Origin of the sequence: Paenibacillus sp. FSL R10-2778, assembly GCF_038593035.1 — a bacterium.
GTDB lineage: Bacteria > Bacillota > Bacilli > Paenibacillales > Paenibacillaceae > Paenibacillus_AQ > Paenibacillus_AQ odorifer.
On record NZ_CP151956.1, the window covers coordinates 3,343,687 to 3,805,059 of the forward strand.

Below are 461,373 nucleotides of genomic sequence, written 5' to 3' on the forward strand. Positions count from 1 at the left end.
TGTATCTAAATCGACAATCCAAAACGATCTAAAAGAAGTGCGTAAGATACTGGAAAAATACAACCTGAATTTAGTTAATCGGCCTCATTATGGCCTGTTTATAGAGGGCGATGAATTTAAGAAACGAATATGTTTGTCTAATTTTTTATACAAAAGAGAAGAAAACTCCGATCCAACTTTCGATAACTTTACTTTGTTTGACAAAGAGGTATACACGAAAATTAAAGAAATAATCATCGGCAAAGTAAATAAATACAAAATTGAGATTTCAGATATTTCCTTGGAAAACCTCGCTATTCACTTAATAATAGCTTGTAAACGTATCGAAGAGGGATTTTTAATCGAACAACCGTCGGTAAATCTTATGGAAGAGTATCCTTTTGAAAAAATTGTTGCCCATGAAATTGTTAAAGACATAGAAGATTTCACGGATCTGCTCTTTTCCGATTCAGAGATTAATTATATTATCATCCATTTGGTTGGAACAAAATTGCTGCCGAAAGAAAATCTAACGGAGTACAGTAAGTTCGATGAAGTGGACTCCATTGTCAGCTGTATTTTAAAAAGTTTACAAACTGAGTTGAATTGGGATTTTGGCCATGACCATGAATTTATTCAAGCCCTGACCCTTCACATTAGACCTGCGATGAATAGATTAAGATACAACATGAATTTTAGAAATCCTCTGTTAAATGATATTAAGACGAGTTTTCCAGCCGCATTCGAAGGAGCACTTATTGCGAGTAAATGTATTAACTACTATTTGGATTCAGAAGTTGGAGAACATGAAGTTGCTTACATTGCTTTGCACATTGGGGTTGCTTTAGAAAGAATGAAAAATAAAAACAAAAAAATAAAACGAGTTATTCTTGTATGTGCGTCTGGTGTTGGAAGTGCCAAATTACTTTATTACCGATTGATCAATTCATTTGAGAATCTATTGCAGATTGTAGACACAATTAGTTTTTACAAATTAGCAGAAACGGACCTATCCTCGATTGATTTTATTATCAGTACAGTTCCGATCAATGAAGATATAGGTATTCCCGTCTATGTTGTAAATACCTTTCTAGAAGCTAAAGACCTCAAAAGAATCAAGGACGTCTTACTGTCTTCAGAACTGGTGGCAGAAACTCATTCTTACCTTGACGCATCTAGAGTATTCGTGAAAAAAGAATTTACCACAAAGGAAAGTGTGATTCATTTTTTAAGCAATGAGCTAACAAAACAAGGACTTGTACCAGAGCATTATGAATCCTTAGTAGTTGAAAGAGAGTCTTATGCACCCACTAGTTTTGGAAATCTTGTCGCTGTTCCACATCCTTCACTTCCTGTTACCTCGGAAACCTTTTGGACAATCTGTACGTTAAAACGTCCTATTCGTTGGAATGATAAGCAAATGGTGCAATTAATTTGTTTATTAAACATTAAAGAAGGAAACAATGTCGACCTAGATAAAATGTATAAAAAGCTAGGATCATTGATAGAGGATAAAGAGATTGTTGTGCAGATCCTTGCTAAGGACTCTGTGGAAGAAATTATACAATTACTAAACTAGAGTGAGTGAGAAATTAGGTACTGCCTTACTATTTGCAATGTAACCGTTTCCTGTTGATTTGGAAAAAGGTTAGCTTAAAAAGAAAGCGATTTAAGTTTACACTAAAGGTGTTCAATAAATGATAATTTTAGGGGGAAGTCAATATGAATACAATTATGTTAGTGTGTTCAGCAGGAATGAGTACAAGCCTTTTAGTAACAAAAATGCAGAAGGTTGTTGAAGAAAAAGGGTTGGATGTCGATGTTTTTGCTAAATCAGCATCTGAAATTGATATTACTTTGCAAGAGAAAAAGGTTGATGTCTTATTGTTAGGACCTCAGGTGAAATATATGAAAAAGCAATTAGAAACAAGATTAGCAGATAAAAACATTCCTATAGAAGCTATTGATATGTTGAATTACGGAATGATGAACGGTGAAAAAGTACTTGAACAAGCCTTGCAATTAATTGAAAGTAAATAGAGATAAGAGAGGAGTAGAGAGAAATGGTAGATGAAGTGAAAGAGGAATACTATACTGTGGCTTTTAACATTATCAGTAATGTAGGCGCAGCTAAAAGCTTAGTAATGGAGGCGCTTTACGCAGCCAAAGAGGGAGAATTTAAAGAGGCACAAGAAAAATTAGAAGAATCAAAGCAATTTTTTAGAGAAGGTCATAAAATGCATAAATCATTAATCAAAAGAGAAGCAAATGGCGAACAGCTTCAATTCTCACTGATCCTTATGCATGCTGAAGACCAACTAATGAGTGTAGAGACCATTTCTTTACTTGTTACGGAAATCATTGAACTTTATAAGCTTTCAAAATAGGATCAAAAAGAAGTGGCATCGCAATAAGAAAATACTTCTTCGGGAGCGTGCAAGAAACTATGGATAAAATAACGAAATTTTTAGAAGATAAGGTAATGCCAGTTGCAGGTAAAATCTCTGGTCAGCGGCATTTACAAGCGCTTCGCGATGCAATGGTTTTAACTATCCCGTTTATTATTATCGGTTCCATTTTTTTAATCTTAGCAAACCTGCCAATTCCAGCCTATTTAGATTTCTTGGTCGCCCATCCAAATATCAAAACAGCCTTACTATATCCGTACAATGGTACATTTAACCTTGTCGCATTAGTTGCAACATTTGCCGTGGGATATAGACTAGCAGAGAGCTATAAAGTGGATCCGCTTTCTTCAGGGGCTGTGGCATTATGTTCATATTTTGTAGTCACACCATCAACTTCTTTCACAGTAGATGATGTTGTTACAAAAGCAATGAACGTGAATTATTTTTCGAGTCAAGGTTTATTTGTAGGATTGTTAACCGCAATCTTCGCAACAGAAATATATCGTAGAATCGTACAAAAAAATATAGTTATTAAAATGCCGGATGGTGTGCCGCCAACAGTTGCTAAATCCTTTACAGCGATTATTCCTGGTTTCTTTGTTATCGTGAGTGTCTGGGGAGTTCGCCTACTTGTTGAGAACTTTACTGGTTTTGATAACGTGCATACCATTGTTGCCAAGCTTCTTCAACAACCATTAACCACTGTTGGAACAAGCTTAGCGGGAACAATTGTTGTGTTCTTGTTAATCAACTTATTATGGGCAATCGGATTACATGGTTCCACCATTGTAGGTTCTGTCATGTTGCCTATCTGGCTGCAATTGACCTCAGAAAATGCTGCAGCCTACGCAGCGGGTTCACCCGTCCATAATATTGTTACAGCAGAATTCAGATATCTTATCTTTATCGGTGGATCTGGTGCAACTCTAGGACTAACGATTGCTATGTTATTCTTTGCGAAGAGCAAACAGCTGAAACAAATGGGTCGACTGACGATTGGACCAGGACTATTTAATATCAATGAGCCGTTAATCTTTGGGATGCCTATCGTATTAAACCCAATGATGTTAATCCCATTTCTTATAACACCGATTGTTACTGTTTTGATAACCTATCTCTCCATGGATTTTGGATTAGTAGCGTTGCCAATAGGTGTACTGCCTCCGGGAACAATGCCATTAATTATCGGCGGATATTTGATGACAGGTAGTATCTCGGGAATGATCTTACAAATTGTACTGTTTGCAGTAGCGTTTATTATTTACTATCCGTTCTTTAGAATAATGGATAATCAAAAATATAAAGAAGAACAAGATGCCCTTATCCAACAGGTTTAATCCGTAGCATATGTTTTATTTAACAACAAGGAGGGTTTACACATGTTTGAATTGAAAACGACATTTCCAGAAAACTTTTTATGGGGAGGAGCAGCAGCTGCCAATCAACTAGAAGGAGCAAGTAATGTTGGCGGTAAAGGGCTTTCTCTAGCAGATGTATATATTTTTGACGAAAACACCCCTAAAAAAAACTGGTCTGACCAGTGGCACCTCATGACTCATAAACAAATAGAAGAAGCACAAGATCCCGCAAGTGAAAAGTATTATCCCAAAAGACATGGGGTGGATTTTTATCACCACTATAAAGAAGATATTGCTTTATTGGCCGAAATGGGTTTTAAAGCCTTCCGTATGTCCATTGCTTGGACTCGTATTTTTCCAAATGGGGATGAATTAATCCCTAATGAAGAAGGTCTTGCATTTTATGATCGTGTGTTTGATGAATTGAACAAATATGGAATTGAGCCTATTGTTACTTTATCCCATTATGAAATGCCACTTCATCTAACAACTAAGTATGGAGGTTGGGTGAACCGGAAAGTTATAGATTTCTTTGTTCGCTATGCAACCACTGTAGCTGAAAGATACAAGCATAAAGTGAAATATTGGATGACTTTTAATGAAATTAACTGTGTAGTACACCACCAATATGTAAGTTTAGGGGTTATCGAAGAAAATCACCCGAATATTGAACAAGCAATGTTTCAAGGAGCGCATCATCAATTTGTCGCAAGTGCACTTGCAACCAAAGCGTGTAAAGAAAGTAATCCTCAAGCAATGGTTGGATGTATGGTTAGTTATCAACTTCTTGTTCCTTATAGTTGTGATCCTGACGACGTTCAAGCCACAGTTGATAAACAACGTACCTCTTTATTCTTTACTGATGTTCAAGCGAGAGGTTACTATCCGGCTTATACCGCTCGAATGTTTGCAGAAAAAAATATAGTTCTGAAAACAGAGCCCGAGGATGAACAAATCATGAAAGACTATCCAGTGGATTATGTATCCTTTAGCTACTATATGTCTGGTGCAGTCAGTGCACATCCAGAAAAGATAGAAGGCGCAGAAGGGAATTTGCTTACAGGCGGAGTGAAAAATCCTTATTTACCATCGAGTGATTGGGGTTGGCAGATTGATCCTAAGGGTTTACGAACTGCAATAAACCAATTGTATGACCTCTATCAAAAGCCGGTACTTGTTGCAGAGAATGGCCTAGGTGCCTTAGACGTATTACAAGAAGGCGATGTTATAGAGGATGATTACCGAATTGATTATTTAAAAGAACATATTAAGCAAATAAAAGAAGCCATTGCAGATGGTGTAGATGTAATGGGCTACACAAGCTGGGGTTGCATAGATATGGTGAGTGCAGGAACAAATCAAATGTCCAAACGTTATGGTTACATTTATGTGGACCAAGATGATATGGGCAGAGGTACAAAACGTCGTATAAAGAAAAAATCATTTTATTGGTACAAAAATGTTATCGCTACTAATGGAGAACAATTAGATTAATTATTAAAGCGTACAACGAAATGATTTATCTGGAGGCATTATCAAAAGCAGTCCTATGCTGGACTCGCTTTTGGTAATGCTTTTTTTACTGAATTGTTGACATGTGACCATTTGGTGTCTTATAATCAATTAGACACCAAATGGTGTCATATTAATTAATAATGATGGATACTAGGTGACATTACAGGAAATATTACGGAAAAGGTGGGGGTGGTTGTGAGCGACAATAGTCAAGTGAGGGATGTTTATGACGCTGTTGCGGATCCAACAAGACGAAAACTTCTTCAAATTCTGGCTGATGTTGATGAATTACCTCTGTATGAGATAACGATTCATTTTGAAATGGGTCGTACAGCCGTTTCGAAGCATTTAAATATACTTAAAGATGCTGGTCTCGTAATTGCTCGAAAGGTTGGCAGAGAGACGAGGTATCGGTTGAATGCCAATCCTTTGAAAGAAATTCAAGATTGGGTATCTTTTTATGAAGGATTCTGGAAACAAAGAATTGATAAATTAAAACTTATATTGGAGGAATAACTATGAACCCAGATGTATCATTAGATTTTCAATTTACAAGTTCGATCGAGAAGGTATGGAATGCTTTAACGGATTCGGATACGCTTGCGAAATGGATCTGGAGTAATGATTTCAAACCCGTCGTTGGTCATAAATTTCAATTCCGTGCTGAGCCAAATGAATGGTGGGATGGAATTGTAGATAGCGAAGTACTCGTCGTGGATGAGCCTCATACGTTATCTTATACTTGGAATAGTGCGGGAGAAAGTACAACTGTTACTTGGACTTTGAGTCAAGATTCAGAGGGGAAGGTTAATCTCCATTTAGATCAATCAGGATTTAGTGAAGAGACGAAAGCCCGCCAAGGAGCCATCGAAGGTGCTAAATATGCTTGGACAAATATGGGTGGTCAGCTCGAAAAGGCATTAGCAGAATTGTAATTTCAAGAATAGGGCGCTTTTCTGGAACAAGGAAAGTGCCCTTTTTAATGGAATAAATCATGGCAATACTAGATGAAGAGAATGGAGATGAGATGAGCTTACTATGAAAATAAATCAATTAATTGCGAACAATATTAACAGATTAGAAACGGTACTGCCAGTTGATGAGTCGTTAGGAATTGCTGGTTTGTCTGGATCTGGTAAAACAACTTTTTGTCAAACGATTGGGGAAGAATCAAAAAAACGTCTCGTTTCCTTACTGCCAAAAGCTGAATACCAGTATTTATTCCCAAATATTATGGAGACTAATTTCAGTGCGATCAAAATGGAAGCAATGCCACTTGTTCTTTTTCTTGGTAGATCATCCATATCTTCAAATCCTCGGTCAACCATTGGCACACATACAGGTGTGTTTACTGAAATCCGTGTCACTCTTGCTGAACAATATAATCTCTCTCCAGAGGTTTTTTCATTTAATAATGAGTTGGGTTGGTGTCCTGATTGTAAGGGTCGTGGAACTACAAAAAATGTCGAGTGTAAAAAGTGTCAGGGGAAACGCTATAATCAAGCAGCTGAACAATATAAAATTGAATTATTGGATCAAGCAAAGAGTATTTCTGATCTAAACGACTTAAGTATAGAGACCATTTTATCACAGGCAGATATTCTAAAAATAAGTGAAGGTAAACAACAAATTCTGAAAAATATAATCAATATGAATATTGGTTATTTAACATTAAATCGTATTATGGGTACATTATCAGGCGGAGAATTAACACGACTTTACCTGGCAGAATTCATGGCAACAAGTGAAAATACCGTGATTATCATTGATGAAATCTCCGTGGGTCTCGATCACCAAACCCTATTGAAGATTTTAGCGGAGATTAAACAGTTGGGATTTAAAAATCAAATTTGGCTCATTGACCATTCTGACACGGTGCTGGACACAGCGGATAAACACTTGTTCTTTGGACCTGGCAGTGGCAAATATGGCGGGAAAATTGTTGAAGAATCACCACGTCCTGAGCCCATCAATAGAGAACTAAATCAGGCAGCACCTGCAGAATATTATCAATTTCATGATCTTTATTGTCGTAATATTCAAATGGCCCAAATTCAGATTCCTCAAAATAGACTGGTAACTTTTACAGGTGAGTCCGGATGTGGTAAATCTACACTGGTTAATGAATGTATGGTCAAAGATTTTCTAAAGCGTTATTCCAAAGATAAGCTGGTGATCGTAGGGCAAGATCGAAATCAGTCGATTACCAGTCGCTCGACCGTTGCCACTTTTCTTGATATTAAAAGGAAACTCACAAAGTACAGTGAGGATATTGATGATATTTTTGAGCGCTCGATTGAAGATATTATTGTTGAACTGCCAAATGAGGACATTGCTCATAAAAGACTAAGCTTATTGATCAAGCTTGGACTTGGTTATTTGACGTTGGAGCGGAAAACACAGTCCTTATCCACGGGTGAATTTCAATGTGTCCATTTAGTTTCTGAGCTGTTTGCGGGCTCAAGAAATCCACATACACTTTTTATTTTTGACGAGCCTTCCAAAGGTTTATCACAAAATATTTTAAATCAATTCATTGACAGCATTAGGGACATTCTGCAGGATGAATCTGTCTCCATAATCATGATTGAACATAATTCTTATATGTTAGAGAACTCTGATTTTATCGTTGATTTTGGCAAAAGACAGCTTGCACCTGTGGAGCATCTTGATGTTCTCAGTCATGATGATTATTATCGTCAACAAAATCCTGCTGATAGTGTGGCACCTGCGCACATTTCTTCAACACTCCAGCTACAAAATGGAACTGACTATTTAAAAGAAAGTCAGATCCCCTATTTTAAAAATGCAGAGAACATCTATAAAGGTGGCATCTTAAAAAGCTTATCCTCCATGGCCCGCCTGATTTATGGTGAATATGAATCGGATACGATTGCGCCTGTCATCGCCATTGATCTGGAACGACACTTGTATAGTCAGTTTACTTTCCTTTATGAAATGGGTGGCTTGATCAACCATATTGTGGCAGCGCATCCCACTAATAAGGATACAAAAAGCTTTGATTTCTATCAATCAGACAATCATTGTCCAAGCTGTAAGGGCCGCCGTGTGATTGAAGAATTTGACTTTGATATTGTTCTTCAGGACAAGAACGTACCCTTTTGGGACGGTTCATTACATCCAGATGCGATGGAGATTCTGAAATTCTATCAATTACCAAAAATAAAATTCATCTTTGATGAGTTAAAGAATGAGCTCGGACAGGATATTTGCAAAAGTTATAATGAGATGACAGAAGCTGAAAAACACACCTTTTTATACGGGTATTGGGAAAAGTCCTTCTATGATAAAGCAGCTAAAGCCTCGAGAACTTGGGATGGCTTTAATACCATTATCGGGAACTATATGGTTATCTCGAAATCGATTATTAAAGAGCATATTAAAGCATCCAAAAAAATGATTACCTGTCCAATTTGTCAAGGAACGGTATTAAATCATCATAAAAAGCTTAAATACGGCGACACTGATATTCGCGAGCTTATTGGGATGCCCCTTGATCAGGTTATTAGCACTGTTGGCGAATTACAGGTACTAGAAAAAATGAAAGCCATCGTGGGCGGCGATATGGTTTTGACAGAAGAGGTCTCTCTATTACCTAGGGAAACACAAGTCGCTCTAAAAATGCTTGAACTAGAGTTAGGAAGTTTTGCGCAATATGAAATGGTGTTACAAAATGCCCTGCCATTCTGGGACAGCATTAGCGGCAGTATCGAAACCATCAGCATGAAAAACCGGATTACGATCTGTGATTTTGCCAATATCCACGAAACAAGAGAAAATATCATAGATAAGTATTTCACTAATGGAAAATATAAAAAGCTGACTTATGTCTATGAAGCGTTTGGTTACAAAAAAATCGTCACCTTAATTAATAAGGTTAAAGCAAGCCATCCCTGTCCATTCTGTAAAGGAAAAAAAGTTATCTCGGAAGATGGACTTCATGATGGTGTATATAAATTAACTATTCCCTGTGTGAGTTGTTATGCGAGTGGAATCAATGATGAAGGACGTAAGGAAGTCGTTGAAGGTATAGATGTTCAGACTTGGCTAACGGGTAAAGTAAGTGACGTTATTTCTGAAAGCTTAAATATTGAAGCTGTTGCTGATATTCCAATTTTCAATCGTATTCGTGAGTTGAATAAACAAGAGATGATGGCAGTTTACCAATTTCTTGAGCAATAAAGTTTAGTTTTCTCAAAAAGACGATATAGAAAAGAAACGCATCGAGTCTATAGACTCGATGCGTTTTTTTATAATTGATTATAAAGCTCACCATCAACAGGTTCTAACCATTCTGTTTCTCCGGGTGAAATGGCTAAGTGGACAAACCAACTGTCTTTTGTAGCACCATGCCAATGTTTTACGTTCGCTGGAATATTCACAACATCCCCGCTTTGGAGGAATTGAGCTGGTTTGCCTTCTTCTTGATACCAACCCTCACCACCGGTAACTAATAATACTTGTCCGATTTTATGGAAGTGCCAGTTATTGCGAGCTCCCGGGGCAAAGGTTACGTTCCCAATAGGCGCATTCAAAGGTGTCGCATCAGTATAAATCATCTGCAAGTATGCATCACCTATAAAATTAGCTTCAACCTTTTGTCCGAGTGGAAAGATAGTACTGTTGCTTAGTTGCTCATTAGCCATAATAAAAACCTCTTTCGTTTAATTTTTATAAATTTCTTTAGCAATATTAAATGCCGACCATGCTTTAGGCCACCCTACATAAAACGAAAGGTGCGTGATGATTTCCGCTACTTCATCTTTTGTGACTCCGTTTGCCTTTGCTTTATGCAGATGTGGAGTTAATTGTTCAAAGTTTCCTCCTGATATTAATGCTGAAACTGTAATCATGCTGCGGTCACGTGCAGATAATTCTTTCTCTCTTGACCACACTTCACCGAATAAGATATCATCGTTCAGTTCAGCAAATTTCGGAGCGAATTCTCCTAACAAGTCTCGTCCTGCTGTTTGTTTTTCAGCCATATAAGAACATCCCTTTCATCGATGATTAACTGCTTCAAAATGAAGTATAGACCTTAAAGTACACTTTAAGGCAAGCCATAAAAATGGATTCATACTCTGACATTTGGTTTTTTATTAATTTAAGTATATCCTTTGAATAGAAACAAAATTAGAAATGGAGGTGGGGATCATGCCTTATTCCATTGGAGAATTTGCAGAAATCGTCGGTGTTAACAAGAGCACGCTCAGATATTATGAATTGGAAGGCTTACTTACTCCACATCGAAGTGACAATAATTTACGTGAATATACAGATCAGGATATAGGTTGGGTTCAATTTTTGCTTCATTTAAAAGATTCAGGAATGACGATGGCAGAATTGAAGCAATATACCGAGTGGCGGGCTATGGGGGACGAGACAATTCCTGAACGGAAAAATTTACTTGAACAGCGTAAGCAACAAGTGGAACAAGAAATTAAGGCATTGCAACAAAACTTGGATATACTGAACCGTAAAATTGTATTTTATAATGATCAACTAACGGGGAATAAATACGAATTCGTCCTTTATCACAATGAAAAGATACCACATCAAGAAGAAAAAGTAGATTCCTAATAAGTTAAGAGGCAGATGAACAACTTTTGATTATCAAAGGTTGTTCATCTGCCTCTTCTAATTTCAAAACTTGAAATCGAAGATGAGAGTCTATTTGTGTAATCATATTGCATGATCCGGTCGAGATATTACATTCTCATTTATCCGTTTATTAATTATATTGAAGCTGTATTCGTTTAAAAAAACCAGAGTAAAGGAGAAATTACTTTTGAGAAGAGAACTGAGGAAGGTTTTGTCTTTTTTGTTGGTTTTAGTGACAGTGGTTGGCACAGGGATTAGCTTTGACGGCAATATTGTAAACGCTTTCGGTCCTAATGTCTTATATGTACCACCAGCAGATTCACCATCCTATGGGGCTTTATCACCTAGGGCAATTCAGCTTAAATATAGTGGCATCAACAATAATAAAATGTATGCTACATTTGAACAAGCCTCTAATACCACCCCTGTTTTCCCTATTTATGAAAGCGTTGACAATGGTGTCACTTGGAATCAGGTTGGAGAAGTGGAGGATACTCAAAACGGTTGGGGAATGTTAAATTGCCCTGAATTGTTTGAACTCCCCCAATCTATAGGTAACATGCCTGCAGGTACTATGCTTCTTGCAGGAAATTCTGTGCCAAGCAACAAAGCAGCTACCAAGTTGGAATTATATAAAAGCAATGATTTAGGTAGAACATGGACATATGTAAGCACCATTGCTGAAGGTGGACGAAACGATATTGGTTATGATCCCATTTGGGAGCCTTTCTTTTTGGTTCACAACAACAAACTCATTGTTTATTATTCAGATGAACGTGATCCTGCCCATGCCCAGAAGTTAGTTCATCAGACTACGTTGGAGGGTACGAACTGGGGACCTGTGGTAGTTGATGTGGCATTTGCAGACAGTAAATTACGTCCAGGAATGCCTACAATCGCTAAGCTGGGCAATGGTAATTACGCAATGACCTATGAGATGGTCGGATACCCGGGCGTGCCCAATTATTTGAAAATTTCAGCAGATCCTGAGAGCTGGAATCCAACTGAAGTAGGATCTCTTGTAGGGTACGGAGGAAGTCCCTATATTTCTGCTTTGGGAGATGGGAGACTCGTATTAAACGTTGCAGGGAAAAAAGAAGTGCTGATCAACTCTTCTAGAGTGGATGCATCCGGAAGCTGGGTTCCATATAATCCGCCCGTAGATGCAGGGTATAACCGCCAACTACTGCCGCTTATCAATGGCCGCTTATTTATCCCTCAAGCCGGATTTTTTAGTGGGAAAAACACGGTGAAATATGGCGATATGTCCGTAGGTTACTACAAATTAATTAATGTGAAGAGTGGGAAGGCTTTAGGTGTATTGGAAGGTGGAACTGCGAATGGCAATCCGCTCGTCCAATGGAGCAGCGGGACTAATTCTTTGGATCAATATTGGCTCATTTCCACAGCGGAAAGTGGTTATGCTCCTAACGGTTACAAATCCATTGTGAATGCAAAGAGTGGAAAGGTCGCCGGAATATTAGAAGGATCAACAACAGAAGGAGCTAAAGCCGTATTATGGACTGAAAACCATTCCGATGACCAGCAGTGGACTTTACAAGCCTCTGGTAACTACTACAAGATTGTTAACCGTAACAGTGGTCAGACGTTAGGTATAGCGCAGGGTTCTACTGAAGAGGGTACCCAAGTTATACAGCAGACTGATGCAGGCAGCACTGATCAGCTGTGGGAGTTGGTTCCAGATGAAGGACATATTATGGTGGACAGTTATCGATTAGTTAATGAGAACAGTGGTAAAGTGTTGGGTATCTATCAAGGTTCGATGGCGGATGGAGGGAAGGCGGTTCAGTGGACCAGCGGAATTTCTTCCCATGACCAAAATTGGTTTGTAGTCAGCACAGCTGATGGTTATACGAAGCTGGTCAATACTAATAGTCGTAAAAACCTGGGCATTTTAGGAGGTTCATTAGCTAACGGTGCTCAAAGTGTACAATGGAATGATAACGGATCGAATGACCAGCAGTGGACTTTGGAGTCCTCAGGTGATTTTTACAATATTATTAATCGTAATAGTGGAAAAGCTCTGGCAGTAGATCAGGGTTCGACGACAGAGGGAGCAAATATTATTCAAACAAATAATACAGGTTCTGCTGGCCAGCACTGGAAACTAGTCTCGAATAGATAATTTATGTAACCAAAAGTCATCGACCTTAAATTAAGGGTGATGACTTTTTGTCGATATAAGCTTTGAATGACTAAATCGTCACCTTCAGTGTCACGGGAATGTCACTTTGGAGAGATATACTATTTCCATCGACATATGGAGGGAATTGTGAAGTTATTATGGGAGTGAAATTACGAAAGATTCTTATTATAGGAACTATTTTATATACACTGTTGATCTTATATTTTTTGTTTTTTGCTTTCAATAGAGTAGAGCATGCAACAAGCCAGTATGAATATACGTTTATGTTGATTCCAGAAAGTGTTCCGCTTCTTTTTCCTGATCTCTTTGACCTATCCTTTTCTTGGGTTTATGACTTTGGGAACATCGCTGCTTTTATTCCTTTTGGCGTATTATTCCCTTTGCTGTATCGTACACATTTTAAGAAGTTTATTTGTTTGTTTATCTTAACAATTTTTATGCTGGAAAGTCTTCAAGCTTTAACTTTTTTGGGTTCCTTTGATGTAGCCGATGTCATCTCCAATACGTTAGGGGCAATGATCGGATTTTGTGCATATAAGATTGGATTTTCCCCGGAAATCACCAGGAGATCACTTTTTACTTCGGCATTATCTGTTGTTGTGCTATTGGTTGGAATCATGGGAATCTCTGAGATCATTGATTTAACTCTGAAGAAAAGTGAAAGACCTGTGCAGGGATTACAAACGTTGGAAAAGCTTACGGGAAGCATGCCTACCACGCATAATCTTCCCCGTTTCACTATCGCAGGTAAAAATATAATACCAAAAATGAATTTGTACAGCAGTGAAGGTGAAGATATTAAAAAATACACCTATACTTTGGGTGATAAAAAAGAGGTATGGTTATATTTCAGCTTTGGATTCCCGCAAAATGAAAATTCTAGCAGTGAACTAATGATTATAGCTGATGGTAACATGATCCTTCAATCCAGTGAACAATATAGTTTCCAAGCTGAACTCAACAATACGGCATTAGTTACCGTAAAAGAAATAACCTTTATCCTTAAAGGGAATGTGAAGTTATGGGATGTAGGATTTAGTGAAATGAAGCATTGGTGGGAATGAGGAACTAACCCTTCGTTAATTTTATTAACGGAGGGTTTCTTTTGCTGATCGCCTCATATACATATTCCGATATACAGCCGGGGTGAGGTTCTCGTATTTTTTGAAGGTTTTAATGAAATAGCCCGTGTCGCAAAAGCCCAAATCATCACTGACTTGATTGATCGGGGAATCCGTGGATTCCAGCAGTTGCTTAGCCCATTCAATCTTGAGTCTGGCAATGAAGATGGAGAAATTCTCTCCAGTTTCTTTAGTGAAAATACGGCTGAAATAACTGGGGCTGATATGACAAAGCTTAGCCATCTCTTTGAGGCTGAAATTCTCATTTTTGTGAGCATAAATGTAATTAAAAGCAGGCTGAAGCACAGAATTTACTGAGACGAACTTTTGTACACCATTCTTTAATTTGGTCTCGATCAAGGCCCCGGATAACTCCTGCTGTATGGATTGGATTTTTCGATACGTACGGTCTGACTCGTCCATTGCTTCAGCAGAAGCGGGTTCTTCTATATTGGTGGTCAGAACCTTTTTGTACAAATCCACAGTAGTATGCTTTTGAATGGCTTCCTCCACGATATAGGTACTTAACTGCAGCAGCAGCTCAACACACTTTGTTACTTCATCGTAGGATAAAACAGGCAGTGCCTGGTAATCCTCTTTGAGTGCTTTAAATTTCATGTTCGTCTCCACATTCGGCGGGCGAGAGACAATTTGCTCCAGTTGTGGTACGTCAGGTTCACGAAGCTTGAGCTGTCCGGCCATAATTGCACCTAGATATTGATTATCTATAATGATCGGAATCGCGATATCTATAATATTGAAATGACATAAATAAATAAACGGTTTGTTCTGGCGAACCGCTTCAATCCCAGCGCGGGCATCACATTTTTGACAATATTGAGAGAGATGGGAGTCCTGGCGCACACCTTGACAGAATGGCTGGCAATAGCTGTGCTTGGTCACGGGAACACCCTTGTAATCAACAGTAAGAATAGCCATTTTGGTTACAAGAGATAAGGAATCCTGGAGCTTTTCCCATTTCTTCAAGTCAATAATTTCTTCTAGATTGAACCGGGATTTTGACATCACAAAATTCTCCTATGTAAGTTATAGAATCTTAATGAACATTATACAGAATAATTCAACATAATGACATGAAAGTTCGATTTTTCACGATTATGACAAAAAAATACGATAAGAAAACGCTTTAATAAGCTTTTATTGTTTCATGTTTCTTAAATTAGAGCAATCTATAATGATAACTATAAACAACTGAGGAGGAACGAAAAATGAGAAGAGCATTTATCAGTCCGACGAAATATGTACAAGGTGAGAATGAATTATTGAACTTAGGTTACTTCGTAAAAACATTTGGTGATTCTGCTTTGTTAATTGCCCATCCAGATGATGTAACACGTGTGAAAGACAAACTGGAGTCAACTAAACAGAAATTTAATATAACTCTTGTTGAAAGTGGCTTCCATGGGGAATGCTCAAGACAAGAAGTCGCCAGATTACAAGCGCTAGCCAAAGAACATCAATGTGCATGTACGATTGGCTTGGGTGGAGGTAAGGCGATTGATACGGCAAAATGTGTAGCTGAAGGAGAAGCGCTGATTATCGTTCCAACGATAGCAGCAACTGATGCTCCGACAAGCCACTCAGCGGTGCTCTATACTCCGGAAGGTGAATTCGATGATTATGCTTATTTCAAGCAAAGCCCGAGTGTAGTCATGATTGATACAACAGTTATTGCCAATGCACCTACAAGATTTCTTGTGGCAGGTATGGGAGATGCACTTTCAACCTATTTTGAAGCAAGAGCTACTGCAAATTCTTACTCCAATGTGAATGCAGGTTTACCTTGCGGAGTTCGTGAAGGGGTTTGCGGTGAAGCTAAAGGAACAGTAACAGCGTTGGGACTTGCGAAGCTCTGCTATGAGACATTGCTTGAGAATGGATTCAAGGCGAAGCAAGCTTGCGATCTGAATATCGTAACCCCAGCTTTGGAGAATATAATTGAGACGAATATTCTTTTATCGGGTCTTGGGTTTGAAAGTGGTGGTTTGGCAGCGATTCATGCGATTCATAATGGGTTAACTGCTTTGGAAGGAACTCATCATTATTATCATGGTGAAAAGGTTGCCTTCAGCACGATTGCTCAATTGGTTCTTGAAAATGCAGACCGGACTGAATTAAAAGAAGTGTTGGACTTCTGTCTTTCGATTGGCCTCCCAGTATGCTTAGCGGATATTGGTGTTGAGCATGTAACCTATGAGGAACTGCTTGAGGTTGCTAAAAAAGCTTGCATTGCTGAGGAATCTATCCATTCGATGCCGTTCCCAATTACGGAGGATGCGGTTGCATCAGCAATTATGGCAGCCGATCAATTAGGCCGTCAATATAAATCAAGTAAGGAGCTTTAAGATGAAAAAAATAATAAACAAGCCGGAGACTCTGGTTAGGGAAATGTGTAACGGGCTTGTCTTGGCGCATCCCGAGCTGGATTTCGATCCTAAATTCAAAGTGATTTCTAAGAAAGAGATCAATCAAGATAAAGTTACCCTGATCAGTGGTGGCGGAAGCGGGCATGAGCCGGCTCATGCCGGGTTTGTAGGAACCGGGATGCTGGATGCAGCTGTATGCGGTGATGTGTTTGCTTCTCCATCCCAAATTCAGGTTTATCAAGCGATTCGCCGCACAGCAAGCACCAAAGGTTCGCTGCTTATTATCAAGAATTATAGCGGTGACATCATGAACTTTAAAAATGCGGCCCATCTAGCAACTGAAGACGGTATCGAAGTGGATTATGTCAAAGTAGACGACGACATTGCCGTTGAAGACAGCCTTTATACAGTCGGAAGAAGAGGCGTAGCCGGAACAGTGCTTGTTCATAAGGTAGCCGGAGCAGCAGCAGAAGCTGGATTATCCTTAGCGGAGGTGAAAGAAGCGGCGCAACATGCAATTGATCATGTGCGCAGCATAGGCTTCGCCTATACCTCTTGTACCGTGCCTGCCAAAGGTACTCCGACATTTCATATTGAAGAGAACGAAATGGAATATGGGGTTGGCATCCATGGAGAACCCGGAATACGCAGGGAGAAAATTGTACCCGCAGATGAATTAGCACAGCGAATGGTTACTTCTTTGTTAGACAACTTCCAAATGAATGATCAGAAGCAGGGGGAAGTAGCCGTATTAATTAATGGTTTTGGCGGCACCCCGCTGCAAGAGTTATATTTGCTGAACAATTCTGTTATCCGCGAATTAACCGCTAAGAACAAACAAGTGTTTAAAGTGTTTGTTGGTAACTACATGACCAGCATTGACATGGCAGGTGCATCGGTGACGATAATGAAGCTGGATGAGACACTGAAAAAATGGTTATCTGCGCCTTGTGATACACCAGCCTTGTCGATTAAAGGCCCTTTTGAGCCTGTGAAATATACTGAAGTAATCCAAGAAGAGAAAGCAGACAGCAATGTATCCTTTAAGAATAATACGGATGCTGCTTCAGCGGTGATTAAGAACAATCGGTTTACTTTGCAAAATATCGTCTATCTGCTCGATCAAATGAGCCAGGTTATTATCGAGAATGAAGTTCCGTTCTGTGAGCTTGACTCCCACGCTGGAGACGGCGATTTCGGGATGAGTGTAGCTAAGGGCTTTAAACAGCTGAAAGTCGAGTGGGAAGATATTTTAGCTCATCATCTCACTAATATCGGTGAGTTCCTTGACGCCTGCTCCATGGTCATTATGGAATATTGCGGCGGAGCATCCGGACCGATCTGGGGATCAGGCTTCCGCGCAGCGAGTAAAAATGTTCAGCAGAAGGAAGAGCTGACCATTCAGGAGTTTGCTGATATGATGCAGGCTGTTGTCAAAGGGATTCAAGATACGGGTGAAAGATCTTTTGGCAGAGGGGCTGTCGTCGGAGACAAGACATTGATTGATGCGCTTGTACCGTTCGCAGATGCCTGGACCCAAAGTGCAGAACAAGGCGACGATATCAAAGTGGCGGCAAATAAAGCAGCGGAAGCAGCTGTCAAAGGTTCTAAAAATACTATAGAAATCGTTGCCCGTATGGGAAGAGCCGGTACAGTAGGGGAACGCAGCATCGGTTATCCAGATGCGGGTGCTCATGCGCTGGGGGTTATTTTCACAGAGCTGGCAAAAGCAATGAAATAAACAAGGTTAACTGGCGTATCACCTAAAAATTTAAAAAAACGTACTGCATTAGCTGCAGTACGTTTTTAATTTAAATCATAAATTCAACGATGTATTGTTGGCAAATGAGTTCATATCCCAGCGATTGATATAGAGAAATGGCTCCTACATTCTCCTCAAAAACATTCAAATATACGTTAGCTGAAATGGCATGTCCTTGGCGTGTTAGCTCTGCACAGACTTTTTTACCATAACCATTTCTTCTCCAGGCCACATCTGTTCCGATATTTCCTAGTTCAACGTAATCCTCACTATATATATGGTATCCTCCTACAGCAATCAGCTCGTCTTGTGCCATCACACCATAGAACGGATTCTGTAATTCTTCTTTTGAAAAAGCCATGGTTTGCAGCTCGTTCATCTTTGCTTCAATTCGCTGGAAATGAGCAGGTCCTAAGTGCATAACATGCTTGTCCGCTGTTGGTAGAACATCTTCATGAATATGTTTCATAAGAAGCAATTTTTTGGGAGGGCTGTAGAACTCAAGCTGAGAAGCAAAGACCTGCAGCTCTTGTTCGTTAATAATAAAGCTACCTACCGCATGGTTATGTAGATGTAATTCATCTTTCATGAACGCCAACATTGAGCTGAGACAAAAGGATTGCTGAACTGGATATACAGAAAAAGCATTAAACGGAAGGCCACTTAAAAAGGCTAATACTCCAAGCAACTCGCCCTGGTCAGAATACTGACCGTAATGCACTGTGTTTTGTCTGCGAAAAGTAAGGTATGAATAATATAAAAAATGCTGTTCCTTATTAATCGAGCTTAATATAAAATCTAACTCTGCTGCTGTTAATTTTCTATACATATACGACCTGCCTCCATTAACAATTGCTGTTGCTATTTCCTCTTGCCGAATTTGCACAACCTTTTCTAATATATCATAAATCAGAACTTTAATTGCTTTATTGCTGGGTTGAGTCAAGTATGATACTATTGTCCCCTTAGAAACATAAAATGAGATATGAAGGTTTTCTTGAAAGGATGATATATATTAAGGCAATCTTAGTTCGGTACTTCGGAAATCCGCAAGATCGAACCGCCATGTTCAACGCTGCTTCCTTAGTCATCGATGCTTTTATTGGTATAGGCAAGTTAATTCTTGGGTTATATCTATTGTCCGGATGGTTCATCACAAATGCACTTTATTATCTGATCCTTTGTATAGCCAAAGGACAGGTGCTTCATAAATATACATTAGCTAAAAAAGTCAGTTCAGCACAGCAAAGGTATTCCATGGAGCTTTATGTTTATAAGCGTGGCGGTGTTTTTCTTTGTCTTCTAGGGGTTTCATATCTGTTGGTCTGCCTGCGGATTTATCTAGTCGGAGACGCTTTGGTTTATGAAGGTTACATTGTATATCTGGTAGCACTGATCGCTTTTACAAAACTTGGTTTTGCCATTCATGGAAATATTGTTAACCGTCATCTCAAAAATCCCATTATATCAACATTAAAAATGATTAGCTTTACTGATGCCTTAGTCTCCATTGTTGTCACTCAAATGGCTGTGCTTACAATGAAAGGCTCACCTCAGGCATTAAACGCCAGCGCGTTGTTTGGCATGGGATGTAGTGTTTTATTTTGTCTGGGGGGGATCTGGATGATGCTCCGTAAGACAAAGGCTCCAATGAAGGAAGTAGAATTAATTAAAAATTAGATGATATCATAACTTCCCCTTATCCCTTAGGATGAGGGGTTATTTGTAATTTTATATGCAACCTAACTCAGCGATCTCTTTATAAGGCTGACACAAGAAGTGCTACCGCTTTACTGAGGAGGCGGAGATAAGAGATCCTTAAAAACTGTACATTGCAGGTTATCTAATATCTCGCATATAATGATCTAAATGATAATCGTTATCATTTAATAGAAGAGAAAAGGTGATCTGCTCATGATAAAACATAATATTGGGATTACGGAGTGCAGCTTACCTGCTGAGTGTATAACAGAATGACAAGTTCATCTATTCATAACATCTATAACGGGTATTTCGATGCTTTGTTTGAGGCTCCGTCTATGAGGGGCACTACAGAGAGGAAACATTTTGCACAATCCAGTACCCAAGGATACGTCGATAGAGTGATCACACCCTCCGGGATCGAATTTGTTGATAGTGATTACCGTTTTGCTGATGATCGCCTAGTTCGGGTTCAATCCGAAGCGGCGATGATTGAGTTAAGCTTTTGTCTGCAGGGAAGCGGGGAAGTTCATGTAACAGATACCAGCCATGAGTTAATGCCCGATAGTTGTTCATTGCAGTTCATGCAGGATTTCCAAGCGGAATTTCACTATCGCAGTGCTGAACCTATCCGTTTATTGTCCATAGGTGTACCGGTTACACTATTCGATTCATGGATGGCGGATCAAGGCTCTTCACATGCTCGCAGCTTATCCGGGCTGTTAGATTCACGTGCTTTTCGAATGTTCCGTATGCCTATTCTTCCAGAAACCACCCGATTATTGGTTCAATTGAGAGACTGTCCATATCATACCTCCATGCGCCGGTTGTACGTAGAGGGGAAGGCATTAGAACTCCTTTCTGTATATTTTGACGCTTTTCTTTTTGAGCAGAAACATACTAAACGTAGTTTGCATTTATCACGTAGTGACCGAGAAAACATTCGGAAAGCCAGGGATATCATCCTTGACCACATGGCAACCCCACCATCGCTAATCGAATTGTCCAAGCTGGCAGGCATTAACGAATACAAATTAAAAGTTGGATTTAAGGAAGAGTACGGAACAACTGTATTTGCATATTTACGGAACAAACGTTTAGAAAAAGCATGGGAAATCATAAGTACCGGGGAAATTAGTGTCAGCCAAACGGCGACGATGGTAGGTTACAACAACTTTAGTCATTTTGCCGAAGCTTTTCGGAAGCAGTATGGAATTAATCCTTCAGAAGTAATTAAAAAACGATAAAAATTAAATAAATATCCGCCAAACCGTTATTCAATCCCTCTGCCGGTAGTTCTATCCTATTAGCAGAGTGTATGATCGGACTTGCTAGAAGTGAGAATGATTATCAATAGATTGGAGAGGGTTGGAAAAAATGTTCAGTTTAAAACGAATCTCTTTTGTCGGAATCGCCTTAATCATGATGGTGATTCTGTACGGGTGTGGGAATTCAGGTCAGGAGGCTAAGGTAGAAAATTCTCAACCTGCGGTAAATTCAGAACCCGTCGCTACTAATTCGACCGAAACACGTACCCTCAAGGATGCTAAAGGAGATGTTGTAATACCGGTGAATCCGGTTAGAATTGCCGATGTATCCGGCTCAACGGAAGAACTTCTGGTGCTTGGATATAAACCTGTTATTACTGGGAATACGGATATGGCTAATTCATTAGAAATCACTCCTATTCTCAAAAAAGAACTGCCTGATGTAACTCCCGCTGGATGGTTTCAGACGGAAGTCAACTTAGAAGCGATCATTGCAGCAAGCCCTGATTTGATACTGGCAGGACCTACCCAAGAAAAAATCTATGATCAACTAAATATGATTGCTCCAACAGTGAGGGTGCCTTATGGCTTTAACGCTTTTAGAGAGCGATTTGCATTTGTTGCGGAGGTACTTGATAAGAAAGCGGAAATGGAAACGTGGTTGAAGGTCTATGATCAACGTGCTCTACTACTACATGATCAAATCACTGAGATAACCAAGGAAGAGACGTTTGCGGTAATCGAAGCTACAGAGAAAGAAATACGCATCTATTCCCGCACAGGTATTGCGGATATGATTTTTAATGATCTAGGATTACCCCTCGCGCCAGGTACACCGGAGCCAGATCCATGGGGAGGGAAAGTGACAAGTCTAGAAGCACTGTCTACCTTTAATCCAGACCATATCATTTTATTATCCGATAATGACCAGAATGTTCTTGACCAAAGCAAGGTCTGGAGTAATCTGAAAGCTGCAAAATCGAATAATATATATCGCATGACAAGCAGACAAAATTATAATGAGGCTTTCTTTGCTTTAGGAAAAGAAGCATTGTTGGAGCAAATAGCCGAACAAATCAAGGAACATATCAAACAGTAAAGGATAATTTAATCTTTTCTCGAATATTCTCTGAGTTGCAATGATTATTATTTGAAGGGATGATTAAATTGAAGCAAGGGATATTAGTTTTTCTAAATGGAACTTCAAGTTCCGGAAAGACCTCCATATCGACTGAACTGATAAAACAGAAAGAGATTCCTTTTTATCATTTATCAATTGATGATTTTTTTAATAATTACAATGATTTTATTAATAATAAATTTCCAGATGAACCTCCAAGAGAAATAGATCATCAAGTCGTTTCCCAAATATTAGATGATTCCATATTCTCAGTGTACCGCTCGACAATTAAATTGTTAATAGAAATGGGTTTTAATGTAATAGTAGATACCGTAATCGACAATGATAAGAGGTTTAATGTGTTTCTTGATCAATTTTTCGATCAGCCTACGTTATTTATAGGTGTAATATGCTCGAAAGAAGAACTCATAAGAAGAGAGCAAACAAGAGGAGATAGAAAGATTGGACTAGCAGCTTCACAGTTTAGCAAAGTATATTGCTTTGATGAATATGACCTCGAAGTAAATACGGAAGAGATGAATTCAATAAAATGTGCCGCAAAGATATTAAGTTTTATTAAGTCCAATAAGGAATACTCGGTATTTAAGAAATTAAGTAAAAGAAATGTTAGTGTTTCCTAGATGGCGTATCCAGATAACACCATATTCAAGCGGGTCAAAAAAGAGAGGATCCTTTATAATAATGAGAATTATTCTCAATATTATAAAACTTGAACGGAGAGCGGTAGCAATGACTGGAATAGATTATCATCACAATTTCAATCTTTTTTTCGATGGGCTTGAGCTGCCGCGGCAGAATAGAGATCGTACAGAGCACATGGCACTACATTCGCAAAGGGGAGAAGGGTTCGTTCGTCGATTCGTCCCACGCTTTGATATCAATGTGGTGGTATCCGATTTTACCTTTCGCCAGGATTACAGCATGCCTTTGGTAACCAAAACAGCAATGGTTGAACTTAATTATTGTTTACAAGGGAAAAGAGAAGTCTCTGTAGATGGTGTCCAGTATGAGTTTGTTCCGGGAAGCTGTACGCTACAACTCATGAATGAAGTTGGTTCTCAATTTGAGTTTCAGGGGAATGAATCTTATCTTATGTTAGGCATAGGTATTCCTGTTTCGACTTTTCATCACTTCATGGAAGAAGGCGGGGGTGGGAGATCCGCTGATTTTGACCGCATTCTTGGCCAAGCGTCTTTTCGTGTATTCCAGGAAACGATGCAGCCGTCTACTGCTATCGTGCTTGAACGAATGCTGGCAGCGCTTCAAAACCGCAGCACCAAAAATCTGGAGATCGAATGTAGTACATTAGAGCTTTTGTCGTTGGGCTTTCAATCGATTCTAACAGAGGGTACTTCTGGGACAACAAAGCTGTCGAAAAGCGACATGACAAAAATTAGTGAAGCCCGGGACATCATGTTGCAACGGATGATAGATCCGCCAAGCCTGTTGGAGCTCTCCCGATTGATTGGAATGAATGATAACAAATTAAAATCAGGCTTTAAAGAAATGTTCGGAACAACTGTATTTGGCTATTTGCGGGATATAAGGTTGGAGAAGGCTCTACACCTATTGCAGCAAGGTAATTTGAACGTTAATGAGACATCCTGTGCTGTAGGTTATTCCAACTCAAGTCACTTCTCAGAGGTGTTTCGGGAGAAATACGGGATCAATCCCGGCAAGCTTGTGAAACAGTTTGCTTCTTCTGTACTGTTGACTTCAAAACACGAATCGAACCTTTAAAGAATACGGAGATGACAGTTGCAAATAACCCACCAGTCACGACTGGTGGGTTATTACATTTACATATGAAGAGAAACGCAAAATCCCTCAGAATTTATTCTATCTCTCGACTACTGTTTCTCCTTCAATTAACACAGGTTGATAATAAGTATTGTTGGGAAGATCCTTTTTTCCTTGTAATTTTTTAATGACCCAATCCGCTGCATCACGGCCCATAGTTTCTTGGGGATGTGTTAAAGTGGTCAGTTTGATGTTTGCATTTTGGGCAATATAGGAGTTGTCCTGGCCAATAATTGATAATTCCTCTGGTATAGAAATGTCTAGCTGTCTGCAAGCATTGACCACTTCCAGACCAACCTCGTCGTTGTAGCAGACAATCGCAGAGAGGGTATCTCTATTTTTATTTAGGAAATCCTTCAAGTTCGTAGCTAAGGTTTGTTTGGTCTCGGTGTTGAACGAAAATATTTGCTCTGGATAAAACCGCAATTTAGCTTCTTCGAGGGCTTTGATATAACCCTTCATTCGATATTTGCCTTGTAAATCATCCATTTTTGCGATAAGTCCAATTTGAGAGTGGCCTTTGGAGATCAATTCTTTTGTTGCCAGATAACTGGACTGCACATCGTCAAGACAAAGGAAGGGGAGCTCTATTTCCTCATAAAAAGCATTAATCATAATGAGTGGAATATCTTGCTCCTTAAACGACAGATAATACGCAATATTGGGATTATACAGATTACTTTTCGTAGGTTCAATAATTAAACCATCTACGCCGTAGGACAACATCATTTCGAGAGCTTTTTTTTCTTGCGCAACATCGTTATTGGTACTAGCCAATAGTAGTGAATAGTTATCCTCATTCATTCGGCTTTCAATCCCCCGGATAATAGAAGGGAAGATATAGTCAGAGATATAGGTCGTAATTACACCGATCGTCTTCTTATGGGAACTCCCGCCGGTCTTTGTGCGATATTGGTTGCTGACATAAGTGCCAGAACCTTTTTCGCTGCGGAGGAATCCTTCGTTGGATAGCTCTAAAATGGCTTTTCTGACAGTCTGTCTGCTAACCTCGTACAAGGACTGCAAGGCAGACTCCGTAGGAATTTGTTCGCCTACATTGTAATCTCCTGAAAGGATCTTGCTTTTTATATCCTCTATAATCACTTGATACTTTGGTTTCATGTAATTCCTCTTTCCATACTTGTTCGCTTTATAATTCGTACATTTCGTTAAGTTGTATGTACAAATTATAGCATGACTACGAATTAAATATAAAGGGGCTCTTTTTTTATGAAAAAATGTAAATATTTCGTACCCATAGATCATCATAAACAAACTAAGTAGGGCGCGAAATTATTATCATCGCCATATTTGTATGTATATATAACTATTTTATTGACAAATGTACGTACAAAAATTTATACTAAAGCTGTCAATTAAGAAAGCGAATTCTTTTATATTAAAAAAGCGCTGTCAGAGAGGTGACCAACGTGATATCGAATCGATTAAGCATCGGAGAAGCAATCAATAAGGGAGAAACTTCGCTAGGGATTGAATTTGGATCCACGCGTATTAAAGCAGTACTTATTGATCATAGTTTTCAAACGATCGCTTCTGGAAGTTATGAATGGGAAAATCAGTTGAAAGACGGCTTTTGGACGTACAGCCTAGAAGATATTATCAAAGGTCTACAAGATGCTTATCGTGAGATGAAGCAAGAAGTTCAACAAAATTACGGAATCACCCTCCAAACCGTTGGTTCAATCGGGTTTTCTGCAATGATGCATGGATATATGGCTTTTGACGAACAGGATCAATTGCTCGCTCCGTTCCGGACTTGGCGTAATGCAACAACGGGTAAGGCAGCCAAAGAACTGACCGATGTATTTAAATTCAATATTCCTGAACGTTGGAGTATTGCTCATCTTTATCAGGCGATCTTAAACAAAGAAGAACATGTGCCGCAGATTCGGTTTGTTACAACGTTAGCAGGATACATTCATTGGTTATTGACCGGCAACAAAGCACTTGGTGTTGGGGATGCTTCAGGTATGTTCCCGATTGATGAATCCATAGGAAATTATAATGAATCTATGATACAACAGTTTGATGAGCTTATTGCTGGCAAAGGTTATTCGCTGAAGACCAGCGACCTTCTTCCTAAGGTGTATGTTGCCGGTGAGCAAGCAGGTCTATTAACCGAAGCAGGAGCCAAAATTCTGGATCCATCATTGCAATTACAAGCTGGGATTCCGCTTAGTCCTCCAGAAGGGGATGCGGGAACCGGTATGGTTGCTACCAATAGTGTAAGAAAACGTACCGGGAATGTCTCCGTAGGAACCTCTGTTTTTGCCATGATCGTATTGGAAAAAGAGCTTTCCAAGGTTTATCCGGAAATCGATATGGTGACTACGCCAGACGGAAGTCCAGTAGGTATGGTTCATGCTAATAACTGTTCAAGTGACCTTAATGCCTGGCTCGGATTATTCCGTGAATTCTATGAAGCGATGGGACAAAAAGCCGAAGCTGACAAATTGTACAGCGTACTGCTGAATAAAGCTTTGGAAGCAGACCCAGATGCCGGTGGATTGCTCAGTTACGGTTATTTCTCGGGTGAGAACATTACGGGGTTAGAAGAAGGTCGTCCGTTATTTGTACGTTCGCCTGAGAGCAAATTTAATCTGGCTAACTTTATGCGTACACATTTGTTCAGCGCCTTTGGTGCTTTGAAAATTGGAATGGACATTTTGACGAAAGAAGAGAATGTAGCCATAGATAGTATTTTAGGACACGGCGGTATATTTAAGACTCCGGTTGTTGGCCAAAGAATGATGGCAGCTTCACTGAATGTTCCTGTTTCCGTAATGTCGACAGCTGGAGAAGGCGGCGCATGGGGAATGGCTATTCTTGCCTCCTACATGATGAACAAAAATCAGGAAGAAAGCTTGGAAGACTTCCTCGATCAAAAAGTGTTCAAAGATGTAAAGGGAGAAGAAATTCATCCCGATGCAACCGACATTAAAGGTTTTGAAACCTTTATCGAACGTTATAAAAAAGGTCTGGCGATTGAGCAATCCGCTGTTGATAATTTAGTCTGAAAATGGAGGGACCAAGATGTTAGAACAACTTAAAGAAGAGGTTTTTCAAGCCAATCTGGAATTGCCGAAACATGGACTAATCAAGTATACATGGGGAAATGTGAGTGCAATTGATCGCGAAAGTGGATTATTCGTAATCAAACCTAGTGGTGTAGATTATGAAACAATGAAAGCCAGCGATATGGTAGTTGTTGATCTGGATGGCAATGTGGTTGAAGGGGAGATGAGACCTTCCTCCGATACCCCTACTCACGCAGTACTTTATAAACATTACTCCGAAATTGGCGGAATTGTGCATACACATTCCACTTGGGCGACTATCTGGGCACAAGCAGGACTTGACGTTCCTGTAATGGGAACTACGCACGCTGATACATTCTATGGCTCCATTCCTTGTGCGCGTTTCTTGACGCAAGAGGAAATTGATCGGGGTTACGAAGCGGAAACAGGTAATGTAATCATCGAAACCTTTGAACAACGCGGGATAGATATTATGGCGGTTCCCGGTGTTTTGCTTAAAGGCCACGGACCCTTTACTTGGGGGAAAAATGCAAAATCCGCTGTAATGAACAGCGTAGTGTTGGATGAAGTATCAAAAATGAATTTATTTGCTAGAGAGTTGAACCATTTTGCGGAAGAATTGCCACAACGTATTCTAGATAAACATTACTTGCGCAAACATGGGAAAGACGCTTATTACGGTCAAAAATAATCAAACTACAAAATGATGAAAAGAGGATGAATATGTCAACAGCAGTAGCAAAAGAATTTTGGTTTGTCGTAGGTTCGCAACATCTTTATGGGGATGAAGCATTGGCTGAAGTTAAAGCGCACGCACAAACGATGACAGATGCTTTGAATAAAAGCGGAGTTTTGCCTTACCCACTAGTATTGCAGGATTTGGCTGTCAGCGCAGATAAAATCACCAACATTATGAAAGAAGTTAACTACCGTGACGAAGTTGCAGGTGTCATCACTTGGATGCATACTTTCTCACCTGCAAAAATGTGGATCCGCGGAACAAAAATGCTGCAAAAACCTTTGCTTCATCTAGCTACGCAATATAATGAAAGTATTCCATGGGCAACAATTGATATGGATTTCATGAACTTGAACCAAGCAGCTCATGGTGACCGTGAATATGGTTTTATTAACGCCCGTTTGAACAAACAAAACAAAGTGGTTGTAGGCTATTGGGAACGCCCTGAAGTTCAAAAGCAAATTGCAGAATGGATGGACGTAGCCGTTGCTTATAACGAAAGCTTCAATATCAAAGTTGCTCGTTTTGGTGACAACATGCGTAACGTTGGTGTAACTGAAGGAGATAAAGTTGAAGCCCAAATTCAATTTGGCTGGACGGTTGACTACTTTGGTATTGGTGACCTGGTTCAAGTCATTAATGAAGTTAAAGAAGAAGAAATCGATGGTTTGTTTGCTGAATATGCAGAGCTGTATGAATTCGACTATGGCACTAACAGCAAAGAAGCTTGGGAAGCTAGCGTAAGAGTTCAAGCAAGCTATGAAATTGCTATCAAACGTTTCCTTGATCAAGGTGGCTACAATGCCTTCACCTCAAACTTCGAAGATTTACATGGAATGAAACAACTTCCAGGACTTGCTGTTCAACGTTTGATGGCACAAGGATATGGTTTTGCTGGAGAAGGAGACTGGAAGACTGCAGCTCTCGACCGCTTGCTTAAAGTGATGAGCCATAACCAATCGACTGGCTTTATGGAAGATTACACTTATGAATTGACAGTTGGACAAGAATCTATTCTTCAATCCCATATGCTTGAAGTAGATCCAACTTTGGCAAGCAACAAACCAAAAATCATCGTGTCTCCACTAGGTATTGGTGGTAAAGACGATCCAGCCCGTTTAGTATTTGACGGCAAAGCAGGAGACGGTGTAGTGGTTTCCATGGCTGACTTCGGTACGCATTACAAACTTTTGATCAATGAAGTGACTGCTTTTGAACCAACTGTTCCAGCTCCAAACCTTCCAGTAGCTCGTGTGCTTTGGAATGTTAAACCAAACTTCCAAGACGGAGTTAAAGCTTGGATCGAAAATGGTGGCGGTCACCACACCGTTGTTTCATTAACTCTTACAACAGACCAAATTATTGCTTACGCAAAACTTGTTAACTTGGAATATGTAGTTATTAAATAATAGCAAAGCTTTATTACGATCAATAGGACTCCATTCCTCGGCTTTTTGAGGAATGGAGTCCTATTGTTTTGTTCGATTTACTTCAATAAATGCGATAGTTTCCACTTAGGGCCAGTAAACTAAAGAAGTACAGACAGTTATCATAATAACGACGTTGTCCAGTTCGCAAAGGTGTATCCCAAAACAAACGGACAAAATGCTCTGCCTCCGGGCCATCCGAAGCAAGCGAAGCCATAGCGTTGGTCGCCAAAAGGCCTACCGGATGCAGCGCCGGTTCGTCGAATGCCTGTCCCTCAATGGTATACCTCCGGTAATTGGAAACTTCGATATTCCTAAAAAAAGCTTGAATCCGGTTACATTGATCGACCTGCCAGCTGTCCTTTTGGAACCATGCCCAGTCCAGACCGATATTAGCCGCAACCCGGTAAGCATCACTGAAAAAATGGCTGAAATCACCATGAGGCTGGGGTTCTGCCGGGGTGCCATTAAAATTGGCATATTCGGGAGCGAGACCAGTTATAGGATTACATGTAGTGTGTAGATATGAGCGGCTGGCTTCCGCCGCTTCTCGCCAAAACATGTGGTCACCTGCATCAGCCCACAAAGCGAACAAATCATAGAAATGGGGGAGATGGTAAGATGGATCACTGAAGGTGGATTCCGGTACGAATTTAATCAGTTTCGTTTCCTCGTCCCACATTGAGTCACCAGCGCCTGTTTCAGTTTTATGTACACAAGCACGCAATATTATTCGAGCCTGCTCGGAATAATTATAAGGTGCCGGACCGTTCCCCCAACGTTTTGAGGCAAAAAACAAAGCCATGGCGAAAAACTCTTCCCCGTCCGGTGCGGGTCCTTGAGAAATTCTTGTACCGTCAGGCTTGCAGTGCCAAGCAAAGTAATCGGCATAACGGCCTTCTTTGTGCTGCATAAACGTCTTAGAGAAGTTCCATAAACGATCAAACTCATCTTTTTTATTCATTTGAACAGCCATCATCATCCCGTAGGACATTCCTTCAGACCTAACATCCAGATTACCTGTATCCAGAATATAGCTTTTATCCTCGTCCAGCGGATAGTAGATTCGTACGTTCGGATCTCCGTAAAACAAATCACTCCAAGTTTCTTCGAGTTTAGCGTTGATTTCATCTTCAGAAAAGCCGAGCTCTTTAAATAAATTGCGATATTTCCCCGTATAAAAAGCACCTTGTTGTGTTATTGGCATGATATTTCCCCTCCTGTGCACTACGCATGCACTCCATTTCAATAAAAACTAAGGATGGATGGTTTGAATGGTGCCATCATCGTTGTATTTCAGCTCCGTATATTTTACAGAACGCTTGTTGTCAGCACCACCAGATAAAGAACTATCATGATAAAATAAATACCATTTCTCTTTAAACTGAACAATAGAATGGTGTGTTGTCCAGCCCAGGACGGGTGTAAGTATTTTTCCTTGATATACAAAAGGCCCAAGCGGATCTTTACTGATAGCGTATACAATATTATGGGTAGTACCCGTGGAATAAGAAAGATAATAATAACCGTTATATTTATGAACCCATGGACCTTCAAAATATCTTCTCTCTTCATCTCCAGCAAGAATCGGATTTCCGTTCGTATCGACGATGGATATTTCTCTAGGCGCACCTTCAAAGCTCAGCATGTCCTCGCTCAGCTCCGCTACGATAGGTCCTAGAGCAGGTGCCGTTTCAGCCGGTCCCTCGGCATCCGCAACAAATGAGCCGGTTTGCCATTTTTCAAGTTGACCGCCCCAAAGACCCCCAAAGTATATATATGATTTGCCATCATCATCAACGAAAACAGCGGGATCAATGCTATAACTGCCAGGAATGTAGTTCGGTTCAGGTGTAAAGGGTCCCGAAGGTGACGCTGAGGTTGCAACCCCAATTCGGAAAATATCGTCATGGTCTCGGGCTGGGAAAAACAAATAGTAGATATTGTTTTTGTATGCTGCATCCGGAGCCCACATTTGCTGTTTAGCCCATGGGACATCCTTCACATGAAGCACTTCACCGTGGTCGATACAAGGGGAGCCATCTCCATCAATAGACAGAACATGGTAATCCTCCATATTATATTGGTCACCGTTGTCATTAGAGATCATATCGTGATCCAGGTCATGAGAGGGATAAATATAAATCTTGCCTTCAAATACATGAGCAGAAGGGTCCGCAGTATAAATATGAGTTACGAGAGGTTCATTGGGTTGCACTGGCTTTGTCAAGTCATTTCCTCCTATAAAGTTAATCGCTTACAAAGTTAATGGTATAAGAACTTTAGGACTCTGTATATATAGCAACTATAGTTTATACCCCACAAAGTTTAGATGTTGCTTTCTTGACCTTGCAGATCCTTTCCCATTTATGCTGCCTCACAATATTTTCTCTAGATAATCTGGTACAATAGAAATCTCCAAACTTTGACCTTACAAATACGATGAGGTGAGATTAACATAAGGGAATATAAATCATAATTTTACACAAGAATGAATGTTAGAGCGAAAGACACCAAGTATTCTACATTATATTTTTAAAAAGATGAGGTCAGCTTAATGCAAAAAATTCAAAATTCCAGAATCTACTTTATAGGTATACATGTGCTTTTATTAATCTTATTGTTCACCTCTTTGTATGCTTATTCCCCCTGGATTCGCATTAAAGTAAAGGAAATTATCATGCCTGCGGATAAAGTATATACCATCGCTCACCGTGGTGCTTCAGGATATGCTCCTGAGAATACAATACCTGCATTCGAGCTAGCCATTGATATGAAGACCGATTATATCGAGTTAGACATTCAGTTAACAAAAGATCATGTTCCTGTTGTTATTCACGATGGGACCGTAAATCGTACCACGAATGCTAAAGGGTATGTAAAGGATTTTACTTTAGAGCAGATCTCAAAATTAGACGCGGGTTCATGGTTTAATGAACAATATCCCATGTTCGCTAGAGATAAATATGTAGATTTACGTATTCCGACACTAAAAGAGGTATTTGAAAGGTTCGGAAAAGAAGTGGACTATATGATTGAGATTAAAGATCCCACGTCGAATTCGAACATCGAGGCATTGTTAAACGAAGAAATCTTAAATTATGATCTGTCGGCTCATGTTGCTATTCATTCATTTAGTGAAGCGAGTTTGCGTAGATTCCATTCCATAAATCCAGCAGTCCCTCTTTATCAAATTGTATGGTATGATTTCCCTGTTTATAAAATATCAGAATCCTATGTGAATAGATTAAAAACTTATGCGGTAGGCATAAGTCCTAACTTTCAAAAAATAAATGCTGCATATGTCGCGCAGGCAAAAAATTCAGGGCTAAAGGTGTTTCCATATACTGTGAATTATCAAGTGAATATGGATAAAGCCGTAATTTGGGGTGTAGATGGTGTACATACAAATTTCCCTGACCGCTTTAACGAAGTAATTAAGAATAATAAAAGGTAAAGGGATGTGAAATCACCCTTTTCTGGACATAAATAAAGCTGTCGAGACTTTCTCGACAGCCTAAGAACCTTTATCCAAAGGTTCTTTTTTTACGGAAAATCAATTATTTTTGTTTCTTCTTTCTAATGAAGTCTTTTCTCGTGAAATTGTAGATGAAGCTCCCGTACTTGTTCTGCAAGATCGGGTACAGGGCCATCTACGAACGCATCGTAAATAACCTCCTGAATACTTAAATTACGGACGGGTGATGCTGCAATTCCCATATCATTTAACCACGCCGATAATTGCTTCGAGGAACTGGCATATACAATTCGTCCTAAATGAACCCACCCGTGTGCCGCTGCACACATAGGGCAATGTTCTCCGGAGGTATACACTGTTGCCTGCTTACGTTCTTCCAGTGTCATATTCTGAGCTGCCCAGCGGGCTAAAGCGAATTCGGGATGCTGAGTATGGTCACCGCTACCTACATGGTTGCGGTCTTCCGCCAGCACTTCGCCACTTGCTGATACAAGGACGGAACCAAAGGGTTCGTCCCCAGCTTCGAGTGCAATTTGGGCAAGTTCAATACAACGCTTAAGATGTTTGATATCCGTGTCGTTTATCATGATGTTAGAACCTCCTGAATTTTAATTTATTGATAAGTTTCATGAATAGTAGGCCTGAGCCTGTTTGTTCACCACATTCTTCTATGTTAGCATGTAAAGTATTCGATGAAAAATATATCATGCAATATCAAGCTAGGGAGGATATATAAAAATGAAGCATCCATTTATATTGAACGCCGTATGGAACGGTGGCCGTAACAGTGACGGAACTATTGAAGCTGGACAGCTTAAGACTCAAATTTCCATTCCGAAGGAAATGGGAGGACCCGGAGTAGGAACGAATCCGGATGAGATGCTTTTGGGAGCAGCAGCAACCTGTTATCTCATTACACTTGCAGCAATGCTGGAGCGGGCAGGGCTTACGACTTCAGAGCTGACGTTAACCTCAGAGGCGACGGTCGATGTAACGAATAACATTTTTACATATGAAGCCATCAAACATTCACCCCTAATCACCCTTACCAAAGATGCGTCACAGGACGATATCGATAAAACCATCCGAATTGCCCATAAAGCAGAAGGCTCCTGCATGATCTCCAGAGCCGTTGCAGGAAATGTAGAAATCACGACAGAGCCAACGGTGCTGACTGCAAGCCTATAAAATTGAGTCCTAGGTAATCAGAGAGGAGACGTTAACTTTGAACGTTGAGTTATATAAGGATTTGATCAAGGATGAGCGCGGAAATTATTACGTGGCTGTACAAAAAGAGGGCAACGAGCTGACTTTGGTAAACGCAATGCTAGAGCGGTCTTACCAAGAGGTGTGGGAATTTAATGAAGCTTTCAAAAAGAAGTACGCGGAATACGAGCATCAGTTCATCGGCAAAATGATTATGGACAAGCTGCGGCACGATGTTGTTTTTGCCTCCAAAGAAGACGGCCATGGCCGAATGTATGATCTGGCTGCGGTGACAGTTGATTACAAGCTTATTTTTATCGATATGATCGAATTTTACCGAAACCCTCGAGTAGGACTTAATCATGACAACAACATCCATTAAGCTTAGTGTATTAGATCTCGTACCTGTTTTTAATACGGTGGATGCTAGTACCGCATTGGGACAAGCAGTGAAGCTGGCTCAGACAGCAGAAAGACTGGGATATACTCGTTATTGGGTTGCTGAACATCATGATATGCCGGGATTAGCATGTACCTCTACGGAGGTGCTTTTATCGCATATTGGAGCGAAAACAGCACACATTCGCCTTGGCTCAGGTGCTTTATTGCTGCCACATTATAAGCCGCTAAAGGTGGTGGAAGCATTTCATTTGCTGGCCAGTTTGTACCCGGGACGCATCGACCTTGGATTAGGCAGAGCTCCCGGCGGTACTGCTGAAGTAAGTTTAGCACTGAGTGGCAATTTTCTCGAAAATGTTTGGAAAATGCCAGAACTCCTTAAAGGCGTCACTGAATTATTGCAGGGTAACTATTCCTATGAAGGACGTTCAATAACCGCCCGTCCGGTCCCACCCATATCTCCAGAGCTATGGCTGCTGGGTACAAACAAGAAAAGCGCGGCATATGCTGCCGAGTTTGGAGCAGGTTATGTGTTCGGCCAGTTCATGAGCGATGTAGCAGGGGAGGAGGTTTTGCAGGCTTACCGTGAAACCTTTACTCCTTCTTCACTTTCTCCTGAACCGCAGGCCATGGTTGCTGTTGGCGTCATTTGCGCCGAGACTGAGGAAGAGGCAGAGCGATTGGCCTCATCTGGTACGACATTATTCCAACAAGAAGGTTCTGCCGAAGCGAAGTCTGAGCCCTTGGAACGCAAGCTGCTGGTAGGTACTCCGGAAAGTGTTAAAGGTAAGTTGGAACGGTTATCTCTTTTGTATGGAGTTAATGAATTCATTATCGTTACCATGATTCCAGATTATGAGAAACGGTTACATTCGTTCGAACTGCTTGCCCAAGCGTGCTGGAGTTCTTAATAAAGGAGGTCCATATGTATGAAGTCTCATACCTCTGATCAAATTAAAATCCCACCAGGATTTTGGGCTGGATTAAGTCAATTAGGAATAACTGCACAAGATGTAGCCAGCAAAGCAAATCTTCCACTTAGCCAGATCACAGAGTCAGAAGTCACCACCGCCCAATATTTCGCAGTCTGGCAGGCATATTCCGATCTCATTGGGGATACAGCCGAAGGAATCATTAAGCTTGCAACCGTCTTTGAAACTACACAATATCCGCCTACGGTCTTAGCAACATACCATGCTAAGGACTATCGCGATGCTCTTAAGCGAATGGTACGATACAAACAAATGTGCCCTCCTGAAAGCTTGCGTTTTACCGAAGAAGGCGAGCTATGTACAATCGAATTGGAATGGCAGCATCCCGGGCATTTTGGTCCACCGCTGCTACTAGGTCTCACTTTGGCATTTCTTCTAGAGCTTGGGCGGCGAGGCACAGGTCTACCTTTGACAGCACAGCTTGTCGAGTTTTCACAGCCTATAGGAAATGTAAAGATTCTTGAAGCTTATTTCGGCTGCCGAATTCAGATAGGTGCTCAATATAATCGTTTGACGTTGCGTCGAAATGATTTGGATCGGCCTTTTATCTCGTACAACGAAGAGCTGCTGGAGATTCTGACTCCCGTTTTGGACCGGACGCTTGCTGAACAGAAGGGCACTCGCTCTATAACCGAGAGGGTCAAATGGTTCATGAAACGCAGCTTCAGCGGAGGACGCCCTGACATTCATGCTGTTGCGAAGGCATTAAGTATGAGTGACCGTACGTTGCAACGCAGGCTTACTGAAGAAAACACAAGCTTCAAGCAATTGCTGACACAAGCTAGACATGAGCAAGCACGAGAGTATCTGGCAGATCCATCGCTTGATATTAAAGAAGTGGCTTTCTTGATTGGATATGAAGACCAGAACTCGTTCTACCGTGCCTTCCGTCTTTGGGAAGGTGATACTCCTTCAAATTGGCGTACTGAACATTTAGGTTTAAACTCGATACCCTCTTCATAAAGACAGTATTTTCAGAGATTTATCATTGGCGTGTTAAACAAGAACTTTGGCGCAATCCGCTAGTTACTGAACAACCCCGGTACGATAATATAATCCTAGCCGGCACACAGGACTGTTCTTGAAATGACAACTACTCAGCACGCCGTGATAAAAGGAGAAATGTAATATGGATATGGGATTAAATAATAAAACAGCTTTAATTACAGGATCAACAAAAGGTATTGGCAAAGCAATCGCCTTTGAACTTGCTAAAGAAGGAGTTAATGTACTGATTAATGGACGGAATTATGATCAGGTAGAACAAACTGTAAATGAAATAAAGTCAAATTTCCCGGCTACCTCTCCACAAAATGCTACAGCGGATATTGTGAATATTGAACAAAGAGAAGCCTTATTCGAAAAATACCCTAATATAGATATTTTAGTTAATAATATGGGTATCTATGAAATTATGAAATATGAGGACGTTGACGACGAAATATTCGAAAAATACTTCCGTACTAATGTCCTTGCTGCAAATGGATTAACAAAATTCTATTTACCTAAAATGTTACAAAAAGATTATGGCCGCATTCTCTTTATTGCTAGTGAAGAAGCCATTATGCCTTCAGGCCAAATGCCTCAATATGCAATGACCAAATCAATGTTATTATCATTGTCAAAAAGCTTATCTAAGTTAACGATAGGAACTGAAGTTACAGTCAATACAATCATGCCAGGACCAACACTTTCTGAAAATGTGCATCAAATTATTGATGGGATATACTCCAATGAAGATATGACTTTTTCAGAAAAAGAAAGAAAATTCATGACTACAAATCTTCCTCAATCTGAAATACAACGATTTATTAAACCTTTTGAAATAGGCAGACTAGCAGCATTTGTATGCAGTCCTTATGCCTCTGCATTTAAAGGTTCTCCAATTCGCATGGATGGGGGAATGGTGCCGACTATTTTTTAAGCTTACTCTAAAAGGATAGAGATAACGATACAAAAAAGCCACTCCTTATGGAGCGGCTTTTTTGCTTGAAAAGTTATCACTGTCCTCTGGTATAACAAAGGATACCAAGGTGCCTTCTCCAGGCTTACTCTGGATCGAGAGACCTTGACCATATAATTGACTTAACCTCCTATGGGTGTTGGCCAGCCCGATGCCACCTTTGCCTTCCATCAATGGCTTCAGCAGTAAAGAGAGGGTCCCGGAATCCATGCCTTGCCCATCATCCTCCACTTCAATCTTTACAGCGTTGTGCAGACGGATAATACGTATTTCAACAGTCCCACCCTGTTGGCGCTTAAGTATACCGTGCTTAACAGCATTTTCTACCAACGGTTGGATGGATAGAGGAGGAATTAAGATGTCAATATTCGGATCTACCTTCCAGACAACAGATATCCTTTCTGCAAATCGAGTCTGTTCAATATAAAGATAAGATTCTACCAATTCCAGTTCATGGGAGAGGTTCACGAGCTCTCCGATATTTAAAAAGTCAAAACTGATTCTTAAAAAAGAAGTAAACGCACCAATGAGCTCCTGCATTTTTTTAGTATCCAAATCACTGAGTGCGGCAATAGAGTTCAATGTATTGAATAAAAAATGCGGTTGTATCTGTGCTTGTAGATAGGCTGCTTCTATCCGCACCCGTTCATTGAAGGATAGCTTCATCGCAGTTAAAGCCCGAATACGGTATTTAAGCTCCACTGCATCTACAGGTTTTGTGACATAATCATTGGCACCGGACAAAAATCCAGTATAAATATCCTCAGGCTGACTACGGGCAGTAAGCAGTAGAATCGGGAGCTCATATAAGGAGTAACGAGTACGAACCTTCTGTGTTAATTCGTATCCCGACATCTGTGGCATCATAACATCGCCAATAAGTAAGTCCCAGTTCCTTTTATCCAACAATTCCAATGCTTCATGGGCTGAGTTCACGGTAGTTATGATATAAGGTTCGGTTTCAAGAATACCCTTTAGTACATTCAGATTGACAGGATCATCATCTACCACCAGAATATTTACCTTAATCTCTGTAAAAAGCGGCGGAATTTTTTCAGAGTGATTACTTGGCTGGTGTTCGGAAATTCCCCACTCAGCCATCTGTCTATGAATCTCATCTGCCATATACGAAACTGTAGGTTCCGTCTGTTTTATTATCTGTTCGCTGTAAGAATCGGCAAGAGAGAGTGTGAAACTAAAAGTTGAACCTTTACCAAGCTCAGATTGAATGTTTAGGCTGCTCCCATGCAGTTCTACGAGCTGCCGGCATATGCTTAATCCCAGCCCAATTCCACGCCCGTCATTTATTCCGTGAGGGCCTTGCTCATAGGGGAGAAATATCCGTGCCATAGTCTCTTCAGTCATGCCTACTCCGGTATCTGTCACATAGATAAGAACCTGTCCGTCCTGTTCCTCAGCCTTAACAGCTACAAGTCCTGCTTCGGTGTATTTAAGCGCGTTGTGCACCAGATTTAATAAAACCTGCACCAGTCTTTTCTCGTCCGCAAGAACTGGCGGCATAGCTTCCGGGATATCCATAGATAGCTGGACTGGCTTACCTTCAATCATATATTGAAGCATACTAATCACACCGGGAACTACTGATTGAACCGAAATAGGTTCCTGTTGTAAAATAACACGATGCTCCTGAAGACGGACCACATCCAGTAGATCACCAAGCATATGAGACATACGGCGGCTGATTGTGATCAGCAGTTCCATATCTTGACGGCTACTTTCGTAAAGTCTGTCCTTTTCTTTTGTGACAATATTTTGCGCGATATTCATGATTCCGTGAAGCGGTGTACGCAGCTCATGTGAGGTATTAGCGAGAAACTGGTCCTTAAGTTTGTCTGCTTTTTTCAGCTGCTCATTCAGTTCCATGTTCTCTTTAGCATTTTGAAAATACTTTTTAAACCAATAAGCTGAGAAGCCCACGATGGCTGCGATAATATCCAAAGGATAATAGACAATTGAATAGTGTCCGTTACTATCCCACAAATTCCATAACAAATTAGAAACGATCGCCGCACCTGATAACAGCAGAAAAACAACATCTTTATCATCTTGCTTTTTGAACAATAAGCGCCCTAAGCTATAGAGCAACCAAATGAAGGGAATATACTGGAACACTTGAATGATCCCCAAATGAATGGATGTGCTGACTAAATAAGCAGGGACAATAAATATAAACAAGGTATAAAGGAAAAGACACCATGTGTAAGCACGTAACCACTTGTTGACTTTGGCACCTGAGGTGAATTTCCTGAAAACAAGCAGAATAAAAAGGTTTTGCCATAAGAAGGCGATCAAACGGATTTTTAAGGACCAAGTATAATTAATCGGCAGTAATGAAAGCACTAAGTTGTCATTTCGAGCTAAAAGGATTACAGCTACAGATAAGGTCATTAATCCTACAAGAAACAAAGCACGTTCTTTAGGATTAAATAAGTACAGAATACAGGCATAAAGCCCATGCAGTAGTAAGATAATTGCTGTAAGCATTTGAAATCCGACAGTGTAAAAGTATGTCCGGTCAATGAGTTCCTGAGAGCCAAAGAAAATAGGGCCTTTTATACCGCCCTTATAGGGTTGATCAAAGTTAGCTACGTGAATAAATACATCTATCACTGTGGTGTTTTTTGAAAAATAAGCTGCTGTATATGAGGTGGTTTTGGGTACATATGTATCGGCATCAAGAGCTATTACCCCATTATTGAGAATAGGTGTGCCGTTAATCTCCACACTGGAAGCGGAATAAATTTGTTTGATCCAGAAAGAGACAGGTTGCTGAAGCGGGTCTACCAAAATTCGCAGACGATACGTACCATAACCATAAGAAGAATTCTGATCGCTTCCCATAACATGGCTCCAATTTCCAGGAACTTGAAGCGAGTGGGATAGCTTTGGTAGAGTAGAAGTCTTCGATGAAACGAATTGCGAAGGATAGAAGCTCCATTCACCATCCAGCCTGAATAAGTTAGCCTGCTCCAGATCCTGGCCGCGTAAATCCAGTACCCCATTGTTAATCACAGGTACAGTGTCGGAAACCTTAAATAGACTCAACCAAATGCAGCGTAGGCCAAAGAGAATGCTTATAAAAAGTAGAATGATAGCTAATTTGTTTAGGATAGTTTTATTTTTCATGAGAACATTATAGCAAATAATTCTAATCTAGAATCTAAAATGAAGATTATTTACATAAGAAGGAGAAGTAATGAGCAACGGACACTGCGTGGGGCTAAGAGGAATGTTCTCCACATGGAAGATGCATGATGTATCTCCTTGAACATTTGCGTACTCGAAAAACGAACACACGAACACTCGAATACACGAACACACGAACACACGAACACACGAACACACGAACACTCGAATACACGAACACACGAACACACGAACACACGGATACTTCAACACTTGATTAGTGCTTTGCTGTTGGGTGTCTGGATTACTTGATGTGCGATTTTGCTGCATGTTTGGCGTCTGTGTTACCGGATGTGCGACTATGCTGCTTGTTGTGCGTATTGTATTCCCACACGCTCTCTTCACCATGAGCGATCGGACTCAGATGCAGCTATTTGGCTGAATTTTGGCTTTTGAGAAGTGTTTCGGACCCCAGAGGCGTTATCTGTTCCAAACATGCGCGATATGAAGGCTTTTCGAGCCAATAGCGACTATAGAGTCCGATAGGTTCTCAAATGAGCCGAATTATGGTTAATAGCGACTATAGGGTCCGATACACTTCACTCCTGCTTCCAATATCATTTTTCATAAGCTAGGCTTCTCGTTTATTGTGAATGTGATTTTGAATCCCCCGTTAGTACTAACCTTCAGTGTAAGGACTGGAGGTTAACGGTGGATTCTCCTTAATCCTAAAGGGTATATTATTAGAAACTTCAATGCAGACAGGAGTGTAGATACGATGATTAAAGGTTTCGGAGGAATATTCTGGAGAACTAAGAATCTTGAAGCTACAAAAAAGTGGTACAGTGAGGTGTTGAAGCTTGACATTGAGAATTGGAATGGGACTGTGATAAAACCTCAAGTGGGAAATGAGACTATTTTTTCTTTCTTTACCGAGGATGACAGTTATTTTCCAATAGAACAACAAGTGATGTTAAATTTCCAAGTGTATGATCTAAATGAGACGATTAAGCATTTTGAACAGATTGGTGTACCTCTTGCAAAGAAAATAGAGATTAGTGAATTTGGAAAGTTTATTTGGATTGAAGACCCAGAAGGTCGACTGATCGAGCTTTGGGAGAAGTAAGGAGTTGCACATCATTGCTATTGAGCTAACAGGTGCGTTAGTTTAATAAAAACGCTCAGTTCAACATCTAATTGTAAATGTATTAAGGAATAAAGTTGTCAAATCCGTGGGGAATATTTCTTCAAAGTTTTCAGCTCCCAGAAAGAACTTTAACTTCTATATTCTGAGGTGCGGCGCTTGCGCTGCATCCACGGCCAACGAAATACTATTGTCAACCCAAATAGGGAGCATACCGTCGAGGTGTACTCCCTATTTCATTGAAGGAATTGGAAAATTAGTGCAACATTTCACCTATAACTTATGTCAATAAAGAAGTTATGTAATAAAATCATAAGAGTAGGTGGTAAATTGAAACTTCGTTTAATCACGTTAATATGTTTATTCACTTTCGCATTCTTTATTGCAAATGGACAAGATGCTAAAGCTTTATCCTGTGTCGAGTTAGGAAGTCCCCAAGAAGCCCTAGAGGTCTACGGCGGAGCTATTTACGGTGAAGTAAAACAAATAAAGGTCGATTTGAAACAAGAAGGATTTACGGGGACAAAAGAGAAAATCAGATATATATTAGTGGATGTTGAACGAAGTTGGAAAACTGAAGTTGACTCTCAAATTATTGTGAGAACAGACTACACTTGGGGTTTTGATTTCAAGGAAGGTAATAAATACTTAATATACATTAGCGAAGTGGATGGCGAATCAAGCAGTAGTCCATTCAGTTCAACAATTGAAATGAATAACCTTAACCAAGCAACAGAACTATTCGGTGAAGGACTTCGACCCAAACAGCAAGTACACCTAGAATATAAGATGTGGTTAATGTTTGAGCAGGATATTGATTTGTATATTGTAATTGCAATAGGACTAGTAGTGATTTCGGTCATTTACCTGAGAGCAAGAAGGAAAAAGGGCTAAGTGTAATTTTATTACACTAATGGTTAGGATAGTTCAATAAAATTAAGAATAAGATAGCTGAACTAATTACTATTCATTCATAACATGTGAGGTGCGAGTTGAACTTAGTAGAAACAATCATAAAAAGATTTAACCTTAATGTATTAAGTATAGATAATGTTCCTGAGTCCTTTAGTTCACAAGTATACAAGCTGAATCTTACTAATGGAGAAACGGTGTATGCGAAGATCCCTTATAACAGGGATAAACTATATCGCGAATATCGTATGCTTGAACTGTTGAGGGAGGTATTACCGGTTCCAAAGGTGTTAGACTTCTGGAGTGGGGATGACTTAATTTCTGGTGCATTACTTTTATCTGAGATTAAAGGTACACCATGTACAGGTGCTATTGACGATGAATTAGCATTTCAAATTGGAGTACTTCACGCAAAGCTGCATGAAGTTAAAATGCCGGGATATGGTGTGGAAGGATTAGACGGTTTTCAATTTTTTAATCAGAACAATTGGAGACTTTATATAAGAAATAGCTTTGAAAAATTTATAGAACCTTGCAAGGAAGTCCTTGAGAGAGGACTTTTCGAAAAATGTATTAATTACTTTGAGGGTGCTTTCTCAGTTTTACCTCCTCCTGATGGCCCGTGTGTTGTTCATATGGATTTTCGACAAGGTAATATACTAACAAATAATAATATGGTTGTTGGAAGTATTGATTTTGAGAGTGCACGGAGTGGATCCTCGGAAATTGATTTCACAAAAATTAACCGATATGTTTGGGAAGTGAATCCTCAAAGTAGAATTTCGTATAAAGAGGGATATTCAACAATTCGTCCTCTAATGGATTTGGAAACAATACTACCCTTTTATGATTTTTACGATGCTTTTGGTGCTGTTGTCTGGTGTAAAAATAGAGGGATTGAAAAGAATAGGGCGTTCCTAAAGGAAAGTATTTCTGTATTGCAGAAATCCGTAGGTTGTTAAACTAACGGGAAACGATATTTAAAGACAGTTTAAGACGAGGAGCTACCTCCATGATGGATAGCTTTATTACGTTAAAGGACATGATAGTGAATAAAGGATAGAATAATGGAAATGGCGAATATTAGATCGGCAGTATACTGTAAAATTATTATGATGCAATCATGAATACAATAGCTTATCGTGATATATGGATCATCAGAACTAATAATGAAAAAATCGAAAACCCAAAAAACGTAATGGAAGTGTGTTTATGGAAAATATATATAACAAATTACATACAGCGGAAATACTGAGCCGTATCGAGAATTTAAGTCCAAATTCAAGCCCACAGTGGGGAAAAATGAATGTTTCTCAAATGTTGGCTCACTGTTCAGCATTTCAAGACATCGCAAATGGAAACTCCTTTCCTCCTAGAAGTTGGCTAGGAATATTAATAGGAGGGTTTGTGAAATCTATTTTTTACAATGACAAGCCAGTACCACATAATATGTCAACAATTCCGACCATACTTATTTTAGATGATAGAGATTTTGGAAAAGAAAAAGAAATACTGAAACAAAAGATTATAACTTTTCAAAGTAACGGTCCGGAGAATTGTTCATCCCATCCACATCCTTTTTTCGGGAAATTCACTCCGGAGCAATGGGGTAAAGGGATTTATAAACATCTAGACCATCATTTAAGACAATTTGGTGTTTAGTATTTTTCCGCAGTGAATAATAATTGTTTAACGTCGCCAACTTACATATTTTTTTATTGACATAAAATCCCTATTACTTTATATTGTATCTAATTACATTGCAATCAAATGCGACGAAGAGGACAAGTAAATCCGGATATGTCGATCAGAGAACTGCCGGTTGGTGCGAGGCAGAGGACACCCGAATCGAACAATCGCCTCAGAGCTGGCTCCCGAAATCATAGTAGGCGGGCCCGGGATTCTGCCGTTACAAAGAAGCATCGTTGTTGGACGATGGCAGCAGAGAGGGTGTATTCATAAATACACCAATCAGGGTGGTAACGCGGAATCTACTCCGTCCCTAATGGGACGGAGTTTTTTGCGTTCTTATAAATAAATAAGGAGGAGTAACAATGTTTCAAAAAATCAATGTCTCCGATCGAATACTTAGCCAGGATATATTTATTGCTGATGAGGTTCAATACAACCTGATTCACCTTATTTGCGAGTCGAAGAGTTCTACTTGCTTAAAAGATTCTGATGAAACAATGATTTATGCCCAGTCAACGGGACATAACGCATAGCTTTGGAGTTCTAAGGATATTGTCGAGGATAAGAAGGCCGTTCTCTACGAAGAACTTATAGAATTTCTTAAAGAGACTACATTACCGGGAGTATCTGGAGAACCAAAAACAACAGAACGTTTTGCACAGCTGTATTCTCAGGCAAATCATCTTCAATATGAGTCCACGATGACTATAGAATCTTATTTCTGTACAGATCCAAAGAAACCGTTGAACGTAAAGGGTACAATGCAACAAGCAACGAGAAAAAAACTGGCCATTGTAGCAGAGTTTTTGGCGGGTTTCTCAGAGGGGGCTTATGGGGTTAGGGTGAACCCAGAAGCTAAAATTCTAGATGCCAAGAGGATGATTGAGACAGGGGACTTGTATATATGGTTTGTAGACGATAAACCTGTATCAATGGCGTACATTGCACATAGGTCGGCAAGATATTCCAGATTAAATGCGGTATACACACCACCGTCTTGCCGGAAAAAAGGTTATGCAAGTGCACTAGTAGCAGAGTTAAGTTCTGTTCTTTTATCGGAGGATTTAGTACCCATGCTTTATGCTGATTTAAAGAATCCTGACTCGAATAAGGTTTATCGAAATATTGGTTTTGTGGAAAGCGGGAAGATTGTTGACATCAAGTTCAAATAGGCACAAAAGGGCTACCGCAAGGTAGTCCATTTTCTATGATCAATATGTTACTCGGCATTACTTTTATACAATTTCACATAGGTTGTAAGTTCAGCTATCGCGAAAAATTGCTTCATTAATTGAGAATTCAATTTTTGTAAGGCAAGCTGAAAGGATATCTCCACTTTTTTGTAGTTATGTGTTTCTATTTCATTCAAAAGCTGTTTCATATTCTCGATATAATAAACAGTTTTCCTTAAACTGCTGATAAGAATAATTTTTCTTAATTCCGTTGAAGTGAAGACTCTGTAGCCATTATCTTTGTTCCTATTCGAAGAGATTAGCCCTTCTTGTTCCCAATGCCGAATAGCTGATGGATTAACTCCTGCCATTTGTGCTACTTCACCAATCGTCATTGAATCTGATACAGTTAAATCTTTGTATTTAGATAAATCAACATCCCGAAACATGCGTAAGACTTCCTCTAACCTTTCTTTTTCCACTTGGGTATTATGTTGCTCTTGATTGATTGCCCAAAGAGCAGACTCCATCTGCTGGCCTTTTATCTTCCTCATCACATCGTACACAACCGGAATTTCATATCCCTGCAATAATGCCCGAATGGTAGTAAAAGCTTGCACATGGATGGAAGTGTAACATCTGCGGTTGCTGGCGGTCCTTGGTACATCTGGAATTAAACCTTGATCTTCATATCTCCTTAAAGTAGTGGTACTCACATTTAATTGCTTAGCTATCAGTGTAGGTGTATATATCTCTTCCATAAACATCATCACCCCAAAACATTAAAGTTGAACATTCAAGTGCTACAACAATATTAAATCGAATTTAGGTAGATATATCAAGGGAGGTAGAGGGATAAACCGAAAGATTGCATGAATGTTATATGATACTTTTATAGAACACAAAGGAGTGAGTTCATTGAAAAAGATAATACAATTAGCAAACCAATCAGAAATAGAAGTAGGTATGGCAGGACTTCCAGATTGTCCAACCCTCATGTTACCCATCGCTAAAAAATCTGTGTACAATCAGGAAGCAGAAAACTTAAAGCTGTGGGGAGTAGATCCCGAATTAGGCAAACATTTTGTTGAAGGACTTGCGGATACGTTTCAAGTGCTTTATTTCGATTATGAAGGTCATCTATTTCAATATCCAGAGGAAAATCTAACAGCAGATCATATTGTGAAGGATCTTCTCCACATTGCGGATGAAATGAATGTTACAAGCTTTAGTTACTACGGTTATTCCTGGCTTGCGTTGATTGGATTGCAAATGGCTATAAGAACAGATCGCTTGGAGAGTTTGGTAATGGGAGGTTTTCCACCCTATAATGGCCCCTATCAAGAAATGAGGGTTGTGACCCATAAAACACATACACAAGCTTTGAGTAACCAAAATGAATCTGTAGAAAGCCCAACAGGATCGGAGAATCCAAACGAAATGGATTGGGACAATATAAAGGTTACCATAGATACCCGTGTTACAGCACAATTTGTCTCTCTATACCAGAGCCTCACAGCCTTTGATGATCGCAGTATTCAACATTTGCTTAGTCTCCCTAAACTAGCTTTTGCAGGTGGAAATGATACGATCGTTTACGGTGAAAATTTCGGGAGCGTTACCGTTGACATCGTCGGGTTGTTAAAAAAGAATAAGGAGCAGTTGGCGGATTTAGGCTGGGATGTTGAAATCCTTTCGGGAGCCCAGATGGACCATACAAAAGCTATGCAACCAGCAGTAGTCTTACCACTGATTAAGCCTTGGTTTATGAACGTGTTACTAAAAAATACTGGATTGTAATTGTGGCAGATACAAAAATCCAGTGAATAAGGTATCCCAAAAGAACAATACTTTTTAGGGTAAAATCTTTAATTTGAAGAGATTAAATAGTAAACGATCTATGATAAGATTTTCTATGAAATCGCTTACATTAATATATATGGAAGGAAGTGGTGTTGCGAATCTGCCCCAATAAGGAATTGCTTCGACTACTAGAAATACAGACAAGCAGTATGTAGGTATGTAGTGACAAAAAATTTCAGGAGGTAGATTATGTTTAAATTTAACAAGAAAATCGTGACTGTAATTATGGCAGCTACAATGAGTTTCAGCTTGTTTGCAGCAACCTCAAGTGCAGCGACAGACTATTGGCAAAATTGGACCGATGGTGGCGGGACAGTAAATGCTACTAATGGATCTGGTGGGAATTACAGTGTTACATGGTCAAATACTGGTAACTTTGTTGTTGGTAAGGGTTGGAATACTGGATCTCCATCTAGAACAATAAACTACAATGCAGGCGTCTGGGCACCATCCGGGAATGGGTATTTAACTCTTTATGGGTGGACGAGAAACTCCCTCATAGAATATTACGTCGTTGATAGCTGGGGCACTTATAGACCTACTGGAACTTATAAAGGTACCGTGACCAGTGATGGAGGCACATATGATATATATACGACTACGAGAACGAACGCCCCTTCTATTGATGGTACGGCAACCTTCACACAGTTTTGGAGTGTAAGACAATCCAAGCGAGCAACGGGAAGCAATGTCGCGATCACTTTTGCCAACCACGTTAATGCTTGGAAAAGTTACGGAATGAATCTGGGCAGCAGTTGGTCTTATCAGGTGTTAGCGACAGAAGGATATCAAAGTAGCGGGAGCTCAAACGTAACAGTATGGTAACTTGAGCATCGGACCAGCTCAGGCATCTCCAGATTATTAAAATAACTATTAATCACTATCATTGCTAAGGTTGCCGGTCCACAGCCGGCAGCCTTAGATCATTCTAGATCATTCAACAAATGATACTTAACTACAATACCAGTGGTTGGAAAGGAGATATATCCATGAGAAAACTATTAATTTCTCTTTTAATAGTAGTTGTTATCAGCGCTTGTTCGCAAGAAAAGCCTGAACAGAAGGATACTTATGTATTAGTCAAAGGCGGGACTTTCATTAACACAAATTCCAACTACAAAAGTACAACTATATCAAATTTCTATATCGGCCAATATGAAGTGACTCAGAAAGAGTGGGTTGAAATAATGGGAAGCAACCCTTCAGCATTCAAAGGCGACAACTTGCCAGTAGAAATGGTTAATTGGTATGACGTAATAGATTACTGTAATAAAAGAAGTATAAAAGAGGGATTCAAACCCTATTACAATATAGATAAAAATAAAAAAGATCCGAATAATAAGAGTGATAACGATAATTTAAAATGGACAGTAACGCTCAATGCAGGAGCTAATGGTTACCGATTGCCTACTGAAGCAGAGTGGGAATATGCTGCAAGTGGAGGACAGTTGAGCAAAAGTTACATCTACAGTGGAAGCAATAAAGCAGATGAAGTAGCATGGTATTGGCAAAATGCTGGAGACAAATACTTATCAGGAGATTGGAACTGGCCGATCATAGAAAACAACCACAACAAAACAAAATCTATCGGTGGCAAAAAACCTAATGAGCTAGGTCTTTACGATATGTCAGGGAATGTAAGGGAATGGTGTTGGAACTGGTACGGAGATATAGATAGTAACAGCGGTTCTTTCCGGGTTGTAAAGGGTGGCGGGTGGATCGGCGGTATCAGCAACAACGAGATTTCTTTTCGGGGAAAGTTCGAAGCGAATGGTATGGGTCCTGATCAAGGTTTTCGAGTAATTCGTGGTGAGTAGACGGGAACAAGACATACCATGTATAATCGGAAAAAGCTGAAAAGGGTTTGATTAATAAACAAGCTTTGCGCTCGAATATAATCAAACCCCAATATGTATGTTTGCTATATTTCTTCGATTATTTGGATTAATTTTGAAAACGCACTAGAAAAAACCGCGTTCCGGCGATACACAAACCATACCTGCAAATCTCGATATCCTTCAGGCAGACGGTGGGAAGTAATTACTCCCGCCTCTTCAGCCTTGGAAATCGAAGATTGGGGCAGCATAGACACGCCGAGTCCAGCGGTAACCCCACTTAGAATTACATCTAACGTTCCGTATTCCATAATCTTATAAGAGCTCATCCCGCTTTCATTTAGGAAACTCTCAGCTTTGGCGCGATGTGTACATCCGACGTCGAAAAACAACATTGGCTTTGTAAGCAATTCGCGCATATCGCTCTTACCTGGTTGTGAGATAAGCACCAGCTCCTCTTCGAAAGCAACAACATGTTCTATATCAGGCTGGTCAATGGGCCCATAAACAAAGGCTCCATCTAGTTGGTAATCAAGCACCTTTTGTAAGAGTTTATGCGTTTCTCCCGTTATAAGCGATAGATTAACCTCGGGATACCGTAAGTGATATTCGGTTAGCAGAGGCGTTAGATGAGTAGCCGCTGTTGTTTCGATGGAACCTAGACGGAGCGGACCAGCAGGGTGCTCAGAGTATTGTGTGGTTATCACAGCCTCGTCCATTAGTAATAATATTTTGTCTGTATATACCAGTAAGTTCTCACCTGCCGGCGTTAACGTCATCCCTCGATTGGATCGACGAAATAGGGGGATTTTCAGCTGAGCTTCTAGATACTGAATCCGGTTCGTCACATTTGATTGGACATAATTCAAGACTTGAGCAGCCTTCGTTATGCTACCCTCGCGAGCAACCGCTTGAAATATTCTCAAATCTCCACTTTCCATTTCCTTTGCACCTTCTTGGTATGATGATTTATGATAGTCACCTTCAGTTTTGATCATTTTACTGGATTACACCCACTATGTAAAATTTATTATAGATTCATTAATAACAACTTGAGGAAGGGGCTTAGATGATGAAAGCCATTATACATGCTGGAGAAGGTGGCCTGAAGGGCTTGAACTATAAAGAGATTATGGATAAAAGACCGGGGATTGGAGAAGTGAAGGTTAGGTTAAAGGCTGCAGGGCTAAACCACAGGGACTTGTTTATCATGGATGCCAGAACAAAACAGGATGTTCCTTTGATTATCGGTTCTGATGGTGCGGGGAGAATTGAAGCAATAGGTGAAGGTGTGCTTGATCATAATGTAGGTGAAGATGTCATCATTAATCCGTGCATCGGATGGGAACATACCGATAATGTTCCAAACGTTCCAGCCATTGTTGGGGGACCTTCAGAAGGCACATTCGCTGAGTCAATCATCATTCCTGCGCAAAATGCCATCAGCAAGCCAGCTTACCTGTCATGGGAAGAAGCCGGCGTGCTGCCCTTATCTGCCTTAACAGCCTATCGGGCGCTATTCACTAGAGGCCGCTTAAAGAAAGGTGAACATGTTCTTATACCTGGCATTGGTGGTGGGGTTGCGACTTATGCCATGATGATGGCTTCAGCGGTGGGTGCACGTATCAGTGTCACTTCACGCAGTGAAACGAAAAGACAAGCTGCTCTCGCTCATGGAGCTGATCATGCGTTCGACAGTCATAGCAACTGGAAGGAAAGCATGAAAGGAGACACCGTTCATCTCATCCTCGACAGCATTGGGCCTGCGACGTTCCCACATTACTTTGATATTATTAAACCCAATGGACGTATTGTTACGTTTGGTGCAAGCTCAGGAGATCGAATCGAAATCCCGACGCGAGCCATATTTTTCCCGCAAATTAGTATCATAGGTAGTTCAATGGGAAGTAGTGAAGAGTTTGCGGATATGCTTCAGTTTATGGAACACCATTCGATTCGACCTATCATTGATCGAGTGTATCCTTTACAAGACACAGTTCAAGCCTTTCACCGAATGCAGCAGGGAGAACAATTTGGTAATATCGCGATAAGAATAGAATGAGCGGAGTCCCTTATAACTGGAATTCAAATGCCAAATATATCAATTTCGGAGACAGGAAACCACTTTTTCGAAGCCACATCTTTAAAAAATACTTGAATAGTGTAGGTGCCCTTTGTAGTAAAGGAATATGTATACTCATTGGTTTTGAACCAAAAGTTTTCTTCGCTGTTCTTAATTTGTTGAGCATCAATGGTTTCTGTTTTATCCGCAGGATCGGTGATCACAACCTTAATATCTGAAATTTCTGTTTTTAAATGATCCACCTGTAATAGAGTCGAAAATGCAAAACGTGACGGGCTTTTTACTTTACCAAAAATCTCTCCGTTATTATCGAGCATAACCATGTTTATATTAGGCTTGTAGATTCGAACGGTTTTACCTGATTCATCCAAGGCGAATAGTGCAAATAAATCTTTAGACAACTGTTCAGTCGTCAAGGAAATCGAACCTTCGGACAATATTGCGGGCTGTTTTTGAAGCACATTATTCAAATATAATGAAACTTCAGATGAGCCAGCTGCAGCATAAATCACGGTTCCCGGTAAAATCATGATGCAAAATCCTAAAAGAATCAGCTTCCTTATTTTTCTCAATGATTTTCCCTCCTATAGAGCTTTATGTTAATTATACCCATAAGATGGAAGATAGTTTCTTTTACACAATTAATAAAATATAAGAAGGTCAGTAGAGGGAAATACCCTTACCTGACCTTCTTGGTGTTAAATGAGAGAGTTATTATTTGAACCGTCTAATGGTAAATTGAAAAGCCGTTCCTTTTCCCGGTTTGCTTGTAACCGATATTTTTTCTCCCAGACCATTTACAATTTCCTCGGCGATAGCAAGCCCAAGACCACTCCCTTTTTCATTATGGGACTGTTCGCTTTTGTAAAATCTTTCAAAGATATAAGGGAGGTGCTCTTTTGCAATGCCGGGTCCATTGTCTGATATCTGCACAGTTACAACCCTCGAATGCACAATAGCATCAAAAGTTATTTTCCCATCCTCCTGAACGTATTTCATGGCGTTATCCATCAAAATATTGACTAATTGCAACACTTTATCTTTATTAGAAAAAACATCTGGAAGGTTTCTGGCGTTATCTGTAATCTCAAATACAATGCCCATTTCATCGGACAAGAAAGAGTATTTAGACTCAATAAGTATGACTAATTCCTGAGTATCTATTTTTTCTTTATTCCAAGTTTCTTTTTTATTTTGCATTCTTGATAATTCCAGTACATCATAAATCAATCGTTGCAAGCGCGCACATTCGGATAAAATAATTCCATAGTATTTATTTGTTTTTTCTTCATCTTGAATCATTCCATCTGCCAGCGTCTCCGTTAAAGCTCTGATAGAGGCAATGGGAGATTTCAGCTCATGGCTAATATTCGCTATATAATCCCGACGAGTCTTTTCAAGCTGCTTCATCTCCTTTAGATAGGAGGATATAAAGAAGCTGATTATTAGTGTGCCTAACAAAAGGGTACCTGTAAAAACGTAATAGAAGCCATTCAATACCGCCTGAAATTCACTACCAGGTTCTAATAAAAAGACGACTCCGACCGCTTGTTTATCCTGAATAATAGGTGCACCTACGACAATGGATTTACTCGGAAACCCATTAATATTTTTAATCGCAGCGAATTTATTGTACTTAATTACTTCGGGAATATAATCTATAAGGGCATCCTTGAATTCTTCCGATGTAACATTGAAAAAAAGATGCTTATTTTCGTCACCAGGTGAAAGGTCATTCCCCTCTAAATCATACACCTTCATAAGATACGGTTTAAAACCTCGAATGCTCATCTCATTTTGTGCCATTTCAGCAGCTATAGCAGAGGCCTGAGGCAGCATATCTTTTAATTTATAATTCAAAAAAAGCTGTTTAATAATCAAGGTTCCTCCAAGTTGTCCTAAAATGAAACAAAAGAGGATGGCCAGATAAATCACTTTTTTGTTGGAAGTTACTTTTTTCATGTGGAAGTCTCCATTTTGTAGCCCATCCCATAAACAGACTTGATTTCAAATCCCAAATTCTTTTCAGGCAGTTTTTTTCTCATTCTTTTAATGAGATTATCAACGGCTCTAGTATCACCGAAATAATCATAACCCCAGACCTTATTTAAGATTTGTTCTCTTGAAAGCACCTTGTTTTTATTAATTGTAAAATAGATAAGCAATTCGATCTCTTTAGGTGTAAATTCCATTCGTGATCCATTAATTTTGATATTAAAAGCATTTCGGTCAATCTTCATTTCTCCCAGCGTCAGGATGGCGTCTTCACTTGGAAAGGTGTAATGAGTGCGTTTTAAAATGGTTTTTACTCTTGTAACGACCTCCCGGGGAGAGAACGGTTTTGTAATATAGTCATCTGCACCAATTTCCAAGCCTAATATGCGGTCAGTTTCCTCACCTTTTGCGCTCAGCATTATAATCGGGACGTTACTAATCAAGCGAATCTTACGGCAGACCTCTGTCCCAAAAAGTCCAGGCAGCATAATATCTAGAATTAAGAGATCAAAATGCTGATCTTCCAATTTGTAAAGAACTTCCTCACCATTGTATACGGATTCATATTCCATATTTTCCGCCTGTAAATAAGCAGATATGCTCTCATGTACAGCTATATTGTCATCACAAATTAGTATGTTCACTTTACCCTGCATAGCTACCACCTTTATTCCGATATCTTGGACCTTATTGTATGTGAATTGTCTATAAGGAGCAAGGAAGACTGCATGTCCGTGAGGGAAATAATCGCATTCTACATGGAATGGAAAGAGACCGATTGAAGGATCGGCCTCTTGTAACCAGAATAAGTTACTGTTCTATTATTTATTGCTGTCCTTATAGATGTTAGAAGTATCTATACTTATGGTGTGCGTTCCAGCATCCCATTCCAAATTAAAATCAAGTGATTTTGCAACATCCCTCAGCTTAAAATACTCACTACCGCCGATATTATAGCCCGTTACTGAAATCTCTTGTCCGTTCAAAGTTATCTTAGTGGCTGTCATAACACCGGTCTTTGAACTAGTATTTACAGATGCTGAAAGTTCAATGCCCGTCGGAGTGTACGTTTTGTCAGATGTAATGTTTAAAGTATTTGTATTTTCATCTGATGTCACTTCAAACTGTTGTGTAGTGTTGTTTACAACCATAGCAATGTCCCGTAATTTAAAATAGTTGCTGCCGTCGATATTGTACGCGTTAACAGATATCTTGTTACCATTCACCAACAATGATGATTTGGAAGGAATGGCAGCTGCGGATGCTTTTGGCGAAGTAGCACTAACCTTGTCCGCCCAAGCAAAAAGCTCATCCAGATCGTAATCTCCGCTGTGTGGAATATCCCAAGCCATTGCAAAGTCAACGTTTGAACCTTTGTTCTCAAGCTCTGTTGCCAATATAGTAGAAACAGCGAGGGAAGTATCACTATCCTTGGTTCCCATCCGAATCCGCCAATTATTTGTAGTGGTTGTTCCCTCAGTGCTGATATAGTTCATTGGATTCATCATTTTCACTAGATTCTGGTCAGCAAGTGTTCCCCCCGCTGTATCATGCTCCAAACCGAACTGAGTAAAATGCTGTGCAGCGACATTCGCTGTGCCGAATAGATCGTTTTCACCATTGCTCAGGTCTAAACCGTCAAAGGCTCCAGGCAGTTTCATTCTGCCCAAGTATGCAAGATATTGATCATAGTCGATATCCGTAACAGTGCCATTTTCAATGGTGATCCAGGTTTTGTCGGACAGATCTGTACCCGATTTTAACGCTTTTTGCGCTGAAGCGATCACAAAAGCTTTGATGTAATCTTTAAAGGTGCCATTGCCGTCCGCATCCATCTTCAAAGCTGTTCCGTCAGTATTCGTAAGTCCTAGACTATTGACGTATTCAGGGAACATAGCTTCCAGTTCGTTAGATACCTGAATCTGATTCTCCGTCAATGTTCCTTCTACCAACGTTCTTTCCATGTTAAAATCCGTATTTCCGGAGAAATCAAGTTTTTCATAAGTGTTAATTCCGTTGAATTGCCACTCATAAGCTGCATCTGCGTTATCTAGATTCGTAATCGGCGTGTAGGCCGAAACGGCAAAAACGTCGTCACGCTCATCAGCTGCTCCGATCGCTTCCAAATAAGGCTCATATTCCGCATTGTTGCCGGTAGCACCCAGTAATGCGGAGAGCGCGCCGCCAGCACTTGTGCCGTTAGAGATGATCTTCTCGGCGTCACCAGGCATAATGTCGTCGTTAAAGCGAAGGTAGCGGACAGCCGCCTTAAGATCTACGATAGCTGCGGGTGCCTTACCAGTGTAAACACCTTTTTCGTCCTTTGTAGTTCTACCGCGAGCGCCTGGAGATGCGACCACATAACCTTTGGACAGGGCAACTGCGATAGCACTGGGAGATTCAGATGAAGGTGTTCCTGCGTTTTCGTCTTTACCCGCAGCGGGTTTATTCAATTCCGTTCCTGTATCGGCGCCTGGGGCTGCTGCGGATTCCTTGTCTGTTTTCGGAGCGCCGTTCTGTGGACCTGCCCCCATACCCATTCCTTTACCTGTTTCAGTACTACCTGGCTGAGCAGGCATATACCCGCCAACCTGGTTTGGGAAGAAGATAGGTGCGGTATCGGCGGTGTAACTACCGATCGACTTACCCTGGAAGTATTCCTCAGGGACATAGACGTTCATAGTTTCATAATTAATATCTACAGGGTTCTTTACATAAACGATATTCTCATATGCCCGATAAGTGACGGATTGACCATCCACCGTTATGGTCTTTGTAGTATAGTTAGTCGCATTGAATTTCAAGCTATACTCGCTGTTAGTTGCTGCACTTGCAGATCCTGTAGCGAAAGAGAGGCTCATCAGAGAACATGTGAGGATAGGGGCAATCCATTTTTTAAGTTTCATTTCGTATCTCCTTTTTCTAAAAATAGTAGATAATCTCATCAGTCTCTTTTGTACTAATCTGAATGATCCAGTGTCATATACCAACTCCTTCTTTTAAGGCCAACAAACGTTATCAATTAACTCAACTCAGGAGCTCGGATAAGAATGTAACAAAACATTGTGGCATAAAAATAGCATTGGTACTGGATTTCATTTGACAGTAGAGATGAGTTTGGTAAAATTTACATAGGTTATATCAATAGGAGGTTAGCAATGGATATCGCCATTGAGTTAATTGAAAGTATGTTGGTTAAATTTAGATCGGAAAAGAAATGGACGCTCCAAGCAATCGAGCAATGTACCCAAGAGGATATTACATGGTCCCCAACCGTGGAAAGTAACAGTATTGCAAATTTGGTTGCTCATATTAGCCGAGCAGTACACTCACGAATTGAAACCATTCTTTTAGATATTCCTGATACAAGAGATAGAGAGAGGGAGTTTGAAAGAGGTCTAGAAATGACTAAAGAACAAGCTATAACCATGACCAGGGATGCTTTTGATATTATTATCCAATATCTTGAACGGCTCCAATCTAACCCGGAGTTATTGATGTCACAACCCTTTCTTAATTTGCCACCACTTACATATAGCCAAGTAAATAACGAGACCACTGCTCTTAATCTCATGATAGCGATGGTGAGAGAAGTCCATTATCATACAGGCCAAATCATCTATGCAGCAAAAATAAGAAAGGGACAGCTTGTATGGCAATAATAGTTTAACTAGAGGAACGTTGCATACACTAACAAAGGACTGCCAAGAGGCAGTCCTTTGTTCACTCTAACTAGAATCCCCTCACACTGCTAGGGGTTACTTTTTTATGCTTTTTGAAGGTGCGGCTGAAATAGTAGATATCGCTGAAGCCGGTAGTGGCAGCGATTTCAGAAATCGTTAGCTGGGTATGGCGGAGCAAATAATCTGCACGGTCTAAACGGACAGCATTTACATATTCCGATATCGTATGCCCAGTTAGTTCCTTAAAGAGACGGCTGAAATGGAAGCGGCTTAGCCCCGTTAGCGCCGCAAGTTCGTCAACTTGAATCGGTTCCTGGTAATGGGTATCGATATAACGCAAAACAGGTGCGAAGCGTTCAACGGTCTGAATACGCCTCTCTTGCTCAGCTTGTGAGAGTACGGTGACGATATGTCTGCGCAACAACAGCGTTAACAGGCGGTATAGCTCGGACTTGACGGCCAGCTCGTAACCAAATTCGCGACGTTCCAGTTCCCGAATAATCGCCAAAGCACAGTCAGTAATATGCTGATCCCCCCGGATATGGTTACGTAACAGCAGCTGGTTCCGCTGAATCGGGGCGATGAACTTGGTTTCGGCAGCGTCGCTTACCGCACTATGCAGCAAAGAAGTATCTGCAATAATCGCATAATACAATAAATCAGAAGAAGCGCTTACCCCATAATGCAGCTCGTTGCTGTTCACAGCAACTAAATCGCCAGCCCGAACGTTGATCGGTGTTCGTCCGCACTCAAAAACAGCCTCACCACTCTCAATAAATATAAACTCAAGATGCTCATGCCAATGATGGGGGAACAACATAACTCCTTCTTGGTGGAAACGCTGGGTATGTACTTTAATCGGAAACTCGGGATCCGGCATGTCCATGGGTTCCTGTAGATGTTTATCATAGTCCAACATTTATAGACTGCACCTCCTATAGCACAATTGTACAAATGAAACCGCAAGGCTCTGCATGGTGTTTAGGGTTGAAATCATTATAATACGAATCATAACCTATGCAAAATAAAGGAGCGAGTGTTAATGGATAAGATCAAAATTGGCGTAATAGGTACGGGCTCTATCTCCGGCATGCACTTAAGTGCTTATCGGAATAATCCGCAGACAACCATATATGCGGTATGTGATCTGAATGAAGAACGTGCACGCGAAGTGGCTACAGAATATAACGTCGAGAAAGTATACACGGATTACCGTGAATTACTGGCCAATTCCGAAATAGATGCAGTAAGCATCTGCACATGGAACAACTCTCATGCCGAGATCAGCATCGCGGCGCTTGAGGCAGGCAAGCATGTGCTTGTGGAAAAGCCGCTTTGCCGTACGGTTGAAGAAGCGCTTCAGGTACAGCAAGCAGTGGAAAAGAGCGGCAAGATTTTGCAAGTAGGCTTTGTACGACGTTATGACTCCAATGCCCAGCTCCTTCAGACGTTGGTGGAACAAGGAGAATTCGGCGAAATCTATTATGCAAAAGCAACGACGTTCCGGAGACTAGGCAATCCCGGCGGCTGGTTCAGTGATATTGAACGCTCCGGCGGCGGACCGCTGATCGATATTGGTGTCCATGTGATTGATCTATGCTGGTATTTGATGGGCCGTCCGAATCCAGTATCGGTAAGTGCTAACACCTACCGGAAGCTCGGCAATCGTTCTAATATTAAGAATCTCTCATTCTATAAAGCCGCCGATTACGACGCAGCGAACAATACGGTGGAAGATTTAGCAAATGCACTGATTCGCTTTGAGAATGGAGCTTCGCTGATGGTCGATGTCAGCTTTACACTGCATGCCAAAGAAGACGAGCGTTCAGTACGCCTGTACGGTGACAAGGGTGGTTTTGAAATTGATCCTGAGATAGTCCTTGTTAAAGAACAGGCGGATACGATCGTCAATACCTATCCGCAGACCGATAATAAGGGGTTTGAGTTCAACAGTGCATTCCAGAATGAAATTAATCATTTTGCGAGCAACATCAGTACCGGCTCTACACCGATTAGTCCTGTGCAAGACGGCGTTACAATTATGAAGATACTCGGCGCGATCTATGAATCCGCAGCCAAAGGTGAAGAGGTGAAACTATGAAGTTAGGAATCAGCACTTACAGTCTGCATTCAGCTTTTTCGACGGGTGAGCTCACGCTTGAAGGTGTCATTGAGACGATCGCCGATCTGGGCGCAGAACATGCGGAGATTGTACCCTTAGGTATTAATCTGGTTGAAAATCCTGAGCTAATAGATCAGATTGTACGAACAGCAGCGGGTCGTGGACTAGAGTTATCCAATTATGCTATCGGGGCGAACTTTGCCGGGCTGGAGACAGCGGAAATGCAGCGGGAAGTCGAGCGGGTAAAGCGGGAAGTAGACGTGTGCGCGGCATTAGGCATTCAGCGGATGCGGCATGATGTAGCCTCCTCAAACGATCTATCCATCAAGCATTTTTTGGAAGAGCTTCCACGTTTGGCTGAAGCCTGCCGAGAAATTGCCGATTATGCCGCAGGTTTAGGCATTACGACCAGTGTGGAGAATCATGGATACTTTATTCAGCACAGCGATCGTGTACAGGCGCTGGTTCATGCGGTGGGTAGAGACAACTTCCGTACAACACTCGACATTGGGAACTTCCTGTGCGCAGATGAGAACCCGCTAATAGCTGTACCTAACAACATCAAGCTTGCTTCAATGGTGCATTTCAAAGATTTCTATATTCGTCCGCAAGACCGCCAGCCTGGCGAAGGTTGGTTCCAATCCTCCGGTGGAAACTGGTTGAGAGGTGCCATCGTTGGTCAAGGAGACATCGATATGCCGAGTGTAATTCGAATCGTTAAGGAAAGCGGTTACGATGGATATATCTCTGTAGAATTTGAGGGAATGGAAGAGTGCCGTAAGGGAACAAGACTGGGGCTGGAATATATCAAGCGGGTTTGGAACCAAATCTAATTCATTATACTGGAGGATTATGCCATGGTTAAACCAATTATTACTAATAAAATCGGTGTTATCGTAGACAGCTTTCAGGTTGGAGTGAAAGAGGGATTGCGCAAGGCAAAAGAAGCTGGGGCAGATGGAGTTCAGATTTATGCGGTACAAGGCGAATTTGATCCCGCTACTCTCTCTCAGTCAGCACGCCGTGAATGGAAGGATTACATTGCATCGCTGGGTTTAGAAATCTCTGCCCTCGTTGGAGATTTAGGCGGACATGGCTTTCAGGACCCTGCCCAGAACCGTGCCAAAATTGAAAAGTCCAAGCGCATTATGGAGCTGGCCAAGGAGCTAGGTACAGATATCGTAACTACACATATCGGTATTGTTCCCTCTAATCCAGCCAGTAAAATCTATGAAACCATGCACATTGCGTGTGAGGAACTTAGCAGATATGCACATGAGATGAATTCTTATTTTGCGATTGAGACTGGGCCAGAACCCGCAGCACGTCTGAAGACGTTCCTCGACGGTCTGGGTTCCAGAGGGGTTTCCGTTAATTTTGATCCGGCCAATATGGTCATGGTGACTGGTGATGATCCGGTGCAAGGTGTTCATACTCTAAAAGACTACATTGTACACACCCATGCTAAAGATGGTCTCAAGCTTGCCGATATCGATCCACGCGATGTTTACGGTCAATATGGTTATGAAGCACCAGCATTAGACCATGAGAAAATCGCTGAAATGGCCGAGACCGGCTCGGCATTCCGTGAAGTTCCGCTCGGAGCGGGTTCTGTTGATTGGAACAACTATCTGCAAGCACTGAACGACATCGGTTATACAGGATTCCTGACCATAGAACGGGAAGTTGGCACTAATCCGGAGGAAGATATCCGCCAGGCTGTGAATTTTTTAAAGGGTTTTCGGGTCTGAACACGGTAGTGATAAAGAATAAATAGTTCATCCAAACAGTCCCTGTGAAAAAAGATCCTACATCCATTGGGACTGTTTGTGTTATAGAGTGTGCGGGAAAGACCTAGGACGGTAATGTTCTGAATTTGGAAAGAAGGTGTGACGATGACAGCAGAACGTTTGCTCCTCCGCCGGGCGAAAGTCCTGAATGGAGCGGAAGTGGACATTGTCATAGCTGATGGCAACATAGTCCAGATTGTTCCCGGTGGCACCGCCGAAGACCATGGTTTCAAGGTCGTGGAAGCCAATGGGGCGCATGTCTCTAGCGGCTGGATCGACTTGCATGTACATGCGTTTGCAGAATTGAATCCGTATGGAGACGAGATCGATGAAATCGGAATCAAATGTGGTGTGACTACGCTCGTGGACGCAGGTAGCTGCGGAGCGGAGCGTATTGGTGAGTTGGCAGAGGCGGGGAAAAAGTCAGCAACGCAACTGCTTGCTTTTCTTAACATTTCAAAGATTGGCCTGATGCGAATTGACGAATTGTCCCAACTAGAGTGGATTGATCATGAAAAGGTGCTTCAGGCGGTAGTTGCTTATCCTGAATTTATCGTAGGCTTGAAGGCCAGAATCAGCAAAAGCGTAGTGGGTGACAATGGCATTCAACCGCTTCAACATGCACTGGAGCTTTCGGAAAAGACCGGGCTGCCACTGATGGTACATATAGGCTCCGCACCGCCGGATATCCGTGAGGTTTTACCGCTACTTCAACGCAACGACGTGATAACCCATTATCTAAATGGTAAAAGCAACAATTTGTTCGATAAGGAGAATCGACCGCTCCAGGTGCTGATAGATGCAATTGAGCGTGGGGTTCACTTGGATGTGGGACATGGTACAGCTAGCTTCTCGTTCGCTGTGGCCGAGGCGGCCAAACAAAACGGTATTGATCCGGATACGATCAGCACAGACATATACAGAGGCAACCGTATGAATGGTCCAGTTTACTCCATGGCGAATCTGTTAAACAAATTCCTTGCACTGGGATATTCCCTTGAAGATACAATTGCACGGGTGACAAGCAGAGCAGCCCAGTGGCTGGGACGCCCGGAACTTGGGGAGATTCGGATCAATAACAAGGCGAATCTGACCCTTTTTCGTGTGACGGATGAGAAGATTGAGCTGGTAGATTCTGAGGGGGAACGCCGGGTAGCGCAGCAAACCATTCAAGCTATAGGAGTGATCATAGGTGACAAATACATGGAATGCGAAATACGGCCTGAAAAGAGTTATTAATGCAAGCGGCCGGATGAGCATCCTCGGGGTATCGGCACCGACCGATACGGTGATGGAAGCTATGCGTCAAGGCGGACAGAGTTATGTGGAAATCGCCGATTTGATGGATAAAGCGGGGGATTATGTTGCACGTCATACAAGTTCTGAAGCAGCGGTGATCGTGAACTCGGCTTCCAGTGGAATTGCTTTATCCGTGGCGGCGCTGGTAACCCGCGGTAATATTCGTACAAGTCTACGGCTCCATCAGGATAGCATTGTTAGAAATGAAATTGTGATGCTAAAAGGTCATAACGTACAATACGGTGCACCAGTGGAAACCATGGTTTATCTCGGCGGCGGTAAAGTGGTGGAAGCAGGTTATGCCAATGAAGGACGGGCGGAGCATTTGGCTGCTGCGATCTCGGATCAGACTGCGGCTATCTTGTATGTCAAATCTCATCATGCTGTTCAAAAGAATATGATCTCTGTAGAGGAAGCTTGGGCTGTGGCCCAAACTCATAACGTGCCGCTTATTGTAGATGCTGCAGCGGAAGAGGATCTGCAGAAATACGTGCAAATATCCGATCTGGTCATTTATAGTGGCTCCAAAGCCATAGAAGGTCCAACATCCGGACTTGTGGCGGGAAAACGTCTTTATATTGAATGGCTGAAAGTGCAGCTTCACGGCATTGGACGCAGCATGAAGGTTGGTAAGGAAACATCCTTCGGCCTGATGCAAGCGTTGGATGAATATGCTCACAAACAGGATACAAGCGAAAAGGAAAAAGCTACGCTCCAATTGCTGATGCCGCTCGACGGGCTTCCCGGAATTCGGGTAACTATCGTGCAGGATGAAGCAGGCCGGGCGATTTACCGTGGACGCATCCATGTGGACCCGAATCAGTGCGCAATAACAGCACTTGAGCTGTCCCAGCAGCTTCAACAAGGTGAAGTAGCTATTTACACTAGAGACTATGGGGTAAGGCAAGGTTATTTTGATATTGACCCGCGTCCGCTAATGGGTGATGACATAGAAATGATTACAGCGAGGATAAGGGAATTGACAGGAGGGGCAAGCAATGTCTGAAATTAACAAGCGGTTCTATAAAGGTCGGGTGGCCTTAAACGTATTGGCTAAGGATATAGAAAATGCCAAAGAGGTATTTGCTGCTGCCGAAGGTTATGTACTGGTCGGTGTATTGTCCAAAGACTATGCAACGGTAGAAGAAGCTGTGCAGGCGATGGAGGCATATGGGCGGGAAATTGACGGTGCGGTATCAATAGGACTAGGTGCGGGTGATAATCGGCAAGCTGCTGTTGTTGCAGAGATTGTCAAATCCTATGCTGGCAGCCACATTAATCAGGTATTCCCGGCAGTTGGTGCGACCCGTGCCAACCTTGGAGCGAAAGAAAGTTGGATTAACAGTATGATCGCACCAACGGGACAACCTGGTTTTGTGAATATCTCCACCGGCCCGGCCAGTGCGGCACAATCTGTCCCCGCTGTAATTCCCGTAAATGCGGCCATTGCATTGGTTCGGGATATGGGCGGAAATGCTTTAAAGTATTTTCCGATGCAGGGGCTGAGCCGTAAAGCGGAGCTAATCGCTGTGGCCAAAGCCTGTGCAGAAGAGGGTTTTGCGCTGGAGCCGACCGGCGGTATCGATCTGGACAACTTTGAAGAGATCTTGTCTATTATATTGGAAGCGGGAGTGCCGCAGGTAATTCCCCATGTCTATACATCGATCATCGATCCGCAGAGCGGAAGAACGAGAGTGGCGGACATACAACAGCTGTATCGGACGATGAAAAAGCTGGCGGATCAATATGCCTAAACATATCGCCGCTTTTGGTGAAATAATGATGCGGCTACAGGTACCGGGCTTTGAACTGTTATCTCAGGGTAACCTGCTGAAGTATTCGTTCTCCGGCACCGGAGTCAATGTACTGTCCGCATTGTCCCGATACGGACATCGGGGGACTTTGGTGTCCAGACTGCCTGCGAATCCTATTGGTGACGCAGCAACAGCCTATCTTCGGCGACTGGGCATCCAGCCGGAGCATATCCAACGCGGGGGCTCAAGTATAGGGATGTACTTTCTTGAAAACGGATTCGGGGCTCGCCCCTCCCGAGTGACTTATTCCGGTCGCCCGGAGAGCAGCTTCAATACTGCTCCTCCGGGTACTTATCCATTCGCAGAGCTGGCAGACCTCGCGGATACTGTTCATTTCTGCGGGATAACACTGGCAATGAACGATGATGTGCGAAAAGCGATGAAAACATATGCGGAAACGGTTAAGCAACACGGTGGCCTAGTCATTTTTGACTGCAATTACCGCCCATCGCTCTGGGGGGAGAGAGGCTATGAGCTGGCACGCTCCCATTACGAAGACATGCTGCATTTGGCCGACATCGTGCTGATGAATGAAAAAGACGCAATGCTAATCCTTGGTATGAAGCCCGAAGGAACTTCAAGAGAAGAACAACTTCAGGAGCTGATTCCCACAGTAGCTTCACGCTACAGTCTAAGTACGGTAGCAGGAACGCATCGGTCCATTCATGATGATAACCGCCATTCATTGCGCGGTTATATCTTCAAATCCGGTCGCTTCGCATATTCCGAGACCTTAAGTTTTCCGGTGCTTGATAGAGTCGGGGCTGGAGATGCTTATGCCAGTGGTATAATTCATGGTGAGCTGGAAGGTTTTGATCCTCAGCATACTGTAGCCTTTGCGGCCGCGGCCGGAATGCTAGCCCACACAGTAGAAGGAGATTCTCCGCTGGCCTCCGAGCAAGAAGTTATTGGTGTACTGACGGGTGCTGTAAAAGATATATTGAGATAAAGAAGAAGCTGCCTTACAGGAGAACAGGCCTGTGCGGTGGCTTTTTTTATCGCTACAAACACTGTACTTTTGTTCAGGCCAAGAATCAGATCCAATGGTTACAGGCTAGATTTGGTTTAATTCGATCTTTTTAAATAGGTGTAAAATCTCATTTTTTGCAACTTTATCCTCTATCCGGCGTCAAAGAAGAGAGAATAAGAAGGGGGAGCCTGTATGAAAAAGTTAAATCTACTAGCCCTTTTAGCAGTTATTTCAATGATCTTTGTTGGATGTGTCAATACAGGGAATAAAGATAAAGGGAATCAAACGCTAATCGATCTGAGTTCTGTGGACTCCATTACAATCCATAATGATAGCGGCGGATTAATAACCATAACGGACCAAAAGCTAATAGAACGTTTCAATAAAGCTATACATACTGCTGAGTATGACAACGCGAAGCTTGATATTGCAGCACCTGATTATGAGGCTATTGTTGAATTGAAGAATAAAGAAAACGAAAAATTCTCATTCTGGATTATGGGCAATAATAATGGTCTTTTCACCAAATCAGGAGTAAATGGGCATTACAAGTTATCTGAAACGGATAAGGCTGCTTTGCTTACCTTATTTCAATCAAATGATCAGCATGTAGAATCCGATAATCTAAAGATAGATGAGACCATCAAGCGAATCACATTAGCAAACGCTCTAGCACATGGTTCAGTGAATGCTAACATAAAGGATGAATACACAGATCATGAAACCATAGATATTTTCGTCCGAGCCATCCGTACCGCTGAACAAATACCAGGGAATTTAAATACCGCAACGCCTAACTACGATATCGTTCTAATTTCAGATAATAATAAATATGCCTTTCATTTATGGATTAACGAGACAAGCGAGCAGGGCATGTTAATGAATGTGAACGAAACGGATACAGGCTACACACTTACTAAGGAATCAACTGCCGAGTTAAAAAAGATTCTGTTCTCGGAAGCAAAATTTAATGGTTTGGAGTTTAATACAGAACGGAACTCTATTGGAGATCTGGTGGCCAAACCGATTGACCTATCCGAAAATAACTATCTGTTAAACGGTGGAGCAGTAGTTGAACTGCAAGGGATCTCTTATCATACCATTCATCTTTTCTATGGCGACCATAATGCTGTCAACGCTTTATTAGCCCATGATCCTGCTACGGATGAGGTAAAGGTGAAATGGAGCGACGAGCTCAACGATTCCAATAATCTATGGAATAATGCTTTTATGAGCAACTATAATATGCTAATCCCGCTGGATGAGGATCATCTATTATTTCTGGAATCGGATGTGACGAAAAAAGCTGGGCAATATCATTTGTCCTCATATAATGTTCTTACAGGAAAGATTGAACGACTTCGGGAAAACTTCTGGCCGCTTTCTGATGATTATGATTACATTTATAAATTTCAATGGAAAGCTGATGAGCAAAAATTGTTTATGCAGAGTTATCTCGGCAATGTATGGATCTTTGATCTGAAAACAGGAAAGGACGATGTCCATCTTCTGAAATATCGCGTAATCCCACATTCGACGACCGGGGCGCCATCCCTGTTCCTCTCACCAACTTTTAAAAGATTTGTACATGATGATGAGAGCGGCGAATTAACCTTTTACGATAATAAAGGAGTTTCTCTTCGTACTGTACCGTTACCACAAGAGCAATATGTACCTTCTGAGAAAATAAAGTGGAACCCGGCGGGCACGATTGCCTGGATGGATACAGCAGAAGTCAACGAAAACCGAATTCTTGACATCGATATCGATTATCTGAAAATAGCTGCACAAAAAATTAATTTTTATAATCAGGATGGTCTTTCCATCGGCTCCATTAAGACTGAAGGCAACCATGAAGATACAGCTATTGAAGTTGTGGGGTGGATGGACGCTAATGTAGCCGTGATAAAATCCTATACTGTAGAACTTATACACAAGGATAATGTAGGGCTTAATGTTAAGGATGTTTCTTATTATCTCTATGATGTAAAAAAGAAGCAGAAGGGGGCAAGCTTTTCGTCCATCCCTTCCAGTGCTACCGTTACTACAGATCTTCGAATGGGCGATGCCGATAATACGGGGGAAATCACTGTGAGTTTTAAAGAAATCACTTATAAAAAAGAAAAATAAATAAGCCTCGGGAGTTCACCGTAACGATCACACAAGATCATTGGGGAAGCTTTCCGAGGCTTCTTTTTATATTTAAAAGACAAATATTTAAGAATTCTCGAATTCTATATTTGTCCCGCTGTAGAACGGACGGAGGACAGCAGGTCTAGCCGGAAGCCTTGTACTAGAGTGTCACCGTTCATAAGATCGGTCTCATACGCACGATTAAAGCCTAAGCGCTGGTACAGTTTGATGGCTGAAGACATCATTTCCGAGGTGTGCAGGTTCAAGGTGGTGGCACCCAACTGTAGTGATCTCCGTGCAGCATCGCGAATCAGAAGGGTTGCAACGCCAAGACCACGAGCGGATGGAGATACGGCTAGCAGACGTAGGATAGGGGAGTGAATCCCTAGCTCCGGTTTCCCGTAAGCCGTTTCCGAGGAGCTGAACAAGAGTGCGCTACCAACGATTTTCTTGTCGATTTCAGCGATGATCCGTACGAGCGGGGTATCACCATGAACGGAATCAAGAAGCGATTTCCGATACTCCAGCCACAACGGCTCAGGCATGATCTCCGAATATTGGTGGTATGCATCTAACAGCACTTCGGCGATAGCATTACGATCTTTATTCTCAGCTTCATGGATAATGATCTTTTGTGACATGTTTTCGCTATCCCCTTTCAGACAAATGTAATGTTCATTCGAATGAAATTATTATATATGATAATTCCCAGTGGAATAAGAGGTGTTTTATAATTCTGATATAGGAATAGAAAAGTTCTATATGAAATAAACATAACGTTTGATTCAAAATCCGATTGATTTACATGGAATTAATTGTTGACAAAAAATAGGGTGATGACTAAGATATAAACAAAATCTATAGGAAAGCATCGCTATAATTCATTGTTTTTTCATCGGAATAGTAAAATTAATAAAAGAATAGGGGGATTAGGGATGAACATTGAAAATATTGAGGCCTTTGTCTACATCAATCATTATGGAAGCTTCAATAAAGCGGCCGAAGTCCTATATATCTCACAGCCGACAGTAACGGCCCGGATTCAATCGCTAGAAAGGGAACTGGATTGCAAAGTGTTTGATCGGTTGGGGAAGCAGATTAACCTGACGGATAAAGGTAAACAGTTTCTACCCTATGCCCAGCAGATTCTCCAGATTTATCAGAACGGAAAATATCAGGTTCAGGCTAAGGGGCACATTCCAAATGAACTGAGAATCGGCAGTACGGTCTCGGTTTCCAATTATTTAATGCCCCATCTGATGCTTCATTTAAAGCGCAGATATCCTCATATCACAATCAAGCTGATGACAGCTTCTACGGAAGTATTGACTGAAAAGTTAAAATCGAAGGAGCTTGATTTGGCTTTTATTCGTAAGGTCGTAAATCCGGCAATTCAAACCTTTCCATTCTGCGAGGACCCCATCTCACTGTATGTACATGAGGGACACCGCTTTGCTGAAGCACAGCGGGCTTCACTGGAGGATATCCGCCAGGAGACGTTGGTTTTTTTTGAATGCGGATCTTTGGATTGGATGCGGCTGCATCGTGTATTTGAGAGTATGGAACAGCCACCGAAGATTGAATATCAGGTAGATAACCTGGAGACAGCCAAAAAGCTGGTATTGAAAAAAGCAGGCATCTGTTTCCTTCCCGCCCTCAGTGTGCAGGAGGAAGTGGCGGTTGGGTCGCTGATCCGGGTGGATATTGCGGAGACGGAAGGTATCTCCTTGCGAACCAGCCTGATTTCGCTAAATGGAGAGAACGCAGAATTCATCGAAACCCTGCTTGAACTCGGGATTGGAAAAGTGGGAGATCGACTAATTGTATAGATGTATTAAAAAACTCTATTAGCGCATGGACACATGCAGTGATAAAGTTAATTGCATATAATCACGACTATTTCGATAGGGATTATAAAGTTACTTTTCGAAAGGCTGGAGGGCATGTGATGAGTGAGGTATACAGGCTGGCAGAACTGAAGGATGCGGAGCCATTGCTAGATGTTACATATCGTGCCTATCAGCTGATTCGTGAACTCGGGCTGCATTGGCCGGCGGCCACAGCCGACTTGGCGCTTATTGAAGACAATATAGCTACGAATGAGTGTTATGTGCTTGAAGTTGACGGAACGATAGTTGCGACCATAACCCTTTCAAAGGAAGAAGAGATTAAGAAGATTAGCCCATTGCCTTTTATCAAATGGTTTGCTGCCCATCCAGATTATAGTAACAGAGGTTATGGTGGAAAACTTTTGGATTGGGTGGAAGAGAACATTATTGCTGGTCAGTTAGGTTCGGCTGCAGTCACGCTGGCAACGGCGAAGAAACATCCGTGGTTGGTTCAAATGTATGAACGCCGGGGGTACGAACGTTTTTTAGAACTGGATCAGCAGAACGGTGACGGCATTATGTATCTGATGAAAAAAACACTTACAGACAAACCACAGTTCATTTAAAGGGGATAAAACAATGAAAAAGTCCATTTCACTAGTATTTGCATCGGTATTGACACTGGCGATTGCCGGCTGCGGAAACAACAGTAACAGCGCTAGCAGCAATCAGAATGGAAATGCAGCAGAAGCTGCGGCACCGGCAAAGGATTCGGCAAAGGTAACTAAGATCATTGTGGGCACGGGTACTGCTTTTCCGAAAGTCTGCTTCATAGATGAGAATGGTAAACTCACCGGATTTGATGTGGAACTGCTCAAAGAAATCGATAAGCAGCTGCCAGAATATGAATTCGAATTTCAAACCATGGATTTCAGCAATCTGCTGCTGAGCCTGGAAACCAAAAAAATCGATTTGGTCGCCCATGTCATGGAGAAAAATCCGGAACGGGAGCTGAAATACTCTTTTAACAAAGAAGCCTATGCCCACTGGAGAAACCGCATTGTAGTGGCAAAGGATAATAATTCAATCCAATCGCTTGATGATCTCAAAGGGAAAAAGGTGCTTGTAGGTGCAACGAGTGCACAAGCACAAATACTCGAGAACTACAATAAAGAGAATGACAATGCGATTGATATCGTGTATCAGAATGGTGCAGCGAATGATACCGTCGCACAGATTAGTACTGGGCGTGTGGACGCTACGCTGGCTGCAGATTTTGTCCTGCCGATCATTGATCCGCAGAGTCAGCTAAAAGCTACGGGCGACGAGCTATCCTCCGCGGACATTCTCTATGTTTTCCGTAAGGATGATGCCGATTCACAAAAGCTGTCAGATGCGATTGACAGTGCGATTAAAGAGCTGAAGACAGACGGCACACTAGGCAAGCTTAGTACGGAATGGTTGGGTGCGGATGTTACAGCGGATTCGGTGAAATGATTGAGCCGGTGAGCACGGGAAGGGGGGGGATATATGGGCGCACAGTTTGATATCAGCTTTGTATTTTCGTTTTTGCCTAAGTTACTAGGGACTTTAAGCACCACGCTTCTGATTGTCGCCTGTTCTCTACTGACAGGAATTCTTGTCGGCTTTCTCGTAGCTCTGCCAAGACTTTATAAAGTGCCTGTGTTAAAAACCATCTCCGAAATCTATATTTCTTTTTTTCGGGGAACTCCGATTCTTATCCAGCTCTTCTTGTTTTATTATGGTCTGCCCGAAATTATGAAGCTGGTTCATGTCGATATGACCCGGACTCCGGTGCTTGTTTTTGTGATTCTTACTTACGGGCTGCATACGGGGGCATACATGTCCGAAATGATCCGGGCTTCTGTAATGGCGGTGGATAAGGGGCAGGTAGAGGCTGCTTATGCTACAGGGATGACGGGGTTTCAAGCCTTTACGCGAATCGTGCTGCCGCAGGCGCTCGGAATCGCAGTTCCTGTATTCTCCAATCTGGTGATTGCTCTACTGAAAGATACGTCATTGGCCTTTACTCTTGGGGTGATGGAAATGTCAGGTAAAGCACAGACGCTAGGCAGCTTAACTCAGCACTTTATTGAAACGTATATCGCGCTTGCGCTAATCTATCTGGTCATTAGCTTTACAATCGAGAAACTGCTGCTTATAGCAGAACGCCGGCTGCTGCGGCATGAGAAACGGAATACACCGGAGAAAAAAACGTTCAAAATCAACAAAAGCTGGTCCTACCGCCGCATCATTGCTGAACTTGGACCGGGTAAAGGAGGTAGCGGATTATGAAGCTGGACCCATCTTTTATCTGGACTGCTCTGGTGCAAATTTTAAGTGCAATTCCTGTGACCTTATCTATTACTGCTGTCTCAGTACTCATTGGATTTGTGATTGGTGTGGCTGTAGCGTTGATCCGGATATACAGAATTCCGCTGCTGTATCCGCTGGCTGTCGGTTATGTTACGTTCATCCGCGGGACACCGATGCTGACGCATCTTTTGCTTATCTATTTTGGGCTTCCCGTGTTAATCGATGGTCTGGCAGTGCAGTTCGGCTGGAGCTTTAGGTCGGTAGCCATTCCGATGATCGGTTTTGCCTATATTTCGTTCTCGATTACAGCGGGAGCCTATATGTCCGAGGTCGTCCGTTCCGGTCTGCTTGCTGTGGATCGCGGTCAGCTGGAAGCGGCCCATTCTATCGGAATGACCACGCCCCAGGCACTGCGGCGGATTGTTTTTCCTCAGGCGCTGGCGGCGAGTCTGCCTAATCTGTCAAATTCGGTAATTGGTATGCTGCATGGATCTACCCTTGCTTTTACCGTTTCGGTGGTGGATATCAATGCTAAGGCGCAAATTGTAGCTTCAACGAACTGGAAGTTTTTTGAGGCTTTTCTGGCGGCAGCACTGATTTTCTGGGGACTTACGTTCCTGATCGAACGCGTGACGTCGCTGATTGAAAAAAGAATTAATCTGTACAATCGAGGTGGAGTAGCATGATCAAGCTTGCGCAAATTTCGAAGTCATTCGGTCGGAATCAGGTGCTCAACAATATAGATTTAACGGTGACGAAGGGTGAAGTTGTCGTCATTCTCGGTCCCAGCGGCTCGGGCAAAACGACACTTTTACGCTGTGTGAATTATTTGGAGAAGCCAAGCAGCGGAGAGATCGCCATCGGCGATTTCAAAGTGAACTGCAAACATCCCCGCAAAAAGGAGATTCATCTGCTCCGGCAAAAAACGGCAATGGTGTTCCAGCAGTACAATTTATTCCGCCATAAAACCGCGCTGGAGAACGTGATGGAGGGACTGCTGATTGTCAAAAAGCTTCCGAAGGACGAAGCGAAAAATCGGAGTATTGCCCTGCTTGAAAAGGTTGGTCTTGGCAGCAAGCTGGACGCCTATCCAAGTCAGCTGTCCGGAGGCCAGCAGCAGCGGGTTGGCATTGCCCGTGCCTTGGCGCTCGAGCCGGAGGTTATATTGTTCGACGAACCCACATCGGCGTTGGACCCAGAGTTAGTGGGTGAGGTGCTGGCCGTCATCCGTAAAATTGCCAAGGAAGGCATCACAATGATTGTGGTGACTCATGAAATGGGCTTTGCTCGCGATGTGGCGAATCATGTGGTTTTTATGGACGGAGGCGTCATTGTTGAAGAAGGGACTCCGGCAGAGCTGTTTAACCATCCGCGCGAAGAAAGAACGAAGCAGTTCCTGAAGCGGATCACACCTGAATTTAACTATTCCATATAGGAGGAAAAATAATGGCTATTACAATCAGCGTACTTGATCAAAGTCCGATCTATCCGGGAGAAACGCCGGAGGAAGCATTCCAGCATACGATCAAGCTGGCACAATTGTCCGAAGAGCTTGGATTCCACCGGTTCTGGGTTTCGGAGCATCATGACTCCGAGCAGGTAGCCGGCTCTTCCCCGGAAGTACTTATCTCACATCTTCTGGCTAAAACAGAGCGAATCCGCATTGGCTCCGGTGGCATCATGCTCCAGCATTACAGCCCATATAAGGTAGCGGAGAACTTCAATGTGCTGTCCACACTGGCTCCTGGACGAGTGGATCTCGGTGTGGGACGTGCTCCCGGTGGACTCCCACGTAGCACACAGGCACTACAGCAGGGAAAAGCTGAAACCCCAGACCTGACGGATAAAATCATCGAGCTGGAAAAATATGTACATAACCGCCTCGAAGAAAACCATCCGCTGGCAGGGTTGAAGGCAGGTCCCCTTCCTGGTATTCCTCCTGAGTTGTATGTCCTTGGCGCGAGTGTAAGCAGCGCGGAAATTGCCGCTGAACTGGGGTTACCGTACGTATTCTCCCTGTTTATTAACAGCGATAAGGCGGTAGCGCTGGATGCCATTCGTGCTTACCGCAGCGGTTTCGCTTCTTCACAGGGCAGACAACCGCAAGCGATTATCGCTTTAGCGTTAGTGGTGGCTGAGACTGAGGAGGGAGCGAAAGAACTGGCAGGTGCGCATAAGCTGATCCGGATTCAACTGGCGAGCGGGAAGAAGCTGACAGTAGGGACCTTGGAACAGGCGGAGGAATTTGCCCGCCAGAGCAATGAAGCCTACACGATTGAAGAGCTGGAACCGGAGATTACCAAGGGAACAAAATCATCTGTCCGTGAACAGTTGTTGGAACTTTCAGAGGCGTCCGGTGTCGAGGAGTTCATCATAACGACGAATGTACAGCCCTTTGACAAACGGCTCCGATCCTTTGAGCTACTGAGCGAAGCAATCGCTGAAGTGGCTGCAGAGGCATAAAGCGGGCGGGCTCGGTATCACACAGGAAATCGTGTAAAGGAGGGTGACTGTATATGACAAGTAAAGCTAAAGAGTTGAGTGCGGAAGCGCTTGAAGAAGAATTAATCGGGATACGCCGTCATCTGCACCGGCACCCGGAACTGTCCAATGAAGAATATGGCACAACAGAATATATTATTTCCCTGCTGGAGCGGGCAGGAGTCAGGATCGTAGAATACGGTCTGTCTACCGGCGTGATCGCAGAGATTGGCGGCAAAAAGCCCGGTTCGGTCATCGCACTGCGCGCAGATATTGATGCCTTGCCAATCCAGGAGGAAAGCGGAGTATCCTTCGCTTCATTATATCCCGGCAAAATGCATGCCTGCGGGCATGATTTCCATACGGCTGCCTTGATTGGTGCCGCCTATCAATTGAAACAGCGAGAGCAGCAATTACAGGGAACGGTGCGCCTGTTATTCCAACCAGCGGAGGAGAAGGCGCAGGGTGCACAGCGAATCATTGCTAGCGGGGCACTAGTAGACGTCCGGGCAGTGATCGGGCTGCATAACAAGCCAGACCTGCCAGTCGGAACCATCGGTATTAAGGGTGGTCCTTTAATGGCAGCAGCTGACGGGTTTGTGATTGAAGTGCAGGGTGGTAGTTCTCATGCTGCCGTTCCGGAAGCTGGCATAGACCCGATTGTAGCGGCTTCGCATATTGTGACGGCATTCCAGTCCATTGTAAGTCGCAATGTCAGTCCTCTGCAGAGTGCGGTGGTCAGTGTGACGCAGATTCACAGCGGCAATTCATGGAACATTATCCCCGAAAAAGCGGTGCTTGAAGGGACGATCCGCACCTTTGATGAAACGTTGCGCAGCAAAGTGCTGGAGCGGTTTCAAGAAGTGGCGGTCGGTGTAGCAGCGGCTCTTGGAGCAGAAGCTACCGTTCGCTGGATAGAAGGGCCACCTCCGGTTATCAACGATCCCTCCCTAGCAGCGCTTGGAGTTGAATCGGTCGAAGCTCTTGGCTACCGAGCGATTCAGCCAGAGCTTTCTCTGGCTGGAGAGGATTTCGCATTCTATCAGCGCGTGGTACCCGGACTGTTCGTTTTTGTAGGTACTGAAGGAAGCCAGGAATGGCATCATCCGGCCTTCAATCTGGATGAACGTGCACTCCCTGTGGCAGCACGTTTCCTTGCGGATGTAGCTGTACGATCCCTAGTGCAGTACAGTCCCGATGGAGGTGCAGAATTATAGCTGAACATAACAGTTACGATGTAATTATCGTCGGCGCAGGCTCGATGGGCATGAGTGCCGGTTACTATCTTGCGAAGCGCGGAGTGAAGACGCTGCTAATTGATGCCTTTGATCCTCCACATACACAGGGAAGCCATCACGGGGAAACGCGGCTGATCCGGCATGCTTACAGTGGTGATCCCGCCTACATTGATTTGGCTCTGCGGGCAGATCGTTTATGGAAAGAAGCTGAGCAGTTGAGCGGAATAGAACTGCTTGTCCGCTCGGGCGTTTTGAATCTCGCAGATAGTGCAGTGTATTCCTTCAGCGGTCGTCTCGCGGAAGCAAAGAAACGGAAGGTGCAGGTCCAGCATCTGGATGCCGGAGAGATCCGGCGGCGCTGGCCGGGATTGAACATTCCGGAAACATTCGCAGCAATGTATGAACCAGATGCCGGGTATTTGTACAGCGAGCGCTGTATCTCCGCCTACCGCCAGCTTGCCCTTGGACAGGGTGCGGAACTGTTGACGAACACTTCGGTAGTAAACATCACCGCCCGCGAAAGCAGTGTAACAGTTTATACAACAAACGGCGATTATCACGGAGCGTCAGCTATCCTTAGTGCTGGAGCCTGGTTTGGTGCGTTAGCGCCTTTTGTGCATTTGCCAATCAAGGCGATCCGCAAAGTTGTGGGCTGGTTTGAGAGCTCACCTGCTTTTGCAGCCGGTAACTTCCCTGGCTTCACGCTAGGAGCTGAGGAAGGTGGCTATTATGGCTTTCCCAGCATTGCTGGAGCCGGTCTGAAGATCGGCCGGCACGATACGGGGCTGGAATGGAAACCAGGCACACTACTTGCTCCCTTTGGCAGTGAAACCAGCGATGAGCAAGACCTCCGAAGAGTACTGGAGACTTACATGCCGGGTGCAGCTGGCCGATTACTTAAAGGATCTGTATGCAAATATGAGCATACACCTGATGAAGATTTCATTATTGACCGCCATCCGCTCCACTCCAATGTGCTGGTAGCCGGAGGGTTCTCAGGGCATGGTTTTAAATTTTCTAGTGTTGTAGGTGAAATACTTGCTGATTTGGCGACAAGTGGAGCTACCAACCACAACATTCAACCTTTTGCGTTATCACGTTTTACACCTGATCATTCGCAAGCAGGCCTAATTTTGGAGGGGATTTAATGAGCAAAGTTCAAATTAGCAATTTTTTAAGTACGCACAACCAACTGGTGCATGCAACCGCAGGGTTATCAGAGGAACAGCTGAAATGGAAGGCAGCACCAACGAGTTGGAGTATTACTGAGGTGTTAGCCCATCTAGCTGATCACAGCATTGTGGTTTCGTTCCGTATCCGTGATATTCTCGCTGCTACAACTGCGCAGCTGCCAGTCTTCAATCAGGACACTTGGGTCAGCGGCCAGTACGCCAATAGTGGTAGTGCTTCCGATAGTCTGGAGTTGTTCCGCAGCCTGCTTTATTATAACAGTCTATTGTTTGAACGACTCAGCGCAGAGGATTGGGAGAAAAGCGGGGTTAACTTCAAGGGGGAAAACGTTAAAATTTCCGATATCGTCCATAGCTTCACCGCACATGTAGAGAGACATCTTGGCCAGATTGAGCGAATCAAGCAGGGCGCAGCCAATGCATCGTTCGTGCAATGAATACTTTCATAGTTAGTTTTGCATGAAGTAAAACCTGGGAATCGTATGCTCACAAAACTTTTAGGAGGAATGAACATGACCAAACCAAAACAACTGAAGCTAGGCGCACTGCTGCATGGAGTAGGAGGCAGCACGTCGATGTGGCGCCATCCTGATGCTAAGCCGGATGCAAGTGTAAACTTTGAATTATACAAAGCGTGGGTACAGAAGGCAGAAGAAGGCAAGCTGGATCTGATCTTCATCGCAGACGGTTTGTACATTAATGAAAAGTCCATTCCGCATTTCCTTAACCGATTTGAACCGCTGACCATTCTTAGCGCACTCGCCGCCGTCAGCACCAACATCGGTCTGGTTGGTACCCTTTCCACCTCCTACAGTGAACCGTTTACCGTCGCGCGTCAATTCGGCTCACTGGATGTAATCAGCGGTGGCCGGGCCGGCTGGAATGTGGTGACTTCACCGCTGGAAGGCTCTGCCTCGAATTACAGCAAAACAGAGCATCCTGACCATGGCAAGCGTTACCGTATTGCTACCGAATATTTGCAGGTGACACGCGGATTATGGGATTCCTGGGAGGATGATGCGTTTGTTCGAGATAAAGAAACAGGTGTATTCTTTGATCCGCAAAAAATGCATACCCTGGACCATCAAGGAGAGTTCTTCTCCGTGAAAGGACCGCTCAATATTGCTCGTTCGAAGCAGGGGCAGCCAGTCGTGTTTCAGGCAGGTTCCTCAGAAGTTGGTAAAAATTACGCCTCAAAGGAAGCGGATGCTATCTTCACTGGCCACGAAACGCTAGAAGATGCCCAGGCATTCTATAGCGATGTTAAGACACGGGTAGCTTCATTTGGCCGGGATCCGAATGAGGTGCTGATCTTTCCTGGTATTGCACCAATCATTGGCGACACATCAGAGGAAGCAGAGCGTAAATATCAGGAGGTTGCTGGTCTCGTGACGATTGAGAATGCACTGAACTATTTGGGCAGATTCTTCGAGCATCATGATTTCTCGCAATATCCGCTGGATGAACCGTTCCCTGAGCTTGGCGAGTTGGGGCGTAATAGTTTTCAGAGCGGCACGGATAAAATCAAAAAGGACGCGAAGGAGAGAGGCTTAACACTAAGACAGGTCGCCTTACAATCCGCTACCCCGCGCAGCAGCTTTATTGGCACACCTGAGCAAGTGGCTGATCAGATTCAAACCTGGTTTGAGGGTGGAGGAGCAGACGGATTTATGATCGCAGCTGCTGTTCCTAATGGACTGGAGGAATTCGTCGATCGGGTAGTGCCGATTCTTCAAGAGCGGGGCCTGTTCCGCACTGAATACGAAAGTAGCACCCTGCGTGGAAATCTCGGTATTCCATTGCCAGAGAACCGCTATTCCAAGGCTTCACAACCGGTAGGGCAAAAAGCCGTACATTAACAATAATAATTTGAATCGAATAATTAGCTTTCGTCATAAAAAATGTAACGCAGCCGTTTAAGGCTGCGTTTATTTGCGTGCGAGCGGAGCTTGTCTAACAACGTAAGCGCTTTAAAGAACCAATCAGAGCAATAGATAACCAATCACTGTTATATAGGCAGGGTTCCCGCTGCACCTTATGATAGAAATATCAAGGAGGGATGTAAATTGTACGCTAAGTTCTACAAGTACCGATGGCAATATTTAATGATTCTTCCGGGAGTGCTGTTGCTATTTTTGTTCAGCTATATTCCGATGGCAGGGATTCAGGTCGCCTTCCGCGACTTTCAGATTGGCACCTCGATCTGGAACAGCACATGGGTGGGATTAGACAACTTTTCTTTCCTGCAAGATCCCCAGTTTTTAACTGTCGTCAAAAATACGTTATATATATCTGTGCTTAAGTTCATCTTCGGATTCCCGGCACCGATTCTACTGGCACTGGTGATTAACGAGGTAACCCGGCCTGTATTTAAGCGATTCGTGCAATCGGTCAGCTATTTGCCTCATTTTTTCTCATGGATTGTAGTCGCTTACATCCTGCAGTCTTTTCTGACTTTGGATGGTGGGCTGGTCAATCAGTTCATCGAGAAAGCAGGCGGTGATCCTGTATTTTTTCTAGGTTCCACGGAGTGGTTCCGGCCCATGGTTATATTAAGCGGCTTGTGGAAAGAGACCGGATGGAACACGATTCTCTATTTGGCTGCGATCACAACGATTGATCCGCAATTGTATGAATCCGCCAAAGTAGAGGGTGCAGGAAAGCTAGCCCAGATTCGGCATATCACCTTCCCGGGTATTCTACCGACAATATCGATTGTGCTAATTCTGAGTATCCCAAGCCTGATTTCAGTAGGGATGGATCAGATTTATCCGCTGATGAATTCTGCTAATCAAGGGGTCGCGGATGTACTGGATACGTATATCATCCGCAACGGATTGCAGCAGGGATATTTTGGAATGGCGACCGCAGTGGGGTTGTTATCCTCAGTGATCAGCTTGATATTGGTTGTTTCGACTAATCAGTTATCCAGAAAAATAAATGGTGAAGGATTATGGTGATGGCATATGAAGCTCAGCAGAGGTGAAAAAATAGCTCAATACGTCATCGTCATAGTACTGGCAGGTCTGTGCTTGTCTGTACTATATCCATTCCTATACATGCTGGCCATCTCACTGAATGACGGTGCAAGTGCGGCCAAAGGTGGCGTGTATCTATGGCCCAAAAATTTCACATTAATTAATTATGAGATTGTATTAGGAAATGAGATTATCCGCCAGTCTTATCTAATTACAATCGCTAGGACAGTCATTGGCACATTCGCAGGACTTATCGTCACACTTCTGGTGGCCTTTGGCTTGTCCTACCGCGGCCTTCCATTAAGAAGCACGATTCTAGGCTATATTCTTTTAACCATGCTATTCAGTGGAGGACTGGTTCCTTTCTATATTCAGCTTAATAATCTTGGGCTTATCAACACGTTCTGGGTGTATATTTTTCCCGGGCTGTTCTCGGTCTGGAACATGTTTGTCATGCTGAAGTTTATACAGGGAATCCCTGAAGCTCTGGTAGAATCCGCTGAACTAGATGGAGCCGGTCCTGTTCGTACTCTGATTCAGATTATTATTCCACTCTCTCAACCTATGCTTGCCGCACTTGGATTGTTTACCGCAGTGGGACACTGGAATGACTGGTTCGCCGGTGCTTTCTTCGTCACGAAGCAGAACCTGATTCCGGTGCAGACCTTCCTGCAGCAATTGCTCGCTGCTCAGGATTTATCCGCTGTCCTTGGCTCGAATACCAACCAGGAAGCTTTGGCGAGAAGCTCACAAATGCAGAATATTACACTGATGTCGATTAAGATGGCAGTCGTTATGGTGAGTGCAATCCCCATCCTGTGCGTGTATCCGTTCCTGCAGAAATATTTTGTGAAAGGAGTTCTTGTAGGGTCAGTAAAAGGCTGATTTTCAATAATAGAACAGGGGGAAAAATCAATGATATTCAAAAAAACGGGTCTAGCCGCTTTGGCTGCAGCAACCTTACTGATGTCTATTGCCGGATGCTCCGGATCAGGTGAGAATACTGCGAACAAGCCTGGAAGCGACAATGAAACGTCAAGTAACCTGCCCGCCAGTGGCTCGACTTCCTTTAATCTCTGGCTTGGATGGACGGCAACCATCAATAATGATAGTTTGGTCCAGAAATATTGGCGTGAACAGGAGCCTGGAGTAAATGTGAAGCTGGAAACCACTCAAGGCGACGCAATGACTGCACTTAATTTGAAGATAAACACAGGCGGCTTTGAAGATGCAGCTATCTTCAGCCGAAACGAAACGGTCAAAAGCGCGATGAACCGGTCGAAACAGCTTATGCCGCTAGAGCAGTATTTCGACATGCCTGACAAATATCCAGGACTGGCGTCTATTCCAAAGCAGTATCTGGAACTTATGAAGGATAATGAGGGTCATATCTGGTCCATTCCTACCTGGTTTGACCAAAACCCGGAAGATCCGTGGCCAGGCTGGGCATCTCAAGCCTGGATTGTCAGAAGTGATGTGCTGGAGAAAACAGGTATGACCAAAGAGGACTTAGCAACGTTAGAAGGAGTTGAGACCTTCCTTCGGAAAGCTGCAGAAGAGAAGGATGCTTCCGGCAAATCGCTTATTCCTCTATCATTCCTAATGGACACTAGTGATAATCTGGGCTGGAGCGATGAAAACGCGATTTTGACAGCATTCGGGGTGACTACAGCAGGTAATGGCGTTGACAAACGCGGCGATGATTTTGTATTCGCTTACGACGATCCCAATTATAAAGCAGCGTATCAATGGATGAACAAGATGTACCAGGAGAAGTTGATCGATCCAGAGGTCGTCACCAGCAAAAAAGAACAGTATACAGAAAAGAACAAATCAGGTCGTATTGCCTTCAATGTCGGCAGCTTCTGGAACATTCCTGCCTCAGCCTGGGAGACATTGGACGGTCCAACAGAGCCAGGGTGGTTTTACGAAGCGATCCCTTTTCCTAAAGTGGATGGTGTAGAGAAAGTCGGAATTAATCAGGTTACCAATCCGAATCCAGGCTATGATGTCTATGTTAGTGAAAAAACTAAAAATCTGGAAGCTATTCTGAAATTCTTCGATTATACCTTGCAACCAAAACCCGAGCAGCAGCAGGTCATTAATGAAGGACCGGCGGGATTATACTGGGATTGGATTGATCAACCGTTGGGCAAATGGAAATTCACAGACGAAACCTACAAGACGAGCCGCAATTCCGGAGACACCGCACAAAAAGCTAAAGTCACCCCTGAGCTTTACATGACTGCCTCTTACAGCAATGAATGGTACCCATGGTGGAACACAGAGGATGCAGGAAAAGCCGGAGCTGCTAAGACCATTAAGTTCACTGAGGCTATCGGCAAAATGGGAACGATCCGCGTGGCAGAGCCTTATGATCTATTCCAGATGAAACAGGGCGGCGCATGGGAGAAATATTCACCGGAGATCGAAAATATCCGCAAGGAATATCGAGCCAAGCTTTTAATGGCCAAAGACGAGGGGCAATTCGAAAAGAATTGGAGCGATTTCCAAGCAGCACTAGAGAAGCGTGGGCACTGGAGTGAAGTCAAGCAGGAGTGGCTGGATACGTACAAGGAGGAAGTAACAGCCTTGCAATAGACAACCGTGATGCTCTTTCAGTCGCGGATCGTAAACGATAAAAAATTAATGGAGCACCTCTCACTTGGAGGGGGCTCCCTTTGCACTTCATGGGGGGAATCTATGATTAAACAACAAATAGAGAAATGGATCATCCGTATGACCCGTTCCATGAACCTGAGGAGTAAAATTGTATTATTCTACGGACTCATTGTATTTCTCCCCACCGTACTGCTGGCTGCAGGTGCAGGGTACATGATGCTTCATACGGTGCGGGCCAATTATATGCTTACGATCAGGGAAGCCGTTCGGCAAAGTGCGCAGAGTATTGAATTCAGGAAGCAAAGCTATGATCTGCTGGCTACCCGGACGGCTACGGATGGTGAGCTGATCTCTAGATTAGCCAGGGACTATGCGGATATCGATGAACAATTGGGTACGGTCAATTATGTGGACCGATCCTTTCTGCTCACCAGCAAATACTTGCCAGGTATTGAGAATTTCCGAATCTATCATACCAACGATACACTAGTGCAAGATGGAGGGCTTCTGTGGAAGCCGGAAGAACGGAGCCTTTCGGGAATTCGAGAGCGGGATTGGTATACGAAAATGCTTCGTACAACAGACAATCTGGTATGGACTAATGCAGCTGACGACAGGACTAAGCTAGTGGTATCCCATAAAATTCTGAACGCGTATGGAGATGTTTACGGGATTGTGTACCTGTTACTGAACTATAACGGTGTCTTCATGGAATCGTTCGAACATCCTTTTGAAGGGGCCGGAGAATTGTATATCGTTGACGACAACGAACGCATTATTGCATCCTCGGAGCCCTCTGAAATTGGCAGCCGGTTATCCTCATCCTCCTTAGGTCAGTACTGGAACAACTCGTTGGAAACCTCAGCAACAAAAAGCGGGATGATGCTGATCACTCAGGAGATTAAGTCTGGCTGGACGGTTGCCGCACTTGTGCATCTTGACCGACTGGAGGAGCAGTCTACGCGGATTATGTACTATATCGGAGCAGGTATTGCATTTTTCCTGCTGCTGTCCATCTTTCTAATCATGATTGTACTTAAAAATGTGATTTGGCGGATCCGCAAGCTGGGCACCAGGATGACAGATATCTCACAGGGCTATTTCGAAGTTACAGTGAGAAACCGTGACAACGATGAGCTGGGGGAGCTTGAGGTATTGTTCAATTCCATGTCTGGCCGTTTGAGAAAACTGGTCGAAGAACATACAGAGGCCATGCTCAAAGAGCGGGAGCAATCATTCAGGGCGTTGCAGGCACAGATTAACCCTCATTTTATTTATAATTCGTTAAGCCTGATCCGTTGGCGGGCATTAGATCAGCAGGACGAATTGCAAATCCGAACCATAGATGCGCTGACGACATTCTATCGGCTGGCACTCAATAACCGGGTTAATGTGACGCTGATCCGTGACGAAATTGAGCATCTGAAAGCGTATATCGAAATTCAGCAGCTGCGTTATCCCGGTCAGGTATCCGTAGAGTGGCTGGTAGAGCCGGACGTTCTTGACCTGTACAGCATTAAGCTGATCCTACAGCCAACGGTCGAGAACTGTTATCTGCACGGGGGCATCACAACTAGAACTCATGCTTTTATACAAATTACGATCAAACGAGTGGAGAATACGGTGCAGTTTCAGATTTTTGATAATGGAAAAGGGATTGGCAGTGAGAAGCTGGAACAGATCCGTGCCGGCAGCTACACGGGTACGCAAAACGGATTCGGGATGAACAATATCCGTGAACGTCTTGCATTATATTTTGGCACAGAGGGCCGCTTTGAGATTGAAAGTGTAGAAGACGAATGGACTTGTGTAACCATTGATATCCCTGTTTGCAAGGAAAGTCCTGAAATAAAAAAGGGGGATGGAGCTTAATGCGGGCATTAATTGTCGACGACGAGCCTATGCAGATTCAAGGGCTTCTTCGTCATATTGGCTGGAAAGCTCTAGGGTATGAGGAACCGCTAACTGCAATATCTGGTGAAGAAGCACTAACGATTCTAGGAGAAACTCCTGTGGATGTGCTGATCGCTGACGTCTCGATGCCCGGTATGACAGGGATCGAACTGCTCGCCAGATGCAGAGCGGATTATCCGACACTCCAGTCTTTACAGACTGTGATGATCAGTGGATATGACGAGTTTGAATTTGTGCAGGAGGCTATACATCTGGGAGCTAAAGCTTACGTTCTGAAGCCCATCAAGACGGAAGAACTCGAAATGAAACTGGCTGCGTTCAGAGAAGTAGTTGAGAAGAAAAAACAGATTGAACAGGAAACCACTGTACTTAGGGAGAAAGTTACAGAGAGCTATGAGGTGCTGCAGGAACGTTTCGTCAAAGATATGGTTGAAGGCTGGATCCACAGTGAAGAGCTGCTCGAATCCTGGCGGCGCCTGCTGGATCTGCCTAATGGGGAATGGCAGGCAACATTATTCCTGTTCGGATATGACCGCAGGTTCCTAGATAATCCGCATGATGCCAAGGATCGGATCCTGCTTAGCGAAGGGCTATTGAACTGCGTTAAGACTGGTCTATCTGGCTTCACTGGTACCTATATAGGGAAGACAGGAGCGGATGAACTGGCCGTTATTGTGCTGAACGCAACGCCATTGGTGCGGGCAAGACTTGAGAAGCAGCTCGCGTTTATCCAAGATATTCTAAGAGAGCAGTATAAAGCCTCTGTCTCGGTCGGAATCAGCAGAGAGTGCTTGTTCTGGACGGAAATACCGTTGCTGTACAAGGAAGTAAGGCATATGATGACCGGCGCCAGGCTGGCCGGCTACGGACAAATCCTCTATTTCGACCGGAACTTGATGAATGAATATCATGATTTCAGGTTGCGTGAAGAATACATTCCGGAAATCGTTAAGCTACTGGACAGAGGAGAGAGCGATAAAGCTTCCGCTTATTTCAATCATGCTTTCGAAGTGTTACTTGCACGAGAGCTTGTATCCTTTTCCTATGTGCAGGCTTTCGGAATGGGTTTGCTTAGCGAGCTAGCCAGAAAACTGAAGCGTGTACATGAGAAGGAAACAGAGATGAACATCCTCATGTGGCAGCGGCTGATCGACTGTACAGGCGTAGATGAAGTCAGGAAGGTCGTACTGGAATATTTGGCGCAATATGCTAAGCTTAATCAAAGAGAGCAGGTCGCTCAGCAGCATAACCTTATCCAGCGGGTCGCCCGCCAACTGGAGGAGCATCTGCATGAGAACATGACTGTTAAGCAGCTTGCTGAGCAGTTCCACTTGAATCACAGCTATTTAAGTGTTCTCTTCAAGAAAGAAATGGGCCGGACGATTTCCGACTTCGTGCAGGAAGCGCGTATGAACAAAGCCAAGGAACTGCTTCGTGACCCCAATATTAAGGTTTACGAGGTTGCCGAGCAGGTGGGCTTTCAGACCGCGGCTTATTTTGCCTTCCTTTTTAAGAAAACAACCGGCACTACACCTCAGGAGTTCAGAGATTATCATTATTAGGAGTGATATTTTGCAGACAAAGATCAGCCTGGAAGGCGAATGGAAGTTGCAATTGGATGAGGGAAAACAAGGACTGCTGGCATTGCCTTTTACAGATGTTATCACACTGCCCGGAACAACGTCCTACGCACGCAAAGGTCCGAAGAACGAGGATGTTTTAGTAAGCGCATTAACGGATGAGTATTTGTTTGAAGGGCAAGTCTGGTATTCAAAAGAGGTCGTCATTCCGGAAGAACTAGCCGGCAAAGTCTGCTTCCTATTTTTGGAACGTACGAGACTGACGACTCTATGGCTGGACAATCAGGAAATAGGCAGCCGTAACAGTCTAAATACCCCACATATATATGAGTTGCCGCAGCTTCAACCTGGGAACCATACGCTCACCATCCGCGTGGACAATACTGGTTACCCAACCAAAGGTGGACATTTAACGTCGCAGGATACCCAAACCAACTGGAACGGGATTACCGGACGTATGGAGCTTCAGTTCTATGGTGAGTCACGGCTCAGCGGCATCCGGCTCGATCCGGATCTCTCAGCCCGCTCAGTCCGAATCACGGCAACCTTGGACAGCAGGAATGAATCTATACTTACAGTGTCTGCTCAGAGCTTCAACAGCGACAATACACATGCTGTGGACGAGCGGGAGTACCCAGTCTCACCGGGTAGTTTTTCCGTCAACTATGAGCTAGGTCAAGACGCGCTGCTCTGGAGTGAAGGCGCTCCCAATCTTTATAACATAAACCTTGTTTTGAAAGACAGCGATGGATATATAACGGACCGACAGGAGCTCGTTTTTGGATTGAAGGAATTCCGGGCAGAGGGCGATAAGTTTACAATCAACGGAGAAAAAACCTTCCTCCGCGGCAAACATGACGGCCTGATCTTCCCGCTTACCGGTTATGCCCCGACTGACGTCGAGGAATGGGTAAGAATTCTGGGCATCTCCAAGTCTTACGGCATCAATCATTATCGCTTTCATACCTGCTGTCCGCCGGAAGCTGCTTTCACCGCAGCGGATATGCTCGGTATCTACATGCAACCAGAGCTTCCCTTCTGGGGAACAATCACAGAAGAAACCGATGAGGGCCATAATCAGGCGGAGCAGGACTATCTGATTAGCGAAGGCTATGCCATTCTCCAGGCTTTTGGCAATCACCCCTCCTTCGTGATGATGTCGCTTGGCAACGAGCTATGGGGCAGCAAAGCTAAGATTGATTCCTTCCTAAAGGACTATAAAGCATTTGATAACCGGATTCTCTATACACAGGGGTCCAATAACCACCAATGGGTGCCAGAAATTCTGGGACATGACGATTTCTTCAGCGGCGTGCGCTTCTCCAGAGATCGGCTGTTCAGAGGCTCCTATGCGATGTGTGATGCTCCATTAGGTCATGTCCAGATCGATCTGCCAGGCACGATGAAAGACTATGACGATCAGATCGTCCCTCAGGATCTCTTCAACGGAGAGGGGATGGAAGCTGCCGCTGGCGGAGAGATCCAGATCCAGTATGGTACGGAAGCCAAGACGGTGAAGGCTGGAGACGCTTCCGCAGAATGGATACCGCACATTCCGGTAATCTCGCATGAGATCGGACAGTATGCTACCTATCCTAATTATGAGGAAATCGATAAATACAACGGTCCGCTCAAAGCTGAGAATTTCATAATTTTCCGTGAACGACTGGAAAGTAAAGGGCTGGGTCATTTGGCTGCCAAATATTTCGAATGCTCAGGGCAACTGGCAGTAGCTTGCTACAAAGAGGAACTCGAGGCGGCATTCCGCTCCCGGCGGCTTGCGGGCTTCCAACTGCTTGATTTGCAGGATTTCAGTGGCCAGGGAACGGCGCTGGTGGGTGTCCTCGACGCCTTTATGGATTCCAAAGGAATGATAAGTGCTGAGGACTGGCGAACTTTTTGTAATGATGCCGTTCTGCTGGCAAGATTCCCCAAGTATAACTATGTCTCTGGTGAAACGTTCGATGCCCATGTCGAACTGAGCTGTTTCCGCAGCGGGATGCCGAGTACATTTGAACTGCATTGGGAGCTTACCTCAGATAACGGTATACTCGCCGCAGGTTCAACCGAGGTGGACGTACCTGCAGGAACGAATTATATCGATATCTGCGATCTGGCAATAAAACTACCTGTAGTTGACCGGATGAGTACTATCGTATTGTCCCTCTCCATACAGGGAACAGATATCCGTAAGAGCTATGACCTGTGGATTTATCCAGTGAAGAGTGGCAACATGCTGGAGGGTGTCCATGTCTTCGACAAGCTATCTGATGATGCACTTGCATTGCTGGAGCAAGGTGAGAATGTACTGCTTATGCCGAAACCGGAATCTCTCAAAAATGCTGTTGAAGGTTATTACTGCACAGATTTCTGGTGTTATCCAATGTTCCGCTCGATCTCAGAGAGCATGAACCGGCCAGTACCCATTGGTACTATGGGGCTGTTGATTGATAACAACCACCCGGCGCTGCGTGAGTTCCCGAGCGAGGAATATTCTACTTATCCTTGGTGGAGTATTGTTGAGAATTCGAAATCGCTCATCATGGATGCAGCTGACCGCAACTGGAATCCCGTAGTGCAGACTATCGATAATTTTGAACGCAATCATAAGCTGAGTTTCCTAGTGGAATGCAGTGTAAGAGCAGGCAACCTGCTGATATGCGCATTGGATACTGTTAAGGTTAGCGATACGCCGGAAGGCAGACAGTTCTTATCCAGCCTTGCGGGTTATATGAAATCAGACGATTTCAAACCACAGTACAAGGCGAATGTTGCGGAGCTTCTTGAGCTGATCCAATAGGTAGAGGCAGGCGATTACTAAGGCTCCTTATCGCATTTCATATGGATGAACAGTCCAAGGGCGCTATACTAAAAACTACTTTTTTATTGAGTAAGACAGACGGTTTCATCGTAAAAAGATCTAGAGCAGCGATTCTCTTAATAAAGAGAGATTCGCTGCTCTTAGTTTTTTTGCTGCTTTTAGTTTATTGGTAGCCGCCAGCTTCAACAGTGTCATCGTTATCTGAGTCTCTGAGGGTTTCGGACCCAGATGACACTATTTGCTAATTTTCAGCCTTTTGAACAACATTTCGGACTCCAGTGACGCTATTGCTTAAAAAGAGGTCCATATGTGTTGTATTTCATACAGATAGTGGCTATGGGGACCGTTAGCCCACCAAAAGTACAATAATACTGCTTTTAGCGTCATCTATGTCCGATAGATGGTGCTACATTGTTGCAATAGTTCTTAAAACTTCTATCGAACAAAAAGTAAAGGAGTTCACCAAGCAGCTTTTCGCGGCTGAAGGGAACTCCTTTTTTCGCGTTCGACGTATTACACGTATTGGTAAAGCACGGGAGTCAGAGGCTCCGAAACAAAACAAGCCTTAAAAAGTCACCTCTATAGATGATTGCTGATAATCCTCACTCCAGCCTAGAGGGGTTGTTTGTGTTTATCAGCAACTGAGCAGTTTTACAAACGATTTCACAGGGTTGGAGACCTTTGAAAACATTAACCCGGTGCTATCATTGGTAATGAAGCTGCACACCTAAAGTTGTAAGCGCATTAACGAATGGCGCCAGAGCCGCTCATCGTCAGGAACAGCGCCAAATTTAGCAGGGTTTGGGGGAACGGGAGAAGACATGAATGAAATTCTATTGAACGATTTGAAGTGGGAAGTCAAAGGGTATTGGCCCTGGGTTCCGCTAAAGGGCACCAGTATGGAGCTGGGACAGGAATTGATGGGGGTTACAGACTGGATGCCTGCCACTGTGCCGGGTGGAGTTCACTATGATCTCTTCAGACAGGGCTGGATTACCAACCCTTATCAAGAGTTAAATAGCCTGAGTTGTGAATGGGTGGAGAACCGCTGGTGGGTTTACCGTACGACCTTGAAGCAGCCTGAGCTGAGAGCAGCCAGAGTTGAACTGGTCTTTCAGGGACTGGACTATGAAGCCTCGGTATACGCTGATCATTTACTGCTGGGTGAACATAAAGGTATGTTCGAGCCGGCTGTATTTGATGTTACAGACCTGCTCTCCGGGCGGGAAAGCCTTGAAATTTCAGTGCTGTTGAAGCAGGCGCCAGATGAAATGGGGCAAATCGGCAAAACCTCGGCTACCTTCACGCAGAAGAGCCGTTTTAATTATAAATGGGATTTCTCTACCCGGTTGGTCAATGTCGGAATTTGGGATGATGTGGTATTGAGGGTACATCAACAGTGCTCTTGGGATGATGTGTCGATCACTACAGATGCGGAGTTTAGCGAGAACGATAGAAATCAGATCTCGTCTGGTCGAATTACCATTCAAGCAGGAATCAAGCGAATGGCTGGCTCTGAAGATGATGGGACACTGACAGCGTGCATCACCTGTGCTGATCCGGAGGGGAATCCGCTGCTGGTTCAATCGCGACTAGTTCGAGCTGGAGAGCTTCTGAACGCGGAGCTGGAAATACCCGAACCTGAGTTATGGTACCCAAACGGTTATGGAAAGCAGCCACTGTACAATCTCGAACTAAAGCTACTGGATGAAGCTGGAACGGAATTGGATACCCAGAGCTTTCAAACGGGCATTCGCAAGCTCGATTATATCCACAATGTAGACAGTCCAGACAACGCCCTACCATATACAGTGGTGATTAACGGAAGCAAGATCTATATGAAAGGGGTAAATATGACCCCTCTGGACCATCTCTACGGGAATGTAACGGTTGAACAATATCAACTGATGATTCGTCTGATGAAAGCAGCTCATATTAATCTCGTTCGGGTATGGGGCGGTGGAATCATTGAGAAAAAGGCTTTTTACGACTTATGTGATGTGAACGGCATTATGGTCTGGCAGGAGTTCATTCAGTCCAGTTCAGGTATTGACAATATCCCTTCGAAGCAGCCGGAGTTTCTGGAGCTGCTTCACAAGACTGCCAGCACAGCGCTCTGTGACAAACGCAATCATGTATCGCTAACGGTATGGAGCGGCGGCAATGAATTAATGAGTGAGCCAAATAAGCCTTCCGACAGCAGCGATTCCAATCTGGCGATGTTGAAAGAACTGGTAGAACAGTATGATCCGCAGCGACTCTTCCTACCGACCTCAGCTTCCGGCCCGGTAGAATATATTACGGATGCAAAAGGTCAGGGGCATGATGTGCACGGTTACTGGAAGTATATGGGAAACCCTTATCACTACGAGTTATATGGCAGCAACGATAATCTGCTGCACAGCGAATTTGGGGTGGACGGTCTGAGTTCTCTCAAAAGTCTGGAGAAATTTCTGAGTGAGACCAACCGGCGACCGGTTTCTATGGAGAACAACGCGATATGGAGACATCACGGGGAGTGGTGGGATACGCTGAGCCGTGAAGAAGAAATGTTCGGCAGCATGACAGATTTGGAGCAGTTCTCTGCCTGCAGCCAGTGGATACAGGCGGAAGGAATCCGGTTCGTGCTGGAGGCTAACCGCCGCCGTAAGTTCCGAAACAGCGGCAGTATTGTCTGGCAGTTCAACGAGCCGTGGCCGAATGTGTCCTGCACTAATCTTGTCGATTATTACGGTGAAACGAAGATGGCCTACCATTGGGTGAAATCTGCCTTTCGTCCGCTACATGTTTCGCTGGACTACCGCAGTCTACTGCTTACGCCAAGCACCGGATTTCAGGGAGATGTATACGTGCATGGAGGAAATGGACGCAGGGTAGAAGTCGACGCGGAAGTCTTCGATGCAGTCGGACGGTGCATCTATCAGCAATCATTTGAGGCAGAAGGAAACATAGATCAGGCTGTCAGCGCTGGGGTGCTGAATTTCAACGTGCCAGAGCATGAGGATGCTTTATATTTCGTCAGATTGTCCTACCAGGACGGCGATGAAGCACCACAGCAGAATTTATATGTATTCTCTACCAACAAAAAGCATCTATATGCTCCCGCGCTTGCACTTACAGGAGGCAATCTTGAGGTGCGTCAGGATAGTTTATGGCAGCCGACGGGTGCTCAGGAGAAGAGCCAGCAGGCCCGTTTTACAGTCCAAAATACCGGTAGTGAAGTTTTGCTGCATGTACATGCAGAGGAAAGGGGAGACCGCTACTGGATGGAAGCGGATGAGCAGTTCCATACCCTCTTTCCGGGTGAGACCAAAACAGTAACGGTTACTTGCACTCCTAAACTCTCAGGAGGATTCCTGTCTGGGGAAAATTATAGGATCACAGATGGCTTGCCAGAAATTAGATTCATGTCGTTCCTAACAGCACAGAGCAGAATGATACAGGTTGGAGGAGAAAAAAATCGTGAGTAAAACATTGTGTTTTGTACCGGAGGCATATGTTCCGCTAAGTCGGTTTATTCAAGCCGAGGGATCTACACCTGTTGCTATACCTGTTAGCAGAGCAGTGGCTGATTACTTAAGGCTGCACAACGCTCCACTGCTGCTTGCTTGCTTGCGAGGCGGCGAAGTAGCTTATCAGAAAGCGAATTGGTCAACCATCCATGAAGACACTGTTGAAGCTGAAGCAGCAGAAGGGATCTCCGAGAAAGGGGAGGGGGTATTTGTATTAGTCAGTCCTTTGCTGACCAATATGCTTCCTGTAGTGTCTCACTGGGATAATAGCGTTGCTGAGGGAAAAGGAGGCTTCCGTTATGGAGGAACAGATGGCATAGGGACATTGCGGATGGACGAAGCCGGGGAAAAGGTTGTTTCCGAGCATGCACGGCTCTACAATAGCGACCCAGATAGCCCTTATGTATACAATACGGAAGATCATCAGCTGTTCGGAGGCAACGAGGGGAATAAGAATCTTAAAACTCCGCAATTCGAGCATTATATCGGTGACCGCTACAGTCTCTACGCTGTAGATGATCTAGTTGCAGTTTCCTTGAGCGACCGCATCCTTAAGACCTTCGGATTTCCGGTGGTTTTCCGCAATGCATCCACAGACAATGCTGCACTTTTAAGTAATGCGCCTGTATTTCAGCTCATCAGCGGAAGTCTGCTAGTTACAGAGAATAACCAGCATAGCCTTGCTTCCTATATTCTGCCGCCCTTTTGGAGCGCGGCAAATGTTAAGGGATATCCACTGTTGTTCAATGGTTATTATGATGCCAATGAGAATACCTTCAGCACGGTAGGTCCCTCATTTCTGGAAATCATCGGCAAGACTCTGGCCAGCACCGGCAAAGGCGTTGTCGGCATTCTGTGGAACGGAGGAGGATATATCGGCAGCCGTTCCTTGCAAGGCTCCATCTATGCTGGCATTGGGGCGGCAATTACCAGAGGTCAAGAAAGTTATGGCGGTGATGCAGAGCAGGTAGTGGCTGTAGGTGGTTCGCGCGGCGGCTTAACTGCGCTGCTGGCTGGAGGCAATCCGCTTTGCTTACCCTACCGGGTGCGCTACACACTGTGTTATGCACCACCGTTGATTCTGAACGGGCTTACCCGTGAGTTTGCCGAAGGAGCTTGCCCACTGATCTGGCATGTGGCGGAAGTAGACACCGGTTACCGGGAAATCTGGAAGAAAGATTGGCAGCATCCACAGAACGGCAGCACGGGAATCGAGACACTGCTACAGACTCTGACGGGAACTATTGACTCTGCAAGTCTAAAGGAAACGACCGGACTGGAATCCGAATTTTTTCTGGAGGGTCTTAAAGCGAGTGGCACAAAGCTGCTGATTAACCATGGCACGCATGATGCCTTTACCCTTAGCCGCTTCAGCTTTTCCTTCGCGGCTTTGGTTCGGAGTCGCGGGATACCGCTTCGCCATGAGATCGGATACCGCTTCGGCCATAACAACTGCACGGATCTTTACGAGCAAGCTACTCTATGTCTAATAGCTCTGCTACAGGAACAGGAGCTCGAATTCACGGGCACGGTGCATTATCGCAGGCGCAGTCCGGCTGCGGGAGAGTGGGAGCAGACCGAACGTTTTGTCCCAACTCATCAACCCGTTTTTCTGGAAGCACCTAAGTTCGTAGCGGTGGGTAGCCCTGTGGCTTGGACTCTTTATGGAGAGCCGGGAATGGAATACCGCCTGGATCTGGGAATCCTAGATCAGCAGGCTTGGGAACAGAAGCAGCAGGTAGTTCGAAATGAGCGCATCACACTGGCGTCCGGTGTATTGCCGGACAAACAGCATCCGCTTGAACTCTGCTCGTGGCAGGATGGCGTAAGCCAGCTCACTGACGGACAACATGCGGGCTTTTATCTTTATGAGCTGTCATACAAGCTCAAGGGTGAGCAGAAGTGGAGCGTAGTTTCTCCCTCCCGTGTGGCACAGCCCGGCGTAGAGCCTCAGTCGGTGCTTCGTATTTTGGAGGAGCAGCCCAATCCGGCGAGCGAAGCGTTTCGGGCGGAAGCGGCCGTCCTCTGCATCAGCGCAGGGTTAAGTGAGGCCTAAACGATTCACCATAACATGAACATAAGCGGTGTGCGGCCATTCCGGTGCGTGCACTGCTTTTTTTTGCCAACAAATAAGTAGCTTTACAAACGCTTTCGCAGGGTTACCGGATTTCGGCGCTCAGTAGGAAGCGCTATCATTTAGGTATAACAACTATACAACGCCTGACCGGATTAAAGCTTGATTCCGGGAGGAAGGGAGGACAGGAGCATGATTGGAAAAACCAGTGAACTAAATCCTTTAATGACAGAGAAAAAGAAAGGTTATCCTGTACGGCGTTTATTCAAAGATTGGTCATCCTGGATATTAATTGTACCCACACTGTTTGCCTTTTTCTTTTTTTCCTGGCAGCCGCTCGTCAAGGGCATTGTGCTCTCTTTTTTCAATACTGAGGGTTATAATGCCGTAAGCTTCGCCGGACTGCAGAATTACAAGGATGTTATACAGAACTCGGCGTTTCAACAGACATTGACCAACTCTTTTGTGTATGTGTTCTGGTCACTACTGATCGGTTTTGCCGTACCCATTATTGTCGCTGTCGTGATTAATGAATTGAGACATGGGAAGTCATTTTTTCGCTTTTCGGTCTTTTTTCCGAGTATGGTTCCCGGCATTGCAGCTTCGATGTTATGGATGTTTTTGTTTGAGCCCGGAAAGGGTGGCGTGCTGAATATTATGCTGAGTGCCATGGGATTTCCGGTGCAGCAATGGCTTCAGGATCCGCAAATGACGATAATGCTGATTATCTTCACGATTACCTGGCGAAATTTCGGGGGAACAGTGCTGCTTTATCTGGCAAGTCTACAGAGCATTAATCATGATCTGTACGAAGCAGCCTCTATTGACGGTGCGAATGTATGGCGGAGATTCAAAAGTATCACCATTCCGCAAATCTCTAGCATGATCGGACTGATGATGATTTTGCAGATCAGTGGTGTATTCCAGATCTTCAATGAACCCCTAGTAATGACTGAGGGTGGACCGAACAATGCCTCAATGACCTTGATGCTGCAAAGCTATTATTATGCGTTCCGGAGTTTTGAAGCAGGCCATTCAATGGCGCTCGGGGTTATTACTTTTCTAGTCCTGATGGTGCTTACCATTATTTATTTCCGCCTGGATAAGAAATTGAACAGGGAGTAGAAGCTATGAAAACTAAAGAAGCATATGGCATTATCGGCAATATAGAATACAGATCACCTTGGGTGCGCCTGCTGTATTGGTGCATGTTCATTCTGATGATTGTGCTGGCCGCTGTCTGTATTTTGCCTCCGGTCTGGATTATGGTCTCAAGTCTGAAGGACATCAAAGAGTTTTATGCAATCCCGCCCACCCTGATCCCCCGCTCGTTCAATGTTGGCAAGCTATGGGAGACCTGGCAGGAGTTTAACTTCCTCAGTTATTATCTGAATACGGCTTATCTGGCCGCAGGTTCTGTACTGTTCTGCCTTACTTTTAACGGACTGGCCGGATATTTCTTCTCCAAGCTAAAGCCGCGGGGCAGTGCCCTGCTGTTTGCACTGATCGTGTGGACCATGATGGTGCCGAATACAGTGGGCATGGTGCCGCTGTTTAAGAATCTGATTGATTTTCCGCTGTTGCACTTGAACCTGACCAATACTTACTGGCCGATGTGGTTTATGGCTGCTGTGAATCCGGTGGTAATTCTGATCTTCAAAAACTTTTTCGATACCATCCCACAAGCGCTGCTGGAAGCAGCCAAAATTGACGGAGCGAGCACAATCGGTATTTTTATTCGAGTCATTCTCCCGCTCAGCGGACCAGTTATGGCTACAATTACAATCCTTACGATGAACAGTGTCTGGCAGGACTTCTTCTGGCCCTTTATGGTGCTGAAGGATAAATCCACCTGGTCGGTCATTGTGGCTATTTACAATCTGAAGGCGACATTGCCGCAGGACATACAGTTTATTGCGTTGACTTTTGCGATTCTGCCGCCGATTATCCTGTTTATTTTTTTCCAAAAGTACATTATGAACGGGCAATCCTTCGGCGGCAGTGTTAAAGGGTAACATCACCCGATCACAAACCATTTCACAGTTTTGCCCCGTAGGGTGCTGCAGAAGGTGCATGTTAAGATGATTTCAGATTCAAAAAGAAAGCGCTTTACATGCTGCGAAGAATGCTTTAACAATAAGACTAGGGGGAATTACATTGAAAAAAGGACACACCAAGAACCTGACAGCTACACTGGCACTTACGCTGCTTTTTTCTGCCGGACTGGCTGGCTGTGGAGGCGGCTCCAATGAGAAGAATGCCGGAGGAAAGACGGAGACAGCGGGCAATCAACAGGTGACGATCAAGGTCAGTAACTGGCCAAAGCCGAATGAGGAAGCCAAAATCGCCCAGTATGAGCAGGTCATGGCGAAGATGAAAGCCAATTATCCGGAAATTATTGTGGACAAAGATGAATGGGGTTATGATGTCAGCTCATTCCTGCCAAAAGCGGCCAGCGGCCAGCTTCCGACGGTATACGAAACCTTTTTTACAGAAACAAGCAAAATCATCAAGGCAAATTACGCGGCTGACATAACGGATACGATGAAAAAATATGGCTACGACAAGGCGATCAATCCAGATCTGCTGAAAATGGTTACCATGGACGACAAGTATTATGGGATTCCGAAGGACGGATACGTCATCGGTATGCTCTACAATATGAATCTTTTCAAGGAGGCTGGACTGCTGGACGACAAGGGGATTCCTAAATTTCCTAAAACATATGAAGAGCTAGCAGAAACTGCGCAGATTATTAAACAAAAGACCGGTAAAGCCGGAATGTTCTTGCCTACAAAAAGTGGTCAAGGCGGTTGGATGTTCATGAACATTGCCTGGGCATACGGAGCAGAATTTGAAAAACAGGTAGACGGGAAATGGCAGGCAGTGTTCAATTCGCCGGAAGCAGCAGCGGCCCTGCAATATGTGAAGGACTTAAAATGGAAATATGATGTACTGCCCGACAACAATCTGGTCGATGTTACGAACGATATGTTCCGCTTGTTCGGAACCGATCAGGTCGCTATGAGCTTCGGCACGAATGACTGGTCACCGGTCATCCAGCAACAGACTAAGATGTCCAAGGACAATGTGGCAATGTCCGCGCTTCCAGTAGGACCAATCGGGAAACCTGTAACCCTGCTCGGTGGCGGCCTATATATGTTCTCGCCTAATGTAACACCTGAGCAGATTGATGCCGGATTCAAATGGCTAAAAACCTACGGATTTACACCAGAGTCCTCTGAAGAGGCACTGACCGGTTGGGATATTGAGAAGAAGACACTGAGCGATCAAGGGCTGATCGTAGGGCCTTACGGGCTGCGGATTTGGACTGATGAGAAACGGATTGGAGAAGAACAAAAGATTCTCGACAAATACAACAACGTCAATCTGGATTTGTTCCGTGATTATATGGACAATGGCAGCAAAGGCATGCGGGCGGAAGAACCAGTCAACGCACAGGAATTGTACCAAAAGCTGGATATCGTACTGCAAACCGTACTGACGGACAAGAACGCAGATCCGCAACAGATCTTGGATAGGGCTGCCGAAGAATTCCAACGTGATTATCTCGATAAGGTTAAATAAAACGCAGACCAACGGCGACGTCGTCCTTCTGAAGGGCGGCGATGCCGTTTCTGCGTAGATTGCCTTAACTACTTAAATGAGATAAAGGAGATATGCATAACATGGCAGCAAAAGAATGGGGAGACTGGGGAGCACGCTGGATCTGGCCGCAGGAGGAGCAAGGATCAGCGGATAGGGAACAGCAGCACGAGGGTGCGTACTTTCGCAGAGTGTTCGAACTGCCAGCTGGTATCGGAAAGACCTGCACCCTGGATTTGGCCATTACCGCAGACAGCCGCTACAGGCTGTTCGTCAATGGGCAGCGTTTATGGGCCGGTCCTTGTAAAGGACATGGTCATATACAGTATTATGAAGAATTCAGTCTGGACAATGTTCTACAACCAGGTTTAAATGTGCTTGCTGTTATGGTCGTTCATTATGCAGGGACTACGCCCTTTGAACTGGGTGAAGACGGACCTTTGTCCGTCTGGCGCTCGCAAAAAGGTGGGCTGCTTGTGGAAGCGGCAGTTACACAAGGCGGGCAGCTAGTACAGGAGCTAAATACGGATAGCTCATGGAAAAGTATTAAGGATCGCAGCTATAAGCTCCAGCAGTTTCCGATCATACGCTGGATGGGTGGACTGGAAGAAGTGGAGGGTGACGCAGCGCTGCTGGATTGGACACTGCCCGAATATGATGACAGTGCCTGGCTTGCTAGCGGAATTGTGCAACCGGTGCGGGATGAATATGGCCAATTAACCCCTTGGCAGCTGGCCCGGCGTCCGATTCCGCTGTTGTATGAGCGGGAGCAATTTTTTCTGAAGCTGATGCGCAGCAGTAGCGGGGAAGGGCATGCCTTTTTTGAGGAAGGGCATAGTCTGGAGTTGCGAAATGGAGATGGCGGCGCTTCACCCAACGCAGTACTGCCTTCCGCTGGAATAACAATAGAAGCAGGGCAACATTTTTGGTTGGAGTTGGATGCTGGCGAGCTAACCACAGGGTATTTGCAGCTTAGACTTCTTAGAGGCAAAGGTAGCCGGATTACCCTATTATGCGCTGAGTGTTATGAAGAAGAAACGGGGGATGATGAGATTCGCCGCAAAGCTGTCCGCGATAATACGAAGGAACATGTATTAAGAGGCGGTTACGATAGCTATCACCCGGCAGGTTACGGCATCTCTGCGCGTACGGAAATCTACGAACCGTTCTGGTTCCGTACCTTCCGCTATGTACGGCTGGAAGTGCAGGCTGGTGTCGAGCCTCTAACGATTTCCAGCTTTAGCTATAGGGAGACCGGATATCCACTGCAGCCGGAAGGAAACTTTCACTGCTCCGATGAACAATATAACCAACTATGGGAGCTCAGTGTACGAACACTTCAGCGCTGCATGCATGAGACCTACGAGGATACTCCGTATTATGAACAGCTGCAGTATACCATGGATACCAAACTGATGATGGAGTTTACGTACCTATTATCAGGGGACGACCGGTTAGCGCGGAGAGCTATGGAAGATTATAAGGCCTCTCAGCTACCAAACGGGATGCTGCAAAGTCGCTATCCCTCTGTGCTGCCGCAGGTCATTCCTTCCTTCTCCCTATATTGGATCGGAATGATTCATGACCACTACAGATCCTTCGGGGATATGGCCTTGGTGAATCAGTACCGGTTAGCGCTGTTATCTGTGCTGGACTGGTTCGATCAACATCTGACTCCGGAGGGTCTGGTGGACAGAACGCCCCGCCAATATTGGAATTACTTCGATTGGGTGGAGGAATGGCCGCTCGGCGCACCGGATTGTACGGATGATGCACCCGCAACCGTACTGAGCCTGATGTATGCGGCCGCGCTGGAGCAAGCGACTGAATTGCTTGCAGCCAGCGGTTGGACACAGATTGCTGGTGAACTGCGTCAACGCAAAGCGGCGGTCAACGCTGCGGTAATGGATTGCTGCCGGCTAACGAACAGTCTGCTGTTCCGCGACAGTCCGGAGGCAACTGCGGGAACGCAGCATAGCCAGCACACGCAGGTCTGGGCGGTTTTGGCGGGCACAGTGGATGTTGTAGAAGGGGCGGCACTGCTGGAGTCAACGTTAACAGACACATCACTGGCTAAGCTTTCGTTGCCGATGAGCTACTATCTATTCCGCGCGCTAGAGAAATGCGGAATGTATGACCGCTCGTTCGGACTATGGACACGGTGGTTGAAGCAGTTGGAGCTTAATCTCACTACACTTCCAGAAATAGATTCAACCGGCACCAGAAGTGACTGCCACGCATGGAGCGCACTGCCGATCACTGAGTTCACCAGAGGGATATTGGGTGTCCAACAAGGAATAGAGGGAATAACTATAAAGCCCCACTATGGAGAACTGCGGCAGGCCAGCGGAACCGTAAATACAAGTATCGGCCCAATAAACATCAAATGGGAGATCCGTTCAGTAACAGGACAGGAGATCTTCCACATGAAAGCTTCCTGGCAAACCGGATCGGCAATTACAATAATTCTGCCTAATCATGAAGTGCATGAGACAGATGAGGGTTCCTTTTACAAGGAGATCGACATTAGTCACCTTAGCTGTTAGTCTGATTTCAGTTGATTTTGTTTTCATGATTCATACACCGGAGGGGGATGGGGAAGTCATATGTTCAGATCGTTCGGCCGCAATATCCGCCTAGTCCTGGTGTTGTTCATTACTGTCTATATTGTCGCTTCGAGCTTCATTCTGTACCGTACTATGGAGCATAGAAGCCTTGACATGCTGCGGCAGCTATCCGTTCAGTACACTGGCCAGCAGCATAAGAACACACTTCTGTTCATGAACTGGCTGGAGGAGACCTCGAAGCTTATATCCAACAACCAGGTGGTGCAGAATGCGCTGAAAAAACCAACATATGACGGGGCAATCTCTCCGATACTTGAGGGCATACGTTCTTCCAGTAGTGACATTCTCGGCATTTACATTTGGGGAGAAGCAGGGGGAACTTACTCCTCGAGCAATGTTTCCGGGTTGCTGCCCTTTGCAGAGATCAAAAAAGAACCAGGGATGGAACAATTTCTAAATAACCGAGAGCAGGCTTTGCGCTGGACGGTGCTGAACCGGGAGCATCTAATGAATGCACCTTCGGATCTGCGCGACCGTCTGTTGCTTGAAGTAAAAATTAAGGGTTCGATGGGAGACGTCCTCGGTCTGCTCTCGCTCGAAGTGGAGATTGACAAGCTTTACAGCTTCTACCTATCTGGCGAGAATACAATCTACGGGGAAAATGAAGTTTACCTACTGACCGGAAACGGGAAGCTATTGAGTGCTGCCGATGTCCCGAAGGAGCGCCTGCAGGAGATCAAAGCAGCACTAGTTACTTCGGAAAAAGCTACCTTGGCTGAGCCAGTGACACAGGGTATCGATCAAAATAGTACAGGCAGAGGTGATGCAGATCTGCTGGAGCGGGAAACGGCTGACGGCCTGATTTTGCTCTATCCACTACCGGAATCGGCAGAGCGGATTGTCACCTATATCTCAGCAGATGGCATGAATGCAGAGCTGCGAACGTTTAAGTATTTAATGCTCGCCCTGAACATCGTAGTGTTCATAGTGTTCTGGCTGCTGATCTCAGTGCTTAGCGGCAGTATAGTTAATCCACTGAAGCAGTTGTACCTGAAGATTAATTCAACAATGAAAGACTAAGATAAGATGGAGTCTGAATCATGAAAATCGCTAACCGAAGTGTATTTCATACATCTAGCGTGGGCAATAAACGGATGAAGTAAGATATAGTTGTATTCAGTACACTTATTATTCGGAAAGTTAGTTGCTGCCAACAGAATTGGAACGTATAGATGTACCAAATACACTTAAACTTCTGCTCGCTGCAAAAAAAGGGTGCTTTAGCTGTATTAAATACAACTAAAGCACCTATAATTCTCGAAAGTATCTTTAATTTGCCACTACTCAGAATAAAACAAGAAATCGTCTTTTTAAGCAAAGTAGAAGTCCCGCCTACCCACTCAAAAAGGATCGATTTCTTTGTTATGTCCGCATTTATAAACTAAATTCGCTAATTGGGCAGTTCCTTCTTCAAGTTGATCGTAACTGTGGTGCCTTGCCCCGGTGTGCTGGAGATACTTAAACCATATTGAGGGCCATATTCCAGTTTAATTCGTTCGTCCACATTTCTTAGTCCATACCCGCTCTGAAACAACACATCTTCCTTGGCTTGGCTAAGCGTCGCACCGTTGGAAAATCCCACCCCGTCATCAGTCACTGTGAAGCGAATCTCATCTGCCACTAATTCGCCTTTAATCCAGATTCGGCCCATCCCGCGTTTCTCGCTGATGCCGTGTTTGATCGCATTCTCTGCAATAGGCTGAAGAATCAGCTTCAGAATGCGAACCTTGCGCAGCGATTCCTCAATCTCGTATTCAATCTCGAACTTATCCGGAAACCTCATTTGCTCAACTGTCACAAAACTCTGCACCAAGCGGATTTCTTCGTCCACGGTCACGAACTTGTCGCCTTTATGCAGGCTGATTCGAAAAAAGGTAGCTAATGAAGAAATCAGCCGTTCGATATCGGGCTGCTTCTTCAGTCGGGCAATCCAGGCAATTGCATCCAGTGTGTTGTAGAGAAAATGGGGATTGATCTGTGATTGAAGTGCGGTCAGCTCAGCTTTCCGTTGCTTTTCTTTCTCCTCATCTTTCTCCAGCATTAATTGGCTGATCCGCTCCACCATCTGATAGTAGCTGTTCTCAAGCTGAAAAATCTCATCAACCTGACCGCGCTGTTCATAAACAGCGGCCAGATCTTTTTTGCCAAACAGGCTCAGCTTCTTCTTCAAGTTCAGCAGTGGACGGGTGATTTTGGCTGCCAGATAGAAGGAAAAAATCAGTAGCACAATAAAGGTAACGCTGGCGAACAGAAGCGCATTTTGATTGCCTTTGGCGATTCCCGAGAGCAGTTTGTGATTGGAAATCACACTGGTGAATTCCCAGCTGACCCCAAGTGTCTCCAACCGGGGATTCAAAGGATAAGTAGCAATGATGTAGGAATTTTCGTTATCTGACCAGGTACGATAGCCTTCTTTTTTACCTGGGCGAAGAGGGGCGTTTTCCTCCAAAAAATTGCCCAAGAGCCGTTTGTCGGGGTGAGAAATAATCCGATTGTCGGAAGTCAGGAAGGAGTAGCCGATGCCAGTGAAGCTGGAGGAATACAGGTCCGCCAAAGCAGCCTCCCTGACATAAATGATCACGACCCCGATATTTTGCCCTGTATTGAAATTGCGGAACTGCTGGCCGAATGGAATATACGCATTGCCTTCTCCATCCCGTTTGATCTCACCGACAACAGGCATGCTGCTCTCCTGAATGCGTTTGATGAACAGGGCTTCAGGCACCTCCAGCATCTGCTCCTTAGACTGGTAAGAATAAAGCATATTATCGTTGGTGCTGATAATCACGTTACCCACCAGGTCGTTCTGGGCCAGCATACCGTCGATGATAGCTCCGATTCGCGATTCCTTATCAGCTGACGGCAGGGAATCATTATTGATGATTTGGTAGATATCACTGTTCACCAGAAACCGCAGAAACAACATTTGAATGTCATCGACCATGAGCTCCACGCTAAGCCCAATTTGGCGCTGAGTCTGAACGACATGGCGGTACAGATCCTTTTGCAGGTAGGTATAGGAATAAAAATTGAAAATAACGAGCATCAGCACCAGATGCAGAGACAGTCCTGCTAACAGAACAACAACAATCCGGCTTTTGATCTTGAACCGCCTCATCCAGGAATCCATCCGGTTGGCTAGTCTCCGCTTACCCATAGGTTTTTGCATATTCACTCGGCGGGATGCCCGTCATTTTTTTGAAGATCTGGCTAAAGTATTTGGAGTCGGTGAAGCCGACCTGATTGCCAACCTCGTACACCCGATACTTCGGATTGCGCAGCATACGTTTGGCTTCCTCGATACGGTATTCCGTCAGACATTCGTAAAAGGTTTTGTTCAGATCTTTACGGAATAGATGCATCAAATGGGTTGGACTGACGAAGACCGCCGCAGCAACCATCTCAACGGTAATGTTTCCGGCATAGTGCTCCCGGATAAAAGCGAGTGCGTCCCTGATTTCACGCCGGCACCGAGCCCCAGCCTCTTCTTCAGCATACAGCACACGTTCAATGCCAGAAAGGGCACGCTGCGCAGTAAGTACAGCCTGCCGGTATGAATCTACGATCCCGTTCCATTCTCCCGCAGGTTTACCTATGCCGACGCTTAAGGCCTGGCCGAAGTGCTGTTGGCTCCATTCAGATAGTTGTTTGCCCAATTTTCGTGCAGAATCTCCGGCCAGCTCTGGTTCCCCGGTCCGAAGGATCATAACCCACTCCAGATGGCTGTCCCGGAATAGACACAGTTGCTCAAAAGAATGCGCTTCCAGAATAGTCGCCGCTGCACCCTCCAGCGCTTTGCCTACAGTATTTCCTTGAAGGCCGTTATCAGGAGGAAAGGTAATGGACAGCGGTAGGATAGCTTTTCCAGGTTCCAATTGCAGTTCCAGTAATTTTATCTTATTTGAAATAAACTCTTCGTCATGCAGTTGGTCATGCAGCAAATCCTGCCAGAACTGCTTGGAGATCGAGGCCAATTCCTCATTAAGCTGTGAATACCGCTTGGAGAGTTGCTTTTTGCCAAGGATTTCATCCCCGACGCTTCGAACTGTATTTGCAAGTTCTTCTATATTAATGGGCTTTAGCAAATAGGTGGAGGCGCCATAACGCAAAGCAGCCTGCGCATATTGAAATTCGTCATAACCGCTGAGCACGACAATCCCTACGAGCATGTCCTGTTCCCGTATTTTTTCGATGAGCTCAAGACCGTTCATATACGGCATACGAATATCGGTAATGATCACATCTGGACGGTGCACTAGGGCAAGCTCCAATCCTTCCTCGCCATTGCTGGCTTCTCCTATGATCTCGACGTTGTATTCTGCCCAGTCTATGGTCTGGGTGATGCCCATGCGGACCAGATATTCGTCATCCACTACAAGCGCTTTCAACATTAGCTTCACCTCGAAGTAGTTTCTAATATGTCTTACAGCCATTATAAACATGAAACCTCTTAAAGAGGAGGTATAATTTCTGAGGTTGTCAGGATCGCAAACGATTTCGCAGTATATTCCCCGGTGACTCTGCGCAGTGACTGCCACGTAGCGTAAGGATCAAACATTTCAACAGCTTCGCAAACCGTTTCATAGGATTCCATCCTAACTTTTGCAAAATCCACTGTGATAGACTTTAAGCGTAAAAGAGCAGTAAGCGCTTTTATAAACATAGAGAGATCGAAATTGAACGTTGTAGGAGGAGTACACTAGATGCAAGATTCATTTATTCCATTTGGGTTTCAATATTACCGTTCCCCGACCCCCTTCCGTGATCAATGGGAACAAGACCTAAGCAATATTGCCGGACAGGGCTTCAATTGTGTGAAATATTGGGTACAATGGCGCGCGAGTGTGTCCAAAGAAGGGACCTATCATTTCGATGATATTCAGGAGCTAATGGATATTGCGCAGAGGAATGGTTTGAAGGTCATTTTGAATGTAATTTTCGACGTGGCGCCGGCCTGGTTCTATAAAAAATATCCTGATTCCAAAATGGTTACAGCGGACGGTTCCATTCTGGAACCAAGGGCGATTAACTGCCGCCAGATCGGCGGAGCGCCGGGGCCCTGTTATCATCATCCAGCTGCCGCCGAAGAAAAGGCAAAGTTTCTGGCGGAGACGGTGAAGACTTTTAAGGATCATCCGGCGCTCTGGGTCTGGGATTTATGGAATGAGCCTGAATTAACCACAGGAATCAAGCGCAAGTTGTCTTTTGACAACCAGGTGTGTTATTGCGAGCAATCGCTGTGGGTGTTCCAAGAATGGCTGAAAAATAAATATGTTACTTTGGAAGCCCTCAATGAATCATGGCAGCGGACTTACGGGAGCTGGGAGGAAGTAGAGGCACCGCGTGGACAAGGCGTATTTAATGATCTGGTGGACTGGCGCCTGTTCATGTCCGGTACTTTAACGGATGAGCTGCGGAGCCGGGTAGATATAGTGAAGTCACTGGATCTTTTGCATCCTGTTATGGCCCACACTGTGCCCGCCCCTATCTTTAATATGATTACAGCGGGTTCGGACGACTTCAAGCTGGCTGAGCCCTGTGACTTGACAGGCAATAGCCTTGGGTCCTCGGCCTGGTCTGCTGATCTACTGATCTCTGCCGCCAAAGGTAAACCCATTATCAATTCGGAGATTCATGCTTTGCCAGGCAATACTGCAATGAAGCCGCGTCAGCCGGAACTGCGGGAAATGAAACGGCATATTCTGACCCCGCTCGCTCGTGGCATCACGGGATATTTGTTCTGGCAGTACAGACCAGAGATATTGGGACAGGAGGCCCCTGCATGGGGCAGTGTATATTTGGACGGAAGTCCAAGCCCATGGTACAAGGATATGGCTCATCTAAATAAGCTGGTGCAAAACAATAAGCAAGAGCTGATGCATGCAAAACGGCGCGGAGACGGGATTGCCATTCTGTTCAGTCCGCAGAACCAGGTTGCTAACTTTGCGGCACATGATCATCTGGACACCTACAACGATTCCTTACAAGGCGCCCATAAACTACTGCATGAGCTCAATTATAAAGTTGAATTTCTGCATGAGACGGATGTTAACGAGAAGACACTGGAGCAATACCACTGCTTGTGGATGCCTTATCCTCTATATTTGAACCGCAAACTGTGTGACATCCTACGCCAGTGGGTGGAAAAGGGCGGGATCTTGATTTCGGAATGCTCGTTCGGTGCACTTCAGGCAGAGAATGGCTGCCACAGCTATACGGTGCCCGGTTATGGATTTGACCAGGTGTTCGGGGTCCGTGAGACTTGGATTCATTCCGCTGAGAACCTGGATCACAGCTATCATCAGGTTGCGTTCGAATCACGGACAGCGATTCCGTTGCGGAATGTTATGGAGCACAGCAAGGCGGAGGAATCGGCAGCAGACGATACGGCGCACGGATCCTATTACAAATCGGATATCGAGCTGGAAAGCCATGTGAAGGTACTGGCTGAATTTGCCGAGGACCGCATGCCTGTGTTGACTACCGCCGCTTATGGCAACGGGCGGGCCGTATGGTTTGGTACCTTGCTTGCGGCTGCCTACTGGCAGGATGGACATCCCGGAACGCTTCAGCTGGTGCGGGATCTATTACAGAAGGAACTAAAGCTGCAGCCGTATGTACAAGCAAGCGGTGGTGTCCGCGCGGATCTCTCCGAGTGGGAAGGTGAGCAGGACCGAGGGGCATTTCTTTATGTTCATAATGAAGGGGATATGGCGGTTAAGGCTGACGTTACGCTGGGTAGTGTTTATACTTCTGTCGAACCGTGGTTTGATGATGGCAGCGCTGAAATTCAACCAATGAATCTATTGAAACCCACAACTACAAAACTGTCTGTGCGGGTGGAAGCTGGAGATGTTCAAGTATTCCGATTATCTTAACCGGTATCAGTAAAGAGCGGAGAATATAGAGCCGGTGAAAACTGGCTAAAGGAGTGTATCTATTTGGGTTGGTTAGATTATGTAAATCCATTACAGGGGACGGAGTCAGATTTCCGGTATTCACATGGCAATACACTGCCACTTACAGCGATGCCATTTGGTATGGCGGCTTGGTGCCCGCAAACCTATGAAGCAGGTGGAACCTGGTTCTTCCACCCGCGCCATCGCCACCTAGAGGGCATCCGGCTGACCCATCAGCCCAGCCCGTGGATCGGAGATTATGGGCATCTGACCCTGTTGCCGCAGACAGGTCCACTGCTGCTCAGTCCCGGTTCACGTTCTTCTTCCTTCAAAACGGAAGAGATGCAAGTGTTCCCTCACTATTTCGATGTGTTTCTTCAACGTTACCTCACCCGGCTGGAGCTGACTCCAACCGAACGTTGTGCAGCGATAAGAATAACTTTCGCTGAGAGGCAGCAGAACAGGCTTATTATAGCACCTCTGAAAGGTGATTCACATCTCACCTTCCAGCCGGATAAACGTAGAATCACCGGCTACACAAGAGGCCATACCGCCGGAGTGCCTGATAATTTCGCGATGTATTTCGTGTTCCAGTTCGATAGGGATTTTCACATGGAGGAGTCGGGAATCTTTAACGGAGATTATCAGCCACTGGAGACCCATGAAGGGACTGGCGAACGACTGGGCGCTTACGTAGGAATAGCTACACCGGAATCTGGCATAGTGGGAGTGAAGTGCGGGACTTCCTTTATTAGCGGAGAGCAGGCGCTGCTTAATCTGAACCGAGAGATTGGGGAAGACAGCTTCGGAGAGATCTTGAATAGAGCAGAGGCAAGCTGGGAAGAACGGTTGGGGCGCATTGTTGCTGAAAGCGCAGATGAAGAGAACCTCCGCACCTTTTACAGCTGCATGTACCGAATCTGCCTGTTCCCGAGAACGTGGCATGAATATAACGAGCAGAACGAGAAAATCCATTACAGCCCTTTTAATGGCAGCATCTGCCAGGGTCCAATGTATTCGGATATCGGGCTGTGGGATGTATACCGAACCAGCCTTCCTTTATACAGTATCTTATTCCCATCTTTATTGGGTGAGATTATACAGGCGTGGACATTGGCATACAAGGAGAGCGGCTGGCTGCCAAAGTGGCTGTCACCAGGGGAGCGCAGTGCCATGCCAGGCACACTGATTGATGCCGCAGCTGCGGATGCCGTGGTTAAGGGCATCGGCGGATTTGATACAGAGGTACTGTATGAAGGTCTTCTGAAGCATGCAGATCGTCCATCAGTGGACGAGAAGCTGGGCAGAAGGGGCCTTGAATTGTACTTGCAGCATGGTTATCTGCCGCATGACCGTTTCCATGAAAGTGTAAGCAACACGTTGGATTATGTATACGGAGATTTCTGTATTGCGCAGATGGCCAAAACACTTGGCAAAATGGATGATTATGAGCGTTTTATGGCTCGGGCACAGAATTATAAGCTGCTGTTTGATCCAACAGTTGGGTTTATGAGAGGTCGCAATGAGGACGGTACTTGGCAGGAAGCATTTGATCCTCTGGAGTGGGGTAATCCGTTTTGTGAAGGCGGGGCTTGGCAGGGGAGCTGGGCAGTGCCCCACGACTTCTCGGGACTAGCCGGGCTGATGGGTGGTGAAGAGGCTTTTGTCCAGCGTCTGGATCAGTTGATGACCGAGGAACCGGTATTTAAAGTGGGATCCTATGGTTTGGAAATACACGAAATGTCGGAAATGGCCTCCGCCGATCTGGGGCAGTTTGCCATCAGCAATCAGCCGAGCTTCCACATTCCTTATATATTTGCCAGACTGGGTGTGCTGTCCAAAACGCAATATTGGGTCCGCAAAACCATGACCAAACTGTTCAGCAGCCAGATGGATGGTTTACCCGGCGACGAAGATAACGGCAGCATGGGTGCTTGGTTTATTTGGAGCGCCATCGGCCTGTACCCTTTAAGTCCTGGAATTCCTGAATATGTGCTCGGCAGCCCGCTTTTTGATAAGGTAACTATTCAGCTTGAAAATGGGCAGCAATGGATCATTGAAGCAGAGAACAACAGCCCCGCCAATGTGTACAGTAAATCCGTCCACTGGAACGGATCGCTATGGCAGCACCACTCTCTGTCACATGATGAGATTGTCAAAGGTGGAGTCTTGAATTTCTGTATGTTTTCGGGCACAGATCAGTCTTAAGAACAATGCAAGGCAGTCTGGAAAATTCCGGACTGCCTTTGTTTTTATTAGATGATTTTACAATCAAAAAAAATTGAGGAACACACTGAATCGGTGATGAATGCAAATCGACTTTTCTATAAATCACTCCGATCCCGTAATTGCATGGAAATCATGCTTGATATACAACAAGCTGCTGCTCACTCCCGACAAACGCGCTGAATTTTTGCACATTGTACAACATTCCACGTTCGAATACGTAACTTCTCTATTCTCCGACAGCATTTTTTTATAGGGCGAAAACTGGGCTTTACGGTCAAATCGTGAAATGGCAAACCATTTCGCAGCTTTCCCGCCTGTTATTTCAACGTAAACATGTCTAATATCGAAGAGAATGAAAGCGCTTAACATCGAGGATGAGAGAGGAGGAAATAACTTATGACTCTAAAACTTCATTCCAAAAGAAATCAGCTAATCGTTATTCTGACCGCTCTGTTAGCAGGAAGCCTGCTGCTGATTGGTGCGAAGAAGTTGCAAGCTCCACAAGCAGAAGAAATGCTTCTGACCCTTAACGGGCAGGAGGCCACAGCAGCGGAGTTCAACTGGCATCTTCAAATGAATCGGGCACTGATTGTTGATTATTTTAAACAAACTTACAACGCCGACTATTCAAAAGACTTCTGGTCTGCCTACTATTCCGGCGAAAATCCAATGCAGAAATGGATCAATACAGCTCAAACTCAGCTTTTGACGAAGCGGATGGAGCTACAGCTTGCTCAAGAAGCAGGAGTCGTAACGGATATCAGTTTTGAAGGTTTTCTCAAGGAAATGGAGCGCGAGAATAATCGGCGGAGTCAGGCAGCAGCGAATAAGGAGGTGGTGTATGGTCCTCTTCATCTGGAGGCGCAGGCCTATTTCAGTTATTACATGAGCAACCTTGAGGATGCCACGATTGAGGCCATGCGCAGTAACGGAAGTATCGTGATTTCAGACGAACAGGTGAAATTGGAATATGCAGCAAATCTAATTGCGAAATATTCTCTGCCGGGAACGATTCGTCTGGAATGGGCAACGCTTCCCTTTGGCCCAGAAACAGAGTACAAAGATCAGCAAAAAGCCTTAGAAAGAATGGAAAAGCTCCATGCAATAGCAACAGCGACAGCAGCAACAGATTCTTCAGGCACAGGCTTCCAAGACCAGGCAAAAGAGTTTGGCGTAAACGTTGGCGAGGTGAAAATAACAAGTGCTTCACGGCGAACAGCAGCTCTGGAAAATCCAAAGGTATTGCTTACCGCAGAGCAACTGGCGCCGGGAGAGATTAGCAGTTTGTTTGCTGAAAATGGGGCTATCCATCTACTTTACTGCCTGTCGGCAGATGATGCAGTTGTTCAACCGCTCGATCATGTGAAGGATGCCATCGCACTGAATTTGGCGCAGCAGAAGTATAGATCCATTGTGGACGAAAAGCTGTCCGAAGCTGTCGTGGAATGGAATTACCCGATGGCTGAAGGTCTCGCAAACCAAACCATCCAATAAATGTTCAAGGGGGAATAATACAATAATGTTCAAAAAACTCGCAAAATCACTGCTTATAATGGTGCTGATCTTCACAGCGGTGCTTCCCGTAATGGGCGTTTCTGCCCATGCTGAAGAGGCGAATGCCGATGATTTCTCAACCCTACCGGCAGCGGAACACAGGTCCGAGAACTGGCTGATTGACAGTAGTAATCCTCAATTTTTCGGAGGAGATGCAGCCCGGCTGGTCAGAACCTCCACGGAGACTGGCTATGCCATTTACCCTTTGACTGGAGTTCAGTCGTTTACGCTTCAAGCGTATTATTTCTCTGGTTCCACGGCTGTTATCAAGTTCTACGGATCGCCAGATGCAGATATCTGGACGGAGCTTCCAGCCATCAACGACAGTCCAACCGCAACCGGTTCTGGCTGGTACGGAACAGTATATACACCCTTGGGGGCGCTGCCGGATGGTGTCAATTATCTCAAAATTGAAGTCAGTGGTGACCTCGATACCTGGCTGATGCAGCTTGGGCACCTTACGCTCTCCAATGTGTCGCTTGCACCACAAACGATTGTTGATGAGCTTGACGACATTGCACAGCTTTATACACACAGTACAAATTGGTCTTTAGATACAAGCAATTCCGCTTTTTTTGGTGGAGATCATTCTCGTGCGGTGAGAACAGCAGACTCAGCAGAATCACTCGTGTACCATTTGCATAATCTGCAACATTTCACAGCCCGCATGCATTCCTTTGCCGGGTCTAGCGGGACTATCAAGTTCTATGGTTCGGCGGATGCATCCACTTGGACAGAACTTTCTGCTGTTCATGAACCTCCACAGGCCACTGGTGATGCGGCTTGGACCGGGACGAATTATACTCCGGCACAGGGGATTCCTTCCGGACTTCATTACTTAAAAATAGAACTTAGCGGTGATTCCGCACCCTGGCTGATGCAACTAGGATCGGTCACCTTATCCAACCGCTTGCCTGGAGATGGAGGGAGCAGCGGTGGAGACGGAGAATATTATGTGGATTCATTTGCAGGCAGCGACAACAACGATGGAAAAACACCGGAGACTGCCTGGAAGACCTTTTCTATAGTGAATCAGACTACCTTTGAGGCTGGGGATCGGATTTTATTAAAGAAGGGTGGAATCTGGAACGAACAATTATATCCTAAGGGCAGCGGCACAGATGAAGAACCGATTACAATATCTGCCTATGGGAGTGGAAGCAAACCGGTTATCAACGGTGGAGGCATGGCCGGAGCAGCTGTATACCTACGTAACGCCTCGAACTGGGTGATTCGGGATCTTGAAGTCACTAATTATGCTTCCGAGAGGGGAACTGTTTACCGGGAAGGTATTATGGTGGAGAATGCTAATGGAGGAACATTAAGTAATATCCGCATTCAGGATAACTATGTCCATGATGTATCAAGCAGTTTCCGTTATCCGACGGTTTCCGGAGCCGAAGGTGGCCCGCATGCGTTTGGAGGTATCTCCGTATATGTGGGCGGAACGACGGGCACGGACAAGTTCGATGGGGTATGGATCGAGGGCAATACAGTGGAACGGATAGGCCGGACCGGTATTGTGGTATGGGATCAGCGTTTTAACGGAGCAGACTATGCTACGGTCAATGTTACGATTCGTGGAAATTATGTCAAACAAGCCGACAGCGACGGTATTCTCACCTTCGGTGCGGATGGAGCGGTGATTGAGCATAATATAGCGGAGGAAGGCGGAAATTATTCCGAAGAAGGCGAGTTTAACGGCTCTGCCGCAATCTGGCCGACTCGCGGCAAGAATAATATCGTCCAGTTCAATGAGTCTTATAACACGAACAAACCAGAGGGAGATGGTCAGGGCTTCAATCTGGATATCGATACGATGGACAGTGTTGTTCAATATAATTACAGCCATGGCAACAAAGGCGGGTTCATGCTTTTTGTCGATGCCCGTTTGACTCCAGGCGTGCTGACAGGCTCCTCTAACAATGTAGTCAGATACAACATCAGCCAGAATGATCTAACGCATACGTTTAATTTTGCAGGCGGGGTTACGCCAGATACACAAATCTATAACAATACTATCTATATCGGAGCTGGGCAAAACACCAAAATTATCGATCATGAATGGGATGACGCAGGAAATATTAACGCTCCATATTCTTTTAGGAACAATCTGGTCTACAACCTTGGTCAAGGAGGTTATAATCTGCCAGGGGTGAACGGTAGCTTCGACCATAATCTATTATATGGCAACCATCCAGTAAGCGAGCCGGAAAATTCCAATCCTATCACAGCAAATCCACTCTTAGTTGCTCAGGGCACCGCCGGAATGGGCTGGAATACAGTGGACGGTTACAAGCTGAGAGAGGGGTCTCCTGCACTTGGGGCCGGTGCTGTCATTGCAGACAACGGTGGGCGGGACTACTGGGGCAATCCCGTTTCAGCAGCAACTCCACCGAATATTGGAGCTTATAATGGACCCGGACTTGATCCTGCTACTCTTCCAGAAGCTCCTGTAGATGATCTGCGACTATATTTTCAAGGTTTAAAAATTGCTCCTCATATTACAGATGGTAATAACGGCGGCATGTCGCTACAACTTCAATTTACGAACAGTTCCAGTGTGGATCCTCTGAGAATTAAAAAGATTTCCTGGACCCTAGGGGAAGAGACTGGTCAGATCAGCGGTAGTGAATCGCAATTGTCTGAAATTGCCCCAAATAGTGGATTTACTTATTCAATTCCACTGCCGGGATTCTCTGAAGGGGTTAAATATCCTCTTGAGTTGACAGTTGACCTTGAAGGTTATGAGACAGTTCACCTCAAGCAAAACATAGATATTAACCGGATGCAGCATCAGTCCGATACACGAAGTCCAGCTCTGATTGATCTTGCGGACGGAACCCCTTTGCTCAACGGATATAAGGGTGCGGATGATCTTAGTGGAACAGCGCAACTACGCTGGGATGAAGAACACATTTATTTGACCGCCGATATCCGCGATGATGTATTCAGCCATAATGCCGCCGGGATTAATATTTGGCAAAATGACAGTATTCAGTTCAGTCTTGCTCCCGGTGTACCGGGCGATAGTCAATCCTGGTATGAATACGGAATCTCGCAAACACCAGAGGGGCCGCAAATATATCGTTGGCTGTCCATGAAAGGTGCAGCTACCGGAGTGTTGACTAAGGGAACTTTAAGTGTGACCAGAGATGAGGCGACCAAGGTTACCTCATATGCACTGGCACTACCTTGGAGCGAAATAAGCCCGATCCGTCCAGCGGCGAGCGATATCTTAAGCTTCTCCATGCTGGTTAACGATAATGATGGCGCGGGTCGAAAAGGATATATTGAATGGGGATCAGGCATTGGCGCTGCGAAGGACGCCTCACTTTTCCGCACCTTCCAGTTTATGAACGTAGAAGGTGAAGAAGAGACACCACTGAGTGATAATGCCGATTTGAGCGTTTTGAGTATGGACGGTACAGACATCCCTGGGTTTGACCGTAAGAAACTGACCTATACAATAAATGTGCCCTTTTCCAAGACAGCGGTGGCTGTAACTGGGACACCTTCTGATGCAGAAGCCAAATTGACGGTAACAGGCGGAAGTGAGCTTAAGGTAGGAGATAACAGAATCGATGTTAAAGTTACCGCTGCGAACGGCATAACAACTAAGACCTACACTTTGAATATAGTGCGAAGCGAAGAAGGTGGGGGAACAGATACGCCCGGCAATTCGTCCGGCAGCAATAATAGTGGCAACACAAATGAGAGTAGTGGAGGAAAAATAGTTAATCCAGTGAATATAATTTCAGCGGGCCGTATTCGCATTCAGGGTTCACCCGGTGCTGAAGGAATGAAAATTGCACAGCTTCCCACAGGAGAACTCCAAAAAGCGATGAAGGGAGTGCAAGATGGAGCTTTAGTACTTGAGCTTGCTGAAGAGGATGCGACTGCCAGTGGTGTGGCTTTTCAAGTGCCCATTCCCGAACTAAAAGATAATGTTACTTCCCTAACTGTAAAAGCAGGTGCTGCCACAATAACACTTCCAATTAACACTTTAGGTGAGAATATTCCAGAGGGTGCCCGGCAGTTGGAGCTATCTATCCATTTTGTTGATGCGTCAACCCTTCCAGTTGCCTTAAAAGAGAAATGGAAAACGCATGCTTTGTTCCGGATCTCAATGACGGTAGACGGTATTTCCAAAGAAACATTAAGCCCTTCTGCGGCAATGAAGGTATCATTTGGATATGAATTAAACCTTGATGAAGTCCCACATCAAGCCATCGTCTACTCTGTTACCGGTGAGGGAGTGGCCGAAGTGGTCAAAAACTCCAAATACGTATCAGGTACAGGCAAAACAACGTTTACAACAAGGGATTTTGGACTCTATGCTGCAGCTAATGCAAATATCCACTTCTCTGATGTTGATTCAGGCTCCACAGTCATCTTGGAAGCTTTGGCTTCCCGTGATCTTATTCATGGCACAGGCGGGGGCAAATTCGAGCCTGCCCGGCAAATTACAAGAGCGGAATTTGTTCAGCTGTTAGTATCAGCGCTAGAACTTCAAGCCGAGAGTAGCAGTACTTTCAAAGATGTGAGTTCAAATGCTTGGTATTCCCAAACTGTCTCAACAGCTCAGGCGCTAAAGCTTGTTAACGGACGTAGCGAAGGCGTATTTGCCGCAAAAGAACCTATCTCCCGCCAAGAAATGGCTGTTATTCTGTTTCGCGCTCTGAGCTTAACTGCTCTCCAGTCGGATATCTCCGGCAAGGCAGCAACTTTTGCCGATGAGAATCAAATCGGTTCTTACGCGATGGATGCGGTTGAGTACCTGCGGGAGACAGGAATTGTCAACGGTTATACCGACGGTACCTTCAGACCACTGAGCCTGACCACACGTGCGGAAGCCGCTGCTTTAATTTACAGAGTAATGGAATTGTAAGCACCACAAAAGAGCTGGAGCCAAGTTCACTTGGCTCTAGCTCTTTTTGCTTTCGGAAATGATAGTTGGGATGGTGACGGCAGTTTCAAAATCACGATGAATCTGGCTGAGCTGGTGAACAGCAGCGGGATCACACGTAGCAAAGAAATGACCGTAGTCGTTAAGGAATAGAACAGGGACAAAAAATCACAAATTTAGGCAACCAGTCGCCGAAAAAACAGGGATGACTGGTTGCCTTTTTTGAGTTATAAACTGCATTATAAGGGAACTGGAATCTTGAATATTCCTTTAATTACTATACTTTTTCAAAGCATCTGCCATATCCAATTTATATTGATCTACTTTTTTTAAATTATCGATAGTTGCTACAACCATTTGGAAAAGATACTCAGATGTTCCTCCTAATTTTAGATTGTTACGTATTAAATTCATTACAATGTCCAAAACGATTGATGACGGAATGAGGACATCTGTAAGTCTAAACGTATGAGAAAAGGATTGTGACCCTAAAGGCCATGGTAAGTCAATCGAAAAAGAAACCGGCACTTTAATATCCAATTTGAAATTTTTCATATTTAAACCTTTTTCAAGTTGATTCTGGATCTCCCCAAAAATATAATCGTTAAAAATCTCAGAAAATTTTGTAAAAGTAAAGTTGGAAACGTCTCGGCAAAGATCCACGAGCTTACGAGGATTGAACTTGATTTCTTTCACTGTCATAACAACAGGAGGGATGATTGCTTCTTGAATTATAGCTTCGACTGCTCCTCTTAACCCTTTGAAAAATTCATCTTTTACTTTACCGGCACCGATTAGAGAAAAAATGTTAAACGTTAATACGTCAGCGGCTTTTTCAGCGATTTCCATTACTGGTTCAATCAGTTCTTTCATTAGTTTTTCTTGCATCAGCTTAGTTATGAAGTCGGTAATAGTATTTAATATCTTGGCTATTTCATTTAGCCAGCGTTCGATTATGGCGAGTAGTTCATCGATCAAGGCTTGAAACAACGCTGGAATCAGTTTTAGAGCGAATTGAATCATATGATCAGTTAAATGATTTATCAATATTTTGGCTATTGCTTCTATTTCAGCCATTTGAGGCATCCACATCGGATCGCTTTGCAAATGGTTGGCAAAGTCCACGGCGTTACCTTTTATTGGAGTAAATATGTTTAAAGCATTCTCAAAAAGCTGTTCTTGTGCTTCAGGTGTCAAAGGCGCTACCATTTCCGCAATAATTTTAACAGCTGCCTCCAACGGTTTCTTTAAAATATCTTGAGCTCCAAGTGGTCCAAGAACATTTGCAGCCTGACCTGCAGCTTCGCGAAGAAGACCCTCGATTTGTTCATTAACTGAAGTCTGAATTCCGTCCATGACATGAATAACGCTTCTTCCAAGCATTGTGAGTAATACGCTGGATAATGCTTCTTGCATAGTTTTTATGTCAAAATTTTGAAATCCATTAACGATCTCTGGAATCAGAACATCAGAAGTCAGTTGTATGCAGGGAATCAGGGCTTGCTCAAACAGTATCTTAATCTCTTCCTCGCCAGCCAAAGTGTTCGAGATTGCAGTTTTTCTAGCACTTATTTCCGTATCCACATAATGATCGAAAGCTTGGTTTATGGCTCCAAGCGTTGATCTATAAGAGTTTTCCCCTGTAGTCGAAGGAAATGAGGGACTAAATAAGAACTTCATTGCATCTTGGGCAGTTCCTGAAACGGCAGGTTTCAGAATTGCTGCTATCTCCCGAACGCTATCTACATGTTGAATGGCAATCGTCAAAGGTTTATCAAGTTGAAATGAAAGAAGATCACCCTGGTTCAAATTTGTGTCAGACGGACGGTTCAAATCTGTATTAATTGCACTTTTGACAGCGGGAGGAGGTTGGTAAGACAATTGTGCCGTAAAAGTAGGGATGGTTGCTATATCTGCCGCTTCCACTGCAAGGGGGAGCAACAAAGCTGATACCCACAAAGCAGAAATACTTCGGACAAACTCCTTCTTAAGCTGCTCGTTTTGAATTAATGCTGATAATGAGTCTAAACGAACAAAGATTTCATGGTTATCCGGCACTAACTGAAAAGAATTAAAACCTTTCAGGGTTTGAATGACTTCTGTGGTTTGTTCAGCTGGTAAAGAAGCAAGGCCAAGTAAACGAAGGATCTCTTCCTTAAAGAACACATTCATAGTCAAGAAGAACAACGATTGGAATTGCCCCCCAATAAATGTAAGAACGGTTTGCGCTAGTTTTTCGGTATTGCTCCCGGTACCTTCATTTAATTGTCTACTGACCTCATAGGCTGATTTCACTCCTATCCTAAGCATAGTACCGAGCATTAATGCTTGTTCCTGCTGTGTGTCAATAGCTTTATTAACAATGCCCTCAATTAAGCCGTTCCCATAACGATTGACCAGTTTTGCAGGATCGGGGAATTTAAAATTGATGCCACCTCTATAGCCACCCCCCGCAATAAATCCCATTCCCGCCTCATAGACAAATTGGAATCCAGATTCCCCTAGAGTAGCTGTCTTATGTAAATTACCAAGCATAACAAAATTGGCATACGCCATAAAACCAACCGCAAATTGGGCATACAAATAACCTTCGAGCTCTGATTCTTCTAACAATAGCTCAATCAATTCACCGGATAAACCATTTCCTGACGGTTTATTCTTCAGGATTTTCAATAACTCTTTAACGGTCATATTCATGCTTAATCCTGCCGCTACCGCCGCTTTAAGAACGGCTTGAAGTCGTCCAGCTAGCCCGGCTTCGTCGAATAGATCCAGGGGCGTTTGTATCTGTACTTGGAGAAGAAGTGAAACTTCGGCACTCCCCAATATTTTTAATTCAGCCCATTTATTTAATAGATTATTGATTTGTGCCATAGCCTGTGCGCCTAACTTATAGTTCATTCCTCTTCTCAAGCTACCCTGGCCCGCAACTAAGGTTTGTCCCTGAATATTTCCCCAGTTTTGAGTTGTTGTACTTTGTTGAAAGATCTGCTGATCTTGATTCAGTGGCAATCTAACACCTCCATATTTACGTTGTTTTAGTATTAAGTAATATGGGCTATGAACTCATTTGATAACTTTTATAGAAAAATTTGCTTGGACAAAAACGAAAAATTCTCATGAAACTTTTCATCCAATAACATTATTTCTGCTTTTCTGCTGATAGCTTGGTTTCCAAACTTAACATCAATGATAAATTCATTACTCAGCATCTGCCGATACCGGGATATAATCTCTTCTTCCATCAATTCTCCCATTGACTTCGTTTCGGCCGGGATTACAGGGATTCCAGCTTGCTCTACTAAGTGAAGATTTTGTTTGATATCTGTAGCTACTTTGCTAAGAATGCTTTCACTTATTGCTGTCTCAATATCTACCATTCCTTCATTAGTATAAAAATGCTTGTTGACTGCAGCGAGTGCAGCATGTGAAACATGAAATGCTTGAATATCTTTTTGTATTTCATAATGCATTTCAGCTGTTTCGAATATCAAAGCAAGCTCCTTAACTCTTTCGGTCGTTTGTCCATTTATTTCACCAAAATAAGTTTTGGAACCAAATTGAGCGTATAAAATATCCTCTTTAATGTCTCCACCTGCACCAGGGAAACCTGGAAGTAACCGATCACCTACGATCTCTAGCCAGGAATTATAACCAATAGTGTTGGTCAGTGTAATTATTGTTTTGCTCTGATTATTTTTGATCGCAGACAGGGCAGATTCTGCCTGATCATATCGTACAGGAACAAAGATAAAATCATAGATGTCATCATCTGCAAGCTTTTCGACCGTCTTAATGGATAGTTGCTTTATCATTCCGTTGTCGTTGTATCTCAAACCCTTCCGCTTAAGTTCATCCAGCCTTTTTCCCCGAGCCAGTAAAGTGACGTCAAACCCCGATTGTGCAAATCTAAGAGCGTATAAACTGCCAATCACACCCGCCCCAAAAATTAGAAGTCTATTTTGTTTTATGTTCACTATTATCATTCCTTCCGACTAACTAGACACTGATTGTTTAAGCAACATCTGTTTGATAAGATAATAGTATGGCAAGTTTATGCTTACAACCGTCAGTGTAAGAAAAGAGTTGCATAGACAACAAATTCCGATAATTGATGTTTTAGAAAGGGGATATTCAGATGGTACATCAAGAAGATCCGAGAGTAATACGGACTCGCCTGTTAATAAGAGAAGCTTTCAGAAATCTTTTACAGACTAAAGGATTTGATTCAATGACAATAAAAGATATCTCACAGAAAGCTACGATAAACCGGGCTACTTTTTATGCTCATTATGAAGATAAATATGCATTACTCGATGAATTTACAGAACAGTCTTTTCATCAAATGATTCCTGAACAAGTAATAAATGCACGGGAGTTTTCAGATGAAATATGTAACCAGCTGATCTTGTTGACTCATCAGTACATCGTTGATTTTTATCAGAAATGCAGAATGGATTCCAAATCCATTGCTAAGCTGGTGGATGAGAAAGTAAAAAATATGCTGCAGCAAATCATTGAAAACATATTTCTGAGAGGGGATAAATACGATATTGCAGACCGCCAACATACAAAGATCATTTCAGCAATGACAGGTTCAGCGATCTATGGCGCTGCATTTTCTTGGTTAATTGAGGGGGAGGCTGATCAGACCGATTTACTTGTGGACATTGTTCGTCCTTATGTAATGAGTGGCCTGGGACTCTTGATAAGATAGAATAGGAGCGCTTACAAGTATTACTCTCGGGACAAATCCCACGAACATTAAAATTTAATCACTTCGCCAAGATTATTAGAAAGGTGGAACCTATGGTTGATTTTGACTGGTCATTTTGGGAGACGGTATTACTATATTTCATGCTCATTTTTTTCGAATCACCAGTAGGTATAATTATCGTAATTATTTTTGTTATTATTTTTATTATGTTTATAGTTGATAAAATCAAGAGAAAAAGAACAAAGAAAAAACAATGATTAACTTAGCTTTGATATCCATGATTTATATGTGAAAATTTAAATAAAAAGGATCATATTGTACATATCGCACATAATTAATCAGTCATCGAATCCTTAATTGCAAATATCCACGAAAACTAACGCTTCGGACCATTCCGAAGCGTTAATTTTTGTATGCGCAAGTTATGTTTCGTCATCTACCGCATGCCTATATCCAGAAAATAATAATTTTCAAATTAACTATTTTAAATTTTATGAAAATGATATAAGATAGTGTAACAAATGAAACGATACGTATCGTTCTATAATTACATCCTTTTAATAACTTAAATAACATCTAGGAGGTGAAATGAATATGAACGTGAAAAACAAAGAACCTCGAAGTAAAAAAGAGATTCTTACTGCAACACTTGAAATGTTAGAATCCAACAGTTATTCATCTTTAACGATTGAGGCGATTGCAGCACAAGCTGGAGTAGGCAAAACAACCATCTATAGATGGTGGGAAAATAAAGCGCGTCTTGTACTGGACGCTTTTCTAATGACCGTAGAATCAGAGTTTGAATTTGATAGTAATAAATCCATTCAGGATAACTTCAAACAACAGCTTGAAGCTTTAGCTCGTATCCTCAATAGCAAAATCGGGAAATCCACTTTAACTATAGTTACAGAGAGCGAAGAAATCGCGAAAGATTTTTACGTATTGTTTTTAATGACAAAAAGAAATGAAGCCAAACAATTACTCCAAGCAGCCATAGATATGGGAGAATTGAAACCAGCAATCAACCTTGATATAACTTTAGATCTGCTTTATGGTCCCATATACTTTCAAATTCTCATCTATAAACAAATTCCGGATGCGGATTACATAAACGATTTGTTGATCCATGTCTTGGAAGGCATCATTGTTGCAAATTAATAGTAAACCGGGGGATATTTACTTTATGAATCAGACGATAGACGTTCAGAATTACAATAAGAACTATTCATTAATGACGATTATTTTATTTTGGTGTGGATTAGTTATTTTAACTAGCATGTATATTACAATTCCATTATCCGAAGTATTTTCACATGCCTTTCAGATTAGCTCGAGTGAGGCAGCCTGGATTGGGAGTTCATTTTCTCTTTGTTATGCTTTGGGCTGTCTTTTGTATGGACCTTTTTCAGACAGATATGGACGTAAAGTATTTTTAGTAGCCAGCATTATTGGGTTAACCGTAGTTACGCTTGCATTAGGATTTGTGGATAGTTTTTACGGGCTTATTATGCTCAGAGGAGTACAAGGCCTAGTGGCTGCTGCTTTTGCACCTATTGCGCTAGTGTATGCAGGGGAGATGTTCCCGCCTCATAAAAGACTAACAGCCGTTGGATTTATAAGCTCAGGACTGTTAATGGCAGGTATAGTAGGCCAGGTTTTTAGTGGGATTGTTAACGAAGCTCTTGGCTGGCGTGCTATTTTCTTTATTTTGGGGATTGTGTATGGTATTACTTCAGTGATAGTAATGAGGTTCCTTCCTAAAGATGAAATGCTAAGACCGAAAGAAAATGTTCTGCGGAAGTTTAAACAAATGACAATTCTGCTAAAACAATCACAATTGCTTTTGGCTTTTGCGATAACCTTTATGCTTCTATTAACTTTAGTTGGCATGTACACCGTTTTGGGAAGTTATTTAAGCTCAGCTAAGTTTGGACTTTCCTCACAGGATATCCTTTATATTCGTGCATTTGGAATCGCGGGGATGCTTTTAGCACCCTTTTCCGGAAGAATTGCTCAAAAACTTGGGATGGCCGCTGTTCTAAGGGGAGGCTTAGCATTAGCTGCAATTGGGTTGCTTGCTCTAGGTTTTAGCACGAACCTGCCACTTCTTGTCCTAATGAGCGTTGTATTTGTGGCTGGTATCGCGCTGGTAACTCCCGTTATCATCTCAATCGTTAGTCAATTAGGGGGAAATGCAAGAGGGTCTGCGATTTCATTCAATGCATTTATTCTATTCCTAGGCGCTAGCACAGGCCCGATATTAGCTTTGAAATTACTAAAAACAGAAAATTATTCGTTATCCTTTACTATATTAGGTTCTATTCTTTTATTAGGTTTTTTAATCTCTCTTTTTCTTAGATTATCGGCTAGGGTTCCAGTAGTGAAAAATGAACGGGCTGCTTCTTTACCCACAGAGTGATAGGAATGAATAAAGAAACGGAGATTTGCATAGTTGGTGGTGGACCTTCTGGTCTCTTTCTAGGGCTGCTGTTAGCCAAAAACGGAATTAGAGTTACCGTACTGGAAAGTCAAACAAGCTTTAATCGCAAGTTCAGAGGAGAAGTTCTTCAGCCTCGATTTGTAAGGCTCATGAAAGAGTTGAATCTGGAACAGCGTCTTGAAAAGTATGAGCATATAAAATTATTTAATGCTGAAATATGGAATAATAAGAAATATATCACTCAAATTGATTATGAAAAAGAAATGCCGGAGGCACCTTACGCAATTAAAATAAAACAATCCGTCCTGTTAACTTTTCTTTATGATCTGGCAAAGGATTATAGTAATTTTGAGCTCATTTTTAACGCAAAGGTCACTTCAACTATTAAAAGTGCAAATCGAACAGTCGGAGTAAACGCCTTAGTAGATGGACAAATGACTGCGATCCATGCTTCTTTAGTAGTCGGAGCGGATGGACGGATGTCCACGGTTAGGAAGACAAGCGATTTTTCTTTTAAGTATAAAAAAGAAGATTTTGATTTAATCTGGTGCAAAATATCGACTAATGAGTTCAAGCTAAATCAAAAACTCCTTTTCAGATTGTCTGATTTTAGTAACTTCATAGGGCTTCCTTATTCCTCTGATTGTGTGCAGATAGGTTTTACAATGAGGAAAGACCAATGGAATTCCATAAAAAGCAAAGGCATCGAACCATTAAAGCTTGAATTCATAAAGGCCTTTCCTGAGCTTAAAGAAGACATTGAAAAGATCATTGATTTCAAATCGTTTGTTTCTATCCAATCAGAGACTTTCATGGTGGACAATTGGCATAATAAGGGTTGTATTCTAATCGGTGATTCTGCACATTGTTCCTCACCACTCGGAGCTATCGGATTGTCCTTGGCTTTTGAAACAGCGCTGGTCGCTGCTGAACTTATTGTTGCATCAAAATTAGAGCTAAATCACAAGTGTTTAGATCGTTTGCAGCCCATTCGTAATCGGGAAATTCGTTTTGTGCATTTTGCTCAACAGTTGATAATCAGCATGGCCGTTAAATCCCCTAAAGGGGTTAAAAAATTCTCGCTAGCCTGCATGAAACTGATGGGAAATAGCAGGATCGCAAGATCTTTAATGCGGAGATTCTTTTTGGGGAGTCCTAAAATAACGGTTGATAATGCCTTCAAATTTTAACGCAGCCTCATTCCTAAGTAGAGTTCATTGGGAATGAGGTTATTTTAATTTGCTGAAACGCAAAGAATTTGTATAGAAAACGCTTTCTATCCATTGTAAAATACAGGTTGAGGTGTAATTACAAAACAAGGATGGAAATCCCATGCGGATCAAATTTAATATTTTTCAGAAAATGTTAGTGTTGTTGCTGATTCTGCTAACTCCGGTCGTGGCGCTGTACTATTATTCTACCTCTAAGAGCATCAACGTCATACAGGAGGAGCTTATCAAAGCCAGCCTGAACCGGATGGAGCTTTTCGTGGCACAACTGGATGCCAGCATTGAGAAGTTCGACTTAGTCTCCGCACCTATGCTCGTTGACACGAACGTGCTGGAATACCTTTACAACCTCAACATGAGCGATTATTCCCTAATGAAGACAAGGCTGCTGATCCAAGAGAAGCTGTCGCTGGCCAGCGCATCGGGCAACTGGCGCAATGACGTGACCGTCTATTTCCCGCAACGAGACGATAGTATTTCTTCTTCCCCCTCCTATGAATATGACCTTAAAGAGTTTGAAAGCCGATTTTCGCTAGGGTGGAGCTACAGCGAAGATATGGAGATTGGCTCCGGTTTTACTCGAACTTATGTCACTACGGGTTACAAACCAGCCCGTCCGGACGATCTGGATGTTGCCGTTCGCATTAACCTCTACAAGTGGAGCTTCGAAAATTTGCTTGATACCTACAAATCTGGTCACTCTGACAACCCGTTTTTTTACAAAGAAGGACATGCCATTATCGCCAGCCGATCCGCAGATGGGCCCAAGATGGACCAAATTATCGCGGAATTAGGCGACAGGATCAATAGCCGGGATTCAAGTTTTTTAATTCATTCCTTCGACGGCAGGCCTTATCTGATTACCTATTATTATTCCAATATTCTTGAGTGGCATCTCGTCGATTCTGTTCCACTTAACCAGATTATCGGACCTATCAAGCAACAGAGGTTATTATTTGGAGCTTCTTCGATTATTTTGCTCCTATCCTGTATTACCGCCGCGTCTGCTTTGTACTGGAACGTACATCGACCTATCTTCCAACTTGTGCGTGCGGTGCAGCGGATTAAGGAAGGCGATTACGCGTACCGGCTACCGAAGAAATCAAACAATGAATTCACGTTCCTGATGCAGAACTTTAACGAGATGGCGACGCAGATCCAAGATCTCATCGAGAATGTCCTACAATCGCGTATCCTTGCGCGCGATGCCACGCTAAAACAGTTACAAGCACAGATCCATCCTCATTTTCTGTACAATTGTTTGGGTTTCATCATTAATATGACCAAAATGGGAAAGAATCGGGCAGTTATAGACATGGCGTATCATCTGGCCGACTATTACCGGTATACGACGCGAATGGATAATCAAGGAGTCAGCCTGGGTGAAGAACTGGCGTTCGTGCGCATTCACCTCGAGATTCTTCGGCTTCGCAATGAGACACTGTCCTACAGCATCGAACTGCCTGAAGAGTTGGCGGAGCTGCGAATTCCCCGGCTTCTTATCCAACCAATCGTGGAGAATGCGATCGTGCATGGACTTGAGAACGTCGAATATCCAGGCCGGGTTGAAATTAGAGTTTACGTCAATAAAGACCAATTGCACTTGGAAGTGGAGGATAACGGAAAAGGATTAAATAAAGAACGGATGGACCAACTGCAAATGGAGCTTCATATTCCGGCCAGCGAATATGCAGGCTGCGGTCTTTGGAACGTATATCAAAGACTGCAGGGCAACTTCGGTTCAGACGCTCAAATTGAGTTTTGCCCGTCCAGACTGGGTGGTCTAAACGTGAGGCTGATTTGGAGACAGGGGATGAAAGAAGAAACGAAGGAGGAAGAGCATTGAATAGCCTGCTTGTAGTTGATGACGAGAAACATTATGCGGACAGTCTGGCAGATACGATTCCATGGGAGACACTTGGTATCTCCCGCGTTTGGAAGGCTTACAGCGCGAGCGAGGCACTTGCTCTGATAGACTCCTTCCCCATTGACATCCTTATGACGGATATCCGTATGCCACGCATGAACGGCTTGGAACTGATCGAACAGGCCAGGCTTCGTATTCCAGGGCTGAAGTGCCTGCTGCTCACAGGTTATGCGGACTTCGATTACGCCCGAAAAGCGATTGAGCTGCAAGCGCTCGATTACCTGATGAAGCCCGCGAAGGACGAGCAGCTACTTACGGCAATGGGCCGGATCATTAAGCAGCTTGAGCAGGAGCGATCAATCGAACAGGGCTTCCGTATCTACCGAGACAATAGTGCAGAACTGAAAGCAGGGTTGTTGCTCAAAGTGCTCAGCGGAAATCTGAATGGCAAGGCGCTTGCGGAGAAGTTAAAGCTGTTTGACCTCCCTCTTCCAATACCAGGTCATGTCTCTATGTGCCTTGTTCGGTTGGGTTCCCCTTTCGACGGACAAGATCTCTATTCGCAGTCACTGATCCGGTTCGCGGTAACAAACATGCTGGAAGAATTGCTGATGGACCGCTATGACTGCTGGTCGGCTGCGGATGATGAAGGAAACCTGCTCGCTCTGGTATACGACCTATCAGGAGCACCACCCGAACCGGAATGGGTGCTTGAGCGGATAGAGCGATTAAAGAAAGAAGTACAGCGTTTGCTTAAAGGTGAAATTTCTGTAGGAAAAACCGACTGTCTATTCCCGGAAGAACTGCAAGCTAGTTATATGACAGCTAAATCACGATTGGATAGTGACAGTTTTTCGGATGGGCAGGTGCCAGAGCGAAATGAAGAGGAAGCGCGTCTTATGCGCAAGCTCTATGAAACGCCTCTGCTGACACATCTTTTGGAAACGGAGCAATGGGAAGCGGCGGAAGCTAAGATCCGAGCGTTCGTGTCACCGCTTATGCATACAGGTTCACCTTACCTCATGCGCGACGTCTTTTTCTTTCTCTCCAATGCCTTCCAGTATATCGCGAATCGCAGTGGCAGGACGCTGGCCCAAATGCTCACTCCTGAGCAATCGGCTTTCGTAAAAGGAAAAGCAATGCTGCACGCGTCGCAGCTGGAAAGCTGGGCGCTCGACTTACTACGCACACTTCGCGATAAGCTAGGGGAGGAGACCGAGGACCACAGCCAGGTGATCGTCCGGAAGACGCAACTCTACATCCAGAAGGAGCTGGACAAGGACTTGTCACTTACTTTGCTGGCCAAACGCGTCTTCGTACATCCTAACCATCTGTCAAAAATCTTTAAGCAGTGTACAGGCACTACCGTATCCCAATATATTTACGAGCAGCGTATGCTCAAAGCCTGCGAGATGCTCAAGCATACAAATAATAAAATCTACCATATTGGTGAAAGCATTGGCTATCCCAATACTAACTGGTTTATTCGGAAATTCCGTGACTATTATCAGGTGACGCCGCAGGAATTCAGGGACAGATACCGATTGGGAATGGAGGGATTGGGCCGGTGAAGAAGCAAAAAAGAAAGGCCATCTTTCTATGGGCAGTTCTGAGCGGAGTGCTGCTAGTTTCCGGCTGTTTAAGTAGCACAGGGAAAACGGCACAGAACAGTACATCCAATGGGGAAAAGAAGCCGGTATGGGACTTTAAATACGATCCGCCTATAACGATCACAACAGGAATCGTAGACGAGAATCGGCCTAACGCATTCAAGCCAGATGAAAGCCTTACAGACAACGTGCATACCCGCTGGATGGAAGATAATCTGGGAATCGTCACGAAGTTTGATTGGATTGTCAGCAAGTTCGAAGATGCAGATACCAAAATTCGGCTCGCGCTGGCTGTGAATGGCAAGCTGCCGGACACCCTTAGCGCTGAAGGAGACATCCTGAAGTATCTGCTCAAAGCCGACAAGTTGCTTCCGCTGGATGATGCCATCGAGAAGTATGCTCATCCTAAGCTAAAAGAAGCGCTGGAGAAGTACGCTTATACCATGGCAGAAGTGACCAAAGACGGCAAGATATATGGACTTCCCCGTTTTAGTGCAGGAGATGAGGGAACGGTCATGTGGATCCGTAAGGATTGGCTTGTGAAACTGTCGCTGAACCCGCCTACGACGATAAGTGAGTTGGAGAACGTGCTGAAGGCATTTTCTGAACAAGATCCTAATGGGAATGGCGAAGATGACGAAGTTGGTCTAGCGGTTCCGCTGAAGGAAGGTCCCTGGAGCTGGATGGGGCAGACAGATGCGATTGCCGGAGCTTTTTCAAGGCAGATGATTAGCACGTCTGACATCAAACTGTTCTGGAATGAAGACGAGAAGGGCAGCTTGATCTTTGGCGCCGTACACCCGGATGCTAAGAAATACCTGGAAACGATGGCATCCTGGATGGCGAAGGGCTATATGGACAGGGATGCAGGCATGCAGGACCCGAGCCAAGCGTCCGAACTGGCGGTTAACGGAATGGCCGGTGTCATGTTCGGCCCGTTTTGGATGGGAGCCTGGCCGCTCGGCGATACAGTGAAGGTCGATCCCGAAGCGGCTTGGCAGGCTTACCCCCTTCCTGCCGGACCAGATGGGTTAAAGGGCAAGGCACAAAAGCCGTTGTACGGTATCTACACGGTGTTCAGCAAGGATTTCACGAATATGGAAGCCTGGTTCGCTTATTATAACAAATTGCTTGCCAAAAATTTCGGCCCGGATGACCCGTACTTCGATCCCCGATTCGCAAAAGGGTTTCACGAAGGTTACGATTATGTGATCATGAACGACAAGGTCATTACTGTCAATTTCGCGACTGAAGGCGTGCCAAATGATAAGTGGCCGCTTGCGGACGGGTCTTCAATGGATATGCGCTGGATGCTCTATCCGCTGACAGGTGGCGCTCCAGCCTTGCCTTATATGAATGCGGATGCAATCAGAAAATTATCTGAAAATTCGGAAGCCATAGTGACGACGCCGATCGAACAAGCCATTAAAGGTTTAAATTCGGCTCAACTTACGGCGGCTGGGGTGGCGATTGCCGAGCAGGGACTCGAAATCCCAAACCGATACCACGGACCTTTAACGGACGGGATGGAGAAACACGGAGTGTTCCTGCAGAAACTCGCAACGGAGAGTTATCTGAGCATCATTTATGGCGAGAAGCCGATCTCCTACTTTGATGAGTTCGTAGCCCAATTTTACAAGAATGGCGGCGACGTAATCACGAGAGAAGTAAATAATTGGTACATGGAAAACAAGCCATAATATTGTGGCTTGTTTTCTTCTATGTTCCTTTATTTCTTCTATATAACAGGATTAACTTCGTGAATTAAAATGATTTTATTAGAAAGCGTTTTCAAAAAAAGAGGTGATGGTATACGAAGTTAATCATAGAGTAACTCTCACTAACTAAGTGTAAACTTTCGAACTGATTTTTGTATGAAGCGGAGCGAAGCAGTTTATGCTCACAAAACTTTTTAGGAGGAGAGGTAATGAGGAAAAAAGTAAGCGTGTTTCTGGCATTAACTATGTTTGTGACTATCTTTTTTTCAAATCCGATCAAGACTAATGCGGCAACCCCAGAAGCGCCTGCAGGGTGGAGAGACTTACTAGATTACCAAATATTCAGTAATATATCCGACGGCTGGGCAGGAGATAGCGGGTTTGGATTGGAGACGGAGAACAGCAAGCTTCCCATTGATTCTACAGCAATGTACAATGGATTGCCTTCATTATTGTTGAATGCGAAGACGCCTACCAGTCCTTCCTGGTACAACGCTTTAATTACGGTTGCCGGCTGGAAAGCATATGACTTTACCTCTTATCATCCAAATGGATTCCTTGAGTTTAATATCAAAGGAAATGCGGGCGGAGAGTCCTTTTTACTGGGCTTCAAAGACCGGGTATTCGAAAGAGCTGCCGGCAATGAAATTACCACTACAGTAAACATTAACAACTACGTCAACATTACTACAAGTTGGACCCATGTGAAGATCCCGTTAAAGGATCTAATTCAGGTCTCCCAAGGAATTGATGTATCTTCCATAGATGCATTATCCATCAAGAATAATGGTTTTCAACCTTTAAAAGTGTGGCTTAATGACATTAGGGTTACGTCTCCCGATAAGGAGAAAGAGTACGCCCCCATCAAGGTCAATCAATTAGGGTATCCCGTAGATGGAGTAAAGCAAGCGCTTGTAACCGGTTTTGAGGATGTGCTCACGGTCGATGCAGGTACTACGTTTAACATTATTAACGCCACAAATAATTCGACAGCTTACTCCGGAACGCTTGTACTCACCAAAAATTATGATGCTATCGATAGCGGGGAGCGTATTTTTACCGCCGATTTCACAAATTTAACGATTCCGGGAAAATATTATGTTTCAGTGCAGGGTCTTCAGAATTCGCCCAAGTTCACTATCGGCGAAGCTAACGAAATCTATGAACCCTTTTTAAATGACGTAACAAGATACTTCTATTACCAGAGAACCGGGATTAATATTACCAGCCCATACACTCAAAATTATCAAAGAACAGATTTTACTCCTGACACCGCAGTGCCTTTAATGTCTAACCCTTCCATCAAAAAAGATGTTTCCAAGGGATGGTACGATGCGGGTGATAAAGGCAAGTACGTTAACGCAGGAGCCAAAGCCTTGTCGGATCTCTTCTGGGCCTATGAAATGATGCCGGAGAAATTTACAGACAATCAATTTAATATTCCTGAGAGCGGAAACGGCATTCCCGACATCCTGGATGAGGCAAGGTGGGAACTGGAATGGATGCTCAAAATGCAGGATGCTGCAACTGGCGGTTTCTATGCTCGAGTGACCTTTCAGGATGATGACAATATGGTAGACAGAGAAATTATCGATAAGGATACGGTAAGCTCGCGGACTGATATCAAAACGACCGCCGATACAGCTACCGCAGCCGGTGTATTGGCACATGCCTACTTAATTTATCAGAATATTGATCCGGCTTTTGCCCAAAGTTGCTTGGATGCGGCAATAGACGCATGGGGGTACCTGGAAGCACATCCGGAAAATATTCGGACGCCTAACACGGGCAGATGGCCTTACGATGTGACGGATGACGCTTCGAATCGTCTGTGGGCTGCAGGCTCCCTGTACCGATCGACCGGCGATGCCGAATACAATGATTATTTCCTGGCGAATTACACCGATATGGGAATATTTTTTGAGGATACCCTTGATTTCGCCAGTGGTTGGGCAAACACCTGGAATACAGGCTTCTTCAGTTATCTGAAATCTGCTAATCCGGACTCCGGAGTCTTAAGCTGGTATTCGGATAAATTCCAGCAATGGTTCAATGACAAAGTGAGCAGATATAACGATAGCCCTTGGAAAAGCATCATAAAAGATGGTAACTACTATTGGGGAATCACCATGCAGGTTGCGGACACACCGATGGAAATGATCATCGGTACGAAGTTACTGGGAACTTTTGAGAGCAACCGCGCTATCATTAATGAGATTAACAATAGTCAGTTAGACTGGATTCTTGGCCAGAACCCGGTAGGCGTATCTTTTGTATCAGGTTACGGCGATAACAGCGTGAAATATCCGTTCAGCATCATGTATAGAACAGATGGATTACCTGGTGTACCTAAGGGATATCTTGTCGGAGGACCGAATAAATACTCCAACGACATAACCGTAGGAAACCAGATATCAAGATTTGCAGCCAAAAACTATACCGATAACTTCCAAGAATGGACTACAAATGAACATACCGTTTATTGGAATTCAGGGTTGGTATTCATTGCCGCATTCGCAACCGGAAATAGCAGCAATTCGACCATTAGTCCAACGACTGCTGCCTTTGATAAGAAAACAGCAAATCAAGCTGATATTCCGGTGACTCTAACGTTGAACGGCAACACGCTCACCGACATTAAGAACGGTACGACATCTCTTGTTGTGGACACGGACTATACCGTTTCGGGCAACACGGTCACTCTACACAAGAGCTATCTCGCTCAGCAGCCAATCGGCAAGGCGAACCTCACTTTCCTGTTTAACGCCGGTTCATCTGCTACGCTATCCGTTGCTGTGAACGATTCGTCGGTTATTAACTCGACGATCAGTCCGACGACCGCTGCCTTTGACAAGCAAACCGCGAATCAGACCGACATTCCGGTGACCTTGACGCTGAACGATAACACACTCATCGGCATTAATAATGGCACGACTGCCCTAGTTGCTGGTACGGACTACACCGTATCAGGTACGACAGTGACGATTCAGAAGGCATATCTGGCTGCCCAACCGGTGGGAACAACAACGCTGACGTTCAACTTTAGCGCAGGAGTAAGTGCGAATCTTGAGGTCTCCGTGGTCGATACCCCCACTGCCGAAAGTGGTTCTATCAAAGTGCAGCAGTATAATTCTCCTGTTACGGCAACGAGCAATTCGTTGAGCCCTCGGATAAAGCTGAAGAACACCGGTACCACTGCCATCAATCTGTCCGACGTGAAGCTTCATTATTATTACACGATCGATGGGGAGAAGGACCAGAATTTCTGGTGCGATTGGTCCACTGTCGGCAGTAGCAACGTAACTGGCGACTTCGTCAAGTTGCCGGCTCCTTTGACAGGAGCTGATCATTATCTGGAAATCGGCTTTAGGAGCGGAGCCGGAAGTTTGGCAGCTGGAGCCAGCATTGAGCTTCAGATCCGCGTGAACAAGACCGATTGGACGAACTACACGCAGACGGGAGATTACTCCTTCGATCCGACCGATTCGACTTACACCGATTGGAGCCATACAACTGGCTATATCGCAGGCGCTCTTCAGTGGGGAACAGAACCTCAATAAGTAACGTCACAATTGACGTTACGGCTCAATAGTGAAAACCTGAACTCCCCATTACCGCCTAAACAACGGTGTGGGGAGTGTGTAAGACAGTGAAAGGAGTGCAACAACTCTATTGAAAGCTATGCCGCTTCCTACAAATAGGAAACCAATACGTACTGTACGTAATTTTTCCATCGTGAAGAATCTTCGTACTTACTGGATGTTCTACGCAATGATGCTGCCGGGAATCGTTCTGCTTGTAATAAATAACTACATCCCTTTGTTCGGGATCGTTATTGCCTTTAAAACAATCAATTACCAGGACGGAATCCTGGGAAGCCCATGGACAGGGATGAAGAATTTCGAATATTTGTTTGCCTCGAAGGATTCGTACATCATCATTCGCAACACATTGCTTTATAATTCGCTGTTTATTGTATTGAACATGGCGCTTCCTCTAGGGTTCGCCTTGATGCTTAACGAGATGAAAAACCGCTTCCTCTCGAAGCTACACCAAACGATCATGTTCCTGCCATACTTCCTGTCGATGATCGTCATCTCGTACTTAGTGTATGGGTTCATGAGCGACGAGCGAGGATACTTCAACGGCACGTTGCTGCCGGCGCTTGGTCTTGATTCCGTACGCTGGTACTTCACGAAAGAAGTGTGGCCGATCGTTTTGCCGATCATTAACACGTGGAAAAACATGGGGTACTACACGGTTGTGTACATGGCAGCAATCATTGGTATCGACGAGGAGTACTACGAAGCCGCGACAATTGATGGGGCAAACAAGTGGCAGCAGATCAAGAAAATCACGATTCCCTTGATCATGCCTGTCCTCACGATTATGACTTTGCTGCAGGTTGGCCGGATCTTCAATGCCGACTTTGGTCTATTCTTCCAAGTGCCACGTGAATCGGGGGCATTGTTCCCTGTGACAAACGTTATCGATACCTATGTCTACCGCACCTTCTTGACCGTTGGGGATATCGGACTTTCCTCAGCAGCAGGCCTGTTCCAATCAGTCGTTGGTTTCATCTTGGTTTTTGTATCTAATTGGGTCGTTCGCCGCTTTAACCGCGAGAACGCGCTGTTCTAAGAGAGGAGCCCTTATGACCAATACAATGAGTAAATCCTTATCTGGGTCCAATCCAAAGAATCAGCTGTCGGGATGGGCGTCAACCCTCATCAACATCTTCTTTGTCATCTATTCGGCGCTCTGTATCCTACCGCTTTTGCTGATTCTTTCGGTATCGTTCTCCGATGAGCAGTCCGTTATGACACACGGATATCGATTTATGCCCGAAAATTTCAATCTGGCAGCCTATCGATTCCTAATGAAAGATATCAGTCAAATCGTTCATTCCTATGGAATCTCACTAACCGTCACGGTGATAGGTACGATACTAAGTGTCATCATAATAGCTCTGTATGCGTACCCCATTTCACGGAATAATTTTCCGCAGGCAAAGTATTTTACATTTTTTGTTTTTCTAACGATGCTGATTTCCGGCGGCTTAGTCCCTTGGTACTTGGTATACGTACAGATGCTGGAATTAAAAGATACACTTTGGGCACTGATCATGCCGCTGATCATGTCCGCATTCTGGGTACTGATCATGCGCACTTTCTTTAAGGAGACCGTACCTGAAGCTGTGCTGGAGTCAGCAAAAATAGATGGGGCAGGGGAGCTACGGATATTTATCCGAATTGTATTGCCATTATCTCTGCCGGTTCTGGCAACCGTTGCACTGTTCCAAACACTGACATACTGGAACGACTGGTTCCTAAGCCTAATGTTTATTACAGACAACCACAATATATCCGTGCAGTACTTTCTTTACAAGATGATGGTCAACATCCAGTACTTATCCAGTAACCCGAACGCGATGGCTGAAATTACCCGAGCTGGCGGAATGATCAACTTCCCAAGTGAAACCGTGCGTATGGCGATGGTGGTTGTAGGTGTTGGACCTATCGTATTTGCTTACCCGTTCTTCCAGAAATACTTTATCAGAGGCCTGACAGTAGGCTCCGTCAAAGGCTAAGATTGCCGATCACTTACGTGGGCACGGAAACGGCTAAAACCAGTATATGGTTTAGCATATCATTCTATTTTATGGGGGGATTACTTGAAAATGAAGGATACGAAAAGCAAGGCTTCACTGCTTCTCACACTGATGCTTATTTCAGCATTAGCCACTACGGCTTGCGGCAATTCAAACAACTCGAACAACGCTACACCAGATAATGCCGGAAAAGAAAGCGCCGCACCGAGCTCATCAGCGAACTCAACCACTGATAACACATCCAATGAGCCCTCGAAGCTGGAGCCTTATAAAATAAAGCTGGTCTACGAAGGAGCTCCACAGGCGGACGAGGCTATCGTCGAGGAAGCGCTGAACAAGATCTTGACCGAAAAAATCAACGCGACGGTAGATATCGCACCAATCGATTGGGGAGCATGGGATGATAAGACTAACCTCATCATCGCTTCTCGAGAGCCCGTAGACATTCTATTTACAGCCTCATGGAACGGGTATGCAAAGAACGTTGCCAAAGGTGCTTACTTAGATCTCGGTCCCTTGCTCGATCAGTATGGCCAGGGCATTAAGGATAGCTTGGATCCAGCTTTTCTCGATGGCTCCAAAATCGGCGGCAAAAATTATGCAGTCCCTACGAATAAAGAATTGGCATCGTCAGGGGGCATTGTGTACCGGAAGGACATTGCCGATGAACTCGGCATCGACATGAGTAAAGTGCAAAAAATCGAAGATTTAGATGCCGTTTATAAGATCGTTAAAGAGAAGAAGCCAACCATGTATCCGCTGTATACAACGGGTGGCACATTCGCCTCTCACTCTTTTGTGGAATTGGATTTTTTAGGTGATACGACGATACCTGGCGCTATCGATAAGAATGGCACGGAAGCGACAGTCAAACCGGCCGAAGAGTATCCCCAATACTTAAATGCATTAAAAGTAACCCGTGATTTCTTCCAGAAGGGGTATCTTAACAAAGATGCGGCCACTTCCCAAACGTCATCCCTTGATGCTTATAAGACGGGCAATGTATTTTCCACTGTAGAGCCTCTTAAGCCAGGCAAAGCAGAAGAAATCGCATCCGCGACAGGACTTGATGGCAAGCTTGCACAAATTACTTTAACAGGTAAAACGGTCGCCACATCGGAGACTACCGGCGCCATGTTAGCCATCTCATCAACGTCTAAGAATCCGGAACGCGCCATGATGCTGATTAACCTGCTTCATACAGATCAAGAGATTATTAATCTGCTTAACTTCGGTATTGAAGGTACACACTTTACACTTAATGGTAATGTTATGACGCAGACGGAGAAGTCAGGACAGTACGCACCGGGCGTCGCTTGGGAGCTGGGAAATCAATTCCTGAACTATGTCTGGAGTTCGGAAGCTCCAGACAAGTGGGAGCAGTTCAAAAAGTTCAACGAAGGCGCTAAATCATCGCCGGCACTGGGCTTCACCTTTGACAGCGAGCCAGTCAAATCCGAAGTCGGAGCACTAGCAAACGTTCTAAGAGAATATCAAAAGATGCTTGAGACCGGCTCGGTTGATCTGGACAAAGAATTGCCGAAATTTATCGCCGCCCAAAAATCGGCCGGCCTAGATAAAGTCATTGCTGAAAAGCAAAAACAGCTTGATGAATTCCTTGCCAGTAGATGATATGTGTTCATAGCAAATAAAGGACCTACTCATTGTTCTGGATAAGAACAATGAGTAGGTCCTTTTGACTTTCGTTATTTAATTCACAGTGTCAACTAGGCTTTAAGAGGCTTGGTCGAATTGGCTATTATAAAGCTCCGCATAAAAACCATTTTTGGCAAGTAGTTCTTCGTGGCTGCCGCTTTCAAGGATATCGCCTTCCTTCAGAACCAGAATCACATCGGCGTTCTTAATGGTTGAGAGTCTATGCGCAATAACAAAAGAGGTTCTTCCCTCCATGAGCTTATCCATTGCCTGCTGAATCAAGAGCTCTGTTCTTGTATCGACTGAGCTTGTAGCTTCATCGAGGATGAGCATTGGGGCATTTTTGAGCATCGCGCGGGCGATCGTAAGCTGTTGCTTTTGGCCCGTGGATAAATTAACTTTGTCATTTAGTATGGTATTATAACCGGCACTTAAGGTCTGAATGAAATGATGCAAGCCTACCGACTTACAAGCATCTTCAACTTCTTTATCGGTTACACCTGTTTTGTTGTACACTAGATTTTCCCTGATAGTGCCCTCAAAAAGCCAGGTGTCCTGCAAGACCATACAGAATAGATCATGGATGTTTTCTCTTGTTAAGCTGCTGATGGGGGTATCATCAATATATATTTCTCCGCCCTTTAATTCATTAAACCGTATTAGAAGATTTATCAGTGTAGTTTTACCTGCGCCGGTAGGACCGACTATAGCAATTTTTTGCCCAGGCTTAATCTCTGCAGAAAAATCTTTAATCACAAGTTTATCTGAATTTTCATAAGCAAATTGCACATGTTCAAAATCAACTTTGCCCACAGCAGTTTTAAGATGTCTTTCTTTATGACTTTCATTGTCCATTTCGTCAGCATCGAGGAACTCAAAGACACGTTTGCTTGCCGCGGAAGCCGATTGCAGACTTTGTGCGGCTTGAGCAATCTGAGAGAGCGGTTGTGTAAAGTAACGGACATACAGTATAAAGGCTACAATGACCCCAAAGGATATCGTTCCGTTCATAGCAAGTACAGCACCAACTACACAAACGGCCACAAAACCTAGATTGCCTATAAACATCATAATCGGCATCATAAGACCGGAGAGGAACTGCGCTTTAAATGCACTATCTTTAAGATTCATATTCAGGGATTCAAATGTATTGCGCATTTGCGATTCACCATTGTAGGCTTTCACTACAGTATGTCCTGTATATACTTCCTCCACATGGCCATTGATTTTCCCTAAGTATTCTTGCTGACTTTGAAAATACTTTTGGGATTTTTTCATAATTGCCGCTATGAGGCCAAAGCCAATGATAGTTGCAACAACCGCCGTAATAGTCATGATCACATTTGTTTTGAACATCATGATGATGGATCCCGTAAAGAGGGCAAGGGCAGTTACCAGTGTGCCGACGCTTTGGTTTAAAGCTTGCCCGATCGTATCCACATCGTTGGTAACCCGGGACAGGATGTCACCGGTTGTAGAATTATTATAATAAGAGATCGGAAGTTTGTTCATTTTGCGTGAGAGATCGGCTCTTAAGTTTTTGGAGACCTTTTGCGTAACTGCGGACATAATTAATCCTTGTACCAAAGATAACACAGCGCTAAGGATATAGATAAATACAAGGAAAAGGCCGATAGAAGTTACTGCTTCCATATCAATTCCGGTGACGAGGCCGGCCGTGATCAAGTCTGTCATCTCCGAAAGCTTATCCGGTCCAAGCAGAGTCAGAACCGTACCGATTGCTGCACTAATAATAGCTATAAGAACTACAGGGATATATTTTCTGCAATAGTGGAGAAGTCTGCTCCACGTGTTGAGTTGCTCTTTGCTTTTGTTCATTAAGCTAGCTCCTCCTTTGAAAGTTGTGAGTAAGCAATCTCTTGGTAGACATCACAGGTCTGCATCAATTCATCATGTGTTCCCATGCCTGCCATTCGTCCGGCTTCCAGTACAATGATTTTGTCTGCATCTTTGATTGTACCGATACGCTGGGCAACGATTAGTATCGTTGTACCGCTGGATTTTTTCTTCAATTCACTTCGCAATTTGCGATCCGTCTTATAATCAAGCGCTGAGAAGGAATCGTCGAAGATTAATATTTCAGGACGACGGGCAATGGCTCGGGCAATGGAAAGACGTTGTTTTTGACCGCCAGACAAGTTCGTACCGCCTTGAGAGACATGAGCCTCGTAGCTTCCTTCCATCTTTTCAACAAAATCTGAAGCTTGAGAGGTGTAAATGGCATCAACAACATCCGAGGACAGATCACTGCCATTATCGCCAAAAGCAACATTAGAGCTCACCGTGCCGCCAAACAAAATCGCTTTCTGAGATACATATCCCATTTTATTGCGCAGTGCAGTTTGCTCATATTGGTTAACATTAATTCCATCCACCAACACTTCACCTGCTGTAGCATCATAAAAGCGAGGAATCAGGTTCACGACGGTACTTTTTCCGCATCCGGTTGAACCGATGAAGGCTACAGTTTCTCCTTTTTTCACCGTAAAGCTGATATCTTCAATAACGTATTCTTCTGCATCCGGATATTTAAAGCTGACATTTTTGAATTCGACCTCACCCAACCGATTTGCCTTGGAGGAAGTAAGTGATCCGTTCTCTAAGCTTGGCTTAGTATCCAGCACTTCATTGATTCTTTTAGCGGATACATGGGCACGAGGCATCAGGATAAAAATCATGATCAGCATCATGAATGCCATAACCACCTGCATTGCATAGGATGAGAAGACAATCATATCTGAAAATAAGCCCATCTTCGCCGTACCATTGGCATTTTGAATCAAAATAGCACCAATCCAATATATTGCGAGACTTAAACCGCTCATAATCAGAGAAATACTTGGCATCATCATGGACAGTACATTATTGGCGAATAAATTCGTTCGGGTAAGCTCGCTGTTGGCTACGCTAAATTTATCTTCCTGGTAACTTTCCGCATTATACGCACGAATGACACGAAGGCCGGTAAGATTCTCTCTTGCAACACGATTAAGATTATCAGTCAGTTGCTGCAATTTTTGGAATTTCGGAAGCACTAGCACGATCACTATGCCGACAATAAGAATCAATACCCCAATGGCGACACCGGTAGCAAGCGACCACTGCCAACTCTTGCCTGTAATTTTGAGCATTGCCCAAACGGCAAGGATGGGAGCCTTCACCAGCAGTTGCAGACCAATGACAATCAGCATTTGCACTTGCGTAATGTCATTCGTTGAACGGGTAATTAAACTAGCTGTAGAGAAGTTGTTGATTTCTTCCATAGAAAAAGATTGTACCTTATCAAACAATTTAGAGCGTAATCTTGAAGAGAAGTTAGCGGCAATTTTAGCGGCGATCCCTGCCACTATGATTGATGTAGCTAAGCTGCCGAGGGCACAGAGCAACATCCAGCCTCCGGCTGCAATGATTTCGCTCATTTCACTCCCTGGTATCTGTACAAGACGAGTAATCTCGCTCATATAACCGGGCAATTCCAGATCCAGCCATACCTGTGTGACAATGAATAGGATGCTGATACCGATTAGGGCCCATTCCTTCGGTTTTAAGTACTTAAGTATAGTTACCATACATCTGACTCCTTTATGTGGCGTTGCTAAAATGATAACGAAAGAAGATAAACTGAAAGTTAACTTTTCTGAAAAATAAAAAAACCCTGAAAGAACGATGAGGTTCTCCAGGGCTCGTACTACATTCCAATCGGAATCGTAACTGTAAATGTGGTTCCTTGTAATGGAATGCTTTCGCAAGAAATGGTTCCATGGTGTAGATGAATGATTTTTTTAACAATTGCTAATCCAAGTCCATTGCCTGCAGTCGAGTGGGAAGTATCCTGCTGATAAAATTTATCGAATATCTTGGGAAGAGCCTCAGGATGAATACCGATTCCGCAGTCATGAACTAGAATCACCAGGTTATCATCGTTTTTCTTCATCTTAACTTCAATTTCACCATGCTCAGGAGTGAATTTGATCGCGTTATCCAATAAATTTAACCAAACTTGATTTAAAAGCTCTTTGTTGCCGGAGAGTTCATAATCCTGAATATTAACATTCAGCTTCAGGTGCTTCTTCTCAAATTTGGCAGCCAGTAAAAGCACAGACTGGCGAATTTGTTCCCCAACATTAAACCGCATTTTGTTTGTCAGAATCTTTTGCGTCTCAACCTGCGTCAGCTCCAGTACATTCGAAGCAAGGGAGGCAAGTCTGGTCGATTCCTCAATGACAATATCTAGATATTCATCACGTTCCTCTTTAGTAAGATCATCATTCTTTAAGACTTCAGCAAACCCTTTAATAGATACAATCGGTGTTTTGAATTCATGGGAAAAATTGTTTACAAAATCAGTTCGCAGAATTTCGATACCCCCAAGCTCTTCAGCCATACGGTTAAAGTTCTCTGATAGAATTTCAAACTCTGGCGGGCTTTTGAGCTGGAGCCGCATGGAGAAGTCACCACTGGCAAGACGCTCTGTGGCCTCTATAAATATCCGGATGGATTTTACCATTTTCCGGCTTGTGATGGCTGATATCGTGGTACCGATAATTGTACAAGCGATTAATACCATTATGGGTAGTACGAATCCATCCTGGGCAAGCTCTTCGTTCAACAAACCAAAAACCTGTGCGAGAAAGAAGAGTAGTCCTGTAATCACAACGGTAATAAGAAAGATGAAAAATATGATAAGAGAAAAATAGATGGGAAGGCTGATTCTGTTGCTGAGCTTGTTACTTATTTTGCTCACTGGCTTCGCACCGCCTTGTATCCAAGACCTCTGACGGAAACCAGTTCAAACTCTGGATAAGCGTCAAACCGTTTCCGCAAACGATTGATGTGCACATTAACGGTTGTATCCGTACTTTCACTTTCCATGCCCCATATCTCGTCCATAAGCTGGATGCGCGTGAAAATCCGTTCAGGATAGGACAACAACTTATACAACAAATAGAATTCTTTTTGCGGAAGCGTTTGTTTCTCGTCCTCCCGGGTTACTGTCAATGCGTCATAATCAAGGATCACTTTACCCACTACTAATTTACGGGCACTTGCGATTTGCGAACGGCGAAGCAGCGCTTGGATTCTGAGCAGCATTTCTTCGGTATCAATGGGTTTGGTCATATAATCATCAGTTCCAATCCGGAACCCCTTTTTCTTATCTTCAGGCAGCTGTTTTGCTGTAGCCATAAGAATGGGGACCAAGCTATCGGCATCTCTTACTTCCTTGGCGAATTCATAACCATCCATATTAGGCATCATGATATCCAGAATGATTAGATCAATATGCTGTGAATCAAGGACCTCCAAAGCTTTAACTCCGTCTTCAGCAGTTACAACATCATATCCTTCGCGTTTCAGAACAGCTTCAAGAAGTCTTCTTACATGCTTATCATCTTCAACTACGAGTATGTTAATCATTACTGTTCACTCCAATAGTAGGTTTGTATCCATTATTACCTGTTAGGATTTTGTTTTAAAGGGAGCAGAATCAATATTTATCTAATCTTAAGATTTGGTTTGAAATCCTTGTAGTCGATATAAAGTGACTCATACATAGGGAGGATTCAATGAAATGAGAGGAATAGGCAATGATTTAATACTATTATGATATCTGTTTTGTGAAAAATTGTTGCATACTAAAATAGTACCCAAACTAATTTAGCTGGATTAACGTGCTGAAAATAATGCAGACTACGTCGAACGTTGAACTTTGACTGAACTTCATGCGAAAGGAAGATCACAGATGCAAATGCGTAAATTAGGAAATAGTGGCTTGGAAGTTTCGGCAATAGGGCTTGGCTGTATGGGAATGGATCATGCCTATGGAAAGCCAGCCGATCGTAATGAAATGGTTAAATTAATTCGCAGAGCAGTTGAACTAGGATGTAATTTCTTTGATACTGCTGCTTTTTATGGAGATTCCAATGAGGAATTAGTAGGCGAAGCCCTTGCACCACTAAGAGATCAAGTTGTGATTGCAACTAAATTTGGAATTTTAGGACAAGAAGCTGTAGACGGTCAACCTCAACTTATTTTGAATAGCACACCAGATTCTATTCGTGAACAAATAGAAGGCTCATTAAAAAGGTTGAAGGTCAATTGCATTGATTTATATTATCAGCACCGAGTGGATCCGAATGTCGAACCTGAAGCTGTCGCAGAAACAATGAAAGATTTAATAGCTGAAGGGAAGATTAAAACATGGGGAGTCTCTAATGCACCGATTGATTATATGAAACGAGCACATGCTGTATGTTCGATTACTGCAACCCAAAATCAGTACTCCATGATGTGGCGTGAACCGGAAAAAGAGTTGTTTGAGCTTTGTGAAGAGTTAGGAATTGCTTTTATCGCTTACAGTCCATTAGGAAATGGTTTCTTAAGTGGTAAATATACCAAGGAAACCAAATATGATGAAGGTGACTATCGAAGTTTCATGGGAAGATTCAAACCTGATGTGATTGATCATAATCAAGTGTTATTAGATTTAATTACTCAAGTTGCAAAAAGTAAAAATGCAACACCAGCTCAAGTCGTACTCGCGTGGGAATTAGCTCAAAAACCATATATCATTCCAATTCCAGGCACTACAAAATTAAACAGATTAGAAGAAAACCTATATGGAGCTGATCTCAAATTAACAAAGGAAGATGTAGATAGTCTAAATGAAGCTTTGTCTAAAATGGATATTGATAGTTCACACTTTTAAATAGAGCTATATCATCAACTAATAGGAGGATTTTTTATGCAAAAAGTTATTTTGAACAATGGTGTTGAAATGCCGATACTTGGTTTTGGGGTTTTTCAAATTCAAGATGAAGCTGAATGTGAACAAGCTGTTTACGATGCGATCATGTCAGGTTATCGACTGATAGATACCGCAGCCTCATACCTAAACGAAGAAGCGGTGGGAAGAGCCCTCAAACGGAGTGGAGTACCAAGAGAGGATCTATTTATTACTACGAAATTATGGGTTCAAGATACAGGATACGAACGTACAAAGGAAGCATTTGAAAAATCCCTTTCAAGATTGCAACTTGATTATTTGGATTTGTATTTAATTCATCAGCCATTTGGCGATGTGCATGGTTCTTGGCGGGCGCTGGAGGAATTGTACCGTGAAGGAAAAATCAGAGCGATTGGCGTAAGTAACTTCCAGAACGATCGTCTGATTGATTTGATTATTCATAATGAAGTAACACCTGCCGTTAATCAAGTTGAGACACATCCCTTCTGCCAACAAATTGAAAGTGCTGCATTCATGAAAGAAAACAATGTTCAGATTGAATCATGGGGTCCATTTGCTGAAGGTAAAAAAAACATGTTCCAGAACGAAGTTTTAGTATCAATAGCTCAAAAATATAATAAATCTGTTGCCCAAGTGGTTTTACGCTGGTTGACGCAAAGAGGAGTTGTTGTGATTCCAAAGTCTGTCCGGAAAGAAAGAATAATTGAAAACTTTAATATCTTTGATTTTGAATTAAACTCAGAGGATATAGAACAAATTGCGCTGTTAGACACAAAAGAGAGTTTGTTCTTTTCACATAGAGATCCTGTAATGGTAAAAGCGTTAAGTACCAGGAAGCTGGATATCTAATTTTTCTTAGGATCTTGTAGGTTTTGATAAAAGAGGGGTTAACCATAATTAAGGGGTTAACCCCTCTTTTATTTATAAGAACACCCTTAGCCTTGTACAGTTCATTCTAATTTGGAGGTTTAAGAATAAAGGCAGCTAAAATTTGTGAATATCGCATTATAATCTTGGTCTTCTCCAGTGGCGTACAAACCAATAAGCACACCTGTGAATCCTCCGGCTATTTCAGAGGATAGATATTTGGTTTGCGCAGCTCCGAATAAGATCTCAGTACCGTCTACCTGGATATAAAAGTGATAATGCGTTGGACTGCTTTTGACAACTAATGAAGCATGGTTGCACTGACCTATATTTTTTGTTTTTTCAATGGATTTGATATCTCCGATATTCAGCCGTTCGATAATCTCATAACCCTCTGGATGTTTACGCAAGGCCAAGTCATAATGGTGATTTTCGTCCATGTAAAGTGTAATTCCGGCTTCACCATTCGTAAGGCTGACTTCGCATGAAATAATTGCGTTAAAGTCTTTTTGACGAATACCAATAAATGTCGGGGTAGCCGGGATATCTAACGTTACAGCAGTTCCTTTAAGCTTTATTTTATCAGCTTCTAACCTATAATTTTCTGTAACCGGGTGACGCAGGTAACACCAGTCCAAATTCCAATCTGTGTTCTCGAACGTAAAGACTCTTTTCTCCTGCTGAATGACTTTGTCCGCAATACGATCAGTCTCGAAACTTATAAGAGTGGTACCTTCATGACCTGCTGTAAACCATCCCTCCTCGCCAAAGGTAATCGGAGTTAGAAAAACCTCGCGCCCCAAATGGTGATAGGTAAGATACTGGCCAGTCTGCCGGAATCCAAGATGTAACAGCCACCAATCCCCCTCATGGTCTTGTACCAAATCTCCATGTCCAACTCCCTGAAGCTCGTAACCGCCTAAATTTCGATTAGTCAATACGGGGTTATGCGGGTAGGCTTTGAATGGACCAGCAGGAGAATTGCCTCTTGCATAAGTAACCATATGCCCATATTCGGTTCCACCCTCAGCAGCTAGCAGATAGTATTGTCCATTAATTTTGTATAAATGAGGACTCTCCAAATAACGCCCACCGGATCCTTGCCAGATTGAACGGCTTGGCGACAGCTTCTGCCCGGTTTCAATTTCAATTTCACATTGGACTATACCATTAACTCCGTAATCGTCTGTCCCATTACTCATGAAATACGTTTTGCCGTCTTCAAAATACAAATCCGGATCAATACCGCCTTGATCTACATTAATCGGATCAGACCATTCGCCGTAAATATTGTCAGTCCAGACATAGAAGTTCTGGCGCAGAGTGTCATTAGTGGTCGTCATGTAGAATCGTCCATTATTGTACCGCAGGGTGGGGGCGAATACACCACCGGAGCTGTCCACAGTATCCAGTTGAATCTGGTTCTTTCGGGTTAAGCAATGACCGATTTGGGTCCAATTAATTAAATCTTTGCTTTCAAAAATCGGAACACCGGGAAAATACTGAAAGGAACTGCAGACCAAATAATAAGTGTCTTCAACTTTACATGCGCTGGGATCAGGATAAAACCCTTTGATGACCGGGTTATTGTATTTCATTTCTCCACCTCATTAATAAATTCATATAAATAAGAATTCAATATATTTAACTACTAAGAAAATTAAACACTATTGCTTATAGGTTTTCAATGAATCGGGGTTGAAGATATACGTTATATTTATTAAATTAATATATATGTAATTTCAATAAGCACAGGTCAGGTGATTATGATGATGATCAAAGCAAACGGCGAAGCAAAATTCATGTCGTTGTATGAAGCGCTGGCAAGCGAAGTCAGATGGAGGATTATGAGCCTCATTGCAGATAATGAAATGAATGTGAAGGAGATCGCGGCTAAGTTAGAGCTTAGCCCTTCCATAGTTACTATGCATATCCGAAAGCTCGAACAAGCTGGACTTACAGGAAGTCACAGGATACGCCTAAACGGAGGAACACACAAAATGTGCTTCCTTAAACAAAAAAGAGTTGAAATCGAACTCCCCACTGCCACTCAAACTCCGAGGATCAGAGAGCAGACCATTTCAGTCGGTCATTATACCTCGTTTGATGTCCATCCTACATGTGGTCTTGGGACACAAGAGAAAGAGATTGGGGTTTGGGACGATCCCCGCTATTTTCTCGATCCCGAGCGGGTCAACGCCGGCATTTTGTGGTTTGGGAGAGGTTACGTAGAGTACAAAACGCCTAACTACTTACTTCCCGGTCAAATGCCCGAGGCCATCGAGATTTCAATGGAAATTGCTTCTGAAGCGCCAGGCTTGAAAGATCATTGGCCTTCGGATATTGAGTTCTTTTTTAACGGTGTGAAGCTTGGAACTTGGACCAGTCCGGCAGACTTTGGAAGAGCGGCACGAGGCATATATACTCCGGATTGGTGGCATCGGAATGTAAATCAATACGGGTTATTGAAGACGATCCGCATTGACACTTCGGGCACATTTATTGATGAAGAAAGGATGTCGGACATTACTGTCGCAGATATTTTGCTACGGGAACAATTCTGGACGCTTCGGTTCGCAGTTGACGAGAAGGCTGTTAATGTTGGTGGTTTGACACTTTATGGGGCTGGATTCGGTAACCATGACCAAGATATTTTAATTCGTGTGTACCTAGGAACGATGACCTAATGAAGCAGGATAGTTCAGTTATAGTTGTTTTCTCCATCCAGTTTATCAGCTGGAACTGGTAAACTATCCATATATTGAAGAAGTTGAGAGGAGAGATATTCTGAATTATAACGAGGTTATTAAAATCGCTGATACACACTTACTTCCATTAGTGAATGAATTGTACGGATTGGAAGGTTATCAAATCAGGCTTATCAATGCACATGAAGGAGGACGGAATGTCGCATATAACTGTGATAAAGCTGATTCTGAAGCAAAAATAATCAGAATTGCCTTCTTAAGTGACAGAAGCCGAGAAGATATTTTGGGTGAAGTGGAATATATCAGGTATTTGTACGAGCATGGAGGCAGTGTTTCGAATGTGGTCAACTCCCAGAAGGGGAATCTGCTGGAAACGATAACTCTTAATAATCATACCTTTTTTGTCTGCTTGTTTGAAAAGGCCAAGGGGGGTATGCTCGTGGAAAATAATTATCAGTATCGGGAAGGCGTTCCTATTACGGAATACTATTATAACTGTGGCAAAGTTCTTGGAAAAATGCATCAATTATCGAAGGGTTATACACCTGTCCATTCCCGGTATGATTTTTTTGATAAATACAATGCCGATTATATAGATAAGCTAATACCTGACTCGTTATCTCTGTTGAAAGAGAAACTGGTAGATCTCCTTACAACCTTAGAAGGGATGGACAGGAATCACGAGTCTTTTGGGATGGTTCATTTTGATTACTGCGATGGGAATTATATGATCGATTTTAATACAGGGCAAATAACTGTTTTTGATTTCGATAACTCCTGCTTTTGTTGGTATATGTATGACCTGGCAAATCTCTGGACACTTGGAGTGGGCTGGATACAATTTGAACAAGACACTGATAAACGCAAACAGTTTATGGATGATTATTTTAAAACAGTCCTTGATGGCTACAGATCCGAGACCAGGATCGAAGATTCGATGTTAGACACATTGCCGTTGTTTATCCAAGTAACCCTCATGGAAAACATCGTTGATGCATTCGAGGTAATGCGGAACAATGGTGAAGAGCCGGAATGCGATGAAGAGCTGTCATATCGTATAAAATGTCTAGAAGACGATATCCCATATGTAGGATTTTTCCATGAAATTTACTCATGTGATGAACCCTTTGAGTATGAGGAACGAGATATTTAGGATGAGGGTGTTTTTGATATGCTGCGGATAAATTCATAGTAGACTCAAATAAGCAGGAGTTGGAGTAAATATGGCTTACGAAAAACCGGAATTGACCATGAGTGAAATTGAAAAAGTACTGTGGAATCATCTTGGACAGGGAGCGGCTGAGATTACACCGTTGTCTGGCGGCAATATAAGCAACGTGTTTTCTTTTATTTTAGAAGGAAAAGACTATGTTGTGAAATTCAGCGATTTGGAACGAGCATATGAGACCGAACAATTTGTATCTAATTTGCTACTCGACCAAGGTATCCCTTTCCCAAAATGTTTGGGGTTAGGGAGGACTAATCAGTTAACCTATTTGATCATGGAGCGAATGGAAGGTCGCAATCTATCCGATTGTACAGCAGAGGAACAAACCCGTCTGATGCCGGAAATTATCGGCATTTTAACAAGAATGGCCGAAACGGATATTGGGGGAACTAACGGTTATGGTTGGATCGGACCTGACGGCAATGGTTCCTATTCATCTTGGAAAGACTTCGTCATTGCCGTAAATGCGGAAGATCAGACGGGGACATTCTGGGAGAATTGGCATGAACTCTTCCGCACGTCTTGCTTGGAAAGAGACGTATACGAAGAAATCTATAGTCGTTTGATGACCTATGTACCCTATAATGAATCTAATAGAAGCTTTATACACGGAGATTTTCAACAGTGGAATATGTTGTCCAACGGAACACGGATAACCGGCATTATTGATGGAAATTGCATGTATGGCGATTCTCTCATAGACCTTGCGGTTCTCGACAAGCATATGCCTTGGTGTGATGTCATTAACACATATCAAAATTATCAAAAGAAAGCTAGAATAGTGACCCCGAATTTTGAGGAGCGGCTAATCGGTGCCTATTATTTTAAGGGACTCGATGGACTTCGATTCTATGCTAAGATGGGCTGGACAGAGGCTTATCAGGACACACGGCATTTTCTTTTAAACCTAAAAGCGTAATAACTGACGCTATACCTTATCATAAACATTTAATAGCCGCATAATTGCGGCTTTTTGTATATAAATATCAAATTTCAAGGAGCAAATTCCCCACTGGGATTATAGCCTAGGCTGACGACCTGTAATAAATGCACCTGAACTTGCCATTAATCCACTATCTATAGCTTTGTCCAACTTGATAAAATGTAAGCGCAATCATTTAATCAATCGATTGGAGGAGTATGGCATGAAAAAGATTGGGGCAGGTTTTATATTCTTACTTGTGATGTGCGCAGCCTTATCCACAACTGCGTTCGCGAAACAGCCTTATTCATCCTATTGGTTTCCGGAGCAATTGCTTCAGTGGAGTCCGGCATCCGACCCGGATGCGGCATTTAACCGGAGCACAGTCCCGCTGCAGGACCGTTTTGTAGCAGATGGAGTCAACGCTCATGCAACCAAAGCGCCAAAAGTCATGGCTTTATCAGCACTGAACCCGGGAACAAGCGGAGTTCCATCGCAGGGTTCAAGCAAATTCGAAGCTAACACATTTACCTATTGGCAATATGTTGACAAGCTGGTCTATTGGGGTGGTTCCGCGGGCGAAGGGATCATCGTACCTCCAAGCGCTGATACGATCGACGCGGCTCATAAAAATGGCGTGCCGATCATCGGAACGGTATTCTTCCCACCAACCGTATATGGCGGGAAGTATGAATGGGTCAAGCAGATGCTTCAGCAGAATAGTGACGGATCCTTTCCTGCTGCTGACAAGTTGATCCAGGTTGCGAGCCATTACGGATTTGACGGCTGGTTTATTAACCAGGAGACTGAGGGCGGAACTCCGGCTGACGCACAGCAAATGAAAGCTTTCCTAAGTTATCTGGAATCGCACAAGTCAAATTCTATGCACATCGTATGGTATGATTCCATGACCAATGAGGGCAGTATCAGTTGGCAAAATGCACTTAACGACAAGAATGCGATGTTCCTGCAAGACAATAAAAAGCAAATAACAGACAATATGTTCCTGAACTTTTGGTGGAAGGATCTTAAAAGCTCGGCAGAGAAGGCTAGAAGCTTGGGCAGAAGTCCTTATGACTTGTATGCAGGCATCGATGTCGAAGCCAAGGGTTACGATACAAAGGTGAACTGGAATCTGTTGTTTCCGGATAAAGATCCTGCCGTTACTTCCCTTGGTATTTACCGCCCCGATTGGGCTTTTAACAGCGCAGAGAGTATGGAAGATTTCTTCGTACGCGAGAACAAATTCTGGGTGGGTCCAAACGGGAATCCGAGTAACACCTCGAGCGATCAAGCCTGGAAAGGTATCGCTAACGATGTGATCGAATCATCACCAATCAATGAGCTGCCTTTCACCACCAACTTCAACACGGGAAGCGGACAGAAATATTTTGTAAGAGGGAAGCAGGTGCGGGATAAAAGCTGGAACAACCGGAGTCTGCAGGATATTCTTCCCTCCTGGCGCTGGATTGCAGACAGCAAAGGTACCCCGCTTTCACCAGTGCTCGATTGGTCCGATGCCTATTACGGCGGCAGTTCGTTGAAGGTATCAGGCGTACTGAACCCTAACAATGCGACACATCTGAAGCTCTACAAGACCGACCTTAAGATCGAAGCAAGCACAAAGCTGTCTATTACGTACAAAACACAAAATAAGCCAAGCCTGAAGGTTGGTCTTGCATTCGCAGATCAGCCCAATCAATATATCTTCCTTAATGTGAAGGATAAGACATCGCCAGACTGGACAACTGAAACATTGAATTTGACCCCATACAAAGGGAAACGGATCGTAGCGTTGTCACTGTATTTTGATTCTAAGAATGCGATTAATAATTACAACATTCAAATTGGCCAGCTCTCCATTCAAAATGCTAATGACCCGATCAAACCACTACCCGCGGTTCGCGATCTTAAGGTCACTCAAACTGACTTTCGCAATGGTATTTATGGAGATGCCAGATTACAGTGGAAACAGCTTGACCAACAGGTCAAGCAATACGAAATCTATCGAGTACTTCCAGATGGCAGTGAGATGTTCATAGGTGCAACACCAAATCATGTGTTTTACGTTCCTGAGATGCGAAGAATAGACAAAGAAACTATCACAGTATTGAAGGTTGTTGCCGTCAATGGAAGATACGAGCAAGGTCAATCCTCTAGCGTGAAGATCAGCTGGCCGGATTATCCAAAGCCGACTGCGGAGTTCAAAACTGATCGAACCCTAGTCGCTCCAGGCGAGAGCGTAAACTTCACCGACCTGTCGACTGAAGTGACAGAAGGATGGTCATGGACCTTCGAAAGCGGAAGCCCCGCGGTCAGCACATCAAAGAACCCAGTTGTGACGTTCTCTCAGGAAGGCGTTTATAGTGTGACGCTGACTGCAACTAACAGCTCGGGCCAAGACACAATTACGAAAAAAGCGCTTATCACAGTGAGTAAGGAAGCTGGAGCAGTGAAAAATCTGGCACTTGGTAAAACTGCAACAGCCGATCATGCCTGCGGGGAAAAGGAAGGGGCACCTAACGCCGTAGATGGTAAAGTGACGGATAACAGTAAATGGTGCGCAATTGGCAATCTGCCCCATTGGCTTCAGGTCGACCTCGGCGCCGAACATCAACTCAGCGCTTTTGTCATCAAGCATGCTGAGAGCGGAGGAGAGTGGTCCGGTTTTAATACCAGTGATTATACGATTCAGGTCAGCAGCGACGGAACGAACTGGACGGATGTCGTCAACGTCCAAGGAAACTCGGCTGCCGAGTCGACTGATTCAATTGCGTTAGTAAAAGCCCGCTATGTAAAATTATTGATTCTCAAACCTACGCAGGGAGCCGATACGGCAGCGCGGATCTATGAGTTTGAAGTGAAGGGATTATAATATACCCTACTACGTCATTCTAATATTAAAGCAAATAAACCGTAGGCCACTTGAGGGGCTACGGTTTATTTGTTTTAACACTAATGATAGCTGAAATCAAAAAAAGAACCTGATTTATCTCATCAGATTCTTATATATTGCATATGAAAAGACACGATGATATAATCAACTCACGACTGAAATTCTATAGTTAGGCATAAAAAATGAATCTTATATATTTATATTATCATGCCGTTAAATTCTTGTCAATTTTTTTCTCAATTTAATAGTTAGGAGCGATAATAAATGCGTTCTTTAGTTCTCGGTTTTCAGGAAGTGGACAATACACAGCTTTTGCTCGTTGGCGGAAAAGGGTTAAATTTAGGGAAACTATCACAAATAGAAGGAATACAAGTACCAGAAGGATTCTGTATTACAACAGTAGGATATCACCAAGCCCTCGAACAGAACCAAACGTATCATGCTTTGTTGGATCAACTAACTATGCTAAAAGTAGAAGATCGGGATCAAATCGGTGAAATCAGTAGGAAGATTCGGCAAATCATTGTGGAAGCAGAAATTCCTTCCGATGTTGTGAAGGCAGTTTCTCACTATCTCACCCAGCTGGGTGATGAACATGCTTATGCAGTGCGTTCTAGTGCGACCGCTGAAGATTTACCACATGCCTCTTTTGCAGGTCAACAAGATACCTATTTAAATATCATCGGCATAGAAGCAATCCTTCAGCATATCAGCAAATGTTGGGCTTCTCTATTTACGGATCGTGCCGTAATCTACCGTATGCAAAATGGATTTGACCACAGTCAAGTTTATTTATCCGTTATCGTTCAAAGGATGGTTTTTCCACAGGCTTCAGGCATTTTATTTACCGCTGATCCGATTACTTCTAACCGGAAACTGCTATCCATCGATGCCAGTTTTGGACTTGGCGAAGCTCTGGTCTCTGGCTTGGTATCTGCCGATGGTTATAAAGTACAGCAAGAGAAAATTGTCGATAAGAGAATAGCAACCAAAAAATTGGCTATTTACGGACTAAAAGAAGGCGGAACAGAGACCCGGCAGATCGAACTCGATCAGCAAGAGACTCAAACACTTACTGAACAACAAATTTTACAATTAGCAAGGATAGGCAGACAGATTGAAGCTTATTTTGGTTGCCCACAAGATATCGAATGGTGTTTGGCCGAGGATACATTTTATATCGTCCAGAGTCGGCCAATCACGACTTTATTCCCCATCCCAGAAGCGAATGATCAAGAAAACCACGTTTATGTATCTGTTGGTCATCAACAAATGATGACAGATCCCATGAAACCGCTGGGATTGGCCTTTTACCTGTTAACGACTCCTGCACCTATGCGTACAGCTGGCGGAAGATTGTTTGTTGATGTCACACCAAGTCTTGCTTCATCTGGCAGCAGAGAAATGATCATAGAAGCCTTAGGTAAATCTGATCCCCTCATAAAAGACGCACTCATAACCATCGTAGAGCGAGAAGATTTTATAAAATTTTCGGCAGATAATGAAAAGGCTTCTACTCCGAGTAAGAGAAATACAAGCCTGCCACCTAGTGATTCTCAAGTACAACTCGAAAATGATCCGACAATCGTTTCTGACCTCATTAAGAGCAACCAAGCCTCGATAGAAGAGTTGCAACAAATCATTCAAACCAAATCAGGGGCGGAGTTGTTTGATTTTATTCTGGAAGATATGCAGCAATTAAAGAAGATTCTATTCAACCCACAAAGTATGCGTGTGATTATGGCGGCTATGGATGCCTCAGCATGGATCAATGAAAAAATAAATGAGTGGTTAGGTGAAAAAAACGCAGCGGATACGCTTTCTCAATCTGTACAGGGCAATATTACTTCAGAAATGGGTCTGGCGCTACTCAATCTCGCTGATGTGATTCGGCCTTATCCGGAAGTCATTGATTACTTACAGCAGGTTAAAGATGAAAATTTCTTAAATGAACTGGTTAGCTTTGAGGGTGGGCAGGAAACCCAAGACGCTTTCTATGACTATCTCAGTAAATACGGAATGCGATGTACCGGAGAAATCGATCTTACAAGAACTCGTTGGAGCGAAAAACCAACTACACTTGTCCCCATGATTCTCAGTAATATCAAAAACTTTAAACCTAATGCTGGCCATCGGAAATTTGAGCAAGGTCGACAGGAAGCTTTGAAAAAAGAACAAGAGCTATTAGATCGATTGAAGCAATTACCCGATGGTGAACAAAAAGCGAATGAAACAAAACGAATGATTGATCTCATCCGGAATTTCAGCGGGTTTAGAGAATACCCAAAATACGGCATGGTTAATCGCTACTTCGTTTATAAACAAGCTTTACTGAAAGAAGCAGAACAACTAGTACAAGCGGGAGTTATTCCTGAAAAAGGAGATATATACTACCTCACTTTTGAAGAACTATGCGAAGTTGTAAGCACAAATAAAATGGATTACCAGATCATCAGCAAACGCAAAGAAGAGTACAAATTATTTGAAAAACTAACTCCACCACGTGTTATTACGTCTGATGGTGAAATCATTGCGGGGAAGTATAAACGAGAAAACCTCCCAACTGAAGCTATTGTAGGTTTAGCGGTTTCTTCCGGTGTTATAGAGGGACGTGCGCGTGTCATCTTAAACATAGAGGATGCTGATCTAGAAAACGGAGATATATTAGTTACCTTATTTACTGACCCTAGCTGGACTCCATTGTTTGTATCTGTAAAAGGCCTAGTTACTGAAGTTGGTGGACTAATGACCCATGGGGCAGTTATTGCGCGTGAATATGGCTTGCCAGCAGTTGTCGGAGTGGAGAATGCTACCAAATTGATAAAAGACGGGCAACGAATTCGTGTGCATGGAACAGAAGGCTATATCGAGATATTGTAATGGCTGAATCACGAATGTGGTTTGACAAATTCAATCTTTTGAATTATTTTTTAATAGTGAATTTTAAATTCATTATTAAAGGTGAGGGGCAATATGCAGTCTAAAAAAGATGAAGTGAAACAGGAAATTGAATCCGCCGCTTTAAAGGTATTTTTCCAAAAAGGCTTCTCTGATGCCAAAATGAATGATATTGCCGATGAAATTCAAATTTCTGTTGGAAATATTTATACTTATTTTAAAAATAAAAAAGAGTTGTTCTATTCGGTTGTTCCGCCGTCTTTAGTGGACTATTTGAAGAATGTGTTAGTGGAAAATATTCGCATCGATAACCAGACTTTTTTTGATGATGTTAATAATGAGAAAAAATCAGCTATCGTTCAAGAGCAAATAACTATATTAACCCAGTACAGCAGGCAGATTGTTATTATTTTTGAAAAGAATAAAGGGACCGTATATAGCAATGCCAAAAACGAGCTGATCGATCTGATGATCGAAACTAAAAGGCCCTATATTAAGGATCATTATAAAAGATACGAAATCGGAACCGAAGAAAATATGATTCTGCTGAAGATCATCGCGAACAATGTCATCAATATGATTCTGGATTTATTAAAGCACGAGATGAGCGCCGATAGCCGGAAACGGATTTTTGAGGCATTAAGCTTATACTGGCTGCATGGACTAAAAAGCTTAAACGAATAACGTCAATGCGCCGAATTTAGGTGTGGGGTGGAACTGGCGCACAACACTGCAATGAGGGACAACCAAGTGGATATGCACATTTAGCATCTACGAGGGTCCCTATTTTTTTAATCCAATAATGAATAATTAATTCACTATTGAAAGGTGTAATCATGAAACGGGGGAAGCTACGATGAAGATAGGTTATGCGTTTAAGGACTGCAATGTTATATATGGAGATGCAATAAAAGGCACAGATACCCATATGACTATTTTGATTCAGAAAAACGGGTTGATTCAAGAGATCGGGAAAGCAAGCGCTGTAACTGTTCCGACCCATTACCAAACGATCGATTGTTCGGGGAAATATGTGATGCCCGGTCTCATCAACGCGCATGTTCATCTTTTTGCCGATGGGAAGCCATTTACGCTATCTGCCAGTGAAGGGCTGCTGAATTTTGCGTTTCATCATATTTTGGATACGAGACTGGGCAGAAACGTGTTGAAGAAATGGATGAAAAAAAATGCCCTAACCGCACTGCATTCCGGAGTAACAACGATGCGTAGTGTAGGTGAATTTTTTTATACTGATGTTCTTTTGAGGGATGAGATTAAGGCAAATCAATTTATTGGACCTAATCTTTTGGTGTCTGGGTATTTCCTGAGCGTAACGGATGGCCACGGTGCACCTTATTTGGCTTTGGTCGGTGATTCACCATGGGAAGGGAGAAGAAATGTAAGAATCAATGTAAAAAACGGAGTGGACCTAATCAAAATATGTGTAACTGGCGGGGTTACCGATGCCAAAAGGGTCGGAGAAGCAGGCCGCTTGCAAATGACGGAAGAAGAGGTGGCTGCGATTTGCGAGGAAGCTCATAAAATTGGGATGCGTGTGGCGGCACATGCAGAAAGTACCGAAGGTGTAAGAGTTGCGTTAAAGGGTGGGGTGGATACTATTGAACACGGCGCGGAGATGGATGAGGAAATGATCAGGCTGTACAAAAATAATCCCAGAGCCTTAAAGGGCTACACCGCTGTGATCCCTACTTTACAAGCAGCTTATCCCAGTGCGAAATTAGATCCGAGCCTGACAAAGTTGAATACAACCGTTAAGGAAAATGCCCGGCTTGTGTATGGCTCTATGTTAAAAGGGCTACAGCAGGCTATAGAACATGATATCAAAATTGGTGTGGGCACGGATGCCGCTATGTCCTATGTAACCCACTATGATCTTTGGCGTGAGCTTGATCATTTCATGCGACAAACAAAGCTGAACGCAAGTCAGGTTATTGAACTAGTAACCAAATCAAATGCAGAGATTTTGGGAATCGATCACCAGACAGGGACAATAGAAGTTGGCAAATATGCGGATTTAATCATGATGGAGCAAAACCCATTGGAGAACATAAAAACTTTGTCTGATGTAGCTATGGTTATGGTCAGAGGGAATTTAATACAAACACCCTCTGTGACCAGAATTCAAGCAGTGGACGAGCTGCTGGATACGGTTTGGAGTATTTAGGAGTGAGATAAATGATTGTAGAAGCTAAGCATATTTCAGCAATTCATGAACTCTACGAATTAGAATTTGTAGCCGTAAGATACCCTAAAACTTTGAATTCAAAGACCCTTATTAATTAAACTCCAGATGCGTTCAAACCTGTCTTGGTAGTCAGGTAAATTCCAGGATTCTTTGAAGGATGGGAGGCTAAATACTGCAAACGCAGAGAGAATCGCCTCAGCCCGTTCCAAGTGGGGATCGTGATAGTCCATGAGGCCGTCAATGATTTGGTAGGAATCCCAGAGAACATCGCGTAATACCAGTGGATTGCTATCCACGTATTGAGTATTCAAGGCAAACATCTTGGGATTCTCGTTATAAGCGCGTTTTTTTGCGTTAACAAATGCCCATAGCCAATCGTGAAGCAATTCTTGCGGTTTAGTTAAATTAGTCATATCTAATTTAATTTGTTCTGAAATCATCCGGTTGAACCAGCTCTTAGATACGGCTGCCCAGAGCTCTTGCTTATTTTTAAAGTGCTTATAGAGCGCTGCATGGGTGATACTTAATTCATCCGCAATTTGTGAGAGTGTCACTTCGGATTTTTCCGTGCGTTTAATTAATGCCTCCGCTGTTTCAATAATGAGCTCTTGAGTGATTTTAGCCACCGTACTGCTAACCCTTCTTTCTTCAATAAATTCCCTTTTATCGTTAATACACTTGCGAGTATTCTAACATATAAAATATTCAGTAACAATTGTTGATTTTTGTAACTTATTGTTTTATGCTTGTTGTGTAAGTTACAAAACCAAATAAATGTTACTTTTTTAACGCATAGGAGGTCATTAATTATGAAAGCAGCACAGATCACCAAATATTCAAAAAAGTTCATAGTAAAAGTGAACGATATTCCAATCCCAGAAATAAGTGATAACGAAGTCTTGGTTCAGGTGAAAGCAGCAGCAGTTAATCATTTGGAATTGCTTATTGGTACCGGAAGTGTAAAGCTGATTCAGGATTATGAATTCCCATTAGTACTTGGTAACGAGTTGACGGGTATTATTGAAAAAGTGGGTAAGAAGGTGCAAGGTTTCAAAGTTGGCGATGCAATTTATTCACGTCTGCCACTACAAAAAATCGGTGCCTTTGCGGAATACGCGGCAATTAATGCAGATGCCATCGGGTACCTACCTGCCAATCTGAATTTTGTGACTGGTGCTGCTGCGCCATTAACAGGATTAACAGCTTATCAAGGATTAAATGAAGAATTAGATGCTAAAGCAGGCGAAAGCGTGTTTATCCCTGGAGGGTCTGGTTCATTTGGCCAAATGGCCATTCCTATCGCCAAAAGCATGGGGCTCAAGGTCATCATCAGTGGAAATCCAGGAGCACGTGAACGGATAATGGCCGCTGGTGCAGACCAATATATTGATTATACGACTACGAACTATTGGGAACAGCTTAGTGATGTTGATTATGTGATGGATACCTTAGGACCCAGCGAATTTGATCATGAACTTTCAATTATTAAAGCAGGAGGCCGCCTTCTTTCTCTGCGGACCGGTCCAAACAAACGTTTTGCAGAAGATCTGGGCTTCTCTGGCTGGAAACAAAAGCTCTTCACCATCGCCGGGGCTAAGTATGATCATAAAGCGAAGAAAAAGAAGATTCAATATCATTTCATTTTTGTTCGCAGTGATGGCGAACAATTAAAGAAAATTACGAAGATTATTGAAGATAATGGGATTGTACCAGCAGTGGACCCTACAGAATTCCACATAGAAGATATTAACGAAGCACTGACTTTTGTTGCTGAAGGTCATCCTAAAGGGAAAGTTATTATCAGATTTTAAGGAGGGCTCAATTGTTGTCAAAAAATTCTTTACTGATCATTCTAAAATTGATATACTGATGCAAATTAGAGTTAATAGTGTATTTTTTTACCTTAACTAGAATGATCGTTCTTGAATATTTTGAAGAAATTTATTAAGGGAGGGGGGAATGAGATACAAGTTTAATCGTGAACAAAACTCTATTGAAATGTTGTTAAATGATCAAAAAACTTAAAAGGGAGAGAATAATATGAAATATACAGTGATTACAGGAGCAAGCTCAGGAATTGGGTATGAAACAGCATTGGCGTTTGCTGCACGCGGTAAAAATTTAATTTTGGTAGCTAGAAGATTAGATAAATTAGAAGAACTTAAATCAACAATTCAGAATATTGATCCTAATGTAAATGTTATTATTATTTCAAATGATCTGTCTATTACAGAGCAGACTTACACACTGTATAACACTTTGAAGGAATACCAAATAGAAACCTGGATTAATAATGCAGGACTTGGTGAAGCTTCTTTTGTGGTAGAACAGAATTTAGATAAAGTTGAAATTATGTTACGTGTTAACATCGAATCCTTGACGATCCTTTCTACACTATTTGTGCGAGATTATGCTGATGTAGAAGGAACTCAGTTAATTAACGTATCATCCGCACTCGGATATGCCATTGCTGTTGGGAGCGTTGCTTATTCTGCATCTAAATATTATGTTAGTGCCTTCACCGAAGGGCTTGCAAAGGAACTAGAGCTTAAAGGCGCGAAATTAAAAGCAAAGGTTTTAGCACCAGCAATAACTGAAACGGAATTTGTGAAGAAATCAATAGATGCTGAAGAATTTGATTACAAAGCAAACATGCCTAAATACCACACTGCCAAACAAATGGCGAGTTTCATGGTAGAGCTTTATGATAGCAATGATATGATAGGGATTGTTGACCAGAACTATGACTTCAATCTGAGAGATCAAATCTATCCAATTATATCTGAGTTTTAAATCGAATTAGATATTAGTCACTAAAACGATCGTTGAAGAAACTGGAGCAAAAAGAACTGGCTTCCCTATTCTTAAACGTGGGGTACAACTTTTTTGCATACGCTGGAAAAAGATTGGACTCTGGATTGTTTATAAGCAAACAAAGTAAGAATTCTTCGGTAAGCATCAGTTAAGTTATCATGTTATGAATAAAATCAAGCATCTTGCTTGATTTTATTTACGTTTTATATATTAGTTTGCGGATCGTTTACTTAAATGTATAATGATTGCTTGAGGTGATTACAATGGCAAGAAGCAAAGAATTTGAAATTAATGAAGTACTAGATAAAGCGATAAAACTATTTTGGATGCAAGGTTACGAGAAAACTTCAATGCAAGATTTGGTAGACTGTATGGGAATTCACAGAAGAAGTATCTATGATACATTTGGTGATAAGCACGCCTTGTATTTGACGGCACTCCAACGGTACGAATCTACTCAAAACAAAAAAATGAGCTTCTTGGTTGAGAAACAAGAACCCGTAAAGGAGATCATTCGACAATTTCTAGAATCCTCGATGAGGAGCGAAGGAGAACCTCAAGGATGTTTCATAGTTAATTCGGGTGTGGAGTTGGGAGTACTGGATCCGGAGGTTGCATCCTTTGTTGAGAATAGCTATTCAAAAACGGAGAAGTTGTTATATGACCTCGTTCAGACTGGCCAGCAAAGAGGTGAACTTAGAATTTCACTGGAGCCCGAGGCTATTTCCCATTATTTAATGAATGCCTGGTTAGGACTACGTACAATGGTAAAAACGGCAACGGACCATGAGAAATTAACAAGTATTATTCATACCATACTGATCACTCTAGATTAAAACTCCTTTATCTAGCACTTGTATCGAATGCCGAAAATAGACAATCAACTTACTGCTACCCGAGTACGCGAAGAATAGAACCGACTTAATACGCCCAGCTTAACTATATAAATATCGCGTCCGACACCAGCTGTAAGGAACTAAGAATGCAGACACTAAAAAAACCCATGTTGACGATGGGCTTCTTAGTCAATGTGGATATTAATCTGTCCAAGATCGATAGATACGGCGCACTTCACGGAAGGATTGTTTAGGTTTGCGGTATTCATTAACCAGACCCTTGTTGTTGAAGCCGCGGGCACGGTCGCGAAAGTTCTTGCTGCTGCTCTTCAGATCGCCGCGGATGTCTGCAAACTGCCAGATGTAAGTCCCGCCAATTTTCGAATCATTTTTGAAGATCGCCAGTGCTTCAGTTACAATATCTGCCTGATAATCCTCGCTGAACAATCTCGGCTCCCAGCCCACATCCCCAAATAGTCCAGCACCACCGAATTCGGTCATGAGCACTACCTTGTCACCGGCTCCCATCTGCTCCGCACGCACATGGAACTGTTCCAGCATGTCTTTAAAGCTGGCTGTATCGCCTTCGTACCAACCAAAATATTTATTAATACCGATAACATCGAATAAAGGAAGTAGAATATCTTCGAGTGGATGCATCGTAGCGTAGGTGACAAGCCTAGTACTGTCGAGTTTCTTCACCAATCCGACTAGAGCTTGTGTGAAAGCATATGCTTTTTGCGTCCGGGTATCAATCTCATTATGAACGGACCATAAGATCACACTTGGGTGATGCATATGCAAGCTGATCATTTCTTCAATCATAGTCAGTGCACGCTCCTGGAAGAGCGGCTCACTTACTGTTTCGTTCGGCAGAAAGGCTCCCCATATCGGAATTTCGCTCCAGTATACAATCCCTTGCTCATCGAGTAGATCAAGCCAATATGGGCTTTGGGGATAATGAGAACCCCGGACGGAATTGCAACCTAACTCCAAAATGATACTGAGCTCCTTGTGCATCAGCTTCGGAGGGAAGGCGAAACCCCACTCAGGATGCTCTTCATGTCTATTCACCCCCTTAAGATAAACGGGTGAACCGTTAATTAGAATCCGATGATCCTTTGTTTCAATACAGCGAAAACCGATCCGTTCAATCTTGTCGTCTTCCTCTGTCCGCAGTTGAAAGGTATACAGTTCTGGAACACCTACATTCCACAAACGTATTTCAGGCATAAGCAACTTGAACGTATGACTGAGGGTCTGGCCAGTCTCAATCTGTACTTCTTCCGAGTGCAATTCATGTCCGCTTTCGGAGAATGTGATCTTTGTAGTGTGCTGCTCCTTAAAGAAGGAGTGGAGCCTCACCTGAACAGTGACATCGGCATCTGGTCCATGCAGTTCATAATCAATCTTCAGTTGTTCGATGTAAAGTTCAGGCAAATATTGCAGCTCCACCGACCGTATGATACCCCCATAATGAAACCAATCCACCTGCTCCGTAGGAATCGTAAGTCGGTCCAAGGTGCTGTCCGTCCGGACGATAATCTCATGTTCTCCTGCCCCTAAGGAAGGAACAATAAATTCAAAAGGTGTAAATCCTCCATAGTGATACCCAAGGTGCTGCCCGTCCAAATAGACATCGGCGTGGCCCAGCACGGCATGAAAGATGAGTCTGACATGCTGCGAATTCACAATCTGTATTTTTTTACGATACCAACCGACACCTTCAAAATCGTACATTCCCAGTTCATTATTCCAGCACGAGGGCACATAAAGAGACTGCCAAGAATGTGGAAATCGCTCAAACCATTTTTCTTGAACACCCGTATTTAACGGATCCTTCATGAAATCCCAAGGCCCATCCAACAGCGCAGTTCTCCGAATTTGATACTCGCTAAAAGTCCTTAACAAGTGTGTTCCTCCTTTTTTTCCTGTAATGTATTGTGAATTTCAGACATCTTGATAATATGGATAGTAACATTTGGAGTTTAAGCATTGAATAGAAAAAAACGTTACCGTCTTGTTTAAATCGCTCTTTTAGCAGCAGGAGGGGATATTAATTGGAAGAAAATGATTACAAGCTGAATGACCTCACAGTGCATATCCATTTTGTACTCGACAAAGCTACTTATCCCGGGTGGGAGGACATCCGTAACATGGTAAATGTGCACAGCTTGTACTGGATTCATGAAGGTAAAGGGGTTTTCCTGACCAATGTTGAGCACAACGTAGAGGCTGGAATGCTAATCTATTTAAAACCAGGCCTTAAACTGTCCATGCGCTCGCAGATGGATGCTCCACTTCGTATAACGATGTTGCTCTTCGATTGTGCAGAGCTTGGTTATGATGCGGTATGGAAGGAAGTCAAGCCAATCGTAAAACTGAGACTTCCCTTCTTAAGCCAATATAACCAACAGCAGGCTGAGGAAATTAGCCAGCTGGTCTGGGAGATTCACCAGGACTGGCTGCCCGGACTAACCGAAGGCATAGCCGTATCCCGGGCTAAAATGCAGATCCTGCTGCATATGCTACACCAGACCGTTCAACCGGACTGGAATCTGATGGAGTCTGGAGCTTTCGCCGCCTTCGAACAGATCAAGAAAACACTCGAGAACGACTATAAGGATCATCACCGGATCGAGAAATTAGCGGAGAAATACGGCATTTCGCCATCTTACTTGCGGAAGATGTTCCTGAAATTTACGGGGATGGGGCCGAAGGAATACCATATGCACTTACAGAACAAGCAAGCTTGTCGTTATCTGGTTTTTACCGATTATCCAGTTAAGGAAATCGCCAAATTATGCGGGTACTACGAAGAATATCATTTCAGTAAGATTTTTAAACAGCTTAACGGGATCCCTCCGACAGTATACCGAAACAAACAGAGAATCAAAGATTAATTGTCCGCAGAACCGCTGGTAAAAAATCTTGAGGTTATGTTTTTTTACGGGAAGGACTTTACCATGTTAATATTGAACTCATTGAAGCATGTTTAAGGAGGGAAAATTGGGCATGATTATATCACTCAAAAATGTATCATGGCAACGTGATACGACAATGATCTTACGCGATATGAACTGGGAAGTGAAGCAAGGACAACACTGGTGTATCGTCGGTTTGAACGGTTCAGGAAAAACGACGATGCTAAATGTAGTGAACGGCTATATCTGGCCGACAACAGGACAAGTCGAGGTGCTGGACCATCGCTTCGGCGATGTGGACTTGAGAGAGCTACGCAAACGAATCGGTTGGGTAAGCACCTCCTTGCAGCAGAAGCTGTACGGCCATCAGACTGCCCTGAACATCGTCCTAAGCGGAAAATTCGCGACGATTGGTCTGTATGATAAGACGAATGAAGAGGATCAAAAGCAAGCCGAGGAGTTAATGGAGTTTCTAGACTGCTCTTCTTTGGCTGGTTGTACATATGATACCTTGTCGCAAGGACAGCGTCAGAAAGTCCTCATTGCACGCGCACTAATGGCCAATCCAGATCTACTAATCCTTGATGAGCCGTGCACGGGACTAGATATTTTTGCCCGTGAACAGCTGCTGCAGATGATCGAGAAGATAACAAAGCAACCTGGTGGACCAACCTTGCTGTATGTAACCCATCATATCGAGGAGATAACACCATGCTTCACGCACACGCTGCTGGTAAAGAACGGTGAAATCTACAAAGGTGACGAGACAGTAAACTGCTTGCAGTCAGATGTTTTGAGTGATTTCTTCGATACCCCCGTTGAAGTACAGGAACATCATAACCGCAAGTGGCTTACACTTGCCGGTGATAAGTAGCATATCAAGGCACATCGAATAGGCGAGCAAACCGCTCTGAAGTGGTTTGAAGGATTGCTTGCAGATATAAAAAATGAAAACTAATCACAATATAATTTTAAAATAACCCGCGCACCGCGCGGGTTTTATATTTGTTTGCAAGCTTATAAGCCACGTCCATAAACAGTCAAACAACATATTAACGGTACCTGTAAAAAACATTTTGACATATCTAACAGGTACCGTTATAATACAAATCAACAGGTACCGTTATAAAGTTCAACAGGTACCGTAAAAACTTAATGGAGGATTCATTATGGACATGAATACTGAATTGTACGAAAAACTCGCGAAACTGCAATGGCTGTTGCAAAGGCAACACTTGAAGTCTCATGCCGCGGTTGGTCCTATGGCCGACGCATCACGTGGGCAAGGGAGGATATTAGCGTTTCTTCGGATGAAAGACGGTATCAGCACCAAAGACTTATCCTATATGTTGGACATCCGTGTATCATCCCTCAATGAATTGCTTGGTAAACTGGAGAAAGCAGAATACATCACCCGTAAACCCTCAGAAACAGACAAACGTATCATTTTGATTTACCTAACGCAAAAAGGACAAGAGGAAGAGAAACAAGAGATAGACAGCGGCAACATATTTTCTCGCTTATCGCCAGAAGAGCAGATAGCTTTCGGGGATTACCTAACTCGCGTCATTACAGCTTTGGAGGAAGAACTTGGATCGGGCGAAGAACGTGATGTGATGGCTATGTGGATGGAAGCTGCCAAGGCGCGCATGGGAACAGAGGAATTTGAAAAAATGATGGCTATGCGCGGACAAATGCACAGAATGTGGGGAAATTCTAGGGACGAACGCTTTAGCGGAAGGTTCCCTGGATTTGGCGGAGAAGGGCGTGGTGACATGCGCGGATTCGGCTGGCCTTCCAGCGATGACAGTAATTCGTCACCTGACAAGTCACATGGCCCGGACGATAAGTAATTAAAGTCTTTTAGCAAACAGTAGCTGAGGCGCTGCCTTTCCACCAGAGAAAGATGAACGGCAAAGGCAGCGTAATGTGAAACTAAAGAATAGTCAAATTTCGTACGCCAAATCTGAAAACTCGTCGTTAGGGTACAGGTTTGCTTGTTGCTGCGTCACGGATCATATTGGACCGATAGTTAGAATTCTAAGTAATTTCAAAAAACAAAATAAAGAAAGATAGTGGTGAACCTTATGGATGCAGAAAACCTCCATTACTTTGAAAAAGCACCTGTCGCAAAAGCCGTAGCTCACTTCGCAGTACCGATGATGCTAGGCATGTCGATGAGTGTCATATACTCCATTTTGAATGCCTATTTCCTTGGTACACTGGGCAATACTGCGATGTTAACCGCACTCGCACTAACTTTACCGTTATTCGCCGCCATTATGGCGCTAGGTAACTTGATTGGTATCGGTAGCAGTGCATTCATCTCCCGTTTGCTGGGAGAGAAAAAATATGATGATGTAAAGCATGTGTCTTCATTCGCCTTTTACAGCAGTTTAGCTCTCGGTCTTATTTTGATGGCTGCCGGCATCCCCTTGATCGATTCAATCGTCCATGGCTTGGGAGCGACGCCTGACTCCTTCGGGTTCACGAAGGACTATGTCACGATTATGCTTATTGGTTCACCATTCGTCGTTCTATTCTTCACGCTGGAGAATATCGTGCGCTCGGAGGGGGCAGCGATCACTTCGATGATCGGCATGCTTCTCAGTGTTGTTGTGAATATTATTCTCGATGCGCTAGTCATTTTCGTCTTCCATTGGGACGTGATCGGGGTTGCATCTGCTACAGTCATTTCTAACTTGGTTGCAAGTGCATTCTACGCCTTCCACATGGGATATAAGAGCCAATTCTTAACCCTCTCTGTTAAATGGTTCAAAGCTTCCAAAGACATTCTCAGCAATGTATTTAAAATTGGAGTACCCGTTTTTGTTATGAGTCTCTTCATGGGTGCAATGTCACTTATCTTTAACCGTTTTCTGGTCGAATATGGGGAGCAGGCCATTGCGGCCTTCGGAATTTCATCACGATTATTACAATTTCCAGAGGTTATTCTGATGGGCTTATGTGAGGGAGTCGTGCCGCTGATTGCCTTCTCTTTTACAGCCAATAAATTACGCATGAAGCATACCATAACATTCACAATCAAAGTGACTGTGGCATTAGCAGCCGTGTTCGGCATTATTGTATATCTGATTTCCGACCACTTAATCGGTTTATTTACGAATGACCCGCAATTAATTGAACTGGGCAGCTACATTCTTCATGTAACGTTCTTATCCCTGTTCATTTCAGGAACGACCGCGTTGTTTACGGGGATCTTCCAAGCGACAGCACAAGGAACCGCCGCCTTTATTATGTCAATTATTCAAGGTGTTACTCTGATTCCAGTATTGTATATCGCTAATCGAATGAACGGTTTCCACGGAGTAGTCTGGTCGCTCGTCATTTCAGATGCTGTTGCGTTCCTTGTGGGTGCCATCATGCTGTATGTTCTGCGGAACAAATTGCAGCCTGATTTAGATACTTTAGTACAGTAGAATCCTAAGCTTTAAGTTGATATTTTTAGTTCATCTAAAAAAACCTTGAATCAGCAAGGTTTTTTTGGCTCGTATGATGAAGCAGCCTGCCATGAGGCAGCACTAGCTGCTTTGGAGGCGAAGCTCCAGTTAAATTTTAATGCTAACTTCTCCACTTGAAAGATACTCTTCGTCACCATTCTCATATCTGACTTTCAGATGGCAATCGTCATCGATATCAATAGCTGTTGCTTTACGTTGTTCATTATCCTTTATCACGGTCACAGGTTCGCCAAGTGAAATTAACCTTTTTTTGTATTCGGAAAGAAACAATCTGTCCGTTAAATGTTCATAATATCTCATGAAATGGTTTAGTACTTCTGCAACGAGACGGTTGCGCAGATCACCATAAGGATTGTTTTCTGAAATTACAGTTGTTGCAATCTCGGTAAGATCATTGGGAAAGCCTTCGGAAGGGAGGACTACATTGATACCGATGCCGAGGACAGCATAATCAAGCCAGCCGTTTTCCAGTGACACGGATGCTTCGGTAAGGATCCCGCATACTTTTTTACCTTCCATAAAAACGTCATTTACCCATTTAATCTGCGTTTCTTTACCGGATACGCTCTCGATAGAAAGGGCTACAGCTACTGCGGCGCAAGTGGTCAATAAAGCTGAGTCTGTTGCGGACAGCTTGGGACGCAGCAGGATGCTCATATAGATACCCGTTCCAGGTGGAGAAAAAAATTTCCGGCCCATTCGCCCGCGACCAGCTGTTTGTTCTTCCGAAAGAATCACTTTACCTTCAGCTTCTCCATTTGAGGCAAGGTTTTTTACGGCTTCATTCGTGGAAGATATGGTCTTAAAGACTTCAACACATAACTTTTGCCCCTGAGTATCCAGGTACTTTGAAATTGCACTGGCTGATAAGATATCCGTTTGTGGTGACATGGAATATCCTTTATTGGTTACAGCTTGTATGGAATAACCGTCTGTCTGTAAAGATTTTATGGCTTTCCAGACCGCGCTGCGCGTCACGGATAACTGAACGGCTATTTCCTCGCCGGAAAAATATTCACCCTTATTACTGTCGAGCAAGGCAAGAATATGTTCTTTTACTGTCATGAACTTAAACCTCCAAAAGTATAACTCTCCGACCAAAACCCATTGAATAGATCAACATCCAACGATTGCGACTGAATACTCTAATTCTATATAACAATAGGAAAAACTCAAGCATGGTATTTTATTCTATTGTAAACCATATATAAATTTATGGTTTACAATAAAGAATAACTCCATTATAATTCAGCTTACTGGACGTATTTACTAACCAGAATACAATCATTGATATCCAATGGAGGTCATTTTTTTGAAGACAAAAGAACTTATTTATGCTGCATTATTCGCAGCACTTATCGCGGTATTGGGGATGATACCGCCCATCCCCCTCGGCTTCATCCCCGTTCCGATCACTGCCCAGACGCTTGGCGTCATGTTGGCTGGATGTTTTCTGGGGAAACGGATGGGCGCCCTCAGTCTCATTATTTTCATCATACTAGTAGCCATTGGGCTGCCTGTACTGACTGGCGGTCGCGGCGGAATCGCGGTGTTAGTTGGACCTTCTGCAGGATACATATTTAGTTTTCCAATCGCGGCCGGCCTTATTGGCTGGTATTCCGAAAAAATCTGGCCGAAGGTTCGAACTTGGAAGCTGGTAGCTATCAACATAATCTTCGGTGTATTACTAGTGAGTCTGATTGGTGCCCCTGTCATGGCATTGTTAACCAATACTTCGATCTGGGCTGGTCTTGTCGGAGCGTTGGCCTTTCTTCCGGGAGACATCATCAAAGCCGTTATTGCAGCCGTCATAACGATGCAGCTGAAAGCAATAAGCCCTATAGAAGAAAAAACACAAATATAATGTGATGTGAAACTCGGGTAAATAAAACCCGGGTTTTTTTATTGAAAAAGAATAGGGTTATGGTTGCGAATTTGTTTATACTATAAAAATTAAACGAAATTGAAGTGGGTGTAGAAAAATGGATAAGGGATTTAATTTAGCTAGTCAACTATTAACGCTGCTTGATACAGAACATAGATGGTTTACCTTAGCGGAAATCGAAAAAAGTTTAGGGATCTCTGATAAGACCATCCGGAAGATGGTGGAGGAAATCAGCAAGCAATTACCATCTACTGTAACCATTGAGGTTTCTAGAGGAAAGGGAATAGTTCTTCAACGTGATGGGCGAAGTACGATTAGTGAAGTGATTTCTTCTATGTTCAGACAAACCATCTTTTATCGGCTGATGGATTTTTTGTTTATGAATGTGGGTCGACTGTCTGTGGAGGAGCTCTCCGAAGCCATGTTTATGAGTACCTCGTCTTTAAAGAAATTGATTGTGCAATTAAATAATGATGATCTAAAAGCTTATAAGCTACGCATTAGTTTTTCTACCCCCATGATCAAAGGGAATGAAATGAATATTCGATATTTTTATTGGAAGTTATATTGTGATGCGTATGAGTTTACAGGCTGGCCCTTTGCGAATGTTGATTTTGCTTATATGAATCAGTTAATCACAAATATAGAAAATGAGAATAACATTGTATATTTTATCAATTCCAAAAGGAGATTATCGTTTTTGTTGGCCATTGTTATAGAAAGAGTGGCTAAAGGAAAATGTGTGAACATCGACGAAAATGCTTACCCTTGGGAAAAGGGGATGTTTTATTTTCCAGTGAAAACTATTACAGGACGTCTTGAGGACAAGCTGTCCCTTGAATTTCCAAACAGTGAAATATTCTTTATGCAATCCATGGTTAGTCTCAGCCAATATCATTATTATGAAGGGTCAGAGATCACTCCGATGAAAGAAGTCGAATTACACAAGGATAAAGAAGAATATCAAATGGGGAATCTGCTTCTAATGTTATTAGCAAAGGTATACCCGAACTTAGATATACAAGAACGGTTTATTTTGGAGATTTACGGTTTCTTTGACAAGCTATTAATCGAAAATGCCATTCCTGAATGGATGATGATTTCAACAAGTCATTTAACAACATATGTTCAAAAGGAATGCCAGCAGATTTATCAAGAATTGCAAACCTGTATGCAAACGTGGAATAAAACTTACCCTTCCGTTTTGTTTAATCATTTTCATTTAACAAAGCTAACCTTAATTGTCCGCTCGAGTTTACGTTATAAAAGTAAGAGGGCCTTTTTAGTGATCGGGGAAGAATTTTCAATTCGTCATTACATAGCAGATTTGATAAAGAAGGAGATTGGGGATCAGTTGATCCTTAATACTTCCATAATGAAAGGCTTGACCGACGAGATCATGCAGCAAAATAATATCGATCTTGTCATTAGTAATATCCCGGTTGCATTAACGACAGTGCCTGTTGTTATTATTTCCACGATCCCCTCTAAAAGAGATTTAGACAACATTCGTAAAGAACTGCTTTTATAATTTGACCAATTATTTTCCGTAAGCTCCGTAAGTTTTTGGTCTAGTTTGTAATGTTAAAAAACCTTATGCTCAATCTAGTTTCGAAACTGATTTTACTTGAAGGCAAATGGAAAGCGATTTCGGTAAACCTCAGTTTACTATTAAAAGTTGGAGGAAGAACTATGAGTAGGCATTTAGGTGCAAATAAGGGAGAAATAGCAGAGCTCGTTTTGCTCCCAGGAGATCCTTTACGTGCAAAGTTTGTGGCAGAACACTTTTTAGAGGAGGCTTATTGTTATAACGAAGTAAGAGGGATGTTTGGATACACTGGATTATACAAGGGTGTGCCTGTGTCGGTTCAGGGGACAGGGATGGGAAATCCATCGATGAGTATCTATGCAACAGAATTGATCGTCGATTATGAAGTTAAGAAATTGATTCGCATTGGTACATGTGGCGCGATGCAGGAAGAAATAAATATCCGCGATATTATATTAGCCCAAGCAGTATCTTCAGACAGTAATATGACGGAAAAGATCTTTTATGGCTGTAATTTTGCACCAACGGCAGATTTCTCATTGCTAATGAAAGCATATCAACAAGCACAAGCTAAAAATGCAAAGGTGTTTGTTGGTAACATCTATAATTCTGATGAATTCTATCGTGAAAATTTAGATCGGCTTCATAAGTTCATGGATTTCGGTGTATTAGCTGTAGAAATGGAAAGTACCGCCCTATACACTTTAGCCGCTAAATATGGTGTAAAAGCGTTATCGATTTTGACCGTCGGCAGTCAATTGTTAAGACAGGAGCACCTAACTCATAAAGAAAGTGAACAATCCTTTTATGAAATGGTCGAAGTAGCTCTTAACACAGTCGTTGAAGGCTGATTTATTGATAAGAGTGCAGTGTTGTTAGAAAAGAGAGTGAGAAAGAAATGAAGGTAATACTGTCAGGATTGCAGTGGATGATTTTTATGATCGCTGGTGCAATTGCTGCACCCATTGCTATCGCAGATTTATATAACTTAACACCCATAGAGACTTCTGGACTCATTCAGAGCACCATGATTACTTTAGCAATAGCTGGATTTTTACAAGGCCTGATGGGTCATAAATTCCCTATTCATGAAGGTCCGGCAGGGTTATGGTGGAGCATTTTTACCATTTACGCGAGTTTAGTGGGGGGACTCTATTCCTCTAACAACGGCGCTTTACAGGCTTTAAGTGGAGCGATGATCATTAGCGGAGTGTTGTTTATCCTAATTTCAGCATTTAAGCTAATGGATAAAATCGCTCGTCTTTTTACTCCAACCATCACCTTTATTTATTTACTTTTATTGATCTTTCAATTAAGCGGATCTTTTATGAAAGGGATGATGGGGATTACCATCGCCCACACCATGTTAGATGTTAAAGTATTCATCCTTAGTGTGATCGTGGTCTGCATTACCTTTTGGTTAGGCAACAGCCGCTTTGTATTACTAAGCCAGTTTTCAATAATTCTCAGTATAGTGATAGGCTGCCTATTATTTATAATCTGCGGTAGTATGCCGGCGGTTTCTCGTGCGGATACTCTATTTAAGCTGCCGGAAATATTCCCATTTGGAACACCCCGATTCGATGCCGGGACAATTACTACTGCATTTTTACTAACCCTATTATTAATAACCAATGCGGTGGCATCCATCCGTTTGATGGAGACCGTTATGAAACCAAAGCAAGGGGATCATCGCCGTTATTTGCGCGCCGGGTTTACTTCTGGAATTACGCATCTTATAAGTGGTGGTTTAGGAGCGGTCGGCTCAGTCCCTATTTCGGGAGCGGCGGGATATGTTGAGCAAACAGGGATGAGGGAGCGCAAATCATTTTTAATAGGCTGCAGCTTAGTGATCTCAATATCCTTGGTTCCGCCCATGATGAATTTCATATCTGCGATTCCAGCTCCCATAGGCTATTCTGTTACCTTCGTCATTTTTGTGAAGATGGTCGGACTAGCGCTAAAGGAATTGAAAAAGGTTATTCATGAAGAGCGAACATTTATTGTCAGTGGGCTTTCCCTTTTAGTGGGTGTAGGTTTAATGTTTATACCTGCATCAGCTACGGCCCATTTATCTCCGATCGTGATCGCCATTTTAAATAATGGATTAATATGCGGAAGCCTGTTAGCGATTATTTTGGAACAAGGGTTAATGTGGAAAGATGCATTTCGATATGAGGATTCCAAGAAAATTAACCGATAATTTGGAGGGCTAAAAATGCATTATCTAATTTCTATTGCTGGTCTGGTTATTGTTCTATTACTGGCATGGCTAGGAAGTAACAATAAGAAAAAGATTAAATATCGTCCGATCATTGTAATGATTGCTATTCAAATAGGTTTGGGATTAATTATCCTAAAAACGAGCATTGGAGAATTTTTGATTAAAGGGTTTGCTGATAGTTTTTCAAAATTACTTGGATACGCCAATGAAGGTACTGACTTTGTGTTTGGCGGCATTGCAAATGAAGGGGCGCATACATTTTTCCTTTATGTTTTGATGCCCATTGTTTTTATGTCAGCATTGATAGGGATTTTGCAACATTACAAAATACTGCCATTCATTATAAAGTATATTGGACTGGTACTGAGTAAAATAAATGGCATGGGTAAATTGGAATCTTATAATGCAGTTGCAGCCGCAATTGTCGGACAAAATGAAGTATTTATTTCGGTGAAAAACCAGCTTGGACTATTGCCAAAACATCGCTTGTATACATTATGTGCGTCTGCAATGTCTACGGTATCCATGTCAATCGTTGGTTCCTATATGACGATGCTAGAACCTCGGTATGTAGTAGCTGCATTGATATTAAACCTATTTGGCGGATTTATCATTTCATCCATCATTAATCCGTATGAAGTTACACCTGAAGAAGATATTGTTGAAGTTCAGGTAGAAGAAAAACAAACGTTTTTTGAAATGCTAGGCGAATATATTATGGATGGCTTTAAAGTAGCCATAGTAGTTGGGGTAATGTTAGTTGGTTTTGTGGGAATCATTGCTTTGATTAACGGGGTCTTCAGTGGCATATTCGGAATTTCGTTCCAAGGAGTGTTAGGCTACGTCTTTGCACCCATCGCCTTTCTTATCGGTGTGCCATGGCATGAAGCTGTTGAGGCCGGTAGTATTATGGCGACAAAGCTTGTTGCGAATGAATTCGTTGCTATGCTTGACTTTGTTAAGATTCAAGAAGGTTTAAGTGGCCGTACTACAGCCATTGTCTCCGTTTTTCTAATCTCATTTGCTAACTTTGGGTCGATTGGTACCATTGTGGGTGCAGTGAAGGGATTGAATGAAAAGCAAGGGAATATCGTCGCACGATTTGGATTAAAGCTGTTATTTGGCGCCACACTTGTAAGCGTTTTATCAGCTTTGATTATCGGTATCATATTCTAGTTGTAGCAAGGAGTATTAACATGAAACAAACACCCCGGTTTAAGCGGATTTTCGTCATCGTTATGGATTCTGTAGGCATTGGTGAAGCTCCAGATGCTGAAAAGTTTGGGGATGCAGGATCACATACATTACGGCATATTGCAGAAAAAATGAATGGGCTACATGTTCCTGCGTTATCCAAGCTAGGGTTAAGTCATATCGACTCAATACCCGGAGTTCCCAAAGTGGAGCGCCCTTTAGCTTATTGGACCAAAATGCAGGAAGCTTCTAATGGAAAGGATACGATGACAGGTCACTGGGAAATCATGGGCCTACGAATTGATGTTCCTTTCAAAGTGTTTTCTGAAGGGTTTCCTTATGAATTAATTAATGAATTAGAAGAAAGAACAGGACGAAAGGTGATTGGGAATAAACCCGCTAGTGGTACAGCTATTCTCGATGAGCTTGGACAAGAGCATATGAACACAGGCGCACTCATTGTCTATACTTCAGCAGATTCCGTGATTCAGATTGCGGCTCATGAAGAGGTTATTCCTTTGGAAGAACTGTATCAAATCTGCGAGATTGCCAGAGAGATTACTTTACGTGAGGAGTACATGCTAGGCAGAGTGATTGCTAGACCCTTCCTCGGGCAGCCCGGAAATTTCAAAAGAACATCGAACCGTCATGATTATGCCTTGAAGCCTTATGGAAGAACCGTGATGAATGAGCTCAAGGATGCCGGGTTCGATGTACTAGCGATTGGCAAGATCTCAGATATATACGATGGGGAAGGTGTCACCAAGTCTTTCAGAACAGTGTCTAACATGGATGGCATGGATAAACTCATGGAGACCCTTCATACTGATTTTACAGGACTTAGTTTCTTGAATCTTGTCGATTTTGATGCACTTTATGGCCATCGTAGAGATCCGATCGGGTATGGGAAAGCGCTTGAAGAATTTGATGATCGATTACATGAAGTTCTAGCAGAGCTATGCGAAGATGATCTTCTTATAATTACGGCAGACCATGGCAATGATCCCATTCATGCGGGTACGGATCACACCCGTGAATATGTTCCTTTACTCCTCTACAGTAAGAGTTTCAATCGACAAGGCGAGCTGCCTATATCGAAGACTTTTTCGGATATTGGAGCAACAGTTGCTGATAACTTTGTTGTGACCATGCCCCAATTCGGTAAGAGCCTCCTACAGGAGCTTAAATAAACTATAATTTGAATAGACACTTTGAATAGAAACAGGATACCTAACTTGTATTAGTAAAAGGTATCCTGTTTGTTTTTTTGTCTACATATCTTTGTATCTAAAAAGCTGCCGAGAAAGCGGCTTTTTTTGTTATTACGGATCAAATATTAGGGTAATACAACGTTATAAATAATCTAGTTTCTACTCATGCCACTCCTTCTATAGTTATAGTATTGACAACCTGTATATACAGGTTTAAACTATGTGAAGTGTTTGAACTTGTATATACAGGTTTAATGGTTGAAATAAAGGAATTCTTTTTGGAGGTGTTCAACTTGAGTCAGTCCCAGTATTCGGAATGGTGGCGCCGCTCCACGGTGTATCAGGTGTACCCGAAGAGCTTTAAGGACACTACAGGCAACGGAACAGGAGATATTAAAGGACTTATTGAGAAATTAGATTATTTGCAGAAGCTTGGAATCGATATTGTCTGGTTACAGCCGGTTTATGTTTCGCCGCAACATGATAACGGTTACGATGTAGCAGATTATGAAAATATTAACCCGGATTTCGGTACGATGGAGGATTTTGACGAGCTAATACAGGAACTGCATAGACGCGAAATGAAGCTAATGATCGATATCGTGGTTAACCATACCTCGACTGAACATGAGTGGTTCAAACAGTCCATTTCAAGCAGGAACAATCCTTTCCGTGATTACTATATCTGGAAGGACCCGGCTCCGGACGGCGGCTTACCCAACAACTGGCAGTCGAAGTTCGGTGGGCCTGCCTGGCAGTTCGACGAAGCGTCGGGACAATATTATCTTACTCTCTTCGATAAAACCCAAGCGGATCTGAACTGGGAGAATGAGAAGGTACGTAGAGCAGTGAATGATATGATGTTATTCTGGGCTAAAAAGGGTGTCGACGGCTTCCGCATGGATGTAATTAATTTAATCTCCAAAGATCAGCGCTTCCCTAACGATGACGGGAGTGTTCCACCGGGGGATGGACGTAAATTCTATACTGACGGTCCACAGGTCCATGCATACATCAAAGCAATGTATGAAGAGGTGTTTGGTCCGTTTGAGATGGTGACTGTAGGAGAGATGTCCTCAACTACACTGGAGCATTGTATCCGGTACTCAAGTCCCGAAGAGCGGGAATTTTCCATGACCTTCAATTTTCATCATTTAAAAGTCGACTATCCGAATGGACAGAAGTGGGAACTGATGCCTTATGATTTCGAGGCAATGAAACGGTTGTTCGCGCAGTGGCAGACCGGAATGCAGAAAGGCGGAGGCTGGAACGCACTATTTTTTAACAATCATGATCAACCGCGTGCTCTTTCCAGATTCACTGATGATAAGGTCTACCGTGTGGAAAGCGCCAAGCTGCTCGCGACAACTCTGCATGGCCTTCAGGGAACACCTTATGTATATCAAGGGGAAGAAATCGGTATGCCGAATCCGGTATGGAAAAGCATCGATGAGTTCCGCGACATTGAGTCACTAAATATGTACCGCATTCTGTGTGAACAGGGGAAAAGCCCGGAGGCTGCTCTCAGCATTCTCCAAGAACGTTCGCGGGACAATTCACGTACGCCGATGCAGTGGGATGACAGCCGGAATGCCGGATTTACCACTGGTACTCCATGGTTGAAGGTAGATGAGCGGTATCCAGACATCAATGTGCAGAAGGAACTGGAAAACCCTGATTCCATCTTCCACCATTACCGCAAACTAATTGCACTTCGCAAGGAGTATGGAGTATTCATAGAAGGTATTTTCAAGAGACTCGATGAAGGTCATCCTGAAGTCTTCGCTTACGCCAGAACAGGAGATGGAGAGACACTTGTTGTGGTCTCGAACTTTAGCAATAAAGAAATCTCTTTCCGCTTTAAAGACAATCACTGGACTGAATTGTCGCCAAGTGGTAAGGAAGAGCTTCTGATTGGGAATACAGCAGATGCACCATCATTAACACAAGAGCTTCAGCTTAGTCCTTATGCTTCCTACATGTGGTTAGTCCGCTAACGAGGTGTACTTGAGAAGGAGCACACATCAATTTTGTAAGGAGTGAAGATATGGCTATAGACCGCAAAAATGTTGAAGATATTGTACGGGCGGTTGGGGGCAAGGAGAATATTGAGGTTGCGACGCATTGTGTAACCCGGCTGAGATTCTCGCTGTATGACGAGAGCAAGGTGGATTCGGAAGCCCTGGACCGTAACGAACTCGTAAAAGGACAATTCTCTACGCAAGGGCAGTTCCAGATCGTTATCGGACCAGGAACTGTAGATAAAGTATACGATGAAATGATTCAAATCACTGGTGGTGCCCGCTCTTCCAAGGATGACGTGAAATCAGCGGCAGCACGGAAACAGAATCCATTGCAGCGGGCGATCAAAACACTGGCTGATATTTTTATTCCGATTCTTCCGGCCATCGTAACCGCAGGTTTGCTGCTTGGGATTAATAATATTTTGACCGGACCTGGTATCTTTTTTGATAGTAAGTCATTGGTAGATGTCTATCCTGCATGGAAAGACATTGCTGCGATTATTAACACGATTGCCAGCACAGCCTTCACCTTTTTACCAGCCCTTATCGGTTGGGCAGCTGTTACACGTTTCGGGGGCAGTCCTCTACTCGGAATCGTGCTGGGTCTCATTCTCGTACATCCGGATCTATTAAGTGCCTACAGTTATGCAAGTGCTTCAACTGAGGGAACCGTTCCGACCTGGAATTTGTTCGGCTGGCATTTGGAGAAGATCGGTTATCAGGGGCAAGTATTGCCTGTACTGGTTTCGGCCTATATTCTGGCTAGACTGGAGAAGTTCCTCAACCGCCGGGTGCTTGATTCCATTAAACTACTGGTCGTTGCTCCAGTGACCCTGCTGGTTACAGGTTTTCTGGCCTTCACCATTATCGGACCCGTTACGTTCGCCATTGCCAATGCTATCACCTCGGGTTTGATCTATGTATTTGATCATTTTGCGCTCCTTGGTGGTTTGATCTATGGTGGATTCTATGCACTTCTGGTCATCACTGGGATGCATCATACTTTCTTGGCAGTCGATGTTCAGCTCATCGGCAGTGAGGGAGGCACCTTCCTCTGGCCGATGCTGGCGCTCTCCAATATTGCGCAAGGCGCTGCGGCACTGGCGATGATGTTCGTTGTTAGAGAACAAAAGGCAAAAGGTTTGGCGGCTACGTCTTCCGTCTCTGCATTCCTCGGCGTGACTGAACCGGCAATCTTTGGGGTGAATATCCGCTATCGCTATCCTTTCATCTTCGGGATGATCGGCTCAGCAATTGCCGGTATGCTCCTTACCGTTAACCAGGTTCGAGCTTCATCCATTGGCGTAGGGGGAATTCCCGGTTTCCTTTCGATTTTCCCGAATCAGTGGGGCGTTTTCTTTATTGGCATGGTTATTGTTCTCGTTGTGCCATTTGCCGCCACAGTATTGTACGGACGTTCTGTAGTGGGTCGTTCCGAAAAGAACACAGCTACAGAGGCTTCTAGTACTACGAGCGAACCAGAGGAATTGAGTAGCCGTCATTCCGTTCAAGGGTCACAGGAATCAGTTAATACTCTGGAGCTTGTCTCACCGCTTAGTGGAACTGCAGTATCGCTGGAACAGGTGCCCGATCCTGCCTTTGCTGAAAAGCAAATGGGTGAGGGAATTGCAATCGAACCTTCTGAGGGGAAAGTATATGCTCCCTTTGATGCTACAGTAGCCCATGTGATTAAGAGCAAACATGCGCTTATACTGGAGCATGCCAGCGGTGTTCAGGTATTAATCCACGTTGGAATTAACACGGTGGCGCTTAAAGGTAGCGGTTTTACCAGCCTGAAGAATATTGGTGATAAGGTTCAAGCAGGAGAGCTTCTACTAGAATTTGATATGGAAGCTATCCGCGCAGCAGGTTACCCGGTGATTACTCCAATCATCATTCCTGCAGGTCAGGAGATGGTCGAGAAGATCGAGGAGAAGACCGGACCAGCTACGGCCAAACAAACAAGCATCTTGACTATTCATCTCAAGGGTTGATAAAGGCTATATTGGCAAAGACTTTATACTTTAGAAAGACAGCCCCTTGGGGGCTGTTTTTCTATAAATATAAGAATTTATATGTTCAACGCTATAAATTCCCTTCCAATTGAATCGATGCTTCCAAAGGCATGACGTGATACAATAAAGGGCGGTGATCAAAATTGAGAGAAAATAAATATTTGCAAATTTATAATGAATACAGCAATCAAATCCATTCTGGACAATTGCTGCCGGGAACCAAGCTGCCTTCCGAAAGTGAACTCGCCGAAGCTTATGCCACTTCACGAGAGACCGTGCGCAAAGCGCTGAATCTACTTTTCCGTGAAGGATATATTCACAAAATTAAGGGCAGAGGCTCCTTTGTGCTTGACATGACCCGAATGGATTTCCCTGTTACCGGTTTGATTTCATTTAAAGAAATGGCCGATACCCTGGGTACTGCCTCACGGACACTGGTAGAGCGGACGATACAAGAGCCGGCAGGCTCCGCAATCGCCAGACATCTGCAGATTCCACCTGAAACTCTGATTTGGAAGGTTGTTCGCGCCAGAGAAATTGAAGGTGAACGGATCATTTTGGATAAGGATTATTTTCGTGCGGATATTGTTTCCTTTCTGAGTGAGGAAATCGCGGAAGGCTCAATCTATGAATATCTGGAGCTGGAATTGGGGCTTAAGATCAGTTATGCGAAGAAGCTGATATCCGTTGAGCCTTCTACCGAGGAGGATCATAGACTGCTCGATTTGAAGAATTTTACGCATATTGTAGTAGTACGAAACTATGTGTATTTGGAGAACACGGTGCTTTACCAATATACCGAGTCTAGACACCGGCTGGATAAATTCCAGTTCGTGGATTTTGCTCGAAGGGTGAGGCGATAAGCTGATCCGAGGGTGTCCCAGTTATCAGTGTATCCGCTGGTGCCTTGCATAGCATGGCTCTGAAAAGCGATGGAAACGTATGGATATGGGGCGAACAATGAGAGCCAGCAGAACCTGTTGCAATTTCGCTTGTAGAAGAATCTTAATAGATTTGAAGAGTAGGGAATTTCATGCCTAAGTGGCAATGAATTCCCTATTTTTATAGGTGAGTCAAAAAGAGAAAACTCTTTTCATATTCATTCTTTATCATTACAGCTATCCGTCTAGACTGTTAAAATGATGGAAGTATGGTAGACAAAGGAGATAAGCAATGAATAATGGCTTTCGGATCAATACTGAGGAGAACCGACACCGAACTCTGAGGCAAGTAAAACAAGCGGCGTTTCATGCTTTACAGGAATATGAAATAGACTGGAACTCCATTCACTTCATTCAAGTATCCGAACATGTCACCTTCCGCATTGTAAACGATGTGGGGGAACAGTTCTTGCTCCGCATTCACCCGGATAACAAACAACGCGAAGGAACCATTTCAGAAATTGAGTGGTTGTTGGCTTTGAAGAGCAAGGGCCTCCTCTTGCCCGAAGCTGTAATCAATCGTGAAGGGGCCTTTATTACGGAAACATCGGTGTGTGACGGACAACGGTTTTATTCGAGCTTAATGCGATGGGTCGAGGGAAAGCATGTAGACAAAAGCGAACTAACGGAGGAGGTCATCCGTAAAACAGGATCATTGATGGCAAAGCTTCATGAGGCCAGCTCTGATTTTAGTCCTTCCAGCGGTTTTACTCGTCCTTCTTGGGGTGCACTGAGCTTTAAACGGGACTGGGATCACCTAAGTCTACATCGCAAACATTTCATATCGGATGAGGGTTTTAAGTTATATTCCGCAGCCGCCACTAAAGTGGCAACATGTCTCGAAACGTTCACAAGACATGAACAAAATTATGGGATGATCCACGCGGACTTACATAATGGAAATGTCATTTTTCGGGATAATGAACCTTATCCTATCGATTTTGGCAGGTGTGGCTTCGGCTATCATCTTTACGATATAGCTCAGGCTATTATGGGATTATACCCAACACAGAGAGCTTATTTCGTCGAAGGATATCAGAGAATCAGGAAGCTGGAAAATGAATATATAATGAAGCTAGAGTGCTTCTTAGTCATGGCAATAATCGAAGCCTATAGCTTTCATGCAGAGAATCCGCTAGAGACCGAGGGTTTGATTGAAGAGCAGCCATATGCTCAAGCGATTTTGAGAGCGTATGTAAACGGGACAACCTTTTTATTTAATTCTCTGGATACTTCAAAATAAAAGATTAGAAAATGTAATGCGTTATATTTTTCAAATGGTATTATTAGGATGAACTGCTGAAAACTATTTAAATTGTATTTGGATTCTTAGCAATGAAAATGGTTGACAAAACTTTATAAAAAGTGAGGAGTAGAGCAATGAACTTTGAGAAAGAACAGCTTTTTTGGATAAATCCAATCAGTGATTATTCTATTACAGAAAACAGGATTGAATTTGTAACGATGCCGAATACAGATTTTTGGCAACGAACCTATTATGGTTTTAGAAATGATAATTCACCTGCACTGTTAATGAAAACTGCTGAGAAGTATTTTTCATTTATAGTAAGAACAGATTATGATAGTACACATAGATACGAGCAGTGTGGGATAGCCATCTATCAGGACAGTGATAATTGGTTCAAGGCATCGGTAGAATATGAAAATGAGGAATTCCAAAGACTTGGAAGTGTGGTTACAAATCACGGATATTCAGATTGGGCAACAACTGATATCGATGCAAACATTAAAACTATGTATTATAGACTAAGTCGACGCGAAAGTGATTTCTGTATTGAAAGCTCTTTGGACGGGACTATATTTGAACAGATGCGTATTTTTCATTTGTTTGAAGGGAATGAGGAAATAAATTTTGGCTTATATGCTTGTAGCCCAGAGAATTCTTCATTTAAAGGTGTTTTCACCGAAATGGAAATTACAGAGTGTAAGTGGTTGGAGCATAAATAGTCGTTTACGCAGCTGAAAGTGAATATTACTCAAAAGGGCCTTCCTAAAAGGAAGGTCTTTTTTTATGAGCGGTATAAAGTTGTCATCAGTTTCCGATTTCTACAGTTACCCATGTGGTAAAATTAGGATAATTGGATCTTGGGAGGCGAGGACAATGAGTCTTGTGATGATCATTTTATTACTGTTCTTAAATATTCCAGTATATAAATTTTTGTTTCGCGTTTTCTTCGTGGATAATGATGATTATAACGAATCGATTAGGCATACTTTTACACCTAACATCATTTCATTATTCCGGGGAGAGTATTGGAAGGATAGAATGAATACGGCAAGGCTTCAGTTTTTTATACTCATTTGCGGTGGAATTGTTGTTTTGGAATACCTTGTTTTGCATAAAATAATTGATATTTTTCGTTAACTAGAACTTCATTTAGAAACTTCTGCTTATGGTGAGCAGGAGTTTTTTTATCTTGCATAAGCACCGCCCTATTATGGAAAACTTATGTAGTGCGAGTAAACAGCATGAATCTATTTTGCGAGGTGATAATGATGACAAATCAAGATCCGCAGGAGCTTCTTAAAAGTAAACACAAGCTGGATGAGCAGAAGAGGCAATTCACAAATTTTGCCCGAAGTGCTTCCGGTCATGGTGAAGCAGAAGCAGGCCAGGAATTCAGTAATGACCGAGTGCCAGATGATCAAAACCGCATGAAATCTGTTGAGAACAGACAAGATTGATCTTAAAAAGCTATCAAATAAGCCGATCCTTTTCTGGATCGGCTTAGAAAAATAATTTTTACGTTGTAAGGTTGTTCAATAGGTATCGGATGCTAGAGTTTTCTTGCTTTAATTACAAAAGTTACAGGAAGCATCTTTGCTTTTTTTGCAAAATCGCTTTTATCGTCCCGCGACTGCATAAGTTCATCATCAGATTGCTCAATCATTTGCTCAATAACAAATCCAGCTTTAGATAGCGCATTCACATAAGTTGATAATTTACGATCCGATAAAGTTAGCGTACTTTCATCAAGAGATACTGAATACCAAGATTCATCGAAATAACATTTTTTAAAAACAAGCATATCATTTTCTGCAACAACACATTTGTGTATAGGGTGAGACCAGCTGAAAATAAATGATCCATCTTTTTTAAGGTAAGAAGCAATCCGGCTAAAAGTACCCTCAAGGTCAGTTGTCCAGCCTATGGCATAAACCGAATATACAAAGTCAAAATAATCCTCTGGCAGGCCACATTCTTCTTCCATGGGTGAGCAAATCAATTTTGCTGAAAGACCGTGCTCCGTCAAAAGTTGCCTAGTCTTTTCGATTTGGTTCTCTGCTATATCCGTACCCCATAGTTCAGATGCATTGCGTTCCCCCAGATATTGCAAAGATTGACCGCTTCCACAGCCTATCTCCAGCAACTTTTTCCCTGAGACATCACCAAAAAGTTGGCATTGTTCTTCCGATACAAATGCTCCATAAAGAGGAAGTGCAGTAGCTCCTAAAACTTCATTTCCTTTTGTATCCCAAAATAAGCTGTTTGTTTCATGAATAGTATTCGTATCCATATCGACCGAGATGGCGACGCCAACCTCACCAGCGCCTATAACGTTTGTTCTATAACCAGAATTTTTGTCCATGCAGACACCCGCCCCAAATATAGATTATATAAGCCTAAACATATCTCCCGACTTGCGCGTAATCCCAATAACATATATCGAACACGAACAAGCTGAGGGATTAACCATAGAATAATCTACCATTTTCCCATGAACATATCCATCCAAAATTTCCCACTAAAATTCCCAATTGTGAAATAAAGCATGATATGACCGTATCAGAAAAGGAAAGTTATGCCCCACGAATTTGTTACAATATGTAAAACCGCTGCAGGGTACCGCTTCAAATTATGAATATTTCAACGGGAACACCTTCCCTTAGTGGCGCGGTCATTCGGCATGGCAGCTTGGAAACAAGAGCTTATTTTGTCTAACCGTATAAACACAGTTTCTTCCTCCCGCTAATATGTACTCCCCCCGTTCAATATGAACATTATTACCTAGAACAGTTTTAAATAGATGTAACTCATTTTTGCATAACCCGGTACATACAGCAGCAGCTTCACAGATCGGGCAATGTTTCTCAATGAATAAAAGACTGCCATCATCCTGCTCCTTAACCTCGGCCATATACCCTTCATTTGTTCGAATCTCGGCCAGTTTCTCCAGCTTCTCTCTAACGTCTGCTGTATCACCAAGATGCTGAAGATATTGTTCTTGCATATTCTTATTTCGAACAGCCAGCAGCTTGTCCAGCCCCTCATTTCCGAAAGCTTCTTTCATGGAATGGATCAGACTGACGGATAAATCCGAATATCCGCTTGGGAAAAACCGATCGGCCGCGGGGGTTAAGATCCATAGCTTGGTTGGCCGCCCCATGGGACGGGACTCTTCTATATTAGTAACTAGCCCTTCTTCTTTCAGCGCATTCAAATGTTGACGAATAGCCATTCCAGATAGCGAAAACTGGGAGGAGAGTGCCATAACATCCATTCCCCCTTGTTGCTTTAACAGATCAATAATCGCTCTTCGGGTCTTGGTTGAGACATCCTTTTTGGTTTGATTTCGGCTCATGTTGCACCTCCTACTGAAACAACTAAATCTACATCACAGACTACATTTTAAACAAAAATGTTGACAAAGTCAAAGCTGAACTGTAGCTTAGACATTATAAACAAAAATGTTTACTAAGTGTCCGGATACGATGTATACATACCAATTTTCTTGGAGGTCACATTTCATGTCGTCTAATCATCAAAGTATTTTCAGCCCACGTTATTTTGCACTATCCATAGGTATTATTCTGTCAGTGATGGCCGTTGGATTCGAAGGCCTGTCCGTAACTACCATTGCCCCTTCAATTGCTGGAGATTTGAACGGCCTTAGCCTGTTTGGCTGGATATTCAGTACTTATCTGCTTGCGCAGATTATCGGAACTCTGGTCGTCGGTCGAATCATAGATAGAAGAGGACCTGCAGTACCGTTCACTATCGCACTTCTTTTGTTTATCGTTGGGTTGATTGCTGCCGCAACATCAGGCGATATGTATACCATGATAGGATCACGGGCCATGCAGGGTTTGGGTGCCGGAGCTATGATGACTTGTGTGTACACAGCAATATCCTTAAGCTACCCGGATGAATTACGCGCCAAAATACTCGGAGCATTTGGTACGGCCTATGTTCTTCCGTCCATGCTCGGTCCATACGTTGCAGGTCTTATCGCAGATCAGTGGTCCTGGCGGTTTGTTTTCTGGGGAATATTACCGATCCTGATGATTTCAGCACTGCTTAGTTTACCTGCGTTCACGAAATTAAAAACACCGAAGACGCAAGGGGATATCGGAGCTTCATCAACTTGGAATGCGTTACTGTTAACGATGGGTACAGGGATTTTCTTAGTTGGTCTAAGCATGCTTCCGAGCATTATGGGATTTGTTTTAGTCATTATCGGCTTAGTACTTATGATATTTCCGCTCCGCAAACTGCTACCGAAGGGAACTCTTACGCTTCGAAGAGGCATGCCAGCTATTCTGGCAACACGTGGGCTGTTCTTCGCTGCCTATACCAGCACACAGAATTTCTTGGTATTGGCTCTAATCGATGTGAAAGGAATAACGCCTTCTCAGGCCGGATTGATTGTAGCGAGTGCTGCGTTGAGTTGGTGCGTCATAGCGTATCTGCAAGGACGGTGGGATTCGGCAGATCAGGGCCGTGGACGGCATACGCGAATTATTCTGGGTGTATTGCTGCTTGCCATAGGGATTACTATCGTATTTTGGATACCCGTTGTGACCGTTACCGTAGCAGTTATTGGACAGATCATCGCTGGAATCGGCATTGGATTGGCGCATCCGATTAGCGGTGTTGTGGCGTTTTCTCAGACAGGAGAAGGAGGTGTCGGCAACACCTCGGCAAATCTGCAATTTGCGGATTCTTTTACACCCGGTGTAGTTATCGGGATCGGCGGTTCCATCCTTGTGGTTTGTCAGGCTGGCGGAATGTCACTCCAATCCGGATTAATTGTAGCAATGGGTTTCCATCTCTTGTTGATTGTAATGAGTTTATTTGCGAGCACTCGGATCTCACCAGTAGCTGAACAAATAGGAACGGGTATCCAATCTTTAGGTTTGAAAAACAAATAAACGAAGGAGGAGTTCACAATGATCATCGAGGTCAGTGACAAAGCATCAGAAAAAATCGCCGAAATCTTATCAAGTGCGAATATCCGAAATCCATTTCTAAGAGTGGGTGTTGATGAAGGGGGATGCAGTGGACTATCCTATACCCTAGTCGTGGATGAGCAGCAAGCAGAAGAGGATATTATATTAAATAAACAAGATTTTAGTATATTGGTTCACCCGAATAGTATTCCATATATTGACGGTCTTGAAATTGACTATGAAGAGAGTGGAATGGTAGGCGGATTCACTATGAATAACCCTAATGCAAAAGCTTCATGTGGATGCGGAGCCAGTTTCAGAATGGCCAATTATCGTGGCGAAATAAAAAAATGTGATTAAACAGCAGGAAGGAGAGAAGAGGAATGATATCATTTGCAGTATCCGAAAAAGCATTGGATTCATTTAAGAATGAATGGGGTTTGGAAGAGGGGCAATATGTAAGAATTTACGCAAAATATGCCGGTGGAGGCTCTGATGCTTTCACTGTTGGAATTAATGCAAGTGCTACACCGATCGATCCCGCATGGGTTCAATCCATTGGCGGATTTCATTTCTTTGTTGAAAAAACTGATGTTTGGATTTTACAGGATGAACTTCTTCAAATTGATTGTAATGAAAACGGCATATTTTCAAGCAAAATCTCCTGAGCATCTTCTTGGGTTGCAGTGTACAGTAGAATATCTACTACACTTCTAGCAATTTCGCATACTATTGTCTATACTGTTTTAAATAAATATCAGAATTGGATCTGATTTTTATAAGAAGCATGGTGCTAGGAAGCAGGTGCAGAGCATTGATAAATTTGGACAAATTAGCAAAGGCATTTACTAAAGGTGTCTATGAAATAGAAGATAGAAGCCGCTTAGTCATCCAGCCCAAAAGCTTATTAAGTGAATTCACCACCGTTAAGCATGGATTTCTATTTATCATTCGCGGGGGAGCCAGAATACGTGTGAATGGAACGGTATATGAATTACGGCCAGGATCAGTTTTTCATGCTGCTCCGGGCATGCAGATGGATTCGCAGGTTATAGGACAATCTGAGCTCGAGTATTACTCCCTTTTTTATAAATTGGATATGCCGGAAGAAATGAATAGTACTCACGAATTTGACTCTCATTTCAAGCTGGAGCCGGGAGCGAATCTAAAAATTATTGAATTACTAATTATGCTCCATCAGAATGCCCATCCATCCGGAGAAATTGGGAAGCTGCGTATCAAGGAGTTGTTCTTAAGCCTGATGCACCAGGTTCTGATTGCGTGCAGTTACAGAGAGAACGATCGTTCTCCGAATCAAAGAATGGTAGACGAAGCCCTTACGTATATTAAACTTCATTATATGAATTCACTTACACTCGGTGAGTTAGCGGAACAGCATGCAATGAGTGCCAACCGCTTCTCTTACCTCTTTCATAAATATACGGGACTACGACCCATCGACTATGTTGTTAATTATCGTTTGGAACGGGCCTGTGAATTACTCAAAGCAGGTAATTTTCCTATCCGCGAGATTGCTGACCGTGTCGGTTATGACAATCCACTATATTTCAGCCGATTATTCAAAAAGAAATTCGGTGTTTCTCCCTCTGCCTATAAATAATGTACATAATGAGCTTCTTGTACTTGAACTACGTCTGCAGCTACTGGTGATAAGCCAGAAGTGCAGACTTTTTTTATTTAGATTAAATAATGATGCATGCTGGATTTGAGATTTGTACATTTGAATTTATTTAAATTTTTGATAAACTCACTTTTGTAACTGAGAATCATTATCAGTAAATTGATTTATAAATGAAAGGCTGGTAGAAATGACAGAAAAAAGACTAAGACAATTATGTATTGGCCTGTCCTTAAATGCAACCTGGATGAAAGGAGACGGCTGGCGGCACCCGGATAGCGGAGTAGAAAAGATGGAGTCTATTGATTACTATATTGATTTGGCAAAAATAGCGGAGAATTCAAAGCTCGATTTTCTTTTCAGGGCTGATTATCTGTATGTTAGCCCGCAGATGTTAGGAGATTCCTCAAATTTCGGCAGCCCAGACCCTGCATTGTTTTTTGCAGCGATAGCTCGTGAAACCGAGCGGATCGGACTGGTAACGACGATTTCCACTACTTTTAATCCGCCGTATGTTGTTGCAAGGCAGCTGCAGTCCTTACACTGGCTGAGCAATGGACGCGCTGGCTGGAATATTGTCACTTCTATTGAAGGCGCCGATAATTTCAGCGACTCACCTATGCCGTCACCGGAAGAGAGATATGCCATGGCTATGGAGTTCACGGATGTTGTATGCAAGCTTTGGGAGAGTTTTCCGAATGAAGCGATTGTTATCGACCGTCAGTCAGGTATGTTTTCGGATAAGGATAAAGTGACTGCCATTAATCATTCCGGGGAATTTTTCAGTGTAAAAGGGCCGCTTACTTTGCCTGCTCACAAGTCAGGAACGCCGCCGCTATTCCAAGCTGGTGCTTCGGATATTGGACGGAATTTCGCCTCATCTGTAGCTGATGCTATTTTTGCGGCAATGCCGGATATCGAATCGGGAGTGGAACTAAGAAATGATCTGAGAAGAAGAGCGGCTGAGCAGGGCCGTGATCCGGATGCTATCAAAGTTTTGCCGGGCTTATATTTTTTCCTGGCCGATACGCGCGAAGAAGCACTTGAATTACATAAAGCTGCACATGCGAATTTAAGCCTTGAACGCAGACATGCTTCGCTCAAATCGGTGCTGGGTCTTGATTTAAGCGGTTATCCCTTAGATAAGCGAGTAACTGCCGATATGTTACCCGATTCCAGTCAGGCTGTCCGCAGCCGGACTCATGCCGAATTGTTACGGCGGTATATAATTAAAAATCAGCCTACAGTGAAAGAAATCTTGGACAGGCCGGAGGTTGTCGGATCTGCACACTGGGTATCTGTCGGGACAGTCGAGGAAGTGCTGAACGATATTATTGAACGGTTTGAAGCGGGGGCTATAGATGGCTTCATCGCCCTGCCAGGCGGCTCGGAACAATCTATGGAGCTGTTTTTTGAGAAGTTGGTACCGGAGCTGGCTGAAAGAGGCTTATTCCGGAGCGAATATACGGGTAGCACTTTCCGTGAGCATTTAGGGATTTAAAAAAGAGAAATGAGGCGATTGAACGATGCATGAAGAGGAATTGTTTGATGTTACGATTATTGGCGGCGGTCCGGCTGGATTATTTGCTGCATTTTATAGCGGACTCCGTGAAATGAAAACCAAAATTATAGAATTCCAACCTGTGCTTGGCGGCAAGGTGCATGTCTATCCGGAAAAGATGATCTGGGACGTGGGAGGCTTACAGCCTATTCTTGGCTCACAGCTTATTGAACAAATGGTTGGTCAAGGGATGACTTTCCAACCGGAGGTTGCCTTTAATGAAAAGGTCACATCCATCTCGAAAGATGAAGCAGGTTACTTTATTTTACACACGGCCGCAAACCGGAAGCATTTCACTAAAACTGTCATATTGGCCATTGGAGGAGGCATTCTGAAGCCGGTCAAGCTCGAAATCGAGGGTGCCGAAAGATTCGAAATCACAAATTTGCATTATACGGTGAAGTCACTTGCCCGCTTTAAAGAGAAGACTATCCTAATATCGGGAGGCGGCCATTCTGCTGTTGACTGGGCGAATGAACTGGCTCCGATTGCCAAAAAGGTATTTCTGACGTACCGGAAAGAGAACTTAAAGGGGCATGAAGCCGATATTTCACGCTTGGCAAACAATGGCGTAGTGTGCTTGTTAAATACTTCAATCGAAAAGTTGATTGCCACACCGGATCACGAAAGAATAGGGACTGTACTGCTAAAAAGTAATGACAACGGAGAGGCATTTGAGCTGTCTGTCGATGAGGTCATCATTAATCACGGTTATGAGCGCGACAAAGAACTGCTGGTGAACAGTGAAATTAAAATGGATCTGTGGGAACACCGGATTTCAGGATCAGTAATGAGCGGGACATCCGTGCCGGGTATTTATGCGGCAGGGGATGTTCTACATCATGATGGGAAACTGCATCTGATCGCGGGGGCATTCCAGGATGCTGCCAATGCGGTAAACCAAGCCAAACAATACATCACACCGGAGGCAAATTCATCCGGGATGGTGTCTTCACATAATGACCTGTTCACGCAGAAAAACCGTGATTTAATGAAGCATTTATATAGACAGTAATGATAACAACTCAAGGGGGAGCCAAATGAAAAGACTATATGGATGGATTGCATCCTTAATTATACTAGCAGGATTACTGGCTGGGTGTTCCGAAACTTCATTCACGCCTACACCAGAAGTTGGCAAGATCGAAGAAGCAGGATGGCCAAGAACAATTGCGGATGCCAGCGACAATGGAGTGGTGCTCAAGACACGACCTGAGCGTATAGCGGTTCTGCATCCCTTGTATTTAGATTACTTTTTTGCTCTTGATACGCCTCCAATCGCATCAACTAACGCAGCGGAAGCGATGAAGGATTTTGCTACTTTACAGCCTTACGCTGGAACTGCTGAAATCATTGATTTGGGCAGCAGCAATGCGAATCTGGAAATGATCATGGAAGCAAAGCCTGATGTGATTGTAACCTTCAAGGGTTCTGTTGATAGCAATTATGAAGAGTTGAATAAGATTGCACCAGTCATCTTAATTGACTACACCGATACCTGGGAAAAAACGACGATGCTGTGTGCTCAGATTGTTGGTAAAGAGACATTAGCGGAACAAGCCATTAAGGAAACCCAAGAAATGATTGCAAAAACAAAAGAACAGCTAAGTAGTCTTGAGAATAAAACCTTTGCTTTACTACGGGTCGACGGAAAAGCTAATTTTAATGCTCAAGGCTCTAAAAACACGATGTACTACAATCAAACTGTAGGCTTCGGGTTGTTGCCACCGAAGGGATATCCTGAAGAGGGAGGAGCCCTTTCTCTGGAAGGGATATACAGCATGAATCCTGATTATATTATTATCCAGCATGATATGGATATCGCAAAGGCAGCCATCAAGGACAAGGAAACTTCGAACGTGTGGAACTCACTGGAAGCAGTGAAAAATAATCATGTTCTTATCTTTGATAACTCACTTAATAGCGCAAGTATCCTGGCTGTCCGTTTGGCTGCAGATCATTTTCTGCAATTGGCGTCTGAACAATAAATTTATATTAAAAAATCCGATTGCACCTTTTGGGGCAATCGGATTTTTGTTATTAAGTTAAATATCTTGACTGTTATTGATAATGGTTATCATTTATGATGAGGATTAGACAGATAACGGAGGGGTAGTCATTATGTACAAAAGCAATGAAATATTGCTTTGGGACCAAGCGACGGTCAAGTTATTGGATGTGCGCCATATTGAAAGGGTTCAAGGCGAAATTCTTCATAAGTACAAGATTCCTGCCAGTATATTTTTACTTTCGGTACAAGGGAGCGCTCAAGTTCAGTTAGATGACTCTGAATTTTCTTTTACAGGATTTCAAGTCCTGCATAGCGGGAAAGGGGCGATACTTAATATTGTTCCGACAAGTAAGAATTTTGTTTACTATATCATTTATTACCGTGCATGGATTCAAGAGGAGGATCTGTTCCAATCACAATATTGTTTTTCCCCTGATGCACCCATTTTACTTTATAACAAAATGCAATTGATGTATCAAAAATGGAACGAGCAAGAAGAGAGACTCAACGTAAAATCACTTTTTTATCAATTCATTCATCAGGTTTTAAAAGAATTACATAGAAAAGAGACTGAGGTGAAACAGACCAGTGTTGCAGTCCAAGTAATCACCTACATTCAGGAGTACTATGCGGAGCCAATTACATTAGATTCTCTTGCGGAAGTATTTAATTTCAGTGCTTATCATTTGTCATCCTTGTTTAAAGAGTACACAGGCATGAGTCCGATTGATTACTTAATTCGGTTTCGGCTTGAACTTGCAACAGAGCTTTTAATGACAACAGATGCTTCGGTCGGGGAAATATCAGCAAGCGTTGGTTATAAAGACGTATATTATTTCAGCCGAATTTTCAAGAAAAGAAAAGGTGTATCCCCTGCACATTTTAGAACAAAAGAGTCACTGCGGCCAAAAGTTGCTGAAAGTCCATTAAACTTCCCCATATCCTCTATTTTTGAACCCATCGTTCAACAGTATATTAATAATGATAATCATTATCATAATACGGAAAAAGGGGAATTACATATGTTTAAAATGACAAAATCTCAGACGACGGCTGCTTTACTGCTTTGCGGTTCTCTATTATTAGGTGCTTGCTCAAGTGGGACGGGTACTGCTACGAAGGAACAAAGTAATGGGAATGGAACCGTAAATCAAGCAACATCAGAAGAAAGTACGAACACTCGAATAGTATCAACGCCTAAGGGAGATGTGGAAGTACCAGCAGAGCCGAAAAGAGTGGCGGCTGACCAATATATGGGGCATTTATTGAAATTAGGAATTGTACCCATCGGAGCAAGAACGTTTATGCTGGATGAAGGCTGGATGGAAAAAGCGGACATACCCAAAGAAACGATCGAGAAAATTGAGGATTTAGGGGATTTCCCTTTAAATCTGGAAAAATTAACGATGCTAGATCCGGACTTAATTATCGGTTCGATCGATGAGAACATAGAACAATATGAGAAAATTGGGACCACTGTTTTTCTGCCTTATTGGGAGGGGTTAAAAACAGCAGGGCCGCTTGATAAATTTAGGAGTGTAAGCAAAATATTCGGAAAAGAAAAAGAAGCAGAAGAATGGATTACGGAATATGAACAGAAAGTAGCTGAAGCAAAGTCTAAACTTGCCGGGGTTATCAAGGAAGGGGAAACCGTTTCGATTGTTCAGTTTTCACAAAAGGCGGTATACGTCTTAGCGGCAAAGGGAGGAAACTATGGTTCTTCCACTATATACAATATGCTTCAGCTGCCTCCAACAGAAAGTGCAAAAAATATGGCGGAGGGATTTGAATCGATTTCATTAGAAGTGCTTCCAGAATATTTAGGTGATTATGTTTTTGTTTATAATGGCGATGCGGATGCTACCAATAAAGCAATGGAAAGTAACATATGGAAAGGCATCCCTGCAGTGAAAAATGGCAAAGTTTATTTGTATGGTGATAATTATCATGATGAATTCGTAATGGAAGATCCTTTTTCATTAGAGCTTCAGCTTGATACGATTGTGAATTTGTTACTTGGTTATCAGTAAATTAGGAGAGCGAAACGGAGCATTTATCCGTTTCCTTTTTTTTTGCTAATATGCCGATAGTCCAATCCTTCATCATAAGCCTCAGCAACTGTGACTTTTTTCATAATACCCTTTCTATATTCGACCCGTTTTATAGGCCAAAAGTATAATTTTTACAGCAGTTTACATAAATCTATCTTTTTTTTAATTGTTTTGAGATAGGATAGTAGATGTCTAACAGGTGGGTATTTATGGTAATTACTCACCGGACTATATCTTGAGGAGGAAGGGTATGAAGGAGAAGAATTCAGTTTGGAAAAAGAGGCTGCTGAACAGCACTCTAGCTGTGGCGGTGGCCGTACCACTTCAGCTGTTCACGTTCGGAGCCGGTTCGGCGGTATTCGCAGAAGGACCAAACGATCCTGCGCCGTACATTGATGCCAAAGTCGTCAATGAGCATGCAGGCCAGAAGATCCTGTTCGACAACACCCATGAGCAGACTGCGGGAGCAGCCGATTGGGTGATTGACGGCGCTTTTTCAGACTTTGGGAATGCCCTTGCCCAGGAAGGCTATTATGTTAAAGAACTCCGCAAGACGACTCCAATTACTTTGAGTGATCTTTCCGATTATGATGTCTACATCGTCGCCGAATCCAACGTGCCCTACAAAGCAAGCGAGCAGCTTGCGATGGCGGAATATGTGGAGGATGGCGGCAGTATTTTCTTCATCGGCGACCATTATAACGCCGACCGCAACAAAAACCGCTGGGATGGTTCAGAAGCTTTCAACGGCTACCGCCGTGGAGCGTGGGACAATCCAGCTAAAGGCATGAATGCCGATGAGGTCGCTTCTGCAGCCATGCAGGGTGTGGTTAGCTCTGACTGGCTGGCGGACGAGTTCGGTGTCCGTTTCCGCTACAATGCGCTTGGTGACATTAACGCAACCAACGTCGTGGCTCCCGATCAAGCCTTCGGCATTACAACGGGCGTATCAGCGGTAGCTATGCATGCCGGTTCCACGCTGGCCATTCTAGACCCAGCCCGTGCGAAAGGTATCGTCTACCTGCCGCAAACCAATGCTGCCTGGGCCAATGCCGTAGACCAGGGGGTCTATAACGGCGGCGGTGTGGCAGAAGGTCCCTATGTGGCAGTTGCTAAAAAAGGCGCCGGCAAGGCAGCCTTCATCGGTGACTCATCTCCTGTAGAGGATGCAACACCGAAATACCTGCGCGAAGATACCGGCGCCAAGAAAACAACTTACGATGGCTTCAAGGAAGTGGACGATGCCACACTGCTGGTTAACACCGTGAACTGGCTCGCCGAGCAGGAGAGCTATACGGATTTCACCCAGGTGAATGGCCTGACGCTAGATCAGCCGACAACACTGCTGCCATTCGAGGAGCCGGCGCTGTCCACTGAGCCGCAGCCGGAGCCTTGGGCTCAACCTAATGCTGGCTACAAATGGTATGATCGCAGCACCTTCAAAGCAGGCTCCTACGGCGGACCGGCAGCCACTGCAAGTGCGGTTTATAACTTCACGCACCAGGCTGTGCTGCCAAATGCACAGAATTTTCAGATTCGGGTGAGTGCAGATAATCTTCCTGCAGGCACAAGCGTATCCGGCTTCCAGGTAGGTGTCTACCAGGTAAGCAGCGGCGCCCAAATCGCCAAGATTCAGAACAGCGACGGTACCTGGCCAAGCAGCTACGGCTATAGCTCCTCATTCAATCTGACAGCTGATCTGAACGGTCATGCCTATAAGGATCTGACGATCCAGATCAAGCCGGGCACCACAGCTGCATCCAATCTGCGCCTCCGCCAGAACAGTACAAACCTCAAGACTGAATCGGTGACGCTGGGCAATGTTCCTGCTGAACCGCTTCCGGCTGAGGAAGATCCCATTCCGGCTACAATCTCTATCAGCGACTCCCGGGCTAAGGCAGCCGGATCACTGGTAACGGTGGAGGGGACCGTGACGACTGAGCCGGGTATCTTCGGCGGACAGTCCTTCTATCTCCAAGATGGAACCGGTGGGGTTTATGTCTTTCAGAGTCAGAGCGGCTTCCACGTTGGCGATAAGGTCAAGGTAACAGCGTCCACCGCATTGTACAACACAGAGCTGGAGCTGACAGAAGCAGTGCAAATTGCGAAGACGGGCACGGCGACACTGCCGCAGCCGATTGCGGCGAGTATGGTGAATGATGCCAACCAAGGCCAATTGGTTCAACTGAACGGTGTGACCGTGGCGAACATTATCAACGCTACGCCAAGCGGCTCCTTTGAATTCGACGCCGTCAATGCCGACGGGACAAGCAATCATGTGCGCGTGGATGCCCGGACAGGCATTACTAAGGATAACTTCCCTTATACAGAAGGACAGAAACTTAATATTACAGGTGTTTCCGCAATTTTTAAAAGCATCTACCAGCTCAAGCCGAGAAGCCTCGATGACTTCGCCGCAGCAGCAGAAGAGGGGGCTCCGGTAACAACGGCGACGCTTTCTGCCGAGCCTAATGCTTCCGGCTGGTTTAACCAGCCGGTCACCGTTACCCTGAAGGCGAATACAGATACAGCTAATGTTTATTACTCGCTGAACGGCAACAAGGAAGCTGAGTACAGTACACCTGTGGACCTGAAGGAAGATGGGCGGCATACATTGACATACCATGCTGTGCCGGCAAAAGGCAAAGCGGAAGATCTAAAGACGCTGAACCTCAATATTGATACGGCTCCACCGGTTGCCGAACTGAAAGAATCCGGTCATGAGGTGAGAGATGTAGAAGAAGGAGCACAGCTTTCCTTTGAATTGACTGCTGACGATGTATTGTCAGGTGTCACCTCGAAACAGCTTCTATTAGATGGAAGACCGATTGCCGAAGGCCAGACCCTGAGCGCCGCCGATTTAGGCGCCGGCCCCCACACCGTGAAATACATCGTGCATGACGCGGCCGGCAATACGACTGAAAAGAGCAATACGTTCCAGGTTATTGGCGGCCAGGTGATTGCGACTGGTAAGCCAGGACAAGCTGTGCTATCCTCCAACAGCAGCTATGCTAATGGACTTAGTGATGGTAACTATACAGTCACCATGAACCTATGGTGGGGTAATAACGGCACGAGTTACAAACTCTATGAGAACGGCACACTGATTGATTCCAAGACACTGAAAGATGTATCGCCGGCTGCCCAGACGGCAAGTACAGAGCTTCATGGTAAGGTGAACGGCACTTATGTTTACACTGCGGAGTTAATCAACAAATATGGTACGACCAAGAGCGATCCGCTTACGGTCACCATAAGTGACTCCGCGCCGGGCAAGCCGATACTATCCGAAGATAACTGGGACGGAGATGGCACCTATAAGGTGTCGATGAATCTGTGGTGGGGGACTAACGCTACAGAATACCGCCTGTATGAGAACGGGGAGCTCATCGACTCGCAGCCGCTGAATGCCCATACGCCTTCGGCACAAAGTGCAGCAACCACTATCAGCGGACGCACTGCCGGTGTGTACGAATATCGGGCGGAGCTGGTCAACGCGGCGGGAGTGACTGCCAGTGATACGATCAAGGTAACGGTCATCCGCTAAACAGACTGACAGTAACAATAAAAGTAAAAAACGAAGAGCGCCGGATTCCAGGCCGCTCTTCGTTTTTTACATTACCATTAGTTCAATTGTGCCTGCTAAAAGCCCTGGTTCGCACCAGGGCTGCAAATCATGTGGATTATAGGCCGCTATCATCGGTAGTTTCGTAACCATAGTCGAAGGTCTCGATAGTACCATCATCATATTGAAGTGTGAGCTGGTCAATAATAATCGTATGTATTGTATTCTGATATGTAAAATCACTGAAAATAAATAAAGTATCATTGGGCTCAACCGGCCCCACATATTTAAGCGAAAAGCTGCTCTTGCCGTTCAGCTGATCATTGGAAGGATCGCCTACTGGATTAAACGTGCTGATGTGGGCTGTGTAATAATTGATCCTTTTTCCAGTTAAGTTGTCAGCTTCCCAGGTTAGCTTAACAGCATCGGCAGAGTTCGTACTATACTTGAATTCTAATGGCGCACCAATCCCTTGCCCGGATGGGGTATCTGCTACTGGCAGATCTTCAGAGTCATCACCGACGGGTCCAGTATCATCATCCGAAGGCATATCTTCCAAGACAACGGCTTCCGGGGAAGGGGAATGTGAAGATTCAGTAGGATCTGATTCAATAGGATTGGATCCAGTAGTGTTGGATTCAGCAGCAATAGCAGCTTTATCTACGGTACTAGGCGGTATTTCTTCGATAACGGGATTACTTGCCACAGTCTGCCCATTGAAGCGTGTTTCAACGCTAGGGGCCACGTAAATCCCTAAAAGAAAAGCTATCATGATGGATAAAACATAGATGAGGACTAGATTGAACCGACTCAAATACACACTTCCTTTATTGTTATTTTTAATATGAACCTACTTATAATGACATGATTCCTAAGGATTTGACAATATTATTGTGAAAAATAGTTGCGACTGTGCAGAGACCAAATGTTTAAAGATCAACTCATTTAATAGGGGTTGATTTTTTTATGTCCTACATAAAATAAATCAATTTAAGACTATTAATTTAAAAAGATTATGCTATAATCGTAATTATTACGATTAAGATTTTGGAGTTGAATGCCATCAATCGATACTTGTTGCAACGCTTATTGCAGCTCATCCCCGTGCTGCTCGGCATCTCTTGCATTACCTTTGCGCTGATGCATTTAACACCAGGTGATCCAGCGGAGATCATGCTACGTGCTGACGGCATCAAACCTACGCAGGAAGCTATTGAGGCGACCAGACATACACTTGGTCTGGATGGTCCTGTACATAAGCAATATTTTCACTGGTTGAACCGGGTATCCCATCTCGATTTTGGCTTATCTTACAGCAGCGGTCGTCCAGTGTTCACAGAGCTGATGAGTCGTTTTCCGGCAACTTTACTGCTCAGTGCCTGTTCCGTATTGTCCGCTATTCTTATTGCCCTGCCGATAGGAGTGGGGTCTGCATTATATCCGGGTAGAATGCTTGATCGACTGGGAAGAGTATGTGCAATGCTCAGTGTTTCAATGCCAGGATACTGGCTAAGTCTGCTTCTGATTTATTATGGTGCGGTGAAGTTTAAGCTATTTCCTGTGATGGGAATGGATGGGGTATCCAGTGTCATTCTACCTGCCCTCACACTAGGATTTGGTATGGCAGGAGTCTACATCCGCTTGATTCGTTCCAGTCTCCTAGACGTTTTGGGCAAGCGTTACATCACAGCAGCTAGAGCTAAGGGGCTGCAGGAATGGAGAATAATCATTCGGCATGCACTTCGTAATGCGCTTCTTCCGAGTCTTACCCTCCTTGGGGTTAACATAGCGGGGCTATTAGGCGGTTCCGTTATTGTTGAAACTATATTTTCTTGGCAGGGAATTGGTAAGTATGCCGTTGAGGCGATTTTTGCGAAAGACTATATTGTCATTCAGGGTTACGTATTATGGATGGCTGTTGTCGTTGTCCTGATTAACTTGACAGTGGATTTATTACATCTGCTACTGGATCCGCGAATCAGGCTGCGGTGACGATTTAGAAGGAGCGGATTGTCATATTTCGTATTAGCTTATTTAAGAATAAGGGAGCAAGGTTAGGAGCGGGCATAGTACTTTTGTTCATATCCGTTGGACTCTTTGCCCCATGGCTTTCACCTTCCGATCCGCTGCAGATTCACATGGAACACAAACTGGCTATACCTTCCTGGCAATACCCGCTCGGTACGGATCATCTGGGACGCTGTGTCTTATCCCGATTAATCTATGGGACCCGAACCTCCCTGAATTATTCGTTTATGGTGTTGATCGTTGTTTTTGCGATTAGCATCCCTGTTGGTTTACTGGCTGGTTACGCTGGCGGCAAGATCGATCATTTGATTATGCGGATCATAGATATATTGCTTGCCTTTCCCAGCTTAATCCTATCCCTTGCTATTACAGCCATGCTAGGTCCCAGTATGAAGAATCTGCTAATCGCATTTGCTGCTGTCTGGTGGACGGGGTATGCCAGAGTGATACGCAGTATGGTCCTTCAAATCAAGGAAAGTGAATATATTACAGCGGCCAAAGCGTCAGGCACTTCTCATTTACAAATTATTTTCAGGCATATTCTGCTGAACGCAGCCCGGCCTATTCTGGTTCTTGCTTCTATGGAAGTGGGTACGATTATGCTCTCCATTGCGGGTTTGTCCTTTCTGGGTTTGGGAGCTCAGCCGCCTACACCGGAATGGGGAGTAATGCTGAACGACAGCCGTGCCTATATTCAAACGGAGCCGCGGTTGATGCTATTTCCGGGAATGATGATCATGCTGGCGGTTCTGGGCTTTAATCTGTTGGGAGAAGGCTTGCGACAACCAGAGCGTGCTTTCAATTCTGTAGTAAAGTGGGGGGCCAGAATATGATGGCAGAGTCTCCACTGCTGAAGGTCAGTCATTTACGCACCTGCTTTCACACAGGCAGTTATAAAGTTACAGCGGTTGATGATGTCAGTATCGAGGTGAAATCCCGGCAGATTGTCGCACTTGTAGGTGAGAGCGGCAGCGGTAAAAGTGTTACGGCAATGTCCATATTAGGATTAGTAGATTCTCCAGGCATAGTTGAGAGTGGAGAAATCTGGCTTAAGGGTAACAATCTACGTGAGTGCTCCAGCCGTCAGTTACAGAAGCTTCGGGGAACAGAAATGGCTGTTATCTTTCAAGATCCTATGAACGCGCTGAATCCGGTACTTACTATTGGCAGGCAGATCATGGAGACGATTAAACTGCACAAGCGTATATCGGGAAAAGAAGCAAAGCTGCTTGCCATGAGGCAGATGGAGCAAGCAGGGCTCAGCGAGCCTAAATTGCTTTTCAATAAATATCCTTTTCAAATTAGCGGTGGTATGTGTCAAAGAGTAATGATCGCCATCGCCCTGGTATCCGGAGCACAATTGCTAATTGCAGATGAGCCTACAACGGCATTGGATGTAACCATTCAAGCCCAGATTCTTAAAGAGCTGGACCGAATCAGATGGACGAACAATGTCGGCATCCTATTAATTACCCATGATCTTGGCGTTGTTGCGGAGCTTGCAGATTATGTATATGTGATGAAGTCCGGGAAGATTGTGGAATCAGGCAATGTGTTTGAACTCTTTTCTAATCCCGTGCATCCCTATACTAAATACTTAATGGAGTGCAGATAACAACGGCAATATTACATTTTTAGGGACGTGGTGATCTTGAAGCTATTGAAAGCGGTAAGCCTGAACAAGAAATATGGGATGGAAAGGGGGTGGTTCACACGTAATGCCAGAAGTGTTCATGCCGTCAACAACCTGTCTCTCAGTCTGGAGAGCGGTGAGACCCTTGGTTTAGTGGGGGAAAGTGGCTGTGGTAAGAGCACTTTGGCCAGACTTCTGCTGGGACTGGAGAAACCCTCCTCCGGAAGAGTTATGTACCGGAACGAGGATTATACGGATTGGACCTTTAGCGAAATGCGCATGATCCGCAGGAAGATGCAGATGGTGTTTCAGAACAGTCTGGCTTCATTTAATCCGTTGTTTACGGTAGAGCAAATTATCGGGGAGCCTCTTCGAAACTATGGAGAGAGGAAGGCTGGAGCCCGCAGGGCCACGGTAGCAGACACACTTGAGCTTGTGGGACTTGAAAGGCGGCATATTCACCGCTATCCGCATGAACTCAGCGGCGGACAGCAGCAAAGGGTCGGAATTGCGCGCGCAATCGCCTTGCGGCCGGAGTTGATTATCTGCGATGAACCTTTCTCAAGTCTCGATGTCACCCTGCGAAAGCAAATGATGGATCTGCTGCAGGAATTGAAGCATGAGCTGGGATTATCCTATGTATTCATTACACATGACTTGTCAGTTGTAAATCGTTTTTGCGACAGTGTGGCTGTGATGTGTCAAGGGGAAATTGTAGAGAAGCAATCGGGTGCAACCATGTTGCAGCAAGCAGACCACCCTTATACAAAAACATTGCTCTCCTCGGTACCTGTGCAGGACCCCCGCTTAAGAAAGAAGAGACTGGGAGAGGAGTGGCAACCCAGCCATTCCTATGATGTTAAGTAGAGAAAGGATGTACCAAGAATGAGAACGAACCCTAAGACAAAAAACCTATTATCAAAATCGTTATTCTTTATGCTTCTTGTAATAGTTGTGTTGATATCAGGTTGCAGCAACAGTAATAACAGCAATTCTACGGCTAGAGCCAATAATACCGCCAATAATGAAGCTGCACAAGGATCTGAAGCTCAGGACAAGACAGTCACTGTTGCTATATCGTCTGATGCCGGTATAGACCGATTGGATGCCGGTGCCTATGATGGTTCGATGAATGTGCACGCGATGATATATGAGGGGTTAGTGGAGTATGGTGAAAAAGGCGAAATACTGCCGTCGCTTGCGGAGTCTTGGGATATTTCAGAAGATGGGAAAGTATATACGTTCCATCTTCGCCATGACGTCAAATTCTCTGACGGTACGGAGTTTAATGCCGACGCAGTTAAATTCTCCTTCGAACGCTGGATTAAGGATCCAGCCAATTCGTTAAATGTAGCAACTGCGATGCAATCCCTTGTTGTTGTGGACGAACATACGATCACAATGACATTCAACAAAGCGTATTATCCCTTCTTAACCGAGTTATCCTTTGCAAGACCGGTCCGAATTATCAGCCCTTCCGCTGTGGAACCCGCAGGAGATATTACGGGTAAATTCATCAAAGCGATTGGAACTGGCGCATGGATGGCAGAGAGCTACAAAACAGATCAGGAAGCCATACTCGTCAGAAATCCGAAGTATTGGGGAGAAATGCCGAAGCTGTCGAAAATTATTTTGAAGGTAATCCCAGATCCACAGTCCAGAGTACTAGCGCTGCAAGCTGGAGACATTGACATTGCCGGGGGACAAATGGGAAAGATTCCAGTCGAAAGCGTGCCAGTGATTGAAGCGGATTCTTCACTAACTTTGCAAAAAGCACAAGGAACAAACTCTCATTTCATGATCTTTAACTACAAAACGCCCGCACTTCAAGATCTGAATGTGCGCAAAGCTATCAATTTGGCAATTAATAAAAAAAGCATTGTCGAAGATCTTATGGACGGTATCGGCAGTGAAGCTCAAAGCCTGTTCCCGCTGACAGTTCCTTATGTGACGGAGTCCAATAATACTTGGTACGGCTTCAATCCGCTGGAAGCGAAGCAACTGCTAGCAGCTGCCGGTTACACGGATTCGGACGGAGATGGAATTGTACAGAAGGACGGAGCGCAGCTTGAGCTTAATTTCGTGCTGCAGCAGGCTGAATATCCCGAATGGAAGTCCATCAGTGAACTGGTTCAGTCTGAGTTAAAGGAGATTGGCATTAGAGTGAATCTTCAGGTTCTTGAGCCGAATGCTTATTATGATGCCTTATGGACAAGCAAAGCTTATGATCTAATCATGTACCGGACTTATGATGATGCTTATAATCCGCATGCATTCTTGCTGTCCCTATTTCATAAAACAGCTGACGCATCTGCTGTCGTATGGTCTGATCCTGGACTAGAATCACTGATTGACACAGCAGTAGGAACAACCGATATTCAGGAACGTCAGACCGCATATGACTCCATTTTCTCCAAATTGTATCAGGAGGCTATGTTTGCAGCTATTTATTTCCCTGACGATATCTTGGCAGTAAATAATAGAGTGACTGGATTTAAACCGGGGTACTCCACCTTTATGCCGGTCTTCTGGAATCTACTCGACATAGGAGAAAAATGATGTTAAAAGAGATTTCGAAATACTGGACATCAAGCTCGGAGAGTTATGACAAAGTCATACAGACTCAATTCCGCAGCAAAAAAACCATAAACCTCTGGAAACAACTGCTTATTAAAGGGTTGGGAACAACTCCCCAGCAAAAGGTGCTGGATGTGGGAACAGGGCCTGGCTTTTTCTCCATACTCTTATCACAGATGGGTCATCTGCCTACAGCGGTGGATACCTCTCAGGGAATGATCGATAGAGCTTCACGAAATTTTGAGAGTTATGGATATAAAGTTCCAGCTTATGTCGCTGATGCTGCCGATTTGCATATGGAGCTAGAGAATAGCTTTGAGGCAGTGGTCTGCAGGGATGTAGTATGGACGCTTCCTGATCCACATAGGGCTTATGCTGAATGGTACCGGATATTAAAACCGGGCGGGACCCTGATTGTTTTTGACGGCAACTATTTGTATAAAGAGAGCAAGACTGTATTCCGTAGACTTTGGTATGCCTTGTCCTGGACACTGATTCTGCTCACAGAACAAAGAATCCGCCAGCGAAGCAGTCAAGATAAAAGCCTGCTAAGCGAGTTGCCATATGTTAATGTATTACGGCCTGAAGCTGACGAGACAGCGCTGAAACAGGCCGGGTTCCGAACCATAGATGTTCACCGGAACTTTATCCCTGCCCGTGCGATGCCGCTAGATTATTTGAAATACGGTTACCAGAATGTAAACCGGTTCATGATACTTGCCAAGAAGGAGTGAATGATAAATGGGTATACAACAAGAGGTGGAAATGTATTGGGAAGGCGAAGCCGAGCTGTACAGCGAAGGCATTCAGAAGGAACTCAACGGATTCCAGCGGGAAGCCTGGCTGAAGCTTATTCTCACTAATGCACCGCAGAAGGAAAGACTGCATGTCCTAGATATTGGCTGCGGTCCTGGCTTCTTCTCTGTGATTCTTTCGAGTGCCGGGCATCTGGTTACTGCGATCGATTGTACCGACAATATGCTGGAAGAAGCACGTGCCCACTCCATTCGGGAAGGTGTAACCGTTACTTTCCGCAAGATGGATTCGCACAAGCTTGACTTTGCTGCGGAGAGCTTCGATCTGATCGTGTGCCGCAATGTCACCTGGAGCCTTACCGATCCGCTGTCAGCCTACAAAGAGTGGAGAAGAGTACTTAAGCCTGGGGGACGGCTGCTAGTTTTTGATGCCAACTGGAATCGCCATCTCTGGGACGAAGAGATGCAGCAAAAGCGAGTAGAGGATCAGCAAACCTATGTAGATAAGGGCTTTGGTGAACTCCCGCATCATAAGGACATAGAGGAGACAGACCGTCTGAGTCTTGTATTGCCGCTGACCAGAGAATGGCGTCCCGAGTGGGATATACGGACTCTCAAAAAAGAAGGCTTCGCTAATATTTTTGCTGAAGAGAATTTGAACGCAAAAATTCTGGATGCGAAACAGCAAGTCTTAAACCGGTCAACACCAATGTTCATGATTTGTGCTGAGAAATAATAGAATAGTGAGAACCTACACATATAATGAAGTAAACAATAAAAAGCAGCGATCTCTAAATGAGAGGCGCTGCTTTTTGAGCAAAAGACAATAACATTATTTCATTTCCGATTTGATGTTGATCTAAAAACTCTTTTTTTTGACTTGTTCATATTCCGTTCATATTGTCGTCACGAAGGGTACATCTTGATTGATTACACTTTGAATATGTCGTCAAGGCGGCACTTCAGATACAGGGACAAGGAAGGGAAGAGATGAACGTGGCAAATAAGGTGGAATTAAAAACAACAGGGACTAAGAGCCACAAGAAACGGAACCTATGGTTAAAAATAATCGGAGGTATTGTAGGGGCGCTCGTGTTGTTCATGGGCATCGTTTTTATCGTTGATTCTATTAGCGATGGGGTAGAGAAAAAGAAAATCGAATCGTATGGCCAGTATGTCAATGTGGATGGGAAAAAAATGAATGTGCTTATTCAAGGCAGCGGTGAACAAACGGTTGTACTCCTACCGGGACAAGGAACCCCGACGCCTGCACTTGATTTCAAATTGCTGATCGATGAAATTACCCCTAATTATAAAGTCGTGGTGGTCGAGCCTTTCGGTTATGGTTTGAGCGATGAAACCGAGAAGGAGAGAACGACTGAGAATATAGTAAGTGAGGTTCACGAAGCAGTGCAGCAACTGGGTTTAGACCGTTACATTCTAATGGGACATTCCATCGCGGGACTTTACGGAGCGACCTATGTGAACACATATCCGGATGAAGTTCTTGCTTTTGTCGGCATCGATAGCAGCGTTCCCAATCAACCCGGAATGGATGTCAAATTACCTTTGAACGCCATGAAATTTCTTCAAAAATCAGGTCTAATGAGATTGGTCCAAAAAGTGAGCGGAGATCCCTATGAATCGCTTGCGTTCGATGAGCATACCAAAGAACAGATGCGTTTGATATCGAATCAAGTCGCGACCAATCCAACATTGATGAATGAACTGGGCCACCTCGGTTCCAATTTCAAAAATGGAGAAAAACTCACAATGCCAAATGACTTGCCGCTGCTTCTCTTCGTTCAATCGAATAACGAGCACAATAAACAGTGGATTCCGCTGCATGAGGAGCAAGTCAAACAATCCGCACAGGGCAAAATGATCCCAATGGAAGGTTCACATTATCTGCATCATACAAAATACAAAGAAATCGCTGAGGCATTCAAAGAGTACATGAAACAAATTCAAATTCAATAGTAGGGTTGATAATTAAACTGCGGAGCCGAACTTGGTTCCGTGGTTTCTTTGTTTTTTCATTTATAAACACGATTTTTAAACCTTATTCCTGGGACATTGGAGTATGGTATACCTCAAGACAAATTTTGGTCATTTCGTCAATGGATTTTGCAAAGTCTGATTGTATCCATTTAAGGAGAACATTATAGAGGGCCCCCGCTTTAAAGTATATTCGGTACACATTCTCGTCGCTTTTGTCATGAGCAGTAGAAAGCATCATTTCATTCAAGCAATCCAGAATTACATGATCAAACTTTGCACTCTGAAGTGCTTTGTAGATGTTCCGCTGCTGAAAAATAACTTCAAAAAGCACTTTGATAAATTTTTGAGGTTCTTTAGCTTTGCCTGTTAATTCATTGGTGTAAGGTAAGAGTTTTTGATTAATTTCGAAAATAAGCGAATCGACCAAATCCACCAGGATCTCTTGCTTGGAGGAATAGTTGTTGTAATAGGCTGTTCGAGAAACCCCTGCGCGCTTCACAATATCGGTGATGGTGATTTTGTCAAAAGGCTGTTCCTGGATCAAGAAGACTAATGCCGTACAGATGGCTTCTCTTGTCAAACGGTTGGTTTCTTTATTGGAACGATGCTGAGAGGTATTTGGACTGTATAATTCATGATTTGAGATGACATTTCCCCTCCATTTGTACATTCTGATGTTCGTTTCATTGTTTTTCATGAGTATTTTCAATATGCTAAAACCATAAGGCATTACAAATGTAATGTCAAAATAATCGTTAGTTAAAATGGGAGGGCGTCATGTTAGAAATCTTATATAGACGATTGTCAGTGGTGCTGCTTTTGATCCTAGCACTATGTGCTACGGTATTCATTGGCGAAGAAACGGTAATCTCAATCGTGACCATCATCTTTTTATTAGCAGAATTAGGCATCTCTTTTTTACTATTAAAGAAGCGTGAGAAGTTACATGTAGTATTTATTAGTGCGATGGTGGCAGAAGGGTTATTCTTAATCACAAGAAATTTTTGGCTGCTTGCGCTTTCTATCCTCTTGCTGATCATAGCGGGCATATGGAGAGGACTCTTGGGGCAAAAGGTAAGCAGAAGAGTTACTCCGTTTCTAGTGGTTCGTAAAGTGTTATTCAGCATTGCTGCACTTATCGTTACTGCACTTTGGGGTATTGGAGTCTATGCAAAACCTATTACAACACCTGTAGCATTAGCTGCTGATACGACAGTGACGATCGATGAACGCAAATTGGATTCTGCAGCAGTGATGCTCAAAGATATTGAAGTAATGAATTCTTTTGGAAGCCGTACAACCGGCTCTGAGGGTCACAATCAGTTTATTGCTTGGCTGGAGCAACAGGTAACGGATATGGGGCTGCAAGTATTTCGTGATCGCTATACTTTTGACCGATGGGAAGAAAAGAACAGTGCTTTAATGATTGATCAGCAGGCAATTCATGTCTCTTCAGCTTTTCCCTATTCCGGGGAAACTGACGAAAAAGGTGTAACTGGGGAGCTGGTGTATACGAAGCGTGGTGAATATGGCCAGGCCAGCGGAAAAATTGCTGTCATTGAAATTGAGAATTTCAGAAATTTTCCAAGTGGGATCGTTATGAATATGCGGGATTCATCACCAAAGGACAACCAAATTGCCCCAAATGAAGGCGATCTGGTCCTCACTACAGCATTAAAAGAAGCTAAATTGGAGCAAGCGAAGGAAATGGGCGTAAAAGCTGTTGTTTTAGTCTGGAAAGGGGTATCTGACGATAAGGTTGAAGAGCAATATGTGCCTTTTACCACCGATTATGCTGGAATCCCTGCGATTTGGGTTAATGAAACGGAAGGGAAAAAGGTGATCAGCGCAGCTCAGGAGCATAAAGAAGGTACGGTTATTTTAGAAGCGGAAATACAAAAAGATGCCCCAACAGAATCCTTTTATGTGAAAATTGACGGTAAGAATAAAGACGAAGCAATTATCGTTAATACCCATACGGATGGGATAAATGTAGTGGAGGAGAATGGCGCTGTGGGCATGCTGTCTATGATTCGTTACTTACAGCAGGAGCAGCCGGAACGTACGATGATATTTGCTTTTGTGACAGGGCATTTTAGATTGTCGGAGTTCAAAGGGTCCTCTCAGGCGACTTCTACCTGGATGGAGGGGCATCGAGAGCTGTGGGATGGCAAGAATGGCCATTTAAAAGCTGTAGCTGGAATTACGGTTGAGCATTTAGGCAGCATGGAGTGGAAGGACGATGATACGGGTCATTATAGACCAACTGGAAAAATAAGTACAGAATATACCTATGCGGGCAATGAAATGATGGCGGCCATTTGGCTGAAGGCTATTGAAAAGACAGATAGCACACGTACTGTATTATTGCGTGGACATAACAAGTTTGAGTTTGGAGAGAGTCAGCCCTTATTTGAAGCAGGGATACCGGTGATTGGTTTCATTCCAATGCCCGACTATCTGCTCGTGGATAGTGACAACAGAGAGATGGACAAATTTGATGCAAAGCTAATGCATACGCAAATTGTATCGTTGCTGAAAGCGGTCAAGCTAGTGGACGGAACGGAGGCGACTAAGCTTGGGAAATCAGATGGGTATTCTTTTTTCTACGGCCGTACTAAATGATAGTGACAGATCAAGATTTGTCATGACGAAGATGACATTAGCTTTAATTCAAAAAACACTGATGATTTGAGTCAGTGTTTTTTTGTTGCAAAAGGGGGATACATTACGGCTCAAAATGAGAAGATATCATTTTTTTGCCAGCATCGAAGTAGGAGGGAACTTGTGACATCACATATACACTAATCAATCAATAGCTCCTTCGGGTACTTTTTGTGTTATTCACTGAGTTGTCAGAAAGATTTGACCCTTTCTTGAACGTTTAGGGATTAAGAGATATCTGTGATTGAATTACTTGCAATTTAAGATAAGATGATTTTAATTATTAGGTCACATTATAATTTTGACTGCTCAGTATCAGGTAAATCGGGCTCGCCAACTCTTGCTTTGTGAATTTTTTCTCTTTTTACATAGCAAAGAACGATGAACGTCATACTAAAACGAACAGGCAACGATGTCGCTGAACCTTGCTAAACCTGATATTGAATGCAGCCAACAGTTAGCAGGCCTAATCATAGAAAAATGAACAGTGTTTTGAAGGGAGCATTAAAGAATGGCAATTGATACGGTGCTATGGAGCAGGCTGGTGACAGGCTTGACTCTCGGGTTCCACGTTATTTTTGCGACGATTGGCGTCGGTATACCGCTAATGATCGCTATAGCAGAGTTTATCGGGATTCGGAAGAAGGACCCCCATTATACACTTATGGCAAAGCGGTGGTCTCGAGGATTTGTCATTTCTGTGGCGGTTGGTGTCGTGACCGGTACAGCGATTTCACTACAGCTGGCCCTGGTATGGCCGAATTTTATGAAACTGGCTGGGAATGTCATTGCACTTCCGTTATTCATGGAGGTGTTCGCGTTCTTCTTTGAAGCTATCTTCTTGGGCATTTATTTGTATACGTGGGGTCGGTTCAAAAATCCGTATATCCATTGGCTGCTGACGATACCGATTGTCGCCGGGGCAGGCATGTCTGCCGTTTTTATTACGACGGTGAACGGATTCATGAACCAACCTGAAGGCTTTGTCATGGAAGCAGGCCAATTCACAGCGATTAACCCGGTGCAAGCGATGCTGAATACGGCGACGTTCTCCAAAGTGTTCCATGTATTAAGCTCGGCCTATTTGACAGGAGCTGCCTTGTTAGCCGGGATTGCAGCCTTCGCGATGCTGAGAAAAGGTGTGTCCGCATACCACAAAAAATCTTTAAATCTCATGATGGCGGTCGTTTTACTATTCGGTTTGCTGAACACGTTAGCCGGTGATGTGTCTGCCAAGTTTTTGGCCGAGCATCAGCCAGAGAAGCTTGCAGCGGCAGAGTGGCATTTTGAGACGAGCAGCAGTGTGGATTTGGTACTATTGGGATGGCTGAATGCAGAGCATGAAGTTCTAGGGGCTCTTCATCTGCCGAAGCTGCTCAGCTTCCTGGCCTTTGGAGACTTTAATGCAGAGGTGACGGGGCTCGAGAAATTCCCCAAGGAAGAATGGCCACCGCTTCTCGTTCATTATCTGTTTGATTTAATGGTCGGAATTGGATTTACTCTGCTCGCGATTTCGTTTCTATATTTTCTGTTTGTGTTCTGGAAAAAGCGTAATGAGCTTAACAAGTGGATGCTTCGCATCATCGCACTGAGCGCCCCTCTCGCTTTTCTGGCTGTTGAGCTGGGATGGTTTTATGCAGAGATTGGCCGACAGCCGTGGATTATCCGTGGATATATGCGTGTTGAGGAGGCTGCCACGTCTTCACCGAATGTAAGAATTATATTCTTCGCCTTATTGCTCTTGTACATCGTACTCGGCAGTATGTGTGTAATCGTGCTGAGACGCTTGTTCAACAATAATCCGGCAGAAGCTGAGATGGAGAAATGGATGAAGGATCATCCTAATCAATTTACGGAAAAGGGGGGCACTGAATGATGAGTTACGAATTGATTGGCATCTCGGTGCTCTGGCTGTTTTTGTACGGCTATTTAATTATAGCTTCCATTGATTTCGGAGCGGGCTTCTTCGCCTTTTATGCACGTTTAACAAAGCAGGATCATCTCATTAATCGTCTGATTTCCCGATATTTATCACCCGTATGGGAGATTACAAATGTATTTTTTATCTTTTTCTATATTGGCATCGTCGGTTTTTTTCCGGACACAGCCTATTATTATGGCTCCGCGTTACTTGTTCCGGGAAGCATTGCAGTGATTCTTCTTGCGATTCGCGGTTCATTCTATGCTTTTGAAAATTACGGTTCCAAGAAAAACATAGTATATCTTTTTTTGTACGGAGCTACAGGTTTGCTTATTCCAGCATCGTTGTCAGTGGCGCTAACTTTGTCTGAAGGCGGCTTTATCGTGAAGCAGGGGGAGACGGTTTCTCTGGATTACTGGGCGCTGTTTACCAATCCGTTATCGTGGAGTATCGTTGGACTGGCAATCGTGTCCGTTTTGTTCATTAGCGGCTCATTTCTGACATTTTACGCTTCTCGGGCGGAGGATCATTCCGCGTTGAAGCTGATGCGCAACTACGCCCTGTTTTGGAGCACACCGACGATAATCCTCGCACTGACAGCATTTATCTATTTGGGTCAACACAATGAGCGGCATTTTCAAAATATGATGGATTTATGGTGGCTGCTGGCACTTTCCGTTGCTTTCTTCATGATCGCGATGTGGCTATTATATAACGGACGCCGTTACGGATTAGCTTTTATATGCGTCATGTTGCAGTTTTTCTGTGCCTTTTTTGCTTATGGGATTGGGCAATACCCTTATATTCTTGATCCGTATATCACGATTCAGAGCAGTGCAACTTCACCGGCAATGGGCTTAGCGTTAGTTATTGTGTTTATCGGCGGTCTATGCCTGTTGATCCCATCCCTTATTCTGGTCTTCAAACTCTTCCTGTTTGATGCGGATTATGTTAAAGGGAAAAAATAAAGCTGATTAATCCATTACGCTATGTTTGAGGTTTTCCTACAAGCCTATAGATAAAGGAGGTGTGATCTGTGAAGAGGAAACCCAGTCTGATTTCTCAACAAATGTCTTCACAAAGGAAAAACATGGCTCTCCTCGCAATCATTTCACTAGCGCTTGGTATAGCTATTGTGAGTCAGGCTGGACTGCTTGCTGAAGCAGTCCAACGGATTTTTGTCGAGAAAGCTTCATTTTCATCGGTTATCCTGTTGCTTGGCATACTTCTAGCTGTTATGGCTGTGCGCACACTGTTGTCTTATGGAAACGGTATAGTTGGCTTACATATGGCTGCCACTGCTAAGACAAATATGCGCGCTGCCGTGCTGCAAAACTTGACTCATGCCTCCATGCCTTCAACCCTTCGTGGACAGACGGGAGGAAAGGTCAGTGTTGCTCTGGATGCTGTGGATGAGGCCGATAGTTATTTCAGTCAATACATGCCGCGTATGATGGAAGCTGCTATCATCCCGGTTCTGATTTTGGTCGTTACATTTATCCAACATGCCAACACAGGTTTCATTCTATTGTTTACTGCTCCGTTCATCCCGCTGTTCATGATTTTGGTAGGGCTGAAAACGAAGAACAAATCCGAAGAAAAATATGCGCAACTGGCTGAGTTCTCAGGGACGTTTCTGGATTCTCTTCAAGGACTGGTGACATTGAAAATATTTGGACGGGCTTACCGTCAGCAACAGGAGATCGAGCGCAGTAGCTTGGGTTATCGTGATGCCACAATGGGCATTTTGAAGATTGCGTTTACGAATACCTTCATGCTGGAATCGATCGTAATGCTTAGCATTGGCATTGTCGCTCTTGAACTGGCCATCCAGTTGCTCGTTTTCAAAGCTATGACCTTCCACACCGCCTTTCTCGTTTTGCTGCTCGTTCCCGAGTTTTACAACCTGTTAAAGAATACGGGAACGGCCTTTCACAGTGGCCGGACAAGTATGGGTGCGGTTCGTAAGGTGGAACAGATGCTTGAGGAAACGGCAGGGGGGAGCAGGGACGCTAATGGCATTGAAGGCGCATTAACAACCGATGGAATCGACGAGATCGACAGCATGGATAAGGTCGGTGATAGGACCGACAGAATAAGCAAATTGGAACTCACCCATTCTGGAGACCTTTTAATACCGCCGTCCATCGTAATTGACCAACTCCGGTTTCAGTATGCTCCAGATTCTTTCGAGCTTAAGACGGGGCGGATCCAGCTTAGTCCAGGAGAACACATTGCCATTGTTGGTAAAAGCGGTTCCGGCAAAACGACTTTGCTACATCTCATTGCCGGTCTGCTGAAACCAGAATCGGGAACGCTTCTGGTGAATGGAAGTCCACTCTCGCAATACGATGAAACCGAATGGTTCGAACATGTTAGCTACATTACACAGCATCCGTATATTTTTGCAGGCACATTTTCTGAAAATATTGCGATTGGTGCTCGTAGAAGCATCTCCAGAGCAGAAATTGAGCGGGCGGGGGAAGAAGCAGGACTCGCTGCGCTTACAGCCCAATTAGAGCATGGATTTGATACCTTTGTTGGTGAAGGAGGCCGGGGACTGTCTGGTGGGGAAAAGCAACGGCTTGCCTTAGCACGCGCTTTTTTGAAGCGTCCTGCTATCATTTTGTTTGATGAACCCACAGTTGGACTGGATTTGCACACCGAGCGGGTACTGCAACGCTCCATAGCCAAACTGGCAAAAACGGCTACAATGATTACGGTAGCTCACCGATTATATACGATTCAACAAGCCGACAAGATTTTGTTTATGGACAATGGAGTGTTGGTGGACTCGGGACGACATGACGAGCTTCTGGAGCGCCTGCCTCAGTATGCCGAGATGATTGATGTAGAGCGGAAAGGGGGGATATCCTCATGAATGAACTGGCTGTTCTGTCAAAGGCGATGATTCAGGAGCGCAAGGATATCATTCTTTCGATTTTGGGTGGATTTATCGCCGGCATAGCCGGTGTGGCACTCTTTTCTGCGAGCGGATATCTGATTTCGCAAACGGTATTTGCGCCACCGCTTTATACTTTAATTGTACTCACCTCCATGGTCAAACTGCTGGGTCTGCTTCGGGCGGCGAGTCGTTATGGAGAACGCTTGTATTCTCACCGGGCAACATTCTCCATGCTTAGCCGTTTACGTACATCCTTTTTTGCCAAGCTTATTCCTTTAACGCCTGGTATATTGAACAAAAATCGAAGCGGGGATCTGCTTGCGCGGATCGTTGGGGATGTGGAAAGTTTGCAAAATTATTTTTTGCGAGTCGCTTATCCTCCGATCATGGTCGTCATGGTGTTTTTGGCTACGGTGCTGTTTACTTCTACCTTTTCGATCTGGATTGCCGTTTTGTTTGTAATAGGTATGCTGGTAACGGCATTCGTTGTACCGGGAATTGTGTTACTCGGGCAGCGGAGAATACATGAACGCGTTCGTGAGCAGAGGGCGCAGCTGTCCACGGAAGTTACCGAAGTGTTGTACGGTTTCCGGGATTTAAAAGTATATGGTCAATTGGCACAACGGGAGGAGCATCTCCAGCATGCTTCCGCTGTATTGGCAGCTGAGCAGCAACGAGCAGCCGGGCAACTGCTGCGCGGGCAGTCGATGCACACTTTTGTTACGTTTTTCGTTTCCTGGGGAGTGCTTACGCTTGGCGCCTATTTAATTATGGAAGGAGCGCTTGCAGGCGTTTTTCTTGCCATGCTGGTCATGGCATCACAAACCGTATTTGAAGAAGCGGCGGCTATGGCCACATTACCCGCGTATAAAGAGGATAGCGAACACGCAGCCAAACGACTGACGGAAACAGTTCAGACCTTTGATGAGCAGTCTTCGCAGCCAGGTGGCACCTTGTCTGTTGATCATGCCGTTACGATGGAGCTATCCGATGTTACGTTTCAATATGAAGGGGAGTGGAGACCGGCGCTCAGGGATGTATCCCTGCACATTTTACCTGGTTCCAAAACGGCGATTGTCGGGCCGAGTGGATCAGGAAAATCAACGATTATCGAATTGCTGCTCAAGCTGCGAACACCAACGTCCGGTGATATACGGTTAAACGGCATTTCGGTGAAGGAACTGGATGAAACGAGCATTTGGCAAACGGCTACTGTAGTGTTTCAGCAAAGTCATTTCTTCCGGGGAACGATCCGGGACAACCTGCTGCTGAATGGAGAAGAACATGCAGACGAACAATTGTTGGATGTGCTAGCAAAAATGCAGCTGCCCGATACATCGTTGACCGATATGGTGTATGAAAAAGGGGAGAATCTGTCAGACGGCGAGAAGCAGAGGTTGGCTCTGGCGCGATCGATGCTCCGCAAAGGACGGGTATGGCTCCTGGACGAACCCACTTCATCGCTGGATTATGTGACAGAGCATCATGTTTTGAAGCATCTCTACGCACAGGCGGCTAATGATACGCTTCTCCTGATTTGTCATCGGCTAACCGGATTGGAAGAGATGGACCAGATTGTGGTCATGGACCAAGGCAGGGTTGTCGAAACGGGGTCCTATTCGGAGTTGATGGGGCAAAAAGGCTATTTTTATGAGATGAAACAAATCGAACAGCAAATGATCGGAGAAGTTGAGGACTGATGATTTAGTGACCTGACTTCCCTAAACTTCATCTCCTGAAACTATCTCACTTAAAAAAATCAGAAGTAACCCGCAGGAAACAGTTCTACAGGTTGCTTCTGATAAATTCTAAAAACTATACCCTCGCCTTGTTTTCAAAGTAACCTATTCTATAAGCCTCGCAAAGGTCTAATAACCCTACCGATTTTACCCACCTTACCGGGTAACTTTCTTATGCTCGATCTATCCAATTTGAATTTCAGAGATCCTTTTTTTGACAATATAGCATTTCTTAATTTTGATGAATTATTGGTTCTATTCGTAAAAGTTAAAGTATAATTCTGAGAATTCCCAACTTTGAGTTCACGGAAACCTACCCTGTTACAGCCTGTGCCCTGGCATCTTTCTATCCAACACATGTTGAAGACTGCATTAGGAATATACGTGTAGAAATTACCGCTCCACGTATTTCCGGAATTGTCATACGCGTAATAATAGTAACTTTGATTTGCGGATGATCCAGTTACTATAAGTGAACTTCTGCCTGGGACTAATCGGTACCAACCCTTTTTAACATAAGTGGTAGGGCTACAAGTCGGATCATAGTGAGCAATAGCAAGCCAAATATAGTTAGAGGTATTATTTTGTACATAAAGACTCATTTATATCACTCCATTCAATAGATTTAAACACAATGTTAATATATGTAAAAATATATAGAAGTGAAATAGACAGATAGAGCGTTAAAAAAAGATAGACTGTACAAGGGAAACGTAATTATTAAATCAAGCGGACTGCACTAATCTGATAGGTGGTTTACGGAAAAGGATCGTACAAGCTCCTTGCGAAGCTCGATTTAGATTGTAATGATTTTTATTGCAGTCACATTTTAGGTTGAGCTCTTCGTTGTATAGAGTGAAAGGGGGGAGACAGCTTGAATGATACAGAGTTAAATCAGATCATTGCAGATGTGTTGGATGGGAACACAGAACAATTCGAGAAAATCATGGAGATTTATCAAAAGCCGATTTTTCTCTACTGTTATCACATGCTGGGCAATTATGCCGAAGCCGAGGAAAACGCACAGGAGGTATTTTTGAAGACCTTCCGCACCTTGAAAAAATATACCCAATATCAGATGGATTTTGGCGCCTGGGTATACAAGATTGCCTACCATCAATGTATCGACATCCTCCGTAAGCGAAAGTTGGTGAAATATTTGCCTTTCTTTTACCAAGATGAGAAAGAAAATAATGAAGTCGATTTGCATATTGAAGCCAACTATTTTGATGAATCCGTACATCAGGCCATGGCAAAATTATCGGCGGAAGAGCGTAATTTGTTAATCTTACGTTGTGTCGAGGATAAAAGCTATCAGGAGATTGGATTGATTCTCGGTAAAAACAGCGCCAGCCTTCGTAAAAGGTACGAACGTACATCTGCAAAATTTCGAAAGTATTACGCTCAAGTGAAGGGAGTGGGAGTGTATGAATATGGACAGGGATCGGGATTTGAAAAAACTGTTTGATGACGCGCGCATTCCCGACGCCGACTTGACAGGAAAAGTAATGAGAATAATACATGCTAAGCCAAAAGAAAAGGAGAGGTTTTTTATGAAATATAAAGTTGTTCTGACTGCGTGTGTAGGGATGATGTTAATGGCCTCCACGGGTTATGCGGCAGTTCAATATCATTCTTTGACCAATAAGGATGGCAAAGTCGTATATGAAACGAAATCGACGAAAGATTACGAAAAAACAGAATCGAAAGATGAGGCAGCGCGGTTCAAGGCATTTTTTGAACTGATGGAAAAGGTGCTTAAGAACGGGGAAGCTGGGCTGTTCTATATGGTTGCCAATAACCCGAATCATCAAACAGATCTTGGAACAAAGTTGACGATCTTCCATGATCCATCTCAATTGCGCGATAAGATTACGGATAAATCCATTAAGATCGCAGACAACATCAATGGAAATTATACATTCCAAAAGGCGGACGTAATCTTTAAAAATGCTCAGGAAGTGAATCCTCCTTCTTCGGAAGAAAAAAAGAAAATGGCAGAAAAGCTGAGAAGGCAGGCGGAAGAATCCAATCAGGGATATGCCATGATGCCGGTTGAAATGACAGATCAGTTTTTCCTTCTCTTTGCTACGTATCAAAATGGCGAAGATAAAATCGGGGTTGATATCACTAATCTGAGTGGAAAGAGCGATCCTACAATGTATATTGACGAGAAGGTTGAATTTAAGCAGGAGAAGGTTCAAGTGAAGGGAGTAGAAATGCTGCATACAGAATTTGCTCCTTCGCAGACGCACGAGCTGAAATGGGTATATGAGAGCCCAGACAAAAAGGTGAAATACGCCTATACTTTACGGGGTGACCTAAATAAAGTAAGCAAAGAAACCCTAATGAAACTTGCCGAAGGCTATTTGGAATAATAAATACAACAACAACGGGAATCTCCTCCCATCCAATTGGGGGGATTCCCCTCTAGTAAACCATAGTCCTTCTTCATTTTTTATCATAATCGTTTCTAAGCACCGATTTTAATTCCATGGAACAATGCAAAAGAACGGCCGCTGTTCGCATCATTTGCGATGGGCCGTTTTTTTGTTTTTCATAGGTTAGCTGTAAATTGCTATTCTTGCCAAACACTCATAGGGTCCCATGGCTTGATCTGATTGTCATATTTTCCAGCCAAAAAAGCTTTCATGTCTTCCAGCTTAGCAGGCACCTCGTTCCAAACTGGAAGGGGTGGTAACCCTCGTTTGCTTTTCAATAGGATATCCACTGTAACATACAAGCGTTCTGGCTGAATCCAATGAAGGAAGCGGGAAATATCCATTTGCTTGGTCAGAGACAAGGAATCGATTTCATCATTGTAATGCTTGTTGAACTCGCTGATCAGGTTCAAGAGGTAGTCTCTCTGCTCCTTTACGAAATCCAAGCCGCAAATGGCGCCATGCCCTGGAACAACGATTTCGGGTTTAATTTCATCAATAATGCGATCAAGCACTTTAACCCAATTGAGGGTTCCCTCTTCGCTGTATGCCGTACAACCATTAAATACGACATCGCCAGCGAACAGCACTTTTTCTTTTGGCATCCACAACAGTAAGTCACTATCAGAGTGGGCTGGAGCTACGTTGTAAATCATAACTTCCGTATCGCCAAGACGGATGTTGATATCGTCTTTTATCTCAATATTCGGGAGCACCCATTCTACGCCTTCCAGGTCAAATCCTTCAAATTCCGCTGCAAAAAACCGCTCGCCCGGAGTCGATTCCGGAGAATTCTTTCCTCTTCTAATGACGCTGTCCATCCAAGCGATATTTTCGGTGAGACGCTCTCTGGAGGCTTCCTTGTGCATAATAATACAAGCATCTTCAAACACTTTGTTTCCCCAGGCATGGTCGCTGTTATAGTGCGAGTTCACCACATATGCGGGAGAGCCGCCGTTGCTTACTTCCATAAAAGCCTCCCGCATTTCCCGCGCATGGAACAAATCGAAGAACGTGTCATACACCAGCCCTTCACCCTTGTTGATGAACCCGGCATTGGCCCAACTGATCCCGCGATACGGCGAAATACCGGCAAAGACGCCATCTGCGACTTCAATAAATTTAACGCGAGGTTTTTGGATAATACGTCCATACTTCATAAAAATTCTCCTTTACGTATATGTTTTTGGGGTAAAGCATGCCTTTATTATAGAGAGTGGAAAACATAAATGCAAGCATGTACTTGCATGCATTTATGCTGTACGATATGATAGTAACAGAACAACATCACACTACATGTATGGAGGCGCTGCAACATGAAGCTAGTAACCTTTCAAACCAAAATATCCCAGGAACCTTTGTTTGGGCTTGTAATTAACGAGAAATTTGTCGTGTCTTTTGCCGCAATCATGAAAAAGCAGGGAACATTCGTTGACAGTCTTGAAAGTATGGACAGCTATCTTCATTATTTGCCGGCAAGTTATGATGCCGCTAAGGAATTGATGCAATACGCTGTCGAACAGTCGCATCAATTTAATGAAAATGAAATCTGCCCGATTGTAGCGGTAAAACTGCTGCCGCCAGTTCCAAATCCGGCTGCGCTTATCGATTTCGGGCTGACGCCAAGACATCTGAGAAATGCTGGCGTAAATCTGCTGCAAAGAGAATATACAGGGCCGGAAAGAGAAGAGCTTAAACAAAAAATCGCTGAAAAATTCCAGCAAGATCCGAATAAAGTAACTTTCAGTTATTACAAATGTAACCATAATGCATTAATTGGCGATGGAGATACAATTCATTGGCCTTCGTACTCTTCCTACCTGGATATTGAGCCGGAGCTGGCCTTTGTTACAGGGATGGAGAACTGCATTGCAGGTTATGTTATTTTTAATGACAGTACTGTCCGTGATGTGCAATGGCCGGATTTCCAGGGGCTGACCGGACCGACGCGCTGCAAAGATTTTGATCGCAGCAAAGGCATAGGGCCATTTCTGGTTACGCCGGATGAAATCGACAATCCGCTGGTACTGGATGTGAATGTATGCATCGGGGAGAGACTGCACTGGAAGGGGAGCACATCCGAGTATTCTGCACACCCTGCAAAAGTGATGGAGGAGGTTCTCAAAGTTTTCACGCCGCTCCCGGGCACGATTATAGGAATGGGGACGATACCGGATTGCTGCGCAATCGAGACCGAAGAATGGCTGTTGCCCTCTGACCGAATCCAGATTACATTTGATAAATTAGGCACGCTCACGCAATTGGTGCCTGATCATGTCAAGATTACGGAACCAAGCCGCTGGGAAAAAGAAGCGATTTGCCTTAAAAAACGTTTATCAAAATGATGAACCCCGACCCTGCTGCATATGCAGAACTTGTAGTAGAATAGGATTAACATATGCAAAAGGAGAAATACAATGCAAACTTCAGACAGAATCATTGAAGCCGCGACACAACTCATCAAAAAGAATGGCTATAGGGGAGTAAGCACCAAAGCCATTGCAACGGAAGCTAAAGTCAATGAATCTACGATTTTTCGGCAATTTGGAAGCAAGCAAGGCATATTGGAAGCCATCATTGAAAGACATTCGGATATTCCGCAATTTGAGAAGCTGTTAAAAGAGGAAGCGACCGATAATCCGGAAGTCGATCTGCTGAATGTAAGTCAGCAGTACCGTTTGTTTTTCCATAAAAATGCGGACATCATTTTGATTGGCATCCGCGACAAAGGAATGCTTCCCGAATTAGACAGAATGCTCGCCGATCCGCCGGCAAAGCTTCACTCCTTGCTGGTTGAATATTTTGAACGCTTGCAGAAGAAAAAAGTTATCGCCAGACAGGATGAGCGTCTTGTCGCAATGTCTTTTCTCTCGATGTGCTACGGATTTCAGATGAGTGAGCTGATTCACCGGCAATATCAATCCCAACTCGTCACCGAGGAAGAGTTCTACAAGCATAGTGTCTCATTGTTTGTTAAAGGAATTTTGACTCAGTCATAAGCATTATTGATTTATCCCATTCATCTAATGGAAGAGCATGCAGCGACGGTTGATGATGTGGTAATTATTTTAGTAATGGAAAATAAAATACGTGGATGCATTATATAGAAACTGACCATTAATTAAGCCCAATTTTTTTAGGGGCTTTTTTTATTTGGGAACTCAGGATTGTATTTAGTCTATACCCAAACTTTCGAGTCAGAGTTATTGTACGAGCTTTAATGCAAGACAATCATGCCTATTGTATTGGAATTATCCAAGGCTGTACTTACTTAATATCTTATAAGAAATTCTTGAAATTACAGAAATTTATCCAATAGGGGGATGCTATTATACAAATACAAATAAAGACGAGGTGATGATATGCAAGCAAAATTGGCAGCGGACGCCATTCCCCTCCCCAAAAAGCGGAACTCATGGATAAGGACGATAAAAAAGTATAAAGTGATGTACGCTCTCTTGTTCCCGGCATTAGTTTACTTTGCCGTATTCAAATACATTCCTATGGCGGGAATCATTATTGCCTTTAAAAACTATAACCTAGCTTTGGGACTATGGGATAGCCCATGGGTGGGATTTAGAAATTTTACAGATTTTATGAACGGCGTTTATTTCTGGGACATCATGAGAAATACGATTATCATATCCCTGTATAAGCTGTTGTTCGGTTTCTCAGCTCCTATCATACTTGCTTTGCTGCTCAATGAAGTTTATACCCAATGGTTTAAGAAAATCGTTCAAACGATCACTTATTTACCCCACTTTCTATCATGGGTCATTGTTTATGGAATGATGGTGGCATTATTAGCCCCAGGGGATGGTCTTTTTAACATGATATTGAAGGAAACTGGAGTTGAACCCATCTCATTCCTAACGGAACCTGCCTGGGGCAGACTGCTGATCATCTTATCTGAAATATGGAAGGATATTGGATGGGGAGCGATATTGTACCTTGCAGCATTAGCAGGAATCGATCCAAGCTTATATGAAGCGGCTAGAATTGATGGCGCTTCCAAGTGGAGACAGCTATGGCATGTAACACTTCCCGGCATTCGAGGCGTGATGATTCTGATGCTGATCCTTAAATTAAGCCATATTCTGGATGCTGGTTTTGACCAAATATTCATGTTTGCCAACAGCTTTAATCAGGAGAAGATCGACATTATCGACACATGGGTATACCGTGAAGGCCTCGAGCGACTTAAGATTGGCTTGGCTACTGCTGTGGGATTATTTAAAGCGGTCATCGGATTTGTTTTAGTGTTGGCAGCGAATAAGCTCGCCAAAAAATTCGATGGGCAAATTTGGTGAGGTGGTTATCAAAATGATCAATTTGACAATCGGAGAAAAGGTCTGGCAAGCATTCGTTTATTTTATTCTTATTTTGCTAGCTCTACTTTGCTTACTCCCCTTTCTATATGTGGTTGCTGTTTCAGTAACACCAGAATCGGAAGTGCTAAGAAGAGGAATTGTTATTATACCAGAAACCTTTACCTTTCTAGCCTATAAAGAAGTATTTATTTCTCATGGTATTGGGCAGGCGTATAAAATTACATTGTTTCGAACGATTGTGGGCACTGCTCTTAATGTGTTCTTTACGGTAATCGCGGCATATCCGTTATCCAAAAAATATTTGCCGGGTCGCAGCCCATTTTTACTATTCATTGTCTTTACCATGATGTTTGGGGGAGGATTAATTCCGACTTATTTACTAGTCCGCTCTCTGGGATTGCTAAACAGTCCGTGGGTATTGATCATTCCAAATCTCATTAGTGCATTTAATCTGGTGATCATTAAAGGCTTTTTCGAGCAATTGCCCGCTGAAATCGAGGAATCAGCGAGGGTAGACGGTGCAAGTGAACTTCAGTCGTTATGGCGGATCATTTTACCTCTGTCCTTGCCCGTCCTTTCCACAATTTCATTATTTTACGCAGTCGGGCATTGGAATAGTTACTTCGATGCTATTGTTTATATCAATGATTCCAACTTAATGCCGCTCCAAGTGATCTTGCGCAACATCCTGCTTAACGTCGCAACACAAAGTGCTGATTCGCTTGCCAATACCGGAGCTGTTAGTACGTTCGCTATACAAATGGCAGCAGTTGTCGTGACTACAGTTCCGATTTTGATCGTTTACCCATTTATGCAAAAGCATTTTACCAAAGGTGTGCTCTTGGGATCGGTTAAAGGTTAAAAAGATATTCCAACCTGAGTTGTTACGGGGAAACCGTGATAATATAGAAGCAAAGGAGAGGTCATTATGCAACGTAAAGCGATTACATTTGCTATTCTGACAGCAATGGTCGGTGTGGGAACAGTATTGTCAGGCTGTGGGGAACAAAAAGAGGTTACATCGACAGCTTCGGGTAATTCACAAGACCAGTCTAGTCCCTTTGAAACCAAATTGAAAATTTCGATGTTTAACCAAGGAACTTTCAATGCTGCTGCTCCGATTCCTCCCCGTGAAGAAGATATCCAACGCCAAATGTTGGAGAAAGCAGTAAATATCGACTTAGAAATGATGATTCCTCAATCAGGGCAAGCAACGACTAAATTAAATACGCTCATTGCTGGCGGAGATATTCCAGATTTGATCTTTTTGAAGAGCCGGGCTGATCTCGCGCAATATTATGACCAAGGCGTTCTTGCGGATTTGACACCGTATCTGGATCAATTTCCTGAATTGCAGAAACGTTTTAGCAACGACTCCTGGGAGGCGATGTCCTATCAGGGAAAAACCATTGGAGTTCCAGGTTATGATAACGTAAACGGTATTAGTCGAAGCTTCTTTATCCGTAATGATTGGCTGAAAAAGCTGAATATGGAAGTGCCAACAACACCTGACGAGCTATTTGAAGTTATGAAAGCCTTTACAGAGAAAGACCCGGACGGCAATGGTAAAAATGATACGTACGGATTCATAGGCGGTATGAATAAAGAAGGCAATCTGCAAACCTATGGCTTCGATAGTTTGATGTGGATGTTTGGTGTCAATCCTCCCTCAGCCATTGATGTGAAAGACAATGAACCAGTGTTCCTGTTTACCGACCCAAAAATGAAAGAAGCACTCGCTTATATCAATAAAATGATGGAAGCTAAAGTTGTAGATCCAGACTGGGTGACGATGAATACTCCCGATTTATTGGACCAAAAGTTATTTAAGGGTAAAGTTGGCTTTATGATAAGAGATGCCCGCAGGCTGGAACCGGATTATCAGCAAAAAATGAAAGAAATCAGTGGAGAGGTGCCGGAATGGATCGTCATTCCTCCAATGACAGGTCCTTATGGTGATCAAATTGTAGAGAGAAAATCGTTCCAAGGCAATTCATGGGCCATATCCAAGAAAGCGGATAAGGACAAAATCATTCGGATCTTGTCCATGCTGAATTATCTCTTTACGGACAAAGAAGCATATCCGAATTTTGCATACGGAATTAAAGGGATTCATTGGGATTTGGTAGACGGCAAGATCAAAAATAAAACCTCCGAATTATCAAAGGAAATGAAAGAAAAGTACTTATGGGTCGATCATTATAGAATGCCGCGTCGTGGTGATGATGCTGAGTACTTCAGCTTTCAGAATCCTAAGACGGCAGAAGCTTTTGAGAACAATCAGAAATACGTGGCGGCTACGTTGCCCGGAAATTTATTAACTGAAGACCCGAACGATTCATTGGCTGCTGACCGCCAACGCTACATTAATGAAAGCTTGGTCAAATTTATGACTGGCAAAGAACCTCTTTCGAACTGGGACAATTTCCTCAATACATTGGAAACTAAGTTTGACATGCAGAAGTATAAAGACTCAGTAATCAAGCAATTTAAAGAAGCAGGCTTAATCAAGTAAATCAAACGAAGAGAGCGGCTATAATTAGCCCCTCTCTTTATTGAAATATAAGAAAGTATAAGTTTTACTTTATACTTTATCCTTCTATTTTTCGAAGAAACGCTTATCGTCCTTAAAAAGGACGCCGAAGGCGTTTCTTCTTATCATATGCTATTATTTGTTTATTACAGATTTAAAAGGAAGATGATCGATGCGAAGAAGAATCAGCTTGCCTTTAAAACTATTTTTTATCGTGTTTGCATTTGTATTAAGCTGCATAATCTTGATAAGCCAATTGTCTTATCGTTATGTCCAAAAGGAAATAAGAACCTCTGACATTTATTACACCAACCAAATACTTGATAAGATTGATCAGTATTTCACAGTTAATTTTTCCTCCTTCCAGACGATGCTGTTCTCGGTCGAGTCATCGGTGAAAGCCAACATTGACAATCCGGACGTGATTAAAAAGCAATTAAGAGAGCTCTATGAACTCAACAGTAATTACGTCAGTAATATTTATTTGATCAAAAACGATTTATCTATTCTAGGCGGAAGTACACCTACCCGAATATTTGATGAACCTTTAGCTGAAAGAGAACCATTGTTTGATGCAGCTGACAAGAATAGAAGGATTACATTTGTCAGTGATCCTTACAAATCTAAATATTCCGGCTGGACAGTTACGATGGTCCGATATCTGAACAGTGCTCCGTTTCCTATGGCCATTGCAGTAGATTTAGATCTAAATGCCATTGAAGATACCTTGTTCAAGATTAATAAAAAAGAACAAATGAATTTGGCTCTAATCACCGCATCGGGAAAAATCATTGCCGGATTTTCGGAAAATAAAGGCCCCCTGAATGTTCAAGATCATACTTTTTCAATCGGTGAAACGTCAGCAGAAGAAATTCTGGATACTACAGAAACAAACCTTCAACTGCACACCAAGGAGGGGATTCAAGTTTCCCTTCTAAAAAAACCGACTGAAAAATTCAACTGGACCATCATCTCAATCAACGATGAATCACGCTTGAAAGCTGCTTTATCCAGATTGGAAACCTATTATATCGAGCTTCTAGCTGCTGGTTTTCTCTTAAGTCTGTTCGTTTCCTTCTTTATTGCCAAATATATAAGGAACCCGCTCTATGCACTCAAAACAAAAATGAAGCGGGTGGAGCAAGGCTCCCTCACAACTACAATATCGATTAACCGAAATGATGAGTTTGGAGATCTCTCCCGAGCATTCGATCGTATGCTGCAGCAAATTGTGGAACTGATTCGGGGAGCAGAGCTTCATAACGAACTTGAACGAAAGCTGGAAATTCAAGTGCTGCAGTCTCAAATAAACCCTCATTTTCTGTATAACACGCTTGGTTCTATTAGTAATGTCATACGACTCGGACAAATAGAGAAAGTAGATGTGGTGATCGAGTCTCTCATTTCAATATTGGAATATGGGATAGCTGACGCTTCGGAGAAGGTATCACTGCGTCAGGAATTGCAGAATGTATCAGACTATATCGCGATCCAGAACATCCGCTATAACCGAAACTTCCAATTAATCGAAAATATCGAAGCAGGGCTAATAGATTTTCCGGTTTTTCGAATGCTGTTGCAGCCCCTTGTGGAGAATAGTATCTTCCATGGTTATAACGGAGGGGGGATCGAAGGCCCTATTACTATTCATGCGTACAGGGAGGGTGGCAACGTCATCATAGAAGTAGTTGATCAGGGCGAGGGAATTCCAACTGATAAAATAAAGCATATTTTAATTTCAGAACCGGGGGATGTGGAATTGAAAAGGAAAAGAATCGGGTTAAACAATATTCATGACCGAATCAGACTTCACTACGGAGAACAGTTCGGGCTCCAAATCATAAGCATACCTAAGCAAATAACCCGGGTTCGCGCCTTATTCCCAGCAGGCTTGTTTAAAGGAGATGCATGATGATGAGAGACTACACCTGCTTCATTGTTGACGATGAAGATCTAATCATTCAGAGATTGGAATTGTTTTTTCACGAGCGCTCCCTTAGGGATAAGCGATTTCATTTAGTGGGAAAAGCGAATAATGGGCTGAAGGGGATAGAGGAGATCGTAAAGCTTAAGCCGGATATCGTAATATCTGATATCGTCATGCCGCGAATGGATGGGATTTCCATGATTGAGCAGCTAAAGCCAAAGCTTCCCCATACCCAATTCATTCTTTTGACCGCTTATTCATCCTTTGAATACGCCCAGAGAGCTATTCAAGCCAACGTATTGGAATACATTGTTAAGGTTCCGCTCAGAGATGCGGATTTGGATCGAGCTTTAGATAAGGCAGCCGGGATTTTAAATGAAGTTAAGAAAAAAGAAGCGGAATTTCAATCTTTAAACGTATCCGTGCTTGAAAATAAATATCGAGTCCGCAAGCAATTTTTTAACGAGCTTATCAGAGGCGAAATCCCTTCTCATCGGGCATCAGATTTTGCCAATCGTATGCAGTTTCATTTCTTTCAAGCCAACTATCGCTGCTTCATTGTCGAGATGAATATGTATGAAAGTTTCCGAAATGATTATTCAGCGTCTGATCAGAACATATTGAGGTATGCGATTACAAATATAATCGAAGAAACGGTGATGAATGGTGGCAGTGGTGTAGCTGCGGATCTATCCGATAATCGGTTTATTGGCTTTCTATCCTGGGAAAATAATCGTAGTGATCTGGAAACGGAATATGATTGCCAGACATTGGGGGGGCAGATCGTCTCCCATTTGCATCAATATTTGAATCAAAGGGTATCCGTCGCTTTTGGAGGTCCACACCGAGGCTGGGAATCCATCAAACAAGCTTACACGGAAGCACAAAATGTGAGTGATGATTTCTATTATCATACAGAGAAAGTAGTAAAAACACCCATGCATCGGTTCCATTACCATAATGACAGAAAAGAAGAATTTCAGCAGAAATTGGCTGATTTTCTTGCTGGGGTGAAAAGAAAGGTTTCCAAGGAAGAGCTGGAGAAAGCATTTGCTGATCTGAACCAATTTGTTACGGACCATAAAATCCATAAGTCCATCATGGCGCCTATGTTAAGAGATTTGTACAGAGACATTATTGTGAAGTTTAAATCGGGGAACAAGTTGGCCGCGGAAGTAGCAGAGTTTCCCATAGAATTTTTAGCTTTTCGGGAGCAGCTTGCCTATATTGGCGACTTTACCTTCGAATATGTACACGCCGGCCAACTTTTACATCGTATAGAAATCATGAGTGCTATGCGGTTTATAGAGAAAAACCTGAAACAGCGATTAACGCTCGAGGCGATTGCCGAGGAAGTGAATTTAGCTCCATCGTATTTTAGCAGCTTATTCAAAAAAACAATGAACGAAGGCGTTATCAGCTACATCAATCGTAAAAAAATCCAGTTAGCTCTCGAGCTGTTAAATGTTCAGGATTATTCTATATTGGAATTGTGCGAAGAAGTAGGAATTGTGAATGAAGGTTATTTTTGTAAATTATTTAAAGAATATACGGGTGATACTCCTAAGCAATATCGGATAAAAATGACACGGTATGAATCCAATTAAGGTTGCAAAAAATGTGTGATTTTTTCGCGAAATCATGTAAAAAAAAAGGGAGCAAAAGGATTACCATGATAGAAGGATCTAATCATGGAGGTTATCAAAATGGAGCTTATTAAAGCAGATGTAACCGTCGTCGGCGGAGGTATTGCTGGGATATGCGCTGCCATTGCTGCCGCACGCCAAGGGCTGCAAGTGTCACTTATTAATGATCGACCGGTTCTTGGGGGAAATGCGAGCAGCGAGGTCAGGGTTCATATCAACGGGTCGGCTTATCTCGGAAACAGTCCATCCTATTATGCACGTGAAGGAGGGTTGGTGGAAGAACTCAAGTTGAAGATTTTCCACTATAATCCGTTATACAACAAGAAGCTGATGCTTTCGCTTTCGGATACGGTCTTGTTGGATATGGTCTATGCTGAGCCTAACATTTCTCTATTTCTGAATACATGCGTGCATGAGACGGGCATGGAGAACGGCAGAATTAAATGGGTGGATGGTCTTCAATTGGCTTCCGAAAGGAAATTTCGTTTTGAAAGCCGAACCTATATCGATTGCTCCGGAGATGGAGTTGTCGGATATCAGGCAGGTGCTCTCTTCCGATGGGGGAGAGAAGCGAAACATGAATACAAGGAAGAATTGGCTCCTGAAGTGGCGGACCATTACACCATGGGCGATACGATCCTGTTTCAAGCCCGTGACGTAGGATATTCCGTTCCATACAAAAGACCTGGCTTTGCGTATGATATTACGAAGTTGACCTTTTTCGATAGTATCAGAAAAGGCTTAAATCATCGGGCTTTTCCAAGAAAAATCAACGGGCTTGGCGGATTGTGGTGGCTGGAATACGGCGGACATATGGATATTATCAAAAATAATGAAGACATCGCGTTAGAGCTGCGGAAATTGGTATACGGGATTTGGGATTATCTCAAAAATAGCGGTGAATTTGATGATGTAGACAATCTCATTTTGGATTATGTATGCCCGATCCCGGGAAAGCGGGAGTCGAGGCGGTTTATTGGGGATCACATGTTGTCTCAGAACGATCTCACAGCAAAGCGTCATTTCGAAGATGCTGTATCGGTCGGTGGATGGTACATGGATCTACATGCTAATAAGGGCATCTACGATGAGGGGCCGGCCACAGCTTGGAATTTCGTGCCTGGATTGTACAATATCCCTTTCCGCAGTTTATATTCACGAAATATTCCTAATCTCATGTTCGCTGGTCGCAATATAAGTGCTACCCATGTGGCTTTCGGATCTACAAGGGTTATGGCAACCTGCGGTTGTATGGGGCAGGCGGTTGGAACAGCTGCTTCGTTGTGCTCGAAATACGAGGTAGACCCTGCTGCTATAGTCGAAGCTCATATGGGGGAGCTGCAGGCGTTATTGCTTCGAGACGGACAAACCATTGTAGGCCTTCAAGAGGAATTGGATTCTTACTTCGCTGACGGATTAACTATTCGTGCCTCGTCTCAGCGCAGCTATGACAATCTTCATCCAACCGAAGAGATTTCCTTGGAGAAAGGGTTATGTTTGGTCTTGCCGATTCAGACATCCGTGGCTGAAAGCGTACGGTTCAAAATTAAAAATAGCTCCAAGCATTCGGAAACTCTACATGTGAAGCTTTTTGGCGGGGAACGGAAGGAAAACTACATTCCAACCAGCGAGTTGAGAGACTACCACTTGGTTATTACAGCCGGTCATGACGACTGGATTACGCTAGACTTGGACTGCAAGAAACCGGCTGACGACAAAATCTACATCATACTGGAGGGCACGGCGAGCCTTGCCATATACGGTAATGAAGAGAAATTGACAGGAGCGGTCAGCTTCCACTATAGGCCGGAAGAGCCGTCCAGGCTGAAGAAATTCAATAAGAGCATTTGCTTTAAGGACCTGGTGCCAGCTCAGAATATGTATAGTCCTGAGAATGTTGTCAATGGCTACTCCAGACCTTATGGCCAACCGAATAGCTGGATTTCTGAACATTCGGAAGGACAGGAATGGTTGGAATTCTGTTTTGCAAGCCCCAAAAATCTGGACGAAATCCATCTTGTTTTTAATTCGCAGCTGGATTTGGAGCATTTCAACGACCCGATTGAGTCCCTTATCCAAGATTATGATATGACCTTGACCTTAGAAGACGGAACCGAGAGGACAATCATAACTCGTGGAAATTATCTCACGTTGAATAAACATAAGATAGATGCGAACGGTGTAACCCGAATCCGGATTAATTTCGGCGCAACTTATGGTTCGCCTTATTTTGAAGTGTTTGCTGTGAAATTGTTTGCTCCTAAAATCGATAAATGAGGACAGGTGAAGTCACGATGAAGGAATTATTCCCTCGTAAAGGGCTCCCCAATATAATTCAAAAATTGGAAAATGGGGATACCGTAACAATCGTCTATTTCGGCGGCAGTAATACACGTTCTGAAGGCTACAGGGTTATGACGGCGGATTGGCTTCGTAAGCAATATCCTAAGGCGGATATCCGCTCTGTGAATGCAGGCATTGATGGGACAGGATCGGATTTGGGCTGTGCCCGTTTGGAGACAGATGTACTGCGTCATCGGCCTGATCTAGTATTTGTTGAATTTGTCGGTAATGATGGCGGAGATCCCGAATCCAAGGCGCGGATCGAAGGGATTGTCCGTCAGATCCGCAAGCGGAGCCGGTTTACTGATATCCTGTTCGTTTATACGCTGAAGGAGCGGGATGTGGCCTTATTTCAGTCTGGAGAATACCAGAAGGGGGCTCTAATGCAAGAGGAAGTGGCCGACTATTACGGTATTCCTTCGATTCATCTGGGCGTAGCGGTCAGTCACTTGGTGTCGGAGGGAAAACTCGTTTTCACCTCAAGGGAAGACGTGTCCATTTCCGGAGCCGTTGTTTTTACACATGATTCGATCCATCCGACTATTCCCGAAGGACATCAGATTTACACGGATACGATCACCCGGTCATTTGAGAAAATTAGAGAACTTCAGGATCATCCAGGAAGGTCAGTACATCACTTACCTCAGAATCCGTTGGTCCCGGCTAATCCTTGGGAATATGCGAGCATGCTGCCATTGGATAGTCTTACCGATTTTTCCGCAGGATGGTCTTACATGACTCCCGATGATTGTGCTTTAGTACGCGAGTACAATTGGTTGTTCCCCGGCCTGTGGCGAGCAGTCGATCCTGGAGAGGCTATTACGGTGCAGTTCGAGGGAACCCATATCGGGTTATTCGATATCGGGGGGCCTGATTCTGGCAGATTGAAGGTGTCGGTGGATGGTGGGGAACCCTTTATTGTCGATCGATTCACACTACACAACGATCATAATCGTAATCAGTATGTATTCTTGCCGGAGCTCCCAAATGGGAAACATACGGTGCGCTTCGAAGTCGATACCGAAAAGACAGACAAAGCGGCTGTATTTGAGGCATGCGGCAATGAACGAAGTATTGAGCATGTTCGGCAGCATCCAGATTGGTATGATCAAACGGTGATCCAGCTTGGGAAGTTGTTATTGGTGCAGCCGCCATTATAATTAATCATAAGGTTTTCTCCAATTGAAAGACCTATATCATACTGACTGCAGTTGAGCAGCCAGTTATGATGTAGGTCTCTTTTTAAAGGAAGACAATGTCGTTTCTTCTTGCTTAAAATCTTATAAGAAATTCTTGAAATCAAAGAAATTTCACAGTTATGTGACATGCTATGATAAAAACGACGGAGCGGGATTAGCCAGAAGAATACGGCTGATTGCTTCTTTATGATCTTCGAACAAAGGAGGGTTTTATTATTTTGAAAGCGTTATCAACTTAAGGGAGGCTGTGAGTTGTATGATAAAAAGGAAGCTGTTTTTCTTAATCGTTTTCATCGTGACGATATTAGTTCCTTTCAGCCTAGACGGAATAAGGACCGCTTATGCAGAGACCTTACCGTATAAGACGATTATTATCGATGACGGGAGCATCACGATCAATGATGTAGTGACACCTGATGTGGGTAACGAGAACAACGGATATTCGGCTCCAAATTGGACCACAAGTACAGGGGTGAAGGGGTATGATAACTCCAGCTCCAAATATACGAGTACAGCAGGCAGAACGATATCATGGAATCCACGATTGGAAGCGGGAACGGCGAAAATTTCGTTATACAAGCTTAACTGGGAAGATAAAGCGGATAGCAATGTAAAAATTGAAATCGTCCACAATGGAACGACGGATGTTCTTTTTATGGATTTGAGACCTTCGTTTGGCGATTCTGTGGGATGGGTTGATTTGGGAGAGTACTATTTTTCCGGAGTTGGTAACGAATTCGTTAGATTAACTCGGTCTACCAGCACAACCAGCACGATACTTACTCGTGCAGATGCGGTCAAGTTCGAAGGGAATATTCAGCAAAAAGAGCCTCATAAGACGATCATCATTGATGATGGAAGCCTCACGATTGATGATGTCGTCACTACTGATGTAAATAACGCAAATAACGGGTTCTCCGCTCCTGATTGGACTACAAGTACGGGAGTGAAGGGATATAATAATTCCAGTTCCAAATTTACCGATGCAGTAGGAAGAAGCATCACATGGAATCCGCGATTAGAAGCAGGGACGGCGAAAATTTCATTCAACAAGCTTGATTGGGCGGATAAAGCAGACAGTAATGTTAAAATCGAAATTGTTCACAATGGGATTACGGATGTCATGTTTATGGATCTGAGACCCTCGTCGGGGCCATCGGCCGGATGGGTTGATTTGGGGTCCTATTATTTCAGTGGTGATGATAGCGAATTTGTCAGACTGACTCGAACACAACCTACGACCGGAAAAATCATTACGCGGGCCGATGCGGTCAAATTTGAAGGGAATATACGGCAGCAAGCTCCACCGTTGCCTCCGCTGCGCAGCCGTACATTGGCGAATCTCAGTTACACGGAAAAAGGCAGCATCGAGAATGCCAGCTATAAGGCTACCTTTTATGAAGCTGCTTGGGATGAAGGCAAAACCATCGTTCGTGATATGTTCTACAAGGATACGGGGAACTGGGTGCCTGTCAATAATGTGGCAGAAAGAGTTGAAGAACAATGGGTCTTATTGGATGGGAATGCGGGGAGTCGAACCAATTATTACGATACGATGAACAAACGCTGGATTACATTCGACGAGATCAATTTCCCAGACAGCCACACGGCGATATTAACCGATTCTTCACATGAAAGCGATTACGATTTACAAGTGAACTGGTCCATGTCAGGGGACAAACCTGATGTTTCCTTCGCCTTTACACCTCGCAAGGATGGCAATTATGTAATCGGTTATCAGTCCTTCACAACAGAGCAAATCTCAGACGTCAATGAAGTGTTAAATGGTTTTAGATCACACGCCAAAATGGTAGGTTCAGTGGAATCAACAAGCTTAAGGGAACTAAGCGCTCCGATGAGTCTAATTGAGAAGAATGACGGTTCGGGGAATCCATTGACATATGGGGTATTTGTACCGTCGGATGAGCTTCCGGTTGAATTTGAACCGACGGGAGGCGTTACGAAGCAAAGGCTTGGCATGAGCCTTGTCAACAACGAAGGCAGCGTGCAGCCAATCTTGTACGCTCCTCAATTAGGGACCTATTCTCAAATGAACGCAGAAAGCACTTATCAATTTCATATGGGACTAATCGCTCAAAAAAGCAAATTGTATGAGTCCTACGCGGATATTCTTCGCAAAGAGTACGGTTATTCTGCTTACCGGGAAAATGTATCAGATCAGTCGCTTACTGACGCGATGTTCAATATGATCGATTTACTTAAGATAGAGCCGCAAGGGGATGACTCTGTTGATTATGTCCCGTCACCCAGCGGGTGGTGGAGCCGTGCCAAGGGCTTTATTGACATCGAAAACGAGGATAGCGTTCGAACAAGCTCGAATGCAGTTCTTTTGGGGGCTTACTATTTGACTGGGGATGACCAGCTCTACGATACGAGAGCATTGCCGTCCGTCCAGTATGGCTTATCGCGAAATGGTATAGGCTGGTCGCCTACGCAAAAGCCAGTATACGGTGTGCCGTCGTTATGGAAAATGGCAACCTTGCCGTTTGATTTTTCAAGCGTAACCGCTCTCAATCAGATGATGGGTACTTCGGCAGGAATTGGAGCACTGGCACAGGAAGAATACCTCGTGCGTGATCCTGACCAGAAAGACCGGGGTCCTGTCATTCAACCCCTGATGATGTATCGTATGACGGGAGATACGCAGTATTTACAGGCTGCCAAGGATGCAGCCGACAGCTATATCATGCAGCATATTGATACGCCTGCATCCGTCAATGTGAGTAAAAATGAGTTCATTTATTATTATAGCAAGCTGTGGATGGAGATCTTGGAGCTTTACGAGGAAACTCAGGATCCCAAATACTTGAATGCCGCTTATAAGGAAGCCAAACGGTATGCAACGATGTTTGTTGCTCGTCCGGTTCCTGAAGGTAGCGTTACGATTCCGCAGCCTGAGACGTATAATTACGCGGAGTCGTTCCATTGGCCGGAAAGTGGTAAATATCAATATCCTCGGATCAAGCTCCCAGAAGATGTAGCCGGAGGCTTACAAGCGGATAGTTGGCTTGTTTCTCCCAATGGATTGACGTTTGAAGCGGGAAGTACAACTGGCTATTATCGGATGAATGCTCAGGAAGCTCCATTCATGCTGAGATTGTCGCTCTATACAGGTGATAAACTGCTGCAGGATATTGCTCATAATGCAGTTATTGGACGATATTCTAGTTATCCAGGTTATTACTATAAGGGCTTCGCCGTTAGCCAACTTGAGCCAGAGTTTCCCCTGGAAGGCCCAAGCGGGGCTACATCCATCTATTATCACCATATCCCGGGACAGCTCGGGCAAACGATGGATTATTTGATCAGCGAACAAACGTTGAAATCGAATGGTAGTATTACATTTCCTTCTGTTTTTGAAACTAATTTTTTATGGTTCAAATATCACCTCTATGGAAATAAACCAGGGAATTTTTACGGTAATTCCGGCGTTTGGCTCTGGATGCCCAAGGGGATTATCAAGACCAACCATCCTCAATTGAACTGGATAACGGGAGAGAGCGGGAACAAATTCTACATCGGGTTAAGCAACGAATCATCAGCTGAAGTCCAGACTCCGATCGAATTGAATGCGCAAATCATTGGGTTCAACCCGGCACAAGATTATACCGTAACCATCATCCGCGACAATGGCATACCAGAGCAAGCGGTTATGAGTGGCGGAATCATTCAAGCCACGGTTTCAAGCAAGGGAATAACCGCTATCATTGTAGAAGGACTCAACATTGATGTGCCGCTGCACCAGGTCAGAACTGCTGATACATCGGTTGCAAGCTATTTCTTCGATATCCACAGTCCAATAGATGCGGTTAAAGGTATGCTGATCGTCAAGCCCGACGAAACGGCCTATGATGCTTATGTGCAGGCAAAAACGACAAAACCAGCGACGATCCATTATTCCTTGGATGGCGGAGTAACGTATACAACCATTCCAGATACGATCTATCCGATGGAATGGTCGATACGGGTAAACGATTTATCCCAAACCTTCACTTATTATGTGGAATCGGATGGGAAACAGACCCGCAAGCGGACACTCTATTTGCCTGATCAAGTACAAGAAACTCCAGTTCAACCGGATTGGCAGGAGAGTTCATCGATCATTGTGGATAATACGGAGGCAGAGACAGAAGGCGTCTGGATACGGGATACAACGGCTAACGACTATTACTATGATAACTATGTGTACGCCAAATCGACTGCCGGCACAGCGACAAGCAGAATTAAATGGCGGCCTGAGCTGCCGGAAAGTGTTACTTACAGTGTGTATTACAAGCTTCCGCAAATAACCGCTACAAGTGAAAATTGGGCAACGAATGCCTCATTTACCGTTTATTATAGTGGAGGCTCCGAGACGGTTACCGTTGATGAGACAACGGCCAATGGGACTTGGGTGCACCTGGGAGATTATCCTTTTGCAGCAGGCGATAGCGGATATGTCGAATTAACCAATAAGGCCAACAAGTCACGGGTAGTTGCCGATGCGATGATGTGGGTGGATCCAAACAGTATGCCGCAATTGGAGTCTGTAGTGATCCTGTCGGATCGGGGTGAACTGCAAATGACTCAAACCGCACAACTAAGCGTAACCGGCTATTTGGATAACGGTCTGATTGGTGATCTATCACAGGCAAATGTGCAGTATTTCGTTGATCGAACCGATCTGGCTGAAGTGGACAGTAGCGGTATGTTGACCCTTCTAAGTCTCGACGGAGAAACGGATCATATTGAGGTATGGGCCACTGTAACGATTGACGGGGTGACCTTAACAACACCTTATATGACAATTGCGATCAGGGACTTAACGGTTATTGTCGACAGCACGAATACGACTGGGTTATACACGACAGAAGGATCTTGGAGCCAAAGCAATTTAGCTGGATACAAAATTGGGGTTAAGTCCCGTTATTCTACCGTTCAAGGTTCATCAGCGACGTGGAAAGGCCAGTTCCCAGAGGGGAAATATACGGTCTCCATTTACAAGCTCGTCCATACGACGGCAAATGATAACTATGTCAAAGTGGAAGTGAAGCATCAGTCGGTTACCGAGGTTACGTATATTGATGCAACCGTCGGCTCATCAGGTTGGGTTAATCTAGGAACGTTCGACTTTACTGGAGACGGCAGCGAGTACGTTCGTCTAACCAGGGTTACTCCGACAACGGTAGATCCGCCAACTCTACCTGCCGATATGATTTATACGAGGGCTGATGCAGTCAAGTTCGAACGGCATTCCGTTAGCCCGGAATTGCTTGCAAATGGGGTGCCAGGTAAACCGATACTTTCGAATAATAGCGGTGTTGCGACAGGTATAAATGATGGCAATTATGAGGTTACAATGAATATGTGGTGGGGAAACAATGGCTCACTGTATAAGTTGTACGAGAATGGTCAATTGATCCAAACGAAGTCACTGGCCGATGTTTCGCCAGCCGCCCAGACTTCCATTACTCCTATTCAAGTAAAGCCGAATGGAACCTATGTGTATACATGTGAGTTATCGAATTTGTATGGAACGACTTCATGTGATCCACACACCGTCACCGTGGCTGAGGCGAATCCCGGCAAACCTGTGTTGTCTAGTGACAACTGGGATCAAGATGGCGACTATAGTATTACTGCTAATATGTGGTGGGGCGCGAACGCAGAACAGTATCGATTATATGAAAATGGCGAACTTATTGAAACGCAATCTTTATCTTCACAAACACCAAGTGCTCAATCGGCCATTACACAAATTTCAGGGAAATCTCCTGGCATCTATCAATATCGCGGTGAGTTTATGAATGGAAGTGGAACAACGGAAAGTGATACGATAAAGATTATTGTAGAATAAACTTATGAGCTGAGTGGATGAGAACAATCCATTCGGCTTTTTTATTTCCTGGAATTTAGTATAGAGCTATACAAAAAGCTAATCTTTCAAGGCTCTCAACTGGGTGATATCTACATAATACTGCTCATGCTAGATTAGCAGGGCGTTTTCAACCAAACGTGGTAATTTGAACATGTCAAATTTGTTCTAATTCAGTCTAAATAAGCGCTTACATTAGGGTGTGGCTAGACTTACAATAATGTCTAACCATTTAAATTTGGGAACTTCTCCTGCAACGGCGAAGAATTTCACTGTCATGGCTTTCATGCAAAGCTAGGTTGAATATTGGAGAGGAGGCTGTCATGGGGATTACAAGACGAAAACCAACAGTGATTATCTTGTTTACCGCTCTGATTGTTCTTGCTTTACTCATGTTGGGCTTAACTAACAAAAAGGCGGAACTGCCTGAAAATTGGATATTTACAGTAGATGGATACGCCGTAACAGAGGAAGAATTTCAATCTTTTGTCAAAGAGCAGAGAGCTATAACGGTAGACTATTTCTTCAGAACTTATGGGGCCCAAGTAGATGAGAGCTTCTGGACACGTCAATACGGTAAAAATCATGAAACCCCCTCTGAATACGCCAAAAATTCTGCGATGACAGCATTGCTAATGTCCAAGCAGGAGCAATTTATTGCAGACAAGCGAGGAATCGCCCCTTACCAAAGCTTTGATGAGCTTAAATCCGACATGCAAGAAGAAAATGTTAAGCGAGCTAAGATGGATGATTCAGGAGAGACTTACTATGGGTTGCCTCAGTTTGATTTATATCAATACATGCAATATTTAAGTGGCGCCCGTTGGCCGGATTTGATAGAAACCCAGGTAAAGAAAACGAAAATGAGCGACACCGAGTTACAAGTTGAGTATGCATCAAAAAGTGCGGATTATGTTCGTGTAGCTGATAAATTAACGGCTGCGTTAGCGACAGCGGGGCAGGCCAAAGAAGAAAAAGTGCTAAATCGTTTGGATATATCCAAAGAAGATACCGAGTCTCTTAAGTTCTGGGAGTCTTTAGCTGCTGCTTCTATAGGTGAGACAGTAATCGGTAAATATATGGGTGAGGATGTCATTGCTACATTAACCACAAAACCGGAAATCACCAAGCTTAAACTGGAAGAAGTGAAAGATTCCATTCTATACGGATCGGCGGAGTCTGACTTGCGAGCGTTAATTGCAAATACGAATGAATTGAAGATCGTGTATAACGGTAATCGATTCAGTGAGTTAGTAGTGAACTAGAATAGTTAGTTTTTAAGTTTATAAAAATCTATGTCTATTGAGACTTCCATAGATACAGATTTTTTATAAAGTATAAATTTATTAATTTCAAAGGGAGGAAATTTTGGAATGATACGATGGAAATGGATGCAAAAAGCTTTGTCGATAGTTATAGCTACAACGTTGGCATTCCCTGGTCTGTTCAGCTTGGCGCCTTCATCCGAAGTGTCAGCTGCGGGAGGGAGCGAATCTTTTGACTCCGTTGTACTAGAATTGACACAAGCGGCAGGTCAAACAGGTAGGGTAAATCTTACGTATAAAGGTTCACCTTTAAGCAGTCTGGTTAAAGGACCGGTTATTGACGAGGTAAGTTATGATTCCAGCAATTCGCAACTTTTAACTGTTAATAATCAGGGGAACATTACTTTATCTAACGGTTATACATTTGCGTCGCCAGATGCTCCGGGCGTCCCGGTGACAATCACGGCCAGGGCGGGTTATTACCCTGACTCAGAAGTGTTATTCATGGAGGACTTCGAGAACAACAATGGTCCGATGACATCTATGAGCAAATTAGGCTCGTCATTCACGCTGTCCGATGCACAGTCCCGTTCTGGATTGAAAGCGATTACACCTTCGGATGATACGAATAATGAAAAGGTAGCTCAAGATGTGGCATTACCGGCTGGCAGCAATTATAAGATGACGGCATGGTATTTTGACCCGTATCCTAATGAGGAGAAGACTGCGACGGATAGAACGCAATTTGCTATTGTAGATGGTAAAAATGCCACCTTTGCCGGGACATTCTATCAAAGTTCAGAGGCAGATGTTATTCATAACCCGACGAAATATACTTGGGCTTATGCACCATCATCAGCGGGTACAGCAGGCAACCGTTGGAAAGATAGCGGGGCTTTACGTTCCACAGGCTGGCATAAATTCGAGTGGCTTATTACACCAAATGGTGCGACGTTACAAATAGACGGAACATTAATATCTGATTCAGCGCAAAGTGATATTTACAGAGCTATGAAGAGCGGTACAACCATTCAGCCTAAAATAGCGGGAGGATGGAATAGCCAGACAGGGAACAAAGCTTATATTAAAAATAAACATCTAATCGACGATTTTTATGTTGTAAAAGATGTGGCTACAACAACAGGAACCAGAACATTAACAGTGAATTTGGTACCTCCCGGCGGATTGCCAAATTTAGAAATAAGCACTCAGCCAACAGCTGCAGAAGTGAAACAAGGTGAGACAGCAACATTTAGCATTACGGCATCAGCCGCTGCTACTGCTTATCAATGGTATGTATCTGATGATGAGACTGGCTTGAGCGGGACAAAAGTCAGCGGAGCTGATAAGGCAGTATTAACACTTTCCAATGTGGACGCAGCTTCACAACAAGGCAATTTTTATTATTGCGAGGTTTCCTCGGCAGAGGGAGTTGTAGTGAAATCCCATGCTGTACCGTTGTTGATAACCACCAATACGCAGGTGAATGCACCAATTAATCCAACGCTTGACTCGGATTCGGGTATTTATAATGGCGCTTCCAATTACGGGGATACCCTTGTAACACTGTTCAAAGACGGTGTACCTGTTGGTTATTATTTATCGAAAAATGGGGGACCCGACCAGCCTAACAATCATGAAAGGTATCATGTTCTGCCCTATGCAAGGGCACTGGGAGTGGGCAACTACACGGTTACAGCTATTGTCATAAATAATGCGGGAGATATCAGTGAAGAAGTTGCAGCAGCCGGAATATTAAAGATCGAGAAATTGCCTGTACCGGCAAATGCCAGATGGAACGGCACGTACGCTACATGGGATCGCGTCGCTAACGCATCTGCCTATTCGGTTCAACTCTTCAGTAATGGAGTGGCTAAAGGAAGCCCGATTGCAGCAACAAGCAATGATGCGGCTTTGTCCCCGACTTTAAATGATACATTTAAAATAAAAGCAAACGGCAACGCAACGTTACGATTCTTAGACTCTGATGAGTCAGGGGAGAGTGCACAATATTCAGCGAACATTGCGCTAATTCGCCAGAACGATACATTACGGGCAGGAGATAGAACGCGGTTAATGGTTGACACAGCTGATGTGTTCGTTGCTGATAACATCAGCTTCAGTCCGGCGGATCAAGACAAGGATAAGATTGAAGTTGATGATGCCGGATTCGTGACGGTTAAGAAAGGTTATATTCCGACAGGGAACGAAGAAGTTACTGTACATGTGAGCGTTGATTACTTCAATAAGGCTGACACTAAGTTTTACGATGGATTTGAAGGGGAGAAGAAATTTTCAAATGGTGCGAACGGATATGTTCACAGCGATGTGATGTCCCGTACCGGAGGAAAGGCCGCGACATCAAGCGGCGCCGGTCAGGTGGCGACTGTTCCAGGTACCTATAATTATGCCCCTGCAACCGGTAAGACAACAATCGTTACTGCTTGGTACTATGATGATGGCAGAGCGGCTTCCAATGACCACGCTGTCTTTGGTTTAACCCCATCATCCAATGAACAAATCGCAATAAATTATGGCAATGGAGATGGCGATTGGGCCGCAAATCTGACCAATTACGCAGTCAGGCCTGGCTCATCCGGGAGATTCTATCCTGTAGATGTCCAGCGAAGCGAAGGTTGGCATAAATTTCAATGGTTCGTTACATCAACAGGAACAACCTATAAAATCGATGGACAAGACATTCAAAGGCAAACAACAGCTGGCGGAAATTTTGATACTCCAGTTAAGAACAATATTTCCAAGATCGACGCATTGCAGCTTGCTACGAACTGGGGCAACAAGCCTGGAACGGTTAAGGATATACAGAACAGGCATTTTATCGATGACGTATATGTTATCGATAGTGGAATAGCAGCCCAAACCGGAACAGCTTCTATTACGCTAAAGCTCTTGCCTAAAGAGTATAGTCACTTGGAAGACAGCACATATGTTATTGGTCTGGATGACTATAATATCACCGTAAATCCTGATTTAACGGATCTGGCTGGAGTGAAGATCGGCGCTGTAACTCTGCTGCGGGATGTGGATTATACGGTTAGCGGTAATGTATTGAAGATTAACAGAGAATCATTCACAAGAAATAATATCGTGCCGGGAAAATATACCGTTAGACTTGATCTGTATCCTGCCGAAATCACCTTCGAGCTGAACATTGTCCCCCTTGAAGTCCGTGATTATTATCTCTCCAATAACGGTGACGATCATGCAGATGGACGCACACCGGCTACGGCATGGAAATCAATCTCCAAGATTAATGAATATGTATTTATGCCAGGTTCAACTATTTATCTGGATGCGAATAGCGTATGGAACGAACAAATCAGACTGCGCGGCAATGGTGAGGAAGGAAATCCGATTACACTTACAAAATATAATACGACCGACCCTAACCAACGCCCGGTAATTAATGGTGGAGGAACAGCGTCGAGCCCATCAGGCATTTCCTTAAACGGTACCATTGAGTTATATGACGTAAACTATTGGGTTGTCAGTGGAATTGAAGTAACGAACATCGGCAATGCGGCAGGTGACGGCCGCTCCGGTATCGCTGTAATGTCACGGATTTCCAAGCTGGGACAAGGTCAGTTTAATATTCAAGATTATGCTGATGCTCGTATGCAAGGAATCGTCATTCGAGATAACTATGTTCATGATGTTAATGGGCTGCACCAAGCAAATGGGGCAAGTAAGGTATCCGGCGGCATCATTATTAATGGTTATGTGGATATATTGGTTGAAGGCAACAAAACCCTTCGTTGTGATAACGAAGGTATTCGCAATAATGCCTACGGGCCAAGCAATCCTGGGACTAATAACACAGGTATTACTTGGAGTAATTCAAGCTATCCTTGGGCATCCAACGCTGTGTTTAGAAACAACTGGATTTCTAGTTCGGTTGGAGATGGCATTGTTATGTCCGGCGGGAACAACTCCCTTGTGGAACGAAATGTGGTCACAGACAACGGTTATAGCTATTTAAGCGATAAGAGCGGCAATCTGGTTACGAACTGGGGGCCAAATAATACAGCACCAACATATCTAGGTTCGCAAAACTATGCGGCTGCGTGGATTATGGCAAGTAAAGGCACCATCTTCCGCTATAATGAAGCTGTGGATAACCCTTATCATGCAAGTAATGACGGTATGGCTTGGGACATTGACAACTATTGTCAGGACAATGTGTATGAATACAATTACAGCCGAAATAACTATGGTGGTTGGTACTTACAGATGAATGCTGCCAAGGGCAATATCGTTCGCTATAATATTAGCGTGAACGACGGCCGCAGCCCCGATTTTAACAAGAGCTTTAACAGTCTAATATTGCTTGCAGGAGGTTCTTCAACGAGCGAGGAATTAAGTGGCTTATACTATAACAATGTCATCGTCACACCATTGAAGAATAGCAGTTCGTTAGTATTTGACCCGACAGCCTCCAACTTGCACATTTATTTCCAAAATAATATATTTGCCTACACTGGGGAAAACAACCAGGTGGGTCTGAAAGGCGGGGGAACATCAGCTCCATTTGCAGCCGGACGGTTTACGAACAACATTGTATATCCGGCTAATCTTTTTGGCAGTATGAACGCAGGTGGAGGCGGATATCTAGGTGCAGGAGTAACAGCAACAGACAACCGCTATGTAACGGAAGAGGAACTGAATTCTATATTAAAAGACTATAAATCTGCGCCTGAACATTGGATTACCAACAGTGGAACAGTGGAGGCCAAGCTTGATTACAGTACGATGAACGGATTCCGTCTTGCGGATGGTAATAACCTGGCCTATGGTGCAGGTGCCGAGATTGTAAGCCCATATGTGGATCGGGCGAATGCTCTGCCTCATATGACGGAGAGAACAGACTTCTTCGGCAATTCACTTAGCGCTAGAACGCATTCCATCGGCGCGCACAACCCTTATGCGGTAACTTTTGATTCCAATGGGGGCAGTGAAGTTGCGGTGAAGTTCGCTGACATGGGCGGTACAATTACTGAGCCAACAGCGCCGACAAAAGATAAAACTGTTTTCGGCGGTTGGTATCAAGATAAAGGATTAAACGATGCTTGGAATTTCGATGCTGATCCTGTTACAAGAGATATTGAATTATATGCGAAATGGGCTGAAGACGCAGGTACGGCACCAACGATAATGACGAATTCGCTTGCGGATGGCAAGGTAGGACAACCTTATTCGGCAGTTCTTACCACTGATGGCGATAAGCCGATCAAATGGGCCGTTGTAGAGGGGCAATTACCATCAGGATTGAGCTTGGATGAAGATGTTGGTGTTATCTCTGGTACACCGGATCAAAGGGGTCAATTTAAGTTCAAAGTTCAAGCAAACAATGACGTTGGCAGTGACACAAAACAGTTCAATATAGTGATCACTGAAGATGTCTCAGTTGATACAGCTCCGGAGATTATCACTAAGAATTTACCAAATGGCAAAGTTGGACAACCGTATACAGTAACACTAGCGGTATATGGCAGTGAACCGATTTCTTGGAAGGTCCAGGGAGGAGATTTGCCAGTAGATTTGAAACTAGATGAAGCAACAGGCGTTATCTCGGGTACGCCTCCAGAGGCAGGATATTACGAATTCACGGTTGCAGCAACGAATGATTTTGGTAAAGATGAGCGAGAATTGAGCATCGAGATTAAAGAAAATAAGCCAGTGGATACAGCTCCGGAGATTATCACTAAGAATCTGCCAAGCGGCAACGTTGGACAACCGTATACGGTAACATTAGCGGTTTACGGCGACAAACCGATTACCTGGAAAGTGAGTGATAATTATTTACCTGCTGGGCTGAATCTAGAAGGAGCTACGGGTGTTATTTCAGGCGTGCCTACTGAAGCGGGAACTTACAAATTCAATATTAAGGCTTCCAATCATGCTGGCATGGATACGATAGAGTTAACTATTGTAATTACTGCAAATAACAGTGGTGGCAATAATGGCAATAACAATGGCGGCAATTCAAATGGCCACAGCAGTACGCCGACTCCTTCGCCAGAGTTATCAGTAGCGGAGCGTATTGATGCTACAATCAAAGAGCAGCTGAAGAAGGGCAATTCCATTGCATTGATGATGTCAGCCGGAAAAGATGAGCTTGAGATTCAAAGCGATACGATCGGTGCGATTATTAATGCCGACAAACCGCTAATCGTTACGAATAACACCGTATCTGTTAAATTGTCCGCTGAATTGTTGAAGCAATTGAATACAGGAAAGCGGATGAAGGTTGTCATTAAACCTGTAGATGAAAGAGGCGGAGCTATAGGGCGGGGATATGAATTAAAGATCTTCGTGGATGGCCGGGAAGTAACGGATTATACAGGGCTTATACCCGTAACCTTCGATCTGTCAAAAGAGAAGCTGTCGACAAACGAGCTTAACATGTTATGCGGTGTTATGCTTCAATTGAACGGTAACATGGAGCGTTTAGGCGGCAACTATGAGCGTGAGACAGGTAAATTTACCTTCACGACAAAAGGACTAGGTTATATCTTCATTACAGCCAAGCCTGAACCTGTGAAATTGGTATTCACTTTAGGAAAGACAGGATATAAATTAAACGGAATCGAAATGAGTATGGACGTTGCTTCAACGGTAGTTAAAGGCAGAACGTTAGTCCCACTGCGCTTCATTGCCGAGAGCTTAGGAGCAAATGTAAGCTGGGATAACGTTACGAAAACCGTAATGATCACCTTGAAAGGTCAGACTTTATCGATTAAGATCGGTGAACTTGCACCAGGAATGGATGTAGCAGCTGAACTTGTAAACGGTCGTACTATGCTCCCATTACGTTTCATTGCTGAGTATTTTGGTGCAAATATATTCTTCGATAATACTTCGAAATCCATTAGTATCATGAAGTAGTATTTCCTAAAATTAGCAGCTACGCTCGAAACCCTCTAACATGCACTGCCATGTTAGAGGGTTTTCTAGTGTGCGCCCGGCATAGACGATAACTTGGCGGTGAATGTCCTCTATTAACGAACAATAAAATTGTCTTAACTGGAAACAATTCTTTAGATTGTGTTAATCTGTCTAATAGTGAACTCGGTTTAGAAAGAGGGAAGTTACTTGAAAAGAAACGTGTTATATATTGAAGATAATGAGAAGATCGGCAGTTGGGTAAAGGAAGAATTGGAACAACGAGGATTTTCAGTACAGTGGCTGCTTTCTGGTGAAGGAGCTGAAAAAGAAGTAAATCAGCATGAAATCGTTATTTTGGATATCATGTTACCCGGTTTAGACGGATTTACTGTGGGGAAACGATTAAAAAAGGCAGCTCCTGCTGTTCCTATTTTGCTGTTAACTGCTCGAACATCGATAGATGATAAGGTAGAAGGGTTACAATTTGCTGATGACTATTTAACGAAACCATTCCATACGGATGAACTAATTGCTAGATTAGAAGTATTAATCCGTCGAAAGGGCGGAACACATTCCGAACGCATTTCATTAGGGAATTATATTGAAGTAGATCCGGAAATCCAAATGGTATTTGACAAACACACAGGAGAAGAAATTATATTGACAGGGAAACAACATCATATTTTGATGTACTTCTTACGCCACCCTAATCAAGTGTTACCAAAAGAACAAATCTATGAAGCCATCTGGGAAGAAGCTTATATCACAGGTGATAAAACATTAATGGTACATATTCATCGACTGCGTCAAAAGCTGGAACGCCATCCAGACTCCCCAGAGATTATTGAAACGTTGAAGGGAATAGGCTATCGGGTGAAACTATGAAACAGACTAAATCATTATTTCGTCGTTTTCTAAAAGGACATTTTCTATTTATCTTTTTACCTCCGATCGTACTTATTTTCTTATCTGCGTTCATTGCGTCTCCTTTTAATGAAGAAGAGCTGAATAAGTTAAATTATTTTTACATTGTACTTCTTGTGTTTGGTTTTATTATTGTCGCATTTGTGGTAATCTCTTGGATTTTCTTCTTGAGACTTCGTAAACGTCTCACCTGCTTACAGGAAGTCATGTCATTTTCAGCTAATCATAATTCATTTCCTAAACCAATATCCGTTCAAAGTGATCGTATGGATGAAATCGACCAGTTAGGAAGTTCTTTTAATTGGATGATTCAGCAGCTTGAAGACAGTCGCAAGCGAGAACATGAAGAGGAATTGTTACGACATCGACTCATCGCGAATTTATCTCACGACTTACGAACGCCGCTTACCATTTTGAGAGGACATGTCACCCGATTAAATAAAGAATCAATGAGTCTAGAAGGACAAAACTCATTATCAGAGATGAACCATACGATTACTAGAGTCGGAGATCTAATGGATGATTTACTTTCCTATACATTGCTTACATCAGGAAAACATCCTTTTGAGCCCACTTCAACAGATATTGGACGTTTAGTAAGAGCATCTGTTGCTGCGTGGTATCCTGTATTTGAAGAAAAAGAAATCCGGATCGAGGTTGATTTACCGACTGAGGCGACTTTTTATTGGGATGCAGATCCTAAATGGATGACACGTGTTCTGGATAATTTATTTCAGAATATTCTTCGCCATGCAGCAGAGGGGAAATATGTAAACATTGTGGTTGATGTAGAAAAAGAACAGATCATTGTTGCAGACAGAGGTCCGGGGATGGATAACTCTTCCTATGAGCGTGGGGCGGGGATAGGTTTATCGACTTCAAATTATATGTTGAATAAAATGAAGCTTAAAGCTGACTTTACATCAAATGAAAACGGCACAACAGTGGCTATTGGTAGAGCTTAACCTAAAGTTAAACCAGAAGTAAACAGCAGGATAACCGAGATGTAACTTTGCTTCTTTATAATTAGAACCATAACAGAAAGGAAGTGTTATGGTTGCTTACAATTAATAACTTAGTCAAACATCGCGGAACTGGGAAAATCTTATCAGGTATCAGTTTTAAAGCTAGACCTGGCAGAGTAACTGGTTTTCTAGGTCCAAATGGAGCAGGTAAAAGCTCTACACTTCGCATCCTGCTTGGATTAGATCGTGCTACCTCAGGGAGTGCACTAATCAATGGAAAGCCATACGCAGAATTACATAATCCTGTATCAACAGTAGGTGCCGCACTTGATGGATTTGGAGCTCATCGTATGCGAACAGGACGGGCACACTTGCGTTGGATTGCTCGTGCCGCAGGATTGTCTAACTCACGTGTCGAGGAAGTTCTGGAAATAGTAGGTCTTACTAATGCAGCCGGAAAAAGAGTTGGGAAGTATTCTCTTGGTATGGGGAGGAGACTTGGAATAGCAGCTGCGCTACTCGGTGATCCAAAAGTATTGATTTTAGATGAACCCGTAAATGGGCTCGACCCAGAAGGAATTCGGTGGATTCGGACATTTTTACGTGAACGTGCTGAGTCTGGAAATACGGTGTTGTTATCCAGTCATCTAATGGGAGAGCTTGCAGAGACGGTTGATGATGTGGTGATTATTAAGCATGGAACTATCGTTGCAGATGGAACATTGGAAGAAGTAATAGGTAACTATTCCACGCTGGAGGAAGCCTTTTTTGCCCTGACATCTGAAAATGCAGGTGAAGTTGTATGAGAGCATTTAACGCGGAACTATCTAAATTGTTCTCCTTACCGGGTATTTGGCTTGCTTTTCTCATTGGAGCGTTTGCCCCAGCGCTTATTTCTGCCTTGGACAGCATAGCACAAAAAGAGGAGATTATAGCTGGAGTTAGCACGCGGCTATCGGAAGTTGGCTATATCGGGTTAGCTCTTGGTGTGCAAGGCGTTATTATTCTTGGTGTGCTTGCTGTCAGCAGTGAGTATTTGACAGAGAGCAGTGAATCTGGTGGAGGACAACAGATTACAACGAGTTTAACTGTTGTTTCATCCCGAATTCATTTTTTATTGGCAAAAGCAGGCGCTGTGACTGTGATCAGCATACTGCTTTGTATTGTTGCTATTATGACAACTGTGTCTGCAACGCATCTTATTCTTGGTGAATATGCCCCTGCATTTGAATGGTCCAGACTTATCGGTGCCATTTGTTACTGGACATTCACTGCTCTTTTAGCACTTGGAATTACTTTTCTAACTAAGAATGGCATCCTCCCGCTTGCTGTGCTCATAATAAATTCATCCGTTGTATCATTTAGTGTCCTGTTGTATAGGGTTACAAAGTTGGCGTTTTACTTACCAGATAGGGCTGGCGCTGAAATGTTTATGTTTACGGACAACACGTCCACAGGCAGTTTATTCGAGAGGTTTCACACCCCCTTCACAGGCGGTTTAGTCATGTTTGCCTGGGTAGTCGTTGTTTTCATTGTTGCAGCTATTGTATTCCATAGGAGGGACGTTGCAGCATGAGTGTCTCATCTAGTAGAAAGATAACACAAATCCTGGGTGCTGAACTGGATAAATTAGTTACATTACCATTGATAGGGCTCACTCTTTTGGTTACATTCATTCTTAATTTAGGTTTAGCCGCTGCTTTTACTTCTGTTGATCTACAAGGGGCAGCAGGAACGCAAAATATACTGAATACAGGACTTTCTTCTATGGGATATCTTCAAGCAGGATTCATTATTCTTGGTATCTTAGCTACTTGTTCAGAGTATACAGGGGGACAGATTCGAACTACTTTAACTACGATACCTTGGCGAGGGTTTCAATTATCCACGAAGTATTTGGCCTTGACCATTATAACCATTCCTGCGGCGTCTTTTACTACTGCATCAGGTGTACTATATACCTTTATCATGATGAAAGACACAGCAGTAGTGATTGAAATAGACGAAATGATAAAATCATTAGCAGGTGCAACAGGCTATCTAACTTTAACCACACTTCTCAGTGCAGCTATAGGTGCTTTATTAAGACGAACTACTCCTGCTTTAGTGGTACTGCTTGGCTATTACTTCATTGTCAGTCCATTGTCGAAAGATTTTCTACACAATACTAAATATTTTTTTCCGGATACAGCAGGATATTATATGTATATGCCGCCTTCCTCCGATGAAATAAATGTCCTTACACCAATGGAAGGGACAGGTATTTCCCTGTTATGGACACTGATCTTTATTACAGCAGCTATTATATTTTACCGTAAACGAGATGCCTAACTCTGAACTATCTGATTTGATCATTAAACTAGAATAATATGCAACAAACATTGATGTTTGGATAAAAGATATTTTTGAGCAATTCAATAAATAAGTATTTGCTCTTAAGAACGGACACCAATATGAGTGTCCGTTTATTTTATAAATCTGGACTGATCAGTTCAGATATGTTATATTTCAATGACGGGAGGTGTTACTTATCGCTAGGACAAAAGAATTTAACAAAGATCAAGCGCTGCATCAAGCCATGCTGTTGTTTTGGAAAAAAGGATATGAAGCGGCTAGCATACCGGATTTACTAGAGGTGATGGGCATCAGCCGATCCAGCCTTTACGATACGTTTTCCGACAAGCAAACCTTGTATACAGATGCCCTTGAGCATTATAAAAAGGGAAATTTCAATAAGCAGGCTATTCTTGAACATGCATCTAGCGTTAGAGATGGAATTCTTCAATTTTTTGAGTATCATATTGCTTCAGCATACGATACCAGCCTGCCGGGCGGGTGTTTTGTTACGAATGTAGCTACAACATTGGAGTCGCCAGATGAAAAAATTAATGAGTTGATAAAGACTAGTTTTTTGGAATTAGAGCAAGCTTTTTGTGACCTTTTAGAAAAAGGCCAGCAACGGGGAGAAATTGATAAAACGACTGATATCAAAGTGTTGTCTTATTTATTGTTGAATTTACATCAAAGCATTAATATTATGGCCAAAGCAGATCAGAATCCGGAACGTGCAAAAGAGATGATTAGCTTTGTAATAGCAGGAATCTAATTTTTTTTAATTATTTCGGAACGATCGTTCCGTTATCATATTCCCCATATTTTGAAGGTGCTAATTAAGGAGTATATGTTAGACTATATTTTTTTTAATTATTACGGAACGATCATTCCGTTATTGAGAAATCCCTCAAAATAAGGAGAGGTGTCTAATGAAAGTATCGTTTATTGGGCTTGGAAATATGGGGCTCCCAATGGCCCAAAATCTGTTGAAAGCGGGTTATGAATTAGTCATCTTTAATCGGACCTCTGAAAAAGTTGAACCCTTAATGAAACAGGGAGCACGATATGCCAAAACACCGCTAGATGCAGTGAAAGAAAGCAATCTTGTAATTACCATGCTTTCTGATGATACTGCTTTGAAGGAGGTCGTCGAGGGACCAGATGGTGTTCTGAATGGATTGTCGGAAAATGGAATTCACATCTCTGCCAGTACAATCAGCGTAGATCTGGCTCGAAAATTATCCGTCTCGCATGCGGAGCGAAAGCAACACTTTGTGTCTGCCACGGTGATGGGGCGCCCAGATGCCGCTAAAGAAGCTAAATTGCGTATTATTTTAGCTGGTCCGGAACAAGCAAGACAACGGGTACGTTCCCTTTTAACAGTATTGGGTCAAGAGATAGTAGAGATTGGGGATCACGGCGAAGAAGGGAACGTTGTGAAAATTGGCGTTAACTTTCTAATTGCTTCAATGCTGGAAGCTTTGTCGGAAGTGCAGCTAATGGTAGAAAAGCACGGTATTGATTCGTCCCGATTTATGAATGTCGTGAATGCTCTTTTTCAATCTCCAATATATCAGAACTATGGAGCGATCATGAGCGAACAGCGCTTTGAACCGGCCGGTTTTAAAATGAAGCTTGGGTTAAAAGATGTTGCATTGGCTATTGAGGCAGCGAAGTCCGTTCAAACTCCTCTACCTTTAGGTCAGCTTATCCACCATCACTTGTCTGAAGGAATTGCCAATGGTTATGGTGAGTTGGATTGGACGGCTTTAATCCGTTGTCTTGAGCATTCTTCTTAAGAAATTGGGTTGCACCGATGATGTCGGGCGAATTGCTAGAGAAAATATAAGGAGAGATTAACTATGGAAATAGGTGTTACTTCGTTCATAGAAACAAAGCCTGATACTGAGACCGGAGTTGTGATGAGTCACGCACAGCGATTACGAGAAGTCGTCGAAGAAATCGTCCTTGCGGATCAGGTAGGACTTGATGTGTTTGGCATAGGTGAGCATCATCGTGAAGATTATGCAGCTTCATCACCAGCAGTGGTGTTGTCTGCTGCCGCCCCCCTAACAAAGCGGATTCGATTGACGAGTGCTGTGACGGTTCTTTCATCAGCTGATCCTGTCCGTGTGTTTCAGGATTTTGCCACGCTTGACGGCTTATCCAATGGACGTGCCGAGATTATAGCGGGCCGGGGTTCCTTTGTTGAATCCTTTCCGCTTTTTGGGTATGACTTGCATGACTATGAGGATTTATTTAATGAAAACATCGAGCTGCTTCTGAAAATACGGGAAGCTGAGAAAGTTACATGGAGTGGAGGACATCGATCAGCGATAAATAATCTGGGTGTATACCCGCGCCCTGTTCAGCACTCTTTACCCATATGGATTGGTAGTGGCGGTACCCAGGAGTCTGCCGTGCGTGCAGGACTTCTGGGCCTGCCATTAGTCCTGGCGATTATCGGTGGAAACCCAACCAATTTTGCACCGCTTGTACAACTGTATAAAAAGGCGGCAGCTCATGCCGGACATGATGTATCACGGCTTCAGGTAGGTTCACATTCCATCGGATTTGTTGCAGAAGATACGGAACAGGCAGCAGAACTCTTTTTTCCGTCTACCCAGTACGGTATGAATAAGCTCGGCAAAGAACGGGGGTGGGCGTACTACGATCGTTCCAGCTATGATGCTGCCCGACGCTTTGATGGTGCGTTGTATGTAGGGGATCCGGAAACAGTCGCCCAAAAAATAATCCATCTGCGTAAGCATGTAGGGATTACACGATTCATGATGTATGTTCCCTTAAGTACGATGCCGCATGAGTTGGTTATGCGGGCTATAGAACTGCTCGGTACAGAGGTTGCGCCGCGAGTACGAGAGGAAATTGCCAAGTGGGAAGCTCAAATGGGATAAGGATTATCTATGAATAAGACGTAAACGAACGAATTCATTATTTTATTTGGAGGGATTATTATGAGTGTTGAACCACGTATACTACCAGAATTAAGAGAGGTTTATTCACAATTTCCTGGGTTTGAATTGGAGAAGAATTTAGAGTGGAGCAGGAGCTTAGTGTCAGCTGCATCCGTGGAAGGATCAGAGCATGTAAACACAACCAGGCGCAAAATCCCGAGGGATGGAGGCGAGATGCTGGTGAAAATTTATGAGCCTGCCGGGCGAACGAATGACTTGTTACCTGCCATGCTATGGATTCACGGGGGCGGATACGTGTTAGGACATCCGGATATGGACGACGAATTATGCGAACGTTTTGTTCAGACAGCTGAATGTATAGTCGTATCGGTTGATTATAGGCTTGCTCCCGAGCACCCTTATCCGGCGGCGATCGAAGATTGTTATGCTGGATTGGTATGGATGACGGAGGAGGCAGCCTTGCTTGGCATTGATGTGGATCGGGTTGCAATTGCCGGTGCTAGCGGTGGCGGCGGACTGACAGCAGCACTCGCGCTGATGGCGCGTGATAAAGGAGGACCGTCTCTTATTTTCCAAATGCCATTATACCCGATGCTTGACAACCGTAACATCACACCGTCCAGTCATGAGATTACGGAAGCAGGCGCAATCTGGAAACGAACAGACAACATAGCAGCTTGGAACATGTACCTGGGCGAGGAGAGCGATGTCAGAGGAGAATCTACTTATGCAGTACCCTCGAGAGCGGAGAACTTGGCAGGTTTGCCGCCAGCCTATACTTGTATAGGTCAGCTCGATCTATTCCGAGACGAGACAATGGAGTATGTGGCACGACTTGCACAAGCAGGTGTAGATGTTGAATTCCACCTGTATCCCGGTTGTTTTCACCTTTTCGAAATTTTCGCTCCAGAAACAGAAGTGAGTCAGCGCGCTATTCAGGGCTATATGGATGCGATGGCCCGGGCACTTCATCCTAGCTAATTATAGGGACTAAAATAAACTGCGAATACGCAGAAAAAGTTGAATAGTTATTTAAGTAGAGACACGTAATTATTCGGGAAAGATTCATAAAAAAGATGAGGTTGTTGATTTTAAAAACAGCCTCATCTTTTGTTATATATTATTGATTTCAAAAAAGGCTTAGATTACTATCGTATTGTTCATTGGAAGCTTATTTCTTCAATTTTTATTTACATGATGCAAAACAGTTTAAATATTGATAGGGTAGGCTTATATATTTGTAGACAGCTTGATCCAAATTATATCTAGTGATAAGGAGAATACAACATGTGGGATAAGATTAAGGGTGGGCTTTACGGCTTATTGATTGGAGATGCTCTTGGTGTCCCCTATGAATTCAGATCAGCGGAGCAGCTCCCACCTCTGGAGCAGATTGAGTTTACTCCTCCTGTGGGCTTTCAGCCCACCTACCGAGATGTTCCTGCCGGCACCTGGTCGGATGATGGTGCGCAGGCACTATGTCTGCTGGAGAGTCTGATCGATAAAGGTACACTGGAGCTAACTGATTTTGCTGACAAATTGGTCGACTGGTATCATGAAGGTAGATGGGCAGTAGCCCAACAAGTTTTTGATGTTGGAATACAAACCAGTCGTACGTTGTCTACTTATTACCAAGGAATGTCCCCTTACGAGAGTGGCAATACAGTTCCTGATGGGAAAGGGAATGGGGCGCTAATGCGCGTGCTACCACTTGCCTTGTGGCACAAAGGAACAGATAAACAACTCGTTCAGGATGCACATACTCAATGCCTTGTAACTCATGCACATATCTGTAATCAGGTATGTTGTGCCTTCTATGTGTTAATTGCACGTGAACTGTTGCAAGAGCAAGACTTCAATCTGTGCTACCGAACTGCTCTTAGCAAGCTTCGAACGATCTACCAGCAGATGCCTGAGCATGAACGGGAGCTCGAAGAGAACATTCATCCAGATAAAGTATTCTATGGCGAAGGATCTGGTTATGTTGTGGATTCCTTGTTCAGTGCGTGTATGATCCTCCAAACCTGCACTTCCTACGAAGATGCCGTCAAACGAGCAGTTGCCTTAGGCAACGACACGGATACAACAGCCTGTATCACAGGTGGTCTTGCCGGAATCCGATATGGGTATGAGCATATCCCTCAGCGCTGGATCAACCAGCTGCGAGAGACAGATCTGGTTGATCAACTGCTGCTCCGTCTTCAATCTGCATGAGGAGTACTAGGTTCTATTAGCACTAACTATGAGGAGGAATGGGAATGAACGCAGCAGTACAGAGGTTTTTAGACGATGTGTGGAGCGAGATGATAACCATATACAACAAAGAGACTATAAGAATAAATGAATTCATAGGAAATCGTCCGCTCCAGGCAGGGATAAAGGATTATCTTCAGGTAGCTTGGCGTGACGGAAAAATACATATTGATGTTGAAGAACCGTTCGATTGGACGGACAGCTCTTATGAAATCGAAGCAGGTCCTTATATCGCCGAACTCACGGATGAATTAATTAGATCTGAACTTTACCCGGCATTATGCAAGAGAGTGGAGGAGCTTTTTTTATCAGAGAAGTTAGGTCCTCGTTTTTTTGATTACCGATTCCAGATCGTACTTTCCTTTGAAATGGAGGACGAAGACTTAACACTTTGCGTGCATCTGGTTAACGAAGAGAAGCTGAACGAACTCCGCAAATCATTACAGAAGTTTATAACATCCAAAATCATGTCTGATCTTCCCGTATTGCCGAGTGTTGATGACCAGTTTTTCTTTTCTCATCACTTGATGAACCCTGATCTTATGAAGCAAGAAGAAAATGCGGTTGGCCCATTAATTGAGCATTTATCCGACAAGCTCAGAAGTAATAGGCGACGCTTAGACGAATGGACGGGCCAGTATACTTTGGCTATGGATAATTGGATTCAAAATATTTTTCTTCCACGCTATTTTGTGCGTACAGGCAGTTTTAGAATGGATTGGATACCTAAAGAGGATATGGCGCTTATGGATCCGAATGCAGATCAACTTTCCTTTTTTGTATATGCCGCTCTGCAAATTGGAAAAACGAAACCGGACATCCGGGAACAATATTTGAAACTAGCTGTCCAGCTTGGTTCAAAACACGCAGCGGAGTATATCCAGGGGGGAAGCGGGAAATTCACTCCAGTATATAAAGGGACCCGTGTTGAAGTTGATAATAATGATGTAACACAGAGCATTGAAGTCCGGATTTTGAACGAGGAGGAAGCAGCTTATGGAGAAGCATTGGATCACATTACCGAATTGCTGCAGCAGGGATTCCCGAAGGAATATAACCTGAAACTGAAAAGCAAACAAAAGAACTATCTTCCTCTAAAAAAAATGGCTAAATCAGATCTTCATCAGTTTTTTGCTGGTGCACTAGCCTATCCGTCTCTTTTTCCTAAGCTGGCTGCGTATGCGGATATCGCTATGGAGCCCTATGCGTGGTATAAGGACACGGAACCGGGTGAAAAGTCGGTCATGCCTGGTACCTATGCTGTACTCGGATTAGGATTATATAGCAAGGAATATTTCTCACTCGTCTCTCGTTATATGGAGATGGTAGATTCGGAGCACCAAATGATACAGGATAGTTATGCGGAGACCTTTATTGATGCGCACGGCGTGGAGGCTGAGCTTATGCCAGTCCTAGTAGACATCCTGCTAGCAGGAAATGAGGAAGCAAGATCTGTCAAAAACTTCGTGATCGATCGGGTCGTGCTAGCAGAAGCGCTGCTACAAGAGCTGTCACCTAAAGAAATATATGAACAAGAGCAGGTTCTATACCGGATATTCGGAAGCCGTGCAAAGCTGGAAAAAGCCGTGAAGTCAGAGCAGACGGAACTTGAGCTTAGAGTTATTCTATCGGAGCTACTGACTCTTATAAGTTGATGACGATATATAAAAATGGAATTCCTTATTGGTTCGGGCAGGAAGATGATGATGTTTTTATTGTGCTTCAGTGGAGCCAAGTGGTTTATCATTTTACGCACAGATGAGTAATAGTGATTGGAGTTCTTGGATAGAGAGATTTAAATTGGAAGCGACAAAAGTATTAGGATTTGATGTTGATGAACCCGAAGACGGGTTTATGTAATGAAGTGCACAATTTAATTGTGGGGATGATTTCATGTTTACTGAAATGGTAACTCGTATTTACCTGTTCTCTTAGAAAAAGAGGGTGATTATTTATTTGAGTAGAAAGACGGAATAGTAAACCTTAAAAAACAGTCCACCTATTGGTACGTTAGTTGAACAAGATTAGAGGAAATCCCTTTTAATAGGGGTTTCTTTTTATTTTTACAAATTTAAAGTTAGTTCTGTTGATAAGCCTTAAATAAGTACCTGTCTGTGGAAATAGGAAGAATTTGCTTGCCCTTCGCAGAATTTTCTGTTATTTTTGATAGTAACAATATGTTATTAACAAAATGATACTAAGTATAACTAATTTTTTTCGCTCTATGAATGAGTGGAAAAAGCGGAGGGATGCAAGATGAAAAAGGTGGCGGCTAACTGGAATCTGTTCGAAATTACGTGGTTGATACTATTTACCTCAATCGCTGTCGGGTTTACAGTGATTACAAAGGACTCTTTATTCGGATTCACGGTATTTATTACTGGGGTGTTATGCGTGGTGCTTGCAGCGAAGGGCAACCTGATGAGCTATGTTTTCGGCATGTACAATACCATCGGTTATGCTTATTTGGCCTATATTAACGGTTTGTTTGGAGAGGTTATGCTGAATCTGCTATTCTTTGTTCCAATGAATGTCATTGGCTTCTACATGTGGAAAAATAATCGCCAAAAAGACGGTAGACTGACCATGCGGCAGATGGATCTTAGAAGACTGCTCCTCGTTGGGATGGTCTGTGTAATCGGCTGTTTAGTGCTCGGATTTGGGCTTTCGTTCATTCCGGGACAGAATTCGCCTTACATTGATGCCACTACAACGGTGCTGTCTGTTGTGGCGACCTTCTTAATGGTTAGAAGATTCAAGGAACAATGGCTGGTCTATATCGTACTAAATCTCTTTACGGTGCTGCTGTGGGCGATTCGCATGCTGGAGGGCAGCGGTGAAGGCCTACTGATGATCGTGATGTGGAGCGCGTATCTGGTCAACGCAGTTTACGGGTACTATATTTGGAATAAAGGGGCGAAGGAGGTGGCGGCATGAACACGCTTGGACTAACACTGGGGAAGTTTGCCCCGCTGCATAAAGGCCATCAGTTCATGATTGAAACGGCGCTACAAGAGGTCGATGAATTGATCCTAGTCATTTACGAAACGACAGTCACTCCGATCCCGCTTCATGTCCGGGCAAATTGGATTCGCAGGCTCTATCCGGAAGTCCGGGTAATCGAAGCTTGGGATGGTCCGGATGGATATTCGGATGACAGGGAGCATGAGGTTCGGGAAGAACAGTATATACTCGGTTTGCTGAACGGAGAGCAAGTAACGCATTTTTACTCGAGCGAATTCTACGGCAAACATATGAGTCTCGCTTTGGGTGCAATAGACCGGCGGGTGGATGAAGCTCGAGAGCGGGTCCCGATCTCAGCGACGATGGTCCGTTCCAATCCATATCAGTACAGGGAGTTCGTAAGTGATATCGTGTACCGGGATTTGATCACGAAATTGGTATTCGTTGGAGCGATGTCAACGGGTAAGTCGACAATCACCGAAGCACTGGCACAGCGATATTGCACAACGTTCGCAAGCGAATACGGACGCGATTATTGGACCGAACATCAGGTGGACCGCCGAATCGGCTTGGAAGCGTTCGATGAAATCGCGGTGGGTCATATCGAGCGCGAAGAACAGGCAATGCTTGCGGCGAACCGGGTTCTGTTCGTCGATACCAATGCGATCACGACGTATATGTTCGCCCTAGATTACCACGGCCGGGCCCCCGAGCTGTTAACCCGGATCGCTCTGGAGAACGCGCAACGTTATGATCTGTTCTTCTTATGCGCTGACGATATTCCTTACGACGATACGTGGGACCGCAGCGGGGATCAGAAGCGGCATGTCTTTCATAAACAGATTATCGCGGATTTGAAGGAGCGGCGGATCCCCTATATTACGCTGCGGGGGAGCCTGGAGGAACGTATACGCAAGGTAGATGAAGTGTTGGCAAAGTTCGAGCCCTACGGGAACTATTTCGGAGAGCTGAACGGTTAAATCAAATATAAAGGAGGCATACCCACTTGGATTTGTTGGATAAGGATGGACTTACGGAATCTGAATTTTTGAAGCAATACAAGGCAGGCGATTACGAGCGTCCTTCAGTGACAACGGATATGGTTATCTTCACTGTGACGGAAGACGAGGCTGACAGTTATCGCAAACTACCGGAAAAAGAGCTACGCGTCCTACTAATTCGCCGGGGGGCTCACCCCTTCCTGGGCAAATGGGCGCTGCCTGGCGGTTTTGTCCGGCCGAATGAGACGACTGAGCAGGCAGCAGTAAGGGAACTATGCGAGGAAACTGGCGTAGAAGACGTTTATCTGGAGCAGCTGTATACGTTCAGTGATATCGGGCGCGACCCACGAACCTGGGTAATAAGCTGTAGCTATATGGCTCTGATCAATAGCGACAAGTTGGAGCTTAAGGCAGGAGATGATGCAGCAGACGCCGCCTGGTTCAAGGTATCCTATCGGCCGCTGCGGGAGCAAAAAGAACTGATTGTGGACGGATACATCAAGACACTTGAGTACGAACTCAAACTAAGTAGTGAAGAAGAAGAACTTTCGGCGGTCGTGGCGAGGACTATGACAGCGAAGACTACATCGACTGGCACGGATTATGAGATCGTATCGAATGACGGATTGGCTTTCGACCATGCGAAGATCATAGCATGCGCTATTGATCGGTTACGGGGAAAAGTGAATTACACCGATATTGCACTGCACTTGATGCCGAAGCTTTTTACCTTGACGGAACTGCAGCAGGTTTATGAGGTAATTATGGATAAAGAGCTGTTGAAGGCGGCCTTCCGGCGTAAAGTAGCCGATCTTGTAGTGGAGACCGATCATTATACCGAAAATGCGGGGCATAGACCATCCCGCTTATATCGGAGAAATTTGGAGGGTTAACGATGATTTACAATATCGATGAGTTAAGAAAAGCATATAACGAGGGAAAAAAGTTCAAATTCGTGTTTTTTTGGGGACATACACCGCCTAAGGACGGGAGCGTTGATAAAAGCTGCTTCAGCCAATGGTGGCTGTGCCCGTTCACGGTAGAGGGAACGCAGTACTCATGCGCCGAGCAGTTTATGATGGCCGAGAAGGCAAGGTTGTTCGGCGATGACGAAATGCTGGAGTCCATCCTTAAAGCTAAGCATCCAAAGGAGATGAAGGCTTTTGGACGTGCGGTCCAAAACTTTGACAAAGATATTTGGGATAAGGAATGTTACAGCATCGTCAAAAGAGCCAGCTTGGCCAAATTTTCGCAGAATCTGAAGCTTAACGATTATCTTAACTCGACGAAGAACCGCATCCTCGTCGAGGCTAGCCCGCGGGACCGTATTTGGGGGATCGGCATGGGCCAGTCCAATCCGGATGCTGAGAATCCCATGAAATGGCGGGGCAGAAATCTGCTGGGGTTCGCACTGACGGAAGCGCGGGACGAGTTGCTGCGGAGTTAGATTTATACAAGATTAAATTAATGGACTTGAGGAAATCAATGACAGGATGAGGGATGACCGTGAAATATACCGATTATATCTGCCTGAAAACAGGAAGATACCAATCAGTAGGAAAGTTTGGCGATAATATTTATGCATATGAGGTCCTTACGGGGGTAACCGACTCCCCGGAGTACCATCAAATTTCTAAGGCGGAATTCGATTCTTTTGAAACTTGGAGCCAAGAGTACATTTCGGATCTTAAAAAAAGTATGAAATCATTAACCGCCCCGTTATCTGCAGCGGCTACTTAGGGAGAGCGGAACTTAATCTTTCACTGCTTCGGAATATTTAGCTGTAAATAATATCTTCTACTGACATTATAGAAACGATTCTTCGCTCAGAGGACAAGAACATAGTCTCACTGGATGCCGCGCTGTGCGCGGCTTTTTTTATCGGTACAAGTTCTTGTCTTTTGTTTAGGGCAAGAACTTGTCCCCAATGTCACTTAATGATGATATACTTACCTCATTAATTATGATATTGATAATCAATATCAATTGAATTGATAGGTGATATATAAATTGCAAAAGGTGAGATGAAGGAGCGCAGATAGATGCAAGACGAAGCAGCAGCAAGCCAGGTATTTACACCGGAGATGATCGATACGATGGCCCACATTTGGACACGTTCGATCATTACATTAATAGATGTACGTTTTCAGAATGTAGCGTCCCAATACCCGTTGGAGCAGTATAAAATGCCTAGTAGCATGTTTATCTATGCATGTGGAGGAGAAGCACAAATTCAACTGAATGAAACCACATTTGGAATGGAACGCTTTGGTTTAGTTCACGGAGGGAAGGGGAGCCTGCTCAGTATTTCGCCTAAAGGGGAGAAGGTGAAGACCTTTATGGTATTTTATAAAGCAGAATTACCTCTTTTTTTCAAGAGGCACCTGCAGCAATTACTCGAGGAAGTAAATCCATTTGTTCAACAGTATGGTTATACACCAAGTAATCCTATCTTGCTACTCGATTGGTTTCAACAGATGATGAATGGCTGGAACCGCGGCAAAGCGATGGATCAGTTGCAGGCCAAAAGTTTTCTATATCAATTGATACATGGGGTGTACAGAGATTTTGAGAGTGGGGAGATTCGGTATCTCCAGCCAGATCCAGCCTGTTCTGCCAAGATATATCTCGATAAACATTACATGCAGCCGATTATGTTCCAAGAAATTGCTGATATGTTTGGGATCAGTGGCGGGCAATTGACGCGGCTGTTCAAAAAAAAGGAAGGCATGAGCTTACAGGAGTACCTCATTCAGAGAAGGATTGAAGCTGCCTGCCATGACTTGAAACATACAGAAGCAACCATTAAAGAGATCGCAACAGGATCTGGTTTTGCAGATGAGAAAAATCTGTTTCGGATGTTTAAGAAGTATTACAAGATGACACCAAGTGATTATCGGAAAATAAACGCACTATCTATGCAGGTTGATGGTATTGATAATGATTCTCATTTTCTTTACTATGAGAGGGAACTAGCGGGTCTAGTCCAGTCTTATAGAGAAGGGGAATCAACCATGTTTGGAAAAGTAAGAAGTAAAGAAATGATCTTGGCGGCGACGATGAGCTTGATGCTGTTATTGTCGGCATGTGCGTCGGGAACGCCATCGAATAACGGGGGAACGGTGAATTCAAACCCTGCGCAGACACAACAGACGACACAACCGGAAGCTTCAGAAGCAGTCTCGCAGACGAGAACGATATCCACAGTAAAGGGTGACGTTAAGGTACCGAACAACCCTCAGCGTGTTGTAGTCGATTATTTGGTTGGTGATGTGGTGGCCCTAGGTGTAACTCCTTTAGGGGTGGCGAGAGCGGCAAGGGACGGGAAAGAGGCTGTTTTTGCTAACCAGATTACAGACTCTATTAAAATAGCTATGGAGCCGGAAGATGTCATGACTCTTGAGCCTGATCTGATCATTTTAGCATGGGGCGATGAAAATTATGAAGATTTATCCAAAATTGCCCCGACAATTTATGTCCCTTATGGTGATATGACTACAGAAGAGCGGATACATTTTATTGGTGATGTTTTGAACAAGCAGGAAGAGGCTAAGGCTGTTCTGAGTGCTTATGCCGGAAAAATCGAAGAAGCGAAGCTAGCCCTTCAGAATGCAGGTCTTTCAGACGTGACGATTACTATGGGGGAATTCAGTGATAAAAGTAACTACATCGCTGGAGCCAAGCATGCGGTTGGCGAGCTTGTTTATAATGGACTTAAAATGAAGGCACCTTCAAAAGTTCAAACTGATATTATTGACACAGATAAATATTGGGGAGATATCTCTATGGAGGTCTTGGCTGCTTACATAGGGGATTATCTAATCGCTATAGGAGATACGGAAGTCCCTACTGATAATGCGGTCTGGAAATCGCTACCTGCTGTGCAACATAATCGGATCATATCGGTGGGTACATCGCTATCTTGGTCCACGGATATAATGACTTCCAGTGCATTGATTGATCATATTGTAAATCAATTGCTGGCTATGGCTAGATAAGGATTTTGACGAGGTAAAAAGAAGTACTCCAATTTGTAAATATGACTATCAGTAGGTAAGGAAAGGAAAGCGTAATGAAAAACAAGCCTGAACAAAAACGCCGTGGGGCGGTGAATTTCACCATGTACATGGTGGTAGGGCTTGGATTAACGGTTCTCATGTCGGCGGCGTCGATTAGCTTCGGCGCCGCCGACATGAGGTTAGCGACTGCATGGGAGGCTATTTTCCGATTTGATCCAACGCTCACTGAGCATCAAATTATACAAACCCTACGTCTTCCGCGTACCGTAGCCGATCTGATCGTCGGATGCAGCCTTGCGGTATGTGGGGCTATTATGCAGGGAACGACGCGAAATCCGCTGGCTGACTCCGGGCTGATGGGCATCAGCTCTGGTGCAGCATTCGCGATTGCTCTTTGCCTGGCCTTTCTGCCGGGTTATTCGTATGGGCATATGATGCTGTTTGCTTGTCTGGGAGCAGCACTCGCGACCGGGATCACTTACTTCATCGCGTCACTGGGCAAGCGCGGGATGACGCCTCAGCGGCTGGTACTGGCAGGACTGTCCATCTCTATGCTATTTGGCGCACTCAGTCAGTATTTAGCGATCAATTATAATCTGGGTCGAGCATTAGCATTCTGGACGGCAGGCAGTACAGCGGGGGTTAAGTGGGGGGAATTGCTGATCATCTCACCGCTATTTGTTGGTGGTGTACTGCTGGCGCTGGCGCTATCTCCTTCTGTTACACTGCTCAGTTTGGGGGATGATGTGGCAAGTGGACTCGGTATTCGTAGCGGACTGGTCAAAGGTTTATCGACGATTATCGTGCTTGTGCTGACTGGATTGGCTGTTGTCTTAGTTGGTCCGATCGGGTTTGTTGGTCTGATTACCCCACATATTGTGCGATACATGGTCGGTGTCGACTATCGTTACATTATTCCGGCAGTTGCACTATATGGTGCGTTGCTGACCGTGTCGGCCGATCTGGCTGGCCGCTTGATCAATAAGCCGTTCGAAACACCGATTGGTATTATATTTTCTATCATTGGTGTGCCGTACTTTCTCTTCCTGGCTCGCAAGCAAAGGAGGGAATCTGAATGATCAAGCAGCGTTATACGGTGCAAAGGGGCATTATCGTCAATATAGTGCTTATGGTGCTCATCCTTATGTTTGCTGTCATTAGCATGAATTCTGGCAAAATGAATCTTTCACCGCTAGAAGTGCTGAATGTTCTCCTCGGAAACGGTACAGATAAGCAAAATCTGATCGTGTTCGATTTTCGCCTGCCACGAATCACACTGTCGATCTTGGTAGGTCTGGGAATGGGAGCGGCTGGGGTCGTGATGCAGAGTTTGCTGCGTAATGACATGGCTAGTCCAGGGACGCTGGGGATTAGTTCGGGATCGGGTTTGTTTGTCCTGTTCTTCGTCGTATTCATCGCATCGACAGGAAAGGGCTCCTTTATTGCCCTACCACTACTGGCCTTTGTTGGCGGATTATTGGCGGCGGGATTGATCTTCTTATTATCGTATCGCCGTGGGCGAGATATTTCGCCAATCGGTTTGATCTTAACCGGGGTCGCACTCGGAAGCGGGTATGAAGCGCTGACCACCTTCCTGACTCTCAAGCTGAATGATTCGCAGATGGATTTCATGCTGCATTGGCTGGCGGGAAGCTTGTGGGGCGCTGATTGGCGTTATATTTCCGTACTGGCACCATGGGTCTTGATTTTACTCGGCTATATTTTCTACAAGTCTCGCATACTCAACACCCTCCATCTGGGCAATCAGACGGCAGAAGGGCTGGGTCTTGCCGTGAAGCGGCAGTTTTTGGGGTTGTCGATCGCTGCGGTTGCTTTATCCTCTGGCAGTGTGGCTGTGGGCGGAAGCTTCTTTTTCGTTGGCTTGATCGCGCCGCATATGGCAAGAAAACTGGTCGGGCCCGATCACAAATTGCTCGTTCCGGCTGCCAGCCTGACCGGGGGATTAGTCGTGGTACTTGCTGACACGATTACGCGGACGGTTAGCCTGGGGGGAGATGTGCCGACGGGAATTGTCATTACGGTCATCAGTGTTCCGTACTTTCTTTATTTACTATCGAAGGCCAATTAGGAGGACGTCATGGAAAGTATTACAGCGCAACAAATCGATATTGCCTATAATGACACGCTTATCGTAAAAGAACTGAACTTGCAGATTCCGCGTGGACAGATTACCTCGATTATTGGTCCCAATGGATGCGGCAAATCAACCGTACTAAAGGCAGTCGGTCGGTTGCTCAAGACGAATAATGGTACGGTTTATCTGAATGGCGCCGATATCCGTACGCTGTCCACCAAGGAAGTGGCCAAACAGATGGCAATTCTGCCGCAGACGCCAACCGCACCGAGCGGTTTGACGGTCGGTCAATTAATCGCCTATGGGCGTTTTCCTCATCAACGGGGCTTCGGCAAGCTCTCCAAAGAGGATAAGCAAGTAGTAGCCTGGGCTCTATCGGTTACACAGCTTACAGCATTTGAGCATCGTGAGGTCGATACGCTATCTGGCGGTCAGCGTCAGCGCGTATGGATTGCGATGGCGCTCGCCCAGCAAACCGATCTGATCCTGCTGGATGAACCCACCACCTATCTGGACCTGGCGCATCAGCTTGAAGTGCTGGAACTGCTCTATGAACTAAATCGCAGTCAACAGGTGACGATTGTGATGGTGCTGCATGACCTGAATCTGGCAGCACGCTTCTCCGACTATATGGTGGCGATTCGTGAGGGTCAGGTGGTGGAGCATGGTTCGCCAGAGCGTGTAATGACGGTACGGACGCTGCGTGAGGTATTTGCCATTGATGCCGAGATTATGCTGGAACCACGAACAGGGCGACCGGTGTATGTGACGTACGAGCTCTTGCGTGATAATCGTAGAGAACAAGGTGTGGATCAAGGATTCCCAAAAGCTAAGGAACAGAAGGAGGCGATTGCCACTTGAAAACCGCATGGCGTGTCCTGCGTGCCCACGGAAATACTGGTGCAGTTAGGCATTGGATTTGCCGGTGTCATGATAGCCACGATTCAACGCGTATAACCTTTGTTGTAGCTTCCACAAGCAACTAACTCCATGAAAGTGGGCTAAGGCTTGTTGGAGAGGGGAGAGATAATAATAAATAACAACATATCCTAAATTCACAGCCGCAGGTAACTAGCTTGCGGGCTTTTTTTATTATTCGGAGCACTAGATTATGTGATTAATTTGAGAGAACCAGTATATATAACTCTAAATGAAGCAAGGAGGACTATTGAAGGTATCAAGGAATGCGCAACAAGCAGATTGCCCGGAAACTGCAGATGGGGACCGCAACACAGCAGTTGAGAAGATCAGCTGGTTCAGACTCAGGCGCACAATCACAATAGAATCTAAACGTGCCTGAAATCTTGGAACAGATGTATCACACGGTGAAGACAAATCAGGCTGAACCGTACCATAAATAGGGTGAAAAATTAGTTGTGTATGAAGTTTATATAGAGATAAAATTAACCTCTAAGATGACTCTTAGGTTTTTTCATATGACTTAATACAACAATATTTACAAATTTATGATACGATATTGCTAAATCGGGAAATAGATGCTCCATATTTAAGATAGAATTAATTATTGATAGAACTGTTGAAGATGAATCATAACAAAATGATTGATGATCAACCAAGAATGTTTACTGAAACTATTATGACTCTGTAGAAGGGGGGCCACTATATGTCATTAGCTAATAAAAAAGAAAAGTGTTTCCTTATCGAGACATTAAAATCGCATATACCTAATGTAGAGGAATTACTGAATCCAGCAGTTGAGGAATCAGAAATAAATCTTTTCGAGAGCATGATGAACTGCAAATTTCCAGAAGATTTCAGAAAGTTATACATGAATTCTAATGGAGAAGGAGAGCAGATTTTTGGCGTTATGGCTGGTCTTGGTTGGATGAACATTGAATCGATAGTAAGCAACTGGAAGTCCCTTTTAGAATCAGCTTATGATATTATATCCAGCAAATCAGATGTAATAAAAGACGGGAACTACAGAGAAGGCTGGATTCCTTTTGCTGAAGATGGTGGTGGCTCATTTTTGGCAATAGATTTAGACCCCGGAGAAAAGGGCGTTTATGGGCAAATTATCACGATAGATCATAATTCTCATTTTTCCTATGTTATTGCAGAAAGTTTGGGACATTTCTTTGAATTTATCGATTCGAGTCTCAGAAATAGTAGTATTGGTATTCGTGAAGAAGAAGATGTAATCATATTATCCCGTGAAAGTGGAAGTTTGTTAGATGATTTTTTGGCTCTGACTAATTTGAATATCGAAGAGAACAGCCTTATCCCTGTAAGCGGATTTTGGGAAGAGTATTTTAAAGACGATGTTGAAAGTGGTTTTGTATCTTCAAAAACATTGAAAAAAAAGAGACTGGTATTTATTAGAGCTGATCAAGCTCAAAAATACGGAGCAATATCTTTGGATATTTTAACCCATATGGTTAATCTTAAAGAACTTATTATACATGCGGATGAAATTACTAATTTTGATGTACTTCAACGGTTGACTTCTTTAGCAGAACTTGTGATAGGATCAGAAGCTTTTAAAGAGTCTGATTTGAAGTACTTGGTTTCTTTAGATGGGTTAAGGAAGCTAACATTAATAGGACTTCCATTAAAAGATATACATACACTGAAAGATATAAAGAAATTAAAGAGTTTGAGATTATGTAGAATGAACTCAATTGATAGGGGATTAATTGGAACTATAAAAAATTTGAAGGAACTAAGCTTAGAAGAAATGGAGGTTGGCGACCTGCTTTATATTTCAAACCTTAGTAAGTTAATAAAACTAGAGCTCAAACAAGTGACAATACCACATTTATCATTCTTAAAAGCTTTAAAGAATCTAACGGTTTTTGAGACAGATAGCTGTGCAATAGATGAATCACATATAGAGGTTATAGGAGAATTGAAGAAATTAAAGCAGTTCACTTATCCGGTTGGAGATTTAACAATACTCAAAAATTGTATGAGTCTAAAGCAGATTGGAGTAGATGCATCAAGACTTAAAGGTTTGGAGGAAATTTCAGACTGTAATATAGTCGATATAACTATATTTCATGCAACATCGAAAGAGAACGCGAAGTCCGTAGTTGCGGAGTTTAATAAATACTTTAAACTTCAGTCATATGGATGGCAGGTCACATGGAAAGATTAATGAAGCTTGCCTGCACTGAGCTTTATCATTATAGGGTGAAATTTTTATAAAAGAAAGGAGACTAGCCATATTGGTTAGTCTCCTTTCTTTTTGCCGTTAGACCAACGCTGATACCTAATAAAATAGTAATGATGAAGCAGAAAAATTGTAGACATAAGATTTAAACCATTGACCTTTCCGCTAAGCAATCAGAGGGGCCTTTTTTGCGAAACAAGAAATAATATACATGGGTCTGTGAAGTTTACAATTGTAATCTAATTATTGAACGTCTAGCATTAAGTATATTGGAGCGACGCATTAGGCGGATAAGGCGTACTACAGGTTGTTTATATTATCCTCGCATAATTTACTCGAAATGGAGAGCTTATGAAAAAGACTATTGTTTGTGTAATAGCGATACTTATCGTATTCTCAGGATTCGCAACACAAAGTTATGCGGCGTTGTCAGATACGCAATCTGTGGCAATACAGACGTTGTTGGATGATGCCAGTCGTATATCAGGTGTGCCGGGAATGTCAATCTCGATACTAGCTGATGATGAAATTTTCTACTTTTCTTCCGGGTATGCAGACCGTGAAAGTGGGTTGTCTGCAAGTGAGAACACACTATATGAACTGGCCTCGGTCAGTAAAGCCTTTACCGGCATGGGTATTTTGCTGTTGGAGGAACAAGGGCTGCTGTCAATGACTGACACTGTCCAAAAATATTTACCTTGGTTTACGTTAAAGTATCAAGGAAAACCTGTTGATATGCAAAGCCTTACACTCAATAACTTTCTTCACCATACTAGCGGCCTAACAAATGGTAAGCATTCTCAAAATATTCCACAAGGCAATACACCAGATTTGCTGCAAAAGACTGTGGAAATGCTGGTAGATGCTGAGTTGGCGTTCCCTCCCGGTGAACAGTACAACTATGGGACCGTTAATTATGACGTATTGGGTTTGGTTATTGAGATTGTGTCGGGACAAAGCTATGAAGACTTTATGAGGGAACAGGTATTTCAGCCGTTAGGTCTTCACCAGACGTATGTTTATAAAGAAGATGCTCAAGCCACCGGACAGTTGGCACAGGGCTACCGTTCTTCCTTTTTTATGACAACTCCATATAACGCGCCGGATTTTTCCGGGAATAAACCCGCAGGCTACATCATTTCTTGTACAAAAGATATGGCGCGTTGGATGGGCATACAGATGGGTATTGTGAAGGACATACCCGAAATATTCCATACGGTTATCGAAAAATCACATCAGGGTGATATGTCTGTTCTGGCTGTCAACGAAATGTATTATGCGGCGGGCTGGACGGTAAACGCCAACCAAACGATTATAGAGCACCCAGGGGGAAATCCCAATTTTGGAACCGAAGTGATCATACTGCCAAATGAACGAACAGCCGTCTGCTTGCTGACCAATGGCGCAAATATCAATAGAAGCATGGTACTAAAAGTTAAAGAGATATTAGACGGCAATCTAACGCAGTCATATGAAATAAGCGGCACACAGCTTTTGGACATCATTTTATCGTCTACCACAATTATTTTTTGCCTATTGGCCGTTCTGTTCTTTCTCTTAGGATTACGCAGAAGGAAGACGAATGAGCGGCAGCCAATGACAAAAAAGCGAATAATCGTAACAGCTATTTTGCTGATTGCTACGATTGCCCTGTGTATAATGTGCTGTGCATTAGATTGGCCAACGATACTTATTTGGCAAACATATAGTGTTCTTACAGCCTTGATTTCTTCAGCATTATTAACAGCAAGCATTACATGGTTTGTATACACTCAACGGTATAATAGTCTCATAAGAGGCGGGGCAGAGCGCGGTTTTTTTGATTTATAAATACATGTTCTTGTCGCGATCAAAGGACAAGAACATGTAACCATTGCCGCTAGAAGCAGAGGGGGGGAAGGAACATAAAAGGATATTTTTGATTTTAGCAATTTATTTTACAACCCGATTGCACCTATTGAACTTCCATATCACTTAGTTAGCATATTTATCAGCATTGTCTAATCCTCATCCTTAGCTGGTCCTCGCTCTGACCCTTCCTTACGACAAATCCTTTTTATACTGGATGGCCATGTAAATTCCACCAGCTAAAAACGCTAGCGCATATTTGAACAAGAAAAAGATGTTCCACATATACTCTTTAGGAAAAATCATGTCACATAGAATAATTGTCAACAGCATAAAGTAACTGCTTTTCAAAAAGATTTTATTTGTCCGTTCATCGTCTTGCCCAATCTTCTTATAAAATACATAGGTGAAAATCGCACTACCCATGAGCAGTAAAAAACCTACTCCAATGAGAATATTCCAATTTCCCGTAGATTGCTCAGCCCAGGACTTTAAAGAATGAAAAATTTCGTTATGGATATCAAAAATAGACTTAATTTTCATTTTGATCATTTCCTTTCAAATAAGTAAAAACATCGTTTACATCAACATTAAAAAAATCGGCAATTCGAAAAGCCAATAGCAGAGTCGGCACATAATTCCCTTTTTCCATTACGAAAATGGTTTGTTTGGAAACCCCGACTTTCTCTGCTAATTCTTGCTGAGACATTCTGGCAAGTACACGATATTCATAAACCTTATTGGATATCGAATCACCGAAATCTTTCTTCATGACCATCACCTCTTGAATCAAATTATAAACTGATTTTTAACAAATGTAAAGTATACTTATACTTCATTACATAATACATAGATGTTTACCTGTACTACTTTGATTTAACAAAAGCCAGAATGCAAAAAGAACCTGACGAGATTCATGATTCCGCCTGGTTCACATATCGATCTAATGTAATTTATGTTTTTTTGTGGTGCAAATCGATGAATGATTGCCACGATCGTGCAAGAACAATTCACAGTCAATAGCAGACGGATGGCAATCGGATTACTTAATGGATCTGGGATGGACGAAATCCATGCCTTTTAGCACACCAGGCAACAAACAGAGCAAGAAGGTATTGATAGGCATCACGATATCCACCCCTTGCTTCCCCGCAGCCTGAGCAAGTGCTGTCTGCAACAATGTTGCCGCACCACCGAATGTCAGCCCCCACAGCGCAACAGAAATGAAGATAATAGTACCATGCTCACTCCAAAGTCCTAGTACAAGAGATATCAGAGCAAATCCGGTAAGACTGATGAGAACCAACGGACGCAACCAACGATCAATGAAAATCCCAATCACCCAGATTCCCACCAGTGCCATAATTCCAAAAACAAGCAGAACCTGTCCGAGATAGGGTTCAAGCCCCATATCATCCAGGAAAGGAGAGATATAGGTATACAAAATATTATGAGCCAGCATCCAGGCAAGAACCACAACCAAGATAGGAATCACCCCAGGTGTGAGTAAAACTTTGAATACTGAAATGCGTTTATCAGCCGACTGTCCCGGATAATAAAGCAGCGACAGTCCAAGACTTGATAAATAAAGTCTTGGACTGCCGCTGTTCAATTATCATTTCCCGGTAGTTTATTCAAGGATGCTACGAAAAAACTATATATTTAGATTTTCATATTCAGATTAATGCCTGATTGAAGGATTTAATGAAAATAAATTAAAAAATACCATACTATTTTAACAAAAAATTACGGAACATGTATTTCCGATTTGATATCATGTTGACTTAAAAATTTCATTAAATCATTACTCAGCTGTACAATCTCATTGTTAGCATTATTCGCATAATCCGGCAACATCATATCCCTAACCATCTTAGTTCGTAGCCATGTCATAAAGAAGAGATCCAAAAATAAGTTTGGAAATTTAAGCACCATTTTAAGTATTGGAGGATCAATTAAAACGCCCGCTTTTTGTATTTCCCTAAGATACGCTTTTAAAGTGACTGTTATTTTGCGTGCCGTCTTTCTGGTTCTGGCTGTTTTTTTGTCAATAATCTTATTCTCAGAATGCAAAAAACTCAGCATGGCAATATCTGATACGGAATGTGTGATTAGATACGCTTGCATATCCTTTTTAATAACGTAGGGAAGCTTTGCTGTTTTAAATAGTTTTGCGAGGTTTTCTATGCGTTCTGTCGCTACACCATTAATTTCTCCAAATGCAGTTGCCGCTATAAAATTTGGTAGAAATCGCGCATGTAATAACCCATCTTTAATCTGTCCGCCGAAGCCGGGAAAAGCTGGTAAAAGTCTATCCCCTACGATATCCAGCCACGAAGAAAATCCAATTGAATTACTAATCATCGTAACTATATTTTTGCTTTGATTATCTTTTAGCGCTAACAATGCTGCTTCGGACCGATCATAACGAACAGTAACGAAAATAAAATCGTATACATCGTCATTTTCGAGCGTATCCATGACATTCACTTGTATCGATCTAACTGTACCTTTTTCTATATACTGCAGGCCATTTTCTCTTAATGATGTATATCTATTCGAATGTGCAAACAGGCTAACGTCAAACCCTGCTTCAATAAGCTTAATTGCGTACATGCTCCCGATGACACCTGCACCAAAAATTAAAATTCTATCTTGTTTTGCTGACATATAAACCACCCCAACTTATTAATATTCCCTATTGATTATCCGACAACGCGTTGTATGATGTGATTATAAATCTTCATTATTCCTTGATCAACCATCAGTTTTTTATGATTTGTCGGATGGTATTCTTATTCACTAGTAGGAGGGAAACATGAAAAAGCAACCCCAAATAACGGAGAAAACAAAACAAAAGTTTGTAGAAGTTTTTTGTGAGTTATATAGCCAAAAGCCGATTGAGAAAATTTCGATTCAGGAAATTTCGAATAAGTCAGGATATAACCGCAGCACCTTTTATCAATACTTTACTGACATTTACGAATTGTTAGACTCTGTTGAAAATGACCTATTGAATGAAATGAAAAAAGAATTGGCAAATAAAGAGCTATCGTTGGATACGGTTCAAGACACGCTTTATTGTCTGGATAAAAAAGAACATCTCCTGGTTCTTAATGCCCTTTTGGGTGATTATGGAAGTGTCCGTTTTTTAAAACGCTTAAAAAAAGAAATCGCTTTGAATCAATTAGAATTAAACGTTCCGCAAAACCAATCACTAACGCCATACTTCATTGAGTTTTACCTGACAACTGCTCTTTCTTTGTTTCGTCTTTGGCTCCAGCGTCAAAAGGATTTATCGTCAGAAGAATTTTTCAAGTTAGTGGAGAACCTATATTCAAGAGGGTTTACGCCCTATATTAAAGAATGAGTCTGTCATTCAAACCAAATCCATATGTTCTATAACAATAAAAAAGCGCGCATAAGCTTGTTTACACAATATACTCCATAAAAACTGACCTAACTTACTCTTAAGGTGGACGATGTTATAGACCACGAGATGGGGCGTTATTGTTATATATGCACGGAGTGAGAGATATGAACATCATTAATCAATATAACAATGAGGATTTAGCAGATTTTCTACACAGTGCTATTATGCATCATTAATCTCAATTGTGAACAGGAAAATTGGGCTGGAAATAGGAAAACCTCAGATTGAACTAACAGGAAACATGGGGAACTTCATCGTTATAGGACCCTTTATGAAGTATATTCATGCTGGCAATGGACAACGCTTAAGGTTAAGTATTATCTTATGCGGGAGGTCATCACTTCTTGAAATTTGAACTAGGACGTTGCTTACTGAATGAACGATTGATGGAATCCGGGAAGTCAGCGGAATGGCTGGCAAAAGACTTGCTTTTTAAACCGGAACGAGTTTACGACTTTATTGAAAACAAAAGAGTGATGCCACTCAAAATTGCCATATCGATCGCCGATTCCATCGGTTGTGATGTTCGTGCCTTGTATGAATTAATTCCGAATGATAATGAAGTAAAGGAAGATTAATGGAATAAGTGGTAGGTTGCATTAAGACTACGAATGTGATCCATTAAGCTAAGATAATGGGAAACGATAGCTCTATCAAAATAAGAAGGCAGTTGATCATTGTGAGATACTGCTCGGCATACGCGCGTAACGCATTCAGCTTTCTTCCCAAAAGCAGGTCGAGTATGGTTTCTCCTCGAATATCGGGAATACCGGTATTGTAAGTCCAATTCTTGAATTCAGGGTTTTCCAAGATCCGGTGTACTCTCTGACGACGATTCTCGGGGTATTTACATTCACTTCAATGATTGGCACAGAGACACTGATTCCGGTATTTATGCAGAACACGCTGGGGTATAATGCTCTGGAATCAGGTCTTGCATTACTACCCGGGTGCGCTCCTGATGGGCGCCATGATGCCGGTTTCAGGCCGGTTGTTCGATAAATTCGGAATTCGCTGCCTTGCCATCACAGGATTTACAATTATCACTGTTACAGGTTTTTTGTTCACCCAGTTGGAAACCGGAACGACTTACGGCTATGTACTGACGGTTTATATGATTAGAATGATTGGTATCTCGCTTGTCATGATGCCGCTAATGACGGCTGGCATCAACCGCTTGTACCGCAAGCTGATCTCTCATGGCACAGCAATGAATAACACGATGCGCCTCGTCGGAGGTTCAATCGGAACAACTATTCTGGTTACGGTCATGTTCAATGCAATCACTTCAACAGGGCAACCTATGCCGGAGGATATGATAGGAGGTGTATACTCGGCATTTATGGTGGCAACCCTCCTGGCACTAGCCGGAGCAATCTTAACATTGTTTGTTAAAAAGTGAGCAGCAGTTAGCTGCGAAACACGAGTGATGGTAAGCATTGAATAGCTGCAACCGTCAGGAACACAATAAAGCCCTTTTACCCCGGCTAAGGAGGTGAAAGGGCTTTTTATTGCTTGCCTTCCAGTAGTCTGAATTAGCTTAAAGAGCTCCAACTGTAACCATTTCTCTTATAGAGGCAAGTGTTGTTTCAACGGCTTCAATATAGCTTTTCTCCATTTTATTAGAGAATTCTTTCTCTGCTGCTTTGTTTTGTTCTCCGCTTCTTAGTTCGAAGGTAAAGGTAAATCTTACAGATAAATTGCCATGTTCATCTTCTTCGATTTCATTTTTAATGAAGCCTTTAGTCGGCCCGCCCAGAGGTTCAAAGACGATCATCTGTTCAGGGAAAAAGTTAACCTGTTCATTCATTCTTTCACCGTACAGCACCACTTCCCGCAGAAGTGATCTTTCGTCCTTTTCTACTACTGTGCACTCTGTTATCGCACCTACAAAACGGGTTGCGTCTTCTGCTTTCATAACAAGACCTTGCCATACTTGATGTCTATCCAATACGGGATGATTTTTTGTACTATTGTTAACCGGGATGCTGCTGGATACTGTAAACATGGTATCACTCCTATTTTAGTAATTTATCTTTTTCTTCCACTGAAAGGTCCTGCCAGCGTCATCGGAGCATCTAGTTTAACCAGGAACAGCACAAGAGAAGAGTCCTCAAGAATTTGAATCGTTGACATTTCAGAGAGGGAATAAGTTACCGCATCTCCTTTATTTATTGTAATATCATTCATTGAAATGCTTCCATCCATCACATAAAGCCAAGGTTCCATGCCCTCTATGCTGGGAGGCTGCATTTCTGTTGCCGCTTTAGCATGGGCATCATAAACGATTACTTGTTGTCGAATTTCAAGTGGAGCCTCAACTTCTTTTGGTCCTGCCAGCAAAGTCCATTCTCCGTTTGTAGGAATGACAACACGCTCAAAGAACTGAACTTTCGAAGGAAGATCAGCCTTTTCCGGCCGGATAAAGATTTGTAGCATATCGACGGTACTGTTCGGTGTGGACTCCTCATGAAAGAAGCTTTTACCCGCGTTCATCATCATTAGATGGTTAGGAGATACTTCAATCCGGTGTCCGGCCGAATCTTCGTGCAGCATCTTTCCTTTCCACATATAGCTAAAAATCTCATCATTGTTATGCTCATGCATTTTAACAAGCGCACCGGGTCCCAAAATTCCACGATCGATTCTGCTCAGAGGACCAAAAGCATAATCTTCAAGCGAAGGATCTCCCCAGATTAACCCCGGACGCATTAAACGAAGCTGAAAGAGGCCTTGCCCCATTTGATGCCCTTGATTAGCTTTGAGTACTTGCATGGAAATTCCTCCTTTAAATTTGTTCTAAGTCCCATACCCGTCCATGTCCGTTGACATCAGTTTGGGTAAGACCTAAATCGGCTGATTGATTGAGCAAATCTGTTTCCATGTCCGCTAAATCCCGGTTATAAATACTTGCCAATTCCTTAGTGGTCAATGGACCATAGTCCGTAAGCAATTCGCGGACTGAGCGTGGCTCATATTCTACTAAATCAGCCCCTAGCCTGGAGAAAACCTGTAAATAAGTGTCATACGGACGATATCCGTTCAACAGGAGAGTATCCGAATTATCTCCGGCTAACGCATCCAGTAAGCGAATGGCTACAGTCGGAAATCCAGTCACTCCATAGATCCGGCAGATGCGCAAATCCTTTTCGAAAAGCTTCTCAGCTGCCCCTGAATCCAGATCCCGTTTGAATTGTTCGACGTCAAGGCCTGGTATATCATCTGCCAACTGAATATAAACATCATGTTCCTGAATTTTCTTCCGCTCTGTATGAACAGCCCGGCGCAGTCTCCGCAAATAATCATCACCTATGGAACTGCCTTGCATCTGCGCTGCTTTGACCGCGATATTGGAAGGCCATGTGGAAAAATGGGGGTCGGTAATATCTAGCATGACCCGTTCATCACTGGGTTGACCCGTTTTTTCTGATACTAGTCTCCAGTGGGGTGCAACTTGCGCTGTGCTTTCGATTTGATTCTGAGCATCGTAAAAAGCAGACATATCCTTCGTTAGCCCACCCATAACATATTTAAATTGAATTTGCTCGCGATAACGTTCTTTTAATTGATAGGTTATAGGCTCGGATGCCCAGCACCATACACAAAACGGATCGGTAAATGCTATGATTTCAATCTTCATTTTCTTTCTGCTCCTCTTCTATCCGTGAACAAACACCAGTGTTAAGATCACAACCAATCGCTTCTTCATTATCCCAGTTGATTAGAGTAAGCTTAGAGGGACTGCTATTAAGTAAAGCATCATCATCTTCACAATCAAGCCGGGGAGCAGCACTTTCGTATTCAGCGATATCAATCTGTTGCGCCATGATGTTAAGCCTCCTTATGTTTGCATTGAAACAACGTTTGTACCAGCCTCATTTGGTGTCTATGAAGTTATTATGTACCCATGCATCCCAATTGTGAAGTAAGCACAAAATTGTGGTATAGTATCAAAAAAGGTACTAATGGAGGTCTCAAAATGGATTATGAATTCGAAGCATGTCGCGTGATTCCTGTGCTTGAAATCATAACGGGAAAATGGAAACCCCTTATTCTGCGTCATCTGATTAAAGGAGGCACCAAAAGGTTTAGTGAGCTGAGAAGCTTAATGCCAGAGATCACTCAGCGTATGCTCACACTGCATCTGAGGGAGCTGGAGGAGCAGCATATCGTTAAAAGGAATGTCTATGCGCAAGTTCCGCCTAAGGTGGAGTATTCTATTACAGAACATGGTCTAACTCTGGAGCCCGTGTTGGCAGTTATGAATGAATGGGGTACCAAGCACCTGCAATTCATGCAAGAGATGGAGCTTGAGAAAAGGGCCGAGGAGAATGAAATATTGAATTTCGATTGATTGTGGTAAAAAAATATTGAATATATAACTTTATAATAAAGCACGAAAAGGATGTAAAATTACAAAAAAAGGGATCTATTTCCTCATATGATGTGATTCACTTCAATTTCGGTTCGGACTTGAGGCGATAGAGGACTGTGTAAGGCTGCTATTTACCGGCAGCCTTTTTAAATTGCCTAACGGTTGTCTAACGTTAGGAATTCATTGCTATTTCGTTTTGGCTTGACACTATATATAAAAGAGGATATTATCTTTTCGAATGTCAGTAAGTACTGACAGACATACTTGAGGTGAAAGGGGAACTATAAGCGTACTATCTTTTGGAATAAAAGTGTGAATTCAATCGGCAGGAATCGATCCAATTCTACATAAAGACTTATCCTGTTAGAAGGAGGAGCGAGTTTTTTTGTACTTAACGAAAATATATTACCTTTTAGAAGTGAGGCAAACTTATGCAAACTACAGATAGTATTCAAAAAAATAACGGTGAGCGCTTAATGCGAATTCTGGTCTTTACACTGATCATTTCCGTTATGAATGGAACGATGTTTAATGTGGTGCTTCCGGTGATCAGCAAACAATTTCAAATTTCACCGTCGCAAGTGAGCTGGATGGTGACCGGTTATATGATTGTATACGCAATAGGAACTGTCACCTTCGGCAAACTGACAGACAAATACAGCTTGAAGAACTTACTGACCTTTGGCCTCATCTTTTTAGCAGCCGGCTCCTTAGCGGGGATCTTGGCCTCCGCTTATTGGATGATGATCGTCGCACGTATCTTACAGGCAGTTGGGGCATCCGTCATTCCTGCGCTGGCCATGATCATACCCATTCGTTATTTTTCACCTGAAAAACGCGGCCGTGCGTTAGGCACTACCGCTATCGGAACAGCTCTTGGTGCTGCACTTGGTCCGATCATTGCTGGTTTGGTGTCCAGCGCATTGAATTGGCAAGTCCTTTTTGTAATTCCTTTGCTTTCACTGTTTACGTTACCTTTCTACCGGAAGTATTTGGATAATGAAAAAGGGAGTGCCAGCAAAATTGACTTTATTGGCGGAATTCTGTTAGCAGGAACAGTAGCTACTCTGCTGCTTGCGTTAACCAATGGAGGTATAGGTTATGCTGTAACCGGAATTGTTTTATTGATCTTGTTCATCTTACGTATTCGTCATGCTGCTGATCCGTTCGTAAAGCCGGTTGTTTTTAAAAACAAATCTTATTCCTTCGGTTTAGCCATTACCTTCGTATTGACTGCAGTAGGCTTCGGCGTTCCCTTTATAGTGCCGCAACTGCTGTCACAAGTAAACCATTTGTCAGCAGCCGTAACAGGGCTCATTATGTTGCCATCTGCCCTTGTGACCGCATATATGGGACGTAAAGGCGGTAAGTTAGCTGATGAAAAAGGTAATTCCTTTCTGTTGTCTACAGCCGCCGCCCTTCTTATCATTGGTTTCCTGTGCTTGTCTTCCGTTGTAGGCATGTCACCTATATTTATTTCCCTATTCCTAATCTTAAGTGTTCCCGGTCAATCGTTTATGCAGATTGCCTTGTCAAACACCATTTCAAGAACACTGCCGAAGGAGCAAATCGGAATTGGTATGGGCTTGTTATCGATGTTTAATTTCATTGCTGCAGCTGTATCCACAGCGACTATTGGGAAGATTCTTGACTTTGGTACCCCAACTATTCATTTAAACCCGCTGCCGACAAATAGCGCTGCTTTCGTATACAGCAATATTTTCCTTGCGCTTGCGTTGCTGGTTGCTGTAATGGCCGTTTTATATTTCGTTCTATTCGGCCGCAGTTCGAAAATGAATACAGCCCAACGTGTGGAAAAGGGCCAAATGTAACCGGTATTAATGAGGTTCAGGTGTGCGCCGGTTGCCTTGACATTTCTTTTGTGAAGGGCTATTATCGCGAGGAATGACAGTCGGTACGAACTGGCTACAAAATGAGGTGGGAAAGTTGCGCAACAACAGCACTTTAAGCACTAGTGATAAATTGCTATTGGCAGCAATCGATTTAATCGCAAGCAAAGGCTACAAAGGAGTAACTACCCAGGAAATTGCTGCGACAGCCGGACTCAGTGAAAAAACACTGTTTCGGCAATTTGGCAGCAAACAAAATCTGCTCGAAGCTGCATTTGACCGTTTTCATTATGCTGAAGAAATGACAAAGCTATTTAATGAAAAACTGATTTGGGATTTACAGACGGACTTGTTATTGATCAGTCGAACCTATCATGAAATCATGAACCGTAACCGCAAAATGATTATGATCAGCATTAAAGAGATAGACAATTTACCGGGATTTCATGAAAGAACAATCAAACACCCCAGACAATTCATGGAGATACTATCGAATTATTTTAAGGTTATGTTCGAAAAAGGGAAGCTAATTGATACGAATCCAGAGCTTCAGGCGTACTCCTTCATTTCAATGAATTATGGGACTTTCCTAAACAACCTGGATAACGGCGGGTTTTTCCCTCATATATCACTTGAATCATTTATTGCGGAGAGTGTGAAGACATTTACTAGAGGCTTGGCGCCTTAAAGAGCAACCGTTTTATGAAAATAGGAGTAACGTAGTGAAGCGATCCTGAGACGTATATTGCAAGCCTTGATCCGAATGGAGCAGTGCTTGCCAATACGTCTCTTTTTGTATTCATTGTGTAATTGCTGAAGATGTTATATTCATTACTCTATTCGTCCCGTGCTAATGCTTTTGGTTAAAGGTATCTTTGAGATGATAAGCCATTTGAATTTTTAACATATCGTCTTTATTGTCGAAGCGTATGTTCAGCACTTGCTGGATTTTTTTGAGCCGCTGATAAAGCGTATTGATGTGAATACCAAGCACCGCTGCTGTATTGATTGCAATTTTATCCTCAGACATATAGATGTGCAAGGTTTGCTCCAACTGGCTACTATGACCCGGTGTGCTTTCCAGAGGACCAAGGATGTCTGAGATAAACTGGTGGATCTCGGAGACATCCTGTCCAAGGAATAACCGGTTGATACCTATATCCTTATATTGAATACATCCAGATTGCTGCTTGCTGAACATATAGTGCAGGGTTTTTTGAGCTTCCGTATTGCTTTTGGCAATATTGACTATGCCTTTGTAAGGGGTACCCATTGCTGCACTCAGCACGTACTTGCTTGAACTGAACCGCCACTCCTGAATCATACGCTCCATGGATTGTTTAACCCATTCGGCATCTGCAGCATGGGGGAAGGAAGTTAGCATGATTACTTGATTATGAAGTCCAAACGCCATATGGGGTGTGCTATTAAAAGTCTCGTTCAGCTTGAACACAAGCCGCTGGATGTTAATTTCTGTCTGATACAGCTCAAATTGACCGGTTATCTCCAGTATAGAAACCGACATATACCCGGAGAAATCAAGACCTAATTCAACTCCCTTGGCCATCAGCGCATCGTCATTCTGGTTCTGCAGCAACTTAGTGAAGATTTCTTTGGTCTCCATATAGTAAATGTCAGTGAGGCTGAGTTTCTTGATCATCTCCAAGGCGAACAGCGAGCTGGATTGCTCAAGAGTCACAATGTCCATGCTGGCAATCGGTCCGGTAAGCCTGACCATGATGCACCCCAGCAGCACCTTATCGACAGTAACGGGATGCAGATAAAATTCCTGTTCATGGAAGCTGATTGTAAGCGGTACGTGATCCTCGGTATCCCAAAGCCCTGCAATATCATCAAATTCAAGCTGTATCTGCTGAGAATTGCCGTTATGGGAATGCTTGTTGAGCATATCCACGAAGGACGCCGGCATTTTGATCATGCGGTTCAGCTCTTTGACAATGGCATGTATACCTTTGTTCTTCAGAGACAAAGCAGTCAAGGCCTCATGAACCTCCAGGCGTTTCTGCAAAATCTGGTTGTTCTCCTGAATCTGGCCGCTCAGCTCCGTAACCTCCTGCAATACATTCTGAACTTCGCTATACAGCTTTGCATTCTCCACAGCGATAGCTACCTGATCGGCAAATACTTTCAGTAATTCGAGATCATAGGCGGTGAACAAGCCCTCATCATCAAACCGGTGCAGCGTTAATGTCCCTCTTCGTTCTCCCCGTATGGTAACCGGAACAGAAATCATGGAACGGGCAATATATTGTTCATCGGTGAGCAGCTTATTACGGAAGTTCTGATTCTCCGGCGACAGGTGCTCCAGTTCATCCAGCATATCGTTCATATTGTAAATCCTAGCAATCCCATCATCAAATACCTTTCCCGACAATGATTCACCTCTGCGTGTATTATGCAGCAGCGAGCTTGCAATATTCCCCACATAAGCCAGTGGAATCAGCAATTGCCGTTTCTCGTCGAATAAGCGGAAGATTCCGCTTGTGCTGAGGGGAATGACTGTCAAAGCAATTTCTAGGATTCTGTTCAACAACTCATCGTAGTTAAGTGTTGAGGTGAGTGTCCGGATACCTTCAATAATATTTCTGAATTCACTGCTGCTGAACAGCAGCTTGCTGGAAATGACAGGGTTTACTTTTGGATTCAATTCGACATCTCCTCACTATTGCGTTAGAATACATGACATTAAAATCGAGATTATAGAGGTAACATACATATATTCTATACTAAAATAGAGGTTTTAAACATAGAAAATTGTCGATAAATCTATAGAATGAAGACAAGTCAGAGTAAATTTGTTTTTATGATAGATTTTCTGACATATCATTAAACATTATTAAAGGGGGCGTTTCAATGAAAAAGGGTACGATGCTGCTGATGATTATGGCGGTAATGATGTTTCTGTATGGCTGCAGTTCTTCCGGTTCGAATTCCGGTTCCGGTACAGCAACCGGCAATTCGGAAAGCAATAGCGGCGGTGCAGCGCTAAGTGATGAATTAAGAATCGCTTATCCGACTCAGCCGTCCACGCTGGACCCGCAGATGGTTACAGGTGGTGCAACCAAGGATGCTGCTCGTCCAATCTTTGAAACACTCCTCACCTTGAATTCTAAGTATCAGGTGGTCCCAATGCTTTCGGAAAGTTGGGACAAGAGTGAAGACGGTCTCGTGTACACCTTCCAGCTGCGCGAGGGTATTCACTTTCATAACGGGAAAGAGATGACTTCCTCAGATGTTGTAGCCTCCATGAATCGCTGGATTACCTTATCAACAGCTGCACAAGGAATCATCGGAGATGGCAGATTCACAACGGATGGAGATTATACCGTTGTCCTGACATTAAATAAACCTTCTCTGGATGTGTTGCTAGTAATGGCAACCTACAAGCAATTTCCGGCTATTATGCCTGCTGAAGTCATTAAGAGTGCCGACCCGAGTTCCGGTATTAAGGAATTCATCGGAACCGGGCCTTACAAGTTCGTAGAATGGAAACAGGATCAATATATTTCATATACCAGAAACGATGATTATCAACCGCTTGATACGGAAGCAGACGGACTTGGTGGCAAGAAGGTGGCTGAAGTTAAGGATATCCGCCTCTCCTTTGTCTCTGAGGACTCCACCCGCATGATTGGCTTACAGTCGGGAGAGTATGATGTTGCCAGTCAGCTTGGAGCCGACAACTATGACAGCATCAAGGATGATTCCAGCCTGAATACAACCCAGGTAATGACAACGAACATCAGCATGAACTTCAATAAGAAGCAAGGTCTGTTTACCGATTTGAAAATGCGCCAGGCCGTAAATGCGGCGCTGAATATCGATGATATATTCATGGCGAATCCGGGCATTCCGGAGTTCTACCGCATTGACCAATCGTACATGCTGAAGGAGCAGAGCGACTGGTACGTGGAACCGGAAGCAGGCCTTTTCAACCAGAAAGACCCGGAGAAAGCCAAATCTCTTCTGGCGGAAGCAGGCTACAATGGCGAAGAAATCCGCTTGCTGGCAACCCGTGAATATGGCTATATCTATGATCAGGCCGTTGTAATCAAAGATCAGCTTGAAAAAGCAGGGATGAATATTAACCTGGTTGTGTATGATTGGCCTACGCTCGTAGCGAAGTTAAACGAGTCCGCTGAATGGGATTTGAATCTTGGCGGTTATACCTCCGTAGTAACACCCTCCCAAATCTCGGCTTTAAATCCGAACTATTACGGCTGGACAAATGACCCGGCCATTACGGAAGGGCTCAGCAAGATGAACGCCGCTGCATCAGAGGAGGAAGAGCAGGCGATCTGGAAAGATGTTCAACAGACCGTGTGGGATTATCTGCCGACCATTAAGTTGGGTGATCTCTACACCTTGACAGCAACAACCTCGAAGGTTGAAGGGTACCACGATTTCGAAGGAATTGTGCTGTGGAATACCAAGGTCTACAAGTAATTTTCAGTCAAGGAGGCGGTACGGAGTGAAAGCATATTTGATTAAACGCCTGTTGTCTGTACTGCCGGTATTGTTCATCGTCTCGCTGCTCGTATTCATGATTATTCATTTGACGCCGGGTGATCCGGCGTCAGTCATGCTGGGAGACGAAGCAACACCGGAGGAAGTGGCGGCCCTGCGCGACCAGCTTGGTCTGAATCTGCCGCTCTACCAACAGTACTTTCACTGGATTGGCAATGCTCTGATAGGTAATCTGGGTTATTCCTATTTCATGCAGCAATCGGTTACGGAAGCGATTTTTGACCGCCTTGGACCAACGCTTTCATTAGCAATTATTGCTCAATTGATTGCAGTTGTTATAGCGATTCCAATCGGTATTATCTCTGCACGGAAACGGGGTACAGCAACAGACCAGTCCTTAATGAGTCTGTCACTGCTTGGGTTGTCGATCCCAAACTTTCTACTTAGCCTGTTCCTGGTGCTGATCTTTACAGTCAATCTGAAATGGCTGCCGGTTGCCGGATACAGGCCGCTGAGTGACGGGTTATGGACGCATTTCAGGTATTTAATCATTCCCGCTACTGCGCTCGGCACGATTACAGCTGCGCTTATTGCCCGGATGACCCGTTCCTCGATGCTGGAGGTGCTGAATGCCAACTATATCAAGACAGCCCGGTCCAAGGGGGTCAAGGAAAGAGGCGTGATCTACCGCCATGCCCTGAGAAATGCATTCCTGCCCGTATTGACAGTCATCGGTCAGACCTTTGCTGGGCTGGTTGCGGGGGCTGCGGTTCTCGAAACCATCTTCAATATCCCTGGAGTCGGCCAGCTGATCGTCAACTCTGTCCAGCGTCGTGATTATTCTGTCATCCAGGGAGCTGTGTTATTTATTACCGTAGCTTTTGTATTTATCAACCTGCTGGTGGATCTGCTATACAGCGTCATAGATCCAAGAGTCCGGTTAAATGGCTAAGCAAGGAGGGCATGAAATGGACGCAATTGAGAATATGAATCTGCAAACTGTGAAAGTCCATATGAAAAAACAGCACCGGAGCCTGATGATGAGGAGGCTGCTTGCGAATAAATCTATGGTGTTCGGATCTATTATTGTCCTGATTCTAGTCATTGCCGCAATTGCGGCTCCATACATCACCAAGTATGACCCTTATGAAATGACTGTTGCAGACCGCTTGAAGGCGCCGGATACGAACCATTGGTTCGGCACGGATAACTTTGGACGCGATATATTCAGCCGGACACTTTACGGTGCCCAGGTATCCATGGGGGTAGGATTTGCCGTTGCACTTGCCACTTCAGCCATGGGGCTTGTGATTGGCCTGTACGCCAGCTACTACCGGTTCCTGGACAATATTCTAATGCGAATCTGCGACGGGCTTATGGCTTTCCCGGGTATTCTGCTCTCCATCGCACTGATGGCCGCGCTCGGAGCCAATGTCACCAATGTCATTATTGCGCTCAGCATTGTCTTTACTCCAGCAGTAGCCCGGGCTGTCCGATCTTCGGCGATTGTCGTCCGGGAGCAGACCTATATTGAAGCCATGAAGGCACAAGGGGCTTCCGGCAGCCGGATATTATGGATGCATATCGCACCGAATACGCTATCTCCGCTGATTGTACAATCCACTTTTATTTTTGCCGAAGCGATCATCGTGGAAGCTTCACTCAGCTTCCTGGGTACAGGAATTCCGGCGCCTTCGCCCAGCTGGGGCAATATTCTGTATGACGGCAAGCTGGTCATCATGAAGGCGTGGTGGATGACGGTGTTTCCCGGCTTAACAATGGTACTGTCCGTGCTTTCGCTGAATCTGTTCGGCGACGGGCTGCGTGACCTGCTGGACCCTCATACGCAGAATGTAAAAAAATAAAACACGGAGAGGAGAAGGCTATTCATGAACAATCAGCTGCTGCTGGAGGTCAAAGAGCTCAAAACGCATTTCAAGACAGAACGAGGCAGGGTAACGGCAGTTGACGGAATAACATTCCATGTCAATGAAGGTGAAATTGTTGGCATTGTAGGTGAATCCGGCTGCGGAAAAAGTGTAACCTCACAATCCATTCTCCGCTTGTTCGACGAGAAATACACAGCCAGCTATGAAGGCGAGGTGCTGTTTGAGGGCAGGAACCTGCTGAAGGAATCCCTTGGCGGGATGGAGGATATCCGCGGCAATGATATCGCCATGATCTTTCAGGACCCGCTCAGTTCACTGAATCCGGTCTACACGATAGGGTATCAAATCGCAGAAGCGGTCCGCATCCATCAGCAGGTATCCAAGAAGGAAGCCCGGCTGCGTGCGGTCCAGATGCTCCGGCTGACCGGAATTCCTTCCCCGGAGAGACGGGTGGACGAATATCCGCACCAGCTGTCGGGAGGCATGCGACAACGGGCGATGATTGCCATGGCACTCGCCTGCCGCCCGAAGCTGCTGATCGCCGACGAACCGACAACGGCGCTGGATGTAACAATTCAGGCACAGATTATGGACATGATTATGGAGCTGAACCGGGAGCTTAACATGGGCGTAATTCTCATCACGCACGACCTGGGCGTGGTTGCTGAATCCTGCAAACGGGTGGTAGTCATGTATCTGGGCCAGATCGTGGAGGAGGCAGATGTGCAGGATCTCTTCGACACTCCACTTCATCCGTATACGAAGGGATTGATGCAGTCTATTCCCCATATGGATGGGGACCGTTCCTTGCCGCTTCACGTCATCAAGGGTTCAGTGCCTTCATTAAATAATGTACCGAAGGGGTGCCGGTTTGCCGCGCGTTGTCCTTACGCCGATGAGCTGTGTCTGTCGAGGATGCCGGAGCTGAGCGAGGCGGACAACGGCCAGAAGGTGCGATGCTGGCATTATGAGCAAATCAAGTAAAGGAGGCGGATGACAATGACCGTTCAACAACCAAGACGCCCTTTGCTTGAGGTAAAGGGCGTCAAGAAATATTTCCCGGTAAAAAGCCCTCTAGGGGCAACCCTCCAGCAGGTCAGGGCGGTTAATGACATTTCTTTCAACATGTACGAGGGTGAGACATTCGGTGTTGTAGGCGAATCCGGCTGCGGCAAAAGCACTATGGGCCGCACCATTCTCCGGCTGACTGAACCAACGGAAGGCCAGGCAATTTTTCAGAACAAGGATCTGTTTGGACTCTCGGAGCGGGAGATGAAGCCGATGCGCCAGCAGCTGCAGATGGTATTCCAGGACCCGTATTCCTCACTCAATCCGCGCAAGCGGATTGGCGCTACGCTGGAGGAGCCGATGATTATCCACCGGATGGGGAATAAGCGGGAGCGTACAGACAAGGTGATGGAAATTCTGCAGAAGGTGGGCATGAATGCCGATCAATATTACCGTTATCCGCATGAATTCTCGGGAGGGCAGCGCCAGCGTATCGGGCTGGCCCGCGCACTGGTCATGAATCCCAAGCTGATCATTTGCGACGAACCGGTCTCTGCGCTGGATGTATCCATTCAGTCGCAGATCATCAATCTCATGCAGCAGCTTCAGCGTGAGCTTAAGCTGACCTTCCTCTTCATTGCCCATGATATCAGCGTGGTCCGGCATATCTCTGACCGGATCGGCGTGATGTACCTGGGGCAGATGGTCGAGCAGGCTCCTACAGACAAGCTGATCAGGACTCCGCTGCATCCTTATACCCAGGCCCTGCTGTCAGCGGTACCGGCCACGAAGCCGAATGAGGTCCGCGAGCGGGTGATTCTCAAGGGGGATTTACCTTCTCCGCTGAACCCGCCTGCGGGTTGCATTTTTCATACCCGCTGCCCTTATGTCATGGACCGGTGCAAGACGGAAGCCCCTCTGAATAAAGAGGTAACCGAGGGACATTTCGTAAGCTGTCATCTGCATTAGCAGGCTGTTTTAAGCCAGGGAGGGATTAAGATGGGAAGTATTTCTTTCATAGCCACCGGAGACAGCTTCATTACAAGGAGGCTGGCGAATCAGGGAGTAAAGTATACGGTTCTGGCTGAATTGATCCAATCGGCAGATGTGCGCTTCACGAATCTAGAAGTCACTACGCACAGGTATGAAGGCTTTCCGGGGGCGGTGAGCGGAGGCACCTGGGCGATTGCTCCGCCTGAGGTGCTGGCGGACCTTAAGGCATACGGCTTCAATCTGGTCGCCTGGGCCAATAACCACAGCCTGGATTATTCCTACGGCGGACTCGAAGCGACGGCTAAATATTTGGATGCCTACGGCTTCGTCCATGCCGGATGCGGAGAGAATCTGGCGAGAGCGGGGGAGCCCAAATATTTGGATACCCCCTCCGGTAGGGTGGCATTAATCGCGGTTACGTCCTCTTTTCACGAGTCGTGGCCCGCCGGAGAGCAGCGTGCCGATATGATAGGCAGGCCGGGGGTCAACCCGCTACGGCATGAAATACGGCAAGTGGTCACTGCACGACGGCTGGAGGAACTGCGGGCCATTGCGGAGGTTACCGGCATCAATGCTGAATACCATTATGCTGTGGAGAGCGGCTACCGTGTGGCCTTGCCGGAGGGACAGCTTCCCTTCGGGAGCTATATTTTCGAAGCCGGTGAGAAGGAAGGTGTGGCTACTTCAGCGCATGCCGGCGATATGAAGCGGATTCTTAAGGCTGTATCGGAAGCGGCTAGGCAAGCGGATGTTGTTCTGGTCAGTATCCATACCCATGAAATGCAAGGCGCGCACCTGGATGAGCCGGCCGATTTCCTGCGCGAGTTCGCACATGCCTGTATTGATACAGGCGCACATGCAGTTATTGGTCACGGCCCGCATAAGGTATGCGGGATGGAGATGTACAAAGAGAGACCGATCTTCTACAGCCTGGGAAACTTTATCTTTCAGAATGAGACGGTGGCGCATTTGCCCGCTGATTATTATACAAAGTTTGGCCTGGACAGTTCCCACGGAACTGCTGATGCGTTTGATCAGAGGGGGCAGAATGATACCCGGGGAATGGCCGCCAATCTGCGGATCTGGCAGTCCTTCCTACCCCGCTGGACCATGGAGAACGGCCGGATTATCGAAATTACGCTGCACCCCATTGAAATGGGCTTCGGCCTGCCGCGTTACCAACGGGGCTGGCCTGAGTTATCTTCAAGTGATGCAGCGCTTCAGGATTTACAGAGGCTGTCCAAGCCGATGGGTACGAACATCCGGATTGCAGGTGGAACCGGAAAGGTAGAGCTACTATAAGAGGGTTAGGAGTGACGGCCATGGGTACCATTGAAATTAGATCTGAAGCTATTGAGCATATCAGCGGAACGATTGAGCATAAAAGAGAGCTGCTGGCCAGTATAAACGACCGGATCTGGGAATTTGCTGAAACGCGTTATGAAGAGGCGCGCTCCGCAGAACTGTTCGCGCAAATTCTGGAGCAGGAGGGCTTTGAAGTAGAGAGAGCCGCTGGAGGAATACCAACCGCGGTAATTGGCAGCTTCGGCACCGGATCCCCGGTGATCGGTATCCTGGGTGAATATGATGCTTTGTTCGGTCTCAGCCAGGAAAAGGGCCTTTCCAGCAAGCAGCCGGTGGTGGAAGGCGGAAACGGTCATGGCTGCGGGCATAACCTGCTGGGCAGCGGGGCCCTTGCGGCAGTCATCGGGGTGGAACAATACCTGTTGGACCAAGGATTGTCCGGCACTGTGCGCTTCTACGGCTGCCCTGCCGAAGAAGGCGGGGGCGGCAAGGGGCTGATGGTTAAACGGGGCTTGTTCGAAGGGGTGGACGCGGCTATTACCTGGCATCCCGGTCCAGCCAATTATATTAATTCCGCTACGCTGCTTGCTACACGCCAGGTATACTTCCAGTTTAAGGGGCGGAGTGCCCATGCAGCGGCAGCCCCCCATCTGGGCAGAAGTGCGCTGGATGGTGTGGAGCTGACCAACATGGGGGTCAACTATCTGCGGGAGCATATGGAGTCTGACTGCCGGATTCATTATGCGATTACAAACACAGGCGGGATTTCACCGAACGTTGTGCAGGCAGAGGCAGAGGTGCTGTACAAGCTGCGTGTTCCCCGCTCCGAGCAGCTGGCAGATTTGTATGAGCGGATTGTGAGAATCGCCGAGGGAGCGGCTCTGATGACCGGTACTGAACTTGTGATCCGTCCCGACTCCGGCGCTTCTGAGCTAATCATGAACCGTACACTGGAGCGGGCAGCCTATGCGGTATTCCAGGAGATCGGTGTTCCTGACTTTGATGCGGCTGAGCTGGAATTCGCCTCCCGCATCCGCACGACGCTGACCGAACAGGATAAGCTGGATGGACTTCCTTCCGGTCTGGAAGGGAAGGCCCTGTCAGACCGGCTGGAGCCTTATTCCCCGCAGGACCACCTGGTCATGGGCTCCTCCGATCTCGGCGATGTCAGCTGGCAGATCCCGATGGTGCAATGTTATGTCGCTTCCATGGCCCTAGGCACACCGCTGCATACCTGGCAGGTGGTTAGCCAGGGAGCTTCGTCTTCGGCTCACAAGGCACTGCTCCATGCCGGAAAGCTGATGGGACTGACAGCGCTGGAGCTGTTCCTGCAGCCGGAAGTGCTTGAACAGGCTAAGGCGGAGCACCGGCATCAGGTTACGGGCCGCAGTTACTTGTGTCCGATCTCAGACGATGTGGTTCCCGGTCCAATCAAACGATAAATTCAATCTGATGGGAGTGGTATAGATGACCCCAATACAGGCGGAAACGCTAAAATTTATAGAAGAGTATATCGATCAGAAGCAGGAGCTGCTGATCTCTGTAAGTGACCGGATCTGGGAGTATGCCGAAACCAGATATGAGGAGCAGCAGTCCGCTGAACTTATGGCGGAGATTCTGGAGCAGGAAGGCTTTGAGGTCCAGCGTGCCGCAGGCAATATCGGGACTGCTGTTGTAGGCAGCTACGGGAGCGGGAAGCCGGTAATCGCTATTCTTGGAGAGTACGATGCCTTGTTTGGGCTCAGCCAGCACCGTGGAGAGAACGCGAATCATCCGGTAGTCCCGGGAGGCAACGGCCATGGCTGCGGGCATAACCTGCTCGGTACGGGCGCGCTTGCCGCAGCGATCGCCGTCCGGCACTGCCTGGAGCAGTATGGTCTTGCCGGTACGGTACGCTTCTATGGCTGTCCGGCCGAGGAAGGCGGGGGCGGCAAAGCTCTGATGGCCAGAAACGGCCTGTTCGAGAATGTTGAAGCTGCATTGACCTGGCATCCGGAGGCAAGGAACAAGGTTACCAATCATACCTCTCTTGCAACCTGCCAGGTGTACTTTAAGTTCAAGGGCCGCAGTGCACATGCTTCCGCGGCCCCTCATCTGGGCCGTAGTGCGCTGGATGCCGTCGAATTGATGAATGTGGGGTGCAACTATTTGCGGGAGCATATCATTCCTGAAGCCAGGCTGCATTATGCCATTACCAACAGCGGCGGCATCTCGCCCAATGTAGTTCAGGCGGAAGCGGAGGTGCTGTACAAATTACGCACTCCACGTTCTGAAGATCTGGCAGAATTGTATGACCGGATATGCAATGTGGCGAAGGGCGCTGCTCTTATGACGGGTACAGAGCTTGAGATTCAATTCGACTCCGGCTCCTCAGAGCTTATTGTCAACAAAACGCTGGAGAAGCTGATGTATGAGCAATTCGTCCAGCTGGGCGGACCGGTTCATAATGAGTCTGAGCTTCAGTTTGCGGAAGCGATCCGTAGTACATTGACTAGTCAGGAGCGGACATTCAATGTGCCGGCCGGGCTGCACGGCAAGGCGCTGGCAGACCGGGTGGAAGAATACGATCCGCAGACCTCCATGCTCTGGGGCTCCACAGATGTCGGAGACGTCAGCTGGAAGGTGCCTACGGTACAATGTGAAGTCACCTCAGTTGCACTGGGGACCCCTTTCCATACGTGGCAGGTGGTCAGTCAGGGCGGAATGTCCATAGGGCATAAAGGGATGCTGCAGGCAGGAAAGGTCATTGGCGCTACCGCACTTGAACTGTTCCTTCAGCCAGAGGTTCTGGCTGAAGCCCAGCGGGAGCATGCCTTGCGCTTGAACGGAAGAACCTATAAATGCCCCTTCCCCGATGACGTAACACCAGGACCTGTTAAGCGCTAACCTTAGGTTAATGCGGTGATACAGCAAGTAAGGGGAATGAACAATGAAAGTATCACGTGCCGGTACGGCTATGCTGGTTATGCTGCTGATTTTGATCTGGGGTGCTTCGTTTCCGGTATATAAAATTGCACTGAATTATGCTCCACCTCTGCTGTTTACAGGTATAAGGACCTTGGCGGGAGGGGCGATCCTGTTTCTGCTGATGGTTCACAAACGGAGCGCATTGAGGTGGAAGGCCAACTGGCAGATATATATTCTTTCTGCGGTCTTGAACGTCATTTTATTTTTTGGTCTACAAATCATGGGGCTTCGTTATCTGCCTTCCGGCATGTTCGCAGTGATTGTATATTTACAGCCGGTTATGGTTGGTGTGCTGGCCTGGCTGTGGTTAGGAGACCAAATGTCAGCCTTGAAGGTGACCGGATTTCTGGCGGGGTTCGCCGGTGTTGCTGTGGCAAGTATCCAGAACTTAAGCGGGAATGCATCTGCAGTTGGGCTGCTTCTTGCCCTGGGTACAGCAATCAGCTGGTCTGTAGGCACGGTGTACGTCAAGAGAGTCAGCGGCCGGGTAGACTTCATGTGGCTTGCGGCCATGCAGTGCTTAATTGGAGGAGTGGTGCTGACGGGTGCCGGTTCCATTACTGAGACTTGGAGCGGCATTGTATGGAACGGCTCTTTTTTAATAAGCCTCCTGTACGCGAGCGTGTTTGGAGTTGCTGTATCCTGGATGCTGTATTTCTTCCTGGTGAATGCCGGCAATCTTCAAAAGATATCCTCTTTCCTGTTCCTTGTCCCCATAGTTTCCGTAACCCTTGGTGCGTTGCTGCTGAATGAGCCGTTAACCGGATTTCTACTGGCCGGCCTAATGCTGATTGCCTTCAGCTTGTATTGCATCAACCGGCAGCCGAAAGTCAAAGATCCCTAAAAAAGAAGATAGAGAGATATAACTCTTGTTCATTTCTCACACTTGTGGATAGTTGCCCCAGTACCGTCCTATGGAACTGCGGACTAACCATAGCGGGAAGTGAACCTCGATGACGCTTCATACCCGCAGAGCTCAAACGCCCAAGTAATCTAGGAGGCAAGGAAATGACAGAGGAAGCATTTCGGATTGAAAGGGATTTTCTTGGAGAGAAACAGGTTCCGCTTGATGTATATTACGGTATCCAGACGGTGCGCGCCCTGGAGAACTTCCCGGTTACCGGTTACCGCATTCACGGGGAATTGATTGTTGCACTGGCTATGGTTAAAAAGGCGGCTGCAGCCGCGAACATGGAGCTCAAGCAGTTGACGCCGAGACTCGGCGAAGTGATTATACAGGCTGCAGGCGAGATTATAGCGGGACAGTGGCATGGTTCGTTCATCGTTGATCCGATTCAAGGCGGAGCAGGAACCTCCATTAACATGAATGCGAATGAAGTCATTGCGAACCGGGCCATTGAGCTTCTCGGTGGACGTAAAGGTGATTATAGGGTTGTTAGCCCAAATTCTCATGTCAACATGTCACAGTCAACTAATGACAGCTTTCCTACAGCGATTCACTTGGCGGTTCTCTCCATGCTGGAGAAGCTAATTGGAACTTTACACGGGCTGCATGCGGCGTTCGAGAGGAAGGCAGCGCAGTTCGATCACGTGATCAAAATGGGACGCACCCATCTGCAGGACGCTGTTCCGATCCGGCTGGGGCAAGAATTCCAGGCGTATGCCAGTGTACTGGGCCGGGACATCCAGAGGATCAGCAGAACGAAAGAGCTACTATATGAAGTGAATCTCGGTGCGACTGCTGTGGGGACGGGTCTCAACGCAGACCCGCAATATATTGTAAGAGCTGTGGAATCGCTTGCGGACATCAGCGGGTTCCCGCTGATTCGTGCGGGACACTTACCAGACGCTACGCAGAACACGGATGCCTATACTGAAGTGTCTGCTACTCTGAAAATCTGCATGATCAATATGTCAAAGGTAGCCAATGACCTGCGGTTAATGGCCTCCGGCCCGCGGGCCGGATGGGGTGAGATTACGCTGCCCGCCCGGCAGCCGGGTTCCTCAATTATGCCGGGCAAGGTAAATCCGGTGATGTGCGAGCTGGTTAACCAGGTGGCATTTCAGGTCATGGGAAATGATCATACGATCTGCCAGGCTTCAGCAGCCGGGCAGCTGGAGCTGAATGTGATGGAGCCTGTGCTTGTATTCAATCTCCTCCAATCCTTAACAATCATGAATCAGGCATTGGATGTATTTAACACCCGCTGTGTGCAGGGAATTGAAGCTAATGAAGAACGCTGCCGAAGTTATGTGGATCAGAGCGTAGGTATAATGACAGCGCTCAACCCGCATCTGGGTTATGAAACGGCGGCAAGAATCGCCAATGAAGCAATTGCCACCGGGAAGTCCGTCCGCGAGCTCTGCCTTCTGTACAATGTGCTGTCGGAGGAGGAGCTGGATCTGATTCTCAATCCCTACCAAATGACCGAACCCGGCATTGCCGGTAAGGAACGTTTGGAATATAGCTGAAAGTGACGTGAGGATTATGGATTATTATCAATTTATATCGGATATCATCGACCAGAAGCAAGGGAAGCTCACGGAGGCCAGTGATCAAATCTGGGACTTCTGCGAAACACGTTACCAGGAGCACCGCTCAGCGGAGGTCTTATGCAAGGTACTAGAAGAAGAGGGCTTCAGTGTTCAGCGAAGCGCGGGAGAGATAGAAACGGCTTTTGTGGGCACTTACGGCAAGGGGGCGCCTATAATCGCCATACTTGGTGAATTTGATGCCTTGTCAGGGATGAGCCAGGTTGCCGGTGTAACCTTCAAAGAACCTTTGCAAGAAGGTGCAAACGGACATGGCTGCGGACATAATCTGCTGGGTGCAGGCTCGCTTGGCGCTGCGGTTGCCGTCCGGCATTATCTGGAGAGAAGCGGCCTGCCGGGAACCATCCGTTATTACGGCTGTCCTGCTGAAGAAGGAGGCGGCGGTAAAGCCTATATGGCGCGGGCGGGATTGTTCAAGGATGTCGATGCAGCCTTTACCTGGCATCCATGGGATGAGAATCTGGCATATAACAGCAGAATGCTGGCCACCTGCCAGATCCAGTTCACCTTCAGGGGCAACAGCTCGCACGCATCTGCAAGTCCCCATCTGGGCCGCAGCGCACTGGATGCTGTCGGACTTATGAATGCAGGAGCCAACTATCTGAGAGAGCATTTGATTTCTGAGGCAAGGCTGCATTATGCCATTACGGATGCCGGCGGACACTCGCCCAATGTTGTGCAGGCCAAAGCCTCGGTATTGTATAAGCTCCGTGCTCCAAGAATGAGCCAGGTGAAGGAAATGATCCAACGGGTATGCGATATCGCCAGTGGCGCAGCCATGATGACCGGAACCCGTGTAGAACATCAGGTGGATGGTGCCTCCGCAGATCTGATTCCTAATTTCACCTTAAGCCGGGTGATGCACCAGTGCTTCACTGAACTCGGTGGTGCGGCTTTTACAGAAGATGAGCAGCGGTTTGCCCGGGGGATTCAGGACAGCTTCTCGGCGGAAGAAAAGCGCATAGTGCGGAACGGAGGCGGAAGGATTCTGTCGGAGCAGCTTCAGCCGTATTCAGAGGAGCAGGGATATGTGTATGCTTCGACAGATGTGGGGGATGTCAGCTGGATTGTGCCTACAGGGCAGGTCTATGTGACCACCTGTGCATACGGCACCCAGCCGCATAGCTGGCAGCTGGTGACACAGGGCAAATCTTCTGCAGCCCATAAAGGCATGCTGCTGGCAGGCAAGGTGCTGGCTGCTTCAGCTATACATGTGCTGCAGCATCCCGCAGTGATTGCTGCTGCGAAATCTGAGCTGAAGGAACAGTTGGACGGAGAGGTATACCAGTCACTGATTCCGCCGGAAGTGCAGCCGGCAGCAAGCAGAGCGGTCTAGCAGAGAAAATCGAGACCATCAAGAGTGTGAAGGGGTTGGAAAGAGTGAAGGACAACGGGATTCTAGGGACCATGAGCTTCAGCATGTCCGAGCAAATATTCGCAGCTCATCAAGGGGGGAAATTATCAGTAGAGCCTAAGCAGACTGTACACAACAGTGTGGATTTGGCAAGAATCTATACTCCCGGTGTTGCAGAAGTCTGCTCTGCAATTCATAGGGAACCGGATAAGGCCCACACATTAACTATCAAGAAGAATACCGTTGCCGTGATCTCAGACGGAACTTCCGTGCTGGGCTTGGGGGATATTGGGCCATATGCAGCCGCTCCTGTAATGGAAGGCAAAGCCATGCTGTTTAAACAACTGGCTGGGGTGGATGCTTTTCCGATCTGTCTGGACACTACCGATACAGAGGAAATCATTCGTACGATTCAAAGAATCAGTCCTATATTCGGCGGGATCAATTTAGAAGATATTAGCTCTCCAAGGTGTTTTGAAATAGAGCGCCGATTAGCTGATCTGTTGGATATCCCTGTGTTTCATGATGATCAGCATGGTACTGCGATCGTGGTGCTTGCCGGATTGTTCAATGCGCTGAAGGTGGCAGGCAAGCAGATCGATCAAATTCGCGTTGTCGTCAACGGTATCGGAGCGGCGGGAATGGCGATATGCCGAATGCTGCTAAGAGCCGGTGTCACCAGACTCGTCCCCGTGGACCGGGAAGGAGCTATCGTACTAGGCGGCCGTTATTCTCAGCCCATGTGGCAATGGCTGGCGGAGCGGCCAGAAGTGGAAGCCATTCCTGGGCTGCTCAAGGAAGTTATCAGGGATGCGGATGTATTTATCGGGGTGTCCAGAGGAGGGGTTCTTACGGCTTACGATGTGCAGTATATGGCTCCCGGCAGCATCGTCTTTGCCATGGCCAATCCGGACCCGGAGATTGCACCGGAGGAAGCTCTGCCTTATGTTCAAGTATTCGCTACAGGACGCAGTGACTACCCCAATCAAATCAACAATGCCCTTGTTTTTCCCGGGATTTTCCGTGGAGCCCTGGACTGCCGGGCTTCCTCCATTAATGAAGAGATGAAGCTTGCTGCTGCCTATGCCATAGCTTCAGCCATTCCGGATGCAGAATTAAGCCCGGTGAATATTGTTCCTGCTGTATTGGACAGAGAAGTCGTCGCGAGAGTGAGGGTTGCTGTGATTAGAGCAGCTGTTTCATCTGGGCAAGCGAGAGTTATGCCTGTAGACTTAATGGATGGAGTGTCGTAATCCAAATAATAACGGGAAGGGCTGTGTATTTTATTGTCATTAACTGCAAAATTGTAGGTGAAGGATTCCCGGTAGTTATTTTGCATGGCTGGTCTTTGGATCACAGCGTAATGTCTGGCTGCCTAGAGCCGAATTTTGTGAAACGGCAGGGCTGGAAAAGAATCTACATCGATTTACCAGGAATGGGAGCATCGAAAGCTCAAGCAAACATTCGTAATTCAGATGATATGCTGCAAGCGGTTCTTGACTTCATAACTTTACAAATTCCTGATGAACCTTTTTTGATCTTCGGGTATTCATACGGCGGCCTTATTGCACGGGGTGTTGCACATTATCTTCAAAAAGATGTACGTGGCATGCTCTTAATTGCACCAGTAATTGTAAGTGAACCGTCGGAAAGAAACTTGCCGGAGAAAAGAGTCATCAAGGCCGATAGTTCATTGCTGTCGCGTCTCCCCCTGGAAGATGCCTCTGAATTTGCTGCCGTGTCCGTTATTCAGGGAGAAGAGGAATGGGTCAGGTTTAATCGCGAAATTCTCTTACCCTCAAGAAAAGCGGATCACTCATTTTTAACTCCAGTCCGCAACAATGGATACGGGTTCACATTTGAAATGGACACTGATACAACGATAAACGAGTATCCTGTACTTATTATTACTGGTCGTCATGACCATATTGTCGGATACAAGGATGCATGGGGTATATTGGATGAATATCCAAACGGAGCTTTTTCATTGCTGGATTTGGCTGGACATCATCTACAAATAGAACAGCCCAATATATTCAATGCCTTAGTAAACAATTGGCTTGATGAACTTGAGAGCGGATATATAAATTGCTGAGTTATACCCTTGTAAGAGGAAATGAAACTCTCCACTTGATTTTCAAGCAAATTCCGGATACAAATAATTAGTAGTTTAAAAACAGCCTCCTATTACTACCTAATAGAAGGCTGTTTTAGTTTGTGTTGTACGAATCGTATAATATGGAATGTGGTTTTTATGTAGTGAATACATTGATCGATTGGCTGCCATTTTATCCCCAGTCCAGTGACACAAATCCTCCTACATAGTGAGTATCGAAATATCAGCAATAAGAGGAGTTGTGTAGGTACATTGTGTCACTGAGAAATACACAAAAGTGCCCACATTTTCGCAAATCGACATAAAAGTATAATTCAATTGCACGTCTGCTTATTTTAATAACGAAAAGTACACAGAAATTGAGCTTGATGGTGACAGATGGCATATAAATACCCAAGCAAATTTTAAAAATTACGATAAAGAAATCAAGTTGTTTTGGGATTGGATTACTCCGTATATTGAATACACTAATGGAGAAAAAATAGGCGAGGTATCAATAAATCGATATTCTACCGAAGAGGTTTATCTGAATGATGGAAAGGTCGCCTACCTTAAAAAATATGTTGTCTCATTAATGAGGAGGATTTGTGTCCTTTGAGCAGAACGAACGAAAGCAGGTATTCCCAAGCTGAAATACTATTCATAGACATATGTACAAAATACGGGTTTTGTGAGTAAGTAGTATATAAATTAATGGAAGCAACCAATTAGTTCCATAATATTACTAATTAACTATCCATTACTGATATCTAAGCAATGTTCAAAACTGTTCAAAATCACTGCCCTTTCCTAAGCAATTGATTCTTATTTAGAAATCGTATTATCTAAAACGAATATTAAGCTTTAAAGCTCATCAAGTCACGCATAAAACTTTAAGTACTAATAATGTTTTTATTGTTTGCATTAGATTACATAACTCTCGATCATATAAAAAGTCAACTATTCCCATTATTTAACTTTTATAATCATCCTCATACATGTTCATCTTTAAACCTTCAATTACAAAGTAACTCTTCAGCTATCCTTAATTGTCTTTCCCGTTCTTTAGTAGCTGCCTCTGCAACTGAAGAATGATCTGATATGTAATTCACCAGTTTTACTGCATAGTCACTGCAAACCATAGCGTGTCCTCGCATATGTCCAGTTGCAATGGCTTGTGCAAAAGAACGGGCAGTATACTTACTAGCCTCGGTTGTGGACTCTTTGGCCAATTCATTGACTATGAATCCAACTTTTCTTAAATCAAAGGCTCTCATCTCACCAGTTATACGCTTTTCTAGCGTTTCTATACCTAAATCAATCCGCGGGTCATTTACAAGCTGCTGGTCCAGATGATCCAGGTGCTCAACTGCTACTTTCAAAGCCCATTTGGCCAGAAACTTCTGCGGCAGCTCTTCAAGCGTTTCTTCAAGCCGATTTCTTAATTCATGGTTATCTACAATCTTTATCTTTGGACTAGTATAAGTAAACATGTTAGTTTCTCTTAATTGCTGTTCATGTTTATTCCATGCATATTCCTCAATATTCAACGAATCACTCCCCCATTACAACACGGCACTATTTAATTGCTTCAGATCTTCTTTTATAAAAAGAGTGTACCATACTGAAAAAATGTAAATTAGCCAGATTCTACGCGAATAGTCGCCTTTATTACTCCGATGCTGGGTAAACATCTCTTCGATGATATTCATATTGAATATTTCTTCAATGCCACTATAGCGGATTTGTTCAAACATTATATTTGAAATTGGAGTTTTGAGCCAATCACGAATGGGTACGGGAAATCCTAGTTTCGGGCGATTCACAATAGCTTCCGGAACGATTCCTTCCATAGCTTTACGCAAAGCAAGTTTTGTTGTTTTTTGCCCAATCCGATTGGACACAGGTATTTTACTAGCTGTTTCGAAAACCTCTTTATCTAAAAACGGGACTCTTAATTCTAATGAATGTGCCATGGACAGCTTATCTGCTTTTGATAAAATGTCTCCAGGTAACCAAAAATTCAAATCAATAAACTGCATTCTTGTCGTAGGATCTAGGTGAGCTGTCTTATCATAAAAAGGCTTAACGATATCCGTGGGATGTAAAAAGCTATTCTGAGCGTTTACCGATTCGTGGAGCAAGTTCATCTTGCCGCTTTTGTTAAAGATATTAGCATTTCCGAAAAAACGCTCTTCTAAAGGTGTCAGACCCCGAAGTAAATAATTTTTGCCATAAAAATGATAGGGATATACAGATAATGATTTTCGTAACGAATCCTTTATGAAGTTAGGCATCCAGGTTATCGGTCTTAATGCATTTGGCTCTCTATAGATTCTATACCCTCCGAATAATTCGTCAGCGCCTTCCCCTGATAGGACAACCGTTACATGTTCTTTGGCAAGCTGGTTTAGATGATAGAGTGCAATAGCGGAAGGGTCTGCAACAGGCTCATCTAGATGCCAGACCGTTTTCGGGATACTTTCAAAAAAGTCTTTTTGCGATAAAATGTGAAAATAATGATCAGTCCCCAGTTTGGCTGCCGTTTGATTTGCAATGATTGTTTCATTGTTCAGCCCTTCAAATCCAATCGAAAAGGTTTTTGTTGATTCTTCTGCTCTCATCATTGCAGCTATTGCGGTGGAGTCAATTCCACTGGACAAAAAACATCCTCTATCTACATCACTTTGTAAATGAAGGTTTACAGACTCTTTCAATTTCCACTGAATTTCTTCGGCATAGTCTGCTAAAGATCGTTCTACCGGTTGAAAATGGGGTTCCCAATATTTCTCGATCTTCATTTTACCATCCGAGTTAACCAATAATCGCTCCGCAGGTCCTAATTTATGAATGTGTTCAAACATCGTATCAGGATGCGGGACATACTGAAAAGTTAAGTAGCTGAATAAACTTTGATATTGAAGCTTTCTGGGTACCCCTTGCACTGCAAGTATGCTTTTAATTTCCGAAGCAAATAAAAGATTATTTTCGTCTTTGTAATAATAAAAAGGTTTGATCCCGAAATGATCTCTAGCAGCAAAAAGAGATTGTTCCTTAAGATCCCAAATCGCAAAACTAAACATTCCACGTAAATGATGGACACAGTCCTTGCCGTATTCCTCAAATAAATGCACAATGACCTCTGTATCTGATTGCGTCTGAAAGTGATGTCCTTTTAGCTTTAACTGATCTCGTAGTGTTTTATAATTATAGATTTCACCATTAAAAACAATCCAAAGGGTACGATCTTCATTCGTCATCGGTTGATTACCATCACGTAAATCAATTACAGACAATCTGCGAAAACCAAGTCCAATGTGAGAATCGAGCCATACTCCCTCATGATTGGGACCTCGGTGATTCATAACCCCTGTCATTTGTTTTAAGGTTTCTTCCTGTGGTGGCTGTCCATTATATTTTAATATTCCTGCTATTCCGCACATACTATGGTAGTCCTTCCTATAATAAAGATTAGGATATAGAGTGCCCATAATTGCTTTGATAAATTTATCATTTTTTTCTAAAGGATTCACTTATTTGAAAATACAAAAAAAGAAAAGCCTGTATTAGCAGGCTTTTCTCATTCATTCTTACTTTATCTCTCCCATAAAGCTTCTAAAGTTCTCGACGATATCTTTGGATCGGGTATGGTGCAAATAATGCTCCCCATCAAGCAACATCAATTTCCCGTGTAAGGAGTCTTTAATCTGTTCTTTATGCAGGGATTCCCAGCCTGGAACATCCGTATTTTCTTTCACTAGGAAGAAAATAACAGGAAGATCTTTTGGGAAATTTAATGTTTCCGTGGCTTTGAAATTACTTTTAAATTGCTCTGCTTCGCTGATGATATTAGGATTCATCATGTTTTTAAGTGAAATCATTCTATTTTGTTCTTTAGTTTCCTCATCATCACTTGGTGTAACGATTTGGGCTGGATTGAGCTTTACCAGCAATCTCATAAATCCTGAGTTTTTAAGCAGCTTATAGGTTCCTGATGGAAATTCTTCATCGTTGCCCCCTTGTGTGGGTACGCTGCTGTCGATGCCTACGAATGCACTAACTTCGTTTTCGTATTTGTTCACATAGTCCAGTCCGTAAATTCCCGCTATAGAATGTCCCATCAGAATATAACGATCTATCTTTAATTCTTGTAAAGCTTCATGAAGCTCACTCACGATATTGTCGACCGTTCGTTCTTTTGTGGTGACATCGCTTAGTCCATAACCAAACGGCTCAACTACTACAACTTTATAGAAAGGAGTCAGTTCATCTACAAGTGGTTTGAAATCAATTACGGGTGATGCGGTTCCAAACCCTGGGAGTAACACGACTGTTTCCTTGCCTTGCCCTTGTATGGTAACATTCATCTTTTTCCCGTCGACAGGTACAAGCTGACCATAGGGTCTATTTTTCCTTTCTCCACTTTATTGCTGATCACATTGACTGTAAAAACGATGACCAGAAAAAGTGCTAGGAGTATGACTATAGCGACTATTACTTTAAGTAAAATTAATAATGTTTTTTTCATACTTTCATTTCCTTCCTTGATGTTTCTTTTAGTTTCTCCAATTTCTGCACCCCTTCATGTTATCCCTTATCTTTTGTCTATTTCATTCTAACAATCCAGTCTTAGATCCTCTGTAACGCAAGTTTAATTGATTCTTAACTTTCACCAGCTCCTAAGGATAACGAATTAAGCTTCTGTTAAGATTTATATAACAAAAAACACCTTTAGATATCCCTCAATTAACCATAGGCTAATCTAACGTTATCTAAAGGTGTAGTTTCCACTTATTAGTTCATTGATTATTTACGCGCTGCACGAAGCTTCTCAGGGGTTACATCGTTTCCATCCGGATCTAAAATTGTCACGCCAGAAAGACTGTTACGAACTTGTCCACGAATTTCACGCAGATAGTCTTCACGCAATGCGATCTGTTCAACCCATTCGCCTTGTGTCAAGCCTACTTCACGTTCTTTCTTAGCTAATTCATTGATGCGAGTCAAACTTGTAATCATCTATGTTCCTCTTTTCTTAGTTTTAATTAGCTTACTAATGGTTATGGCGATTAGTTTCAGATTCAAGCTAAATTATCGGCCATTTGTTTCATAAGTCTTCTTAATAATAAACGCTCTTCAGGTATAATTCCGGCTAGTAATTTATCCAGCTGTTTGTTCCAGATCTGTTCCACAGGTTCGCAGAGATTACGTCCGGCTGGGGTTAGATACACTCGGCTAACTCTGCCATCTTCAGGATCTCTTTTTCGAACAACAAACCCATGATTTTCAAGAGATTTCACCATATTTGTTATGGTTGGAGGCTCACAATTCAAGCGTTCACTTAGCTGTATCTGTGTCATTCCATCTGTTCTCCATAACCGGCATAATAACTGTTCTTGACCCACATGAAGATTAAGTTCTCTAAGCAGCTCTGCATAATCTCTACGCATTTCCGCTGATATTCTATCCAGTAGTTCCCTTATCTCATCTTCTATCACAGATATTTCCTCCGTACTGCCTTACAAATTACTTAGCAAGCTAATAATATCACGATTTATTAAAAATTTCAAATAAATGTCCGGTAACGTTCATCCTGTTTGCTGACCAAACCATTAAAAAAGGAGTAAAACCACAAGATCACATAGATCTCGGTTTTACTCCTGCTCAGTCGACACTTGACTTCGTTCTCAATTATTTTGTGGAAGCCGCACTTCAAACATCGTCCGCACTACACTGCTTTGTGCAGAAACTGTTCCAGCATGTTGTTCCACAATGTTTTTAGTGATAAATAAGCCCAGTCCCGTACTCCCTGTGGGATGCGTTCGCGCTCGATCCCCGGTGTAGAACATATCAAAAATACGCGGCAGCTCTTCCGGATCAATACAATCTCCATAGTTAATGATCTCAATAACGACTTCATTTTCCTCTAAATACCCATGAATATCAATAAATTGACCGTCGCTTCCATATCGCGCTGCGTTGGTGAGGAGATTCTCAAATACACGTGCCAGCAGCTCACCGTCACCCTCTATCTTCAGAGGTTGGGTTGCATCCAAGCGGGAAGTAAGACCATTTTTCTCAAAAACGGGATATAACTCTTCATTTAACTGCAAAAGAAGCTCACTCAGGTCGATCGAGGTTTTTTCAAGCGTAAGCTTACCATAGTTCATTCTTGTGATTTCAAATAGCTCATCAATTAATTTTTCCAAACGTTGAGATTTAGTATAAGCGATCGTTGTATAATGTCTGGTCTGTTCTGGCGTTAATTCATTGTCCTTCAGGATAAAATCCAAATAACCTATAACCGAGGTAAGTGGTGTACGCAGATCATGTGCCAGATTTAATACAAGTTGATCTTTACTGCTCTCCGCAAAGTCGCCCCGCTCAATAGCTTCCTGAAGATGGTCAATAGCCAGATTGATATCATGGCCAATAAGGCCGAATTCATCTTTAGATGGGATATCTACCCGCTCCGAGAAATCACCTGACGCCAGCTGATGGATCCCTTTCGAGATTTCCTTGAAATAATTTGCATATGGTTTAGTAAATATAAAAAAGAATAAGATGGCCAAAGGAATGAAGATAATCAAAAACGCATTAACATCACCGATATCCCGCATCAAGTAGCGAACTTTAGTCAATGGATTTTCTAATAAGACCTCTGATCGATAATATCTCTGCAGAATTTTATAGATTGAAAAGGTAATTCCACCGGATACAAGCATACTGGCCATCAGCAGCATAATCATTTTTGTGCGAAAGCTATAGATCATTTTAGGCATTGGTTGTATACCCTTCCCCTACTATTTATCTTTGTAGTGACAATGGTATATGAATTCATTCAAAATCTCAAATCCTTCGAATCAAAGATCTTTCCGCACAAAAATCCGCAGAGAAATGATATATGAACAGCTAAGCAAGAATACATAAGCCAGACCTAGGATTATAAAGGGAATGACCGTACCTTTCACTCCAAAACTCAACCATCTGTTCACATCAGGTATCCACTGGATCAAAAAGCTAAACACGTTCGGTCCAAACATAACAATCATCATAAAAACAAGATTAACCACTTGCGCTCCCTTTGCCCCTAACCAGTAATGAATCGGTAAATAAAGCATCGCAAGGAGAGGGAAAATGGATAACGTAATACCAACCTCTTGCCAAAAATGAGGGGTTACGGCTTTACCTGTTACAATAATCAGGAGATAGGTAAAGGACGTGGCTGCCAGCCCAACAAGCGCATACGGAAGGATCGAAAAATATTTGGCACGGACAAGCTCTTGTCTCCTTACAGGGAGATTAACGAGAAACCGTTGCGTCATCTGCTGAGTATCCATTGAGCAGGAGCTTATCAATAACAGCATGGGTGGCATTACCGTAAATAAACTGAAGCTATGATAGTTCGAGTAAGCTATAAAAATAAAAAAGGGGATTAGCAGCATCAGAAATTTACGCAGAAGAATGAAGTCTTTTTGAATTAAAAAAAATGATTTATACACTTTACGTCCTCCTTAGCTTATAACTCTTCCTTGCTAAACAATCGTAGTGAAATCCTATAAGAGCAGTACAATATGGAGAGATAAACAATCCCTATCAAACCAATCGGCAACAGATGATCCTGCAGCTTTATGTCGGTAATTGTTAAGAAAAAGGATGAATTTGAGAGTGAAGATCCAGTGTTCAGGGTGGTAATCGTTATTACTACATTAAAAAGGATATTGAAGTAATAGTTTTTGGAACCAAGCCAATAATGAATCGGCAGATAAATAGACGCAGCCAAAGGAATCATAAGTAACGTTAAAGATACCCCTATCCAATAAAACGGGCTAATGGAATATCCAAATGAAAAGGAAATTAGTAACAAAGCTAAAGAGCAGACCAAACCGATGAAACAATAAGGAACAAGTGATAAGTATTTAGCCAAGATAATCTCTTGCCGTCTTACTGGTAACCCTATCACAAACTTTGTGTTGTTATTCTGTGCATCCATAGAACAGGAGTATACGAGCAACAGTAAAGATTGAAATGTAGCAAACATGCTGGAGTTATCCAGTTGAACATATGCGATGAACAAGATACTCAAGAGAAATACAGGGATAAAATTCCGCAGGAGAATAAAGTCTTTTCGAATCAGCAACAAGAGATTAAACATACAAAGCGTTTCCCTTTACCGTAAAATACATGATTTCTTCCAGAGTAGGTGTTTCGCATATGGCATGGTCTCTAAAGAAGTGTTCCCCCTCAGAGCGATTGTTCAGAAGCCCCTCGAAACCAACTTCCGTCTCTCTAAGCCCGATGAACCATTTTCGTACATCCCGATCAAGCAACTCTTTATTGCCTTTTACCAGCATGTATTTGTTGGCTAGAGATTCTTTCATTTCATTAAATACTAGGTGCCCTTCGTTCACAAAAACAATATAGTCCGCGATCCGGTCCAAATCAGTCGTATTATGCGTTGAAAAAAGAATAGACTTCTTCTCATCCTGGATATGCTCACTAAGCAAATCAAGCAACTCTCTTCGGAATATAGGATCAAGTCCTGCAGTAGGTTCATCCATAATGAGCAGATCTGCACCATGTGATAAGGCAATGGCGAGCGAATACTTCATTTTCATTCCTTTGGAGAGCTCCTTAATCTTTTTCCGCGGGGAAAGCTTGAACATCTCTATGTATTTCCTATACGTTTCTTGATCCCAACGACTATAAAAAGGAGCAATAATCTTACTCATCTGATCGATGGTTAATTGATCGTAAAAGTAATTCTCATCGGAGACATAGCCAATCCGATCCTTATTCTCTGCTTCATGGATAGACATCTCCTGGTCAAAAATCTTGACGCTGCCATGATCAGGAAACACCATCCCCATCATCATTTTTATTAATGTTGTTTTCCCTGCCCCATTCGGTCCAATTAGCCCCGTGATATACCCTTCTTTGATACCGAACGTAAGTTCGCATAGGCTAAAATGGCCATATTTTTTAGATATTTGGTCCAATTGAATGACTTCTTTCATTCTGTCTCCTCCTCATAAAGCAATTTCAACATCTCACTAAACTCAGCAAAATTAATCCCCAGCATTTTACTCTCGTCGATAATCTCCTTCATTTTGTTCTCCATAATCCGTAGCCGTTGTTCCCGAATAAACTCCTGATCTGCACCAGAAACAAAGGAACCTTTCCCCACAATTGAATTGATAAGCCCTTCTCTCTCCAGTTCTTCATAGGCTCGTTTCGTTGTAATTACGCTAATCTGCAGCTCTTTGGCTAATAGCCGGATAGAAGGTAATGGGGTGCCAGACACTAACTCTCCTTGCAGAATCATCTGGCGGATCTGGCTGACAATCTGTGCATAGATGGGTTCACCGGAAGTGTTGGATATCAATATGTTCATGTAATCGTGCCCTCACTCCTAGTTTATGTGTTATCAATGTATATATGTAATATATACACTATACCCATTGTTGTCAATTACCTTTCTTGTATCGGCAAAAAAGCTGATTCCTAGGATCTAAGAACCAGCTAACACAGTTATCAGATATTTTCTCTATCACAATAATCCCGCACTTTTTAAAAAACGGCTAACAATATCTATCTGATAGCGAATCCGTAGCTCACGATCAAGGCTCCAGCAGGTTTCCACAGTAAATGCTTTAGCCCCTAATATACGGGTAACGGCTGCCCTTGAGGAGCCGGGGCGCTCCCGTAAACGGATATTAAAATGATAAGCGGTTTTGGGAATCGTTCGATTAATGCCTTTGATGACACGTTTTGCTGTACCTGTTCCTCGGCTTCCCGGAGTGACGATGATCGACTGGCCAAGTCGCTTCGGATTTTTTTGTGACAACCCATTTGCTTCATGAAGATCCAGAAACCAGGTGGGACGATATCTTAGTACTAGCTGTAGCAAAGCTGAAGCTAATGGATGTTTTGCCGCTGTTTTGCTAGAACGTGGAAAGGTGCGGTTTAAATCGGGTACACCTCTGATCCGTTTGCGGTAAGCTTTTTGATTCATTAGAGGTACTACAATGATCGTGCCCCGGTGTATATACAACCTTCTCTGGTTAAAACGTTCTACAATGATCTGTGCGGCACGAATACTTCCTGTCTCCTTCCCATGTATCCCCGACACCACCATAAAGACAGGACCAGGAAGCTCACCTCTAATCACATAATAAGGAGTAGCATAAGCTGTGGACGATGCTAAGGTATAGCTTTCAACGATCATAAAGGATCACCTCCACATTTAGATAATCCATATATGTGTATTCCGATGTCCCCCAGTTGTCCTAGACAGATAAGCAAGAAGAAACGACGTGGTCTTTTTTAAAGATAGCATTCGTTTTTCGTAGAAATACAATCAAAAAAAGCCTGATTTCTCAGGCTTCCTTAGTCCTAACTAGTTAATTTATTTATACGCCGGGAGCCAGTCTCCATGGGCTGTGATCAGCTCGTCGCACATATTTGTAATGTCATCCATCGACAATTCAGCTGCTGTATGTGGATCAAGCATTGCGGCGTGATAGATATGCTCTTTCTTATGGGTAATCGCTGCTTCGATCGTTAACAACTGTGTATTAATGTTTGTACGATTCAGTGCGGCGCATTGTGGAGGCAGATCTCCCACATAGGTTGGAGTTACTCCGCTTCTATCTACTAAACAAGGGACCTCTACACATGCTTCTTTTGGCAGATTGGTGATAAGACCTGTATTCATAACATTGCCACCTATTTTGAAAGGCACATTAGTTTCGATAGCTTCCATAATATAAGACGCATATTCATGCGAACGTTCATGTTTAAGTTCTTTGTTATTAACCAATTCTTCACGCATTTGTTGCCAACGTTCAATTTGATCTACACAGCGGCGTGGATACTCGTCGAGTGGAATTTGAAACCGTTCGATAAGCTCTGGGTAATTACGTTTGATAAAATAAGGATGATACTCTGCGTTATGTTCCGAAGATTCCGTAATGTAGTAACCGAATTTAAGCATCATTTCATAACGGACCATGTCTCCGTGATGTTCTTGTTGCTTCTCAGCGGCACGGCGTTTAATTTCCGGATACAAATCCTCGCCGTCTTTAGTAACCTCCAATAACCAAGCCATATGGTTAATCCCAGCGATCTTAGCCTGAACACCTGTCTGATCCATACCCAGATGCTCGAACAAGCCCGGAATACAATGCTGCACACTATGACATAATCCCACCGTCTTTACACCGCCATAGGTATTCATCACATTGGTCAGAACTGCCATAGGATTCGTATAGTTCATAAAGAGTGCGTCCGGACAAACCTCCCGTACATCCGCAGCAAAGTCCAGCATCACTGGAATAGTACGCAGGTTACGGAAAATCCCACCTATGCCAACTGTGTCCGCAATCGTTTGCCGCAAGCCATATTTCTTCGGAATTTCAAAATCTGTGATGGTGCAAGGGTCGTAACCTCCCACTTGGATTGCATTAATGACATATTTAGCTCCACGCAAAGCTTCTATACGATCCGTATAGGATTTCACAACACAAGTGCTGCCGCTGCTCTCTTTTATATTATTTAGCATATTCTCGGAATCTTTCAGGCGTTGTAGATCAATATCATACAGGGCAAGTTCAAACCCTTGCAGGGCTGGCGTTCTCATACAATCTCCCAACACGTTTTTGGCAAATACGGTGCTACCCGCTCCGATAAATGTAATTTTAGACATGTGAAATATTCCTCCTTATAGGTGAGGTGAACGGTATTAACATCGCAGTTTTATGGAGAAGAGTAAACTATAATTCCCTTATAAACACTAGGATGTCAGCTCATAACCGTCTGCTCTCTTCACTAATCACTATAAATGAGAGCGGTCCCAATGAGTATGGAGAAATACAAGAGATATATGGACGTTTGTTGCATTTGTATATTCAATCCTATAATCTAATTGTATTATTAAAGCAATCTTGGGGAGGTTCTAAGTAAATGGCTTTAGAGCATTATCATTTTACAGCAGGGTTTAATCTGGCTCCCGATGATCATGACCTATCTGTATTATTCAGCGGAGAAGGCAAACCCGTTCCTGGCCATAAAATGGGCCCCTCTGTTCATGATTACTATCTCATTCATACAGTAATTGATGGGGAAGGTGTTTTTCAAAGTGGCAGTAATTCGCAGGGATGTAGTAAGGGGGATACCTTTGTTATTTTTCCGGGGGCGTTATTTAGCTATCAGGCAGACATGGATCGTCCGTGGACATATGTATGGGTGGCCTTACAAGGGGAAGCGGTTGAACAGCTACTACACGAAGTGGGAATTACAAGGGACAAGCCAATAATCCACTTAGATAACCTAATAGAGATACATAAAGTATATGAACATATTCGTTTATCCTTTCAGCAATCTGCTTATCCTCGACTGGAGAGCTTAGAAGCTTCGGGTTGGCTACGGCTGCTAGTGCACAAATTCGGTGTTGCGAACATAAGTTCGCTTCCCTCTCAATCGATAGAATTACCGGATGTTATCGACCGTCAGATCGATCAAGCGATCCGTTGGATTTCTCTACAGTTTCATCAACAGATCAGTATCGACCATATGGCATCGTCTCTAGGCTATCATAGGGCGCACCTCTCTAAAGTCTTTAAACAAAAGATCGGCATGTCTCCCAAACAATATTTATTAAAGGTTCGTATGGATAAAGCAAAAAAACTGCTAGGAGGCACGCTGACCATCGACCAGATCTCTTCCTCGGTCGGTTTCAATGACGCGTTATACTTCTCCAAGCAGTTCCGTAAGTGGAGCGGCATGTCTCCCAGTGAATTTCGAAATCATCTTCGAACGGGCAAGTGATTGATGTATCTTACGTTTCTTTCATGGCTTTAGATAAAATTGAGCTAACAAACGTTGTCTTTCCTTCACAATAAGCATCAATGTCATAACGATGTTGTTCTGCCAAGCGTTGTTTGACCTCTGCATACGCTTGACGCGCTGCTGTATTCGATCGCAGATAGTCTCTGAAAGCGATATGCTCCAAGTAGCCTTTTCCATCCTTAGGACATACATACAGATGATATTTCATAAATCCATCATCCTGAAGTCTTTGAAACGCTTCTCTTCCCTCTATTCCCAAGTTCCCTTGGTGATCATATCCATGCTGTTGTAAACGTTCTATGATTTGTGGGAGTACATCGTAGCTGTCCATCACAAGATCAAGGTCGATGATAGGTTTAGCAGCTAGCCCTTCAATCGAAGTACTGCCCACATGCTCGATAGAAATAATAAGATCTCCGACATAAGATAAGAGCTGTTCTTTTAATCTATTGAATTCTGCCTTCCACTCTGGGTTATACGGGACAACCTCTATAACTTTCGTCTTCTCAGCGATGATCAAACACCTCCCGGGTATAATAAAAGGTACTATAATCCGTTTCTAGCTAATCTCTGGTATATCCTCTTTCTCGATCACTCTATAGACGATCCATATGCATAGAGCGGCTACAACTAGCGTTCCCCCCATTAAGCAGACACCACTCCAGCCCCAATGCTGCCATGCAAAACTTCCCAGTGTAGATCCAATCGCTCCACCTGTAAAAGTGCTGACCATAAAAACAGTATTAATACGACTGCGAGCCGCTGGTTCAAGTGCATATATCCGTGTTTGGTTACTGACCTGTGACCCCTGTACCCCAAGATCCAGAATAATAACTCCAGCAATCAAACTCCAGATCGTAAATCCGGCTAAACCAAAAAATCCGTAAGCAATTAATGTAATTAACAGTAGGATTCCTACAATCTTTTTGGGAGCAATTCTGTCTGCTAACCTCCCGATAAATGGAGCACCAGCAGCACCTGCTACACCAATAAGACCAAACAATCCTGTAATAGAGCTACTGTAGTGATAAGGTTCTCCTTCCAGAAAGAAAGCTAGAGAAGTCCAGAACACACTAAAGCCGCCAAACATGCAAGCCCCAATTAAAGATGACTCACGAAGCGTCGAATATCTGCGAATCAGTTGTCCCATTGATTTCAGCAGATCTGAGTACGAGGAATTATTGTCTGGTTTCGTTGCCGGGATTAGCCGATAAAGAATAAGGGATAACAATAACATGACTACTGCGGCAATCCAGTACATCGCTCTCCAGCCAAACATATCCCCTATAATTCCGGATATTGTTCTTGCTAGCAAAATACCAAAAAACAATCCGCTCATTACAGTGCCTATAACCTTCCCCCGCTCCTCCGGTAAAGCTAACTCAGCCGAGAGAGGAATGATGACCTGCGGCACCACCGTAGTTATGCCGATAGCAAAGCTGGCGATATACATCCAAGTGAGGTTTTGTGCGGTAGCGAAACCAATTAGTGACAGTGATACAGCAATAAGAAGTCCTGATATCAGTGTTCTGCGTTCACGAATGTCACCTAGTGGAACAAAAAATAACATTCCCAGCGCGTAGCCGATTTGAGTAAGCATCGATACATATCCCACTGCGTTAGAGGAAGCATTAAATGTGCGTCCTATCTCAGCTAGGAGCGGCTGATTATAATACATATTTGCCACGCTTAGTCCTGATGCAATGGCTAGAATTAGGATGAATTGCTTAGATAGACCTTCTCCTACACGAACAGCAGCGCCTGTGATAGATTGTGTCATGAAATTATGTGCCTCCGTTCACGTATGCTGCTTCAAACAGCGAGCTTAATTTTCCCTAATATATTATAACAGCCAATGTCAACCTTCCTTCTTCAATAGATTAATGATTAGTAAAGGAAAAAATATAAATATCTGCATAAGTACAATTTATAGTAAAATATATAAATCTGAGCAAGGAGTGGATGGACGTGCACCAGAACGAACGAATCATAAACAAATTACAAACGAATCCCTTAAAGAATGTAAGCTTGTTAAAAATGTTAAACTCCTTCCACGAAGTCATGGAAACACATCTAGTTGAGCATGGTGATCAGTGGGGTATTGTATTACTTCTTCCAGCCACAGCATACGCATATGATCATAGGGTATATCCTCAAGCGGATTACATCGTATTTTTGGATTACAGCTGCCCCGATATATTTCCAGCTTTACTACCACTGCTCCCAGCACAGGCGAAGCTTGTTTTTAAACTACAGGATGTGAAGTACCAAGAGGCACTGTCTGCGCATTTTTCTTTAGAAAAAACTCGGGGGTTTTTCTCTTACAGCACAACTGAGGGGTTAAGGTATAGTAAGGACAAAGAGGTGTCAATCAATCATTCATTTGACGACAGACTACTTCCACTTTGGGCTGCTAACCATTACAATAAGGAAGAAATTGAGGAATATTTCCAAAAAGGAGCGTTTTCCGTTTCAATCTTTCAGGGCGACAATCCGGTTAGTACCTGCCTAGCGTTCCGAAATGAAGAGCAGATTTGGGAAATCGGCGCTGTTCATACTTTAGAAGCATTTCAAAGATACGGATACGCGAAAATGGTAGTTCGCACAGCCATACAAGAAACGTTAGAACGAGGCTTTATTCCACGCTATCACGTCCTTGAAAGAAATCAAGCGTCCATTCGTCTAGCTGAATCTATTGGACTTGTCCCTTGTGTGCAGCTAGAGCACTGGATTAACTACATTCAATAACAATTTCTATTGGAGGTGATTTTAATGAGCTATCCACCAAACGACAATTTGAATTATTATCAGCCTCCACCCCCTCCGGCACCGACGAATGGCAAATCAATCGCTGGTTTTGTCTTGGGAATCCTCTCTATTGTTGTGCCTTATATTGGTTTTCTGTTAGGAATTATTGCGATTATTCTATCCGCCTTATCGCTGAGGGAAATCCGTAATCGTTATGAACAAGGCAAAGGCCTAGCGATTGCAGGCCTGGTATGTGGAATTGTGGGCACGCTGATGTACGCAATTATTATATTATTCGTCGTTGTGTTTGTTTTTGCAGCTTCTACTTACTAACCACGAAAAGGATCTCAATAGCCATCATCGGCTGCTGAGATCCTTTTCGAGTTAACACGCTATCAAGTGAACCCTTCATTCAGTCGTGGAACCAAAATCAGTGATTTTAAGCTTAACATCAAAGGTCAATGGCATCCGAATAAATTCCTCGTCCCAATGATCCTTGATCTTTTTCCAAACCTGCGGTTTTTCTATGCTGAACCAATTTCCGAACCCTGCCACATCTACTTTATAGGTGGAATGCATTTTGTGAATAAGAGCATTGATTTTTTCGGTTAATTTTTCCTCGAATATCTTCTCCAATTCTTTGAAATAGGCAACTTCCGCGGAATGCTCATTATCATCCCAATTCTCAATAAGACGTCCATCAGACTCAATGGCTACATGAATAGAGAACTTCTCATCCGCAGTCTCCTTCAGCGTAATCTTACTCTTAACTGATTTAATTTCATAAGTAATCGCTTCATTCAACTGATTATAGGCTTTAATGCTCCCACCTTTTATGTCCCCTTTGATCCAGGCAATACTCTCCACATCCTGTTGATCAATATTGCCAATCCACTGTCCTGTGTCTCCCTTGATAATACCTGCTCCGGAAAATTCCACCTCACCCTGTGCCTCCACGATGTTTTGTAAAACAAAGCTTTGCCTGGAGTACATAAGTGCATCTAGATTAGACAACGTTATGCCCTTCATAACTTTACTGGTTCTGAAGTGGTTATGAATCATGTCTGCCAGACGAAAAGATGGAATCTCCTCCGAGGTTGTTTTAAGTGTGTCGGACGCAGGCCCTTGGCTAAGAAATATAAGACAGCTAGGGCGGATATCATTATCTCGCAGTAAAAAGTCCATTAGCCGTCTGATCTTCTCCTGTTGCACCAGTTTCTCAGATATGACAACAACCTTGAGGTGATGACCTATAATCGGACGGTTCTTACGTATTGAGATTTGGCGGAATATCTCAAGCAGAGAATCCCCTGTCTCAGAAATATTGTGATAATGAGTTTTGGGTGTTGCGCCATCTTTGCCAGTGTTTCCGAGTATTTTTTCAGGTACAATTTGTACCGTAGCCGTCAATTTATTTTTCTTAAAATAGCTTCCTCCGAGTTCCTCAAACTCCCGTTCGACTCCTTTCGGCTCCCCCTTGTCAAGCGCCAATCCCGTATAAACACTCAAGTCTTCAATCTCCTTACTGCTCCAGCAGCCAGACTGCGTAAGCAGAATCACGAATACCAATAGTAGGTGAATAACCCGCTGTCTAAACATTCTGCTTGAGTCCTTTCTTCCTAATGATTAATACAATCGACAATAACAGTGGCAGCATTATAAAGATCAGCACACCCATATAGCCAATCGCATCACCAAGACTAAAGACATCATTGATGCGCTGAGGGATCATCGTACAGATGAAGATGATGGGCATTAAAGCGAACATAACCGGATGGATCTTTAGGTGGAATACCTGAGAGATGCCAAGTGACGCATTAAAGAAAAAGCTGCAAAAATTACAGAACATCTGCATCAGCCAAATGACGAGCAACGGAAATTCAAATCGTTCAAAAAAGAACCCTGATATTTCAAAGCTCCTTACCAAATCTATCGTAGGCCAGGTGCTGGTGATTACAGAATTGATGGATAGGCCGCCGATAACCATCACAACAGTAACCAGATACAGTACCAGCGGGATACTTAAACCGACCATCATTCCTTTGACCGCTTGCTGCGGATGTTCCATAAAGGCCGTCATTGTCATCACAACCTCACAACCGGTAAAGATCAGGATGCTCGACTTCATGCCTCGGATCACCGGCATCAGCCCTTCACTCAGAAAAGGACGTAAATGCTGGATATCAAATATTCTGGCACTTAAGATATAACAAATAATCAGGATAAAAATACTGATCGGAAATACAATCTGAAACACGCGGGCCATGGAATTAATCCCACCATAGACCAAATAAGTGCCCACCCAGATGAACGGCATCACAATCGCCCAGATCGGTGTCCCTTCCAGAAGAAAAAACAACGTTACTTCCGCCAAAACGCGGATTTCGAAACCCGCAATCACAATAAAGTAAAGAATCAATATTGTACTCATTACACTGCCTGGAAGATTCCCAACAATTCTTTTAGAATACTGAAAGACAGTCTTCCCTGGAAATTGCTGGCTAAGCTTCACCATAACCAATATGACCAAAGATACGACGATACCTCCCAGCACTACTGAAATCCAGGCATCGGGAGTCTGCACAGCCTTAACAACATTTCTGGGCAAAGTCAAAATTCCCGCACCTAGCATTGAATTGGTCAAGATTATAGAAGCCTGCGAGGTTGTGATCTTGTCATCAGTTCGTTTAAACACTGTGGTCTCCCCTCTGCTCCTGCTAAGAATACATTCTCTAGGACCTGCGCTTTTTCTTCTGGGTCTTCAGCATCTCCGGTCTTCGCTTCATGATCGATAACGGTGCACGAACGAACAAATCCTTCCAGTCACTTAAGCGGAAAGGGGAAATAGGGGTGACGTAAGGAACTCCAAAGCTTGAAAGCCGAGTCAGATGGCTGCAAATAAGCAGGAAGAAAAGGATGGTTCCGAACATGCCCAGGACCGCCGCAAATAACATGCCTGCGAATCGTAAGATCCGGAGAGTAATCCCCGCACTGTACATCGGTATGGAAAACGAAGAGATCGCTGTCACGGCTACAACAATTACCAAAAAAGGACTTACAATACCAGCCTGTACCGCGGCATCTCCAATGATTAGACCTCCGACAATCCCCATTGCCGGACCTATGGGCTTCGGCAGCCGAATTCCAGCTTCACGCAAGATTTCAATGGAAATTTCCAGAATCAACACTTCAATTAATGCAGGAAAGGGTACACCTTGGCGTGTTTCGATAATGGAGATCGCCAGTTGTGTAGGAATCAGTCCCGGATGAAAAGAGATAAAGGAAATATACAGCGCCGGAGCCAACAGAGCCAGAAATGATGCGCAAAACCGGAGTATCCGCAAAAGTGTACCCGGAATCCAGCGCTCATAATAATCCTCAGGAGACTGCAAAAGCATACTGAACGTCACTGGAACAACGAGTGCAAACGGTGTGCCATCCAGCAAAATCGCGACTCTTCCCTCTAACAAGGATGCAATTACCCGATCGGGTCTTTCCGTATTCTGTGTCTGCTGAAACGGGCTTAAATAATCATCCTCGATCAACTGTTCCACATAGCCGGATTCCAGAATAAAGTCCATATCAATTTTGGAGATACGTTCCTTCACTTCCTGGAGCAGATCAGGATTTACAATGTTTTTCATATAAGCGATAACCAGGTTCTTCTTGATTTCGCTGCCTACTTCAACCATTTTCATTTCCAGATTCTTATTAAGCCCTTGGCGCCGCAGCATAGAGGTATTCTCACTAAGCACCTCAGTAAAGCCAATCCGAGGCCCACGCAGTAAAGCCTCCGAGGTTGGCTCAGTAATCGCGCGCACGGATCCATGCGGAGAACCCACCAGCAACATCTCACGCATGCCTTCGACAATCAGCGCAGTGTATCCGAATAGGACAAACTCCTGCAGTTGGTCTAAATCCTTGGCTTCACTAAGCTGAGCTAAGGGGAGCATATTCTGTTTCAAGTAGTTGTATATTCCTTCTGAAGCCTGCGTTTCGCCGGCATACATCAGATTCTGCAGCACCTGCTGATTGATTAGCTCCTCGTGCTGCATCCCCTCTACATAGACCAATGCGGCACGTGCCTGTATACCTTTAACTGAGAATTCACGAAAATGTACATCACTGTTCTCCCCCAATGCCGTTTTTATCGCTGTCAGATCGGCATCATAGTCCTGGGTAAAAGCAGTAGACACAGGAGGCTGCGGATTTACTTCCCGATTGTCATTCTTCTTCAGTTCCGCATCCTGTGATTTGGCCTCTGTTTCCTTGGAGCGTCCGCTTCCAACATAAAAATACAAATGCCTGTAAAGATAAAAAATCCCTACGGGAAAGAGCAGCGTAATCGCCGCCTGCATAAAAATTGTCCAGTCCGGAATATAAGAGACTATTTTAGGCCACATCGCAATCATCCTCTATAGGAATCTGTTAGTACTATTCTCCTTCCACCCTATTCTTATGCAACATTTGAAACTTAAGGAAAGTTCATATATCAGCATTGGTCCGGACATAACAAAACGCCCGCATAAGCGGACGTCTGCAATTTAGAGTATTTTCAACAGGTACTGCTTAAGGTTAATTAGGTTGCTGCCACTGCTTTAAAACTTCAATCAGACCCGGGACATCTAATCCATCCAAGGAAAAAGCTTTGCGCAGCAGCTCATGCGGTATGAACTCATCGTATTTTCCGAGGTAGGGTGCTTCATCTGGGGATAACAATGATAATGGATCTGTGGCAGCCATACTTTCGGCAATGATCTCTGCTTCCAGCGTTTCTGCATCTGTTTTACCCGCAACGACCATATAATAAGGTTCCATGGGAACGATAGAACGCAGTCCCAGAGGGCTCTTCAGGTTGTTCTTCAGAAGGCGCTCCAGCGTACGAAATTGCCGACTACCGGCCCAGGGCAGAATGAACATGGAATCTCCACCCGCCGGCATAACGGACCGCACAAGCATTCCGCTTTCCTTCGCTAAACGACGGGCTCGTTCAAGACGTGCAGCCGCACTCGGAGCTAAATACGGATACAATGAAGTGGCTCCTAAGATTTCACGGATCTTGTTCATGATGCGTGTATGTACATCCCCACCCGCACCAAGCCACAACGTATCTACTTTGCCGCGTGAGGTTTTCACATAAACGGCTTTATGGCGATTATCCACCTCTTCTACCTTCCAAAGCTTACCTGCCAGAGTAAAACAGTAGCCTGGTGGTGGAACCGTTGTGATCGATCCGATTTCCTCAGTCCCGTTATAGACCACATGCTCTTCATCATCTTTGAAGACCGCGTAGAAGCGGAAGTTATTCACGATCTTCTCTCCCGCCATCCCGATGATCAAGCTGCCTTCGTCCATCTTCTCAATTTGTCCCATGCCTAACATATAGGTCATGAAAATATCATAATCAGTAGGATCTATGGTTTTAAACGAAGGCAAACTCAGAACCGCTTCTTTTAAATCATCCGGTTCGGCCTCACCCATACTTTTCAAAATGCTCATCGTCTGATGGTACAGCAGTCCAACTGGCAGCTGACGCACGACCAGGGGTTCCACCCATTTCTCGCGCACATATAGCTCAATTACCGCTATCGCTCGAAGCAGTGTCCACGGCATCCGCGCCGGAAGCTGAGCTTCCTCGTCCTCTTCCTCGGGCGTGACAAAGATCATCTCGGATGCAGCGTCTCCACGCCTGCCCGAGCGTCCTAACCGCTGCACAAAGCTTGCGCAGCTATAGGGAGCGCCGACCTGTAGCACTCGCTCCAGCTCGCCCAGATCAATACCCAGCTCCAGCGTCAATGTCGCTGCGGCAACAGCCGGTCCGGTGCCTTGCCGCAGCGCGGCTTCCGTCTCTTCACGCAGCATCGCGGAGATGCTGCCATGGTGAACGTGAAATACATCCCGTTCACCACGCTTCGCGGCCGTTCTCCGCATCTCTAGGGTCGCCGTCTCCGCATCTGAGCGGCTGTTGGTGAAGATCAACGCCTTCTTCAGATGCGTATGATCATAAATAAAATCGTAATAAGACTGCTTCGCACGTTCTAAATGCTCCGCCTGCACCTCATCCCGTGCATCCGGGAAAGAGAAATGCTCCACACTTAAACGGAGCTTACGCCCGCCTTGTGGAGCGGACACTTCAACGCTCTCCCGTGTGCCCGCCGCCAGCCACTCTGTGACAGAAGCGTAGTCACTCAGCGTAGCTGATAGACCGATTCTGCGAGGATGACATCCCGCCATTCGTGAGATTCTCGCCAGCTGGCTTAACACCTGGATCCCCCGGTCAGCTCCCATAAAGGCATGCACCTCGTCAATGACAATAAAACGTAGATCATGGAACAACGCTGGAATAGCATTCGGGCGGTTCATTAATAATCCCTCAAGCGATTCCGGGGTGATTTGCAGCACGCCTGAAGGATTCTGCACCAGTTTTGTTTTATCGGCTTGAGGTACATCTCCATGCCAGTGCCACACCGGAATATTGCCTTCACGAAGCAAATCATTCAAACGTGTAAATTGATCGTTGATCAAAGCTTTCAGAGGGGCGATATACAAAATGCCAACCGAACCGGAAGGACGTTCATACAGCTCAGTAAGCGCTGGGAAAAATGCTGCCTCTGTCTTACCTGAAGCGGTACCTGAGGCAATCAGCAGATGATGCGGGGTATCAAAAAGCACCCGGCAGGCATCCACCTGTGCCTCACGCAAAGTCTCCCAGCGGTTCTTATAAATAAACTCTTTAATGAAGGGAGCCAGCCTATAGAACGGATTATCACTCATAATTCAAACTCCGCCAGGAATCCATCCAGTTCATTTTGCTCAGTCTCAGCTGGCTTAGCCGTTTTTTCGCCCACTAGCTGTTCAAAAGTAATCTCCGGATGCTGGTGAAGCGTATGCAGCAGATCCATGAAATCACGAACTACCTCCCGTGGAGTTAAGAGTTCCTCAGCCCCTAATCTTCCAACCGCTTCCTCCATAAAATGAACCAATTGTTCCTGTGATAAACGCGCTTCATAACCATAATGTAGGGCGTGAATCTCTTTAAGCTTTTGCAGCAGTACCAGAATTTCCTCGTGTGATAACATGTCCAGAGCAATGATAGGTCCAGTATAATTGTTCAGACCCGCCGCCCCGTACCGGCCAGCAACCAATCTCGATCGCAGTGCCTCATAACTAAATAAACCACGCCGTCCATCTTCCACAAATTGCGGAGTTCCCCCTATAAAAATCCCTAAGTTCTCTGCCTTCCCCTGCATCGTATCATTGAACATGGTAAGCAGCTTTTCATAGTTGCTCTGACGGGAAATACTGTTCGTAATTTTATAAAGATTGACACCTTCATCAATAAACAGCAGCAGACCTTTATAGCCAATAGCCGCAGTAAATTCCGCCCAAAGCTTCATATAGTCATACCAATTATCATCATCAATAATCACGCCAACTCCAAGCGCTTTGCGGGCTTCTGTCCGAGTTGCAAATTCTCCACGCAACCAGCGAAGCGAATCCTGTTTCTGGTCATCATCGGCCAGCTTGTGTGCATTCCAATAAGAGGCGAGCACTTTGGCAAAATCAAAACCATGTACCAAACCACGCATTTCAGAGGCTACAGCGTAAATTCGCTTCTCTACTTCTTCACCAAGCTGAGGGTGATCAGGCCCATATTCCTTCTCCTGCATCACGGACTGCTGTAGCGTAATAATCCATTTCTGCAGGATGATCTCCAACGCTCCACCATCTGGACGTGTGCGGGTCGATAAATGGCTCATTAGCTCCCGGTAAGTCGCTAGGCCTTGTCCTTTAGTTCCTACTAACCTACGCTCAGGGGACAGGTCAGCATCTGCTACTACAAAATCCCGATCCATCGCGTAATTACGGATCATCTGAAGCAGAAAGCTTTTGCCGCTGCCGAATTTGCCTGTAATCAGCTTAAAAGCTGCCCCACCCTCTGCAATGTTCTCCATATCTCTTAATATGGCCTCAATCTCCGGCCGACGGCCAACGGCTATGTGCTCTAGTCCGATACGCGGAACAACACCAGCCGTCAACGAATTGACTAGCGCAGTTGTCATTCGTTTAGGTATTTTTAATTCACTCATCCAAAGTTCACCTCATTAAATATTGCGCAGCATAGAGATATATTCCTCAACAATGTCTTCCCCCTCAATGATCAGATCACCAAGAATGTCCATTGCGATTTCATTAATCTCATCAATTAGAAGCTCTGACATCGTGCCATTAGCAGCAGCCAGCTTCAGTAAAGCTTGACTTCCATCCTCATCCAAAAGAGCAAGCAGTGCTTCCCGTTGTAGTGGACTTAAAGCATTGGCAAACTGTTCTGCCTCCGATCCTATGCTAACCGCTTGAGCTTCTTCAATCACCTCTACAGGCAACAATTCTTCCTTACTATCTTGTATTGGATCAATTTCACCGATAGTTGCTTCGAGCTTGCTATCCTCGTAATCTTGCTCGTCCATATTCTCAACCGTAAGCATCGTCCGTACAATTTCAGAATCACTTTGCAGGCGTTCTAGTTTCTCCGGATCTATGACGACTGTCGGCCCTTTGTCTTCCTGCGTCTCTTTAAGGTACTCACGCTTTAGAAAACGAGTGATCAAATCGTCCATATCGGCATCTACATTAATACCTTTAAGTCGTCCGCGGTAGCCCATCAGTTCCCGGAGTTTATTCTCAGTCAGACGAAATAACCTTGTAATCAGACTGCGAAGTGGTGGAGATTTACTAATACGTACAACCGGTATAAGAACAGAATAGCCATATAATGAAATATCATATACGGCACTTCGGAATAAATAACGCTCCCGCATCACCGCTGGTCCAGGCGGAAACATTTCAACTAGATTGGAGCCGTGTTTCCGGGTGACATAAGCATTAATTAACGCCACGACCTGCGGAATGTATTGTTCAAGAGCTTCTTTGCCTTCTCCGATGTAGAACTTGGATTTACTAATATCATAGTCCGACATTGCCGTTAATACTGCGAAGGTTAGCTGCTCAGGAGCAGTCGTCAGTCCTCTCATTAATTCAAGCTCCGCCAGATCCCCAGCAAGACCACGTGAACGAGCCACAATGATAGAAAGCGGGACATCCAAATGATGTACAAAAGAGAAGTCCGCGATCCAGCCGCCAAGATATTGATCCAAACGTTTATAACTTTCCCGGTAAGCTTCCCAGATCAGATTTAGCTGCCTATAGCCATCATTAGGGTCAGTCCACCCCACGCCATTAATAAGCTCATATACATGCAGAAAAATATAAGAAAGATCTGTTTTCAGATATCTGCCTTGTCTAACTTCATTCCGCCAATAAAAATACCATCTGCTTTGCGTGCCTGTCATATGGCCATATGTAGGCCAGTAACTCTTAAAAGGAACAAAAAGCGCTGAGTCCTCAGTTTTTTCAACTAATTCCTTCGCTCTTGTTACGAACTGCCCTTCGGTGGTAGTCACAGGCTCCGGCGTTTCCATCTCTGTATCCCAAAGCTGCAGCTGTAATGAAGGTTCAGGGGTTGAATTTGTTTTGCCATTATTCTTAGAAGATGACTTAGGCAGCGCAGGTTCAGGGGAATTTCGCGGCGGAATCGGTACATTTTGTTCCGTACTTTCCCAGACTAATTCTGTGAAATGCGGCTGCTTCCTATCATTACTCATGTGCGATCGCTCCGTCCTTATAAATAAGGATTAATGTAAAAAAACGGTCCTGTTCACAACTGTGAAGGAACCGTTTTGTTCTTACGTGAATAGTGGTCATCCATACAGGACGATAACATCGTTTCTTCTTGATATTTTAGCATTGTTGATAGATTAACATCAAGTATGTAATGCAGAATCACATTTTAGAGAAGCTCGGTTCCCTTTGTTTCTTTGCCAAGGAACAATACCGCTAATGCACCGATAATAATCGTTACAAAAAATAGCATAAAGATCGAGCCAATCGCCATAGATTTACCTACTAGAACCCCTACCAGCAAAGGTGCGATAATGCCCCCAATCCGGCCAAAGGAAGTTGCTAAACCAGCGCCTGTGGAACGAATAGCCGTTGGGTACAGCTCTGGCGTATAAGCATACATGCCACCCCAAGCGCCAAGATTGAAGAAGGATAAACAAATTCCGGCAGCCATCAGCATGCCTTCAGTAGTCGCATTTCCGAACCATGCAGCGCTAACCGCAGTGAACAGCATATAGATGACTAGGACAAATTTACGTCCGAACTTTTCAATAAAGTAAGCGGCAGTAAAATATCCAGGCAACTGAGCGAGCGTCATAATAAGCACATACTCGAAGCTTTTGACCAAGCTGAAGCCTTTAAGTACCATAACTGTAGGCAGCCATAGAAACATGCCATAATACGAGAACACCACCGTAAACCATAAAATCCACAACATAATTGTAGAACGGCGATATTCTGGCGACCATACGGTAGCGATTCGTTTCTTTAAGGAAACGGGTGCCTTTTTAATCTCAGCAAATTTCGGTGAATCATCAATCGCCCGTCTTAGATATAAAGCGTAGAGTGCAGGTACAGCCCCAATTCCGAAAGCTATACGCCAGCCATAATCAGGGATAATGAAGAACGCGATTAATGCAGATGCAATCCAACCGACTGCCCAAAAGCTCTCCAAAAGCACAACCGCACGGCCTCTCTCCTGAGCAGGCATGCTCTCTGAGACCAAGGTAGAAGCGACAGGCAGCTCTCCGCCAAGACCAAACCCAGCAATAAAACGAAGCACACAGAGGATCGCAAAGCCTGTTGCAAATGCAGATAATCCGCTTGCCGCCGAGAAAATAAGGAGTGTCCACAGCAATATCGGTTTACGGCCAAAGCGGTCTGCTAATATCCCTGCCGCTGCAGCACCTACTGCCATACCGACGGAATTAATACTAGTCAATATACCGATCTGCTCCGGTCCCAGATTCCAATCCTTAGCTAAAGCTGCTACAACAAAAGAAATCATTCCGACGTCCATCGCATCGAACATCCAGCTCAAGCCAGCGCTGAAGAGTAATTTCCTTTGTTTCGGATTCCGCAGCAGTGTCATTTGATTCACTTCGAAGCCCCCTTATTTCAACCTGTTAACCAATAAACTTACTTTTGATTGTTTCACTTATACATTTTAAAATTGAAGTGCTCAAAAATCAAGAAATAAAGCAGCATTAAAGTATTGCCTAGCCAGCGATTGAAAATAACAGGTCTGCACAGAAATTGTGGCGATAAGCAGCATATTACGAACGGATTCTCTCTGCGCTCTCGACAAATGTGTCAGCCGGTTAATCACACGATCTATAGAGCTTTTTAATGAGGTATCATCTTTCCAAGAGAACTCCTTGTGCAACACTTGATCTACTTTACATTGTGTCTGAATCGATGGATTGCTTTTGATCTCCTCAAAAAGCCCTGCATAGGCGTAATACAGCTTGGCCGGTTCAATTAGATCATCATCATCCCGATCCGGCTTTAGGAACATTAGCTGGAACAGTTGGCGGATACTTTCAAAGTTAAGAGCGGATTTGAGATCATCGATAATAAACAAAAGCGCCGCCTGATTAACCGAATATTTCTTTCCTTCTTTAGGCGAACCGAGATATTCCTTGAAGTCGCGCTTGACCCAATTTTGCATAGCTGTGACGGTCAATGTGGAATACTCTATAAGATGGCCCAATGAAGCAATTTCACCAAGTGAAAAGCCTTTTACATGGCCGCCTTTAATGATCTTTTGTAATATGGGTGGAACATTGGTTGATAAAAAAGCGGGTAACGAAGTCCCCTTTTGTAATTCTTCACGGTGAAACTTTGCCCATGCCTCTTGGAGGATATTCAGCGGTTTCCGGTCTGACAATCCGGTCAATGAGAGCAGTAGACTGGACATCTCCACACGAGTCAATGCAAATGATTCCATATCTGTTTCCCTCCACCATTTGATATTTTACTGAAAAGTTCGTAGAATAGTTCATAAGAACTCATAATAATGAGTATAACCTATTTTAGGAACGAAAGGGATGGTAAAGATTATATGGGTATAGGACTTAGTTTGACGTTGGTGGTTATTTTGATTATTTTAACCGCTTTTTTTGTAGCAACAGAATTTGCATTGGTGAGACTTAGAGGTAGCCAGATCAGTCAAATGGTGCTTGACGGAAAGAAGAATGCCTTGGCAGTACAGAAGGTATCCGCTAATCTCGATGGCTATTTATCCGCTTGTCAGCTCGGGATTACCATCACTGCGCTGGGTATTGGTGCACTGGCAGAGCCTGCATTCGAACAGTTATTGCTTCCTATTTTCGACTGGGCCAATATCAGTTCTAGTGTGAGTCACCCTCTTGCGTTTTTACTCGCATTCATCATTGCAACATTCTTGCACGTCGTTGTCGGAGAACTTGCTCCGAAGACGGCAGCTATAAACATTCCGGAAAAAATCGGTCAAATTACTTCACCGCTGATTATTTGGTTCTACAGAATTTTGTACCCTCTCATTTGGTTCATGAACGGTTCCGCTAATATGCTTGTTCGTCTTTTTGGGATGAAACCAGCTAGTGAGCATGGAGACGCGCATAGTGAAGATGAGATTCGTTTGATCCTGTCCGAGAGTTACGAAAGCGGGAAAATCAATAAAGCCGAATATGGCTATGTTAACCGAATCTTTACTTTTGATGAGATGCTCGCCAAAGAAATCATGGTTCCGCGAACCGATATGGTATGTCTTTTCACCAATCATTCGTTGAAAGAAAATTTCGAAATTATCCGCAAGGAGCAATATACTCGTTTCCCTGTGGCACAAGGCAGCAAGGATAATATTATCGGAATGATCAACACGAAACAGCTCTATTTGCAGTATGATAACAATCCTGATTTTGATTTCCATAGCTTAATTCAACCCGTACTGACAGTATCTGAGGTGACACCGGTCAAGAATCTTCTAACTCGTATGCAGTTGGAGCGTGTGCATATTGCCTTGCTGCTTGATGAATATGGTGGAACATCCGGTCTCATCACGATTGAAGATATTTTGGAAGAAATCGTTGGTGAAATCCGTGACGAGTTTGACGGTGATGAACGCAGAGAAGTCGAAAAAATAAGCGATACTAACTATCTGTTCGACGGTAAGGTATCTCTGTTAGAGGTCAAGGATCTTACAGGGCTTGATTTCGAAGATGAAGAAGTGACCACAGTTGGAGGCTGGGTATACAGTCATATCGCAGATCCAGCCATTGGCAAAAGTATTGTTCGTGACCATGTAACATTGACCATCCGCGAGATGAACAGATACCGTGTCCGCAAGGTTGAAGTTGTTATCGAACAATCAAGCAACACTGAATCATCATAAATCACGAAATCATAACCTTTATTCATAAAAAAAGGATAGGGTCATCAGATTAAATCTGACACTCTATCCTTTTTTCTTTTTGGAGAATTTTGCTCATATAATACTCATCCACCCACTCACCATCGACAATAAGAGATTTCCGCTTCGTCCCTTCGATTTCAAACCCGCTCTTGGTATACAGCCCCAAAGCAGCTTGATTATGGGTCATGACGGATAACTCAAGACGAACAATCCCATTGTTCATAGCCCAGATGTCCATCTCACGGAACAGGCCAGCCCCAATCCCATTCCCCTGATATTGTTTCTGAATCCCAATCACTATGTACGCGCTATGTCTATTGCGTCTAACACTTCCACCTCTAACAGACAAGTAACCTGCCAAATGATCGTCAACCTCTGCCCCTATAAGAATTGAAGTTTCTGCTGCCAGAAAGCTTTCGAGCATTTCTTTGACCTGACAAAGACTAGCTTGTCTTTCATCCGGTTCCAATAACATAAATTTGGACTCTTGGTCTAACTGATGCTGAAGTCGAAGCAGTTCACCTGCATCCTCCGGCACCAGTTCTCTAAGTGTAACCATCATATCATCACTTCCAATCGTAAATAACTATAAGTACTTCTTGAATACCTTACTGGAGCTGCTATCATAACCAAGAATTTCGTAGAGACGATGCGCTTCTTCTCTCTTTGCAGCACTTGATAACATAATCTTAAGGGCTCCCTTGGAGATTGCTACATTCTCGGCATGTCTCATTAGCATTGCGCCATACCCTTTTCCTCGTACTTTTTCAGCCACAATGACTCTTTCTATGACAGCAAAGGGCCTATCGTCACACAAAGCATCCATACAAAAATGAAGATGTAACGACCCGACAATTGTTTCTTGTTCTTCGCACACATATAGAAAACTCTCCGGATGACCTGCTATCTGCTTCAGCCGCTCAGGAGATACATGAATAGCTGGATGCTCAGGCAGCAAAATCCGATAAAGTTCTTCAATGAAGGTAGCGTCTTCGGGCACTGCTTCTCTTATCATTCGTCTACTCCCTTCTATACAACGATTAACAACGACAGACCATGATCACATTTCCATCGGGATCTTTAAAATTAAACCAATGATCATGCTCAATATCCGTGAGAATCTCTCCTCCGTTGGCCTTTACATAATCATAAGCAGCATCAATATCCTCGGTGTTAAGATGAAACGAAGGGATGTTTAGAACAGATTCAGCGGTGTAAATCTTACTGTCCAAAACGATGCCCGGTCCCTGCATAGGGACTACATATAAATGACCGAATAATACCTCTCCATCTAATGGGAGTCCAAGCAATTGGCAATACCATTGTTTTGATTTCTCAATATCCTTTACCGGAATAAAAACAGCACCAATCTGATTCAGAATCGGACTTATCATCATTAAGAAAGCCTCCTCTTTTAAGTTGACGGATAGGGTGTTATTCTAGAATAATTCGATAAAATATGTCAATTACCTCCCTCCATTTAGGGAAGGGCTGGTAAGTTGTGTTATAATTCTGTGAGCATTACTCCAATATCACGTACGTCAGGAGAATTACATTGGCTAACCTGAACTTCGGTGGTTTTAAAATGACCCCACCCAAAGTTTTATCACTAGGATTCTTAATCCTTATCACTGCCGGGACTTTTCTGCTTAGTCTCCCGGTCTCCTCAACATCCGGACAAATATCCTTTATCGATGCCTTGTTTATGGCGACTTCAGCCACTTGTGTAACAGGCCTTGCGGTCATTGATACGGGAACTCAGCTAACTACCTTCGGACAAGTTGTTCTACTCATTTTATTTCAAATCGGAGGATTAGGCTTTGTAACGATGGCTACTTTGATTACCTTGGTCCTTAATAAACGGATATCCTTGAAAGAGCGAATCCTTTTGCAAGAATCCATGAACCAAAATTCGATGCAGGGAATTGTACTCTTAATCCGTAGAGTCCTGATCTATTCTCTTGTTATTCAGCTGTCGGGGGCCGTGTTGTTTGCTGGAAGGTTTATGATGGATATGCCCTTTGGGAAAGCAGCATATTATGGGATTTTTCACAGTATTTCTATCTTTAATAATGCAGGCTTTGATCTCTTCGGTGATATTCATGGGCCGTTTAGCGGACTTACTCGTTTTGTAAATGATCCCATTGTTAACTTCACCTCAATGAGTCTCATATTTCTTGGAGGGATTGGTTTTATCGTTCTGTCTGATCTTATGGACTTTCCTAAACGCAGAAGACTCACTCTTCATTCAAAGGTTGTTCTTTGGACTTCTCTTATATTGATTGTTATTGGTGCGGGGCTGTTTTTTTTACTGGAGTTTAATTCTACGCTGAAGCCCTTGAGTGCAAGCGGAAAGTTTTGGGCGACCTTTTTACAAGCGGTAACTCCGCGATCTGGTGGTGTCACCACCATTGAAGTTCCACTTTTACGGCAATCCACACAATTTCTGATGATTCTATTGATGTTTATCGGAGCTGCACCTGGGTCGACGGGTGGAGGAATCAAGATCACTACATTCGCCGTACTGGTTACTGCAGTAGCTGCGCGATTACGGGGGAAAGAAGATATTGTAATGTTCCGCCACCGGATCGCTAAAGAAAATGTATATAGAGCCCTTACTATCACATTAATGTCTCTTATGCTGCTTGTCATCGCTACGATGTTATTATCCTTAACCGAGAGCGCTGAATTTCTAACTGTACTTTTTGAAGCAGTATCTGCTTTTGGAACCTCAGGCTTATCTATGGGCCTTACTCCGGAACTGACTACGGCAGGAAAGGTTCTAGTGATTATCCTGATGTTTATGGGCCGGACCGGACCACTTACACTTGCTTATGCTTTGAAACCAAAAGGTAGTAAAGAACTGTACCGTTACCCAGAAGGTAAGATAACGATTGGATAATCATGATATGGCCAGCGGCTACCAGATAATGCCGCTGGCGTCATATCAATAATATTATTGTTCTTCCACGATTTCTTGTTGATCAAGTGCAGCATCCAGCAACTGATTGTACACATCATCGTTATTCTCCAGCAATGCATCCGTTTCTAAGAACTGTTCCTCGCTCCCAGGCTCACCCGCAAAGCTTAGACTGTAATCCCATTCCGTTCCTCTTGTACTGAAGAAAGTAATTTCATATGGAGCCTTATGATTTTCGAGAGTGAATACAGTCCTCCCTACATAACTTTTATCTTCTTTACGGCTCATTTCAGCACTTACGATCTCTAAATTCATCCACTTATCTTCCTTCCTATCATCAAATCAGCTACCCTTTCAGTATATCATTGAAATGAATGTAATTCCTTCTCTTTGCACTGTAAATTCCACGTAATTGACTTTTTTCATCCGGCGGTTAATAATTTAGTACAATGCTTGTAAAGTACTAAACTATTAGTAAATGGAGGAAATTACAATGACTGATTTTCAGGCTAAGCTTAGTAAATATGCAGATTTAGCTGTACAAATAGGTGTTAATGTTCAACCCGGGCAAATTCTAGTGGTGAATGCACCGATTCTTGCCGCTGATTTCGTACGTCTAATTACCGCTAAGGCATATGCTATCGGAGCAAGTTTAGTTAAGGTGAACTGGAGTGATGCAAGCATTACACGCCAACAGTTTGAACACGCTGCACCAGAGGTATTCACTCAGCCTCCTACTTGGTACGCAGGTGAAATGACTGAATTCGCCGAAAAAGGTGCGGCTATCCTTAACGTGATCGCTGAAGATCCTGATGCACTTAAAGGTATTGATCCAGTACGTATCTCCAATTTCCAAAAAGTTCGCGGAGCTGCCCTCACCAAATATCGTGAAATGCAAATGTCCGACAAAGTGAGCTGGAGTATTGTAGCTGTTCCTTGTCAAGCTTGGGCGGATAAAGTATTCCCTGAGGTTCCAGCCGAAGAACGTGTAGATAAACTCTGGGAAGCCATTTTCCACACCGTGCGTCTTGACCGTGAAGATCCAGTAGCTGCATGGCAGGAGCATCTTGACACCTTGGAGCAAAAAGCGAATGTACTCAATGCAAAAAAATATAAAAAGCTGCATTACATAGCACCTGGCACTGACCTTAGCATCGAGCTTCCTGAAGGCCATATCTGGGCACAAGGAGACAGCATTAATGCAAAAGGTCATTCTTTTGTAGCCAATATGCCTACCGAAGAAGTCTTCACTGCACCACTAAAGACTGGTGTTAATGGCACTGTAAGAAGCACAAAGCCACTTAGTCATGGCGGCAACATCATCGATGGCTTCTCTATTAGCTTTGAGAACGGCCGTATTGTAAGTGTTACTGCTGAGCAAGGTCAAGAAGCGCTAGAGCACCTCATTAGCATGGATGAAGGAGCGAAATACTTAGGGGAGGTTGCCTTGGTTCCTCATAAATCCCCTATTTCTGAATCCAACATTCTTTATTACAACACATTGTTTGACGAAAATGCTTCTAATCACCTTGCTATAGGTATGGCTTATGCCTTCTGTTTAGAAGGCGGTAAAGACATGAATCCAGAGCAGTTAATTGAGCATGGCCTCAACAATAGTGTAACCCATGTGGATTTCATGATCGGGTCAGCTGAGATGAACATTTACGGGATAACTGCTGATGGAACTGAAGAACCTGTCTTCCTGAATGGAAACTGGGCGTTCTAATTTAAGCACACAAGAGATACAGGATATTGGGAGGAATAGAAACTATGTTGGATTTCAAGCAAAAGCTGAAGAATTACGCATTGCTGGCCGTGAAGATTGGCGTTAATATTCAACCGGGTCAGACACTCGTTGTGAATGCAGATATTGTATCCGCAGAGCTTGTGCGACTTGTGGTTCGTAAAGCCTATGAAGCCGGTGCGAGACTTGTAAAGGTAAATTATAGTGATGAAGTTGTATTACGTACACGTTATGATCTTGCTCCATCTGATTCCTTCCTGGAGCCGCCGCAGTGGCAAGCCGATGAATTAGAGGATCTTGCTAAAAAGGGAGCCGCATTTCTAACCATTATCTCCGCTGACCCAGATCTTTTAAAAGGCGTTGAACCTGGAAGAATTGCCGATAATCAACGTATTTCTGGGCAGACACTAGCACCTTATCGTGAGTACTTAATGGGGAATCATGCGAGCTGGAGCGGCCTTGCCTTCCCATCAGCCTCTTGGGCGGCAAAAGTGTTCCCTGACGCTCCATCAGAGCAGCAGGTTGAACTATTATGGGACGCCATCTTTAAAGCCACACGTGCGGATCAGGAAGATCCTATTGAAGCATGGAGCCGCCATTTAGATGGACTCAAAACTCGTTGCGCTTCCTTGAATGAAAGTAAGTTTCGCAAGCTGCACTATACAGCACCTGGTACAGATTTAACTATTGAGTTGCCGGAAGGACACATCTGGTGTCAGGCTGGAGCTGTGAACGGTAAGGGCGTCCCTTTCTTAGCCAATATTCCTACGGAAGAAGTGTTTACTGCCCCTCTGAAGTCTGGTATTAATGGTAAAGTGAGCAGCACTAAGCCACTTAGCTACGGCGGCAATCTAATCAATAACTTCACGCTGACCTTTGAGAACGGTAAAGTGATTGATTTTACTGCTGAAGAAGGCGCAGAAACTTTGGCATCACTAATCGCACTGGATGAAGGCTCTTCCTATCTTGGTGAAGTTGCTTTGGTGCCTTTCCACTCTCCGATTTCTGAGAGCGGTATTCTTTATTACACTACGTTGTATGATGAGAATGCCTCCTGTCATTTGGCTTTAGGTGCAGCTTATGCCTTCACAATTCAAGAAGGAATTACGATGACTAAAGAACAGCTGTTGGAAAAAGGAATGAATCAAAGCCATACCCATGTTGACTTTATGATGGGCTCACCTGAAATGAATATTGACGGAATTAACGATGATGGAACAACAGTACCTATCTTCCGTAATGGGGATTGGGCTTAAGGCTTAAACAACACCCGTTAGATCCTAGATAGAACCAACTTCAAACAACCCGCTTAGCTCTCTAATTAGAGAGTAAGCGGGTTGTTTTTGTTTTAACAGCAACATTTCAGGTGGTAAAATGCCCAAATTTGAATAAAAGTTCAATATTTGTTCACACTATTGTTGATTTCCGTTCACAAATATGTCACAATACAGTTAAGGATTGAATTTCCAAGGAGGGGATTATCATGTTGAGAGACCCAGTATCCAAAGAAGTTGACAGCCTCGAAGAAGAACAGCTAGAAATTCAACCACCGGTAGATTCAAGAATTGTTGCATCTAATGCTATTAAATACACTGCCTATGTTATGCTGCTTTTTGGATTCTTGTATTTCCTGATTGCTTACTTGGCGCCTATGTTGGAACCTTAATGTGATGGATATAACTTTATTGGAAAACGCTTACGGTTAATCACTCTCTATGGAGCAGTGATTAACCGTTTTTATTAATTCCATGAGAATGCTTTGTTTGTCCAAGCTATTGCTGTAGGCGACCATACCCCGTTCATCTTCGATTGTATCCAAGCTACGGCCTCTTCTCTATCCCCTTCAAAAGCGGATAAACCGTTATCTGACATCCAGTGACTGACCGTCTCGAACGAGGTACTGCTCCAACCATTTACTTCACCTTCATCATTCAGGCGTTGCTTGATGCCTGAGATCACCATATCTAGCGATCCTTGAAGCTCAGTAACCGCGTTATCGAAGGCTGTTTTCTTTTCTTTTGCCTTCATATCAGCCTCTGCCCGAAGTTTACGTGTATCAATGCCTTCATGTTCACGAACAATCTGCAGTAAGGTCACAGCTTCTTTACTAGCCAACCCATCCTTATACCGCTCTTCAATAGATTTGGTACTGCCTACTGCTGCTACAAATGCCGGAAACCACTCCCTTGAGACCAAAATAGCCTTTTTCTTAATAAACTTTCCGTATCCTGCAAGACCCTCACCTGGAAACTGCGCACGCCATGACCACGGATCTAAATCTGTTCCAGTATGCCAATTCTCGGGCTTAGTTAAGCCGTTTAAAGACGGGTGCCCGGGAATCAGCGCAGCAAGCGGTAAAATCCCCAATTTCGTAATAATCTCTGCTGTTTCCCCATAAGTGGTGACACTACCTTGTTCATATTCCTGACCCATTTGTTCATCATCTCCTAGATCTAATTTAATCTGATTTCATATTTCCAATTCCGGTTATAAAAGTGCTAATCAAGCGGGTTAGACTCTCGTTAGTATCGAGCGCCATACCAAATCCACCCTTTTGCTCCAAAGAGGCGAATCCATGTAGGATACTCCGTAATCCCCTTACGGCATGAAGTTCTCCTTCTTCACCTAATTGATAACTCTTCATCACCTGAATTATAAACTGCAAAATATGCTCACCAGCCGCTTCAAGCTCCGTGTTCTCCTGTTCAGGCGCTCGTAGTGTAGTCTCATACAAACCTGGTCTACTTCTAGCAAAATCCACATATGCCCGGCCCATCGCGTGTACAGCAGCATCTCCATTTAATCCCTCAGCTGCGTTCGACATGCAAGTAAATAATAACTCTAAACCGTAAATGGCGAGCCCGGTCCGCAAATCCTGCAGGCCATTTATATGGTTATATAGTGACGGGGAACGAACACCTAGTTTAGCTGATAGTGCAGCCAAGGTAACAGCTTCTATACCTTCAGCATCGGCAATTTCTGCTGCTCTAATCACTAGCGTGTGACGATCTAATCCTGCTCTAGGTGACATTTAATTACTCCTATCCTGAATCATTTGTGCCTTACTTATGGCTTTCTCCATCTCTTGCTTTGGCGCTTTAAGTAAGTTGCCGTGACCCACAGCAAGTAAAGCTGGAGAGAACTCTAGAAGCTTAATCGCACTATTCAGAGCTTGAGCTTTATTCCATGTAGCCATTGCTGGAAAAGGAAACAGTGGGATGATGGTTCCAGCCACCGCAGTTCCCCGGAAGGTCTGAAGAGCATCCCCCACGATTACAGCACCGCTGCGTGAATCAAGGAAAGACATAGAGCCGGGGGTATGTCCTGGAGTGTAAATCGCTGATAATGAGCCAATGGTATCCCCTTCGTGGAGAAGGACATCTGGCTTGGTAGCTATCTTCTTCGGCACGCCTCCCTTAATAGGGGTTTGAGGTTCTCCTTCCCGAAGTGAACGATCTCCGCGTAGTAATGCCGAATCTCGCTCAGAGATGTACACCTGAGCCTCTGGACGTTGCTTTTTCAGTCCATCCAGTGCCCCAATATGATCATCATGCGCATGCGTTAAGATTATGCGTGTAAGCTTCTTATTTAGCTTCGCTTCGGTCTCCATAATTCCTTTTAGACTAAATGGCATAGCGGCATCTATTAAAGTCAATCCATCGTTTTCCTCAATAATGTAACAATTCACTGGAAAAAAATTAGGCATCCAAGTCAACTGCAATAAATGACCTTCACGTGTTACTCTCATCCTTACCCCTCCGATAAACTAATGGTATTAGCTTAAACATAAACTAATAACATTAGTTTTGCAAGAGGTGGTTATCTTTAATATTTAATATTTAATTCTCAATGTTCTTGTCAGCATTTTTGTTGGATTTATTAATTATGTACCACATCGCCCAAGTGACCCCTATGAAAAATACAACCGCCCCCACGAGAGTACTCGATATATTTTTTCTAATATCCACTTCTCCCGCTTCTCTAAAATCAAGCAAAAATGTTAGCGTGGCCCAAATAATCGTGCTGATAACTCCCGATATTAAATGAATCTTCTTAAACCGTTTGAGTTCTCCTTCCTTACTTGGCAGCAGGTATATCCCATCTTTGACACAACGAACGGTAACATACAAGCAACCTAACAGCATAATCCCAAAAGTATCAACCCAATATTTGATGTCCCACTCCAGGATAAATACTTTTACCAAAAGGCTAATCATAAATCCCACTAACACAATCAACAATCCGTGCGTACTAAACTTCTGAATTTCTGTGATAATTCGTTCATCTTTAATCTTTGGCCCTTTCACAACTAATCCTCCCAAAAAATATCGTTTAATGACGTATCCAACGCCTTGCAGATGGCTATGCACAGCTTAATCGTCGGGTTATAGTTACCAGCTTCAATCAAGCCGATCGTCTGCCGTGTAACCCCTACAACTTCCGCTAACTGTTCTTGGGAAAGATTCTTTTGGATCCTAGCCAGCTTCAACTTGATGTTTTTGTTCTCTCCCACTCCATAACCCCTTTTAATGTTTGTCATGCATTCCATTTTCCACCATTGTAATCTATATCGGTCATTATGTACATTATATATTGCATTTAATTGGTGGGATCAACGTTTGACTTTAGGATCGACGTGTCATATTAGGATCGACGTTTCTTATTAAGATCAACGTTTCATATTAGGATCCAGACTTCATTTTCCTTTCCCTCTCCGTCAGGAAATACTTTCTCCCCACCGTTGGATCAAATGGTGAAGAGTGATTGTAACTGAGTCCATAGCCAGTCAGCTGCGATGCCTAACTCGCCGCCTTTGCTAGTATGTAAGCACACTTTTGCCAATAGTTCGGACTCAGATGACCTTATTATGCAAATTCGATTGTTTTCTGCGGGTTATCGGACTCAGTTGCAGCTATTTACTCATAACCACACAGATTCTGCGCTGTTACATGGTAATAAGAGCTATGCGGTCCGATACATCTGCAAAATGACTCAAAAAGCTCAAATAGCTGTTATACGGTCCGTAACATACTGAGGGTCTTTAGTTAGTTTGGGTAGTTTAGGTTAGTTTGGAGTTAGTTCACATATTCGCTGTTGCATCGGACTGAGGAGTCCTTATTTCGTAGATTTGCAGCTAATTGACGTGCTATCGGACCCAGTTACAGCTATTTACTCATAACCACACCAATTCTGCACAGTTACAAGGTAATAAGAGCTATGCGGTCCGATAGATCGGCAAAGTGACTCAAAAAGCTCAAATAGCTGCAATACAGTCCGTAACATACTGAGGGTCTTTAGTTAGTTTGGGTAGTTTGGGGTTAGTTTGGAGTTAGTTCACTTATTCGCCGTTGCATCGGACTGAGGAGTCCTTATTTCGTAGATTTGCAGCTAATTGACGTGCTATCGGACCCAATTGCAGCTATTTACTCAAAATCACACCAATTCTGCGACGTTACATGGTAATAAGAGCTATGCGGTCCGATACATCTGCAAAGTGACTCAAAAAGCTCAAATAGCTGCAATACAGTCCGATACGGAGATCAGTAGGAAGCCCGCAGAAGTTCAATAGGAGATCACTAGGAAGCCACTAGGAGGTCAGTAGGAAGCCCGCAGAAGGTCAATAGGAGATCACTAGGAAGTAAGTAGAAGGTTGAGCCACATAAGCAGAGGACCGGCAGCGAAACGTGATCAGCACCCAGTAGCCCTTCCCCCCTCACCCGACTACGGCTATTCTAAGCAACAAAAAAAAGCATCCCTAAGGATACTTTTGATAATTCGACGCTTATGATCTTTCGATACTTTTGATCTTTCGATGCTAATGATGTATCGATGTTTTTGATCTTTCGATCTTTTTGATCTTTCGACGCTTTTTCGATACTTTTGATCTTTCGATAATTATGATCTATCGATGTTTTTGATCTTTCGACGCTTTTAATTTACGAATGCCTTCGACTTTCCTTATTCCACTACGCCATTCTCTGGAAAGAAGTCTACGATCTTCAGCAGCTCCGAAGCGTCTGTGCGTGGACGGCTGTCAGGTACAGTCTCCGGATATCCGGCATGGATCATGGCTACAATTTTTTCGCCGGGCTTCACACCAATTTTAGTGCGGAATTCAGGGTTGTTGATGTAGGGATCAGTCTTCCAAATCGTTCCTACACCTTGCTCCCAAGCTGCGAGCTGGAAGTTCTGTACAAGTGCGGACGCTGCTGCAAAATCCTCGTCCCACTCTCTCTGCCGAGGATCTTCAGGCATCACTACGATTACTGTTAATGGAATATTCGAAATATATTCTTTACGTTTAGCAGCCACTTCTGGATCAGCTATAGCACGTTTTACAAAAGCAAATGCAGATTCAGCTAGGAATTTCGAACCTTCCCCTTGAAAAGCAATAAATCTCCACGGCTCACGCACACCATGATTCGGTGCCCATACCGCTACATTTAATAATTCCTCTAAAAGGCCTTGTGGAAGTGGATCTTTTTTAAAAAGCTTAATCGAGCGTCGTTCTTTTATTATTTCGGCCACACTATTCTGTTGAGTCTGTTGAGATTGCGTCATAAGATCCACTCCCTAATATAGTAATAATGATAATCATTATCACAAATGATACAGCATCTTTCTGCCTTTTGCAAATAACAAGTAACCATTCGAATCACAGGTATTTTCATTTAAAAACAACTGATATACTTCGCAGAAACTTTCGGATGTTATTGTTTCTCTGCATATTAACTCTTGAAATCACAAAAAAACACCGTTCCCGAAAGAACGATGTTCACAGCTTCAGCCAAATCGGCCCATGATATATTCTTGCGTCATTTGATTCTCTGGATTGGTAAAGACTTTATCCGTCTTATCATATTCGACAAGGGAGCCTAGATAAAAGTATGCGGTATAATCAGAGATCCGAGCTGCCTGCTGCATATTATGTGTCACAATAACGATGCGAAGCTCTTCTTTTAACTCCTTGATTAGCTCCTCTACTTTACCTGTGGAGACCGGGTCTAGAGCTGATGCTGGTTCGTCCAAGAGTAGGATTTGCGGGTTAACCGACAACGCTCTAGCAATACAAAGACGCTGCTGTTGTCCACCGGAAAGTGCAAGCGCTGAATCTTTTAAACGATCCTTTACCTCATCCCACAATGCTGCTTTGCGAAGACTGCTCTCAACAATCTCATCAAGAGCCTTTTTACCTTTAATGCCATGATACTTAGGTCCAAAAGCGATGTTATCGTAAATCGATTTATAGAACGGATTTGGCTTTTGCCATACCATCCCGATCTTCTGACGCAGCTTAATCACATCCGTACCCGGAGCATTAATATCCACTCCATCAATCCAGATGCTTCCTTTTGTTTTTGAGCCAGAAATTTCGTCATTCATCCGGTTCAAAGAACGAAGAAAGGTTGATTTACCGCAGCCGGAGGGGCCGATCAGTGCAGTAACCGTATTTTCAGCAAATGGAAGGCTTATCCCCTTTACTGCCTCATATGTTCCGTAAAAAATACTCAGGTCTTCGGTTTGAAAAGATTCACGCACTGCTGTTGCCGACGTTCCCATCGATTACTCCTCCTACATCTCTACTTTAATTTGTATGATTAGTTCATTCTTTTTGAAGCTGTAAGCTTTCGATAAATAAATCTTCCAAAATAACGTGCTGCCAGATTGAAGATTAACACCATAATTACAAGCACCGCCGAAGCTCCCGCAGCAATTTGTGCAGCATCTGGAGCTAGACCTTCACTGTTGACCTTCCAAATGTGGACAGCCAGCGTTTCCGCTGGACGGAAGGGATTCAGTGGTGAATTCGCACTAAGTGGATTCCAGTTAGTGAAATCTAATCTTGGACTACTCATCCCTGCTGTGAACATCAACGCAGCTGCTTCCCCAAAGACACGGCCAGCGGACAAGATAGTACCTGTAATAATTGTAGGTAATGCTACCGGAAACAACACCGAGGTAACAATTTTCCACTTTGACAATCCTAGTGCAAAACCAGCCTCTTTTTGTTGTTTTGGAACACTACGGAAAGCTTGCTCTGTAATCCGCACCATCAGCGGTAGATTAAAGACCGTCAATGCCAGCGCACCGGAGATTAAGGAGAAGCCCAGATTGAAATAGTTAACAATCAGCAATAGACCAAACAAGCCGACTACGATGGAAGGGAAAGATGACAACACTTCAACAATCAAGCGAATAAAGCCGGTAATCTTACCGGGACGAGCATATTCCGCCATATAAATACCGGCACCCAGTCCAAGCGGAACTGTAATAATAAGTGTCAGTACTAACAGGAATAAGGAGTTAAATAGCTGCGGTCCGATTCCTCCACCTGCTCGAATTTTTTGCGGTGCGGAGAAAAGAAAATCCCAACTGATATGGCTTAAGCCTCTAAAGAGGATATATCCCAAAAGTCCAAGTAGAATGGCAACGATGAGCATCGCGAAAAATACAATAAGACTGGTGGCAATTTTATTTACGGTTCTCGGCTTCAAATTTTATTTCTCCTTTCAAGCATTCTCACAAAGAAGACAAATACGAAAGTCATCAGCATGAGAACCAGTGCCATACTCCACAGTGCATTATTGTGAGGTGAGCCCATGGTCGTGTTCCCCATACCGAGTGTGATCACACTGGTCAAGGTAGAAGCTGACTCAAAGAGTGATTTTGGTACGAATGGCGCGTTCCCGATAACCATTTGTACAGCGAGTGCTTCACCGAAAGCACGAGCCATTCCCAATACAATCCCTGTCATTATGGCAGGAAAGGTTGTTGGAATAATCACCCGCGAAATCGTCTGCCACCGGGTGGCACCAAGCGCATAGGAAGATTCTTTTAAGTTTTGCGGCAATGAAGCCAGCGCGTCTGCAGCCACGCTTGTAATCGTCGGAAGAATCATTACCGAGAGCACAAGCGCGCCTGCAGCTACCCCGATGCCTTGGCCCGGCAGGTTGTTGCGTAGAAACGGTACAATTACACTTAATCCGATGAAACCATATACTACCGAAGGAATCCCTGCCAAAAGCTCAATAACAGGTTGAAGTAATTTTTTGCCCCACCCCGGAACAATCTCAGTCATAAATAACGCAGCGCATAAGCTAAGTGGACTAGCAATCAATGCGGCAAGCAAAGTAACCAGGAAGGACCCCGAGATAAATGGAAAAGCTCCGAAGGAAGGCGTATCCGCTTCAGGCGACCACTTTGTACCGAAGAGAAATTCAGAAACTGTAGCATTGCCACTTGTGAAGGTTGAAATTCCTTTAGACGCTACAAAATATACCATCGATACAATGATTGTTATCAACAGTAATACACAGAAGGACATATAAGTACGTCCAACAAAATCTTCAATATGATGTTTTTCGAATCGTGAGTTCTTTAGTTTCACCCTCAATTGCTCCCTCTTTCTAAAGTGAAAAGAGAGGCAGATGTATCCGCCTCTAATCACTTGAGATTCTAATCAATAACATTGCCTAGAATTAAATTACTTAGCGGTAACAGTTCCTGCAACGTCGCGAACAACTTGCATTTTAACAGCTGGGATGTATCCAAGTTCAACAACTTCACCTGTTTGCACTTCATCAGTTAAGAAAAAGTCGAGGAATGCTTTTACTGTTGCATTAGGTTCACCATTTGTGTACATATGCTCGTAAGCCCATACTGGGTATTTACCCGAAACAACATTGTCAACAGATGCTTCTACACCGTCAAGACTAAGTGTTTTAATGGAATCATCCAGGTAAGAAAGAGCAAGGTATCCGATTGCCCCTGGAGTTTCACCGATCATTTTCTTAACCGTACCGGAGGAATCTTCTTGAATCGAACCTGGGATATCTTCTGTTTTGGTTCCAAGTGCAAAGCTTTCAAAGGTAGCACGAGTACCGGAGCTGCCTGGACGGTTGATGATTTGGATTTTTTGATCCGCTCCGCCGACTTCAGACCAGTTAGTGATTTTACCAGTGAAAATGTCCACCAGTTGTTGTTTAGTCAAGCTATCCACACCAGCATCAGGATGAGATACTGCTGCGATCGCTACTACTGCTACTTGATGATCTACGAGTGCTGCTGCTTTTTCCGCATCTGCATCTTTTAATTTTTCTTCTGCGAATACGTCAGAGTTTCCGATATCTACTTGTTTCTCAGCTACTTGAGTAAGACCAGTACCACTGCCACCGCCTTGAACTTGAATGTCCACGCCAGTGTTTTTATCCATGAAATTCTCTGCTACCAGCTCAACCAAGGGTTGTAATGCTGTTGAACCTGAAGCCAGAATCGAACCGCTTATTTCAGCGCCGCCGCTTCCTTCGTTAGTTGCTGCAGCGTTTCCTCCTGTGTTGTTAGCCCCGCCGTTACCGCAAGCCGATAGTGCCAGTACGCTTGTTAAAGCCAAAGTCATGATCCATGATTTTTTGAATTGCATTGTTTTGTCTCCTCCTAAATGGTTTGTTAGCATGGCTCCCTGATCAGTTCATACCAAACTGGCTTCGAAAGCTTTAACATGGTGTTGTGGAGCTTGGCCCCCATATGCATGGTTACTGTAAAAGTTCATCAAACGCATATGTTATATGTTGTCCGGGACTTCTTGGCCCCTCTGACTCTTCTTATTCTAGAGCTCGTTCGTTAGAGAAACTTCTTATCTTTGTAAAGCGAACGAAAAAAATACCAATATAAAGTGTATATCAATATAGATATAATCTATAATGGAGATATAATTTATAATCCAACTTAGCATTATGTGGAGGAAAGTCATGAATATTATGAAATTGAACATCGTAGTTCTAATTGAAAAATATAAAAAAGTAACCGATGTAGCCGCAGAATTAGGCCTTAAACAACCAACTGTTTCTTTTCATATGAAGAATCTGGAGGCTGAGCTCGGAACCCCTCTATTTCTTTACCGAAGCGGAAGAGTGCTGCTTACGGATGCTGGACGAGCCCTTTATCAATACGCCCTCAAAATCGTCTCTCTCACTGCAGAAGCTGAGCGCACAGTTAAACAATTTTCTTCCCCCTCAAAAGGAACATTAGAGCTGGGAGCCAGTTTTATTCCTGCAACTTATATTTTACCTAATGTGTTAATCCAATTCATGAAACTCTATCCGGGGATTAACAACTCTTTGACTGTTCAAAGCGATGCTTTGTTACGTGAGCGTCTCCGTAGTCGGGATATTCAGATGGCCATTTTACATACTGCGGATTGGCAGGACGAATCTTTTGATTTTCAGCTTATTGTCCGTGATGAACCTGTCCTAATTTTTGCAACTGGTCATCCATTTGAAGGCCTAGAGAAATTAACACCTGAACTAATTGCCAATGAGCCGTGGATTCAGCATGAGCAAGGATCTTGTTTACGAGGGTATGCCGATCAATGGGCACAATTCAATCAAATCCGTTTATGGAACCGATCCGAGTTGAATTCTCCAGAAGTGATTAAGCAGTTAGTTAGCGGGAGTGATTGTGTTGGTATATGTTCTAAAGCGGCGGTTAAAGCTGAGATTGAGCTAGGCAAGCTTAGCTATGCCAACCTGCCAGGGATTCTGCCTGAAAGCGGCGGGTTTGTGCTCGGCTGGCGTAAAGATCATATTTTAACACCGTTACAGCAATCCTTTGTTGATATAGTAACGACTCTTGATCTTTAAAAAAACAAGGAAGCTTCTAAAGCCGCAAACGGTTTTAGAAGCTTCCTTGTTCATTTATTCTATAAAAGGAAACATTAATTTCTCATTTTCACTTAAATACATATTCTCCTTCGTGATGATCACGGAGCCTGTATCTATTATCCGTTCCACTTTCTCACCCTCAACAGCTTCAATCGCCGTCTTCACAGCTAAGTACCCCATATTAAAAGGCTTCTGCATAACCGTGCCAAGCAAGATCCCTTTTTCGAGGAGCTTCACCTCATTGCTAGAATTGTCGAACCCAAATAATTTCACTTTGTCTTGAAATCCCATATCCATAATCGCCTGCCCAGCCCCTAGTGTTGAAGGTTCATTAAGACCTATTATCCCCTTTAGATTTGGCTCGTCCTTTAGTAAATCAACAGTTAACTGGTACGCTTTCCGCACGGAACCATCACTGAATAATGTAGGCTGCACATCATGAACTCCATTCTCTAAAAGGGCATCACGAGCCCCTCTTTCCCTCTCAATTGCGGTGGCAGAGCCTTGTACAAAGTTAACGATAGCGACCTTATCCTCCGGATCAATATATTTTCTTAACTCCTGCCCTGCCTTACGTCCTGCTTCATAATTGTCTGTAGCAATAAAGCTCTCTGATACACCACCGCTTAAGCCCGAATCTACAGTAATAAGCGTAATGCCAACTGATTTGATCTTTTCCGCGATTGGAATGAGGCGATAATAATCTGTAGCTGATAAAATAATGGCGTCAGGCTTCTCCTTAATTGCTTGCTCCAGCAGTTCTATCTGTTGATCTACATCAAGCTCTGTATCCGTTCCAACCGTGCGAACCTCTGCGCCGAACTCCTTAGCCGCTGTTGCCACACCTTGTTTCATCACTTCCCAGAATTCAATACTGCTATCGATAGTCTTGGGCACATAAATAATGGTCCTAACCTTTGCGTCAAGCTCATTTGTAAACATACGATAGGCTAATGAACCCAAAGTAACAATGAAGAGCAGCAGCAGAGTATACAGGCCAATTTTTGACCGTAAAGCGCTCATTGACTCTCCTCCTCATAAATCACAGGTATTCGTAAAGTGGCCGTCGTTCCTTCCTCCATCTCGCTTGCAAAAGACAAACCGTATTTTACACCGAAATACAGCTGGATACGATGGTTCACATTCGCGACACCTACACCGCTGCCAGTCTTGTAATCTGATTTTTGCAGCAGTACCTTACCCATTTGCTCTTCATCCATCCCAATACCGTCATCAATGACCTGTACGATAATATCGTTCTGTTCTTGTCTTGCTCGGATCAGAATGTGCCCTTGCTCAGGATTATGTTTTATGCCGTGATAGATCGCATTTTCAACCAAAGGCTGAAGTACCATTTTTAAAATGCTGCAGGTTAGGATATCTTCTTGTACCTCTATGGAATAAGTGAATTTATTACGATAACGCATGTTCTGAATCGTTAAATAGTGCCGAATATGCTCTAATTCTTTGGCTAGCGGAATCAATTCCTCACCCTCACCAATTGTTGAACGAAGCAGCTTGGATAGAGATGAAGTCATCTCCACCACTTCCTCCATCTTTCCTGTCTCTGCCATCCAAATAATCGAATCAAGTGTATTGTACAAAAAGTGAGGTTTAATCTGCGCTTGCAGTGCCTTCAGTTCACTCACACGTTTCATCTCTTGCTCCAGAACGATCTGCCCCATTAACTCTTTAATCTTCATCATCATAAGATTAAACGTACGAGCAAGCTTGCCAATTTCATTCGTGCTCTCAATCTCCACGCGTATGTCGAACTCTCCACGTTCCGCTTTTTTCATATTCAGCTCCAAATTCTTCAGCGGTTTGGTCAGTGCGTAAGAGAGAAATATCGATATAGCCATAGCAAAAATCAAACTAATTGCTCCCCATAAGGCGGCGGTTCCTTGCATACGTTGCTTGTTCGCGACCAAATCATCCGGATAAGTGACTCCAACTATTTTCCAGCCAAAGCTGGTAGTGTCCACAGTGTACAGTTTCTGATCATTCCCCGTGTTAACCGTAACAGATCCACTCTTGATCCCAAGGACCGTCTCTAATTGTTCGAACTTGAGCTGGGAGTAGATCAACTGCTGTTGTGGATGATAGACAAGGCTACCTGCGGGATCGACGATAAAAACATAACCTCGTTTTCCCAGTTCGATTTGTTTACATAGATTATTAATTACACTGTAATTGAGATCTACGAGCAGTACACCTTGTTGATCCGCTTCCGTCATAGCAATCGCATTCGAGAGTTTTCGGCTGATCGAGACTACCCACCGGTATTCATCTTGAAAGATGTGCTGCACATGAGAGGAAGAAACTGCAACGTCAAGTTGATTCATAGCTTTTTGATACCAATCTTGAGCTATTAGTTCAGGAAGCGGTTTCAAAACAGCGTGCTGTCGATCCGAAACGGTCATGCCATCTGAGCCTGCATATAATATAGAGGAAATATCCGAGCGGGACTGAACGACTGACCGGAGATAATGACTGGCAAGCAGTTTATTCTTAAGCGCCTCTTCTTCATCTAATTTCGAGCCTTTTATATATTTCTCTAGATCACTGCTAGTTAACACCAGAGCAGCTATGCTCTCCATATTACCAATGTAATTCTCGATATTTAGTTTTACTTGTTCTATTAATTGTGAAGTATAGGCTACAGAATTGCCCTTGACCGCGGCTGAGGACAGGCGATAGGAAGTATAACTCAGGACAATAGTTGTGCAGAGGATAAGAAGTGAAAAGGAGATAGCAATATTAGAATGAATACTTCGGCTGCAGAAAAAGCGCTGTGATCTCATAGAGAGAGATTCTCCTTCTGCCGGTGTCGATATTCCTTCGGTGTGCTTCCTACATTACGTTTGAAAATAACACTAAAATACTGTGGATCAGCATAACCAACTCTGGCAGCGATATCATATGTCTTCAACTGTGTGACCGTAAGGAGTTCTTTTGCTTTTTCCAAACGGAGTCGAGTCAGATACTCTATAAATGTTTCACCGGTGTGCTGTTTAAAAGTTGCACTGAAATAACTGATGCTCATAAAAATATGGCTGCACAGCTCATTGAGTGAAAAGCTGTCATTACAATAATTCTCGCGAATATAAGCTTCTGCGGCTTGCATCTGAGAAGTCCGAACCGTTGTTCTCTGTTCCGATAGTTTAAGTATCAGCGCATGGCAAGTCCTCTCCAGATAATGCCTTGCTTCATCTAAAGTCTTAAGCGCAGCAACCTCTGCAAACATATTATGCGAAACAACTACTGTATTTATGAAGCCGATGTCGACCACATAGTTCATCAAAGAAACCAGCAGCTGATAGATGCTGCTACGGCAGCCTTCTATAGAGGAGGTATTACTTTTAAGCTCCTGAAACCACTTCAACAGAATTTCCGATACAGCAGAAGCTTTACCTGTCTTTAAAGCGGATATAAATTGCTTTTCCCATGAGGTGAAATGCGCCTGATCCAATCCCTTCCCAAACTCAAGATCCTGTATGGAGATAACTTTATCTATGCCTAAAAGGTAACGATATTCTATGGAGGAGACCGCTTCTTGGAAGGATTGTGGAATTTGTTGCAAAGTATTATATTTTCTACCGATGCCTATGGTGGATGACAGCTTCAAATATTTATTTAAGCTACCCTGGACTTGCTCTGCAAGATGCTGCGTTGCTACTTCTACCGTCTCTGAATTGCCGGGTAATATCGCAGCGATTTTTCCATCTCTCGTCTGGAATACCACTCCTTCTTGCTCTTTCTCCAGCTGCTCTTGAACAATGTTAAAGGCGCCGAAACGCAGTAGCTCTGCATCAAAAGCTAGGTCCTGGCTTCGTTTCTCCAATTCTATATCTATAACGAGCGCAAGGTACACTTGACCCTGCAACGGAATATGAAAATAACTCAATTTATTCTCATTTCTTCGCTTTTCATTCGAGTAGTTACCAGCTGCTCCAAGAATCGTTCCCGCAGCAATGGAAGACTCTGATTAAGATGCATACGAAGCTTAACTAAATTCGCTTTTTGTAGATGATCTTCATCTAAATCCTGCTTCATCTTACTTAGAAATTCAGCAAACTCACGTGCATTAATCGGTTTTAATAAGTACTCAGTCACCTTCAGTGTTATGGCCTGCTTCGCATATTCGAAGTCTTCATATCCAGTGACGATAATGACCTTCATATCCCGGTACCTATCCATCACAGCTCTGGCCAATCCCAGTCCATCCATAAAAGGCATACAAATATCAGTAATAATTACGTCAGGACGATGCTGCTCGATTGCTTCCAGTGCATCTCTGCCATTATCAAAATCACCAACCAGCTCAAACCCATATTTACTCCATGAGATCTTTTGTTTGATCCCTTCACGAACCTCATCTTCATCATCAACCAGAATTATCTTATACATCCAACACCTCCACAACTTTGAACTTATCAGCATAAGCATAATAGAGGCCGCCTGCGGGAGGCAACCTCTATTATTAAACTCTATTCGTATAGTAGAGGTTTGATCTCATCGGAATCCATATTGTTTTTATCATACCAGTGGAACCCCGTGTCGATGTTCTTTTCAACCGCTTCCCCTTTAATCGCTTGCACAGCTGCCTTCACAGCTTGATAGCCAATACCAATGGGGTCTTGTGTAACAGCACCAGCCACAACACCACTGCGGATAGCATCCATCAACTGCTTGCCAGAATCAAAGCCGACGACTACGATCTTACCATTCATTTGCAATTCATTTACTGCATTAGCCACACCTACAGCAGAGCCTTCATTAGAGCCATAGATTCCTTTCAGATCCGGATTTGCCTGCATCATCGCTTTCGCAAGGTCTGTGGACTTTAACTGATCTCCACCTCCATATTGCGGCTCTAACACTTGAATATCCGGATATTTTGCTTTCATTTGTTCCAAGAAGCCATCGCGACGCTGTTGCCCTGTGCTGCTCGTTTGGTCATGTATGACAAGGCCCACTTTACCTTTCTTGCCAATCAGTTCAGCCATTTTATCTGCGGCCAAAGCAGCTGCTGCTTTATTGTTAGTCGCTGCTGTTGCTACAGGGATATCACTGTCTACACCAGAGTCAAAGCCGATGACCGGAATCTTATTTTCCTTTGCCTTTTCTAGATAAGGAATCGCAGCTTTGCTGTCCAGTGCGGCAAGCGCAATTGCAGCTGGCTTCTTGTCGAGAGCGGTTTGCAGCATCTCAATTTGTTTATCCACCTGACTCTCATTTTCTGGACCTTCGAAGGTAATCTCAACATCAAATTCCTTAGCAGCTTTCTCCGCTCCTTGCTTCACCGCTTGCCAGAATTGATGCTGGAACCCTTTTGATATGACTGGAATGTATGGTTTGTCTGAACCGGATGCACTCTTGTTACTATCATTGTTGTTACATGCACTCAGCAATGTAGTGACTAATAATAGACAGGCAAGCATGATAAACCCTCTACGACGCAGTTTCATTTGAATCTTGCCCCTCGTCATTTGCTTTGTATATCACTCCGGATGGAGATCATACCAAGTTTATTGCTTACGGCGGCGTAGAATATCAGCGTAAACCGCAATAATGATTACAACACCGACAATGACCGTCCGCCATTCCTGAGCCACGGACATAATCTGTAAGCCATTCGTCAGCACACTCATAATCAGTGCGCCAATAATCGTGCCTAGAATAGAACCTACACCTCCACTTAAGGAAGTTCCGCCAATGACCACTGCCGCAATAGCCTCTAGTTCATAGCCAGTGCCCAGTGATGGCTGAGCTGAATTCAGACGTGATGCCATCAGGATACCTGCGATTCCACTAAAAATCCCTGTAATGGAATAGATAATAATCTTCCATTTGACTGTGTTCACACCTGATAAGCGAGTAGCTTCTTCATTACTGCCAAGCGCGAAGTTGTAACGCCCAATTATCGTCTTAGACAAGATTATGCTTGCGATCATACCGAGTAATAAGAAGATAACGATGGTGTTGGGTATACCAGGGATCATTTTACCCATGGCGATCTTGGCGAAGATCGGATCATCGTTGAAATAAATAGGTTTGGCTCCGGTGATGACAAGCGACAAGCCTTTGGTGACCATCATAATCGCCAGAGTGGCGATGAAGGGTGGAATGTTCATCTTCGCCACCATCAAACCGCTGACAAAGCCGCACAGTGCTCCAGCCAGAATCCCACCTACAATGCCTAACGGGACGGGCAGACCCCAGAAGGTAATAATGACTCCAACCATAACAGATGAGAATGTCATTATAGTACCGAGAGCAAGGTCGATGCCGCCCGTAATAATAACAAAGGTAGCTCCAAGCGCTAATACTCCGATTACAGCTGTAGAAACTAGAATTCCGACAAGATTTGAGAATTGAAAAAAGTTGCTGGAGGATATAGAAAATACGATGACCAATATGATCAGACTGGCAAATGCCAATAATTTTTGTTTGAATCCGGATTGCCCTCCCGTTTGCTTCATACCCGCTGGCTGACTAATCTCTTTATCCGCGATCTTCATAGTCCTGACACCTCCGGTTAACTCTTGAACAGTTATGAACGTTTCGTCGCATATTTCATAATCGCCTCCTGCGATGCTTCTTCTGCGGGGAGTTCTCCTGTTATACGCCCTTCACACATAATGATAATCCGGTGGCTCATTCTTAGAATCTCAGGAAGATCTGAAGAAATGATAATGATCGCCTTCCCTTCGCTCGCAAGCTGATCCAGCAGCTTATAAATTTCACTTTTCGCGCCTACATCAATACCTCGTGTGGGCTCATCGAAGATGAGTACATCACAGTCTCTAGTCAACCACTTGCCGATGACCACTTTCTGCTGATTACCTCCGGACAGAAACTTAACCTTTTGACCTACACTTGGAGTTTTGGTGGCTAGCGCTTCAACATGCTGCTCCGCTGAGCTTCGCATCTCCCGCTCCTTCATCCAGCCAAATGAATTACGGAATTTATAAAAGGAGGCAATCGCATTATTCATACTGATATCCATATCCACAAGCAATCCGAAACGTTTGCGGTCTTCGGACAAATACCCAATACCATGCTGTACTGCTTGATGTGGCTGACGTATCCGAACCGATTTTCCATGGAGCATAATTTCACCCTCATCGATGGGATCGGCACCAAAAACGGCACGTACAACCTCGGTACGTCCAGCTCCCATTAAACCAGCGAAGCCCAAAATCTCACCTTTATACAGATGAAAGCTAATATCCTTGAACGCATGCCCTCTAGAAAGATTTCGAACTTCTAAGACAACTTGCTGAGTCTGTTTTGCAATCGTTGGTTTCGACGTTTGATATAATTCACGTCCAACCATCATGCTGATGATCTGATCAATCGTTATTGAATCGGTACGAACGGTATCTACATAACAACCATCACGCATAACTGTAATGCGGTCTGTAATTCGCTTCAATTCATCCATGCGGTGAGAGATATAAATAATTCCCACACCTTTATCTCGTAGCTGCTCAATCATTCGAAATAACTCGTTAATTTCTGTATCTGTTAACGCGGCGGTTGGTTCATCCATGATCAATACCTCGGCTTGGAAAGACAAGGCTTTAGCGATTTCAACCATTTGCTGATTAGCAACGGTCAGGTCTGATACCAAAACTCTGGGATCCAGCTTCAGATTCATTTGATCAAACAGTACCTGTACCCTGCGATTCATCTCCACATCATCAACGAACCATTTCAGAGCTTTACGCGGCTCTCGTCCAATGTAAATGTTCTGGGCGACCGTAAGATGAGGCATTAAATTCAATTCCTGATGGATGATACTAATTCCAAGCTCCTGTGCTTCACGGGTATTAACAATCTCCACTTCATTTCTCTTGTACCACATTTGACCCGCATCCTTGGAATAGACACCTGTCGCAATCTTCATAAGGGTAGACTTGCCAGCGCCATTTTCTCCTACTAACGCATGAACTTCCCCACACTTCAGCTCAAATTGACATTCATTCAAAGCATGAACACCTGGGAAAAACTTGTTGATTCCCTCCATACGAAGCAACACTTCGTTCATTTTGATATCCACCTCAAATTCTTTGAGAATGCCTTAACCCTTAAAGTAATCGCTTTCAATCCGGAATGTAAAATCATTGTATTCCCTATAAGTTGCCATTGTAATGGAATAATCTCCGTAAAAAAGTTTAAAATTTTATGTTTTACATACAAAAAAAGCTGAACCGAGAGCACCTCAGTTCAGCACAAATGTTATATCCTAAAAATCACATGTCAGCGAACCCTCCTACAGGCTTGCGCCATTTCCAGCCACCAATGTGAAGGTCTTAGGAATTCCCTTATCATACACGTCGGAAGATAGATTAGGTTCTTCTACTAATTGGCGGATCACTAGTCCGCTATTAGCTGCTGCGGTTACAATTTCTCCGAGTGTCCAGCGGCGCCAATACACAACACTATGCTCTTGTTCACCTGCTGGTTTACCTGTGGAAGGCAAATACTTGGAATAGGATACCTTCTTCTCTTCCAATGATGAGTCAAAATAATCTCCGTTTACTTTGTGTTTGCGTACCTTCGCAGTAGATCCCTTCGAGGAAATAAGCTTGGTCGTTACCGGATGAAAATCGCGGAGTACAAATACGCCTCCAGGAGAAAGCAATCGGCGAGCTGTTTCCATGAATAGTGTAAGGTTGGTAAAGTAATGAACAATTCCTAACTCTGCAAAGACGATGTCATATGAACCATCAAGGATGTCTTCTGGCAGCTTAAGAATATCTGAGACGATATAGGTTAGTGGTACCCCTGCTTCTTGGGCAAGATCAGCCGCATATCTCGCATTGGCTTCCGAGAAGTCAGCAACCGTTACTTCCGCACCTAGTAATGAGAGTGCCACGGCCTTCATCCCGTTTGAGCCCATTAAATTCATCATTTTCTTACTCTTCACCTCTCCAAAAAAAGAAAGGAGCGGGTGAAGCTTTGCACTTGGTTCCTTTATTAATTTTGCAGCTGCTTCTGACGGTGTACCAAACCGAGTTACCCAAGCGGTATAAGTATCTTCGTTCCAAAGCTCTTCGCTTGTTGGCACAGCGTTTTTTTCTGCCTGATTATTTGAATATTGATTCTGCTCTTCCATCCATTGCTACCCCTTTATGTGTAAAATATCTGTTATGAAGCATTCTGAATGGCATCAGCCATCCGGATAGTTTTCCTTCTTCCCGCGTACAAATATACTGCGAGGCCAATCATGACGAGCAGCCCACCTGCCCATTGTAAGGTTGTTAGCTGTTCACCCAAGAGTAAATACGCTAAGATACTGGCTCCCACTGGTTCTCCTAAAATGTTCATTGAAACCGTAGTCGCGGATACATATTGTAGTAACCAATTAAACAAAATATGGCCAAACACCGTTGGCACCACTGCTAACAATACAAAGATTCCCCATTCCTTGGCCGGATAATTAAAAAAGGAAATCCCCATGAACAGATTGTATACGGCAAACACGCCAGCGGCTGATAAGAAGACAATCAAGCTATATAAATAAGAGGGCATGCGCACCACTAGCTTTTGACCGATCAGCATATGTACAGCTACCGCGACAGTGCCTCCGACCGATAATAGATCACCTTTTAGATTATCCGCAGAGATGCCGATATCCCCCCAGCCGATAAACACGACACCGCCAATCGCAATGCCAAGCCCTAGAATAGCGGACAGAGCTGTCTTTTCCTTATACAAAAAATAAACACCCAGCATAATGAATACAGGCTCCAGGGCCATGATCATTGTTGAACTAGCTACCGAAGTATACTTTAATGATCCCATCCATAGCAAAAAGTGCAGCGCAAGCATTGCGCCTGAGAGGATGAGCATTAGCCAGTCTTTTTTACGAAGAGCAAAAGCAGCTCCACTATAGGGTCTTGCAAAAGGCAGCATCAGCAGTGAGGTAAATAATAATCTGTACATGCCTTGTATAGATGCAGGTGCATCAGACCATTTAATAAAAATGGCGGAAAAAGAGATGGCCACAATCCCTATCAACATTAATAGTGGAATCGGAAGTGGCGGTTTTTTAAGTTTCACATGTTACGCGTCCTTTCAATATCTTAAGTCACTTATGTTAATTTAACGCAGACCGTGAAAAAATGCATCTATTTTCATAAGATTTCACTAAAAAAAGCAAAAGCAATGTCATTTCTGACGAAAGCTCATGCTTCTTAAAAGGCTACGGCTTCAGAACAACCTTGATGCAATCCTCTTTTTTCTCACTAAAAACGTCATAGCCATGCTCCGCTTTACTAATTGGCAGGCGATGCGTAATGATATCTGTAGGATCAAATTTATTTTCTTTAATCATCTTATACAGCAACGGCATATAGTGAATCACCGGCGCTTGTCCCATCTTTAATGAAATGTTCCGTTCAAATAGCTGACCCAGCGGGAACATATTGTAATTAAGTCCATAGACTCCTACAAGCTGGATGGTTCCGAATTTACGTACGATATCTGCGGCCATTCTGAATGCACTGAGCGAGCCTCCTTGCAGCTTCATAACCGTTTCCACTTTCTCCAAGGCAGATATTTTGGCATCTAGACCCACACAGTCAATAACCACATCTGCGCCCCCACGAGTGATCTCCTTCAAATGAGCCTCAATGTCCTTGATCTCTTCGAAATTATAAACTTCAACATTATTGGTCAGCTTCGCATGTTGCAATCGGTAGCCGATATGGTCAACAGCAATGACTCTAGAGGCACCTTTGATCCAAGCAAACTTTTGAGTTAGCAGTCCAACGGGCCCGCAGCCGAGAACAATGACTGTATCTCCCGGCTTCACTCCCGCGCTTTCTACTCCCCACCAAGCAGTAGGAACGATATCCGATAAGAAAAGAAGCCGCTCATCTTCCATTTCTGCATCCTCAGGAACGACAAAAGGGCCGAAATTACCATAAGGAACCCGCAGCAATTCAGCTTGTCCGCCTGCAAAACCGCCATAAGTATCGGAATAACCAAGATAACCGCCTGTGTCCTTGGCGTCATTAGCATTGTCGCATTGGCTCTCCATCTCATGCTGGCAGAAAAAACACTGCCCACAGGCGACATTAAAGGGGATGATGACTCGGTCACCTTTTTTGACTTTAGTTACGTCAGGACCCACTTCCTCAACAATCCCCATTGGCTCATGACCAATAACATAATCATCATGCATACCTGGAATTTCCCCGTTATAAATGTGCAGATCCGAGCCACAAATCGCCGTAGTGGTAATCCGAACGAGGATGTCATCTTTTTTCTCAAGCTTCGGATCAGCTACTTCTTTAACTTTCACTTTTTTCTTCCCTTGGTAGGTTAGTGCTTTCATGCTGTTAATCCGCTCCTTTGGAGATGGTCTAGAGATATAATTTTCATGCCTTTCTATGTTATATCCCTAAGCCCTAACCTCTTATCCATGAAGAAGCGGAGAATACATCATTAGTGCGTAATTATCAGTTACAGCTTCATCTCCAATTAGATCTCCAGAGCGTGTATATACTTTTCGACTGATCTTGTTACTGCGTATATATCCGCCCCAAGGCTCTAGACTAATCCTATGATCACTTTCGTATACTTCATAATCATAAAGCGCCTGTTCATTGCATCTCCACTCCCCGTGTAAATGGCTATCGTCCAGCCAGAGCTTTAGTTGATACGTTTGAGCGGTGTTATTTTTTAATTGAAGATCCAAATAGTTATAAGAACAAGTCGCCCCGCTTCCAAAAGGTTGCGTACGTTGTTCATCTGGAAATACATCATAACTATGACGATGCCGTTCCATAACGGTAAGTGGCGTATGCAGTGCCATCCAATAGATCAGATTAGACAACTGGCATAAGCCTCCTCCAACCCCGGAATGAAAACCACCATAATGCAGCACCATACCCTGCAGATACCCTTTTCGCTTAGTGGGCTTACCAATACTTCTCCAGTAGGAAAAAGTCTCCCCCGGGTGCACAACAAGTCCATCCAGCTTCGCAATTGCCAGCCGTAAGTTAGTTATTTTATTGTATTGAAGCACCATATCTACATTCCGAAGACTTCTTAATAACGGGGTAGCATGAGTCATGGCTGTATAAGATAATGTTTCATCCGTACGCTGCCTCGCTATTTTGCTTCGTCCAGTGCACCATTTCAAATATCTTTTCCAAATAAAATATCGTTTGCCAGCAAACAATCTAAGGCGAGAACGCTGAATAGGCTTCATGGCAGCCTGGGGTGTATTCATCTAGAACTGAACCTCGCTTTCAGCTCGTAACTGGGCGAATCTACCTCCAATTATCGCATTATGATGCTTAACGATCTCCCTACTACTCAGAACCCCATTATCAAAAGTGCTATGAGCGTCTGAAACCAGTACACTTTTATATCCCATGCTGTATGCGCGTCTTATTGTCGTATCCAGACAGAATTCACTTTGCATCCCACAGATCACCAGATTCGTGATTCCGAGCTTCTGGAGTTCATCTTGCAGTTCCGTTCGGTGAAAAGCATCCCAAGTAGGCTTCTCAACGATAACTTCGCCTTCCTGCGGTGTGATGCGGTGACTGATCTGCCAAGTGGGTGTACCTTTTGTGTACTCCTCATCTTCGGTATGTTGAATATACACAATAGGAGTACCTGCTAATCGAGCTTTTTGCTGAAGGGAGACAATCCTTTCCATCACACCCTCTTCATCGTACAGCTTTAGATCATAGGAGAACATGGCTTCTTGAACATCGATAATTAATAATGCTGTTGATTGTTCCAAATGAATAACCTCCAAGAGCTTTTTTCAAAATCATACCAGAAACTGGGACAGACTATCTACCTACTAGAAGTTACAACTGTTAAAAATAAAAACCGAGTATCTGTAAGCAGATACCCGGACGATTTCATCAATCTTTTACTTGCCACGCTTATTATGCCAGATCAATGCATGCAGCTGTGGAAGTACACGAACCTTGTTCATATCCGAATCCACGATTACTTTATTAAACAACCACTCCAGCCTTCCCAGAAGTCGAGCAGAAATGTTGCCCTCTTCCGTGACATCATCATTACCAGGCTGCAGAAAGAGCTGCACATTCGGATATCGCTGGTGAACGTTTTTCGCATAATCAAAATCCTTATCATCAAACACTACGACCTTCAAGCTATGCGTAGAACGACCCAGTTTCTCCATCTTCCTCATGATGTTATCTAGCATTTCCCAATTCGTTGTCATTCCTGAGCTTGGAGGTTTAGGACTGATTGTCAGCACATCCACGTCATTGAACCAATCCTGCCATTTACTCCCCTGAGTTTCTATCGCTGCTTTTATTCCACGCTCATGAAGCAGGTTGATGAAGGTACCCATTCCTTCACCAATCAAGGCAGGATTACCGCCTGAAATCGTAACACAGTCGAAATTATCTCCAGCTAACGCCAATAATTCATTTATGATTTCTTCTGCTTCCATCATGCGAACCTTATTCTTAGCCGTACCATCCCAAGTAAAAGCGGAGTCACACCAGCCGCAGCGATAATCGCAGCCATAGGTGCGGACAAACATCGTCTTCACTCCAATTACCGCACCTTCGCCTTGAATAGTTGGACCGAACATTTCAATTACAGGAATCTTACTCACAATCACAGCCTCCATACAAACGGTAGGATGGCCCTTCATCCGGAACATCTTCAGCCAGCACCTCTGCCCAAGAGGTTGGAGTCTCCCATAGCTTTACCGAGTACAAAGGCAACCCTGCTTGCTTAAGCTTATAGGCAATATATGAAGACATATTCTCCACTGTGGTGCGGAAAGACAACAAGGCTACTTTGGAGCCCGTATTCGTTAACGTTTCTAACACAGCTTCATTTCCCATAGCAAGAAAAGCGTGATCTAAACGATCTACAAGGCTTTGTTGTACTGTCATTTTGATATCGCTGAAATCAATGACGAAACCTTCATCCGAGTGGCCTTCCGCGGCCATAGGTTTGCCCTTAAGCACTACTTCGAGCTTATAAGTATGTCCGTGCAGGTTGCTGCATTTCCCTTTGTGTCCCACTAACTGGTGTGCCGCGTCGAACGTAAATATTTTGCAGACTGAAACCTCGTTAAGCATTAAGAACCGGCCTCCATTCTCTCCACCTCATATTGCTCAAGACCACGCTGACGCAATAGACAGGCTGGACAAGTACCGCAGCCACTGCCAATAATACCGTTGTAACAGGTCAGTGTGTGTTCGCGAACATAATCAAAATACCCCAGTTCATCGGCCATTTTCCACGTTTCTTTTTTATCCAGCCACATTAGGGGAGTGTGGATCGCAAACTCATAGTCCATAGATAAGTTCAGCGTAACATTCAATGATTTCACAAAAACATCACGGCAGTCCGGATAACCGCTAAAGTCCGTTTGGCAAACCCCAGTGACGATATGGGAGTACCCCAGTTGTTTAGCTAATATTGCGGCAAAAGATAAAAACAACAAATTCCGTCCATCAACGAAAGTACTTGGAAGCTCATCTCCTTCACCAGCCACGATATCTATATCCTGACGGGTAAGTGCATTGGGTGCCAGCTGATTGAGCAGCCCCAGATCAAGAATATGCTGTTTTACATTAAACTTAGCTGCTATCGCTGTTGCAACTTCGATTTCAGCCGCATGACGTTGATTATAGTTGAAAGTAACTACCTGCACTTCCTCATACTGCTGCAATGCCCAAACCAGGCAAGTGGTGCTATCTTGTCCGCCGCTGAATACGACGAGTGCTTTTTTGTTCATATGAATCTCTCCTTATCACAAGTTGGAATTTAGCGGTTGTCCACTTTTTCTGGATAGAGGTCGTGATTGATTAAGCGGTGTTCCGCCATCGCCTCATACTTCGTACCCGGTCTTCCATAGTTGCAATAAGGATCAATTGAAATGCCTCCGCGCGGAGTGAACTTGCCCCATACCTCAATGTAACGCGGATCCATCAGAGAGATCAGATCATTCATAATAATGTTGACACAGTCCTCATGAAAATCACCATGGTTGCGGAAGCTAAACAGATACAGCTTTAATGATTTGGATTCCACCATTTTTTGTTCAGGAATATACGAAATATACAGCGTGGCAAAATCCGGCTGACCCGTTACAGGACACAAGCTAGTGAACTCAGGGCAGTTGAATTTAACAAAATAATCACGCCCGGGATGTTTGTTATCAAACACCTCCAGAATGTCTGGATCATAACCAAACTTGTACTGTGTTCCCTGATTACCAAGCAAAGTAACTTCTTGCATTTCCTCTTTCAATCTTCCTTCTGACACGACAAAAAACCCCTCTCTTTTCCTTCGGCCTTGGCCGGTAATGGAAAGAAGAACGAGATTTCGAAAACTTGGCTCCACTAAGAAGAAACGGAAGCAACATCCGGATAAAGGACAGCAACCGCTTGTACTGTTTAATATATTCTTAGTTTTTTATAGAGGGAGTTCGCGAACCTCTCCTGCACAACTTAGCGCAGACTTCTTCTTAAAGCATATTGCGTCTTGAACTATACCATGGGTAGCCCGCTCCTGACAAGTTCTACTCTTTACTGTTATCTTATACAGATCAGCAAATAACACCAGATTAACGTGGATAGACCTGCGTATGTAGAGATTAGGAAGCTCAAAAACCACGGCAATTTGATCGCGGATTTCTTTTTAATCACATGAACTATTCATATGGTTAATTAAGATGTGGCAAAAAAAAGGATTCAAATCCTAAGAAAGGGGTAACTTATTCATAATAATCTTCGAGCTAAGGGTGGGAGCATTTTATGGAACAAAGTATACAGCAGCTTATGGATTGGCTTAACAATCATTTGAATGAAACAATCGCTATTGAAAAGAAAGAACTTCGTGATCTGGATAAAGTTCATTTCAATTTAGAGGCCGTAGATTTCCGCAGTGCAGACGACGTAATTGATGAATATCTTGGAAGTGCACTGATATTAAGAGGTTTCGGCAGCACACTTAACGCCGATGGTGAACTGGTATCCCTGCCACAATCCACTTATGATTTAGCTGTTGAAGGTCTTCAAATCGTAGACTTAGCCGACCGCAAGGCAGAAATAACTACGGACAGAGCTAATTACACCCTTTCAGTAGATTAAACGAACATGATTATGATAAGCAAAAAGAGCCCACAGCGATCTGCGGGCTCTTTTTGCTTATCATTTATTCTTCTCCAATGATCTCCACTTCCGTTTCCAGCTCTACACCGAATTTATCCTTCACAGTCGCTCTTACATGGTGGATTAGCCCGATGTAATCACTGGCTGTTGCATTATCTGCATTCACAATAAATCCCGCATGCTTCTTGGATACCTCAGCACCGCCGATTCTTGTACCCTGTAAGCCGCTCTCTTGAATTAACTGACCTGCAAAACGGCCTGGAGGCCGCTTAAACACACTCCCACAGGATGGATACTCAAGCGGTTGCTTCGATTCACGTAAATAAGTTAGTTCATCCATTTTTGCCTTGATCGTTAAAACATCACCGGAAGTCATAGCAAATTTGGCCTCAAGTACAATATACTCACCGCTTGCGAATACACTTTTTCTGTATCCCCATTGCAGCTCATCTCCTTGCAGAGTTACCAATTGCCCGTTCTTATTTATAGCTAGTGCACTATGCAGGACATCTTTGATCTCACCGCCATAAGCACCTGCGTTCATATAGAGCGCTCCACCAACTGTTCCTGGAATGCCACAGGCGAACTCAAGACCCGTAAGCTCCTTATCAAGCGCATATCTGGAAACATCAATTATTTTGGCACCACATTGCGCATATAAGAGATTGTCGCGAATTCCCATTTCGGTCAGTCCTGCCGTTTGCAGAACGATTCCACGTACCCCTCCATCACGGATAATCACATTGGAGCCATTCCCAAGTACCGTAAGGGTTATCCCATTTTGTTCTGCATATGTAACAATCTTTTGAATTTCATCATAAGTAGCTGGTGCAGCCAAAATATCAGCTTTGCCGCCCATTTTAGTGTACACGTGATCTTTTAAATTCTCATTACTTTTCACTATTCCTGCAGTCATTAGCTGCTCTAGATCATCTTGAATTTTGTCAATATTCATGTTTTCATGCTCCTTTAACCATGTATAAATGATGGTCCTTGATCTATTTTAAAGAGTTATTATGAAATTGTAGGCAACCACAACTGTAACAACGAACAGGCTCCCTTGTCAATGACGGGAGCCTGTTCGTTGTATGATTTTAGATGATAATTACACAGCTTTATAGGCAGCAAGCTCGTAAGGAAGACACAGTGGCACACCCGTACGTGGATCCGGAACGATATCCGCTTCAATTCCAAACACTTCCCGCAATACATCTGGTGTCATAACCTCAGTAGGTGAGCCTTCGCTAACCACAGTACCGGACTTAATCGCTACCATATGCTGCGCATAACGAGTAGCATGATTCAAATCATGCACGACCATGATAATGGTACGGCCTTCTTCCTCATTCAGCTTTTGCAAAAGTTGAAGAACTTCGAGCTGATGCGCCATATCTAGGAACGTTGTAGGCTCGTCAAGGAATAAAATATCTGTTTCTTGAGCCAACGCCATAGCGATCCAAGCGCGTTGACGTTGTCCACCAGAGAGACGGTCAATAGGGCGATCATGAAAAGATTCCATGCCCGTAACAGAGATGGCGTTGGAGATGATGTTGCGATCCTCTGCGGTCATCGTGCCAAATCCCTTTTGATGAGGGAAACGACCGTAGCTAACCAGCTCAGATACCGTCAGACCGTCAGGAGCTGTTGGGTTCTGCGGTAGAATCGCCAGCTGACGAGCAACCTCTTTAGTTGAAAAGTTATGGATCGATTTGCCGTCCAGCATTACGGTGCCACTCTTCGGCTTCATAATCCGGGCCATCGTTTTGAGGATTGTAGATTTACCGGAGCCGTTAGCGCCCACTAGTGCGGTGATTTTCCCCGTAGGGATAGACAAGTTCAATCCCTTAACTATAGTAGCCTCAGCATACCCAATACTTAATTCTTCTGTATTCAAACGTTCTGACATGATCTACAACTCCCTTAAAAGTTTTATGGAGCTAAGCTCCTAAGTATGAACTAATTTACGCTTTCGACTTGGCGAGTAAATATAAAAAGTAAGGTGCGCCAATAATCGCAACCACAATGCCAGTAGGAACTTCGGCAGGTTGCAATACCCATCTACCAATGGTATCAGCGGTAATCATAAGAAGCGCCCCTGTCAAAGCACTAGCAGGTAATAACACCTGATGACGGGGTCCCACCAGCCTGCGAGCCAGGTGTGGTGCTATCAGGCCGACGAAGCCAATACCTCCGCTTACCGCGACGCAGGAGCCGGCAAGCGCTACGGCTGTTACCAGAAGGAGAATACGTTCCTTCTCCACACGCATTCCTAGACCTAATGAAGTATGGTCCCCTAGATTCAATACATTTAGAACCCGGGCTTTATAGAAGGCGAACGGTAACAGAATCGCGATCCAAGGCAGCAAAGCAAGGACGAATCTCCAATCCCCACCCCATATTTTCCCGGCGATCCAAGTAGCTACAAATTGATAATTATTAGGATCAAGCCTAAGTGCCAATACAAGCTGGCAAGCATTGATTCCTGCAGCGACCGCAATCCCGATAAGGATCAGCCTTGTAGGAGACAGACCATCTGCCTTCCGGTAGGCAAGAATATAGATTAAAGCTGCGGTCAGGCCAGCCCCACCAAGTGCTAGGAGAGGCAAGACAAATACCGGAGCTGCTGTTGTAGCCGGAAAAAACGAGATAAAAATGATTACCGCAAAACCTGCACCAGCACTTATGCCCAGCGTAGCCGGTTCAGCGAGTGCATTACGTGCGAGACTTTGTAGAATACAGCCCGATACTGCAAAGCCCGCTCCAACTAACAATGAAATTACGATGCGGGGTAATCTGAAATCAAATAAAATAAGCTTTTGCTGATGTGTTCCATCACCCATGAGTGTATGTAATACCTCTAGTGGGGATAGACGCATAAACCCTGTATTCATACTGACTATAAACACAACGACGATCAGTATAGCAAGGAGTGATAACACCGTTAGGGCGCGTGTGCGGCGTTCTTTTTCATCTGGAGTAAGGGTTAATTTGGGCATTACAGCTCCCCCTTCCGCTTACTCGCTAAATAAATAAAGAACGGTACGCCGATGATGGCAATTAAGGCTCCTAGCGGTGTCTCATACGGTGCATTTATCATTCTTGCGGCAATATCTGCAAAGATAATCAATAAGCTCCCTAGAACTGCCGAGCAAGGGATAATCCAGCGGTAGTCCACTCCAACGAAATAACGTGTAACATGTGGAATAATTAGTCCTATAAAAGCAATCGGGCCAACCGTTGAAACCGCACTTCCAGCTAAGATAACCACAACAATCATACATGCCAATTGAACTAACCTTGTCCGCTGCCCCAGGCCAACCGCAACTTCTCTTCCTAAGCTGAGCAATGTGACGGATCGTGATAACATCATCGCTGCAATTAAGGCTACGGCCACCCAAGGGAATATAATCTTGATCTGAGTCCAGCTAGCTCCACCCATCCCACCAGCTAACCAGAAGGCTATGTCCTGAGATAAGTTGAAAAGAATAGCTACTCCCTGACTAATAGCAACCAATAAAGCACTAACTGCCGAACCTGCTAATGTCAATCGCAAGGGGGTCAGGCCATTAAAAGAAAGCGAACCGATTCCGAATACGATAAAAGAGGCCACAGCGGCACCGATAAAGCAATACAACATTAGTGAAGTGAATGAGAGTGAGGGTGCAAAAGCAAATACTATGGCCAGCGCTACCCCTGCTCCTGCATTCAAGCCTAACAGCCCTGAATCCGCAAGCGGGTTTCTTGTCATCCCCTGCATGATAGCCCCTGCTACTGCGAAGCAAGCACCGACTAAGGCGCCAGCAATAGCACGTGGAAATCGCAGTTCTCTAATCACCTGATGTTTTTGTAAATCTGGATTGAAATGAAATATAGCTTCCCATACCGTAGCTAACTTGATATCTGCCGCACCCACTGAGACCGAAAGTGCCAATCCGAAGGCAATGGCAGCAAGTCCAAAAATAAGAATACCAATGGCAGCTGCCGGTCGGGTATGTAGAGCTTTTTTGGGTTCATTTTTAATACGATTTGCGAAATCTGAGGGTGAAACCATGAGTCGTCTCCTTATTCAATAGTTACAATGGTTTATATGATAACAACAATCATTCTCATTATCGCAAAAATATTTATGTTGTACAATTGCAGGAACGATTTTTCCGTACTATGGGATTGGTTTATAAAAAAATGGTGCAGATCTTTGTATCCCGAGATACTTGATCTGCACGCCCTTCCCCACCGAAATGATCAGTCTCATTCATGGTGAATTACGACTTTTATTTCACAAGACTTTTTAGCACATCGTCAATGATTTTGCTGCCAGCGTTCGCCCCACTGTAAAGCCAACTGCTTGTTGAGCTCATTTCATGCACATTTCCAGCTTTTACAGCTGGGATGCCCTTCCAGATTGCACTATCTAGGATCTCCGAACCCTCAGTCTTATCACTATTTACAAGGAAAATATGATCTGCGGTCAGCTCAGAAAGCTTCTCTAGTGAGATCGGATTCCAAGTTGCTCTTGTTCCTACTGGGATCTCTGTTACTAAGTTAGGCAGCGTTACGCCAAGGTCTGTATATAATACAGCTCCACTGCTGCGGGTTTCGTCTACAATATAGAAGTTTTTTTGCACCAACCATAAAATAGCCGCGGACTCTTGTCCAATAGCTCCTGCAAGCTGTTCTTTCGCAGCCGCTGCTTTAACATCATAATCTTTAATGGCTTTTTCTGCTTCAGGGGTTTTGTTCAAAATCTCACCCATCTTGAGCAACGATTTGCGCCAATCTTGATTTAGTTCATCCCCAATTACATAAGTGGGTGCAATCTTATTCAACTGATCGTAAATCCCGTTCTGAACAGAAGACTCCGATGGGATGATAATAAGATCCGGAGCAAAGCTGGTTACAGCCTCTAACGGAAGGTCGTAACTAATTGTAGGAACATCCTTCAATTCAGTGGCCAGATAATCCTGAACGCCATTTGTAACTGACCATTGAGCTACTGGAGTTACACCCAGAGTTACCAAAGAGTCTTCTAAATATGAACCCAGAACGCGTTGTGGATTAGCCGGAATCGTTACTTTATGACCCATTGCATCTGTTAACGTCTTAGGTGCAGCAGGTGCCTCTGTAGATTCTGCTGTAGGCGCTGTTGTAGGCGCTGTTCCTGCATTTGATGAGCTTTCAGCATTATTATTACCACAAGCGGAAAGTATTAGCGTCATCACTATTAGTCCGCTCATCGTCACTTTCATGCTTCCTGATCTTTTTCTGTTAAGCCAAAACATTAAAAACCCTCCTATATGTAACTGCTTTGATATTCAAAGGTGACCTTTACCTCTGCTTCACTTTTAAATGATATTGATTCTCATTCTCTGTGTCAACATATAAATTTCAAATTCTGTGGATTTGCAACAATTTCCTTCATATAAAATACAAAAGAGGTTATATTCCGAACGTTCCGGATATAACCTCATCTTTAATCTTCTACTTATTTATTTAAATGATACGGGACAGTCGCTACTACAACGTCTTTTTGATTCATTAGATACGAGCGGATTAAAAAGCTGGTCTGATTATGAAGCACGGCTTGCCACCAATGTTTGGTAATAAACTGTGGAATCAGAATCGTGATGTGATCCGTCGCAGCGGTCTTCCACTCTACCGTATCGATAAACTTCACTAACGGACGAATGATACTACGATATCTGGAACGAAGTACAATCAGGCGTACACCTGGATTCCATTCCTCCCACCGTTGCTCCATCTTATGAATGTCTTCTTCATCAAAGCCTACATACACAGCAACAACATTATCTGTTAGAGACTTCGCATAGCTGATGGAATGTAATACAGCACGTGTAACCCCTGCAACAGGAACAACTACAGTACTTCCTTTAATTACAGGTTTATCCGTAGCCGGACATATACGCAGTTGATCCGCAGTGTTCAAATAATGCTTATGAATACGGTGGAACACGAACATTACAGCAGGTAAGAAAATGAATGCCATCCATACGCTCGAGAATTTAGTAATGATAAATATAAGCGTAATCGTCAATGTAGTCAGCATACCGATGGTATTTACTACAAATCTTTTCACCCATCCAGCGGGTCTTGTTTTGATCCAATGCACCATCATCCCCAGTTGGGATAAGGTAAAAGGAATGAACACGCCAACCGCATATAGTGGAATCAAACCTTCCGTATTCCCATGGAATGCAGTCACAAGTATGATAGACATAACTCCTAGAAAAATAATGCCGTTTGAGAAACCCAGGCGGTCACCACGGACCATAAATGCATGTGGCAGATATTTATCTTTTGCAAACATAAAGGCGAGCAGCGGAAACGCTGAATATGCTGTATTAGCTGCCAAGAACAAAATCACTGCTGTAATCCCTTGAATGAAAAAGTACAATCCGCCACGGCCAAAGGTCGATTCAGCGATCTGAGAGACAACCGTAGCCTTTTCATCTGGCACAATACCATACCAATACGCCAGCACAGTGATTCCGGTAAACATAAAGCCAAGGATAAGTCCCATGATCATTAGCGTCTTGGCTGCATTCTTCTCAGCCGGTGCTTTAAAGTTTGGGATCGCATTAGATACGGCCTCAACCCCCGTTAGGGCTGAACAACCAGAGCTAAACGCTTTTAATAGTAGAAACAAACTTACATTAGATACGGCGCTGCCTATTTCAGGAACATTCGCATGCGCGCCACCCATTGCATATTTAACGATACCGGAGATAATCAGAACAACAATCGAAACCACAAACAAATACACTGGAATTGCGATAAATGAAGCCGATTCAGTCACTCCGCGAAGATTAATGATTGTTAATAAAACGATAACAGATACAGCGATGAGAACAGTATGATTATGAAGACTTGGAAAAGCCGATGTGATCGCATCCGTCCCTGCCGAGGCACTAACCGCTACGGTAAGAATGTAATCCACCAATAATGAACCCCCAGCGAGCAGCCCTGTCGGAATACCAAGATTACTCTTGGCTACGATATAAGCTCCGCCTCCTTGCGGATAAGCAAAAATCGTCTGCCGATAGGATAAAATCAGGATGGCCAGCAGGCCCAATACGGCTAATGCAATTGGCAGGGAATACCAGATGGCAGTAAACCCGGCAGCCACTAGTACAATCAGAATTTGTTCCGTTCCGTAGGCTACAGACGAGAGCGCATCAGAAGACAGAACAGCCAGTGCTTTAACCTTGGATAACTTTTCATGATCGAGTTCATTCGACTTCATCGGACGTCCGATCAATAGTCGTTTTACCTTGCTTACCATGGTGGATACAGTTCCTTTCTTTGGGAGCTGAAACGGAATTTCCGTGCGCTGTTTTCATCGGTGGATTTCATAAATGCAGACACAAAAATAAGCATACGGAAATGATCCGCATGCTTATGCATGGTCATTTTCCCACCTTGCTTACGAGGTTAGCTGGCGGATTCGGGCTGTGGTTATAGCCCTACGGTAGAGATCTGTTCGACCCGGTTCCGATTCACCCCATTGGCATGAATGCCAAGTTTGGTTCCCCCGTTTTTCCTAAGAAAATTCAGCGCATATTCAACTTCTCACAAGGTCTAATATTAGTCTACAAAGTGCCTACAGTAAAGCGTTGAAAAAAATGAAAAAAGAATGAAAAAACATCCAATAAGCTCAAATATAGCGTCTTATTGGATGCTCTCTTTCATTATCTTCAATTATCCCTCTAGCCCGTGATTTTAATACCTTTTCAGCTTTTTTGTAACTTCCAAAGTAAAAACTAAAATCCTAAGCTCTCCTCAGCATCTACTTCAATCACTTCTTCTTCCCTACGTCCATACCAAAGAAGGAGACTTATTAGAGCAAACGCTATTAAAGCTAACAAAGGAATCGTTATAAATCCGAAGTAGTTCAAGTAATCTTTATTACAAGGAACACCAACTGTACAAGGTAGAACTTTACTTAACGCTGGAATCTTCTGTTCCGCATAATGATAGATTGAGATACTGCCACCAATCAAACTTAATGGAAGCACATAAGGAATGATGCGCTTATCTCCACGGAAAGTGGCAATTCCCAACAAAAATAACTGCGGATACATAAAAATCCGCTGAAACCAGCAAAGCTTACAAGGTTCATACTTCAAGACTTCACTTAAATACAAGCTACCAGCTACAGCAACCAAAGAGACGAACCAGGCCAGATAGAGGCAGTTACGCTTGCAAAAAGATAGGAATTTTGTCACTTTGCCTCCACTGCTTTTGCGGCGGTGTTAATTTCAGATGTAATCGCTTCAATATCGAAAGGTTCAGCCGTTTTCACTCCATTAATGTAGAGCGAAGGCGTAGTTGTCACGCCTGCGTCAGTTGCCAACTGAATGTCTTTCTTCAGCTCATCTGCATAAGTTTTCTCTTGGATGTCTTTACGCAACAGATCGTAATCGATCGCTAATTTATCTTTTTCAGCAAGGCTTACCAAGAAATCCTCAGTGGCCCATTCCACACTCTCATCCCCTTGCTGCGCATACACAGCATCATAGAACTTCCAGAATTCATCCTTATTCTGATGGTATACAGACAATGCAGCTAGTGAAGCTGTCTCAGAGTCAGGACCAACGAAAGCCATATTTACAAAGTAAAGAGCTGCTTTTCCCTCGTTGACAAAATCTTGAACAATTTTCGGTTTCATGGAGCCAGCAAATTGGGAACAAGCTGGACATTTGAAATCACCAAATTCAACAAGCTTAACAGGTGCATCCTCATTACCAATCCTAGGTAGCTCACTGTAATTGAATTCTACCGGTTCTCCTGTAGAGACATTCTTTGCTGCATCTTTCGAAGCTAACATAAACAATCCAACAAAAATGATAACTACTACAGCTATTGAACTAATAACTAAAATTCTCGTTTTCTGCTTCTGTTGCTCCTGTTCTACCCGTCGTTTCTCTTGTTTGCTCAACTGGGGAACATTTGGACTTTTTTTAGGTTTACTCAAGGAGAATTCCTTTCTGTCCTCTAGGGACTAATGTAGTTTTTATCATATACATTTAAAATTATATAATTATTAATCTCTTTTTGGCAAACAGTATGGTCAAAAAAAACAGCGTGACTCCAAAAGGAGAAACGCTGCTCTTATTTTAAAAATATATAATTCCATTAAGCTCCAGCTTCTTCATTCAATAACTGTAACCGCAATAGCTTAATTCGAGAAATTCGCTTATTCTCAGTCTCTTCTACAATAAATAGATGATCATCAAATTCTACGGATTGCCCTTTTTGAGGTGGATTAACCTCCAATTTAGAATACAGCCAGCCGCCTATCGTATCGTAATCCTCAGTCTCCATATGAAGACCTAAAAGATCATTAATCTCTTCAATAAGCATCAAACCGTCAATGGAGTGTTCATCCTCACCAAGCTTCTCAACACCGGGACGTTCCTCATCAAATTCATCCTGAATTTCTCCAACAATTTCCTCCATGATATCTTCCAGTGTCACCATTCCTGAAGTACCCCCATACTCATCGATCAATATGGCGATTTGTGTCTTCGCACGCTGCATAACTTTCAGCAAAGCACTAATCTGAATGGATTCCGGCACGGTCAATATTGGACGAATTAATTTCTGATAACTTTGTGGACGATCCTTAATTAAGTCCTTTATATGGATGAAGCCTAAAATATGATCCTTATCACCGTCACAGACGGGATAACGTGTCCTCATGCCATCATAGGCAATCTCAAGGTTCTCCTCAGCAGAAACATGATTATTCAGACAGATCATCTCTGTCCGCGGAATCATGATCTCCCGAGCCATGGTATCCACAAATTCAAAAATATTGTCAACTAACGCCATTTCAGTATTATCTATAAAGCCGCTTTTGTTACTTTCCTGCATGATAATACGAATTTCTTCTTCCGTATGCGCCGTTCCCAGCTCTGAAGCCGGGGCTAATCGGAAAATTTGCAGTAAACCACGCGCCAGCCCATTAACGATCCATATCACTGGATACATGATTTTGTAAAATACATTCATCGGTCCTGCTGTTAGTAAAAGGACAGATTCAGCCTTGTTAACAGCAATGGTCTTAGGTGCAAGCTCACCTAATACGATATGCAAGATAGTAATGAACATAAGAGCAATAACCAAAGATACAACATTAACAGCAGTTTCTCCTAAACCTATGCTTCCTAATAAAGGCCCGATAAGATTAGCTATAGCTGGTTGACCCAGCCACCCTAATGCAAGCGAAGCCAATGTAATGCCGAGCTGACAGGCTGAGAGATAGCCATCCAGGTTGCTGACAATGCTTTTTGCATTAAAAGCTTTTTTACTACCTTCTTCAATCAGGGTATCAATTCTACCACTTCGTACTTTCACCATTGCATATTCGACTGAAACAAAAAATCCGTTTAACAATACCAACAAAATAATAAGACCAACATGTAATATACCGGGTAAAGGGTCGCTCAATTTATACTCCTATCCACCATTTTCCGTACATGGATGGATAGGCCCACCTCCTTCGTTTTTTCAGAGTATTGGCAAAAAGCTTGCCGTTTGTTCCTTTCAGTATCAATTTCCCAATGGTTTCATCTCCAGTCTAGAATCACGTTTTTGAATATATACTTTATTATATTAATATATTGGGGCAAACCGCAAGCATGCGTGTCCTTTCGAAAAAAAATGGGCGATGATTATCAAGATTATTCCATAAATTCATCACAAATAAAAAGAACTCCTAACCTTTTGGCGTTGGAGTTCTTCTCATCGAAGATGGATTAAATTTAGCGACAATTTCTCATCGTTGGAGGATTGCCAATTACACCTGGGTATTGGTAAGTAAGGGGCTCATCGAAGGTAGCATAATCAAAATAAATCATAAGTAAGACGGTGCGTTGGCCGGTCGCAGGGTCACTGATAATAATGTGGTCACGGCCTGCCGCTTCCAGCACACCCTTGTAAACTTTGGCATTCCAGTCTTTGTTGTTCTCATAAGTAAAATAAAACGTACCTACTTTTCCTAAATTCAGGCGGAAAATATTCTCAATGTAGGATTGTTCGAACGTTTGTGGTGGGTTCTGAACTACTACTCCCCCTGGAGTCATTGGACTGCCACTGCTTACTTGGGGTGGCATGCTGCCCATGCCTTGCATTCCTGATGACATCGGCATTCCGGAAGACATTGGCATACCTGAAGAAGAGACACTACCGATGGTATAAGTTACGGGGCGGTAAGGTTGAACGATCATTTACTGAAACCTCCTAAATGTTTATCGGAGCATAGGCTCCCTTGGACACTAATGAAACTTACATTTGGGCACAATTGAAATCACACTAACTTTCTGTGAGAATTACTCATTTTATTGAGTAATTCTCTTTGCACAGTTACCATGCTAATTGCCGATAAATACAGTCGGGCAATCTTCTCCGGTCGGAGTAAAGAAGCAATGGGCTTTAAAGCGGCCTGTGTTTTGTTGGTTATACCAGGTTGCAGGACAATCACCTGCGGGTCTGAAGAACCACAAAGCATTGGTAGCTGGCCAGGTTCTTTCACCAGCAATTACACGTTTGGCTAGACGGATATCTGCTTCTCTGGCTCGCTGGTAGAAGTATCCCTTCTGCGGCGCTTCGAAACCTCCAGGACTTTGATAGACCATATCATTCACATTTCGAATGTTATTAAAGTCCAAGCAATTGCCAAGAATCCGGTTGACGCCAACATTGCCGACCATGAGCATGCCGAGATCTCCATCTTCCTCAGCTTCCGCTCTCATCAACCGCGCCAGCACCTTCACATCTTCCGAGTTCGTTTTGATGACGGCCACGCTGTCTCCTCCTTGGGGTCACTTCTTGTAGCAACCTCGTTCTTAACTGCATGCTGTATAGTATGTGCATTCGCCTAAGAGGTGACAGTTCCCGCCTATTTTTTAGAGTAGGGATCTTTCCTTTTAACCACTCAGCAAATCCCCTTTAGCGACACTCTAAGCTGCGTATGTCCATATGCTGCATATGTCCTCGCTAAAGCGTCAGAGTCGGGGTCGGGGTCGGTGGCAGCATCAGAGTCGACGTCGGGGTCAGCGTAAGTGCCAGCATCAGAGTCGACATCAGTGTTAGAGTCGAATCGGTGCTGGAATTGGTCTCGGTGTTAGCAACAATTATCAACCTCAGCTTCGATGTTCTTGTTAACGACAGCTTTAGCATCAGAGTCGACGTCGGTGGTAGCGTCGAACGGTGCTGGAATCGGGCTCGGTGTTAGCAACAATGTCCACGTTAGATCAATTTTCTTGTTAGCAACTGCGACAACGTCAGCACCCGCTCAGAAGGCGCTATCGGACACAGCTGACCTTATTCGCGATATTAATCCACTTTTCGGATTCTAACGGACCCCAAAGCCCCTATTGGCCCGCAAAGCACCGATTATAAGCCTCTTTCTAATGAATAGCTGCATTGGAGTCCGAAACTAGGCTCAAAAGACTGTGAATTTGCAAATAACGTCATCTGGGTCCGCAAGGTGAGAGGGTAATGAAGATCTGACACTTAATAGATGATCGCACCTACAGTGAGCTTTGAGAACTACGAGGTCAGTGAGCTTTGAGAACTACGAGGTCAGTGAGCTTTGAGAGCTACGGTATCAATGAGCTTGAATGGTACATAACCAAAACGCAAAACAGCGATCCACCATGAGCATGAGGATCGCTGTTTTGATTTAATACAAATGACTACTCCGCAGTTGAGTATTGTGGCTGTCGTTGGAATCCATGATATCTGGTTCCTTGATAAGTAAGCATTCCTCTATCGCCTTCAGCACTCAAGCCATATTCATGGCCATCTACTTTAAATTCCATGCGACTACCGCCCTCCAGCTCGTACGTTAAATAGTAAGTTGTACTTGTACGAGTTGAGCCATTCTCTTCCTGAAGCTGCTGCTGTCGTACTTCAGTCCGTTTGCTAACGATATGCGCAGGGATTGTTAGTATGGGGGAGCCATTGTTCCTGCCCCATTGAAGCAAGCCCCTGCCTGCTGATATAGCAAGAATACCAATCATAACAACGATAAAGATCGGCATCACCGTTCCGGCAAAATCAAACATCCATGAAAGATCCGGGCCCATTCCCATGACAGTTTCCCCCTTCTTCCTCTTGTTATTCAGCCTAATTGCTGCGTTCTGGGTACTTCTGTACATGTATATGCCTCATCTAGTCCAGAAAGCATTAAATAAGTGAGACTAGATGCAAAAAAGACCACTTCGTTTTCTTAGAAATCAAGAATTCGAGTGGTCTCTATACAGAGTTTTCAGTTATTAAATTAAGCATGAACTAGGTCTAGCAATTTCTTAGTTTCGTCCGTCTGATCGTCTAACATTCCATTCTCAGCCCAGCAAGCTCTGCATTGTTCTTCAGTTTCACAAAGATGAGCGTCATCACAGTTGTAGCAAAGTTGCAAAAGGTTTCTTGTCATATAATCTGTTTCGAATGTTTTCATTGTAATCTCTCCTATTCGATGTCTGAGTTTGTGAAAATTTGAACTTGTTTTCTATGTGTTAAATATATCACAGGTTTCTTTAAAAGTCATGTGATTTTTTTCACATTTATAAAGAAAATTTTAAATAAGTTTTTTCCTTATATTCAATCATTCACAAACAACAATAACCCCCCACTCTTCTAACAACAAAAGAACCTACCATCAGGCAGGTTCTTATTCCTTATTACATTACGCGCCAGCTGATACCACCATTCGTAGTCTGTAACAGTATCGAGCGCTTGTCCTCTTTTTTCTCAATCAAAAGCCACCCCACCTCAGTGGAAAAAAACTGCAGCTTTACAATCTCCGGATATTCCAGAAGCTTAGATCGCAGTACACTGCTCTCTTTAAGCGGTAACCAGGTCGCTCCTTGATCAATCGTATGGTAAAGGGTGTCGCCAAGTATGGTCCAACCGATCTGTGAATTCAAAAAAGTCGGAGCAATTAGACGATTAACACCAGCTTGTGCGTTCAATCCAAAGGAAGCGAATTTCCAATTAGCACCGCCGTTAGCTGTAAAATAGCCATGGTAAGTGATCGTTTTTTCTTTATCCTTTTGACAGCCAACAGACATCCAACCAGTAGACTTACTAGCATCGAAGAACTCCGGTTTGCCAGTAATTACTCGGTCACAATCTTCTAAACGTTCGTTAACTAGAAAAGCTGGCCCGAGGCTCCAGCTCTTACCGCCATCTTTTGTCATAAAGATTTTGGGAAGAGCACCTGTCTGTAGTGTCACAAATCCATGTGTACTATTGCGAAAAATCATTCCAGTGGTGACCCCGGCAAACGGTATCGAATCATTTGGGAAATTCGGATTGTATTGCTCATTCTGCATCACTTCTTCCCAAGTGGCCCCACCGTCTGTCGTTGAAAAAAGTGCCTTGTTCTCTTTATTGGAAGAAGCGTTCCATGAGGTCATCAGCCAACCCTTTCTGGGTGAGTTGAAATATACAGAGGATACTGTATTCACATCTCCTAAAGATGAGATTTTCCAGCTTTGGCCACCATCTGTGGTTCGCAGCACAATCGTTTCTGTCGAGCCAAAAGCACTTCTTATAATCCAACCATGAGATGGATCCGTGAAGAAAATCCCCTTCCCATACACAGGATTGGAGAGGAACTGCACATTTGGTGCTGGTGAAATATTAGCCCAAGTTGCTCCGTTATCCCGGGTCAAGTACAACCGGAGTTCGTTTTTGGTAACCCCCCAGGCCAGACCCTCACTTTCACTAAGCAGCTGAAAATCTGTAAGACGAGTCTGAATTTGATATTTCGGAGCGCTATCATTGTCAATATGATTGGCGTCTGGAGTAATCAGGGTTATCGTCTGTCCTTCTTCAGGTGCCTCTGTCGGCTGGGGCTGCTGAGTAGGTTCCGGGGGAGGAGATGAACAAGCCGTGACCACCCACGCTAACAAAATCAGCATCAATATTAATCTTATTCCCTTCAATCCAGCAATCTTAGATGCCAATAACCTCTCTCCTCTCGGATGGATTGAATCTTATTTATGATTCAAATTACTATTACGATAGCCATATAGTGCATAGATTAGAAGTCCAACAACTGTCCAAATTAGAAAACCAATCCAAGTCTCACTTCCTAGATTATACATCAAAATACCACAAGTTGCCGCACTTAACAGCGGAATGAAAGGTACCCAAGGAACTCTGAACCCTCTTTTTAAATCCGGATGAATATATCTAAGCGCGATTACCCCTAAAGACACTACAAAAAAGGCAAACAATGTTCCTATGCTTGTCAGATTTGCCAACCGGTCCAGTGGGATGAAACCCGTTAACACAGCTATTAAGATACCTACCATCCATGTGCTTCGTACAGGTACCTGTGTTTTAGCATTAATCTTAGATAAACTTATGGGCAGTAGGCCATCACGTGAGATGGCAAATAACAGCCGAGTTTGACCGAATAACATCACGAGCAGTACCGTAGTCATTCCCGCAATGGCTCCAACAGAGATCAGACCGGCAATCATATCCTGATTTACAAAGCGAAGCGCATAAGATACAGGATCACTAACATTGAGATCAGTATATGGAACAATACCCGTTAATACGAGTGAGACAAGAACGTACAAGACCGTACAGATAGCAAGGGATGAAATAATTCCAATCGGCAAATCGCGTTGGGGTCTTTTCACCTCTTCAGCAGCAGTTGCTAGCGCATCAAAACCTATGTAGGCAAAAAACACTGTGGCCGCGCCATTGATCACGCCATGGTACCCAAAAGGGAGAAACGGAGTCCAGTTCTCTGGCTTCACATAGAAAAATCCTGTTACGATAAATAGAAGCACCACTGCTATTTTGATAAAAACCATGATTGCGTTAAAGCGTGCCGTTTCTTTGGTTCCCCGAGTCAGTAAATAGGAAATTAACAAAATGATGATTACTGCAGGCAGATTTATTATTGTACCCGCTTCTGCATTATAAGCCCCCGATAGTGCGGTTGGAAGATGTATCCCAAAGCCCTCTAATAACCCCTGAAAATACCCTGACCAACCGCTGCTTACAGCCGCTGCGGCAACTCCGTATTCCAAGACAAGATCCCAGCCTAAGATCCAAGCTAACAGTTCTCCAAAGGCTACATAACTATAAGCATAAGCACTCCCGGAAACAGGAATGGTCGAAGCAAATTCCGAATAACATAATGCCGAGAGCACACAGGCAAACGCCGCTAGTAAAAAAGAAATTATAAGACCAGGACCTGCATGTTCTGCTGCGGCAACTCCTGTCATTACAAAAATACCTGTGCCGATAATGGCTCCTACCCCAAGCATTGTTAGATCCAGGGCACCCAACGTCTTGTTTAACTGCGTCCCCTCAGAACTTGTGGGTATGTTTAGAGCCTTTTTACGAAATAAATCCATCCTTACATTCTCTCCTGTCTAGTCTTGCTAAGATAATGAAATAAAAATCACATTTTAGTATGGCCTTAATTAGGGTAATGCATTAAATAAGATCAGCTTGAAAACACTACCGTTAACGATTATGATGGACAAGATTGAAACCAAAAATTTGAAATATTAAGGAGATGGAGACATGGCCCCCCCAAAACCCAATCGGGTCGTAGTTATCGGTACTGGAGCAGTTGGTACAACTACAGCCTATACATTATTGTTACGTAGACGTATGCCCGAACTCGTACTTATTGACGTTAATCATCAGAAAGCACTTGGCGAAGCACTGGATATGAATCACGGCATGCCTTTTGTCGGTGGTGTGAAGTTATGGGCTGGTACTTATGAAGACTGCCGTGAAGCAGATATCATTATAGTCACTGCCGGTGCATCACAAAAACCGGGAGAAACCCGGATAGATCTGCTTCGTAAAAATATTTCGATTTTTAAAGATATCATTGAAAAAATTACAAAGTATAACCAACATGCCATTCTACTTATTGCAACTAACCCTGTAGATATTCTGTCTTACGCGACTTTGAAAATAAGTGGGTTTGACCGCAGACGTGTAATTGGTTCTGGTACGGTACTTGATAGTGCTCGTTTTCGTTATTTGATCGGTCTTCACAAAGAAATCGATCCTCGCAGTATTCACGGACAGATCATCGGTGAACATGGAGATTCAGAGCTTCCGGTTTGGAGTCTTGCGAATGTAGCTGGGATTGATCTTGGTTTTGACGAAGCAGAACGCGAAGAAATCTTCCAAGATACCAAGAATGCAGCCTATGAAATTATTGATGCCAAAGGCTCAACCTCTTATGCAATAGCTCTTGCACTGGACCGAATTGTAGTCTCCATTCTTCATAATGAAGGCGCCGTGTTGAATGTTTCTACTTTATTAAATAACTATAACGGGGTTTCGGATGTCTATCTCGGTGCACCTTGCGTAGTAGACCGCTCGGGTGTTCGACAGGTACTGGACCTCCCACTCAATGAAACCGAACAGGCTTTATTCCAGAAATCCGCTGAGAAGCTAAAAGCAGAAATAGCTAAGCTAGAATTGTAAGCGAATATGGCTGGAAACAGCCTTTTTTGACTACAAAAGACACAAGAAACCGTCCTTTTTATATGTGGAGCGTTGCCTCCACTATGAAAAGGACGGTTTTTAATATAACACGAATTAACTTAGCCTGCCAATGACAAAAAGATCCTTTAGCAGGCCAGGCTCACCTGAAATTCCGGATCTTTTTTATCAATTTATTTAGTGATAGGTTGCTTGTAATATTCTTTGAGAACTTGTTCGGCTTTTTTGCCATAAATATCAAAACCACGGTCAATGGAAGCCTCTTCCAAGGCATATAATTTCGTGCTCCAGTCCCACCAGAAGTAACCGGCAAACCAAGGTTCATTCCAGAATGCTTCCAGCGCTGACCGATAGAAGTTGGCTTGTTCATCTTCTGAATACGGTAAGTCTGTGTATGTAAAGTCCCATGGCATGGTGGCACATCCATGAGCACTTCGGCATCCAATCTCGATGAATACGAGAGGCTTGCCAAATTGCTCAGAAAGTGACTTAAGCCGCGGTTTCTGCCGCTCCCAACCAGCCAGCATATTCTCATAAGAATCTCCCGGCACGGAAGCTACCGGATAATAAGCGCTGGTTCCGATAAAATCCACCTCATCCAGCCATTCGATTCCTTCTTCTTTGCCATGATTAGCATTATAAATGATCGGCCCTGTATAAAGATTAGTGACCTCTTGAATTAATTGTCTCCATTCCGTAGTTCTAGACTCTGTGCCTACCATTTCGCAGCCGATACAGAACATCTCACATTCAAGCTCTTCCGCCAACTCTGCATAGTGTTTAATGAAATTTGTATAAGAACGGAACCATGCTGCCCAATAAACCTCTCCCTCTTCCGGAAATCCAATCCTAGCTCTCCAAATGCCATCCCTCGAATTCACAACAGGTTTAAGACAAACTTTAAGACCAAGCTGTTTTGCCTGTTGTACCGCATGTGCGAGATCACGATCTGTCACCGTGTAACCGTAATCATAATGAATTTCTGTTGAATGCACTGTGTCTTGCCATGTCCAAAAAGATAAGGCGATCCATTCGCTTCCTGTCTCCGCCAGCTTTCTCATCGAATCTTCTGCATATTCTGTGCGGTATTCGCCTCGTTTTGATCCCCAGCCATAAGTCATCCCTTTTAGAAATACATCCTTCACGATTAGGACCTCCTATAAAAAACTCTTAATAACTGTTAGAATAAATCAATACCGTTATAATAACAAGTTATTTTTTGTTATCAATTTTCTAAGGAGGTTTCTTTCTTTTCTATCACAGCTGGATTTGCAATTTAGACATAGCCTCTTCCTTCTCACGACTGGTAATATGTGTGTATACGGTTGTAGTCTGGATCGAGGAGTGACCAAGCAGTTCCTGTACAGTACGCAGATCTGCCCCTTTTCTCAGCAGCATGGTTGCAAAGGAATGTCGGAGCTTATGGCTTGAATACGGACGTCGCTGTGCTGCTGGCACATCCCTTTGGAAACGATCAAAGGTATCTGCTGCAATTTGCTGAATGCCGCGGATCGACAACCTGCGTCCTTTTTGTGAAATGAACATCGCTTCCTCTTTACTGCGCCAAGGATCTAACCTTTCTGCTAACGCAGAGTCGAGAAAAGGCACTACATCCTCGGGAACCGGCACATTACGCCATTTACGCCCCTTCCCAAACACACGGAGGGAATGTCTTTCTACATTATAATCACTCAAATTCAGCGTGTGGACTTCCCCCACCCGAAGCCCCATATAGGACATCAACAAAAAAACTGCTAAATTGCGCTTTTTGTATTTACCATCTATAGAAGATAAAAACCGACCCAGATCACTTTCATCTAAGTAGACCGGCTCACGATTGATCTCCGTTTTGGATTTCTTAATCCCGGCTGCCGGGTTGTTCTGAAGTAATTCCAGCTCGATCAATGCCTTGAAAAAACAGTTAATCGCAGCATGCTTCCGGTTACGGGTCGCATCACTCACTCCACGTTCGCGGACAGAGGTCAAAAAAGAAATGACATGCAGCTTCTTCACCGTCTCAAGCTTTTTACCATTCAGACTGTCTAAAAACTGTTTCACATCTACTAAATAGGATTTTTGCGTATAGGGAGTGTACCCGGCATCCTTCATCCAGATGAGAAAGGCCTCCAGCCCTTCTTCGTAGTCTTCACACCACTCATTCATGCCTTAGAGCCTCCTTGTTAATGTTGATCTATATTAGACTTCTCCATTGCTCAGCATGTTTTTGTATCGCAAGTAAGAACTCCGTCAGTACGGGCGATTTCCATTTCTTATGATGATAGGCGATCTGCGTCGCCACACGCTGTGATTCATCATTCCAATTCAACCTGGCAAGTTTTCCTTCGGCGAGTTCATTTTTTACAGTAATTAATGGAAGAAAGGCAATGCCAAGATCAGCCATCACACATTGCTTTATCGCCTCGATGCTCCAAAACTCTAACGTGGGGTCAGGAAAAACACCGTAACTGTTCAAATGCCGTTCAAATAAAGTCCGGTAGGAACAGCCCGTTTCGGTATGAAGTATGGTCACTCCTTTTAAATGAAGGGGTTCTACCTCAGCAAGGTTTAATAAGGGATGATCTGGCGCTGCGATCAGCGTCATCGGCTCATGTACTAATGTTTCTATATTTAAATCTTTATCTTCCGTCTCAGGTTGCAACAAGAACGCTAAATCCAGTTCACCCGAACGGACAAAATCTGATAGTTCCCAGCAAGCTCCAGGCTTCAGAAGAATTTGCACCTTCGGATATTTAGCGCGAAACTCCTTAATAATACCTGGTAAGCGAAAAGCAGCTAGAGATTCAGGAGCCCCAATCCGTAAAGAACCCGTAAGTTCACTATCCGAGCGTAACGCGTCCTCTGCTAAAGTGTGCATTCTGGATATTTCTTGAGCGAACGGGAGCAACCGACGCCCTGCGTCGGTTAGGATAATCTTTTTACTGATCCGATCAAATAATGGCTGGCCAATTTCAGACTCTAGTGCTTGGATTTGTGCAGTAATACTGGACTGTGCATAATCAAGCTTCTGTGCTGCTCTAGTAAAACTGCCCGTCTCCACTACCACTAAAAAGGTAAAAAGATGACGTGACTCCATGAATTTCCCCCTAAATGAAAATGAACCATCGGAATATCGAATGGATACTATTCAAAAATTCTGTTTTTCCAATGGATCTATTATCTGCTACTCTAGAACAAAAGACAAGGAAAGCAGGATAAAAAAACATGAAGGAATCCGGTTCAAACACTTTACAAAAAAACATTGGCATGCCTCAGGCTATTGCCCTTTACATCGGGGCTGTGTTGGGTTCTGGGGTCTTAATTGTTCCTGGTTTAGCTGCAGAAATGGCGGGTCCCGCTTCATTACTGGCGTGGGGATTTATGTCGTTGCTGATTTTGCCGATGGCCTTATCAATGGGTCTGCTCTCTGCTAAATTCCCTAACGCTGGAGGCGTGTCCCATTTTGTAACGCTTGCTTTTGGTCCAAAAGCTGGCTCACTGGTAGGATGGTTCTTTCTGATGTCCGTTCCGATTGGCGCACCTGTTGCTGCACTGACTGGAGCTGGTTATATGACCGCCGCTATGGGCTGGGACGAATCTGCAAGAATTACTATTGCCGCTATTATGTTGGTCATTGGCCTGATTACGAACTGGATTGGTATGCAGGTAGCTGGAAAGGTACAAATAGCGGTAGTTATAGCGATTGTTGCTGTGCTGGTCTTCTCCTTTGCTACTGCACTGCCCCGTATGGAAGTCGAACACTTCACTCCCTTTATCCCACATGGATGGATGAGCATTGGCCAGGCTGCTGCAATCTTATTCTGGTGTTTTATTGGCTGGGAGGCTGTCTCACACCTATCTGAGGAGTTCAAGGACCCACAGCGTGCCGCCGTTAAAGGAGTAACTATCGCCGCTATTATAGTAGGGATTCTATATTTTCTCTCCGCACTAGCAACTGTTGGTACACAAAGCTACCTCAAAGGTGGATCAAGCACTTCACTCGTCTGGATTATTAGTCAGCCTCTTGGGCGCTGGGGAGGATTTATTGCCGGACTTACCGGTCTGTTCATCTGTACAGCCACAATTATTGCCTATGCAGGAGCTGCCTCACGTGTGGCTTATGCTTTATCCCGCCAAGGCTCTGCGCCGAAATGGATGGGTAAAATATCCAAACAGTATCATACCCCTATCGGTGGCATAGCTTTTCTTCTGCTCTGTTTTGTATCGGTGATGACGCTGTATGGCAGCGGGTCCCTCTCCATCACCACTCTGATCCAGTTTCCGAATGCTACTTTTATCCTGACTTATATCGGAGGTTGTGCTGCAGGAATACGTCTGCTCAAAGGAAGTCGCTTAGGTGTGACGATAAGCTGGATTTCTTTTTTAGCAACAGCTGCTGTGTTTCCTTTTACGGGCTGGGCGATAGGCTATCCGCTACTCATTACTTTGGTATTCGTTTGGATTATCCGTAATAAGCGTAAACAGAGGATGCGTGTCACTGAAGAGATTGGTCCTGAAATGCATAAGGAACAACAAAAGGTGTTGTAAGGCTCTAACTGCGTTTGAACTTCTCCTTAAGGAATAGTTGTACTGGTGTCCGAAACCGTGCTCAATAGGCGATAAATGTGCAAATAGCGTCAAATCTCTAACTAGTCCTAAACGGGCATTCGTTTCAGCAGCTGCTTAGATGGTTATGGAATGAAGAGGGTATACTAGACTATGACCAGTCAAAGGAGACGATAAATCATGCCAAACAAAACTAAGATTATTCTTGAGCCAGCTGCTCAAAAATTTGCCGATGATAATGCGAAACCTCCCTTTCTACCTGACCTTGGGCCAGAAAAAGGCCGTGAAACGGTAGATAGCGTACAATCCAGTGAGATATATAAACCTGAAGTTGATATTGAAGATCTAATGGTGCCAGGTGGACCTAACGGTGATGTTTCCATAAGAATCGTTCGTCCCCCAAGCTCCTCATCAGCGTCGTTGCCTGTTATCCTGTACATTCATGGCGCAGGCTGGGTGTTTGGGAATGCTCATACCCATGATCGCCTGATCCGCGAACTAGCTGTCGGAGCGGAGGCCGCAATTGTTTTCCCAAATTACAGCCTCTCTCCAGAAGCTAAATATCCTACAGCTATTGAAGAAATCTATGCAGTACTCCAGTGGACAGCTGAAAAAGGAAGCGAGCACGGATTAGATACTAGCAAGCTTTCTATAGCCGGAGACAGTGTTGGTGGGAATATGGCCGCTGCTATTACTCTAATGGCTAAAGAACGGAGTGGGCCGAAGATAGCGAAACAACTATTATTCTATCCGGTAACGGATGCCTCGTTTGATACTGAATCCTATCATGAGTTCGCCAAAGGCTATTTCTTGCAGCGGGACGGCATGAAATGGTTCTGGGATCAATATACTACTGACCCTGAGGAACGTAATCAAATCACGGCCTCCCCTCTTCGGGCTAGCCTAGAACAACTACGGGATTTACCAGATGCACTGGTCATTACTGGTGAAGCAGATGTGCTACGGGATGAGGGTGAAGCTTATGCCGCCAAATTGCGGGAAGCTGGCGTGAATGTTACGGCTGTCCGCTTTCAAGGCATCATTCATGATTTTGTCATGCTGAATCCTTTAGCCGAGACTCATGCTAAAAAAGGAGCTATCAAGTTAGCGACAACATGGCTTCGTGAAGGTTTCTAAACAAATCAACTATTGACATATTCCTTTACTAGGCGAATTGGTTCCCACAAGAATTCTTGTGCGAAACTGATTCGCCTTTTATTGTTAACATAATATTTATTATGTTAACAAGTGTATTTTTACAATTGAGAAACAAATATCCATTCTCAGCGTCAATATATTATAAATGATGTATAAGGAGCTAAAATCGTGAAATATGTACCGTTTATCCTAAAGACCGTTATATCTTCCTCCTTGCTCGTATCTGGAGCTGGTATATATTTGTCTAGTGCTCAAGCAGCAGTAACAACTCCTGCCTCCTCTTCAACAACCGTCGACTCTATCACCACAATTAAACCCTTATGGCACGACAAGGCAGATGGTCAAGGAATTTATAGCCAACAGGCTCCTATTGCAAATGGATTATTCTATTATTCATCAGGCGGGACACTAAAGGCCGCCAATCTCATTACAGGTAAAGTTAAATGGTCCTACAAAAACGGAACAAATCCTGAGATTATAACGAATAACTCGGTTTTCTTTATCACTTATGAGGGTTATCTTGTAAAAGTTAATGCTCAAACGGGGAAATTGCTTTGGAAGGTTAAGGCTGCCAAAGATCCGATCGAGATCGGTGCTTTCGCGGAGTTAGTTAACGGAGTGATATACTTCCGGAACGAGCATGGTGGAATTGCAGCTTATCATCCGGTTACTGGTAAAAAGATCTGGGAGAATAAAGACATCCCTATGTATGTAGGAAGTATCGACGGTCTTTATAACGGGGTATTGGTCGTATCCAGTACCGTTGATAATAGACGCACACAGTTTTTCGGTCTCGATCCGGCTACAGGCAAGAAGTTATGGAGAATTCAGGGATTTTATAGCTTTGTTGCTTACCGGGATGGTGAATTATTACTCCGCGAACAAGCCAATGCTGCAAATGATGCCTCTAACGAGCCTCTTAAAGGCTATCAGTTGACCTTGATACATCTAGATGTTAAAACTGGAAAAGCGAAGACCAAAAAGAACTATAAACCGCTCGAAGATGTCAGTAGACTCGGTAATTATTTTACATCACTTCAAGGCTCGTATCTATATACAGCCGATGGAGGTTTAGACCAATGGGGTGGTCATCCACTATACCGCTTTACCTTAGGTCAAGAAACAGCGAGTGAACCCAAAAGTTATGAGGAGTACGGAAATTGGGTGGCTGGTCCAGTGAATAACATGGCTTTTTTCCAAAAGGATGCACAGATTACTGGCGTTCAAATGAACGATAATCGCATTATAAGCTTCAACGGTCCGGACAGTCCCGCGCTTAGCGTTCAATTTCTGGGTAAGGGGATTTACGCTGGCTATGAGAATGGCTACTTCTATATCATAAATGCAGAAACAGGCAAAGCGCTTGGCAAAGTAAAGACCGGAGCACAACAATACGGCACACTATTTAGTGCGAATGGTATTCTCTACATCCAGACGGAGCACGATATATTCGCGATTTCCCTGCCAAAAGAATTAAAATAGTTGTTGTTACTCCTTATCTTTTGCAGCCACTTCTCGTTTAAACTCACTGGTTCGACTCTCCAGATGAACTGACCCGCTGTTTCCAATCTGGAAGGTCGTGCCAGACCCAATCGATAGAATTTTAATATATTGTATATTAATCGTTGTTTCCACGGAATCCTTTAATATCACAAATTCATCCGCTTCATTCCCTTGGTTTGTCCATACAGGGATAGGGATGTCTATGAGTGTAGTATCTTTCGGGTGATTATTAATCTCCCTTATGTTAAAAAGATAATTCTCCTTGCTTCCCAGGAATTTAGATTGAACCCGGTCTACAGATCCACAAATAAAAATAGAACTGTCGGACAGATTGTTGATATAAACATCTTGTATGCGTGAGGTGTGCATAGGTTAACTGCCTTTTTTGACTTGATCTGGAGCGCTCTGAGTATATTCTATTACGCTGTCAAACGCCGAGGAGCAATGAATGGATTGAGTATCCCCTACTAAAAATACTGATGAACCTGAGATCGAAACGACTTTCACTGCATTGACACTAATATCTCTATTGATCACCGTTATCTTCATTCGTCTCCCGCCTTCCGGTTATATTTATTTCCAAATGCCGCTCTACTGCCATAACGATATCTCGTTTGATTTGCTCTACAATAGAAGCGCATTCCTCATCAGTGTATCCACGCCCTTCTTCTGTGGCAGGGAGTTGGTTTACATACTCGTTAATCCGTCCATCCATTTGATTCAGCAGATCCTGAGTCACCATTTGGATATATTGCTCATCAATGCTTAAATTCTTCTCTTTTTCTAAACGTGAAAATTGCGAGGGGACCTCTTCTTGCACATACTTCAAAATCTGTGGGCGAATCTGATCCGATAAGGCAGTTGTACCATCCTCCCGCTCCCCAATAGGTTTACCGTTGATCATCGCTTCATCCAGATTGTTTCCCTCATTCGGTGTAATGCCTATATTTAAAGTGCCTTCCAGCTTTTCGATTTTTAATTGTTCAAAATGATAATTGATAGGTCCTATACTTGCAGATTTATTGTTCTTTATGCTGTCTACATCGCCTTGCAAATCGCGAAGCTGCTTCTCTAACTGTTGAATCTTCTCCGCTTGCAATCTTAGTGTATTAAAAACCTGCTGAGCGTAATACGGATGCATACAACCCCCTCCTATGGTTTATTGTATGCAGGGACAAAGAGCCTAATTCAGATGTGCATATAGTTCCGCCGCTGGCGGTAAGGATACAAGGGGTGAAGCCATTTTTTCCGCTGGAGTCGTTGGAGCCGATGATGGAGCTCCAGAGGTCTCATAATTATGAGACAAAGTATTAATTCGTCCCGATGTACCAATCTGAAGTACCGAGGAATTAGAGATAGTGCCGATTTTTAGATTATAGATCGATATGCATTGATATACCGTAATGTTCATTTAAACCCCACCCTTAAGGAGGTGATACTTGATCCACCACATCTGAATCCATCGTATTTGTACTGCTGGCCGCATTATTCGTTATATTCGTACCTATAGAGTCACCTATGGAGAAGGAGTTGGCACCGGCATAAATTTTAGAGTTGCTGCTCAGGATAACGGATGCCGTATTTCCTACTAAGACTGTGGAGCTGGGGCCTACGCTATTGATTTTAATATTGCCGATGATTGAAACCACCAAACCACTCCTCCTTTCGGAATGATAAGCTATTCTATGTAGATATTCGCCCAGATGTCACTGAATAAGTCAAACGCCCATACAATGGATAAAAACCGTAGGAGGCGCAGAGCTATGAGTCCCAATAAGACGAACCCTTTAGATTGGATGAATGAAGATCCCTTTTTTAAGAAAAAGTTATCCTTGAAAGCTCTTGAAGAGCAGTGGAAGTTGGATCCTAACCAAATTGACGGGTATGTCGAAAAAGTAATCCGTGAAGCAACTGCAGCGACCTCCTCTTCATTTATGAACGAAACCACAAGTTTAAGTTTTGAGCATATCGACACTCATAATCACCTGATTACCAAAATTCGTATTCCGAACGGAATTCACCCCGAAAGTATATGGGCACAAATCAATCGCACACAAATTAAATTAACAGGTTTAGGAAAAGATCATAGCGAGATTATTCAGTTGCCAGTTCCCGTCATTCCAGATCAGAGCAGAGGCACTTATAAACAAGGTTCCCTGCAATTCAGAATGCCTAAAATGTCAGCGGGAAGATTCAAAGATATCGACATCCGATATTTATAAAATATTCCTTTAAAATCCATCTGTTTTACTCGTCCAAGTGCCCCATTCCCCCTAAAAAAACGTCTTAAAATCAAAACAGCGTATAATTTAAGTTATACGCTGTTTTTTGAGGGTGTTTTTTGCCCCTTTTTCATCCGATTTTCTATTCTTTTCGCTCTTCGAACTTTAAGTTCCTCTTGGTCATAAGATGGAGTATTAAGCGTAAAGGTGGGGGCAAATCATGTCTAAAAACAAACGCGGCAAAGCACTTTGGCGCATTCCATCCCGGGCCAGAGGAACATGTCCGATCTGTGGAAGCACACGTATTAAGCTGTTGTACTTCGGGAAAGGCATTTCAGGTGAAAAGCTTAACGTATGTAAAAAATGTGATGGGAAGCAAAAGGCATGAAAGCATTTAGCAGATAATTCACAGAACGGGTTACCAAATAAAGTGCGACCTTAACCTCGAACCTAAGCTCGACAAAAAAGCTATCGCACTTTGCTTGGTAATCCTTCACTTTCAAAAACTTTTATAGTTCAATCCGATATCGTCTTTCCTCATTCGTTAGAATGAATCCGACAGATTCATATAGCCGTAATGCAGAATCATTTTCCGTAAGCACCATCAGAGATGCCTCTTCCAGTCCGTGGGTTCTAAAATAGCTCAATGCTTGAAAAAGCATGTACTTAGCAATTCCGGATCTTCTCCATGGCTCAAGTACAAATACATTTTCGATGTAGCCACCCTTCTCTTCCTGCCAGACCATTAAGCTACCCGCAACCTTCTCCCCTTCTCGAACAACAAGTGATGTCCAGAGCGGATTTTGTTTAAATTCAGCTAACCGTTCTTTCCCTAGCGGAGTTTCCGGCCAAATCTCAGCTTCTAATTCCAAATAATGCTCGTCTTCTTCAGGCGTCTCCATATTCCAGGTTGCGAATTCAAGTTCCTTAGCCAGAGTGGGTTCAGACAAGCCATCACTTAGATTGTGTTTCATCTTAAATAAGCTATTATAATGAGAGAAGCCCTTCACTTTTTCGAAAAATTGAGTATTCAAGACTTCTGCCGAATCGTTCCCTACACATAGAGTGGTTTTGTAATCCTTTGATAACGTTTCTTTTAATTCGAGTGCTCTTAATAAGAGTGACTGATAAACTTTTTCTAATAAATCATAATCGCCTTCACGTTCTGGTATTGTTTTTAAGTTCAGGTAGATCGAATGTCTGCTATCCTCGGAACGGCCGGGCGGAACAATATTGATGATGCTCACTTGACCTTTGGCCACCATTTTACCGTCCTCGAAAGCGCAATATACATTTTCCCAATTTTCCTCAGTGCCAACCCACCAAAAAACAACATTCCCCTTTGAAGATACTGTGCTATAAAGTTCACCAAGTAATGGCATGTCACCTTGTTCAAAATGACGGATAGTAGTCAATACAAAACCCCTTTTCAAATCATTAATATGGAATATATTTATAATAACATGCATGTCCACACTTGATTTGGTAATGAATTTTTATAACTAACTTCTCCTTGTTGTAACATTTTTTAAGTAACCCCTGTCTTACTTATATAGGGGGACTGAAGGATGAGAAAACGATTTTTTATAGGAATTACGCTATTTCTGATTACTTGTGGAGTTGCTCTTGGTGTAGGGACGATATCAAATCTTCTGAGTCCGTTTAAAAGCTTCTCAGTCATCGTAGATAATCAATCTGATGTTGATATTAGCTCTATCGAAGTAGGATTAATTCGTGCGGATTCAAAGAAATTGTATACAAGTCCAATAAAAGCAGGACAAAAGAAAAAATTCAAACCAAAATTGAGTTTAAATGGTGAAGGTGCTATATATCTTCGATATACCAACTCTAACGGACAGTCTAAAGAACAAACCGTGTGCGGTTATACCGAATATTTATCAGGTCATTCCAAAGTCACGATTACTAATGAACGCACAACCGTTGTTCAGCAATGTAATTAACAGCTGTTACTTTAATTGCTAATATACAGCTAATTTCTTCATTAGTCATAAGCGGGCTGCAACCGTAATTTAAAAATCAGAAGATTCCTCAGACCTTTCCGCTGCCTGAACACTAAGGGTCCGAGTACGTCATTTTACAGACGAACTCGGACCCTTGTGATACAGAATATTATCTGACCGTGCAACACATCAATCGATTACACATTCCCCGAAAGATTTAATTGCCATGACACACCAAATTGATCCGCTACCCAGCCAAATTTCGAACTGAATGGATATTCGCCTAGTGGCATGAGCACCTGTCCACCCTGGGATAATGCTGCATAGACGCGGTCAATTTCGGCTTCACTTTCACAATTCACATATAAGGATACCGCTGGAGTAAAGGTGAATCCATGCTTCACGTAGCTATCTATACACATAAAGACTTGTCCATGTAATGAAAAAGTAGCCTGCATGACACTCCCTTCAGGGCCTGCTTCATTTGCTCCATAACGTTTAATACTGATGATTTCGGAGTGATCAAATAAAGAAGTATAGAAATTCATAGCTTCTTCAGCCTTTCCTTCGAACATTAGAAATGTCATTATCTTTTGATTCAGTTCCTTCATAATCGTCCAGCTCCTTAAAGTAATTTTATACAGATCATCTCATATCATTAACGCTTTCGTATACTTTCAAACGGGCATATACGGTTTCGAGAATAGGATACACAACTTGACCAGATACAGCCATCGCCAAAAGAGCACCATGCAGATGCTCAGCTTCCACTGGCAGATGTTTTAGCATATCCCTATGCATAGAGGAAGTAAATTCGGGTGGGACCGAATCCATCTTTTGCATCGTAGCAGTCACCATATCTGCTCCAACAGGCATTCCTGCACTTTGCGCTATACTCACGATCTCATTCAGAAGCTGTTCATAAATAGTACGCGCTGTAGATGAGGCTAAAATGGGTCCAACCGAGCTATCCATTAAAGTTGTAATCCCGCTTAAACTAGCTACGAATATATATTTCTGCCACACTTCGCGCTGAATATCAGAGCTTAGTATCACAGTGAAACCTGCTTTATCCAAATGACTGAGAAGTTTCTGCGTTCGTTCTGACTCCCCACCCGCCCATTCACCAAACACAATACTATGAAAAGAACTACTTTGTATGATAGCTCCATTAGAACCTAACGTTGTCTCGATATAACAAAGACCACCCAGTACCTTTTCTGCTCCAAAATGCTGCTGCAAAATACCAAAATGTTTATACCCATTAAGGAGCGGGAGAATCATAGTCTGTTCACCGACGAAAGGGGTAAGATCCATCATCACCTGAGGCAAATGATAGGCCTTCACTGCAATAATAATACAGTCAAAAGGCTCTGCCTTCTCCCCATATGTAATCGTCCGAACGGGAGTCTTAAAGTCACCATGCACACTTTTTATTGCCAGACCCTCATCTTCTAACTGCTTTTGTTTAGTAGAACGGACTAGAAAAGTTACATCTTCCCCTTTTTGAACCAGACGCCCTCCAAAATAACCACCAATAGCTCCTGCACCCACGAATAGAAAACGCATGTAAGTCTCCCCTTTTTTCACCTAATTTTTAACAAATAAAAAGACCGCTTAGCTTATCCGCTAAACAGGTCCGAATGGCAAAAAAAGAGTCAAGTATCGACCGTTCTTTTGTCTCGGTCCATACGGATCTGAGCAAAATCCAACGAGTTCACCTCCATGGCTACAAATAAATTACTATTCTTAAATCTGATCCATCTAGAGCGCCATTCGATTCTATCGATACAGCCTCCCTGGAAAGTATAACAAAAGAAAACCTTAAAGCCTAGTTTTAATCCATAACTTAGAGATGTCCAGAAACCCGAAGGAACCGGTGTGCAGACCAAACAGGCTTTGATTTAGCTGAGCTTTTTTATTCATATGACAGCCATGTAGCACCCAGTAATTGTCTCGAAGAATCTCCTCTGCTTGATTCAGTAGTTTCACCCGTTCATCCTTTGGAGATTCTGTGAAAGGACCTAATACCTTCGAAAACAATGAAATCTGGTCCTTTCTAAGCAAAGAGAATAAATAATTAGATTTATTATTAAAGTAGTTAATCATTCCCCATTGCCAATCATCTTCTAAAACCTCTTCAGCAAGCTGGATCTCGGCTGTTGTCTGTATATGATCTGCCTTAAATTCATTGAAAAAATATAACTCAATTTGCAAACCTACGGAGGCAGCGCGTGTTTGGAGCCATAACGCTTCTTCTCGTTCTTCTTTTTTATCCTTAGTTGCTAAAGTAATGACTTCTCCCTGATACCCGTTTTCCGCTAAAAGCGCTCGGGCATGTTCCAAAGTTGGATCTAGAAGCTCTCTCTTACTGCTCTCCCATGGCAAAAAGCTATCTGCTGGAGTGATACGATTGCCACCCAATTCTTTTATTAAAGCCGTTCGACTGTAAAGGATACGGATCACTTGGCGAAACCATAGCTGCTGATGAATTCCCTCTCTATGAAAATTAAACAGAATATATCTGCAGCCTAAGGCTGGGTAATCTATACTGTGATTGCTGATGATATCAGGTAAAAGTTCCCCATGTTCAGGATCTGGCAGCTGGTATTGGCGTTCATTAGAAGCCTCTTTTGGCAAATACCAAATCTCAACACGATCCAGAAGCGGCCGAATTCCGAAATAAAAATCAAAAGCTGCGAGCACCAAAACATCCTCATTCAGATCCAATAAACGGTAGGGACCTGTACCGCTTACTTCACTAGTGATGTCTATATCGTAAGGGAGAATGGACATGTGAATACAACTGAACAGATGCAGAAAAAAGAGATTTGGACGTGACAACACAAACCGGATTCGATGATCTCCTTCAACCTCTACTCGTTCGATATCCTTATAAAGGCTAACCGCAGGGCTGTTCAAGTCGATAAGCCGTTGCAGCGTCTCTTTTACATCTCTCGAGGTCATGATTCTTCCGTGATGAAAGCGCACCCCCTTACGGAGGTAAAAAATATAACTTGTATGGCCCTCATTAGCTTCCCACATATGGGCCAAACCAGGAAGAAAGGTATCGGTCGTTGCGTCATAAGTAACTAGTGTGCTATAGATCTGACCCAGCAAATAGGATTCAAAAGCGGTGTATACATAAGCAGGGTCCAGTACTTCCATATGCCGGTTACGGGTAATCCGCAGGACGTCCAGCCCTGAGGTTGACTCTGCTTCACTACGGAAACCCATCTGTTTATTTAACATCGTTAACAATCGTTCCTTTAAGGGACCGGTCACCTGATCGCTGCTCATCAATTCGATAGCTTCTTTTATCTTGCCTTTACTAACTAACTCCTGAAAGCTATCCTCGAATACCTCATCAATACTTTTTAAAAAAGTAAGTTGAGAGATATGCCCCCTGCCTCTCCCCGGCTGCCATTGAATATATTCCTGCTCTTCCAGTTTCCGCAGCACGAATTTAACATTACGTGGAGTGCAAATCAGGATCGAAGCCAATAAATCTATCGTCACAGGAACAGGTTCATTCACTTTGAAGGAACTAGTAACGCCTGCTGCTAAACATAAAAAATGATTACTTATCTGGTCCAAATGGTTCACTCCTTTAAAGGTGAAATGATCAATGTAATTCTTACACTTTTCCTTCCCCCTTTTATCATTATAATTATACATAAATCAACAAGGAATATGCAGCAACAATATTAGAGCAATAAGACTAGGAGATCGTAATCATTATGAATCAGCATCTAAGGCACATTCACCCACTAGCCTGGACAATTATCATCGGCACCATGTTCGGACGTCTGGTGACCTCGATGAGCATCCCGTTCTTATCCATCTATCTAACCCAAGTTCTCGGAGCTTCCCCGACACAAACAGGGATTACGGTCGCGGTTAGCTCGCTGGCAGGCGTATTGGCCAGTTTTTATGGCGGTTATATTTCTGATATTGTTGGCCGCAAAATCGTCATGTTAATCTCGGTATTTGGCTGGGCAGCCGTCTTCTTCGGATTCTCAGTGGCTCAACATCTATGGGTATTTTTCCTGGTGAACACCTTGAACGGCTTATGTCGATCTGTATTCGAGCCTACTTCACGGGCACTTTTGTCCGATATTACACCACCCGAGAGTAAGCTGCTTGTCTTTAATCTTAGATATGCAGCAATTAATCTTGGTGTAGTATTTGGTCCAATCATTGGGCTACAGCTTGGCTCTGCGGAATCAACTTTTCCTTTTCTAATCGCAGGAATCGTATATGTTGCATATGGAATTGTATTATTCATGCAATTTAAGGCACATCGTTCAAGCATGCCCGCCCGTACACAAGCTCAAGCACCACGTTTACTCGAAGCTTTGACAATCACCGGTAAAGACCGTGTGTTCCTACCTGTACTTCTGGGTACCATCTTTTGTGTGTTAGGATACGGTCACTTCGGCTCAACAATGGCTCAATATTTAGCGATGAATACGCATTTCACCAATGGTGGGCAATTGTTCTCCTATATGTTGTCACTGAATGCTATAACCGTGTTAGTAGTGCAGTATCCCATTGTACGAACGGCAAGTAAATTCCCGCCGATTGTCCCTTTAATCCTTGGGAATATCTGCGTTGCACTTAGTCTTCTCTTAGTGGGGCTTGCAGGTGGTGTGGCTCTATTAATGATCAGTGTAGTTCTGTTCACTATAGGGGAAGTCTTACTCTTTACGATGATGGATATGTTGATCGATCGGATTGCCAAACCTGAAATGAAAGGGACGTACTTTGGTACGATTGGCTTTAATAATTTAGGGAGTGTTATGGCACCTATCTTCGGGGGGGTGTTGTTAGACCATTATGGCGCTCAGAATGGCCTTGCGATCTTCGTACCGTTGGCTTTAACAACAGCTTTTGGTCTTCCTTTTCTTCTCGTAGCGCACAAAAGACTTGTTGCCAGAGAGAAATTAACACTTGGTGTTGAAACTAGAGCAATAAAAGGATAACTTATCTAATTAAATATGTCATTTACTGGATCATATTCACCTTAGTTAACATAATCATTATTATGTTAACTAACTATATGAATTAATTCATTTATCAGAAAATCGGGACCGTATCTTTGCAGAATATGCAATAGCTACGGTCTCTTTTACATAGAAAAAACGGTTAATCATATATTCCCTGCAGAAAACTCAACTGACCTTTCACATATTGCCTTAGCTCTAAGGGCTCAATGATTTCGGAATGTCCTATTATGCTCCAGATATTAGCACATGCACTTTCATAACCAAACATATTCACCTTTAAAATGAATGCATCCCCTTCTTCCCTCATTTCCATGACCTCTAGCTGAGATAAAGAAGACCTTGTTCTCTTATCGGCTCTAATCACAACAGGATAGACCTCTTCCTCTTTACAAGCTTGCTTAAAAACCTGTCCCTGCTGCTTCCAGTGCTCTTCTAATGAAAAATCCATAGGTATAGAGTACTCTTCTTCCAAAAGCTGCGTAGAGGCAATTCGCTCACATTTAAATGTGCGGATGTGCTTAGCTTCTTCACAGTAGGCTATAAGATACCATTCCTCTTTTTTCACCACAAGACCATAGGGCTGTAATTTCCTGCATGATATTTCTCCGCTAACCTTTTGGTACGCAATCTGTAGTTTCTGAGATCGCCAAACAGCTGTCCGAATAGATTCCAGACAGGGAATTTCTATTCGTTCTGTCCACCAAGGTGTGTCATCGAAATAAAAGCGTTTTTGCGCTTTCTGAATGTCAGGTTGGTAGGATGCGGGCAATGTTTTTTCTAATTTCAACAGCGTCGTTTTCAGCTTAAGACCCGATTCAGAATGTCCCCCAGAATAGATGCCCATACCTGTTAAATATAGATTGATTACATCTTCACCATGTAACTGCTTCAGGTTAACTGTGTATCCCTCCATTAAGGAGATGCCACCATTGGGCCCCGACATAGACAACAAAGGAATTCCAGCTTCAGCTAGCACATCAATATCTCTATAGATTGAACGTACAGAGGTCTCCAAGGCTTGAGCTAGTTCATTGGCCTTCATTTTCCCTCTCGATTCCACTAATAATAAAATAGCAATCAAACGATGCAAGCGCATGAGAACCTCCGAGCTTTTCTTTTTTATCTAGTATACTTCAAAATTCTTGCCATGATGTTGTCAGCAATAACAGGTTATGATTAGTTCATTACATAAAGGGAGCTGAAACATATGAAAATTGCCGTATTAGGAACAGGGTTCGGAGCTTATCATGCAGAATTATTGACGAAAAATGAGCGTGTAGACAAAGTTATTGTTTATGGTAGAAATGAAGCTAAGCTGCAAAATTTAAAACAAACGTTAGGCGTTGAGATTACCACAAATATAGAGGATATCATGCTTGATACCACGATTGATGTGATCGATATCTGTCTGCCCGTGACTTTACATAGACAGTATGCCGTTGAGGCGCTTAAGCATGGAAAACATGTATTCTGTGAGACCCCCGTATGCTTTAACACTGAAGATGCCCTTGCGATGAAGGAAGCAGTACAACGGTATGGTAGACGAATCCTCGTGAACCAATTTATTAAATTTGATCCTGCGTACAAATATTTATACGAAACCACTTCTAAAGAGAAATATGGAAAGCTTTTAGCCTTCACCTTAAAAAGAGAAACGTCTCCTCTCTGGGGGGATCTCGGACTTCATTCTATCTCCACAATTCTGATGATTCACGAACTTGATTTTGTAACGTGGCTGCTTGGATCGTTAGAAGAATACTTTGTGTGGGGAACCGATGGTGGACGAAGTGAACAAGCTTTAGTGCGTACCCATTTTCAGAAAACGAATGTCTCCGCAGAGATCGTTGTATCCTCACAAATGCCAACGGGTTATCCTTTTTCCGTAGGGTATGAGGCTTATTTTGAACAAGGAAAGCTAGTCTATCAAGAAAGTGACGACATGAACGGCACGGTTGAAGGATCATTAATTGAATATACCTCTGCAGGTAAACAGCAACTTTTGTTAGAACAAGCTAATCCTTTTGAAAAGAGTATTACGCATGCTCTCCAATGCTTAGAGGAGGGTTCTACATCAATAATCGAGTTAGACTATGCCTTACAAGCTATGGAATTAGCAATAAAAATAGAAAAAAGGCTTGTGTAAACATAGGGGTTGGTGTTAGGTATCCTTTTTCATGGGTTTTGTTTGTGGGGTTGTAGAACTTATGGAATTAGTGGATAGTAGCTAGGGAGAGGAATAGGTTTTGAGTTTTCTATTGTGAATTTTTCATATGTTGAAATTGTAGAATAAAGTAGTAAATTCAGTCCTTTTTGGTACACTATGGTTAGTTCTTGTTCATAAAAAGCTGTTATTTCACAGCATTTTGGAGGGGTTTCATCCTTGGGATTAAGGTCGTTCAATTAGAGGATAAGTTAGCTGAACAGGCTGCCTATGATCTCGGCAGTCTGTTGTCATTGTACTATCGTGCCCCATTAGCGTAATCGCGAGATTTATTAAATCTAACGATTAGTTTCAGAAAACTGAATCGATTGGATTGTATCAGTTAGCGGGTCAAATTGGATCGATACAAAAACTCCAAACTCGTTACCTGCTTTGCTTCTAATCCATAGTTTGAATTTCTCTTCAGACTTTTTAGGTGTTAGTTCAGTACGACCAATGTGCTTATAATCAATTATGACTGCATTGTATCGTTTTTGTGTTTCCTCTACTGCAATTTTGCCCCATTTTGCGTATTCAGGCGCAGCCTCTACTGTAACAGTAGAAAAATTAAGTATCGCCAAAAATGATATCAGTATTTTTTTCATAATAACCGCCCATCTGGAGAAGTTTTCAGTAATATCTCCCACTTTATCCAAATGTATTCTTAGACAACTTAACGCCAGCGTACAGTCTACAACTTTATTTTTAAATTTATCAAGATCTAGATTTAGGAAAGTCAGATATAATAAAGGGTTCCACATATTAGTCATGACTAATATGTGGAACCCTTTATGCTTAACTATCGTACTCCGTTAGGATTTCTGTGGAACGAATATTTTAAATCGCGTTGTTACTCATACGGCATCTTGTCCTTACCCATATATAACACACTGTTATATATGGGTAATAGATGTAAAGTCGTTGGGTGTTCCATTCTTGTATATTTACCTGACACTCCCATATCTTTTATTGTATTGAATTCATCAACTCATAGTAATATTTAGAATCACTAGTCTTATATAGGCTATACCAAGCGTCTAATGTTTTTGGAGAAAACACATCCAAAGCTTTCAAGATGTGTGCAGAAAATTCCAACGGAGCTATCCCAGATGCTGTGATCAGTTTTCCATCAGTTACAGCAGACTCCATTTTATAATGCTTTTCTCCTGTATAAGTGGGACAGATCATTTTAAGGTATTCCAGATCATTGCTTGTATGCCCACGTGAATTCAGCAATCCTGTCTGGGCAAGTCCCATTGTAGCACCACAAATCGCTGCAACCCATATACCTTCCCTTAAACACCTTTCAGCGATTTTTAAGAGGGGGTGGTGAATGGTTTCTGTCCATGTATCTCCACCGGGTAAAATCAATAGATCGGATCTTTCAATACTGCAATCATCCAATTTGATGTCAGGCAATATTTTCAATCCGCCCATTGTAGTTATTGGAGTCTTATCAATTCCCACGGTAACTATTTTTGATGGGGCCAGCCCCTTTTTATAATATCTTCCCGAGTTCAGTTCGGCAGTTAAGTAACCTATTTCCCAGTCTGCCATTGTGTCAAACACATAAAGATATACCGTATTATTCATTTGCAAGTTCTCCCTATTTTACAATTCATCAAGTGATACCAACCATCGGTAATCAATGATTATCATCATTATAAAATGACTTCACTGACATCCGCTGTCAGTAAAGTTTTTAAAGTTGATAATATTCCATTAACTCCGACACAACACCAACAAGTTTTTCCTTCAAACTCTGTGGTTCGATTACTTGAATGGATTTCCCGTAGGATAAGAGAAAATTAGGAACATAGGTATGAATTGATTTTTCCTCAAGTAAAAAGATTGCTTGATTTGATGTACGCTCTTTCAGATGATGCCCCAAAAACCAATGCAGACATAAGTCATCCAACGCCTCTGACCTACCTTCGATAATTAAAGCAATTAACCCGTCCTTGCCGACTAAATCAGGTAATAGATTTCGCAAAAAAAATTCCCGAGCCAAAAAAGCTTCGGAACGTTTAAATATGTTTTGAGTCCGCTTGATTTGTAAAATCCGTTCTACCCGAAAGCTGCGGATCTCATTTCTCAGGTGGCAAAATGCAACAATATACCATTTATTGTTCCAGTACACCATTCCATAGGGATCTATCACCCTAGTCTTGGGTTGATCATCACGGCGTGTGTGATAATCAATTTCTACAGAGAATTCGTTTGCTACAGCTTGCTCCAATTCCGCCAATACTGGCTGAATAGAAGGGTCTCCCCTACGGTTTATAACTTCAAATCCGGCTAAATGATGGCTGAGAACACTTTCCTGTTCCTGATTCGAATACATTTTCAATTTGGATGTCGCATTACCTAAAGCCTCACTCAAAGGGTATCCCGCTTCTTTTGCAAAAACAGCAGCATGAAGAAGTGCTTTTTTTTCTTCAATATCAAATAGCAGAGGTGCTCTGATAAAATTATTCAGTAAGCTATACCCGCCATTATGACCAGTGTCGGATATTATAGGCACTCCACTGGCACTTAGCGCATCAATATACCGATAGACTGTCCTTATATTTATTTCTAACTTTTCGGATATTTGTTTTGCGGTCATTTTAACACCCGAATTCAGCATCCATAGGATTGCCAGCATATTATCGTTTTTTGGCATCACATATACCTCATCTTTTATTAGGATCGCTCAAAATTATTTGTTTTGCGAATCGCCTGCATCCCTTTATTCATCAATCTTGCAGCCTTTCAATCCTAACGTAGCATTCAATGTGTGTCGACTCCCGTAACTTAAGAACAATCTGCAATTTTTAACATTGCTGCTCTTAGCTCAACTCAACATTCTACTTTACCACAACTTGTGATACAGTTCACCGCGCTGTTTGTAACGGTAAATTTTTGGGCCATCCTTTGCAGAATGCTCTTTCTTTGATCCGCTAGGTTCCAATTGCCCTAACCGCCGTTCAGGGGACTAAAGAATATACACAGCATATACATCACCTGGAAGAATGGATATTCCCAGTTTCAATAAACTTGAGTGATGCGTATAGCCTTTACCAAGTAGACAGTTAATAACGCCTTTACACAAAAACAAACTTACCATGCGTCTGCTCATGAGCAGTAACGCACGGTAAGTTCCATCAATAATAACTCTTTATTTGGTAATATGTTGTATTTTTATGAAAATATCTTCCTTCTTCATTTATTTATGCCGTCATCAGTATTTAAGCTCAATATCCTTCCACATGGTATTCCCATCCTTGTCGAAGCCTGTCATCTCGGTAGCGCTCATCAATTCGCCTGTTTTGACATCAAAGAAAGCGCTCATTCTCAAACTATCATTCTCACGATTAGGAGAATTCGGCGAGATACCCATAACTCTTAGCAGCAGACGTGTTTTGGAGGAGTTAGGATCAGTATTATACCCGCTGATAGTAAAATGATACCCCTTGATCCAGTCATCTGCTATAGCAGGATTTCCTGGTTTCATCCCCAGTCTCTCAACAGCTTGTTTAACTGCATCGGAAGAATCAATTTGAATATCAGATATCGCATACTGTCCTTTTACAAGTAAATTCTTATCGTGCTTTTTCACATCAGTCTTAATGGCCATTCCATTATCGATCTTGATATAAATAAAAACATTCCCTTTCTTGCTGCCAAATTCGAGATTCCAAGCATCTCTTGTTCCATCCGAACCATCGGTTCGTTCCTGGGAAACAGAAGTGTCATCCGTGCTTGTTATGTTAATAAGTAATGGCTCTTCTTCCGTCAGCTTCTTCGCCTCTGAGTACCCAAGGCGCAGTGCCTCCATCGCGGTTACGCTCTTCTTTTCATTGGTTCCCTTATTCGTTATTGTGGCAGCTGGTTTCTCTGTCTCGTTAATCATCTCACTGGTTGTTGTGGCGGCCTGTTCCTCTGATTTGTTAGAAGAGCCGTCGAAAAGAATATTTTTCATACTGAAGAATAGAACGACCATCATCACAATCAATGTAATTAAGGCTATGCTAACATATTTTCTCTTACGCAAGGCTGCTTCTCCTTAGTTAATGAGTATAAGAAACTTTGGTTACGCCATAATTAACTGCTGAAGTAGTTTCCGTACTGTCCACACAATGACGATTAAATTTTCCAATTTTTAACACACCAAAATCATACAATAATGTTTCCTTAAATGCAATTCTAGTCGCATATTTTAAAATAACGGCTATTATTTACATTAACTCGAAACGAAATTGATCCTAGCTCACTGGTTTCAAAGGTTAAACTTGCCCCTATTTATGATACGGTTCTCCTTGCATCACCAACTGGTAAACCACTTTCCGAAAAATCATCGTCCTCCAGAAACCAGAAGACGATTTTTTTAAGGGTCGTTCTATCGCTTTCCATGTGCACTTCTTTTATCAATGCACGAAGTAATGCTTTCTTCTCCTCATTCGACGTATCATTGAACAACTCGTTAAATTGTTTCAATGCTTCATGAACCATGTCCTTATTGATATGTAACTGTTTGAAATTGATTTTGAGCAAATGAAAACCGCCCCCAAAACAGCAGGCGGTCAACCAAAACTATTTCATTCACCAGTAGTTTAATACAGAACCGATGTATCCGATTTGTAATATTGGATTTACAACAATGGAGGTTGTGATTAACATATTAACCTTTTGCTCTACTGTTATATTATTAACACCTCTCCAGCGCACAATCATTTTCATTAACACTTGTAACATAATGAAAAACAAATTGAATGCTACGAAGAAATAGCTCTTTATGAATGTTTTGGTGTCATAAACACCGAATAGATAAAAATCAAACGACCTATCAATATGATAATCGTTGTATAGACTAAACGTAATACTAAGAATTAGAAGTACATAACTCGTAGTGATGGACCATTTTAATAACCTTATATGGTCCCCGTTTGCAGCTCTATTAATTAATAATCCAGCTATTATGAAACATATAGTTCCTCCACCAACAATAGCTATTTCTTTAATTTCCATTAAACTCCCCTACCTATTAACATCGCATCTGTATTGTATACGTTCTAATCATTACTCTGTTCCATATTAACTTAAAGACTCCGCATTCGAGTTTAAGCCCAAAATTTCAATCACTTCGACTTGTCCCAACCTTCTTGAACCTGCCATGAAATAACCAATGACTCCAACTTTAATTCGATTTATGTGTACCTCTCTTCTCATCTCGGGGAAAAGTATCCACATTCTTGCAGTACCTTGTTTAGGCACCAGAAGATTTCTATCTAGAATAATGCTTCCGCATTTATCTTCAAATTCAGGATGAATTGCAAATATGCCAGTCTCTTTGATGTCGTCTCCGTCATATGCAAAATCACAACGCAATCCCTGGAACACGGGATGCTTTCTTCCACCCTCTTCTTCGGAATAAATCAGATATTTAATACTAAAATCCGGAGGAAGATTTCTAACCTTCTCATACGGAACCCACACTTCCATGACACAGCACCCTTCTTATCAACCAAAAACTTACATAAATAAAATGTACCATAAAACACTGCGTCATATAACTATTTGTCAGTTCAACAATACCTTAGCATCATTGACTCGGAGCCTCTGCTAGACACTGTATGTCAGCCCAGCCGCCATTCCCTTTAGGACGCTACGCTAGGGGTCTGACAGCAGGACAGCCTACAATGTCCGCCCCTCCACATCAATGAACCGCTCCGCTTGCAAACTCCATCACATAATTTGACGCAATTATTGACTTTCCAAAAATTTAAGTTATTTTATCTTCGACGAAGGAGGTGAATAGCCAATGTTCTATACCAATGATATGGTCTTTGTATCTTGCAGAGCTACTAAAAATGATAAATTTGCTATCTATACATTTGTGGACTTAGCGAGTTGGGAAAGATATCAGTTCCTCGGTAATCAGAATCTTACGAAGGATATCCCTGATAGGTCAAAGGTCGTTGCGTCGTTTACTCTATCAAAAAAAGACACCGGATTTAGTGTCTTTGTACATGCGATTACTGAAGTTAGTGAATAAATAAACAGATAGGCAAGGGTCTAACTTGCTTATCTGATTTTACTTGAATCCGAAAGAATATAGTCCATGTATTGTGCTTCTAATTTTTCACGCTTTAGTAGATAGCGGTCTTTAAGATAATCTACTAAATCATACTCTGAAAATGCTTCAAAACACTCTTTATATTTCTTCTTACTTTCCCACGTTAGATTACCCCATTCATTTTCATGATTGATTAAATAAAACATCATTGCTCGCGTTCTGATATCATCCACAGCTTTGTAGTTGGGTTTGTATATCTTTAGCCCTCGAAATACATTGTACTCCGAAAAAGCGTTAAGGTTTGTTTCAACTAGGGCTGCCTGACCTTCAAGCTTAAACTCCACTCGCCACCAATTTTTCTTAGTTTCAAGGAGATTTTCCTCTTCTCTTGAAACCTCTTCTGGGTTCATACTCAATTTTGCTTTACGTTCCAACAGCTTATTGTAAATGGTAACCCTATAATCGGATTCTTGAGAGCCAATATTCAGCGTCTGTAATTCCAAGCCCCTACCTCTTATATACATTCGCTTTCTAGGATGGTTATCCTCGATAAACTGATACTCTTCTAAATTAAGTTCTATGTCAAAAGCCAAATCTATTCTGGTCGCAGATACATCAGACAATAAAGGAAGTATTTTTCTTTTTAAAAACTGTATTTCTTTTGCTGTTAACTTATTTGGATTGAAATCAAGACGAAATGAACGCGCATCTTTAAATTTAAGTTTATCTATGATTTCGAAAAAACACTTATCGTAAAAAATAAAACCTGACGGTGTTCTTGTTTTATTACCTTTAGTAATTCTGATGTCATATTTATAGTTATCTAATAATTTTTGAAATTTGTCAGGACCTTTATAAGTCCAGTTTCCTAATAATGTTAGTCTATCAATGCTTATTTCAAACACATTCGGTTTCTTATCGTTATCAAACACTTCAAGCCACTTCTCTATCTCTGATTTCAAGACACCACTTCACTTCTTCATAAAAGGCACTTCGGTAAAAATCTGAACCTAACCGGCTATTAGAGTGTGCCGGCTTTTTTAAAAACGGAAACAATAAAGTGTTTTTAAGTTGTTTATGGCGTCTCATCGCGTAAGGAGACGCAAACACCTAAAAACACATATTGGTTTCTTAAACTATTTCAAGCACTTGTTTTAAACTGTATAATGCTGCGTAACCTCTGTATCCAGACATTCTTAAAAATCCGACGATGGTTAACTGCTCTTTTTGTTCTGCTGATAGGTTAATCTTAGCCAGATTTTTTATCTCCGCTAATGTGCACATATCAATAACGTCCATATCTGGCTCTTCATCTTTTGTGAAATCATAAATTGGCTTTTGGCTGTTAATCACATCTTGCTTAAGATACATCCCGTACTTATTCGGTTGTATTCCCTCGTTCACACATTCACCTCCTTCCTCATATTTGCAGGTAAGTTTTTCAAATCCTACTTCACTTTCAAAAAAAGTCAACAAAAAAAGAGAGGCTTTACGCCCCTCCACCGAATACGGTATGTTACTATCTCTTTACCACCTCATCAATTCCTACTTCCATATGTCAGATGATAACACAGGCAATTCAACTCTCCGCTTTACCACTACTTGTGATACGGTTCACCGAGTCTGATCTTAAACTAAGCTGCCCGTAAGTGAATAAGTTAACATTCATTCCCTCGAATCCTTTGATAGACATCCGCATAGGAAAACTTAAGTTGTTCTCGCAACTTTTTATTTTCTTTTTCGAGCTTCTTCATCTTTCGTTTTAACGACGCAATGATGGTGTCCTTGTTGTTTTCATCGAACGCCAACAAATAATTGCATTTCTCCGCCTCATGCGTTACACTCTTTACATTGACAAATTTGCAGGTCTATAAAAAGGAGGTTAACGCGCCCATGTGCCCCCGTACCAAAGAACAAAATGAGCTCATACGCATGCAGCGCAGAGAACAGATCCTCGACTTCGCCGCGCGCACCTACTTCCTTACGGGCGGAAGCTTTGATATTCGCGATGTCGCCCGCGAGGCTGGTCTCGGTTATGGCACGGTATACCATTATTACCCCAACCGGCATTTACTAATAGAAGATGTGCTGAGCAGCGGATTCGAGCGATGTGAGCAAGCCCTGACTCAATGGGCGAACATCAGCCGGGACACCCCTGACGACAGGCAGTTGTTAACGTATTGCAAGTCGTTACTCCGGTTGTGGCAGTCAGATGCCCGCGCATATCTCGTCTACAAAATGGCGGCGGAGCATTATACAGGCTTGCCAGAAAAAGATCGGCATCCTGCCAAAAGACGATTCACGGAAAGACTGTATGTTCCACTCCAATCGATCATCCAGCGCGAAGACGACAGCGTCGACCTTATGCTTGCCGTGTTGGTCAGCTGCTGCGGTCTGCACTACTATGCGAACACTTCCGAGTTGGACATCGATCGAATTGCCCAGCTCGCGATGCAAGCTATTACAAAGGAGTCCTAATACAAACATGGTTATCTTAAAAAGCAAGTATGAAATCGAAGCCATACGCAAGGCATGCCAGGTTGTGGCCGAATGCCATCGCACAATTGCCCCGCTCATCAAACCGGGCATCACAACGAACGAGATTGAGCGCATATTCGAGGATATTATTTTGAAGCACGGCGCCAAACCATACACGAAGGGCTACAATGGCTATCAATATGCGACTTGTGCCTCCGTCAACGACGTAATTGCACATGGCTTCCCTACAAATAAGCCACTTGAGGAAGGCGATATCGTGACGATCGACACGGTAGCGGAGCTCGACGGCTGGCTCGGCGATTCAGCCTGGAGCTATGCGGTCGGGAAGATCTCACCGACGGCTGAGAAGCTGATGCGCGTCACGAAGGAGTGCCTTGACCTCGGCATCGCGCAGGCACAGCCCGGCAATCGGCTCGGTGACGTGACGAGCGCAATCCAGCGGCATGCCGAATCGAACAACTTCGGTGTCGTGCGCGACCTTCTCGCTCATGGCATCGGTCGTGACCTTCACGAGGAGCCGACCTATATGCATGTCGGCAAGCCCGGCAAAGGCCCCCGCATCAAGGAAGGCATGGTATTCACGATCGAGCCCATGATCACTGAAGGCACCTACAACATGACAATTGACCAGGACGGCTGGACCGCCCGGACGCTGGACCGCAAGCTCGCCGCCCAATACGAGCATACGATCGCCATCACCGCTGAAGGACCACAAATCCTGACCGCGCAATAGAACAATTAGAAGCCGACCAACGAGAGGGTCGACTTATTTTTTATTTATTGAGCAGAAAACGAATGGCCCGCGGACCGATTGAATTCTTAATGCGAAAAAGATGCGAAAAATCCCCCTCAATCTGAGGGGGGGTTCTATCGCAATGCATTACGTTTCGACTAACATTTCCTACAAACACTAATGATAGATGAAGATGACAGAGAAAACGGCGTTTTATCCCAGTCAGCATATTGATGTTCGACGCAAAAGCCGTGACGAGTTAATAAAGCATGTAGCGTATTCGGATCCGTGAACCGACAAGCAATTCGGGAGGTCGTTCGCTTATACCCCCAATCACGCATCGTGACCCAATGCATGATATGCTGGCCAGCATCGTAACATTGGGTGCCTGATACCTTGACGTTATTTCCATCCTTATCAATAAATGATCCCCATTCTGTCTCCTCTTGATCAGATAAATCCGTTCCCTCCGGATTTCGGGTCTCAAATGCAAAGATTCCATGAGGTTGTAAATGTTTGTGAACGGTCGTGAGCAAATCGCTTTGATCTTGATCACTTAAAAATGCCTGAAAAGCATTACCAGTCAAATAAATCATCGAAAATCGCTTGTCCGATTCGAAGGTACGGGCATCACCTTCCATAAAAGTTACAGTCAGCCCTTTCGCCTTCAACCGCGCATACGCAATCATCGCTGAAGAGATATCTACACCGGTCATTGTTATACCGGCTTTCGAGAGGGGGATCGTTGTTAAGCCTGTACCACAAGCAAGTTCTAACACTTCCCCAGAACTCGATCTGGCAAGCTCAAGATAGAACTGATATTTGTCCATTTCATCGTCAAATTCAAGATCGTAATTTACCGGATCTTGAAATTCTTCAAGATTGCTATGTTCAATCAACACCATTCCCCCTTTCATTCCTTGTTAGAATATAATCGAAATAAATGCTAATCGACAGCCATCGCGCTTAACAGTATTATTTTTCTATTTTTTTGATAACACGTTTGGTGATAAACGGTTATAATCAATTTTCATCAAACATACCAGTCCTCGTTAGTTCAACCCTGAACGTTCCATTTTACATTTTATAAAATATACTTTCACCATTGAGGAAGGGGCGACAATACTCAGCGCATAATTTGGGCATTCTTTCACGCATCCAGTCATGAACATGTACATTCTCTATCTGGAAGACGTAATACCCAATAATAGCGACCAACATTAAACCTTCCAACTGCAGTAGATCATTCACTGTATTTTCACACTCTCTGTAATAACCCTTTAGGAAAGTATCTCTTCGATCGGAAGGCAGCATCATAGCTCCCATGGCTACATCAAGTAAAGCATAACCTTTTCCGAAAAAGCCAAAATCGATAAAACGCACCTTCCCTTCGGTTGTGATGATGATATTACCCATACACAAATCCCCATGAATAAGGTCCGGGCCAGCCTCCCCGCCATGGTCATCTAACCGGGAGTTGATCAATTGCAGCGTTTGTTCAATGACATTAGCATCAGAAGGCGTAAATAAATTCTTTTTCACACCCGAATGAATCACACGGATCATCCGTTCATTATAAGCTTTGCCTTGACTCGGGCGAATCTCCATACCTGAATGTTCGTACTGCCGAAAAAAAGTATGCAGTTCTGCTATTTGAGATCCCAGTTCTTTTACCAGTTCAAGATTGTTAACATCATTCATATTCATGTCTCTTCCATCCAACCAGGTGAGGACGGAGCAGTTTAGCAGTTCACCTTCGTATTCAATGATCGTAATAAGTTCACCCTCATTGTTTCTTACGGGAGTCTGTATTTCGTTGGTGCTCCAGCTTCCAAGCTTCTCAAGCATTTGCAATTCTCCAAGAATGCCGCTGTATGTATGTTGCAGACCTTTCATGTCCTCTATAAAAGGTTCATGAATGCGGAGTAAATATGATTTTCCCGTTCTGTCATTAACACGATAGGTTCTGTTCTCGTTATGCCTTAAGAAAATAATCTCAGGCTGTTGGATATCGTACCTGCCTAGTAAGTCCAAAAGCTTCTCGTTCGTCATAAGGGACTCCTTTAAAATAGAAGGATTCATTGATTCAATCTTCGTCTGAGTCATAAAAATTGAAATCTACTACATTCTAAAAATCATTCAATTCACCAATTGTACTTCTACAACATTTTCGAAATATCCTGCCTATAGCTTGACGAAGCTGCCGGAATGATTTTTCGCGGCAGCTTCGTTGTGAAAGGATATTCAGCGCTCAGTTTCAATAGTCCAACCAAACTCTTTTATTTCTTAGTGATAGGCACCCATATTTCACTTTTAAAATTTGGCGATGTGATATCTTTGTGCTCATTCCATAGAATTTCAGGCCCTTTAATTAGCTCATATCCCGATGACGGAGCCCATTCCGAATATATTCGCCCCCAGATCTCTTGTAGCGCACTCGGAAAAGAGCCGACGACTGTGAATACAGCCCACATAGAGGCCGCCACTTCCAGCTGATCCAAGCCATTCCATACGTCTTTCGTAGTGGCAACGCCAATATAATGATCGAACTCTCCTTTTTCCTCCATACGTCCTTCAGAGAAATTTGTAGAGGCGCTTATAAATCCTGAGGGTTCAACATCAGAAAATCTCTTCATCTCATCAATCATTTCCAGCGTCAACCCTTCATACATCGATGCAATCTCCGGATTGACCCCTTGGAAAATGATTGGAACCCGTTTTTTTATACCCATGATGCGAAAAGATTCTTTGTTTTCAATCCGGTAATTCATTTCATTTCCTCCTTTGATAGTCAGCTGAAACGACATCCGAGGGAACGCCTTAAGGGAATGTCCATGGACCCGAGCTTCTGAAGGACTAACCCCATGCATGCTATGGAAAGCCCTAGAAAAAGAATCAGGCGAATTATAACCATACTTCAGAGCGGTATCGATAATTTTGATATTACTTTGTGAAAGCTCGAGTGCTGCCAAAGTTAGACGTCGACGCCGGATGTATTCCGACAGAGTAATGCCTGCTAGGAAGGAGAACATACGAGTAAAATGATATTCCGAACAGCAGGCTATTTTCACAACCTCCTGATAATCAATGGGATTTGTTAGGTTCTCCTCAATATAGCTTATTGCTTTGTTCAGTTGTACCAGCGTATCCATGACGTTGCCTTCCCTCGTTAATTATAAGGTTATCAGAGATGGTTTTTATCTTCCCGACTTTATCTGCACGATTCTGTAGGGTTTTTTCATGTTTCGATGAACAGAGACTCAATACGAGGAAGTTACTCTCTTCTCACAAGAAGGACTACTTTTTTTGAATGTCAAAATCATAGTTAACATAATAATAATTATGTTAACTATGATCCGAAGTGCGTTCAGAAGCTCGATCGTCCACTCACTTTCACAACCTTTTCATAGCAAGAGCAAAACGCTCTATCGTCTCTTTTGATAACCCATTTACGTTCTTATTTTTTCCTTTTACCATCCGCAGTACAAACCGGTCTAGCAAAGTTAGCTTCTCTTCATAGATCTCATCTCCAAAAACTTCTTTCGTCACCGATTGGTCATATAACACTTCTGGAAACGCAGATTTCAATTCTTGTGAGGCCTGTTCACCTGTTGCTCCTGCACAAACAAACAATCCTACTCGTTTTTTCCCTAGTTCATTTTGATATTTTGTTGTAAAATCAGTCATTTGTTTTTGGATTTTTCCATAATAAATAGATCCTCCCAAGATGACCGTATCATATCGTTCCAGTGTCGGCTCTTTAGCATGCATCAGGTTAACTACTTCGGTTTCTTCGCCCAGTTGAGATTTTAATAAATAAGCCGCTTTCTCCGCACACCCATATTTCGAGGTATACATAATTATTGTCTTCATTCTAATCACTCCCTGCCGCTCGCTGGTCACATATTATCTTAAGGGTTCACGTACATGCTTTAACAAAATAACCATACAAGCAGCAATAGCTACAGTCATCGTCGGAAAAATTACACATTCGGCTATAGACACAGCCACACCGCTATAGATCATTGCCACCAGCATTGCCGTAATTGCTAGCAGTAATGTAACTCCTTTAAAAACAACGACAGTTGCCAGTAGGTACCCAAAAGGTTGTCTACGAATGACCATAATCCCCGTTACAATTGCTAATGGGACTAAGATCGCAAGATCCAAAACTTGAATTACCAATGTACTATAGTGCTCTAGCCCTTGTGGCGGTGTTCCCCCCAGTAGTGAATTCAGTATTTTCCCTAGCCAGAGCAATAAAATCATAAAAGCAATAACCATTAGGGAAAAGCCGATTCCTTTAGAAGGTAAACTGTTTTTAAAGTAAGTATGTATGGATTCTTTGTCGAAGGAAAATAAGGCTAGGATGAATGCGAAAAAACTTAAAGAAAACAACAGCACATAAACTAAAAACAATGAATTGTACATTGTCAGAAAGCTGTAGGATATGTAAGTATATAAAAAGTACCCCAAAGTGCCCGTAAGGAGCATCCTCCCCTTTATCGAGCCTTTAATTGTCATGATGAGCGAACTGAGCAGTAAAGGTATGGCAAGAAATAATGTAACTCCATCCTGTGCTTTAGCTTGTGCCGCCGCAGAGACAGAATCATGGCTGTACACTCCTGACCCCTGAAGCTTTACATCCTCGCCCCATATTGACGTGAAAGTATATTTTGTTCCATCACTTATCCCATCTGAAAACAACCCAACCGCTGTTGCAAACACTGCAATAACCGAAATCAACACCGACAGCACTACGACTTTCCTTATATGTTTTATAACACCCTCCCCTTCCTCCATGAAAATATTTAGATTTCACCTCGAGGCAATAGCAACCATTGAATCCAAATGACATGAAATCAGAGCTTCGACCTGATCATTAGGCAGATCCTTTTCGACAAGCAACCGCATAATTAAACCGAACGCTGCACTCCATATCACCTGAGCTGTGAGTTCTACGAAAGCTTCTTCACGGTTTTTTTGTGCTTCAAATCTGAGCAGGCCCTGGCAGAGCATCCCTATCGCTTTACGTTCCTGTGCAGCTCCTCTAAATAGAACAGCCGTGTAACTAAGAACAGCCGGTGCATCGTTTAACATGACATTCCGGTATTCTACACCCATAGAAAGAGACATCCTGATGAACTTCTCCAATGATCGTTTTAAAAGTGTATCTGGAGGTAATTCCTGCTGTACCTCTTGTTGCACAGACTGAAGCTCAGAAAGCATATCCGTATATTTTTGTTGCAAATAGTTCTCGATAATCTCTTCTTTGCCTTTAAAATAATGATAAATAATTCCCGGTGAATATTCGATTTTCTCAGCGATTTTTCGGATAGACAGCTTCTCTATTCCCTCTTCGGCAATCAATAAAGCTGCATTTTGCAGGATCAGATTTCTCATTTCTTCACGCTCACGTACTTTTCGTTGTTCTTTAGTCATAAATTCGTCTCCTTGTGGATTGAACACCGTTTAATATTTGAACATTGTTTAATATATATTTTGAATTATTTTATGTCAATCTCCTTAGTCACATGTATTCTCCTCCCCCAATGTACATATCGGACATAAAAAATCCGCCAGTCATTAGACTGACGGAACCTTTAATTTGTGAAGTTAAAGGATTACAGACAGAGGGTTTTAGTAATGATAACCAACAGGATAAACAGAACCAGAATAGCTCCTGTGGAAGTGAAACCACCGTATCCTCCTGCAAATTCGCCCATTGTTGACTCCTCCTTTGTAATTGAGTACATCATAAGATATGCAATATTGCCCTCACTGACTGGGTATTTTGAACACAAAAAATAAACCAACGACCTTTTTTATGGTGAATGGTTTAATAGATTGACATAATAAATGTTATGTTAACTACAATAGAGAGCATAAGATGCTCCCTACATCACAATTCGTATATGTTCTTAATCGCTAGCCAGTTTTATAAAAAATCACAATTTCCTGACCTTCCGTCTTGACGCTCTCTTTGTCATTCTCTACTGTCTAGCGCTCACTCGCTTAGCCCCTTTTTCAATCCATTTGCCGTTAGTAGCAAGCTCCTTAGCTAAAAGAAACCAGCAATATAACGGTTTTTATTTCTTAATCCTATTAATAGTTAATGTGTTGAAGTATTGGCTGGGGTTGCCTTGCTGTGGATTAAAGCGCTCTTGAAACTCTCCATGGGTATAGTCCCCGATCACTTTATGCCAGAAATCACGAGCAGGTATATTCGCACGGACTTGTGAAACCTTCCATTCCCCAGAGTACATATCAAAGAGCTTATGCGCAGCCCATGTACCTACACCACTTCGGCGGTATTTTTGCATCACAAAAAACTCAGTCATATAAAACTGGCCTTCAGGATTACGCAATAACCTGTCCACCAAAGCAAAACCAGCAATATGCCCGTCCACCTTAAACAAATATGCGAATTTATTATTTCCGCTACTCCAATAAGCTTCTAGTCCTGGATAGGCCGGAAATACCCCGTCTTGATTGACATCAAATTCTAAATAACGGGTGAAATCATATAGGTAGAACTGCATTAATCTGCTTATAGTATGCTTACGTTCTTTGGGAACCAGCTCAATTTCAAGTTTCATTATGTGCACCTCTGACATTTATGTTTACTTCACATCATAAAGCTTAGCGGCATCAGGAGCAAGGCTCGGACCTAGTTTCCCCTTCATTCGAAGTCCAATCCGGGACAAAACATGTTAAGATAGAAGGAAGAGATTTTATGCAATCTATGGAAAAAGGTGAATCACATGAGCGTTCAAAAGAACGATGACCGTAAAAAACTTGATCAAAAGCTACCCCTCATGCCCTGGTTCGTTCAGCAGTTTATTGATTATAAACGCCCTGATCTCTCCCCTTCCACACTGCTGGAGTATATCCGGGATTATGAATCTTTTTTCGGCTGGTTGCGTGCGGAGGGCTTATCTCAAGCCGGCTCAAATACCGAGATCACACTTCTAGAATTGGAAACCCTACATATGGACAGTATTGTCGGATACCGGTTGCATCTAACTACTCGCGCCGAGGGAACGAACACTCGAGTTACTGTATCCCGTAAGTTATCTGCATTACGCTCCTTATTTCATTATTTAAGTCAAATCGCCGAGGATGAGAACTTTTATCCATTGCTTAAACGCAACATTATGGCTAAGGTTGAAGTCAAACGAACACATAAGCCAAAGGATACTGCCGCTAAGTTAAAGGGTAAGATTTTGGAAGATGAGGAATTACTGGAGTTTGTGGGGTACATTTATGAAGGTTATGGACGGGATGTGGAAGGTAACAAACAGGCTTATTATTCGTTTCAATTAAATCATGAGCGCGACGCCTGTATTGCCAGCTTGATTCTGAACTCTGGCCTGCGTGTATCTGAGGTAGTTAATCTAAACGTAGACGATTTGGATGTTAACAACAAGCTGCTCTATGTCACCCGCAAAGGGAATAACGACGAAACGTTTAAGACACCTGTCTATTTTCGAGAGCAAGCTAAAGATGATCTAGCCCTTTATCTTAGCTTACGCCAATCCCGCTACAAAACACCCAAGAGAGAAAAAGCCTTGTTTATCTCTCTCCCTAACGGGCGTCAAGAAGGCAAACGTATGACCAAACGTGCAATTCAAGAAATGATTATTAAGTACGCTAAACGCTTTGGTAAACCGTATCTTACGGTTCATAAGCTGCGTCATTCTTTTGCAACAGATTATTATCTGCAAAATGATATTTATAAAACGAAGGAACAGCTCGGGCACGCATCCACCGAAACAACTGAGATCTACGCTCATTTAACGGATAAAACGATGTCTGAGGCGATCGAGCGGCGTGCCGATAATTAATCATCACCAAGGGGAGCTTATACTTCGGATGAGTAGCCGTTCTTCGCTAGTGCAGAGTTGTTATCGGTCTCAGCGGACCTTAAATGCAGGATTATCTCACATTTGGGTGGCTAACGGACCCCAAGGTCGCTATTGGCCTGAAATACGTAAATATGAGCTCCATTCTATGAAATAGCGACGCTGAGGTCCGAAACCCCGCTTAAAAGGTGATAAATAAACAAATAAGATCATCTGGGTCCTTAAGCATCCGCGGGGGATTAATCTCGGCAGAGGTGCAGGCTAATAACTTCAACCAGCAGAGCAGCGACTCTTCCGATAGGAGAATTGCTATGATAGTGTCGCCTACCCGGACATTTCATTCTCGCTTTTTTTTCAAATTTAAGTACAACCGGCGGGCACCCCTAACCCTTTTATTGTTGCACTAAAAACCCACTTACGGTACGCAAGTGGGTTTTCTTATTCTAGTTTCTGGGGTAAAATCTCCCTTTAAACCGGTTGTAAGCGACTATTGGGTTAGCACGAAAACTGTTTTTTGTTTATCTATTGTGAATTTTTCATATGTTGAAATGTTGGAAATAATCCCGTTGACCCAGCAATTATATGTTGATTTCCGTACGTGCGTGGATATCAAATACCTTTAATTACTCCAATACCTGCGGTGATATTTTGTTAATCCTCGATGGCCGGAGTACCCTCCACATCTAGCCCCGAATCTCCCCTGGCAGTTTGATCACTGTTACCTTATCTCCGGCAGATAGCCCTTTTTCTTCTGGGGGTACAACTAACAGACAATCGCTATCCTTGATCGTGACCGTTACGGAAGATTCATCAATGAGTGCCGGATAAGCAAACAGGCTACCGTCTTTAAATTCTAACCGAGCTCGCACAAATCTAGTAAAATTATTCACTCTTTTATAATCTGTACCGAGTGTAGCGCTCCATTCCGGTAAAAAAGGCTGAGAAGCACTTTGCATCAGTGAAATCACAGGACGTGCAAACAGTTGAAACCCAACGAAACAAGCCCCCGGATTCCCGGATAAAGCTAACAGCAGCTTACCCCCTCTAACCGCAGCAGTAGTTACGCTTCCCGGACGCATCGTCACTTTGTTGAACAACATATTACCACTTTGTTCGCGAACCAAGTCGCCCATGATATCATAATCCCCCACAGAAACGCCACCCGTTGTAATCACAAAATCATAAGTTTCCAGCGCCATCTGTACTTTACTTCTAGCCAGCTCCAGATCATCCACAATAGCGCCTAACATTACTGGAACCCCCCCTGTCTCTTTGACTAAAGCTTCGAGCATAGGGGAGTTGCTATTGCGGATTTTGCCAGGCTCCAGCGGCTCATGCACTTCCAGCAGCTCTGTTCCTGTGGCAAAGATGGCTACCTTGGGACGACGATAGACTTTCACGGTATGTAATCCAAACGCTGCAAGAACAGCTATATCCCCCGCAGAGATTAACCTTCCTGTAGGCAATACAAGATCACCTTGGCTTAATTCGAAACCTTGAGGTGTGATATTGCTGTTTGCTTCTAGTTTTTTTCGAATACCAACGTAAGTCTTTCCTTCCTCTTCACGTCTCTCCGTGACCTCCAGCATCACCACAGCATCTGCCCCTACCGGTACTTGTGCACCCGTCATAATTCTTGCGGCTGTTCCCGGAGTTATATCTACCGCAGGCACTGCGCCACACGGAATATTATCCACAATTTCTAACCATACCACTTGTCCATTAACACAGTTACGGGTATCCCCCGCGATAATCGCATATCCATCCATACTCGAACGATTAAACGCAGGAAATGGGTGTGGAGCGATCACTTTTTCAGCCAAATAACGTCCACAACACTCATCCAGCGATACGTCTTCTGATTCTAGCGGATTGGCATATTTGATTATTTTGGCCTGAGCTTCTTTTACTTGCAGCGCTTCACGCTGAAATTTATTATCCTTCATAAAGACCTCCGTTCTGAAACGTCGATGTTTGCAGTAATAGGTATTATTTTAACATGAGACCTCTTGAAGTAAAATTATAAACACAAAAGGCCACCATCCATGTTTATGGGCAGCAGCCTTTTCTACAATATTTTTTCCGGTATAGTGATCCGTTACTTCTCTACTAGTCTAGGATGCTCTAATTACCTTTACATCCCCAGGGATTATTTTCTCCCCTTCATAAAGCATAAACCGTCCATGTTGCCACTCTACACGCAGTAGACGTGAATCATCTGATTGATATTGCCACACATGCTGCTCTCCACCGTTCATAAATGGAGTTTGACCTGCAACAGCAACAAAACCTTCATATTCTTCCTCCAGGAAAAATGTATAGCCGTCGAGCTCAAGCGTTGCTGGAACCTCAGCAGGATTATCTAACCGCCCATCGATTGGTCTGTACAATCCATATTGCAGCTGTTCCCGCTCTTCTATATGAAGATAAGCTATCTGGCTTCCATCTCTAAGGGTCAGAACAACAGCATTACGGCCCCGATTATGTGTCCGGCCAGTAACTTCATAGGTGACAAGTGATACTTCACAAATGTCTCCGGGAGACAAATTAAGCATGCTTTTTTGAACTTCCTGAGGCGCTGGCTTAGAGAAAAGGTTACCTATACGTTTCCACATACTCAACTTGATCGTTCCTCCTACATAAAGGCAGTAATAATTAAAGCACCCGTAATTTGCAGTGAACCTGATAGCAGGCCATATCCGATTTTACCAAGCTGTGTACCATGATCCAGATCCAGCTTCCCCCAATTTGCTAGTAGAAGTCGAACCGTTCTTTCTAAAATTAACAAAAGCAAAAATGATACCAACGAAATCAGCAACGCATCTAACAAACTATTAGAAGCCGCTATCGATGAAGATAAAATGAAGGCCTGAGCTAAAAGCTTCATTACAAACCGTGTAGTCACCGCCATATTTCCAGCCTTTAACTCTTCTATATCGTTATAACGAGTAAAAAGTGAATCTATATACATCAGTACAAACAGCAACACAGCGCCGCTCACCGTCCACACGACCATGGACACCAGAATATGGAGATCCATTCTATAGCCCCCGCTTAATCATTTTGCATGCCTTTCATAAGCATAGATAAAGCGAAGAAGAAACGAATTTCTGTCTCCCCTTCGCCTGTGAACACCAGCCGTGAACCGGCTAAAGATCAAATGTTATTGCTTCTCGTATTGTTTCATCAGAGCCGCCAGTTCATCTTCAACCGCTTGATCTTTGTTCAGCTTCTCGAATTCATCATCCAGAGATTTATTGCCTGAACTCATCTCATTGCTGGCTTCAGCCTGAGCTTCTGCTTGCAGCATTTTATCTTCCATACGTTTGAGTCCTGCAGACGCTGAATCGGAACTAAATCCGCTCATTGCTTTGTTGATCTCGGTTTGAGCTTTGGCAGCATTATAACGTGCAACCAATGTCTCACGTTTGTTCTTCATTTGGGTAAGCTGTTTGCGCATCTCTTCAAGCTTGCCACGAAGGTTATCCGCAGAAGCTTTATTCTGATCAAAGCTGGCTTTGTATTCTACCAGTTTAGCTTCAGCAGCATTTTTCTCTTCCAGAGCGCGGCGAGCAAGGTCAACATTACCCGCTTGAGCTGCTGCATGAGCCTGTTGGGAACGTTTGTTAACAAGCGCTTCTTGTTCTTCATACAGCTGTTTGAATTTCTTCTCAATGGCGATTTGCGCCGCTACAGCTTTTTCTGCATCTTCTAAATCTTCGGTCATATCACGAATGTATTGATCTGTCATTTTAATCGGATCTTCTGCTTTGTCAATAATCGCGTTCACATTAGACATGGTTAAATCGCGCAATCTTTTAAATATAGACATGGTTTCATTCCTCCAAAAGATAATTTAATTCCTCACATGCTATCTTTTACGTAGAATTGCCACTACCGTTTCATATTTGTTGCGCTAAATATTGATTTACTTTTAAATTCACAATTTCCACGACTTCCATAATACCTTCTTTCGTGAGATTGTCGTAATGAATCCCCATCACTACTGTGACCGTCTTGTTCAGCGCTTCAGCTACTCTGATCGCAATGGGCTCGCTTATCGTGTGCTCTTTATGATGAGGAACCGCTGAAGTCAGTACTTTAACCTGCTCCCCCTCCAGATAAGCAGTACTCGTCGCACCAATATGCCGAACACCTCCACTAATTAAGAGCAAGAGATCACATCCGACAGCCGTCGCCTTCAGCTCAATATCCTCAGGATCAATCTGGTTAGTAGTCAATAGTATTCCCCTCACTACTTCACTTTATATAATGCCCCGTATTTCCTCTAGTGATTGAATATTTTCTTCAACCATAAATTGCTCAAGCTCTGCAACTAGCTGACTACCTGCACGCAAGTTCATGAAATTATAAGTTCCCACTTGGATAACTGCAGCACCTGCCATAATAAACTCGATGATATCCGTTGCTGAAGTGATGCCACCCATTCCGATCACGGGAATCGTTACGTTTTGTGCGACTTGATGCACCATACGCAGAGCGACAGGCTTAATCGCAGGTCCAGACAATCCAGCATATAAGTTATTGAATACACTGCTTCTACGGCGGACATCAATCTTCATTCCTGAGATAGTGTTGATGAGCGAGACAGCGTCTGCACCCTCCTCCTGACACATTTGTGCCATTTCAACGATATTTTCGGCTCCCGGCGACAGCTTTACAGCGAGGGGCAGTTTAGTTGCGCGTCTAACAGCCTGTACTACTTTTTGAGCTTCTGAAGTTTGGATCCCAAACGCAATGCCGCCCTCTTTAACATTTGGACAAGAAATATTCAATTCAATCATGTCTACTGCTGTCTTACCTGCACTCGCACGAGCATCTGCATCCCGCTGAATCATCTCAGCTCCAAGAACATAATCTTCAAGTGTGCCTCCACCCAGGTTGACCAAACGAGCGGTGTCGAGTGTTTCCCAATAAGGGCATTCTTTATCTAAAAATGCAGCTACACCCGGATTCTCGAGTCCCACACTATTCAGCATACCAGAAGCTGTCTCGTATACACGAGTGCCGGGATTCCCCGCTTTCGGATTGAGGGTTAACCCCTTGCCAGAGATTCCGCCCAGCAGAGACACATCATACAGCTTGCCATATTCACGGCCAAAACCAAACGTTCCAGAGGCCATTATAATTGGATTTTTAAAATGAACGCCAGCAATTGTTGTGTTCAACTTAGTCATGGAAAAGCACCTCCTCAGAAAGAAACACAGGTCCGTCTGCACAGGCCTTCTTTTGACCATCACGGCAGGATACACTGCAGACCAGACAGGCTCCAATTCCACAAGCCATTCGATTCTCTAGAGAAAGGTATACTTTCGTTCTACTGCCTGCTTCTTCAGCAGCAGTGCCTTTACGTTGAGCAGCTTTAAGCATAGGGTGTGGGCCGCAGACAAAGACATGATCATATTGGCTGAAATCCACACTATCCAAAATTAAACCGCCAACATCGACTACAAGTTCACTTGCAAGTGGGCGAAACGCTTCTGTCCGGTAAGCTTCACGGCTAAAGCCCAAAAAAATATCACTCCCCGGAAGCTGCTTCGCACAATAATAAAGCGGTGCAATTCCGATCCCACCGCCGATGAGTGCAACCTTCCCTTCGACCTGTGGAAATCCATTTCCAAAAGGGCCCTCAAGCTCTACCGAATCACCTGAACCCAGTCGTGAGAATATCTCCGTACCTTCCCCAACTACGTGATACAGAAATTCAACACTATCCTCGTGTACTTCATGTATACTTAAGGGTCTGGATAGGATGGGGTAAGCTCCCCATGCCCGTAACATGTAGAATTGACCCATTGCTCCGCCACTATTCGTCTCTACCTTAAGGTGATACACACCATCTGTCAGCCGTTCGTTACTTAGAACCGTCCCCACGTTATCAAGCTCCTTCAAATTTTATCTTTATTAAGATTGCCTTAGAAGGAGCATAAAATCTGTGACAAACTTCACACCGAAAATGGCCTAGCCTCTTTTCCAAATCCCACGTTCATAAGGTTTAGGTACATCATGTACGCCACCAAGCGCTTCTTCAGCATGTAAAGCCCAATAAGGATCACTTAACATCCCACGGCCAATAGCTACAAGCTCCGCCCTTTTTTCTGCAATGATGGACTGTGCCTCAGAATAGGCTTCAAGCCGTCCTACCGCAATTACTGGCACTTGTAATCCACTGCGAATATATTCTGCCAGATCTGCTTGGTAGGCTGGGCCCGCATTAGGTCCACCATTAGAGCCAATGGGACCTTCACCACCTGAAGACACATGGAACATATCCACTCCAGCATCCTTATATCGGCGGCAAAACGCCAGGGCATAGTCAGCATCATATCCACCATCCACATATTCTTTCGCGGAAACCCTCATGATCAAGGGCATATCTACTGGCACTACTTCTCGGATTGCTGCAACTACTTGTACTCCAAAAAGTGCTGGATCTTGTCCATATTCATCCAATCTGATGTTGGTCAGAGGTGAATGAAACTGGTGAATTAAGTAGCCATGCGCACCATGAATCTCCACAGTATCAAATCCTGCCTCTACAGCTCGACGAGCGGCAGCACGAAAGGCTTCTATCATCTCAAGGATGCCTTCCTTAGAAAGCGCCTGTGGTTGCTTAGAACGAACATCAAATGGAATTGCAGAAGGGGCTACCGGCGGTTCAGCATCGACTGCTTTACGTCCAGCATGACCTAGTTGAATGGCTATTTTTGCCCCATAGGCATGTACACTATCTGTGAGCTTACGATAAGCCTCTATATGTGTATCACTCCAAATCCCTGTATCCCGGTTCGTTATTCTACCGTCCGGATGGACTCCAGTCATCTCAACAATAATTAGACCAGTACCTCCAATAGCACGGCTTACATAATGAACAAAATGCCAATCATTGGGAATGCCATCCTCTTTATCCACCGAATACTGGCACATAGGCGGCATAACAATACGATTTTTCAGTGTTAAACCCTTCAATTCATAAGGTGCAAACAATTCTGACATCCTTGTCCCCATCCTTCCACCTGTCTATAATTGGCCCGGGAATATCCCGTTCTATTTAGTATACACGCATTAGGGTGTGCAAGAAATCTTTACCAGAGCCCTTGAAGAAACGGCATAAATTCATCCTTCAATGGAGATAACAATGAAGAATATGGTGATGATCAGGTAGTAAAGGAGGCATATGGGGATGTATGATCAACGGAGAGTCCAGAAACTGCTAGTAGTATTAGGATCAATCATTGTCCTGCTATTTCCAACCTCTTCAGCAGAGGTTGCTTCAGCCCCAGCTCAGAGTCAGAAATCCTCACAGGATCAAATTAAAAGTACGCAAACCACTGACGAAGACAAGGCGATATCTGCGGGAACTTCTACTACAAATAATTCAACGAGCAGCAACAATAAGAACACTAAGGGCTTGTCTCTGAGTCAGCTATTACACAAATATCCCGAGACCTTTAAGACCAGCGGTCCTAGGAATAAAGTCATCGCCTTAACTTTTGATGATGTGCCTGACCCAAGGTTTACACCCCAATTGCTAGATGTTCTTAAGAAATATCATGTCAAAGCAACCTTCTTCGTGGTGGGAAGCCGAGCTGAGAAACATCCCGCTCTAGTGAAGAGGATGATTAGAGAAGGACATGCTATTGGAAATCACTCTTATGATCATCCTCAGTTTGTGAAGCTAAAGATGCATGATTTCAGATCACAGATCATTGAGACCGAGAACATTATTCAAACCTTAGCCGGATATAAACCACGCTTGATTCGTCCACCCTATGGAGATATCTCTGAGCAACAGTTGAGATGGGCAAAAAATCATGGTTATAAGCTTGTAAATTGGAATGTGGATTCGTTGGACTGGAAGGGACTTTCCAAAACTCAAGTTAGAAATAACATCTTAGCTAATGCTGGAAAAGGAGCAATTATCCTTCAGCATGGTGGAGGTGGGCCGGGTAGTGATCTTCGCGGAACGATTCAGGCTTTACCTGAGGTAATCACGATTATGCGTAAACGTGGCTATTCATTCGTTACCGTTCCTCAATTGCTGCAGGTCTCTAAAAATAAATAAACAAGAAACGGAGGCAGCCGCTAAGGACTCCCTCCGTTTCTTGTTTAACCTATTTAACCCATTTCATATCTCTATAATAAATCTCTATATTTTTATCTAGCTATTTAACAATGTATAATTGTACATATTGATAACCAAAATCGGCTACAAAGCTTTGGCTGCCTGGGATAAAGATATCGATCCGGTTACCTTTAATGGCACTTCCCATATCGGTTGCAGTAGCCAGAAAAGCTTCTTTAGGCAATCCTGCGTGTGAATGTCCGGTAACCAATACTTTTGTTCCGAGAGGAATTACACTTGGATCAACTGCGATGGTTCCTAGCTTGAGTGGGTTCCCGAAATAATCAACGGCACCCCAGCCTCCATTCTCACTAGCCGCTGAGGAATAAGCAGAAGCCTTAACTTGTATCGATTTCTCGTAGTTAAAGGACTTGCCCCATGCTTCAACTGTTTTTGATTCTGGAGTAACATTCAGGCTTGGTGTAAGCACTGGAGTTTCTGTCGTAGCCACAGACTCTGCTTGCATTTTACTTGGGATCGTTATTTTAAGTCCATCGTAAATATTAAGAGCAGCAACGTTTGGATTAGCTTTCATTAAATCATTAACACCGACATTGTATTGCTGAGATAGAGTATAGAAAGTATTGCCTTCCTTTGCAATATGAACGCTGTCTGCAAAAGCAGGAGCGGTGTGCAGCAATGCACTAATTCCCATAACTGCAGCAAGGATTTTAATGGTTCTGAACTTGTTCTTCATAAATGCCTCCTCTTTAGATGGGCGTAAGCGGTATGACTTCCGTATACGCTCGTGTACATTTCCTGTACTTATGTACATCTTGTGTGATGTCCTGATGTATTGTTGTCATTTGTAAAACTGACAGGACTTAATATATCACAATTTTGTAACCTATGCGCATGTAATTGTTACCATTCTGAAATAACATGTTTAATTATTGTCTTTTGTCCATTAAGAAGTTAACGTAATTTTGATTATGTTAACTAAAAAGCGACAATCACATCCTATTATATAAGATAATTAAATAATATTCTTTGAGATTTTACATAGATTTAACATTTCGTGCCTCATCCAATAGTAAAATGATAGAATATGATAAATAGATTTGAGATATAGACATCGAAGCATATTTGGAGGTCCCATGAATACAGAAGAGATTAAAAACAATCAGAGCAGTCCAGCCACTGCTTACCTCAATAGGGATTTGAGCTGGATCGAGTTTAACCGCCGCGTACTCAAGGAGGCGCAGGACCCTGATAACCCTTTAATGGAACGTGCCAGATTTCTGGCGATCGTCTCGAGCAATCTGGATGAATTCATAAGCGTTCGTGTGGCGGGAATTCAGGATCAGATCCGGGCGGGCTATACTAAAAAAGATTTCACAGGCTACACCCCTTCCGGGCTGTATAAACGCCTCATCAAACGCGTAACCAAAATCATTGCCGATCAATACCGGACGTTCCGTGATATTTCGCGGAGTTTGCATAAAGAAGGCATCGTATTTGTGGATTATGAGGATCTTACCCATGCCCAAGAGCAGTCCATAGAACAGTATTACCGGGATATCATCTATCCTGTACTAACGCCAATGGCTGTTGATCAGAGCCGGCCGTTTCCACTCGTGCACAGCCAGTTTATCTACCTAGCTGTTGTTCTTACTCGTAAGAATGGTCTTGAAGAGGAGCCTTATTTTGCTATCCTGCAAATTCCTTCGAATCTGCCAAGATGTATCCCTCTTCCCCACCGCTCTAATAGTAAGAAAAGACAATTTGTATTTATTGAAGATGTGATCCGCCATCACATTCAAACCTTATTCAGCGGTTACGAACCTGTTGCGGTTAGTGAGTTTCGTTTGACTCGTAACTCAGATCTTACGATCGATGAGGAAGGTGCAGAGGATCTGCTGGAAGAGATCGAAAAAGAGCTGCGCAAGCGTCGTCGCGGAGTGCCAGCCCGTTTGGAAGTACAAAAAGGTATCCATCCCTATGCTCTTGAGCAGCTGCAAGCGGAATTTGAGCTGGAGGACTTCGTATTTGAAATTGAAGGTCCGCTTGATCTAGGCTTTCTTCGTAATTTTGCCGGAAGCTTAAAAGGTTTTGGTTACATGAACTATCCACCTATTGAGCCGGTTTATCCTGCTGAATTTCAAGAAAATGAGGATTTCTTCGAGGTGCTGCGTGAACGGGATGTATTAGTCTACCACCCTTACGAGTCTTTTGATGCAATGACAGACTTTATCATTCAAGCTTCAGAGGATGAGCAAGTGATGGCGATTAAAATGACCTTATACCGTGTCAGTGGAAATTCTCCACTTATTACTGCACTAGCCAATGCTGCGGAGTCTGGTAAGCAAGTTACAGTGGTTGTAGAGTTAAAAGCTCGATTTGATGAGGAACGGAATATCGCTTGGGCACGCCAGCTTGAAAAATCAGGCTGTCATGTCGTTTATGGTTTGATCGGACTCAAAACGCATGCCAAAGTGACCTTGATTGTCCGCCAGGAAGGCCCTGAACTGCGCCGTTACGTGCATGTAGGCACAGGAAACTATAATGACAGTACAGCCAAGGCCTACACGGATCTCAGTCTATTCACCGCCCAAAGCGATATCGGACTGGACGCTTCTGAGCTGTTTAATCAAATGACTGGATATTCGGCTAATTTTGACTGGCATTCCTTCATTGTTGCACCGACGAATATGAGCTTATCCCTGCAAAAGCTAATGATGCGTGAAGCTGAACATGCACGGGCAGGCAGACCCGCTCGCATAATCGCCAAGATGAACTCGCTCTCTAATCAGCAAGTGATCGACGATTTATATAGCGCAGCCCAAGCCGGAGTCTCCATTGACTTAATCGTGCGAGGGGTTTGCTGCCTACGTCCGGGAATAGAGGGCTTAAGCGAAAACATTACCGTACGCAGTATTGTAGACCGTTTTCTGGAGCACTCCCGGATCTATTATTTCGAAAATGGCGGCAAACCTGAGGTGTATTTATCCAGTGCCGACTGGATGACTAGAAACCTAACCCGCCGGATTGAGCTGATGTGTCCTGTCAGAGACAGCGGCATCCGTAAACAGATCGTCAAAATTCTAGAGTTGTCTCTAAAAGATAATGTTAAAGCCAGCTTCTTGCAGGCTAATGGATATTACGAACAACCAGACGACAAAAAGGCCCCTTTCCGGAGCCAGTTTGCTGCGATGGATGTTACACGTTGGAAGGGAAGCCGAGTTTTACCTTCACCGCCCAAGCATTCTTAAATGCTTTTATCGCGTTCTCAATGTCCTCTAGGCCAATTAGCAGTGACGATGCGCCCTCTAAGTCCAGATGAAGCGTATTGCCGTGCAGATTGGCCTTCAGGCCGCTTACAATTCCAATCTCCGTGCTGTCCAGCGCAATGCTAAGCTGGACAAGTGATCCGAGCTTATGAATCCACTCTTCGTCGGATGGCAGCAAAATGTCCTTATGTTGTTGGGACAATTTCTGCTTCCGGCTTTTTGTGCTGTATGAGGCGATCATAGCGCAAAGAATAAGCTGACGGTGGGTAAGTCCACGAATTGGTGAATTCATCAACCAATACAAAGTATGTCTTTTGGATTGGTAATAGTTAATATTCGTTCCCGTACGATGCAGCATGATGGACACGTAAATTAACATCTCGTGCTCTGCTCTATTCGATTCATCTTTAAATGCGTCAAACAGGCTGAGTGCTAGCTTGTTGATATGATCTAAATACCGTTTAGAAGTATGAATATCAAAGCGAATGATCGTGTTTAAGCTATATTCCAATGCACTATCACGCACTGGCTGCTCCGGCTCCAGCAGATCATGCAGCAAGCCTTCTCTGAGCCCTTCCCCGCTGATTACCGCCTCACTCGCCCCAATATACTGATACACCGTATGGAAAATAATCAACCCGGATACAATGATATCCGCCCGACTCTTAGATAATCCATCTAAATCCTTACGTTTTTCGTAAGGCATTGAAGGTAGGGTGTTCATAAAGTGCTCGATCGTCTCACTGGTCATCGTATAGCCATGGGAGTTAGGCAATGAGTATGCTCGTGTCTTCTGATCCAGCTTCCCTAAGGAACGAACCGTCCCTCCTAAACCGAATAAAGGAAGCCCAGCTTTGGCATTTAGCCAATCATGCTCAACCAGTCTGCCCAGAACAAAGGTCTGCAGCTTGTGAATCTGCTCATCGCTCCAATTCCCACCTTGGCCAAACATTAGGTTGGTATTTACTGCCCCGAACGGGAAAGAAATGCTGTGTTGATAACGCCGCTCACAAAAAAGAGTGATTTCAGTACTCCCGCCACCAATATCAATGACATAACCATCCTCTACATTAAAGGCATTAATAACACCCAAGAAGCCATAATATGCCTCCTGGTGGCCACTGATCACCTCAATCGGAATGGAAGAGGATTGTGACAAAAAGCTTATTATTTCACTTGAGTTAGCCGCATTACGAATGGCTGCCGTTGCACCCGCACGAATGGTTTCCACTGCAAAAGCATTGCAGATTTCCTTAAACTGCCGCAAGACCGGAACAATCGTTTCCATGTCCTTTTGTTCCAGTCTATTCTCCTTCGTAATCTTCTCACTAAGGCGAGCGGAGTACTTACACTCCTTGATGATCTTATAGCCTCCTTCGCGCGTTGTATCATAAATTACAAGACGAATGGAGTTCGAACCAATATCAATAATGCCTATCCGGCGTAGATCATCTCTCATTATGTATGTACTCCTTTTCCTGTTGATTGACTGACCATCTATTATACATGGTTTACATAAATAAATGAACTCAGCCCCCAGCGATATATTCCCACATTACCCTCAGGACCCTATAACAAAACGGCCACCGGATACTTGTCCAGGGCCGTTTTGACGAATTCTTTATAATACTTTACTTAAAAAATCCTTAGTCCGAGCATGTGTAGGATTACCGAATACTTGTTCAGGAGTACCCTGTTCAACGATGAACCCGCCATCCATAAACAGAATGCGGTCACCCACTTCACGGGCAAAGCCCATCTCATGTGTAACAATAACCATTGTCATTCCGTCTTCGGCAAGCTTTTTCATAACCTCAAGTACCTCTCCTACCATTTCCGGATCAAGCGCTGAGGTAGGCTCATCAAAAAGCATCACATGGGGCTGCATGGCTAATGCACGAGCAATCGCGATCCGCTGCTTTTGTCCACCGGACAATTGAGCTGGATAAACATCCTTTTTATCTTCAAGCCCTACAGTCTTGAGGAGCTCCATTGCGAATTTATCGGCCACAGCCTGCTGCTGTTTTCTTACTTTAATCGGTGCGAGCGTAATGTTTTGCAGAACGGTTTTGTGCGGAAAAAGGTTGAACTGCTGAAAAACCATCCCCATCTTCTCACGCGTTGCATTGATATCATGCTTCTTTGAGGTGATCGATTCCCCTTCAAAAGTGATCTCGCCACCTGTAGGCTGCTCCAATAAATTCAAGCAGCGCAGAAAGGTACTTTTTCCCGAACCACTGGGCCCGATTACAACGACAACCTCACCCTTTTTAATCTCCAAATCGATTCCTTTGAGAATCTCCAGCTTTCCGTAATGCTTCTGCAGGTTCTTAACGGCGATCATCGGTATTCAGCCTCCTTTCGAGTCTACCTAGGATCTTGGAAAGCGTAAATGTTAGAACAAAATACATAAATGCAGCAATCACGAGTGGTGTCATGCCATCATACGAAATCGTTGTAACTGTACGAGCTTGAAACATCAAATCCGTTACTCCGATAAATGAAATAATCGATGATTCCTTGATAATGGTAATGAACTCATTACCGATTGCCGGAAGTACACTTTTAAGTGCCTGAGGAAGTACAATATGACGCATGGTCATCCCTTGTTTCATTCCAAGTGAACGTGCGGCCTCCGTTTGTCCACGATCGACACCCTGAATCCCGGCACGAAAAATTTCTGCCAGATAAGCAGAACTGTTAATGGAGAGTGTAATCGCCCCGGACTGAATCGGAGTAAACTCAATCCCAAATGTCGCCAGCCCGTAATGGATGAGAAACAATTGCACAAGCATTGGAGTGCCCCGCAAAAATTCAACCCAAGCTGTGGCTAAGAAACGTAACACTCTCCATTTTGACATGCGTAGTAGAGAGACGATAATCCCAAGAATGAAGCCAAATAAAACACCAAGAACAGCAAGTAGCAAGGTATATTGTAGTCCAGTCAAGAAAAGATCACGATAATCATAAGCCATTCTAAATAAAGTAATATCCAATATCTTATCCTCCTATCTCCAAAAAAATAGAAAATAGCAAAGTTCCGCTATTTTCTGTAATACACATACAATTTACTTCAGCAGACCTAAAACAATATACATTCCTTACTTCGTGCTTTCAGCAAGCTCGCTGGCAGCCGCTACATATTCATCAATCTTACCTTCTGATTCTAGACGTTTAAGTGTGGCATTTACTTTATCCAGAAGCTCTGTATTGCCTTTTTTAATCCCAATTGCGTATCCATCATCTTCTACTTCAGGCTTAGCATCGGTAATTACAAGACCCGCTAAATTCTTAACAAAAGATTTGGCTACAGGTCCTTCAATAATTGCTGTATCGATACGGTTTGATTGCAATTGCAGAACGATCTCGGAGATTTTACCAAGAGAGGTGATCTTTGCGCCTTCAATCTCTTTGGCGATTTCTTCTTGAATAGAGCCTGTCTGTACACCAATTTTGGTACCCTTCACCGCGTCCATAGTAGCGTATTTATCTTTATCTGCTTCGCGCACTACAATAGCTTGCTCTGCTTTGTAATAAATATCTGAAAGTTCAACCGCTTTTTTGCGTTCTTCAGTCGGGCTAAGACCGGAAATCACCATATCTACGCGTCCACTGGACAATTCGTTAAGCAGTGAATCAAAAGGCAGATCCTTAACTTCAAGCTCAGCGCCCATGTCGGCAGCAATTTCCTTAGCGATGTCGATATCAAAACCTACGATGGTATCTTTTCCGTCCACTACTTTATGGAATTCGTACGGAGGAAAATCTGCACTTGTTCCCATAATCAGCTTTTTAGTAACTGCACCGGAATTTGCATTACCACTAGCAGCGGTATCATTATCATTTTTATTTTGACCGCAGCCTGAAAGCAGACCTACCGCTAATACCATTCCTAAACTAAGTTTACCCCATTTGTTCATTTCTATATCTCCCCTATTCATATGAAAAAATCTAAGTTGACCCAATGACTGACTTATTATAAATCAGAACGCATGAATATGCAAAGGCATAATTGTGACAATAACTTCCTTTTAATGGATTTCTATGAGGGGAATTCTATAATACGCAGCTAAAAAATCACTTTTATTCACGTTGAAGCTAAATTTATACATTTTTACTATCCCCTATACTGGCTAAATCATTCGACTGTTTATTCCTAATTTCATAAAAAAAGGACTGCTCCCAGAGTATTTACCATACTCCCAGGTGCAATCCCTTATTAACCCATTACAGAATTCGTTAAACTTTATCTGGTTATATCATCGTAGATATCCATGTACTGCTGAGCGGATACATTCCAGCTATAATCTCCCGCGAAAGCATTTTTTGTGATCTTTTTCCAATGTTCAGGCTGCTTGTAAAAAGAAAGCGCCCGGCGTAGCGTAAACATCATATCGTGTGCATTATAATTGCTGAACGTAAAGCCATTGCCTTCACCGGTTTCTTCATTATAAGCGTGCACAGTATCATTTAGGCCACCTGTCTCACGGACAACGGGTATGCTACCATACCGTAAAGCGAGCAGCTGACTGATGCCACAGGGCTCAAACTTAGACGGCATAAGGAAGATATCGCTGGCAGCATATATTTTTCGTGAGAGTGCATCATTAAATAAGATCTGTGAAGACAGCTTGGTCGGATACCGCCATGCCGCTTCCTTGAACCAACGCTCGTAAGATTCATCACCTGTTCCAAGCAGCACAAATTGAATATCCTCGTGATATAGCAGCTCATCCAGCACTCGGGTAAGCAGATCTAAACCTTTGGAGTCCACGAGACGCGTGACCATGGCTACCATTGGGATATTAGCATCCACAGGTAATCCCAGCTCTTCCTGCAAGGCTACTTTGTTCTCCGTCTTCTTGGTCAAATTAGAACGATAACGGGTAACAAGGCTCGAATCTGTCGCTGGATTATAACTTTTAGTATCAATGCCATTCACAATCCCACTTAAAACATCTGACCGTGCGTTCAACAAACCATCCAGGCCGTAACCATAATAAGGTGTGCGAATTTCTTCTGAATAAGTCGGACTGACGGTCGTGACCCGATCACTGAATACAATCCCGCCTTTTAAGAAATTCACATTACCATAGTACTCCACACTACCAAAATAACTGCTATCCAGACCTAACAGCTCTCCAAGTACCTCATAAGGAAACACTCCCTGATACAACAGGTTATGTATTGTAAATACACTCCGCATTTCACTGTAAAATGGATTGTGGCGATAATGCCCCTGTAGCAGCATTGGAATTACGGCCGCGTGCCAATCATGGCAATGCAGTACATCAGGCTGGAAATCAATGGCTGGCAGACACTCCAGCACTGCACGATTATAGAACGCAAACCGTTCACCATCGTCCATATAACCATAAATTCCATCACGGCCAAAATAATACTCGTTGTCGATAAAATAAACGGGGATACCCTCATAGATAATGCGTTCAATTCCACAGTATTGTTTTCGCCAGCCAATTGGAACATACACTTCCGTTAAATGCTCCATTTGAGCGGTGAACTTGTCAGGAATCCCACGATATTTAGGCAAAATCACTCGTACATCTACCCCGGCAGCCTTCAGCGCTTTAGGTAATGCTCCAATGACATCGGCCAAACCACCCGTTTTGACAAAAGGATGAGCTTCAGCTGCGGCAAATAAAACTTTCATGATTATTTCCCCCTTAAACTGTACGGATTCTCTATTCGTACTTAGATCTATAACTCTTTTGCCTCTTTATTCTTACCCATTCGTGACGTTTTTTTAAACACCAGAAAGCTAAGGGGCGGAAGAGTCAGCTCTATGCTGTTCACCTGATTGTGCCATTCCAGCTTAACGCTCTTTTGAGGGACATTGTGCAATCCGGAGCCACCATACTCTTCATTTTCTGAGCTAAAGAGCTCCTCATAAGTCCCGGCCCGTGGCACGCCTATACGATAATTGTGCCGTTCTACCGGTTGAAAATTGATGACTATAAGCAGCGTATCTCCTGGTTTCTTCCCTCGGCGTATATACGAAATCACACTTTGATCATTGTCATCCGCATCAATCCACTGATAACCCTCTTGAGAATGATCCAGCTCCCACAACGCTTTTTCGGAGCGATACAGTTTATTAAGTGCAGCCGTGTAGGCAAGCATACGACGATGGCTCTCATAATCCAACAGCAGCCAGTCCAGCTGCTCCTGATCCTTCCACTCGATAAACTGACCGAATTCCCCACCCATAAACAGAAGCTTTTTACCGGGATGAGAGATCTGATATCCCAGCAACTGCCTGAGGCCTGCGAACTTTTGTTCATAAGTACCCGGCATTTTGTCTAACAAAGACTTCTTGCCGTGAACAACCTCATCATGCGATAGCGGCAATGCGTAATTTTCGGCATAAGCATAACATATTGGGAACGTAAGTAAATTATGATGATAAGGGCGCCCACCAAAATCATGTTCTATGTAGCCTAGCGTATCATTCATCCAACCCATATTCCATTTGTAATTGAAGCCAAGGCCCCCTTCATGCACTGGTGCAGTAACCCCTGGCCAAGCACTGGACTCCTCCGCCATCATCAATGCTTTTGGGAAATAATGAAAGATAGCCTTGTTCAGATTCTGGATAAATTTGATGGCCTCCAGATTCTCCAATCCACCATTAACATTCCGCCGATATTGATGATCCCGCTTTTCGAAATCTAATCGAAGCATACTCGTAACCGCATCTACACGCATTCCGTCGATATGATAATACTCGAACCAAAACAGCGCATTAGAAATAAGAAATGAAGAAATCTCCGGCTTACTGAAATCAAACGAAAGTGTCCCCCAGCCTGGTTTTTCAGCTAACATTGGATCGGCATATTCATAAAGTGGCGATCCATCAAACATACGTAATCCGTGTGCGTCTTTGGCAAAGTGAGCGGGAACCCAATCTAAAATCACACCGATACCTGCCTGATGCAGCTGATCGATCAAATACATCAACTCATGGGGTTCGCCATAACGGCTGGTTGCCGCAAAATACCCCGTCCCTTGATAACCCCAGGATAGATCATATGGATGTTCTGCCAACGGCATAAATTCCACGTGTGTATAGTTCATCTCCACCAAATAAGGAATTAACAGCTCGCTCATTTCCCGGTAGGTATAGAACTCACCATCCTCTTTTTGACGCCAGGTACCGAAGTGCATTTCATAAATGTTCATCGGTTGTTGATATGGAGCTTTGCTTTTCCGACGCCATGCTGCATCTCCCCAGCGGTAGCCATCCAGTTCTGCTACTACCGAAGCCGTTGCCGGTCGAACCTCAGCTTTAAAAGCAAAAGGATCCGCTTTAAGGAAACTTGATCCATCTGAGGCAAGAATCCTGTATTTGTAAAAAGTTCCCGGCTGTATTCCCGGAAAAAAACGACTCCAAAATCCTGAATCGGGTATCTTATATAACGAGTCCACGCCCTGTGTTCCGTCCCAATCATTATGATCACCAGCTAGTCCTACATATGTCGCATGAGGAGCCCACACGGTAAAGCGCACACCGGTAACGCCTTCTTCAGCGGCAGTGTGTGCACCCAGCATAGAATAGCTGCGATAATTGGTGCCCTCATGGAACAGATAGATATCAGCAGCTGACGGAAGGGTCTCGATTTTTGCTTTTTCAGCCAATTCTACACCACCTTTTTCAATGTGCTTGTACCTATTACCTTACCCGAATATTACCATTTTGAAAATGTTTTGATGTTAAAAGAAAAGATTTTCTGATAAAGAAATATTAATTGTAATTTTTCTGTTTACAAAGCAATATATTTCACCTATGTCGTTTCAAGCGCTTGTCGTAAGTTTATATTACAAGCATTGACAAAATAATGGGAGGGATAACAAATGAACAACAAAAAAGATTGTATCGCCATGTTATTGGCAGGAGGGGAAGGCCGCAGATTGGCTCCCTTGACTTCCAGTATGGCTAAGCCTGCAGTCCCTTTCGGTGGACAGTATAAAATTATTGATTTCCCGCTAAGTAACTGTGTAAATTCGAACATTGATACAGTAGGTGTTCTGACACAATACGAAGCTGACTCTTTGCATAATCATATCGGTGAAGGTGAGCCTTGGGGCTTAGTTAGTCAAAAGGATAAAGGTGTCACACTGCTTCCTTCAGGTGTTGAAGGCAGAGACAGTTATACAGGGACTGCTGATGCGATTTATAAAAACATTGACTTTATTGATAGCCGCAACCCAGAACATGTGCTCATTCTATCCGGTGACCATATTTACCATATGAATTACCGTAAGATGCTGAATTATCATATTGAAAAAGGAGCAAAAGCAACCATCTCCGTAATGGAGGTTCCTTGGGATGAGGCTAGTCGTTTTGGAGTAATGAACGTAAACGATGATCTGAAAATTTCCGAATTCGCGGAAAAACCTAAAGTACCAAAAAGTAATCTTGCTTCAATGGGTATCTACCTGTTCGAGTGGGCTTATCTGAAGGAGCACTTGTTGCGGGATGCAGCTAATCCTAATTCCAGCCATGACTTTGGTAAAGACGTAATTCCTACCATGCTGGATCAGAACGATGATTTATTCGCTTACCGTTTCAAGGGTTACTGGAGAGATGTAGGTACAGTCGGCAGTCTCTGGGAAGCACATATGGATCTTCTGCAAAAAGACAATGGCATGAAGTTAGACAAGACTCATTGGCCTATGTATAGTCGGGTTCGCCGGACTAAGCTTGCAGTTCATAAACCACGTGTACAGAACCCAGCAACAGACTCTCTCGTGAATGAATCCTGCTCCCAAGAAGGTAGTCTACAACGTTCTGTAGTCTTTAATGGGGTAGAAATCGGTAAGATGAGCCAGATCAAGCAAAGTGTTATTATGCCTGGAGTTCGCATTGGCCGTGGAGTGCTGATTGAGAATGCCATTATTGGTGAAGGGGCAATCATTAAGGATGGAGCAGTCATCAAGGGAAGCATAAATAATATCGTTGTCGTTGGACCACATGAGACTGTGGCTGCCAAGCCGGCGGTCCGAAACCAACCTTCCCGTCTGTTTCAGGATGTGTATGAGAAGACAGGACGTTTGCGTGAAGTTCTTCCTTCATAACAACCATTATATAGAAAAATACTTTATATAAAAAGGGGCTGTTGTCCTGGTCGATCATGACCAGAGCAACAGCCCCTTCGGTTGTAAGGAATTAGTGATTTTATGAATTACGGCTAGCCGTCCATTCTCTGTCTAATATGCTCATTTCCACACAATCTACATATTGCTCACCGAATAAAGCAGACTCACGTTGAACACCCTCCCGCTTAAAGCCAACAGCTTCATAAGCTTTCAGGGCAGCCGTATTGAAATCGAAAGCACCCAGAGACAGACGATGCAGGTCCAGACCTTCAAATCCGATTCGAAGCATTTCTTGCATCATACGTTTGCCAATGCCTTTACCTTGAAACTCAGGATCTACTACTACCCTGCCGATACGTGCAGAACGATTAACCCGGTCAATGACTGAAAAGCTAATATGGCCCACTACCTGCTGCGCAGCTTCTTGAATTGCACAGAAGATAAGGCGATCGGATAAGCCTGGATGATTAGCATCCTTTAAGTATTTAACAAGCTGCTCATCATCTAAGGGATAAGTTAACGAAGGTCCTGCCCACTGCTTCAGATACTCTGGAGAAACACTCCAGCGCTTTAAGTGTTCAAAATCAGATTCCGATATAAACCTTAGGATCAGACGGTCTGACTCAGCACCTTCCTCAAAATGTTCATATAAGTTCACTAAACGACCATTTCCCATATCGTTAGTGCCCATGTAGTGAAAACCCATGCTCTGATAATAACGATTGAGCTTAATGTTATGTGCCACAGTGTCAAACCTAAGGCTCTTACAGCCTAGATCTTTGGCTAGAACTACTGCATATTTAAGCATTTGCTGTCCAAGTCCTCGGCCGCGGTGGGAGTCTTTCACAGCCAATCGGTGCAAATAAGCGTAGGACTCATCATTTTTACTGCCCCAGTACTGTGGATCACTGAATTGCAACGTGAACATGCCAACTACAGCCCCATCGTCAAGGGCTAAATAAACATGTCTGTCAGCAAAATATCCTGCTATATCGGTCTCGGTAAATTGTCCGGGTGTCCATTGCTTAATTCCATTAAGCTCCATCCACCCCGCCGCTTCTTGCAGTAGCCTCAAGATGTCGCTAACCCGATCTGGCTCTCCACGAACTATACGGATCGAATTCTTCGTTACCCCCATCTCACGTTAGGCCTCCCAATCATCTAATTCAGGAAAGGTAGCTGTCACTTGAGTTACCTCTTCTGTGATAACTTCCGGCTGTGGTTCTGTAAGAGGCAAGATGACGGTAACTTCCGTTCCTTTTCCAAGCTCACTTACCATATCAAGTGTCCCATTATGAAGTTCTACAAGTTGCTGTGAAATCGCTAACCCCAAGCCTGTTCCTCCATTAAGTGCATCCACTTGAAAGAAACGGTCCTTCACTCTGGATATATGTGCTTCACTAATCCCTATCCCGCTGTCTCGTACCATAATCGCTGTTTCTGTAGCAGACAGTCTCTTTGCTGACAGTTCAATACTGGAATCTTCATGTGAGAACTTCACTGCATTGTCTACCAAGTTTAAGAATACCTGTTTTAGCCGATTGGCATCCCCTTTAACAAAGATCGCATCTTCACATTCCAGCAACAGATGTATTCGTTTCTTTTCCGCTTTAGCCCAAACATTCAGTATCGTCTCTTGCAGCAGTACCTTTACATCTACAACCCCAATCGACAGCTTCATCTGGTTCTGCTGCAGCTTAGAAAAGTCGAGAATTTCTTCCACCAGCCCAATCAGGCGTTCACTTTCTTTGGAAATGATGCTGACTCCAAGTTTTGTCTCCTCCGGATCATACCCGCCGGATACCAAGGTTTCACTCCAGCCCTTGATACTTGTAAGAGGTGTCCGCAGCTCGTGAGAAATGGACGAGATAAAATCATCCTTAATCTGATTACTGCGTACAATTTCCTGAGCCATATAATTCAGCGTTGAAGCCAAATCACCAATCTCAAATTTATAGTCTCCCTTAATCCGTACGTTGAATCTCCCCTTCGCCATCTGAGCTGAAACTGCCGTAATATTATTCAGCGGCTTCACAATCGAGTTGGCCAGTCCGAAGCTAAACCCAACAACTACAGCCATAACAGCTGCAGCAATAGCAGTGGACAATAAAGTTAGATTAAGCAAATCATTATTGATTTCTTCTAGTGAAGTAATATACCTTAGGACATACTTATCCTGTCCATGAATCTGCAGCATTTTGGAAACCGCCATTACGCTCTCATTCGTGCCTGCCTGACGCCCTACCCAGCGTCCAACGCTGCCGCCAACGGCTTCTGGTACATCACTGGTCGTAATGGTCCGATCCGGCTGAAAGCCAGTGGAACTAGTGATGATATCCCCATTTAGCGATAAGATTTCCAGCTCCGTCTTGCTCAATGAGAACCTCTCCAGTACTTCTTGTAGCAGATAGATGCTATTATCGCTGGGTATCATGTTCTTTTGAAAAAACGACTCTGAAACAGAAATGTGATTTTTAATCTTGCTGTATACACTGTCATAATAATATGTTCTGATGGCCAGCAGGAAGATAACTTCTACGAGGAGAAGCGCCAAAAAAACTACAAGAATGTAGTGCAGAACAATCTGTCTGCGCATCCCCTTCTTAATCATTGTCCTTGGCCTTTCCATCTATATCCGTGCCCCCATACAGTCTGCAAAAATTCCGGCTCCGAAGGATTGTTCTCAATCTTCTGGCGTAAGCGCCGGATATTTACATCTACAATTTTGGGATCACCCATATACTCCTTGCCCCACACATGATCCAACAGAAGATCGCGGCTAAGTGGAGTGTTTTCCTTTTCAAGAAAGAATTGAATCAGAGAGAACTCCGTAGGCGTCAGTTCAATGGCTACATTATCACGTTTGAATTGTTTGGTAATAAGATCCAAGCTGAAAGGCCCCGAATGAAAAGAAACCTTGGCCGACTGTTCACGATGCACATTTACACGGCGCAGCAAAGATTGAATACGTGCAATTAGCTCCGTTGGGCTAAATGGCTTACTAACATGATCATCTGCACCTACGGACAAAGCGTAAACTTTATCCTGCTCCTGAACCTTGGCGGTAAGAAAAATAATTCCCAAGCGTTCATTAGTCTCCCTAATCCGTCTACAAACTTCAAATCCATCAATGCCGGGAACCATAACATCCAATAACGCAATATCAATATCAGGTATAGTGGTTAATTTATGCAATGCTTCATTCCCGTCAGCAGCCTCCAGCACTTCGAAACCATTACGCTTCAAATTAATGACTATGAAACTGCGAATGGACTCTTCATCTTCCAATATCAGAACTTTACTCATCTATTCCCTTCCTTTCAATAGGGGAGGCAATCTTATTGCTTCCTTCTTTAGTTGTACTTTGTTCTAGCTCACCACGGTAGCCGATGACTTTATCTGAATCCCGCCCAAGCAGCTCCCAGCCTTCATTCTTAGCCTTATCCCATTCCGAAGGAGAAAAGAAGGAAACCTCAGCAAAAGTCTCTCCGGTATCGGTCATGATGAATTTAAGGTTTTTATCCAGAACAGATTTCGTGTCAATACTTACCTTTCCATGCAGCTCTGGATCAAAATTAATAGTAAAGCGATCCGATGGATCACGATATAGCTGGACTGCAAAGGTTAGGCCATCTTTTCCATCCCATTTATAATAGGAGGTGAAATAAGGAATATCTGCGGGGTCGAAATACTCCCATCCTTTTGGCGCTTCAAGCAATCCAACTTCAATAATGCCATCATGATCGATATCTTCGCTTGCAATCAGACGATCTTTGTAAGTCCTCGTATCACCTGGCAAAACCACGCGCAGCTTGTTATGCTCCATAAGAACCATTAAGCTGTAGGCGGATTGGAAATCCACCGAAGCGTCTAATACGATTCCTTCTTTATCCTTAGCAATCTTTCCTGCGACAATATTGTAATAATTAGAAAAATACGGATCGATATCCTCGATCTTATCGAGCACCTTAAAGCCATCATTGTACTGATAGATCGAAATGGTTGCAAATTCATTTCTTTTAAAATAAACAACGGTGATGTCTTCAATTCCATCCTTGTTAAGATCATCAAGCATATATTTGGTGTAAGGAAGTGAAAGCACTTCTTCCAATGATCCGCTGGAATAGCTATACACGACGAGGCCTTTTTCTTCCCCGCGTGAATAACCTGTAATGATATTCAGCTTCCCGTCACCTGTCATATCTTTCAGATCGACGGACTCCAGCATAGTTCCATCCCCATCAAAAACAAGCTTTTTGACCCAGGCATCTCCTTGCTTCTCTAAGATCATCCCGTGAATCTCTACAGCTTCGCTTGGCGTTCTATAGAACACCAACGACTCCATAATTCCATCGTTATTGAGATCCTCTGTGAAAATTGAGCTCTCATCATTAACCGGGCGGATCAACTCCGTACCCGCTGGAATATGTGAATTTATAGCAGCCATAAGTGTTGCTTTGTCAGCAGACAGCTGCGGAGCTTTCATCTTCGAAACGGGATCACTGATGAAAGTACAACCCGAAAGTACGGATAACGACAGTGTTGCAGCTGCCAGGCACCTAAGACTTTTTATACTCAACCTCATCACTCTTTTCCTTATCCGTGTCCGAACTTTACAAATTTGCGCGTTCCTGAGACGTTAATCTACGTCCCTTTATATCATGCTTAATTCGTCCATCTTCTAGTACCCATATACGTGAAGCGAAACGTTCAGCCAGTTCAATAGGCAGCACCGTCACTACGGTAAGACCCGTCTCTTTACACAGTCTGCGCAAAGTTTCCAATACACTTTCTGCCGATTTGGGGTCCAGACCCGTAACCGGTTCATCCGCTAGAATTACTTTGGCACCATGAGTTAATGCTCTAGCAATCGCTACACGCTGACGTTCTCCACCGCTTAGCTGGCTAGTCTTCATCTTCGCTTTGTCTAGAAGTCCAAGGGCATCTAATTCATCCATCGCACCCATATAATCATCTGAACGAACCATCCCTGTAACCATACGCCACATTGGCGTCTGTGCGGACTGGCCGATCAGCACGTTTTTCAGCGCTGTGCGGTTAGGATTGAGCTCTGCATTCTGCTCCAGGTAAGCCCACTCCCGTCGAATTTTTCTTTTTCCGGAAAAAGCACTCGCCATAATATCCGTACCGTCCACTCTAAAATTCCCTCTGTCCCACTTCTCTCGCAGCGCTAAACAGCGTAATAAAGTGGTCTTACCGCTCCCACTCGCTCCAAGTATGGCTACGAGTTCACCCGGCTCTAATTGAAATCCTATATCCTGCAGGACCGGATTTTTGTCTTCCCCAACTGCCTTGGCTAAGTGTTCAACTGTGATCATAGTTCAGCCTCTCCCTGTCTTCATCTATAATCTATAGTGTACTCTGAATGTGAGTTCAATTTCCATGCGAGCACTCGTTCTTATCTTACCTCAATTTCTAGGTTGTGGCGAGAATAATAACCCCAGCAAGCCGAACACGATATATAAACCACCCATCAGGGCGAAAATACCGCCGCTTAAGCCCACTTGCAGCAACAAACCACCAATGCCGGGGCCGATAATACTACCAATACTAAAATGGAAAGAAGCAACCACATTGGCAGCAGGCAGTAGATGTCTTGGTAAAATATCCGCAGCCAGACTTAGACCTAAAGAGAAAAAGGAACCTACTAGTCCTCCTGCGATCATCAGAAGCACCATTGTCAATGTAAAATGATCACCTGCCAGCGGCAACATCGCAAAGGCGATCCCGCCTCCGATCCCGGCAATAATCAGTACCCGCTTGCGGCCAAACCGGTCGCTCCACAGACCTAATGGAAACTGCAGAAGCAGTCCTCCAATCCCCGCAAAAGGTAATAACGCTGCAATTTGATCTGTGCTGTAACCGATACGCAGACCATATACCGGAAAGCTGCTATTTAAGCTGGCTTCCATAAAGCCATATAAAAGGGCTGGAATTAAAGCGAACCAGGCTAAGCTGTAACAACGACCGAAACGGCGAACCTGGCTTTCACCACTCTCCGCTTTATCTGGCCGGGAATCCGGCAGAATTGTAGTCACAAGGATTAAGACTAACAAAAATAGAAATGCGAGAACAATAAAAGGCACGGCCTGTCCATAACGCAGCAGACTAATCCCAAGTGGTCCCAAGCTAAAACCCAGACCATAGGACATACCATATAGTGAAAGATTACGCCCGCGATGCTCGGCAGGTGTCATAAGCAGAACCCAAAGCTGGGCCCCGTAATTAATGGCAGCATCGCCTACACCCACAAGCAGACGCAATACAAACCATACCTTGATCCCTGTAAAAAAGGGAAACATGAGCAAGCTTACTAAGACTAAACTAATCCCACCAGCTATCAATTTTTTAAATCCAACCGCTCCAAGAACACGTTCAGCAATCAAGGTCATTCCAAATGATCCTATGTATAGTGCAGCAGCATTCAATCCGTTCAGTGACGAGGAGACTCCTTTTTGCTCCAAAAGAATGGATAGAATGGGCAGCAACAGCCCTTGGCTAAGCCCTGCGGCTATAGTAGCGGTAATAAGAATCATGAAAGTCATTTTGCTATTACTTCGTATAGATACTTTAAGCCGGTCTGACACGGATGATATCCCCCTATAATAAAAACAATGATGTGATCTAACGCCAATTGGCAAACACCGAACATTATAGTGGACAACCCTCTTCAAAACAAGAGATAATATGTAGAAGTTACGGATTTCTGGGGGTGCATGTTACATGGATTACGAATTAAAAATCGACGTATCGCCGGTTTATGAACTGTTGGACAGTTTTATGATATATGTAACCAGAAAATGGATCTCCAATTTAGACCTCGGTCCCCACTGGGTTAGTGATGTGGAAGATCGCATTACTCCTCATAAAGTAACAGCTCTCATGCAAGCTGCCGAGTGGCCATTTACAGATTATGATGTGTTATATGCTTGGGTTTACAGCCGAGGGCCCGCAACATCAGTGCTGCATTTCCTGGATGATCTGGATTCAGCTTCTATAGAAGAGTGTTATCAGCAGATCGCACCGTTAATTCATGATTTCACCATAGATGAAGCTTCCCGGATCAAGAGCAGCTATAGTCCGCTTCTTAGACTCTGGTATGAGCAATATTTTCGTCATGTAGAACACAAGATTTTACCGTTATTAATTGAAGATGCCTCTGAGAAAAAAATGCTGGAAAGCAAAATGGACCCTATTTCTTTAATTGAATATGCATCCGGTGGTGTAGTTTTCGAGGATATACGGGATCTTAAGACTATAGTATTATTGCCTACCGTTCATAATCGACCAATCAACACCTACTGCTTCTACAAAACTATGGTGATTGTACAGTATCCTGTAGATGTGCCATTGGAAGATGAAAATGAACCACCGATGGTGCTATTGCGCATGACCAAGGCGCTGTCAGATCCAACCAGACTCCGATTGCTTCGGTATGTCGCCCATGAACCCAAATCTCTATGGGAGATGCAGTCCGATCTAAATCAATCCAGAGAAATGCTTATGCATCACCTAATGATCCTACGCGTAGCCGGTTTACTCCGTATCCATCTTCGCGGGGAACAAGACGAGCGCTTCAGTATCCGTCCAGACGGCGCTTCTGAGCTTCAAATGTTTCTAGAATCTTATATTCACCTATAGAACACTATACAGATACAGATCCAAGGAGTGAGAGATATGAAATACACAACTCAACAAGTAATTTTCGATCTAGATGATACGCTGGTTCACTGCAACAAATATTTCGATTTAATTTTAGGACAATATTTCGAGCTCATGACTGATTGGTTTAATGAATTTGGGCCAAGCACCAGTGAATTACGCAGCAAGCAAATAGAAATTGATGTTGATACCGTCAACACAAGTGGCCTGGCCAGCGACAACTTCCCTAAATCCTTAATCGCCACCTACCGTTATTTCTGCGCCAAATATAACCGTCCGACAGATCGCTTTCAGGAGCAGCAATTACACAAGCTCGGCCTAAGCGTCTATGACCAAGAAATTGAAGCTTACCCTGGCATGGTTGAAACACTCGATACGCTGAAGCAAGAGGGTCATCATTTATTCTTGTATACTGGCGGGGACGACACCATTCAGCAACGTAAAATTGAACAAATGAAGCTGGATGCTTATTTTGACGATCGTATCTATATTCGGAAGCATAAAAATGTTGAGGCGCTTGAAAATATTTTGGCTACCCAAAGCTTTGACCGCAAACGTACCTGGATGATTGGCAACTCGTTACGTACAGATGTACTTCCCGCAGTTACCGCAGGCATCAACAGTATTTACCTGAAGCAGCAAAATGAATGGAGCTATAACCTTATCGAGCTGGAGCAAGAGATGCAGCAAGCCGTGATGACTATTTCGTCCATCCACGAGGTGCCCCCTGTCATTCGCTCAGCCGCTAAATTCAAAAACTAATAACTAGCTACAACGTTACGTAGCATTGTTACAAATGACATATCTACACTACCTACTGGATGATTATACTATTTTTATAGTATTCCTATATTGTCTAGGAGGTGAGATATGAATAAGAAAGTGTCAGCTAAACAATCTCAGACCAAAAGACCTTTGCTTCCCATGATATTAGGTGTCGTTGTTGTAATCCTTCTCGCTGTAATTGTTTTCATCTTAAGCAATAAGACTGATGATACAGCAGATCTACCCAACTACACCGACGTAAAGGGAAGCATTGTTGTTGATGGGCTGAAATATGAGAAGCAACCTCATCTTGGAAGTCCTGATGCCAAAGTTAAAGTTATCGAATTCGCAGATTTCAAATGCCCCGCCTGCAAAATGTGGACTGAAAAGTATCTGGATACTTTTATTAAAGACTACGTAGATACCGGAAAAGTGGAACTTTTCTTCATGAACTTTGCATTTTTGGACCGGGACTCTTATCTTGCCGCTAGCGCCGGCGAAGCCATCTACAAGCAAAGCAACGAGAAGTTCTGGGAATACCTTCATAAGCTGTACGCTAATCAAGGCGATGAGAGCGAAATTTGGGCCACTCAGAAATTCATTTTAAAATTCGTTAAGAATAACATCGAGGGCATTGATTACGCCCAATTTGAAACAGATCTCAAGAATCATACCTACATGTTCGATGTAAAAGAAGACTTTAAGATCGCTGGTTCCTACGGAGTCAACGGTACTCCTAAATTTATGGTGAACGGAGTGCTGCTTCAGGATTCTTCCTATGAAGGGTTAGCAGCAGCGATTGATAAGCAGTAAGCAGTCTTTAAACTGCGCCCTATAAGCTGTTCACTTTGAAAAAAGTGGCCTTCTTACAGGGCTTTTTGTGTGTATGAATTAAAAAAGATGACTTCTGTGATATACAGAAGTCATCTGCTGATTACTTAATTAAGCCACTGCTTATTCTACCAAATGACACACGGCACTATGGCCTTCTGACACGATTTTCCGTTCAGGCTTGACAGCCATACATACATCCGAGGCAAAAGAACACCGCGGATGAAAAGTGCAGCCACTTGGTGGATTAAGCGGTGATGGCACCTCGCCTTGAATCGATACCATCTGCTGCTTCTGCTCCACACTATCCGGAATCTTCAAAATCGAATTTAGCAGGACCTGCGTGTAAGGATGCGTAGGTTTCTTGAACAATTCATCCGCCGGAGCTTGCTCAACCACCTCTCCTAAATAAAGAACCGCGATTTCATCACTCAAATACTCCACTACTGCCAAATTATGCGAAATAAAGATATAAGTCAGGTTAAACTCCTTCTGCAAATCCTTTAGTAGTTGAATGACTTGAACCTGAATAGATACATCCAATGCGGACACCGGTTCATCACAAATGAGCAATTTGGGATTCAGTGACAACGCTCTGGCAATCCCAACCCGCTGCAATTGTCCACCTGACAGTTCATGCGGATAAGCGTATTGGACTTCAGAAGGCAAACCGACCCGCTCAAGTAATTCGATCACACGCTCATGCCGGCTTACTTTAGTTCCGATTTTGTGGATAGCCATTGCATCTTCAATAGCGTCTCCTACCGTCATTCTCGGACTGAGACTCGCCTTGGGATCCTGGAAAATAATTTGCATATCCCGGCGCATCGCCCGCAGCTTCTCTTTATTTGCCTTTGAGAGCTCCACGTCCTCAAAAAATATTTTTCCTTTGTCAGATTCGAGTAGACGCAGAACCATTCGCCCTAAGGTTGATTTTCCTGAGCCACTTTCCCCAACAAGCCCCAGTGTTTTCCCCGCTTCCAGGGTAAAAGAAACATTCTCGATGGCATGCAGCTTTTTTCCTTGTACCCGAAAAGTTTTCGAGACATTTTCTACGCGCAAGAGCGGATTATTGGGCATAGGAAGCGACCTCCTCAGCATGATGGCAGGCGATCTGATGATCGGTGCTAAAATCACGAAGCTTGGGAACTTCATTCTGACACCGTTCAGTTGTATAGAAGCAACGATCGGCAAATGGGCAGCCGGTCAATGTCTGTGTAAGTGTCTTTGCCGTCTTTGGAATAGGCATTATTTCTTTTCCCTTGTGGCCCACTTCGATAATGGAGCGTTTCAATCCAAGTGAATAGGGATGCGCCGCCTCACTTATGAACTTGTCCGTAGTGGCTTTCTCCATGATTTGGCCCCCGTACATCACGATGATTTTGTCACAAAAGTTGGTCGCAAGGCCAAAATCATGCGTTACCATCACTACGCTCATCCCATGTTTTCTGCGTAATTCCTGCAATAGTGCAAGAATCTGCATCTGCACAGTGACATCAAGCGCGGTTGTTGGCTCATCGGCAATCAATAATTGCGGTTCACATGCCAAAGCAATAGCAATCATGATACGTTGGCGCATCCCCCCGGAAAATTCGTGAGGATAACTTTTAAACCGTGATTTAGGATCCGGAATCCCCATTTCATGCAAGAGCTGAATGGTTCGGTCAAAAGCTTCCTTCCGGTTTGCATATTGATGTGTCAGCATGGCTTCCATTATTTGATCCCCGATACGCATGATCGGGTTCAAGCTGGTCATCGGATCTTGAAAAACAACGCCGATGTCACGTCCACGAATATCTTCTAATTGTTTGGGACGCATTTTAAGTAAGTCCTTACCATTAAACTGAGCTGTCCCCGATGTTATTTTTCCATTTTCACGGATGAGCCCAATTGATGACATCAATGTAACTGACTTACCGGAGCCACTTTCACCAACAATCCCCAAGGATTCATTTTCATTGATCGAAAAACTGACGCCGTTTACGGCATAAACTTCATCTTCACTGCGGGAGAACTTCACATGAAGGTCATCAATAGAAAGTAGCGGTTCACCCATATTAATTGCCTCCTTTCGGACTGAATGCTTCCTGGAGACCGTCTGCTACAAACAGAAACGAAAGCAAGGTTATTGCAAAGATACCTGCCGGAAAATACAGCAGCCATGGAAAGCCGAGAATATTCTCACTGGCTTGAGCAATCATACTCCCAAATGAAGGGATTGGCGGCCGAAGCCCCATGCCAAAAATACTTAAGCCTGCAATCTGGATGAGATCACCGGGAATCCCGAAAGCGAGAGAGACACCCATACTGCCGATAACATTCGGCAACATATACCGTCTGGCAATATGCGCCTGAGATGCGCCTAACGCTCTTGCCGCTTCCACCATCTCCCCGTCCCGCATACTTAGGACCAGACTTCGGATCAAGCGTGCATACCCCGCCCAACCCGGAATTCCAATTGCTAGAATCAAAGATAAATACCCACGTCCCAGCATAATGACTAATATCAAGGCGAACAAAAATCCCGGCAAGGTCATCATAAAATCCACAGCACGCATAATAATCATATCGGCGATTCCGCCGCGCAATCCGGCCCACAAGCCCAATATGATCCCGATAATGAAGCTGACCAAAGTCGCGCCAAAAGCAATAATCAGAGCGCTTCGAACACTGAACAGAATCTGGCTGAACATGTCATGCCCCACATTATCCGTACCAAAAATATGCTGCCAGGTCGGCCCTTGATTGATAGCCAAAAAATCTCCCGTGCGATAGTCATATGGGGCCACCCAAGGTCCAATGATCCCCGCGATCAAAAAAAGGATAACCCAGACCAAACCAATAACGGCAAGACGATGTCTTTTAAATCGCTTCCAACCTTGATAAAACTGGGATCTCTGAAGATTCTTTTTTCTCTTCAAAGCTACATCCGATTGAGTTGCTGCAACTGTGCCAGCCAATTGCTCCCCCTCCTAGGTTCGTATAGTCTGTGCCGCTTATAATCTGACACGCGGATCAATAAAGGCATAAATAATGTCAACGAGTAAATTCATAATCATAATCATGGATCCCAGCAGAAATACAGATGTGATGGCGAGCGGATAGTCGAAACTGGTAAATGCCGTCTGCATCACCTGACCAAGCGCTGGAATGGCGAAAATTTGCTCCACCCAGATCGTGCCCATCACTGTAAAAGCAAATTGAGGTCCGATGACGGTTATCATCGCAGTCAGCGAGTTTTTGACACCATGCTTAAAAATCATCGGCCAATATTTGACACCCTTAGCTTTTGCGGTTCGCATAAAATCCGACCTCATGGTTTCGATCAGACTGCCCCGCATATATCTGGCAACAACACCGACATTCGCCGCAGATAAACAAATAATCGGCAAAATTGCTTGCCTCCAGTGACCCCATCCCGTTACGGGCAGAATCCCTTGAAACACAACACCAAATAACAAAACCATAATCACCGCGAGAACAAATGCCGGAATAGCCTGACCCGTCAATGAGATGGTGCTAACAACATAATCAATCCAAGTGTTACGTTTGAGTGCTGCAATAATGCCAAGCGGAACCCCGATAATTACCGAAAGAATAACAGATCCAAAGGCCAAAAGTGTACTGATCGGCAAAGCCTGCTTCAGTTGAGTCGCAATTTGCAAAGACGGATTCTGCATCGAATTACCGAAATCGAAGGTTAATTGATGCCAAATATACTTCATGATTTGTTGCCACAGCGGTAAATTCAAACCATACCGGCTTTGAAACTGGTCCATGACTTGTTGATAGAGAACAGGGTTTTGCCCTTGCAGCGGAGCCAGTGCCGTAGCCATGGTATTCGTATTCATGAAACCGCCAGGTGAATAATACATCATGGTATAGCTAACTGAAATGACCAAGATTAAAGTGATAATAATTTGTAAAATGCGCTTTGAAATAAATTTCAATATGGTCAAATCCGACCCTCCTTTACCGATTCACGGGCACCATAATTGGCGCCCGTGATTGGTAATTATTCAACCCATTTAGGATTATTCTACAGATAAAAGATGCAGCCCATAGAAGTTGCCCCATGCCCAAGGATTTGATTGCACTCCTGTAATGCCGGGTTTTACCAAGAAGTATTGCTGTTGATAATACAACGGAACAGCATAAGCTTCTTCGAGCAGGTTATTAACTACCTTAGCCGCGATAGGAGCAGCGTCTTCGACGGTCAGCGCATTTACGAATTGCGCTTGCCACATTCTCAAATCTCTTAAGGTATCAGATTGATAACTGTTGTAATATACCTGTACATCAAGTGCATTTTGATTCAACTTGCCACCTGGCGCGTTTGGTGCTACGAAGGTCCAAGCGGTTACAAAGGCGGCATGTTTTTCATCGTTATTTTTAGCATTTTTCCAAAGGTCTACAATCTGTTGCCATTGTTCAGCGGCCGTTGGAAGCCCCGGTTGTTTCAAATAAGGCTGCCAATCTGCAGGCTGCTCTGCTGTCCATTTATCCAAAAAGGCGATATCCTCTTTAGCAGCTTTTTCTAATGCTGCCCAGTCGCTCCATTCCACACCGGCGTTCTTATTATCCGGATCCCCATATTTTTCAATGGCCGGTTTATAATAAGTTTCCTTGGTCCAATCCACGAATTGTTTCGTAGCTTCTAGCGGGGCATCCAGTGTTCCTATGGAATATAGTTGCTGCGTTGCACCCATGTCCAAACTTCCTGGTTCACTCCAGTTGGTTGCGCCCGACGCCAGAATAAAGCCTGGTTTTGCATCGCCCTGAGGTCCGCTGTACTGATAAGCGTTAAACTGCGCCTCATTGAGCTGAACTAGCTCTGTTTTGATACCAAGATTTTGTTGCAGTAATTGACCTAACGCCAAAGCGATTTGTTCACCCTGAGCATCTACTTGCTTGACCCCAACATACAACGATAGGGTTGGCAGACCTTTACCGCCTTCATAACCAGCATCCTTCAATAATTGTTTGGCTGCCTCGAGATCTTCCGGAAGTCCTTGCTCCAGTTTTTCCGTTGGCCAACCTGGTGAAGCAAAGATATTGGTCGCCCCGCCCATGCCGTTCAGCACCGATTCTACGATCGGTTTACGCTGGATCGCTTTGGCGATAGCCTGGCGCACCTCTTTTTTGTCATATGGAGATTCCGTTGTCGGGTTGCTCCAGAGCAAATATTTGATCGCATAAGTCGCTGCAGTATACAGCTGGGACTTTAGCTCCTCCGTTTTCTTCACGTATTGTAAATCAGACGCGCTTTGGATTAGAACGACATCTGCATGGCCGGACATATAATCCTCCACCGGCACGGTTGTCGCCGGAAGAACATGGATGGTCTCTACATTGCCGTGATTAAGCTGGCCGGCTGCACCTACATAATTCGGATTGCTCACCATGACCAGTTCACCGTTAGGTGTAAAAGATTTAACCATGTAAGGGCCATTGCTCACAAAATTCCCCGGTTCAAACCACTTACCAGGGTTCGCTTCGACCGCTTTAGGATTCATAGGCATCGACCCGGAAAGAACCATATCCCCCAGAATAGCGTGAGGCAGCGTGGTCGTAATTTCCAGCGTGTAATCATCAACTACTTTTAGACCAACTTCTTCTTTACTTACAGATCCGGCATGGTATGCATATCCGTTCTTCACAAAATTAAGTACGCTTAGCCAAAGTTGTGCGGTTGTGTTAGCTGGATCCAATTGATACATATAAGAAAAATAAAAATCATGGGCGGTTACTGGATCGCCGTTTGACCATTTGGCATCTTTACGGAGGGTAAATGTCCAAGTTTTTTTGTCATCGGAAACGGTATAACCTGTCGCAATTTTCGGAACGATTTCATTATCCTGATTGTAGCCATAAAGCCCTTCGAGCAAAGTTCCTTGCCCTACCAGAATTTGTCCTTGCCATTGTGTAGGATCGAGCGTCGGGATCTTTGGATTGAAAACGGTTACCGAACTTCCCGCTTTAATTTCAAGATCAGAAGCGCCCTCATTCTTAACTGCCGTTTGACCTACATCACTGGTTGCTTTTACCGAAGTATTGCTATTACCTGCAGCATTTTTACCGTTCTCATTGGCACTATTAGAGGAATTACTGCAAGCAGTCACAGATAACAAAGAAAATGACAGAAGTAGAGCTAAGAACGCGTTCTTTTTTTTCATCCTCAAGTGAACCCCCTCATACATAGTCATGAAACAAAAAAACTAACATTTTATTATCTTGTTATCTATGATGTTATCCTTCACCTTTTCATGCTTTGCCCCCCTAAATTTAAACTCCGATGTTTGTTTGTGAACTTACGAATGTCTTCTTTTGAATATCACTTAGGAAACTAAGAGTAATCGCTTACATTCTAAAATTTTCCACAAAGATTGTCAAGAAAAAATGTTACGTTAGTTAGCATAACTAGTTATTATTAATATAACTTAATCTTATAATATGAATTTTTCGTTAATTTTTTATTAGCTTTTTTAGTGTTATTTCGTAAATAACACTAACATATTGACGAATTTTAGCTTATTTCTTGTAATGCTGATATAAATGCTATAGAAGAACTAGTTCTATGAGTTGAGTTCCTTAGGACATAATAAAAAGAGTGCATCCCGGCAGTCATTTTATGACCTTTGGGATACACTCTGAACCATTTAGATATGGGAATCGGAATAAAATACTGTTATCGATACAAATATCAGAATAGGTGGACTCCGCCTCTACCGGAAATTATCTACACACTCATGTAGAAAGGCGTCTAGTGTGCGTGGGTCTCTGCCGAGTAAACGCTTCACAGTGTCATTTGGACTTTCTGGCACCATCCTAGACATGGTTTGAATTTCCACAACGTGGTTCGCGAGCCAAGGAGGCAGATTCCCATGCTCAATAAGATTACGGAGTAGTACTTGAGGGTCCATGTTGATGTAACTTATCGGCCGATTAAGCAGGGCAGATAGTCGACTCGCAATCTGGGGATAACTGAAAATCTCCGAACCAGTAAGCGTATATATATGGCCTGATATCTTGTCGTTGATCAGAACTTCTACGGCAACGTCTGCAATATCACGACAGTCAATAAAGTTACACGGTGAAACGCCCATAGAGCCGAAGAAAACATTTTGGGTTGTGATCGTTGGTGCAAAGCGCATTAAATTTTGCATGAACGCATAAGGGCGCAATACGGTATGGGTGATACCCGATACCCTCAACGTGTTCTCAATTTCTTGATGCCAGCCCGCCACTGCCACTGGAGCGCTCTGCTCAAAGGCTGGACTGGATATTTTTACGATATGTTTGATTCCAGATTCGGTAGCAATCTGAATGATTGAGGTTTCCAATTCGATTTGTCTTGGACTGTTGGACATGGCAAGGAAGAGCTGGCTAGCACCTGTAAACACGCGTCGCAGCGATTCAGGATCGGAAGCATCTACCCTTGCGACCTCAGTAGTCGATCGGCCTTTTTCTCCGATTTGATCACGCAACTTCTCTGGCTCTCTGCTCAGCGCCCTGACAGGTACGCCAAGATCAACCAAACGTTCCAAAAGCACACTTCCAATCGTACCTGTTGCTCCCATAACAACTATCAATTTTATCTTCTCCTTTTGGATGAAAAATTAGTTGTGACGGCAAGTCGCCACCGCCATGTCACTATCGTGCTCGCTATGAATCCAGACAACGGGAAATCGATCCAGACACGATTTACCCAGGCCAAGTGATTACTCGGAATCATAAATTCTACTACAACAGATGTCACCCATGCAGCGTATAGTCCAAATGTGGACCCGGCCATTGCGAATACCCCTACTACAACCAAGTGAGGTGCACCGATGACCCATCGCAAATGGCCCACTCGACTATGCAACAAAAGTCCAATCATCAAGGCCATCAAAGCGGATGCACCGCCAATAGTGGTCAATGCCGCTATTTGAAGCCCCCTATCTGCAGCAACCAATCCCCCGATACCTGCCATAATGGCAGGAGCAGCATAGGCCATTACAACTTCACGCCATAGTACAAAAGTCTTTTTCTTGGAACCAACAGCCTTGATGCTGTAAACATCATCTGTCTGATTCGGGTATTTCATCTGGTTCATTTACTTGCTCCCTTCTTCTTTGAAATAGTTCAACGATTGATTTCAGCGAACTATAATTAGGCGCCTAACTATATAAGAGTAAAAATAGGCTAGCTTCACTAGCCCAATTCTACTCATTACTGATGTTTCCCCTTTGGTTTCGAGCCTAATTCGCCCGTAAGTGCTGAAATGCCTTGTGTAACTCGACCTAGCAAGTCGAGAAATACGCTCCGTTCTTCGATGTTGAGCAACCCCACCATAGCTTCCAGCCGAGCGAAATGCTCAGGAGCCATTTCACGGAGCTTCTTCGCTCCTTCTTCCGTTAAAACAACTGATTTCTGACGGCCATCGTCTGAGCTTAATCGCCGAGATACTAGCCCATCTCGTTCAAGAATGTCGATAAGACCAGTCACTGTAGCACGTGTAACTCCTAGATGCTCCGCTAATTGCGAAGGCAACTCTTCTCCTTCGTTATCTTCAAGATCTGCCAATAAACGATAACGCCCTGTTGATAAACCGAATCTAGAGAAATGAATCTCCGAGGCGTGTCCAAGCATGGCTCCCGCTGCCATTAGCCTAGACGCAACGAGTATAGCCTGTGCGTCTATGTCTAGGTTATAGCGATCAATCTGACGCTTGGATTGTACAAGCGAGGGAATAGCCTCAATGTCGTTTATTTTTTTATTATTGTTGTTCATATTTGTAGTATGGTCCCTAACTACTTTTGTGTCAACACATTTTTTTATACCTCGTCAACCCCGGAGTTAAACAGTTGGATTTGGTTGTAACTCTATATTTCTCCCAAAGCTTGATCAATCGACCTTCAAGATCTTCAATCCGTAGTGAATATTCTGCTCTTATTTTCAAAAGTAGTAGAAGTTCTGTCCGCATCATTCTACTATTCAAATTTTAACTGAAGCGAATCACAGATTGGCATATAGCCTATCTTTTGATAAATGCTATTAGATGTGGGATTTGCTAAGTCGGTATATAAGACGCATCTAGTAAACCCTTTATCCAATGCAAGTTGGCTTATTTGCGCCACAATTGAAGTTGCGTAACCCTTTCCGCGCTCATATGGAGGGGTATATACAAATGCTACGCCAATAGCAGTCTGCATCTCCCTTGTATATCCTGCCATAGAAACGGGTATCCCGTTGTCCTCTAAAATATATAGTTTTTTCGATGCTATTCGGTAGAGGTAAGGGTCTGCATCTTGCGGGATGGACATTTCTGTTTTACCATAACTCCCCGCTGCATAAAATGCTTCAGCCCAGTAAGGGAAAAAGTGAATATCCTTTTCATCTAGCAATCGAACGATACCAACCTTTTGAATGTCTGGGTTTACTGCCGTAAGTTCATATATACGTTGGGTCATGATTGTTTTAAAGGTTGTTCCCTTGCGCAAAGTATATTCTTTGGCAAAATACTCTGCCAAGGTTTTTTCGGTCATCACACCTGGAATTTCACGGTCTTTCAGCCCATCTACAAGACAGTTTATAGCTTCTGGGTTAATTATGTTGTCTGTTGCATAAAGCGTAATATTGTGTGGCGGTGTCATTATGGCGGTAAGTTGTATGCCCCTAGCATCTGAAATAGTTACCATAAGCCAATTTACAGGGTCACGCCAGTCTGTTTTGTCTTTTCCTTCATGTCCAATTATGATATTGCCAAGAGGAATCAAATTTTGTGCTTCATGACGCATCAGCATATCATAGGTATCATTGTAAAACTCATACACATCCGTATACAACTTGAATTGCATTGCAATATCCCCCTTTCATCTGCTCAACGTTTTACCGGATTTTTCGAACCAATTGTTCTTCTTACGGTTTGTTCATTTTTCGCCTGCCAATTTAATAATTAATTTATGAAGACGCAAAAAACCCCATCCCATTAGGGACGGAGTTGCTCCGCGTTACCACCCTGATTGACGTTTATAATAAACGCCCTCTTTGCCATCGTCCAACAACGATGCTTCTTTGTAACGGTAGAATCCCGGTCCCATCTACTATAATTCGGGGGACTGCTCTGAGGTGATTTTTGGATTCGGATATCCGCTGCCTCGCACCAACCGGCAGTTCTCTGAACGGCTTTTCCAGATCTACTTGTCCTCTTCATCGCATTTGGTAATTATTAATTAAGTTTAATATAAGACAATAGGAATTTTCTGTCAATAATTCAAACAACAATAAAGACCTTTAAACTTATATTGCTTCTAAAGCAGATAATCCAACTAATCATGCGACTATATGATTGTGGAGACTACACTCCAGTCTGCTTATTTTCTTCATCAGCACATAGCACCAACCTTTTACTTACCTGCTTAATCTGTTTCGATTAGCTTGGAGGTCAACTTCACTACTGGCCTGATATACTTCAAAAACCGCTCCGGATCGTGATAAACGTAAATGATTCTCCCAGCGGAAGTATCAAAGCAGTAACCAGTGTCTGCAAAACTAAAAGTTGCCATTGCCCTTTCCATCTTTTCCTCTACACTACGATTTTCCTGCTCATAATTGAATGGCCCATGTTCAAAAACAATATACTCGGCTTCGAGAACATCAATCATAAGCATTTGTGGAGGTACTTCACCTTTATAATCAAAAGGAAGACGTACACCAAAACACTCTGTACGTGGAATACCCCAATCGCAGAGTCTGCCATCCGGGTCATTAATGTAAGCCATAATCTGACCGCTGCCACCGTTAGATTCACTCCCGCCATCGTCATCCAATTTGCCCTTGATACTATCGAGTAAGCCGCAAATTGTTTCGCAGTCCTGTCCTGTAATAAGACTTTGCTTTTGCCAAAAATCCCAATACCCATTACTCTCATAGTTTTTAATGTGCAAAAATTTGTGAGTGGGAATGGTTACAAAATAAATGTTAAGATCATCTGTAGATTTCATCATACCAATCTCTCCAAATCCGAAAAAGTAGCGGTCGAAAGCGTTTATTTTTGTACGAAGGGCGACAGGCATAGGCTTTTTCCGGTATTCACTTGGAGTTACACCATATGTTCCCTTGAAAGCCCTGGTAAAAGCTTCATGTGATGAAAAACCATAATCAAAAGCAATATCCAAAATGCTCTTTTCACTATCCCGAACCTCTTTTAGTGCAAAGGCTAATTTTCTATGCCGTAGATAATCCCTAAATTGCATTCCCGATATTTCCTTAAATTTTCTCGTAGTATGAAATTCGGAATAACCTAACTTGTGAGAAAGAAATCGTAGCGTTATTGCTTCACTGTTACGATTCTTAATACACTCGTCAATTTCATTAACGATTATTTGGATTTGCTTGTGCCACTCGTACAATTGGTCTGTTCACCTCGTTTCAACCACTCTATAGTCATTGTAGAGTAATGGAATTTGCATTGCTTGATTCTACTTGCGGAAAAGAGATGACAATTCAAACGTTTTGGTCCTACTATTTCGGAATCTCATCATGAAACGGTACCACTATTTCGTTTGTATCGTTAAGGAATACATATTGAATCTCAGATTTCCCCTTTGCATTTAGTGGTCGGTGTATAACCCTATCGTTCTGTCAAAGTTATTTCCGCAAGCAGCTTAAGCGTGTCATGCATTCGCAGGATGGACAAGAAGCATGGAGTATCGGGAGGCATTAAACAAAAGGGCTCGGACCCGTTGAGACATGGGAGTGAAAATGACATGCCCCTACAGTTGTTCCAAGCCACCGCCTCCTCAATTTCCTTCTTATCTCACATTTAGCTAAAGGGTAAAATCCTACGAATTCATGAGCCTGCATGAGTAAACTAAATCATTTCGGAGGAGTTCAATGCCCATCTCATTCCGGGTAATGGTGATGATTAGGCCCTGTTAGAGTCTGGCGAACGTGATGTAATCGACTTGGACAGGTTCTGCCAATTCCATCCGAAGTGCCCGGTTGATCTGTCCCCGGTGATATTGCCCATGTAAAATGACCTGCGACAAGATATCCCGGACGGACGTTTGGAACGGGACTCCGTTCTGGTTCGCATAATCGACCCTCACGTCCAAATCAGATTCCTCGAGCCCTTCGATATACACACGATATTTCTCGGCGTTTTCTTCGAACTCCGTTCGGATCGCCGTCAGGTCCTCTGCTTCCTCCCACAACGAATATTGCGCACTACCCTTGCCCTGCAATCGGGACAGCCAGACTCGTTCCGCAACCGCGACATGCCGAACCAGCTTCAGAAGGTTCTTGTTCTTCATCTCACTCTCCTCGAGCGCTTCTAAGATTTGTGCGTCCGCCCAGTACAGGTGGTCCATCATACACTTGATCGTCTTCATTTTCGTTTCCCCCTCTTCGTCTCATTGGATTAATTGAACCTACCGTTTCCCGTAATTGGTCATTTATTTCACAAATCATCATAATCTTCATCAGTCAAAGGTTCTATTTTTTATCGCGCACAATGGAATCAGGAGACGTGTGTCGTCTTTTGGTTAGAATCAGAAAATATAAAAGATGAGACCTTTGCCCTCGGCTACAGTTTGGCTGTAGAAACGCCGGATTTCGTTAAAATGCTGTAGCAGGTAGGCAAAGAACGCATCCTTATCCTCGTCTGAAACAATATCAGGTTCAAGAGGATATACTTCTTCCTTAACCATGGCCGGGAAATCATACCGCAAGCGGAGCTGCGCTTCATCCAGCTCAGAAATAACCTGATGCGCTTCTGCAACTTGCTTGGCACGTAAGGAAAACGCCCCGAATGAGCCAAAATCGATGCCTTTGTCTGATGTCAGCGGAACAACATAACTAAGAGGGGCATCTCCATCGGAAATAACTCCACAAAGCAAGTAGTGAATCGCCTCCCAGGATCTATCAATGTCCAGTCCGGGATAATCGTCTATTTTCAAGCTATTCAATGCAATGTCGCCTGTAACAATTTGCTGCACTAGGTTGTCATCCATAGCAAAGTAATATCCGCGCATTCCCATGTTGTCACCCTTCCTTCCATTCTAGTAGTGACTATACTGCCCTATCATAATGTAACCTCTGGATTTATCCCGCAGGATAGAAAAAGAGTGAAGATCAGCCCCCTACGTAATCATAATATCTTGTGCGCACAAGTTACTACATCCCGTTTAAGATAGGTATGTCCTACACTCTTTAACTAATGAATTTTATGTGTAAAATATATAGTCTCCCACAGCTGTCACCGAAACCATATCCCATATACGGCGAGTCCGACTAATAGTCTTGACTACGGACCCAGCTGACGCTATTGGCGAATTTATAGCCCTTGGAGCAAGTTTGCGGACTCCAGCGCTGCTATTCTCTCGCAAGCGGTGCATATATAGCCCTTTTCATGCAAATAACGACTATGCGGTCCGATAGCAGTCCAAAAAGGACGTATTCCCGCGTTTAGGGTCATCTGTGTCCGCTAGCGGCTTCGTACATGCAAATGTGATGTAATCACCCATGATCCATACAAACTTCCAGTTAGACTATGACTCCACTGTTAATTGACCCGTATCCATATTATTAAGCACAAGTTTCCCTTCCAGCGGGGTGCCGTCTTCGCTCGCAAGCTTCAGCTTACCCGTACGGCCCTTTTCAATCAATGCCTTTACTTGTGTATCTGTAAGGGTACGCCCGTGGTTCTCTTTCCAGATCACGAACTTGCAGCCTTCTTTGTAATGAGAGCAGCCGTAGCCTTTTTTACCCATAAAAATCATCCCGCCACAGCCAGGACGCGGGCAGTTTCCGATAATTTTCGGACCTGAATTTGCTGATTCTTCTTCGTTAGCTGGTTTACGTTTTCTTGGCGCGGCAGGTTTATCGCTACTTTTACGAGATGTACCTCCACCACTCCGACCTTTAGCCCCTGTATTCACAGAAGGAGTTTCCCCTTCAAAAGAAGTTTTGGACGCCCGAGACTGCACACGAACCTTGTCCACGATCATACAGGCAAATCTTTTTACATTCTCCATAAATTGTCCGTCCGACGCCGTACCTCTGGATATCTCGTTCAAGCGACGTTCCCACTGGCCGGTCATTTCAGGTGAAGTCAACAGCTCGATGCCCGCTCCACGTATCAGTTCAATAGCCGTTCGTCCTTTTTGCGTGATGGCGATTTTTTTGCCTTGCATTTCAATGTATCCGACATTCTTAAGCCGTTCAATGGTTGCTGCTCGTGTGGCTGGAGTACCCAGCCCTGAATCCTTCATAGCATCCCGAAGCTCTTCGTCCTCAATCTGCTTTCCGGCACTTTCCATCGCTCTAAGCAGCGTGCCTTCCGTATAGTGTTTTGGCGGCTGTGTATCTTTCTCTTTAACGATAGCGTCACTACAGATCACCTCATCGACCGGAGCGATTGCGAATGGTTCATTCACTTCAATCTCTTCGTCTTCCTCATCATCCTTGTTTTTTCCTTTGGACGACTTCGTTTTATCTTTCTTCTGGTCCGCGTAAATTACCTTCCAACCGAGACTTAATAATTCCTTAACAGTAGTTTTGAACTTTTCGTCCTCTACATCAGTCATAACCGTATGCACTTTATATTCCGAAGCCGGATAGAACTGTGACAAAAAGCGCCGCACAATCAAATCATACAGCTTTCCCTCATCCGCACTAAGCCCTGTTGCTTTCCGATATGTAGGCAAAATCGCATGGTGATCCTCTACCTTGGAGGGATTGCAGATAAATTTGTTTCCTTTATGAACGAGATTACGATTCGCGCCCTTCACCCATTCATCATAAGCCGTCCCTTGGAGCGCAGATAAAGTCTTATGCATCTCCGGAATATTTTGTTCTGTAACATAGTTAGAATTCGTCCGCGGATAGGATATCACCTTATGCTTTTCATATAATGCTTGTGCGATATCGAGTGTTTTTTTAGCGGAAAAAGCGTACTTCCCGTTCGCCTCCCGCTGCAGCAGCGTTAAATCATACAGTTTATTCGGATACTCTTTCGTTTCCTTAACCTCATAAGAGTCAATACGTCCCGGTTTTCCTTTGACCTTGGCAGCCAGCGCCTCCGCCTTCTCACCATCAGTGAGCCGGTCACCCTGCCACATACCTTTATAAGTCATTTCATTTTGTGTAAAATGGCCCTCTACCTCAAAAAACTTAAGGGATGAGAACGCCTCAATCGTCTTCTGGCGATCATAAATAAGTGCAAGTACTGGGGTCTGAACTCTCCCCACCGACAGCAGCACATTATGTTTCGTAGTAAATGCACGTGATCCGTTCATACCGATTAACCAATCGGCTTCACTGCGCGCTTTTGCTGCTTTGGTTAGATTCTCGTACTCCGCCCCATCCTTTAGCTCTTGAAAGCCTTTGCGGATTGTCTCTGGTGTCAAATCGGAAATCCACAGCCGCTTCACAGGATGTTCAAGCTTCAAATGCCGCTGAATGAGCGAAAATATATGCTGGCCTTCTCGCCCGGCATCACAAGAATTTACTAGCAGATCGCTTCGTTTAGCCAGCTCTCCGATTACCTTCAGCTGATCAATGGTCCGCGCATTAGGAACTAGCTTGAATGGGTCCGGAATAATGGGAAGATCATTAATATTCCATTTTTTGTATTTCACATCATATGCATCCGGCTCAGCCAATCCGATTAGATGCCCTATTGCCCATGTAATAATGTACTGCTCCCCTTCAAGATAGGAACGGTAATTTTTAGCCTTTGGTTCTATTGCGGCGGCGATATTCCGCCCCATGTCCGGTTTCTCCGCAATAATAAGTGTCTTCAAAAACATTCGCTCCTTACCTTCTCGTTCTTAAGTCCAAAATAGGTCCAGTACTCTATTATAACATTAACCTCGGTTTTTTTTAATCGACCGGACTTTTCATAATCTTTCGTTTGATTTAAAATAAGTTGGTATAAGCGTATTCATATATCGGAGGGAAACAAACCTTGTATGAGAATCACAGATTTACAGAACCTTTTTCTGATCGAAACCTCTCTGCCCTAAAGGCGGATTGTGAGCAGTGCTTTGGCTTGTGTTGTGCCGCATTGCCTTTTGCTGCTTCCATAGATTTCGCTAGAGACAAAGACGCTGGACAGCCATGTCACAATCTACAGTCGGACTTTCGCTGTGGTGTACATACAGAGCTAAGAGAATTAGGCTACCGTGGTTGTACGGTCTATGACTGTTTTGGAGCTGGGCAAAAGATTTCTCAAGTCACTTATGCTGGAGAAGACTGGAGGAAAAAGCCGAAAACTGCGAAGCAAATGTTCGAGGTATTTCCGATCATGTGGCATTTGCACGAGCTGCTTTGGTATTTACATGAATCTTTAAACTTAGAAATAACCCGTACAATCCATAAGGAGCTGCAAACAGCTCTCGATGAAACGGAACAGCTCACTTTACTTAATCCTGAAGCACTTGTAAAAGTGGATGTTGCCGCTCATCGAGCAAAAATCAATATGTTACTGTTGCAGGTCAGTGAGCTTGTACGAACTGAGGCTCGCCGTAAACTAAAGAAATCAGCGAAGAATTTCAGTCGAGGTGCCGACCTTATGGGAGCTAAGCTCAAAGGAGCCGATCTTAGAGGCGCCAATTTGAGAGGAGCCTATTTAATAGCCGCAGACCTTAGGGACGCTGATCTCAGAGGTGCCGACCTTATTGGGGCAGACTTTCGCGATACTGACCTCAGAGGTGCTAATTTAGCAGAAGCTCTCTTTCTCACTCAGGCACAGATCAATGCGGCAAAAGGAAATACTCTCACAAAATTACCAGCAACACTCTCCTGCCCTGATCATTGGCATTCCCATTAAATGAAAAAAGATCATTTATATCAGCTGTGAATAGAATTGTTTGATCCGAGACACAGCTTCCATAATTTCTAAGACTTCTTTCCCCGCTGTGTTTCGGTTCAGATACTCTACTCTTCCCTGTGATGCTTCCTTGCCCACAACTATTGATAGAGGTATCCCGATCAAGCTTGAATCTTTAAATTTCACACCAGCGCGTTCATCCCTATCATCAATCAGCGTCTCAATGCCAAGCTTGGTTAGTTGATCATAGAGACCTTCGGCAACCGTCCGCTGCTCACTATCCTTGACGGACATTATCAAGATATGAACCTGATAAGGTGCCAATGCTGCTGGCCACATTAATCCATCCTCATCATGATGCTGTTCAGCAATAGCGGATAAAAGCCGTGAGATACCAATTCCGTAACAGCCCATAATCATAGGTTGACTTTTGCCTGAAGAATCTAAGTAAGAAGCGCCTAGCTTTTCACTGTATTTAGTACCTAATTTGAAGACATGACCCACTTCAATCCCTTGATGAAAATGCAAAATACCCTCCAAACAATGCGGACAAACTTCACCTTCTGCTACATTCCGAAAATCCCCCACATGCCCAAGCGAAAAATCTCTGCCGGGTACTACATTACGGAAGTGATAATCTTTTTCTCCCGCCCCTGTAATCCCTTGAGTCATATCAGCTACTGCCGCATCTGCTAGGACAGTAAGCGTTAAGCCTACAGGTCCTACAAATCCACTTTCAACGCCCGCTAAGGATTTCACAGACTCGTAGTCAGCAAGCTTAATCTCATTCGTTCCTAAATATTTACTTACCTTTATTTCATTGACTTCATGATCACCCCGGACCAGTACAGCAAAAATCTGTCCGTCACCTTCATAGATTAATGTTTTGATAATCTGGTCTGGCCGGATATCTAGCTCCTGCTCTAGTTGCTCAATTGTGCGCAAATCAGGAGTGAGGAATTTCTCTATCTCCGGTACTTGTATGACAACTTCATTTTTTACAGGCCGCACGGACTCTGCCTGTTCCAGATTGGCCGCATAATCACAAACGGTGCATGCAGCAATCGTATCCTCCCCAATATCAGCCAGCGCCATAAATTCATGACTGCCGCCCTCGCCTCCAATCGCACCGGAATCCGCATGGACAGCACGGAATTTCAATCCACATCGCTCAAATATCCGGTGATAAGCCTCGAACATTGGGATATATGATTTATCTAGACCTTCCAGGTTTGTGTCAAAAGAGTAAGCATCCTTCATCAAAAACTCTCTGCCTCTCAGCAGTCCAAAACGTGGTCGGCGTTCATCTCGGAACTTGGTCTGAATCTGATATACGGTAATAGGAAGCTTTCGATAGGAGCTGATCTCATTCCGTACGAGTGTGGTTACTACTTCCTCATGTGTAGGACCTAGTATGAATTCCCGCTCATGACGATCCCGCAGCGTCATCAGCTCCTTACCGTATACCTCATACCGGCCTGATTCTTTCCAGAGCTCCGCAGGCTGCATAGATGGCATCAATACCTCCTGAGCTCCAGAGACATCCATCTCATGCCGCACAATCGCTTCTATTTTCCGTAAAACACGTCTTCCAAGCGGTAAATAAGTATACACACCCGCTGCTAATTGG

395 protein-coding genes, 3 pseudogenes, 2 riboswitches and 2 other annotated features (2 of these 402 cut by a window edge) are annotated in these 461,373 nt (G+C 43.6%); of the genes and pseudogenes, 223 read left to right on the plus strand and 175 right to left on the minus strand.

Translation table 11 applies throughout. The annotated features are described in order from the left end of the window. From NST40_RS14860 to NST40_RS14895, 8 genes are all read left to right on the plus strand, one after another. Positions 1-1,558 carry the 3' portion of a BglG family transcription antiterminator gene (locus NST40_RS14860; protein WP_341002552.1) on the plus strand. It extends 365 nt beyond the left edge of the window, so only the last 1,558 of its 1,923 coding nucleotides appear in the window; its start codon lies beyond the left edge, outside the window; it ends in the stop codon at positions 1,556-1,558. A 143-nt stretch (positions 1,559-1,701) separates the two neighbouring features. Beyond that, positions 1,702-2,019, plus strand: coding sequence for a PTS sugar transporter subunit IIB (locus NST40_RS14865; protein WP_036677859.1), 318 nt, complete (start codon positions 1,702-1,704; stop codon positions 2,017-2,019). A 23-nt stretch (positions 2,020-2,042) separates the two neighbouring features. Beyond that, positions 2,043-2,366, plus strand: a complete 324-nt coding sequence (locus NST40_RS14870; protein WP_051490993.1) for a PTS lactose/cellobiose transporter subunit IIA — start codon at positions 2,043-2,045, stop codon at positions 2,364-2,366. 59 nt (positions 2,367-2,425) lie between these two features. Continuing rightward, positions 2,426-3,724, plus strand: coding sequence for a PTS cellobiose transporter subunit IIC (gene celB, locus NST40_RS14875; RefSeq protein ID WP_038571015.1), 1,299 nt, complete (start codon positions 2,426-2,428; stop codon positions 3,722-3,724). Between the two features lie 42 nt (positions 3,725-3,766). Then, positions 3,767-5,239 (plus strand): 6-phospho-beta-glucosidase, encoded by a 1,473-nt coding sequence (gene ascB / locus NST40_RS14880; protein ID WP_076278465.1) that lies wholly within the window; start codon positions 3,767-3,769, stop codon positions 5,237-5,239. Positions 5,240-5,455: 216 nt separating this feature from the next. After that, complete coding sequence (locus NST40_RS14885) at positions 5,456-5,776, plus strand: metalloregulator ArsR/SmtB family transcription factor (RefSeq protein ID WP_038571021.1); 321 nt, start codon at positions 5,456-5,458, stop codon at positions 5,774-5,776. A 2-nt stretch (positions 5,777-5,778) separates the two neighbouring features. Then, a complete protein-coding gene (locus tag NST40_RS14890) occupies positions 5,779-6,195 on the plus strand; it encodes an SRPBCC domain-containing protein (RefSeq protein WP_076276518.1) in 417 nt (138 codons plus the stop codon). 103 nt (positions 6,196-6,298) lie between these two features. After that, the gene (locus NST40_RS14895) at positions 6,299-9,463 is read left to right on the plus strand and encodes an ATP-binding cassette domain-containing protein (protein ID WP_342410841.1); all 3,165 of its coding nucleotides are present in this window, start codon (positions 6,299-6,301) and stop codon (positions 9,461-9,463) included. A gap of 68 nt (positions 9,464-9,531) precedes the next feature. On the opposite strand, the gene NST40_RS14900 is transcribed toward NST40_RS14895, so the two are convergent. Both NST40_RS14900 and NST40_RS14905 read right to left on the minus strand, forming a co-directional pair. Continuing rightward, on the minus strand, positions 9,532-9,927 hold the full coding sequence (locus NST40_RS14900) for a cupin domain-containing protein (RefSeq protein WP_076217591.1): 396 nt from the start codon (positions 9,925-9,927) through the stop codon (positions 9,532-9,534). 18 nt (positions 9,928-9,945) lie between these two features. Then, positions 9,946-10,266, minus strand: coding sequence for a carboxymuconolactone decarboxylase family protein (locus NST40_RS14905; protein ID WP_076276521.1), 321 nt, complete (start codon positions 10,264-10,266; stop codon positions 9,946-9,948). A gap of 169 nt (positions 10,267-10,435) precedes the next feature. On the opposite strand from NST40_RS14905, the gene NST40_RS14910 reads away from it, so the two are divergent. From NST40_RS14910 to NST40_RS14920, 3 genes are all read left to right on the plus strand, one after another. After that, positions 10,436-10,861 (plus strand): MerR family transcriptional regulator, encoded by a 426-nt coding sequence (locus NST40_RS14910; RefSeq protein ID WP_076276522.1) that lies wholly within the window; start codon positions 10,436-10,438, stop codon positions 10,859-10,861. Positions 10,862-11,069: 208 nt separating this feature from the next. Further along, positions 11,070-13,028 (plus strand): RICIN domain-containing protein, encoded by a 1,959-nt coding sequence (locus tag NST40_RS14915; protein WP_342410842.1) that lies wholly within the window; start codon positions 11,070-11,072, stop codon positions 13,026-13,028. 158 nt (positions 13,029-13,186) lie between these two features. Next, entirely contained in the window at positions 13,187-14,113 is a 927-nt protein-coding gene (locus NST40_RS14920) for a VanZ family protein (RefSeq protein WP_342410843.1), read from the plus strand. A 24-nt stretch (positions 14,114-14,137) separates the two neighbouring features. Here NST40_RS14920 and NST40_RS14925 read toward each other — a convergent pair whose 3' ends face one another. Continuing rightward, the gene (locus NST40_RS14925) at positions 14,138-15,196 is read right to left on the minus strand and encodes a PocR ligand-binding domain-containing protein (protein WP_076217596.1); all 1,059 of its coding nucleotides are present in this window, start codon (positions 15,194-15,196) and stop codon (positions 14,138-14,140) included. A gap of 203 nt (positions 15,197-15,399) precedes the next feature. On the opposite strand from NST40_RS14925, the gene NST40_RS14930 reads away from it, so the two are divergent. Both NST40_RS14930 and dhaK read left to right on the plus strand, forming a co-directional pair. Further along, the gene (locus tag NST40_RS14930) at positions 15,400-16,536 is read left to right on the plus strand and encodes a glycerol dehydrogenase (protein ID WP_076099237.1); all 1,137 of its coding nucleotides are present in this window, start codon (positions 15,400-15,402) and stop codon (positions 16,534-16,536) included. 1 nt (position 16,537) lies between these two features. Further along, entirely contained in the window at positions 16,538-18,298 is a 1,761-nt protein-coding gene (dhaK, locus tag NST40_RS14935; RefSeq protein WP_342410844.1) for a dihydroxyacetone kinase subunit DhaK, read from the plus strand. Between the two features lie 70 nt (positions 18,299-18,368). Here dhaK and NST40_RS14940 read toward each other — a convergent pair whose 3' ends face one another. Then, positions 18,369-19,148 carry a GNAT family N-acetyltransferase gene (locus tag NST40_RS14940; protein WP_076303799.1) on the minus strand — a complete coding sequence of 260 codons (780 nt, stop codon included), beginning with the start codon at positions 19,146-19,148 and terminating at the stop codon, positions 18,369-18,371. Between the two features lie 149 nt (positions 19,149-19,297). Between NST40_RS14940 and NST40_RS14945 the strand changes: the two genes are divergently transcribed. The 5 genes from NST40_RS14945 to NST40_RS14965 all read left to right on the plus strand — a co-directional run bounded on the left by NST40_RS14945 (position 19,298) and on the right by NST40_RS14965 (position 24,169). Beyond that, entirely contained in the window at positions 19,298-19,999 is a 702-nt protein-coding gene (locus tag NST40_RS14945) for a hypothetical protein (RefSeq protein ID WP_076125619.1), read from the plus strand. 293 nt (positions 20,000-20,292) lie between these two features. Further along, positions 20,293-21,267, plus strand: a complete 975-nt coding sequence (locus tag NST40_RS14950; RefSeq protein ID WP_342410845.1) for an AraC family transcriptional regulator — start codon at positions 20,293-20,295, stop codon at positions 21,265-21,267. A gap of 130 nt (positions 21,268-21,397) precedes the next feature. Continuing rightward, a complete protein-coding gene (locus NST40_RS14955) occupies positions 21,398-22,387 on the plus strand; it encodes an ABC transporter substrate-binding protein (protein WP_342410846.1) in 990 nt (329 codons plus the stop codon). 68 nt (positions 22,388-22,455) lie between these two features. Then, entirely contained in the window at positions 22,456-23,049 is a 594-nt protein-coding gene (locus tag NST40_RS14960) for an AAA family ATPase (RefSeq protein ID WP_342410848.1), read from the plus strand. 109 nt (positions 23,050-23,158) lie between these two features. Then, positions 23,159-24,169 (plus strand): AraC family transcriptional regulator, encoded by a 1,011-nt coding sequence (locus NST40_RS14965; RefSeq protein WP_076280633.1) that lies wholly within the window; start codon positions 23,159-23,161, stop codon positions 24,167-24,169. Positions 24,170-24,268: 99 nt separating this feature from the next. Here NST40_RS14965 and NST40_RS14970 read toward each other — a convergent pair whose 3' ends face one another. Continuing rightward, a complete protein-coding gene (locus NST40_RS14970) occupies positions 24,269-25,351 on the minus strand; it encodes a GntR family transcriptional regulator (protein WP_076125610.1) in 1,083 nt (360 codons plus the stop codon). Between the two features lie 308 nt (positions 25,352-25,659). Between NST40_RS14970 and NST40_RS14975 the strand changes: the two genes are divergently transcribed. From NST40_RS14975 to araA, 3 genes are read left to right on the plus strand one after another with little or no spacing between them, the layout of a single operon-like run. After that, positions 25,660-27,267, plus strand: a complete 1,608-nt coding sequence (locus NST40_RS14975; protein WP_342410849.1) for an FGGY-family carbohydrate kinase — start codon at positions 25,660-25,662, stop codon at positions 27,265-27,267. A gap of 16 nt (positions 27,268-27,283) precedes the next feature. After that, entirely contained in the window at positions 27,284-27,979 is a 696-nt protein-coding gene (locus NST40_RS14980) for an L-ribulose-5-phosphate 4-epimerase (protein WP_036677359.1), read from the plus strand. A 32-nt stretch (positions 27,980-28,011) separates the two neighbouring features. Next, the gene (gene araA, locus NST40_RS14985; protein WP_342410850.1) at positions 28,012-29,436 is read left to right on the plus strand and encodes an L-arabinose isomerase; all 1,425 of its coding nucleotides are present in this window, start codon (positions 28,012-28,014) and stop codon (positions 29,434-29,436) included. An 82-nt stretch (positions 29,437-29,518) separates the two neighbouring features. Here araA and NST40_RS14990 read toward each other — a convergent pair whose 3' ends face one another. Together NST40_RS14990 and NST40_RS14995 are read right to left on the minus strand one after the other, a co-directional pair. Further along, entirely contained in the window at positions 29,519-30,661 is a 1,143-nt protein-coding gene (locus tag NST40_RS14990; RefSeq protein WP_076276527.1) for a glycosyl hydrolase family 8, read from the minus strand. Positions 30,662-30,709: 48 nt separating this feature from the next. Next, a complete protein-coding gene (locus NST40_RS14995; protein WP_076218117.1) occupies positions 30,710-31,684 on the minus strand; it encodes a glycoside hydrolase family 43 protein in 975 nt (324 codons plus the stop codon). A gap of 327 nt (positions 31,685-32,011) precedes the next feature. Between NST40_RS14995 and NST40_RS15000 the strand changes: the two genes are divergently transcribed. Further along, positions 32,012-32,911, plus strand: coding sequence for a glycerophosphodiester phosphodiesterase (locus NST40_RS15000; protein WP_339248720.1), 900 nt, complete (start codon positions 32,012-32,014; stop codon positions 32,909-32,911). A 122-nt stretch (positions 32,912-33,033) separates the two neighbouring features. Here NST40_RS15000 and NST40_RS15005 read toward each other — a convergent pair whose 3' ends face one another. Further along, on the minus strand, positions 33,034-33,519 hold the full coding sequence (locus tag NST40_RS15005) for a nucleoside deaminase (RefSeq protein WP_076218115.1): 486 nt from the start codon (positions 33,517-33,519) through the stop codon (positions 33,034-33,036). Positions 33,520-33,670: 151 nt separating this feature from the next. On the opposite strand from NST40_RS15005, the gene NST40_RS15010 reads away from it, so the two are divergent. From NST40_RS15010 to NST40_RS15030, 5 genes are all read left to right on the plus strand, one after another. Continuing rightward, positions 33,671-34,120, plus strand: a complete 450-nt coding sequence (locus tag NST40_RS15010) for an OsmC family protein (RefSeq protein WP_038571065.1) — start codon at positions 33,671-33,673, stop codon at positions 34,118-34,120. Positions 34,121-34,157: 37 nt separating this feature from the next. After that, on the plus strand, positions 34,158-34,520 hold the full coding sequence (locus NST40_RS15015; protein WP_076218114.1) for a hypothetical protein: 363 nt from the start codon (positions 34,158-34,160) through the stop codon (positions 34,518-34,520). Beyond that, complete coding sequence (locus NST40_RS15020) at positions 34,501-35,448, plus strand: LLM class flavin-dependent oxidoreductase (protein ID WP_076276528.1); 948 nt, start codon at positions 34,501-34,503, stop codon at positions 35,446-35,448. Before NST40_RS15015 ends, NST40_RS15020 begins: the two co-directional genes overlap by 20 nt. Before the next feature lie 18 nt (positions 35,449-35,466). Then, complete coding sequence (locus NST40_RS15025) at positions 35,467-36,492, plus strand: helix-turn-helix domain-containing protein (protein WP_339248721.1); 1,026 nt, start codon at positions 35,467-35,469, stop codon at positions 36,490-36,492. 166 nt (positions 36,493-36,658) lie between these two features. Continuing rightward, on the plus strand, positions 36,659-37,453 hold the full coding sequence (locus NST40_RS15030) for an SDR family NAD(P)-dependent oxidoreductase (protein WP_076125594.1): 795 nt from the start codon (positions 36,659-36,661) through the stop codon (positions 37,451-37,453). A gap of 45 nt (positions 37,454-37,498) precedes the next feature. Here NST40_RS15030 and NST40_RS15035 read toward each other — a convergent pair whose 3' ends face one another. Then, a complete protein-coding gene (locus NST40_RS15035) occupies positions 37,499-40,558 on the minus strand; it encodes an ATP-binding protein (protein ID WP_342410851.1) in 3,060 nt (1,019 codons plus the stop codon). 859 nt (positions 40,559-41,417) lie between these two features. On the opposite strand from NST40_RS15035, the gene NST40_RS15040 reads away from it, so the two are divergent. The 6 genes from NST40_RS15040 (at position 41,418) to NST40_RS15065 (ending at position 45,559) form a co-directional block, all read left to right on the plus strand. Next, the gene (locus tag NST40_RS15040; protein WP_076190357.1) at positions 41,418-41,765 is read left to right on the plus strand and encodes a VOC family protein; all 348 of its coding nucleotides are present in this window, start codon (positions 41,418-41,420) and stop codon (positions 41,763-41,765) included. Between the two features lie 348 nt (positions 41,766-42,113). Then, on the plus strand, positions 42,114-42,677 hold the full coding sequence (locus NST40_RS15045; RefSeq protein WP_342410852.1) for a hypothetical protein: 564 nt from the start codon (positions 42,114-42,116) through the stop codon (positions 42,675-42,677). Between the two features lie 98 nt (positions 42,678-42,775). Continuing rightward, positions 42,776-43,657: an aminoglycoside phosphotransferase family protein gene (locus NST40_RS15050; protein ID WP_342410853.1), complete on the plus strand. Its 882-nt coding sequence runs from the start codon at positions 42,776-42,778 to the stop codon at positions 43,655-43,657. A 250-nt stretch (positions 43,658-43,907) separates the two neighbouring features. Next, on the plus strand, positions 43,908-44,357 hold the full coding sequence (locus tag NST40_RS15055; RefSeq protein WP_076218108.1) for a DUF1569 domain-containing protein: 450 nt from the start codon (positions 43,908-43,910) through the stop codon (positions 44,355-44,357). A 104-nt stretch (positions 44,358-44,461) separates the two neighbouring features. Beyond that, positions 44,462-44,702 (plus strand) — a binding site (T-box leader). Positions 44,703-44,749: 47 nt separating this feature from the next. Beyond that, complete coding sequence (locus NST40_RS15060; protein ID WP_342410854.1) at positions 44,750-44,920, plus strand: hypothetical protein; 171 nt, start codon at positions 44,750-44,752, stop codon at positions 44,918-44,920. 168 nt (positions 44,921-45,088) lie between these two features. Then, positions 45,089-45,559, plus strand: a complete 471-nt coding sequence (locus NST40_RS15065; RefSeq protein WP_342410855.1) for a GNAT family N-acetyltransferase — start codon at positions 45,089-45,091, stop codon at positions 45,557-45,559. A 47-nt stretch (positions 45,560-45,606) separates the two neighbouring features. Here NST40_RS15065 and NST40_RS15070 read toward each other — a convergent pair whose 3' ends face one another. After that, the gene (locus tag NST40_RS15070; protein ID WP_342410856.1) at positions 45,607-46,320 is read right to left on the minus strand and encodes a MerR family transcriptional regulator; all 714 of its coding nucleotides are present in this window, start codon (positions 46,318-46,320) and stop codon (positions 45,607-45,609) included. A 157-nt stretch (positions 46,321-46,477) separates the two neighbouring features. On the opposite strand from NST40_RS15070, the gene NST40_RS15075 reads away from it, so the two are divergent. The 3 genes from NST40_RS15075 to NST40_RS15085 all read left to right on the plus strand — a co-directional run bounded on the left by NST40_RS15075 (position 46,478) and on the right by NST40_RS15085 (position 49,239). After that, complete coding sequence (locus tag NST40_RS15075; RefSeq protein ID WP_076276538.1) at positions 46,478-47,359, plus strand: alpha/beta hydrolase; 882 nt, start codon at positions 46,478-46,480, stop codon at positions 47,357-47,359. Between the two features lie 252 nt (positions 47,360-47,611). Continuing rightward, complete coding sequence (locus NST40_RS15080) at positions 47,612-48,247, plus strand: glycoside hydrolase family 11 protein (RefSeq protein ID WP_076190353.1); 636 nt, start codon at positions 47,612-47,614, stop codon at positions 48,245-48,247. Between the two features lie 164 nt (positions 48,248-48,411). Next, positions 48,412-49,239, plus strand: a complete 828-nt coding sequence (locus NST40_RS15085; RefSeq protein WP_076276539.1) for an SUMF1/EgtB/PvdO family nonheme iron enzyme — start codon at positions 48,412-48,414, stop codon at positions 49,237-49,239. A gap of 104 nt (positions 49,240-49,343) precedes the next feature. On the opposite strand, the gene NST40_RS15090 is transcribed toward NST40_RS15085, so the two are convergent. Continuing rightward, entirely contained in the window at positions 49,344-50,198 is an 855-nt protein-coding gene (locus tag NST40_RS15090; protein ID WP_342410903.1) for a LysR family transcriptional regulator, read from the minus strand. Between the two features lie 131 nt (positions 50,199-50,329). On the opposite strand from NST40_RS15090, the gene NST40_RS15095 reads away from it, so the two are divergent. Next, positions 50,330-51,319, plus strand: a complete 990-nt coding sequence (locus NST40_RS15095) for a zinc-binding dehydrogenase (protein WP_036677456.1) — start codon at positions 50,330-50,332, stop codon at positions 51,317-51,319. Positions 51,320-51,342: 23 nt separating this feature from the next. On the opposite strand, the gene NST40_RS15100 is transcribed toward NST40_RS15095, so the two are convergent. From NST40_RS15100 to NST40_RS15115, 4 genes are all read right to left on the minus strand, one after another. Next, a complete protein-coding gene (locus NST40_RS15100; protein ID WP_076125581.1) occupies positions 51,343-51,912 on the minus strand; it encodes a hypothetical protein in 570 nt (189 codons plus the stop codon). Positions 51,913-52,054: 142 nt separating this feature from the next. Next, positions 52,055-53,302 (minus strand): ATP-binding protein, encoded by a 1,248-nt coding sequence (locus NST40_RS15105; RefSeq protein WP_076276541.1) that lies wholly within the window; start codon positions 53,300-53,302, stop codon positions 52,055-52,057. After that, positions 53,299-53,991, minus strand: a complete 693-nt coding sequence (locus NST40_RS15110) for a response regulator transcription factor (RefSeq protein ID WP_342410857.1) — start codon at positions 53,989-53,991, stop codon at positions 53,299-53,301. The genes NST40_RS15105 and NST40_RS15110 overlap by 4 nt, the downstream gene beginning before the upstream one ends. Positions 53,992-54,156: 165 nt before the next feature. Then, positions 54,157-56,241 carry a subtype B tannase gene (locus NST40_RS15115; RefSeq protein ID WP_218640430.1) on the minus strand — a complete coding sequence of 695 codons (2,085 nt, stop codon included), beginning with the start codon at positions 56,239-56,241 and terminating at the stop codon, positions 54,157-54,159. 252 nt (positions 56,242-56,493) lie between these two features. On the opposite strand from NST40_RS15115, the gene NST40_RS15120 reads away from it, so the two are divergent. Further along, complete coding sequence (locus tag NST40_RS15120; protein WP_342410858.1) at positions 56,494-56,997, plus strand: DUF1572 family protein; 504 nt, start codon at positions 56,494-56,496, stop codon at positions 56,995-56,997. 70 nt (positions 56,998-57,067) lie between these two features. Here NST40_RS15120 and NST40_RS15125 read toward each other — a convergent pair whose 3' ends face one another. Next, on the minus strand, positions 57,068-57,937 hold the full coding sequence (locus NST40_RS15125; RefSeq protein WP_076276544.1) for an AraC family transcriptional regulator: 870 nt from the start codon (positions 57,935-57,937) through the stop codon (positions 57,068-57,070). Between the two features lie 123 nt (positions 57,938-58,060). Between NST40_RS15125 and NST40_RS15130 the strand changes: the two genes are divergently transcribed. The 8 genes from NST40_RS15130 (at position 58,061) to NST40_RS15165 (ending at position 67,143) form a co-directional block, all read left to right on the plus strand. Beyond that, positions 58,061-59,119, plus strand: coding sequence for a Gfo/Idh/MocA family oxidoreductase (locus NST40_RS15130; protein ID WP_076276545.1), 1,059 nt, complete (start codon positions 58,061-58,063; stop codon positions 59,117-59,119). Next, positions 59,116-59,973 (plus strand): sugar phosphate isomerase/epimerase family protein, encoded by an 858-nt coding sequence (locus NST40_RS15135; RefSeq protein ID WP_076218098.1) that lies wholly within the window; start codon positions 59,116-59,118, stop codon positions 59,971-59,973. Before NST40_RS15130 ends, NST40_RS15135 begins: the two co-directional genes overlap by 4 nt. A 24-nt stretch (positions 59,974-59,997) precedes the next feature. Next, a complete protein-coding gene (locus NST40_RS15140; RefSeq protein WP_036677301.1) occupies positions 59,998-60,891 on the plus strand; it encodes a sugar phosphate isomerase/epimerase family protein in 894 nt (297 codons plus the stop codon). 144 nt (positions 60,892-61,035) lie between these two features. Continuing rightward, positions 61,036-62,169 (plus strand): amidohydrolase/deacetylase family metallohydrolase, encoded by a 1,134-nt coding sequence (locus NST40_RS15145; protein WP_342410860.1) that lies wholly within the window; start codon positions 61,036-61,038, stop codon positions 62,167-62,169. Then, positions 62,123-63,235, plus strand: coding sequence for a DgaE family pyridoxal phosphate-dependent ammonia lyase (locus NST40_RS15150; protein ID WP_341002584.1), 1,113 nt, complete (start codon positions 62,123-62,125; stop codon positions 63,233-63,235). The genes NST40_RS15145 and NST40_RS15150 overlap by 47 nt, the downstream gene beginning before the upstream one ends. Next, the gene (locus tag NST40_RS15155) at positions 63,228-63,983 is read left to right on the plus strand and encodes a KDGP aldolase family protein (RefSeq protein ID WP_340034562.1); all 756 of its coding nucleotides are present in this window, start codon (positions 63,228-63,230) and stop codon (positions 63,981-63,983) included. The genes NST40_RS15150 and NST40_RS15155 overlap by 8 nt, the downstream gene beginning before the upstream one ends. After that, entirely contained in the window at positions 63,976-64,992 is a 1,017-nt protein-coding gene (locus NST40_RS15160) for a sugar kinase (protein ID WP_341002585.1), read from the plus strand. The genes NST40_RS15155 and NST40_RS15160 overlap by 8 nt, the downstream gene beginning before the upstream one ends. A gap of 213 nt (positions 64,993-65,205) precedes the next feature. Beyond that, entirely contained in the window at positions 65,206-67,143 is a 1,938-nt protein-coding gene (locus NST40_RS15165; protein WP_342410861.1) for a hypothetical protein, read from the plus strand. 104 nt (positions 67,144-67,247) lie between these two features. On the opposite strand, the gene NST40_RS15170 is transcribed toward NST40_RS15165, so the two are convergent. Beyond that, complete coding sequence (locus tag NST40_RS15170) at positions 67,248-67,787, minus strand: GNAT family N-acetyltransferase (protein ID WP_076276549.1); 540 nt, start codon at positions 67,785-67,787, stop codon at positions 67,248-67,250. A gap of 294 nt (positions 67,788-68,081) precedes the next feature. On the opposite strand from NST40_RS15170, the gene NST40_RS15175 reads away from it, so the two are divergent. From NST40_RS15175 to NST40_RS15290, 24 genes are all read left to right on the plus strand, one after another. Further along, entirely contained in the window at positions 68,082-68,975 is an 894-nt protein-coding gene (locus NST40_RS15175; protein WP_342410862.1) for a LysR family transcriptional regulator, read from the plus strand. 119 nt (positions 68,976-69,094) lie between these two features. Then, positions 69,095-69,601: a GNAT family N-acetyltransferase gene (locus tag NST40_RS15180; RefSeq protein ID WP_340398148.1), complete on the plus strand. Its 507-nt coding sequence runs from the start codon at positions 69,095-69,097 to the stop codon at positions 69,599-69,601. 13 nt (positions 69,602-69,614) lie between these two features. Next, positions 69,615-70,472: a transporter substrate-binding domain-containing protein gene (locus NST40_RS15185; protein WP_076125557.1), complete on the plus strand. Its 858-nt coding sequence runs from the start codon at positions 69,615-69,617 to the stop codon at positions 70,470-70,472. A 33-nt stretch (positions 70,473-70,505) separates the two neighbouring features. Next, entirely contained in the window at positions 70,506-71,291 is a 786-nt protein-coding gene (locus NST40_RS15190; protein ID WP_076218974.1) for an amino acid ABC transporter permease, read from the plus strand. Next, the gene (locus NST40_RS15195; protein WP_342410863.1) at positions 71,288-71,998 is read left to right on the plus strand and encodes an amino acid ABC transporter permease; all 711 of its coding nucleotides are present in this window, start codon (positions 71,288-71,290) and stop codon (positions 71,996-71,998) included. The genes NST40_RS15190 and NST40_RS15195 overlap by 4 nt, the downstream gene beginning before the upstream one ends. Next, positions 71,995-72,747: an amino acid ABC transporter ATP-binding protein gene (locus NST40_RS15200; RefSeq protein WP_076125552.1), complete on the plus strand. Its 753-nt coding sequence runs from the start codon at positions 71,995-71,997 to the stop codon at positions 72,745-72,747. The genes NST40_RS15195 and NST40_RS15200 overlap by 4 nt, the downstream gene beginning before the upstream one ends. An 11-nt stretch (positions 72,748-72,758) precedes the next feature. Then, entirely contained in the window at positions 72,759-73,775 is a 1,017-nt protein-coding gene (locus NST40_RS15205; RefSeq protein WP_076125550.1) for an LLM class flavin-dependent oxidoreductase, read from the plus strand. Positions 73,776-73,828: 53 nt separating this feature from the next. Then, positions 73,829-75,010, plus strand: a complete 1,182-nt coding sequence (locus NST40_RS15210) for an amidohydrolase (protein WP_342410864.1) — start codon at positions 73,829-73,831, stop codon at positions 75,008-75,010. Continuing rightward, positions 75,007-76,179: an N-methyl-L-tryptophan oxidase gene (solA, locus tag NST40_RS15215; RefSeq protein WP_341004277.1), complete on the plus strand. Its 1,173-nt coding sequence runs from the start codon at positions 75,007-75,009 to the stop codon at positions 76,177-76,179. Before NST40_RS15210 ends, solA begins: the two co-directional genes overlap by 4 nt. Beyond that, entirely contained in the window at positions 76,179-76,658 is a 480-nt protein-coding gene (locus NST40_RS15220; RefSeq protein WP_076190340.1) for a DinB family protein, read from the plus strand. Before solA ends, NST40_RS15220 begins: the two co-directional genes overlap by 1 nt. A 75-nt stretch (positions 76,659-76,733) precedes the next feature. Next, positions 76,734-78,080: an LLM class flavin-dependent oxidoreductase gene (locus tag NST40_RS15225; protein WP_076125544.1), complete on the plus strand. Its 1,347-nt coding sequence runs from the start codon at positions 76,734-76,736 to the stop codon at positions 78,078-78,080. A gap of 207 nt (positions 78,081-78,287) precedes the next feature. After that, positions 78,288-79,181: an ABC transporter permease subunit gene (locus tag NST40_RS15230; RefSeq protein WP_081383282.1), complete on the plus strand. Its 894-nt coding sequence runs from the start codon at positions 78,288-78,290 to the stop codon at positions 79,179-79,181. Positions 79,182-79,187: 6 nt separating this feature from the next. Next, a complete protein-coding gene (locus NST40_RS15235) occupies positions 79,188-80,084 on the plus strand; it encodes a carbohydrate ABC transporter permease (RefSeq protein WP_036677267.1) in 897 nt (298 codons plus the stop codon). Positions 80,085-80,114: 30 nt separating this feature from the next. Beyond that, the gene (locus NST40_RS15240) at positions 80,115-81,800 is read left to right on the plus strand and encodes a hypothetical protein (protein WP_076276554.1); all 1,686 of its coding nucleotides are present in this window, start codon (positions 80,115-80,117) and stop codon (positions 81,798-81,800) included. A gap of 102 nt (positions 81,801-81,902) precedes the next feature. Beyond that, complete coding sequence (locus NST40_RS15245) at positions 81,903-83,693, plus strand: sensor histidine kinase (RefSeq protein WP_076184638.1); 1,791 nt, start codon at positions 81,903-81,905, stop codon at positions 83,691-83,693. Continuing rightward, positions 83,693-85,297, plus strand: coding sequence for a helix-turn-helix domain-containing protein (locus tag NST40_RS15250; RefSeq protein WP_342410865.1), 1,605 nt, complete (start codon positions 83,693-83,695; stop codon positions 85,295-85,297). The genes NST40_RS15245 and NST40_RS15250 overlap by 1 nt, the downstream gene beginning before the upstream one ends. Positions 85,298-85,307: 10 nt before the next feature. Next, on the plus strand, positions 85,308-88,115 hold the full coding sequence (locus NST40_RS15255) for a glycoside hydrolase family 2 TIM barrel-domain containing protein (RefSeq protein WP_342410866.1): 2,808 nt from the start codon (positions 85,308-85,310) through the stop codon (positions 88,113-88,115). A gap of 842 nt (positions 88,116-88,957) precedes the next feature. Next, positions 88,958-91,606 (plus strand): glycoside hydrolase family 2 TIM barrel-domain containing protein, encoded by a 2,649-nt coding sequence (locus tag NST40_RS15260; protein WP_342410867.1) that lies wholly within the window; start codon positions 88,958-88,960, stop codon positions 91,604-91,606. Further along, a complete protein-coding gene (locus tag NST40_RS15265) occupies positions 91,599-93,704 on the plus strand; it encodes a hypothetical protein (protein ID WP_342410868.1) in 2,106 nt (701 codons plus the stop codon). Before NST40_RS15260 ends, NST40_RS15265 begins: the two co-directional genes overlap by 8 nt. Positions 93,705-93,914: 210 nt before the next feature. Further along, on the plus strand, positions 93,915-94,847 hold the full coding sequence (locus NST40_RS15270) for a sugar ABC transporter permease (RefSeq protein ID WP_197740348.1): 933 nt from the start codon (positions 93,915-93,917) through the stop codon (positions 94,845-94,847). 5 nt (positions 94,848-94,852) lie between these two features. Then, positions 94,853-95,737 carry a carbohydrate ABC transporter permease gene (locus tag NST40_RS15275; RefSeq protein ID WP_342410869.1) on the plus strand — a complete coding sequence of 295 codons (885 nt, stop codon included), beginning with the start codon at positions 94,853-94,855 and terminating at the stop codon, positions 95,735-95,737. A 142-nt stretch (positions 95,738-95,879) separates the two neighbouring features. Next, entirely contained in the window at positions 95,880-97,310 is a 1,431-nt protein-coding gene (locus tag NST40_RS15280) for a hypothetical protein (protein WP_342410870.1), read from the plus strand. A 101-nt stretch (positions 97,311-97,411) separates the two neighbouring features. Then, a complete protein-coding gene (locus NST40_RS15285; protein ID WP_342410871.1) occupies positions 97,412-99,874 on the plus strand; it encodes a hypothetical protein in 2,463 nt (820 codons plus the stop codon). Positions 99,875-99,934: 60 nt separating this feature from the next. After that, complete coding sequence (locus NST40_RS15290) at positions 99,935-100,975, plus strand: hypothetical protein (RefSeq protein WP_076144076.1); 1,041 nt, start codon at positions 99,935-99,937, stop codon at positions 100,973-100,975. Between the two features lie 370 nt (positions 100,976-101,345). Here NST40_RS15290 and NST40_RS15295 read toward each other — a convergent pair whose 3' ends face one another. Together NST40_RS15295 and NST40_RS15300 are read right to left on the minus strand one after the other, a co-directional pair. Then, a complete protein-coding gene (locus tag NST40_RS15295) occupies positions 101,346-103,073 on the minus strand; it encodes a sensor histidine kinase (protein ID WP_339248741.1) in 1,728 nt (575 codons plus the stop codon). 31 nt (positions 103,074-103,104) lie between these two features. Further along, positions 103,105-104,388: a response regulator gene (locus tag NST40_RS15300; RefSeq protein ID WP_342410872.1), complete on the minus strand. Its 1,284-nt coding sequence runs from the start codon at positions 104,386-104,388 to the stop codon at positions 103,105-103,107. A gap of 270 nt (positions 104,389-104,658) precedes the next feature. On the opposite strand from NST40_RS15300, the gene NST40_RS15305 reads away from it, so the two are divergent. The 5 genes from NST40_RS15305 (at position 104,659) to NST40_RS15325 (ending at position 115,699) form a co-directional block, all read left to right on the plus strand. Continuing rightward, the gene (locus NST40_RS15305) at positions 104,659-106,833 is read left to right on the plus strand and encodes an alpha-amylase family protein (protein WP_342410873.1); all 2,175 of its coding nucleotides are present in this window, start codon (positions 104,659-104,661) and stop codon (positions 106,831-106,833) included. A 63-nt stretch (positions 106,834-106,896) separates the two neighbouring features. After that, positions 106,897-109,062, plus strand: a complete 2,166-nt coding sequence (locus tag NST40_RS15310; protein ID WP_342410874.1) for a GH92 family glycosyl hydrolase — start codon at positions 106,897-106,899, stop codon at positions 109,060-109,062. A gap of 417 nt (positions 109,063-109,479) precedes the next feature. Then, complete coding sequence (locus NST40_RS15315; RefSeq protein ID WP_076125520.1) at positions 109,480-110,577, plus strand: hypothetical protein; 1,098 nt, start codon at positions 109,480-109,482, stop codon at positions 110,575-110,577. A 25-nt stretch (positions 110,578-110,602) separates the two neighbouring features. After that, on the plus strand, positions 110,603-115,528 hold the full coding sequence (locus NST40_RS15320) for an S-layer homology domain-containing protein (protein ID WP_342410876.1): 4,926 nt from the start codon (positions 110,603-110,605) through the stop codon (positions 115,526-115,528). Between the two features lie 30 nt (positions 115,529-115,558). Then, complete coding sequence (locus tag NST40_RS15325; protein ID WP_248548295.1) at positions 115,559-115,699, plus strand: hypothetical protein; 141 nt, start codon at positions 115,559-115,561, stop codon at positions 115,697-115,699. Between the two features lie 117 nt (positions 115,700-115,816). Here the strand turns inward: NST40_RS15325 and NST40_RS15330 are convergent, their stop codons facing one another. After that, positions 115,817-118,558, minus strand: a complete 2,742-nt coding sequence (locus tag NST40_RS15330; protein WP_342410878.1) for a hypothetical protein — start codon at positions 118,556-118,558, stop codon at positions 115,817-115,819. A 68-nt stretch (positions 118,559-118,626) separates the two neighbouring features. Beyond that, positions 118,627-119,523 carry a 2-dehydropantoate 2-reductase N-terminal domain-containing protein gene (locus NST40_RS15335; RefSeq protein ID WP_342410879.1) on the minus strand — a complete coding sequence of 299 codons (897 nt, stop codon included), beginning with the start codon at positions 119,521-119,523 and terminating at the stop codon, positions 118,627-118,629. A 161-nt stretch (positions 119,524-119,684) separates the two neighbouring features. On the opposite strand from NST40_RS15335, the gene NST40_RS15340 reads away from it, so the two are divergent. The 11 genes from NST40_RS15340 to NST40_RS15390 all read left to right on the plus strand — a co-directional run bounded on the left by NST40_RS15340 (position 119,685) and on the right by NST40_RS15390 (position 136,370). Next, positions 119,685-120,263: a TetR/AcrR family transcriptional regulator gene (locus tag NST40_RS15340; RefSeq protein ID WP_076278503.1), complete on the plus strand. Its 579-nt coding sequence runs from the start codon at positions 119,685-119,687 to the stop codon at positions 120,261-120,263. Positions 120,264-120,857: 594 nt separating this feature from the next. Beyond that, positions 120,858-121,421, plus strand: coding sequence for a TetR/AcrR family transcriptional regulator (locus NST40_RS15345; RefSeq protein WP_076278078.1), 564 nt, complete (start codon positions 120,858-120,860; stop codon positions 121,419-121,421). A 25-nt stretch (positions 121,422-121,446) separates the two neighbouring features. Beyond that, on the plus strand, positions 121,447-122,682 hold the full coding sequence (locus tag NST40_RS15350; protein ID WP_076278093.1) for an MFS transporter: 1,236 nt from the start codon (positions 121,447-121,449) through the stop codon (positions 122,680-122,682). 5 nt (positions 122,683-122,687) lie between these two features. Then, complete coding sequence (locus NST40_RS15355; protein WP_076278079.1) at positions 122,688-123,893, plus strand: FAD-dependent monooxygenase; 1,206 nt, start codon at positions 122,688-122,690, stop codon at positions 123,891-123,893. Between the two features lie 142 nt (positions 123,894-124,035). Then, positions 124,036-125,778: a histidine kinase gene (locus tag NST40_RS15360; RefSeq protein WP_076278080.1), complete on the plus strand. Its 1,743-nt coding sequence runs from the start codon at positions 124,036-124,038 to the stop codon at positions 125,776-125,778. Next, positions 125,775-127,370 carry a response regulator gene (locus NST40_RS15365; protein WP_342409671.1) on the plus strand — a complete coding sequence of 532 codons (1,596 nt, stop codon included), beginning with the start codon at positions 125,775-125,777 and terminating at the stop codon, positions 127,368-127,370. The genes NST40_RS15360 and NST40_RS15365 overlap by 4 nt, the downstream gene beginning before the upstream one ends. Continuing rightward, on the plus strand, positions 127,367-129,109 hold the full coding sequence (locus tag NST40_RS15370) for a hypothetical protein (RefSeq protein WP_342409672.1): 1,743 nt from the start codon (positions 127,367-127,369) through the stop codon (positions 129,107-129,109). Before NST40_RS15365 ends, NST40_RS15370 begins: the two co-directional genes overlap by 4 nt. 227 nt (positions 129,110-129,336) lie before the next feature. After that, positions 129,337-132,687 (plus strand): glycoside hydrolase family 9 protein, encoded by a 3,351-nt coding sequence (locus NST40_RS15375; protein WP_248548302.1) that lies wholly within the window; start codon positions 129,337-129,339, stop codon positions 132,685-132,687. Positions 132,688-132,808: 121 nt separating this feature from the next. Beyond that, positions 132,809-133,768, plus strand: a complete 960-nt coding sequence (locus tag NST40_RS15380; RefSeq protein WP_038574490.1) for an ABC transporter permease subunit — start codon at positions 132,809-132,811, stop codon at positions 133,766-133,768. A gap of 13 nt (positions 133,769-133,781) precedes the next feature. Continuing rightward, on the plus strand, positions 133,782-134,717 hold the full coding sequence (locus NST40_RS15385) for a carbohydrate ABC transporter permease (protein ID WP_081383287.1): 936 nt from the start codon (positions 133,782-133,784) through the stop codon (positions 134,715-134,717). A gap of 90 nt (positions 134,718-134,807) precedes the next feature. After that, entirely contained in the window at positions 134,808-136,370 is a 1,563-nt protein-coding gene (locus NST40_RS15390) for an ABC transporter substrate-binding protein (RefSeq protein WP_076130604.1), read from the plus strand. A 102-nt stretch (positions 136,371-136,472) separates the two neighbouring features. Here the strand turns inward: NST40_RS15390 and NST40_RS15395 are convergent, their stop codons facing one another. The 4 genes from NST40_RS15395 to NST40_RS15410 all read right to left on the minus strand — a co-directional run bounded on the left by NST40_RS15395 (position 136,473) and on the right by NST40_RS15410 (position 141,830). Continuing rightward, the gene (locus tag NST40_RS15395; protein WP_076219233.1) at positions 136,473-138,233 is read right to left on the minus strand and encodes an ABC transporter ATP-binding protein; all 1,761 of its coding nucleotides are present in this window, start codon (positions 138,231-138,233) and stop codon (positions 136,473-136,475) included. Further along, entirely contained in the window at positions 138,233-139,984 is a 1,752-nt protein-coding gene (locus tag NST40_RS15400; protein WP_076130605.1) for an ABC transporter ATP-binding protein, read from the minus strand. The genes NST40_RS15395 and NST40_RS15400 overlap by 1 nt, the downstream gene beginning before the upstream one ends. A 119-nt stretch (positions 139,985-140,103) precedes the next feature. Then, positions 140,104-141,159: a HAMP domain-containing sensor histidine kinase gene (locus tag NST40_RS15405; RefSeq protein ID WP_081387692.1), complete on the minus strand. Its 1,056-nt coding sequence runs from the start codon at positions 141,157-141,159 to the stop codon at positions 140,104-140,106. After that, positions 141,156-141,830 (minus strand): response regulator transcription factor, encoded by a 675-nt coding sequence (locus tag NST40_RS15410; protein WP_036677195.1) that lies wholly within the window; start codon positions 141,828-141,830, stop codon positions 141,156-141,158. The genes NST40_RS15405 and NST40_RS15410 overlap by 4 nt, the downstream gene beginning before the upstream one ends. Before the next feature lie 325 nt (positions 141,831-142,155). On the opposite strand from NST40_RS15410, the gene NST40_RS15415 reads away from it, so the two are divergent. Beyond that, complete coding sequence (locus NST40_RS15415) at positions 142,156-143,121, plus strand: aldo/keto reductase (RefSeq protein WP_076281835.1); 966 nt, start codon at positions 142,156-142,158, stop codon at positions 143,119-143,121. Between the two features lie 36 nt (positions 143,122-143,157). Beyond that, positions 143,158-144,009, plus strand: a complete 852-nt coding sequence (locus NST40_RS15420; protein WP_342409673.1) for an aldo/keto reductase — start codon at positions 143,158-143,160, stop codon at positions 144,007-144,009. Between the two features lie 119 nt (positions 144,010-144,128). On the opposite strand, the gene NST40_RS15425 is transcribed toward NST40_RS15420, so the two are convergent. Further along, positions 144,129-145,625: a glycoside hydrolase family 43 protein gene (locus tag NST40_RS15425; protein WP_342409674.1), complete on the minus strand. Its 1,497-nt coding sequence runs from the start codon at positions 145,623-145,625 to the stop codon at positions 144,129-144,131. A 174-nt stretch (positions 145,626-145,799) separates the two neighbouring features. Between NST40_RS15425 and NST40_RS15430 the strand changes: the two genes are divergently transcribed. The 7 genes from NST40_RS15430 to NST40_RS15460 all read left to right on the plus strand — a co-directional run bounded on the left by NST40_RS15430 (position 145,800) and on the right by NST40_RS15460 (position 156,864). Next, complete coding sequence (locus NST40_RS15430; protein ID WP_076219237.1) at positions 145,800-146,714, plus strand: ArsR family transcriptional regulator; 915 nt, start codon at positions 145,800-145,802, stop codon at positions 146,712-146,714. Between the two features lie 151 nt (positions 146,715-146,865). Further along, positions 146,866-147,888, plus strand: a complete 1,023-nt coding sequence (locus NST40_RS15435) for a phosphotransferase (RefSeq protein WP_342409675.1) — start codon at positions 146,866-146,868, stop codon at positions 147,886-147,888. A 70-nt stretch (positions 147,889-147,958) separates the two neighbouring features. After that, positions 147,959-148,882: an aminoglycoside phosphotransferase family protein gene (locus NST40_RS15440; protein WP_076278090.1), complete on the plus strand. Its 924-nt coding sequence runs from the start codon at positions 147,959-147,961 to the stop codon at positions 148,880-148,882. 226 nt (positions 148,883-149,108) lie between these two features. Further along, a complete protein-coding gene (locus NST40_RS15445) occupies positions 149,109-151,760 on the plus strand; it encodes a discoidin domain-containing protein (protein WP_076278091.1) in 2,652 nt (883 codons plus the stop codon). Positions 151,761-152,045: 285 nt separating this feature from the next. Then, on the plus strand, positions 152,046-154,661 hold the full coding sequence (gene ppsA / locus NST40_RS15450) for a phosphoenolpyruvate synthase (RefSeq protein ID WP_076278092.1): 2,616 nt from the start codon (positions 152,046-152,048) through the stop codon (positions 154,659-154,661). Between the two features lie 93 nt (positions 154,662-154,754). Then, a complete protein-coding gene (locus tag NST40_RS15455) occupies positions 154,755-155,363 on the plus strand; it encodes a TetR/AcrR family transcriptional regulator (RefSeq protein ID WP_076133162.1) in 609 nt (202 codons plus the stop codon). 172 nt (positions 155,364-155,535) lie between these two features. After that, positions 155,536-156,864, plus strand: a complete 1,329-nt coding sequence (locus NST40_RS15460; RefSeq protein ID WP_342409676.1) for an amidohydrolase family protein — start codon at positions 155,536-155,538, stop codon at positions 156,862-156,864. 98 nt (positions 156,865-156,962) lie between these two features. On the opposite strand, the gene NST40_RS15465 is transcribed toward NST40_RS15460, so the two are convergent. After that, positions 156,963-157,511: a TetR/AcrR family transcriptional regulator gene (locus NST40_RS15465; RefSeq protein WP_076190311.1), complete on the minus strand. Its 549-nt coding sequence runs from the start codon at positions 157,509-157,511 to the stop codon at positions 156,963-156,965. A 183-nt stretch (positions 157,512-157,694) separates the two neighbouring features. Here NST40_RS15465 and NST40_RS15470 point away from each other — a divergent pair, with 183 nt between their 5' ends. From NST40_RS15470 to NST40_RS15480, 3 genes are all read left to right on the plus strand, one after another. Next, on the plus strand, positions 157,695-158,696 hold the full coding sequence (locus NST40_RS15470; protein WP_342409677.1) for an NADP-dependent oxidoreductase: 1,002 nt from the start codon (positions 157,695-157,697) through the stop codon (positions 158,694-158,696). 229 nt (positions 158,697-158,925) lie between these two features. After that, on the plus strand, positions 158,926-159,678 hold the full coding sequence (locus NST40_RS15475; RefSeq protein ID WP_342409678.1) for an SDR family NAD(P)-dependent oxidoreductase: 753 nt from the start codon (positions 158,926-158,928) through the stop codon (positions 159,676-159,678). A 284-nt stretch (positions 159,679-159,962) separates the two neighbouring features. Then, the gene (locus tag NST40_RS15480; RefSeq protein ID WP_076277331.1) at positions 159,963-160,535 is read left to right on the plus strand and encodes a TetR/AcrR family transcriptional regulator; all 573 of its coding nucleotides are present in this window, start codon (positions 159,963-159,965) and stop codon (positions 160,533-160,535) included. Positions 160,536-160,736: 201 nt separating this feature from the next. On the opposite strand, the gene NST40_RS15485 is transcribed toward NST40_RS15480, so the two are convergent. Then, complete coding sequence (locus tag NST40_RS15485) at positions 160,737-162,446, minus strand: glycoside hydrolase family 2 TIM barrel-domain containing protein (protein ID WP_342409679.1); 1,710 nt, start codon at positions 162,444-162,446, stop codon at positions 160,737-160,739. Positions 162,447-162,595: 149 nt separating this feature from the next. On the opposite strand from NST40_RS15485, the gene NST40_RS15490 reads away from it, so the two are divergent. The 4 genes from NST40_RS15490 (at position 162,596) to NST40_RS15505 (ending at position 166,899) form a co-directional block, all read left to right on the plus strand. Further along, positions 162,596-163,438, plus strand: coding sequence for an AraC family transcriptional regulator (locus NST40_RS15490; protein WP_076277333.1), 843 nt, complete (start codon positions 162,596-162,598; stop codon positions 163,436-163,438). A gap of 112 nt (positions 163,439-163,550) precedes the next feature. Then, positions 163,551-164,333: an ABC transporter ATP-binding protein gene (locus NST40_RS15495; protein ID WP_342409680.1), complete on the plus strand. Its 783-nt coding sequence runs from the start codon at positions 163,551-163,553 to the stop codon at positions 164,331-164,333. A 295-nt stretch (positions 164,334-164,628) separates the two neighbouring features. Next, positions 164,629-165,312 (plus strand): MarR family transcriptional regulator, encoded by a 684-nt coding sequence (locus NST40_RS15500; protein WP_342409681.1) that lies wholly within the window; start codon positions 164,629-164,631, stop codon positions 165,310-165,312. Between the two features lie 234 nt (positions 165,313-165,546). Then, a complete protein-coding gene (locus NST40_RS15505; protein WP_076184945.1) occupies positions 165,547-166,899 on the plus strand; it encodes an MATE family efflux transporter in 1,353 nt (450 codons plus the stop codon). A 129-nt stretch (positions 166,900-167,028) separates the two neighbouring features. Here the strand turns inward: NST40_RS15505 and NST40_RS15510 are convergent, their stop codons facing one another. Further along, the gene (locus NST40_RS15510; RefSeq protein WP_342409682.1) at positions 167,029-168,006 is read right to left on the minus strand and encodes a biotin--[acetyl-CoA-carboxylase] ligase; all 978 of its coding nucleotides are present in this window, start codon (positions 168,004-168,006) and stop codon (positions 167,029-167,031) included. Positions 168,007-168,253: 247 nt separating this feature from the next. On the opposite strand from NST40_RS15510, the gene NST40_RS15515 reads away from it, so the two are divergent. The 13 genes from NST40_RS15515 (at position 168,254) to NST40_RS15575 (ending at position 182,690) form a co-directional block, all read left to right on the plus strand. Further along, positions 168,254-168,805, plus strand: coding sequence for a biotin transporter BioY (locus NST40_RS15515; protein ID WP_076217672.1), 552 nt, complete (start codon positions 168,254-168,256; stop codon positions 168,803-168,805). 118 nt (positions 168,806-168,923) lie between these two features. Beyond that, positions 168,924-170,357, plus strand: coding sequence for a helix-turn-helix domain-containing protein (locus NST40_RS15520; protein ID WP_076277336.1), 1,434 nt, complete (start codon positions 168,924-168,926; stop codon positions 170,355-170,357). A 161-nt stretch (positions 170,358-170,518) separates the two neighbouring features. Beyond that, a complete protein-coding gene (deoD, locus tag NST40_RS15525; RefSeq protein ID WP_076277337.1) occupies positions 170,519-171,226 on the plus strand; it encodes a purine-nucleoside phosphorylase in 708 nt (235 codons plus the stop codon). 47 nt (positions 171,227-171,273) lie between these two features. Continuing rightward, the gene (locus NST40_RS15530) at positions 171,274-172,578 is read left to right on the plus strand and encodes a purine/pyrimidine permease (protein WP_076277338.1); all 1,305 of its coding nucleotides are present in this window, start codon (positions 171,274-171,276) and stop codon (positions 172,576-172,578) included. Positions 172,579-172,593: 15 nt separating this feature from the next. Then, complete coding sequence (locus NST40_RS15535; RefSeq protein WP_076277339.1) at positions 172,594-173,775, plus strand: NupC/NupG family nucleoside CNT transporter; 1,182 nt, start codon at positions 172,594-172,596, stop codon at positions 173,773-173,775. A gap of 20 nt (positions 173,776-173,795) precedes the next feature. Continuing rightward, entirely contained in the window at positions 173,796-174,983 is a 1,188-nt protein-coding gene (gene deoB / locus NST40_RS15540) for a phosphopentomutase (RefSeq protein ID WP_076277340.1), read from the plus strand. Positions 174,984-175,258: 275 nt separating this feature from the next. Next, positions 175,259-177,001, plus strand: a complete 1,743-nt coding sequence (gene treC, locus NST40_RS15545; RefSeq protein WP_342410904.1) for an alpha,alpha-phosphotrehalase — start codon at positions 175,259-175,261, stop codon at positions 176,999-177,001. 50 nt (positions 177,002-177,051) lie between these two features. After that, positions 177,052-179,022, plus strand: coding sequence for a PTS system trehalose-specific EIIBC component (treP, locus tag NST40_RS15550; RefSeq protein WP_076277341.1), 1,971 nt, complete (start codon positions 177,052-177,054; stop codon positions 179,020-179,022). Between the two features lie 164 nt (positions 179,023-179,186). Next, positions 179,187-179,906: a trehalose operon repressor gene (gene treR / locus NST40_RS15555; RefSeq protein WP_036677129.1), complete on the plus strand. Its 720-nt coding sequence runs from the start codon at positions 179,187-179,189 to the stop codon at positions 179,904-179,906. Between the two features lie 310 nt (positions 179,907-180,216). Beyond that, the gene (locus tag NST40_RS15560; RefSeq protein WP_076277342.1) at positions 180,217-181,227 is read left to right on the plus strand and encodes a phosphotransferase; all 1,011 of its coding nucleotides are present in this window, start codon (positions 180,217-180,219) and stop codon (positions 181,225-181,227) included. A 137-nt stretch (positions 181,228-181,364) separates the two neighbouring features. Further along, positions 181,365-181,952 (plus strand): DUF1349 domain-containing protein, encoded by a 588-nt coding sequence (locus tag NST40_RS15565; RefSeq protein WP_342409683.1) that lies wholly within the window; start codon positions 181,365-181,367, stop codon positions 181,950-181,952. A gap of 154 nt (positions 181,953-182,106) precedes the next feature. Next, entirely contained in the window at positions 182,107-182,370 is a 264-nt protein-coding gene (locus NST40_RS15570; protein WP_076277344.1) for a hypothetical protein, read from the plus strand. A gap of 128 nt (positions 182,371-182,498) precedes the next feature. Then, positions 182,499-182,690 (plus strand): hypothetical protein, encoded by a 192-nt coding sequence (locus NST40_RS15575; protein WP_076130505.1) that lies wholly within the window; start codon positions 182,499-182,501, stop codon positions 182,688-182,690. A gap of 92 nt (positions 182,691-182,782) precedes the next feature. On the opposite strand, the gene NST40_RS15580 is transcribed toward NST40_RS15575, so the two are convergent. Both NST40_RS15580 and NST40_RS15585 read right to left on the minus strand, forming a co-directional pair. Next, positions 182,783-183,595, minus strand: a complete 813-nt coding sequence (locus NST40_RS15580; RefSeq protein WP_076130506.1) for a class I SAM-dependent methyltransferase — start codon at positions 183,593-183,595, stop codon at positions 182,783-182,785. 309 nt (positions 183,596-183,904) lie between these two features. Next, complete coding sequence (locus tag NST40_RS15585) at positions 183,905-184,588, minus strand: metalloregulator ArsR/SmtB family transcription factor (protein WP_076217678.1); 684 nt, start codon at positions 184,586-184,588, stop codon at positions 183,905-183,907. 166 nt (positions 184,589-184,754) lie between these two features. On the opposite strand from NST40_RS15585, the gene NST40_RS15590 reads away from it, so the two are divergent. The 9 genes from NST40_RS15590 (at position 184,755) to NST40_RS15630 (ending at position 196,985) form a co-directional block, all read left to right on the plus strand. Further along, entirely contained in the window at positions 184,755-186,158 is a 1,404-nt protein-coding gene (locus NST40_RS15590; RefSeq protein WP_076184920.1) for an MFS transporter, read from the plus strand. Between the two features lie 21 nt (positions 186,159-186,179). Further along, on the plus strand, positions 186,180-186,536 hold the full coding sequence (locus NST40_RS15595; protein WP_076130520.1) for an iron-sulfur cluster assembly accessory protein: 357 nt from the start codon (positions 186,180-186,182) through the stop codon (positions 186,534-186,536). Between the two features lie 23 nt (positions 186,537-186,559). Continuing rightward, the gene (locus NST40_RS15600) at positions 186,560-186,844 is read left to right on the plus strand and encodes a hypothetical protein (RefSeq protein WP_076217679.1); all 285 of its coding nucleotides are present in this window, start codon (positions 186,560-186,562) and stop codon (positions 186,842-186,844) included. A gap of 155 nt (positions 186,845-186,999) precedes the next feature. Then, positions 187,000-187,797 carry an AraC family transcriptional regulator gene (locus NST40_RS15605; protein ID WP_342409684.1) on the plus strand — a complete coding sequence of 266 codons (798 nt, stop codon included), beginning with the start codon at positions 187,000-187,002 and terminating at the stop codon, positions 187,795-187,797. Positions 187,798-188,005: 208 nt separating this feature from the next. Then, a complete protein-coding gene (locus NST40_RS15610) occupies positions 188,006-189,316 on the plus strand; it encodes an NtaA/DmoA family FMN-dependent monooxygenase (protein ID WP_341002642.1) in 1,311 nt (436 codons plus the stop codon). A gap of 25 nt (positions 189,317-189,341) precedes the next feature. After that, a complete protein-coding gene (locus NST40_RS15615) occupies positions 189,342-190,391 on the plus strand; it encodes an NAD(P)/FAD-dependent oxidoreductase (protein ID WP_341002644.1) in 1,050 nt (349 codons plus the stop codon). A gap of 25 nt (positions 190,392-190,416) precedes the next feature. Then, positions 190,417-191,364: an ABC transporter substrate-binding protein gene (locus tag NST40_RS15620; RefSeq protein ID WP_341002647.1), complete on the plus strand. Its 948-nt coding sequence runs from the start codon at positions 190,417-190,419 to the stop codon at positions 191,362-191,364. 133 nt (positions 191,365-191,497) lie between these two features. Continuing rightward, the gene (locus NST40_RS15625) at positions 191,498-193,417 is read left to right on the plus strand and encodes an AraC family transcriptional regulator (RefSeq protein WP_341002649.1); all 1,920 of its coding nucleotides are present in this window, start codon (positions 191,498-191,500) and stop codon (positions 193,415-193,417) included. A gap of 271 nt (positions 193,418-193,688) precedes the next feature. Next, the gene (locus tag NST40_RS15630; RefSeq protein WP_341002651.1) at positions 193,689-196,985 is read left to right on the plus strand and encodes a chitinase N-terminal domain-containing protein; all 3,297 of its coding nucleotides are present in this window, start codon (positions 193,689-193,691) and stop codon (positions 196,983-196,985) included. 136 nt (positions 196,986-197,121) lie between these two features. On the opposite strand, the gene NST40_RS15635 is transcribed toward NST40_RS15630, so the two are convergent. Further along, positions 197,122-197,817 carry a hypothetical protein gene (locus tag NST40_RS15635; protein WP_076217687.1) on the minus strand — a complete coding sequence of 232 codons (696 nt, stop codon included), beginning with the start codon at positions 197,815-197,817 and terminating at the stop codon, positions 197,122-197,124. A gap of 239 nt (positions 197,818-198,056) precedes the next feature. Between NST40_RS15635 and nikB the strand changes: the two genes are divergently transcribed. From nikB to NST40_RS15675, 8 genes are all read left to right on the plus strand, one after another. After that, positions 198,057-198,995 (plus strand): nickel ABC transporter permease, encoded by a 939-nt coding sequence (nikB, locus tag NST40_RS15640; protein ID WP_342409685.1) that lies wholly within the window; start codon positions 198,057-198,059, stop codon positions 198,993-198,995. A gap of 32 nt (positions 198,996-199,027) precedes the next feature. Continuing rightward, positions 199,028-199,864: a nickel transporter permease gene (gene nikC, locus NST40_RS15645; protein WP_139330157.1), complete on the plus strand. Its 837-nt coding sequence runs from the start codon at positions 199,028-199,030 to the stop codon at positions 199,862-199,864. Beyond that, on the plus strand, positions 199,861-200,646 hold the full coding sequence (locus NST40_RS15650) for an ABC transporter ATP-binding protein (RefSeq protein WP_076126508.1): 786 nt from the start codon (positions 199,861-199,863) through the stop codon (positions 200,644-200,646). The genes nikC and NST40_RS15650 overlap by 4 nt, the downstream gene beginning before the upstream one ends. A gap of 36 nt (positions 200,647-200,682) precedes the next feature. Further along, positions 200,683-201,531: an ATP-binding cassette domain-containing protein gene (locus NST40_RS15655; protein WP_076217688.1), complete on the plus strand. Its 849-nt coding sequence runs from the start codon at positions 200,683-200,685 to the stop codon at positions 201,529-201,531. 18 nt (positions 201,532-201,549) lie between these two features. Next, on the plus strand, positions 201,550-203,223 hold the full coding sequence (locus NST40_RS15660; RefSeq protein ID WP_076277352.1) for a nickel ABC transporter substrate-binding protein: 1,674 nt from the start codon (positions 201,550-201,552) through the stop codon (positions 203,221-203,223). Beyond that, the gene (locus tag NST40_RS15665; protein WP_342409686.1) at positions 203,220-203,975 is read left to right on the plus strand and encodes a methyltransferase domain-containing protein; all 756 of its coding nucleotides are present in this window, start codon (positions 203,220-203,222) and stop codon (positions 203,973-203,975) included. The genes NST40_RS15660 and NST40_RS15665 overlap by 4 nt, the downstream gene beginning before the upstream one ends. 7 nt (positions 203,976-203,982) lie before the next feature. Next, the gene (locus NST40_RS15670; protein ID WP_342409687.1) at positions 203,983-204,732 is read left to right on the plus strand and encodes a class I SAM-dependent methyltransferase; all 750 of its coding nucleotides are present in this window, start codon (positions 203,983-203,985) and stop codon (positions 204,730-204,732) included. A gap of 254 nt (positions 204,733-204,986) precedes the next feature. Further along, the gene (locus NST40_RS15675; protein WP_076277355.1) at positions 204,987-205,976 is read left to right on the plus strand and encodes an alpha/beta hydrolase; all 990 of its coding nucleotides are present in this window, start codon (positions 204,987-204,989) and stop codon (positions 205,974-205,976) included. Between the two features lie 82 nt (positions 205,977-206,058). On the opposite strand, the gene NST40_RS15680 is transcribed toward NST40_RS15675, so the two are convergent. Further along, the gene (locus NST40_RS15680) at positions 206,059-206,694 is read right to left on the minus strand and encodes a TetR/AcrR family transcriptional regulator (protein WP_341086700.1); all 636 of its coding nucleotides are present in this window, start codon (positions 206,692-206,694) and stop codon (positions 206,059-206,061) included. Between the two features lie 80 nt (positions 206,695-206,774). Between NST40_RS15680 and NST40_RS15685 the strand changes: the two genes are divergently transcribed. The 5 genes from NST40_RS15685 to cydC all read left to right on the plus strand — a co-directional run bounded on the left by NST40_RS15685 (position 206,775) and on the right by cydC (position 215,187). Further along, positions 206,775-208,622 (plus strand): hypothetical protein, encoded by a 1,848-nt coding sequence (locus tag NST40_RS15685; RefSeq protein ID WP_342409688.1) that lies wholly within the window; start codon positions 206,775-206,777, stop codon positions 208,620-208,622. A gap of 550 nt (positions 208,623-209,172) precedes the next feature. Further along, positions 209,173-210,537 carry a cytochrome ubiquinol oxidase subunit I gene (locus NST40_RS15690; RefSeq protein ID WP_342409689.1) on the plus strand — a complete coding sequence of 455 codons (1,365 nt, stop codon included), beginning with the start codon at positions 209,173-209,175 and terminating at the stop codon, positions 210,535-210,537. Further along, complete coding sequence (locus NST40_RS15695; RefSeq protein ID WP_076126522.1) at positions 210,534-211,550, plus strand: cytochrome d ubiquinol oxidase subunit II; 1,017 nt, start codon at positions 210,534-210,536, stop codon at positions 211,548-211,550. Before NST40_RS15690 ends, NST40_RS15695 begins: the two co-directional genes overlap by 4 nt. Before the next feature lie 68 nt (positions 211,551-211,618). Further along, entirely contained in the window at positions 211,619-213,463 is a 1,845-nt protein-coding gene (gene cydD, locus NST40_RS15700; RefSeq protein WP_076277359.1) for a thiol reductant ABC exporter subunit CydD, read from the plus strand. Beyond that, on the plus strand, positions 213,460-215,187 hold the full coding sequence (gene cydC / locus NST40_RS15705; protein ID WP_342409690.1) for a thiol reductant ABC exporter subunit CydC: 1,728 nt from the start codon (positions 213,460-213,462) through the stop codon (positions 215,185-215,187). The genes cydD and cydC overlap by 4 nt, the downstream gene beginning before the upstream one ends. 149 nt (positions 215,188-215,336) lie before the next feature. On the opposite strand, the gene NST40_RS15710 is transcribed toward cydC, so the two are convergent. Next, positions 215,337-215,828, minus strand: a complete 492-nt coding sequence (locus NST40_RS15710; RefSeq protein ID WP_076277361.1) for a DUF1036 domain-containing protein — start codon at positions 215,826-215,828, stop codon at positions 215,337-215,339. Between the two features lie 272 nt (positions 215,829-216,100). Between NST40_RS15710 and NST40_RS15715 the strand changes: the two genes are divergently transcribed. Next, a complete protein-coding gene (locus tag NST40_RS15715) occupies positions 216,101-216,694 on the plus strand; it encodes an RNA polymerase sigma factor (RefSeq protein ID WP_076277362.1) in 594 nt (197 codons plus the stop codon). An 85-nt stretch (positions 216,695-216,779) separates the two neighbouring features. After that, positions 216,780-217,604: a hypothetical protein gene (locus tag NST40_RS15720; RefSeq protein ID WP_076277363.1), complete on the plus strand. Its 825-nt coding sequence runs from the start codon at positions 216,780-216,782 to the stop codon at positions 217,602-217,604. Between the two features lie 200 nt (positions 217,605-217,804). On the opposite strand, the gene NST40_RS15725 is transcribed toward NST40_RS15720, so the two are convergent. Then, positions 217,805-218,827, minus strand: coding sequence for an MBL fold metallo-hydrolase (locus NST40_RS15725; RefSeq protein WP_342409691.1), 1,023 nt, complete (start codon positions 218,825-218,827; stop codon positions 217,805-217,807). Between the two features lie 156 nt (positions 218,828-218,983). Here NST40_RS15725 and NST40_RS15730 point away from each other — a divergent pair, with 156 nt between their 5' ends. The 35 genes from NST40_RS15730 to NST40_RS15900 all read left to right on the plus strand — a co-directional run bounded on the left by NST40_RS15730 (position 218,984) and on the right by NST40_RS15900 (position 270,146). Continuing rightward, positions 218,984-220,012 carry a fumarylacetoacetate hydrolase family protein gene (locus NST40_RS15730; protein WP_342409692.1) on the plus strand — a complete coding sequence of 343 codons (1,029 nt, stop codon included), beginning with the start codon at positions 218,984-218,986 and terminating at the stop codon, positions 220,010-220,012. A 72-nt stretch (positions 220,013-220,084) separates the two neighbouring features. Then, a complete protein-coding gene (locus tag NST40_RS15735; RefSeq protein ID WP_076277366.1) occupies positions 220,085-220,666 on the plus strand; it encodes a TetR/AcrR family transcriptional regulator in 582 nt (193 codons plus the stop codon). Positions 220,667-221,029: 363 nt separating this feature from the next. Then, on the plus strand, positions 221,030-221,977 hold the full coding sequence (locus NST40_RS15740) for an ABC transporter permease subunit (protein ID WP_036677080.1): 948 nt from the start codon (positions 221,030-221,032) through the stop codon (positions 221,975-221,977). A gap of 13 nt (positions 221,978-221,990) precedes the next feature. Beyond that, the gene (locus NST40_RS15745; protein WP_036677077.1) at positions 221,991-222,860 is read left to right on the plus strand and encodes a carbohydrate ABC transporter permease; all 870 of its coding nucleotides are present in this window, start codon (positions 221,991-221,993) and stop codon (positions 222,858-222,860) included. 66 nt (positions 222,861-222,926) lie between these two features. Further along, a complete protein-coding gene (locus NST40_RS15750) occupies positions 222,927-224,513 on the plus strand; it encodes an extracellular solute-binding protein (protein ID WP_076277367.1) in 1,587 nt (528 codons plus the stop codon). A gap of 190 nt (positions 224,514-224,703) precedes the next feature. Further along, the gene (locus NST40_RS15755) at positions 224,704-226,443 is read left to right on the plus strand and encodes a histidine kinase (protein ID WP_076277368.1); all 1,740 of its coding nucleotides are present in this window, start codon (positions 224,704-224,706) and stop codon (positions 226,441-226,443) included. Continuing rightward, positions 226,440-228,065 (plus strand): response regulator, encoded by a 1,626-nt coding sequence (locus NST40_RS15760; RefSeq protein WP_342409693.1) that lies wholly within the window; start codon positions 226,440-226,442, stop codon positions 228,063-228,065. The genes NST40_RS15755 and NST40_RS15760 overlap by 4 nt, the downstream gene beginning before the upstream one ends. Before the next feature lie 84 nt (positions 228,066-228,149). Next, positions 228,150-230,381 (plus strand): FAD-dependent oxidoreductase, encoded by a 2,232-nt coding sequence (locus NST40_RS15765; RefSeq protein ID WP_342409694.1) that lies wholly within the window; start codon positions 228,150-228,152, stop codon positions 230,379-230,381. A gap of 17 nt (positions 230,382-230,398) precedes the next feature. Beyond that, the gene (locus NST40_RS15770; protein WP_339810210.1) at positions 230,399-231,607 is read left to right on the plus strand and encodes a GDSL-type esterase/lipase family protein; all 1,209 of its coding nucleotides are present in this window, start codon (positions 230,399-230,401) and stop codon (positions 231,605-231,607) included. A gap of 295 nt (positions 231,608-231,902) precedes the next feature. After that, entirely contained in the window at positions 231,903-237,503 is a 5,601-nt protein-coding gene (locus NST40_RS15775; RefSeq protein ID WP_342409695.1) for a chitinase N-terminal domain-containing protein, read from the plus strand. A 341-nt stretch (positions 237,504-237,844) separates the two neighbouring features. Beyond that, the gene (locus tag NST40_RS15780) at positions 237,845-238,786 is read left to right on the plus strand and encodes a hypothetical protein (RefSeq protein ID WP_342409696.1); all 942 of its coding nucleotides are present in this window, start codon (positions 237,845-237,847) and stop codon (positions 238,784-238,786) included. A 108-nt stretch (positions 238,787-238,894) separates the two neighbouring features. Continuing rightward, positions 238,895-245,692, plus strand: a complete 6,798-nt coding sequence (locus NST40_RS15785; RefSeq protein WP_342409697.1) for a stalk domain-containing protein — start codon at positions 238,895-238,897, stop codon at positions 245,690-245,692. A gap of 207 nt (positions 245,693-245,899) precedes the next feature. Beyond that, positions 245,900-246,577, plus strand: a complete 678-nt coding sequence (locus tag NST40_RS15790) for a response regulator transcription factor (RefSeq protein WP_076184885.1) — start codon at positions 245,900-245,902, stop codon at positions 246,575-246,577. Further along, positions 246,574-247,581 carry a HAMP domain-containing sensor histidine kinase gene (locus NST40_RS15795; RefSeq protein WP_341002690.1) on the plus strand — a complete coding sequence of 336 codons (1,008 nt, stop codon included), beginning with the start codon at positions 246,574-246,576 and terminating at the stop codon, positions 247,579-247,581. Before NST40_RS15790 ends, NST40_RS15795 begins: the two co-directional genes overlap by 4 nt. Before the next feature lie 83 nt (positions 247,582-247,664). Continuing rightward, positions 247,665-248,387 (plus strand): ATP-binding cassette domain-containing protein, encoded by a 723-nt coding sequence (locus NST40_RS15800; protein ID WP_249267692.1) that lies wholly within the window; start codon positions 247,665-247,667, stop codon positions 248,385-248,387. Further along, the gene (locus NST40_RS15805; RefSeq protein WP_076309489.1) at positions 248,384-249,157 is read left to right on the plus strand and encodes an ABC transporter permease; all 774 of its coding nucleotides are present in this window, start codon (positions 248,384-248,386) and stop codon (positions 249,155-249,157) included. The genes NST40_RS15800 and NST40_RS15805 overlap by 4 nt, the downstream gene beginning before the upstream one ends. After that, complete coding sequence (locus tag NST40_RS15810) at positions 249,154-249,912, plus strand: ABC transporter permease (RefSeq protein ID WP_076126564.1); 759 nt, start codon at positions 249,154-249,156, stop codon at positions 249,910-249,912. Before NST40_RS15805 ends, NST40_RS15810 begins: the two co-directional genes overlap by 4 nt. A 190-nt stretch (positions 249,913-250,102) precedes the next feature. Next, positions 250,103-250,687, plus strand: a complete 585-nt coding sequence (locus NST40_RS15815; protein ID WP_341002694.1) for a TetR/AcrR family transcriptional regulator — start codon at positions 250,103-250,105, stop codon at positions 250,685-250,687. Between the two features lie 157 nt (positions 250,688-250,844). Further along, a complete protein-coding gene (locus tag NST40_RS15820; RefSeq protein WP_342409698.1) occupies positions 250,845-251,714 on the plus strand; it encodes an NAD(P)-dependent oxidoreductase in 870 nt (289 codons plus the stop codon). Between the two features lie 63 nt (positions 251,715-251,777). Further along, on the plus strand, positions 251,778-252,830 hold the full coding sequence (locus NST40_RS15825; RefSeq protein ID WP_342409699.1) for an LLM class flavin-dependent oxidoreductase: 1,053 nt from the start codon (positions 251,778-251,780) through the stop codon (positions 252,828-252,830). 60 nt (positions 252,831-252,890) lie between these two features. Then, complete coding sequence (locus NST40_RS15830; RefSeq protein WP_342409700.1) at positions 252,891-253,832, plus strand: alpha/beta hydrolase; 942 nt, start codon at positions 252,891-252,893, stop codon at positions 253,830-253,832. Between the two features lie 306 nt (positions 253,833-254,138). Continuing rightward, positions 254,139-255,065 (plus strand): ADP-ribosylglycohydrolase family protein, encoded by a 927-nt coding sequence (locus NST40_RS15835; protein WP_076126570.1) that lies wholly within the window; start codon positions 254,139-254,141, stop codon positions 255,063-255,065. A 44-nt stretch (positions 255,066-255,109) separates the two neighbouring features. After that, the gene (locus tag NST40_RS15840) at positions 255,110-256,759 is read left to right on the plus strand and encodes a DUF6138 family protein (protein WP_342409701.1); all 1,650 of its coding nucleotides are present in this window, start codon (positions 255,110-255,112) and stop codon (positions 256,757-256,759) included. Between the two features lie 601 nt (positions 256,760-257,360). After that, a complete protein-coding gene (gene pnuC / locus NST40_RS15845; protein ID WP_076217644.1) occupies positions 257,361-258,041 on the plus strand; it encodes a nicotinamide riboside transporter PnuC in 681 nt (226 codons plus the stop codon). Further along, complete coding sequence (locus tag NST40_RS15850; RefSeq protein WP_076184878.1) at positions 258,038-259,048, plus strand: AAA family ATPase; 1,011 nt, start codon at positions 258,038-258,040, stop codon at positions 259,046-259,048. The genes pnuC and NST40_RS15850 overlap by 4 nt, the downstream gene beginning before the upstream one ends. A gap of 26 nt (positions 259,049-259,074) precedes the next feature. After that, positions 259,075-259,962: an NUDIX domain-containing protein gene (locus NST40_RS15855; protein WP_076277376.1), complete on the plus strand. Its 888-nt coding sequence runs from the start codon at positions 259,075-259,077 to the stop codon at positions 259,960-259,962. Between the two features lie 2 nt (positions 259,963-259,964). Beyond that, positions 259,965-260,516, plus strand: coding sequence for an NADAR family protein (locus tag NST40_RS15860; RefSeq protein ID WP_076277377.1), 552 nt, complete (start codon positions 259,965-259,967; stop codon positions 260,514-260,516). 59 nt (positions 260,517-260,575) lie between these two features. Beyond that, entirely contained in the window at positions 260,576-260,809 is a 234-nt protein-coding gene (locus tag NST40_RS15865) for a hypothetical protein (RefSeq protein WP_341086724.1), read from the plus strand. Positions 260,810-261,111: 302 nt separating this feature from the next. Beyond that, positions 261,112-263,067 (plus strand): AraC family transcriptional regulator, encoded by a 1,956-nt coding sequence (locus NST40_RS15870; protein WP_341002708.1) that lies wholly within the window; start codon positions 261,112-261,114, stop codon positions 263,065-263,067. 122 nt (positions 263,068-263,189) lie between these two features. Then, entirely contained in the window at positions 263,190-264,167 is a 978-nt protein-coding gene (locus tag NST40_RS15875; protein ID WP_254848968.1) for an iron ABC transporter permease, read from the plus strand. After that, positions 264,164-265,177, plus strand: a complete 1,014-nt coding sequence (locus NST40_RS15880; protein WP_076316460.1) for an iron ABC transporter permease — start codon at positions 264,164-264,166, stop codon at positions 265,175-265,177. Before NST40_RS15875 ends, NST40_RS15880 begins: the two co-directional genes overlap by 4 nt. 9 nt (positions 265,178-265,186) lie before the next feature. Continuing rightward, positions 265,187-266,044 carry an ABC transporter ATP-binding protein gene (locus NST40_RS15885; protein WP_076190254.1) on the plus strand — a complete coding sequence of 286 codons (858 nt, stop codon included), beginning with the start codon at positions 265,187-265,189 and terminating at the stop codon, positions 266,042-266,044. Between the two features lie 307 nt (positions 266,045-266,351). Next, the gene (locus tag NST40_RS15890) at positions 266,352-266,483 is read left to right on the plus strand and encodes a hypothetical protein (RefSeq protein ID WP_341002710.1); all 132 of its coding nucleotides are present in this window, start codon (positions 266,352-266,354) and stop codon (positions 266,481-266,483) included. Between the two features lie 324 nt (positions 266,484-266,807). After that, the gene (locus tag NST40_RS15895) at positions 266,808-268,301 is read left to right on the plus strand and encodes an SMI1/KNR4 family protein (protein WP_342409702.1); all 1,494 of its coding nucleotides are present in this window, start codon (positions 266,808-266,810) and stop codon (positions 268,299-268,301) included. 366 nt (positions 268,302-268,667) lie between these two features. Next, positions 268,668-270,146: a serine hydrolase gene (locus NST40_RS15900; RefSeq protein WP_342409703.1), complete on the plus strand. Its 1,479-nt coding sequence runs from the start codon at positions 268,668-268,670 to the stop codon at positions 270,144-270,146. A gap of 210 nt (positions 270,147-270,356) precedes the next feature. Here NST40_RS15900 and NST40_RS15905 read toward each other — a convergent pair whose 3' ends face one another. From NST40_RS15905 to NST40_RS15920, 4 genes are all read right to left on the minus strand, one after another. Beyond that, entirely contained in the window at positions 270,357-270,707 is a 351-nt protein-coding gene (locus NST40_RS15905) for a DUF2178 domain-containing protein (RefSeq protein WP_342409704.1), read from the minus strand. Then, the gene (locus tag NST40_RS15910; RefSeq protein ID WP_036677000.1) at positions 270,697-270,936 is read right to left on the minus strand and encodes a helix-turn-helix transcriptional regulator; all 240 of its coding nucleotides are present in this window, start codon (positions 270,934-270,936) and stop codon (positions 270,697-270,699) included. Before NST40_RS15910 ends, NST40_RS15905 begins: the two co-directional genes overlap by 11 nt. Positions 270,937-271,206: 270 nt before the next feature. After that, positions 271,207-271,776 (minus strand): MFS transporter, encoded by a 570-nt coding sequence (locus tag NST40_RS15915; protein WP_342409705.1) that lies wholly within the window; start codon positions 271,774-271,776, stop codon positions 271,207-271,209. Positions 271,777-271,910: 134 nt separating this feature from the next. Continuing rightward, complete coding sequence (locus NST40_RS15920) at positions 271,911-272,834, minus strand: 2-dehydropantoate 2-reductase N-terminal domain-containing protein (RefSeq protein WP_342409706.1); 924 nt, start codon at positions 272,832-272,834, stop codon at positions 271,911-271,913. Between the two features lie 148 nt (positions 272,835-272,982). Between NST40_RS15920 and NST40_RS15925 the strand changes: the two genes are divergently transcribed. The 3 genes from NST40_RS15925 to NST40_RS15935 all read left to right on the plus strand — a co-directional run bounded on the left by NST40_RS15925 (position 272,983) and on the right by NST40_RS15935 (position 274,999). Beyond that, positions 272,983-273,534 carry a TetR/AcrR family transcriptional regulator gene (locus tag NST40_RS15925; protein WP_339187159.1) on the plus strand — a complete coding sequence of 184 codons (552 nt, stop codon included), beginning with the start codon at positions 272,983-272,985 and terminating at the stop codon, positions 273,532-273,534. 407 nt (positions 273,535-273,941) lie between these two features. Next, positions 273,942-274,175 (plus strand): XRE family transcriptional regulator, encoded by a 234-nt coding sequence (locus tag NST40_RS15930; protein ID WP_342409707.1) that lies wholly within the window; start codon positions 273,942-273,944, stop codon positions 274,173-274,175. Positions 274,176-274,558: 383 nt separating this feature from the next. Continuing rightward, complete coding sequence (locus NST40_RS15935; RefSeq protein ID WP_139331074.1) at positions 274,559-274,999, plus strand: multidrug efflux MFS transporter; 441 nt, start codon at positions 274,559-274,561, stop codon at positions 274,997-274,999. 138 nt (positions 275,000-275,137) lie between these two features. Here the strand turns inward: NST40_RS15935 and NST40_RS15940 are convergent, their stop codons facing one another. Genes NST40_RS15940 through NST40_RS15955 form a run of 4 tightly spaced genes read right to left on the minus strand, consistent with a single transcriptional unit; the run spans position 275,138 to position 277,424 of the window. Beyond that, positions 275,138-275,605: an SRPBCC family protein gene (locus NST40_RS15940; RefSeq protein WP_076277576.1), complete on the minus strand. Its 468-nt coding sequence runs from the start codon at positions 275,603-275,605 to the stop codon at positions 275,138-275,140. Positions 275,606-275,628: 23 nt separating this feature from the next. Beyond that, entirely contained in the window at positions 275,629-276,372 is a 744-nt protein-coding gene (locus NST40_RS15945; protein WP_076217629.1) for a pirin family protein, read from the minus strand. A 13-nt stretch (positions 276,373-276,385) separates the two neighbouring features. After that, entirely contained in the window at positions 276,386-277,237 is an 852-nt protein-coding gene (locus NST40_RS15950; RefSeq protein WP_341086739.1) for a DsbA family protein, read from the minus strand. Continuing rightward, the gene (locus NST40_RS15955) at positions 277,227-277,424 is read right to left on the minus strand and encodes a hypothetical protein (RefSeq protein WP_076279732.1); all 198 of its coding nucleotides are present in this window, start codon (positions 277,422-277,424) and stop codon (positions 277,227-277,229) included. Before NST40_RS15955 ends, NST40_RS15950 begins: the two co-directional genes overlap by 11 nt. A 152-nt stretch (positions 277,425-277,576) precedes the next feature. Here NST40_RS15955 and NST40_RS15960 point away from each other — a divergent pair, with 152 nt between their 5' ends. The 3 genes from NST40_RS15960 to NST40_RS15970 all read left to right on the plus strand — a co-directional run bounded on the left by NST40_RS15960 (position 277,577) and on the right by NST40_RS15970 (position 280,510). Then, on the plus strand, positions 277,577-277,951 hold the full coding sequence (locus tag NST40_RS15960) for a helix-turn-helix domain-containing protein (RefSeq protein ID WP_076217626.1): 375 nt from the start codon (positions 277,577-277,579) through the stop codon (positions 277,949-277,951). A 452-nt stretch (positions 277,952-278,403) separates the two neighbouring features. After that, positions 278,404-279,804, plus strand: a complete 1,401-nt coding sequence (locus NST40_RS15965; RefSeq protein ID WP_342409708.1) for an MFS transporter — start codon at positions 278,404-278,406, stop codon at positions 279,802-279,804. Between the two features lie 115 nt (positions 279,805-279,919). Beyond that, complete coding sequence (locus NST40_RS15970; protein WP_254848813.1) at positions 279,920-280,510, plus strand: TetR/AcrR family transcriptional regulator; 591 nt, start codon at positions 279,920-279,922, stop codon at positions 280,508-280,510. Positions 280,511-280,672: 162 nt separating this feature from the next. On the opposite strand, the gene NST40_RS15975 is transcribed toward NST40_RS15970, so the two are convergent. Beyond that, the gene (locus NST40_RS15975) at positions 280,673-282,490 is read right to left on the minus strand and encodes a GAF domain-containing protein (protein ID WP_342409709.1); all 1,818 of its coding nucleotides are present in this window, start codon (positions 282,488-282,490) and stop codon (positions 280,673-280,675) included. A 206-nt stretch (positions 282,491-282,696) separates the two neighbouring features. Between NST40_RS15975 and NST40_RS15980 the strand changes: the two genes are divergently transcribed. The 13 genes and pseudogenes from NST40_RS15980 (at position 282,697) to NST40_RS16040 (ending at position 298,435) form a co-directional block, all read left to right on the plus strand. Then, the gene (locus tag NST40_RS15980; RefSeq protein WP_341002733.1) at positions 282,697-284,289 is read left to right on the plus strand and encodes an ABC transporter substrate-binding protein; all 1,593 of its coding nucleotides are present in this window, start codon (positions 282,697-282,699) and stop codon (positions 284,287-284,289) included. Between the two features lie 25 nt (positions 284,290-284,314). Further along, positions 284,315-285,262, plus strand: coding sequence for an ABC transporter permease (locus tag NST40_RS15985; protein ID WP_341002735.1), 948 nt, complete (start codon positions 284,315-284,317; stop codon positions 285,260-285,262). A gap of 16 nt (positions 285,263-285,278) precedes the next feature. Next, on the plus strand, positions 285,279-286,175 hold the full coding sequence (locus NST40_RS15990) for an ABC transporter permease (protein ID WP_076279734.1): 897 nt from the start codon (positions 285,279-285,281) through the stop codon (positions 286,173-286,175). Positions 286,176-286,199: 24 nt separating this feature from the next. Beyond that, a complete protein-coding gene (locus NST40_RS15995) occupies positions 286,200-287,183 on the plus strand; it encodes an ABC transporter ATP-binding protein (protein ID WP_076217620.1) in 984 nt (327 codons plus the stop codon). 9 nt (positions 287,184-287,192) lie between these two features. Then, the gene (locus NST40_RS16000) at positions 287,193-288,176 is read left to right on the plus strand and encodes a dipeptide ABC transporter ATP-binding protein (RefSeq protein ID WP_076217619.1); all 984 of its coding nucleotides are present in this window, start codon (positions 287,193-287,195) and stop codon (positions 288,174-288,176) included. A gap of 30 nt (positions 288,177-288,206) precedes the next feature. After that, positions 288,207-289,502, plus strand: coding sequence for a CapA family protein (locus NST40_RS16005; RefSeq protein ID WP_076217618.1), 1,296 nt, complete (start codon positions 288,207-288,209; stop codon positions 289,500-289,502). A gap of 20 nt (positions 289,503-289,522) precedes the next feature. Next, complete coding sequence (locus NST40_RS16010; protein WP_342409710.1) at positions 289,523-290,947, plus strand: amidohydrolase; 1,425 nt, start codon at positions 289,523-289,525, stop codon at positions 290,945-290,947. A gap of 25 nt (positions 290,948-290,972) precedes the next feature. Further along, positions 290,973-292,391 (plus strand): M20 family metallopeptidase, encoded by a 1,419-nt coding sequence (locus NST40_RS16015; protein WP_341002740.1) that lies wholly within the window; start codon positions 290,973-290,975, stop codon positions 292,389-292,391. A gap of 43 nt (positions 292,392-292,434) precedes the next feature. Then, a complete protein-coding gene (locus tag NST40_RS16020) occupies positions 292,435-293,316 on the plus strand; it encodes a DMT family transporter (RefSeq protein ID WP_341002742.1) in 882 nt (293 codons plus the stop codon). A 164-nt stretch (positions 293,317-293,480) separates the two neighbouring features. After that, the gene (aspA, locus tag NST40_RS16025) at positions 293,481-294,905 is read left to right on the plus strand and encodes an aspartate ammonia-lyase (protein WP_341002743.1); all 1,425 of its coding nucleotides are present in this window, start codon (positions 293,481-293,483) and stop codon (positions 294,903-294,905) included. A gap of 16 nt (positions 294,906-294,921) precedes the next feature. Continuing rightward, on the plus strand, positions 294,922-296,322 hold the full coding sequence (locus tag NST40_RS16030; protein WP_076307877.1) for a M20 family metallopeptidase: 1,401 nt from the start codon (positions 294,922-294,924) through the stop codon (positions 296,320-296,322). 80 nt (positions 296,323-296,402) lie between these two features. Further along, a pseudogene (locus NST40_RS16035) lies at positions 296,403-297,593 on the plus strand (NADP-dependent malic enzyme); the annotation flags it as partial. A gap of 23 nt (positions 297,594-297,616) precedes the next feature. Continuing rightward, a complete protein-coding gene (locus NST40_RS16040; protein WP_342409711.1) occupies positions 297,617-298,435 on the plus strand; it encodes an alpha/beta hydrolase in 819 nt (272 codons plus the stop codon). Between the two features lie 1,016 nt (positions 298,436-299,451). On the opposite strand, the gene NST40_RS16045 is transcribed toward NST40_RS16040, so the two are convergent. The 12 genes and pseudogenes from NST40_RS16045 to NST40_RS16100 form a co-directional block, all read right to left on the minus strand. After that, on the minus strand, positions 299,452-299,985 hold the full coding sequence (locus tag NST40_RS16045; RefSeq protein ID WP_341002745.1) for a putative immunity protein: 534 nt from the start codon (positions 299,983-299,985) through the stop codon (positions 299,452-299,454). A gap of 15 nt (positions 299,986-300,000) precedes the next feature. Then, positions 300,001-301,878: an asparagine synthase (glutamine-hydrolyzing) gene (gene asnB, locus NST40_RS16050; protein WP_342409712.1), complete on the minus strand. Its 1,878-nt coding sequence runs from the start codon at positions 301,876-301,878 to the stop codon at positions 300,001-300,003. 147 nt (positions 301,879-302,025) lie between these two features. Further along, positions 302,026-302,963 (minus strand): annotated as a pseudogene (locus tag NST40_RS16055) (alpha/beta hydrolase). Positions 302,964-303,241: 278 nt separating this feature from the next. Next, positions 303,242-303,454 carry a DUF896 domain-containing protein gene (locus NST40_RS16060; RefSeq protein WP_036676956.1) on the minus strand — a complete coding sequence of 71 codons (213 nt, stop codon included), beginning with the start codon at positions 303,452-303,454 and terminating at the stop codon, positions 303,242-303,244. A gap of 62 nt (positions 303,455-303,516) precedes the next feature. Then, on the minus strand, positions 303,517-303,933 hold the full coding sequence (locus tag NST40_RS16065) for a MarR family transcriptional regulator (protein WP_254848917.1): 417 nt from the start codon (positions 303,931-303,933) through the stop codon (positions 303,517-303,519). A 189-nt stretch (positions 303,934-304,122) separates the two neighbouring features. Continuing rightward, positions 304,123-305,217 (minus strand): HAMP domain-containing sensor histidine kinase, encoded by a 1,095-nt coding sequence (locus tag NST40_RS16070; protein WP_342409713.1) that lies wholly within the window; start codon positions 305,215-305,217, stop codon positions 304,123-304,125. An 81-nt stretch (positions 305,218-305,298) separates the two neighbouring features. After that, a complete protein-coding gene (locus NST40_RS16075; protein ID WP_076184854.1) occupies positions 305,299-305,937 on the minus strand; it encodes an ABC-2 transporter permease in 639 nt (212 codons plus the stop codon). Between the two features lie 17 nt (positions 305,938-305,954). Continuing rightward, positions 305,955-306,590, minus strand: a complete 636-nt coding sequence (locus NST40_RS16080; RefSeq protein WP_342409714.1) for an ABC-2 transporter permease — start codon at positions 306,588-306,590, stop codon at positions 305,955-305,957. Then, positions 306,583-307,452 (minus strand): ABC transporter ATP-binding protein, encoded by an 870-nt coding sequence (locus NST40_RS16085; RefSeq protein WP_076190245.1) that lies wholly within the window; start codon positions 307,450-307,452, stop codon positions 306,583-306,585. Before NST40_RS16085 ends, NST40_RS16080 begins: the two co-directional genes overlap by 8 nt. Continuing rightward, a complete protein-coding gene (locus NST40_RS16090; protein WP_076126630.1) occupies positions 307,449-307,829 on the minus strand; it encodes a GntR family transcriptional regulator in 381 nt (126 codons plus the stop codon). The genes NST40_RS16085 and NST40_RS16090 overlap by 4 nt, the downstream gene beginning before the upstream one ends. A gap of 156 nt (positions 307,830-307,985) precedes the next feature. After that, positions 307,986-308,663, minus strand: a complete 678-nt coding sequence (locus tag NST40_RS16095; protein ID WP_342409715.1) for a succinylglutamate desuccinylase/aspartoacylase family protein — start codon at positions 308,661-308,663, stop codon at positions 307,986-307,988. Positions 308,664-308,843: 180 nt separating this feature from the next. After that, positions 308,844-310,142, minus strand: coding sequence for an alpha-glucosidase/alpha-galactosidase (locus NST40_RS16100; protein WP_342409716.1), 1,299 nt, complete (start codon positions 310,140-310,142; stop codon positions 308,844-308,846). Positions 310,143-310,399: 257 nt separating this feature from the next. Here NST40_RS16100 and NST40_RS16105 point away from each other — a divergent pair, with 257 nt between their 5' ends. Further along, the gene (locus tag NST40_RS16105) at positions 310,400-311,263 is read left to right on the plus strand and encodes an AraC family transcriptional regulator (protein WP_076218053.1); all 864 of its coding nucleotides are present in this window, start codon (positions 310,400-310,402) and stop codon (positions 311,261-311,263) included. A gap of 10 nt (positions 311,264-311,273) precedes the next feature. On the opposite strand, the gene NST40_RS16110 is transcribed toward NST40_RS16105, so the two are convergent. Together NST40_RS16110 and NST40_RS16115 are read right to left on the minus strand one after the other, a co-directional pair. Continuing rightward, the gene (locus NST40_RS16110) at positions 311,274-311,798 is read right to left on the minus strand and encodes a GrpB family protein (protein WP_076277608.1); all 525 of its coding nucleotides are present in this window, start codon (positions 311,796-311,798) and stop codon (positions 311,274-311,276) included. Positions 311,799-311,843: 45 nt separating this feature from the next. Next, entirely contained in the window at positions 311,844-313,064 is a 1,221-nt protein-coding gene (locus NST40_RS16115; RefSeq protein ID WP_076106745.1) for an MFS transporter, read from the minus strand. A gap of 188 nt (positions 313,065-313,252) precedes the next feature. On the opposite strand from NST40_RS16115, the gene NST40_RS16120 reads away from it, so the two are divergent. Further along, positions 313,253-314,032: a GNAT family N-acetyltransferase gene (locus NST40_RS16120; protein ID WP_076126639.1), complete on the plus strand. Its 780-nt coding sequence runs from the start codon at positions 313,253-313,255 to the stop codon at positions 314,030-314,032. A gap of 24 nt (positions 314,033-314,056) precedes the next feature. Then, positions 314,057-314,365 (plus strand): DUF4190 domain-containing protein, encoded by a 309-nt coding sequence (locus tag NST40_RS16125; RefSeq protein WP_076277588.1) that lies wholly within the window; start codon positions 314,057-314,059, stop codon positions 314,363-314,365. 75 nt (positions 314,366-314,440) lie between these two features. Here NST40_RS16125 and NST40_RS16130 read toward each other — a convergent pair whose 3' ends face one another. The 8 genes from NST40_RS16130 to NST40_RS16165 all read right to left on the minus strand — a co-directional run bounded on the left by NST40_RS16130 (position 314,441) and on the right by NST40_RS16165 (position 325,940). Then, a complete protein-coding gene (locus NST40_RS16130; protein ID WP_342409717.1) occupies positions 314,441-315,631 on the minus strand; it encodes a Ger(x)C family spore germination protein in 1,191 nt (396 codons plus the stop codon). Next, positions 315,624-316,727, minus strand: a complete 1,104-nt coding sequence (locus NST40_RS16135) for a GerAB/ArcD/ProY family transporter (RefSeq protein WP_076218056.1) — start codon at positions 316,725-316,727, stop codon at positions 315,624-315,626. The genes NST40_RS16130 and NST40_RS16135 overlap by 8 nt, the downstream gene beginning before the upstream one ends. Positions 316,728-316,764: 37 nt before the next feature. After that, the gene (locus NST40_RS16140; RefSeq protein ID WP_076126801.1) at positions 316,765-318,435 is read right to left on the minus strand and encodes a spore germination protein; all 1,671 of its coding nucleotides are present in this window, start codon (positions 318,433-318,435) and stop codon (positions 316,765-316,767) included. A 172-nt stretch (positions 318,436-318,607) separates the two neighbouring features. Further along, complete coding sequence (locus NST40_RS16145) at positions 318,608-320,806, minus strand: DEAD/DEAH box helicase (RefSeq protein WP_076126645.1); 2,199 nt, start codon at positions 320,804-320,806, stop codon at positions 318,608-318,610. Then, positions 320,803-322,122, minus strand: a complete 1,320-nt coding sequence (locus NST40_RS16150) for an ATP-binding protein (protein WP_076126647.1) — start codon at positions 322,120-322,122, stop codon at positions 320,803-320,805. The genes NST40_RS16145 and NST40_RS16150 overlap by 4 nt, the downstream gene beginning before the upstream one ends. 15 nt (positions 322,123-322,137) lie before the next feature. Further along, complete coding sequence (locus NST40_RS16155; protein WP_076184845.1) at positions 322,138-323,694, minus strand: TerB N-terminal domain-containing protein; 1,557 nt, start codon at positions 323,692-323,694, stop codon at positions 322,138-322,140. A gap of 185 nt (positions 323,695-323,879) precedes the next feature. Next, positions 323,880-325,091 carry an MFS transporter gene (locus NST40_RS16160; protein WP_143761951.1) on the minus strand — a complete coding sequence of 404 codons (1,212 nt, stop codon included), beginning with the start codon at positions 325,089-325,091 and terminating at the stop codon, positions 323,880-323,882. Positions 325,092-325,172: 81 nt separating this feature from the next. Next, complete coding sequence (locus tag NST40_RS16165) at positions 325,173-325,940, minus strand: DUF1836 domain-containing protein (protein WP_076190239.1); 768 nt, start codon at positions 325,938-325,940, stop codon at positions 325,173-325,175. A 114-nt stretch (positions 325,941-326,054) separates the two neighbouring features. On the opposite strand from NST40_RS16165, the gene NST40_RS16170 reads away from it, so the two are divergent. Continuing rightward, complete coding sequence (locus NST40_RS16170; protein ID WP_076126650.1) at positions 326,055-327,365, plus strand: hemolysin family protein; 1,311 nt, start codon at positions 326,055-326,057, stop codon at positions 327,363-327,365. Positions 327,366-327,414: 49 nt separating this feature from the next. Here NST40_RS16170 and NST40_RS16175 read toward each other — a convergent pair whose 3' ends face one another. Genes NST40_RS16175 through NST40_RS16185 form a run of 3 tightly spaced genes read right to left on the minus strand, consistent with a single transcriptional unit; the run spans position 327,415 to position 328,780 of the window. After that, positions 327,415-327,948 (minus strand): GNAT family N-acetyltransferase, encoded by a 534-nt coding sequence (locus tag NST40_RS16175; RefSeq protein WP_076126651.1) that lies wholly within the window; start codon positions 327,946-327,948, stop codon positions 327,415-327,417. A gap of 24 nt (positions 327,949-327,972) precedes the next feature. Continuing rightward, a complete protein-coding gene (locus NST40_RS16180) occupies positions 327,973-328,401 on the minus strand; it encodes a GNAT family N-acetyltransferase (protein ID WP_076218058.1) in 429 nt (142 codons plus the stop codon). Between the two features lie 25 nt (positions 328,402-328,426). Continuing rightward, positions 328,427-328,780, minus strand: coding sequence for a VOC family protein (locus NST40_RS16185; RefSeq protein ID WP_036677380.1), 354 nt, complete (start codon positions 328,778-328,780; stop codon positions 328,427-328,429). Positions 328,781-328,971: 191 nt separating this feature from the next. Between NST40_RS16185 and NST40_RS16190 the strand changes: the two genes are divergently transcribed. Further along, entirely contained in the window at positions 328,972-330,288 is a 1,317-nt protein-coding gene (locus tag NST40_RS16190; protein WP_076184980.1) for a TrkH family potassium uptake protein, read from the plus strand. A gap of 54 nt (positions 330,289-330,342) precedes the next feature. Here NST40_RS16190 and NST40_RS16195 read toward each other — a convergent pair whose 3' ends face one another. Next, complete coding sequence (locus tag NST40_RS16195) at positions 330,343-330,621, minus strand: hypothetical protein (RefSeq protein WP_076126655.1); 279 nt, start codon at positions 330,619-330,621, stop codon at positions 330,343-330,345. A gap of 178 nt (positions 330,622-330,799) precedes the next feature. Here NST40_RS16195 and NST40_RS16200 point away from each other — a divergent pair, with 178 nt between their 5' ends. The 3 genes from NST40_RS16200 to NST40_RS16210 all read left to right on the plus strand — a co-directional run bounded on the left by NST40_RS16200 (position 330,800) and on the right by NST40_RS16210 (position 333,716). Further along, the gene (locus tag NST40_RS16200) at positions 330,800-332,032 is read left to right on the plus strand and encodes an aminopeptidase (RefSeq protein ID WP_038571402.1); all 1,233 of its coding nucleotides are present in this window, start codon (positions 330,800-330,802) and stop codon (positions 332,030-332,032) included. 44 nt (positions 332,033-332,076) lie between these two features. Then, positions 332,077-333,306 (plus strand): aminopeptidase, encoded by a 1,230-nt coding sequence (locus NST40_RS16205; protein ID WP_342409718.1) that lies wholly within the window; start codon positions 332,077-332,079, stop codon positions 333,304-333,306. A 227-nt stretch (positions 333,307-333,533) separates the two neighbouring features. Beyond that, a complete protein-coding gene (locus NST40_RS16210) occupies positions 333,534-333,716 on the plus strand; it encodes a hypothetical protein (RefSeq protein WP_076126661.1) in 183 nt (60 codons plus the stop codon). Between the two features lie 74 nt (positions 333,717-333,790). On the opposite strand, the gene NST40_RS16215 is transcribed toward NST40_RS16210, so the two are convergent. From NST40_RS16215 to NST40_RS16260, 10 genes are all read right to left on the minus strand, one after another. Beyond that, positions 333,791-334,483, minus strand: a complete 693-nt coding sequence (locus NST40_RS16215; protein WP_342409719.1) for a hypothetical protein — start codon at positions 334,481-334,483, stop codon at positions 333,791-333,793. 25 nt (positions 334,484-334,508) lie between these two features. Further along, complete coding sequence (locus NST40_RS16220; protein WP_342409720.1) at positions 334,509-335,081, minus strand: WHG domain-containing protein; 573 nt, start codon at positions 335,079-335,081, stop codon at positions 334,509-334,511. Beyond that, a complete protein-coding gene (locus tag NST40_RS16225; protein ID WP_076281754.1) occupies positions 335,082-335,798 on the minus strand; it encodes an MBL fold metallo-hydrolase in 717 nt (238 codons plus the stop codon). Positions 335,799-335,889: 91 nt separating this feature from the next. Then, positions 335,890-336,357 (minus strand): DUF6773 family protein, encoded by a 468-nt coding sequence (locus tag NST40_RS16230; RefSeq protein ID WP_076126667.1) that lies wholly within the window; start codon positions 336,355-336,357, stop codon positions 335,890-335,892. Positions 336,358-336,359: 2 nt separating this feature from the next. Then, a complete protein-coding gene (locus NST40_RS16235) occupies positions 336,360-336,563 on the minus strand; it encodes a helix-turn-helix transcriptional regulator (RefSeq protein WP_036676881.1) in 204 nt (67 codons plus the stop codon). Between the two features lie 1,445 nt (positions 336,564-338,008). Further along, positions 338,009-338,611 (minus strand): nitroreductase, encoded by a 603-nt coding sequence (locus NST40_RS16240; protein WP_076143600.1) that lies wholly within the window; start codon positions 338,609-338,611, stop codon positions 338,009-338,011. A gap of 222 nt (positions 338,612-338,833) precedes the next feature. Then, on the minus strand, positions 338,834-339,610 hold the full coding sequence (gene pstB / locus NST40_RS16245) for a phosphate ABC transporter ATP-binding protein PstB (protein WP_036687516.1): 777 nt from the start codon (positions 339,608-339,610) through the stop codon (positions 338,834-338,836). 38 nt (positions 339,611-339,648) lie between these two features. Next, positions 339,649-340,545 (minus strand): phosphate ABC transporter permease PstA, encoded by an 897-nt coding sequence (gene pstA / locus NST40_RS16250; protein WP_036687518.1) that lies wholly within the window; start codon positions 340,543-340,545, stop codon positions 339,649-339,651. Further along, positions 340,542-341,444 carry a phosphate ABC transporter permease subunit PstC gene (gene pstC, locus NST40_RS16255; protein ID WP_036687519.1) on the minus strand — a complete coding sequence of 301 codons (903 nt, stop codon included), beginning with the start codon at positions 341,442-341,444 and terminating at the stop codon, positions 340,542-340,544. The genes pstA and pstC overlap by 4 nt, the downstream gene beginning before the upstream one ends. Positions 341,445-341,534: 90 nt before the next feature. Continuing rightward, entirely contained in the window at positions 341,535-342,470 is a 936-nt protein-coding gene (locus NST40_RS16260) for a phosphate ABC transporter substrate-binding protein PstS family protein (protein ID WP_076126671.1), read from the minus strand. Positions 342,471-342,798: 328 nt separating this feature from the next. Here NST40_RS16260 and NST40_RS16265 point away from each other — a divergent pair, with 328 nt between their 5' ends. After that, on the plus strand, positions 342,799-343,689 hold the full coding sequence (locus NST40_RS16265) for a LysR family transcriptional regulator (protein WP_342409721.1): 891 nt from the start codon (positions 342,799-342,801) through the stop codon (positions 343,687-343,689). 54 nt (positions 343,690-343,743) lie between these two features. Here NST40_RS16265 and NST40_RS16270 read toward each other — a convergent pair whose 3' ends face one another. From NST40_RS16270 to queF, 16 genes are all read right to left on the minus strand, one after another. After that, positions 343,744-344,733 (minus strand): substrate-binding domain-containing protein, encoded by a 990-nt coding sequence (locus tag NST40_RS16270; protein WP_076217760.1) that lies wholly within the window; start codon positions 344,731-344,733, stop codon positions 343,744-343,746. Beyond that, positions 344,730-346,514, minus strand: a complete 1,785-nt coding sequence (locus NST40_RS16275; RefSeq protein ID WP_342409722.1) for a sensor histidine kinase — start codon at positions 346,512-346,514, stop codon at positions 344,730-344,732. Before NST40_RS16275 ends, NST40_RS16270 begins: the two co-directional genes overlap by 4 nt. Then, a complete protein-coding gene (locus NST40_RS16280) occupies positions 346,511-347,617 on the minus strand; it encodes a helix-turn-helix domain-containing protein (protein ID WP_342409723.1) in 1,107 nt (368 codons plus the stop codon). The genes NST40_RS16275 and NST40_RS16280 overlap by 4 nt, the downstream gene beginning before the upstream one ends. Further along, positions 347,614-348,120 (minus strand): response regulator, encoded by a 507-nt coding sequence (locus NST40_RS16285; protein WP_342409725.1) that lies wholly within the window; start codon positions 348,118-348,120, stop codon positions 347,614-347,616. Before NST40_RS16285 ends, NST40_RS16280 begins: the two co-directional genes overlap by 4 nt. A gap of 80 nt (positions 348,121-348,200) precedes the next feature. Continuing rightward, positions 348,201-349,181, minus strand: coding sequence for an ABC transporter substrate-binding protein (locus tag NST40_RS16290; RefSeq protein WP_076277598.1), 981 nt, complete (start codon positions 349,179-349,181; stop codon positions 348,201-348,203). A gap of 60 nt (positions 349,182-349,241) precedes the next feature. Beyond that, positions 349,242-350,195, minus strand: coding sequence for an ABC transporter permease (locus NST40_RS16295; protein ID WP_342410905.1), 954 nt, complete (start codon positions 350,193-350,195; stop codon positions 349,242-349,244). A 71-nt stretch (positions 350,196-350,266) separates the two neighbouring features. Beyond that, positions 350,267-351,766 (minus strand): sugar ABC transporter ATP-binding protein, encoded by a 1,500-nt coding sequence (locus NST40_RS16300; RefSeq protein WP_076217756.1) that lies wholly within the window; start codon positions 351,764-351,766, stop codon positions 350,267-350,269. A 225-nt stretch (positions 351,767-351,991) separates the two neighbouring features. After that, positions 351,992-352,837, minus strand: coding sequence for a class I SAM-dependent methyltransferase (locus NST40_RS16305; protein WP_076277601.1), 846 nt, complete (start codon positions 352,835-352,837; stop codon positions 351,992-351,994). Positions 352,838-352,869: 32 nt separating this feature from the next. Then, a complete protein-coding gene (locus tag NST40_RS16310; protein ID WP_175618917.1) occupies positions 352,870-353,784 on the minus strand; it encodes a DMT family transporter in 915 nt (304 codons plus the stop codon). A gap of 142 nt (positions 353,785-353,926) precedes the next feature. Next, positions 353,927-355,063 carry a zinc-dependent alcohol dehydrogenase gene (locus NST40_RS16315; protein WP_342409726.1) on the minus strand — a complete coding sequence of 379 codons (1,137 nt, stop codon included), beginning with the start codon at positions 355,061-355,063 and terminating at the stop codon, positions 353,927-353,929. Positions 355,064-355,144: 81 nt separating this feature from the next. Then, positions 355,145-355,963, minus strand: coding sequence for a VanW family protein (locus tag NST40_RS16320; protein WP_341002772.1), 819 nt, complete (start codon positions 355,961-355,963; stop codon positions 355,145-355,147). Beyond that, entirely contained in the window at positions 355,964-356,485 is a 522-nt protein-coding gene (locus tag NST40_RS16325) for a cysteine hydrolase family protein (protein ID WP_076138736.1), read from the minus strand. It abuts the gene before it with no gap. A 135-nt stretch (positions 356,486-356,620) separates the two neighbouring features. Continuing rightward, positions 356,621-357,343: a 7-carboxy-7-deazaguanine synthase QueE gene (gene queE / locus NST40_RS16330; protein WP_342409727.1), complete on the minus strand. Its 723-nt coding sequence runs from the start codon at positions 357,341-357,343 to the stop codon at positions 356,621-356,623. Further along, entirely contained in the window at positions 357,336-357,818 is a 483-nt protein-coding gene (locus tag NST40_RS16335; RefSeq protein ID WP_076277604.1) for a 6-carboxytetrahydropterin synthase, read from the minus strand. Before NST40_RS16335 ends, queE begins: the two co-directional genes overlap by 8 nt. Further along, positions 357,818-358,480 carry a 7-cyano-7-deazaguanine synthase QueC gene (queC, locus tag NST40_RS16340; protein ID WP_076304131.1) on the minus strand — a complete coding sequence of 221 codons (663 nt, stop codon included), beginning with the start codon at positions 358,478-358,480 and terminating at the stop codon, positions 357,818-357,820. The genes NST40_RS16335 and queC overlap by 1 nt, the downstream gene beginning before the upstream one ends. 29 nt (positions 358,481-358,509) lie before the next feature. Continuing rightward, a complete protein-coding gene (gene queF, locus NST40_RS16345) occupies positions 358,510-358,983 on the minus strand; it encodes a preQ(1) synthase (protein ID WP_036687775.1) in 474 nt (157 codons plus the stop codon). Positions 358,984-359,146: 163 nt separating this feature from the next. After that, positions 359,147-359,190, minus strand: a riboswitch (PreQ1 riboswitch). Positions 359,191-359,501: 311 nt separating this feature from the next. Here queF and NST40_RS16350 point away from each other — a divergent pair. After that, positions 359,502-359,837: a hypothetical protein gene (locus NST40_RS16350; RefSeq protein ID WP_076184379.1), complete on the plus strand. Its 336-nt coding sequence runs from the start codon at positions 359,502-359,504 to the stop codon at positions 359,835-359,837. A gap of 64 nt (positions 359,838-359,901) precedes the next feature. Here the strand turns inward: NST40_RS16350 and murB are convergent, their stop codons facing one another. The 15 genes from murB to NST40_RS16425 all read right to left on the minus strand — a co-directional run bounded on the left by murB (position 359,902) and on the right by NST40_RS16425 (position 376,267). Next, entirely contained in the window at positions 359,902-360,813 is a 912-nt protein-coding gene (gene murB, locus NST40_RS16355) for a UDP-N-acetylmuramate dehydrogenase (RefSeq protein ID WP_341002778.1), read from the minus strand. A 150-nt stretch (positions 360,814-360,963) separates the two neighbouring features. Beyond that, positions 360,964-361,764: an ABC transporter ATP-binding protein gene (locus tag NST40_RS16360; RefSeq protein WP_036687549.1), complete on the minus strand. Its 801-nt coding sequence runs from the start codon at positions 361,762-361,764 to the stop codon at positions 360,964-360,966. Between the two features lie 55 nt (positions 361,765-361,819). Then, entirely contained in the window at positions 361,820-362,854 is a 1,035-nt protein-coding gene (locus NST40_RS16365) for an iron ABC transporter permease (protein ID WP_076126695.1), read from the minus strand. Beyond that, positions 362,854-363,909, minus strand: a complete 1,056-nt coding sequence (locus NST40_RS16370; protein WP_076217749.1) for an iron ABC transporter permease — start codon at positions 363,907-363,909, stop codon at positions 362,854-362,856. The genes NST40_RS16365 and NST40_RS16370 overlap by 1 nt, the downstream gene beginning before the upstream one ends. Positions 363,910-364,129: 220 nt before the next feature. Then, on the minus strand, positions 364,130-365,137 hold the full coding sequence (locus tag NST40_RS16375) for an iron-hydroxamate ABC transporter substrate-binding protein (RefSeq protein ID WP_081387609.1): 1,008 nt from the start codon (positions 365,135-365,137) through the stop codon (positions 364,130-364,132). Positions 365,138-365,340: 203 nt separating this feature from the next. Then, positions 365,341-367,158, minus strand: a complete 1,818-nt coding sequence (locus NST40_RS16380; RefSeq protein ID WP_076126699.1) for an APC family permease — start codon at positions 367,156-367,158, stop codon at positions 365,341-365,343. 124 nt (positions 367,159-367,282) lie between these two features. After that, a riboswitch (cyclic di-AMP (ydaO/yuaA leader) is annotated at positions 367,283-367,442 on the minus strand. A gap of 194 nt (positions 367,443-367,636) precedes the next feature. Then, positions 367,637-368,101 (minus strand): disulfide oxidoreductase, encoded by a 465-nt coding sequence (locus NST40_RS16385; protein ID WP_076126701.1) that lies wholly within the window; start codon positions 368,099-368,101, stop codon positions 367,637-367,639. Next, positions 368,098-368,850, minus strand: coding sequence for a DsbA family protein (locus NST40_RS16390; protein ID WP_081398128.1), 753 nt, complete (start codon positions 368,848-368,850; stop codon positions 368,098-368,100). Before NST40_RS16390 ends, NST40_RS16385 begins: the two co-directional genes overlap by 4 nt. Positions 368,851-369,011: 161 nt before the next feature. Further along, the gene (locus tag NST40_RS16395) at positions 369,012-370,328 is read right to left on the minus strand and encodes a hemolysin family protein (RefSeq protein ID WP_036687555.1); all 1,317 of its coding nucleotides are present in this window, start codon (positions 370,326-370,328) and stop codon (positions 369,012-369,014) included. 314 nt (positions 370,329-370,642) lie between these two features. Then, positions 370,643-371,107: a spore coat protein GerQ gene (gene gerQ / locus NST40_RS16400; RefSeq protein ID WP_036687556.1), complete on the minus strand. Its 465-nt coding sequence runs from the start codon at positions 371,105-371,107 to the stop codon at positions 370,643-370,645. Positions 371,108-371,251: 144 nt separating this feature from the next. Further along, positions 371,252-371,683 carry a cell wall hydrolase gene (locus NST40_RS16405; protein ID WP_076126705.1) on the minus strand — a complete coding sequence of 144 codons (432 nt, stop codon included), beginning with the start codon at positions 371,681-371,683 and terminating at the stop codon, positions 371,252-371,254. A gap of 894 nt (positions 371,684-372,577) precedes the next feature. Then, positions 372,578-372,970 (minus strand): DUF2500 domain-containing protein, encoded by a 393-nt coding sequence (locus tag NST40_RS16410; protein WP_036687780.1) that lies wholly within the window; start codon positions 372,968-372,970, stop codon positions 372,578-372,580. Between the two features lie 194 nt (positions 372,971-373,164). Further along, a complete protein-coding gene (locus NST40_RS16415; RefSeq protein ID WP_169744776.1) occupies positions 373,165-373,341 on the minus strand; it encodes a hypothetical protein in 177 nt (58 codons plus the stop codon). Positions 373,342-373,564: 223 nt separating this feature from the next. Then, on the minus strand, positions 373,565-374,854 hold the full coding sequence (locus NST40_RS16420) for a hypothetical protein (protein WP_081387523.1): 1,290 nt from the start codon (positions 374,852-374,854) through the stop codon (positions 373,565-373,567). A gap of 30 nt (positions 374,855-374,884) precedes the next feature. Then, positions 374,885-376,267: an amino acid permease gene (locus NST40_RS16425; protein ID WP_076277012.1), complete on the minus strand. Its 1,383-nt coding sequence runs from the start codon at positions 376,265-376,267 to the stop codon at positions 374,885-374,887. 172 nt (positions 376,268-376,439) lie between these two features. On the opposite strand from NST40_RS16425, the gene NST40_RS16430 reads away from it, so the two are divergent. After that, a complete protein-coding gene (locus NST40_RS16430; RefSeq protein ID WP_036687562.1) occupies positions 376,440-377,363 on the plus strand; it encodes an L-lactate dehydrogenase in 924 nt (307 codons plus the stop codon). Positions 377,364-377,554: 191 nt separating this feature from the next. Here NST40_RS16430 and NST40_RS16435 read toward each other — a convergent pair whose 3' ends face one another. The 3 genes from NST40_RS16435 to NST40_RS16445 form a co-directional block, all read right to left on the minus strand. After that, the gene (locus tag NST40_RS16435) at positions 377,555-378,526 is read right to left on the minus strand and encodes a glycosyl hydrolase family 53 (RefSeq protein ID WP_342409728.1); all 972 of its coding nucleotides are present in this window, start codon (positions 378,524-378,526) and stop codon (positions 377,555-377,557) included. 112 nt (positions 378,527-378,638) lie between these two features. Continuing rightward, positions 378,639-379,544, minus strand: coding sequence for a tyrosine-type recombinase/integrase (locus tag NST40_RS16440; protein ID WP_076106781.1), 906 nt, complete (start codon positions 379,542-379,544; stop codon positions 378,639-378,641). Between the two features lie 28 nt (positions 379,545-379,572). After that, positions 379,573-380,475 carry a LysR family transcriptional regulator gene (locus tag NST40_RS16445; protein ID WP_076277013.1) on the minus strand — a complete coding sequence of 301 codons (903 nt, stop codon included), beginning with the start codon at positions 380,473-380,475 and terminating at the stop codon, positions 379,573-379,575. 128 nt (positions 380,476-380,603) lie between these two features. On the opposite strand from NST40_RS16445, the gene NST40_RS16450 reads away from it, so the two are divergent. From NST40_RS16450 to NST40_RS16460, 3 genes are all read left to right on the plus strand, one after another. Beyond that, complete coding sequence (locus NST40_RS16450) at positions 380,604-381,926, plus strand: amino acid permease (protein WP_342409729.1); 1,323 nt, start codon at positions 380,604-380,606, stop codon at positions 381,924-381,926. Between the two features lie 198 nt (positions 381,927-382,124). Continuing rightward, a complete protein-coding gene (locus tag NST40_RS16455; protein ID WP_076277014.1) occupies positions 382,125-383,081 on the plus strand; it encodes an alpha/beta hydrolase in 957 nt (318 codons plus the stop codon). Positions 383,082-383,270: 189 nt separating this feature from the next. Continuing rightward, entirely contained in the window at positions 383,271-384,584 is a 1,314-nt protein-coding gene (locus tag NST40_RS16460; RefSeq protein ID WP_342409730.1) for a PQQ-binding-like beta-propeller repeat protein, read from the plus strand. A gap of 6 nt (positions 384,585-384,590) precedes the next feature. On the opposite strand, the gene NST40_RS16465 is transcribed toward NST40_RS16460, so the two are convergent. From NST40_RS16465 to NST40_RS16485, 5 genes are read right to left on the minus strand one after another with little or no spacing between them, the layout of a single operon-like run. After that, complete coding sequence (locus NST40_RS16465; protein ID WP_076217743.1) at positions 384,591-384,974, minus strand: hypothetical protein; 384 nt, start codon at positions 384,972-384,974, stop codon at positions 384,591-384,593. 3 nt (positions 384,975-384,977) lie between these two features. After that, positions 384,978-385,154, minus strand: coding sequence for a spore gernimation protein GerPD (locus tag NST40_RS16470; protein ID WP_111504304.1), 177 nt, complete (start codon positions 385,152-385,154; stop codon positions 384,978-384,980). Next, positions 385,132-385,746 carry a spore germination protein GerPC gene (gerPC, locus tag NST40_RS16475; protein ID WP_076126719.1) on the minus strand — a complete coding sequence of 205 codons (615 nt, stop codon included), beginning with the start codon at positions 385,744-385,746 and terminating at the stop codon, positions 385,132-385,134. Before gerPC ends, NST40_RS16470 begins: the two co-directional genes overlap by 23 nt. A 42-nt stretch (positions 385,747-385,788) precedes the next feature. Then, complete coding sequence (locus NST40_RS16480) at positions 385,789-386,016, minus strand: spore germination protein GerPB (protein ID WP_076277016.1); 228 nt, start codon at positions 386,014-386,016, stop codon at positions 385,789-385,791. Positions 386,017-386,029: 13 nt separating this feature from the next. Next, complete coding sequence (locus tag NST40_RS16485; protein WP_036687577.1) at positions 386,030-386,254, minus strand: spore germination protein; 225 nt, start codon at positions 386,252-386,254, stop codon at positions 386,030-386,032. Positions 386,255-386,368: 114 nt separating this feature from the next. Between NST40_RS16485 and NST40_RS16490 the strand changes: the two genes are divergently transcribed. Both NST40_RS16490 and NST40_RS16495 read left to right on the plus strand, forming a co-directional pair. Further along, on the plus strand, positions 386,369-386,827 hold the full coding sequence (locus NST40_RS16490; protein WP_076126722.1) for an Hsp20/alpha crystallin family protein: 459 nt from the start codon (positions 386,369-386,371) through the stop codon (positions 386,825-386,827). A gap of 220 nt (positions 386,828-387,047) precedes the next feature. Continuing rightward, entirely contained in the window at positions 387,048-387,215 is a 168-nt protein-coding gene (locus NST40_RS16495; protein ID WP_169744777.1) for a hypothetical protein, read from the plus strand. 121 nt (positions 387,216-387,336) lie between these two features. On the opposite strand, the gene NST40_RS16500 is transcribed toward NST40_RS16495, so the two are convergent. After that, positions 387,337-388,209 (minus strand): GNAT family N-acetyltransferase, encoded by an 873-nt coding sequence (locus NST40_RS16500; RefSeq protein ID WP_342410906.1) that lies wholly within the window; start codon positions 388,207-388,209, stop codon positions 387,337-387,339. Between the two features lie 186 nt (positions 388,210-388,395). Here NST40_RS16500 and NST40_RS16505 point away from each other — a divergent pair, with 186 nt between their 5' ends. Continuing rightward, entirely contained in the window at positions 388,396-388,788 is a 393-nt protein-coding gene (locus NST40_RS16505) for a hypothetical protein (protein ID WP_076217741.1), read from the plus strand. Positions 388,789-388,985: 197 nt separating this feature from the next. Here the strand turns inward: NST40_RS16505 and NST40_RS16510 are convergent, their stop codons facing one another. From NST40_RS16510 to NST40_RS16520, 3 genes are all read right to left on the minus strand, one after another. Next, positions 388,986-389,399, minus strand: a complete 414-nt coding sequence (locus NST40_RS16510) for a VOC family protein (RefSeq protein ID WP_076217738.1) — start codon at positions 389,397-389,399, stop codon at positions 388,986-388,988. Between the two features lie 34 nt (positions 389,400-389,433). Continuing rightward, positions 389,434-390,357, minus strand: coding sequence for a ketopantoate reductase family protein (locus tag NST40_RS16515; RefSeq protein WP_339243656.1), 924 nt, complete (start codon positions 390,355-390,357; stop codon positions 389,434-389,436). 255 nt (positions 390,358-390,612) lie between these two features. Further along, positions 390,613-392,385 carry an ABC transporter substrate-binding protein gene (locus NST40_RS16520; protein WP_248548704.1) on the minus strand — a complete coding sequence of 591 codons (1,773 nt, stop codon included), beginning with the start codon at positions 392,383-392,385 and terminating at the stop codon, positions 390,613-390,615. A gap of 143 nt (positions 392,386-392,528) precedes the next feature. Between NST40_RS16520 and NST40_RS16525 the strand changes: the two genes are divergently transcribed. Beyond that, a complete protein-coding gene (locus NST40_RS16525) occupies positions 392,529-393,773 on the plus strand; it encodes an MFS transporter (protein ID WP_076126732.1) in 1,245 nt (414 codons plus the stop codon). A 163-nt stretch (positions 393,774-393,936) separates the two neighbouring features. Here the strand turns inward: NST40_RS16525 and NST40_RS16530 are convergent, their stop codons facing one another. Beyond that, entirely contained in the window at positions 393,937-394,893 is a 957-nt protein-coding gene (locus NST40_RS16530) for a WYL domain-containing protein (protein WP_341002923.1), read from the minus strand. A 111-nt stretch (positions 394,894-395,004) separates the two neighbouring features. Between NST40_RS16530 and NST40_RS16535 the strand changes: the two genes are divergently transcribed. Next, positions 395,005-395,940, plus strand: coding sequence for a Gfo/Idh/MocA family oxidoreductase (locus NST40_RS16535; RefSeq protein WP_342409731.1), 936 nt, complete (start codon positions 395,005-395,007; stop codon positions 395,938-395,940). A gap of 356 nt (positions 395,941-396,296) precedes the next feature. On the opposite strand, the gene NST40_RS16540 is transcribed toward NST40_RS16535, so the two are convergent. The 7 genes from NST40_RS16540 to NST40_RS16570 all read right to left on the minus strand — a co-directional run bounded on the left by NST40_RS16540 (position 396,297) and on the right by NST40_RS16570 (position 401,481). Continuing rightward, the gene (locus NST40_RS16540; protein ID WP_342409732.1) at positions 396,297-396,767 is read right to left on the minus strand and encodes a DUF3889 domain-containing protein; all 471 of its coding nucleotides are present in this window, start codon (positions 396,765-396,767) and stop codon (positions 396,297-396,299) included. A 196-nt stretch (positions 396,768-396,963) separates the two neighbouring features. Next, positions 396,964-397,590, minus strand: a complete 627-nt coding sequence (locus NST40_RS16545) for a type 1 glutamine amidotransferase family protein (RefSeq protein WP_076217733.1) — start codon at positions 397,588-397,590, stop codon at positions 396,964-396,966. Between the two features lie 109 nt (positions 397,591-397,699). Then, a complete protein-coding gene (locus NST40_RS16550) occupies positions 397,700-398,662 on the minus strand; it encodes a YafY family protein (protein ID WP_076190218.1) in 963 nt (320 codons plus the stop codon). A 558-nt stretch (positions 398,663-399,220) separates the two neighbouring features. Beyond that, on the minus strand, positions 399,221-400,033 hold the full coding sequence (locus NST40_RS16555) for a hypothetical protein (RefSeq protein ID WP_342409733.1): 813 nt from the start codon (positions 400,031-400,033) through the stop codon (positions 399,221-399,223). A 248-nt stretch (positions 400,034-400,281) separates the two neighbouring features. Then, a complete protein-coding gene (locus NST40_RS16560; RefSeq protein ID WP_081387525.1) occupies positions 400,282-400,533 on the minus strand; it encodes a hypothetical protein in 252 nt (83 codons plus the stop codon). A 48-nt stretch (positions 400,534-400,581) separates the two neighbouring features. After that, positions 400,582-401,007: a hypothetical protein gene (locus NST40_RS16565; protein ID WP_076217730.1), complete on the minus strand. Its 426-nt coding sequence runs from the start codon at positions 401,005-401,007 to the stop codon at positions 400,582-400,584. Positions 401,008-401,073: 66 nt separating this feature from the next. Then, a complete protein-coding gene (locus tag NST40_RS16570) occupies positions 401,074-401,481 on the minus strand; it encodes a hypothetical protein (RefSeq protein ID WP_256719014.1) in 408 nt (135 codons plus the stop codon). Positions 401,482-401,800: 319 nt separating this feature from the next. Here NST40_RS16570 and NST40_RS16575 point away from each other — a divergent pair, with 319 nt between their 5' ends. After that, positions 401,801-402,034: a hypothetical protein gene (locus NST40_RS16575; protein WP_076217729.1), complete on the plus strand. Its 234-nt coding sequence runs from the start codon at positions 401,801-401,803 to the stop codon at positions 402,032-402,034. Between the two features lie 29 nt (positions 402,035-402,063). Here the strand turns inward: NST40_RS16575 and NST40_RS16580 are convergent, their stop codons facing one another. Both NST40_RS16580 and NST40_RS16585 read right to left on the minus strand, forming a co-directional pair. Continuing rightward, entirely contained in the window at positions 402,064-403,017 is a 954-nt protein-coding gene (locus tag NST40_RS16580; protein ID WP_341002925.1) for a hypothetical protein, read from the minus strand. Between the two features lie 169 nt (positions 403,018-403,186). Further along, entirely contained in the window at positions 403,187-403,459 is a 273-nt protein-coding gene (locus tag NST40_RS16585; RefSeq protein ID WP_076277024.1) for a hypothetical protein, read from the minus strand. Positions 403,460-403,987: 528 nt separating this feature from the next. On the opposite strand from NST40_RS16585, the gene NST40_RS16590 reads away from it, so the two are divergent. Both NST40_RS16590 and map read left to right on the plus strand, forming a co-directional pair. Further along, positions 403,988-404,533 carry a TetR/AcrR family transcriptional regulator gene (locus NST40_RS16590; protein ID WP_256719015.1) on the plus strand — a complete coding sequence of 182 codons (546 nt, stop codon included), beginning with the start codon at positions 403,988-403,990 and terminating at the stop codon, positions 404,531-404,533. Between the two features lie 7 nt (positions 404,534-404,540). Continuing rightward, positions 404,541-405,287, plus strand: a complete 747-nt coding sequence (gene map / locus NST40_RS16595) for a type I methionyl aminopeptidase (RefSeq protein WP_076277026.1) — start codon at positions 404,541-404,543, stop codon at positions 405,285-405,287. Between the two features lie 158 nt (positions 405,288-405,445). Here map and NST40_RS16600 read toward each other — a convergent pair whose 3' ends face one another. The 8 genes from NST40_RS16600 to NST40_RS16635 form a co-directional block, all read right to left on the minus strand. Beyond that, positions 405,446-406,186: a class I SAM-dependent methyltransferase gene (locus tag NST40_RS16600; protein WP_081387526.1), complete on the minus strand. Its 741-nt coding sequence runs from the start codon at positions 406,184-406,186 to the stop codon at positions 405,446-405,448. A 178-nt stretch (positions 406,187-406,364) separates the two neighbouring features. Beyond that, positions 406,365-407,339 (minus strand): aminoglycoside phosphotransferase family protein, encoded by a 975-nt coding sequence (locus tag NST40_RS16605; RefSeq protein ID WP_342409734.1) that lies wholly within the window; start codon positions 407,337-407,339, stop codon positions 406,365-406,367. Between the two features lie 227 nt (positions 407,340-407,566). After that, positions 407,567-408,439, minus strand: a complete 873-nt coding sequence (locus NST40_RS16610) for an AraC family transcriptional regulator (protein ID WP_076277029.1) — start codon at positions 408,437-408,439, stop codon at positions 407,567-407,569. A gap of 241 nt (positions 408,440-408,680) precedes the next feature. Beyond that, positions 408,681-409,160 (minus strand): flavodoxin domain-containing protein, encoded by a 480-nt coding sequence (locus tag NST40_RS16615; protein WP_076277030.1) that lies wholly within the window; start codon positions 409,158-409,160, stop codon positions 408,681-408,683. 33 nt (positions 409,161-409,193) lie between these two features. Beyond that, complete coding sequence (locus NST40_RS16620; RefSeq protein WP_342409735.1) at positions 409,194-410,045, minus strand: hypothetical protein; 852 nt, start codon at positions 410,043-410,045, stop codon at positions 409,194-409,196. 60 nt (positions 410,046-410,105) lie between these two features. Then, complete coding sequence (locus NST40_RS16625; RefSeq protein ID WP_076277031.1) at positions 410,106-410,729, minus strand: TetR/AcrR family transcriptional regulator; 624 nt, start codon at positions 410,727-410,729, stop codon at positions 410,106-410,108. 182 nt (positions 410,730-410,911) lie between these two features. Continuing rightward, the gene (locus tag NST40_RS16630; RefSeq protein ID WP_197069683.1) at positions 410,912-411,013 is read right to left on the minus strand and encodes a sporulation protein YjcZ; all 102 of its coding nucleotides are present in this window, start codon (positions 411,011-411,013) and stop codon (positions 410,912-410,914) included. Between the two features lie 363 nt (positions 411,014-411,376). After that, positions 411,377-411,886, minus strand: a complete 510-nt coding sequence (locus NST40_RS16635) for a GNAT family N-acetyltransferase (RefSeq protein ID WP_076184408.1) — start codon at positions 411,884-411,886, stop codon at positions 411,377-411,379. A gap of 165 nt (positions 411,887-412,051) precedes the next feature. Here NST40_RS16635 and xerS point away from each other — a divergent pair, with 165 nt between their 5' ends. Continuing rightward, positions 412,052-413,134 (plus strand): tyrosine recombinase XerS, encoded by a 1,083-nt coding sequence (xerS, locus tag NST40_RS16640; protein ID WP_076130054.1) that lies wholly within the window; start codon positions 412,052-412,054, stop codon positions 413,132-413,134. A gap of 701 nt (positions 413,135-413,835) precedes the next feature. Here xerS and glp read toward each other — a convergent pair. The 8 genes from glp to NST40_RS16680 form a co-directional block, all read right to left on the minus strand. Further along, positions 413,836-415,098, minus strand: a complete 1,263-nt coding sequence (gene glp / locus NST40_RS16645) for a gephyrin-like molybdotransferase Glp (protein WP_342409736.1) — start codon at positions 415,096-415,098, stop codon at positions 413,836-413,838. A 168-nt stretch (positions 415,099-415,266) separates the two neighbouring features. Beyond that, positions 415,267-415,773, minus strand: a complete 507-nt coding sequence (locus tag NST40_RS16650; RefSeq protein WP_076130052.1) for a DUF4178 domain-containing protein — start codon at positions 415,771-415,773, stop codon at positions 415,267-415,269. 14 nt (positions 415,774-415,787) lie between these two features. After that, the gene (locus NST40_RS16655) at positions 415,788-416,192 is read right to left on the minus strand and encodes a DUF350 domain-containing protein (protein WP_036687618.1); all 405 of its coding nucleotides are present in this window, start codon (positions 416,190-416,192) and stop codon (positions 415,788-415,790) included. Positions 416,193-416,315: 123 nt separating this feature from the next. Next, positions 416,316-416,984 (minus strand): PspA/IM30 family protein, encoded by a 669-nt coding sequence (locus tag NST40_RS16660; RefSeq protein ID WP_342409737.1) that lies wholly within the window; start codon positions 416,982-416,984, stop codon positions 416,316-416,318. A 70-nt stretch (positions 416,985-417,054) separates the two neighbouring features. Continuing rightward, entirely contained in the window at positions 417,055-417,393 is a 339-nt protein-coding gene (locus NST40_RS16665) for a hypothetical protein (RefSeq protein WP_076279329.1), read from the minus strand. Positions 417,394-417,417: 24 nt separating this feature from the next. Beyond that, complete coding sequence (locus NST40_RS16670) at positions 417,418-418,350, minus strand: dihydroorotate dehydrogenase (protein ID WP_076098788.1); 933 nt, start codon at positions 418,348-418,350, stop codon at positions 417,418-417,420. After that, positions 418,343-419,047 (minus strand): dihydroorotate dehydrogenase electron transfer subunit, encoded by a 705-nt coding sequence (locus tag NST40_RS16675; protein ID WP_341002932.1) that lies wholly within the window; start codon positions 419,045-419,047, stop codon positions 418,343-418,345. The genes NST40_RS16670 and NST40_RS16675 overlap by 8 nt, the downstream gene beginning before the upstream one ends. 87 nt (positions 419,048-419,134) lie before the next feature. Continuing rightward, complete coding sequence (locus NST40_RS16680; RefSeq protein WP_076218217.1) at positions 419,135-420,169, minus strand: NADH:flavin oxidoreductase/NADH oxidase; 1,035 nt, start codon at positions 420,167-420,169, stop codon at positions 419,135-419,137. Positions 420,170-420,356: 187 nt separating this feature from the next. Between NST40_RS16680 and NST40_RS16685 the strand changes: the two genes are divergently transcribed. Then, positions 420,357-421,238: a polysaccharide deacetylase family protein gene (locus NST40_RS16685; RefSeq protein WP_076184412.1), complete on the plus strand. Its 882-nt coding sequence runs from the start codon at positions 420,357-420,359 to the stop codon at positions 421,236-421,238. Between the two features lie 100 nt (positions 421,239-421,338). Here the strand turns inward: NST40_RS16685 and NST40_RS16690 are convergent, their stop codons facing one another. Then, the gene (locus NST40_RS16690) at positions 421,339-421,995 is read right to left on the minus strand and encodes a 3D domain-containing protein (protein ID WP_076277037.1); all 657 of its coding nucleotides are present in this window, start codon (positions 421,993-421,995) and stop codon (positions 421,339-421,341) included. A 400-nt stretch (positions 421,996-422,395) separates the two neighbouring features. Here NST40_RS16690 and ppk1 point away from each other — a divergent pair, with 400 nt between their 5' ends. Beyond that, a complete protein-coding gene (gene ppk1 / locus NST40_RS16695; protein WP_076130046.1) occupies positions 422,396-424,510 on the plus strand; it encodes a polyphosphate kinase 1 in 2,115 nt (704 codons plus the stop codon). Here ppk1 and NST40_RS16700 read toward each other — a convergent pair. From NST40_RS16700 to glgB, 5 genes and pseudogenes are all read right to left on the minus strand, one after another. After that, complete coding sequence (locus NST40_RS16700; protein ID WP_076130045.1) at positions 424,458-425,987, minus strand: Ppx/GppA phosphatase family protein; 1,530 nt, start codon at positions 425,985-425,987, stop codon at positions 424,458-424,460. The genes ppk1 and NST40_RS16700 overlap by 53 nt on opposite strands. A gap of 162 nt (positions 425,988-426,149) precedes the next feature. After that, positions 426,150-426,872 carry an amino acid ABC transporter ATP-binding protein gene (locus NST40_RS16705; RefSeq protein ID WP_076130044.1) on the minus strand — a complete coding sequence of 241 codons (723 nt, stop codon included), beginning with the start codon at positions 426,870-426,872 and terminating at the stop codon, positions 426,150-426,152. After that, a pseudogene (locus NST40_RS16710) lies at positions 426,859-428,322 on the minus strand (ABC transporter permease subunit); the annotation flags it as partial. The pseudogene NST40_RS16710 and the gene NST40_RS16705, both read right to left, overlap by 14 nt. Positions 428,323-428,774: 452 nt before the next feature. Next, complete coding sequence (gene glgA / locus NST40_RS16715; protein ID WP_076130043.1) at positions 428,775-430,199, minus strand: glycogen synthase GlgA; 1,425 nt, start codon at positions 430,197-430,199, stop codon at positions 428,775-428,777. 47 nt (positions 430,200-430,246) lie between these two features. Further along, positions 430,247-432,184 (minus strand): 1,4-alpha-glucan branching protein GlgB, encoded by a 1,938-nt coding sequence (gene glgB, locus NST40_RS16720; RefSeq protein ID WP_342409738.1) that lies wholly within the window; start codon positions 432,182-432,184, stop codon positions 430,247-430,249. Positions 432,185-432,400: 216 nt separating this feature from the next. Between glgB and NST40_RS16725 the strand changes: the two genes are divergently transcribed. Continuing rightward, positions 432,401-433,624 (plus strand): glucose-1-phosphate adenylyltransferase, encoded by a 1,224-nt coding sequence (locus NST40_RS16725; protein WP_076130041.1) that lies wholly within the window; start codon positions 432,401-432,403, stop codon positions 433,622-433,624. A gap of 100 nt (positions 433,625-433,724) precedes the next feature. On the opposite strand, the gene NST40_RS16730 is transcribed toward NST40_RS16725, so the two are convergent. The 6 genes from NST40_RS16730 to NST40_RS16755 form a co-directional block, all read right to left on the minus strand. After that, complete coding sequence (locus NST40_RS16730) at positions 433,725-434,783, minus strand: GNAT family N-acetyltransferase (RefSeq protein WP_342409739.1); 1,059 nt, start codon at positions 434,781-434,783, stop codon at positions 433,725-433,727. 6 nt (positions 434,784-434,789) lie between these two features. Continuing rightward, positions 434,790-436,256: a HAMP domain-containing sensor histidine kinase gene (locus NST40_RS16735; protein ID WP_175618929.1), complete on the minus strand. Its 1,467-nt coding sequence runs from the start codon at positions 436,254-436,256 to the stop codon at positions 434,790-434,792. Continuing rightward, entirely contained in the window at positions 436,253-436,951 is a 699-nt protein-coding gene (locus tag NST40_RS16740; RefSeq protein ID WP_036687642.1) for a response regulator transcription factor, read from the minus strand. The genes NST40_RS16735 and NST40_RS16740 overlap by 4 nt, the downstream gene beginning before the upstream one ends. Further along, entirely contained in the window at positions 436,944-438,224 is a 1,281-nt protein-coding gene (locus NST40_RS16745) for a hypothetical protein (protein WP_256719017.1), read from the minus strand. Before NST40_RS16745 ends, NST40_RS16740 begins: the two co-directional genes overlap by 8 nt. Before the next feature lie 34 nt (positions 438,225-438,258). Beyond that, positions 438,259-438,984: an ATP-binding cassette domain-containing protein gene (locus NST40_RS16750; RefSeq protein WP_036687647.1), complete on the minus strand. Its 726-nt coding sequence runs from the start codon at positions 438,982-438,984 to the stop codon at positions 438,259-438,261. A gap of 90 nt (positions 438,985-439,074) precedes the next feature. Then, positions 439,075-440,229: an MFS transporter gene (locus NST40_RS16755; protein WP_076130060.1), complete on the minus strand. Its 1,155-nt coding sequence runs from the start codon at positions 440,227-440,229 to the stop codon at positions 439,075-439,077. A 160-nt stretch (positions 440,230-440,389) separates the two neighbouring features. Between NST40_RS16755 and NST40_RS16760 the strand changes: the two genes are divergently transcribed. From NST40_RS16760 to NST40_RS16770, 3 genes are all read left to right on the plus strand, one after another. Continuing rightward, positions 440,390-441,307, plus strand: coding sequence for a helix-turn-helix domain-containing protein (locus tag NST40_RS16760; RefSeq protein ID WP_036687649.1), 918 nt, complete (start codon positions 440,390-440,392; stop codon positions 441,305-441,307). Positions 441,308-441,343: 36 nt separating this feature from the next. Beyond that, complete coding sequence (locus NST40_RS16765) at positions 441,344-442,090, plus strand: HAD hydrolase-like protein (protein ID WP_076098782.1); 747 nt, start codon at positions 441,344-441,346, stop codon at positions 442,088-442,090. Positions 442,091-442,198: 108 nt separating this feature from the next. Further along, on the plus strand, positions 442,199-442,906 hold the full coding sequence (locus NST40_RS16770; RefSeq protein ID WP_036687653.1) for a DsbA family protein: 708 nt from the start codon (positions 442,199-442,201) through the stop codon (positions 442,904-442,906). A gap of 141 nt (positions 442,907-443,047) precedes the next feature. Here NST40_RS16770 and NST40_RS16775 read toward each other — a convergent pair whose 3' ends face one another. The 13 genes from NST40_RS16775 to NST40_RS16835 form a co-directional block, all read right to left on the minus strand. After that, on the minus strand, positions 443,048-444,004 hold the full coding sequence (locus NST40_RS16775) for an ABC transporter ATP-binding protein (RefSeq protein WP_076218222.1): 957 nt from the start codon (positions 444,002-444,004) through the stop codon (positions 443,048-443,050). Further along, positions 443,994-444,980, minus strand: coding sequence for an ABC transporter ATP-binding protein (locus NST40_RS16780; protein ID WP_036687658.1), 987 nt, complete (start codon positions 444,978-444,980; stop codon positions 443,994-443,996). Before NST40_RS16780 ends, NST40_RS16775 begins: the two co-directional genes overlap by 11 nt. A 1-nt stretch (position 444,981) precedes the next feature. Further along, a complete protein-coding gene (locus NST40_RS16785) occupies positions 444,982-445,884 on the minus strand; it encodes an ABC transporter permease (RefSeq protein ID WP_081383373.1) in 903 nt (300 codons plus the stop codon). 36 nt (positions 445,885-445,920) lie between these two features. After that, entirely contained in the window at positions 445,921-446,883 is a 963-nt protein-coding gene (locus NST40_RS16790) for an ABC transporter permease (RefSeq protein WP_342409740.1), read from the minus strand. 75 nt (positions 446,884-446,958) lie between these two features. Continuing rightward, positions 446,959-449,100 (minus strand): peptide ABC transporter substrate-binding protein, encoded by a 2,142-nt coding sequence (locus tag NST40_RS16795; protein ID WP_076130036.1) that lies wholly within the window; start codon positions 449,098-449,100, stop codon positions 446,959-446,961. A 549-nt stretch (positions 449,101-449,649) separates the two neighbouring features. Continuing rightward, complete coding sequence (locus tag NST40_RS16800) at positions 449,650-450,516, minus strand: SDR family oxidoreductase (protein ID WP_076277040.1); 867 nt, start codon at positions 450,514-450,516, stop codon at positions 449,650-449,652. Between the two features lie 2 nt (positions 450,517-450,518). Next, positions 450,519-451,022 carry a hypothetical protein gene (locus NST40_RS16805; RefSeq protein WP_342409741.1) on the minus strand — a complete coding sequence of 168 codons (504 nt, stop codon included), beginning with the start codon at positions 451,020-451,022 and terminating at the stop codon, positions 450,519-450,521. A 116-nt stretch (positions 451,023-451,138) separates the two neighbouring features. Continuing rightward, a complete protein-coding gene (locus NST40_RS16810) occupies positions 451,139-451,699 on the minus strand; it encodes a MarR family transcriptional regulator (RefSeq protein ID WP_076279322.1) in 561 nt (186 codons plus the stop codon). 200 nt (positions 451,700-451,899) lie between these two features. Further along, on the minus strand, positions 451,900-452,766 hold the full coding sequence (locus NST40_RS16815; protein WP_342409742.1) for a GNAT family N-acetyltransferase: 867 nt from the start codon (positions 452,764-452,766) through the stop codon (positions 451,900-451,902). A 130-nt stretch (positions 452,767-452,896) separates the two neighbouring features. Beyond that, positions 452,897-453,131 (minus strand) — a binding site (T-box leader). 196 nt (positions 453,132-453,327) lie between these two features. Further along, a complete protein-coding gene (locus NST40_RS16820; protein WP_342409743.1) occupies positions 453,328-454,320 on the minus strand; it encodes a helix-turn-helix transcriptional regulator in 993 nt (330 codons plus the stop codon). A 525-nt stretch (positions 454,321-454,845) separates the two neighbouring features. Further along, a complete protein-coding gene (locus NST40_RS16825) occupies positions 454,846-455,301 on the minus strand; it encodes a DinB family protein (RefSeq protein ID WP_076277043.1) in 456 nt (151 codons plus the stop codon). Positions 455,302-455,460: 159 nt separating this feature from the next. Continuing rightward, entirely contained in the window at positions 455,461-455,949 is a 489-nt protein-coding gene (locus NST40_RS16830) for a YfbM family protein (protein WP_076130031.1), read from the minus strand. A gap of 510 nt (positions 455,950-456,459) precedes the next feature. Further along, the gene (locus NST40_RS16835) at positions 456,460-458,715 is read right to left on the minus strand and encodes a DNA topoisomerase 3 (protein ID WP_342409744.1); all 2,256 of its coding nucleotides are present in this window, start codon (positions 458,713-458,715) and stop codon (positions 456,460-456,462) included. A 164-nt stretch (positions 458,716-458,879) separates the two neighbouring features. On the opposite strand from NST40_RS16835, the gene NST40_RS16840 reads away from it, so the two are divergent. Beyond that, entirely contained in the window at positions 458,880-459,743 is an 864-nt protein-coding gene (locus tag NST40_RS16840; RefSeq protein WP_341002938.1) for a pentapeptide repeat-containing protein, read from the plus strand. A gap of 15 nt (positions 459,744-459,758) precedes the next feature. Here the strand turns inward: NST40_RS16840 and NST40_RS16845 are convergent, their stop codons facing one another. Further along, positions 459,759-461,373 carry the 3' portion of a proline--tRNA ligase gene (locus NST40_RS16845; protein ID WP_341002939.1) on the minus strand. Its footprint extends 98 nt past the window's final position, so only the last 1,615 of its 1,713 coding nucleotides appear in the window; its start codon lies off the right edge, out of view — the gene reads right to left on this strand; the stop codon is at positions 459,759-459,761.

Coding starts and splice junctions, on each gene's coding strand:
- NST40_RS16020 (WP_341002742.1), top strand. CDS start 292,435: ATGAAAGTATCACGTGCCGGTACGGCTATGCTGGTTATGCTGCTGATT.
- NST40_RS15750 (WP_076277367.1), top strand. CDS start 222,927: ATGCAACGTAAAGCGATTACATTTGCTATTCTGACAGCAATGGTCGGT.
- NST40_RS15240 (WP_076276554.1), top strand. CDS start 80,115: ATGATATTCAAAAAAACGGGTCTAGCCGCTTTGGCTGCAGCAACCTTA.
- NST40_RS16770 (WP_036687653.1), top strand. CDS start 442,199: ATGAATAAGAAAGTGTCAGCTAAACAATCTCAGACCAAAAGACCTTTG.
- NST40_RS15950 (WP_341086739.1), bottom strand. CDS start 277,237: ATGAAGATTGAAATCATAGCATTTACCGATCCGTTTTGTGTATGGTGC.
- NST40_RS15445 (WP_076278091.1), top strand. CDS start 149,109: ATGAAAAAGATTGGGGCAGGTTTTATATTCTTACTTGTGATGTGCGCA.
- NST40_RS15660 (WP_076277352.1), top strand. CDS start 201,550: ATGAGAACGAACCCTAAGACAAAAAACCTATTATCAAAATCGTTATTC.
- ppk1 (WP_076130046.1), top strand. CDS start 422,396: ATGAATACAGAAGAGATTAAAAACAATCAGAGCAGTCCAGCCACTGCT.
- NST40_RS14970 (WP_076125610.1), bottom strand. CDS start 25,351: ATGAAACCAAAGTATCAAGTGATTATAGAGGATATAAAAAGCAAGATC.
- NST40_RS14955 (WP_342410846.1), top strand. CDS start 21,398: ATGTTCAGTTTAAAACGAATCTCTTTTGTCGGAATCGCCTTAATCATG.
- NST40_RS16205 (WP_342409718.1), top strand. CDS start 332,077: ATGTTGGATTTCAAGCAAAAGCTGAAGAATTACGCATTGCTGGCCGTG.
- NST40_RS16380 (WP_076126699.1), bottom strand. CDS start 367,158: ATGGTAAGCAAGGTAAAACGACTATTGATCGGACGTCCGATGAAGTCG.
- NST40_RS15480 (WP_076277331.1), top strand. CDS start 159,963: ATGGCAAGAAGCAAAGAATTTGAAATTAATGAAGTACTAGATAAAGCG.
- NST40_RS16370 (WP_076217749.1), bottom strand. CDS start 363,909: ATGGTTTCACCCTCAGATTTCGCAAATCGTATTAAAAATGAACCCAAA.
- NST40_RS15500 (WP_342409681.1), top strand. CDS start 164,629: ATGGACATGAATACTGAATTGTACGAAAAACTCGCGAAACTGCAATGG.
- NST40_RS16070 (WP_342409713.1), bottom strand. CDS start 305,217: ATGCCTAAAATGATCTATAGCTTTCGCACAAAAATGATTATGCTGCTG.
- glgA (WP_076130043.1), bottom strand. CDS start 430,199: ATGAAAGTTTTATTTGCCGCAGCTGAAGCTCATCCTTTTGTCAAAACG.
- dhaK (WP_342410844.1), top strand. CDS start 16,538: ATGAAAAAAATAATAAACAAGCCGGAGACTCTGGTTAGGGAAATGTGT.
- NST40_RS15300 (WP_342410872.1), bottom strand. CDS start 104,388: ATGGCTGTAAGACATATTAGAAACTACTTCGAGGTGAAGCTAATGTTG.
- NST40_RS15785 (WP_342409697.1), top strand. CDS start 238,895: ATGATACGATGGAAATGGATGCAAAAAGCTTTGTCGATAGTTATAGCT.
- xerS (WP_076130054.1), top strand. CDS start 412,052: ATGAGCGTTCAAAAGAACGATGACCGTAAAAAACTTGATCAAAAGCTA.
- NST40_RS16080 (WP_342409714.1), bottom strand. CDS start 306,590: ATGTTTAATCTCTTGTTGCTGATTCGAAAAGACTTTATTCTCCTGCGG.
- NST40_RS16200 (WP_038571402.1), top strand. CDS start 330,800: ATGACTGATTTTCAGGCTAAGCTTAGTAAATATGCAGATTTAGCTGTA.
- NST40_RS15290 (WP_076144076.1), top strand. CDS start 99,935: ATGTTCAGATCGTTCGGCCGCAATATCCGCCTAGTCCTGGTGTTGTTC.
- queF (WP_036687775.1), bottom strand. CDS start 358,983: ATGCAAGAAGTTACTTTGCTTGGTAATCAGGGAACACAGTACAAGTTT.
- NST40_RS16105 (WP_076218053.1), top strand. CDS start 310,400: ATGGCTTTAGAGCATTATCATTTTACAGCAGGGTTTAATCTGGCTCCC.
- NST40_RS15110 (WP_342410857.1), bottom strand. CDS start 53,991: ATGCAGGGTAAAGTGAACATACTAATTTGTGATGACAATATAGCTGTA.
- NST40_RS15870 (WP_341002708.1), top strand. CDS start 261,112: ATGCAAGACGAAGCAGCAGCAAGCCAGGTATTTACACCGGAGATGATC.
- NST40_RS15675 (WP_076277355.1), top strand. CDS start 204,987: ATGAACGTGGCAAATAAGGTGGAATTAAAAACAACAGGGACTAAGAGC.
- NST40_RS14910 (WP_076276522.1), top strand. CDS start 10,436: ATGCCTTATTCCATTGGAGAATTTGCAGAAATCGTCGGTGTTAACAAG.
- NST40_RS15175 (WP_342410862.1), top strand. CDS start 68,082: ATGAACATTGAAAATATTGAGGCCTTTGTCTACATCAATCATTATGGA.
- NST40_RS15730 (WP_342409692.1), top strand. CDS start 218,984: ATGAAGCTAGTAACCTTTCAAACCAAAATATCCCAGGAACCTTTGTTT.
- NST40_RS15665 (WP_342409686.1), top strand. CDS start 203,220: ATGATGTTAAAAGAGATTTCGAAATACTGGACATCAAGCTCGGAGAGT.
- NST40_RS16805 (WP_342409741.1), bottom strand. CDS start 451,022: ATGAACCAGATGAAATACCCGAATCAGACAGATGATGTTTACAGCATC.
- NST40_RS16565 (WP_076217730.1), bottom strand. CDS start 401,007: ATGGAAATTAAAGAAATAGCTATTGTTGGTGGAGGAACTATATGTTTC.
- NST40_RS15275 (WP_342410869.1), top strand. CDS start 94,853: ATGAAAACTAAAGAAGCATATGGCATTATCGGCAATATAGAATACAGA.
- NST40_RS16780 (WP_036687658.1), bottom strand. CDS start 444,980: ATGGGTGAACCGCTACTTTCTATTGATGACCTTCATGTGAAGTTCTCC.
- NST40_RS16505 (WP_076217741.1), top strand. CDS start 388,396: ATGAGAAAACGATTTTTTATAGGAATTACGCTATTTCTGATTACTTGT.
- NST40_RS16315 (WP_342409726.1), bottom strand. CDS start 355,063: ATGAAAGCACTAACCTACCAAGGGAAGAAAAAAGTGAAAGTTAAAGAA.
- NST40_RS14950 (WP_342410845.1), top strand. CDS start 20,293: ATGACAAGTTCATCTATTCATAACATCTATAACGGGTATTTCGATGCT.
- NST40_RS15315 (WP_076125520.1), top strand. CDS start 109,480: ATGACTCTAAAACTTCATTCCAAAAGAAATCAGCTAATCGTTATTCTG.
- NST40_RS16530 (WP_341002923.1), bottom strand. CDS start 394,893: ATGCGCTTGCATCGTTTGATTGCTATTTTATTATTAGTGGAATCGAGA.
- treC (WP_342410904.1), top strand. CDS start 175,259: ATGGTTGAAATAAAGGAATTCTTTTTGGAGGTGTTCAACTTGAGTCAG.
- NST40_RS15020 (WP_076276528.1), top strand. CDS start 34,501: ATGACAACAACATCCATTAAGCTTAGTGTATTAGATCTCGTACCTGTT.
- NST40_RS15295 (WP_339248741.1), bottom strand. CDS start 103,073: ATGAGGCGGTTCAAGATCAAAAGCCGGATTGTTGTTGTTCTGTTAGCA.
- celB (WP_038571015.1), top strand. CDS start 2,426: ATGGATAAAATAACGAAATTTTTAGAAGATAAGGTAATGCCAGTTGCA.
- NST40_RS15610 (WP_341002642.1), top strand. CDS start 188,006: ATGACAGAAAAAAGACTAAGACAATTATGTATTGGCCTGTCCTTAAAT.
- NST40_RS15755 (WP_076277368.1), top strand. CDS start 224,704: ATGCGAAGAAGAATCAGCTTGCCTTTAAAACTATTTTTTATCGTGTTT.
- NST40_RS15955 (WP_076279732.1), bottom strand. CDS start 277,424: ATGGCGCAACAGATTGATATCGCTGAATACGAAAGTGCTGCTCCCCGG.
- NST40_RS15190 (WP_076218974.1), top strand. CDS start 70,506: ATGGGCGCACAGTTTGATATCAGCTTTGTATTTTCGTTTTTGCCTAAG.
- NST40_RS14945 (WP_076125619.1), top strand. CDS start 19,298: ATGAGATATGAAGGTTTTCTTGAAAGGATGATATATATTAAGGCAATC.
- NST40_RS15260 (WP_342410867.1), top strand. CDS start 88,958: ATGAATGAAATTCTATTGAACGATTTGAAGTGGGAAGTCAAAGGGTAT.
- NST40_RS15880 (WP_076316460.1), top strand. CDS start 264,164: ATGATCAAGCAGCGTTATACGGTGCAAAGGGGCATTATCGTCAATATA.
- NST40_RS16440 (WP_076106781.1), bottom strand. CDS start 379,544: ATGAATGAGTGGTGTGAAGACTACGAAGAAGGGCTGGAGGCCTTTCTC.
- NST40_RS16750 (WP_036687647.1), bottom strand. CDS start 438,984: ATGATCACAGTTGAACACTTAGCCAAGGCAGTTGGGGAAGACAAAAAT.
- NST40_RS16685 (WP_076184412.1), top strand. CDS start 420,357: ATGTATGATCAACGGAGAGTCCAGAAACTGCTAGTAGTATTAGGATCA.
- NST40_RS16225 (WP_076281754.1), bottom strand. CDS start 335,798: ATGAGAGTAACACGTGAAGGTCATTTATTGCAGTTGACTTGGATGCCT.
- NST40_RS16670 (WP_076098788.1), bottom strand. CDS start 418,350: ATGACTAAGTTGAACACAACAATTGCTGGCGTTCATTTTAAAAATCCA.
- NST40_RS15960 (WP_076217626.1), top strand. CDS start 277,577: ATGGATTATGAATTCGAAGCATGTCGCGTGATTCCTGTGCTTGAAATC.
- NST40_RS15085 (WP_076276539.1), top strand. CDS start 48,412: ATGAGAAAACTATTAATTTCTCTTTTAATAGTAGTTGTTATCAGCGCT.
- NST40_RS16825 (WP_076277043.1), bottom strand. CDS start 455,301: ATGAAGACGATCAAGTGTATGATGGACCACCTGTACTGGGCGGACGCA.
- NST40_RS16735 (WP_175618929.1), bottom strand. CDS start 436,256: ATGATTAAGAAGGGGATGCGCAGACAGATTGTTCTGCACTACATTCTT.
- pnuC (WP_076217644.1), top strand. CDS start 257,361: ATGAAAAAGGTGGCGGCTAACTGGAATCTGTTCGAAATTACGTGGTTG.
- NST40_RS15710 (WP_076277361.1), bottom strand. CDS start 215,828: ATGAGTCTTTATGTACAAAATAATACCTCTAACTATATTTGGCTTGCT.
- NST40_RS15205 (WP_076125550.1), top strand. CDS start 72,759: ATGGCTATTACAATCAGCGTACTTGATCAAAGTCCGATCTATCCGGGA.
- NST40_RS15860 (WP_076277377.1), top strand. CDS start 259,965: ATGATTTACAATATCGATGAGTTAAGAAAAGCATATAACGAGGGAAAA.
- NST40_RS16815 (WP_342409742.1), bottom strand. CDS start 452,766: ATGCAATTCAAGTTGTATACGGATGTGTATGAGTTTTACAATGATACC.
- NST40_RS16455 (WP_076277014.1), top strand. CDS start 382,125: ATGCCAAACAAAACTAAGATTATTCTTGAGCCAGCTGCTCAAAAATTT.
- NST40_RS16290 (WP_076277598.1), bottom strand. CDS start 349,181: ATGAAACTGCGTCGTAGAGGGTTTATCATGCTTGCCTGTCTATTATTA.
- NST40_RS14895 (WP_342410841.1), top strand. CDS start 6,299: ATGAAAATAAATCAATTAATTGCGAACAATATTAACAGATTAGAAACG.
- NST40_RS16125 (WP_076277588.1), top strand. CDS start 314,057: ATGAGCTATCCACCAAACGACAATTTGAATTATTATCAGCCTCCACCC.
- NST40_RS15395 (WP_076219233.1), bottom strand. CDS start 138,233: ATGAACAAAAGCAAAGAGCAACTCAACACGTGGAGCAGACTTCTCCAC.
- NST40_RS16150 (WP_076126647.1), bottom strand. CDS start 322,122: ATGAGTGAATTAAAAATACCTAAACGAATGACAACTGCGCTAGTCAAT.
- NST40_RS16145 (WP_076126645.1), bottom strand. CDS start 320,806: ATGAGTGATAATCCGTTCTATAGGCTGGCTCCCTTCATTAAAGAGTTT.
- NST40_RS15510 (WP_342409682.1), bottom strand. CDS start 168,006: ATGACAGTAAAAGAACATATTCTTGCCTTGCTCGACAGTAATAAGGGT.
- NST40_RS15630 (WP_341002651.1), top strand. CDS start 193,689: ATGAAGGAGAAGAATTCAGTTTGGAAAAAGAGGCTGCTGAACAGCACT.
- NST40_RS15070 (WP_342410856.1), bottom strand. CDS start 46,320: ATGGAAGAGATATATACACCTACACTGATAGCTAAGCAATTAAATGTG.
- NST40_RS15575 (WP_076130505.1), top strand. CDS start 182,499: ATGATGACAAATCAAGATCCGCAGGAGCTTCTTAAAAGTAAACACAAG.
- NST40_RS16300 (WP_076217756.1), bottom strand. CDS start 351,766: ATGAACGAAGTGTTGCTTCGTATGGAGGGAATCAACAAGTTTTTCCCA.
- NST40_RS16730 (WP_342409739.1), bottom strand. CDS start 434,783: ATGGGGGTAACGAAGAATTCGATCCGTATAGTTCGTGGAGAGCCAGAT.
- NST40_RS14925 (WP_076217596.1), bottom strand. CDS start 15,196: ATGTCAAAATCCCGGTTCAATCTAGAAGAAATTATTGACTTGAAGAAA.
- NST40_RS15875 (WP_254848968.1), top strand. CDS start 263,190: ATGTACATGGTGGTAGGGCTTGGATTAACGGTTCTCATGTCGGCGGCG.
- NST40_RS14930 (WP_076099237.1), top strand. CDS start 15,400: ATGAGAAGAGCATTTATCAGTCCGACGAAATATGTACAAGGTGAGAAT.
- NST40_RS16190 (WP_076184980.1), top strand. CDS start 328,972: ATGACCCCACCCAAAGTTTTATCACTAGGATTCTTAATCCTTATCACT.
- NST40_RS16140 (WP_076126801.1), bottom strand. CDS start 318,435: ATGTGGCCTAAAATAGTCTCTTATATTCCGGACTGGACAATTTTTATG.
- cydC (WP_342409690.1), top strand. CDS start 213,460: ATGAATGAACTGGCTGTTCTGTCAAAGGCGATGATTCAGGAGCGCAAG.
- gerQ (WP_036687556.1), bottom strand. CDS start 371,107: ATGATCGTTCAACCTTACCGCCCCGTAACTTATACCATCGGTAGTGTC.
- NST40_RS15390 (WP_076130604.1), top strand. CDS start 134,808: ATGAAGGATACGAAAAGCAAGGCTTCACTGCTTCTCACACTGATGCTT.
- NST40_RS16605 (WP_342409734.1), bottom strand. CDS start 407,339: ATGACGAACGAGAAGCTTTTGGACTTACTAGGCAGGTACGATATCCAA.
- NST40_RS15305 (WP_342410873.1), top strand. CDS start 104,659: ATGCAAGATTCATTTATTCCATTTGGGTTTCAATATTACCGTTCCCCG.
- NST40_RS16010 (WP_342409710.1), top strand. CDS start 289,523: ATGGGTACCATTGAAATTAGATCTGAAGCTATTGAGCATATCAGCGGA.
- NST40_RS15840 (WP_342409701.1), top strand. CDS start 255,110: ATGAACGCAGCAGTACAGAGGTTTTTAGACGATGTGTGGAGCGAGATG.
- NST40_RS15210 (WP_342410864.1), top strand. CDS start 73,829: ATGACAAGTAAAGCTAAAGAGTTGAGTGCGGAAGCGCTTGAAGAAGAA.
- NST40_RS15740 (WP_036677080.1), top strand. CDS start 221,030: ATGCAAGCAAAATTGGCAGCGGACGCCATTCCCCTCCCCAAAAAGCGG.
- NST40_RS15135 (WP_076218098.1), top strand. CDS start 59,116: ATGAAGTTAGGAATCAGCACTTACAGTCTGCATTCAGCTTTTTCGACG.
- NST40_RS16130 (WP_342409717.1), bottom strand. CDS start 315,631: ATGTTTAGACAGCGGGTTATTCACCTACTATTGGTATTCGTGATTCTG.
- NST40_RS14870 (WP_051490993.1), top strand. CDS start 2,043: ATGGTAGATGAAGTGAAAGAGGAATACTATACTGTGGCTTTTAACATT.
- NST40_RS16705 (WP_076130044.1), bottom strand. CDS start 426,872: ATGATCGCCGTTAAGAACCTGCAGAAGCATTACGGAAAGCTGGAGATT.
- NST40_RS15690 (WP_342409689.1), top strand. CDS start 209,173: ATGGCAATTGATACGGTGCTATGGAGCAGGCTGGTGACAGGCTTGACT.
- pstB (WP_036687516.1), bottom strand. CDS start 339,610: ATGGGAACGTCGGCAACAGCAGTGCGTGAATCTTTTCAAACCGAAGAC.
- NST40_RS16375 (WP_081387609.1), bottom strand. CDS start 365,137: ATGTTTTGGCTTAACAGAAAAAGATCAGGAAGCATGAAAGTGACGATG.
- NST40_RS15765 (WP_342409694.1), top strand. CDS start 228,150: ATGGAGGTTATCAAAATGGAGCTTATTAAAGCAGATGTAACCGTCGTC.
- NST40_RS15850 (WP_076184878.1), top strand. CDS start 258,038: ATGAACACGCTTGGACTAACACTGGGGAAGTTTGCCCCGCTGCATAAA.
- NST40_RS15820 (WP_342409698.1), top strand. CDS start 250,845: ATGAAAGTATCGTTTATTGGGCTTGGAAATATGGGGCTCCCAATGGCC.
- NST40_RS16195 (WP_076126655.1), bottom strand. CDS start 330,621: ATGAATTTAGAGATCGTAAGTGCTGAAATGAGCCGTAAAGAAGATAAA.
- NST40_RS16425 (WP_076277012.1), bottom strand. CDS start 376,267: ATGGATTTATTTCGTAAAAAGGCTCTAAACATACCCACAAGTTCTGAG.
- NST40_RS16680 (WP_076218217.1), bottom strand. CDS start 420,169: ATGTCAGAATTGTTTGCACCTTATGAATTGAAGGGTTTAACACTGAAA.
- NST40_RS16525 (WP_076126732.1), top strand. CDS start 392,529: ATGAATCAGCATCTAAGGCACATTCACCCACTAGCCTGGACAATTATC.
- NST40_RS15720 (WP_076277363.1), top strand. CDS start 216,780: ATGAAATATAAAGTTGTTCTGACTGCGTGTGTAGGGATGATGTTAATG.
- NST40_RS16545 (WP_076217733.1), bottom strand. CDS start 397,590: ATGAATAATACGGTATATCTTTATGTGTTTGACACAATGGCAGACTGG.
- NST40_RS15195 (WP_342410863.1), top strand. CDS start 71,288: ATGAAGCTGGACCCATCTTTTATCTGGACTGCTCTGGTGCAAATTTTA.
- NST40_RS16220 (WP_342409720.1), bottom strand. CDS start 335,081: ATGTCACCTAGAGCAGGATTAGATCGTCACACGCTAGTGATTAGAGCA.
- NST40_RS15350 (WP_076278093.1), top strand. CDS start 121,447: ATGAATCAGACGATAGACGTTCAGAATTACAATAAGAACTATTCATTA.
- NST40_RS16550 (WP_076190218.1), bottom strand. CDS start 398,662: ATGCCAAAAAACGATAATATGCTGGCAATCCTATGGATGCTGAATTCG.
- NST40_RS16510 (WP_076217738.1), bottom strand. CDS start 389,399: ATGAAGGAACTGAATCAAAAGATAATGACATTTCTAATGTTCGAAGGA.
- NST40_RS16365 (WP_076126695.1), bottom strand. CDS start 362,854: ATGCCCAAATTAACCCTTACTCCAGATGAAAAAGAACGCCGCACACGC.
- NST40_RS15345 (WP_076278078.1), top strand. CDS start 120,858: ATGAACGTGAAAAACAAAGAACCTCGAAGTAAAAAAGAGATTCTTACT.
- NST40_RS16305 (WP_076277601.1), bottom strand. CDS start 352,837: ATGGAAGAGCAGAATCAATATTCAAATAATCAGGCAGAAAAAAACGCT.
- NST40_RS14865 (WP_036677859.1), top strand. CDS start 1,702: ATGAATACAATTATGTTAGTGTGTTCAGCAGGAATGAGTACAAGCCTT.
- NST40_RS16170 (WP_076126650.1), top strand. CDS start 326,055: ATGGGTATAGGACTTAGTTTGACGTTGGTGGTTATTTTGATTATTTTA.
- NST40_RS14965 (WP_076280633.1), top strand. CDS start 23,159: ATGACTGGAATAGATTATCATCACAATTTCAATCTTTTTTTCGATGGG.
- NST40_RS15155 (WP_340034562.1), top strand. CDS start 63,228: ATGTCTGAAATTAACAAGCGGTTCTATAAAGGTCGGGTGGCCTTAAAC.
- NST40_RS16775 (WP_076218222.1), bottom strand. CDS start 444,004: ATGCCCAATAATCCGCTCTTGCGCGTAGAAAATGTCTCGAAAACTTTT.
- deoD (WP_076277337.1), top strand. CDS start 170,519: ATGAGTAGGCATTTAGGTGCAAATAAGGGAGAAATAGCAGAGCTCGTT.
- NST40_RS15995 (WP_076217620.1), top strand. CDS start 286,200: ATGAACAATCAGCTGCTGCTGGAGGTCAAAGAGCTCAAAACGCATTTC.
- NST40_RS15945 (WP_076217629.1), bottom strand. CDS start 276,372: ATGCAAGTACTCAAAGCTAATCAAGGGCATCAAATGGGGCAAGGCCTC.
- NST40_RS15055 (WP_076218108.1), top strand. CDS start 43,908: ATGGAAAATATATATAACAAATTACATACAGCGGAAATACTGAGCCGT.
- NST40_RS15965 (WP_342409708.1), top strand. CDS start 278,404: ATGCAAACTACAGATAGTATTCAAAAAAATAACGGTGAGCGCTTAATG.
- NST40_RS15925 (WP_339187159.1), top strand. CDS start 272,983: ATGAAAAAGCAACCCCAAATAACGGAGAAAACAAAACAAAAGTTTGTA.
- NST40_RS15600 (WP_076217679.1), top strand. CDS start 186,560: ATGATATCATTTGCAGTATCCGAAAAAGCATTGGATTCATTTAAGAAT.
- NST40_RS15235 (WP_036677267.1), top strand. CDS start 79,188: ATGAAGCTCAGCAGAGGTGAAAAAATAGCTCAATACGTCATCGTCATA.
- NST40_RS15470 (WP_342409677.1), top strand. CDS start 157,695: ATGAAAGCAGCACAGATCACCAAATATTCAAAAAAGTTCATAGTAAAA.
- aspA (WP_341002743.1), top strand. CDS start 293,481: ATGACAGAGGAAGCATTTCGGATTGAAAGGGATTTTCTTGGAGAGAAA.
- NST40_RS16570 (WP_256719014.1), bottom strand. CDS start 401,481: ATGGAAGTGTGGGTTCCGTATGAGAAGGTTAGAAATCTTCCTCCGGAT.
- NST40_RS16210 (WP_076126661.1), top strand. CDS start 333,534: ATGTTGAGAGACCCAGTATCCAAAGAAGTTGACAGCCTCGAAGAAGAA.
- NST40_RS16410 (WP_036687780.1), bottom strand. CDS start 372,970: ATGGGCCCGGATCTTTCATGGATGTTTGATTTTGCCGGAACGGTGATG.
- NST40_RS15420 (WP_342409673.1), top strand. CDS start 143,158: ATGCAAAAAGTTATTTTGAACAATGGTGTTGAAATGCCGATACTTGGT.
- NST40_RS16015 (WP_341002740.1), top strand. CDS start 290,973: ATGACCCCAATACAGGCGGAAACGCTAAAATTTATAGAAGAGTATATC.
- NST40_RS14900 (WP_076217591.1), bottom strand. CDS start 9,927: ATGGCTAATGAGCAACTAAGCAACAGTACTATCTTTCCACTCGGACAA.
- NST40_RS15810 (WP_076126564.1), top strand. CDS start 249,154: ATGAGTGTCTCATCTAGTAGAAAGATAACACAAATCCTGGGTGCTGAA.
- NST40_RS15620 (WP_341002647.1), top strand. CDS start 190,417: ATGAAAAGACTATATGGATGGATTGCATCCTTAATTATACTAGCAGGA.
- NST40_RS15505 (WP_076184945.1), top strand. CDS start 165,547: ATGGATGCAGAAAACCTCCATTACTTTGAAAAAGCACCTGTCGCAAAA.
- murB (WP_341002778.1), bottom strand. CDS start 360,813: ATGAATATTGACAAAATTCAAGATGATCTAGAGCAGCTAATGACTGCA.
- NST40_RS15005 (WP_076218115.1), bottom strand. CDS start 33,519: ATGATAAACGACACGGATATCAAACATCTTAAGCGTTGTATTGAACTT.
- NST40_RS15940 (WP_076277576.1), bottom strand. CDS start 275,605: ATGTTTACAGTATCCAGCAGCATCCCGGTTAACAATAGTACAAAAAAT.
- NST40_RS15900 (WP_342409703.1), top strand. CDS start 268,668: ATGAAAAAGACTATTGTTTGTGTAATAGCGATACTTATCGTATTCTCA.
- NST40_RS15220 (WP_076190340.1), top strand. CDS start 76,179: ATGAGCAAAGTTCAAATTAGCAATTTTTTAAGTACGCACAACCAACTG.
- NST40_RS16185 (WP_036677380.1), bottom strand. CDS start 328,780: ATGATAAGTCCGATTCTGAATCAGATTGGTGCTGTTTTTATTCCGGTA.
- NST40_RS16575 (WP_076217729.1), top strand. CDS start 401,801: ATGTTCTATACCAATGATATGGTCTTTGTATCTTGCAGAGCTACTAAA.
- NST40_RS16610 (WP_076277029.1), bottom strand. CDS start 408,439: ATGGATACGCTGGTACAACTGAACAAAGCAATAAGCTATATTGAGGAG.
- NST40_RS15560 (WP_076277342.1), top strand. CDS start 180,217: ATGAATAATGGCTTTCGGATCAATACTGAGGAGAACCGACACCGAACT.
- NST40_RS15250 (WP_342410865.1), top strand. CDS start 83,693: ATGCGGGCATTAATTGTCGACGACGAGCCTATGCAGATTCAAGGGCTT.
- NST40_RS16795 (WP_076130036.1), bottom strand. CDS start 449,100: ATGAAAAAAAAGAACGCGTTCTTAGCTCTACTTCTGTCATTTTCTTTG.
- NST40_RS15080 (WP_076190353.1), top strand. CDS start 47,612: ATGTTTAAATTTAACAAGAAAATCGTGACTGTAATTATGGCAGCTACA.
- NST40_RS15745 (WP_036677077.1), top strand. CDS start 221,991: ATGATCAATTTGACAATCGGAGAAAAGGTCTGGCAAGCATTCGTTTAT.
- NST40_RS15060 (WP_342410854.1), top strand. CDS start 44,750: ATGTTTCAAAAAATCAATGTCTCCGATCGAATACTTAGCCAGGATATA.
- NST40_RS16590 (WP_256719015.1), top strand. CDS start 403,988: ATGCAGCGCAGAGAACAGATCCTCGACTTCGCCGCGCGCACCTACTTC.
- NST40_RS15030 (WP_076125594.1), top strand. CDS start 36,659: ATGGATATGGGATTAAATAATAAAACAGCTTTAATTACAGGATCAACA.
- NST40_RS16725 (WP_076130041.1), top strand. CDS start 432,401: ATGAACAACAAAAAAGATTGTATCGCCATGTTATTGGCAGGAGGGGAA.
- NST40_RS16690 (WP_076277037.1), bottom strand. CDS start 421,995: ATGAAGAACAAGTTCAGAACCATTAAAATCCTTGCTGCAGTTATGGGA.
- NST40_RS15320 (WP_342410876.1), top strand. CDS start 110,603: ATGTTCAAAAAACTCGCAAAATCACTGCTTATAATGGTGCTGATCTTC.
- NST40_RS16260 (WP_076126671.1), bottom strand. CDS start 342,470: ATGCAATTCAAAAAATCATGGATCATGACTTTGGCTTTAACAAGCGTA.
- NST40_RS16335 (WP_076277604.1), bottom strand. CDS start 357,818: ATGCTTAACGAGGTTTCAGTCTGCAAAATATTTACGTTCGACGCGGCA.
- NST40_RS15650 (WP_076126508.1), top strand. CDS start 199,861: ATGATGGCAGAGTCTCCACTGCTGAAGGTCAGTCATTTACGCACCTGC.
- ascB (WP_076278465.1), top strand. CDS start 3,767: ATGTTTGAATTGAAAACGACATTTCCAGAAAACTTTTTATGGGGAGGA.
- NST40_RS15285 (WP_342410871.1), top strand. CDS start 97,412: ATGGCAGCAAAAGAATGGGGAGACTGGGGAGCACGCTGGATCTGGCCG.
- NST40_RS14905 (WP_076276521.1), bottom strand. CDS start 10,266: ATGGCTGAAAAACAAACAGCAGGACGAGACTTGTTAGGAGAATTCGCT.
- NST40_RS16655 (WP_036687618.1), bottom strand. CDS start 416,192: ATGGATCTCCATATTCTGGTGTCCATGGTCGTGTGGACGGTGAGCGGC.
- NST40_RS14890 (WP_076276518.1), top strand. CDS start 5,779: ATGAACCCAGATGTATCATTAGATTTTCAATTTACAAGTTCGATCGAG.
- NST40_RS16660 (WP_342409737.1), bottom strand. CDS start 416,984: ATGTCTATATTTAAAAGATTGCGCGATTTAACCATGTCTAATGTGAAC.
- NST40_RS16000 (WP_076217619.1), top strand. CDS start 287,193: ATGACAATGACCGTTCAACAACCAAGACGCCCTTTGCTTGAGGTAAAG.
- NST40_RS15535 (WP_076277339.1), top strand. CDS start 172,594: ATGCATTATCTAATTTCTATTGCTGGTCTGGTTATTGTTCTATTACTG.
- NST40_RS16060 (WP_036676956.1), bottom strand. CDS start 303,454: ATGATTACAAGTTTGACTCGCATCAATGAATTAGCTAAGAAAGAACGT.
- NST40_RS14920 (WP_342410843.1), top strand. CDS start 13,187: ATGGGAGTGAAATTACGAAAGATTCTTATTATAGGAACTATTTTATAT.
- NST40_RS15185 (WP_076125557.1), top strand. CDS start 69,615: ATGAAAAAGTCCATTTCACTAGTATTTGCATCGGTATTGACACTGGCG.
- NST40_RS15990 (WP_076279734.1), top strand. CDS start 285,279: ATGGACGCAATTGAGAATATGAATCTGCAAACTGTGAAAGTCCATATG.
- map (WP_076277026.1), top strand. CDS start 404,541: ATGGTTATCTTAAAAAGCAAGTATGAAATCGAAGCCATACGCAAGGCA.
- NST40_RS15105 (WP_076276541.1), bottom strand. CDS start 53,302: ATGAAAAAAGTAACTTCCAACAAAAAAGTGATTTATCTGGCCATCCTC.
- NST40_RS16090 (WP_076126630.1), bottom strand. CDS start 307,829: ATGAACATATTGATATCCAACACTTCCGGTGAACCCATCTATGCACAG.
- NST40_RS15225 (WP_076125544.1), top strand. CDS start 76,734: ATGACCAAACCAAAACAACTGAAGCTAGGCGCACTGCTGCATGGAGTA.
- NST40_RS15130 (WP_076276545.1), top strand. CDS start 58,061: ATGGATAAGATCAAAATTGGCGTAATAGGTACGGGCTCTATCTCCGGC.
- NST40_RS15590 (WP_076184920.1), top strand. CDS start 184,755: ATGTCGTCTAATCATCAAAGTATTTTCAGCCCACGTTATTTTGCACTA.
- NST40_RS15360 (WP_076278080.1), top strand. CDS start 124,036: ATGCGGATCAAATTTAATATTTTTCAGAAAATGTTAGTGTTGTTGCTG.
- NST40_RS15835 (WP_076126570.1), top strand. CDS start 254,139: ATGTGGGATAAGATTAAGGGTGGGCTTTACGGCTTATTGATTGGAGAT.
- NST40_RS15825 (WP_342409699.1), top strand. CDS start 251,778: ATGGAAATAGGTGTTACTTCGTTCATAGAAACAAAGCCTGATACTGAG.
- NST40_RS15670 (WP_342409687.1), top strand. CDS start 203,983: ATGGGTATACAACAAGAGGTGGAAATGTATTGGGAAGGCGAAGCCGAG.
- NST40_RS16175 (WP_076126651.1), bottom strand. CDS start 327,948: ATGATGGTTACACTTAGAGAACTGGTGCCGGAGGATGCAGGTGAACTG.
- NST40_RS15180 (WP_340398148.1), top strand. CDS start 69,095: ATGAGTGAGGTATACAGGCTGGCAGAACTGAAGGATGCGGAGCCATTG.
- queC (WP_076304131.1), bottom strand. CDS start 358,480: ATGAACAAAAAAGCACTCGTCGTATTCAGCGGCGGACAAGATAGCACC.
- NST40_RS15830 (WP_342409700.1), top strand. CDS start 252,891: ATGAGTGTTGAACCACGTATACTACCAGAATTAAGAGAGGTTTATTCA.
- treP (WP_076277341.1), top strand. CDS start 177,052: ATGGCTATAGACCGCAAAAATGTTGAAGATATTGTACGGGCGGTTGGG.
- NST40_RS16535 (WP_342409731.1), top strand. CDS start 395,005: ATGAAAATTGCCGTATTAGGAACAGGGTTCGGAGCTTATCATGCAGAA.
- NST40_RS15245 (WP_076184638.1), top strand. CDS start 81,903: ATGATTAAACAACAAATAGAGAAATGGATCATCCGTATGACCCGTTCC.
- NST40_RS15410 (WP_036677195.1), bottom strand. CDS start 141,830: ATGATTAACATACTCGTAGTTGAAGATGATAAGCATGTAAGAAGACTT.
- NST40_RS15725 (WP_342409691.1), bottom strand. CDS start 218,827: ATGAAGTATGGACGTATTATCCAAAAACCTCGCGTTAAATTTATTGAA.
- NST40_RS16830 (WP_076130031.1), bottom strand. CDS start 455,949: ATGGGAATGCGCGGATATTACTTTGCTATGGATGACAACCTAGTGCAG.
- NST40_RS16740 (WP_036687642.1), bottom strand. CDS start 436,951: ATGAGTAAAGTTCTGATATTGGAAGATGAAGAGTCCATTCGCAGTTTC.
- deoB (WP_076277340.1), top strand. CDS start 173,796: ATGAAACAAACACCCCGGTTTAAGCGGATTTTCGTCATCGTTATGGAT.
- NST40_RS15910 (WP_036677000.1), bottom strand. CDS start 270,936: ATGAAGAAAGATTTCGGTGATTCGATATCCAATAAGGTTTATGAATAT.
- asnB (WP_342409712.1), bottom strand. CDS start 301,878: ATGTGCGGAATAGCAGGAATATTAAAATATAATGGACAGCCACCACAG.
- NST40_RS15065 (WP_342410855.1), top strand. CDS start 45,089: ATGACTATAGAATCTTATTTCTGTACAGATCCAAAGAAACCGTTGAAC.
- NST40_RS16265 (WP_342409721.1), top strand. CDS start 342,799: ATGAATATTATGAAATTGAACATCGTAGTTCTAATTGAAAAATATAAA.
- NST40_RS15735 (WP_076277366.1), top strand. CDS start 220,085: ATGCAAACTTCAGACAGAATCATTGAAGCCGCGACACAACTCATCAAA.
- NST40_RS16625 (WP_076277031.1), bottom strand. CDS start 410,729: ATGACTAAAGAACAACGAAAAGTACGTGAGCGTGAAGAAATGAGAAAT.
- glp (WP_342409736.1), bottom strand. CDS start 415,098: ATGAAGGATAATAAATTTCAGCGTGAAGCGCTGCAAGTAAAAGAAGCT.
- NST40_RS16215 (WP_342409719.1), bottom strand. CDS start 334,483: ATGGGTCAGGAATATGAACAAGGTAGTGTCACCACTTATGGGGAAACA.
- NST40_RS15475 (WP_342409678.1), top strand. CDS start 158,926: ATGAAATATACAGTGATTACAGGAGCAAGCTCAGGAATTGGGTATGAA.
- NST40_RS16465 (WP_076217743.1), bottom strand. CDS start 384,974: ATGCACACCTCACGCATACAAGATGTTTATATCAACAATCTGTCCGAC.
- NST40_RS16760 (WP_036687649.1), top strand. CDS start 440,390: ATGGATTACGAATTAAAAATCGACGTATCGCCGGTTTATGAACTGTTG.
- NST40_RS16275 (WP_342409722.1), bottom strand. CDS start 346,514: ATGAGATCACAGCGCTTTTTCTGCAGCCGAAGTATTCATTCTAATATT.
- NST40_RS16445 (WP_076277013.1), bottom strand. CDS start 380,475: ATGGAGTCACGTCATCTTTTTACCTTTTTAGTGGTAGTGGAGACGGGC.
- NST40_RS16615 (WP_076277030.1), bottom strand. CDS start 409,160: ATGAAGACAATAATTATGTATACCTCGAAATATGGGTGTGCGGAGAAA.
- ppsA (WP_076278092.1), top strand. CDS start 152,046: ATGCGTTCTTTAGTTCTCGGTTTTCAGGAAGTGGACAATACACAGCTT.
- NST40_RS15440 (WP_076278090.1), top strand. CDS start 147,959: ATGGCTTACGAAAAACCGGAATTGACCATGAGTGAAATTGAAAAAGTA.
- NST40_RS16515 (WP_339243656.1), bottom strand. CDS start 390,357: ATGCGTTTTCTATTCGTGGGTGCAGGAGCTATTGGTGGTTATTTTGGA.
- NST40_RS16765 (WP_076098782.1), top strand. CDS start 441,344: ATGAAATACACAACTCAACAAGTAATTTTCGATCTAGATGATACGCTG.
- NST40_RS15355 (WP_076278079.1), top strand. CDS start 122,688: ATGAATAAAGAAACGGAGATTTGCATAGTTGGTGGTGGACCTTCTGGT.
- NST40_RS15795 (WP_341002690.1), top strand. CDS start 246,574: ATGAAACAGACTAAATCATTATTTCGTCGTTTTCTAAAAGGACATTTT.
- NST40_RS15120 (WP_342410858.1), top strand. CDS start 56,494: ATGGATATCGCCATTGAGTTAATTGAAAGTATGTTGGTTAAATTTAGA.
- gerPC (WP_076126719.1), bottom strand. CDS start 385,746: ATGCATCCGTATTACGCTCAGCAGGTTTTTAATACACTAAGATTGCAA.
- NST40_RS15920 (WP_342409706.1), bottom strand. CDS start 272,834: ATGTCAGCAAAACAAGATAGAATTTTAATTTTTGGTGCAGGTGTCATC.
- NST40_RS16270 (WP_076217760.1), bottom strand. CDS start 344,733: ATGAGCGCTTTACGGTCAAAAATTGGCCTGTATACTCTGCTGCTGCTC.
- NST40_RS16285 (WP_342409725.1), bottom strand. CDS start 348,120: ATGTATAAGATAATTCTGGTTGATGATGAAGATGAGGTTCGTGAAGGG.
- NST40_RS16165 (WP_076190239.1), bottom strand. CDS start 325,940: ATGGAATCATTTGCATTGACTCGTGTGGAGATGTCCAGTCTACTGCTC.
- NST40_RS15935 (WP_139331074.1), top strand. CDS start 274,559: ATGGGCGCCATGATGCCGGTTTCAGGCCGGTTGTTCGATAAATTCGGA.
- NST40_RS15680 (WP_341086700.1), bottom strand. CDS start 206,694: ATGAAAAACAATGAAACGAACATCAGAATGTACAAATGGAGGGGAAAT.
- NST40_RS16100 (WP_342409716.1), bottom strand. CDS start 310,142: ATGTCTAAAATTACATTTATCGGAGCGGGTAGCACCGTATTTGCCAAA.
- NST40_RS16700 (WP_076130045.1), bottom strand. CDS start 425,987: ATGAGAGATGATCTACGCCGGATAGGCATTATTGATATTGGTTCGAAC.
- NST40_RS15895 (WP_342409702.1), top strand. CDS start 266,808: ATGTCATTAGCTAATAAAAAAGAAAAGTGTTTCCTTATCGAGACATTA.
- NST40_RS15615 (WP_341002644.1), top strand. CDS start 189,342: ATGCATGAAGAGGAATTGTTTGATGTTACGATTATTGGCGGCGGTCCG.
- NST40_RS15375 (WP_248548302.1), top strand. CDS start 129,337: ATGAGGAAAAAAGTAAGCGTGTTTCTGGCATTAACTATGTTTGTGACT.
- NST40_RS16030 (WP_076307877.1), top strand. CDS start 294,922: ATGGATTATTATCAATTTATATCGGATATCATCGACCAGAAGCAAGGG.
- NST40_RS15530 (WP_076277338.1), top strand. CDS start 171,274: ATGAAGGTAATACTGTCAGGATTGCAGTGGATGATTTTTATGATCGCT.
- NST40_RS16490 (WP_076126722.1), top strand. CDS start 386,369: ATGAGTCCCAATAAGACGAACCCTTTAGATTGGATGAATGAAGATCCC.
- NST40_RS15580 (WP_076130506.1), bottom strand. CDS start 183,595: ATGGACAAAAATTCTGGTTATAGAACAAACGTTATAGGCGCTGGTGAG.
- NST40_RS16295 (WP_342410905.1), bottom strand. CDS start 350,195: ATGAAGCAAACGGGAGGGCAATCCGGATTCAAACAAAAATTATTGGCA.
- NST40_RS16360 (WP_036687549.1), bottom strand. CDS start 361,764: ATGTCAGAACGTTTGAATACAGAAGAATTAAGTATTGGGTATGCTGAG.
- NST40_RS15380 (WP_038574490.1), top strand. CDS start 132,809: ATGCCGCTTCCTACAAATAGGAAACCAATACGTACTGTACGTAATTTT.
- NST40_RS15115 (WP_218640430.1), bottom strand. CDS start 56,241: ATGAAACTTAAAAAATGGATTGCCCCTATCCTCACATGTTCTCTGATG.
- NST40_RS15685 (WP_342409688.1), top strand. CDS start 206,775: ATGTTAGAAATCTTATATAGACGATTGTCAGTGGTGCTGCTTTTGATC.
- NST40_RS16005 (WP_076217618.1), top strand. CDS start 288,207: ATGGGAAGTATTTCTTTCATAGCCACCGGAGACAGCTTCATTACAAGG.
- NST40_RS16180 (WP_076218058.1), bottom strand. CDS start 328,401: ATGATAAGAGAAGCAGTGCCCGAAGACGCTACCTTCATTGAAGAACTT.
- NST40_RS15695 (WP_076126522.1), top strand. CDS start 210,534: ATGATGAGTTACGAATTGATTGGCATCTCGGTGCTCTGGCTGTTTTTG.
- NST40_RS15585 (WP_076217678.1), bottom strand. CDS start 184,588: ATGAGCCGAAATCAAACCAAAAAGGATGTCTCAACCAAGACCCGAAGA.
- NST40_RS15425 (WP_342409674.1), bottom strand. CDS start 145,625: ATGAAATACAATAACCCGGTCATCAAAGGGTTTTATCCTGATCCCAGC.
- NST40_RS16430 (WP_036687562.1), top strand. CDS start 376,440: ATGGCCCCCCCAAAACCCAATCGGGTCGTAGTTATCGGTACTGGAGCA.
- NST40_RS16450 (WP_342409729.1), top strand. CDS start 380,604: ATGAAGGAATCCGGTTCAAACACTTTACAAAAAAACATTGGCATGCCT.
- NST40_RS15400 (WP_076130605.1), bottom strand. CDS start 139,984: ATGGTAACTATACTTAAGTACTTAAAACCGAAGGAATGGGCCCTAATC.
- NST40_RS15200 (WP_076125552.1), top strand. CDS start 71,995: ATGATCAAGCTTGCGCAAATTTCGAAGTCATTCGGTCGGAATCAGGTG.
- NST40_RS16115 (WP_076106745.1), bottom strand. CDS start 313,064: ATGACACAATCTATCACAGGCGCTGCTGTTCGTGTAGGAGAAGGTCTA.
- NST40_RS15570 (WP_076277344.1), top strand. CDS start 182,107: ATGAGTCTTGTGATGATCATTTTATTACTGTTCTTAAATATTCCAGTA.
- NST40_RS15270 (WP_197740348.1), top strand. CDS start 93,915: ATGATTGGAAAAACCAGTGAACTAAATCCTTTAATGACAGAGAAAAAG.
- NST40_RS15495 (WP_342409680.1), top strand. CDS start 163,551: ATGATTATATCACTCAAAAATGTATCATGGCAACGTGATACGACAATG.
- NST40_RS15905 (WP_342409704.1), bottom strand. CDS start 270,707: ATGAAAATTAAGTCTATTTTTGATATCCATAACGAAATTTTTCATTCT.
- NST40_RS15170 (WP_076276549.1), bottom strand. CDS start 67,787: ATGTCACAAAAGATCATTATCCATGAAGCTGAGAATAAAGATCGTAAT.
- NST40_RS16810 (WP_076279322.1), bottom strand. CDS start 451,699: ATGAACAACAATAATAAAAAAATAAACGACATTGAGGCTATTCCCTCG.
- NST40_RS16320 (WP_341002772.1), bottom strand. CDS start 355,963: ATGAATACACCCCAGGCTGCCATGAAGCCTATTCAGCGTTCTCGCCTT.
- NST40_RS16350 (WP_076184379.1), top strand. CDS start 359,502: ATGGAACAAAGTATACAGCAGCTTATGGATTGGCTTAACAATCATTTG.
- NST40_RS15040 (WP_076190357.1), top strand. CDS start 41,418: ATGATTAAAGGTTTCGGAGGAATATTCTGGAGAACTAAGAATCTTGAA.
- NST40_RS15125 (WP_076276544.1), bottom strand. CDS start 57,937: ATGTTGGACTATGATAAACATCTACAGGAACCCATGGACATGCCGGAT.
- NST40_RS15625 (WP_341002649.1), top strand. CDS start 191,498: ATGTACAAAAGCAATGAAATATTGCTTTGGGACCAAGCGACGGTCAAG.
- NST40_RS16095 (WP_342409715.1), bottom strand. CDS start 308,663: ATGATCGTTGAAAGCTATACCTTAGCATCGTCCACAGCTTATGCTACT.
- NST40_RS15340 (WP_076278503.1), top strand. CDS start 119,685: ATGGTACATCAAGAAGATCCGAGAGTAATACGGACTCGCCTGTTAATA.
- NST40_RS15140 (WP_036677301.1), top strand. CDS start 59,998: ATGGTTAAACCAATTATTACTAATAAAATCGGTGTTATCGTAGACAGC.
- NST40_RS16155 (WP_076184845.1), bottom strand. CDS start 323,694: ATGAGTAATGATAGGAAGCAGCCGCATTTCACAGAATTAGTCTGGGAA.
- NST40_RS15010 (WP_038571065.1), top strand. CDS start 33,671: ATGAAGCATCCATTTATATTGAACGCCGTATGGAACGGTGGCCGTAAC.
- NST40_RS16415 (WP_169744776.1), bottom strand. CDS start 373,341: ATGAAAACATTCGAAACAGATTATATGACAAGAAACCTTTTGCAACTT.
- NST40_RS16540 (WP_342409732.1), bottom strand. CDS start 396,767: ATGACTAATATGTGGAACCCTTTATTATATCTGACTTTCCTAAATCTA.
- NST40_RS15460 (WP_342409676.1), top strand. CDS start 155,536: ATGAAGATAGGTTATGCGTTTAAGGACTGCAATGTTATATATGGAGAT.
- NST40_RS15775 (WP_342409695.1), top strand. CDS start 231,903: ATGATAAAAAGGAAGCTGTTTTTCTTAATCGTTTTCATCGTGACGATA.
- NST40_RS16085 (WP_076190245.1), bottom strand. CDS start 307,452: ATGAAAGAAGTCATTCAATTGGACCAAATATCTAAAAAATATGGCCAT.
- NST40_RS15565 (WP_342409683.1), top strand. CDS start 181,365: ATGAACTTTGAGAAAGAACAGCTTTTTTGGATAAATCCAATCAGTGAT.
- NST40_RS15805 (WP_076309489.1), top strand. CDS start 248,384: ATGAGAGCATTTAACGCGGAACTATCTAAATTGTTCTCCTTACCGGGT.
- NST40_RS15145 (WP_342410860.1), top strand. CDS start 61,036: ATGACAGCAGAACGTTTGCTCCTCCGCCGGGCGAAAGTCCTGAATGGA.
- NST40_RS15165 (WP_342410861.1), top strand. CDS start 65,206: ATGAAAAAGTTAAATCTACTAGCCCTTTTAGCAGTTATTTCAATGATC.
- NST40_RS15000 (WP_339248720.1), top strand. CDS start 32,012: ATGCAAAAAATTCAAAATTCCAGAATCTACTTTATAGGTATACATGTG.
- NST40_RS15885 (WP_076190254.1), top strand. CDS start 265,187: ATGGAAAGTATTACAGCGCAACAAATCGATATTGCCTATAATGACACG.
- NST40_RS16635 (WP_076184408.1), bottom strand. CDS start 411,886: ATGAAACTTGAAATTGAGCTGGTTCCCAAAGAACGTAAGCATACTATA.
- NST40_RS15430 (WP_076219237.1), top strand. CDS start 145,800: ATGATCAAAGCAAACGGCGAAGCAAAATTCATGTCGTTGTATGAAGCG.
- NST40_RS15455 (WP_076133162.1), top strand. CDS start 154,755: ATGCAGTCTAAAAAAGATGAAGTGAAACAGGAAATTGAATCCGCCGCT.
- NST40_RS15160 (WP_341002585.1), top strand. CDS start 63,976: ATGCCTAAACATATCGCCGCTTTTGGTGAAATAATGATGCGGCTACAG.
- NST40_RS15520 (WP_076277336.1), top strand. CDS start 168,924: ATGGATAAGGGATTTAATTTAGCTAGTCAACTATTAACGCTGCTTGAT.
- NST40_RS14980 (WP_036677359.1), top strand. CDS start 27,284: ATGTTAGAACAACTTAAAGAAGAGGTTTTTCAAGCCAATCTGGAATTG.
- NST40_RS15090 (WP_342410903.1), bottom strand. CDS start 50,198: ATGGAAAGTGGAGATTTGAGAATATTTCAAGCGGTTGCTCGCGAGGGT.
- NST40_RS16500 (WP_342410906.1), bottom strand. CDS start 388,209: ATGCCATTACTTGGTGAACTTTATAGCACAGTATCTTCAAAGGGGAAT.
- NST40_RS15780 (WP_342409696.1), top strand. CDS start 237,845: ATGGGGATTACAAGACGAAAACCAACAGTGATTATCTTGTTTACCGCT.
- NST40_RS15095 (WP_036677456.1), top strand. CDS start 50,330: ATGAAAGCCATTATACATGCTGGAGAAGGTGGCCTGAAGGGCTTGAAC.
- NST40_RS15770 (WP_339810210.1), top strand. CDS start 230,399: ATGAAGGAATTATTCCCTCGTAAAGGGCTCCCCAATATAATTCAAAAA.
- NST40_RS16480 (WP_076277016.1), bottom strand. CDS start 386,016: ATGAACATTACGGTATATCAATGCATATCGATCTATAATCTAAAAATC.
- NST40_RS16240 (WP_076143600.1), bottom strand. CDS start 338,611: ATGACGCAATCTCAACAGACTCAACAGAATAGTGTGGCCGAAATAATA.
- araA (WP_342410850.1), top strand. CDS start 28,012: ATGTCAACAGCAGTAGCAAAAGAATTTTGGTTTGTCGTAGGTTCGCAA.
- NST40_RS16470 (WP_111504304.1), bottom strand. CDS start 385,154: ATGAAGATAACGGTGATCAATAGAGATATTAGTGTCAATGCAGTGAAA.
- NST40_RS15980 (WP_341002733.1), top strand. CDS start 282,697: ATGAAAAAGGGTACGATGCTGCTGATGATTATGGCGGTAATGATGTTT.
- NST40_RS15760 (WP_342409693.1), top strand. CDS start 226,440: ATGATGATGAGAGACTACACCTGCTTCATTGTTGACGATGAAGATCTA.
- NST40_RS16630 (WP_197069683.1), bottom strand. CDS start 411,013: ATGGGCGAATTTGCAGGAGGATACGGTGGTTTCACTTCCACAGGAGCT.
- NST40_RS16495 (WP_169744777.1), top strand. CDS start 387,048: ATGTCTAAAAACAAACGCGGCAAAGCACTTTGGCGCATTCCATCCCGG.
- NST40_RS15385 (WP_081383287.1), top strand. CDS start 133,782: ATGACCAATACAATGAGTAAATCCTTATCTGGGTCCAATCCAAAGAAT.
- NST40_RS14940 (WP_076303799.1), bottom strand. CDS start 19,148: ATGTATAGAAAATTAACAGCAGCAGAGTTAGATTTTATATTAAGCTCG.
- NST40_RS15415 (WP_076281835.1), top strand. CDS start 142,156: ATGCAAATGCGTAAATTAGGAAATAGTGGCTTGGAAGTTTCGGCAATA.
- NST40_RS14990 (WP_076276527.1), bottom strand. CDS start 30,661: ATGCCAATAACACAACAAGGTGCTTTTTATACGGGGAAATATCGCAAT.
- NST40_RS15025 (WP_339248721.1), top strand. CDS start 35,467: ATGAAGTCTCATACCTCTGATCAAATTAAAATCCCACCAGGATTTTGG.